At 42.0% G+C, this 461373-nt stretch carries 416 protein-coding genes and 15 pseudogenes (1 of these 431 only partly in view); 198 read left to right on the forward strand and 233 right to left on the reverse strand.

The features are described 5' to 3' along the window. Window positions 1-89 precede the first annotated feature (89 nt). Window positions 90-764: a choice-of-anchor E domain-containing protein gene (locus tag AC0L6H_RS01200; RefSeq protein ID WP_473392059.1), complete on the reverse strand. Its 675-nt coding sequence runs from the start codon at window positions 762-764 to the stop codon at window positions 90-92. A gap of 642 nt (window positions 765-1406) precedes the next feature. Here AC0L6H_RS01200 and AC0L6H_RS01205 point away from each other — a divergent pair. The 4 genes from AC0L6H_RS01205 (at window position 1407) to AC0L6H_RS01220 (ending at window position 10019) form a co-directional block, all read left to right on the forward strand. Beyond that, the gene (locus AC0L6H_RS01205) at window positions 1407-6635 is read left to right on the forward strand and encodes an alpha-2-macroglobulin family protein (protein ID WP_473392061.1); all 5229 of its coding nucleotides are present in this window, start codon (window positions 1407-1409) and stop codon (window positions 6633-6635) included. A 59-nt stretch (window positions 6636-6694) separates the two neighbouring features. Then, complete coding sequence (locus AC0L6H_RS01210; RefSeq protein WP_473392062.1) at window positions 6695-7192, forward strand: alpha-2-macroglobulin family protein; 498 nt, start codon at window positions 6695-6697, stop codon at window positions 7190-7192. Window positions 7193-7304: 112 nt separating this feature from the next. After that, window positions 7305-9680: a penicillin-binding protein 1C gene (pbpC, locus tag AC0L6H_RS01215; RefSeq protein ID WP_473392064.1), complete on the forward strand. Its 2376-nt coding sequence runs from the start codon at window positions 7305-7307 to the stop codon at window positions 9678-9680. A gap of 129 nt (window positions 9681-9809) precedes the next feature. After that, entirely contained in the window at window positions 9810-10019 is a 210-nt protein-coding gene (locus tag AC0L6H_RS01220; protein WP_473392065.1) for a hypothetical protein, read from the forward strand. 32 nt (window positions 10020-10051) lie between these two features. Here AC0L6H_RS01220 and AC0L6H_RS01225 read toward each other — a convergent pair whose 3' ends face one another. Next, on the reverse strand, window positions 10052-11368 hold the full coding sequence (locus AC0L6H_RS01225) for a sugar MFS transporter (RefSeq protein ID WP_473392067.1): 1317 nt from the start codon (window positions 11366-11368) through the stop codon (window positions 10052-10054). A 193-nt stretch (window positions 11369-11561) separates the two neighbouring features. Between AC0L6H_RS01225 and AC0L6H_RS01230 the strand changes: the two genes are divergently transcribed. From AC0L6H_RS01230 to AC0L6H_RS01240, 3 genes are all read left to right on the forward strand, one after another. After that, a complete protein-coding gene (locus tag AC0L6H_RS01230; protein ID WP_473392070.1) occupies window positions 11562-12032 on the forward strand; it encodes a TspO/MBR family protein in 471 nt (156 codons plus the stop codon). 126 nt (window positions 12033-12158) lie between these two features. Then, on the forward strand, window positions 12159-12656 hold the full coding sequence (locus AC0L6H_RS01235; RefSeq protein ID WP_473392072.1) for a YcxB family protein: 498 nt from the start codon (window positions 12159-12161) through the stop codon (window positions 12654-12656). A gap of 91 nt (window positions 12657-12747) precedes the next feature. Further along, on the forward strand, window positions 12748-13134 hold the full coding sequence (locus AC0L6H_RS01240) for a rhodanese-like domain-containing protein (RefSeq protein ID WP_473392073.1): 387 nt from the start codon (window positions 12748-12750) through the stop codon (window positions 13132-13134). 26 nt (window positions 13135-13160) lie between these two features. Here the strand turns inward: AC0L6H_RS01240 and AC0L6H_RS01245 are convergent, their stop codons facing one another. Further along, the gene (locus AC0L6H_RS01245; protein WP_473392074.1) at window positions 13161-13382 is read right to left on the reverse strand and encodes a hypervirulence associated TUDOR domain-containing protein; all 222 of its coding nucleotides are present in this window, start codon (window positions 13380-13382) and stop codon (window positions 13161-13163) included. Window positions 13383-13832: 450 nt separating this feature from the next. Here AC0L6H_RS01245 and AC0L6H_RS01250 point away from each other — a divergent pair, with 450 nt between their 5' ends. Then, entirely contained in the window at window positions 13833-14297 is a 465-nt protein-coding gene (locus AC0L6H_RS01250) for a pyridoxamine 5'-phosphate oxidase family protein (RefSeq protein ID WP_473392076.1), read from the forward strand. Window positions 14298-14329: 32 nt separating this feature from the next. Here AC0L6H_RS01250 and AC0L6H_RS01255 read toward each other — a convergent pair whose 3' ends face one another. Next, on the reverse strand, window positions 14330-16708 hold the full coding sequence (locus AC0L6H_RS01255; RefSeq protein ID WP_473392077.1) for a fatty acid cis/trans isomerase: 2379 nt from the start codon (window positions 16706-16708) through the stop codon (window positions 14330-14332). Between the two features lie 293 nt (window positions 16709-17001). Here AC0L6H_RS01255 and AC0L6H_RS01260 point away from each other — a divergent pair, with 293 nt between their 5' ends. After that, a complete protein-coding gene (locus tag AC0L6H_RS01260) occupies window positions 17002-18627 on the forward strand; it encodes a diacylglycerol kinase family protein (protein WP_473392079.1) in 1626 nt (541 codons plus the stop codon). Window positions 18628-18716: 89 nt separating this feature from the next. After that, window positions 18717-20048, forward strand: coding sequence for a DUF2254 domain-containing protein (locus AC0L6H_RS01265; protein WP_473392080.1), 1332 nt, complete (start codon window positions 18717-18719; stop codon window positions 20046-20048). A 25-nt stretch (window positions 20049-20073) separates the two neighbouring features. On the opposite strand, the gene AC0L6H_RS01270 is transcribed toward AC0L6H_RS01265, so the two are convergent. From AC0L6H_RS01270 to AC0L6H_RS01340, 15 genes are all read right to left on the reverse strand, one after another. After that, complete coding sequence (locus AC0L6H_RS01270; RefSeq protein WP_473392081.1) at window positions 20074-22677, reverse strand: S8 family peptidase; 2604 nt, start codon at window positions 22675-22677, stop codon at window positions 20074-20076. 527 nt (window positions 22678-23204) lie between these two features. Further along, window positions 23205-23732, reverse strand: coding sequence for a hypothetical protein (locus AC0L6H_RS01275; protein ID WP_473392083.1), 528 nt, complete (start codon window positions 23730-23732; stop codon window positions 23205-23207). A gap of 30 nt (window positions 23733-23762) precedes the next feature. Continuing rightward, window positions 23763-24191 (reverse strand): hemerythrin domain-containing protein, encoded by a 429-nt coding sequence (locus AC0L6H_RS01280; RefSeq protein WP_473392084.1) that lies wholly within the window; start codon window positions 24189-24191, stop codon window positions 23763-23765. Between the two features lie 292 nt (window positions 24192-24483). Further along, on the reverse strand, window positions 24484-26436 hold the full coding sequence (locus AC0L6H_RS01285; protein ID WP_473392085.1) for a response regulator: 1953 nt from the start codon (window positions 26434-26436) through the stop codon (window positions 24484-24486). A gap of 28 nt (window positions 26437-26464) precedes the next feature. Next, the gene (locus AC0L6H_RS01290) at window positions 26465-26923 is read right to left on the reverse strand and encodes a response regulator (RefSeq protein WP_473392086.1); all 459 of its coding nucleotides are present in this window, start codon (window positions 26921-26923) and stop codon (window positions 26465-26467) included. Window positions 26924-26949: 26 nt separating this feature from the next. After that, entirely contained in the window at window positions 26950-28344 is a 1395-nt protein-coding gene (locus AC0L6H_RS01295; protein WP_473392088.1) for a sensor histidine kinase, read from the reverse strand. Between the two features lie 92 nt (window positions 28345-28436). Then, window positions 28437-28658, reverse strand: a complete 222-nt coding sequence (locus AC0L6H_RS01300; protein ID WP_473392090.1) for a histidine kinase dimerization/phospho-acceptor domain-containing protein — start codon at window positions 28656-28658, stop codon at window positions 28437-28439. Next, entirely contained in the window at window positions 28655-30001 is a 1347-nt protein-coding gene (locus AC0L6H_RS01305; protein ID WP_473392091.1) for a sigma-54-dependent transcriptional regulator, read from the reverse strand. Before AC0L6H_RS01305 ends, AC0L6H_RS01300 begins: the two co-directional genes overlap by 4 nt. 670 nt (window positions 30002-30671) lie before the next feature. Then, entirely contained in the window at window positions 30672-31688 is a 1017-nt protein-coding gene (locus AC0L6H_RS01310; RefSeq protein ID WP_473392092.1) for a mechanosensitive ion channel family protein, read from the reverse strand. A 52-nt stretch (window positions 31689-31740) separates the two neighbouring features. Continuing rightward, the gene (locus AC0L6H_RS01315) at window positions 31741-32706 is read right to left on the reverse strand and encodes an endonuclease/exonuclease/phosphatase family protein (protein WP_473392094.1); all 966 of its coding nucleotides are present in this window, start codon (window positions 32704-32706) and stop codon (window positions 31741-31743) included. Between the two features lie 193 nt (window positions 32707-32899). Then, window positions 32900-33253: a hypothetical protein gene (locus tag AC0L6H_RS01320; protein ID WP_473392095.1), complete on the reverse strand. Its 354-nt coding sequence runs from the start codon at window positions 33251-33253 to the stop codon at window positions 32900-32902. Between the two features lie 37 nt (window positions 33254-33290). After that, window positions 33291-34223 (reverse strand): mechanosensitive ion channel family protein, encoded by a 933-nt coding sequence (locus AC0L6H_RS01325; protein WP_473392097.1) that lies wholly within the window; start codon window positions 34221-34223, stop codon window positions 33291-33293. 129 nt (window positions 34224-34352) lie between these two features. Further along, window positions 34353-34502: an entericidin A/B family lipoprotein gene (locus AC0L6H_RS01330; protein WP_473392098.1), complete on the reverse strand. Its 150-nt coding sequence runs from the start codon at window positions 34500-34502 to the stop codon at window positions 34353-34355. A gap of 54 nt (window positions 34503-34556) precedes the next feature. After that, the gene (locus AC0L6H_RS01335) at window positions 34557-34742 is read right to left on the reverse strand and encodes a hypothetical protein (protein WP_473394445.1); all 186 of its coding nucleotides are present in this window, start codon (window positions 34740-34742) and stop codon (window positions 34557-34559) included. Window positions 34743-34820: 78 nt separating this feature from the next. After that, window positions 34821-34997, reverse strand: a complete 177-nt coding sequence (locus AC0L6H_RS01340) for a DUF1328 domain-containing protein (RefSeq protein ID WP_473392099.1) — start codon at window positions 34995-34997, stop codon at window positions 34821-34823. Window positions 34998-35394: 397 nt separating this feature from the next. Here AC0L6H_RS01340 and acnA point away from each other — a divergent pair, with 397 nt between their 5' ends. Then, on the forward strand, window positions 35395-38106 hold the full coding sequence (acnA, locus tag AC0L6H_RS01345; protein WP_473392101.1) for an aconitate hydratase AcnA: 2712 nt from the start codon (window positions 35395-35397) through the stop codon (window positions 38104-38106). Between the two features lie 50 nt (window positions 38107-38156). Here the strand turns inward: acnA and AC0L6H_RS01350 are convergent, their stop codons facing one another. The 8 genes from AC0L6H_RS01350 to AC0L6H_RS01385 all read right to left on the reverse strand — a co-directional run bounded on the left by AC0L6H_RS01350 (window position 38157) and on the right by AC0L6H_RS01385 (window position 45894). Further along, complete coding sequence (locus tag AC0L6H_RS01350; protein ID WP_473392102.1) at window positions 38157-38543, reverse strand: Na+/H+ antiporter subunit G; 387 nt, start codon at window positions 38541-38543, stop codon at window positions 38157-38159. Between the two features lie 9 nt (window positions 38544-38552). After that, the gene (locus AC0L6H_RS01355; RefSeq protein ID WP_473392104.1) at window positions 38553-38822 is read right to left on the reverse strand and encodes a K+/H+ antiporter subunit F; all 270 of its coding nucleotides are present in this window, start codon (window positions 38820-38822) and stop codon (window positions 38553-38555) included. Then, window positions 38816-39328: a Na+/H+ antiporter subunit E gene (locus tag AC0L6H_RS01360; protein ID WP_473392105.1), complete on the reverse strand. Its 513-nt coding sequence runs from the start codon at window positions 39326-39328 to the stop codon at window positions 38816-38818. Before AC0L6H_RS01360 ends, AC0L6H_RS01355 begins: the two co-directional genes overlap by 7 nt. After that, the gene (locus tag AC0L6H_RS01365) at window positions 39325-40851 is read right to left on the reverse strand and encodes a monovalent cation/H+ antiporter subunit D (RefSeq protein ID WP_473392106.1); all 1527 of its coding nucleotides are present in this window, start codon (window positions 40849-40851) and stop codon (window positions 39325-39327) included. The genes AC0L6H_RS01360 and AC0L6H_RS01365 overlap by 4 nt, the downstream gene beginning before the upstream one ends. After that, a complete protein-coding gene (locus AC0L6H_RS01370; RefSeq protein ID WP_473392107.1) occupies window positions 40848-41216 on the reverse strand; it encodes a Na+/H+ antiporter subunit C in 369 nt (122 codons plus the stop codon). The genes AC0L6H_RS01365 and AC0L6H_RS01370 overlap by 4 nt, the downstream gene beginning before the upstream one ends. Continuing rightward, window positions 41216-44005 (reverse strand): monovalent cation/H+ antiporter subunit A, encoded by a 2790-nt coding sequence (locus AC0L6H_RS01375; RefSeq protein WP_473392108.1) that lies wholly within the window; start codon window positions 44003-44005, stop codon window positions 41216-41218. The genes AC0L6H_RS01370 and AC0L6H_RS01375 overlap by 1 nt, the downstream gene beginning before the upstream one ends. A 170-nt stretch (window positions 44006-44175) precedes the next feature. Further along, on the reverse strand, window positions 44176-45399 hold the full coding sequence (locus AC0L6H_RS01380; protein WP_473392110.1) for a saccharopine dehydrogenase family protein: 1224 nt from the start codon (window positions 45397-45399) through the stop codon (window positions 44176-44178). Between the two features lie 33 nt (window positions 45400-45432). Beyond that, entirely contained in the window at window positions 45433-45894 is a 462-nt protein-coding gene (locus tag AC0L6H_RS01385; protein WP_473392111.1) for an SRPBCC family protein, read from the reverse strand. Window positions 45895-46186: 292 nt separating this feature from the next. On the opposite strand from AC0L6H_RS01385, the gene AC0L6H_RS01390 reads away from it, so the two are divergent. From AC0L6H_RS01390 to AC0L6H_RS01420, 7 genes are all read left to right on the forward strand, one after another. Beyond that, window positions 46187-47359, forward strand: a complete 1173-nt coding sequence (locus tag AC0L6H_RS01390; protein WP_473392112.1) for a hydroxymethylglutaryl-CoA reductase — start codon at window positions 46187-46189, stop codon at window positions 47357-47359. A 117-nt stretch (window positions 47360-47476) separates the two neighbouring features. After that, the gene (locus AC0L6H_RS01395; protein WP_473392114.1) at window positions 47477-48190 is read left to right on the forward strand and encodes a DUF8198 family protein; all 714 of its coding nucleotides are present in this window, start codon (window positions 47477-47479) and stop codon (window positions 48188-48190) included. Between the two features lie 9 nt (window positions 48191-48199). Next, window positions 48200-48679 (forward strand): methyltransferase family protein, encoded by a 480-nt coding sequence (locus AC0L6H_RS01400; protein WP_473392115.1) that lies wholly within the window; start codon window positions 48200-48202, stop codon window positions 48677-48679. A gap of 43 nt (window positions 48680-48722) precedes the next feature. Beyond that, complete coding sequence (locus tag AC0L6H_RS01405; protein WP_473392116.1) at window positions 48723-50081, forward strand: hypothetical protein; 1359 nt, start codon at window positions 48723-48725, stop codon at window positions 50079-50081. Between the two features lie 174 nt (window positions 50082-50255). Next, window positions 50256-51035 (forward strand): hypothetical protein, encoded by a 780-nt coding sequence (locus tag AC0L6H_RS01410; RefSeq protein WP_473392118.1) that lies wholly within the window; start codon window positions 50256-50258, stop codon window positions 51033-51035. A 173-nt stretch (window positions 51036-51208) separates the two neighbouring features. Beyond that, complete coding sequence (locus tag AC0L6H_RS01415) at window positions 51209-51913, forward strand: GGDEF domain-containing protein (RefSeq protein WP_473392119.1); 705 nt, start codon at window positions 51209-51211, stop codon at window positions 51911-51913. 212 nt (window positions 51914-52125) lie between these two features. Next, a complete protein-coding gene (locus tag AC0L6H_RS01420; RefSeq protein WP_473392120.1) occupies window positions 52126-52830 on the forward strand; it encodes a hypothetical protein in 705 nt (234 codons plus the stop codon). Between the two features lie 58 nt (window positions 52831-52888). On the opposite strand, the gene AC0L6H_RS01425 is transcribed toward AC0L6H_RS01420, so the two are convergent. Further along, window positions 52889-53605, reverse strand: a complete 717-nt coding sequence (locus AC0L6H_RS01425) for a transposase (RefSeq protein WP_473392122.1) — start codon at window positions 53603-53605, stop codon at window positions 52889-52891. Window positions 53606-53979: 374 nt separating this feature from the next. Between AC0L6H_RS01425 and AC0L6H_RS01430 the strand changes: the two genes are divergently transcribed. Further along, window positions 53980-54408 (forward strand): OsmC family protein, encoded by a 429-nt coding sequence (locus tag AC0L6H_RS01430; protein ID WP_473392123.1) that lies wholly within the window; start codon window positions 53980-53982, stop codon window positions 54406-54408. Window positions 54409-54463: 55 nt separating this feature from the next. Here AC0L6H_RS01430 and AC0L6H_RS01435 read toward each other — a convergent pair. Beyond that, window positions 54464-55218, reverse strand: a pseudogene (locus AC0L6H_RS01435) (alternative oxidase). Window positions 55219-55538: 320 nt separating this feature from the next. Here AC0L6H_RS01435 and AC0L6H_RS01440 point away from each other — a divergent pair. Then, entirely contained in the window at window positions 55539-56180 is a 642-nt protein-coding gene (locus tag AC0L6H_RS01440) for a YiaD family glycine zipper/OmpA-like lipoprotein (protein ID WP_473392124.1), read from the forward strand. 196 nt (window positions 56181-56376) lie between these two features. On the opposite strand, the gene AC0L6H_RS01445 is transcribed toward AC0L6H_RS01440, so the two are convergent. Beyond that, the gene (locus AC0L6H_RS01445; RefSeq protein WP_473392126.1) at window positions 56377-57729 is read right to left on the reverse strand and encodes a hypothetical protein; all 1353 of its coding nucleotides are present in this window, start codon (window positions 57727-57729) and stop codon (window positions 56377-56379) included. A 96-nt stretch (window positions 57730-57825) separates the two neighbouring features. Further along, a complete protein-coding gene (locus tag AC0L6H_RS01450) occupies window positions 57826-58443 on the reverse strand; it encodes a TetR/AcrR family transcriptional regulator (RefSeq protein WP_473392127.1) in 618 nt (205 codons plus the stop codon). A gap of 232 nt (window positions 58444-58675) precedes the next feature. Here AC0L6H_RS01450 and AC0L6H_RS01455 point away from each other — a divergent pair, with 232 nt between their 5' ends. The 3 genes from AC0L6H_RS01455 (at window position 58676) to AC0L6H_RS01465 (ending at window position 60704) form a co-directional block, all read left to right on the forward strand. Further along, complete coding sequence (locus tag AC0L6H_RS01455) at window positions 58676-59023, forward strand: phasin family protein (RefSeq protein WP_473392129.1); 348 nt, start codon at window positions 58676-58678, stop codon at window positions 59021-59023. A gap of 72 nt (window positions 59024-59095) precedes the next feature. Next, entirely contained in the window at window positions 59096-59656 is a 561-nt protein-coding gene (locus AC0L6H_RS01460) for a hypothetical protein (RefSeq protein WP_473392130.1), read from the forward strand. 259 nt (window positions 59657-59915) lie between these two features. Beyond that, window positions 59916-60704, forward strand: a complete 789-nt coding sequence (locus tag AC0L6H_RS01465) for an SDR family NAD(P)-dependent oxidoreductase (RefSeq protein ID WP_473392132.1) — start codon at window positions 59916-59918, stop codon at window positions 60702-60704. A gap of 16 nt (window positions 60705-60720) precedes the next feature. Here the strand turns inward: AC0L6H_RS01465 and AC0L6H_RS01470 are convergent, their stop codons facing one another. The 6 genes from AC0L6H_RS01470 to AC0L6H_RS01495 all read right to left on the reverse strand — a co-directional run bounded on the left by AC0L6H_RS01470 (window position 60721) and on the right by AC0L6H_RS01495 (window position 67875). Then, window positions 60721-61629 (reverse strand): alpha/beta fold hydrolase, encoded by a 909-nt coding sequence (locus AC0L6H_RS01470; RefSeq protein WP_473392133.1) that lies wholly within the window; start codon window positions 61627-61629, stop codon window positions 60721-60723. A 40-nt stretch (window positions 61630-61669) separates the two neighbouring features. Continuing rightward, on the reverse strand, window positions 61670-62443 hold the full coding sequence (locus tag AC0L6H_RS01475) for an esterase/lipase family protein (protein WP_473392135.1): 774 nt from the start codon (window positions 62441-62443) through the stop codon (window positions 61670-61672). A 20-nt stretch (window positions 62444-62463) separates the two neighbouring features. Next, a complete protein-coding gene (locus AC0L6H_RS01480; protein ID WP_473392136.1) occupies window positions 62464-63912 on the reverse strand; it encodes a WS/DGAT/MGAT family O-acyltransferase in 1449 nt (482 codons plus the stop codon). Between the two features lie 91 nt (window positions 63913-64003). Continuing rightward, window positions 64004-65656 carry a long-chain-fatty-acid--CoA ligase FadD gene (fadD, locus tag AC0L6H_RS01485; protein WP_473392137.1) on the reverse strand — a complete coding sequence of 551 codons (1653 nt, stop codon included), beginning with the start codon at window positions 65654-65656 and terminating at the stop codon, window positions 64004-64006. A 222-nt stretch (window positions 65657-65878) separates the two neighbouring features. Then, window positions 65879-66349: a phasin-related domain-containing protein gene (locus tag AC0L6H_RS01490; protein WP_473392139.1), complete on the reverse strand. Its 471-nt coding sequence runs from the start codon at window positions 66347-66349 to the stop codon at window positions 65879-65881. 116 nt (window positions 66350-66465) lie between these two features. Further along, window positions 66466-67875 (reverse strand): WS/DGAT/MGAT family O-acyltransferase, encoded by a 1410-nt coding sequence (locus AC0L6H_RS01495; RefSeq protein ID WP_473392140.1) that lies wholly within the window; start codon window positions 67873-67875, stop codon window positions 66466-66468. A gap of 219 nt (window positions 67876-68094) precedes the next feature. Here AC0L6H_RS01495 and AC0L6H_RS01500 point away from each other — a divergent pair, with 219 nt between their 5' ends. Continuing rightward, window positions 68095-68469: a hypothetical protein gene (locus AC0L6H_RS01500; protein ID WP_473392141.1), complete on the forward strand. Its 375-nt coding sequence runs from the start codon at window positions 68095-68097 to the stop codon at window positions 68467-68469. Between the two features lie 82 nt (window positions 68470-68551). Here AC0L6H_RS01500 and AC0L6H_RS01505 read toward each other — a convergent pair whose 3' ends face one another. Further along, on the reverse strand, window positions 68552-69373 hold the full coding sequence (locus AC0L6H_RS01505) for a DUF418 domain-containing protein (protein WP_473392143.1): 822 nt from the start codon (window positions 69371-69373) through the stop codon (window positions 68552-68554). Then, window positions 69346-69774: a hypothetical protein gene (locus AC0L6H_RS01510; RefSeq protein WP_473392144.1), complete on the reverse strand. Its 429-nt coding sequence runs from the start codon at window positions 69772-69774 to the stop codon at window positions 69346-69348. The genes AC0L6H_RS01505 and AC0L6H_RS01510 overlap by 28 nt, the downstream gene beginning before the upstream one ends. 315 nt (window positions 69775-70089) lie before the next feature. Between AC0L6H_RS01510 and AC0L6H_RS01515 the strand changes: the two genes are divergently transcribed. The 4 genes from AC0L6H_RS01515 (at window position 70090) to AC0L6H_RS01530 (ending at window position 73238) form a co-directional block, all read left to right on the forward strand. Beyond that, window positions 70090-70272: a hypothetical protein gene (locus AC0L6H_RS01515; RefSeq protein WP_473392145.1), complete on the forward strand. Its 183-nt coding sequence runs from the start codon at window positions 70090-70092 to the stop codon at window positions 70270-70272. A 48-nt stretch (window positions 70273-70320) separates the two neighbouring features. Beyond that, entirely contained in the window at window positions 70321-71475 is a 1155-nt protein-coding gene (locus tag AC0L6H_RS01520) for a TonB-dependent receptor plug domain-containing protein (protein ID WP_473392146.1), read from the forward strand. A gap of 157 nt (window positions 71476-71632) precedes the next feature. After that, window positions 71633-71977, forward strand: a complete 345-nt coding sequence (locus tag AC0L6H_RS01525) for a helix-turn-helix domain-containing protein (protein ID WP_473392148.1) — start codon at window positions 71633-71635, stop codon at window positions 71975-71977. Then, window positions 71964-73238 (forward strand): type II toxin-antitoxin system HipA family toxin, encoded by a 1275-nt coding sequence (locus tag AC0L6H_RS01530; protein WP_473392150.1) that lies wholly within the window; start codon window positions 71964-71966, stop codon window positions 73236-73238. The genes AC0L6H_RS01525 and AC0L6H_RS01530 overlap by 14 nt, the downstream gene beginning before the upstream one ends. Before the next feature lie 231 nt (window positions 73239-73469). On the opposite strand, the gene AC0L6H_RS01535 is transcribed toward AC0L6H_RS01530, so the two are convergent. From AC0L6H_RS01535 to AC0L6H_RS01560, 6 genes are all read right to left on the reverse strand, one after another. Then, window positions 73470-74207 carry an SMI1/KNR4 family protein gene (locus tag AC0L6H_RS01535; protein WP_473392151.1) on the reverse strand — a complete coding sequence of 246 codons (738 nt, stop codon included), beginning with the start codon at window positions 74205-74207 and terminating at the stop codon, window positions 73470-73472. Window positions 74208-74411: 204 nt separating this feature from the next. Next, window positions 74412-75107, reverse strand: coding sequence for an ATP-binding cassette domain-containing protein (locus AC0L6H_RS01540; protein ID WP_473392152.1), 696 nt, complete (start codon window positions 75105-75107; stop codon window positions 74412-74414). 1 nt (window position 75108) lies between these two features. Then, the gene (devC, locus tag AC0L6H_RS01545) at window positions 75109-76299 is read right to left on the reverse strand and encodes an ABC transporter permease DevC (RefSeq protein WP_473392154.1); all 1191 of its coding nucleotides are present in this window, start codon (window positions 76297-76299) and stop codon (window positions 75109-75111) included. Beyond that, complete coding sequence (locus AC0L6H_RS01550) at window positions 76296-77531, reverse strand: hypothetical protein (protein ID WP_473392155.1); 1236 nt, start codon at window positions 77529-77531, stop codon at window positions 76296-76298. Before AC0L6H_RS01550 ends, devC begins: the two co-directional genes overlap by 4 nt. Before the next feature lie 46 nt (window positions 77532-77577). Next, a complete protein-coding gene (locus AC0L6H_RS01555; RefSeq protein WP_473392157.1) occupies window positions 77578-78474 on the reverse strand; it encodes a prenyltransferase in 897 nt (298 codons plus the stop codon). Between the two features lie 81 nt (window positions 78475-78555). Then, entirely contained in the window at window positions 78556-80181 is a 1626-nt protein-coding gene (locus AC0L6H_RS01560) for a GMC family oxidoreductase (RefSeq protein ID WP_473392158.1), read from the reverse strand. A gap of 206 nt (window positions 80182-80387) precedes the next feature. Here AC0L6H_RS01560 and AC0L6H_RS01565 point away from each other — a divergent pair, with 206 nt between their 5' ends. Together AC0L6H_RS01565 and AC0L6H_RS01570 are read left to right on the forward strand one after the other, a co-directional pair. Further along, complete coding sequence (locus AC0L6H_RS01565; RefSeq protein ID WP_473392160.1) at window positions 80388-81101, forward strand: hypothetical protein; 714 nt, start codon at window positions 80388-80390, stop codon at window positions 81099-81101. A 224-nt stretch (window positions 81102-81325) separates the two neighbouring features. Continuing rightward, entirely contained in the window at window positions 81326-81826 is a 501-nt protein-coding gene (locus AC0L6H_RS01570) for a prepilin-type N-terminal cleavage/methylation domain-containing protein (protein ID WP_473392161.1), read from the forward strand. Window positions 81827-81842: 16 nt separating this feature from the next. Here the strand turns inward: AC0L6H_RS01570 and AC0L6H_RS01575 are convergent, their stop codons facing one another. The 3 genes from AC0L6H_RS01575 to AC0L6H_RS01585 all read right to left on the reverse strand — a co-directional run bounded on the left by AC0L6H_RS01575 (window position 81843) and on the right by AC0L6H_RS01585 (window position 85147). After that, a complete protein-coding gene (locus AC0L6H_RS01575) occupies window positions 81843-82577 on the reverse strand; it encodes a hypothetical protein (RefSeq protein ID WP_473392162.1) in 735 nt (244 codons plus the stop codon). A 259-nt stretch (window positions 82578-82836) separates the two neighbouring features. Further along, window positions 82837-83613, reverse strand: coding sequence for a hypothetical protein (locus AC0L6H_RS01580; protein WP_473392164.1), 777 nt, complete (start codon window positions 83611-83613; stop codon window positions 82837-82839). Between the two features lie 61 nt (window positions 83614-83674). After that, complete coding sequence (locus AC0L6H_RS01585) at window positions 83675-85147, reverse strand: DUF3336 domain-containing protein (protein WP_473392165.1); 1473 nt, start codon at window positions 85145-85147, stop codon at window positions 83675-83677. Between the two features lie 175 nt (window positions 85148-85322). Between AC0L6H_RS01585 and AC0L6H_RS01590 the strand changes: the two genes are divergently transcribed. Both AC0L6H_RS01590 and AC0L6H_RS01595 read left to right on the forward strand, forming a co-directional pair. Beyond that, window positions 85323-86537: a DUF445 domain-containing protein gene (locus tag AC0L6H_RS01590; RefSeq protein ID WP_473392167.1), complete on the forward strand. Its 1215-nt coding sequence runs from the start codon at window positions 85323-85325 to the stop codon at window positions 86535-86537. A gap of 22 nt (window positions 86538-86559) precedes the next feature. Continuing rightward, on the forward strand, window positions 86560-87957 hold the full coding sequence (locus AC0L6H_RS01595) for a wax ester/triacylglycerol synthase domain-containing protein (RefSeq protein ID WP_473392168.1): 1398 nt from the start codon (window positions 86560-86562) through the stop codon (window positions 87955-87957). A 274-nt stretch (window positions 87958-88231) separates the two neighbouring features. Here AC0L6H_RS01595 and AC0L6H_RS01600 read toward each other — a convergent pair whose 3' ends face one another. The 6 genes from AC0L6H_RS01600 to AC0L6H_RS01625 all read right to left on the reverse strand — a co-directional run bounded on the left by AC0L6H_RS01600 (window position 88232) and on the right by AC0L6H_RS01625 (window position 94952). Further along, the gene (locus AC0L6H_RS01600; protein WP_473392170.1) at window positions 88232-88630 is read right to left on the reverse strand and encodes a hypothetical protein; all 399 of its coding nucleotides are present in this window, start codon (window positions 88628-88630) and stop codon (window positions 88232-88234) included. Window positions 88631-88711: 81 nt separating this feature from the next. Beyond that, on the reverse strand, window positions 88712-89398 hold the full coding sequence (locus tag AC0L6H_RS01605; RefSeq protein WP_473392171.1) for a VIT1/CCC1 transporter family protein: 687 nt from the start codon (window positions 89396-89398) through the stop codon (window positions 88712-88714). Window positions 89399-89443: 45 nt separating this feature from the next. Beyond that, window positions 89444-89755, reverse strand: coding sequence for a DUF3240 family protein (locus AC0L6H_RS01610; RefSeq protein ID WP_473392173.1), 312 nt, complete (start codon window positions 89753-89755; stop codon window positions 89444-89446). Beyond that, window positions 89736-92813 (reverse strand): efflux RND transporter permease subunit, encoded by a 3078-nt coding sequence (locus AC0L6H_RS01615; protein ID WP_473392174.1) that lies wholly within the window; start codon window positions 92811-92813, stop codon window positions 89736-89738. Before AC0L6H_RS01615 ends, AC0L6H_RS01610 begins: the two co-directional genes overlap by 20 nt. Before the next feature lies 1 nt (window position 92814). Then, the gene (locus AC0L6H_RS01620; RefSeq protein ID WP_473392175.1) at window positions 92815-93837 is read right to left on the reverse strand and encodes a hypothetical protein; all 1023 of its coding nucleotides are present in this window, start codon (window positions 93835-93837) and stop codon (window positions 92815-92817) included. Next, entirely contained in the window at window positions 93834-94952 is a 1119-nt protein-coding gene (locus AC0L6H_RS01625; RefSeq protein ID WP_473392177.1) for a TolC family protein, read from the reverse strand. Before AC0L6H_RS01625 ends, AC0L6H_RS01620 begins: the two co-directional genes overlap by 4 nt. Before the next feature lie 229 nt (window positions 94953-95181). Here AC0L6H_RS01625 and AC0L6H_RS01630 point away from each other — a divergent pair, with 229 nt between their 5' ends. Both AC0L6H_RS01630 and AC0L6H_RS01635 read left to right on the forward strand, forming a co-directional pair. Further along, window positions 95182-95673, forward strand: a complete 492-nt coding sequence (locus AC0L6H_RS01630) for a helix-turn-helix transcriptional regulator (RefSeq protein ID WP_473392178.1) — start codon at window positions 95182-95184, stop codon at window positions 95671-95673. A gap of 349 nt (window positions 95674-96022) precedes the next feature. Beyond that, complete coding sequence (locus tag AC0L6H_RS01635; RefSeq protein WP_473392179.1) at window positions 96023-96364, forward strand: carboxymuconolactone decarboxylase family protein; 342 nt, start codon at window positions 96023-96025, stop codon at window positions 96362-96364. 121 nt (window positions 96365-96485) lie between these two features. Here AC0L6H_RS01635 and AC0L6H_RS01640 read toward each other — a convergent pair whose 3' ends face one another. From AC0L6H_RS01640 to AC0L6H_RS01695, 12 genes are all read right to left on the reverse strand, one after another. Beyond that, complete coding sequence (locus AC0L6H_RS01640) at window positions 96486-98156, reverse strand: bifunctional protein tyrosine phosphatase family protein/NAD(P)/FAD-dependent oxidoreductase (RefSeq protein WP_473392181.1); 1671 nt, start codon at window positions 98154-98156, stop codon at window positions 96486-96488. An 8-nt stretch (window positions 98157-98164) separates the two neighbouring features. Continuing rightward, a complete protein-coding gene (locus tag AC0L6H_RS01645; protein WP_473392182.1) occupies window positions 98165-99025 on the reverse strand; it encodes an MBL fold metallo-hydrolase in 861 nt (286 codons plus the stop codon). Window positions 99026-99037: 12 nt separating this feature from the next. Continuing rightward, on the reverse strand, window positions 99038-99823 hold the full coding sequence (locus AC0L6H_RS01650) for a sulfite exporter TauE/SafE family protein (RefSeq protein WP_473392184.1): 786 nt from the start codon (window positions 99821-99823) through the stop codon (window positions 99038-99040). A 121-nt stretch (window positions 99824-99944) separates the two neighbouring features. Beyond that, window positions 99945-101615 carry an amino acid ABC transporter ATP-binding/permease protein gene (locus tag AC0L6H_RS01655; protein WP_473392185.1) on the reverse strand — a complete coding sequence of 557 codons (1671 nt, stop codon included), beginning with the start codon at window positions 101613-101615 and terminating at the stop codon, window positions 99945-99947. Further along, window positions 101599-102891, reverse strand: a complete 1293-nt coding sequence (locus tag AC0L6H_RS01660; RefSeq protein ID WP_473392186.1) for an ABC transporter ATP-binding protein/permease — start codon at window positions 102889-102891, stop codon at window positions 101599-101601. The genes AC0L6H_RS01655 and AC0L6H_RS01660 overlap by 17 nt, the downstream gene beginning before the upstream one ends. Next, complete coding sequence (locus tag AC0L6H_RS01665; RefSeq protein ID WP_473392188.1) at window positions 102828-103334, reverse strand: 6TM ABC transporter family protein; 507 nt, start codon at window positions 103332-103334, stop codon at window positions 102828-102830. The genes AC0L6H_RS01660 and AC0L6H_RS01665 overlap by 64 nt, the downstream gene beginning before the upstream one ends. Before the next feature lie 4 nt (window positions 103335-103338). Continuing rightward, window positions 103339-104340, reverse strand: a complete 1002-nt coding sequence (cydB, locus tag AC0L6H_RS01670) for a cytochrome d ubiquinol oxidase subunit II (protein ID WP_473392189.1) — start codon at window positions 104338-104340, stop codon at window positions 103339-103341. Between the two features lies 1 nt (window position 104341). Continuing rightward, the gene (locus AC0L6H_RS01675) at window positions 104342-105739 is read right to left on the reverse strand and encodes a cytochrome ubiquinol oxidase subunit I (protein WP_473392190.1); all 1398 of its coding nucleotides are present in this window, start codon (window positions 105737-105739) and stop codon (window positions 104342-104344) included. A 117-nt stretch (window positions 105740-105856) separates the two neighbouring features. Then, window positions 105857-105985, reverse strand: a complete 129-nt coding sequence (locus AC0L6H_RS01680; protein WP_473392192.1) for a DUF3149 domain-containing protein — start codon at window positions 105983-105985, stop codon at window positions 105857-105859. Window positions 105986-106059: 74 nt separating this feature from the next. Next, a complete protein-coding gene (gene ccoG, locus AC0L6H_RS01685; protein ID WP_473392193.1) occupies window positions 106060-107502 on the reverse strand; it encodes a cytochrome c oxidase accessory protein CcoG in 1443 nt (480 codons plus the stop codon). Beyond that, a complete protein-coding gene (locus AC0L6H_RS01690) occupies window positions 107502-108344 on the reverse strand; it encodes an MBL fold metallo-hydrolase (protein ID WP_473392195.1) in 843 nt (280 codons plus the stop codon). The genes ccoG and AC0L6H_RS01690 overlap by 1 nt, the downstream gene beginning before the upstream one ends. A gap of 39 nt (window positions 108345-108383) precedes the next feature. Further along, entirely contained in the window at window positions 108384-109019 is a 636-nt protein-coding gene (locus tag AC0L6H_RS01695; protein WP_473392196.1) for a Tll0287-like domain-containing protein, read from the reverse strand. 176 nt (window positions 109020-109195) lie between these two features. Between AC0L6H_RS01695 and AC0L6H_RS01700 the strand changes: the two genes are divergently transcribed. Continuing rightward, window positions 109196-110515 carry a sigma-54 interaction domain-containing protein gene (locus AC0L6H_RS01700; RefSeq protein ID WP_473392198.1) on the forward strand — a complete coding sequence of 440 codons (1320 nt, stop codon included), beginning with the start codon at window positions 109196-109198 and terminating at the stop codon, window positions 110513-110515. A gap of 64 nt (window positions 110516-110579) precedes the next feature. On the opposite strand, the gene AC0L6H_RS01705 is transcribed toward AC0L6H_RS01700, so the two are convergent. Then, entirely contained in the window at window positions 110580-110831 is a 252-nt protein-coding gene (locus AC0L6H_RS01705) for a hypothetical protein (RefSeq protein ID WP_473392199.1), read from the reverse strand. An 85-nt stretch (window positions 110832-110916) separates the two neighbouring features. Here AC0L6H_RS01705 and AC0L6H_RS01710 point away from each other — a divergent pair, with 85 nt between their 5' ends. Together AC0L6H_RS01710 and AC0L6H_RS01715 are read left to right on the forward strand one after the other, a co-directional pair. Continuing rightward, a complete protein-coding gene (locus AC0L6H_RS01710; protein WP_473392200.1) occupies window positions 110917-111345 on the forward strand; it encodes an Rrf2 family transcriptional regulator in 429 nt (142 codons plus the stop codon). 167 nt (window positions 111346-111512) lie between these two features. Next, window positions 111513-112025, forward strand: coding sequence for a hemerythrin domain-containing protein (locus tag AC0L6H_RS01715; protein ID WP_473392201.1), 513 nt, complete (start codon window positions 111513-111515; stop codon window positions 112023-112025). 87 nt (window positions 112026-112112) lie between these two features. Here the strand turns inward: AC0L6H_RS01715 and AC0L6H_RS01720 are convergent, their stop codons facing one another. Together AC0L6H_RS01720 and AC0L6H_RS01725 are read right to left on the reverse strand one after the other, a co-directional pair. Further along, entirely contained in the window at window positions 112113-115124 is a 3012-nt protein-coding gene (locus AC0L6H_RS01720; RefSeq protein WP_473392203.1) for a TonB-dependent receptor, read from the reverse strand. A gap of 87 nt (window positions 115125-115211) precedes the next feature. Continuing rightward, window positions 115212-120209: a glycoside hydrolase family 16 protein gene (locus tag AC0L6H_RS01725; RefSeq protein ID WP_473392205.1), complete on the reverse strand. Its 4998-nt coding sequence runs from the start codon at window positions 120207-120209 to the stop codon at window positions 115212-115214. A gap of 516 nt (window positions 120210-120725) precedes the next feature. On the opposite strand from AC0L6H_RS01725, the gene AC0L6H_RS01730 reads away from it, so the two are divergent. The 6 genes from AC0L6H_RS01730 (at window position 120726) to AC0L6H_RS01755 (ending at window position 128782) form a co-directional block, all read left to right on the forward strand. Then, window positions 120726-123251: a S8 family peptidase gene (locus tag AC0L6H_RS01730; protein ID WP_473392206.1), complete on the forward strand. Its 2526-nt coding sequence runs from the start codon at window positions 120726-120728 to the stop codon at window positions 123249-123251. A 168-nt stretch (window positions 123252-123419) separates the two neighbouring features. After that, window positions 123420-124121, forward strand: a complete 702-nt coding sequence (locus tag AC0L6H_RS01735) for a hypothetical protein (RefSeq protein WP_473392207.1) — start codon at window positions 123420-123422, stop codon at window positions 124119-124121. A gap of 40 nt (window positions 124122-124161) precedes the next feature. Further along, window positions 124162-124662, forward strand: a complete 501-nt coding sequence (locus AC0L6H_RS01740) for an RNA polymerase sigma factor (RefSeq protein ID WP_473392209.1) — start codon at window positions 124162-124164, stop codon at window positions 124660-124662. Between the two features lie 2 nt (window positions 124663-124664). Further along, window positions 124665-125222, forward strand: coding sequence for a hypothetical protein (locus tag AC0L6H_RS01745; RefSeq protein WP_473392210.1), 558 nt, complete (start codon window positions 124665-124667; stop codon window positions 125220-125222). A 275-nt stretch (window positions 125223-125497) separates the two neighbouring features. Further along, window positions 125498-126394, forward strand: coding sequence for an MlaA family lipoprotein (locus AC0L6H_RS01750; protein WP_473392212.1), 897 nt, complete (start codon window positions 125498-125500; stop codon window positions 126392-126394). 6 nt (window positions 126395-126400) lie between these two features. Next, window positions 126401-128782, forward strand: a complete 2382-nt coding sequence (locus tag AC0L6H_RS01755) for an efflux RND transporter permease subunit (protein ID WP_473392213.1) — start codon at window positions 126401-126403, stop codon at window positions 128780-128782. A gap of 12 nt (window positions 128783-128794) precedes the next feature. On the opposite strand, the gene AC0L6H_RS01760 is transcribed toward AC0L6H_RS01755, so the two are convergent. From AC0L6H_RS01760 to AC0L6H_RS01770, 3 genes are all read right to left on the reverse strand, one after another. Next, entirely contained in the window at window positions 128795-129844 is a 1050-nt protein-coding gene (locus AC0L6H_RS01760) for an ACP S-malonyltransferase (RefSeq protein ID WP_473392214.1), read from the reverse strand. Next, window positions 129844-132123 (reverse strand): dehydrogenase E1 component subunit alpha/beta, encoded by a 2280-nt coding sequence (locus AC0L6H_RS01765; RefSeq protein WP_473392216.1) that lies wholly within the window; start codon window positions 132121-132123, stop codon window positions 129844-129846. The genes AC0L6H_RS01760 and AC0L6H_RS01765 overlap by 1 nt, the downstream gene beginning before the upstream one ends. Before the next feature lie 106 nt (window positions 132124-132229). Beyond that, entirely contained in the window at window positions 132230-133420 is a 1191-nt protein-coding gene (locus tag AC0L6H_RS01770; protein ID WP_473392217.1) for an acyl-CoA dehydrogenase, read from the reverse strand. Window positions 133421-133597: 177 nt separating this feature from the next. Between AC0L6H_RS01770 and AC0L6H_RS01775 the strand changes: the two genes are divergently transcribed. Then, window positions 133598-134428, forward strand: a complete 831-nt coding sequence (locus tag AC0L6H_RS01775) for a LysR family transcriptional regulator (protein WP_473392219.1) — start codon at window positions 133598-133600, stop codon at window positions 134426-134428. 8 nt (window positions 134429-134436) lie between these two features. Here the strand turns inward: AC0L6H_RS01775 and AC0L6H_RS01780 are convergent, their stop codons facing one another. From AC0L6H_RS01780 to manD, 4 genes are read right to left on the reverse strand one after another with little or no spacing between them, the layout of a single operon-like run. Continuing rightward, window positions 134437-135279, reverse strand: coding sequence for a hypothetical protein (locus AC0L6H_RS01780; RefSeq protein WP_473392220.1), 843 nt, complete (start codon window positions 135277-135279; stop codon window positions 134437-134439). A gap of 47 nt (window positions 135280-135326) precedes the next feature. Next, window positions 135327-137072 (reverse strand): sodium:solute symporter family transporter, encoded by a 1746-nt coding sequence (locus AC0L6H_RS01785; RefSeq protein ID WP_473392222.1) that lies wholly within the window; start codon window positions 137070-137072, stop codon window positions 135327-135329. Window positions 137073-137084: 12 nt separating this feature from the next. Beyond that, the gene (locus tag AC0L6H_RS01790) at window positions 137085-138224 is read right to left on the reverse strand and encodes a Gfo/Idh/MocA family protein (protein WP_473392223.1); all 1140 of its coding nucleotides are present in this window, start codon (window positions 138222-138224) and stop codon (window positions 137085-137087) included. Window positions 138225-138274: 50 nt separating this feature from the next. After that, window positions 138275-139492, reverse strand: coding sequence for a D-mannonate dehydratase ManD (gene manD / locus AC0L6H_RS01795; RefSeq protein WP_473392224.1), 1218 nt, complete (start codon window positions 139490-139492; stop codon window positions 138275-138277). A gap of 357 nt (window positions 139493-139849) precedes the next feature. Between manD and AC0L6H_RS01800 the strand changes: the two genes are divergently transcribed. The 6 genes from AC0L6H_RS01800 to AC0L6H_RS01825 all read left to right on the forward strand — a co-directional run bounded on the left by AC0L6H_RS01800 (window position 139850) and on the right by AC0L6H_RS01825 (window position 149068). Beyond that, window positions 139850-140863 carry a LacI family DNA-binding transcriptional regulator gene (locus tag AC0L6H_RS01800; RefSeq protein ID WP_473392226.1) on the forward strand — a complete coding sequence of 338 codons (1014 nt, stop codon included), beginning with the start codon at window positions 139850-139852 and terminating at the stop codon, window positions 140861-140863. Between the two features lie 125 nt (window positions 140864-140988). Then, a complete protein-coding gene (locus AC0L6H_RS01805) occupies window positions 140989-142794 on the forward strand; it encodes a sodium:solute symporter family transporter (RefSeq protein WP_473392227.1) in 1806 nt (601 codons plus the stop codon). A 61-nt stretch (window positions 142795-142855) separates the two neighbouring features. Beyond that, on the forward strand, window positions 142856-144604 hold the full coding sequence (locus tag AC0L6H_RS01810; RefSeq protein ID WP_473392228.1) for a DUF4962 domain-containing protein: 1749 nt from the start codon (window positions 142856-142858) through the stop codon (window positions 144602-144604). Continuing rightward, window positions 144561-144917, forward strand: coding sequence for a hypothetical protein (locus tag AC0L6H_RS01815; RefSeq protein ID WP_473392230.1), 357 nt, complete (start codon window positions 144561-144563; stop codon window positions 144915-144917). Before AC0L6H_RS01810 ends, AC0L6H_RS01815 begins: the two co-directional genes overlap by 44 nt. A 27-nt stretch (window positions 144918-144944) precedes the next feature. Next, entirely contained in the window at window positions 144945-146288 is a 1344-nt protein-coding gene (locus AC0L6H_RS01820; RefSeq protein WP_473392231.1) for an MATE family efflux transporter, read from the forward strand. Between the two features lie 143 nt (window positions 146289-146431). Beyond that, window positions 146432-149068, forward strand: a complete 2637-nt coding sequence (locus AC0L6H_RS01825) for a bifunctional diguanylate cyclase/phosphodiesterase (RefSeq protein WP_473392232.1) — start codon at window positions 146432-146434, stop codon at window positions 149066-149068. 13 nt (window positions 149069-149081) lie between these two features. Here the strand turns inward: AC0L6H_RS01825 and AC0L6H_RS01830 are convergent, their stop codons facing one another. From AC0L6H_RS01830 to AC0L6H_RS01845, 4 genes are all read right to left on the reverse strand, one after another. Next, window positions 149082-149819: a substrate-binding periplasmic protein gene (locus AC0L6H_RS01830; RefSeq protein WP_473392234.1), complete on the reverse strand. Its 738-nt coding sequence runs from the start codon at window positions 149817-149819 to the stop codon at window positions 149082-149084. 344 nt (window positions 149820-150163) lie between these two features. Beyond that, window positions 150164-151807: a chaperonin GroEL gene (gene groL, locus AC0L6H_RS01835; protein WP_473392235.1), complete on the reverse strand. Its 1644-nt coding sequence runs from the start codon at window positions 151805-151807 to the stop codon at window positions 150164-150166. A gap of 83 nt (window positions 151808-151890) precedes the next feature. Further along, complete coding sequence (locus AC0L6H_RS01840; RefSeq protein WP_473392237.1) at window positions 151891-152181, reverse strand: co-chaperone GroES; 291 nt, start codon at window positions 152179-152181, stop codon at window positions 151891-151893. A gap of 204 nt (window positions 152182-152385) precedes the next feature. Beyond that, window positions 152386-152874 carry an FxsA family protein gene (locus AC0L6H_RS01845; protein ID WP_473392238.1) on the reverse strand — a complete coding sequence of 163 codons (489 nt, stop codon included), beginning with the start codon at window positions 152872-152874 and terminating at the stop codon, window positions 152386-152388. A 401-nt stretch (window positions 152875-153275) separates the two neighbouring features. On the opposite strand from AC0L6H_RS01845, the gene AC0L6H_RS01850 reads away from it, so the two are divergent. The 4 genes from AC0L6H_RS01850 to AC0L6H_RS01865 all read left to right on the forward strand — a co-directional run bounded on the left by AC0L6H_RS01850 (window position 153276) and on the right by AC0L6H_RS01865 (window position 158760). Then, a complete protein-coding gene (locus AC0L6H_RS01850) occupies window positions 153276-155411 on the forward strand; it encodes a protein-disulfide reductase DsbD (protein ID WP_473394446.1) in 2136 nt (711 codons plus the stop codon). Window positions 155412-155590: 179 nt separating this feature from the next. Further along, window positions 155591-156703, forward strand: a complete 1113-nt coding sequence (locus tag AC0L6H_RS01855) for a methyl-accepting chemotaxis protein (protein ID WP_473392239.1) — start codon at window positions 155591-155593, stop codon at window positions 156701-156703. A gap of 100 nt (window positions 156704-156803) precedes the next feature. Next, window positions 156804-157085, forward strand: a complete 282-nt coding sequence (locus tag AC0L6H_RS01860; RefSeq protein WP_473392241.1) for an STAS domain-containing protein — start codon at window positions 156804-156806, stop codon at window positions 157083-157085. A gap of 10 nt (window positions 157086-157095) precedes the next feature. Then, window positions 157096-158760 carry a SpoIIE family protein phosphatase gene (locus AC0L6H_RS01865; protein WP_473392242.1) on the forward strand — a complete coding sequence of 555 codons (1665 nt, stop codon included), beginning with the start codon at window positions 157096-157098 and terminating at the stop codon, window positions 158758-158760. A gap of 78 nt (window positions 158761-158838) precedes the next feature. Here the strand turns inward: AC0L6H_RS01865 and AC0L6H_RS01870 are convergent, their stop codons facing one another. Next, the gene (locus AC0L6H_RS01870) at window positions 158839-160488 is read right to left on the reverse strand and encodes a diguanylate cyclase (protein ID WP_473392243.1); all 1650 of its coding nucleotides are present in this window, start codon (window positions 160486-160488) and stop codon (window positions 158839-158841) included. 465 nt (window positions 160489-160953) lie between these two features. Here AC0L6H_RS01870 and AC0L6H_RS01875 point away from each other — a divergent pair, with 465 nt between their 5' ends. From AC0L6H_RS01875 to purD, 11 genes are all read left to right on the forward strand, one after another. Then, window positions 160954-161805, forward strand: a complete 852-nt coding sequence (locus tag AC0L6H_RS01875; protein WP_473392245.1) for a hypothetical protein — start codon at window positions 160954-160956, stop codon at window positions 161803-161805. A 196-nt stretch (window positions 161806-162001) separates the two neighbouring features. Then, complete coding sequence (gene aroQ, locus AC0L6H_RS01880) at window positions 162002-162439, forward strand: type II 3-dehydroquinate dehydratase (RefSeq protein WP_473392246.1); 438 nt, start codon at window positions 162002-162004, stop codon at window positions 162437-162439. Window positions 162440-162465: 26 nt separating this feature from the next. Then, complete coding sequence (gene accB / locus AC0L6H_RS01885; RefSeq protein WP_473392247.1) at window positions 162466-162909, forward strand: acetyl-CoA carboxylase biotin carboxyl carrier protein; 444 nt, start codon at window positions 162466-162468, stop codon at window positions 162907-162909. Between the two features lie 11 nt (window positions 162910-162920). Further along, window positions 162921-164267: an acetyl-CoA carboxylase biotin carboxylase subunit gene (gene accC / locus AC0L6H_RS01890; RefSeq protein WP_473392249.1), complete on the forward strand. Its 1347-nt coding sequence runs from the start codon at window positions 162921-162923 to the stop codon at window positions 164265-164267. Between the two features lie 283 nt (window positions 164268-164550). Beyond that, window positions 164551-164739, forward strand: coding sequence for a DUF6435 family protein (locus AC0L6H_RS01895; protein WP_473392250.1), 189 nt, complete (start codon window positions 164551-164553; stop codon window positions 164737-164739). Between the two features lie 13 nt (window positions 164740-164752). Further along, a complete protein-coding gene (locus AC0L6H_RS01900; RefSeq protein ID WP_473392251.1) occupies window positions 164753-166264 on the forward strand; it encodes a S10 family peptidase in 1512 nt (503 codons plus the stop codon). 13 nt (window positions 166265-166277) lie between these two features. Next, window positions 166278-167162: a 50S ribosomal protein L11 methyltransferase gene (gene prmA, locus AC0L6H_RS01905; protein WP_473392253.1), complete on the forward strand. Its 885-nt coding sequence runs from the start codon at window positions 166278-166280 to the stop codon at window positions 167160-167162. 132 nt (window positions 167163-167294) lie between these two features. Next, a complete protein-coding gene (gene dusB, locus AC0L6H_RS01910; protein ID WP_473392254.1) occupies window positions 167295-168305 on the forward strand; it encodes a tRNA dihydrouridine synthase DusB in 1011 nt (336 codons plus the stop codon). Window positions 168306-168327: 22 nt separating this feature from the next. Continuing rightward, window positions 168328-168621 carry a DNA-binding transcriptional regulator Fis gene (gene fis / locus AC0L6H_RS01915; RefSeq protein WP_473392255.1) on the forward strand — a complete coding sequence of 98 codons (294 nt, stop codon included), beginning with the start codon at window positions 168328-168330 and terminating at the stop codon, window positions 168619-168621. 154 nt (window positions 168622-168775) lie between these two features. Beyond that, entirely contained in the window at window positions 168776-170377 is a 1602-nt protein-coding gene (purH, locus tag AC0L6H_RS01920) for a bifunctional phosphoribosylaminoimidazolecarboxamide formyltransferase/IMP cyclohydrolase (protein ID WP_473392256.1), read from the forward strand. 83 nt (window positions 170378-170460) lie between these two features. After that, window positions 170461-171744 carry a phosphoribosylamine--glycine ligase gene (gene purD / locus AC0L6H_RS01925; protein ID WP_473392257.1) on the forward strand — a complete coding sequence of 428 codons (1284 nt, stop codon included), beginning with the start codon at window positions 170461-170463 and terminating at the stop codon, window positions 171742-171744. Here the strand turns inward: purD and AC0L6H_RS01930 are convergent. After that, window positions 171683-172612, reverse strand: a complete 930-nt coding sequence (locus AC0L6H_RS01930; RefSeq protein WP_473392258.1) for a transposase — start codon at window positions 172610-172612, stop codon at window positions 171683-171685. The genes purD and AC0L6H_RS01930 overlap by 62 nt on opposite strands. Window positions 172613-172865: 253 nt before the next feature. Here AC0L6H_RS01930 and AC0L6H_RS01935 point away from each other — a divergent pair. The 3 genes and pseudogenes from AC0L6H_RS01935 (at window position 172866) to envZ (ending at window position 175907) form a co-directional block, all read left to right on the forward strand. Next, a pseudogene (locus AC0L6H_RS01935) lies at window positions 172866-173772 on the forward strand (phosphoribulokinase). Between the two features lie 94 nt (window positions 173773-173866). Beyond that, window positions 173867-174592 carry an osmolarity response regulator transcription factor OmpR gene (ompR, locus tag AC0L6H_RS01940; RefSeq protein WP_473392259.1) on the forward strand — a complete coding sequence of 242 codons (726 nt, stop codon included), beginning with the start codon at window positions 173867-173869 and terminating at the stop codon, window positions 174590-174592. Further along, the gene (gene envZ, locus AC0L6H_RS01945) at window positions 174573-175907 is read left to right on the forward strand and encodes a two-component system sensor histidine kinase EnvZ (protein ID WP_473392260.1); all 1335 of its coding nucleotides are present in this window, start codon (window positions 174573-174575) and stop codon (window positions 175905-175907) included. The genes ompR and envZ overlap by 20 nt, the downstream gene beginning before the upstream one ends. A 7-nt stretch (window positions 175908-175914) precedes the next feature. On the opposite strand, the gene hslO is transcribed toward envZ, so the two are convergent. Together hslO and AC0L6H_RS01955 are read right to left on the reverse strand one after the other, a co-directional pair. Further along, window positions 175915-176796, reverse strand: coding sequence for an Hsp33 family molecular chaperone HslO (gene hslO, locus AC0L6H_RS01950; RefSeq protein ID WP_473392261.1), 882 nt, complete (start codon window positions 176794-176796; stop codon window positions 175915-175917). 224 nt (window positions 176797-177020) lie between these two features. Further along, the gene (locus AC0L6H_RS01955; RefSeq protein WP_473392263.1) at window positions 177021-177425 is read right to left on the reverse strand and encodes an RNA-binding S4 domain-containing protein; all 405 of its coding nucleotides are present in this window, start codon (window positions 177423-177425) and stop codon (window positions 177021-177023) included. Between the two features lie 276 nt (window positions 177426-177701). On the opposite strand from AC0L6H_RS01955, the gene gspC reads away from it, so the two are divergent. From gspC to AC0L6H_RS02015, 12 genes and pseudogenes are all read left to right on the forward strand, one after another. Further along, window positions 177702-178655: a type II secretion system protein GspC gene (gene gspC, locus AC0L6H_RS01960; protein ID WP_473392264.1), complete on the forward strand. Its 954-nt coding sequence runs from the start codon at window positions 177702-177704 to the stop codon at window positions 178653-178655. Between the two features lie 78 nt (window positions 178656-178733). After that, window positions 178734-180735 (forward strand): annotated as a pseudogene (gspD, locus tag AC0L6H_RS01965) (type II secretion system secretin GspD). A gap of 80 nt (window positions 180736-180815) precedes the next feature. After that, entirely contained in the window at window positions 180816-182312 is a 1497-nt protein-coding gene (gspE, locus tag AC0L6H_RS01970; RefSeq protein WP_473394447.1) for a type II secretion system ATPase GspE, read from the forward strand. Next, window positions 182312-183532 carry a type II secretion system inner membrane protein GspF gene (gene gspF, locus AC0L6H_RS01975; protein ID WP_473392265.1) on the forward strand — a complete coding sequence of 407 codons (1221 nt, stop codon included), beginning with the start codon at window positions 182312-182314 and terminating at the stop codon, window positions 183530-183532. The genes gspE and gspF overlap by 1 nt, the downstream gene beginning before the upstream one ends. 12 nt (window positions 183533-183544) lie before the next feature. After that, a complete protein-coding gene (gene gspG, locus AC0L6H_RS01980; RefSeq protein WP_473392267.1) occupies window positions 183545-183988 on the forward strand; it encodes a type II secretion system major pseudopilin GspG in 444 nt (147 codons plus the stop codon). 87 nt (window positions 183989-184075) lie between these two features. Continuing rightward, a complete protein-coding gene (gene gspH, locus AC0L6H_RS01985) occupies window positions 184076-184702 on the forward strand; it encodes a type II secretion system minor pseudopilin GspH (RefSeq protein ID WP_473392268.1) in 627 nt (208 codons plus the stop codon). Further along, the gene (gspI, locus tag AC0L6H_RS01990) at window positions 184699-185097 is read left to right on the forward strand and encodes a type II secretion system minor pseudopilin GspI (protein WP_473392269.1); all 399 of its coding nucleotides are present in this window, start codon (window positions 184699-184701) and stop codon (window positions 185095-185097) included. The genes gspH and gspI overlap by 4 nt, the downstream gene beginning before the upstream one ends. Further along, on the forward strand, window positions 185094-185750 hold the full coding sequence (gene gspJ, locus AC0L6H_RS01995) for a type II secretion system minor pseudopilin GspJ (RefSeq protein WP_473392270.1): 657 nt from the start codon (window positions 185094-185096) through the stop codon (window positions 185748-185750). The genes gspI and gspJ overlap by 4 nt, the downstream gene beginning before the upstream one ends. Continuing rightward, entirely contained in the window at window positions 185747-186799 is a 1053-nt protein-coding gene (gene gspK / locus AC0L6H_RS02000) for a type II secretion system minor pseudopilin GspK (RefSeq protein WP_473392271.1), read from the forward strand. Before gspJ ends, gspK begins: the two co-directional genes overlap by 4 nt. Then, on the forward strand, window positions 186800-187981 hold the full coding sequence (gene gspL, locus AC0L6H_RS02005) for a type II secretion system protein GspL (protein ID WP_473392272.1): 1182 nt from the start codon (window positions 186800-186802) through the stop codon (window positions 187979-187981). Window positions 187982-187983: 2 nt separating this feature from the next. Beyond that, window positions 187984-188460, forward strand: coding sequence for a type II secretion system protein GspM (gspM, locus tag AC0L6H_RS02010; protein ID WP_473392273.1), 477 nt, complete (start codon window positions 187984-187986; stop codon window positions 188458-188460). Next, window positions 188423-189235 (forward strand): type II secretion system protein N, encoded by an 813-nt coding sequence (locus AC0L6H_RS02015; protein WP_473392274.1) that lies wholly within the window; start codon window positions 188423-188425, stop codon window positions 189233-189235. Before gspM ends, AC0L6H_RS02015 begins: the two co-directional genes overlap by 38 nt. Window positions 189236-189243: 8 nt before the next feature. Here AC0L6H_RS02015 and yjjX read toward each other — a convergent pair whose 3' ends face one another. Together yjjX and yrfG are read right to left on the reverse strand one after the other, a co-directional pair. Further along, window positions 189244-189795 (reverse strand): inosine/xanthosine triphosphatase, encoded by a 552-nt coding sequence (yjjX, locus tag AC0L6H_RS02020; RefSeq protein WP_473392275.1) that lies wholly within the window; start codon window positions 189793-189795, stop codon window positions 189244-189246. 47 nt (window positions 189796-189842) lie between these two features. Next, the gene (yrfG, locus tag AC0L6H_RS02025; protein ID WP_473392276.1) at window positions 189843-190535 is read right to left on the reverse strand and encodes a GMP/IMP nucleotidase; all 693 of its coding nucleotides are present in this window, start codon (window positions 190533-190535) and stop codon (window positions 189843-189845) included. Between the two features lie 57 nt (window positions 190536-190592). Between yrfG and nudE the strand changes: the two genes are divergently transcribed. From nudE to AC0L6H_RS02040, 3 genes are read left to right on the forward strand one after another with little or no spacing between them, the layout of a single operon-like run. Beyond that, window positions 190593-191162 (forward strand): ADP compounds hydrolase NudE, encoded by a 570-nt coding sequence (gene nudE, locus AC0L6H_RS02030; protein WP_473392277.1) that lies wholly within the window; start codon window positions 190593-190595, stop codon window positions 191160-191162. Beyond that, window positions 191152-191973 carry a 3'(2'),5'-bisphosphate nucleotidase CysQ gene (gene cysQ, locus AC0L6H_RS02035; protein ID WP_473392279.1) on the forward strand — a complete coding sequence of 274 codons (822 nt, stop codon included), beginning with the start codon at window positions 191152-191154 and terminating at the stop codon, window positions 191971-191973. Before nudE ends, cysQ begins: the two co-directional genes overlap by 11 nt. A gap of 22 nt (window positions 191974-191995) precedes the next feature. Further along, window positions 191996-192586, forward strand: a complete 591-nt coding sequence (locus tag AC0L6H_RS02040; protein ID WP_473392280.1) for a YceI family protein — start codon at window positions 191996-191998, stop codon at window positions 192584-192586. Between the two features lie 85 nt (window positions 192587-192671). On the opposite strand, the gene AC0L6H_RS02045 is transcribed toward AC0L6H_RS02040, so the two are convergent. Genes AC0L6H_RS02045 through AC0L6H_RS02060 form a run of 4 tightly spaced genes read right to left on the reverse strand, consistent with a single transcriptional unit; the run spans window position 192672 to window position 196366 of the window. Continuing rightward, window positions 192672-192878 (reverse strand): YheU family protein, encoded by a 207-nt coding sequence (locus tag AC0L6H_RS02045; RefSeq protein WP_473392281.1) that lies wholly within the window; start codon window positions 192876-192878, stop codon window positions 192672-192674. Beyond that, window positions 192875-193882, reverse strand: a complete 1008-nt coding sequence (locus AC0L6H_RS02050) for a hydrolase (RefSeq protein ID WP_473392282.1) — start codon at window positions 193880-193882, stop codon at window positions 192875-192877. The genes AC0L6H_RS02045 and AC0L6H_RS02050 overlap by 4 nt, the downstream gene beginning before the upstream one ends. After that, window positions 193872-194441, reverse strand: a complete 570-nt coding sequence (locus AC0L6H_RS02055) for a TIGR02444 family protein (protein WP_473392283.1) — start codon at window positions 194439-194441, stop codon at window positions 193872-193874. Before AC0L6H_RS02055 ends, AC0L6H_RS02050 begins: the two co-directional genes overlap by 11 nt. Further along, window positions 194441-196366 (reverse strand): ATP-binding cassette domain-containing protein, encoded by a 1926-nt coding sequence (locus AC0L6H_RS02060; protein WP_473392285.1) that lies wholly within the window; start codon window positions 196364-196366, stop codon window positions 194441-194443. Before AC0L6H_RS02060 ends, AC0L6H_RS02055 begins: the two co-directional genes overlap by 1 nt. Before the next feature lie 111 nt (window positions 196367-196477). Here AC0L6H_RS02060 and AC0L6H_RS02065 point away from each other — a divergent pair, with 111 nt between their 5' ends. Continuing rightward, window positions 196478-196684, forward strand: a complete 207-nt coding sequence (locus AC0L6H_RS02065; protein WP_473392286.1) for a YheV family putative zinc ribbon protein — start codon at window positions 196478-196480, stop codon at window positions 196682-196684. Here AC0L6H_RS02065 and AC0L6H_RS02070 read toward each other — a convergent pair. Both AC0L6H_RS02070 and AC0L6H_RS02075 read right to left on the reverse strand, forming a co-directional pair. Further along, complete coding sequence (locus tag AC0L6H_RS02070) at window positions 196681-196914, reverse strand: SlyX family protein (protein ID WP_473392287.1); 234 nt, start codon at window positions 196912-196914, stop codon at window positions 196681-196683. The genes AC0L6H_RS02065 and AC0L6H_RS02070 overlap by 4 nt on opposite strands. 49 nt (window positions 196915-196963) lie before the next feature. After that, on the reverse strand, window positions 196964-197947 hold the full coding sequence (locus AC0L6H_RS02075; protein WP_473392289.1) for a WD40 repeat domain-containing protein: 984 nt from the start codon (window positions 197945-197947) through the stop codon (window positions 196964-196966). A 102-nt stretch (window positions 197948-198049) separates the two neighbouring features. Here AC0L6H_RS02075 and fkpA point away from each other — a divergent pair, with 102 nt between their 5' ends. The 3 genes and pseudogenes from fkpA to AC0L6H_RS02090 all read left to right on the forward strand — a co-directional run bounded on the left by fkpA (window position 198050) and on the right by AC0L6H_RS02090 (window position 201897). Then, window positions 198050-198793: an FKBP-type peptidyl-prolyl cis-trans isomerase gene (gene fkpA / locus AC0L6H_RS02080; RefSeq protein WP_473392291.1), complete on the forward strand. Its 744-nt coding sequence runs from the start codon at window positions 198050-198052 to the stop codon at window positions 198791-198793. Window positions 198794-198955: 162 nt separating this feature from the next. Then, window positions 198956-199431, forward strand: a pseudogene (greB, locus tag AC0L6H_RS02085) (transcription elongation factor GreB). 132 nt (window positions 199432-199563) lie between these two features. After that, window positions 199564-201897, forward strand: coding sequence for a Tex family protein (locus AC0L6H_RS02090; RefSeq protein WP_473392293.1), 2334 nt, complete (start codon window positions 199564-199566; stop codon window positions 201895-201897). Between the two features lie 128 nt (window positions 201898-202025). Here the strand turns inward: AC0L6H_RS02090 and AC0L6H_RS02095 are convergent. From AC0L6H_RS02095 to AC0L6H_RS02105, 3 genes and pseudogenes are all read right to left on the reverse strand, one after another. Beyond that, window positions 202026-202614 (reverse strand): annotated as a pseudogene (locus tag AC0L6H_RS02095) (putative metalloprotease CJM1_0395 family protein); the annotation flags it as partial. A gap of 16 nt (window positions 202615-202630) precedes the next feature. After that, window positions 202631-202885: a hypothetical protein gene (locus AC0L6H_RS02100; RefSeq protein WP_473392294.1), complete on the reverse strand. Its 255-nt coding sequence runs from the start codon at window positions 202883-202885 to the stop codon at window positions 202631-202633. A 156-nt stretch (window positions 202886-203041) separates the two neighbouring features. Next, window positions 203042-203836: an alpha/beta fold hydrolase gene (locus AC0L6H_RS02105; protein WP_473392296.1), complete on the reverse strand. Its 795-nt coding sequence runs from the start codon at window positions 203834-203836 to the stop codon at window positions 203042-203044. A 318-nt stretch (window positions 203837-204154) separates the two neighbouring features. Here AC0L6H_RS02105 and AC0L6H_RS02110 point away from each other — a divergent pair, with 318 nt between their 5' ends. After that, complete coding sequence (locus AC0L6H_RS02110) at window positions 204155-204670, forward strand: ComF family protein (RefSeq protein WP_473392299.1); 516 nt, start codon at window positions 204155-204157, stop codon at window positions 204668-204670. A gap of 10 nt (window positions 204671-204680) precedes the next feature. Here AC0L6H_RS02110 and AC0L6H_RS02115 read toward each other — a convergent pair whose 3' ends face one another. After that, window positions 204681-207245, reverse strand: a complete 2565-nt coding sequence (locus AC0L6H_RS02115) for a M14 metallopeptidase family protein (protein WP_473392302.1) — start codon at window positions 207243-207245, stop codon at window positions 204681-204683. Window positions 207246-207421: 176 nt separating this feature from the next. Here AC0L6H_RS02115 and nfuA point away from each other — a divergent pair, with 176 nt between their 5' ends. Beyond that, window positions 207422-208000, forward strand: coding sequence for a Fe-S biogenesis protein NfuA (gene nfuA, locus AC0L6H_RS02120; protein WP_473392304.1), 579 nt, complete (start codon window positions 207422-207424; stop codon window positions 207998-208000). 47 nt (window positions 208001-208047) lie between these two features. Here nfuA and AC0L6H_RS02125 read toward each other — a convergent pair whose 3' ends face one another. Then, entirely contained in the window at window positions 208048-209373 is a 1326-nt protein-coding gene (locus tag AC0L6H_RS02125; RefSeq protein WP_473392306.1) for an MATE family efflux transporter, read from the reverse strand. Between the two features lie 151 nt (window positions 209374-209524). Here AC0L6H_RS02125 and AC0L6H_RS02130 point away from each other — a divergent pair, with 151 nt between their 5' ends. Next, complete coding sequence (locus AC0L6H_RS02130; RefSeq protein ID WP_473392307.1) at window positions 209525-210616, forward strand: polysaccharide deacetylase family protein; 1092 nt, start codon at window positions 209525-209527, stop codon at window positions 210614-210616. 5 nt (window positions 210617-210621) lie between these two features. Here the strand turns inward: AC0L6H_RS02130 and AC0L6H_RS02135 are convergent, their stop codons facing one another. From AC0L6H_RS02135 to AC0L6H_RS02160, 6 genes are read right to left on the reverse strand one after another with little or no spacing between them, the layout of a single operon-like run. After that, the gene (locus tag AC0L6H_RS02135) at window positions 210622-211230 is read right to left on the reverse strand and encodes a GNAT family N-acetyltransferase (RefSeq protein WP_473392308.1); all 609 of its coding nucleotides are present in this window, start codon (window positions 211228-211230) and stop codon (window positions 210622-210624) included. Between the two features lie 19 nt (window positions 211231-211249). Continuing rightward, a complete protein-coding gene (locus tag AC0L6H_RS02140) occupies window positions 211250-211933 on the reverse strand; it encodes an SCO family protein (RefSeq protein ID WP_473392309.1) in 684 nt (227 codons plus the stop codon). Window positions 211934-211958: 25 nt separating this feature from the next. Next, window positions 211959-212876: a heme o synthase gene (gene cyoE, locus AC0L6H_RS02145; protein WP_473392311.1), complete on the reverse strand. Its 918-nt coding sequence runs from the start codon at window positions 212874-212876 to the stop codon at window positions 211959-211961. Window positions 212877-212927: 51 nt separating this feature from the next. Next, window positions 212928-213911 carry a COX15/CtaA family protein gene (locus AC0L6H_RS02150; protein WP_473392312.1) on the reverse strand — a complete coding sequence of 328 codons (984 nt, stop codon included), beginning with the start codon at window positions 213909-213911 and terminating at the stop codon, window positions 212928-212930. A gap of 20 nt (window positions 213912-213931) precedes the next feature. Next, a complete protein-coding gene (locus AC0L6H_RS02155; protein ID WP_473392313.1) occupies window positions 213932-214495 on the reverse strand; it encodes a hypothetical protein in 564 nt (187 codons plus the stop codon). A 43-nt stretch (window positions 214496-214538) separates the two neighbouring features. Continuing rightward, window positions 214539-215273 carry an SURF1 family protein gene (locus AC0L6H_RS02160; RefSeq protein WP_473392315.1) on the reverse strand — a complete coding sequence of 245 codons (735 nt, stop codon included), beginning with the start codon at window positions 215271-215273 and terminating at the stop codon, window positions 214539-214541. A gap of 82 nt (window positions 215274-215355) precedes the next feature. Here AC0L6H_RS02160 and AC0L6H_RS02165 point away from each other — a divergent pair, with 82 nt between their 5' ends. Then, complete coding sequence (locus AC0L6H_RS02165; RefSeq protein WP_473392316.1) at window positions 215356-215562, forward strand: DUF2909 domain-containing protein; 207 nt, start codon at window positions 215356-215358, stop codon at window positions 215560-215562. A gap of 1 nt (window position 215563) precedes the next feature. Here AC0L6H_RS02165 and AC0L6H_RS02170 read toward each other — a convergent pair whose 3' ends face one another. The 5 genes from AC0L6H_RS02170 to lexA form a co-directional block, all read right to left on the reverse strand. After that, complete coding sequence (locus AC0L6H_RS02170; RefSeq protein ID WP_473392317.1) at window positions 215564-216442, reverse strand: cytochrome c oxidase subunit 3; 879 nt, start codon at window positions 216440-216442, stop codon at window positions 215564-215566. A 15-nt stretch (window positions 216443-216457) separates the two neighbouring features. Continuing rightward, the gene (locus AC0L6H_RS02175; protein ID WP_473392319.1) at window positions 216458-217078 is read right to left on the reverse strand and encodes a cytochrome c oxidase assembly protein; all 621 of its coding nucleotides are present in this window, start codon (window positions 217076-217078) and stop codon (window positions 216458-216460) included. A 12-nt stretch (window positions 217079-217090) separates the two neighbouring features. Next, window positions 217091-218704 (reverse strand): cytochrome c oxidase subunit I, encoded by a 1614-nt coding sequence (ctaD, locus tag AC0L6H_RS02180; RefSeq protein WP_473392320.1) that lies wholly within the window; start codon window positions 218702-218704, stop codon window positions 217091-217093. Window positions 218705-218707: 3 nt separating this feature from the next. Further along, the gene (gene coxB / locus AC0L6H_RS02185) at window positions 218708-219862 is read right to left on the reverse strand and encodes a cytochrome c oxidase subunit II (protein WP_473392321.1); all 1155 of its coding nucleotides are present in this window, start codon (window positions 219860-219862) and stop codon (window positions 218708-218710) included. A 297-nt stretch (window positions 219863-220159) separates the two neighbouring features. Beyond that, entirely contained in the window at window positions 220160-220780 is a 621-nt protein-coding gene (lexA, locus tag AC0L6H_RS02190; protein WP_473392322.1) for a transcriptional repressor LexA, read from the reverse strand. A 270-nt stretch (window positions 220781-221050) separates the two neighbouring features. On the opposite strand from lexA, the gene plsB reads away from it, so the two are divergent. Beyond that, a complete protein-coding gene (plsB, locus tag AC0L6H_RS02195; protein WP_473392323.1) occupies window positions 221051-223483 on the forward strand; it encodes a glycerol-3-phosphate 1-O-acyltransferase PlsB in 2433 nt (810 codons plus the stop codon). Window positions 223484-223501: 18 nt separating this feature from the next. On the opposite strand, the gene ilvA is transcribed toward plsB, so the two are convergent. Then, window positions 223502-225100 (reverse strand): threonine ammonia-lyase, biosynthetic, encoded by a 1599-nt coding sequence (gene ilvA / locus AC0L6H_RS02200; RefSeq protein ID WP_473392324.1) that lies wholly within the window; start codon window positions 225098-225100, stop codon window positions 223502-223504. Next, window positions 225101-226948, reverse strand: a complete 1848-nt coding sequence (gene ilvD / locus AC0L6H_RS02205) for a dihydroxy-acid dehydratase (protein WP_473392326.1) — start codon at window positions 226946-226948, stop codon at window positions 225101-225103. Window positions 226949-227293: 345 nt separating this feature from the next. Here ilvD and AC0L6H_RS02210 point away from each other — a divergent pair, with 345 nt between their 5' ends. Both AC0L6H_RS02210 and AC0L6H_RS02215 read left to right on the forward strand, forming a co-directional pair. Beyond that, window positions 227294-228247 (forward strand): YifB family Mg chelatase-like AAA ATPase, encoded by a 954-nt coding sequence (locus AC0L6H_RS02210; RefSeq protein ID WP_473392327.1) that lies wholly within the window; start codon window positions 227294-227296, stop codon window positions 228245-228247. 293 nt (window positions 228248-228540) lie between these two features. Continuing rightward, complete coding sequence (locus AC0L6H_RS02215) at window positions 228541-229236, forward strand: FRG domain-containing protein (protein WP_473392328.1); 696 nt, start codon at window positions 228541-228543, stop codon at window positions 229234-229236. Between the two features lie 447 nt (window positions 229237-229683). Here the strand turns inward: AC0L6H_RS02215 and AC0L6H_RS02220 are convergent, their stop codons facing one another. Next, on the reverse strand, window positions 229684-229977 hold the full coding sequence (locus AC0L6H_RS02220) for a hypothetical protein (protein ID WP_473392330.1): 294 nt from the start codon (window positions 229975-229977) through the stop codon (window positions 229684-229686). Between the two features lie 343 nt (window positions 229978-230320). Between AC0L6H_RS02220 and AC0L6H_RS02225 the strand changes: the two genes are divergently transcribed. Both AC0L6H_RS02225 and AC0L6H_RS02230 read left to right on the forward strand, forming a co-directional pair. Continuing rightward, window positions 230321-231355: a GGDEF domain-containing protein gene (locus tag AC0L6H_RS02225; protein WP_473392331.1), complete on the forward strand. Its 1035-nt coding sequence runs from the start codon at window positions 230321-230323 to the stop codon at window positions 231353-231355. Between the two features lie 118 nt (window positions 231356-231473). Then, window positions 231474-232295 (forward strand): HDOD domain-containing protein, encoded by an 822-nt coding sequence (locus AC0L6H_RS02230; protein WP_473392332.1) that lies wholly within the window; start codon window positions 231474-231476, stop codon window positions 232293-232295. 396 nt (window positions 232296-232691) lie between these two features. On the opposite strand, the pseudogene AC0L6H_RS02235 reads toward AC0L6H_RS02230, so the two are convergent. The 5 genes and pseudogenes from AC0L6H_RS02235 to AC0L6H_RS02255 form a co-directional block, all read right to left on the reverse strand. Further along, window positions 232692-233063 (reverse strand): annotated as a pseudogene (locus AC0L6H_RS02235) (DUF4158 domain-containing protein); the annotation flags it as partial. Window positions 233064-233194: 131 nt separating this feature from the next. After that, a pseudogene (locus AC0L6H_RS02240) lies at window positions 233195-233809 on the reverse strand (IS5 family transposase); the annotation flags it as partial. Window positions 233810-234048: 239 nt separating this feature from the next. Continuing rightward, window positions 234049-234564, reverse strand: a complete 516-nt coding sequence (locus tag AC0L6H_RS02245; protein WP_004911234.1) for a YkgB family protein — start codon at window positions 234562-234564, stop codon at window positions 234049-234051. A 137-nt stretch (window positions 234565-234701) separates the two neighbouring features. Continuing rightward, a complete protein-coding gene (locus AC0L6H_RS02250; RefSeq protein ID WP_000088799.1) occupies window positions 234702-235256 on the reverse strand; it encodes a carboxymuconolactone decarboxylase family protein in 555 nt (184 codons plus the stop codon). A gap of 58 nt (window positions 235257-235314) precedes the next feature. Beyond that, window positions 235315-235476, reverse strand: coding sequence for a peptide-methionine (S)-S-oxide reductase (locus AC0L6H_RS02255; RefSeq protein WP_223290059.1), 162 nt, complete (start codon window positions 235474-235476; stop codon window positions 235315-235317). An 868-nt stretch (window positions 235477-236344) separates the two neighbouring features. Between AC0L6H_RS02255 and AC0L6H_RS02260 the strand changes: the two genes are divergently transcribed. After that, window positions 236345-237631 carry a GAF domain-containing protein gene (locus AC0L6H_RS02260; protein ID WP_000257537.1) on the forward strand — a complete coding sequence of 429 codons (1287 nt, stop codon included), beginning with the start codon at window positions 236345-236347 and terminating at the stop codon, window positions 237629-237631. A 69-nt stretch (window positions 237632-237700) separates the two neighbouring features. Here AC0L6H_RS02260 and AC0L6H_RS02265 read toward each other — a convergent pair whose 3' ends face one another. Further along, window positions 237701-237877, reverse strand: coding sequence for a hypothetical protein (locus tag AC0L6H_RS02265; protein WP_153310265.1), 177 nt, complete (start codon window positions 237875-237877; stop codon window positions 237701-237703). Between the two features lie 371 nt (window positions 237878-238248). On the opposite strand from AC0L6H_RS02265, the gene AC0L6H_RS02270 reads away from it, so the two are divergent. Then, entirely contained in the window at window positions 238249-239226 is a 978-nt protein-coding gene (locus AC0L6H_RS02270; protein ID WP_002119794.1) for a sensor domain-containing diguanylate cyclase, read from the forward strand. A 219-nt stretch (window positions 239227-239445) separates the two neighbouring features. On the opposite strand, the gene AC0L6H_RS02275 is transcribed toward AC0L6H_RS02270, so the two are convergent. From AC0L6H_RS02275 to msrA, 5 genes are all read right to left on the reverse strand, one after another. After that, window positions 239446-240108, reverse strand: a complete 663-nt coding sequence (locus AC0L6H_RS02275; RefSeq protein ID WP_001281573.1) for a peptide-methionine (S)-S-oxide reductase MsrA — start codon at window positions 240106-240108, stop codon at window positions 239446-239448. Between the two features lie 205 nt (window positions 240109-240313). Then, window positions 240314-240559, reverse strand: coding sequence for a glutaredoxin family protein (locus tag AC0L6H_RS02280; protein ID WP_011711656.1), 246 nt, complete (start codon window positions 240557-240559; stop codon window positions 240314-240316). Between the two features lie 54 nt (window positions 240560-240613). After that, complete coding sequence (msrB, locus tag AC0L6H_RS02285; RefSeq protein ID WP_005403705.1) at window positions 240614-241054, reverse strand: peptide-methionine (R)-S-oxide reductase MsrB; 441 nt, start codon at window positions 241052-241054, stop codon at window positions 240614-240616. Between the two features lie 31 nt (window positions 241055-241085). Continuing rightward, on the reverse strand, window positions 241086-241346 hold the full coding sequence (locus tag AC0L6H_RS02290; protein WP_005403706.1) for a glutaredoxin: 261 nt from the start codon (window positions 241344-241346) through the stop codon (window positions 241086-241088). A 3-nt stretch (window positions 241347-241349) separates the two neighbouring features. Next, window positions 241350-241838, reverse strand: a complete 489-nt coding sequence (gene msrA / locus AC0L6H_RS02295; RefSeq protein ID WP_069785042.1) for a peptide-methionine (S)-S-oxide reductase MsrA — start codon at window positions 241836-241838, stop codon at window positions 241350-241352. 122 nt (window positions 241839-241960) lie between these two features. On the opposite strand from msrA, the gene AC0L6H_RS02300 reads away from it, so the two are divergent. From AC0L6H_RS02300 to AC0L6H_RS02320, 5 genes and pseudogenes are all read left to right on the forward strand, one after another. Further along, entirely contained in the window at window positions 241961-242896 is a 936-nt protein-coding gene (locus AC0L6H_RS02300; RefSeq protein WP_002123001.1) for an AraC family transcriptional regulator, read from the forward strand. 2 nt (window positions 242897-242898) lie between these two features. Beyond that, window positions 242899-243639: a hypothetical protein gene (locus AC0L6H_RS02305; protein ID WP_235374311.1), complete on the forward strand. Its 741-nt coding sequence runs from the start codon at window positions 242899-242901 to the stop codon at window positions 243637-243639. A gap of 499 nt (window positions 243640-244138) precedes the next feature. Then, a pseudogene (locus AC0L6H_RS02310) lies at window positions 244139-245251 on the forward strand (ISAs1 family transposase). A gap of 166 nt (window positions 245252-245417) precedes the next feature. Then, window positions 245418-245798 (forward strand): succinate dehydrogenase, cytochrome b556 subunit, encoded by a 381-nt coding sequence (sdhC, locus tag AC0L6H_RS02315; protein ID WP_069945753.1) that lies wholly within the window; start codon window positions 245418-245420, stop codon window positions 245796-245798. A gap of 393 nt (window positions 245799-246191) precedes the next feature. Then, window positions 246192-246437 (forward strand): Rho-binding antiterminator, encoded by a 246-nt coding sequence (locus AC0L6H_RS02320; protein WP_069945752.1) that lies wholly within the window; start codon window positions 246192-246194, stop codon window positions 246435-246437. Between the two features lie 472 nt (window positions 246438-246909). Here the strand turns inward: AC0L6H_RS02320 and AC0L6H_RS02325 are convergent. After that, window positions 246910-247281, reverse strand: a pseudogene (locus AC0L6H_RS02325) (DUF4158 domain-containing protein); the annotation flags it as partial. An 88-nt stretch (window positions 247282-247369) separates the two neighbouring features. On the opposite strand from AC0L6H_RS02325, the gene AC0L6H_RS02330 reads away from it, so the two are divergent. Both AC0L6H_RS02330 and AC0L6H_RS02335 read left to right on the forward strand, forming a co-directional pair. Continuing rightward, on the forward strand, window positions 247370-247708 hold the full coding sequence (locus AC0L6H_RS02330; RefSeq protein WP_473392336.1) for an SUMF1/EgtB/PvdO family nonheme iron enzyme: 339 nt from the start codon (window positions 247370-247372) through the stop codon (window positions 247706-247708). A 37-nt stretch (window positions 247709-247745) separates the two neighbouring features. Then, window positions 247746-248693, forward strand: a complete 948-nt coding sequence (locus AC0L6H_RS02335) for an L-histidine N(alpha)-methyltransferase (RefSeq protein ID WP_069949008.1) — start codon at window positions 247746-247748, stop codon at window positions 248691-248693. 122 nt (window positions 248694-248815) lie between these two features. Here the strand turns inward: AC0L6H_RS02335 and AC0L6H_RS02340 are convergent, their stop codons facing one another. After that, entirely contained in the window at window positions 248816-249430 is a 615-nt protein-coding gene (locus AC0L6H_RS02340) for a cytochrome P460 family protein (protein WP_069949007.1), read from the reverse strand. A 114-nt stretch (window positions 249431-249544) separates the two neighbouring features. Here AC0L6H_RS02340 and AC0L6H_RS02345 point away from each other — a divergent pair, with 114 nt between their 5' ends. The 8 genes and pseudogenes from AC0L6H_RS02345 to AC0L6H_RS02380 all read left to right on the forward strand — a co-directional run. Then, window positions 249545-249757, forward strand: a complete 213-nt coding sequence (locus tag AC0L6H_RS02345; protein ID WP_473392338.1) for a TetR/AcrR family transcriptional regulator — start codon at window positions 249545-249547, stop codon at window positions 249755-249757. A gap of 5 nt (window positions 249758-249762) precedes the next feature. Next, window positions 249763-250068 (forward strand): hypothetical protein, encoded by a 306-nt coding sequence (locus AC0L6H_RS02350; RefSeq protein ID WP_473392339.1) that lies wholly within the window; start codon window positions 249763-249765, stop codon window positions 250066-250068. A 94-nt stretch (window positions 250069-250162) separates the two neighbouring features. Then, window positions 250163-253141, forward strand: coding sequence for a Tn3-like element ISShfr9 family transposase (locus AC0L6H_RS02355; RefSeq protein ID WP_473392340.1), 2979 nt, complete (start codon window positions 250163-250165; stop codon window positions 253139-253141). A gap of 130 nt (window positions 253142-253271) precedes the next feature. Then, on the forward strand, window positions 253272-253787 hold the full coding sequence (locus AC0L6H_RS02360; protein WP_473392342.1) for a hypothetical protein: 516 nt from the start codon (window positions 253272-253274) through the stop codon (window positions 253785-253787). A gap of 1 nt (window position 253788) precedes the next feature. Further along, on the forward strand, window positions 253789-254169 hold the full coding sequence (locus tag AC0L6H_RS02365; RefSeq protein ID WP_004748782.1) for a DUF4262 domain-containing protein: 381 nt from the start codon (window positions 253789-253791) through the stop codon (window positions 254167-254169). A 9-nt stretch (window positions 254170-254178) separates the two neighbouring features. Further along, the gene (locus AC0L6H_RS02370; RefSeq protein ID WP_069945758.1) at window positions 254179-254376 is read left to right on the forward strand and encodes a hypothetical protein; all 198 of its coding nucleotides are present in this window, start codon (window positions 254179-254181) and stop codon (window positions 254374-254376) included. 128 nt (window positions 254377-254504) lie between these two features. Further along, window positions 254505-254876 (forward strand): annotated as a pseudogene (locus tag AC0L6H_RS02375) (DUF4158 domain-containing protein); the annotation flags it as partial. 504 nt (window positions 254877-255380) lie between these two features. Further along, window positions 255381-255517 (forward strand): annotated as a pseudogene (locus AC0L6H_RS02380) (NAD(P)/FAD-dependent oxidoreductase); the annotation flags it as partial. Window positions 255518-255875: 358 nt separating this feature from the next. Here AC0L6H_RS02380 and AC0L6H_RS02385 read toward each other — a convergent pair. Then, window positions 255876-256259 carry a VOC family protein gene (locus AC0L6H_RS02385; protein WP_473392343.1) on the reverse strand — a complete coding sequence of 128 codons (384 nt, stop codon included), beginning with the start codon at window positions 256257-256259 and terminating at the stop codon, window positions 255876-255878. Between the two features lie 134 nt (window positions 256260-256393). Between AC0L6H_RS02385 and AC0L6H_RS02390 the strand changes: the two genes are divergently transcribed. Together AC0L6H_RS02390 and AC0L6H_RS02395 are read left to right on the forward strand one after the other, a co-directional pair. Beyond that, complete coding sequence (locus AC0L6H_RS02390) at window positions 256394-256840, forward strand: winged helix-turn-helix transcriptional regulator (protein ID WP_473392344.1); 447 nt, start codon at window positions 256394-256396, stop codon at window positions 256838-256840. Window positions 256841-256893: 53 nt separating this feature from the next. Then, window positions 256894-257202: a hypothetical protein gene (locus AC0L6H_RS02395; RefSeq protein ID WP_473392346.1), complete on the forward strand. Its 309-nt coding sequence runs from the start codon at window positions 256894-256896 to the stop codon at window positions 257200-257202. A gap of 271 nt (window positions 257203-257473) precedes the next feature. Here AC0L6H_RS02395 and AC0L6H_RS02400 read toward each other — a convergent pair whose 3' ends face one another. Together AC0L6H_RS02400 and AC0L6H_RS02405 are read right to left on the reverse strand one after the other, a co-directional pair. After that, window positions 257474-259042: an anti-phage dCTP deaminase gene (locus tag AC0L6H_RS02400; protein WP_473392347.1), complete on the reverse strand. Its 1569-nt coding sequence runs from the start codon at window positions 259040-259042 to the stop codon at window positions 257474-257476. Between the two features lie 409 nt (window positions 259043-259451). After that, the gene (locus AC0L6H_RS02405) at window positions 259452-260213 is read right to left on the reverse strand and encodes a DUF5131 family protein (protein WP_473392348.1); all 762 of its coding nucleotides are present in this window, start codon (window positions 260211-260213) and stop codon (window positions 259452-259454) included. Window positions 260214-260322: 109 nt separating this feature from the next. On the opposite strand from AC0L6H_RS02405, the gene AC0L6H_RS02410 reads away from it, so the two are divergent. After that, window positions 260323-260649, forward strand: coding sequence for a hypothetical protein (locus AC0L6H_RS02410; protein ID WP_473392350.1), 327 nt, complete (start codon window positions 260323-260325; stop codon window positions 260647-260649). Here the strand turns inward: AC0L6H_RS02410 and AC0L6H_RS02415 are convergent. The 4 genes from AC0L6H_RS02415 to AC0L6H_RS02430 all read right to left on the reverse strand — a co-directional run bounded on the left by AC0L6H_RS02415 (window position 260632) and on the right by AC0L6H_RS02430 (window position 264081). Then, window positions 260632-261723 carry a three-Cys-motif partner protein TcmP gene (locus AC0L6H_RS02415; protein WP_473392351.1) on the reverse strand — a complete coding sequence of 364 codons (1092 nt, stop codon included), beginning with the start codon at window positions 261721-261723 and terminating at the stop codon, window positions 260632-260634. The genes AC0L6H_RS02410 and AC0L6H_RS02415 overlap by 18 nt on opposite strands. A 39-nt stretch (window positions 261724-261762) precedes the next feature. Next, a complete protein-coding gene (gene tcmP, locus AC0L6H_RS02420; protein ID WP_473392352.1) occupies window positions 261763-263010 on the reverse strand; it encodes a three-Cys-motif partner protein TcmP in 1248 nt (415 codons plus the stop codon). Between the two features lie 199 nt (window positions 263011-263209). Further along, window positions 263210-263779 (reverse strand): ImmA/IrrE family metallo-endopeptidase, encoded by a 570-nt coding sequence (locus AC0L6H_RS02425; RefSeq protein ID WP_473392354.1) that lies wholly within the window; start codon window positions 263777-263779, stop codon window positions 263210-263212. Continuing rightward, complete coding sequence (locus AC0L6H_RS02430) at window positions 263776-264081, reverse strand: helix-turn-helix domain-containing protein (RefSeq protein WP_473392355.1); 306 nt, start codon at window positions 264079-264081, stop codon at window positions 263776-263778. Before AC0L6H_RS02430 ends, AC0L6H_RS02425 begins: the two co-directional genes overlap by 4 nt. A 360-nt stretch (window positions 264082-264441) precedes the next feature. Here AC0L6H_RS02430 and AC0L6H_RS02435 point away from each other — a divergent pair, with 360 nt between their 5' ends. Together AC0L6H_RS02435 and AC0L6H_RS02440 are read left to right on the forward strand one after the other, a co-directional pair. Further along, window positions 264442-264615, forward strand: coding sequence for a hypothetical protein (locus tag AC0L6H_RS02435; protein WP_473392356.1), 174 nt, complete (start codon window positions 264442-264444; stop codon window positions 264613-264615). A gap of 52 nt (window positions 264616-264667) precedes the next feature. Then, window positions 264668-266368 carry a hypothetical protein gene (locus tag AC0L6H_RS02440; RefSeq protein ID WP_473392358.1) on the forward strand — a complete coding sequence of 567 codons (1701 nt, stop codon included), beginning with the start codon at window positions 264668-264670 and terminating at the stop codon, window positions 266366-266368. Window positions 266369-266548: 180 nt separating this feature from the next. Here AC0L6H_RS02440 and AC0L6H_RS02445 read toward each other — a convergent pair whose 3' ends face one another. From AC0L6H_RS02445 to AC0L6H_RS02470, 6 genes are all read right to left on the reverse strand, one after another. Continuing rightward, entirely contained in the window at window positions 266549-266953 is a 405-nt protein-coding gene (locus AC0L6H_RS02445) for a hypothetical protein (RefSeq protein ID WP_473392359.1), read from the reverse strand. A 46-nt stretch (window positions 266954-266999) separates the two neighbouring features. Further along, the gene (locus AC0L6H_RS02450) at window positions 267000-268025 is read right to left on the reverse strand and encodes a TniQ family protein (protein WP_473392360.1); all 1026 of its coding nucleotides are present in this window, start codon (window positions 268023-268025) and stop codon (window positions 267000-267002) included. Window positions 268026-268028: 3 nt separating this feature from the next. Continuing rightward, window positions 268029-268940 carry a TniB family NTP-binding protein gene (locus AC0L6H_RS02455; RefSeq protein ID WP_473392361.1) on the reverse strand — a complete coding sequence of 304 codons (912 nt, stop codon included), beginning with the start codon at window positions 268938-268940 and terminating at the stop codon, window positions 268029-268031. Window positions 268941-269030: 90 nt separating this feature from the next. Continuing rightward, window positions 269031-270254: a Mu transposase C-terminal domain-containing protein gene (locus tag AC0L6H_RS02460; RefSeq protein ID WP_473392362.1), complete on the reverse strand. Its 1224-nt coding sequence runs from the start codon at window positions 270252-270254 to the stop codon at window positions 269031-269033. Window positions 270255-270328: 74 nt separating this feature from the next. Further along, window positions 270329-270826, reverse strand: a complete 498-nt coding sequence (locus AC0L6H_RS02465; protein ID WP_473392363.1) for a helix-turn-helix domain-containing protein — start codon at window positions 270824-270826, stop codon at window positions 270329-270331. Window positions 270827-270828: 2 nt separating this feature from the next. Then, window positions 270829-271485 carry a TnsA endonuclease N-terminal domain-containing protein gene (locus AC0L6H_RS02470; protein ID WP_473392365.1) on the reverse strand — a complete coding sequence of 219 codons (657 nt, stop codon included), beginning with the start codon at window positions 271483-271485 and terminating at the stop codon, window positions 270829-270831. A 122-nt stretch (window positions 271486-271607) separates the two neighbouring features. On the opposite strand from AC0L6H_RS02470, the gene AC0L6H_RS02475 reads away from it, so the two are divergent. Continuing rightward, window positions 271608-272330 carry an ATP-binding protein gene (locus AC0L6H_RS02475; RefSeq protein WP_473394448.1) on the forward strand — a complete coding sequence of 241 codons (723 nt, stop codon included), beginning with the start codon at window positions 271608-271610 and terminating at the stop codon, window positions 272328-272330. A 4-nt stretch (window positions 272331-272334) separates the two neighbouring features. Here AC0L6H_RS02475 and ilvY read toward each other — a convergent pair whose 3' ends face one another. Further along, window positions 272335-273210, reverse strand: coding sequence for an HTH-type transcriptional activator IlvY (ilvY, locus tag AC0L6H_RS02480; protein ID WP_473392367.1), 876 nt, complete (start codon window positions 273208-273210; stop codon window positions 272335-272337). A 160-nt stretch (window positions 273211-273370) separates the two neighbouring features. Here ilvY and ilvC point away from each other — a divergent pair, with 160 nt between their 5' ends. The 4 genes from ilvC (at window position 273371) to AC0L6H_RS02500 (ending at window position 278364) form a co-directional block, all read left to right on the forward strand. Continuing rightward, the gene (gene ilvC / locus AC0L6H_RS02485; RefSeq protein ID WP_473392369.1) at window positions 273371-274846 is read left to right on the forward strand and encodes a ketol-acid reductoisomerase; all 1476 of its coding nucleotides are present in this window, start codon (window positions 273371-273373) and stop codon (window positions 274844-274846) included. 320 nt (window positions 274847-275166) lie between these two features. Then, complete coding sequence (locus tag AC0L6H_RS02490) at window positions 275167-276063, forward strand: hydroxypyruvate isomerase family protein (RefSeq protein ID WP_473392370.1); 897 nt, start codon at window positions 275167-275169, stop codon at window positions 276061-276063. A 44-nt stretch (window positions 276064-276107) separates the two neighbouring features. After that, a complete protein-coding gene (locus AC0L6H_RS02495) occupies window positions 276108-277793 on the forward strand; it encodes a GMC family oxidoreductase (protein ID WP_473392371.1) in 1686 nt (561 codons plus the stop codon). A gap of 1 nt (window position 277794) precedes the next feature. Continuing rightward, entirely contained in the window at window positions 277795-278364 is a 570-nt protein-coding gene (locus AC0L6H_RS02500; protein ID WP_473392372.1) for a gluconate 2-dehydrogenase subunit 3 family protein, read from the forward strand. Between the two features lie 38 nt (window positions 278365-278402). Here AC0L6H_RS02500 and AC0L6H_RS02505 read toward each other — a convergent pair whose 3' ends face one another. The 6 genes from AC0L6H_RS02505 to AC0L6H_RS02530 all read right to left on the reverse strand — a co-directional run bounded on the left by AC0L6H_RS02505 (window position 278403) and on the right by AC0L6H_RS02530 (window position 282637). After that, on the reverse strand, window positions 278403-279581 hold the full coding sequence (locus tag AC0L6H_RS02505) for a glutathionylspermidine synthase family protein (RefSeq protein WP_473392373.1): 1179 nt from the start codon (window positions 279579-279581) through the stop codon (window positions 278403-278405). Further along, the gene (locus AC0L6H_RS02510; RefSeq protein ID WP_473392374.1) at window positions 279582-280208 is read right to left on the reverse strand and encodes a DUF1190 domain-containing protein; all 627 of its coding nucleotides are present in this window, start codon (window positions 280206-280208) and stop codon (window positions 279582-279584) included. A 13-nt stretch (window positions 280209-280221) separates the two neighbouring features. Continuing rightward, a complete protein-coding gene (locus tag AC0L6H_RS02515; RefSeq protein WP_473392375.1) occupies window positions 280222-280635 on the reverse strand; it encodes a DUF350 domain-containing protein in 414 nt (137 codons plus the stop codon). An 87-nt stretch (window positions 280636-280722) separates the two neighbouring features. Further along, window positions 280723-281367 carry a YjfK family protein gene (locus tag AC0L6H_RS02520; protein ID WP_473392376.1) on the reverse strand — a complete coding sequence of 215 codons (645 nt, stop codon included), beginning with the start codon at window positions 281365-281367 and terminating at the stop codon, window positions 280723-280725. Between the two features lie 186 nt (window positions 281368-281553). Then, window positions 281554-282234 (reverse strand): PspA/IM30 family protein, encoded by a 681-nt coding sequence (locus AC0L6H_RS02525; protein ID WP_473392378.1) that lies wholly within the window; start codon window positions 282232-282234, stop codon window positions 281554-281556. Between the two features lie 13 nt (window positions 282235-282247). Next, entirely contained in the window at window positions 282248-282637 is a 390-nt protein-coding gene (locus tag AC0L6H_RS02530; protein WP_473392379.1) for a DUF2170 family protein, read from the reverse strand. Window positions 282638-282837: 200 nt separating this feature from the next. On the opposite strand from AC0L6H_RS02530, the gene AC0L6H_RS02535 reads away from it, so the two are divergent. Next, window positions 282838-283131: a DUF6471 domain-containing protein gene (locus AC0L6H_RS02535; protein ID WP_473392380.1), complete on the forward strand. Its 294-nt coding sequence runs from the start codon at window positions 282838-282840 to the stop codon at window positions 283129-283131. Here AC0L6H_RS02535 and AC0L6H_RS02540 read toward each other — a convergent pair. The 4 genes from AC0L6H_RS02540 to proB form a co-directional block, all read right to left on the reverse strand. Next, complete coding sequence (locus AC0L6H_RS02540; RefSeq protein WP_473392381.1) at window positions 283128-284363, reverse strand: multidrug effflux MFS transporter; 1236 nt, start codon at window positions 284361-284363, stop codon at window positions 283128-283130. The two genes, AC0L6H_RS02535 and AC0L6H_RS02540, sit on opposite strands and share 4 nt — an antisense overlap. A gap of 113 nt (window positions 284364-284476) precedes the next feature. Continuing rightward, window positions 284477-286186: a hypothetical protein gene (locus AC0L6H_RS02545; RefSeq protein WP_473392383.1), complete on the reverse strand. Its 1710-nt coding sequence runs from the start codon at window positions 286184-286186 to the stop codon at window positions 284477-284479. Window positions 286187-286261: 75 nt separating this feature from the next. Next, window positions 286262-286846, reverse strand: coding sequence for a carbonate dehydratase (can, locus tag AC0L6H_RS02550; RefSeq protein WP_473392385.1), 585 nt, complete (start codon window positions 286844-286846; stop codon window positions 286262-286264). 58 nt (window positions 286847-286904) lie between these two features. Then, window positions 286905-288050, reverse strand: a complete 1146-nt coding sequence (proB, locus tag AC0L6H_RS02555; RefSeq protein WP_473392387.1) for a glutamate 5-kinase — start codon at window positions 288048-288050, stop codon at window positions 286905-286907. A gap of 203 nt (window positions 288051-288253) precedes the next feature. Between proB and AC0L6H_RS02560 the strand changes: the two genes are divergently transcribed. Beyond that, window positions 288254-289579 (forward strand): ABC1 kinase family protein, encoded by a 1326-nt coding sequence (locus tag AC0L6H_RS02560; protein WP_473392388.1) that lies wholly within the window; start codon window positions 288254-288256, stop codon window positions 289577-289579. Window positions 289580-289627: 48 nt separating this feature from the next. Further along, window positions 289628-290017 carry a DUF4174 domain-containing protein gene (locus AC0L6H_RS02565; protein ID WP_473392389.1) on the forward strand — a complete coding sequence of 130 codons (390 nt, stop codon included), beginning with the start codon at window positions 289628-289630 and terminating at the stop codon, window positions 290015-290017. A gap of 7 nt (window positions 290018-290024) precedes the next feature. Here the strand turns inward: AC0L6H_RS02565 and AC0L6H_RS02570 are convergent, their stop codons facing one another. Next, window positions 290025-290333 (reverse strand): DUF6482 family protein, encoded by a 309-nt coding sequence (locus AC0L6H_RS02570; RefSeq protein ID WP_473394450.1) that lies wholly within the window; start codon window positions 290331-290333, stop codon window positions 290025-290027. Window positions 290334-290565: 232 nt separating this feature from the next. Between AC0L6H_RS02570 and AC0L6H_RS02575 the strand changes: the two genes are divergently transcribed. Together AC0L6H_RS02575 and AC0L6H_RS02580 are read left to right on the forward strand one after the other, a co-directional pair. Continuing rightward, window positions 290566-291447, forward strand: coding sequence for a DUF3014 domain-containing protein (locus tag AC0L6H_RS02575; protein WP_473392390.1), 882 nt, complete (start codon window positions 290566-290568; stop codon window positions 291445-291447). 38 nt (window positions 291448-291485) lie between these two features. Further along, entirely contained in the window at window positions 291486-292040 is a 555-nt protein-coding gene (locus AC0L6H_RS02580) for a DUF1285 domain-containing protein (protein WP_473392392.1), read from the forward strand. A 12-nt stretch (window positions 292041-292052) separates the two neighbouring features. On the opposite strand, the gene AC0L6H_RS02585 is transcribed toward AC0L6H_RS02580, so the two are convergent. Next, on the reverse strand, window positions 292053-293603 hold the full coding sequence (locus AC0L6H_RS02585; protein ID WP_473392393.1) for a methyl-accepting chemotaxis protein: 1551 nt from the start codon (window positions 293601-293603) through the stop codon (window positions 292053-292055). Window positions 293604-293742: 139 nt separating this feature from the next. Between AC0L6H_RS02585 and AC0L6H_RS02590 the strand changes: the two genes are divergently transcribed. The 4 genes from AC0L6H_RS02590 (at window position 293743) to AC0L6H_RS02605 (ending at window position 298762) form a co-directional block, all read left to right on the forward strand. Further along, window positions 293743-295068, forward strand: a complete 1326-nt coding sequence (locus AC0L6H_RS02590; RefSeq protein ID WP_473392394.1) for a metal-dependent hydrolase family protein — start codon at window positions 293743-293745, stop codon at window positions 295066-295068. Between the two features lie 68 nt (window positions 295069-295136). Beyond that, window positions 295137-295715, forward strand: coding sequence for a YqaA family protein (locus AC0L6H_RS02595; RefSeq protein WP_473392396.1), 579 nt, complete (start codon window positions 295137-295139; stop codon window positions 295713-295715). Between the two features lie 64 nt (window positions 295716-295779). After that, window positions 295780-296541 (forward strand): class I SAM-dependent methyltransferase, encoded by a 762-nt coding sequence (locus tag AC0L6H_RS02600; protein ID WP_473392397.1) that lies wholly within the window; start codon window positions 295780-295782, stop codon window positions 296539-296541. Window positions 296542-296791: 250 nt separating this feature from the next. Beyond that, the gene (locus tag AC0L6H_RS02605) at window positions 296792-298762 is read left to right on the forward strand and encodes a putative bifunctional diguanylate cyclase/phosphodiesterase (RefSeq protein WP_473392398.1); all 1971 of its coding nucleotides are present in this window, start codon (window positions 296792-296794) and stop codon (window positions 298760-298762) included. 104 nt (window positions 298763-298866) lie between these two features. Here AC0L6H_RS02605 and AC0L6H_RS02610 read toward each other — a convergent pair whose 3' ends face one another. The 5 genes from AC0L6H_RS02610 to AC0L6H_RS02630 form a co-directional block, all read right to left on the reverse strand. Continuing rightward, window positions 298867-299571 carry a LamG domain-containing protein gene (locus AC0L6H_RS02610; protein WP_473392400.1) on the reverse strand — a complete coding sequence of 235 codons (705 nt, stop codon included), beginning with the start codon at window positions 299569-299571 and terminating at the stop codon, window positions 298867-298869. After that, on the reverse strand, window positions 299555-300586 hold the full coding sequence (locus tag AC0L6H_RS02615) for a pectate lyase (RefSeq protein ID WP_473394451.1): 1032 nt from the start codon (window positions 300584-300586) through the stop codon (window positions 299555-299557). The genes AC0L6H_RS02610 and AC0L6H_RS02615 overlap by 17 nt, the downstream gene beginning before the upstream one ends. A gap of 8 nt (window positions 300587-300594) precedes the next feature. Next, window positions 300595-301167, reverse strand: a complete 573-nt coding sequence (locus AC0L6H_RS02620) for a hypothetical protein (RefSeq protein ID WP_473392401.1) — start codon at window positions 301165-301167, stop codon at window positions 300595-300597. Between the two features lie 188 nt (window positions 301168-301355). Next, window positions 301356-301520, reverse strand: coding sequence for a manganese efflux pump (locus AC0L6H_RS02625; protein ID WP_473394452.1), 165 nt, complete (start codon window positions 301518-301520; stop codon window positions 301356-301358). Further along, window positions 301496-301573, reverse strand: a complete 78-nt coding sequence (locus tag AC0L6H_RS02630) for a hypothetical protein (protein WP_473394454.1) — start codon at window positions 301571-301573, stop codon at window positions 301496-301498. Before AC0L6H_RS02630 ends, AC0L6H_RS02625 begins: the two co-directional genes overlap by 25 nt. A gap of 219 nt (window positions 301574-301792) precedes the next feature. On the opposite strand from AC0L6H_RS02630, the gene AC0L6H_RS02635 reads away from it, so the two are divergent. Beyond that, entirely contained in the window at window positions 301793-302251 is a 459-nt protein-coding gene (locus AC0L6H_RS02635; protein WP_473392403.1) for a YciI family protein, read from the forward strand. Window positions 302252-302268: 17 nt separating this feature from the next. Here the strand turns inward: AC0L6H_RS02635 and tusA are convergent, their stop codons facing one another. The 3 genes from tusA to rph are packed head-to-tail and all read right to left on the reverse strand — an operon-like array spanning window position 302269 to window position 303967. Further along, window positions 302269-302553: a sulfurtransferase TusA gene (tusA, locus tag AC0L6H_RS02640; protein ID WP_473392404.1), complete on the reverse strand. Its 285-nt coding sequence runs from the start codon at window positions 302551-302553 to the stop codon at window positions 302269-302271. Window positions 302554-302590: 37 nt separating this feature from the next. After that, complete coding sequence (pyrE, locus tag AC0L6H_RS02645) at window positions 302591-303232, reverse strand: orotate phosphoribosyltransferase (protein WP_473392406.1); 642 nt, start codon at window positions 303230-303232, stop codon at window positions 302591-302593. A gap of 21 nt (window positions 303233-303253) precedes the next feature. Continuing rightward, a complete protein-coding gene (rph, locus tag AC0L6H_RS02650) occupies window positions 303254-303967 on the reverse strand; it encodes a ribonuclease PH (protein WP_473392407.1) in 714 nt (237 codons plus the stop codon). A gap of 184 nt (window positions 303968-304151) precedes the next feature. Between rph and AC0L6H_RS02655 the strand changes: the two are divergent. Further along, window positions 304152-305016, forward strand: a pseudogene (locus AC0L6H_RS02655) (YicC/YloC family endoribonuclease). Window positions 305017-305216: 200 nt separating this feature from the next. On the opposite strand, the pseudogene AC0L6H_RS02660 reads toward AC0L6H_RS02655, so the two are convergent. The 3 genes and pseudogenes from AC0L6H_RS02660 to AC0L6H_RS02670 all read right to left on the reverse strand — a co-directional run. Beyond that, window positions 305217-305417: pseudogene (locus tag AC0L6H_RS02660) on the reverse strand (type II toxin-antitoxin system HipA family toxin); the annotation flags it as partial. Continuing rightward, the gene (locus AC0L6H_RS02665) at window positions 305414-305719 is read right to left on the reverse strand and encodes a transcriptional regulator (protein WP_473392408.1); all 306 of its coding nucleotides are present in this window, start codon (window positions 305717-305719) and stop codon (window positions 305414-305416) included. The pseudogene AC0L6H_RS02660 and the gene AC0L6H_RS02665, both read right to left, overlap by 4 nt. Window positions 305720-306042: 323 nt before the next feature. Further along, window positions 306043-306252, reverse strand: a complete 210-nt coding sequence (locus tag AC0L6H_RS02670; protein WP_473392410.1) for a hypothetical protein — start codon at window positions 306250-306252, stop codon at window positions 306043-306045. Window positions 306253-306467: 215 nt separating this feature from the next. Here AC0L6H_RS02670 and AC0L6H_RS02675 point away from each other — a divergent pair, with 215 nt between their 5' ends. The 4 genes from AC0L6H_RS02675 (at window position 306468) to AC0L6H_RS02690 (ending at window position 311602) form a co-directional block, all read left to right on the forward strand. After that, window positions 306468-308693: a PAS domain-containing sensor histidine kinase gene (locus tag AC0L6H_RS02675; protein ID WP_473392411.1), complete on the forward strand. Its 2226-nt coding sequence runs from the start codon at window positions 306468-306470 to the stop codon at window positions 308691-308693. Then, window positions 308650-309165, forward strand: a complete 516-nt coding sequence (locus AC0L6H_RS02680; RefSeq protein ID WP_473392412.1) for a sensor histidine kinase — start codon at window positions 308650-308652, stop codon at window positions 309163-309165. The genes AC0L6H_RS02675 and AC0L6H_RS02680 overlap by 44 nt, the downstream gene beginning before the upstream one ends. Continuing rightward, window positions 309165-309599 carry a response regulator gene (locus AC0L6H_RS02685; RefSeq protein WP_473392413.1) on the forward strand — a complete coding sequence of 145 codons (435 nt, stop codon included), beginning with the start codon at window positions 309165-309167 and terminating at the stop codon, window positions 309597-309599. The genes AC0L6H_RS02680 and AC0L6H_RS02685 overlap by 1 nt, the downstream gene beginning before the upstream one ends. Window positions 309600-309901: 302 nt before the next feature. Continuing rightward, window positions 309902-311602 carry a two-component system response regulator gene (locus AC0L6H_RS02690; RefSeq protein WP_473392414.1) on the forward strand — a complete coding sequence of 567 codons (1701 nt, stop codon included), beginning with the start codon at window positions 309902-309904 and terminating at the stop codon, window positions 311600-311602. Window positions 311603-311642: 40 nt separating this feature from the next. On the opposite strand, the gene AC0L6H_RS02695 is transcribed toward AC0L6H_RS02690, so the two are convergent. Next, complete coding sequence (locus AC0L6H_RS02695; protein WP_473392416.1) at window positions 311643-312197, reverse strand: isochorismatase family protein; 555 nt, start codon at window positions 312195-312197, stop codon at window positions 311643-311645. Window positions 312198-312726: 529 nt separating this feature from the next. Here AC0L6H_RS02695 and AC0L6H_RS02700 point away from each other — a divergent pair. Further along, a complete protein-coding gene (locus AC0L6H_RS02700) occupies window positions 312727-313329 on the forward strand; it encodes a LysE/ArgO family amino acid transporter (RefSeq protein WP_473392417.1) in 603 nt (200 codons plus the stop codon). A gap of 6 nt (window positions 313330-313335) precedes the next feature. On the opposite strand, the gene AC0L6H_RS02705 is transcribed toward AC0L6H_RS02700, so the two are convergent. The 8 genes and pseudogenes from AC0L6H_RS02705 to AC0L6H_RS02740 form a co-directional block, all read right to left on the reverse strand. Continuing rightward, window positions 313336-314628, reverse strand: a complete 1293-nt coding sequence (locus tag AC0L6H_RS02705) for a mechanosensitive ion channel family protein (protein ID WP_473392419.1) — start codon at window positions 314626-314628, stop codon at window positions 313336-313338. Between the two features lie 76 nt (window positions 314629-314704). Next, window positions 314705-316290 (reverse strand): annotated as a pseudogene (locus AC0L6H_RS02710) (GNAT family N-acetyltransferase). Window positions 316291-316506: 216 nt separating this feature from the next. Then, complete coding sequence (locus AC0L6H_RS02715; protein ID WP_473392420.1) at window positions 316507-317769, reverse strand: HD-GYP domain-containing protein; 1263 nt, start codon at window positions 317767-317769, stop codon at window positions 316507-316509. Between the two features lie 135 nt (window positions 317770-317904). Next, on the reverse strand, window positions 317905-318531 hold the full coding sequence (locus tag AC0L6H_RS02720) for a glutathione S-transferase family protein (RefSeq protein ID WP_473392421.1): 627 nt from the start codon (window positions 318529-318531) through the stop codon (window positions 317905-317907). A 171-nt stretch (window positions 318532-318702) separates the two neighbouring features. Then, window positions 318703-318993, reverse strand: a complete 291-nt coding sequence (locus tag AC0L6H_RS02725; protein ID WP_473392423.1) for a high-potential iron-sulfur protein — start codon at window positions 318991-318993, stop codon at window positions 318703-318705. A gap of 408 nt (window positions 318994-319401) precedes the next feature. Next, window positions 319402-319530, reverse strand: a complete 129-nt coding sequence (locus tag AC0L6H_RS02730; RefSeq protein ID WP_473392425.1) for a hypothetical protein — start codon at window positions 319528-319530, stop codon at window positions 319402-319404. After that, window positions 319514-320179, reverse strand: a complete 666-nt coding sequence (locus tag AC0L6H_RS02735; RefSeq protein WP_473392426.1) for a flavin reductase family protein — start codon at window positions 320177-320179, stop codon at window positions 319514-319516. The genes AC0L6H_RS02730 and AC0L6H_RS02735 overlap by 17 nt, the downstream gene beginning before the upstream one ends. Further along, the gene (locus AC0L6H_RS02740; protein ID WP_473392427.1) at window positions 320179-320370 is read right to left on the reverse strand and encodes a zinc ribbon domain-containing protein; all 192 of its coding nucleotides are present in this window, start codon (window positions 320368-320370) and stop codon (window positions 320179-320181) included. Before AC0L6H_RS02740 ends, AC0L6H_RS02735 begins: the two co-directional genes overlap by 1 nt. 448 nt (window positions 320371-320818) lie before the next feature. Here AC0L6H_RS02740 and AC0L6H_RS02745 point away from each other — a divergent pair, with 448 nt between their 5' ends. After that, window positions 320819-322987: an exonuclease domain-containing protein gene (locus AC0L6H_RS02745; RefSeq protein WP_473392428.1), complete on the forward strand. Its 2169-nt coding sequence runs from the start codon at window positions 320819-320821 to the stop codon at window positions 322985-322987. On the opposite strand, the gene AC0L6H_RS02750 is transcribed toward AC0L6H_RS02745, so the two are convergent. From AC0L6H_RS02750 to AC0L6H_RS02770, 5 genes are all read right to left on the reverse strand, one after another. Next, window positions 322964-323179, reverse strand: coding sequence for a hypothetical protein (locus tag AC0L6H_RS02750; RefSeq protein ID WP_473392430.1), 216 nt, complete (start codon window positions 323177-323179; stop codon window positions 322964-322966). The genes AC0L6H_RS02745 and AC0L6H_RS02750 overlap by 24 nt on opposite strands. 78 nt (window positions 323180-323257) lie before the next feature. Then, entirely contained in the window at window positions 323258-323719 is a 462-nt protein-coding gene (locus tag AC0L6H_RS02755; protein ID WP_473392431.1) for a hypothetical protein, read from the reverse strand. A 254-nt stretch (window positions 323720-323973) separates the two neighbouring features. Next, window positions 323974-324600, reverse strand: a complete 627-nt coding sequence (locus AC0L6H_RS02760) for a hypothetical protein (RefSeq protein WP_473392432.1) — start codon at window positions 324598-324600, stop codon at window positions 323974-323976. A 252-nt stretch (window positions 324601-324852) separates the two neighbouring features. Next, on the reverse strand, window positions 324853-325326 hold the full coding sequence (locus AC0L6H_RS02765) for a MarR family winged helix-turn-helix transcriptional regulator (RefSeq protein WP_473392434.1): 474 nt from the start codon (window positions 325324-325326) through the stop codon (window positions 324853-324855). Between the two features lie 65 nt (window positions 325327-325391). Beyond that, window positions 325392-327353, reverse strand: coding sequence for a BCCT family transporter (locus tag AC0L6H_RS02770; RefSeq protein WP_473392435.1), 1962 nt, complete (start codon window positions 327351-327353; stop codon window positions 325392-325394). Between the two features lie 269 nt (window positions 327354-327622). Here AC0L6H_RS02770 and AC0L6H_RS02775 point away from each other — a divergent pair, with 269 nt between their 5' ends. From AC0L6H_RS02775 to AC0L6H_RS02785, 3 genes are all read left to right on the forward strand, one after another. Next, window positions 327623-330280 (forward strand): TonB-dependent receptor, encoded by a 2658-nt coding sequence (locus AC0L6H_RS02775; RefSeq protein ID WP_473392436.1) that lies wholly within the window; start codon window positions 327623-327625, stop codon window positions 330278-330280. A gap of 142 nt (window positions 330281-330422) precedes the next feature. Then, the gene (locus AC0L6H_RS02780) at window positions 330423-332435 is read left to right on the forward strand and encodes a tetratricopeptide repeat-containing sulfotransferase family protein (protein WP_473392438.1); all 2013 of its coding nucleotides are present in this window, start codon (window positions 330423-330425) and stop codon (window positions 332433-332435) included. 64 nt (window positions 332436-332499) lie between these two features. Beyond that, window positions 332500-332760 (forward strand): TIGR03643 family protein, encoded by a 261-nt coding sequence (locus AC0L6H_RS02785; protein ID WP_473392439.1) that lies wholly within the window; start codon window positions 332500-332502, stop codon window positions 332758-332760. Here the strand turns inward: AC0L6H_RS02785 and AC0L6H_RS02790 are convergent. Beyond that, window positions 332757-333413: a hypothetical protein gene (locus tag AC0L6H_RS02790; protein WP_473392440.1), complete on the reverse strand. Its 657-nt coding sequence runs from the start codon at window positions 333411-333413 to the stop codon at window positions 332757-332759. The genes AC0L6H_RS02785 and AC0L6H_RS02790 overlap by 4 nt on opposite strands. A 318-nt stretch (window positions 333414-333731) precedes the next feature. Here AC0L6H_RS02790 and AC0L6H_RS02795 point away from each other — a divergent pair, with 318 nt between their 5' ends. Then, window positions 333732-334619 carry a hypothetical protein gene (locus AC0L6H_RS02795; RefSeq protein WP_473392442.1) on the forward strand — a complete coding sequence of 296 codons (888 nt, stop codon included), beginning with the start codon at window positions 333732-333734 and terminating at the stop codon, window positions 334617-334619. 8 nt (window positions 334620-334627) lie between these two features. Here AC0L6H_RS02795 and AC0L6H_RS02800 read toward each other — a convergent pair whose 3' ends face one another. Next, the gene (locus AC0L6H_RS02800) at window positions 334628-335224 is read right to left on the reverse strand and encodes an ECF-type sigma factor (protein ID WP_473392443.1); all 597 of its coding nucleotides are present in this window, start codon (window positions 335222-335224) and stop codon (window positions 334628-334630) included. A 171-nt stretch (window positions 335225-335395) separates the two neighbouring features. Between AC0L6H_RS02800 and AC0L6H_RS02805 the strand changes: the two genes are divergently transcribed. From AC0L6H_RS02805 to AC0L6H_RS02815, 3 genes are all read left to right on the forward strand, one after another. Then, window positions 335396-336388: a serine/threonine protein kinase gene (locus AC0L6H_RS02805; RefSeq protein WP_473392445.1), complete on the forward strand. Its 993-nt coding sequence runs from the start codon at window positions 335396-335398 to the stop codon at window positions 336386-336388. Further along, on the forward strand, window positions 336352-337860 hold the full coding sequence (locus AC0L6H_RS02810) for a hypothetical protein (protein WP_473392446.1): 1509 nt from the start codon (window positions 336352-336354) through the stop codon (window positions 337858-337860). The genes AC0L6H_RS02805 and AC0L6H_RS02810 overlap by 37 nt, the downstream gene beginning before the upstream one ends. A 104-nt stretch (window positions 337861-337964) precedes the next feature. Then, window positions 337965-339530: a sugar porter family MFS transporter gene (locus tag AC0L6H_RS02815; protein ID WP_473392448.1), complete on the forward strand. Its 1566-nt coding sequence runs from the start codon at window positions 337965-337967 to the stop codon at window positions 339528-339530. A gap of 453 nt (window positions 339531-339983) precedes the next feature. Here AC0L6H_RS02815 and AC0L6H_RS02820 read toward each other — a convergent pair whose 3' ends face one another. The 6 genes from AC0L6H_RS02820 to AC0L6H_RS02845 all read right to left on the reverse strand — a co-directional run bounded on the left by AC0L6H_RS02820 (window position 339984) and on the right by AC0L6H_RS02845 (window position 345983). Beyond that, window positions 339984-341510 carry an MFS transporter gene (locus AC0L6H_RS02820; RefSeq protein ID WP_473392449.1) on the reverse strand — a complete coding sequence of 509 codons (1527 nt, stop codon included), beginning with the start codon at window positions 341508-341510 and terminating at the stop codon, window positions 339984-339986. Between the two features lie 32 nt (window positions 341511-341542). Further along, window positions 341543-342871, reverse strand: coding sequence for a GH1 family beta-glucosidase (locus AC0L6H_RS02825; protein ID WP_473392450.1), 1329 nt, complete (start codon window positions 342869-342871; stop codon window positions 341543-341545). 242 nt (window positions 342872-343113) lie between these two features. Next, window positions 343114-344487, reverse strand: coding sequence for an NAD(P)/FAD-dependent oxidoreductase (locus AC0L6H_RS02830; RefSeq protein ID WP_473392452.1), 1374 nt, complete (start codon window positions 344485-344487; stop codon window positions 343114-343116). Further along, complete coding sequence (locus AC0L6H_RS02835) at window positions 344487-345110, reverse strand: GNAT family N-acetyltransferase (RefSeq protein WP_473392453.1); 624 nt, start codon at window positions 345108-345110, stop codon at window positions 344487-344489. The genes AC0L6H_RS02830 and AC0L6H_RS02835 overlap by 1 nt, the downstream gene beginning before the upstream one ends. Next, the gene (locus AC0L6H_RS02840) at window positions 345100-345462 is read right to left on the reverse strand and encodes a YacL family protein (RefSeq protein ID WP_473392454.1); all 363 of its coding nucleotides are present in this window, start codon (window positions 345460-345462) and stop codon (window positions 345100-345102) included. Before AC0L6H_RS02840 ends, AC0L6H_RS02835 begins: the two co-directional genes overlap by 11 nt. An 11-nt stretch (window positions 345463-345473) precedes the next feature. Beyond that, window positions 345474-345983 (reverse strand): YgjP-like metallopeptidase domain-containing protein, encoded by a 510-nt coding sequence (locus AC0L6H_RS02845; protein WP_473392456.1) that lies wholly within the window; start codon window positions 345981-345983, stop codon window positions 345474-345476. 268 nt (window positions 345984-346251) lie between these two features. Here AC0L6H_RS02845 and AC0L6H_RS02850 point away from each other — a divergent pair, with 268 nt between their 5' ends. From AC0L6H_RS02850 to AC0L6H_RS02860, 3 genes are all read left to right on the forward strand, one after another. Then, window positions 346252-347400 carry a hypothetical protein gene (locus AC0L6H_RS02850; protein ID WP_473392457.1) on the forward strand — a complete coding sequence of 383 codons (1149 nt, stop codon included), beginning with the start codon at window positions 346252-346254 and terminating at the stop codon, window positions 347398-347400. A gap of 482 nt (window positions 347401-347882) precedes the next feature. Next, window positions 347883-348776 (forward strand): DNA ligase, encoded by an 894-nt coding sequence (locus tag AC0L6H_RS02855; RefSeq protein WP_473392458.1) that lies wholly within the window; start codon window positions 347883-347885, stop codon window positions 348774-348776. A gap of 70 nt (window positions 348777-348846) precedes the next feature. Beyond that, window positions 348847-350601 carry a CotH kinase family protein gene (locus tag AC0L6H_RS02860; RefSeq protein WP_473392459.1) on the forward strand — a complete coding sequence of 585 codons (1755 nt, stop codon included), beginning with the start codon at window positions 348847-348849 and terminating at the stop codon, window positions 350599-350601. A gap of 96 nt (window positions 350602-350697) precedes the next feature. On the opposite strand, the gene AC0L6H_RS02865 is transcribed toward AC0L6H_RS02860, so the two are convergent. Both AC0L6H_RS02865 and AC0L6H_RS02870 read right to left on the reverse strand, forming a co-directional pair. Beyond that, window positions 350698-350997, reverse strand: a complete 300-nt coding sequence (locus tag AC0L6H_RS02865; RefSeq protein WP_473392461.1) for a CcdB family protein — start codon at window positions 350995-350997, stop codon at window positions 350698-350700. After that, entirely contained in the window at window positions 350997-351236 is a 240-nt protein-coding gene (locus AC0L6H_RS02870; protein ID WP_473392462.1) for a type II toxin-antitoxin system CcdA family antitoxin, read from the reverse strand. The genes AC0L6H_RS02865 and AC0L6H_RS02870 overlap by 1 nt, the downstream gene beginning before the upstream one ends. Before the next feature lie 230 nt (window positions 351237-351466). Between AC0L6H_RS02870 and AC0L6H_RS02875 the strand changes: the two genes are divergently transcribed. From AC0L6H_RS02875 to AC0L6H_RS02885, 3 genes are all read left to right on the forward strand, one after another. Then, the gene (locus AC0L6H_RS02875) at window positions 351467-352252 is read left to right on the forward strand and encodes a hypothetical protein (protein WP_473392463.1); all 786 of its coding nucleotides are present in this window, start codon (window positions 351467-351469) and stop codon (window positions 352250-352252) included. Window positions 352253-352284: 32 nt separating this feature from the next. Further along, window positions 352285-353127: a mechanosensitive ion channel family protein gene (locus AC0L6H_RS02880; protein ID WP_473392465.1), complete on the forward strand. Its 843-nt coding sequence runs from the start codon at window positions 352285-352287 to the stop codon at window positions 353125-353127. Window positions 353128-353273: 146 nt separating this feature from the next. Continuing rightward, on the forward strand, window positions 353274-354260 hold the full coding sequence (locus AC0L6H_RS02885) for a glutathionylspermidine synthase family protein (RefSeq protein ID WP_473392466.1): 987 nt from the start codon (window positions 353274-353276) through the stop codon (window positions 354258-354260). Window positions 354261-354442: 182 nt separating this feature from the next. Here AC0L6H_RS02885 and AC0L6H_RS02890 read toward each other — a convergent pair whose 3' ends face one another. The 3 genes from AC0L6H_RS02890 to AC0L6H_RS02900 all read right to left on the reverse strand — a co-directional run bounded on the left by AC0L6H_RS02890 (window position 354443) and on the right by AC0L6H_RS02900 (window position 357945). Further along, on the reverse strand, window positions 354443-355753 hold the full coding sequence (locus tag AC0L6H_RS02890) for an APC family permease (RefSeq protein WP_473392467.1): 1311 nt from the start codon (window positions 355751-355753) through the stop codon (window positions 354443-354445). Window positions 355754-355981: 228 nt separating this feature from the next. Next, the gene (locus AC0L6H_RS02895; protein WP_473392469.1) at window positions 355982-356389 is read right to left on the reverse strand and encodes an ankyrin repeat domain-containing protein; all 408 of its coding nucleotides are present in this window, start codon (window positions 356387-356389) and stop codon (window positions 355982-355984) included. Window positions 356390-356541: 152 nt separating this feature from the next. Then, window positions 356542-357945: a hypothetical protein gene (locus AC0L6H_RS02900; RefSeq protein ID WP_473392470.1), complete on the reverse strand. Its 1404-nt coding sequence runs from the start codon at window positions 357943-357945 to the stop codon at window positions 356542-356544. Window positions 357946-358498: 553 nt separating this feature from the next. Between AC0L6H_RS02900 and AC0L6H_RS02905 the strand changes: the two genes are divergently transcribed. Continuing rightward, the gene (locus tag AC0L6H_RS02905; protein WP_473392471.1) at window positions 358499-362248 is read left to right on the forward strand and encodes an AAA family ATPase; all 3750 of its coding nucleotides are present in this window, start codon (window positions 358499-358501) and stop codon (window positions 362246-362248) included. 138 nt (window positions 362249-362386) lie between these two features. On the opposite strand, the gene AC0L6H_RS02910 is transcribed toward AC0L6H_RS02905, so the two are convergent. Further along, the gene (locus AC0L6H_RS02910) at window positions 362387-364495 is read right to left on the reverse strand and encodes a tetratricopeptide repeat protein (protein WP_473392473.1); all 2109 of its coding nucleotides are present in this window, start codon (window positions 364493-364495) and stop codon (window positions 362387-362389) included. Window positions 364496-364764: 269 nt separating this feature from the next. Between AC0L6H_RS02910 and AC0L6H_RS02915 the strand changes: the two genes are divergently transcribed. From AC0L6H_RS02915 to AC0L6H_RS02940, 6 genes are all read left to right on the forward strand, one after another. Beyond that, window positions 364765-365364 (forward strand): hypothetical protein, encoded by a 600-nt coding sequence (locus AC0L6H_RS02915; protein ID WP_473392474.1) that lies wholly within the window; start codon window positions 364765-364767, stop codon window positions 365362-365364. 42 nt (window positions 365365-365406) lie between these two features. After that, the gene (locus AC0L6H_RS02920) at window positions 365407-366105 is read left to right on the forward strand and encodes a hypothetical protein (RefSeq protein WP_473392475.1); all 699 of its coding nucleotides are present in this window, start codon (window positions 365407-365409) and stop codon (window positions 366103-366105) included. Between the two features lie 11 nt (window positions 366106-366116). Then, window positions 366117-366557, forward strand: a complete 441-nt coding sequence (locus AC0L6H_RS02925) for a hypothetical protein (RefSeq protein WP_473392477.1) — start codon at window positions 366117-366119, stop codon at window positions 366555-366557. Continuing rightward, window positions 366558-367685 carry a hypothetical protein gene (locus AC0L6H_RS02930; protein WP_473392478.1) on the forward strand — a complete coding sequence of 376 codons (1128 nt, stop codon included), beginning with the start codon at window positions 366558-366560 and terminating at the stop codon, window positions 367683-367685. A gap of 308 nt (window positions 367686-367993) precedes the next feature. Continuing rightward, window positions 367994-369070 (forward strand): efflux RND transporter periplasmic adaptor subunit, encoded by a 1077-nt coding sequence (locus AC0L6H_RS02935; RefSeq protein ID WP_473392479.1) that lies wholly within the window; start codon window positions 367994-367996, stop codon window positions 369068-369070. Further along, window positions 369067-372198: an efflux RND transporter permease subunit gene (locus tag AC0L6H_RS02940; protein ID WP_473392481.1), complete on the forward strand. Its 3132-nt coding sequence runs from the start codon at window positions 369067-369069 to the stop codon at window positions 372196-372198. Before AC0L6H_RS02935 ends, AC0L6H_RS02940 begins: the two co-directional genes overlap by 4 nt. A gap of 15 nt (window positions 372199-372213) precedes the next feature. On the opposite strand, the gene AC0L6H_RS02945 is transcribed toward AC0L6H_RS02940, so the two are convergent. Next, window positions 372214-372609, reverse strand: a complete 396-nt coding sequence (locus tag AC0L6H_RS02945) for a hypothetical protein (protein WP_473392482.1) — start codon at window positions 372607-372609, stop codon at window positions 372214-372216. A 310-nt stretch (window positions 372610-372919) separates the two neighbouring features. Between AC0L6H_RS02945 and AC0L6H_RS02950 the strand changes: the two genes are divergently transcribed. From AC0L6H_RS02950 to AC0L6H_RS02980, 7 genes are all read left to right on the forward strand, one after another. Continuing rightward, a complete protein-coding gene (locus tag AC0L6H_RS02950; protein ID WP_473392483.1) occupies window positions 372920-374584 on the forward strand; it encodes an ABC transporter ATP-binding protein in 1665 nt (554 codons plus the stop codon). Window positions 374585-374753: 169 nt separating this feature from the next. Then, complete coding sequence (locus AC0L6H_RS02955) at window positions 374754-375029, forward strand: HPr-rel-A system PqqD family peptide chaperone (protein ID WP_473392485.1); 276 nt, start codon at window positions 374754-374756, stop codon at window positions 375027-375029. 147 nt (window positions 375030-375176) lie between these two features. Beyond that, window positions 375177-375638 (forward strand): lasso peptide biosynthesis B2 protein, encoded by a 462-nt coding sequence (locus AC0L6H_RS02960; protein ID WP_473392486.1) that lies wholly within the window; start codon window positions 375177-375179, stop codon window positions 375636-375638. Between the two features lie 101 nt (window positions 375639-375739). Then, complete coding sequence (locus tag AC0L6H_RS02965; RefSeq protein ID WP_473392487.1) at window positions 375740-375982, forward strand: type II toxin-antitoxin system ParD family antitoxin; 243 nt, start codon at window positions 375740-375742, stop codon at window positions 375980-375982. 5 nt (window positions 375983-375987) lie between these two features. Then, a complete protein-coding gene (locus tag AC0L6H_RS02970; RefSeq protein ID WP_473392489.1) occupies window positions 375988-376284 on the forward strand; it encodes a type II toxin-antitoxin system RelE/ParE family toxin in 297 nt (98 codons plus the stop codon). Between the two features lie 80 nt (window positions 376285-376364). Continuing rightward, a complete protein-coding gene (locus tag AC0L6H_RS02975) occupies window positions 376365-376586 on the forward strand; it encodes a TA system antitoxin ParD family protein (protein WP_473392490.1) in 222 nt (73 codons plus the stop codon). After that, window positions 376579-376869: a type II toxin-antitoxin system RelE/ParE family toxin gene (locus AC0L6H_RS02980; RefSeq protein ID WP_473392492.1), complete on the forward strand. Its 291-nt coding sequence runs from the start codon at window positions 376579-376581 to the stop codon at window positions 376867-376869. Before AC0L6H_RS02975 ends, AC0L6H_RS02980 begins: the two co-directional genes overlap by 8 nt. Window positions 376870-377380: 511 nt before the next feature. Here the strand turns inward: AC0L6H_RS02980 and AC0L6H_RS02985 are convergent. After that, window positions 377381-379366, reverse strand: coding sequence for an asparagine synthase-related protein (locus AC0L6H_RS02985; protein ID WP_473392494.1), 1986 nt, complete (start codon window positions 379364-379366; stop codon window positions 377381-377383). A gap of 342 nt (window positions 379367-379708) precedes the next feature. On the opposite strand from AC0L6H_RS02985, the gene AC0L6H_RS02990 reads away from it, so the two are divergent. The 9 genes from AC0L6H_RS02990 (at window position 379709) to AC0L6H_RS03030 (ending at window position 390329) form a co-directional block, all read left to right on the forward strand. Next, a complete protein-coding gene (locus tag AC0L6H_RS02990; protein WP_473392495.1) occupies window positions 379709-380380 on the forward strand; it encodes a hypothetical protein in 672 nt (223 codons plus the stop codon). 15 nt (window positions 380381-380395) lie between these two features. Then, window positions 380396-380554, forward strand: coding sequence for a lasso RiPP family leader peptide-containing protein (locus AC0L6H_RS02995; RefSeq protein WP_473392496.1), 159 nt, complete (start codon window positions 380396-380398; stop codon window positions 380552-380554). A gap of 22 nt (window positions 380555-380576) precedes the next feature. Continuing rightward, the gene (locus tag AC0L6H_RS03000) at window positions 380577-381575 is read left to right on the forward strand and encodes a hypothetical protein (RefSeq protein ID WP_473392498.1); all 999 of its coding nucleotides are present in this window, start codon (window positions 380577-380579) and stop codon (window positions 381573-381575) included. 372 nt (window positions 381576-381947) lie between these two features. Next, the gene (locus AC0L6H_RS03005; RefSeq protein WP_473392499.1) at window positions 381948-383354 is read left to right on the forward strand and encodes an undecaprenyl-phosphate glucose phosphotransferase; all 1407 of its coding nucleotides are present in this window, start codon (window positions 381948-381950) and stop codon (window positions 383352-383354) included. 276 nt (window positions 383355-383630) lie between these two features. Continuing rightward, window positions 383631-384821 carry an outer membrane beta-barrel protein gene (locus tag AC0L6H_RS03010; protein ID WP_473392500.1) on the forward strand — a complete coding sequence of 397 codons (1191 nt, stop codon included), beginning with the start codon at window positions 383631-383633 and terminating at the stop codon, window positions 384819-384821. 36 nt (window positions 384822-384857) lie between these two features. Continuing rightward, complete coding sequence (locus AC0L6H_RS03015; protein ID WP_473392502.1) at window positions 384858-385397, forward strand: polysaccharide biosynthesis/export family protein; 540 nt, start codon at window positions 384858-384860, stop codon at window positions 385395-385397. Between the two features lie 12 nt (window positions 385398-385409). Next, window positions 385410-387665: a GumC family protein gene (locus tag AC0L6H_RS03020; RefSeq protein WP_473392503.1), complete on the forward strand. Its 2256-nt coding sequence runs from the start codon at window positions 385410-385412 to the stop codon at window positions 387663-387665. An 803-nt stretch (window positions 387666-388468) separates the two neighbouring features. Further along, window positions 388469-388915, forward strand: a complete 447-nt coding sequence (locus AC0L6H_RS03025; protein ID WP_473392505.1) for a hypothetical protein — start codon at window positions 388469-388471, stop codon at window positions 388913-388915. Further along, window positions 388908-390329, forward strand: a complete 1422-nt coding sequence (locus tag AC0L6H_RS03030; RefSeq protein WP_473392506.1) for an O-antigen ligase family protein — start codon at window positions 388908-388910, stop codon at window positions 390327-390329. The genes AC0L6H_RS03025 and AC0L6H_RS03030 overlap by 8 nt, the downstream gene beginning before the upstream one ends. A 123-nt stretch (window positions 390330-390452) precedes the next feature. On the opposite strand, the gene AC0L6H_RS03035 is transcribed toward AC0L6H_RS03030, so the two are convergent. The 13 genes from AC0L6H_RS03035 to AC0L6H_RS03095 form a co-directional block, all read right to left on the reverse strand. Continuing rightward, window positions 390453-391190: a WecB/TagA/CpsF family glycosyltransferase gene (locus tag AC0L6H_RS03035; protein WP_473392508.1), complete on the reverse strand. Its 738-nt coding sequence runs from the start codon at window positions 391188-391190 to the stop codon at window positions 390453-390455. 35 nt (window positions 391191-391225) lie between these two features. Next, window positions 391226-392239: a glycosyltransferase family 4 protein gene (locus AC0L6H_RS03040; protein ID WP_473392509.1), complete on the reverse strand. Its 1014-nt coding sequence runs from the start codon at window positions 392237-392239 to the stop codon at window positions 391226-391228. A 2-nt stretch (window positions 392240-392241) separates the two neighbouring features. Then, a complete protein-coding gene (locus tag AC0L6H_RS03045; protein ID WP_473392510.1) occupies window positions 392242-392397 on the reverse strand; it encodes a hypothetical protein in 156 nt (51 codons plus the stop codon). A gap of 2 nt (window positions 392398-392399) precedes the next feature. Beyond that, window positions 392400-393629, reverse strand: a complete 1230-nt coding sequence (locus tag AC0L6H_RS03050; RefSeq protein WP_473392511.1) for a glycosyltransferase family 4 protein — start codon at window positions 393627-393629, stop codon at window positions 392400-392402. Between the two features lie 13 nt (window positions 393630-393642). Further along, entirely contained in the window at window positions 393643-394779 is a 1137-nt protein-coding gene (locus tag AC0L6H_RS03055; protein WP_473392512.1) for an aminoglycoside phosphotransferase family protein, read from the reverse strand. Continuing rightward, a complete protein-coding gene (locus AC0L6H_RS03060; protein WP_473392513.1) occupies window positions 394776-395651 on the reverse strand; it encodes a nucleoside/nucleotide kinase family protein in 876 nt (291 codons plus the stop codon). Before AC0L6H_RS03060 ends, AC0L6H_RS03055 begins: the two co-directional genes overlap by 4 nt. Beyond that, window positions 395648-396109: a hypothetical protein gene (locus AC0L6H_RS03065; protein WP_473392514.1), complete on the reverse strand. Its 462-nt coding sequence runs from the start codon at window positions 396107-396109 to the stop codon at window positions 395648-395650. The genes AC0L6H_RS03060 and AC0L6H_RS03065 overlap by 4 nt, the downstream gene beginning before the upstream one ends. Window positions 396110-396304: 195 nt before the next feature. Next, complete coding sequence (locus AC0L6H_RS03070) at window positions 396305-397093, reverse strand: glycosyltransferase family 2 protein (protein WP_473392515.1); 789 nt, start codon at window positions 397091-397093, stop codon at window positions 396305-396307. Next, entirely contained in the window at window positions 397080-397850 is a 771-nt protein-coding gene (locus tag AC0L6H_RS03075; protein WP_473392516.1) for a hypothetical protein, read from the reverse strand. The genes AC0L6H_RS03070 and AC0L6H_RS03075 overlap by 14 nt, the downstream gene beginning before the upstream one ends. Further along, window positions 397823-398329, reverse strand: a complete 507-nt coding sequence (locus AC0L6H_RS03080) for a hypothetical protein (protein WP_473392517.1) — start codon at window positions 398327-398329, stop codon at window positions 397823-397825. Before AC0L6H_RS03080 ends, AC0L6H_RS03075 begins: the two co-directional genes overlap by 28 nt. A gap of 16 nt (window positions 398330-398345) precedes the next feature. Continuing rightward, a complete protein-coding gene (locus AC0L6H_RS03085) occupies window positions 398346-399314 on the reverse strand; it encodes a sulfotransferase family protein (protein WP_473392518.1) in 969 nt (322 codons plus the stop codon). A gap of 41 nt (window positions 399315-399355) precedes the next feature. Continuing rightward, window positions 399356-400600, reverse strand: a complete 1245-nt coding sequence (locus tag AC0L6H_RS03090; RefSeq protein ID WP_473392519.1) for an oligosaccharide flippase family protein — start codon at window positions 400598-400600, stop codon at window positions 399356-399358. 444 nt (window positions 400601-401044) lie between these two features. Then, window positions 401045-402157: a nucleotidyltransferase family protein gene (locus AC0L6H_RS03095; protein ID WP_473392520.1), complete on the reverse strand. Its 1113-nt coding sequence runs from the start codon at window positions 402155-402157 to the stop codon at window positions 401045-401047. A gap of 1002 nt (window positions 402158-403159) precedes the next feature. Here AC0L6H_RS03095 and gmd point away from each other — a divergent pair. From gmd to AC0L6H_RS03110, 3 genes are read left to right on the forward strand one after another with little or no spacing between them, the layout of a single operon-like run. Then, the gene (gene gmd, locus AC0L6H_RS03100; protein ID WP_473392521.1) at window positions 403160-404284 is read left to right on the forward strand and encodes a GDP-mannose 4,6-dehydratase; all 1125 of its coding nucleotides are present in this window, start codon (window positions 403160-403162) and stop codon (window positions 404282-404284) included. Window positions 404285-404310: 26 nt separating this feature from the next. Further along, a complete protein-coding gene (gene fcl, locus AC0L6H_RS03105) occupies window positions 404311-405270 on the forward strand; it encodes a GDP-L-fucose synthase (RefSeq protein ID WP_473392523.1) in 960 nt (319 codons plus the stop codon). 3 nt (window positions 405271-405273) lie between these two features. Then, window positions 405274-405723, forward strand: a complete 450-nt coding sequence (locus tag AC0L6H_RS03110) for a GDP-mannose mannosyl hydrolase (protein WP_473392525.1) — start codon at window positions 405274-405276, stop codon at window positions 405721-405723. Between the two features lie 189 nt (window positions 405724-405912). On the opposite strand, the gene AC0L6H_RS03115 is transcribed toward AC0L6H_RS03110, so the two are convergent. Together AC0L6H_RS03115 and AC0L6H_RS03120 are read right to left on the reverse strand one after the other, a co-directional pair. Next, on the reverse strand, window positions 405913-407934 hold the full coding sequence (locus AC0L6H_RS03115) for a bifunctional fucokinase/fucose-1-phosphate guanylyltransferase (protein WP_473394455.1): 2022 nt from the start codon (window positions 407932-407934) through the stop codon (window positions 405913-405915). Continuing rightward, entirely contained in the window at window positions 407886-408470 is a 585-nt protein-coding gene (locus tag AC0L6H_RS03120) for a fucose pyrophosphorylase domain-containing protein (protein ID WP_473392526.1), read from the reverse strand. The genes AC0L6H_RS03115 and AC0L6H_RS03120 overlap by 49 nt, the downstream gene beginning before the upstream one ends. A 402-nt stretch (window positions 408471-408872) precedes the next feature. On the opposite strand from AC0L6H_RS03120, the gene AC0L6H_RS03125 reads away from it, so the two are divergent. The 3 genes from AC0L6H_RS03125 to AC0L6H_RS03135 all read left to right on the forward strand — a co-directional run bounded on the left by AC0L6H_RS03125 (window position 408873) and on the right by AC0L6H_RS03135 (window position 411301). Beyond that, entirely contained in the window at window positions 408873-409079 is a 207-nt protein-coding gene (locus AC0L6H_RS03125) for a hypothetical protein (RefSeq protein ID WP_473392527.1), read from the forward strand. 25 nt (window positions 409080-409104) lie between these two features. After that, window positions 409105-410490, forward strand: coding sequence for a hypothetical protein (locus AC0L6H_RS03130; protein WP_473392528.1), 1386 nt, complete (start codon window positions 409105-409107; stop codon window positions 410488-410490). A 142-nt stretch (window positions 410491-410632) separates the two neighbouring features. Beyond that, window positions 410633-411301 (forward strand): glutathione S-transferase family protein, encoded by a 669-nt coding sequence (locus tag AC0L6H_RS03135; protein ID WP_473392530.1) that lies wholly within the window; start codon window positions 410633-410635, stop codon window positions 411299-411301. A gap of 319 nt (window positions 411302-411620) precedes the next feature. On the opposite strand, the gene AC0L6H_RS03140 is transcribed toward AC0L6H_RS03135, so the two are convergent. The 4 genes from AC0L6H_RS03140 to AC0L6H_RS03155 all read right to left on the reverse strand — a co-directional run bounded on the left by AC0L6H_RS03140 (window position 411621) and on the right by AC0L6H_RS03155 (window position 416398). Continuing rightward, window positions 411621-413441, reverse strand: a complete 1821-nt coding sequence (locus AC0L6H_RS03140) for a DUF885 domain-containing protein (protein WP_473392531.1) — start codon at window positions 413439-413441, stop codon at window positions 411621-411623. A 48-nt stretch (window positions 413442-413489) separates the two neighbouring features. Beyond that, on the reverse strand, window positions 413490-414203 hold the full coding sequence (locus AC0L6H_RS03145; RefSeq protein ID WP_473392532.1) for a DUF4919 domain-containing protein: 714 nt from the start codon (window positions 414201-414203) through the stop codon (window positions 413490-413492). 143 nt (window positions 414204-414346) lie between these two features. Then, the gene (locus AC0L6H_RS03150; RefSeq protein WP_473392534.1) at window positions 414347-416164 is read right to left on the reverse strand and encodes a M2 family metallopeptidase; all 1818 of its coding nucleotides are present in this window, start codon (window positions 416162-416164) and stop codon (window positions 414347-414349) included. Between the two features lie 72 nt (window positions 416165-416236). Then, window positions 416237-416398 carry a hypothetical protein gene (locus AC0L6H_RS03155; protein WP_473392535.1) on the reverse strand — a complete coding sequence of 54 codons (162 nt, stop codon included), beginning with the start codon at window positions 416396-416398 and terminating at the stop codon, window positions 416237-416239. A 300-nt stretch (window positions 416399-416698) separates the two neighbouring features. On the opposite strand from AC0L6H_RS03155, the gene AC0L6H_RS03160 reads away from it, so the two are divergent. Next, a complete protein-coding gene (locus tag AC0L6H_RS03160; RefSeq protein ID WP_473392536.1) occupies window positions 416699-416941 on the forward strand; it encodes a type II toxin-antitoxin system ParD family antitoxin in 243 nt (80 codons plus the stop codon). Further along, the gene (locus AC0L6H_RS03165; RefSeq protein ID WP_473392537.1) at window positions 416938-417237 is read left to right on the forward strand and encodes a type II toxin-antitoxin system RelE/ParE family toxin; all 300 of its coding nucleotides are present in this window, start codon (window positions 416938-416940) and stop codon (window positions 417235-417237) included. Before AC0L6H_RS03160 ends, AC0L6H_RS03165 begins: the two co-directional genes overlap by 4 nt. A gap of 29 nt (window positions 417238-417266) precedes the next feature. On the opposite strand, the gene AC0L6H_RS03170 is transcribed toward AC0L6H_RS03165, so the two are convergent. Then, window positions 417267-417911: a CIA30 family protein gene (locus AC0L6H_RS03170; RefSeq protein WP_473392539.1), complete on the reverse strand. Its 645-nt coding sequence runs from the start codon at window positions 417909-417911 to the stop codon at window positions 417267-417269. Between the two features lie 158 nt (window positions 417912-418069). Between AC0L6H_RS03170 and AC0L6H_RS03175 the strand changes: the two genes are divergently transcribed. Together AC0L6H_RS03175 and AC0L6H_RS03180 are read left to right on the forward strand one after the other, a co-directional pair. Continuing rightward, window positions 418070-418516 (forward strand): hypothetical protein, encoded by a 447-nt coding sequence (locus AC0L6H_RS03175; RefSeq protein ID WP_473392540.1) that lies wholly within the window; start codon window positions 418070-418072, stop codon window positions 418514-418516. Window positions 418517-418584: 68 nt separating this feature from the next. Beyond that, the gene (locus AC0L6H_RS03180; RefSeq protein WP_473392541.1) at window positions 418585-420702 is read left to right on the forward strand and encodes a TonB-dependent receptor domain-containing protein; all 2118 of its coding nucleotides are present in this window, start codon (window positions 418585-418587) and stop codon (window positions 420700-420702) included. Window positions 420703-420993: 291 nt separating this feature from the next. Here the strand turns inward: AC0L6H_RS03180 and AC0L6H_RS03185 are convergent, their stop codons facing one another. Both AC0L6H_RS03185 and lldD read right to left on the reverse strand, forming a co-directional pair. Next, window positions 420994-422139, reverse strand: a complete 1146-nt coding sequence (locus tag AC0L6H_RS03185; RefSeq protein WP_473392543.1) for a winged helix-turn-helix domain-containing protein — start codon at window positions 422137-422139, stop codon at window positions 420994-420996. A gap of 155 nt (window positions 422140-422294) precedes the next feature. After that, window positions 422295-423434 (reverse strand): FMN-dependent L-lactate dehydrogenase LldD, encoded by a 1140-nt coding sequence (lldD, locus tag AC0L6H_RS03190; protein ID WP_473392544.1) that lies wholly within the window; start codon window positions 423432-423434, stop codon window positions 422295-422297. A gap of 115 nt (window positions 423435-423549) precedes the next feature. Here lldD and AC0L6H_RS03195 point away from each other — a divergent pair, with 115 nt between their 5' ends. After that, window positions 423550-424488: a LysR family transcriptional regulator gene (locus tag AC0L6H_RS03195; protein ID WP_473392545.1), complete on the forward strand. Its 939-nt coding sequence runs from the start codon at window positions 423550-423552 to the stop codon at window positions 424486-424488. A 114-nt stretch (window positions 424489-424602) separates the two neighbouring features. Continuing rightward, window positions 424603-425727 (forward strand): sterol desaturase family protein, encoded by a 1125-nt coding sequence (locus tag AC0L6H_RS03200; protein WP_473392547.1) that lies wholly within the window; start codon window positions 424603-424605, stop codon window positions 425725-425727. 59 nt (window positions 425728-425786) lie between these two features. On the opposite strand, the gene AC0L6H_RS03205 is transcribed toward AC0L6H_RS03200, so the two are convergent. Beyond that, complete coding sequence (locus AC0L6H_RS03205; RefSeq protein ID WP_473392548.1) at window positions 425787-426335, reverse strand: PH domain-containing protein; 549 nt, start codon at window positions 426333-426335, stop codon at window positions 425787-425789. 745 nt (window positions 426336-427080) lie between these two features. On the opposite strand from AC0L6H_RS03205, the gene AC0L6H_RS03210 reads away from it, so the two are divergent. Together AC0L6H_RS03210 and AC0L6H_RS03215 are read left to right on the forward strand one after the other, a co-directional pair. Beyond that, a complete protein-coding gene (locus AC0L6H_RS03210) occupies window positions 427081-430284 on the forward strand; it encodes a S8 family serine peptidase (RefSeq protein ID WP_473392549.1) in 3204 nt (1067 codons plus the stop codon). 60 nt (window positions 430285-430344) lie between these two features. Then, on the forward strand, window positions 430345-430911 hold the full coding sequence (locus AC0L6H_RS03215) for a hypothetical protein (RefSeq protein ID WP_473392550.1): 567 nt from the start codon (window positions 430345-430347) through the stop codon (window positions 430909-430911). A gap of 80 nt (window positions 430912-430991) precedes the next feature. On the opposite strand, the gene AC0L6H_RS03220 is transcribed toward AC0L6H_RS03215, so the two are convergent. From AC0L6H_RS03220 to AC0L6H_RS03295, 16 genes and pseudogenes are all read right to left on the reverse strand, one after another. Continuing rightward, window positions 430992-431987, reverse strand: coding sequence for an AgmX/PglI C-terminal domain-containing protein (locus AC0L6H_RS03220; RefSeq protein WP_473392551.1), 996 nt, complete (start codon window positions 431985-431987; stop codon window positions 430992-430994). Then, window positions 431987-432520, reverse strand: a complete 534-nt coding sequence (locus tag AC0L6H_RS03225) for an ExbD/TolR family protein (RefSeq protein ID WP_473392552.1) — start codon at window positions 432518-432520, stop codon at window positions 431987-431989. Before AC0L6H_RS03225 ends, AC0L6H_RS03220 begins: the two co-directional genes overlap by 1 nt. Then, the gene (locus AC0L6H_RS03230) at window positions 432517-433089 is read right to left on the reverse strand and encodes a biopolymer transporter ExbD (protein ID WP_473392553.1); all 573 of its coding nucleotides are present in this window, start codon (window positions 433087-433089) and stop codon (window positions 432517-432519) included. Before AC0L6H_RS03230 ends, AC0L6H_RS03225 begins: the two co-directional genes overlap by 4 nt. 11 nt (window positions 433090-433100) lie before the next feature. Next, the gene (locus AC0L6H_RS03235) at window positions 433101-433757 is read right to left on the reverse strand and encodes a MotA/TolQ/ExbB proton channel family protein (RefSeq protein WP_473392555.1); all 657 of its coding nucleotides are present in this window, start codon (window positions 433755-433757) and stop codon (window positions 433101-433103) included. A gap of 133 nt (window positions 433758-433890) precedes the next feature. Next, a complete protein-coding gene (locus AC0L6H_RS03240; RefSeq protein ID WP_473392556.1) occupies window positions 433891-434304 on the reverse strand; it encodes a hypothetical protein in 414 nt (137 codons plus the stop codon). 1 nt (window position 434305) lies between these two features. After that, the gene (locus tag AC0L6H_RS03245; protein ID WP_473392557.1) at window positions 434306-435175 is read right to left on the reverse strand and encodes a hypothetical protein; all 870 of its coding nucleotides are present in this window, start codon (window positions 435173-435175) and stop codon (window positions 434306-434308) included. Window positions 435176-435224: 49 nt separating this feature from the next. Continuing rightward, complete coding sequence (locus tag AC0L6H_RS03250; RefSeq protein WP_473392559.1) at window positions 435225-438602, reverse strand: tetratricopeptide repeat protein; 3378 nt, start codon at window positions 438600-438602, stop codon at window positions 435225-435227. Between the two features lie 3 nt (window positions 438603-438605). Next, window positions 438606-440552, reverse strand: coding sequence for a hypothetical protein (locus AC0L6H_RS03255; protein WP_473392560.1), 1947 nt, complete (start codon window positions 440550-440552; stop codon window positions 438606-438608). Window positions 440553-440648: 96 nt separating this feature from the next. Continuing rightward, window positions 440649-441302, reverse strand: coding sequence for a hypothetical protein (locus tag AC0L6H_RS03260; protein WP_473392562.1), 654 nt, complete (start codon window positions 441300-441302; stop codon window positions 440649-440651). 3 nt (window positions 441303-441305) lie between these two features. Further along, a pseudogene (locus AC0L6H_RS03265) lies at window positions 441306-442464 on the reverse strand (DUF3570 domain-containing protein). Next, complete coding sequence (locus AC0L6H_RS03270) at window positions 442430-442708, reverse strand: DUF4266 domain-containing protein (protein WP_473392563.1); 279 nt, start codon at window positions 442706-442708, stop codon at window positions 442430-442432. The pseudogene AC0L6H_RS03265 and the gene AC0L6H_RS03270 overlap by 35 nt, the downstream one beginning before the upstream one ends. Before the next feature lie 4 nt (window positions 442709-442712). Further along, entirely contained in the window at window positions 442713-443168 is a 456-nt protein-coding gene (locus AC0L6H_RS03275; protein ID WP_473394456.1) for a TlpA disulfide reductase family protein, read from the reverse strand. A gap of 84 nt (window positions 443169-443252) precedes the next feature. Continuing rightward, entirely contained in the window at window positions 443253-443930 is a 678-nt protein-coding gene (locus AC0L6H_RS03280; RefSeq protein ID WP_473392565.1) for an outer membrane beta-barrel domain-containing protein, read from the reverse strand. Between the two features lie 12 nt (window positions 443931-443942). Then, the gene (locus AC0L6H_RS03285) at window positions 443943-444104 is read right to left on the reverse strand and encodes a hypothetical protein (protein ID WP_473392566.1); all 162 of its coding nucleotides are present in this window, start codon (window positions 444102-444104) and stop codon (window positions 443943-443945) included. 41 nt (window positions 444105-444145) lie between these two features. Then, window positions 444146-444745: an SH3 domain-containing protein gene (locus tag AC0L6H_RS03290; RefSeq protein WP_473392567.1), complete on the reverse strand. Its 600-nt coding sequence runs from the start codon at window positions 444743-444745 to the stop codon at window positions 444146-444148. A 2-nt stretch (window positions 444746-444747) separates the two neighbouring features. Continuing rightward, window positions 444748-447603 (reverse strand): HzsA-related protein, encoded by a 2856-nt coding sequence (locus AC0L6H_RS03295; RefSeq protein WP_473392569.1) that lies wholly within the window; start codon window positions 447601-447603, stop codon window positions 444748-444750. Window positions 447604-448032: 429 nt separating this feature from the next. Here AC0L6H_RS03295 and AC0L6H_RS03300 point away from each other — a divergent pair, with 429 nt between their 5' ends. The 4 genes from AC0L6H_RS03300 (at window position 448033) to AC0L6H_RS03315 (ending at window position 455466) form a co-directional block, all read left to right on the forward strand. Then, window positions 448033-449286 (forward strand): hypothetical protein, encoded by a 1254-nt coding sequence (locus tag AC0L6H_RS03300; protein ID WP_473392570.1) that lies wholly within the window; start codon window positions 448033-448035, stop codon window positions 449284-449286. A gap of 2 nt (window positions 449287-449288) precedes the next feature. Beyond that, the gene (locus AC0L6H_RS03305; RefSeq protein WP_473392571.1) at window positions 449289-451751 is read left to right on the forward strand and encodes a LamG domain-containing protein; all 2463 of its coding nucleotides are present in this window, start codon (window positions 449289-449291) and stop codon (window positions 451749-451751) included. 17 nt (window positions 451752-451768) lie between these two features. After that, entirely contained in the window at window positions 451769-453412 is a 1644-nt protein-coding gene (locus tag AC0L6H_RS03310; protein WP_473392573.1) for a hypothetical protein, read from the forward strand. A 185-nt stretch (window positions 453413-453597) separates the two neighbouring features. Continuing rightward, window positions 453598-455466 (forward strand): hypothetical protein, encoded by a 1869-nt coding sequence (locus tag AC0L6H_RS03315; RefSeq protein WP_473392574.1) that lies wholly within the window; start codon window positions 453598-453600, stop codon window positions 455464-455466. 122 nt (window positions 455467-455588) lie between these two features. Here AC0L6H_RS03315 and AC0L6H_RS03320 read toward each other — a convergent pair whose 3' ends face one another. The 3 genes from AC0L6H_RS03320 to AC0L6H_RS03330 form a co-directional block, all read right to left on the reverse strand. Next, a complete protein-coding gene (locus AC0L6H_RS03320) occupies window positions 455589-455879 on the reverse strand; it encodes a HigA family addiction module antitoxin (RefSeq protein ID WP_473392576.1) in 291 nt (96 codons plus the stop codon). 314 nt (window positions 455880-456193) lie between these two features. Then, window positions 456194-457453: an alpha/beta hydrolase gene (locus AC0L6H_RS03325; protein WP_473392577.1), complete on the reverse strand. Its 1260-nt coding sequence runs from the start codon at window positions 457451-457453 to the stop codon at window positions 456194-456196. Continuing rightward, complete coding sequence (locus AC0L6H_RS03330; RefSeq protein ID WP_473392578.1) at window positions 457450-457890, reverse strand: hypothetical protein; 441 nt, start codon at window positions 457888-457890, stop codon at window positions 457450-457452. Before AC0L6H_RS03330 ends, AC0L6H_RS03325 begins: the two co-directional genes overlap by 4 nt. 420 nt (window positions 457891-458310) lie before the next feature. Between AC0L6H_RS03330 and AC0L6H_RS03335 the strand changes: the two genes are divergently transcribed. The 4 genes from AC0L6H_RS03335 to AC0L6H_RS03350 form a co-directional block, all read left to right on the forward strand. Further along, window positions 458311-459051: a hypothetical protein gene (locus tag AC0L6H_RS03335; RefSeq protein WP_473392580.1), complete on the forward strand. Its 741-nt coding sequence runs from the start codon at window positions 458311-458313 to the stop codon at window positions 459049-459051. A gap of 251 nt (window positions 459052-459302) precedes the next feature. Continuing rightward, a complete protein-coding gene (locus tag AC0L6H_RS03340; protein WP_473392581.1) occupies window positions 459303-460115 on the forward strand; it encodes a WecB/TagA/CpsF family glycosyltransferase in 813 nt (270 codons plus the stop codon). A gap of 2 nt (window positions 460116-460117) precedes the next feature. Beyond that, on the forward strand, window positions 460118-460780 hold the full coding sequence (locus AC0L6H_RS03345) for a sugar transferase (RefSeq protein ID WP_473392582.1): 663 nt from the start codon (window positions 460118-460120) through the stop codon (window positions 460778-460780). Window positions 460781-460992: 212 nt separating this feature from the next. Next, window positions 460993-461373, forward strand: the 5' end (the start) of a protein-coding gene (locus AC0L6H_RS03350) for a polysaccharide biosynthesis/export family protein (protein WP_473392583.1). Its footprint extends 924 nt past the window's final position; only the first 381 of its 1305 coding nucleotides appear in the window; its start codon is at window positions 460993-460995; the stop codon falls past the right edge of the window.

Genomic DNA, 461373 nt, shown 5'->3' on the forward strand with positions numbered 1-461373 from the left:
CGTACAAAAAGTGTATAAAAAGCTGACACAAAAAAAGGTTGCCGTACTAGACGGCAACCTTTATATAAGTATTTTGCGTTAGCAAATAATTACTTACGGCTTCTTCTTACGCCAGCGAAAGCTAAAAGACCTAGGCCTAATAGAGCTACGTGAGCAGGAGCAGATACTGGAACAGTTACGTCAGAGTATGTGTATACAACTGAAACTAAACCACCAGCAGAAGTGTTAAATGCGCTTGTAAGGTTACCAGCACCAGTTGATGAACTTGTAGCAGTTGCATCAAATGAGAAAGTAGACATGCCAACACCGCTGAAGAATGCTAGTGTACCAGCGTCCATAAAGGTCGCTTCTTCGTATTGGTTAGCAGTCAAATCTAACCAGCTCATACCAGAAGTTCCACCGAAATCTAAAACACCATCATAAGCAGTAGCATTGAAAGTGTTAGATACACTTGGGATAGTAACAACTAGCGTGTTCATCATTGCGTCAGCAAGAGTAAGAACAGCTTCAAGCTTAGTAACGATAGTCGCAGCTTCTGCGTCTCTACTTTCAACTTCAGCTGAACCGAAGATGCTTCCGTCGATAGAAAAAGTTACTGACTCAAGAACGCGAGTGCCGCCCATTGTATCGAACTTTTGCAAATCAACAGTAGTAGTAAAGTTAGTAGTAGCAACGGCTACAGTATCGCTAAACGTTAGAGTAGCAGCATTTGTGAAACCCGCCGCACATAAAAGTGTAGCTCCACATAAAATTTTCTTCAACATAGTATATTCCTTATTTTTTTTCATGGTAATGAACTCAAGTCAGCTAGGTTAGCAAACAATCATCGATTCATTACGGCTTAGGAAAGCAATTATCGAGCCAAAAATATTTCGCTAGGTTTTTCAGCAAGATAGCATAGGACATTAAGAGATGTTTATAGATGTGTAAAAAATCCTGACACTCAGCCTATAAATGGAGCTCTGAAAAGCTGCCTAAAGGGCAATTATTTTTTGCACGCGAATGCCCATTTTGCAAGGTGTTTAGCATTGTTGTGTGTTGTACAGTATGATGCTAATAAACACGACTTTATTGAAGGTGTAAAAGTGTAAATATCCTAATTTAGATGAACTTTTATCCCTTTATTTTGCCCTAAATCCAGAAAGTAAGTGTCGCGTAAACAAACCAAAGACGCCTCAAATTAAGGACCAAACATGCCATTATTTCTGCAAATTCTACTACTCCCCTTGGTCTTTATTAGTAGCGTCTTTACATTCATTTTTGGCAATTTTTCGTGGTCAAGGCCAGCGTGGCTCTCATATCTTATTAGGCTTGCAAAGCATAGCCCGCTAAAATTGATAAGTTTGCTGCTACTATGCGCAATTGCAAGTGTCTCAGGGTACAAGATATACGAGTATTACCAGAGCTTGCCAACGCCAATCTTAGTTGATGCAGTAATTACACCTCCCAATGTATTTTACGAGAGCGAAAATGGCGAAAAAACCGGACGCGGACCACTGCTTGTAGAATTTGTGTATAACTCATCAACAATGAACGCGAAAGAAGCTCCACAAGCGATAGCTGAAACTCGCTTAGCGCCTTCTCATACTACAATGCGAGCAGATTTCCCCTCTGTAGCACCTATAGAATTGGTAGGTGAGCAAGTACTCAATGGGATCACGATGCATCCAGCCAAGGCCGGCATTTGGACTTGGCAAGACGATCGTACACTTTCATTTACACCCGAGACACCATGGCCCGCAGGACAAGAGTACGAAGTAAACTTTGCGCCATCTGTATTTGAAACCAAAGAAAGCTTTAGTGATGATGCGTATCGTTTTTCTACGCAAGCACTAAAAGGACAAATTGAATACAGCGAATTTAGCCTGAGCCTTGACGATAACCTGAAGCAGGTTTTCTTCGAAATGAGCTTTAACTATCCTATAGACATAAATAGCGTTGAAAGAGCGCTCACAATGGCCTATCAGTTAGACGATAACGAGCTAGGTGAATCCCAAAAATATAGCCTAAGTGTTAGCGACGATTCGACGTTTATTAGCGCAATAGCGGCGATCGATAATTTACCCGACCAGCCTCGTATCATTGAAGTTGAAGTAGATGCTGGTGTAAAAAGCCTGTATGGCGGTGAAACAACTAATGAGAAATACGCGAGCAAAATAGTCGTACCCGATGTTTATAGTTACTTGAAGCTAGAGCAATCAGGTATTGAAGTATTACGTTCACCTGAAAATGAGCCTGAACAATTTATATTGCTTAGTTTTAGCGACCTCATCTCACGCAGTGAAATACTAGATAAATTTAGCCTCTATTTATTACCCAATAAGCAGCTTGAAAAAGACGCTCAGCACTCGCGTGTCAAACATTGGCAAAGTCCAAGAGAGATAAACAGCAATGTGCTAGAGGAAGCACAAAAAGTCGATTTTGTACTTATGCCAAATGCCGAAGCAAACAGTCATCATTATCAAATGAAAATTGACGTAGAACCTGGTCGACAACTTTATTTCAAAGTAGCACCAGGCTTACGTTCAGCCAATGGCTTTATACAACGTACTTTTGTTGACAACATTGTCACTGTTCCACCCTATCCACAAGAAGTCATCATTGCTGGTGAAGGCTCGGTATTGACTCATTCCACCGAACACCGACTGGCTTTTTCAACCCGCGGTATAAGTGATGTAAAAGTCAGTATTGGTAAAGTTAAAGATGGCCAGTTATACCATTTAGTTTCACAAACCCAAGGTGATATTAGCAAGCCTGACTTCTACAATTGGCGCTTTAATGAAAACAATTTGGCTGAGTTTAGCAGTCAATTTATAAAAATGAATAATAATAGGGGCGACTTAAAAACAGCGAGCTACGCCTCTGTGGATTTAAACAAGCTAATAAATAAAGAGGAAGCTGGCTTAGGCCTCTTTTTCGTTGAGATAAAAGCATGGGACACGCGCTATGACCGCGAGATTTACAATGTGGGTGACAAGTTACTCGTGCTAATTACTGACTTGGGCTTAATAGTCAAACGCAGTCAAAATAACAGCCAAGATATATTTGTACAATCTATTGCCACCGGGCAGCCAGTGCAAAACGCCCTTGTAGAACTTGTGGCCAAAAACGGGACGACCTTATTTAGTAAAAGGAGCGATGGCAGAGGCCATGTTACCTTCCCTTCCGCGCAAGGATATAAGCGTGAAAACGAGCCGGTTGTATACATCGTCAAGCAACAAAATGACGTCTCGTTCATTCCTTACAACCGTTATACCCGGCAAATAAACTATTCTCGCTTTGACGTGGGCGGAGAGTACGCTTATAACAGTAAAAATGAAGGCGTAAACGCTTATATGTTTACTGATAGAGGTATTTACCGACCTGGCGAAACAGTCAATATGGGCATGATCGTAAAAGGTAAAAACCTACAAAACCTAAATAGCATTCCCCTTGAACTAGTTGTGCGCGATCCGCAATACAATGAAGTGTATAGCGAAAAAATCACCTTATCCAAATTTGGCTTTATGGAAGCTAAACTTAACACGCAAAAAAGCTTTAAAACCGGAGCCTATAATGCCAGTTTACATCTTATAAGTGATAACAGTAGACGTACTCGCGACCGCCTAGTTGGTTCACTCAGCTTTAGCGTAGAAGAGTTTCAAGCTGACACTATGTCAATGACAAGTAAGGTCGTAAACCTGCCGCGCAAAGGATGGTTTACCGGATCCACCTTAATTAACGAACTCAAAATACAAAACTTGTTTGGCGTACCTGCGCAAGGCCGCAAAGTCACCAGCGAACTGACGTTAAGCCCCATGCAATTTCGTTTTGAAGATTATAATGACGTACAGTTTTATTCGCATCAAGAGCAAAATGACAGTAATGATGGTTTAAAGCGCATTGAACAAAGCCTGCCAGAATTAGTCAGTGACGCAGACGGTCAAGCAACCCTTGAGATAGACTTAAGCAATTATAGCAAAGGAAGTTATCGCTTAAACATACAAAGCGAAGGCTATGAAGCCTCTGGCGGACGCTCTGTAGGCGTTAACACTAGTATTTTGTATTCGCCCTCGCCCTATTTGCTTGGTTATAAGAGTGATGGAAAACTCAATTTCATCAATATGAATAGCCCTCGCAATCTCGACATTATTGCCATAAATAATACCTTAGAGGCGATTTCACTTGAGCGCTTGCGACTTCGGTTAAGCCAAGTGCAAAGTATTTCTACGCTCGTACAACAATATAACGGGCGCTATCAATATGAGAGCATCGAGAAACGCGAAGTTATAAAAGAAGGTGCTTTCTCGTTAGCGGCAGATTTTAACACTGTTAGCTTAGAGACAAGCAAAGCCGGTAATTTCGTACTTGAGATCCTAAACGAAAACAATGAGGTCGTGCTCAGCACTAACTACACCGTAGTTGGCGCTAGCAACGACAGCGGCCAGTTAGAAAAAAGTGCCGAATTAAAAGTTGTGTTAGATAAAGCGGATTATCAAGCAGGTGACACCATTGAACTGAGTATTCAAGCACCTTACGCTGGCAGTGGTCTAATTAGTATTGAAAGCGATAAGTTACATGCATTTACATGGTTCAAAAGCACAACTAAAAGTAGTCTTCAGCGCATTAGCATTCCGAAAAATTTAGAGGGCAACGCCTATGTAAACGTTGCCTTCGTGCGCGATGTGGCCTCTAAAGAGATATTTACGAGTCCGTTGAGCTACGCGGTAGTTCCCTTTTCTATTGACCGTTCAAAACGTAATTTAGCGCTTGAGTTGGAGGTTGAGAAAGTCGTCCAGCCCGGTAAACCCATGACCATCGACCTCAATGTGTCTGAAGATGCAAAAGTAGCAGTGTTTGCGGTAGACGTAGGTATTTTACAGGTAGCTAAATACCGCACGCCAGATCCACTGGCGCACTTCTTTAAAAAACGAGCTTTGAACGTACAAACCATGCAAATACTCGATTTAATCCTGCCCGACTTTGCGCTTACGCAAATGCTGTCTGGCGCGGGTGGCGACATGTTTGCCGATCGCGCACAAGCCGAAATGATGATGTCGCAAATGTCAAAAAGCAGAGCCCGTTCACAAAACCCCTTTGAAAGAAAAGTTAAAGATCCTGCGGTGTTTTGGTCGGGGGTGGTCGATGCAACAAAAGGTAATAATACTTACACATTTAATGTCCCTGATGACTTCGCCGGTGCCCTGCGCGTTATGGCTATTGCAGTAGGCGAGCAAAGTATGGGGCGAAGCGAAGAAAACACGCTTGTTCGTGGTCCATTTGTGATAAGCCCAAATGTACTCAATCAAGCCGCACCTTCAGACGAGTTTGACATCAGTGTTAGTGTCGCCAATTTAGTTGAAAACTCGCCCCAAAATGCCCTTGTCAATGTCAGCTTAAGTTCATCGCCTCATTTGAGCATCATTGGTGAAAATAGCGGCCAACTAAGATTAAACGAAAACCAAGAAGATGTATTACGTTTTAGGGTGAAAGCGAATCAGCTACTTGGCGCAGCCAAGATTACTATCAAGGTAAATATGACCGATGCAGAAGGTAAAACTTGGCAATCAGCCATTAGTGAAAGCTTAAGCATACGCCCTGCGATGCCGTTTGAAGTCAATATTACGACCGGTGTAAACAATGATGGCACGCTCAGCCTACAAACGCCGCTAAGGCTGTTTCAAGCGCAATCTCAGCAAATGATCAAGGCTTCAACAAGTCCATTAGTTATTACCGAGGGCCTAAGTGCTTATTTAGCAGAATATCCCCACGGCTGCACCGAACAAATTGTGAGTCAGGTCTTCCCCTTAGTTGGTTTATCGAGTATTCCTCAATATGCACCTAGCAACGAGAAAGTAGCCGAACATTTTACTGAGGTCATCGATAAATTAAGGCAGCGACAATCTTATGATGGCGGTTTTTCATATTGGTCGGGCATAGACAATGATCTTGATACCACGATTTATGTCATGCATTTTTTAATGGAAGCCCAAGCACTTAACTTTGCGGTGCCTCAAGACATGCTAGATAGCGGTTTGCGCTATTTACAAGAAAGCGCCCAAGCTTATGTTAGTGAATCGAGACAAAATAGCACTTATTCTTTGCTTGAGCTTCGCCGCCGCGCAAAAATGATTTATTTGTTGACGTCAAGTGGCGTGCTAACGAGTAATTTGCTTATCGATTTGGTCGGCGTATTAGATAAACAACATGAAAATAAGTGGCACAAAGATATACTCAGCGCGTATGTAAGTGCTAGCTATAGCCTAATGCAACAAAGCGCCAAAGCCAATGCACTCATTAAGCACTATGACCTAAGTGAAAAAGCACAACAAGTAGACCAAGCTTTCGCCGGCTTAGCACCGCGCACAAGCTTAGATGCACAGTATTTATTGCTTCTTGCGAAGCATTTCCCAGAGCAACTTAAGGAACTTTCAAAACAGGCCTTCTTGAACATTACCCAAAGTATTTATAAAGGCCAATATAACACGGTATCAGCAGCCTACAGCATGCTGGCCTTAGGCGCATATCACCAAGCAGTCAATAGTGCGATTAATAAAAATGCGGGCGATAACCAAGCGCATGAATTACTTGAAGCCTTAGATAAACAGATTAGTTTTAGCGCTAGCATCGGCCAATCAAAATCCCCCTTGATGTAAGCTATAGACCCTTTGCCAGCGCACTTTATCCAACGGATACTGAGCAAATACATGTAACTATGCCAACCGATGTCTTGGCAAAAGCTGGTGGTCTGTATTATGTAAACATGCAAGCAGGTTATCAAACGAAAATACCAAGTGAAGCAAGTATTAATGGTATCGAGATTCAACGCGCCTTTATAAATGAAAATGGCGAAGTCACCAATAGCGCTTCGCAAGGTGATGAACTTACCGTTAGATTAAGAGTGCGGGCCACACAGCAACAAAATATCGCGAACGTCGCCATCGTCGATTTATTGCCCGGAGGTTTTGAGGTCATCCGCGAATCGCTTAATAGGCGCAGCGGACGCTGGCAGTCTGACTATGTCGATATTCGTGAAGACCGCATCGTTTTTTATGGCAATGTTGATAAACAAATGCGAGAAATAAGCTACAAGGTGAAGGTCACCGCGGCTGGCACATTCACGATCCCGGCAAGTTTTGCTGAAGCGATGTATGATCGTAGCGTAAGCGGCATGTCAAAAGCGGGAAGTATCAAGGTGACAGAAGCTGACTAGTCATAGCGAAGCTAAGGTCTTGTTAAAGCGCGCATACTCGCAACTAACACGGCGTTTTAAGATTGTCGTTTTCGCATGCCTGGTGCTGAGTATAGGCGCTATTGTCTACCTCTTGCTGCCAAAACCTGAGCTATTTAGCTATCAAAGCTATTCGCAGGTGGTATATGATCGCGAAGGCCAGTTGCTCAGGCTTTCCTTGGCCCAAGATGACCGTTACCGCCTGTATACGCCAATCAGTAACATAGCGGACAATATTCAAGAAGCGACGATTCTTTACGAAGACCAAGATTTTTATGAACATTCTGGCGTCGACTACAGCGCACTATTAAGAGCATTTTGGCAAACCTATGTGCTAAAAGAACGTCGCATCGGCGCATCAACTATTGTTATGCAGCTTGCTCGCTTACGTTGGAATATTCCGTCAAATACGCCTAGCGGTAAGCTCATCCAAATTTTTCGTGCGCTTCAACTATCACGTCACTATAACAAGCAGCAACTGTTAGAAGCTTATTTAAATTTAGCCCCTTACGGTGGAAACATTGAAGGCATAGGGGCAGCAAGCCTTGTTTATTTCAATAAACCAGCATCAACACTTAGCTTAAGTGAAGCGATGACACTAGCGGTAGTCCCGCAAAACCCGAGCAAACGTAACCCATCCAAAGCAAAGGGCCTCTTGGAAATACAAGATGCAAAGAAGCGCCTAGGTGAACGCTGGCTAGAAAAATATCCAAAGGACAAGGATGAACTAGCACTTAACGCACTCCCCTTAGCCGTGCGTAAAAGCACAGACCTGCCTTACCATGCCCCTCATTTTGTAGATTATCTACTTGCGCAACAGGCACTAAAAAAACAACAAGTCATAAAAGGAAGCATTGAGCTAAAAATTCAATCGCGTTTAGAACAGATCTTACAAAGCTACATTTTACAAAATAAGAGCAAAGGATTTAAAAACGCGAGTGCATTACTCCTCAATTACAAAAGCATGCAGATTGAAGCCATGATCGGATCGGCTGACTTTTATAACAACAGTATTCATGGGCAGGTTAACGGCACGCTTGCTAAGCGCTCGCCAGGCTCAACACTAAAACCCTTTGTGTACGCGCTTGCCCTTGATGCTGGCTTAATTCACCCTATGAGCATGCTCAAAGACTTGCCTCATAAATATGCAGGTTTCTCACCAGAGAATTTTGGCAGAGGCTTTGTGGGGCCAATTTCGGCCCAAGATGCGCTTATCAAAAGCCGTAATGTACCCGCGGTTGAACTTCAACACCAGTTGATTCAACAGCAGGTAAATAATAAACAGACGCTGACTTTCTATGATTTCCTTGTCAATGCCGGAGTATCTGAATTAAAGGACGCAGATTTTTATGGCTTAGCGCTCGCCTTAGGCGGCGTTGAAGTCAGTATGTTAGAAATAGCGAGCCTATATGCCACAATAGCTAATTTAGGTGAAAAAAGAGAGATAGTAAGTAGTTACTCACAAAATAATAAGGTCGATGTGACTTTACGCAAACAAGCGCATTCAATGCTGAGTCCTGAAGCGGCTTTTTTAGTTTTTGATATGCTAAGTAAAAATCCACGACCAAACGCAATCAGTTCAATCGCGACAGCTAGCAAACAAAAAATAAAGCAAAAGGTCGCGTGGAAAACTGGTACTTCTTGGGCATTTCGAGATGCTTGGGCTGTCGCGATAAGCGGGGACTATGTGCTAGCAGTTTGGATTGGAAACTTTGAGGGCGAAGGCAACAATGCGTTTATAGGCAGAACGGCGGCAGGCCCTCTGCTATTCAATTTGCTTGATGTTATTACACAATACAAGCCAAGTTCCAATCCTGAAAATGCGCTTGAAGACGCGTTCCAATTGACCCCTTTTCCCGCAACATCCTTACAAGCATTAAATCTGAAACGGGTAGCAATTTGCAAAAACACCGGTGATTTATACGAAGCTGAGTGCCCAGAAAAAAGCACATCTCTTTTTATTCCGGGCGTTTCTCCCATCAAAAGTACGAATATTTACCGCAGCGTATGGGTAGACAACGACACGGGTTTTAGACAGTGTGACACCCTGCATCAAAACGCAACGAAGAAAGTATATGCATTTTGGCCCTCAGACTTTCAAAACTTGTTTTCCAAAGCCGGCATTCATTTCGAAAAGCCGCCGAAATTTGCGCCCGAATGTAAATTAGACAAGGTGCCTATTATCGGTCAAGCACCCCTTATTAGCTCGCCCCAAGCGCAGTTAAACTATGTCGTGCAAGATAGCCTTAGTAAGGTTGTTGCTATTCCCCTAATAGCAAACGCTGACGCCGAATCGAGCTATTTATATTGGTTTGCAAATGGCGAATATATTGCAAGTAGCGATCTTACTGCAACAGGTGATGGTGCGCCCGTTATCTGGTATGCGCCCCCGGGAACACATGAGGTGCACGTAAGTGACGATTTAGGTAGAAGCGCGTCACTTCGCGTAAATGTACAAGCCGTGAGATAAGAATAAGCGTCGTGTACCACAATAAGTAAATAGTAAGTCTCAACATCTTTTCATGCACTTTTCACTCAAGAATATGCAAAAAAATGCGATAAATACTTATCGATTCTTTATTTACGTTGCGACAAAATCATGTTCATCATTTCTGGAAAGTTAACCTTAGCTCAATATTTTATCATTATGCTTTTTTCTACCATTGCTTTGGTATCGGTCACCGTCGCGTCATACCTATTGCCTTATGATAAAACGACAGTTGCTTTATTGATGATGATTTTATCTATTCTATCTATTGGATCTAGCGCTAAAATTATTGACCTAACGGCGAATACAAAAGAATTTTAAGGCACGAGTGCTTCAACAAGCGTTCTCAAACTCTACCAAGCTCTTAGCTTGTGTCCTTTGAGCGCATAAAACAAAATAAAACTATAACAGGGTATCATCATCCAATAGGCGCCCTGGCTAGAAAAGCTCTGCGCAAAATACCCATAACACACCGGGAGTATTGCCCCGCCAGAAATGCCCATGATCAACAACGCCGAGCCGCGCGCTGTTAATCTGTTAAGCCCTTCAAGCGCCAAAGGCCAAACCGCCGGCCACACCATCGCGTTGGCAAAACCGAGAGTCGCAACTAAAGCAACACTATTAGGTAGTTCAGGTAGTCCCGTCCATGCCCACAATAACTGTGAAATAATGGTAGATTGACTGTCAGCAAAAACAATACAAAGACTGATTAAAATTCCAAAGATAGCGGAGCTTGCCAATGCTTGGGCCTGTGAAAGAAAGCGAGGAATAAGGACTAATCCGCACAAATAGCCAAACACCATAAACGCCATGGTATATGACGTGAGTGAAGTCGCATTTGCTACGCCTAGCTGAGAACCAAATAGGCCAATAGTATCCCCCGCAATAACTTCAACCCCCACGTAAAAAAATAGGGTTACCACCCCAAGTATTAGCTGCGGAAAAGCCCATACCGATTTATCGTTATCTACATCGCCTTCACGCGCAGGCAAAGCAAGCTCAGGCAAAGAAGAAAACCTAAGTAACATGCCCAATATCACTAGCAATAGCGCCATATAGGTATAAGGCGTCACCAGCGCGTTAGCTAAGATATAAATTTTCTCTTGCTTTGCAAATTCGGGCAAAGTTTCCATATATTGCACATTGACGTTGGAGAAATCGCTCAGCACCATAGTCGTGAAGATAATAGGAGACAAAAAACCCGCAAATTTATTCAATATACCCATTATTGAAATCCGTACCGCAGCAGTTTCACTTGGCCCTATCTTAACGATGTAGGGATTTGACGCGGTTTGCAAAATAGTTAAGCCCGTGCCTACTGTAAATTGTGCAACGAGAAAGACCCAGAATGCTTGTGAAAGCGCAGCAGGAATAAATAACAAACAGCCAAAAGCAATGGCGCCCAGTCCCAGAGCCATGCCGTTTTTATAACCTGTTTTGTCGAGGACCCAAGACATGGGTAATGCCATAACAACATAGGCAATATAAAAAGCGAAAGCAATGAATAAAGCCTGTGCTTCGGTCAATTCGCAAACGATTTGTAAATAAGGGATTAGTGCGCCATTTAACCAAGTAATAAAACCAAACAAGAAAAACAGCAGGCCAATAATTGTCATTGGCACAAAACTGCTAGTTTTCGTTTGCTTATCTGTTATTTGGCTGTCTAACATGCAATACCTCTTAACGATTAAATCCACACTTCACTACATAGTTAGATCACTTTTAGCCAGCGTCGTAATCCAAACTTTTATCGCCTCACTAAAAGTATGTAAACACAAAGGTGACCTGAGCACAATTGCCACGCCTGCATTTTTAGCTTAGGCTGTGTGCCAAAGCGACCACACTTAGTAGCATTAAAAAATTATGCATATTAGTACACTCAAATACATTCTTACCTTTGTCGTCATCAACTTCGCGGCCTTAGCAATAGGCAGCATGGCAACAACCGAGGCAGTCAACGGTCCGTGGTACCAAGGCTTAAACAAAGCTCCTTGGACCCCACCTGGCTGGGTTTTTGGGGCAGCCTGGACCATGATTATGGCTCTTTACGCGGTATTTATGGGCTTTGCTTATAAGGCTGTAAGCCAACGAAAAAAGCTCATCATCTTATTTGCTATTCAATGGATATTAAACGTTGCTTGGAATCCAATTTTCTTCGTTTTTCACCAAACGTTATTTGCTTTTGTGGTCATAAGCGCACTTTTCGCGCTTGTAAGCTACTTTCTATTTGCTTATAGCGCCATTCTAAAAAGCAAAGCCTTACTCGTATTGCCTTATTTTGTTTGGTTGTTAATTGCGGCGTCATTAAATCTTTACGTTGTCATCTACAATTAGCGCTAATGGCTAGCGCATTTTCAGCAGCAAAAACGAGAGTCAGAAAGCGAGCTCTTGCGCTGACGCGACTGTCATATTTTGCCGAATATAGGTACACTAGGTTTTTACTGTTAGATGTGTCTTACCATGGTTAAACCCTTTCACTATTCAACCCGTTATAAACTAGACAAGAGCCACTTCAGCGAAACCTTCGATGAATCAATATCCACTAATGCTAGTATCTCGGAATATAAAAAAGCGATAGTATTATTACTGCTAGGCTTTGCTATTTTATACTTTAGCGATCTCAACCCTTACGGTGCTTGGTTTATCGTGATATTGGGCTGTGTTGACGCTTGTAGCGTCTATTTTAAAAAACCATGGTGGCTAGCTCGGCAAATGATTAGCGAGGCTGCGAATGTTGAACTTACCCTTACTATCGATGACAAGGGCGTAAATAGTAAATCATTCTCGGTAGACACGACACTGCTTTGGGATGACCTTTCCGCAATAGAACAAACAAAACAGGGTTGGTTGCTTTACCACAAGGGTGGCAGGAACTATTTGTCACGTCGCTGCTTGTCAGAGGGTGCGAACGACTTTATCGCATCACAAGCCAAACAACTTTGTGTAAAGAATGATTAGGCAATTGACCTAAATCACTAAACTCGTGCGTAATAGTAATTATCATTAATACAAAAATTACTTCAAGCATTGAAAAATAAAAGGTAACGAAATGAAAATATTTATAAGCATATTGACTGCTATTACGCTTTTTTGCACAGCGCCATTTTTGGCCTCACAAGCCTGGGCAAAAGATGAAGTGAAATATCAACAATTTGAAAGTGATGTGCAGTTAATTGATGTTCGTAGCGACGCAGAATGGCAAGCGGGTCATCACCCCGATGCCATACATCTCCCCCACACCAACATTTTAGATGGCGAAGGATTTCAAGATTTAGATAAAACCAAGCCCGTTGCCCTGTATTGTCGTTCGGGCGGTCGCGCTGGGCGAGCGAAAGATTTTTTAGAATCCCAAGGGTTTACAAATGTAACGAACCTAGGCGGCATTTCTGATTTGATCATTGAAGAAAAGAGTGCAGACGCTGACACCAAAAATTAGTGTTTAACAAAGGTCCGCACTAGTGCTTAATTTACCTTAGAAACTTCGCTATGGGACTTAAGCACTACATCGCCGTCTTCTTGCGTAATCTCATAAGCAGGAGACTGCGATGTGGCTTCTCTTGTCACCTCAGTCCCTTTTATCGTCTTAGTAACATCTTCTGTGTAGCGCCCTGTAACTTTGCCCTGAGCTTTCCCTTTTCCCCACTTCCACTCTACTTTGGTGTTTATTGCAAATCCATTCATCATTCACTCGTTATTTATTGATTGTTGATAATACTTAACATAGCAAACTTGAAGCCAGAATAAAAAGCAGTGCCTAAATAAAATTAAGTAACTGTTTTAAATTAAGAAAATTGATGACTCATTTGCCGTTGGTAAAGAGCTTAAAACCCCATGTTCGCGAATAATCGGAGTATTTTACAAAAGCAGCGCTCAAGCGTGTAAAACTTGCAAAAGGTCAGAAGCAATTTCCTATACCTTTGTCTTACTAAGGCTAGCAACTGGGTACTTAAGCCCCACAGTCTTGCACTAGCAAACCCCGCTATATAAGGACTTAGTATATGCACTTAGCTTTGATAGCTGCCAGGCTATGTTGTGAAAAATACTTTGGCACCACTTATGCATTTCCTTATCTAAACAGTAGAAGCATGCAAACTTCTGCGTTAAAAAATCCCAAAGGTTAAAAGGAGAATAAACATGAGTAAACAAATCACTCAACAAATGTGGGAAACGATGGCAGATAGCCCTTATCTTATGATGTCGCTTAAATCGTCATCACAACACAGCGAACCAATGCGAGCGCAATTGGACGAAGATGCCAACGGACGTTTTTGGTTTTACACAACAAAAGAAAACAGAATCGCTGCTGGCGGAGAGGCTATGGCGCAATTTGTAGGACCAGATCATAAGCTGTTTGCCTGTATTTCTGGACACCTCGTTGAAGAAACTGACCCTGCAGTTATCGATAAATATTGGTCACCAGCAGTAGCTGCTTGGTACAAAGATGGCAAGGAAGATGAGTCTCTTAAAATGATGCGCTTTGAGCTGATTGATGCAGAAATTTGGTCAGTGGATCCTAGCATCGCTGGCATGCTTAAATTATCTACAGGTGCAACGCTACAACCCGATGAAATGGGTGAGCATGATAAAGTCAGTTTTTAACTGACTTTATCAATTATTGCTTAACAATCGGCCTATCGATTCTCTAATCGATTAAAATCTAGGTAGGCAGCCTCATTAGGATAATACTCGCTAAAGTAAGTGTGCAAATTATCTGCGAAGTCCCAAAAACGTGGATGACTTCGCCGGATACCAAAGCGATCTAAGAGCCTAGTGTAATCTTCAGCCGTTTTCATAGACGCTAATTGAGTCGCAAAGCTGTCTACTTCACCCTCTTCTATACGCAAAAATGCGTTGGGGTGAGAGGTCATAAAGCCACTTGATATGGTCACGGTATCCTCTTCAAATAAGCGCCGTTCTTGCTCGCCAAATAAATGTGAAATATTGCTGTGGGCGCTGTGTCGTAGCATAGTGTATATGTGACGCTCGTTTGAAGATTCTCGGTAAACTTCGATTAGTGTCGATTCGGGCAACAAGAAAAGGCCACGGCCCACCAACTTATTAATCCTCTCAAAGCTTGACAGTAGCGAGGGCGCTTGAAATCCAGAATCCTTTAAGTGTTTGCGACTTTGTACATCTGCAACCTTGTCTTGGATAAGAGCGTAAAGCTCTGTGAGAGGCTCACTTGTCTTGTATTCAATATCGCTGCTTATTTGACTTTCATTGGCTTGGTAAACAAAATCTTCGACCTTACTTACCGAGCCCCGATACCACTTCTTTCGGGTTGCTTTTTGTGCTTTTTGAGGCAAAAAAGATAAGAAGTTGAATTCGCCTTCCATTCGCAAAAAATCCATATACATGCGACTGTTTAACTGATGCCCTACATTCCCGTAAACATCGTAACCGGCCACCAATAAATAGTGAATCCTCTCAAACAACGGGTATGTTAATATCCATGCGGTCTGTGGACGGTTGCCAACAAGGCCTTTAACGACGCTTGCTGCATCACTGTGGCGAAAAACCGTTAATGCCAAATTATCATTCGTGCCTTCACCGTCCCACAAGAGGTCTAAAGTAATCTCAACGCTATCATCGATGCTTGTATCTATAAATTCAGACTTTGCCTGTAAATACTTACGTTCTTGCTTAGCATATTTAATCCACGCTGTTGGCAATGCATTACTCTGCTCCTCAGCGGGCAATGATATATTTTGTAAAGCGTCTTGCAAAAATTGGTTATTGCTTTCGGCTGAGGCTACACGTGGGTCTGCAAAAAGCACCCAAAAATGGTCATTAATTACGTTAAGCGCCATTTGCCCGCGACAAACCGGGCCTTTGATAAATTGCATTATGGTATTTTGCGATTCGTCCAACATATAGCGATATCGCGAATCTACCGGTAACTGTGCAAAAGTGATAAAGGGGTTTGATGCTTCTTCAGGCAGGTAGGAAGGTAAAAATTCAACCGTATATTCAGGCTCTATAAACCACGTTTTCCATTTTTGCATTCTGTCAGCCGTTAACAGAAATGGCATATGTGATTTATGTACCAAGGTTTCTGTCACCGGGATAATGCGATAATAAACGCGCTTGACCTTCGGATCATCAAAAGGACGCCGAGTATAAATACCATCTACCGCCTTCCCTGGAGGACTAATTGAGCGCACCATCTTAAAAAACTGCGGCTTTGTTTGAGAAGTACTATTAGCATCGCCAAAGTCATCAAAATGTAAATTCACTAAAAACAAATGCTCAAAAACATAGCGACTCATTAGCTGGCTTTTTAAATCATCTTGGTTAAGAAATGCTTCCCAATGATCAATTTTTTTCAAGATGTCGTCACTCAAGACAAGTTCATCACCGCCCTTTGCCCCCTTAGCAATCCACAAGCTAAGGGTCTCGTGTTCTTCTTTTGTTAATTTTGGTAAGCCATACGGCATTCCCCAAAGCGGATAATCTTCTTTATAGCTTGTTAGCTCGTCTAGCTTAGGACATTGATATTCTCGATTTATCTCTAACGCAATCTCTTGTGGTAATAAGGCCTGCTTTGGTAAAGGCGAGGATTGTTTTAAAGCTAAAAGTTCAGCCATGACACTACTGGCGAGGTTTTCGTGTGCACCTGCAGGTGCGTCAGTCACTATCGGAAAAAAATCTTTGTCTCGCCACGTTTCAAGACTGTGCGCGTCCTCAAACAAGCGAGTTAAATTTGACTCAATCAAACGTTCTCCATCATACACTCTTGCCTTGTTTGCTCCTCTAGCAATCCCTTCGATGCTACCTAGTTTAAGCTGACATGGTGCGTCATAGCATGCATGGCATACCACACAGCGTTGGTCGAGGATGGGTTTAACCTGCTTTCGAAAGTCTATAGGTAAAGAATCTAATTGAGGTGGTAATGTTTGTTGAGCCGCGATGGGTTTTGTCGCAAGTGCGGTGTCAGAATCAACAAAATAGACAGCTGTTATTCCAATAATGACGAGCAGTAACAAGACCGCCTTTGATACTTTGTTCATGAAAATCCATGTTTGTGCTGGTAAGCCATGCTACCTTGATTATAGGGTTATGAAGTTCGGCATTTGCGAGAACTTGGCGTATATTATCAAGAAATTATACGGTAACGTAATCAAACTTCCTAATTAAGCAACAAGCGTATTTGTAAACCTTTCACACATTTTACTTTTTGTTTATTCTAAAATATTGTTACGCTGTTGTTTTCGATGAAGTTTAGTTAACAAGCACTTGGTTCGGCTCTTGCAAAACAAGCGATGAGTTCTAAAAATCCTAAAATAAAGAAAGGAATAATAACGTGTTTATCATCAAGTATTATCTTGGGGGCGCAATTGCGTCACTCGCGCTAGCAATACTCTTACCTCATTGGTATTTCTCATTTGTGTTTGTATGGCTAGCTATATCCCTGCTAATTGTCAGTATTGCCTATATTTTTGATGTTCCAGGTGTGTTCAGAAAACAAATGGATGGCTCAATACCATTTTATGTAATGTGGCTTTTGTTGCCCTTCTTTTTAGGTGTACAGCTATACAATAGCTGGGCTAGACGAAATGACTCTGTGCCAGCAATACAAGAAATTGCACCCAATTTATTTCTTGGTTGTCGCTTGTTTCCATCAGACATCGACCATTTAGAAAACAGTGGCGTCTGCGCTATTTTAGATGCCACGTCAGAATTTAGCGGACTAAATTGGAGTGCCCATGACAGCAATTTAGCTTACTTAAATGTCCCTATTCTTGACCATTCAAGCCCACATCGAGAAGATCTCAACGAAGCGGTCAATTGGATGTCGCATCATATAGATAATGGCAGGGGCGTAGTCGTGCATTGCGCGCTCGGCAGGGGGCGTTCGGTTTTAATTGTCGCAGCTTATCTACTTGCTTCTGGCAAGTTTGACTCGGTAGACGAGGCCCTTTCCTTCATTAATAAGATAAGAGGTACGGCGCAATTAAACAGTGGACAATACAAAAAACTCTGTAAGCTTCACAAACAAAATGCATGGCAAAAAAAGTCTGCCGTTTTAATGATAGCAAACCCCGTATCGGGAGGCGGCAAGTGGAAGCAGTTTAAAGACGAAATTGAACAAAGGCTTTCTAGGCAATATAAACTTGACTGTGAATTAACGACTAAATCGAAAACGGCAAAAGATATTGCCCTGGCAAACAGGCATAAAAACTACTTCATGATCATTGCGTGTGGCGGAGATGGCACCGTTAATGAAGTCGCCAGCGCTTTAATCGATACTCAAACCGTTATGGCTATTATCCCCCTAGGGACTACAAATGCTCTTGCTCATGTACTGATGGGAAACAAGAGTAAACTCAGTCCTGTCGAAGTCGCCTGCGATGACATACTAAGCGGTGACAGTAGAGCGATTGACACCGCAATTTGTAACGATGATATTTTCTTGCTCTTAGCGGGCATAGGCTTTGAGCAGCAAATGATTGCATCGGCCGACAGACAAAACAAAGATGAAGCGGGCGAGTTCGCTTATTTAGAGGGATTGAGTACTGCTTTTGGCCAAAATGAAGCAAGAGAATACGAAATCACCATCGATGACAACGAGCCTCAGAAAATAAATGCGAGCAGTATTGTTGTGGCAAATGCAGCCCCCTTTTCTACCATATTGGCGCAAGGATCAGGAGCGCCAAATCCAACCGATGGAAAACTCGATTTGACGATTTTAGATACCCAAGAAAGTTTAGCCCTCCCCCTACTATCGTTAGTCTCTCGAGGTATTAATGGGCGCGTCGACCAAAGCGCTGAAACCGATGGTCTACAAAGTAGGCACTTGGAAAAAATAAAAATAGAGAGTGATGGTCCAATAGACTACGCAATTGACGGTGAGGTTCGACAAGCAAAAACAATCAATATCAGTATTAATAGCAAATCGCTACAGGTTGCGCATAAACAACAAGTATGAAGTAATTGAGACAATACTGCGCCGCGCTTTATAACAAACGTCAGTCGCTAAGGTAGGACCTTTGTGACCTTTTTATTTGGAAACAAACAATGAAGATGAAAATCGAACCTTTACTCGAAGCTATTCGAGCCAATTTTTGGTTTGTACCCACGGTGATGATTATTCTTACCTTGTTTATGGCCATTTTTACGATTTGGATAGATGCCTCACGTTTCGCTAGCGTCGATACCCTATTTCCGATTCTATATAGTAGTGATGTAGAAGCCATTCGTTCACTCTTAGGCACCATTGCTGCTGCGATGATCACAGTGACAAGTATTGCATTTTCTATCACCATCGTTGCGCTAACACTCGCCTCATCGCAATTTGGTCCACGACTCATGCGAAACTTCATGAAAGACCGAACAACACAAATTGTACTAGGAGTTTTCATCTCCACTTTTCTGTACTGTATTTTTATCTTCTGCGCCATCAGCTTAGAAGCACCTTACAAATTTACACCGGGCATAAGCGTACTATGGGCGATTTCAATGACCTGTGTTTGCATCGGCTTTTTAATTCACTTTATTCACCACGTTTCAATATCGATTCAAGCAGATTCAGTCATTGAAGATGTTTATTGTGAACTTAAACAAAGTATCGAAAAACTTTTTCCAAATAACATTCCTAGCGCTAATGAAATGCTTCCTTCTGAGGGCAATGTGGGAAAGGGTGAATATTCGAGTTGTGAACAATTGCGCTGTGAACATTCGGGCTATGTACAATTAATCGATTTACCCGCTTTGATAGCAAAACTAGTTACTTTAGATATGCAAGTAAAGCTTCATTTTTCACCTGGTGATTATGTTGTTAAAGGAGATGTATTTGGTGACCTTTATGCGAGCAAAGCTATTGATGAAGAGCATAAAAATGGGCTGAAAAAACACTTTATGCTTGGCTCTCAGCGGACTCCTGTGCAAGATCCAGAATTTGCTGTTGGGCAGCTCGTAGAAGTTGCCGTAAGGGCGCTTTCACCCGGTATAAACGACCCTTTCACTGCGATCACCTGTGTAGATAAATTAAGCTCTGCAATGAGTAATTTGTGCGCAAAACAGTTCCCTAATGTTATCTGGCAAGACGAGCAACAAGTGGTCAGAGTGGAATGTAAGTCTATTACTTTTGCGGCTATTGCTAACGCCGCTTTTGATCAAATTAGGCAACATGCGTTCAATGATACCGCGGTCACCATAAGGCTGCTAGAAGCGTTAAAATCAATAGCGTTAAGAGCCAACAAAGACGAACACTATGACTTTGTGTTTCAGCAAACCGATATGATTGAGGAGAGGCAAAGCTCACGTAAGGTTTCGAGCTTGGATGCCTTGGCAATAAAACAAAGAATTCAAGCTGTAAGAAGTTATTTAGAACAAAGTAGCGCAGCTTAAGACGCTACTTTGTTCAGCACCCTATTTATTCGTGCTCGATCCATTCCCGTGACAATGAGTCACTTCTGAACGAACGATTGCGCCATAGTTGAGAATCAGTATCAAAGCCTCGGTTGCGCCATAACTGAGAGTCAGTATCAAAGGTTCTGTTACGCCACAACTGGGAGTCGATATCAAACGAGCGGTTGCGCCATAACTGCGAATCAGCGTTAAAGTTGCGATTTCTCCAAAGCTGTGAATTACTATCAAAACTCGTGTGATTCCACAGTTGTGATTCGCCATTAAATGAGGATTTCAGCCATGATTGTGATGCATCAAGCGATGACATTCTCCAGCGTTGTGACTCATCGGAATCTCCCGACCATTCTAGCCCTTCAATCCCTGGAATATAAAAATCAGTTTCGTTTTCATGCAGTCTCACAGGTCCAATATAATGTTCTTCACCCGATAAATCTTTGGCTATCGACATATCTGCGTTAGCGCAACCTGTGGCAGTGCTTTCTATGGCTGCCATGGCATCGACCAAGCCTGCACCTTGCTGAAAAATACTAAATGCTAATTGTCCATTTTCGGTGGTTGCCGCTTTCGCGGTTTCGATAAGGCGACACTTAATATCGTCAGGTGTAAGGCTTGGGTTAGCTTGCAACATAAGTGCAATTATACCTGTTGTAACCGCTGTTGATTGTGATGAACCTGACATTTCAAAATAATTATGTTCTTCAAGGCCAACATCTGTCTCAGTAATAACTTCTGATACCTCGCCGCTTATAGGATCGGTCACAGTTACGATGACTTCATGGACATCTTCAAAAACAGGATGAGATTTACGAACGAGGGTAAATTTATCCATTATTCCTTGGATATGACCACCTGGCGCGACTAACTCAGGTTTAACAAAGCCTTCGTAAGTTGGGCCTGCACTTGAGAAAGAAGCAACAAAATCATCGTTCATGTTGTTAGGTGTGTAATTATCTGAAATTGCGCCCACGGTAATTACGTAAGGGGTATTCCCAGGTACGCCTATTGTCATTGCATCTGGGCCACGGTTGCCCGCGGCAGCAACTACCGTAATACCCGCTTCCCACGCCTTCATTAGGGCTTGATTTAATGGATCATCCCAATAATATGAACTGGGTATAGCACTAAATGATAGATTCAGCACTTTAATGTTATGAACATCCTTATTCTCGACTACGTATTCTAAGGCGTTGAGTATGCTTTGGTAGCTTGATTGGCCTTGGTCATCAAAGGCTTTTACGACGACTAAATTAACATCAGGCGCTATACCATTGTAACCACCAAGGAAGTTACCGTCTTCATCAACACGCTCACTTGAGTTAGTAATAATACTGGCTAAATGCGTGCCATGTCCGTTTTCATCATTTTTCTTAACTTTCTTATCTTTCTTATCAGCTAGTGTTGAATCAAGAACATCTATTTGGGTAATATTGCGGCTTCCATTAGTCGCTGTTGATTTTATTTCAGCTAAATCCCTAAGGCCTGTATCGATAATAGCGACGGTTACTCCGTAACCGGTAATGCCTATTTCGTGAGCTAAATTTGCTTTCACGAGTTTAGGATAGCCAGTATCTCTTTCTTTACCCAATGCATAGCTAGTTGCAGGGATAACGACGTTATGAACGATATCATCAGGGTAAACGAGTGCCATTTGATAAGATTCGTTATTAAGCGCTGACAAATTCTCAAAGCCAATACGAATATTGATATTTTCTCCGCTTACGAGACCAATGGATTTAGTAAACTTTAGCTCCGTGTCACTTTTCGTTCTGAATGAAATATCACGGTCATTTATATTCAGTGAGCTTACGCTAAGATTGGCTTCGGGATAGCGTAATTTAATGCCTTTTAGCGTTCGCTGGTTAATATCTGATACATCAATAACCCAGGTTATTTCATTGCTGTCCTGTCGAAAGTCGATTTTTGCAGGAGCAACAGCCATTTCTGGGACGACTTCTTTAGCTGAGCTACCATCATCTGGAAGCGTCGTTGAACTAAGGCTGGTCTGCGAAAATTCAATCTGATAGTCACTTTGATTAGTCGTCTTTAATTTTGCAAAACTAACTTCAACTTTAAGCGCTTCGCCAGGGCTAAGCTCTACTTTTTCAGAATCCTGCAAAGTTATCGTGCCGTTGAGCGCTATCGTTTTAGCTGAAATTTTTGAACCGTTTACTGTAATAGACTTTATTTTTCTATTTTCACTTGGCATGTTTAAGTTTATTGAATCTATTAAGACTGTGTCACTACCAGAGTTAGATCCTTCCCAGATAGCGGTTCTTGCTTTCACGTTAAAGGTAATAAGCTGATCAGAATGCGAGGGTGTCACGCTTGAGACGTTGATACTTTGATCTTCAAAAAAACGAATCATAGGGTTCATTTTTTTGATTTCTGCTCTTTGCGAGTCCGATAGTTTGACCGATACCGCTTCAATCAATGAATACTCTTGCACGACGATGCCGCCAACGCTATTAACATCGTCTACAATAGTCGCCTTCTTTGCCCCTTGGAGAATATAATCAGAATAAACCTCGTTTGTGGGTTTGCTGTGAAATTTACTCACCAAGCCTATCCCCACTGCGATAACTACGCCCATCACTAAAATCTTTTTCATTGTTAACTTTACCTTAAATGCTAAAATACAGGTAATAAAACAAAATAAGTTAATCAAAACCAATTGTGCTTTACATAATGTTCTGATGTGATTAAGCAGTTATCATGCCAGTCTATTTTTCTGTCTAAACAGCTCTATTTGTGCTTTTTTCATGCAAAAAGCCTTTATATTTAAATAACGAACAAATATCTGAACTGGAATTAAATTTAGCCTTAAATATCGAATTAAAATAGTAACGTTTATGTTCATTATAATAATTTGGGAATTTGCTAAAGCGGCTTGCCCTTCTCAGGAATAATAGCCCAACATCGCTTGCAAATAATTTATTACTGCGAAGGTGGGGTCTTTATTGATACTGCGTGGTTTATCCCATACATAAAGGATGCTTTTGGGAGATCTCAGCCTGCGCTGAGATGACGGCGGGGGTGCTTTTGGGAGATCTCAGCCTGCGCTGAGATGACGGCGAGGATGCTTTTGGGAGATCTCAGCCTGCGCTGAGATCTCAGCCGGTGCTGATGACGAAGAGGCTAGTTTGTCTCAAGCTTTGTGCAGTCGGTTTGTTTGAGCTCTTCTACAATGTCATCTTTCGTGATCGAGGTATTTTCAGTCGACACCATTAGTGACCAGCAACCCTCTTTTTTCGCTTTTACAGCCTTCATATTAACGGGATCGTGCTGAGGTTTCAGCGCTTTCACACCACCGCCAATGGTGACTATATACAAAGCGGGTCCCGAAAAAGCGATATATGTAAACAGTGGGTTGTTGCGCGTTAAAGCAGGTCCATATTCAACTAGTAAAGCAGCAAGGACAATCCCCACTGCCAATCCTAACAAAGCATAAATAAAATGTGAGCGAAGCATCGACTTACCCACTTGCTTAGAATTCCCTTCTAGTTTACTGCCAATAGCATCGTCGTTTGGCGTTATCAGCTTTATATTGCTTGACCCTAAGCCCAGCTTCGTTTTAAGTATGGTTTTCGCCCTGTCCACCTTCTCAGAAGAAGAATAAGTGGCAATTACTCGTGAATCAAATGGTACATCTGTTACAGCGTTCATTGTAATGGTCTCCTAAAAAAATAAAATGATTTAGTTTTTCATGTCTGCCATGTAGTCTTTCGCTAGGTCACTTTTTTCGTTCTCATTTAATGCCTTTCCAGCTTGTTGAAAAAATTCCTGCTCTTCTTCCACTAAGTGGTGGTCAATTTTATGAGCAAGTTTCTTAAAGGTTATCATCCACTGCGGACTACTCATCTCTAAGTTATCAAGCTCGGCAAGAAACTCATCAATCTCATGATGCTCTGCGACTCCGTGGCGCGACAATTCTACCGTGGCGTCTGACTGCATTAATGGCGCATAGAAATAGCGTTCTTCTGCAACAGCGTGATTTTCAAGTTCCGTCTTCAGTTGCTGATAATAGCTCGACCTCACCTCAGATTCGCCTTGTGTATCTAGCAACAATTTAATAAGTGCTCTTTGTTTATCATGGTCCTTTCTCAACGCTTCAAAGATCTGCATGCTAACTCCTAATTTATTGTAAAAATGCGCTCGATATTGCATATTCATCTCTCTTGGGTCGAGCGGCGCTCGCGTCCTCGGGTGCAATATAATGTTAGTTTTCCAATAAGATGTTTCAAGTTATATGCCAACAATAAAATATGGCTAGTGTATTGAAAAGTATAGATATATTATTAAGCGCAGCATATGCTTAGCTCAGATTTACCTACATTTTTACAAGTTTTCTGAAAAATTTACAGGCAAGGTTTACGCATAGAAGTGACAGGGTATTAGCTTAGAAAAATGCATTTTCTTAAGTAAGTATGCGGGCAAGGGTTTGTTTATCGATAGGCTTAATTAGGTGCTGTTCGATAGGGTATTGTTTAAGTAGGCTTGGATTAGGCTGGCTACCGCTAAGAATGAACACTCGACCACTAATGGGCTTTGCAAACAATGCGTTTAGCAAAGACTCACTAGGGAAATCGGGTAAACCTAAATCCACTAAGTGCACCTGAATCTGTTGATTTTGCGCATTTTGAAGCGCTTGTTCACCGTTGGCAGAATGCAGCACCTTATAGCCTAAACTAACTATCATTAATGACATGATATCAGCACTGTCTGCATCATCTTCAACCAAGTGTAACAATGGCTTATTTTCTACAGGATCGGCGAGTGACTGATTTGACTTGTCACGCTTTTCATCTTTAGCTAGATGTTTCTGCAAAATATCCCACAATACGGTTTTATCCAATGGTTTAGCCACCAGCCCAGAAAAGCCCACACAACGAATTTCGGCTTGTAAACCTTTACCCACGGCTGCAGTCATTGCATAAACAGAGAGTTGTGGATTGAGTTTGCCGATTCGCTCCATAGCCTCTTTTCCTGTCAACACAGGCATATGTAAGTCCATGAAAACCAGATCAAAAGGAGCATTATTAGTATCGGCTCGCTGAATTAAAGAAACCGCTTCTGCACCATGTTTTGCGTACTCTATTGCAACACCAGTTTGTTTAACAAAATGCCCCGCGAGTTGTCTTATCTCAAACAAGTCGTCAACAATCAAAACCTTTCCCGTGAGCAATGGCGCTGATACTGATGACACCTGTGCGCCTTCAAGCGCGAAATCAAATAAAATATGTGTTTGAGGCTCAAAACGACATGGCAATTGCAATGTGAAAACCGAACCTTTCCTAAGCTTCGAGTCTACCTTTAATACACCGCCCATCTGCTTCACAATTTCAGCACTTATTGATAATCCGAGTCCGGCGCCACCGGCTTTACGATTAGCGACGTCTTCAACCTGCTTAAAGGGAGTAAAGATAGTCTGGATTTGCGCATCAGTCATGCCAATACCAGTATCTTCTATTTCAAATGACAATAGTGGCTGTTTGCCCTCATTCAGCAGACTCACAGATATAGTTATACTTCCCCTATCGGTAAATTTGATTGCGTTGCCAATTAGATTAAATAAAACTTGTTTGAAGCGCAGTTCATCAATATAAACAAATTGTGGAATTTTTGAGACGCTTTTAAAGCCAAGGGATAAGCCTTTATCGAGTGCAGAAACACAGAGTAAGGCGTTGATTTCATTTAGCACTTGTTGCAGGTCAGTTTTTTGCGGATTTAATTCGAATTTACCGGCTGAGATTTTGGATAAATCAAGCACATCATTTAGCAGGTTGAGTAAATGCTTTCCGTTATTTGAAATAACATTAAGCTCTTTTTGTAAAGGAAGCGCCTCTTCTTTTTCAAGCAATAATGACGTATAGCCTAAAATAGACGTTAGTGGTGTTCTTAATTCATGACTTAAATGTGCAATAAACCTATCTTTTGCAATATTCTCGGATTCATTAATTTTACCAATATACTTAGCAAACTCGAGTTCTTTTCTTGAGATAGCATATAAAATTGATTTCTCGAAAATCTCTTCATCAATTGACGCTTTTGGAATGAAATCTTGCGCACCAAGTTTGATTGCAACTTTGGCAACCTCTTTATCGTCCTGCCCTGTTAACATAATAATAGGCGTAGCAAGCTGGGCATCTGCGACCGCTTCAAGTACATCAATTCCTTTATAACCCGCTAATCGATAGTCCAAAATACAAATATCGAAGGTACGATGTCGCAATAGACTAACCGCTTCGTCTTTTTCTGAACAACTAACAAAATTACAATTAATGCAACCTAAGCTAGCTAAACGATCCTTAATGATAAAGATATCATCTTCGTCATCGTCTACGATTAAGATTGAACTTAAGCTATTCACACTAGTCCTTTTTTATCATTATGCCTTTTTACTTATTGTCAAAATTTGGAATGGCGGCACATTCAAACCAATAGCTGTTGAATGTCTTCATCATATCAACCAAGGTATTAAACTCTGTTGGCTTAACCATATAGGAAGACGCCCCCAAATTGTATCCTTGTTGGATGTCTTCATCACTGGCACTGGTAGATAGGATGACAACTGGTATAGCCGATAAAATAGGATCTTCTTTTAATTGTTTTAAGGTTTCTCGACCATCCAAAATAGGCATATTCAAATCAAGCAATATCACGCTGGGCAATGCTCTTGTTTCAGCGCCTTCAAACTTGCCTGTTTGCCTTAAAAAGTCCAGTAACTCTTGACCGTCAGCCACGGTAAAACAATTATAATCAGCGCCCGAGGCTTCCATCGCATCTTGTGCTAATAGACGGTCATCTTCATCATCATCAGCAAGCACGATGGTATATGGTGGTGTTATATTTCGCATTTTTTGCAGTCCTTTAAGTGCAAGTGCTAAATAGATTGCTTTACGGAGACTAAACGATTATTGGCAGCTATGATGACATCAAAAACAGCGCCTTCATCGATTTTACCGCTAGCCCTTATTATTCCGTTGTGGCGTTCTACAATTCTTCGGCAAATAGCCAGACCAATCCCAGTACCTTTGAAGCTCTGCCTACTATGCAGCCTTTGAAAGGGCGCAAAAATCTTTTCTGCATGTTCTTGGTCAAATCCAATGCCATTATCCCTAATACTAAAACAATACCAATCACTTAATCCATCTATTTCTATGTCTTTAGGTTGTTCAGTTTTAGTAACCGTAATTTCAACCAATGGCTGCGTGTTCTTTGTTGAGAACTTTACGGCGTTAGCGATTAAGTTAAAGAAAAGCTGCTGCATTTGCGTGGGATCAGCAAATACCTTAGGTGCATCTGCAAGAACTATCTTAGCTTTCGACTCTTCAATCAAAACATTAAGATCATCCACACAGTTAGCAAAAACCTCATTTAAATCCACCTCACTAAAGGGTTTACCCCGAGTTGCCACTCTTGAAAATTCAAGTAAATCGCTAATAAGCGTGCTCATTCTCCCTGCGGCGCCGCGCATCCTTGCCAGATAATCTAATTGCTTTTCTGATAGGTTATCGCCATGTGATGAAAGTCTATCGCCAAATGCCATAATTTTGCGTAAAGGCTCTTGTAAGTCATGAGAGGCTACAAACGCAAAATCCTCTAGTTCTCGATTGCTTCGCGACAACTCCTCAGAAAAAATCGAAAGCTCTTTGGTGCGTTCGTCTACCGCTTTTTGCAAATCTTCATTTCGCGCTTCAATTTCAAGCTGGCGCATTTGATTATTTTTCATGTTCATTCTGGCTAGCATAAAAATGCCTAAAACAAGCAGTAAGCTAGTAATAAAAGAAATGATATTGTTGCGCACCGATTCAGATCTTAACTTTTGAAGCAGCTCAATATGATTATTTCTCATACTGTTTTCGTTAATCTTTATCTGCTCAAACAATTCCAGAATTTGGCTATATAGGAGTCTTCCATGGTCAGTTTCAACAAGTCGTAAAGCTTCACCTACTCGGTTATTCTTTACTTCCAATATCGTGGCTTCTAACTCGCCAATCTTAAAGTTTATTGCTTCAATCAACTCTGCAATTAGTCCTTGTTGTCCGGCGTGTAGCGTCACAATATCTTGTGAGGCTTGTAACAATGTTTTTAGCTTTTGTTTTGCTCCTTGGTAATGCTCCAAATAGGCCACATCTTTTGTTAACAAATAACCTCGCTGACCTGATTCTGCGGTGAGCAAGCTCACATGAGCTTCTTGCAAAGTAATCAAATTGCGATCATATTCACGAATTTTATTTTGTAATTCGTTTAGATCCTCCACCGTTTTTGAACTCATGTAGGTATTTGCACCAATTAACACAAGAAAAAGTATGGCTATTACGACCCAGTTAAGGATAGCGGTGGAATCTCGGCTTTTGACCTGTGGACTCATTTGGACTTTGAGGATGATTGGTTAGCGTTTAGATCTTCGAAAAGCGCTTGTAGCATTTCACTACATAGTTTGGCGTTTTGGATTATTTTTTCCGCCGCTGTGCCAAGTTTTTCTTCATTGTTTGAGGCCTCATTGATCATTTTAACCAACTCGGCTTGCATGCTAATGTTATTCAAAGGTTTGCGAATGTCATGAATACGTTCATTTAAGTCAATCATATTGGTTCACCATAAGCATGAAGGCGGTTGTAGAGAGTCTTTGTTGAAATCCCGAGCATTTCTGCAGCGCTCGTTTTGTTTCCGTCAACCTCTTCTAAGGTGGCGTAAATAAGGGCTTTCTCAACTTGCTCGATGGTACTGCCAGCGCTCATGACATTGCTTGATTTTTGTTTTTGAGAAAACGGTGATTCAAAGCTATCTGGCAACTCTAAAGATTTTGTTCCAGGCTTGCTCATGATAAATGCGCGATGCAAAGTGTGGCGCAGCTCTCTAACATTTCCAGGCCAGTCGTGTTGCTTTAACTGTTCGAGTTGCTGAGCATTGATGCGGTATTGTTCGCCGTGTTCTTTGTTTAGGTCGGCAAGAAACTTTTCGACTAAAAGCTCAATATCTTCTTTTCTGGCACGCAAAGGAGGTATGTCAATTGGAAACACGGCTAAACGGAAATAAATGTCTTCGCGCAGTATATTTTCATTTGCGATTTGTTCCATGGTTCTATTTGTTGCACTTATTACTCTACAATTGATAGGAATTTCTTGCGTGCCACCCACTCTGTTGACCCGTTTGGTTTCAAGTACTCGTAACAAATTTGGCTGCATGTCTATCGGCATTTCGGTTACTTCGTCTAAAAACAAAGTGCCTTTTTCAGCGCGCTCAAACACGCCTTTCTTTTGCCCAACGGCACCCGTAAAAGCACCTTTTTCGTGGCCAAACAATTCGCTACCAATCAGCTCTTTTGACAGACCACCACAGTTGGTCGCAATAAGATCGCCCGCGCTGTTACTTGCATTATGAATTGCTTCAGCGACCAGTTCTTTACCTACACCACTTTCTCCCATAAGCATTACATTAGCTTTGCTCGCCGCGACGCGTTCAATCATGGTGTAAAGGTTTTGCATAGGGGCTGACTCGCCAATCAAGCAATCAAAATGCAAATCTGGCTCAACAGTAGGTGTTTGTTTGGCTTTTGCGTTACTGGTATTTACTTTGGCTTTTTTCGGATTTAACACCGCCTCGAAATCTTCACGCTCAATAGGCTTCATGAGGTAATTGACAGACGGGCCAGCAATATGACTAATAGCCGACTTTATTTTTGGATTACCCGTTATAAAAGTAACCTTAGGCATTCTACCTTTGTTTTGTAAATGCTCATAAATATGCAAACCACTGCCGTCAGGAAGCATGAAATCAATCAGTAAATGATCGAAATCATTGGTTTCTAACCACTGTTTGGCATCTTCAACACTTTCTGCGACTGACACCATGTGGCCTAAAAACTCAATAATATGGCTAGCAACTTCAGTAAAGTCTGGGTCGTCGTCAATTAACAAAATAGATTTCAATTAGGTATCCCTACAAATTGTGTTTTGTGCTTTTTATGCACGGTGTTGTTACAAATGGTGTCTTTATTTACTGTGTAATATTTACAAAATTCTTTGTTCGGCTCTAAAGCCAAAAATGTTATTTTCAATTAATTCAATTACTTAATCAACATCCAATCTTGGCCTTGATCATGCAACCCTAAATCCCAAGGGTATGTTCTAAATGCCTAATCTACATGACATTTAAGGAGAAATAAAATGAAAATAGGTTTAGCAATCTTACTTTTTTTGCGGTACTTATATTTTGCTTAAAAGTGCTAGGCTTGACCGACACATCTCCACTGTTACTTTTCGCTAGCAGTTTTGGCTTGGCCAGCATCATTGGTGTGGTCGCGTTTATTGCGTTCGCTAAAGATGAGAAAGATCGTCACCGCGAATAATGACTACTCGGATTCTGTGACGATTTACAACACAGTGAGCCTAAGTCTAAGCGTTGGTACGAGACCAAAACATTGCGAGCAACTCTAGCTTCAAATAATGTGACTTTACTTTTCATCTACCGTACCGCGCTGGCTTTTACTGTCACCAGCCCACACTCTGCTTAATAGCTGCATTGCCGCGGCTATTTAATTAATTGCATAAGTTCGTCATGGTTTATCTAAAGTAAATTAGTGTAGCAGAGCCGAGATTGTTAAGGTTTCGTGTTTTTAACATCTAACGAATTATCCTTTTCTGCGGTATCAAGCGTTGTTGCGTCAGTTTTGGGAGTCGTGTTGGGAATAGTGACGTCTTTTTTCTTTTCAACTTTATTACTTAGCTCACTACCACTGGCCTCGCCTTTACTAGATGAGACGGTGATGTGGCCGTCAAGGTGAACGTCACGCTGCGGGAACGCTATCACGACATTGTTTTGCGCAAATAACGCATCAATGGCGAAACGAATGTTACTGCGGATTACCCGTAAATCACGCTCAACAGTCGCACTTACCCAGCAATAAACCTCAAATGCCAGTGCGTTGTCACCAAAGTCTTCAAAAATAACTACGGGCTCAGGTTTACTTAGCACGTCTGATTGTGAGGTAGCCGCTTTGTGAATAAGCTCTTTAACCAAATGCGTATCAGAGCCATAGGCAACTCCTACTTTTACTGTTGTTCGAATGAGGGTATCTACTAAGGTCCAGTTAACCACTGTATTCTCTAATAACTTGCTATTTGGAATAAGCATATGTACGCCATCGGTGCGGCGTATTCGGGTAGAGCGGGTATTAATCGTTTCAACAGTGCCTCGTGCTACGCCGTCGACTTCTAAAAAATCGCCGATTCGAATAGGGCGCTCCCACATAAGTATCCAACCACTGATGAAGTTATTAATAATATTTTGCGCACCAAAACCAACACCAATAGCGACCGCTCCTGAAACAAAGGCAAAGGCGGTAAGAGGGACATTAATAAAATCAAGGGTTGTAATCGTTATGCCAATAATCGCCAGCACATACAGCAAGCGCTTAACAAGATGAACAATATCGGGCGCCAAACCTGTCTTTTGCAGCCTCGAGACAAGAAACTTCACTAACCATCTGACCCCAACGATGGCAATAATGATGTAAGCAGGGACAAGCAACAAATCACCCAATGAAATATCTACGCCTTTAATCGTAAACAAAATCATATTTAGATAATCTATTATTAAATCAAAAGTCTCTTTCATTTAGTAAATTCTCATTCAGGTAAACGGACATATAATGGCTAACAATCAGTACTTATTTCTTTAGCAAAGCTAAATGGCTAAAAAGAGGAAAATGATCAGAATCAATGCTCGACAATCTTTTCAACTCGACTAATCTAAAATGATCAGAATGAAAAATATGATCTAAAGGCCATCTCGCTAATACATGCTGGGCGTGAAAAGTATTGAAGAACCCTCTGCCGATTCGAGGGTCAAGAAGACCACTTTTTTCGCGAAAAGAACGGGTGGTTGGTGACCATGCAACATCATTCAAATCGCCACTCACAATTGTTGCTTGCTCTTTGGGTTTCACCATATTGGCAACAAGCATAAGCTCTTTATCTCTTGGCTTTGCGGTTTCGCTCTCGGTTGGACTTGGTGGTTCAGGGTGAATGAAATGACACTTTATTGCCGTATTGTCGTTAAGTTGCAGCTCGCAATGAATAGAAGGAATCCCCTCTTTTATTAAATTAAGTACTTCAATATTCTTGAGTTCATATTTACTATACAAGTGCATGCCATAGAGGTTGTCTAAGGCTCTGGCAACTCTAAAAGGATAATCTTCGTGAAGCGGCTTAAGTGCGTTTTCCCACCACTGATTCGTTTCGAGTGTGACTAAAACGTCTGCTTGGTATTTTTCTACTAGCGCGAGTAGCTTTTTTGATGACCGATTAGTCATCAACACATTTGTTGTGATTATTTTGAGTTGAGGTGTATCTTCGCTAGGGCTTACTTTTTCAACTTCTGCTTTTACTAAAGGAGTAAATGGGATAACCCAATGCAACTGGTAAAACAACAAGATGATTGATATGGCAACAATGGGATAAGCCCAAATTGGAGGCAAGAAAAAGAAGCTGAGTAAGATATTAGCAAAAATAAGGATACTTATTTGTACGCGAGGAAATTCCCAAACTCTGCAAACCCAATGGTTTGACTGTAGCAAGGGAAGGAAGGTCACCATTAGCAAAAGGCAAGTGGCAATCAAAAGTGTGATAAGCATAAGTAGTTATATTCCGTTGTAAAAAAGCACGCCAATCAAACATCAAGGATATGATTTTAGTTACCAATATACACCCAACCTTTGCCAAACCAAAGAAGCGTCGCTAAAACAAAATTGAGGCGCCCATTGGCGCCTCAAAAGGGTCGATCGATTTTTCTCTACTAATCTAGGGTGTTAACGTTCTCTCCCTACACTACTGAGGATCGGCTACTTTTTCCACAAGGGTAAGTTCAGTGCCATCGTTACCGACCGCTTTTTCGAAGGTTTCTTTCACTATCATAGCATCCTTTGATGTAAGACCTTCAACGACTAATTGGGTTTCGCCGTCTTTACTTGTGACTTCTATCTCTTCTTCTACCCCAGCGATTGTCATGGTCAAGGTAGTACTTGGTTCAATCACTTTCGCCATAGCATCTAAATCTTTACCTTCCAGTAACACAGAATCTGGTGTGGTTTCGTCAACAACCATGTCGGTGCTAGCCATCGCAAAGCTGCTGATCATAGCGCTCGTTATAACGACTAATGTTTTGTTTTTGATAAATTTCATTTTAATCTCCTCATGAATCAATTGAAAAATGTTTTGCTTACGCAGCCGACTCATTTTTGGCTCCAGTGCTTTGCGTTTTCTGTTTTGACAACATCGCACTTAGCTTTTCTCCGCCCTTCGCATCAAAATCGAGTGTACGAATAGGGAACGGAATTAAGATGTCGTTTTGTGCTAACGCCTGGTGAATTTGATGCACTGCTTTATGTCTTGCTTGCATAAAGCCCACTTGCCCTGGGTAGTTAATCCAAAACCACACCAGTAAATTTACACTGCTGTCGCCAAAACCTTCCGCAAAGATTTCTACTTCAGTGCCTTCACATACAAAGTCTTCTTTAGATAAACAATCTTTAATAACATCAGACGCATTCATCACATCATCGGCATAAGATATCCCTACGGGTATCTCAATACGGCGTTGACCGGTAGTGGTATAGTTGGTAATGATGTTGCGAAACAAAATTTTGTTGGGAATGATTTCGATTTGCCCAAAAAATGTTTCAACCAAAGTGTTTCGAAGATTTATCGATTTTACCGTACCAAAAACGTCATCAGCTTCTATTACATCACCTATTTCAAAAGGCTTTCGAATGCCCATTGCGATACCAGCAATGAGATTTTCCGTCATATCTTGAAATGCGAAACCAATCGCCAAGCCTATGATCCCTGCGCCCGCTAACAACGACGTTACCGTTCCGGTCAGGCCAAGAAAGTCTAAAGCGATAAAAACACCAGCGATAAAAACTAAAGCCTTAAAAATTGCTGTCAATAAATCTGCAATTTGCGTTGATTCAAATACTCTATGGAGTAATTTCGACATTAAATGAGCCGCGATGCGGGCAATGATGGCAAAGACGAATATCATCACCAAAGCAACTACAAGATTAGGTAGATGCTTTATTGTTATCTCGAGCCAATTCTCCACTTTTCCGTGGATCAGCTTCCAAAAGTTATTTAATGCTTCAAATTCCATGATGTTTCCGTTTTTTCTGGTAGTTGTTGAACGGTGGTTTTGTATTTGTATGTGTTAAAGCGAATCGTCATCTAAGATGCGGCGCTTTTATAGCATGCGGCGCTTTGGCATTCGTAATGAGATAGATCATTATTCGTTTGCGTCTTCAGCGGTTTCCTGAATCTTTTCGCCTGCAGCTTCAATATCTTTACCCGCGCCTTCAATGGTTGCACAGCCTACTGATAGTAAAAGTAGGGTGCTGAGCAATATTGCAAAGCTTGTTCTGTGTCTGTAGATCATGTTCTTACTCCTTGAATATTTGAGGGAAAGCCCGCCAAAGCGGGCTATATCTAATTAACAATCTTTGTCTTTTGCATCAACGTTCTCTTTCACGTCTTCACAAGCATCTTCGACTGCGTTACCCGCATCTTCAACTACTTGGTCAAACTCTTCACCAGCGTCTTCTGCTGGGCCGTCTGAACATGCTGCTAAAGTAAATACAAACATGCTGCTTAGTAAAAGTGTGCTAAATTTTTTCATGGTAATCTTCATAATAATTTCCTTTTATAAATATCTTAAAATAGTTAGTTTATTTGTCTTTATATACCCTTCACATGTCTATGCTGAAGGTTTTTTGCCTCGTAGTGCATTTGCAACTAGTGAAATCACTAACAGCGCAATAAAGATGAAAAACAAAATCTGTGCTATTCCAGTTGCTGCGCCGGCGATGCCACCGAAACCAAAAACTGCTGCAATAATAGCGATAATAAAAAATGTAATTGCCCAACCTAACATAGGATTCTCCTTAGTATTTATATCGTTTTGTTAAAGTCACTTTCACTTATGCCATTTCAATGCCAAAATTTAAATCATTGATTTTATTGGCTTTATTTTTTATCTATTCAAAATTTACGTAAGTTTGAGAATTTTTTACAGTGTAAAGAGAATAATTTACCTAAATTGTACTAAGCTAATTTAGGTGCTAGGTGTTTACGCCCTTTTGAGAGTGCGTTACGTAATGATTATATAAACGGCAAAATAATTGCATTGAATTTGCTTAAAGACTCTTATAAGTATTGGAGAAAAAGCGGTTCTTCAAGGTTCTTAGCAGGCAATATCTATCTCACTTGAGATGCAAAAGCTAATAAAAGAGGGTTTATATATTTAGCAGGTTAACAACAAGGAAAATACAATGACTACGGCAAATAACTATATTTCAGAACTCACAATTAATGGTTCAAATTACCAATATTGCAAGCTATCTAACCTACAAAGCGATATATCGCATTTGCCACTTACAGCCAAAATTCTTCTCGAAAATCTTCTAAGGCACAGCAACGAAAGCTTCGTGCAAGAAAGCGATATAAAGGCCTTGGTAGAATGGGATACCAAAAGTCCTTCTACGACAGAAATAGCCTTTGTGCCATCCAGAGTCATTCTTCAAGATTTTACCGGCGTGCCAGCTGTTGTCGATTTAGCAGCAATGCGCAACGCCATGCAGGACTTAGGCGGTGACCCTAATAAAATCAATCCACTCAAGCCTGTAGATTTAGTAATCGACCACTCAATTATGGTTGACGAGTACGGTCAAGAAGACTCTTTTGAACACAATACAAAACTTGAGGTTGAGCGGAATAAAGAACGTTACCAATTTTTGAAATGGGGACAAAATGCCTTTGATAACTTTAAAGTTGTACCGCCTGGCAAAGGGATTGTGCACCAAGTTAATTTAGAGTTTTTGGCGCGTGTTACTTTTGTTGATGATGAGCAGAAAACGCCCGTTCTCTACCCTGACACATTGGTAGGGACTGATTCACACACCACGATGATTAATGGCTTAGGGGTATTAGGATGGGGCGTAGGTGGTATTGAGGCAGAAGCGGCTATGCTAGGACAGCCTGTGACTATGCTTATACCTGAGGTTGTCGGTATGGAGTTAAAAGGTAAATTACCAGCCGGAACCACCGCTACGGATTTAGTGCTAGCTGTTACCCAACAACTCCGTCAATTTGGAGTCGTTGGTAAATTTGTAGAGTTTTTTGGCGAAGGACTTAAATATTTAACAGTAGCTGACCGTGCGACTCTTGCGAATATGTCACCTGAGTATGGAGCAACCTGCGGTCTTTTCCCTATCGACCAGCAAACACTAGACTACCTTAGATTAACCGGCCGTAGTGAAAAACAAATCGATATTATTGAGAAATATGCTAAAGCACAAGACATGTGGGGAAGCGAAGCCCAGGCAAATGCGAAATACCATGCAACCTTGAGTCTGGACCTAAGTAGTATTGTTCCCTGTATTGCAGGCCCCAAAAGACCTCAAGATAAAATACCATTAGACCAAGCGGCAAGCGCCTTTAAAACATGGGTACAAGAACAACGAGATTTAGCTATCAAGCCGGAGGAAAAATCCAAAGAGCGCTTTGATGAAGAAGGAGGCGTTAACAATATTGGAGAGAAGTCCAACGTTTCTTGTGCATATAAAGGTCAAGACTTTGAGCTTAACGAGGGCGCTGTTGTCATTGCCGCAATTACCAGTTGCACGAATACATCAAACCCTTCTGTACTCGTTGCGGCTGCGATAGTCGCACAAAAAGCCAATCGCCTAGGTCTACAGGTAAAACCATGGGTCAAAACTAGCTTCGCTCCGGGATCTCAAGTCGTAACCGAATATCTTAACGAAGCAGGCTTATCAAAAGAGCTCAATCAACTAGGATTCAATTTGGTAGGTTACGGATGCACAACATGTATAGGTAATTCAGGCCCCTTGCCCGAGGCAATTTCAAACGCAATCAAGCAAGGAGACTTAACCGTGAGTTCGGTCCTCTCTGGTAATCGAAATTTTGAAGGCAGGATCCACTCTGATGTGAAAGCGAATTATTTAGCATCACCGCCTTTAGTAATTGCCTATGCTTTGGCAGGAAATATGAATATTGATATCACCACCGAAGCATTGGGTAAAGATAAAGATGGAAAGCCAGTATATCTGAAAGATCTATGGCCTAGCCAAAAAGAAGTGCAAGATATTGTGACTCGTGTGGTAACTAAAAAAATGTTTTCGGATAAATATAGTTCCATTTATGAAGGCGGAGATATTTGGGATAACTTACCTACGGTTGACACTTCCATCTACGAATGGCCCCAAAGCACTTATGTAAAAAAACCCAGTTTCTTTGACGGCATGCAAGTTGACGCACCTGCAATTAAAAGTATTGAAAACGCTCGTTGTCTGCTAAAACTTGCAGATAGCGTAACGACGGATCATATTTCGCCAGCCGGCTCGATAGGCAAAAGTACGCCAGCGGCAGAGTATTTACAAAACAATGGTGTTAAACCAAAAGACTTTAACTCCTATGGTTCACGCCGAGGAAATCACGAAGTGATGATGCGTGGAACCTTTGCCAACGTGCGCCTCAGAAACGAACTCGCACCTGGTACGGAAGGCGGTATTACCCAAAAACAACCGGGCGGGGAACAAATGAGTGTGTTTGAAGCGGCGCAACAATACACCGCAGATGGCATCCCAAGTATCGTTATTGCCGGTAAAGAATACGGTACAGGAAGCTCGCGCGATTGGGCTGCAAAAGGACCATTGTTACTTGGCGTAAAAGCGGTTATCGCACAAACTTATGAGCGTATCCACCGTTCAAACTTGATTGGCATGGGTATATTACCCCTGCAGTTTAAGTCGGGTGAAGGCGCTGATACTTATGATTTGACCGGGATTGAAGCATTCTCTATTGAAGCCATTGAAGCCGGGCAAACAGAAGCAGAAGTTAAGGTCACAAGACACGATGGCAACACCACGCGGTTTATGACCGACATTCGCATCGATACGCCCAACGAGTTTGAGTATTTCCGTCATGGCGGTATTTTGCAATATGTGATTCGCTCATTGCTGTAGGCAAAACTTAATACCCGCTCATTCGTGGGTGAAGGGAAAAGTGGCTTTTGCTACTTTTCCTCTTCTTCAGCTTTAGGTGCTTGGGGTGGCTGTTGCATACGCGCTGACTCCACTAAGTGCGCATTGCGGGTATTTTTCATCAATTTCACACGATTGTGCATCGCCGCTTTAGCAAGAATGTGCGCGGTAACCGGTGCGGTAATGACTAAGAACAAGGTAATCAGTAGCTCGTTAACACTCAAATGGCCGCGTGAATCATACATATAAATCATAGAGGCGATTAAGATGCTACCGAGGCCGAGCGTTGTCGCTTTCGTTGGTGCATGTAAACGCACGTACAAATCCTTCAAGCGAAGCAATCCAATGGAACCTACTAGCACAAACAAACCGCCTAGAATAAGCAGTATAGATATTATTAGTTCACTGGTAAAACTCATAACGCTTCCTTATTCAATTATATCGCCGCGCAGTAAATACTTACCAAAGGCAACGCTGCTTACAAAGCCCAACATCGCGATAAGCAAAGCCGCTTCAAAATACAAAGGCGTTTTGTTGTAAATGCCAAACAGCAAAATAAGTGCAATACTGTTAATGTACATCGTGTCGAGCGCCAAGATCCGGTCGACTACGTGAGGGCCAATAATTAGACGCCAAAGGTTTAGTACCAGCGCAAGGCTGAGCATACCCGCAACCAGCAACACAGCTATTTCTAACATCCGAATATCTCCTTAACACGCGACTCGTAACGCTGTTTGATTAAATCGATCACTTCTTGTTCATTCTCAGGCATATTGAGCACGTGAACATATAACCATTTTTTGTCTTTTGATACCTCTGCGCTTACCGTACCCGGCGTCATGGTGACGGTGCTAGCAAGTACCGTAATTGGCAACATGTCGGGTAAATCGATAGGAACGGCCACAAAGCCCGGTTTAATTTTGCGCATCGGGCCAACAACTAAAAACGCCACTTCGACGTTCGCCACTAAGATATCTTTGAGTACAACTAATGTATAAGTAATTGCTTTAAAAGGCCTTTTTATTTTTGGCTGGGGAACACGTAAGGGCTCACATAATATTGGAATACAAATAGCCAACACACTGCCCAATAGTATATGACCTAAACTCAAGGTCGTATTTAACATCAACCACACAATGAACAGCAACAAGCTATGCATTGGCATAGGTAATAAACGAGACATTGCACCTGAAAATATACTCATTGTGAAGCTCCATCTAAATTCATAATGTTGATGAGAGAGTCAATATCGTGCAGTTGAGCCGCAGCACTATTTGTGTAGTCGATGATACCTGCACCAAATAATGCAATAAGTGGTGAAGCCAATAACAATAACAAAGTCCCACTTAGTTGCCACTTCGAAACGCTAAGGGAATTGTCGTTATCGTTGCTTTGAGAAGTACGCCAAAACAAAGTTGTACCAGCCCGAGATAGGGCGATTATCGTCATTAAACTCGATATCAAAATCACAAACCATACCCACGTGCGTTGCTCAGAGTCGATGGCAGATTGCAAGATAACAAGTTTCCCTAAAAAGCCAGAGAACGGAGGCAGGCCAGCCACCGCCATAGCGACAATGACAAAGAGTATGCCGAATAAGGATTGCTGCTGAAGTTTTCTCGCAATAACGAAGTAATCAAGGGCCCTACCTCGTTGCTGCCCAATCATATCAGCAAGCAAGAACAAGGCAGCAGTAACCAAAGTACTATGAATAAGATATAAAAAGCCTGCAGCAGACGCCTCGGGCGTACCTAGAGCAAAGGCAATAAGTAAGGTACCCACTGACACAATCACCAAATTGCCGGCCAAAGAACGTAAGTTAGGACTCGCTAACGCGCCAATTGTACCAATAACAACAGTAAGAATGGCTAGTGGCCAAATCCATGGCTGAGCCATATTCGCTAATTCACCGGCTTGCTCACCAAATACAACGGTATAGACACGAAATATACAATATACCCCTACTTTGGTCATTATCGCAAAAAGGGCAGCAACAGGGGCACTGGCCGCAGCATAAGTTTGGGGCAGCCAAAAATGAAGAGGCAACATAGCCGCTTTCAAACCAAACACGATGAGCATTAACGAAGCACCAGCCTGTGCAATTTGCGCTTGGCTATCTGACAACTCAGGAATACGCAATGCCATATCGGCAATATTAAGCGTACCGGTTACCCCATAGAGCGTACCCAAGGCAAACAAAAACAAACTCGAACCAATTAAATTCAGAATAACGTAATGTACGTTCGCCGCGGTTTTCTGCTTTCCACCACCATGAATAAGCAAGGTGTAAGAAGCAATCAATAATACTTCAAAAAATACAAAGAGGTTGAACAAATCATTGGTTAGAAAAGCACCAATGATGCCCAATAACTGAAACTGCACAAGTGGGTGGAAGTACTTACCGTCGCGGTCGCTTCCGCCAATCGAATATATGGTTACGCCCAAACCCAAAAAGCTAGTGAGCGCCACAAGCATGGCGGCAAGTTGATCGACGTATAAAATTATGCCGAATGGAGGTTGCCAGTCACCCACCGCATACATCATGGCACCGTTTTGTAGCACTTGTTGCATAAGCACTATAGCGCAAACCATCTGCATAAGTGATAACACTAAAGCAGCAACTCGCCTATGTTGATATTTCTTCACCCCAGCAAAGGGTGGCAACAACAGAAACAAGCCACCTAACAATGGGATTAAGATTGGAAGAATAGGCAAATGTTGCATCATGCTTTATCCCCGCCCGGTTTGTTTATGAACTTGTCACTATCGGGAGGATCTCTTCCGTCTACAAAATCATTGCCAAGATCAGCACGCGCCCTAATAGCTAAAATCACCACAAAAGCAATCATTGCAAAACCAATAACAATAGCAGTCAAGGTAAGTGCTTGGGGCAAGGGGTCTGCGTATTTATCAGCCATTCCCAATATTGCTGCGCCATCAAGGTTCAAACGGCCACTAGAAAATAGAAACAAGTTGACCGCGTATGACAACATCGTTAAGCCAACTACCACTGAAAACGTGCGCCCCCGCAAGCACAAAAACACGCCGCAAAAGGTTAAAACGCCAACACAAATTACGTATACAGTTTCCATTAATCCTCCGCAGTTGGGCGATGAACTGAGGTAAGCTTACCTAAATTCGCCAAAATGAGTAATGTGGCACCTACCACCGTTAAATAAACACCTAAATCAAATACCAAGGCGCTCGCTAATTCGATTTCACCAATAAATGGAATATCAAAATAATCAAACCAGGTTGTCATAAAGGGTCGGTCGAAGAACCAACTACCAATGCCGGTCAGCGTTGCAATAAGCACACCCAATGCAATCAAGGTTTGATAATCCACTTTGATACGAGGTTTAACCCACTCTACGCCGTGTGCTATATACTGCTGGATAATGGCAACAGAAGTGATCAAGCCAGCAATAAATCCGCCACCGGGCATATTGTGTCCGCGCAAAAATATATAAAACGAAACCAATAAAGCAAGTGGCAACAGGCTTTGCGATATCATCGTTAAGATAGGCGGATGTATATCCAAAGACCATTTTAGCCCTCTGTAATTTGCCGTTGGCATAGACAAACGCACTCGTGCCAACAATTTAAATATACCCAGTGCGGCAATGCCTAAGACAAGAATTTCACCTAAGGTATCCATGCCCCTGAAATCTACTAAAATGACGTTTACGGCGTTAGTACCGCCACCGCCAGTTTTACTATTCTCCAAGAAAAACGAAGAAATACTGTCTAAAGGTTGCGTAATAAAGGCATAGTTAATCGTCGCAACCAAGCCGCCTATTGCCGCAGCAATACCAACATCTCGCACCACACGAGAGGGAGAGGATTCAGAGGGGGTTTTTTGCGGTAGAAAATAAAGCGCAAGCATCAGTAAAATAACCGTCACCACCTCTACTGCGAGTTGTGTTAAGGCTAAATCAGGTGCCGAAAATCGAGCAAAAGCAATTGACACAATTAAGCCCACTACCGATAAGGTAATAAGCGCGATCATTCGTTTGCGATGATAAATAACGGTAGCGATGGCACTTAAACACAATAAGATAGCTGCTGTTATTTCAACTCCGCCAATGGCTTGGTCAGGGAAATTAATGTCTGCGGTATCAAGATTAAGCAGCGGCACTGCAGTGATGAAAATCGTAAACAGCAACATCACGGCTATATAGCGTTGTAGGGAGCCATTGCTAAAATATTCATGGATTTTGGTCGCATAATTCACGAGTTTCTGAATATTGTCCTCAAAAATATACTTCGCGTCTGACTCTTTAAATTGGGCTTGAAAACGAAATAAATGATTACGATAGGCATAAATTAACAAGCCGCCGCCTATGGCGATTACGCTCATCAGCAAGGGGAGATTAAAACCATGCCATATCGATAGGCTATAATAGGGTAGTTCAGTCATCAATACAGAAGACGCTGCTGACGACAAAAGATCGCCAATGATGAGGTTTGGAAAAATACCTACCAACAAGCACAAGGCAACGAGTATCTCGATAGGCACTTTCATGTAACGAGGCGGCTCGTGCGGCGTTTTAGGTAAGTCTATGGGATCGCCATTGAAAAATACATCATGAATGAAGCGCATGGAATAAGCCACCGCAAATATCCCTGCTAACGTAGCCAATACCGGAATCACCCACGACAAGAAACCAAGTGCTGATGCATGTAGCGTTTCGGCCAAAAACATTTCTTTAGACAAAAAGCCGTTGAAAAGTGGAACGCCCGCCATCGATGCTGCGGCCACCATCGCTAATGTTGCCGTGTAAGGCATAAAGCGCCACAATCCATTCAGTTTACGCATATCGCGCGTACCTGATTCATGGTCGATAATGCCTGCCGCCATAAATAATGAGGCTTTAAATACAGCATGGTTCATTATATGAAACAGAGCAGCAACGGCCGCAAGCTTGGTATCAAGCCCCAGCAGTAAGGTGATTAGCCCAAGATGGCTTATAGTCGAGTAGGCCAAAAGACCCTTTAGGTCATGTTTAAATAGGGCAATATAGGCGCCTAATAATAAGGTCATTAAGCCCGTCATACTGACAATTAAAAACCACATTTCTGTTCCCGCAAGGACTGGGTAGAAACGCGCAAGTAGAAATATTCCGGCTTTTACCATTGTTGCCGAGTGTAAGTAAGCACTAACTGGCGTAGGCGCTGCCATAGCATGGGGTAACCAAAAGTGAAAAGGAAACTGCGCAGATTTTGTAAATGCACCTAAGAGTATTAGGATAAGTGCGACTGGGTATAGTGCGTGCTCTCTAATTAAATCACCGCTTGCTAATATTACACTCAGTTCGTAACTGCCCACCATATCTGCGACTATCAACAAACCCGCTAATAAAGCTAAACCACCGGCGCCTGTTACCGTGAGGGCCATTCGAGCGCCTTTACGAGATTCTGACTTAGACGACCAAAAGCTAATTAATAAAAAGGAACTAATACTCGTTACTTCCCAAGCCATCCAAAGCTGCAGCACATTATTTGAAAGCACGATGGATAACATCGCCGTCATAAACAAAATTAGGTAAGCAAAAAAGCGACCCACAGCTTCTTTTTCAGATAAGTAATACCTTGCATACAATATAATGAGCAAGCCTATACCCAAAATTAACAACGAGAACATTAAAGCAAGCCCGTCAAGGCGCATAGACAGGCTTAAGCCAATTGAGGGGATCCATTGTAAATACTCAGTAACAACATTTCCTGAGAGTACGGCCGGTAGTAAAGTGATGATATAAGCTAAGGCAATCGCAGGTGCGATCATAGTGCAAATGGTATTAACAGTGCGTCCAAACCGCTCGGTCAGTACTGGCACTAAAACGCCCATCAGCAGTATTGCTGTAATCCAAAATAAGCTCATCGTTTGATTGTGCTCCAAATTTTAATGTTGCGCTTATCAAGCACTTTGACAAAAGCCCGTACTTTAATATGAATTAATAAAAAAGCTATAGATATCATTACACTTTTTTAATAATTTGGGATCTTTGCAAAAAAGCACGAATAATGCGAAGTAGCAGACCTCTATTTCCCTTACTCACTCGAAAAGCTTAAGCCGGCATGCTGCTCAAGGCGTTCAATAATATGATTACCAAATATACTAGCGGGCGTCCAAAAGCCACCCGCTTTATCCTCTTGCGTAATATCTTGAACTAAACAAACAGCAGATTGAGCCAGCATTTTTGCTGTCGAGCCATAACCGGGGTCTCTATCGCCAGTAACCTTGCAACGAATCTCTTGTGAATCTGAGGTTTTACCAACAAAACGCAAGTCATAAAAGCCTTCGAGTTGCGCCTTTGGACTTGGCCCTTCGCCGGGCTTAGGTAGAAAGGTCTTTTCCATTAACCAACGACTTGGTGGTATAGCGGCCGCGATCATAAAGCCACCTAAACCAGCAGAGAATGCAGCAGCACCCACACCACCAAGAATACTTTTACCGGTCATCATCGCTTCATCATATAAAAAATCGTCACCATACAGGTTTCCTAGCAAAGAATTTGAGCGATGTACGATTCTTATATTGATTGCAGCCATCACAAAGGGGGCCACCCATGCTTGCATGTCTTTGTCGTAGGCGATTGTTTTTAAATCGTTTTGCTTACGCGTAAAGGGATGCCCTTCAGGACAAAGCGCATAAGGATTAGCCAAAAGCCTGCGTAATTCTTTGTCTTTGGTAGCCTCTTTAATGAGATTCATCATACTAGCAACAGTACCACCTGAAGCAGCGCCTTTCATCGCCTTTACGCGCATTTTCACGCTTGTACAGTATTGCCCATAACGCTGTTTGGCCTCTTGTTGTAAAAAGTAAACGCCCAAATCTGAGGGAATAGAATCAAAACCACAGCTGTGCACAATGCGCGCGCCCGACGCCTTTGCGGCATCTTGATACTGGTCAACCATTTTCTTGATCCACTGGGGTTCCCCCGTTAGATCGCAGTAATCAGTCCCAAGTGTTGCGCAGGCCTTTACCACCGGCTCACCGTAAAGAGCATAAGGACCTACGGTAGAGATAATAACTTTGGTTGAACCGACCAATGCGTTGATGCTAGCCGTATCGTCAGCATCAGCATTAATAAGAGCTAAGCCAGCAGCAAGTTCACCTAAAGAAGTTTTTAGCGCGGCCAGTTTACCTTCTGAACGACCCGCAATTGCCCATTTAAGTTCACCACCAAGAGGATACTTCTCAAGCATGTAGGCAGTTAAAATCTGCCCTACAAAGCTTGTCGCACCAAACAGAACAATATCGTAATCCCGCATTTATTTATCCTTATTATTATTTTTCTATAAAACCTATACGAGCACGCGTTTAAGATTTCTCAAGTAAGTATCTACCATACCCGAGAACTCCATTTTAACCACGGGACTTATGGCCATTTTAAGTAAACCAGGTAAGGGCAGTGTAAGCTCTGCTTTGGTAGAAAACGAAACATCAACACCATTTTCGTTTTCTGATAGTGTCCACTTACCCGAAACAACACCATTGCCCTCACCCTTAATGGGTGTCCATTGAATGCTTTTAGCATCGCTATCGCAGATATATAGACAAGCGTAACTAGTCTGCACAGAACTAGTACCTAAATTTACTTTTTCCATTTCCCAGCGGTAGGTGTCAGGGGCAATCTCACTAAGTGTCTGCACTTTAGGGAAGTGCGCAGCCGACGCTGGGACGTTCGACAATAATGCGTACACTGTGTCGATATCGGCACTCACTGTAAATTTACGGGCCAAATCGATGGTTACTTTTACCGTCATAATGTCTCCTGAATAATATTAACAAGCACAATGCTGGGGAAAATAATACACGTTTACATAAGCATAGTAGTATAGAGCCCTTAACATTACTACAATTGTTGAAGAACAGAGCTTGCTAGTTGGCAAAGGCCATAATTACCCACTTCAAGCATAAATGTTAATTACTTGTTACTTTTTTGTCGTTTTAATTGTTTTCCATTCCCTTACTTGTGTATATTAATACCGTAGTGATTATAGAATAGACAAGTCGCAACAGCCTAAAGCGATATAAATACAAAAAAGGAAGCACAAAATGAGCGATGATATGCGCATTCCACGCGATGCACAAAACGACCATACCGATGAAATGGCCAAAAAACGCCGTGATTTCATTAAAGAAAAAACCGGCGCCGACTTAGTACATACAGGGCAATACAGCATAGACACAAGCGTGCTTCCTGGCAATGTAGAAAACTTTATTGGCATCGTACAAATGCCAGTTGGTGTCGCGGGCCCTGTGCATATCGACGGAGAACATGCAAATGGCCTATTTTATGTCCCCATGGCAACCACCGAAGGTACCTTAGTCGCAAGTTATAGCCGAGGTATGCGAGTGATCAACGAATGTGGCGGCGTAAAAACGACTGTGGTTGAAGGCTGGATGCAACGTGCCCCTGCATTTATTTTTCACGACGCGCGCAAAGCTAGGGACTTCGGCATTTGGATTGATGAGAATTTCGAAAAAATAAAAGCTGCTGCAGAATCAACCACTAGAATAGGCAAGCTAGAGTTTATACAGCAGTGGTCGGTATCTAAAACAAAATACTTACGCTTTAATTACACAACGGGCGACGCTGCCGGCCAAAACATGGTGGGCAAAGCGACACTGGTTGCATGTGAATGGATTAAAGCCAACTCCCCTTTCCCTTGTATTTATATGTTGTCGGGCAATATGGATACCGACAAGAAACACTCTCATTTAAATATGCTGCATTCTCGTGGCAAGCGCGTAATTGCTGAAATCGTTCTAAAAAAAGATGTGCTAGCAAAGGTCATGAAAGTAGATACTAAAATGCTCGCCGGGGCTACCACCTTAGCCAATACGGGTGCGCTGATGGCAGGCGCTGCATACAATGGTCCACATTCTGCTAATGGCATAGCCTCGGTATATATTGCAACTGGGCAAGACGAAGCAAACGTTGTTGAGTCACACGCTGGTATGCTCTCGCATCAATTACTCGATAATGGCGATTTGTATATGTCTGTGACCTTACCTTCATTAATTGTGGCAACATTTGGTGGTGGCACTGGTTTACCGACGCAAAATGAATGTTTGCAAATGTTAGGTTGTGTAGGCAAAGACAAAGCCAATAAGTTTGCAGAAATTGTGGCGGCAACTGTACTGGCAGGTGACATCTCGTTGGGGTGTGCAGTTATTGCGGGGCATTGGGTCAGTAGCCATGACCAAATGGGCCGAAACCGCTAGAAATAAACAAAAAGCAATAAGCCCGGTGTTTACCGGGCTTTTTTGACTGCGTACAATGTAATAAACCTAACCCATAAACTATCGCTATAGCGGTAAAAAGCATGGTAACTATTGTCTATGTCCAAGATTTTAGAAAAAATAATAGAAAACCTGCAAGCAACCCAAGAAATGCATCAGCTTGTTAGTGCCGAAAACTTAAGCGAAAAAATTAGGCACCTACAGTCTTGGCAAACGCAAAGACTCCTTATTACCCACGACGACTTATGGCAATCGAAGCGCTTTAAACCCGCAATGCAATTTTTTATAGATGAAATTTACGGGCCGAAAGACTTTCGCCAACGTGACGATGAATTAGCACGTGTAGTACCCAAAATGGCGAAAATATTACCTGAAAAAGCTTTGTTGTCTTTGCAAGCCGCTTTGCATCTTAATCGCTTGTCTTTAGAGCTTGATATCGCCCTAATCCATGCGCTAGGAAACGACGAACTAAATAGAACAAGTTATTTTACCTGCTATCGTCAGTCGGCGAACGAAGCAAAACGTAGCGAACAAATTCAATTATTAGAAGAACTTGGCTTAGATTTGGCCCAAGTGGTTAAAATTTCAGGTATTTCAACGATCCTCTTATTATCAAGAAAACCGGCGAAAGTTGCGGGCGTTCAAAGTTTGCATGAATTTTTAGAACGAGGTTTTAAATCGTTCAAGAAGTTAGGCAAGGTACATGATTTTATCGACCCTATCATCAGCAAAGAAAGACAAATCATGCAGCAATTGTTTAGGGCTCACGACATTGCTGAGAATCCGCTACCTCAGGTAGACCTAGCAATATAAGGAAATGATATGGAATTGCGTTCACTAGAATTAAAAGTGCCGCCTGTGGTTGTTTTTCTAGTGGCCCTTATCGCTGTTTTTGGGGTTTCTAGAATGACAGACTCAGGCATGGCTATCGACGACAGATTTTATGCTAAGCTCGCAGCTTTTGTGCTTGCCGTGATTGGTGCAGCGATTGGTATAATCGCGGTAATCACATTTAAACGTGCCAGAACGACCGTAAACCCTGTTAATATAGAAAACGCATCTAGTTTAGTTAGCCATGGCATTTTTCAATATTCCCGAAACCCGATGTATGTAGGTCTCGTGTTAGTTTTATTAGCGAGTGGGCTTTATTTTCGCGCTAATATATTTCTCACCTTGTTAATAGTGTTAGGCTTTATTACCTACATGAATAAGTTCCAAATTAAACCCGAAGAACGCATGTTAACACGCTTATTTGGCGATACTTATCTAGCCTATATGCAAAAAACAAGGCCATGGATCTGAATAGGATTCAGCGCATTTGTATACCACGATAAAAGGAAATAGTGTGAAAGAGTTACTCCTTATACTTATATTAACCACAGGTGTGTTTGCCTGTACGGATAAATCGACAACGCATTCTGTACAAGAAAATATGAACAAAAGCCAAGAACTCACGCATGAAAAAGCCCAACGCCCACTTGATGCTATTGCCACCGATTATGTAAAGTTGGTTTTAAGCGTTGGCCAATTTGATAGTGATGTGGTCGATGCCTATTACGGACCGAAAGAGTTTATCCCCAAAGCGCTCGACGCGGATACTGTTTTTCCAGCTCAAGAATTCAGTGCTATTGCGACGAAACTTCGCGAAGAGCTTGCACATTTTAGCGCAGATACAGTGGTAGCAGATCAATCAGCAAGACTCACTATGCTAAAAAAGCAGATTATCGCTATTAGTACTAAAATCAATATGTTAGGAGGAAAATCCTATGGTTTTGATGAAGAAGCAAAGCTACTTTATGACGCCCAGGCCCCTAACTTTAATTTGTTTCACTTTGACGATTTACTCGAGCAACTCGATACCTTACTCCCAGGCGAGGGAGACCTGCAAACTCGTTACACTAATTTCACAAGCCAATTTATTATCCCAAAAGAAAAAATAGATAGCGTATTTCGTGCGGCAATAGCAGAAGCGAGAAAACGCACCGCGGAAAAAATAACCTTGCCCGAAAACGAAAATTTTTTGCTTGAATATGTGACTGACAAAGCATGGTCTGGCTATAATTATTATCAAGGTAATGCGCAAAGCCTGATACAAATTAATATCGACCTACCAATCTATATTAGCCGTGCGGTGGATTTAGCAGCACACGAAGGCTATCCAGGCCATCATGTTTTTAACGCCCTTCTTGAACAAAACCTGGTAAGGGATAAAAAGTGGATTGAGTTTTCAGTTTATCAATTGTTTTCACCGCAATCGTTGATTGCTGAAGGCAGCGCAAATTATGGCATTGATGTCGCCTTCCCTGGTGAGTCAAGATTGCGTTTTGAAAAAGAAGTGTTGTTCCCTCTTGCCGGTTTAGATGTCTCTAAAGCGGACTTATATTACCAAGTAGCCGAGGTTTACAGCAATTTATCTTATGCCGGGAATGAAGCAGCCAGACTGTATTTAAATAAGGAAATCACCCGCGAAGAATCAGCGGCAATAATGCAAAAATACCTGTTATATACACAAGAAAAAGCGCAGCAACGTACACGCTTTGTCGACAAATATCGCAGCTATGTCATTAACTATAACTTGGGCAGAGATTTAGTCGCTGACTATGTTGAAAGAAATGGCGGCACTGCCAACAATATTGATAAACGTTGGACAATATTTGAAGAATTACTAAGCAATCCTAAAACAGCAGGTATGATAATTGAGTAGTGCATTTAGCGCTGCTTAGCTGAATTAGGACCTTTAAGCTTTAATTCCAATGTCTGGCCCAAGCACTTCAATGCATATTATTGTGGATCCTCATACGTAAATTGGTGCCTAAAACACAGACTCACTATGTAGAATGTGTATAATTAGGCAATACAACAATTGATAAAGCCACGCATGAAGAAACTGCAACTGCTTATAATAATTATAATTTACTTTCTTGTGTTCTTTTATCAAATTAATCAACCAGCGAGTGATTTAGGTTTACCTATTACGCTCGTGTCTCAAGCCTCCACTGAATCATTTGATAATGTTAAAAACAATCATTGGCAACCGCTTGATAATAACAAGTCGATTCGCCGAAATACCTGGGTCAAAATAAATATAAACCCCTCTCCTAGTTCTCTGCAAGATAGTAAAATGATGCTTTCTTTTTATCGGCGTTCAGTGTGGGATGCGGTAGTTTATTTGCCTCCTGAATATGAGCCTCAAAAAGTAAGTATCTTCACACAACCAGATACTCCTGCACTCAATAAATATATTACTCTGCCTTTAAGTGAAGAAGCCCTCGCGGGGGACGATGTTTATATTCAAAATAAGGTTGGCAGTATTTCAGCGTTTTTAAAAGTATCTTCTCAAATAGCGCTAATTAATTATGAAAGCAATATATCGACAATATTAGACATGGGGCGAGGCATCATTTTCGTTGGTTTCTTGCTAGGAGCAATGCTGTTTCTCACCTTAAAAGATACCTTATATGCTTGGTTTTCTATTTTTGTTGCATCAGCCTTTTTATTTATTGAAGTACGCATAGGCAGTATTTTCGACACTGTATTGGGGGGAGTTTTAGGCTTTTACGGCGCTAATATCTCGGGTATTTCCATTCTCGTTTTATTGATTTCGGCACTTATTTTTTTCCTGCATTGTCTCAGAGTAAAATTCACGCATCGAAATTAGAGAAAAGTAGAAAACTAATTGTTGTTATCCTTTCTTTATATTTACTCGCTAGAATACTCGGGGTCGAACTTAACCGTGAGTACTTGCTATACAGTAACCTTCTATATTTGCTCGCAATCATTCAACTATTATGCACTTGTTGCGTCGCTGCCTATAATAAAAGTTATTATGCGGTGCATGCACTCGCTGGCTTGTCGTTCTTAATACCAGTATCGGTTTATCAATCCCTAGTGGCACTGGGATTGATGCCTGAAAACAATTTCGAATATATGCATTGGGCGCTAAGTTTTGTCTTGGTTGCACTCTTCTTTTTGGCGACCTTGACGCGCAAAGCCTTGTCGTTTAAACAACAAAGAGATATCGCACTTAATAATGCCTTAGTTGATCGCCTCACAGGCATAAAAAATAGACGCGCAATGAACGAAGATTTAGAAGTACTAGAAGTGTTAATAAGAAATGGTGAAACGAACTACTATTTTGTTATGTTAGACATTAATCACTTTAAGAACATTAATGACACCTATGGACATCTCAACGGTGATTTATGTCTTAAAACAATGGTTGACTCAGTCCAGGAAGTCTTGCGCCCCGACGATGAATTCTACAGATATGGCGGCGAAGAATTTTTATTGGTATTGAAGTGTTATGACAATGTGGCCGCGTTAGCAATCGTCGAGCGCATGAAGCACAACATTAGCGCAATCAAAATTGACATTGATGGAAAAGAAATCCAATTCACAGCAAGTATTGGCGTGGTACATGTAGCCAGTTATCCAAGCGCGCGAGAAGCAATCAATCAAGCTGATAAGGCATTATACCAGTCTAAAAATTTAGGTAGAAACAAGATTAGTTTCGCCGATTACATGCTCTCGCAATGAATTGTCAGGTGTTTTTACATTTCTCCCCAACTCGCCTTGCTATTTAATTAGCTATAATTGTAAGTGCCTATAATGTATAACAATTAAATGTTTGGCATAGAAAGTGCTGAGCTAAGGATTAGAATTGTTAGAAATGTCGAGAATAGCAAGTTCCGACAGAACAGTATTTAAACCCTTCAGGGTTACCGTATTCAAATATATAAGGCCATCCAATGACAAAATACATAAAATATATATGCTTATGTTTAGTTTTTTCTTCTACATTCGCTCAAGCAAATTTAATCACCTTTACGAGCAGTAGTGAGCTTGATTTTGAAGGTGACTTTGCTTACGCACTAAACTTCCATGGCGGTGGTACTCAAGTTGTTGGTGATGCCACTTTTCAAAATGTAGGTGCCAATGGTGTAAATGCGCCAAGTGGAGCAAATATATCAGGCTTAAATAGAACCTACACTTGGGGAGGCGGTAGTAACCTTGGTAACGACGCCAACAATAATGCCTTAGAAAATGTCCTAAGAACCTTAATCTGGGCAGACCAAGACGCGGTTGGACAAATTGATTTAGCTGTTATTACTGGCACTAGTTATCGTTTACAGTTGTTGTTTTCAGAAGGATTTTCGAGCAACCGCAATTATGATGTGAATGTCGAAAATGGCTTAATTGATGCCGAGCTATTAGGTTCAGATTTTGGTGGTGACTTAATTATATCTGCAACCCAAGGTTATGTATTAAGCGCAGACTTTGTGGCAACCGATTCTGTTCTAGATATAAATTTACTTCGTCGCTTCCCTCTTATGGGCGACAGTAACTACCATATATCTGGCTTGACCTTGGAAAAAGTACCTGCCCCTGGTTTGATTGGACTTTTTGCACTCGCTATACTTGGACTTGTGAAATCAAGGGGTCAGGTTCTTTGATCCCAACCTTTAAACTCAGCTGAACGGCGGTCACCACCATGTTCAAGAAATCAAGGGGTCAGGTTCTTTGATCCCAACCTTTAAACTCAGCTGAACGGCGGTCACCACCATGTTCAAGGTGTCCGACGTATCGTTTGAGTTGTTGCGATATTTGTTGAACAAATTTATCGTTGCCTAGCACTCTTGATTTATTGACGGACGTTCTTATGCTATCTACAACGTCATCCGAGAGTTGCTCGCCTAGCATGAGATTATAAGCCTGTTTTCGAGCGGCTGAATCTTTACCTAGGGACAAATATAATGAGTGCGGTGTGAGCAACTCGATTTCTTTATTTCCACCATTTGCATGGTAACTGCTCCATGGGTAGTCTTTGGGATGTGCTACTATGTTAGCTCTAACCGGATTAAGTTCGATATATTGATATACATTCAGCAGATATTCTTCGCTGTTCACCAAACTGGATTTAAACCTTCCTTCCCAAAGTGTACCGCTGCGCTGATACGTAGTATTTATATAGCGAACATAGTATCGTCCCAAGCTCTGCATAACCTGACTTATTCCATCGCGATCAGATGCTTGCAACAACAAGTGAACATGGTTAGTCATTAGTACAAAACAGTGAATATCAACCTCAAACTTTTCAGCGACTTCCTTGAGTTTACTAAGATACACAGCATAATCAGCCGTTTGAAAAAAACAAGCTTGACGATTATTTCCTCGTTGAATAACGTGAACGGGTACGTTTGGAACCACTATCCTTGGACGACGTGCCAATTTCCCTCCCTGTAATTCGTGTTCATATCAAGCCAAAATCATACTCGAGGCAATAGATGCTGGGATACTGAACCATTGACCAGAATTAGTTTTTACTCAAAGAGCAACAATCTACGTAGAACCTTTAATATTGACCAATATGCACTTGATTCAAGAGTTTCTACGAACCTGACCCTTTGATCTGACCCTTTGATCTACCCTTTGATCTCGGCTCTATTCTTGCAACCTACCTGGCAACAGATGCAAAAAATACTTACCAAGGTCAAAATCGGTGAAATAGTTACAAAGCAAAAGCAATTTTTACACGCTATGCTTGAGTAACAATAAGATATTTATTCCTCGATTTGCGACCGTTTATAAAAAAGGAGAACACAATGACTATTAAGAATTCTGCACACTCAACCTGGTCGGGCGATATCAAAACTGGTAAAGGGGCTATCAGCACAAAAAGCGGCGCCCTGCAGGAACAGCCTTTTGGCTTTAATACCCGTTTTGAAGGCAAAGCAGGTACTAACCCTGAAGAACTTATAGGGGCTGCTCACAGTGCATGTTTCAGTATGGCGCTTTCACTTGGTTTAACCCAAGCAGATTTGGTAGCGGACCACATTAAAACAGATGCTGTGGTAAGTCTTGACGAAGTTGAAGATGGCTTCGAAGTAAGTCATATCGCATTAAGCGTAGAAGCGAAAATTCCTGATATTTCAAAAGAACAGTTTGAAGAAATATGTGAAGAAACAAAAAAGAACTGTCCTATCTCTAAGTTAATGAACGCAGAAATATCAATGACCACATCTCTAAACTAAAACTATTTTAGTTGATTATAAGTAACCGCAAGACCAGGCATCTACGCCTGGTCTTTTATTTTGGGAAATCTCTTTTCGAATATTTATTTAAGGTTTCTAGCGACTCTTGTGTCATATCTTTGTAAGTATAGAGTTGAGCTTCACGTCCTGCGATTTTATCTGCGATCATATGGTTTACCTCGCGATGCGTCATTTCATCTGCTCTTATAACGCGAATGGCATCACTCAACTTCGCGTCCTTTGCTAAGTCCCAGTAATCGATAGCAATTTGCGGCGCATCTACGTTATCGACCGTGCCATCTGCAACTAGTTTTGCGTATTGTGAGTAGCTAACAACTGCTTCTTCTTCAAGGTATCCAACCACGCGATGAGCGGTTTTAGCTGAGATTAAATACAATAAGAAATAGCAAACATAAAAGAAAAACTGTGCTGTAATCACTACAAACCGCTCTAGTTTTGTAGGTTTAGCGATTTCGATAAAGGTCATCAAATGCATGCGTTCATTTTCGGCTTCGTCCAAAAGTGTATGTATCCAACCGTTGTCATCTTGCATGCGACGAAGACTACGCAAATGAAGCATTGCCCCCCGACCATACCCGGAACTGCAGCGACAGTTTCAAGTACCACAGCGCGGTGGCCATAGCGTTTAGCAAAAAACGCATCTGCAAAGACGCGTAGAAACTTCACAAAACTAAACGCGACTCGTTCGCCAAACGTTTGTGGTTCATGGTGAGCATAGACATCTTCAGCGTGTTTTGTATCTTGCTCATCTTGTGTGGATGCATTGTCATCATGTTGTTCCAACTTCATATTTTTCCTTTTTCTGAACAGTAAACATAAGCGCTTTTGTAAACTATGTATGCACAGAAAATGCCAGCTCGAAGGCTTGTCACTCTTGCCAAAGAAAAACAAACCGAGGTAAAACTGATATTGCCAGCACTACCTATTACGAGCGAGTTTTTTACACCTCCATATGAAATTTTTACTTTGATACCGCTTTAAAAATCCTTCAAGAAAAAATTAAACCTTTAAGCCATTGATACTATTGCGCTTTATTAACAAAGCTCCTATTGTAAAACTGGAACATGATTTGCTACCTATTGTGCACATATACTAATAATGGAGTTTATATGAGCTTAACTAAAAGCAAAAAGTTAATTGTGATTGCGGTTTCTTCAATTGTCATTACGGCCTGTGCTAATAGCAGCAATACCCAAAAAGGTGCTGGATTAGGTGCAATAATTGGTGCTGTAGCGGGTAAAGCAACAGGAGACAATGATAAAAGCCGATATGTTTGGGGCGCGGCGCTTGGCGCTATTGCTGGCAGTGCGATTGGTTCTTACATGGATAAACAAGAAGAGGCGCTTGCAGAAGAACTTGCAGGCACCGGTGTTGAGCTTGTCCGAGAAGGCGACCAGCTCAAACTCGTAATGCCCGGTGAACTTACCTTTGGTACAGACAGCGCAGCGGTAGACGCAGACTTTTATCCTGTATTAAATGGTGTCGCAAGTATCCTAGAAGAATATGAGAAAACGCGATTGAGCATAGAAGGCCACACAGATTCAACTGGCTCAAGTGAATACAATCAAAAGCTATCAATTGAACGAGCAAATAGTGTAGCGGCGTATTTAGAGCAAAGAAATATAAGCCAAGAGCGTCTTAGAACGCTAGGTATGGGTGAGTCCGCTCCTATTGTTAGTAATGATAATGCTAATTCAAGACAGAAAAACCGTCGAGTTGAGCTTAAAATCATTCCAGTAAGCGACAGCTAGGACATAGCTGCTCGTTGCTTTGAGCTAGCATACATTAATATTTATTTTAAATTGCTGCGTGACTGACATGGCCGAGTGAAAGAGTAAGCCATGTCCGTTTCCAGTAAAGACCAATCAAAGCTGTGGCCATAGCGGAACAATATAGGTTGAGCGAGCCACTTCATCAAAAAATTATAGGCGTTGTATGAGCAAGGTTTTATGTCTTAAACAAATCCTGAAAAAAATACACCACTGCGGCGCGTTTCCATTCACCTTCAAAAGGTACAATTTCGCCATTGCTATTACCGTCTATCCAAACCGTTCCGTTTTTTTCGACTACGCCAACCTGCGTTCCATTGCGCCACACTTTGCCGTTGTCTTCTAAGGTGCCTACATGATTGCCCCTAAACCAGACTTTGCCGTCGGCCTCAATTGAGCCAAGATCATTTCCACCAACCCAAATTTTACCGTTGTTCGTAATGTCACCAACATCACGCGAATTTAAATAAACATTGCCCTTTTTACTTAAGTAGGCAAGCACCCTTCCTCGATACCAAAGCTCTTGCGCAATACCTTTTAACACTACTTTAGAGCTTTGCTTTAGCTTTTTAGGCAGTGATGCAAGCTCTGCTGCTGTCTGCTTTGACTCTTCTCGCAAATTGTCTAGCTTACCTTGAGCAAGGGCTAGTTGTGAGATTTGTTGTAAACGATTTGGTTTAGCTAAGCTGGGAAATACCTCCTCAATAGCCTGGGCATTGGCTAGAGCAATCAAGCCATTTTGCAATGTTTGCGTATTGCGTTGCCCATTCTCTCCATTGGCAAAGTTATAAGCCCGCATCTTGTCATTTCCATTTATGCCTTCGATCTGTTCAGAAAGTTGGCTTGCGGTATTAGAGATGCTGTTAAATTCATTGAGGCGTGCTTGCACGTCTTGTTTTATTTGTGTTTGAAAGTCACCGCTTATCCACCGAATAACGCGACTTGCATCATTTGAATTCATTTCAGGCTGCTGTAATTCCTGTAGGTCTTTTTGCAACTCAGTACTTTGCAGCGCTAACATTTTTTGCGCCCATTCACCAACTTCAGAAGGGGTTGGGTACTGTCCCAAACGAGGCCGGTTTTGTTTTTGATACTTTGCCAAAATAGCATCCGGATCCAAGGAAGCTTGAGATTTTGTACTTTTCGCTGTTGCCGTTTGTAACTGGTCTGCATCCTGAGCTTGGTTATTTGAATTTGACGCAGTAGCACTTTGCCACTGCTGCGCTGTATTCGCCATTCGTTGTTGTAAGGCCGTCCACAACTGCACGCTTTTGATATAGTCAGGATGGCTTTGAGATGTACTTTGCTTGATTAAGTCTGCGGCTTTAGTTAGTTCTTTACTCAAGCGATTATATTGGCCTACGTCACCCACTTTAAGATTATTTAATTTCGCCTCTATACTTGTAAGCGAGCGCTTTGCCATATTCAGTTTGGCGTCCATTTGTTGAGAAAATGCAACATTTGAAAATGTGCATAGTAATAAGAACGAGATGGATGTGAGAATTGAATTAATAAAAATATAACGACGCATAGCACGTGCCTCCTTGTCTACTATTTAACCACATTCAGAATGCCACCTAAATTGGATAAAGACAAGTTGAGTACAAATACATCTTTAGGTTTCGAATCACGCTAAGGTCTTCTTTAGAATCGCTTCTTTTATGCTGGCTGCTTCGCTTGGATTTTGATAATAAGGCTGTAGGCTGAAATAAATGGTCATTAAGGTCCGATACACGATATCTGGATTATTAAGTGATTCCCCTTGCATCTGGTAATAATTCAAACTCTGAAATAAGGTCAAACTAATAATGTCGACCAGCAAGTCAAGGTCTTCAGCTTTGCCGTTGAGTGTCCCGCTTCGCTGTTGCTCTTTAAGTGACTTGCTCAAATACTGTCTTTGAAACCTTGCCAAGCGCTGTAATTTGCTATTAATTGCGGGATAGTGTGCTGAAATTTCAGCTATGTTTTGAAAAAGAAAGCGAAACAAATGCATGGTTTCAAGACAGTGAAAAAGGTAGCGATAGAAAGCCATGTTGTCGCTTGTTGATTGCGCGATTTCGTTTATTTTGGCTGCATAACGGTCAACTAAGGCGTTGATGATGTCATCTTTGCCTTTGTAATGGTAATAGAGGTTACCGGGGCTAATATCTAGCTCATTGGCGATGTCTACACTCGTTATATTGCGTTCACCCTGGCTATTAAACAAGTCGAGGCTGATTAATAAAATCTTGTCTGCGGTCTTCAAGCGAAAAGGCTCCAATTTATCTAATATCTGGCTTAACGAAGAAAGTTCGTCATTGCCCGGCTCGGCTCTGTGTATTCAGATATTTCTTAGCACGCAATCCTGCGTGACTACTTATAAATCTAAAATAAATGACTTTTATCGCGTTTTAGTATGCGCTTTCTAATTCAATTGTCTATATTCGCATCATCAAAGAGATATTCACAAATTTATTTACCCTAATTGGAGCAAACAAATGGCTAATGTAGATAGAGTAAGCAACACGATAGACACGGCTGAAGAAGTCGCTCGCAAAATTTGGTTAGCTGGACTTGGTGCCTATGGCAAAAGCTTTGAAGAAATTCAAACCCAGTACGAAAAGCTAAATACCGAGACAACGCGCTTGTTTGAAGAATTAGTGACTAAAGGCGCCAAACTCGAAGCAGGCACCAAACAAAAAATTAAAGAGAAAACGGCCGTTGAGCAACGCGTAGAAGAAGTACGCAAAAAGCTAGGCCTTGATAGCGAAGATACAGACACGAAAATCGATGAACTATCGCAAAAAGTTGACGCATTAACAATTGCTGTGAGCAAGCTGGTTTAATCATTTTATTCTTGACGCCTCTATGATAGGCAGCACCAAGAAACATAATTTAATATTACAGGAGAGACAAAAATGTCTACTAAAGATACCTTAGAGAATTTAGCAAAAAACACATGGTTAGCAGGTCTAGGCTCGTTCGATAGCAGTAAAGAAGCGCTATCGAAATCTATTGATGCTGCCCAAGAAAAATCAAACAGTCTTTACAATGACTTGATTAGCCGCGGCGAAGAAATTCAAAGTAAGATCAACCATAAAAGAGACGAATTGCAAGCTAAAGGCAAAAGCCTGTTTGGTTTGGGTTCAGAAAAGTCGCAAGAAGAAAAACTTGCAGAATTAAACGCGAAAGTTGATGCACTGACCACCGCAGTTGTGACTTTAATCGAAAAGCGTAAAGCTGAAGAAGCGAAGGCTGCCAAGCCAAAAGCAGCAGCTAAAGCTAAACCAAAAGCGACAACAAGAACGGCAAGCAAAGCTGCACCAAAAGCAGCAGCTAAAACTGCACCAGCAGCGACAACAGCAACAAAGGCTAAAGCTGCGCCGAAAGTTGAAGCGAAAACCACTACTGAAGAAGCTAAGACGACGACGCCAGTAGAGACTAAAGCTGCAGCTGATACGACAGCTAAAGCTGAGTAAGACGTTTAGCTAGGACTTTGCTGACGCGCAAGCTCACGTCATTCTTGCGTAAGTGTTCGTCAATCTTGCGTAGGTGCTCGTCATTCTTGCGTAAGTGCTCATCTTTCTTGCGTAGGTGCTCGTCATTCTTGCGTAGGCAAGAATCTTTGAAATATACCGCTGTGTTTATTCAGTACAGGGGATGTTTTGGGAGGTCCTTGCCTGCGCAAGGATGACGTGATCAAACTAGTGTATTTTTACTATAGTAGGGAATGTAGACATGACAGCTTCAAAATATAAAACTGCAATGATTACAGGGGCTTCAGAAGGTATTGGTCGAAGTTTTGCCGAAACCTTTGCTAAAAATGGCCATGATGTCGTCCTTGTTGCAAGAAATTCCCTCAAGCTTCAAGCCTTAGCGCAAGAGTTAGAAGCAAAGTATGCGATTAAAGCCCATGTAATTGTTGCAGACCTCATTCCTGTGGATTCAGCGAAAGCGCTTTTTAACGAGTTACAATCAAAAGCGATTCAAGTTGATATACTCGTGAATAACGCTGGCATGATGCAGGTTGAAAAGCTGCATCAATGCAATATAAACAACTTAAATCGTTTAATACAGTTGAATATTCAAAGCCTTGTCAATATGACCCACTACTTCATGCAAGCAATGATAGCGCGAGGTAGGGGAAAAATAATCAACGTTGGTTCTATTGCTAGCTTCATGCCCACGCCCAATTTTGCCGCCTATGGTGCGAGTAAAGCCTTTGTGCTCTCGTTTAGCGAGGGTATTGCTGAAGAATTACGTGGCACAGGTGTAAGCGTTACTTGTGTGTGCCCAGGCATGACCGAGACAAAAATGCTAAATCATGCTGAAGGCTTTGAAAAATATATCCCCGGTTTTTTAAAAGCTGATCCTGACGAACTTTGCAATCAAGCATACAAGGCAAGTATGAAAGGCGATGTCGTGTTTCTAGATAAATTGGCAAACAAAATGTTGGTGCAATGGGCAACACACTACCCTAGATGGTTTGTAAGAGGTATCAACGGCCTATTCGCGCGTTTTAAATAGACCGCTTTAAAGCCCCTCAACTTTGTTTTGTTAGTGCGCTTATGTCATCTACAATCTGTGGCCACAGTTGCGTTGGTAATGTATGGCCCATTCCTTTAAGGATTTTCAATGTCGCATTAGGTATCGCTTCTGCCGTAGCAATTCCGCATTGTACCGGCACTAATGGGTCAGCGTCACCATGAATAACTAAACTTGGTATATTCAATTGCTTTAAAGCTTCGGTGCGATCTTCAGAATCCAGAATAGCGCTAAGTTGGCGCACAACACCGTCAGGATTAAAGCCACGCTCTCGCGACTCCCGCACAACTTGCTCAACACGCTCTTTATCGAAAGCGTAATGATCCCCCTGCAATACCGACCAAACATCTATACTTTGCTGTACAAATTTTTCAAGCTCGCTCGACATTGGTTTTAGTAACTTTGCACTTGTAGTAGCGCTAGGTTTAGGTAAAGAACGGTCCCCGGTTGTCGACATAATCGATGTCAAACTTAGGACTCTCTCAGGCGCTTTTATTGCCATACACTGCGCAATCATTCCTCCCATGGACGCACCAACAATATGCGCTTTGCTTATGTGTAGCTCATCCATTAAGGCTAAGGTGTCGTTAGCCATATCATCAAGTAAATAAGGTGCGTTCACTTTTTTATGAAAGAAGGTATTGCCGATAAAATCCCACATACTTGGCACGGGTGAGTTTGTCAGCCAAGTCGTTTTACCAACATCCCGGTTATCGAAGCGAATTACCCAAAAACCTTTCCCCGCCAATAACTGACAAAATTCGTCATGCCAATGAATCATTTGGGTGGCCAATCCCATAATTAAAATGAGTGGAGGATTATTGATATCGCCAAAACTATCAAAAGTAATTTTTAGGCCGTTGGCCTGAATCTGTTTTTCTTCGTGGTGTTCTCTACCGCTTATCACTATTATTATGCTCTCAATTGTTGCTTTTTGGTCACTTTGTTTACGCCGCGCTATTTTTTAAATAGGGCTGCCACTCACCTTCATTTTGAGCCAAACGGTTTGCCACTATCCATATAACTTCATGATTGTGCCCAAGTCCTAAATGGCTCCCTTTTACTTCGATATTTTCAGCTTGGTGACCTAAGTCAATTTGTCTATTTGTGCACGCTTTCCAATGAGCAACCCCATCGCTCTTAGAGTATATAGCCGATGACGGAACCGGAGGCGGTGTTAACATATCGACTAAGACCTGCGGGTTTGTCGTTACTATATCGCCGTTAATGAAATTAAACAATTTAGCAACCATTGGGGCTGAACCACCTGGCCCATTAAAGGGGCTGCCAAGGGTAATTACTTGTCTAACATGATCAGGTAACAATCTGGCAATCTCTCTTGCCAAAATTCCGCCTAAACTCCATCCAACCAGACTCACTTTTTTCTCATGCTTGAGCGACAAGGCCACAACACGATCTAGCAGTTCATCACTCAATACGCTATTGCCGCCCACAATTTGTGTGCCCATGTTACGACCAAGTCCCCAACCATAAGTTTTATAGCCTTTAAACTTTAAAAATGAACGGATAGGTTTGGTGCTAACATCGCTCGCTAAAAAGCCTGGCAATACCATCACAGGATGCTTATCGCCTTTTGGCGCACGAGACAAAAAAGGCAGCAGCATGCCGGTCAAACCTAGTTCTAAAACACCCCGGCCTTCAGCCATCATATGCAATAACGCAGGCTTGGGTAAGTCTAAAATTGAGGTATGTTTACTCATTATATTTCCTTAACGGCAAGCTAATCTTGCTCTATAAAGTTTTTGAGGATGTCGCTTTCGTTCATTTTTTTCTTCGCAGCATCTTCTAATTCGTTAGCGCTTTGGCGTATATAACGCGTAAAGTCATCTAAGTCAGGCATAAGGTTCATGGCACTTGTTGGGCTTATTGAAATAGTCCCATTGTAGCTACAAATTGGCATGATAAGCCCCATACCATCAAAGATGGGGGCAGTGCCCATGTTTACAATCAATTTATGACCCGCCAAATAGAGTGGAATTTGCGGGCCTGGTACATTGGTAATGACCACATTAAAGAAAGGATTGTGCCTTTTTGCGATCGCCGCGCTCGAATAAAAGCGTGCAGCGACGCCGGCCAAGCCAAAGGGAATTAACTCAGCGTAACCCATCAGACTTTTAGCATCTATAGCGTCTTGATAGAGTTTACCTACTACTGTGTTTAGGTGAATTTTTTGTAGTCTTTTTATTGGGTCGCCTTCATCTGTGGCCAACTGCACATACATCGCTGAGACTTGATTACCCATTGCGTTTTTTTCATCATTTGTACGCGTAGATACTGGCACCATAGCGACTAACGGCTTATCAGGTAACTCGTTTTTTTCCAGCAAATATCGTCTCAATGCGCCTGCACAAATAGCCAATATAACGTCATTCAAGGTTGCCCCTTCAACCACCTTCCTGAGCGCTTTAACCCGTGTTATGTCTAAAATTGCAGAATTCCACACTCTTGCTGTTTCAACAGTGTCGTTAAAACGTGTTTTAGGAGCGCGCAGTGGTAAAGTAGGTAAGGTCATGCCAGGGCTGCGGGTTAAAAAGCCAGCTTTTAAAGTCGACTTGCCGGTGTCCCAAAGTAAGCCGGGTAACTTGCCTGGGCGCGTTATAAAGTTGTACGCGCTTTTAGCCATTAATCCTGCAGAACCTGGAATGTCGTCAATCTGTTTCGGTTTTGCTGCAGGCACCTTGCGCGGAATGGGCGAAACGTCATACAACATGCTCATTAAATCTGCGCCCGATTTACCGTCAAACCCAGCGTGATGCACTTTGCTGATCAATGCTACAGAGCCTTTTGGCACTTGCGCAATGGCGTCTAAGCCTTCAACAAAGACAAATTCCCACAGGGGACGTTCACGATCTAATTGCTTAGAAAATATGCGACTAGCCAAGTAGCGTAACTCTTTCCAACCACCAGGTCGAGGCAAGGCGGTGCGATGTAAATGCTGGTTTAGATCAAAATCTGGATCTTCCACCCAATAAGGTCTATCGAGGCTCATGGGCACGGTAACTAATTTTTGTGTTAGTTTATCTACCGTGTGCAGACGCTCTTGCATAAATTGGCGAAAGGTATCAAAGGCCAAAGAGCCTTCAATAATTGCTACGCCTCCAATATGCATAGGTACTTTTGACGTCTCGAGATACAAAAAGGAGGCATCTAATCCTGATAACTCTTCCATCTTTCTTCCTTTGCTGTGGGTAGATTAACAAGTGCTATATAACTTGCTATTTAAGGAGACTAAAACAAATCCGGCAAATTAGATACCACACCTATTCTCTTAATTCCCTGCGCAATATTTTACCAACATTGCTCTTAGGTAACTCTTCTATAAACTCTACTTTTTTGGGTACTTTGTAAGCCGTTAAATGAATACGACAATGTTCAATGACTTCTTTCTCAGATAAATTTTCATGTCTTCGTACCACGACTAATTTTACAATTTCACCAGATACTTCGTGAGGCACACCAATCGCAGCGGCTTCTAACACATGCTCATGCATAGCCGCGACTTCTTCTATTTCATTGGGGAAAACGTTAAAGCCCGAGACTAGTATCATGTCTTTTTTACGGTCAACGATATAGAAATAGCCATCTTCGTCGCAAGTTGCAATATCACCGGTGGCAAGCCAGCCATCCACAAGCATCTCATCGGTGGCATCTTGACGATTAAGGTATCCTTTCATGACTTGTGGTCCTTTTACGAGCATTTCACCCGCTTCTCCCAGTGCGACCTCATTGCCTTGCTCATCTACAAGTTTAATGTCGGTAGAAGGTACAGGCATACCAATTGACCCTTTATAACGTTCTAGCTGCGGAGGATTTACGGTAACCGTTGGGCAACATTCTGTTAAGCCATATCCTTCTAATAACACCAAACCTGTCGTTTCTTGCCAGCGCTCGGCCACCGGCTTTTGCACAGCAGCGCCGCCGCCCAGCGCAAATTTCAATCGGCTAAAATCTAAATCCGCAAAACCAGGCGTGTTGAGTAAGCCGTTAAATAAGGTATTTACCCCCGTTATTACAGTAAAGGGGTATTTGGATAGTTCGGCGACAAAGCCGGGCATATCGCGAGGGTTAGTAATGAGTAAATTGGGACAGCCATACTTTACGAAGGTCAAGCAATTCCCCTGCAATGCAAAAATGTGGTACAGCGGTAAAGCTGTGACAACAAGTTCTTTGCCAGGCTCAATCACACTTTCCAAGATATTGGAGGTTTGTTCAAGGTTTGCGACAATATTTCTATGCGTTAACATTGCCCCTTTCGACGGCCCCGTCGTGCCGCCTGTATATTGTAAAAACGCTAAGTCTTCGCCACTAATATCGGGGCGCTCGTAGTTTAAGTCTTTGCCTTGTTTAAGCGCATCTAAAAAGCGCTCGGCATTAGGCAAATTAAAAGCTGGGACCATTTTTTTGATGTATTTAACGGCGAAATTAGCCAGCACTTTCTTAAACGGAGACAACATATCGCCTAAAGAAGTGAGCAAAACCATTTCAACATTGGTTTTGTCTATAACCTCGCTTAAGGTGCAAGCAAAATTTTCAACAATAATAATTGCTTTGGCGTTAGCATCGCTTAGTTGGTGCTGTAACTCTCGTGGTGTGTATAAAGGATTAACATTCACAACCGTCAGTCCTGCACGCAGAATACCGAAAAGTGCAACAGGATATTGAATGAGGTTGGGCATCATTATCGCCACCGCATCCCCTTTCTTCAAACCAGAATGTTGTAAGTAGGCGGCAAAGTCTCTTGATAAGCTGTTTAGTTCAGCAAAAGTAATGCTTTTACCCATGTTGATGTAACTAACATTATCTGCATATTTTTCAATAGCTTGTTCGAAAATATCAACGATAGAAGAGTACCGGTCAGGGTTGATTTCGGCAGGTACGCGCGCGTCGTAATTCTTTAACCAGATTTTTTCCACAATGCCTCCAGGCCGCCAGCTATAGTATTAGCTTGGATGTAGCGAATTAAGCAGACGTTTTATAATTATTTTTAAGCTATTTTCAGTCTACCTAAAAAGAGGACATATTTATACCAACATTTCATTAACATTCAAAAGAATGATAGTCACTCTGCGGCACAACTACGAATGCAAAAAAAAAGAGAGTATTTCTACTCTCTTTCTTTGCATCAGCTTTAACAATTATGCTTTAGGCGTTTTAGTCGCTGCTGTCGCTTTTTTAGCTCTTGGTGCTTTGCTCGCTTTAGGCTCGGCGCTTAATTTAGCTACGGCTAAAGTCAAGGCGTCGATTTTGGCACTTAGCTCTTCAATTTTTTCGTCGTTATCGTTAGACGAAAAACCAAATTTGCTACGCATTGTTTCTAAACGAGATTCAAAATCAGTTTTAGAAGCTACGTCATTTTTCACTTCTTCAACTTTCCCTTTGCCTTCGGCTTCAAGCTTTTGGCCTTTTGCGACTAGTTCGTCAAAGAACTTGTTTGAATCATTTGAAAAGCTTTCAATACGGCCAGTTAGTTCTTCATAGCCTTTACCGTAAGCGCCTAAACCAGCAAGCCATACTTTGCGAGCCATGTCTTCAGCGTTAGAAGCAGTTTCTTTGATCATGTTTTCTGCATTAGTTGCGGTTTCTTTCATTTTATCGATGTTAGTCATGTTATTCACCTTGTGATAGTTTAAAATTTAAAGCCTCTCTTCAATAGTAGATATGTTAAAGAGATAAATTAGAAACCGCATACTAATTAAGCAATTTATTAAAAATAATCAGCAAACTAGCCATCGCTCTTTTGGGCTTGCATTAAATCCCGCAAGTAAATCCCGCCTTTAATGCCGTCAATAGCTTCTTCTATATAGTCGGCGATTAGCTGGACGTCAGGAATAGTATCTCGACACGCCATCAATCCAAAACCAATGGTGTCACAATAGCTCACTACGGTAATATTGAGTGACTGCCCATCAATCAACACCGATAGGGGGTAAGTTGCTTTGAGTTTTGCCTGCCCAAAATAAAGGGGCTGCCTAGGCCCAGGTACGTTTGAAATAGTAATATTTGCAGCCGCTGGAGTAATGCTTGATAGATTCAGTTGATTCATTACCGCCACTAAGCCTTGCGCTAAAACCGCGAAGTTAGTCGCGGCATCTGCAGACACATTCACCAACTCACTTTTTGCATCTTTGGTAGAATTGCCAATTTTTTGTAGGCGCGTCATGGTGTCTGATTCATTTGTTGCCAAATCAGCAATCACGTAGGTAATTTGATTACCCGAACGATTAACCTGACGCACAGAAACCGGAACCGACGCGATGAGTGATTTCTTTGGCAATACGCCTTTTTCCTTCATATATCGGCGCAACGCACTTGAGCATAGCGCAAGCACAATATCGTTCACCGTTGCGTTGGCTTGTTTACCTAGTTCTTTAAGTTGCTCAAGCGAGATAGCTTTGACCGCAAAGCGGCGCGAACCGGTAATTGGAACGTTAAACATAGATTTAGGTGCGCTAAATGGCACTGGCGAGGTGTTTTTGTCGATGCCAATGGCTTTTAAGCCCTGACCCAAAAACATTTTCGAGAGGTCTTGAACCATTTTTGAGCTCGACCCCACTTTTTCAACAAGCTTTGTGGTTTTTTCTGTCAAACTCATCGTCGCCTGCATCGCATTTTTTCTGCGCTTCGCTATACCAACCCACGGCGCTATCACCTCATCTTGCGCAGCTAAACTTAAGCAGTTCTCCATCAATTCTATGCCGCCCATCCCGTCGATTGCGGCATGATGCATCTTCATATACAAGGCAAATTGATTGTTCTCTAAACCTTCAATTAAATGAAACTCCCACAAGGGCCTTTCTCTGTCTAAAAGTCGGCTATGCAAGCGTGATGCGAGTTCTAAAAGGTCACCAACACTGCCCGGTTTTGGCAACGCAGAATGGCGCACATGGTAATGGATATCGAAGTTTTCGTCAGTTTCCCAACTAGGCAATGCAGCACTATGCACCGAACTTAACTTTTGGTTAAAAGGCGGCCCAGGCGCTTGGCGTTCTAATTTAGCCAATAGGTCCCGCGTATAATTACCTTTGTAGTTTTTGGGGATTTCGAAAATAGTCAGACTCGCTACGTTCACCGGCGTACTTTGCTTCTCAAGAGATAAAAACGCGAGATCCAGCGCACTTAATTTGTTTGACATAATTATTTACTCAATACCGTTACATGTTGATTTCTTAGTGTACACACAGCATGGTGATGAATTCAATTTAAATGATGAATAAGGTGCAAGCGTTCTACGCTTGAATAAATTCAGACATGTCTTGTGTTGCGTGCGATTCTTTTCTGCTGAATGTGAAAATGCTAATGTATCGTAGAAACTTTGCCCGCGACATATAAACATTAGCAGGGATCTGCAAAAATGCGAATCAATCAATATTCAATGATAGCGAAAAGTCTTGTTCGACATGTGAAAACAATTTTTTTGTTAGCGGCTCTGATTGTGCTAGGAGGTTGCATCGGGGTCTCGAATCATAAGGATGCGTTAGCGCTAAATTCGCCATTCGGTATTAGCGGCAGGATTATCAGTATAAATTGTGACGCGCTAGAGTGGGGTGATATTGAAGATTTGGTCAGGCCTTATCAAAGTGAAGAGTTGCAGCTAGCATTAATGCATCAAAGACAATCAAGTGCATATCGTTTAGCCGCCGCGGCTGAACAGGCCATGGCTGATGGTGATGACATGCCAAAGGCAGTTAAATTGCTATTGCAAGCTATTGTAGATGCGGGGTGTTAACGAATTAAGGGAAAGTTGGCCAAGCGATACTTAATTAAACCCATCATGGAAAGTAAGAAAACAAGCATGATGAGTACTTAGATTATTTTTTTAATCTAAACCATCGTCCATAAGTAAGGACACGCCATGTCCATTCCACCGGTCCAAACTGAAAATATTTGAACCACACGTTGGAAAATATGACTTGGAAAGTGAAGATTAAACAGGCAGCTAGAGCAAAGGACAAGGGTCCATAAGTGATTGAAAGATTAAATCCAATACCGTAGAAAATAGTGATACCAATAAGAGTTTGCATAAGATAATTTGTTAATGCCATCCTACCAGGTGACGCAAACACTTTTAGCCAACTAGCATGCTTATGCCACAGTTGTGCAAAAATGGCTAAATAAGCAAACCCCAATGGAAATACCGCCAATAGATAGGCAATGACTGACCATAATCCTTCTATGGAATGAGCTTGAAAAGAATTTAAGCCCGATAAATAAGTATAGACAACGCTTGAAGGTAGACCTATCGCCAAACCATATAAGATCGTTTTCCTAATTAAATCTTTATTTTCAAGCAACCTACCTGACAATAATTGTCTACCGGCCCACATTCCAATTAGCATAACAGCTAACACTTTTGGTATGCGCCAAGTATCAACCAGATAACCGATTCTACCAACGCCCAGTGCTGGATTTAACTCAAAATACCTCAACATATTAGGGGTTGTTACCGATTCATAAAATCCATTTAGAAAAGAACCCATATTTTGCTCACCATTGACTAGATAACCCGCTAGCTGATACATACCAAGGCTAGGCTCAACATTTGCAATCCAAAACAATAAATACCCTGCAACAGGAAGCAATAGCAAAATAACAGCAATAATTATTAATTTGTTGTCTGCAATATTGCGCATGAAAAAAAGCACAAAACCAAGAACCGCGTACAGTAAAAGTATATCGCCAGCCCAAAAAAAGTGAGATGTATAAAGCCAATGCAAAGAAGAAGGGCTAATCTACGCAGGTAAATATAGCTTGAATTAGTATTCGTTTTAGATTGCAAACGAGATAGTTGCAGCGAAAAACCGAGACCAAACAAAAATGAAAAAATGGTGTAAAAACGACCATCGACTATAAATAATATAAACGCGTCGTAAAGACCTGCGCCTAAGAAATCATGTTTAGCATCAGGGCTTACAAAAATCCACCCGGCAAAAAAAGGAATATTTGCAAAACAAATACCAAATAGGGCGAAGCCGCGAAGTGCATCAAGAATATCATAGCGAGAAGTTACTGTTGGCGTATTTTGGTTTTCCATAAATGCCATACCTTATTTTATGCAGGGCTTCGACACGTTATTAGTCCCTCTTGCAATTACATTAACATATTAACGCTAAAAAAGGATGAGCCAAACAGATTCCTGAAGGTCAATACGCCACGACTGATCCTTATAAAAATGAAATATATGCGCTCTGTCTATTCGCGCTCTTGAAACTAGCCCAAGCTAAGCGTTTTTAGCCTTAGAGAGCCCTTAAGCACATTACAAGGTTTTAATCAGCTTTTCCTAAGGACTTTATAACGCCTTAGAATGTTTAATAGAAACGCATTAAAACAACTAATTTTGGAGAATACGATGCGTAACAAATGGATAAAATATTTAGTGGCAATCTCTGCCTTAATTATGTCACAAGTAGGTTCTGCTGCTCCCATAAGAACTTTTGAATTTACTATTGACGGTTTTGTAAATGGGGGCTCAATCACTGGCCAGTTTTCAGGAGAAGACAAGGACGGTGATGGCTATTTAAGTGATAAATAGCCAAGAACATCGACGCGCAACGCAAAAAGTGAAACACAAGAAATAAAAATGACATTAGAAAAAGATAATCGATTGTGTAATCTTAACTCCCTTACCCTTGCTTTTACGTTGGCGGGAATGTCTTTTGGTGGTGTGGCGAAAGAAACTTTTGAAGAGCTGTCCAATATTGAAGTGATTGAAGTATCAATCAATAAGGGGTCAACGCCAATTCAATATGTCAGCAGTTCAATATCAGTGCTTAGTGAAAAGGAGTTATTCACTCTAGGTGTTGATAGTTTGCAAGATGCGATTGGTCACTTGGCTGGTGTTTCTCTTACTCAGGATCCTGTTGGTCTTTATGTCAATGATATGTCCATTACCGGTACCTATGCCGAAATACTACAACCTGATATTAGTATGTTTGATGTTAAGCGCATTGAGGTCGCTCGCGGTCCTCAGGGGATTATGTACGGTTCAGGTAATATTGGTGGCGCAGTTAGGATCATAACTAACTTGCCAGAGTTTAATGATTTTGATGGCGCAGCACGCATTGACTTAGGCAGTACTGATGGAAGAGAGCTTCGTCAACGCTACGACGCCATGGCTAACATTCCGTTAATCGAGGATACATTGGCATTGCGGATCGTTGGCTCGCGTCGGAATGAAGAAGGCTGGGTCGAGAACGTCACCCTAGGAACATCCAATGATCTAGAAGAAACACAGATGCGAGCGGCGATACGCTGGCAACCGGCACAGTCATTGAATATATTGCTGAGCCTGATAGATATCGACAATGAACCGCAAAGTGCCCAAATTGATGGTGTGAGCCCCAAACAAAGTCTGTTGTCTGGGGCTCTTGATGGTGACAAACTGCCCGGAACGTCACAATTAATGATCAATGCTGGTCTGGCGCGAGCATGGGAGTTAAATAATAATTACGAGTTAACCTGGCGGATTGACGCAAGATATGTTGATGACAGCAATAACCGATTTTCCAACGCCAGTGGTTTAGGTATAGCAAACCCCGATTTTGCAGTAAACGAGGCCTACTCCTATTTACAAACGAGTCTAACCCTAGACCTAGAGAGTTGGCAGTTAAGGGCCTACGCCGAAAATTTAACTAACAATGATAACAAGATTCTCAATATTGGTGCCGCCCAACCTAATCCATACATTAGCTTAAGACCACGAACGATTGGAATAAGGGCTAACTATCGTTTCTAATCGTATCTTGGGCATTATTGATGCCAATTTAAGCTTGACTGACGCATTATAGCCATTTAATGTGTGAGTCACATATAAGTCATTATGGTTCCTATTGAGTTATATATAATCCAATTATTAACTAACTAAGTGTGCAACCGAAAATGCGGAGATCATAATGCCAAAGTCAGTACCACGGTCTTATTCACGTTATACCGAAGAAGCTATAATCCTGCTATCAGGGCTTATTCGTGCTGCCCGATTAGAACGCAAGTTAAGCGCTCAGGAAGTAGCTGAGCGTGCAGGCATATCCAGAAGTATGCTCCAACGAATTGAAAAAGCCGACCTTAAATGCGAGATCGGCGCTGTATTTGAAGTCGCAACGATTGTGGGTGTAAATCTATTCAATGCAACTCCTTCTTCTTTTGCCTTAGCACGGCACATAAAACAAACTGACGAAAAGCTTGCATTGCTGCCGAAAAATGCACGCAAAAAGAATAAGGTGGTAGATGATGACTTCTAATGCCGAATATACTGAAGCTTACGTGTGGATTTGGCTTCCGGGCGAGACAAATCCAATAATTGCTGGAAAACTTGAAGCAGATAATAACTCTCTTATGTTTAATTATGGTAAGAGCTATTTAGAACGCAGAAATAATACGCCCTCCATTCCAATTTATGAACCTGAATTGCCGATGACGTCTGGCATTTTGCCTAACATAGGTGGGCTAAGTATGCCGGGCTGTATACGAGATAGTGCGCCGGACGCTTGGGGACGCCGCGTCATTATCAATAAGAAATTAGGACAAAAAGGCGCAGGTACCGATACGAATACCCTAGACGAACTCACTTATCTTCTAGAGTCTGGATCTGACCGTATTGGCGCTCTTGATTTTCAGCTTTCCCCTACTGAGTATGTTCCAAGATCTGCCAATAATGTCACTATGGAAGAACTACTGCAATCTGCCGAACGCGTTGAAAAAGGCATCCCGCTTACTCCAGAGCTCGATCAAGCCTTATATCACGGCAGTTCAATTGGAGGCGCTCGACCAAAAGCCCTTATTGAAGAAAATGGTATAAAGTACATCGCTAAATTCTCTGCAAGCACTGACCTTTATAGTGTTGTCAAGGCAGAATTCATTGCTATGCGCCTAGCAGCGTTAGTTGGGATAGATGTTGCACCTGTAAAAATGGTAAAGGCGGCCAACAAGGACGTTATTCTTATTGAGCGTTTTGATAGAGTAAAAGAAGCTAGCGCAGATGGTACTATAGACTGGTCGCGCAAATCGATGGTGTCTGCACTCACATTATTTGGTCTTGATGATATGATGGCACGTTATGCAAGTTACGAAACACTGGCAGAAATCATACGTCATCGTTTTACGAACCCTAGAGATACTCTGAGAGAGCTATTCTCGCGTCTTCTCTTCAATATCTTATGCGGCAACACAGATGACCATGCTAGAAACCATGCAGCTTTTTGGGACGGTAAGAATTTAAGCCTCACACCTGCTTATGACATTTGTCCACAAGGGCGTTCAGGGAATGAAACTGGGCAAGCCATGCGCATTATTGGTGACAATAATTTAAGTCAGTTTAAAACGTGTTTAAGTGCTGCTCAAAAATTTCTTATCAGAGAGTATGATGCCAGGGAATTATTCGAGCATCACAAATCAGTGATTGAAAATAATTGGCAAAGTGTTTGTGACGAAGCAGAGCTAAGCGAAGTAGACCGAAAATTATTTTGGGGACGGCAGTTTTTAAATCCATTTTCGGTCCAATAAACATTTAAAGAATTATCACATACACTTTATGATTTAAAATCATCGATTTTTTTAGTCAGCTAAGTCGCACTTACTGCAGTAAGGCTCTTGGTAGTGGATTAGGTCGCATATTAAAAGTCAATTACCTTGGCCAGTTCGTTCAACAATCATAGCGGCACATAGGGATAGGAATTCAGGTTTTCGCTATTTGTAGTGCAAAATAGCATAATATGGTCATAGTATCGTAAATCGTTACTTGGGGAACTTGGCTAGCGAATCGTCTAGCCATCTTAAATACCAATCTGTAAAGCTTAGCCTTGTATTTTTTTCATTGAAGCTCAAAGGATAAATACCTTCTTCTGAAACGCGACCATCAATCCATATAGTGCCAGATTCGTTGCCTGTAATAACTAAATTTGCAAAAAAACCACAACCTTCGTGGCAAATCCTTAACATCCCATCACACCACTTAGCATCATCATAATCTTCGTTTTCTTTTTCGTTCCATGCAGCGTCAAATCTAAAAGGTTGCGACAAGTTAATAACACTTGATTGACTTTCATTTTGTGGCAAGTCCAAAACGCCTTTTCGTAAACTTAAGAGACCATAACAAGGACCAGCGCTGGCATTCCCAAACGCCAACAAAAAAGCGCGATAATCTGCTGGCAATGCAACTTTAAACTCTTCTTCAAATTCCTCTAAGTCACTCTCAGAAATAGACGAACCGAATTGATAGCGGTGATGAGAAGCGCCAAAAACACCGTAGTCTTGATCAACCGACGCTAATAACCTTAGTTTTATGCTAATTTGTTCTATATTCCAATCTATTTCTGATTGTCTCTTAGGCTCTTCGTTATTGGCTAATTCATCATCAATTTGTATCTTTTCCGCCAAACGCTCTGTTTTCCAAAACAAACGTTTACCGATTTTACGAAGATGTTTAGCCCACTCGGGAGACACGGTTAATTGGTTTTTCTTTTTATGTGCCATCGTTACTTTACCCTGCTTTGATTCTATTTCACCTAAACTCACGAAAAACAGTGACTGTTAATTAGGTTTACTATTTAGTTAAGTCTTTTATTCTTCGATTAGTAGGACAAGACTAAAAAACCATTATTATCATTTTCACTCTGTTTTCAAATATCAAAGCTATTAGGCCTGCTTTGTGCAGGCCTTTATGCAAGCGAGAAAGGGTCAGACAATCTCATCCTTCACAATACGCCCATCTTCCATGGTGATTATTCTGTCTGCTAAATCTAGAATGCGGTTGTCGTGGGTAACCATTAAGGTGGTAGTTTGTCTTACTTTGGCGAGTTTCTTTAGCATTCCTACGACTTGGCGGCCTGACTCTTTATCTAGCGCAGCGCTTGGTTCGTCAGCAAAGATAACCTTAGGATTTGCAACAAGGGCTCTTGCAATTGCAACGCGTTGTTTTTGTCCTCCCGATAAGTTTTTGGGTAAGTAATCAATACGCTCTTGTAAGCCGAGGATAGTAAGCATGTGTTTAGCAGCTATGATTTGTTGAGGTAGATTGGCTTTCCCATGTACTTGCAGGCCCATCAGCACATTTTCAAGTGCAGTTAGACTTTCATGTAAGTTATGTGCCTGAAAGATAAAACCAAGCTGACGGCGAATGTCAGTTTGCTGTGTTTCACTGGTTTGAAACAGTTCATGACCTAGCAATTTCACACTGCCAGTTTGAATAGAACGAAGACAAGCCATTAAGGTTAACAAGGTGGTTTTGCCTGAGCCTGAAGGGCCCATCAATATGGTTAAGCTACCTGTTCGAATCGATAGGTTAATATCGAACAAAGCTTGTTTTTTCGCCTCACCTTCTCCAAAATAATGATTGAGTTGCTCAACCTGAATCGCATTTTGCGGCCGCGGCATACTAAAATAACTCCGCTGGATCTGCATTTTTTAGGCGTCGCGTCGCAATAAAACCAGATAATATGCACGCCAAAATAGTCCCCACTAACACCAGCACTAAGCGGCTAAAATCCATTGCCACAGGGAGTCCCGTTGCATGCGACATTGCCGTATAAATAATAAAGGCAAGAACGCTACCGGGAATAAAACCTATACACCCTAATAAAACCGCTTGTTCGATAATCACGCCTAAAAAGAAGCGGTTTTCATATCCCATTGATTTAAACGTCGCGTATTCTTTGATGTGATCGGCAACGTCGGTAGACAATACTTGATAAACGATCACCACCCCTACCAACACACCAATAAACACACCAAAGCCAAAAATAATTCCCACTGGTCTTTTGGTCATCTGATAGCTTACATCGTTACTGATTCGGTCTTTTAAGCTATGTACCTGAACATCATTGCTTGGCAGCATGTTACTCAATTTTGCAGCAAGCACCTGGACATCTTCATCAGTATGATTCGCTTGCATCTTAAGCAATATATGTGAAGGTGTACCTGCCTTTTGTTTTGGAAATAAACGTAAGAAGGTTTGGTCTGACACAATGATATTGCCATCCGCACCAAAGCCGCTTCCTATCGAAATTGTGTCGGCGAGCGTTAGTGCAATATTGTTTAGTTCAATCTTATGCTTCGAGTCGACTAATTGCGCGAGGGTTGAGGTATCTAGTCCGCGCGTTTTTGCATCAAGTAACATAGTATTTTGTAAGCTTATTTGCGCCAAATAAGGGTGCAGGCTTTTCGCTACAAAGGCCTTGGCTTCTGGTTTTATCCCGTAAACCATCATGCTAGCTGCATTACCGTTAGGGATATTCCAATTAAGTAGGCCAATATAAACGGGACTTGCAGCTGCCACCTCAGGGTTTGACATGCTTTGGTACATATACCTGCGCGCAAGCGGGGAGCCATCTGAGAGCGTATTGGCATCAATCGAGGAGATAATAAGGTCTGCGACAAGGGGCGAATAGCTCATTTGAATACTGGTGTTGAAGGCCCCTATGATACCAAGCTGCACAAATACCAAAATATTCGCAAAAGCAACGCCAAACACAGCGGCTAGCATCCTGGTTTTATTAAAACTAAGTTGCAACCAGCCAATGGGGATGCGCCCAAGCAGCTTAGTCAATGCTAGCTTAAACCAGGTCATGACTTGCTTTGTTCGCTATGAATAGTGGCAATCACCTCTAGTCCGTTAAATGATGCTGCTATAAGCGATGAGTTTGGTTCTAACTCTACCGTGACAATGACTACTCTGGCGTCGGTATTTGCGGCGGGCGCTTGTGCGACCAATTGTTGTTTTTTTACTTCTAGACCAATCCTACTTACATGGCCCTTGAGCACTTGATCGCCAATTGCCTGTGAACGCAGTGTTACCGCTGCACCATTATGCACATGCGTAATATCAGACTGATACACTTCTAACTTTGCTTGCATGCGACTAGTATCACCAAAGCTGGCAATACCTGACTCTCCGGGTCGTTCGCCAACTCGTGCATGAATAGACAATATTACCCCGTCTGAGGGCGCTCTTAGCGTCGCGTTATTCACATCTTCTTGTTTGGCTGCCATTCTGCTTTTTGCGGCAGCTAAGTCGGATTGCGCCAATCTTACTTCAGTATGTTGGCTTATATCCTCATATTGAAAATTATTTAAATTCGCTTTGGCGCTTTGCAATGCTTGTAAACTAGCTTGTTCTAGCGTGAGCAGTTTGTCTAACTCAGACTGAGTAATAACGCCCTGTTTAATTAATTCATTGCCTCTTTGTGCATCGCTACTTGATTGATGATAATTGATTTGATTACGCTCTACTTCTGCCAGCGCTTTTAGGCGATTGTTTTTAAGGTTTAGTTTAGTTTGCTCAAGCTTAGCTTGTGCTACTTCTACATCCGTTTTCGCGGTATCGAGCTGTGCTTGCAATGTGCCTAGGTTATCCATCGTGGCGATAATGTCGCCTTCTTGCAATGTTTGTCCTTCTTGCACAAATAATTTAGCCACACGGGCATTCACAGCCCCATATGGCGGCGCTAGAATAGACAGATCCTCAAAGGGTAACAATGTGCCAAGAGCTGTTGTTACTTGCGCTGTATTTTCTATACGTTGCTCATTTGCTTTGGGGCTTGCTGTGGCTATTGGATGCTCAGTGCCTCCTCCTGGCGCCAACCCCGTTATTTTCATAAAAAATTGCAAGCCTGGGGGCTGAAAATACAAACCAACAAAACCCCCTGTGGCGAATATAAAAACGCAAGGCACTATCCACAGCAGTTTACGCGAAATTCTTGAACGCTTTTTCTGACGTTTTAAAGGCTTAGTCCCATTATCGATAAGTGGCAGTGATGAATCATCGGATGAAGCACTATCGTATGGCTTTTGCGCCGTCATGAGGGTTCCTTTGTATGAAAATAGTTATAGTAAAAGTCTTAGGAACTTAACCAAGCAGCAAGGTAATCCCAAGTATCACCGGCGTAGTAAGAGTAATGGCTACATTTATGCCCATAAAGGGAATCAACTTGTCGATTTGTGATGCGTAATTTATAGCACCTTTCATAACCACAAACCCAGCACCCGCCGGAATTATTGCCAGCAAACATAACTTAGGAATATCACAGTAAGCCACCATAGCTATAATCACAGCACAACTTGCTAAGGTAAATAAACCATAAACCCAAGCACTTTTCTTTGTTCCATAGGCGATAGGAAAATGCCTGCGGCCAATCGCTTTGTCAGCTTCAAGATCTGGAAACTGATTTAACAGTAAGAGGTTGTTTGCCTGAAAAAAGACCACCAGCGATAGTCCTATAGCGATTGCAGAAAAATCACCAAGCAGTGCGGTTTCAGTGCCTAATATCATCAAAGGCCCAAACGCTAGGCCTGGCGCAATTAAACAAAGTAAGGGGATTCGGTTTAGCCATTCAGTATATAGAACAATGGTTAGCGCCCCTAATACGCCAATGGGTAAAAGCGCCCAACCAATGTGTTGCATAAAATAAAGCCCAATTATGAGGGTAATCCCAAGAGTTACTATCGCCGTAAGCAACACATAAAAAGCACTTGCAGGCTGTGCAACCAAACTGCCACTGCCGCCACTAAAGGGGGTTTTAATCGTAGCGAAGTCAAGCCCGCTTTTGTAATCTTGATATTCGTTTAAGGCATTTACGCTAACATGAGCACAAAGTGCACCTACAACAACCAGCGCCGCAAATAAGATATTAATGTCAGCGCCGCTGCTTTTAATAATGGCAATAGCTAAAAAGACCGATGCCAAAGGCAAAAGTAAAAAAGGCGGGCGAGTAGATTTAATGACCGTAGCGACATGACTGCTCATGGCTGTATATTTACCGAGAACGAAAAGATGCTGTTAATGTTATACAGCAGGGGCAGCTTTGGCAATGTTGATTTTTGTTGTTTACTTGTCTTGTGAGTAGTGCTGTTTAATTAGGTCCGCTGCGCGTTCGGCGATCATAATGGTGGGGGCATTGGTATTGCCACTAATTAAACTGGGCATGACAGAGGCGTCAATCACTCTAAGTCCCTCTACACCTTTTACTTTAAGATGAGGATCGACCACCGTATCTGCGTCTTCAGGGTCGCCCATTTTGCAGGTTCCTACTGGATGGTAAATGGTCTCGGCACGCTTTCTAATAAAGGCGAGTATTTCTTCATCGCTTTGTACTTCGGGCCCAGGGCCAATCTCGCGTGAGCGATATTGTGCAAACTCCTTTGCGGCTAAAATTTCACGGGCTTTTTTAACCCCTTCAATCATAACTTTGACATCGTCTTCATGGGATAGATAGTTAGGATCGATTCGCACTGGAACAGTAGGGTCTGACGACTGCAAGCTAATCTCGCCCCTGCTTTTGGGATATAAACAGCAAACATGTAAGCCAAATCCATATCCAAAGGCAGTTTTACGCCCATGATCCAGCAATATCGCTGGTAAAAAGTGGTATTGAATATCTGCCAAACCGTCTGCGTGTTTGGTTTGCACAAAACCACCGGCTTCTGCAATGTTTGTCGATAACACGCCTTTGCGCTTGAATACATAGTCAAATGCGGATTTTATATATTTGGGTAAGGCCGTTAAGGCAACCGCATAGCCTTCCCTGGCCTCGCACCTATGTTGAACTATTGCGTCAAGATGGTCTTGCAAATTTTGGCCCACACCCGGCAAATCAACAATGCATTCAATGCCATGTTTTGCTAGCGCTTGTTTGGGCCCAATGCCTGATAACATGAGTACTTGTGGGCTGTTGACTGCGCCGCTCGACACAATTACCTCTTTAACAGCACTCAATGTAAGTGACTGACCATCGACTAATACTTTTACCCCTTTGGCAACTTTGTTTTCTATGACGACTTTTTCAACCAACGCTTGCGTAATAACCGTTAAATTATCCCTTGCCATGGCTTCAGTTAAATAGGCCTTGGCACTTGAACATCGTTGGCCATTTTTTTGTGTCACCTGATAAAAACCGAGCCCCTCACGTTGCGGCCCATTAAAGTCAGTCACGATGTTTTCGCCCACTTCTTCGCTAGCCTTAACAAAAGATTCAGACAACACGTCTTTTTGACGTAGGTCGCTTACGCCAAGTGGCCCTGTAGTCGCATGCTCGCCCCTTAAACCACTTTGCTGATGTTCTGACTTAAGAAAATATGGCAATACCGAGTCCCAACCCCAGCCTTTTGCACCCTGAGATTCCCAGCTATCGTAATCTTCTTTTACGCCTCTGATATAAATCATCGCATTTATCGAACTAGAACCACCGAGTGTTTTACCGCGTGGCCAATGCAATTCTCGTTTATCTAAATTTGTTTGCGGGGCCGTCGCATACTGCCAGCCTATGCCTTTCACTCTTGCCAACAGCGACAAGCCAAAGGGAATATGAATAAGAGGATTTTTATCTTTTGTGCCCGCTTCAATTAAACAAACAGAATGCTGCGGATTTTCAGACAAGCGAGCAGCTAGTGCACAGCCTGCAGAACCTGCACCAACAATGATGAAATCAAACTGGGTTTGGGATAATGTATGCATGAATTACGTTTACTACCTAATCAAAAATAATATGACATCATTTCAAACTCATCTGACGTCCTACCAGTCATATTAGCAAAAAAAGGGGGTCAGTGTTACTTTTCTGTTAAATAAAAAGCCTAAACGTTTATGCAAGTGTCCTACAACCTTGACAACAATGCGCTTATCTCCACAATAGCGATAACTCTTAACAACTAACATAGCTTATGAAGCCACATTGGCGTTTAAAATTCCGCTTATTAACTGCTAAGTTACTCATCAAGTTGGGTAAGCTCCCTCATGCCCAATACTCTAGTGCTGAATTAACGGAGCTCGCAAATCAGCATCTTCCAGAAACGTTTAGAATTGACGTCCCGGTAAGTAAAGGCGAGTTGACCTTACTTTCAGCGCAAATAAGCATGCCGAAAAAGAAAAATCTTATCAATGTCGTGTTATTTAGCAGCGTTTTAATTGGCCCTCCAGGAAAACCGATTTACCGAGCACACATAAATATACGTATCGAGGTTTATCCGGTATACGACTCCTCAATCAAAACCGTTAAAGTTGAAAAAATGCGGGTAGGCGACGTAAGGCTGGTAAACGACGAGTACGCCATTATTGAAGACAGCCGTGACTTACTTAGTATTTTATTTCCAAAAACATTGCAAAACTTAGTGTCTGGCACCATGAAGTCAGCTTTTGGCTTAATCACAGCAGGTGGTTCTGACCTTGCCGCCGATTATTTAAAATTATATTTGTCGGGCAGTAAAAAACGCATCCTCGATTATCACCGTCCACAAATTGAAGCACTCGTTCATGAGTTTAGTTTGCGTGACGACCTTAAGTATCAACTGAGTGAAGAAGATTTTGAAGAACATCTATTTTGTTTATACGGCAAGGCAGTTGTGGTCGAGGACGGCTCGTTGAAGTTCAGGTTCTAAAAACAAAAAAATACGATTGCTAGTTTCACGAAGGTTAGTGTATTAATTTCCACGTAGTGCAAAGCATACTCTCATATTGAGGCTAGGCTAATTTCCTCTTTAGGTATTAATGTTAATGTATTGGTATCTGCAATATTATCGATTGAATGCTAAAAGCAATTTATGCTTAAGACATTACTATTAGAAAATGTTGTAGTTCAGCATCAAATACAAAGAGATTTACCATGCAACGCGAATTTCAAGAAGGCTTCACGCTGATTGAGCTAATTATTGTTATCGTTATTTTAGGCATTCTTTCTGTTGTCGCTGCGCCTAAATTTATTGATATGCGCACTGACGGACTTTCAGCACAACTTAACGCTTTGCAAGGCTCGTTGAAAGCAGCAAACACCTTAATTTATTCTAAATCCATATTCGCGGGTCAAGAAAAGCAAACGTCTGGTTCGGTAAGCGTGAATGGGCAGACAATTAACACTACACTTGGCAACATCACACCTTTAAGCGCAAATGTTATGAAAGCATTAGATGGCTCATATGAGGTGATGGCTAACGCAAATGACGCTATCACTGCTGATTGGGGAATGTATGATGTGCCGGGCGGAACCACAATTTATATTGTCCCGAAAGGCTATGCGGCATTTGATAGTTGCAATGTGCTGTTTAATGTCGATCCATCTTTCAGTTCAGAACCGACTTTCTTTAGTGTTACCACGACGGGTTGTTAGTTGGCGCTAAAACCAATTAAGCTAATGCATCTTTCCAGCGCTGCTGAGAAACATGCTGCTTTATGAGTTCTAAACATTCATTAACAATCAACAGTACTTCTTGGTCGAGCATGTGGTCTTCACTGCTAAACCTGCCAAGGCCATGCTCAACAAAATCGTCGATTTTGTCGGGAGTGATATCTTTTAGCATATTCACAATCGACTGGGTGACTATATCTGTTATTGACTGTTCTAAGGTACTTTCGATTGTGCGGCCCACTACCGGTACTAATTTTAGCGTCGATATTTGAGAGTTGCCTCGTACCGCTTTTCCAACACTTTTTTGCACATGTTTGAGCACCGATTCAGCATGTTCATTGTGCTCAATGGATTCGCCAACATGCACCATAATCGACGACAGCCATTGCGTTAAAATAGGCAAGCGTGTTGCGATCACGTTTTTGCTAATGTCATCAATTAAAGGAGAACCCGCGGCAATATCTTTTTGTGCATCTGTGAGTACTTTTACGACTATCCTGTCACTAAGCTCTTCTACAAATACATCGTAATAGAAAATAATAAAACGATAGACAGCAGTATTTCTTAAATCAATAATTTCGTATTTTTGTAAGCGGTACAAAATTGAGAAAATACGCAAGAATCTAAATATTCTAGCGCCGCCCAAGGGAATACAGCCAACTAAATCATACCAGTGAATAAAAGGGAAAAATACCATCGCATATAGGTTTTTCGCACTAGTGCCGCGACCCATCTCAAACAAAATTCAAATAAGAAAATACTAATAAAAGCAAGATCATATAATATAAAGTTATCATGAATAGGGGCGTATGCCGGTACGATATCAGCGGATATTGCCGAAAGGATCGTTTTGAACGCTTGTGTCCCATAAAGGCCGTCAAACAACAGCCAGACTAGGTTTATGGTAAGTAAGCCCAGCATCACCAAATCAAGGATTATCCATGGCCCCTCTTGACTCGATTTAAGTTTAGAGTAGCTAAAGTTAAACATGCTTATCCAAATTTCTGTTCATGTTGCTGCAAGGTTTTCTCTACTTTTTGCAAGGCATTCATTATCATAGCCGCAATCGATGGTGACTGATTTTTTGCGCGCAAGGTATGCGAGTGTGCTGCGCACAACACTTCAGCATCTTGCCATTGTTCTGCAAGATTTGCAGCCCAAAGCCTGAAATCATCAGCGCTCCCTTTTCTTTTCTCTAAAGTTTTAGACAAAGTCATATGAAACGCAAGTTCTGGGCTTTTTAAGACACTGAGCAAACCAGGAAGCTTTAAATACATGAACGTATCATCAACATGAATGGTTTTTGATGCTTTATGATAAGCCAACACTGACGAAAAATGCAGGTGTTCATTGTCTGAAATAAATTCAACCCCTTTCGGCACAGAAAATTCAAAATCTTCGGCATACATAGCAGCAAACTCAGGCGAGTTCGTAAGTTCAATACACCAAGGTAATTCAGGGAACTTATCTTTATGACGGGTCGTGCCGTATAATTTTGCATGGGGGTAAAGTGCATGCGTACTTTCTACATGTACGGTATGAAAAGGATGTAAATTAATGATAGCTTCAATATCCTTGCCCCCGTTCGTCAGCGCATTTACTTGCTGTTTTATATCCTCATTAAAAGTGTAGGCATCAAGCAGCACAAATTTACCATTTTTACGTCTCACCAAAGAAGCTTGAGTACCTATGTTTAATAAACCAAGCACTCTAAATTCGCCACGAATATTGTAAAAATCATCCGAGATTTTAATCATCTTATCAGTCATTTAGCCTGCCCTTTTTGCGTGCTTTATAATATTGTGACAAATTGCCACATTGCTGTCTAACTTAGCTATTTACCACTTTCAAACCGTTGTGTTTAGCCAATATTCTTGCTTCTCGCTCTTTTAGCTGTTTCAAATATTTACGCAGCGTTGTGCTGATAATCGTGTTGCGTTTAATCATATCAAGCTGCGGCCACGTTGCTCGTTCACCATGCAAAAATAGCTCATGTAAACTTTCTCTACTCGGGTTTGAGCCTATATGTAAAAGGTTAGCCAAGGTAGGATCTGGGAGAATATTAATGTCACCAACATATTGCTGATCAATGATAGATCGGACTTTATGAATGCCCAGTTTTGTGGCTCTGTTACTGATCGCGCTTTCGAGCACATCAAATGCATAAATGCTGTTTATTTTTGCCAGTTTCGCTGCATATCGCAAGCTTAGGCCAACGAAACCCGACGTGTCTCGCTTGTCGCGCGTTCTAAATAAGGTCGAAATAGGATTGGTTTGACTCACAATACTATGATTTACGCCATACAGACGCGCTAAACGTTTAAAGGGTAAATCCGCCATAATAGAGCCGTCAGCAAAGCGCCTGTTGGGGATATAAGGCACAATTTCTCCAGCTTGATTTTTGGCCTTTAATTGCACTGCTGAAAACACAATTGGAATGGCACAAGATGCCCTAACCGCTTGGGAAATAATCGCGTTGGGTGAAGTTTTCGCATTAAGAAGTCTTGAAAACTGGTGCAAATCAGCAGGCGATACGGTAATTGTTACATGCCTACCGGTCTTTCTATAGGCTTCTTCAAAAGTGGTTAAGTCAAAAAGTTCAATCAAGGCATTTTCGAGATTTGTACTGTCGAATAAACCATTTTTACGAAAACCGTTCCACATACGCCATTCTTTGAACTTATCATATATGGCGTCAGGATTAAGAATATCTTTCAACTCATCGTTATTTCGTGTACCAACCAAGCCGGCAATGATTGAGCCCGCACTAGCACCAGAGATAACCTCGGGTAGCAGATCATGTTCAACCAATGATTTAATTACGCCACCATGAAAAAAGCCTAAGCCGGCGCCACCACTAAGCATCAAGCAACTGCGACCAAAGGCGTGGGCGGTTTCATCAAAAAAGGAAAGCTTTTCGTAATAGTCAATTTCAGTTTCGTCGGCATGATAAATAAAGTCTAAGGACTCACATACCTGACTAATAAATTCTTCGATAAGGTGTTTAGTGCCTAATTTTGCATGGCCGTTTAAAGATGAGGCAGCAATATTGCCTAAATTACCATGCAGGCCTTCGTGCAAAATATACATTAATCCCGCAGCGTCATTGCATGAGCGAGCATGCTTTATGCGTTGAACACGTTTACGGATTTCGCGGTAGTCATAGTCTTTACAGGCTTCTTTTGCCTTCCACTGCGCCGCTCCCGATAATTCATCGTGCTCTTGGGCTGCGTCCTTGTAGTGGGCGTAACTTTCAGCGGTCTTCATGACTTTGTCTAATTCGATAAGTCTTTTATTTGCCACGTTATAAACCTCTTTCTACTGTATTTACCAAATTTAAACGTAAAAAATTAGAATACACCACCTAAATTAACATTTATGTCTTTTTTATATTGACCATCGTAAATCCGATGGTAGCCTGCTAGTTAGTATTTTGGCCTACAAAAAAATATATATAAAACGGCGCTACCCTTTATTTATGGATTTCGATTTTAGTATTGCAACACTCAGCTTATTGTCCATTCCGCTCATTAGTGGAATTGTGGGTTATTGTACAAATTTTCTCGCCCTTAAAATGATGTTTTATCCGATTGAGTTTATTGGCATTAAGCCCATTTTTGGATGGCAGGGCCTAATACCTGCTAAACGTCGAGAAATGGCCGAAATTGAAGTCGAATTAGTGTTAGGAAGGTTACTTAGCGTACAAGAACTCGCCTCAAGAATAGATTCGGCAGAACTCACTTTTGCCATTGAGCGGCGCTTAAAACAAGTGCTTAAACGCATCGTTAACGAAGTGATGCAAGAATGTTCTCCGCAGCTATGGGCCTCACTGCCGGTGCGAGGTAAAAATTTAGTTTACGCACGTATCGAAGCCGACATTCCAAATGTGGTTAACAATATGGTTAATGACTTTAAACACAATGTTGCAGAAATTGTCGATATAAAAGAATTAGTCGTAAACAAACTTGTTGAGTCTCCTGCCCTTATCAACGAAATCTTTCTTAAATCGGGAGCGAAAGAGTATCCCTTTATAGAGCGCTCAGGTTTTTGGTTTGGTTTATTCTTTGGTTTACCCACCATGTTGGTTTGGATGGCGCTACCACAATGGTGGGTGCTGCCCTTAGGTGGTTTAATTGTGGGTTACTTAACCAATTGGATTGCCATCAAAATCATTTTTGAACCCAAGCAGCCCATCAAATTTTTAGGCTTTACTATTCAAGGCATGTTTTTAAAACGCCAGCACGATGTGTCGCGCATTTATGCTGATATTATCGAATCAAAGTTAATGACATCTGCAAATCTCGTTGAGTTTGCGGTGCATGGTTCAGGCTCAGAGCAATTACTCGAACTAATGGAATTGCACGTAAATGATGCCATAGAGCGTTATGTAGCCGTTGCCCAACCTTACTTTGCGTTGGGCGTTGGATCTGATTCTTATTACAAAATGAAAGCACTGGCGAGCAAACGTATATTTGAGGATTCTGAAAAATATTTAGCCTACGCCTTTACTTATTCAGACCAAGCGATGCGCATAGGCGATGATTTATGTGAACGCATGCGTGCGCTGAGCCCAGAAGAATTTGAAGGTGTTCTGCGACCCGCCTACGAAGCCGACGAATGGAAATTAATAGTGACTGGCGCCCTACTTGGCATGGGAGCAGGATTTCTGCAACTCTACTTGGTCTTTATGTAACCTAAATAAAAAGGATGGGCTTGTGAGCAAAAAGATTTCATTTCTAGATAAGATGTTCTGGATAACTGAATCACAAGCTAACCCTAAACATGTAGCAGCCTTTCAGCTTCTAGAGATCCCAACAAACGCCGGCGCTAATTATGTTGACCAGTTGTTTGAAGAGCTACACAGTTTTAATAAAGCAATTAGCCCCTTTAATTGCAAGGTCGTTAGCTTTTTAGGCTTCCCAATTAAACTAAAGCCCGTTGAACAAATAAGCATGGATTACCATGTGCAATTGCATACCCTTGACGACCTAAACAACCGCGCTGATTTACACAAGTTCATTGCCAAATTACATGAAAGCAAGCTCGAGCGCGACAAACCGCTGTGGCAGTATCACTTAATTAAAGACCAAGCCAATCATCGCTTTGCGATTTACGTAAAAGTGCATCATATGTGCGGCGACGGCGCAACGCTCATCCGTTTGTTTCAAAAAGGCTATTCAGAGCACCCAAATTTTAACGCGTTTGTACCTGTTTGGGCCGCAGAGCAAAGCGCAAAAGAACTTAGACAAAGCAATATTTTTAAACATATATCCTTAAGCTTATGGGGCCTGATTGTCACCTTAAAAGACCTTGTGTGGATTTTATGTAGGTTGCTACTTAAGCTGTTAAGAATCAATCAAGATTATATGCCCGTGCCCTTTTCAGGCATAAAAAGCATCCTAACAGGACAGGTAAAACAAGGCCGTGTAGTCACCACCTTAGATATAGACTTTGCGCGGGTGTCTTCTCTAGCTAAATGCTTACGAGCTTCTGCAAACGAAATTATGCTTTGTGCATTTGATATTGGTGTCCATCGTTTTTTAGAAGACTACGATCAAAGAATAGACAAAGCCCTGCTCACCAATATGCCAATCAATCTGCGCAAACCTGGCGAAACCACGGCTGGCAACAAAATAGCCATTGTACCGGTTAAGCTTGCCTGCGGTGAAAAAGACCCCTATGTGCGATTGCGCCAAATTATTGAAAACCATCGAGTCGTAAAAAGAGCGGCCAAAGCTAATCACCCTGCAGCATTCAGTTATTACACGCTTCTCATTCAAGCTTTTTCTACACTGTTTGAAGTATTGCATATTTCAAACTACGTCAAACCAATTGGCAATATTTTGGTGTCTAATATGCCCGGACCACCTAACACCATGTATTTCAAAGATGCCAAATTAATCTCAAACTACCCAATTTCAACCATGACACCCGGCGGCGGTGTGAACATTACCATGGTGACTTATAGTGGCGTCGCACAAATAGGCGTGGTGTGCTGTGCGAGTAAAATAGATAGTCTAGAACCCTTAGCGATTTATTTTCAAAAGGCATTCGACATGCTAGAAAATTGTGTTGAAGACACATCACTTGATATCGATGATATACATTTGTAGAGTCAGATAAGCAAAGTACTTCAGGTTCAATGGGAATTCTCTCCTAAAACGAAACATCATACACGTCATCCTTGCGCAGGCAAGGACCTCCAACCTCCTAAGAAATCTTTCAATCACATTGGGTTTTATATCATTGAATGTATTGGCTTTTTAAGTTTCCCAAGCTGTTTAGGGGGTCCTTGCCTGCGCGAGGATGACGTGAGGGTTGTTTCTAAAACGTGTTGGTTATATCGGTTTTGACCGGTATTGGATGGAACTTACCAGTCAAACAATGCTAACTATCTAGAACCAAACGAGCGACGACTTTGCTCTCTTTGGGTACACCTTCAAAGGTAGCTGAAAAAAGTGCGGTGCCGAAGTTATGCCGATGCCTCCCCGCAGCGCTATTTATGCTTCTGTAACTTACTGATTTCTCTTGAATCACCTTTTCGTTACTATTTAAAACAGTTAGCAGAATATGTCCAGATGGCAAATCATAGGTATCGGGTGCATTTAATCGACCATATACTCGCCACACGTCACCTCGCTTAGATACCGCTAAACTGGTGATTTTTAGTTTCTGGTCTGGAAGATTAATGATTTGCGTTATATTAGACTGAGAAGCACAGCCTACAGCGAACATAATAAACACTATCAAAAATAATTGATGTAGTTGCTTAGCTTTGCGAATCATAGGTTTTACCTTCCCAATTTAGCCTGTACTTAAAACAAAATATGAACGTAGAATAATACTCGGCACACTTCTATTTAGCCCTTACGAAATATTAAACCAATATCCCACCACTATTGAGGCGGTCATGGCAACGGCCCCCCAAAAAAGAATGCGAAGCCCTGCTTTTAACATCGACGTTCTGCCCAACCATGCCGAAACACAACCAAGAATAACCAACGCGATTAACGAAACCAAAACCACTGAAATGATTATATAGTTTGCACTAACAGCTAAAACAGCGAATAAGGGCAAAGACGCCCCAGCTGAGAAAGAAATCGCAGAAGACCAAGCGGCTTGGAATGGATTACTTTGCGAGCTTTCTGTTATGCCCAATTCATCTCGTGCATGACTGCCTAAGGCATCAGCTTCCATTAACTTATTTGCGACAAGCAAAGCAAGTTTTGCTTCTAAGCCTCTGTCCATATAAATGGCAGCTAACTCTTTAACTTCTAAATCCCAGTTCGCGGCAAGATGCGACTTTTCAAGCGCAAGTTCGGCTTTCTCAATATCTGATTGCGAACTCACCGACACATATTCACCCGCCGCCATAGACAATGCTCCCGCCACAAGCGCAGCAAGTCCGACAATAAATAAGTGCTCAGAGGCAACATTTGAGGCTGCCACCCCTACTAGCAAACTCGCGGTAGACACGATGCCATCATTGGCACCCATTACAACAGCGCGAATCCATGCTATGCGGTCTGTTCTATGCTCGTGGTTATAAGTCATCAAGTGTTCCTGCAACAAGGCGTTAAGTAGAAGACCGGTCTATATTTATAAGCTACCTGCTTCTAATAGTGGCAAAATCCAATAGCGGATATTCTGCTCAACACTCATTGTGCCAATTAATTCTTTCAGTGCAACGCTATTATCTGAATTATGTAAAAGCTCAAACCGATAAAAGTCTCTATACCCTTCTACTTGCTCTGATACATTATAGTGACTATGCGCTTTGCTAAAGCCCTGAATTTTAAAAAGGCTAAAGCCAGTTAAGTGCTCAGTCATCATCAGCGCGTCGACTAAATTATCTTTTAGGGCTTTAGGCACAATGGCAATTAATAGAACATCATTTGAGCTTTGTTGCATTGCGCTTCTCCAGCCATATATAAAATACGGGAATCAAAAATAAGGTCGTGAAGGTTGATGTAAATAAGCCCCCAATAACCACGATTGCCAATGGCTTTTGGATTTCTGCCCCAGGTCCTGTTGCAAAAGCCAGAGGAACGAGGCCAAACATCGCGGTTGTCGCCGTCATCAATACCGGGCGTAAACGGCGTTTCGCACCAACAATGATGCGCTCAACAATATTGCGATCTGCAAACGCAGTCTGTTCAAAGTAACTCACCATCACCACGCCATTTAACACAGCAACGCCAAGCAAGGCGATAAAACCGACCGAAGCGGGGACAGACAAAAATTCGCCACTAAAGTACAAGGCTATTATGCCACCCATTGTAGCGAAAGGTATATTGACTAAGATCAACCCTGCTTTACTTAAGGTACCAAAAGTTGTGAATAAGATAATCGCGATAAGCGCCAAAGCAATGGGTATTACCACCATAAGATTTTTAGTTGCACGTTGTTGGTTTTCAAATTCTCCGCCATAACTTAAGGTGTAGCCAACCGGTAAATCAAGAGATTGTGTTAGGGCGACTTTAAGCTCATCAACATATCCCACAATATCTCGGCCTTGCACATTACTGGTGACTACCGCAAAGCGATTACTATTCTCGCGCTCAATTAAGATAGGACCTTGTTTGAATGAGACATTAGCGATGCTATCAAGGGGCATTATAGTGGCGTTGGGCATCAATATATTCATTGCTTTTAAATCGGCAATGTTCGCGACTCTGTTATTTTGAGAATTTGTTTGGCCAAATACGATGGGCGTTTTCTTCTTGCCTTCAATCAATGTAGAAAGCTGCGTAGATTCAATTTGCGATTTTACTATAAGCGACAGCTCAGCAATCGACATATCAAACATGCTGCTAATTTCGGGTTTTAGGCTAATATTAAGAAAATCCCCGCCTTCAATAACTGAAGCGTTAACATCAACACTGCCTGTTAAGGCCTTGGTTTTCTCACTAATTTGTTCTGCCAGTGAAGATAAGGTTGCGATATCACTACCGAAAACTTTAATCGACACATCGCCTGTACTCCCTGTGAGCATTTCAGAAACACGCATTTGTATAGGTTGAGTAAAACCAATATTTATGCCTGGGAAGCCCTCGAGTACAGCGCGAATATCGTCAATAAGTGCTTGTTTTGTAGCAAAACGCCATGTATTTACCGGAGCGAGTTCCATGAATATATCGGTCTCATTTAAACTCATTGGATCTAGGCCAATTTCATCGGAGCCAACTCTTGAGACAATCTGTTTTATTTCAGGAATGCGAGCCAATAGTGCGTTTTCAATTTGAATGTCTAGCTCGCTTGAAGCTTGCAAGGAAATATTGGGAGACTTTTCAAGCTGAACAATAATGTCGCCTTCATCTAATACCGGCATAAAGGTTTTACCTAGCATGCTATATAAGAATATGCTCACCAATAATAAAACAAGTGTGAATCCAATTGTGGGAGCAGGTTTGGCTATTGTGTATTCGAGCGCTGCGGCATATTTATCTTGTAAATATCTGACAAAACGGGGTTCTTTGATGGTATCAGCTTTGAGTAAAATAGAGGCTAGCGCTGGGATTAGTGTTAGCGACAATATCAAGGCAGAAAGCATGGCAAACACAATCGTTATGGCTACGGGTTTGAACAGCTTTCCTTCCAGTCCGCTTAAGGTCAACAAAGGTGAAAACACAATAATGACAATTATCGTGCCCGATACAACCGGCACAGCAACCTCTTTGCATGCTCTAAAAATCAAATGCAGCTTAGGCAGTGCCATATTTTGCTTAAGGCTATTAACCGTGTTTTCTACCACAACCACCGAAGCATCCACCAGCATGCCTATAGCGATGACCAGTCCCCCTAAACTCATTAAATTCGCTGACATACCAAAGTAATTCATCAACAAAAAGGTACAAACCGCCGCCATCGGCAATACCAAAGATACAACAATAGCCGCGCGGACATTACCAAGGAACAGCGACAGTAGAATAATCACCAAAACTACCGCAATAATTAAGGCTTCTTCAATCGTGCCAATTGCCGTATCAATGAGATTTTTGCGATTGTAGAAAACATTAATCTCGGTGCCTTGAGGTAAGGTTGATTCGAGAGTCGCCAATTTTTGCGTCACGTTTTCTATCACTTCGGCAGTATTGGCATCTTTTAAGGCAATGACGATGGCCTCAGTTGTTTCTACACCGTTACGCGTCACCGAGCCATATCGCGTCAAATGTCCCACGTCTACTTGAGCGACATCTTGCAAACGAACGACCGTATCATTGCGTGTTGCAATAACAATCTTTTGTAATTCACTCAGGTCGTTAATACGCCCTTCTGTGCGCACAACAAGCGTATCGTTTCCAATATTTAAACGACCAATGCTTCCGTTTTGATTGATGTCTACAATCACCTTGCTCAAATCATCAAAGGTCATGCCTATGCTTGACAATTTGATGGGATCTGGATTTATCTGATAGGTTTTTGCAAATCCACCTAATATATTGACATCAGCAACGCCATTGATGCTTCTCAGCAGAGGCCTGATTTCCCACTCCAATAATTGCCTACGTTCAATCAAGCTCATGCTCGGGTTTTCAATCGAAAACATAAACATTTCGCTAAGCGCGGTACTCATAGGTGCAATGCCACCATCAAGACCTTCAGGAAGTGATGGTAAAACACTGGCAAGGCGCTCTGCGACTTGCTGACGCGCCCAATAAATATCTGTCCCTTCTTTAAAATCAATGGTGATGTCGGTAATTGCATATTTGGTGGTTGAACGCAAAATGGCTTGATTTGGTATCCCCAACAACTCAGTTTCTATGGGGAGGGTGACTTGTGCTTCAATCTCTTGGGCCGTCATACCCGGTGCTTTAAGTATTACTTTAACTTGCGTAGGAGAAATTTCTGGAAACGCATCTATGGGCAGTGAAAACCAAGCAGAAACGCCGGCCAACAATATAAATACAGAAACAATCAGGACAAATATGCGCTGGGTAAGTGAAAAGCGAATAACCTTGCTTAGCATGTTATATCCCTAGTCCTAGTAGCATACCTTGTACCGCGCTCACCGATGTCAGTAATGCGGCTTTTCCGCCTAATTCTTCACTTGCAGTAAACACATAGTCGTTGTCTTGTGAAGCAATCAAATTAACTTTTACCGCTTCAAAGGCTTGTCCATCTTTGAGAAAAATATAGTTGTCGCCCTCCCAATTAAATACGCTGGATTGCGGTAATTTATATGCGTCTGCTTTGTATTGTGGAATAGCGCTTAGCACTTGACCCAGCGAAAATTGGCATTGCTCATCTAAAACATCGCTCCACGCACTTTGATGAAATCCTGAATTCCCATTCTCAACAAAATCAATATTAGCGCGGCAACTTCCCACCTGAATAAACAAGGGCTTTTGTTTCACCTTAATCGAGAAATTTGCTTTTAAGCGCAAGGCATCAGCGGGAAGAAATGAAGCAATAAGACCGTCGACACTAAGCGCTTGAGAATTCTCATAATAAAGAGTTCCTTTTATTGGGGAGGCCAAGGTCAATGCATCATTTTGCTCGTCAAAGTGAAGCACTAAGTTAAAGAAATGCGTAAGTTCATCAAACTCCATCTTAGTATCGTGGTATTGATTGCTAATATCTAACCATGCTTGCTCACTAATGGACTTTCTTGCATAAAGTTTTTTATTGTTATTGAAGTAGGATTGAGCCTGTTCAAATAATACTTTCTTCATTTGATAAGCCATATAGAAATGATGCACTTCTGGGCCTTTTATGATGGCAAAAGCTTCGTTTTTATCAAGCTTGCTGCCAAGACCTTTTAGGTAGTCAATCTGTTGGATATTGATCGGTGATTTGAACGTATATCCGCGCCCGGGGAGCGCGGTTAACGTTGTCCTTAAAGGCTGTCCAGAAAACGAACTAACCGCTTCTATGGTTTGCGTTTGCAACAACAAATTCCCTAGGGCAGCCTCTTCAATTTTCATTTCCTGTGAAAAAGAAGAAAGGCTAACAAATGCACTAATAAGCGCGATTAATGATGTAATTTTCATAAGCTAATTCCTGCTGCTTGTCTAATGCGTGCTTTTTGTCGTTGGATCAACAGTGCGTTTAATTCAAATTCCTGCTGTGAATCGAGAGTATTGAGCAAAGTGCGGATATAAAATTCTTGATTTGAAGCGTTTGCGTCACGCAAACTTTGCATTGCCTCAGACAATGAATGCAATGTGCTAAGACCATCATCTAATAGTGCCTGTTTTTGATTAAGGTAGTCATACTCTTGATATAAATCAGCTTGTAACTCTGTTAATCTATGCACAATGCCGCGTTTAGCGATACTGTAATCATAATTGGTTTTAGCATAAGCACTTTGCTGCGCCGCAGACAATTGGCTACCAATATTGATAGGTATCACCAAACCAATGCCTAATTGGTTTTCTGAAAAATCGCCGGTGTCGACTCGCTTGCCCGTAAATTGAACCTGCCAAGGTTCTGCTTTCTTACTTGTCCCTAACAAATGTTGCGTCGCACTTTCAAACTCTGCCTCAAGTGATAACAATTCAGGATGTTGCCCAATGGCGATTTCATTGGCGCCTATAAAAGCTTCTTCAATATTGCTGGGTAATTCGTATAAGCCAGTGAGCCTCTGGTACTTATTTTTAAGCTTTACTATATTTTGCTGATGCTGAAGGCGATTTACGCTCAATTCGTTAAGTTCTGCTTGTACAATTAATGCCAAGTATTTTGGTATTGCTGATGCATTCAGCATGTCTGTATATTGAGAAGCTAAGCTTGTAAGGAGCTCTTCTTTTCGTTCTAGTTTTTGAGTCTGGGCTTTTTCCAGTGCTATATCCCAAACGATCTGACGAATAAGGCCAGACAAATATAAGGAGTATTGTTTATTGGCTGCATTTTTTAGGCTTTGAGAATTACTTAGAAGTTTATTCTCAACCTCTTTGAGAAAAGCGCTTTTTATTGGCAAGTTCAAAGACACTTCACTCTCGTCACTACCTTGGTCTTCTTGGCTACGCAAGTGGGAAATCGAGACTGAAGGAGAGCCATCTATCCAGCCGCCAAGGTTTTGATTTTTTACATCATAAACTGGGCGTGTATCTAGGCCGCTAGTCTGTTTTTCTAAAGCAGCACTTAGGCTATCTTGTAAGGTCAAACCCTGACTTGCTTTCGCACAAGGTAAAATTAAAAAAAGGAACAGAAGTTTAACTATATGCTTTACTTGTTTGGACGGAATTATCACGCAACTCTCAGACTGAATAATATGTCAGTAAGTGTGCAATAAAATTGCCCAAAACACAGTGAACATATGTATCATAGAGCATCGAACATATGTATAAAAAGGGCCTAAGAACGCCTGTAATTCACTGTAAGGTTTTAAAAAAATGAGAAATGCACTAATTACCACAATATTGATTATCATCATGATACTAAATGGTCTTGATGTGTTCGTTGATATTGGTTTGGGTGTGCCTTTTTGGCATATCGTGCAAGAATCTTCATTGGTCTTTTTATCTGGCCTTGGCGCCGTAGTATTAATTGTGCATATGCGCAAAAAGAATAAAACCTTGCAGGAACTTGCAAATAACTTAGCCAACGCCAACAAACAGGTAAATATGCTCAATAGTAAAATCGAGCAAGAACGCAAGCGCTATAGTCTAATCATAAAAGAGCAGTTCGATTCATGGGGTCTTAGCAACAGCGAACAACAGGTAGCGCTACTGCTACTAAAAGGGCTTAGTTTAAAAGAAATAGCGACAGTCAGAAAAACCAAAGAGATGACCGTAAGGCAGCAAGCTTCAAGCATATACGCTAAGAGTAATTTAGTTGGTCGGCACGAATTTTCTGCTTGGTTTTTGGAAGACTTTTTGAGCTAAGACAGCTTACCGACTTCCGACAATTGTGGCTTGTTTATGCCAAAAATGACAATCGCTTGAAAGAGTAAAGCTCCTTCGCTTGGACGAAAATCATTATTTTCATCATATTCAGACACTTAGCAACAATTCTTCATTGGCCTAAGTTTTGCTATCTATGCATTAGCAATCACTAAATAATACATGATGAGGAATAAACCATGCACACTGAAACACAAACTTTTGACACATTCGATTGGCGTTATTTAATACTAAATTTAATAGTACTACTTGGCTTAGCTTTACTGCCTTATTTAGCTTATATTGGTAAACTTATGTTTATGTAAGTAAAACCAACATTAGCGAGAAACAAATGAGTAAATCTTACCCAGAAATTACAAAACGTATATCTGACAACATGAAAACCCTAAGAGCAGATATTAGTGATACGATGCAGGGCTTTTCAAAAATGGCACAAGCGGCAACTGCTGATGGTGTATTGAATAAAAAAACCAAAGAGCTAATTGCACTCGCAATAGCGGTATCCACTCGTTGCGATGGCTGTATTGGCTTTCATGTTAAGGCATTAGTCGAACTTAATGCGACGAAAGAAGAAATTGAAGAAACTCTGGGTATGGCAGTTTACATGGGTGGTGGTCCATCAGTAATGTATGCTGCTGATGCCATGCTTGCCTACGAGCAATTTAGCCAGTAGTGCTAAATTTAGCTTTCTATCTTATGGATTAGTAAGCAATGTGATGCGCCTGCCTCTTGAAATATAGTGCTAAAGCTATAGTGAGCACCAACACACTATAGCTTTAAAAGCCTATACTAAGCTACTTCACATAACCTTTAGGTTTAGCAAACCATTCTTTTCCTTTTAGCATTGCCTTCCAATAAATTGGTGGTAAGAGCTTCTCTTTAAGAAACCATGCTAGCTTGGAAGGTTTTGTGCTATCGACCAGCCAAGTAGGGAATGTAGGTAATAATTTACCACCATAGCCAAACTCAGCTAATACTATCTTCCCTTTCTCGACCGTTAATGGGCACGAGCCATAACCGTCGTAGATTGCCCGTTGCGTGCCCACGCCTAAATCATGTAATACATTAATCGCTACAACGGGGGCTTGCATACGAGCTGCAGCTGCTGTCTTGGCATTTGGTGCATTCATCACGTCGCCAAGACTGTAAATATTCTTATATTTTTTGTGTTGAAGTGTAGACTGATCAACATCTACCCAGCCATTTTCGTCCACCAACGGGCTTGCCTGAACAAAGTTAGGCGGCGATTGGGGTGGAACAACATGCAAGATGTCAAAGTCGACCTCGCTTTGCACAGCTTCTCCATCTTCATTTAAGCTTTTGAAATAGGCCTTTTTGTTAGGTCCATCTACTTTAACTAAAGTGTGAGAGAAATTTAAATTCGCTTGATATTTTTCAATGTAGCTCATCAAGGCGGGAACATATTCCTTTACGCCAAATAAGACGCCGCCAGCATTGTAGAACTGTACATCAATATCTTTAAGGCTTCCTTCCCTGTACCAATGATCACAAGATAAATACATCGCTTTTTGCGGTGCACCTGCGCATTTTATGGGCATGGGTGGCTGGGTGAATACCGCCTTACCGCTTTTGAAATTTTTCACCAAGTCCCAAGTATATGGGGCTAGGTCAAAACGATAATTGGAGGTCACACCGTTTTTCCCTAAAGTCTCGGTTAAACCTTCTATTTTGTTCCAATCGAGCTTCAGTCCCGGGCAAACGATTAGGTGAGAGTATTCAATAATATGACAGCCATCTAATAGCACTTTATTGCTTTGGGGTTCAAACGCGGCGACTGCATTTTTTAACCATGTCACGTTTTTGGGGATCAATGACGACAGGGTTTTTACGGTTTGTTCTGGAGTAAATACACCTGCGCCCACAAGCGTCCAACCTGGCTGATAATAGTGTATATCGGCGGGGTCAATAATCGCTATCGAAAGCTCTGGTTTTCTTTCCAATAAACTTGCGCTTACCGCAATGCCAGCGGCACCGGCACCAACAACCACAATATCAAAGCGCTTGTCTGACTGGTCAATTGGCGTAACACCACCATTGACTATACGCCTAACAACGCCTGACATATCATATCCAGCATCTTTTGCCGTTGATAATATCTCAGATACTGATAGTTCGCCGGCTTTTGCTAAGGACCAAAGTGTCGTTGAGCGCGTACCCGTTCTGCAATATGCGAATACTGGACCTTTAGCTTCGTTAAGTATGCCTTTGAATTTAGCGACATCGGCATCAGTAATTTTACCACTTACCACAGGTTGATATATGGCTTGAAGATTAAGTGCCTCAGCAGCTTGCTCAATTTCATCAAAATTGACTTGGTCGGCCCCTTCACCATCAGGTCGATGACATACTACGATTGTATAGCCAAGTTCCTTGACTACACTTAAATCATCGACCGAGATTTGGGGGGAAACCGCGATGCGATCAGTTAACGTTTTAAGATCCATGTATCACCTCACAATGCGTTGATTGGAATTTTTATATATTGCAATCCATTGTCGGATTTAACACCAAAGTCACCGAGTCTTAGATTGGTTTGTAAAGATGGGAAAAGTAACTTTGGCACCGCTAAAGTTGCATCGCGTGCTTCTCGTTTGGCTACGTATTCTTCGTATTTTGTGCTTGGTTGAATTTGTACATTGCGCTGTTTTTCTTCCCCAACAGTAATACTAGCAAGTGGCTCACTACCTTCTTCAGGATAGTCATGACAAAGATAAATGGTGGTATCATCATCTAAGCTATAAAAGCGCTGTATGGTTTTAAATAAATCAGAAGCTGAGCCACCAGGGAAGTCACATCGAGCCGTTCCAATGTGCGGCGCAAATATGGTATCGCCAACAAAAATAGCTTTTGATTCTTTGCAGTAGTAGCTGGCACAAGCCGGTGTATGTCCGGGCGTTAACCAAGTAGTTAAGGTTATATTACCAATCTTGATTTCATCGCCTTCATCAAGTAATAGGTCAAACTGTTCACCCGTGATGGGCGTAGCATCGCTATCATTAAACATGGGCACCCATATTTTAAGAACATCTTTGATGCCAACACCCATGGCAGTTTTGCCACCAATGTGCGTTTGCAAATATTTCGAAGCGGTTATATGGTCAGCATGAATATGAGTTTCTAAAATCCACTCGTTGCTTAAGTTATGTTCTTTAATATAAGCGATGACTTGATTAGCGCTGTCAGTTTTCACCATTCCAGAGAAGTGGTCATAGTCCAAAACAGAATCTATAACTGCACATTTGTTAGTTGATTCATCAATTACGATGTGAGTAAAGGTTGCTGTTGCGTCATCAAAAAATGTTTTTACTTTCATAAGTGTCCTCATTTAAATTAATTCTTTCACTAAGATAAAAATGGCTATTATTAGGGTAAAAATGCCAAAGCCTTTTTGTAGTTTTTTGCCTTCAATTTTGTTGGCAATTCGCGTCGCTATCCACATCCCTAAAATAGTAAATGCGATGATTTTTCCTATTAGTACCCAATCGAGTGAAATGCCAGCTTGTAAGTCGCCCGTAAACCCAATTAATGACTTAAGCGAAATAATAAGAAGAGAAGCCCCCACTGCTTTTTTCATCTCCATACCCATAAGGAGTACCAAAGCAGGGATGATGAGAAAACCACCACCGGCACCTAAAATCCCAGTAGCAACACCAACTAAGCCGCCTTCTAACACAATCAATAAAGGATTGTGCTTCGCGCCGCCGCTTTTTATTTTGGAATTATCTTTGGTAAGCATCATGTAGGCAGATAAGATCATCAACAATGCAAAACTCACCATGATGACAAGGTTTTTTTCAAGCACAAATGGTGATGTCATAATAACATCGGGGATGGCCGGCATCAGAAAAGCGCGGGTTAAGTAAACCGCAATAATTGAAGGTATTGCAAAGGTAATGGCGGCTTTTATTTCAATAAGACCTTGGCGGTAATAGCTTACAGCACCATAAGTGGCGGTTAAGCCAACAATAAGCAAAGAATAGCCCGTTGCAGTTGATGCCTCTTGACCAAAAAGATAGACAAGAATAGGCACAGTAAGGATAGAGCCACCCCCTCCAATAGCACCTAAAACAATGCCCATAATAATTGCTGCGAAATAACCGATGAATTCCAAGTTTCAACCTCCTATATTACTTCGGGTTATAATATATATTTTTTAGTTATATGTCAAGTAGCCACAAATCGTCTTCTAATTTCAAGACGTTGAACACTTATACGCTCTATGTTGTTGTCATTTAGTTGTCCAAATTAACGTGATTTGTTGCGCTTTCAAGCATGAGGGAATTTGGGAATTCATGACTGAGTAGCACGACTTTTTTGTCAGATAACCATTCACCAATATTTCGCCAAATTCTCTCTGCCATATTTTGATCTAAACCATTAAAGGGTTCATCGAGAATCACAAGTCTTGGGTCTCGCAAAAGTAAACGCGCTAATGTGATTCTCCGCGCTTGCCCTCCAGATACTTGACTACCCGTTTCACCTAACCAGCTGTACAAGCCTTTTTCGAGACTTTGCGCCCAATCTTCTAATTCAACCAGAGCGAGTACTTTCCATAGCGCATCATCGCTAAAATCTTCTTTACCGAGCCGCAGGTTGTAAGCCAAACTGCCGGCCAAAATAGAATTAGATTGGGTAAGATAACCAAGCTGTTCCCACGAAAAATTAAAGGGAAGCTTTTGGGAGTTTTCGCCACAGCGAAGTGAAATCGACACTTCACTTTGTTGAAGTTTAGGGCGATAGGCAATACCAGCAATAATGTTGGCGACTGTAGACTTACCCGAGCCTGATTTACCCGATATCACAAGGGTTTGGTTTTCAGATACGCTGAACTTTAACGCTGCATTTTGACTGCCGATAATTTGTGGATGCTTATCTATTACAACGTCAATTACGTCGTTGTTGTTTATGGGAATGCAAGCTTGTTTTGTATGCGTCTTGGGCATGCCTTTCGTTGACAAACGATTGGCTGAATAAGAGCTTGCACCCCACGCTTTGTATTGACTAGGTAGGACTTGCAACAACTCAGTAATGGCAACAAACATAAGTACCGCCATAACCGCTATCGGACCATCAATTTGCTCAGAGTTTACACTCATCATTGCAATATAAACGAGAGCGCTCAAACCTGCGGCGAGCAACAAATCGAGTATCAATTGAATATTAGCAATGCGTCGATTCATCGCTCGTTGTACCTCATCTAGGGCTGCTAACGAAGACATTGCATGACGTTCATGCCGATGCACTAACATGTGCGCCTTCAGTTCAAAGCGCCCTTGGAGGTGCTCAATAATGTGTGCTCTCATCGCATTGAGTATGCTCGAATTCTGCTTTCCTAAGGCTTTGGTTTTCTTTATGGTAAGCACGATAGTAAAAACAGCACATGAAAGCATGAATCCACCAATAACTAGGGCATATGCGGGCCAAATGAAATAGATAAAAGCGCTTGCACAAATAATAATGAGTAAAAGTACAATAGGCGTGATAGTGAATCTAAGCAATAAGCTATCAAGGGCATCTAAATCTGCCGTTAATCGGCTTAACCATTCACTGTCGCTGGTTTTACGCAGTTCATCCACAGATAGTTGAGACAATTGCTTGAAAAGTGTTAGGCGGAATACCGCAACTAGTCTCAAAATAGTGTCATGGTTATAGAGACGTTCAGCATAGCGACTGACAGTTCGACTCAATGCAAAGAAACGGATTGAAGCCCCAGGCATATACATATCAAAGATGATAACAATACCTGCGCTTATTGCTATCCCAGCCAAAGCAGTGGCGCTAATAAACCAGCCCGACAACATGAGCAAACTCACACCCGAAAGCGAAGCAATAAAAGCAAGTAGAATACCTAGGCCAATCCGCTTTGCTTGCGCGGCGTAAAGCTTCCTAAACCAAAACAGCATGAGTTTGCTCTCCAGTTTTGTTTAGCTGCAGACAACTGTCGGCTATATCGATTAAGGCAGGATCGTGCGTTGCCACAATGACAATTGCTGTTTGTTTGAGCTTGTTAAGTGCCTTAATGATGTGTGTTTTGCTATGCATATCGAGCTTTGCACTTGGCTCGTCTAATAAAATAATGGCTGTGGGATTTAATAAAATTCGGCTTAGCGCAATGCGTTGCATTTGACCACCCGAAAACCCCTGGCCGTGTTCACCAATTAAGGTATCTGTAATACTTACTCGGTTTTCAAATTCATCGCTTAAGCCTAGGTCTTGCAAGCAAGATTCAATCTCATCAAGGCTAGCGTGGGGCGCGAATTCAGTAATATTGTTCGCAAGTGAGGTGTTTTTAATCCATGGCTTTTGCGGTAAATAAGCCATAGGTGTGGATGAGTAATTGCCCGGATACATGCTTATATCGCCACTTAGCGGCGTTAAGTAATTCGCAATGGTGTTTAATATTGTAGATTTACCAGAACCCGATGGCCCCGTTATAGCGAGTAATTGGTTACCGCGCAGGTCTAAGCAAAGGTTCTTGGCTAAAATGGCCTTTTCGCTATACCCTATACTGACATTATTAAGTGTAAGGCGAGTTTGCTTAGTTGATAAAACGGCAAGGGCTTGATTGTCTTCAATATTAGGCAATTGCACCTGCGCATCTTCTTTGTTGGTGTCGCGAAACAACTGCGTTAAATTGTTGGCAGCACCTAAAGCCGAGGCCTTGTCATGGTAATATTGCGACAAAATGCGCAAGGGGTGAAAGAATTCAGGCGCAAGCACCAAAATAAGTAAGCCGCTAAAAAGACTGATATCAGCAGCGGGCCCCCACGTAATTGCCCCATATAACGAAAATCCGATATAAATAGCTAAGCTAGCAATAGCAACACTAGTAAAAAATTCTAAAACCGTTGATGACAAAAAAGCGATACGAAGTGTTCGCATGATAACTTCTCTGTATTGCGTGCTGCGCGATTCAACTTCTTCGAAGACGCTGTGCTGTGCCCCTAGCAGCTTGATAGTCGTTAAATTTGCGACTCGATTTAAGAAGTGACCTGCTAATCGCTGACGACTTGTTGAATATTTTTGATTTAAGTGCTCTGCGCCCATACCAACGAGGATCATAAACAAAGGGATAAGAGGGGCTGAAATAAGTAATAACAGCGCACATAACCAATTTATCCAAGCGACAACGCAAAGAATAATGAGGGGGAAACCACAGCCAAAACTTGTTGCGGCCAATACTTTGAAAAGTAACCATCCATTGCTTCAACATCTTCTACCCATTGAGTAGCCGCCGAAGCCGGAGATTGTTGGTGTTCACTTAAAGGACTTTGCTGACGCCACAAGCCAAGCATGGACTTTCGAATATCGCTACGGATGTTTGCACTCGCAGTGTCGCCAAACATCGTTTGCAGGCGCACTAAAAACACTTTTACAAGCGCTGAACAAACAAACATTGTGATTAATACATTTTGCTCTGATAGCTGTTCGTCTTTTATGACAACCGACTCTGTAAGCAAAGCAAAGGCTACCCACATGATGCATAAAAAAACGGTTCCAAGCACACCCGCAAGCGCCGACACCTTTAGCAGCGACAAATGCGGGCGACTGAAACCGTCGAGTAATAAGCGGCCGGTTAGTGGTGTAACTTCACCAACTGGCTGCGCTTTATTATTTCTCATAGACTTAGTGATAGCCCACGTCTTTTACTTTGCCTCTAAATACCCAGTAGGTCCAGCTTGTATATGCCAATACGATAGGAATAACAAACAAGAACCCCAAGAGTAAAAACAATTGTGAGTTATAGGCAGAAGCAGCATCGTAAATAGTAAACTTAGGCGGAACGATGTATGGCCATTTACTTGCCAACAGTCCTAAGTAACTAAACAAAAAGATGCCCATTGTCGCAATAAATGGCGTACCTTCTTTACGTTTGCGCACAGAGTTGAACACAACAAATGCACAATACAAAGCCAAAATAGGGAGTGCCCAAAGAAGACTCACACCACCAAACCATCTCTCGTTAACCGACGGATCAATAAACGGTGTGTATATAGATACAATGGCAAATACAGCCATAAGCCCAAGTAACAGCTTTGGCGTAATTTTATAGGCAAACTCTTGTACTTCGCCTTCGGTTTTCATGATTAGCCAGGTGCTTCCCAAAAGTGCATATCCGGCAACAAGACCTAATCCGGTAATCACAGTAAACGGCGTTAGCCAATCCAAAGCACCACCAGAATAGGCAAAACCTTCGGTTTCAAAACCTTGAATGTAAGCGCCTACTACCGCTCCTTGCGCGAAAGCTGCAACAATAGAGCCCACCGAGAAGGACCAGCTCCAGAGGTATTTTGAGGTTTTTGCTTTAAAGCGAAATTCAAAGGCAACCCCCCTAAAAATAAGCCCGGCAAGTAACAAAAATACACCGATATAAAGCGCTGGCAAGAAAACCGCATAAACGAGTGGAAAGGCAGCTAGTAAACCCGCACCGCCTAATACAAGCCAAGTTTCGTTACCATCCCATACAGGTGCAACAGAGTTCATCATTGTGTCACGGGCTTTCTCGTTAGGAGCAAAGGGAAACAATATCCCCTGCCCTAAATCAAAGCCATCCATTAGTACGTACATCATCAATCCAAAGCCGATAATGCCTGCCCAAATAATAGTTAAGTCAAATGTTTGTTCCATGTTATAGATCCTCATCAATAGCAACGTGGGCAGCTGAGAACGGACGCATTGGTCTTTCAACTTCATCCATTTCGTGTGGTGCACTGGCTTTTTCTAGTCCACCGCGAAATACTTTTAACAAGTAATAAATACCTGCGCTAAAAACTAAGCTGTAGACGACGATGTATCCAATTAAGGTAAACAGTGCCATACCACCTGTTAATGATGGTGTAAGGCCTTGTGCGTGTGTCATTTGGCCATAAATCAGCCAAGGTGCACGTCCAGATTCAGTCACTACCCATCCTGCCAGTACTGCGATAAAGGGTGAAATACTCATAATTCGTAAACCATTTAAGAAGTATTTAGATTCATAAATCCTATTTTTGGGGCGCAGTACTAATCCCCATAGCGCAAACGCAATCATTAATAATCCTAAAGCAACCATGACTCTAAAAGACCAAAAAACGACAAATACAGGAGGTTGCTCTTCAACAGGAACTTCGTTTAATCCTGGCACTTCTCCATCCCAATCATGAGTTAACACGTAACTTGCTAATTTGGGTATTTTCACTTCAAGGTGGTTGGTTTGGTTATCTTGATCAGGAATGGCAAACAAAAGCAGAGGAACGCCTTTCCCAGTTTCCCAATTTCCTTCCATTGCTGCTACTTTCATAGGCTGATGCTCTAAAGTATTAAGACCATGAAAATCACCTACTACCGCTTGCAATGGGGCAAGGACTAACAAAAACCATAGGGCAACAGACAGGGCTTTTTTATTCGCTTCTAGTTCACGTTTTTGGATGATGAACCAAGCGCTCACGCCAGCAACAACCAGCGCGGCTGTTAAAAACGACGCCAAAGCCATATGAGCAAAACGATAGCCAAATGATGGTGTAAACAATGAATCGGTCCACGACACCACGTAATACATACCATTGACCAGTTCTAAACCGTCAGGGGTCTGCATAAGTGAATTTGCCGCTAAAATCCAAAATGAGGAAATGAAGGTCCCAGTAGCGACCATTATGGCTGCAAATAAGTGGACGCCTTGCGGCACTTTGTCGCGACCAAATAGTAAAACCCCTAGAAAAGCAGCTTCAAGGAAAAAGGCCGTGACCACTTCGTAACTCAATACCGGCCCTAAAAAATTAGCGGTAGCGTAGGAAAAGTTACTCCAGTTGGTACCAAATTGAAAGGACATCACGATGCCCGAAACCACCCCAATACCAAAAACAACAGCAAAGACTTGTATCCAGAATTTAGATAGCCTCTGCCAAAGTGGATTACCCGTTTTAAAAGCGAGTGTCTCAAAGCCAGCTATCGTGCTAGCAAGACCAATTGTAAAGACGGGGAAAATTGCATGAAAACAAACAACAAACGCAAACTGTATTCGCGACAGTATTAGCGGATCGAGTTCCATAGTGACTCCTAAGTTGACTCTATAAAAGTAGTGGTAAAAATACGCCCCCTAGAAACGCTGTAAATACATAGCTAGGCATATGTATAGGGCTAAGTGAAACTAACGAAAAACTGAGTTTTACTCTTCGTCTTCAGCCTCACTGTTGTGGACAAACATATAAGTGTAGTAAGCAGCCATAATTAGCATGACTAAAATGCCAAGCAAAGAGCCCCACACAACTGGATCGCTAAATATCATTGATAACATATTGATTTACCTCATTAGTTTCTAAAATTATTCATTTTGCGCTTAACTTATTTAGCGCGCTTTCATCTAGGGTGCTAACCCCAACTACCTGTATATATAAATGTGCTAGGCTCAATACTCTCTACGATTTCACCATTTACACTTGTGGTTACTTTGAAGTAGATTTTTTGCGTGCCTTCTTCTAAATTGCTGGGGTCTACCGCGACGCTAATTGGCAAGGTGAAAACTCCTCCGCCTTGTACGGTAACTTGTTGCTCTCCCATGTATTTGGCGTCATTTAGTCCTAGCACAGCGATATCGTAAGTTTGCTCACGCTGACTTTTATTAAGGACTTTTAAGGTATACACATTTTCGATTAAGCCTTCGTTGGTTTCACGGTCCAGAGAATTGCGATCGCGGATGATATCCACCTCAAGGGGCACTCTGGAAACAACATCGTAAACAAGTAAACTACTCATCACCGCTAACACAAATGCATATCCGATAAGTTTAGGTCTAAATATCTTGGTTGTACCGCCAGCCAATTGGTGCTCTGAAGTAAAGCTGACCAAGCCTTTTTTATAGCCCATTTTATCCATAATGCCGTTACAAGCATCTACGCAAGCCCCGCAGTTAATGCACTCATATTGCAAGCCGTTTCTAATATCAATACCGGTGGGGCATACTTGCACGCAAAGGTTACAATCAACACATTCCCCTAAACCTTTTGCTTGAACATCTTCTAAGGACATTTTGCGTGAACGCGGACCGCGACTCTCTCCACGCGTGGCATCATAGGCAACTGTAAAGGTGTCCTTATCAAACATAGCAGATTGGAATCGTGCATAGGGGCACATGTGCGTACACATGATTTCGCGCATATAACCGGCATTGCCATAGGTGCAGGCGGTAAAAAATATCACCCAAAAACCCGTCCAAAAACCAACATCAAAAGTAAAAAAATTAATAAAAAGTTCGTCAATTGGCATAAAGTAGCCAACAAAGCTCAAGGCAGTTAATAGCGAGACCACAATCCATGCAAAATGCTTGCTTGTTTTACGCATAAATTTATCTAAGTCCATTTTGCGTTGGTCGAGTTTCATCCGTTTATTTCGAGCGCCTTCGATTTTTTCTTCAAACCAAATAAACATATGAGTCCACGCCGTTTGTGGACAAGTAAAGCCACACCATACTCTGCCAGCAAACGTGGTGACGAAAAACAAAGCAAAAGCAGAGACAATCAAGGTATAAGCAACTACTGTCAAATCTTGAGGCCAAAGCGTTAAGCCAAAAATGTTGAAGCGTTGTTCTGCCAAATCAAACAGTAGTGCTTGCCTACCGTCATATTGAATCCAGGGTGCTAAGGCAAAAAGTCCCATCATGATCAGGCTAAGGCTTTGACGTATTTTTTCAAACATACCTTGCACCGAACGCACATAAATACGGCTTCTAGCAGAATAGTCAGGCTTTGTAATTTGCACTGATGAATTTTCAACTTTGATTGGTGTCACATCTTTTATTTGGATATGTTCTGTCATTAGTGTGTTTCCTTCAATAAACCGCTAAACGGCACTTGTCCCGCCTGTATATTGAATTTAATAGATGGTCCGAGCAGCGCTGGTTCAGGTAAGTCTGCATCACGAGACTCTCTAAAAGTGCAAAATTGTTCTTGAGAAACACCGTTTCTCATATGAATATTATTCAGCTTTTCTTCAATTACCGTTGTTTCCCATGCGTATTGCGTTCTTGATTGACTCTGATAGTCATGACCAACAAAAACGCGCGTTTTGTCTGGTAAAGATAATATCTTCTGAATAGATTGGTACAAAACAGCCGCATTGCCTTTTGGGAAATCCGTCCGGGCGGTCCCAAAATCAGGCATAAAAATGGTGTCACCAACGAATATGGCGTCTTCAATAAGATAACTTACACAACTAGGAGTATGGCCGGGCGTATGTAAAACATGTATTTTTAAATGGCCTAAATCAATAAGTTCATTGTCACAAAACAAGTAGTCAAATTGACGACCGTCACAAGGCATATCGTCAGACAAGTTCAACAAGCTTTTAAAGGTCATTTGAACTTCGGTAATATGCTCACCAATGCCTATTTGACCACCTCTTTTTTGCTTAAGATAATGAGAAGCCGTAATGTGATCAGCATGTGCGTGGGTTTCAAGGATCCACTGCAGGTGAAAATTATTTTGGTCCAAATAATCAATGATTGAATCTGCACTTTTTGACGAGAAAACGTCCAATTCAGGATCATAATCTAAGACCGGATCGATGACAGCTGCATAAGCAGTGGCTCGGTCTGTAATAACGTAACTCACTGTTTTGGTCATTTTGTCAAAAAATGCTTGAATGATGAGTTTTTCCATTAGCGCCTCCTTAAACACCACTATAAATAAAGAAACTACTCATTGAGCCCCATCCTTGTAGACGCTAAATGCACCACGCAAATCTCCTGCACTAAAGCCCGTCGCTCTATCCTTAGGATATACTTCGTTAATTTTTTCGAGGGTCTTTTGATCTACCGAACTGCCATGACAGGCCATACAAAGTTGGCCTGTCGGAATTGCTTTCATTAAACGAAATCCTTCGGCATCATGCTTTGAGGCGACTAAAGTTTTGATGTCTTCACCGGCATTTGCACGCGCCTCAAACTGCTCAAGAACGCCCTGCTCCCACTGGTCTGGCTCATTATTAGTGTTGCGTACTTTTAAGCTCGTGCGACCAATTTTCCAACCATCGGTAGAAAGCGCGGCAGCAATTTTAGGCGCTTCGGATTGACAAACTTCAATACCATTTGTAAGTCCACCCTGCTCCACTGCTGACATTAATGCTTTTTTGAGTGTAGCGGCAAACAGCTTTATTTTACCGGCAGCTTGCTCTTTAAGAATCACGGTTTGGGCTAGAGTATTGTCTACGTTGACTTTTACAAGCTTAGCATTTTGATTGTCTTTTTGAGTATTAGCGTGAGAAACGGTGGCATTAGCAAACAGCGCCACACATATTACTGCCAATAGTGCCTTTGATGAATTTGTTTTAAACATAAGCTTACTCTTTTTACAGGTTACAATTGCGAACGATTACCAGATGTATATCAAGAATCAGGCCAATTCAAAAATAATCGTAACTGTCTGTTTATATTAAATTTAATTTAAAATAGCTAAAAGGATAGTGTAAGTTTTGATTTATCCCGCCATAAATGACAAGATGCGTGTCATAAATGACAAGCTTAATGATGAGTAATATGGACAACGCACTCGCTCAAACAATGATTGAAGCACTGGAAAAACCAGCAATTTTTATCGACACCAACTACACTATTTTAGCAATGAATACCTTGTATCAAGAGTGCTATAAGGGTGAAGTAAAATTAGGGAAGAGCCGTTGTTTTGAAATTTCTCATGGACACCAATCTCCTTGTGATAAACATGGTGAAGAATGTCCCATTCAGGCCTGTTTAAGCTCAGGGCGTACAAGCAGAGTGGTGCACGTTCATAACACAGGTAAGGGAAAAAACTATTGTGATATTGTGATGAAGCCCATCGTAAACGCAGATGGGATCACGACGGGTTTTTTAGAGATACTTGACCGTGTTGATTTTGCGTCTGCAGATCCTGATACCAACAAGATGATTGGGTCTTCCTTACCATTCACCAAAATGCTCAGTAAAATCAATAGCGCTGCGAAGGCAGATATTGCGGTTTTATTGCAAGGTGAAACAGGAACAGGAAAAGAATTGGTCGCCAAAGCGTTACACGACTCTAGTAAACGTGCACAAAAACCCTATGTTGTTATTGAATGTACGGGCATAAATGAAAACTTATTCGAATCTGAACTGTTTGGGCATGAGAAAGGTGCTTTCACTGGAGCATCGAGTGCTAAAACAGGTTTAATAGAAGTCGCTCGTGGCGGCACGGTCTTTTTCGATGAAATAGCTGACGTCCCATTGAGTATGCAGGTCAAACTGCTTAGATTAATAGAAACTCAATGTTATCGCACCGTTGGTGGCTTGAAACAAAAGAAAGCCGATTTTAGATTAATCTGCGCGACTCACAAAAACCTTTTAGAACTGGTTGACAAAGGCTTGTTCAGAATTGACTTATACTATCGCATCGCGGGTTTTCCCATTAGTTTACCATCGCTGTCAGAAAGAAAAGAAGATATTGCTGCTTTGGCCTCACATTTTCTTAAGAATAGTGAGATGAACCATAAAAAATTTGCAGAAAAGACTTTGGCTCGTTTACAGACTTATCAATTCCCGGGAAACATAAGAGAGCTTAAAAATATAGTAGAGCAGGCTGCCCTACTGGCAAACGAAGACATAATTGAAGTTGATGATTTACCAGAACAAATTGAACATGGAAAACATCAAAAATCTCAAGACAAGGCTGTAATGACCTTAGAAGAACTAGAAGCCAATTACCTAAGCAAGCTATGTAAAGAGCAGTCAATGTCAATCGATGAACTTGCCGCAAAACTCGATGTAAGTACCAGAACGCTTTATCGCAAGTTGCAAAAATTCTCAATTCGATATGAATAAAAGAAGTCAGTGCTAGCGCAAAAGCTTCAGTGCGCCTGAGGCCTTACCTTCTTTAATCATTCGATTAACGTATGGCATAGCCCAATTGTTTTTGGGCAACTAAACGCACAACGTAAGACAACTTAAAGAGGCCCGCAAAAACCAACTGCGTAATATGGAATAAAACAAGCGTGTATAAACCAAAATATTCGTCAAAGCCATAAGCTAGAACAACCGCCGTTAAAAACAACAGAAGTGTGACTACCATTGCAATATTTGCAGAAGTTAATAAACGTTGGTTTTTGATTTTAACGTGCTCTACAAGCTGATTACTCATAACATGCCTTTTATATGTATGTTTACTTAGGTGCATATTAGATGTATGTTTTATTGATGTCAATCTTTCTTAAGACCTTTTATTAATGCAATTAACCCGTTATACCGATTATGGTTTGCGCGTACTAATGTACTTAGCGCTTCTACCTGAACATCAACAAGCAAGTATTGACCAAATCAGTGCTATTTATGGCATATCCCGTAACAACCTAAATAAGATAGTGCATCAGTTAGGAAAAGAAGGGCTTATTTGTACAAAAAGAGGAAAAGGCGGAGGCATTAGCCTTGCTGTATCCCCCACGCAAATCAATATTGCTGACGTTGTAATTACCTTAGAGAATAATTTATCTGTTGTTGATTGCAATAAACCCGCCTGTGTGATTTTGCCGGCTTGTCGTTTAAAAGGGGCGCTACTTGGAGCAACCAACGCATTCATTGAGCATTTGAAACAATATACCCTTGCCGACCTAGTTGAAGAGAAACGCAAAGATCTAAGCTACTTGCTTGAAATCTAAAAATATAGCTAGAAACGCTCAGCCTCCGGCTTTATGATTCTTAGATGTACTTACAAATAAGTACCCACAAATAGCATGGGCATTTAAGGCAAGGCTCGTTTACTTTCAAAAATGGCTACTTTATACTCACCTTAAGATACATAATATATGCATGTTAAGGAAAAGCTATGTTAGCCACGCAAAACGAAACAATACAAAGTAGTAAAACCCCTGATACTCAACAACCAGCAGAAATGACTACACCAGAGCTTATCGACTTTATTCTAAAGCGCTATCACGAAGTGCATAGAGAGCAGTTTGAAGAGCTTATTGAACTTGCTACTCGCGTAGAACTCGTTCATATCGAAGATGAGCGAAGCCCATTTGGTCTTGCTAAACATCTAATGGCAATGCAAAGCGAGCTTGAGCAGCACATGTTTAAAGAAGAAAATATTCTCTTCCCCATGTTGCAACGAGGACAAGCGTCATTTGCAGCAGGCCCTATTCATGTTATGCGTGAAGACCACGATGATCACCGTTTGCAAATCGAAAAAATTTTAACCCTTACCCAGTGTTTAACGCTTCCTGAAGATGCTTGTAATACATGGAAGAGCTTATACCAAGGTTTGGGCGTGTTAATTGTTGATTTGAATGAGCATATTCGAATAGAAAACGACATTCTTTTTATGCGAGATGCCTAAGCTGTTGTAGCACAGAGGAAATAAAAAAAGGCCATTTTAGTAAATACTAAAATGGCCTTTTTAATGTCTAGCTAGTTGCTAATTAAACTATAGGTTTGGCGTATAACGCACACCAACCGAATAACGAGGTCCATACTGACCGGCGAATAAGAATTGCTCCTCAAAACGGCCGTAGTGCTGCTCGGTTTCATTGGTAAGGTTTATACCTTCAAAGAATACCGTAACCTGGTCATTAATATCATAGTTAACGCTCATATCAATTTGCGCATACTCTTTCGCAAACTGAGGCGGCGTATCAAAGCTTGTACCTTGCGCTTGTCCTTGACCAATTAAGTATTCGTCACGCCATGCGTAAGTTACCCTAACTGATAGGTCATCATCTTCATAGAAAACTTGGAAGTTAGCGGAATCAGACAAACCTGCTAACGCTTTTTGAGCAGACAAGATGTAAGGGTCATACTCAACATCACCGTCAACAAAGGTTGCGTTGGCAGAGACACCAAAACCAGTTTCACCAAACATGTGTTGTACAGCTACTTCAATACCGTTGGTTTCACGTTCTTCTACGTTTTGCTTAGTACTTAATTCCCAAGTGATTAACTGGTCAGTACTAGGGTCTGGCTCAATTGCGCCATTTGCGTTAGCAAAACCAAGCGCCGTCATTTCAGCAAAAATAGCATTGGTATTGGCAACGTCACCACGACCTTCAATGTTGCTTACTGCCGTGTTCCAGCGCTGGCCTTGATAGACATCATACAAACCTTCTATCTGCACCTCAGTCGTACTAGATTCAATCCAGTCGTCTACTCGCTTCCAGAACAAGCCAACAGAAGCATAGCTGCCTTCGTCGTAATAATACTCTACTGAAAGGTCTAGGTTAGATGATGAATATGGGTTTAGCCCAGTATTACCAAATGAACCGTTACGAGAGCCTACACGCGGGCTACCAGAAAGTGATCTACCGCCTAACAAGTCACCAAGAGGTGCTCTGGCGATGGTCTTACCTAAAGAAAGACGCGTAGTGATATCGTCGGTAACATCAAAACGAATATCTAAGCTTGGCAACCAAAGGTCATACTCACCTTCGTTCTCAACTTCTTGAATACCCGAGAAAGTCGTTATCCATTCTGACGGGCTAACCCAGTCAACGCGCAAAGGAATGTTACTTTCTGAAGGACTAACTACCTGCGTCTCTTCATAGCGAATACCCGCTTGAATTTGCAAATAACGATCGGCAATGTCAAATTCCCATAGTGTGTTCAAATACAAACTTAAGGTTTCTTCTGTTACTGAAGAAGTGGTGTCTGTGGCAAATGATCTATCCACTACATAAACGTTATCACCGGCAACATCAGCGGTAATGTTTGCTACTTGACGCGCTATCGCCTCATCATAATTGAAGTCCCAGTAATACTGACCTTCTAGATTAGAGCCACCACCGTCAAGCTCATCAAGAAAGCCGCTCACGTTATTGAGAGTGAACATACCGTCAGGGAAAATCTGCGTATAGCTAGGCGAGAAGCCAGGGCCGCCGCGTAAGCCCGAAGTTGCACTTCGACCGGTTAGTGTTTGGTCGTTGTAGCCAATACCTGCTTGTACTTTTACTAGTGACGGCGCGAAATCAAAGTCAGGTAAAAACTCAGCATCCAACTGTACTTGCGTAATCTCAGATTCGCCAGGCGAATACAAAAACTGGCTAAAGTTAGAGTCAATTTCACTGGCTTGCAATTGGCTAGTGCCGTTGTTCCAAAGCACGTTAAATTGCGGTACTTCGCCATCTCGATATGAATATTCACGAGTTTGCAGTTGGTCTGAACCCAATATTACTTGGCCCGCACTTCTTAAACCATCATCGCCACCATTGTCGATAGTTGCTTTAGAATCGTGAATATCAAAGTTAAGCGTAAGTGAATCATTCACAATATACTCTGCATTGAAACCAAGCGAGCGCATGTCAAAATTGGTGGTAGAACGAGATTGGGTAAATGACCCATCGCCACCACTGAAGTTTGCGAAAATTGCAGTCCCATTTTCGTCCAACTCATACGAATTCACATCAGCGCCGTAGTTGTTGTTCCAAATACCCCATCCAACTGTGTTTACACCAGCAGTCACTTCACTCATGGTGTAGTCAGCAGTAAGCACTAAGTCATCAGTTGCTTGGAATTGAATAGTACCTTGGCCATTAAAACGTTCACGCTGAAAGTTCTCAATGCCGTAGTTGATATCACGCGGGAAAAAGTGCGCCGCTGTGGGTGACAAGTTTCCTTCAGAATCAACTAGTGAGAAGTTCTCAACTAAATTACCATCAGCATCACGTGCTCTTGCATCAATACCTTGAAATTCGTTTAAATCAGGCAACGCTACGTTGGCACGCCAGCCTTGGGTATTGGCTAATTGCTTTTGGAAATCTCTGCGCTGATACGAAGTGCTCAATGAAAGCCCTAATCGGTCATCCATGAAGGTATTGCTTACTAAAAAGGCAATTTCAGGGGTGACGTCTTCGCCTTCCACATTTGAACTATCGTAATTCGCTTTCGTTGTAAGCGACATTTTTGGACCAGGCTGCGCTAAAGGTTTTGAGGTAACTATGTTAACCGTTGCACCTAAGCCACCCGTGGGTACGTCTGCTCTCGCAGTTTTAAATACTTCAAGCGCGCTTACGCCTTCAGACGCTAAGTTCTCAAAGTTAAAAGAACGTGAAAAACCCGTTGATGGTAACTGTCTACCATTTAAGGTTACTAAGTTAAATTCAGGGCCAAAACCACGTACAGTAATTTGACTACCTTCACCGTTTGCACGGCTTACCGATACACCGGTAATTCTTTGTAATGACTCAGCTAAGTTAGTATCTGGGAATTTACCCATCTCCTCAGCCACAATCGCATCCATTACACCTTGATTATCACGTTTGATATCGCTTGAACGCATCAGCGAGCCGCGAATACCGGTTACTGCAATCACTTCAACTTCTGGAGCAACTGCATCATTTTCAGTTTCAGTATTTTCTTGCGCATAAGCTGTGCCCAAGGAAGCGATGCCTAACATCAAAGACACTGATACCGCTAGTTTTGATTTTTGAAAATTAAATTTTTCCATTATATTTCTCTTGTCTTTTTCGCCAGTTAAGGGGCTGTGTGCATCTGTTAGATGCACACCTTTGGTTGTATCACCTTGACGCGCTATTTAGTTTGCCGCCGACGCTTGTGTAGGTGCAGCTGCATCTACACGCAAATTGTCAAGTTGATAGACCGCGCCACCGCCAGTACCCCACGCTGGGAAAACTGTGATTGCATCTATAGCACTCAAATCTAGGCCTTGGTTGGCTAAATCAGCTAAATCAAATGAGTATGAAATCCATTGACCAACTGCAGGAGCTGTTGTTTCGTTGCTTGCCGTTACGTTAAGCACAACTTGCTCACCTGTCGCCCCGTTATTGATGCCGCCGTTAGATTCAATTTGCACTAACCAATCCATTGCTGAATCAGGTCGTGACACAATGAATAAATCAAAGGCGAGAATACCGTTAGTAACTTTCGCACTTACATCTAATAACGCATCGCCGCCACCCACTGCTGAGCGCGTGGTTACACCTTGTACAGACTCACCATTGGCAGGTTGCGTATACTGCGCAACAATTCCGCGATCATCAACGTTAATAAGTCCAGGTGTTGAACCGCCGCAGCAATCCCACACAACCCAATCTGCGCGTACACTGTCGATAAACAATGGAGAGCTATCTGCGCTGTCAACTGGGGCTGGAATATCAGCTGCACTTGCGTTGGATGTCACCGTAATATCGGTCATGGTCACGCCAATATCGTTAGTCGTTAAATACAACAAGAACGAATTGAAAGTTTGCGCAGCGTTTTGAGGCGCAAAATTTACCGTGTGAGCAGTCGCTGTAGAACCTGACACCATCACAGTTTCACTGTCAACTTGTAAACCAACATTAGGGAAGGGGTTGTCTTCTAATCTGAAGAAAACGCCTGCATCTGCTGAACCATCTGGCACTGATGCGTTGAAGCTAACTTTACCGCCAAACTCGAAAGTGTATGGGTAAACATCTGCATTGTCGTTAGCAAAACCAGCCCATGCTTCTGCGCCTGTAGGGAAGGTATAAACGTCACCGTCACGCGTAGCGCCGCTTCCATCAAAGGCAAGCATGTCTACAGTAGCTGTATCACCACCAGCTGAACCACCATCGCCATTGTCACCGCCTGTATCGCCACCAGTATCACCGGCATTTACATTCACCACGATGTTTTTAACAATCACCGGTGAATCCTGATCAACCACATACATCAAGAATGATGAGAACGTGTTCTCGGCTGCTTGAGGCTCAATTGTTATGGTATAGGTCGTTTCTGTGGTACCTGTCACAGTGACCGATGCCGTATCAAATGCTGGATCAACATCAGGATGCGGTAAACGTTCAAATCTGAAACGAACGTTTGTATCGCTGCCACCATCTGGTAATGCACCAGTAAATGTGACTGTGCCACCATTCGGGAAGCTCATTGGGTAAATATCAGTAGTTTCATTGGCAAAACCTGCCCAAGCTTCAGCAGTAGAAGGGAAAGTATAGGTATCACCATCGCGAACGGCATTGCCAAAGGCCGATAAATCAGTACCTGTAAGTGCCGTAGCACCGGTATCTGAACCGCCATCTGAACCACCATCGCCATTGTCACCGCCGGTATCACCACCATCTGTATTAGCTGTTACCACAATGTCGGTAATCGTCACGCCAATATCTTGCGTTACCAAGTACATCAAGAATGAATTGAATTCTTGAGTAGCGGCTTGTGCTGGGAAGCTAACAGTATAACTAGTCATTGTTGAACCAGACACAATGGCAGTATCGCTATCAACCTGCAAACCTACGTTAGGGAATGGGTTATCTTCAAGTCTAAAGAATACACTTACATCTGAGGCACCTTCTGCGACCGCAGCATTGAAAGTAACCGTTCCACCAAACTCAAAGGTATATGGGTAAACATCGGCATTGTCGTTAGCAAAACCAGCCCACGCTTCTGCGCCTGTAGGGTAAGTATATACATCACCGTCACGAGTGGCGCCGCTTCCATCAAAGGCAAGCATATCTACACCAACTGTTGCGCCGCCGTCACCGCCAGTATCACCACCGGCTGTATTAGCTGTTACCACAATGTCGGTAATCGTCACGCCAATATCTTGCGTTACCAAGTACATCAAGAATGAATTGAATTCTTGGTTTGCCGCTTGCGGCGTAATTGTTGCGGTATAACTTGTCATGGTAGAACCAGAAACCATCACAGTATCACTGTCAACTTGTACACCTACATTCGGGAAAGGGTTGTCTTCTAGTCTGAAGAATACGCCTACATCAGCGGCACCTTCAGGCACTGCAGCATTAAAGGTTATGGTCGCGCCAAACTCAAAGGTATATGGGTATACAGCCGCGTTGTCGTTAGCAAAACCAGCCCACGCTTCTGCGCCCGTAGGGTAAGTATATACATCACCGTCACGAGTGGCACCACTATCAGCAAAGGCAAGCATGTCTACGCCAGCGCTTGCATCGCCACCAGTGTCTCCACCTGTGTCACCGCCAGTATCACCGCCAGTGTCGCCGCCGGTATCACCACCTGTATCGCCGCCGGTGTCACCACCAGTGTCGCCGCCTGTGTCGCCACCGGCACTACCGTTAACGTTCACAACGATATCTTTCACAATAACGGGTGAATCACGCTCAACCAAATACATAATAAATGACTCAAATGTATTAGCAGCGGGTTGTGGGTCGATGGTAATTGTATAGGTCGCTTCATCACTACCCGATACAGTAACCGATGCGGTATCAAAAGCAGGGTCAACATCAGGATGAGGTAAACGCTCAAATCTAAAGCGTACATTAGTATTACCGCCACCGTCAGGAATTGCGCCAGTAAAGGTAATTGAACCACCGTTGGGGAAGCTTATAGGATATATATCAGTAGTTTCGTTAGCAAAACCAGCCCAAACTTCTGCAGAAGCAGGGAAAGTATAGGTATCACCATCGCGCACTGCATTCCCAAAGGAAGCTAAATCTGTTCCTTCAAGTGACGCTGAACCATCGCTCACGCCATTGCCAAACTGTGTAACGACAATGTCTGCTACGTTAACTGTTGAGTCGCGATCGTTTAGGTAGAACAAGAAAGATTCAAAAGTATTGCTCGGATCTTGTGGGTCTATCACGATTTCGTATGTGCTAGGGCTTGTTCCAGAGATTGTAACCGAGGGCGTATCAAACGCAGGGTCAACATCAGGGAATGGTAAGCGCTCAAATCTAAATCGCACGCTGGTATCAGAACCACCTTCAGGAATACTACCGGTAAAGGTTATTTTACCACCAAAAGGGAAGCTCATTGGATAGATGTCGGTGGTTTCATTTGCAAAACCAGCCCAGTCTTCTGACGCTGTTGGCCAAGTGTACGAATCGCCGTCTCTTACCGCATCACCGAAAGCGGCTAGGTCGGTACCTTCAAGCACAGTATCAGGAATACCAGCTTGTGCGTCATCTTCAATTCTAACATTGTCTAGTCTAAATTGTGCACCTTCACCGCTACCCCATGATGGGAAAACCATGATAATGTCAATGGCGACTAAATCTAATCCGGCATCGTGAAGGGTTTGCAAAGGAATTGTATAAGTCATCCACTCATCAACTACAGGAGCAGGACCAAAATCTGTTAACAGAAAATCAACGGCAGTCGCCGCTTCTACTGATTCAATTTTAACATACCACTGAGCACTTGCATCAAGTGGAGCTGATACCATTTTCATGTCAAGAATGACATTACCGGTTTCTAGCATAGGGAAAGCGTCATGAGGAGTGGCTTGTGCAGTTTCTTCAGGACTTGGGCTAAAAAACGCCGGACGAGTTGCGAAACCGTAAACAGCGCCTGGGCCACCATTGGTGTATTCAACGCTAAATTCATAAACTTCGCCGCGCTCTGTATCTTCATCAGCAACAAGTACTGGGTCTGTGCCATCAAAGTCATCAAACGCACGCCAGTTCAAGTCTAGTACATCATCAAAAATAGTTAGGTTTTTAACAATACCTGAGGATGGTGGAACAGGGATGGGCGCACGCCCTTCAACCTTCGCGCCGCCGTCAGCCTGCGGTAGATTATACCCTGCTCTAACGGTTGCACAGCCTTGACCAGATACTGGGTCTTGAGCACATTCGTATACGCGAATGTAGTCAACCTCTAAAGTTTGTCCATCAGCAAATGCACTTGCGTCAATACCGCCTTGGTTTACATTCTCAGGCCAAGAACCACCTACAGCAAGGTTCAAAATCATATAGAACTGTTCATTGAAAGGTGCTGGACTATACTCTGCGCCCTTTTCGCCGGTAAGCGGGTCAAACTGTTCTAAAAACCAACCTCTATTCGACAAACCATTGGCGTCACCGTTGCTGTTAAATGTCTCTTTTGAGGCTTGTTGCGTTGCGTATAAGTAACCATTGAAATACCAACGAATCTCACCTTCTTCCCACTCAACTGCGTAAGTGTTGAAGTCATCAGCTGGGTTTACATCAGGAGTATGCGAGGTACCCGACGATGAATTTAGGGGGAAATCTTTTCCGTAGTGTAAAGTACCGTATACACGAGATTCTTCTACACCCGCATCATCAAGCACTTTAAGGTTAACCGTTTCAACAATATCGATTTCACCAGATTTTGGCCAACCACCATATTTTTCGTCAGTCGACATCATCCAAAATGCTGGCCAAGAGCCTTGTCCAGATGGCATCTTAGCACGCATCTCAAAGCGGCCATATTTAAAATCCGCTTTGTATCGTGAGTTCATTCTTGCTGACGTGTACGGTTGTGATGCGTCAGCATCTTCAGCCGGTTTAGCGACTATTTTTAGTGAACCGTTGTCAACATAGGAGTTACTTGGGTCAGCGGTGTAACATTGTCTTTCTTGGTTACCTCCACCGTCACAATTAACTTCGTGGGTCCACTTTGACGAATCGATAGACGACCCTTCAAATTCATCGGCCCATACTAGTTGCCAATCGTCAACTGGTACACTGGTGTCTACTGCATTGAGGTCGGTAGAAGTTTCAACGCTACTTCCTCCGCCACAACCAGCCAAGACGGCTGCAGCGATTAGCGCAGCGAGCCTCGACGAATACAAAATTGATTTTTTCATTACTCATCCCTATGAAGCAAGTTAGGTATTCAACGGATACAATTTTGTACAGCAAAACAGTATCCAATTAGCTTATTATTTCAGTAATATATATTAAACATCTTATTAACAATCGAAAACACAAACGAGACTAAACGAACTTTTTTACAGGTAGAGTGGACTAGCTATGCTAAAACGCTTGTTCGCTCACCCTATAGTGCAAAAACATTTACTTGTACTGACTATCAAGCAAAAAACAAAATGCCTCATACTCATTAAAATATGAATTAAAACTTAAGTCATATTTTATTTTTTTAGTCATAAATTTATTCATATTTTTATTTGTTCATATTTTCACTTCAATTTTTAATTAACCATCCTAAAAAAACGTTTAATTTTTACACATAATAATAAAAAACAGTAACTTATCAAAATGGCGTATTTTTTGCTTTAGTCGTAGCAAAGCAACTTAACCCAAAAAAGAAACAAATTTACCAATGAGCATGTTTCTTTTTGAAGTAGTAGGTGACGTAGAAAATGAGAAAAAATTTAATCTTAGGTGGAATGATTGCAACACTTGCCCTTGCTGTGTCAACTGAGCGATTTCTGTTAGAAAAGTCTTTCGAGCAGCCCCAGTTAGCACAAAGTGAGTCACTTACAGAATATATACTACAAGGCGCTGACCAACAAAGCATCATTGCAGATGTAAATAAAGTTGGCGGCGAGGTGGTATTTGCTCACTCTGTTATTCAAGCAGTGTCGGTAAAATTAACCAATAATCAAATTAAATTGTTAAAAGACATCAACCCTAAGCTTCAGGCGTTCAAAGATCAAAAGGTAGAGATCAGTCGGCGCAAGAGTCGCAGCAAAAGCTATTCGCGGTCTTATGAAGAAGAAAGCCCTGTTGTTGAAGAAGCCAGCAATGTAGTTGCAGCACCAAGCGAAGAAGTCGAAGAAAGTACGAGCTTATTCGCTTTACTGTTTGGCCAGAACGATAGTGGCGACAGTGAAGAATCTGCTCCTGGCGCTACACAAACCTTGGCGCCTTATGCGTTAGAAGAAGAAGTAGTCGTATCATCTAAAAGCACAGACTCATTTTTTAACATGCTACTCAATGTGACAGACAAAGTACCCGTAAAAACTGTAACAGAAACAACTTCGCTAACCACTTTCCTTGCCACATCTGAAGGCGCTAACGTTATTGACCGTGTTGAAAATGGACTGACACATTTAGGTATAGATATTGACCTTACTTCTATATTCGGCATGTTTAAATCATATGTGGATAGCAGTCAAATAAGCTGGATTATGACAAATAGTTCCGGTATTGATAAAGAGATCAGTAACTTATCAGTATCGTTCCCTGAATCTAATGGTGCGATTAAATCTATTATTATTAACGATGTAGTCAGGGATTTCGAATTATTAAGTGTTGATCATCTTAATCTAGTATTACCCATCGAGCTGCTACCAGGAGCAAATGCAGATATTAGAATCGAGTTCGATACACTAAGCTCGGTTTCAATGGACCGTTATTCACTGCGAGTAGGGTATTCTGATGGTTCACAAGAAAGTGTTATGGTGGCAAACAACAGCAATGAACAGGGTGTTGATCGCGACACCTACTTCGCTAAAATTGTGAATGCTGACCAAGCACATGCATCAGGCATTACAGGTTATGGTGTAACAGTGGCTATCTTAGATACCGGTATTAATAGCTTCGACGCAATAAATACAACATCTAATGGCTCGGACCGTTTTATCACGCATGTTGACGTGTTAAATGAATCTGAGTATGGCACAAACACTAACGATGAAAATGGCCACGGTACGCATTTGTCTAGTATTATTGCTAACTCAAGTCAGAGTTATAACCAAGATGGCTATTTAAATGGCGGCTATAATGGCATTGCGCCCGACGTCAACTTAGTAGTCATTCGTGCCTTTGACGAGCAAGGCCATTCAACTTACTTAAATATTCTTAAATCCATTGAATACATTCTTGAGAACAAAGACGTACTTGATATTAAAGTCTTGAATCTATCGTTTAGCACCTTACCTAGTTCACTTTACTGGGACGATCCGCTAAACCAAGCATTGATGAAATTATGGGATGCCGGCATCACGGTAATCGCTTCAGCAGGTAACAGAGGCTCTGACGCCATGACCATTGGCGTGCCTGGCAACACCCCTTACTTTATTACCGTAGGTGCTACTTCAGATAATTACACGCCATATGATATGAACGATGATTTTGTGACTTCATTTTCTAGCGCAGGCCCAACCTATGAAGGATTTGTGAAACCAGAGATAGTTGCACCAGGTGCTCGTATTCAGGGTTTAATGAGCGATACTACCTACATTCGTGAGCAATATGCTTTGTATAGCGAAGAAAATATTGGTGAACACGATTACTTCGAATTGTCGGGTACCTCACAAGCAACGGCGGTTACGTCGGGCATAGTAGCGCTTATGCTACAAGCAGACCCAAGCTTAAGCCCAGACGATATTAAATGTCGCTTAATTAGCAGCGCTAGAGCGGCAACCAATGATGTTGGCGAACTCGCCTATAGTATTTTCCAACAAGGTGCTGGTTTAGTTGATGCAATGGCAGCGATTGAAAGCACTGAGAGCGGATGTGCAAATATTGGTTTGTCTATTGCAACAGAACTAAGCGATACCGATCACTTTATTGGCCCTGTGCAACTCACAGAAGAAAATGGAGATTACTTCATCCCGGGTCTTGAAACCTTAAGTTGGTCAGGAGAGTACGTATATGCCCATACTTGGAGCAATTCGGATGTAGACAGTGATTCTCAACTATGGCGAAATCGCGGTTTTAACAGTAATTCTCAGCTATGGGAGCATACAGAATTTGAAAGCAATTCACAGTTATGGAGAAACCGTTCTTTTGAAGCTGACTCCCAACTATGGCGCAACCGCAATGTGAGTAGTGATTCACAATTGTGGAGAAATAGGTCTTTTGAATCCGATTCACAATTATGGCGCAACCGAAGTGTTTCGAGTAACTCTGTAGAAACAAAATGGGTTGACCACGAATAAAACCGACAATCATAGTGTTAACGGCCTACTTATATTCCATAAGTAGGCCGTTTTTTTATGTATTGAACAGCCGCAAAATAAGCAAACCTAAATTAAACCAAAATAAAATGTCAGGATTTATGTTGTCCCATCGTCTATATCAATACATTCACAAAAAAGGCAAACACCATGACAACATTAATCCGGCAGTTATCTGATGACAACTCAGAAGCTCAATTAATTTCTTGGCTCAAGACAGGCAAGCGTCTATTTCTCAGCGCACCTTTTAAACTCACGCTTTTGCTTATCAGTTTTATTGTTATTGAAGGCGTATTACAAGTACTACCATCCTCTTTCAATATTATTCTCTCAAAAGTCATCATGGTATTACTGGGAGCCAGTTTTTGGCTTGTGCTTAATTCTTTAAACAAAGAAGGTAAATTAGAACTAAAAACGATTTTTCGGACAAAAAACTGGGGGCGTATTTTGTTTTGTTTACCGCTTTTGCTCTTACCTTTTGTCAGCCAGCTGTTAATGGCATGGGTTATACTTGGTCAAGACGGCATAGCACTTTTAATGTTTGCTACATTAACTGAGGTGTCTGCAGACAATTTAGGTATTATTTTTGCTGCGGGGGCGCCCTTGAGTGTACTTACAATGTTTATCGCTCCTTTGATTCTTTTGCGCAAGATGAATGTTAAATCCGCGATTCTCACTAACGCGAAAATGTTAAAAAACGGCTATAAAGGAATATTTAGCTTAGTGATTCTTAACGCACTAATGTTATTTTTAGCGCCCGTAACGTTTGCATTAAGTGTTATCCTATTCGCACCTTTCTTAATGTGTGTGCAATACAGCGCATTTCAGCAATTATCTTCTGATAACAAGTAAAGTTTGTTTAACACCAGCGTATGAATCAAGTTACTAAATAGTGAATTTTTTTAAATCTAAAAAAAGCAAGATCAGCATAGAGCATGTATTGCAAACATACATGCCGCTACTAGCGAGGATTGCTGCTTCGTATGAAGCAGACAAAAGGTATCAAGAAGATTTAGTGCAAGACATATGTCTGGCCTTACTTAATGGCCTTGATAAATTTGAAGATAAAGCCAGTTTAAAAACCTATATTGCGCGTATCGCCCATAATCGTAGCGTTGATCACGTGCTCAAGCAACAGAGAAACAATCATCCCTTAGTAGATGTCGAGGAAGCCATTGATGTAATACCAGCGAAAACGGCTTCTACAGAGCAGTCAATAGACTTATTAAGTGCAATTCAACGCCTAAGTGTTGGCCACAAACAGGTCATAACGATGGAATTAGAGGGTTTCACCCAAAGCGAAATCGCACAAGTACTTGGCATAAATGAAGCAACAATAGCGAAACGCAGTAGTCGAGCAAAGCAGTTATTAAAAACATATTGTAGAGAATAAATATGGATGAACAATTAGCAAAGTGGCAGCAATCATTTTATGCATCAACTCCTTCAATTGATGCAAATGAACTTCTACGTGAGGTAGAAAGATCACAAAGACGAGAAAAGCGAAAGCGCTTAGTTGAAGTTTTCGCCAGCATACTCGTAAGTTTATGGTGTGTTTATTGCGGATTATTTTTAAGCGAAAGCTTCACCATGAGCGTGTTATTCTGTGCGCTTTCAGTTGTACCAATCGGTTTTTCAGTATGGGCATATGAGCAAAGTCGAACTGCTCAACGCATTGAGACACTTGACGTATCGCAACTTCTGAAATACAAACGAGCATCACTTAAAACGCAAGTTTCTTATTGGACTGTATCTCTTTTCCTATTCGCAATATTATTTATTGGTTTAGTGAGCTTCATATTATTCGACGTTTTTACAGAGCACCAAACTGTATTATTTACCCTTATTGCTGTGCAATGCCCTGTGCTCGTAATGACATTTTGTCGCTACTATATTTTACGCAAAAGATTAGCTAAAAAACTGGCAAAATTAGATAGTTTACTCTGGCCTTAAGAGTTTCCGCTTTCTTCCTTGCGCTAAGTAAAAATTACCTAGACTTATAAGGCTTACATACTTTTTATGACTGCTTATAATCTTACAAAAGTTAAGTACATGAATAATGGTCGTTTTTATTCTTCTATTATATTATTAAAATTGGTCTCAAAAATGCAAATGCAGTAAGGTAATGACGTAATGAGGCAATAATTAGGCAACACAGTAGTGATGCATAACAAGAATGAAGACTATATTAGGATCTTATTATTCCTAAGGTATAAAAAGGAAAAAACATGCTGGTTCAAATAAAAACAATAATGTTGCTAATAAGTATATCGCTCTTGTGCAGCTGCGCATCAAATCCAAATGTCACCGAGACTACAAACACACAATCTACATCATCAGAAGTTCAAGATTTATCCGAATATCAAAGCACAGAAATAGAAACCAGCAACGGCACTTTGCAGATTGAGCCAACGGTTGTAGCTACTACCGACCGTGCCGTTGCGGCAGACGACAGTCCACTGTATTACGACCCCTTAGAAGCGATAAATAGACCCATTTTCCAGTTTAACCATTATGCCTATAAATATGCACTTATTCCCGCAGCCAAAGGGTATAACGCAGTGGTGCCAGAACCCGTTCAAAAATCAGTCTCGAATGTGTTTAGCAATATTGTAGAGCCTTTAAATCTTATTAATAACACCTTAAGTGGCGAATTTAGCGAAGCAGGCGCCAACCTAGGACGTTTTTTGATCAACAGCACTGTGGGTTTGTTAGGCGTTTTTGACCCAGCCACCGCGTGGTTTGAGATTGAAGAAAAACCTCAAGCCTTCTCGCAAACTTTATCAAAATATGGTGTTGGCAGTGGCGCCTATTTAGTGCTTCCCTTTTTAGGTCAGTCTGACGTCAGGGGCGCTAGCTCTATTGTTACCGAGAGCTTAGTGCACCCAACCAAATACGTCCTCAACGCACCCAAAGATACTGCAGCCAGAGTGATAGACGGATTTCATGATTTTTCTTCTCAAGCCGAGATTTACGAAGTTTTACATGAAAATGCACAAGACCCTTACAGTTACTTCCGCAATCAATATATTCAAAGTCGGAATCGCGACGACATCGCTAAACAAGAGCAAAGTGAAGTAAATGTTGCGCCTAAGTCAGCATCTTCTGAACAAGAAAACGAGTAATTATTCATGAATATAATGATTAAAACGATACTCAAGTTCAATATTCACATTCTCGTGATATTTGCTCTGGCCATAGTTGGACTAGGCCTTAGCGCTACCAATTTTAGAATTGATGCTTCGGCTGACACTTTGCTCACCAAAAACAACAAAATTTACATTCAAACGCAGGTGGCAAACCAAAAATTTAATCCCTCAGAATTTATCTTAATCGCTTATCAACCTGACTCAAAAGATGTATTTACACAAGAAACATTTAATGCCATCGAAACCCTCAGCGCGCGATTCAAAGAAATAGAGCGCGTTGAAACAGTAAACTCGATGTTATCTGTGCCCCTTATCGAAAGCCGCGCTCAACTGACAGGCTCGGTTGATGTAAATAAACTAAATTACGAGAATCTGCGCTATAGCCCCGAAAAAATGCGCACTATGCTAAGCCAGCACCCAATCTTTACTGACCTGCTGATAAATAAAGAAAACACCGCCACAGCAATTCAGCTTGTGTTTAAATCCAACCCTGAATTAGAGAAGCTAAATACGCAAATTGTTGATATACAGAAGAAGAGCTTAAACGGCGAACTGTCAGATGCTGACCAAGAGCAATTGGAAAGCTTGCGCGAACAAACACTGCAAATTGAAGAAGAAATAGGCAAACAGCGACTCGACGAAGTAAAACAGATTGAAAGCATCATTAATGATGTGACCCAAGATGCACAATTGTACATTGGTGGAAGCTATGTTGTTGGCATTCGCTTGGTAGAAATAGTCAGGCAAGATCTTATTTATTTTGGTTTAGGCATCATTTTGCTAATCAGTGCCCTTTTGCTGGCTTTATTCCGCAGCGTAAAATGGGTGATATTTCCCATGTTTGCCTGCGCGACGAGTGTTGTTGCGACCCTTGGTATCCTTGCATGGGCAAAAATACCCGCGACGGTTATTTCAGCCAATTTTGTTGCCCTGCAAATCATTCTGACCCTAGCAATAATGCTACATTTAATTACCTGTTATCGCGAAATTAGCCGAAAATCATCAGACTTATCCCAAGCACAGCGAATTGAGCAAACTTTAAAAGAAAAGCTGGCCCCTTGCTTTTATGCAGCAATCACCACGTCTGTTGGTTTCGGTTCACTGATTTTTAGTGGAATACAGCCTGTCATCGACTTTGGCATAATGATGTTGATATCAAATGCCGTAACTTTGTGCGTGGCACTTATTGTTTTTCCGGCAGCACTGAGTTTGCTTAATCCCCATGAGGAAAGTAATGAACATGCTTTCATTACCAAATTACTTAACAAAACAAAAAACGTCGTAAGCAAATACAGCAAACTTGCCTTCATTGTGCCCATCGTTTGTTTGTGTCTGGTTAGTGTAGGAATAACAAAACTGAATGTTGAAAATAGCTTTATAGACTACTTTCATGAAGATACAAAAATTCATCAAGAACTCAGCTTTATTGACCAAGAATTTGGCGGTTCAACCCCACTAGATATTATTATTGATATTGATGACAGCAACGATCGTGTCTTTTTAGAAGCTAAGCAAATTAACACGCTGCATTTGGGTCATGCGGCTATAGATGCTTTTGAGGCAACCGGGAACGTAACCTCAATCATTAACTTTACCACCTTGGCAAAACAGTTAAACGACAACAAGCCTCTGACAGAATACGAACTTGATGCTATTTATAAACTTGTTGATGAAAAAGTAATCGATAGCCTGCTTGGGCCCTATCTTGATCTTGAATCAAACACCATGCGCATCTCTACCCGAATACAAGATACTTTGCCTGATTTGAATCGAGCAAAGCTATTACAAGATATCAAAAATGATTTGAAAATAGCCGGCTTTGACGAGCAGCAGTATAAGCTCACCAGCCTATTTGTTTTGTATCAGGATATTCTTTCGCGCTTATTTGACTCTCAAATTGCAACGCTGGGCATCGTTTACGTGGCGATTGCCATAATCTTGTTACTGGTCTTTCGTTCCATCAAAATTGCCTTAATTGCCCTTGTCCCAAATATAATTTCAACCACTGCTATTTTAGGCTTAATTGGATGGTCAGGCATTCCTTTGGACTTGATGACCATAACGATTGCCGCGATTGCAATGGGCATTGCGATTGACGATACAATACATTTTACTGACGCATTTTTAAGTGCACCTAGCGGCGAAGAGATGGACAGTTCATATGCTCATACAGGTCTTGCCATTACCTTTACCTCAACGCTTATTGCCGTTGGCTTTAGTATGTTTATGTTTTCTGATTTTATGCCAAGTGTCTATTTTGGCTTACTCACCGCCTGCGCAATGATATTTGCCTTTATTACCGATTTGACCGTGCTGCCGGCGCTCCTTAAAACCTTTACGCTAAAACGCAAAAGCGAGGAATGAGATAAAGGGCCCTTAAATGACCAATTTACGTTGGTCGTTAAGCCCCATAGCGAGGATAAAAGGGTCTGTTTTCTGCAATGAAATAAAGTCTTTTTTGCTTTGCAGGCCCAACCATTCATGTTGAATCAGACTTTGAGCAACTGCGCCTCCTAGGGTTGCTCCAGGCCCTAAAACGATTAGCTTGTCGGGCGCAAATTCTTTAACAGCAACCTCGATAGCTTTAGTAAAGTCATAGGTTTCAACGACTTGGGTGCCCAGCGTATACTCATATAAGGCTTGAGGATCGCAACTGTAGGGTTGCCATATTTGGCCAAGGCCATCAATTAAAGGTAACGAAGGCGCCTTAAATAAAGACGGCGCTAATATCGACTTTGCTTGAGCGGAAGTGTCGTTCAACAATGGTGTATGAAACGCAGCATGATTAAACAAGTTCATCGGGTAGCGGTCTTGTACTTTAGGTAGTACGTGTTCTAAGGCTTTTAGGCCTTTTTTGTTGCCACCAAAAACAACATAGCCACCCAACTTTATCGACACATAGACTTCACAATCTGCTTGCTTGTTTACCTCAAACAATGCTTGTTCAATCATTGCAACGGCTTGTTCATCAAGCACCCAGTTTTCATCCGTAATCGGGTAAATCATTTGCCCGCCAATGACGCCTTTGCTCATCATTGAGCCCATAGTGTTAATAAGCTCAATAGCTGCGTCTCGGGTCAAAGCACCGGCCGCGGCTAATGCTATATACCATCCCATCGAATTACCGGTAACCGCAACAATTTCATACTCGTCTTGATTAATTGATTCAAAATCCGAAATTGCGCAAGCGTAAATCAGTGCAGATGCATTTTCACCGGCGGTATGATTGCGCATATTGTACTGCTCTGCGCTATCTAGTTTTTGAATACTGACTTGCTGCTTTTGCTTTCGGTAGGCATCAATATGATTAACAATCTCGACTTTGTCAGGGTGCAAGCGCTGCAAATAGCCTAAATCTTCTTTATTGTAGGTGCCGCGACCAGGACAAATAACAAGCGCTCTGGTTTTTTCTTTTACAGCTGTCATTAGGCTTTCCCTTTCTTATCTTGTGCACTTTCGCTTTGAATATTATTTTCGAGCCCGACCAAATTTAAGACTTCTTGCACAATTTGCCTAGCTGAAGGTAAAACGTGATAAGCTGCGCTGCCCAGTGGAATGAAACTATCATGCGCAGTAATTCGGCTAATTTTGATAGGTGCTTTACCAACAGCAGACTCGGCCAACAAGGTATACAAAGCCTCACTGATAGAGCCGGTCTGTCTACATTCATCCACAATAAGGACATTGTCACAAAGCTGAGCTTGTTCAATAATGCCCTTCTCATCTAAGGGTGCAAGCCAACGCAGGTCTACTACACGGCACTCAACGCCTTGCTCATTAAGTATTTTTTCAGCCTGCCTAGATAAGTAATAGCCATTTCCATAGGACAAAATACACACGCTTTTACCTTCCCCATAAACGCTGATGCTTTGTTTGTTCTCTAAAGACTGCGCTTGTGTTGATGGGGCTTGATATTGCGACAACCACAAACCGTCTCCTTCATCATGCAGGTCTTTGGTCATGTAAAGTGCGATAGGCTCTAAAAAGACTACTAAGCGGCGCTGCTCACGAGCTAGTTGTACACTGGTGCGGATCATGTCGACTGCATCAGCGCCGTTTGAAGGACAAGCTAATATGAGCCCGGGGATATCTCTGAAAACGGCAAAAGAGTTGTCGTTATGGAAATGCCCACCAAAGCCTTTTTGATAGGCTAGGCCTGCAATCCTAACCACCATTGGATTACTAAATTGTCCATTTGAAAAGAAAGGTAGGGTTGCCGCCTCCCCTCTTATTTGGTCTTCTGCGTTGTGCACATAAGCCAAAAATTGAATTTCAGGGACGGGCAAAAATCCGTTATGGGCCATGCCTATGGCTAAGCCTAAAATAGATTGCTCGTCTAACAAGGTGTTAATCACGCGGTTTTTTGAAAAACGTTCCGAGAGTTTACTTGTTACATTGTACACCCCGCCTTTTGTTGCGATGTCTTCACCGCACATTACCATGTTTTCGTTTTCAGCCATTAAGTCCATCAGTGCCCAATTAAGCAACTTGGCTAAATGCTGTTTTTTGTTCAAATTATGCTTTTCATGCGCAAAAAGGGGCATGCGCTGGCTTTGTGTCTTTGGTTTATAGCTGTGGTTAAGCGCATCAACGGGGAGTGTAGGCGGAATAATACTGCGCTTAACATCTGTAGCCGTTTCTAATTTTAATTTGCTAGCGGCGCGCTTAGCAACATGTGCAATTCTATTTTCTATGCTTTCGTATATGGCAATGATTTCGTCGGCGCTAAGAATATTATTATCAAGCAATATTCTTGCGCTATGCAATAAGGGGTCTTGAAACTCAGTGGCTTCGATATCAGACATTTTACGATATACAAATTCGGCATCTGATCCTGCATGCCCTAATATCCTTACCGTTCGCATATGTAAAAATACAGGTTTGCCTTGCACTCGTGCAATGTGTTCAGCCTGCTTAGCTTTTTGGTAGGTATCGAGTAAATTTAGGCCGTCACAATACAGGTAATTAAGGCCCGCTCTGTTTTTATAATTGGCCGCAACCCAGCCCGCTGGTGTCGCGGTCGAAATACCAATGCCGTTGTCTTCACACACAAACACGATGGGCATACGAATTGACTGGTAAGCTGCCCAAGCGGTGCTGTTAAGTGCACCTTGCGTAGTTGAATGATTTGAAGATGCATCACCAAAGTTACATACGATAAGCCCGTCTTGGGGTATTTTGCCCTCAAGTGCAAGTCGCTTTGCCAAAGGAATGCTGTAAGCCGCTCCCATTGCTTTGGGCAAATGTGACGCAATCGTGCTGGTTTGGGGTGGAATAGACAAAGCTTTGCTACCAAGTACTTTATGTCGCCCGCCAGAACTAGGATCATCCTTTGAGGCCGCAAACGATAACAACATGTCGTATAGTGGTGTTTGGCCACTAACTTGCTTACTGCGCTGTATAAAAAAAGCGCCGCTTCTGTAATGTAAAAACGCCATGTCGCTTGGTCTAAATGCCTTTGCGTAGGCAGCGTTACCCTCGTGACCCGAACTACCAATAGTATAAAAACTTTGGCCATTTTTTTGCATAATGCGAGATTGTAAATCAAGGTGGCGGCTCATCACCTGCGACTCAAATAAATCCACCACTTCACTGTGGCTTAAACCAACATCACTGGGGGACAAAGTCGTTGTTGAGCTTGGCAGATTGCCCCTGCGAACAAGATTGATAAAATTGTCTCTTACCAATTGATTACGATTAGACATGCGAACTCCGCAAATATTTTGGGCACTAGGGTGAGTGACTGCATACTCACGCTAGTTCAATGTTGGCCGTGCTTAGCGCGTTGTGCTTATACTTAGCCCATGGTGCTTAAAAGAAGGCTTGAATACCGGTTTGGGCTCTGCCTAATATTAGCGCATGGACATCGTGGGTCCCTTCGTAGGTATTTACCGCTTCTAAGTTCATGACATGACGAATTACATGGTATTCATCACTTATGCCATTGCCACCGTGCATGTCACGAGCAAGACGGGCAATATCCAGTGCTTTGCCACATGAATTACGTTTGATTAAAGAAATGGCTTCTGGCGGCAGGGCATCTGCATCCATCAAGCGGCCCGCCTGCAAACACGCAAATAAACCAACGGTGATTTCAGTTTGCATATCCGCGAGCTTTTTCTGAATCAGCTGCGTAGAGGCCAATGGCTTGCCAAACTGGCTTCTATCAAGGGTGTATTGACGCGCTGCATGCCAGCAAAATTCTGCTGCGCCTAATGAGCCCCAGGCAATGCCGTAGCGCGCTTTGTTTAAGCAACCAAATGGACCCGACAAACCTTTGGCATTGGGCAACATGTTTTCGCTTGGCACAAACACATTGTCCATAACAATTTCGCCAGTTATCGATGCACGTAGCGAAAATTTACCCTCGATTTTAGGGGCACTTAAGCCCTCCATGCCTTTTTCTAAAATGAATCCGCGAATAACGCCATCTAGTTTTGCCCACACTATAAAAATATCGGCAATGGGTGAATTGGTAATCCACATTTTAGCGCCAGTTAAGCTATACCCGCCATCAACCGGCACGGCTCGGGTTATCATACTGGCCGGATCAGAGCCAGAATCAGGTTCCGTTAAGCCAAAACAGCCTATGTATTCACCCGTTGCTAGTTTTGGTAAATATTTCATGCGCTGCTCTTCACTGCCATAGGCATGAATAGGATGCATCACTAATGAAGATTGCACGCTCATCGCGCTGCGATATCCGCTGTCAACGCGTTCAACTTCTCTGGCTACCAAACCGTACACTACGTAATTAACGCCGGCGCAGCCGTATTTTTCAGGAATAGTGGCGCCTAACAGCCCTAATTCACCTAACTCGGTCATAATTTCAGGGTGAAAAGTTTCGTTTCGGTTTGCCATAAGCACTCTGGGCATGAGCTTTTCTTGGCAATACTGACGCGCACTATCTCTAATCATGCGTTCCTCTTCAGACAACACAGAGTCCAAAGATAGGGGATCTTCCCAGTTAAAAACGGGCTTATTTTTTGCTTCTGTAGACATGACATCACACCTTTGTAATTAACTAAATTCTGTTCTGCTAAGAACACAAACGAGTACGCTATTGCTATTATGTGGATAATAATGAAAAGCATGCCAAAGTTAAAATATATATTTTCTTTATCAGTCATAGGCGTAAACTATACGTAACTTTTCAGCCTTAATGATAATACAAGCCCTATGGATTTACGCAGTCTCAAATACTTTGTTGCAGTTTATCAACACCGTAGTTTTAGTGCTGCGGCAAAGGCATGTTTTGTTGCTCAGCCTTCTATATCCTTAGCTATCGCGCAGCTAGAAGATACCTTACACACAACGCTTTTTAACCGCCATGCACGCGGCGTTAGCCCTACGATTACGGGTGAGCGCTTGTTTCCCTTGGCGCAACAGTTACTCGGGCAAGCCGACGCCATCACAAAATTATTTACCGAGACCAGCCTAAAACAAGCATTTTTACTGGGCGTCACTAAAGGTCTAGGGGTTGAACGCATGAGCGCGTTATTAAAAGATTTTACCGCTTCTCAGGAATTAATGGAATTAACCTTGGTTTCTCATACTCAAAATTGCGACGCGCGCATCATCATGAAAGAAGAAATAGAGGACAACGAACAATTTATTACCATTTGGCAAGAACACTATTTACTCGCCATTCCGTATAATCATGTATTGTCTTTAAAAGAAAGTATCACCTTGGCAGAGTTAGATGCACTGCCCTTTATTCAGCGTACTCCCTGTGTAGCGTGGACGCATCTAAATGACACACTCACCTTAGCCGGCTTTAGCGTAGATATACGAGCCAAAATTCAAACGATTGACTATGCGTTGGGGCTAGTCCAAGCAGGTCTAGGCTGTGCCCTTGTGCCGGCCCACACTGAAGTGCTCAGTAAACCTGAGGTGGTTTACAGGCCCATAGAGGGCCTACGCCTAATGCGCGAAATTGTTTTTGCCTTTAAAAGGTCAAGCAGCGTCATTGAACAGTTGCAACAAGTCGTCATAAAACATAGGCGCTAGGGCTTTTGCTATTCTAAAATACTACTAATCGTACTTTCTAATGTTTCGTATTGTGTTGATTCCACAAAGCCAATAGAAAAGCGACTTGGGCTGTCTAAAAATTTATTTTTGTCACTGCGTCCAAAGCCCAATACCGTCATATAAGGTCGACTTACGTAATTGTCAGGGTGCTCATCATCTTGATGATGCAGTAAATAAAGCATGCGCGGGCTTTTTTGGTCGCCAAAGGCAAACCACTCTGGGGCAGGTAAATCGCCAATGAAGGCCTCGTTAATTGGGTGAGCTTTGCGATCAACTGATGCATACCAAAAGTCCTCTCCATCCATATCACCGCCTGGGACACCTTCATACTGCACCCAATAATGATAGCCTTGGCTTACCTGTGACATGGTGAAGTCACAGCGGTCTGGGTAAAAATCCCATGTGCCTTGCCACTTACCATTACCCGAAGTAAAAATAATTTGCACATGTTCGCTGCTTTCAATACTTATTGTAGAGCTTGATTTGTCGGTCCCTGCGTTCATAGCATGAAAGTAATTACCGTCTTGTTTGTGGATGGCATTTGGAAAACCTCTATACTCCCCTTTCCAGCCCGAGCCCTTTTTATCGTTGAAACCAAGCCAGTCAACGCCTTCTGAATCAAGTATGCTCGATAAACCGCCACCGTCTTTTTCGAGATAAAAAGTCGCATTAGAAATAGTCACAATATAAGCTGGAAGATTGCCAGCGCTGACATCAATGCCATGAGTTAAGCTTACTTTTCCTTTGCCAGAGCCCGAGCCAAACGCACAGGCAATGCATAAAGCCGCCAAACAAGTTAGTAAAACAAGCCTAGTTATTTTTAGAAACATCTCTTTCCCTCTTTTGCAATACATAGCTCGAAACACATAGCTAGTACTTAGCTAATCTTTGCGCTTCTTTTAAGTAAAAAGCCTATAGTCAATATGGTTAATGCACAACACACAAATACCAGCCTACCCCACATTGGATTCGGAATAAGCGTCATAAACAGTACGCCAAATCCCATAAAAATAACCATACTACCTAGTTTACGACGTTGCTGGCTGTCATAGCCATCTTGCTCAAAGTCTGCGATTACCGGCCTTTCTAAGTCAGCAAAGAAACGTTGTGTTTCTGCTTTATTGTCATCATTAGCCTCTTTATAAAACAAACTTGTTAAACAGAAAAAGCCAGCCGTAATAATGATGTGTGCGCCAATGGTAATCATCAGTGTAAGGTCAATAGACTCACGCCGCGTAAACTCTTGCTCAAAGCCCAGCCAATTCGCAAGTACGTCTGGGGTCAACACGTTGGCTGTGCAATAAGATACAACAAGGCCTATTGCCACAGTAATCCACGATGCCCACTTTGGTGTTTTTCTGATGAAAAGCCCTAAAATTAGTGGGATTAGCAAAGGTACCTGTATCATCACCGACATGTTCATCATCAATTCAAATAAGCTTAGTTCCTTCAATGATTTAAAGAACAAGGCAACGATGATAACAAATATACCGCTAATTAAGCTGACCAAGCGGCTCACTTTAAGTAAATGCTTATCGTCCACCCCTTTATTTTTTTTAAGCAGCAGTGGTTGATAGATGCTTCTTACAAAGATACCCGCATTTTTGTTAAGCGCAGAATCCATAGACGACATAGTTGCTGCAAACAAACCTGCTAACAACAAACCAACGGTGCCCACCGGCATGGCATTGCGGGTAAAGACCAAATACACCGCATCGGCAGCTTTGTTACCAAGCTCAGGATAAGCAGCCGCGGCGTCAGGATATAAAATGGCGGCAGCCCAAGGCGGCACAAACCAAATAATGCTGCCAAAGCCCATCAACACCATCGCCAATAAAGCGGCTTTACGAGCGTTGGCAGAATCTTTGGCATTTAAGAAACGAAATGAATCGTGCATATTCATGATGGTGATCATTTGTTTGGCTAAAAAGAACACAAAGGTGCCAACCAAAATCAGGCCGTAGTTCATATTCGGCCCCATCACAAAATCACTAGGGAAGTTATTGACTAAATTAACTGGGCCGCCGACCATGACCAGTGCAACAATAGCGCAGGCAATTGAGATTACTGCCACAATGAGGGTTTGCACAAAATCAGAAGCAACCACGCCCCACGCACCCGACAATACAGACACAAAGACAACGGTAAGCCCCGTAAACACGATGGTTAGCGTAATATCGGCTTCAAACACCGCGCTGGCAAAAACGCCTAAGGCATTAAGCCAAACCCCTGCATTGATGAAGCTGAAAACGATAAGCGCCCACGAGAAGAAAGTTTCATTTTGCGGGCCGAAACGCCGTTTAATACCTTCGGTTGGTGTATCAACGCGCATTTGACGAAAACGTGCAGAAAAATATAACCAGCCACAAAAGTAAGCAAAGGTATTGGCAAAAAACACCAGAGTAATGGCAAACCCATCGGTAAAGGCCTTTCCTGCTGCGCCGGTAAAGGTCCAAGCGGAAAACTGCGCCATAAAGGCGGTTGAGCCTACCATCCACCATAACATTCGACCACCGCCACGGAAGTAGTCGCTGGTTGAGTTTTTCGCCATATTTTTGAAGGCAAATCCAATACCGATAATCAGTAAAAAATAGCCTGCAATAACTAAGTATTCATAAAACATGATACGACCTTTTTACTGCAGATGACTAAGATCAACCCAGTTGTCATTTTCGCGTAAAATATCAATTATTTGTTGATACTGGGCCCCTTCTTTAAAGCTCTGATAGGGGGCAACGTCTTCACCTTTAATATCACTAAGCAGCGCTTTTATTAGCACGCGCCAGTTTCTTTCTGTATCGCCTTCTGCTTCAGGCACGGCCTGGGCGATATCCTCAGGCAAAGCTTGTTCAACCCATTCGTTATTTTGGTCATACAAATATAGCGGGCCACTTGCATAATGACCTATGATATAAATAGCGCCTTCACTGCCATAAATAACAATATGATCTTCGTTAAAACGTGGCTGTAAACCACCGTGTTTGAACATCACCGACACCGGCTTTGTGGCGATTGGGCTCATTATTTGCGCAAGTACCGTATACGACCATTCAACGTTTGACTCGCCCCATTTAAGAGAAGGCTCATCAATGTTTTCGGGAATAAAGTCACGGCGGGTTTTAAAGTTGTGCACGCCTTCAACGATGGGGGCACGGCCTAAATCATCGCGAAGGTCACCCATAACCGACAAGATTTTTTCACCAATAATAGACGTTACAATAGATAGCTTGTGAGTGAAGTTATTGTTTAAACGCCCACCGCCGTCTTCTTTTCTGTGTGACCAGCCAAACGGAATGTTACGTTCTAAATTAAAGTGCGAAATGTACTCAACTTCTAGGGGCTCGCCAATGACTCCTGCCTCAACCAGTCTTTTTGCGTGTATTACCTCTGGCATATATCTGAAGCTAGCAGCAAATGCGGTTTTCACTTTCTTTTTAAGTGCAAGTTCATACAGTGCTTGCGCGCTTTTTCCATTATCGGTCAGCGGTTTATCACTAAAAACATGGCAACCAAACTCTATTGCTTGGCGAATTGCCTCTTCATGAGCGCCGCCGGGCGTAGCAATAGAAACAACATCGGGTTTGCAATCAATCAGCGCCTGTTGCCAATCAGTACCAGCGTAGGGGATGTCTAAATCTTTAGCTACCTGTTGCACAACACTTTTCGTTCTGCCTACCATGCCAACTACCTCAGCGCCCATGTCGCGAAATGCTGCCGTATGGCCCTGACCTGCAAAACCGGTGCCTTGCACCAATACACGCATCTTGTCACTCATTCTATTTTCCTGATTTTTCAAAATCGAATTTATTCATTCTATGCTTTGTTCTACCAATGCCAAAGCGTACCATCTTCCAATCGACTGACTGGCAAATAGGACCGCTTGTAGGGATATTCCTTTGCCGCTTCTTCGTCAAACTCTATACCTAGACCTGGCGCCTCACTTACGTATGCCATGCCATTTTTTACTTCAGCACTATGTTTAAAGATACGACGTGAATGCTCATTGCCAAAGCCCACAAATTCTTGAATACCAAAGTTAGGCGCCCAAATATTTAAATGCATGTGAGCGGCAAAACAAACCGGGGATAAATCAGGCGCACCATGGGGAGCAGTTTTCACATTATGTATACTGGCGAAATCGGCAATGCGCCTTAACGCGCTAATGCCCCCTGCGTGAGTGGCAGCAACCCTGATATAATCTATGAGTTGATTTTGGATGAGCTCTTTACAATCCCATATAGTGTTATATGTTTCACCAATCGCCAGAGGCGTGGTGGTATGTTGGCGAATCACTTTGTAACTGTCTTGGTTCTCAGCAATAGAGGCGTCTTCTAAAAACAATAAATCATAGGGCTCTAATAACTTACCTAAGCGTGCAGACTCAATGGGCGTTAAACGGCTGTGAACATCATGCAATAGCTGTATATCGTTACCAAAGCGCGCTCGCGCTTGTTCAAATAACGATACCACCATGTTGAAATACTTTTGCGTCGACCAATCTTCTTCTGGTGGTAAGGGGCGATTACCTTGAAGCTCAAAATAATCGGCTTTATCGCCAAGCACGCCGTAGGTTACCTTAAGGCCGGGCACCGCGCACTGAAGGCGGATTGCTTTAAAGCCTTCGATGATAAGGGCTTCTGTTTTGTTTAGTGTATCTTCAATACTGTCGCCACTTGCATGGGCGTATAGGTTGACTGCGCGCCGGCTTTTACCGCCAAGTAATTGATACACCGGCATGCCCGCGGCTTTCCCTTTTATGTCCCACAATGCCATATCAATAGCGGCGATTGCTGCCATATTTACAGCTCCTTTACGCCAGTAAACACCTCGGTAAAGATATTGCCAAATGTCCTCAATGTTATGAGCGTCACGTCCAATAAGACAGGGCGCAACATGCTCTTCAAGATAAGTAACAACCGCCATTTCACGACCATTGAGGGTGGCATCACCTAAACCATAAATACCCGCATCTGTAGTCACTTTCACAGTGACAAAATTCCTGCCAGGGCTACAAACGAACACGCTAATATCGGTAATTTTCAACTGTTATTCTCACTCTAGATCTAAAACTCTTCGGTTTCGCCTCTCGCTAGCGTCGGCATTGTAATTTGACCATCGTCATTCTTACAATTTGCCCCACGTCATTCTTGCGAAGGCAAGAACCTCCAAAATCACACGCAAAACTGTAAACTTTTATGCGATTTACTATGCTTTTTAGGGGATCTCCGCCTTCGCGGAGATGACGTTCCTTTTTCGCGATGGTGACGTTATATCGTCACGACGATGACGTTTCACCTAAACTAGCTGCAAATTACTAAACCGGTTTAGTTGACCAAATTAACATAATCTTGCAATATGTCAACATCACGGGATTTTCACTATTAACAGACATAATCAAGAATGACGAAAGTAAAATTAGTGGATGTTGCTCGCCTCGCATCTGTCTCTAAAAGTACGGCATCTCAGTTCATCAATGGCCGTTTTGACTATATGTCAAAAGACACACAAGGCCGCATTAGAGCCGCCATTAAAACCCTAGACTATGTGCCAAATCCCATAGCTAGAAACTTAAAAGCCAATAAAACCAAAACCATAGGGGTGATTGTCAGAGACATTACAGGTTTTGACACGAGCCACACTATCCGTGGCGTGGATGATTTTTGTAAAACCTGTGACTATAACGCACTCATATACAATACTGATTTTGACCCCGAGACCGAAGCTAAATCACTTGAAGCGTTATACCAATTAAGAGTGGACGGCATTATTATCGCGTCCTCTGGCGAAAATAATAAGTTAATCGGCGAGTATATTGATAAAGGCATGCCCGTTGTTCATTTTCAGTTAGAGCATGATGGCAGTGAAAAAAACCTCATCCTATCAGATTATCGCCAAGCTGCATTTGACGCGACCGAGTATCTAATCCGCCTTGGTCATAAGCGCATATGCTTTGTAACACAAGCTTTTAAAGACGTAAAATCCAGAAACGAACGCTACCTTGGTTATGTTAAAGCCCTTGAAAAACATAATATTGAGTTAGATAAATCTCTTATCCAATATTGGCACAGAGAGACTGGATTCAAGCAATCCCCCAAGAGCTTGCTTGCTTCAGACAATCCACCAAGCGCTTTTTTCACCCAACATCTAGCGATTACCACGCAACTGCTCAGCTATTTAAACAAAGAAAATATATCTATTCCCGATGATGTTTCACTCATCGGCTTTGACGACATTCCAATGGCAGAGTTTTTTAAAGTCCCCATAACGGTGGTTAAGCAAGAACCCTACATCATGGGCAAAGAAGCAGCAAAGTTGTTGCTTGAAAACATCACGGATAAAAACAAACATGCCCAAAAAACAATGATCGCTTGTTCAATCACCAAGCGGCAATCGTGTAAACAGCTCTTTGACTAGGGCCTGTTGATCTTTTCTGTAACATGCGCAAATAGCTGAAAATTGACAATGATTGCGAATATGCTACCGTTATTTACTAAACCGATTTAGTTGCTAAATCATCGCCCTACAGCTGAGGTAGAAAAGTGGATATTTCTAATATCGAATACTTTGTAATAATTGCTTATTTACTACTGATTATTATCGTTGGCTTTGTTTTCAAAAAGTTTTCTAGCAATACTGATGACTACTTTAAAGGCGGCTGTAAAGGGACCTGGTGGCTGGTAGGAAGTAGCGCTTTTATGAGCGCCTTTAGTGCCTGGACTTTTACCGGAGCTGCAGGAATTGCCTATGAGTCGGGCTTCTCGGCGATGTTTATCTTTTTAGGCAATGCGCTGGGCTTCTTTGTGAACTTTCTCTTTATGGGGCCTTGGCTACGACAGATGAGAGTAACCACTTTCCCTGAAGCCATTGCTGCTCGTTTTGGTAACCTAACGCGCGATTTCTATGCCTACTACGAAGTGCCCATACGTATTCTTTACTCTGCGATGGCCTTATACGGCTTAGGTATTTTTTGTTCCGCTGTTTTTGGCTACGATATAAACCATGTAATTGTGGTTTGCGGCATCGTCGTGCTTTTATATTCAGCGACAGGTGGGCGCTGGGCGGTTATGGCCACTGATTTTCTACAAGGGCTGATCTTAGTCCCATTGACCTTATTGGTAGCTTGGCTCTGTTTAGATGCCTTAGGTGGTTTTGAAAATTTATTTACGCAAATCAAAGAGCAAGGTTTGAGCGAAGAATATAGCATGGTCAATTCAAGCACCCTCTTTGGCGGCGCGTATACTTGGGGCTGGGCCAGTGCAATGATGGCAAAACAGTTTATCGTCTTTAACTCGATGAACGCCGCACCTCGTTATTTTTCAGTCAAAGATGGCCCTGAAGCACGCAAAGCTGCGCTTTTGTGTTGTGTGCTAATGTTATTAGGCAGTTTCATTTGGTTTTTACCGCCAATCACCGCGCGGCTTTTATATCCTGAATTAGTCATGGCTTTTGACATTGCCAAACCCGCAGAAGCAAGTTACGCGGTGGTAAGCATTAGTCTGCTGCCAACTGGATTAGTCGGTTTGATTGTCGTGGCCATCGTGGCGGCAACAATGAGTTCGATGGATACTGGGCTTAATACCAACGTAGCGATTCTAATTAAAGATATCTATCCCAAGGTTGCACGTAAATTGCGTTGGCGAACAAAAGTTGAAAAAGAATTGCTGAATTACGGGCGCATGTTAACGTGGATTATGGGCTTTTTAGTTGTGCTTTTAGCCCTATATTTTGCGCAGCAAGATGGCTCAGGGATCTTTGAAATAATGCTGCAAGTAGGCACTTTGCTATTGATGCCCATCACCATCCCTTTGTTATTTGGTATGTTTATTCGTAAAACACCTTGGTGGGCAGCGCTGGCATCGATTGCCTGCGGCCTTATCGTTTCGTGCGTGGCCTATTTGGAAATAGAGCTAATTTACTTTGGGTTTTCACAAGCCTATAGCGATACTTTTGAGTGGCATTTCCAACAACAATTTTTTGCGGTCTTTGCTGCCAGCACCTTCGGCTTTTTGATATCAATATTATTTGCCCCTAAACGAGACTCAGCCCATCGTAAAATGGTCGACACCTTCTTTTTTAATATGAAAACCCCCATCGATTTTGAAAAGGAAATTGGTGAAGGAAATGACTTGAGCCAGTTAAGTGCTATCGGGCGTTTTGGTCTAGCGGTTGCTGTTTTTATTGCGCTTATGCTCATCATTCCAAACCCCGTAGGTGGAAGAGCGGTTATTTTAGTATTGGCGCTAACGATTGGAGTGATTAGCCTGCTTATGTTAAAAGCAGCAAAGCCAAAAGTCCTGAACCAAGGAAGCTCCAACGCGGCACCCACAACCAACAAAAGATTATAACTCAGACTCGGGATACCCATATCTAAGGTATCAAGCGTTTCTAAAAGTACCGGAACTCAGCATGCATTATTTACTCATAAACGACCAACTTGATGTGCTCACAGCGCAAGTTAACACAACGCATAAAGCGCACCTAACACGACTACTTGAGCAGTGCGCTCTTTACGAAACTGAAGTACTCTCAAAGCAGCCGCCTGCTACCAGTATTACTTACATGGGTATGGCGGCGGCAAACTTAAGCCTAGCCTATTTACTCACCGAACAAGATCATTACTTACAAGAGGCCAAACGCTGGATTTTCACAGCCGTAGAGTATGACGTTTGGGGCTATGGGTTTTTAGTTGATGTCGATTTGAGTGCGTCGTGGATGTTATTTGGTTTAGGTCTTTCATACGACTGGCTAAAAGAGCATCTAACAGAACAAGAACGTCAAAAGTTTCTTGATAAATTGATTCTCCAAGGCAATAAAATATTTGATTACGGACAAGAAAACCTTGGCCATTGTTGGTCAACTAACTATTGGCAAAACCATAACTGGATTAACTATTCTGGCTTATTGACCACCGCCTGTGCAATTCGACCAGATTATAGCGCGGCGCAAATATGGATTAGTGAAATTAAAGACAACTTTGAAAAGGTGTTTTCTTATTTGCCAGACGATGGCTCGAATTACGAAGGCACCGGATATTGGCGCTACGCTATGAATTTCTTTTTAGTTGCCGCCGATTTAATTCGTGGCGAAGGAGGGGCAAATCATTTCGAAGCAGCCTTTATGAAAAACACCTTCGAATACAGGCTCTATCAGTGTGCCCCTAACTGGGAAGAAAACATTGGCTTTGCTGACGTACACGACAAACGAAGCTCTCACTCAATTAGTGCCTACTATAAGATTGCCTCAGAATACAACAACGGCCATGCACAATGGTTAGGCGAATTAGTTCGTAAAGAGTTCTTATTCAAAGAAGCTTATCAAAGTAAGATTTTCCCAGGTATCTTGCCCGAAGCGTTTTTAGAACTCATTTGGTATAACCCTAATATACAAGCAAAGTCGCCAGAAAATTTACCACTCACTAAGCATTTTGAAGATCTCGGCCTTGTTGTAATGCGTTCTAGCTGGGATAGTGAAGCAACCCACCTTTCGTTCAAATCAAGCCCGCCAGGAGGCCATAAGCAATGGGAGCTTAGCTGGGACTTGGACCAAAAAAACGATTGGAAAACCCGCAGCCTTACGCATTATCACGTAGATTTTAATCAGTTTATATTAATTCATAACCATGCCTCATTGGTCATAGATGAAGGCTATAATCGTACTTCTAAAGCTGAAATTCATAACTTGATTACCGTTGATGGAACCGGCTGCGTGGGCGAAAAAATTTGGCAAGAAGGTGACCTAAGCGACCCGGTCTTATTCGATTTAAACTGCAAAGGCATTCACAATGTATGGCGAGATGTACCTAAAAGCGCCACCGCCGAAATTGAAGCTTACTCAAGTGAAAATGGCTACACTTATGCAGTAGGCGAGTCGAGCAAAATGTACTATCCCGAAATGGAGCTTAAGCGCAATGCAAGGCACATCGTTAATAGCGAATGCGGTTACTTCATATTATTAGACGAACTAGAAAGCAATTTAGAACACACCTATACTTGGCGCATACACAGCGAAAAATATGCTAAACAAGTTGCTGACGACCAGTTTCAAATTCTCAACGGCCAAGGTGCGCTAAATATCTTCACTGTATTTCCACAAGCGAGCAAAAGCAAAATTGATGAGAACACTTGTGGAAGAAATCATGACGCCGCAGCGTCCTGACGATATTAGGCGTATTAGTCTTAAAACCCTATTGGTCGAGAATTCTGTCAAAAGTAAAAACACTTATTTCCTAAACGTTCTGCAGCCTAAAAACGCACAAAGCACCACAAACAATAACGATTTATCTATCAAAGCTATTAAAAATGAAGACTGTATTGGCGTTGAAATTAGCTCAAGTAGTCACATTGAAACCTTCCTGTTCTCGCCTACCAATGAGATTGCTTATGGCGACATTCAATCATCATCAAAATGGGTATCGATACTAAAGGACAAGGCGGGGAGAGTCGTGAAAACCACAAGTTATTGCCCATGAGTGAGCGGTAAATATAGCGCCGTGCTTATGTCTACTCATATCCGTCAAAATTTTGCACTCGCTTGGCCGCTGGCACTTAATGCCCTGCTCGTCCAATCGATGCTAATGATAGATACCCTTTTGGTTGCCCCATTAGGTGAGTTGCCTGTTGCGGCCATGGGGATTGCTACCACCATCGTGGCTTTTGTATTAGGCATTGAGATTGCCATTGGTAACGGCATTCAGCTATTGGTAGGCAGAGCATATGGGTCTAAAAGCCAAGCTAATCTGGCTATCGCCTATTGGTCAGGAATGCTAATAAGCGTCTCATGCGCTTTGATTTTTCTCTTTATTTTGTCATTTTGGGGGAGCAACATTGTTGCCGCTATTACTGACAATACAGAGCTTGCCAGATTAACTGAAAACTATATCGACATTAGTAAATATATTGTGTTGTTAACTGCCTATACGCAAGTGTGTACTGCTTTTTATAACGGCCGAGGCAATTCTAAAGTGCCCCTAAAAGGCTTTTTGATTGAACTACCGGTCAACGCATTATTGAGCTATTTTTTAATTAATGGATTTGAGGATCATCAAGGCCTTGGCGTTGAGGGTGCTGCATGGGGGAGTTTGCTGGCGGTGTTTTTACGTAGTGTATTCCTCTATCTCGCGCTTAAAACAGACAAGGAAGTAGACTTAAACTATCCACCAGACAAAGCTTTTTGGACCGAAATTGGGCCTCAATACAAAGAAGTACTCCCCATTGCTGCGAATTTTTTTGTGCTATCGGTTGGCGCTACGGTATACCAGTTGTTATACGCACAACTTGCGTTATTCTCTTTTGTTGCCATCACTTTACTTTTTCCTTGGCTCAGAGCTGGGACACAATTTCCAAATGCCTGGGCGCAAGCTTCGGCCATTAGTATAAGTCAGATCTTGGGCCAAAAAGAAACAGACACGCTCAAGCTATTTATTGCACAGTGCACGCGAGTAGGCATGGGTGTGTCGTGTGTTATTGCCGGACTTTTCCTTATACTCAGTCAGTATATAGAATTGGTTTATCCTGAGATTGAAGTAGCTACCTATGCCGCCTTAATGACCATAGCCCCGCTTTATATCGTGCTTCCTATTATTCGCGCTTATAACACCATCGCAGGCAATACATTACGTGCCCTGGGTAAAAGCAATCTTGTGCTAAAGATTCATGTGGTCACTCAATGGCTAATCTCTTTGCCTATTTGCGCACTATTGATACTGCATTTTGAAGTATCTATATTTTGGGCTTTTGCCATGATACCTATAGAAGAGCTGCTCAAGACATTGCCTTTTTGGCGTTACAAACAGATTCATATTAAGGCCCTTATTTCAAGCAACGACAAAAATGGTCGATAAAAGAATACTGATAAAATTCGAAAGTAGCGCTATGCTATTAAACAAGTCAAAAATGCAACACAAGCGAATAGATACAAAAGCCAATCACTCGGTGATGGTAATTACTGAGTCCTAACATAGCTATCTATTAGGAGCCTGGTAATATGACAAGTGAGCATAACAACGGACTGCTTTCTTCTAAGCAAGACGAAACAGCAACTACTATCGAGATGTACTTTCAAGCCATTCTCGATATTTCGGGCGACCCCATTTTTATAAAAAACAACGAGTGTCAATTACTGCTAGTAAATGATGCCTTTTGTACCCTTTTTGACTTGCCCCGAGAGCAAATAATCGGCCATACGCTGGCTGAAAAAGTATCTGAGGAAGAACGGAATCATTTCTTATCGATAGATAGAAAAGTATTAGATGAAGGAAAAGAGATAACTTGCCAAGAAAGCTTGACCACCTCTCCGTCAAAGATTAGAACGCTTTTAACCAAAAAACGTCGATTTATCGACGCGAAAGGAGAGCGCTTCCTTGTAGGCATCATTAAAGACATCACCGAGCGTACCCAAAATCGACTGCGCGAGAAAACACGCTCCCAAGTGTTGGAGCTGATCACACAAGGTGATGAGCTGTCGGATATTTTAAAAGCAATTGTGAATATAGTTGAACAAGAAAATGCCGACATGTTGTGCAGTGTCTTGTTATTAGATAATTCTGGTAAATACCTAATAAATACTATCGCCCCAAATTTACCTGATTGTTACAACGATGCCATAGAAGGGTTAGCAATAGGCTATGGAATAGGTTCATGCGGTACAGCAGCCTTTCTAAATGAACGCGTGATTGTTAATGATATTCAAACTCACCCTTTTTGGGAGGAATTTAGGGAACTTGCTGCCAAAGCCAAACTAAGAGCATGTTGGTCAGAGCCTATACGAGGTAGCAACGGAGATGTACTTGGTACATTTGGTATTTATCATCGCAATGTCACTTCGCCAAGCAAAGCCGATCTTAGAATTATTGAACAAACGGCCAGTTTGGCAAGTATCGCGATAGAGAAAAAACAAGCAGAAGAACACCTCAAGCGGGCTGCCAGCGTCTTTACCCACGCGCATGAAGGAATAATGATTACCGATGCCAGCGCCGCAATTATTGAGGTTAACGATACATTTAGTAAGATTACCGGGTACTCATTTGACGAAGTGTTTGGTAAAAATCCAAGCTTGCTTCAATCCGATCGACATTCACCGCAGTTTTACGCAAAAATGTGGGATTCGATAAAAACGAATGGGCATTGGCGAGGTGAGATTTGGAACAAACGTAAAAATGGTGAGATTTACCCAGAAACGCTAACGATCAGTGCGGTCAAAAACTCCGCAGGAGAAGTACAACATTATGTTTCATTGTCTACTGATATCACCATACTTAAAGCTAATCAAGGCCAATTAGAGCGCATTGCTCATTACGATTTACTGACTAACCTACCCAATCGAGTGCTACTTGCAGATCGTCTTAATCAGGCGATGATGCATTGTAAGCGATCCAATAAATCCTTAGCCGTAGCGTTCATGGATTTAGATGGTTTTAAAGCGGTGAATGATAACTATGGCCATAACATAGGTGATGAATTGCTAGTTGAAGTGTCCAGTTCGATGAATAAGGCGCTAAGAGAAGGAGATACTCTAGCTAGGATTGGCGGCGATGAGTTTATCGCGATCATGGTCGATTTGGAACGGTTTGAAGATTGCGAGATAGTGTTGGCAAGGTTACTTAAAGCAGCATCGACTCCTATCCCCGTGGCCAATACTTTTATGCAAGTATCGGCTAGCATTGGGCTTACACTTTATCCTCACGATGGTGTTGATGCCGAGCAATTGATTCGCCATGCTGACCAAGCAATGTATATCGCAAAGCAATCAGGCAAAAAAAGTTATCACTTGTTCGATACCGCGCAAGATGATGCAATCAACACACAACGCAAGAGTATTGATAGCATACAAAGGGCAATCCAGAACGATGAGTTTGTGCTGCATTATCAACCTAAAGTAAATATGCGAACCGGCGAATTAATAGGGGCTGAAGCACTTATCCGGTGGCAACATCCTGAAAATGGGTTAACGCCTCCCGCGACCTTTTTGCCTATGATAGAGGGGCATGCCTTAAGTGTAAATTTAGGTGAGTGGGTCATTGAAACTACTTTGAAACAAATAATTGCATGGCACAAAATGGGTATCGAACTGCCTATAAGCGTAAATATAAGTGCTTATCAATTACAACAAAATAATTTTACTGATCGCCTAACATCTTTACTTGCCGCCTATCCTGAAGTAAACCCTCACTTTTTAGAATTAGAAATATTAGAAACCAGCGCCTTGAATGATACTAATCAAGTCTCGAGTGCCATGAGCGAATGCCAAAAGCTTGGTGTTAGTTTTGCACTTGATGATTTCGGTACCGGCTATTCTTCCCTTACCTACTTAAAGCGCTTGCCAGCATACATGATAAAAATCGATCAGAGCTTTGTCCGCGACATGCTCGACGACAAAGATGATTTGGCAATTGTAAAAGGCGTTGTAGGTTTGGCAGCAGCCTTCCAACGTACGGTTATTGCAGAGGGAGTTGAAAGCATTGAACACGGTAGTGCACTATTGGCCTTAGGCTGCGAACTAGCGCAAGGTTATGGTATTGCCAGCCCCATGCACGCCAATGACATTCCTAAGTGGATAAGCCTCTGGAATAACAATGAATCTTGGCGCCGATTAAGAGCGGCCGCTCCTCCTGCAATGCGTTAACAAAGCAGTTTACTTATAGTGGCGGACAAATAGCGTTTAAATCTTTGCTTTTAACAGGAGCGCGTTTAATTTTTTGCATGACTTTATCGACTTTCCTGACAAGCTCGATATTCACGGTCTCTTTGGAGTACATCAGGTAGGCCGCATTGTTTTCATTTTCTAACAAGCTATATGCAATAAAAAATCGCGCTTTATCACAATACTTAATGAGTTCATATTTTGCTAATGCCAGAGAAGTAATGAAACCCGCGATGCGATCTCTCAGTGCTAAATTCACCGCTTGATCGATTGAATTCACTTGTAATAAGCGATTTGTAAAAGCAGCGTTTGAGAGTAACAAATCATACTCATCAGAATAGGAAGACCCGCGTGTTACGCCAATTTTTTGAGGAATAAAGATTAATTCTTCCAGTGAAGTTAGTTGACGAAACTCTTCTTCGTATTTTTCATGCACGAGCAAAACGTTATCACCTCTTGTAAATACCTCGTTAGAGAAGTGAGCGTATGCTTGACGTTCCTCGATATTCGCCGCTGCCATTGCAACATCTAGCTTACCGGTTTTAATCAGCCTAATTACACGTTTCCAAGGATAACTAAAGAATTGATACTCAATGTTTGCAGCATCTAGCAAGCTGGAAAGATAATCTATGTCATACCCAACCGCTTTACCGTCTGCATTTGTGTATTGATTAGGTGGGTGCTCATAGTAACCAATTTTCAATGTTTTAGATTGTGCTTGCTTAGGTTCCACAGAAGCAAAAACATCACTAGATATGATGCAAACTAAATAGAAACAGACGAACACACTAGTGAAGTATTTAATAATTATTCTCTTTGGATAATGCCTAGCGTACCTTAAGTTCGTAAACATTGTTATTTCAAAGCCGAGCAACATGTTAGCTCAACAACTATTTGGGGGCAAATAGTTAATTAATACTATCGGCAAGTGGCACAAATTGCTGAAGCAAACCGTGAGCAATTTGCTGAGCGTAAAAAAAGCCCGCAGACCAAAAAATCTGCGGGCTTTGATGTGTTCACAATGCAAGCTTATTTAAAAGAATGCAATGTTACGCACGGCTATGCAATCTAATGCAATTACATCATGCCGCCCATTCCACCCATGCCGCCCATGTCAGGCATGCCGCCAGCTGGCGCATCGTCTTGTGGTACATCAGCAATCATCGCTTCAGTGGTAATCATCAAGCTTGCGATTGAGGCTGCAAACTGCAAGGCAGAACGCGTGACTTTAGTTGGGTCAAGAATACCCATCTCAATCATGTCGCCATATGTGTCGTTGCCAGCATTGTAGCCGTAGTTGCCAGAACCGTTTTTCACTTCATTGGTAACAACCGATGCTTCAGCACCCGCGTTTGAAGCGATTTGACGAAGTGGCGCTTCCATTGCACGTAACAACAAGTTGATACCGTGTGTTTGGTCTTCGTTGTCACCTTTAAGTTCAAGTAGCGCACTTGCTGCTCTTACTAAGGCAACACCACCGCCAGGGACAACACCTTCTTCAACGGCTGCACGAGTTGCATGCAATGCATCTTCAACGCGTGCTTTTTTCTCTTTCATTTCTACTTCAGTCGCCGCGCCTACTTTGATAACAGCAACACCGCCTGCAAGTTTTGCTAAACGCTCTTGTAGTTTTTCTTTATCGTAGTCAGAAGACGACTCTTCTATTTGAGCACGAATCTGGTTACAACGGCCTTGAATGCCTTCTTGTTCACCAGCACCATCAACAACAGTGGTGTTGTCTTTGGTAATGACGACGCGTTTCGCTGTACCTAAATCTTCAAGTTGTACTTTCTCAAGATCTAAACCGATTTCTTCAGAAATAACCGTTCCGCCCGTTAGTGTAGCGATATCTTGTAACATCGCTTTACGACGGTCACCAAAACCTGGCGCTTTAACTGCTGCAACTTTTACGATGCCGCGCATGTTGTTAACAACAAGTGTAGCAAGCGCTTCACCTTCAACATCTTCAGCAATGATTAATAGTGGCTTAGATGACTTAGCAACGGCTTCAAGCGTTGGTAGTAATTCACGGATGTTAGAGATTTTCTTATCTACTAACAAAATGTAAGGTGTATCTAGCTCAACCGCACCATTTTCTTGGCTATTGATGAAGTATGGAGACAAGTAACCACGGTCAAACTGCATACCTTCAACAACTTCTAATTCGTTTTGAAGAGCTTGGCCTTCTTCTACTGTTATAACACCTTCTTTTCCGACTTTTTCCATTGCTTCAGCAATGATTTCACCCACGATGTTGTCAGAGTTAGCAGAGATGGTACCCACTTGGGCGATTGATTTGCTGTCGGCGCAATCGGTAGATAAAGATTTAAGTCCTTCAACCGCAGCGATAACGGCTTTGTCGATACCGCGCTTAAGATCCATTGGGTTCATGCCCGCAGCGACGGCTTTTAAGCCTTCAGTTACGATAGCTTGCGCTAAAACAGTTGCAGTAGTCGTTCCGTCACCGGCTTCATCGTTAGCTTTAGACGCGACTTCTTTCACCATTTGGGCGCCCATGTTTTCAAACTTGTCTTCTAGTTCGATTTCTTTTGCTACCGAAACACCGTCTTTAGTGATGGTAGGAGAGCCAAATGATTTGTCTAATACTACGTTGCGGCCTTTAGGACCAAGGGTAACTTTTACTGCATTAGCTAGTACGTTTACGCCTCTAAGCATTTTAGTGCGAGCGTCGTCACCAAATTTTACTTCTTTAGCTGCCATGATAAATATTCCTCTAAACTATGTTGTAAACCAAAAAGGGCTTAATAAATTAATTGTGATGAACTTAGCGAAAGCGCTTGTTATTATTCAACAATCGCTAAAATGTCGTTTTCACTTAAAATAAGCACTTCTTCACCGTCTAATTTTTCAGTTTTTACGCCGTAGCCTTCACTGAAAATCACGCTGTCACCCACTTTAACGTCTAAAGCTTGGATGTCGCCGTTGTCTAAAATACGGCCTTTGCCTACAGCGATAACTTTACCGCGAGTCGATTTTTCTGCTGCCGAACCAGTAAGTACAATACCTCCGGCTGACTTGCTTTCTATTTCTTCGCGTTTAATGATTACGCGGTCATGTAAGGGACGAATTGCCATTTCCAAATCTCCTGAAAATTAAACTAAACTAAGTTGTTTTAAGAACACTTGAACATCACGCAAAGGCTTATTTCAAGTGGTTTTCACTCAGCGCTTGCCAAGTGAAGAAACTGACCAAATAGTATGCTTGTTAAATGTGCTTGACTATTGTGTATGCAGAGGTGGGGTTAAGCGTGTCAATCTCAAGGGTAAAATCAAAAAATTTTAATTTAAACGGTCTTTTTTATCGTTTTCTGATTTATCGGTGTACTCGCCATCAATAATATCGCCTTCATCCATATCATGTCGACGCCAAGGTTCATTCACATTGCCTTGACTAAAGTGCACACCACCGACTTGTTTGGATACAACCTTGCTCATTAAAAAAGTGGCAATGGGCGCTCGACTAAAGGGTAAGGTAAACAAAAACCCAAATACATCCGTAATAAAACCAGGTGTAATAAGCAGTACGCCAGCAACAAGTAGTAATAAAGCTTCGGCCATCTCGGTGCTTGGGGCGTTGCCGCTGCTTAATTTTGTTTGTATTTGCTGCAGCAAAGAAAATCCTTGTTGGCGAACAAAATACGCGCCAAAAGCAGCCGTAATAAGCACGATAAAAAAGGTGTTCAAACCGCCAATGCTCGCCGATACGTTAATCAGCAACATAATTTCAGCGATAGGTAAGGCAACGAATAAAATAAAAAGTAGTAGCATGGCTTCCTTCGGTTCTTTTGAGAGTTTAGTGCTCTAGCGCTTTTCGCTGAACTATATAAAAATAAGCTGTATTACGTATAAAGTGGGGACAATCTTAGAAAATTCAATCCACTTAAGGTTACCTTAAGTATGCTATATTACCTTTCGTAATTCCGCTCGGGTGTAATGCGATTTAAGCTAAGGGTGCATGCCCTAATGAGTAGAGTAAGACCATAAATGAAATTTTTAGTTCAAAGTGCAGGTCTTGTAGCACAAGAAGCACATATCGTTAGTTTTAAGAGGTAGAAGGCGTGCAAAGTTCCGCTCAACGTTGTTCACAATCATGTATACAAAGTCGCTTTTACGACAGCGTATCGTCAATCAGCACATTTATATTGTTTTTGTTCGCGCTTACGCTTGCTATGGCGAGTGGATCTACCCTAGTAAAAGCACAAATATCACCTGATTCGATATTTAGCGATGCACCCAAATTTTTAAAGGTCGACGAAGCCTTTAAGTTAGATTTTGAACAGCGCAATGACAAGCTTATCGTAAAGTGGACCATCGCTGACGGTTACTATTTGTATAAAAAGCAATTTAAAACCGCGGGCAAAAACGCAGTGGTGGGCGAGCCACGCTATCCTGCCCACGAACAAATTGAAGACGAATTTTTTGGCCTCTCTGATGTGTTCTTTGAAGATATGGAGATGGTTTTCCCTATCATTAGCGCGCAGCAAGACGGATCAATTAAGCTTCGATACCAGGGCTGTGCAACTGCAGGTCTATGCTATCCGCCAACCACCAAAGTCATTTTCTTAGAAGCATTTGACAGTGGCTTACTTAGCCCCGAAGCAGCCTTTAAGGCGTCGCTTGTTGAAGCAAGTGAGACGGAATTACATTTCAATATCGATATTGCTGAAGGTTATTTTATTCGTAAAGATAGCCTAAAAATTGATTCTTTCGTGCACGAGTTTGGAGAGGCTATTTTCGCCCCCAGCACAACGGCAACAAGTGTTCATAGTGAAGAAGACGTTTATTATACCCAAGCCAGTGTGCGCTTTCCTATTATCGCGACAGATAACGAATCTGACGCGCCACCCATTGTCGAGTTTTTCTACGCGGGCTGCGCAAATGCAGAAATCTGCTACCAAAGCGCAAGTATTAGTACTGATGTTAATAAAATAGAAAATAGTGATGAAACTGGTAGTCGTTTAGTTGACAACTCCCCTGTGGTGTCTGAGCAGTTTACCCTTGCTGAAAAGCTACTTTCTGATCAAAGTATATTCATTAGTCTGGGTTTATTAGCCTTGTTAGGATTGGGCTTAGCGTTCACGCCGTGCGTTTATCCAATGTATCCTATTTTGTCTAGCATCGTGATAGGAAAAGGTAAGAAGGAAATAAAAACGTCTCAGGCTTTTGCACTCAGTTTTGTTTATGTGCAGGGTATGGCGATTACCTATTCAATCATAGGGCTAATAGTGGCCTCTGCTGGCGTGCAATTTCAAGCAGCCTTGCAGCATCCGGTCCTGTTGAGTGTCTTCATCGTTCTATTTATCGCCTTAGCACTGGCGATGTTCGGCCTGTATGAAATCCAGTTACCATCAAAATGGCAAAATAAACTTAACAGCTTGAGTGATGGGCAAAAACAGGGCAATTACGTTGGCGTATTCATTATGGGTGTTGTTTCTGGTTTAGTCGCCTCTCCTTGCACCACCGCGCCTTTAACAGCGGTATTAATTGTGGTTGCACAAAGTGACAGCTTAGTGTTTGGGTTTTTCTCGCTCTACGCGCTGAGTATCGGTATGGGTATTCCGCTTATTCTGTTTGGTATTACAGGCGGTAAACTATTGCCTAAAGCAGGCGCATGGATGAATGTAATAAAAGTGACATTCGGTTTCATGATGCTCACCGTTGCTATTTTATTTATAGAGCGCTTCATTGTGGCCGCTTGGACCGACTTACTATGGGCCGCACTTGGTTTAAGCCTGTTTGCATATTGGTATACAGTAAATCAAAACACTGCAACTACATTTGCAAAAGGTCTACGTACGCTAATTAGTTTGGCCGGTTTAGTTGTCGCAATTATCTTTACAATTCAGTCTTTGCAAAAAGTTGAATGGATCCCAAACATATTGAGTAGCCAGTCGTCTTCAACCACACAATCAAGCGTAAATGCCGAGTATAGCCATCCTGAATTTATGGTTGTACGCGACCTTGCTGACTTCACACAAAAACTTTCCGATGCGAATGCGCAAGGAAAAACGGTAATGTTAGATTTATACGCTGATTGGTGCGTGGCGTGTAAAGAGTTCGAAAAATATACCTTTCCAGCTCCTCAAGTCGTTGATGCTTTATCTGATACAGTTTGGATGCAAATTGACTTAACTGATAATACGCCTAGCAATTATGAATTCCAGGAAGAATTTGGCATTGTTGGGCTCCCTACTATCATGTTTTTTAATCAAAAAGGTAGTGAACTAGAACGAGCTCGCGTAACCGGTTTTATGCAAGCCGATGCCTTTGCAGAGCATGCGACAAATACATTGCCAAAACGTTAAACTTTTTAGTAATTCATACGATAACCTTTTCAGGTACCCTTATTAATTAATATACCTGTTGTTTGATTTGCTTCTGCGACATGGCTCTGTTGTGTCAAAAGCACGACCTCGCGCCAAGTCTTCATCTCGGTAAATCAAAGAATCAAGGTATATTTCAAGCCACCTTTGAGATTTATCATATGACTTCAGTGTCCCCTAAATTATTCATCACAAGTGTATTGATTGCTGTAGTTGCAATTGTATTAATGTACTTCGAACTATCAATAATAAGCTTAGCTGTTGCAATAATTGGCTTGTTTTTTTGTGTTTTCGGTGCAAGTAAACAAACTAAAATCGCCGATGAAAGTGAGCTCGCTAGCCAAAACAACTCAAGTTTAGTAGAGCTAGATCCAGCGCAATTAGAAAGCCTACGAAACGAAATCCTACCCGCGTTTCACGAATGCGAAACCAATATTGCAGATGTTAAAGCTACACAAGACGATGCTGTAACGACCTTGGGTAAGAGTTTCGAAACAATGCAAGAATTGGTACAAGTTCAAAGTGAAACGATTCAAAAGCTGATTCGGGCAGATGACAGTAGCGATACCTTATACAGTGAAAAAATGCGGGTATTTACCGATAGTACCGCAGAAACACTCGATAAATTCATTGCTTCAACGGTTGAAATGTCAACATCATCAATGTCTTTGCTTGATCAGGTAACGCAAATTTACGAATCGGTTCCAGAAGTACTTAAAGCGGTGAAAGATATTGACAGTATCGCAGATCAAACCAATCTGCTTGCGCTTAACGCCGCCATTGAAGCCGCTAGAGCCGGCGAACATGGGCGTGGTTTTGCGGTTGTAGCAGACGAAGTTCGCTCACTATCGAATAGGTCTTCGCAGTTTAGCGATGCAATTCAGGCGCAATTAAAGGCGATGTCGTCTCAAATCGAAGGATTGACGAGCGAAGTCGGGAGTTTAGCTAGTTACGACGTAAGCTATGTGATTGACGCGAAAAAAGAAATTAATCTTGCCCTCAATAATATTATTGAAAAAGCTGAATCTGATTCAGTAGTCACATCTGGCTTAGAGCAAGTCGCTTCACAATTAGAAGTCGCGCTATCTCAGGCGATAAAAGGCCTTCAGTTTGGCGACATCAATGCTCACAATCTCGATGCTAGCTTGAACTCAATAAGCTTTATTAGAGAGCAAGTGGCAGGCCTATCCTTACAGAATTTAGATAACACAATGTCGCAACTAAGCGAGCATGTGGCGCAGCTTCAACAACGCAAGCATCACAGAAAAATATAAGCCCGTATCGGCCACCAATATGACAGTGGGTGACATCGATTTCTTCTAATGCGATTTATTTTTACTAATTTTTACAACGAGTTATTTAAGGGAGCCCTTGATGAGTGAAAAGTCACTACAAATACCAGAGCGATTCGACTTTGGATACCACAAAGAATTTACAGACCAATACCAAACGATTTTAGAGGCCGGCGCGGTAAGCGAAATCGCCTTGGATTTTAGTAGGGTTAGTTATTTAGATAGCTCAGCCCTTGGCATGATGGTTTTGTTTCAGAAAAAAGCAAAAGGTAAAAACATTAATGTAAGAATTCGTGGTGCAAAAGACAGCGCGAAAGAAATTTTGCAGATAGCCAACTTTGATCGTTTATTTGACATCAGTTAAAGGATAACTAATGCGCATACTGATTATTGAAGACGACAATTTATTTGCTGAAATTCTGCAAACCTTTGTGGAAGACAACAAATGCTCAACCATAGTGGCAGGCACTTTGGCAGAAGCAAAAGCCCAATTGTCAACGTCGGTATTTCAGTTTGTTTTGCTAGACAACCATCTACCTGACGGCGATGGGATAAATTTTATTAAAATGGTAAAGGAAATATCTCCGGTACCTGTGCCTGTCATGATGATTACCGGTGATGGCAATCAGTCGCTAATGTCAGAAGCCTTCAATAACGGTGCGGACGACTTCTTAGTAAAACCCTTATCGTTAGACTTACTGTGGCAAAAATTACAACGTGTTCACGGACTCTATGTAAAAGAAGCAAAACTTGCTGAACAAGCCAAGAGTCTGGAGCGCTTATTAGACAAGCAGGAGCGCGAAGAGCAACTTGCGCGCTATGTATATGAACATGTTTCGGCTACGCTGCGAACCGAGACTGAATGTGTTGACACTTACTTGCAGTCGTCTAGCGCGTTTAATGGCGACGTCTTTATTTGTGACACAGCTCCTAACGGGAATCGCTTTGTCATATTGGCTGATGCGACTGGCCATGGTTTGTCCGCAGCAATAAGTATATTGCCGCTGGTAACGACAATACGGGCGATGATCAAGAAAGGCCTAAGCCTGGCTCATATTATTCACGAAGCAAATAAAAAACTTTGTATCGAATTACCCGACGATAAGTTCGTCACCCTCATCGGTGTGGAAGTTAATTTTCACAAGCAAAACATGACGATATTTAACGGCGGTATGCCCGACATTGTCTCGATTCGTCATGACAGGACCTTGGAGCGCTTTCCGAGTACTTCACTTGCGCTAGGCATAATGGAGCCTGAGGATTTTGACCCCGGTATTGTGACAATAGAAACCCGCCCTATCCGAAACCTTTTCTTCTTTAGTGATGGCTTGATTGAACAGCAAAACTTGTTTGGTGAAGAGTTTGGGATGGAACGCACGATGGAAATCCTCAATCACTGGGACTACAAAGAAAGTTTGTTAAGCCGAATGGTCAATCATTTTACCGTTTTTAACGAATTGAACGAACTTCAAGATGACCTTTCTATATGCGATTTGCAAATTGATGCTTTGATGAATAAACACTTACATGAGAACAAGTCCGCTCAAAATAAAAAAACTGGTCAACTTGTTGCCTCGGTGAGGCTTGAAGGCAATTTAATTGCCGCCACCGATATCATCGGCATATTTGACGGCTTGATGAAATGTGTAGACGTTGTTGGTGACTTGCGTCAAAAAGCCTTTACTGTATTTGCGGAGCTCATTAGCAATGCGCTTGATCACGGGATCTTAGATTTAGACTCAGCGCTGAAAAATGATTTTGCTGGATTTGCAGAATATATGGAATTAAAAGAAAAACGTCTTGAGAACATGAAAGAAGCAGACTGCCTTGAGATGTCTATTACTTTTATTCCTAAAACCCAAGAAATGATGTTTTCAATCAAAGACTCCGGCAGTGGATATGAATTTGAAAACTCTACAGATATGAAAGACGGTGCCCTTTCGGGACGCGGAATGTCACTTATTAAAAAATTATGCAAACAGGTAGATGTGCATGCTCCGGGCAATAACACATCCGTCACTCTAAAGCGGGAATTTTAGTCCATGAGTAAAAACATCAGCCGATTGTTTGATGATTTTCTTGTGATTGCTTAGCAACAGGGCGCTGGCTTTTTCATCTTAGGATTTCGCTTCCAAAGGGTACTTAACGACCTTATTTCGACCATCATGCTTTGCCTTATATAGCGCTTTATCAGCAGCCCCAATGGCCGGCATCACGCTATCAAAGGCATTTAAGTCAACTAAACCGGCACTGAAAGTCACTTTAAATTCATTTTTGTTGCTCAAAAAGCGCATATTACTAAATACGTCTTTCATGAGCTGCATTTTATTAACAGCATCATCAATATCGCAATCGTCGAAAACAATTACAAACTCTTCACCTCCATAGCGTCCAACAATATCCGTTTCTCTCACCGAATTAGACAAGAGTTGGCCCAATGCGCATAACACTTTGTCTCCCGCGATGTGTCCGTGGGTATCGTTAACACGTTTAAAATGATCAACATCAATGACAGCAAGAGTTGCTTTTGATTTCCGGCGCTGACATGCGCGAATAGTTTGGTTTGCGCGCTCCACAATTTGGCTATGATTAAGCACACCTGTTAATGCATCTTTTGCAACAAAAGCGCTTACTTTAGAAGCCCTCGCCAAACGCGTTAATATTTGGTGTGTTATGGTTTTTATTGCAATCGATTTATTAATAACGTCGTCTGCACCCGCATCTAGAGCTGCTAAACGATTTTCTGTTAGCTCATCTCCGGTGATGAAAATAATCGGTGCGAAATCAAATTTGTGTTCTTGTCGAATCATTTGCGCGACCTCTAAACCACCTACATCTGGCATCATCATGTCCAGCAGGAACATATCTGGCGCAAGGTCATCGAGAGATTCAAAAAGGGCATTGGCACTTGGGAAAAAAGTAACGTCGCAACCGACTTGTTCAAGCATGGTCTTATAAAAAGTCCCCATCGTTTCTTGGTCATCAACAATAATGATCTGATACTTTCTATTTTGCTGGAGACTTAAGGCCCGGCCGATTTTTTCAACCAGCACATAGGTGTTGATTGGTTTGACAACGTAGTCAGATACTTTTGCACGAACAGCCAACAATCTCGAATCAAATGTAAAGGTCGAAGAGCAACTAATGACTTTAATACCTTCACTCACTAATTCTGTGGCAAAAGCAAACACTTCTTTTTCACTCGTGTTGGGCATTACGATATCTAGCAGAACCAAGTCTGCGTTGACTTCCTCCTTCACCTTTTTGAAGTCTGCAATGCTCGTGAAACAACTGACATTAAGGGCAAAATCTTCCAAGGTTTTGGCTAAACTTTGTGCAACCGATAGTTGTTCGTCGATAATGACAATATTTGGCTTGCTATTACGATTAATGCGCGAAGTATAAGCACTTACTTTTTGGTGTAAATCGTCTTGCTCGGCTGCTACATCAGATTCCTTCAAGAATGGGTCAAGCTCTTCATTATTTCCACGGATTAGCTGATTCATCAACCAATCCACTTTTTTTATCAACTCTTTGGAGTCTTTTTTATTTTGTAGGCCAGCCTCTGCACTCTTAGACATGCTGGTCATTACTTGTTGAAGCGCGCACAATGCAAATGTTGCGATTTCTTGAGATAGTTGATTACAAGCGTTATAGAAATGAGCGAGGGAATCTTTCTCCTTTTCCTTTCTAAACTTGGCCCAGTCTCTGATTAAACCGCCAAGGTCTTGTTTATACTTTGCTTCATATCCCTTTGGTATACTCATTAGCGCTCTCTTTTGTGTTTCTTCAAAGTCATTGTGCTGTAATACGGTTCATCGCTTTCGCTTTATTAATCTAGGGGCCAAATGCTATCGTCGATTTTACGTAAACTTGTATTTTTCATTTAGCTCTGAAAGGTTATCGGATAAATAAAAAAAAATTCAGTTTTTATAAAGCCAAAGTTAATGCTTGATGACTATTGCTGGGACCTCGCTTCAAAACAACACGCTCAACGCTTTGTATAAAGTTTAATTCGATTGTAACGATATACATACGTACTGGTGTCCTTAGCAATATAATATTTAAGAAACTGGACAGTCTAGGCTGCCATCTGTGGATAAGTCGAAATGTCTGGACAGTCTAATTTTTTTCGATTCTCATCAGACAGTTACGCCCACTCCACGGCCAAGTACCATGCGTTTAGATATAAAACTAGTGTACAAAAACATTGACTACGACAAGAGCAGAACATGAGCGAGCAAGATTTACGTCAACACATAGATCAACTTGAGCGACGACTCGAAAGAGAACGAGCTGGAAGGAAGAAAGTAGAGGAAATATTACGCTCTAAAACCATGGATTTGTTTGAAGCTAACCAGTACCTGACAAGCATGACGAAACGACTACAATTGGCACTTTGGGCCGGCAACGAAGTCGTTTGGGAATATGTCATAGACGAAGACTGTTTTTATTTGTATAAAAATATGAATGGCGGTTCTGCCAATATCGCAAAAGTAGGTTCGTTTGACGATGCCTTGGCGGCCTATCACAAAGATGATCAACAAATGGCTAGTGACAATTGGTTTGCTCACTTAAACGGCAATAAAACTGCCATAAATTTTACAGCTAGGCTATTTACTGAAAAGAAAGATGCGTTTCGCTGGAATTTAATAAAAGCAAAGCGTATTTTTGATGAGCGTACAGGCCATGCGACAAAAATAATCGGCATTTTTAAGGACATCCATGAAGAATATATCAGGGAGCTGTCTTACAAGGTGATTAATAAGGCGTTTCTTCGCTCTCGCACACCTGGCTTCGTAATTGATTTCTCAACAAAGCATATCGAGGTCAGCGATTCATTCTATCAATTTGTTGGAAAAGAACGAGAAGACGTCGATCAAAAAGAATTACAAGCATTGTTGCCGACCGAAGAGATAAATACTCAACAGTGCCAGCATAATTATCGATTCATCGCTAATTTAACGATACTCCCCGATAAAATTCTACCGTGTCAATTTCAATTGCACCCTATGTTAGAAGATAAAATGGCCAATAGTAATTTCAGATTTGCAGTTGGCACCTTTCGATCTGTCCCCTCATAGTCATCGTTTTATCCCTAAATTCACCTAACTTCGCTGATTAGACCAGTATTTTGCTGAAAACTTGCTGGTAAGTATGCTATTTTATGCAAAATAAGAATTTAACGGCGGAAAAACTGAGACAAATTTATACGTTTTAGCGCAAAAGTATATTTGTCGACAAGTTTCGCCTAAATAACGACGATAAGCCTAATTTTATATGCAAATTTTGTTATTGAATGGTCCAAACCTAAATATGCTTGGTAAGCGTGAACCCGAAGTTTACGGCGCCACTAGCTTAGCGGACATTGAAAACAGCCTTAGAGCTTTAGCAATATCAAATGGCGTAGAGCTGCAAGCGTTTCAGTCAAATGCTGAGCATGCATTAATTGACAGAATCCACGCCAGCGCAAATATCGTTGATGGCATTATCATTAATCCAGCCGCGTTTACGCACACCAGTATAGCGCTTCGAGATGCGTTACTGAGCGTGAATATACCTTTTATTGAAGTGCATTTGTCAAACGTGCATAGGCGTGAAACATTTAGACATCATTCTTATTTTTCAGATATTGCCATTGGCACCCTAGTTGGCTTAGGAGCGGATGGCTACGAATATGCGTTAAACGCACTCATCAAACATTTACAACAAAAATAGTATAAGACTTAGAATAAGGCACAAAGATGGATATAAGAAAAATTAAAAAGCTCATTGAGCTTGTAGAAGAATCAGGCATAGCAGAATTAGAGATCACTGAAGGCGAGGAGTCAGTAAGGATTCATCGAGGTAGCAGTGTTGCACCTGTTGCTTATGCACCGCAAATGGCTGCGCCACAACCAGCACCTGTAGCCGCGCCCGCACCTGCAGCTGTTGAAGCAGCTCCGGTTATTAGCGGTCACATAGTGAAGTCTCCTATGGTGGGCACATTCTACCGCTCATCATCTCCTGAAGCGAAAGCCTTCGTTGAAGCAGGTCAAAAAGTCAGAGTGGGTGATACGCTTTGTATCATCGAAGCGATGAAGATGATGAACCAAATCGAATCTGACAAAGACGGCGTCGTAAAAGAAATTTTAGTTGGAAATCAAGAATCGGTCGAATTCGATCAACCACTTTTCGTTATTGAATAAAGGGCGCCACTATGTTGGATAAAGTCTTAATAGCAAACCGCGGAGAAATAGCTCTGCGTATCTTGCGCGCCTGTAAAGAGTTAGGCATTAAAACTGTCGCGGCGCATTCCACTGCAGATAGAAATTTAAAGCACGTTTTGTTAGCCGATGAGTCAATTTGTATCGGCAATGCGCCTGCAAACGAGAGCTATCTCAATATTCCACGACTTATTGCGGCTGCCGAAGTCACTAACGCAATTGCTATTCATCCTGGATACGGATTTCTCTCAGAAAATGCAGAATTTGCCGAAGCCGTAGAAAAAAGTGGCTTTGTTTTTATCGGGCCACGCGCTGAAACAATCAACTTGATGGGCGATAAAGTATCGGCTATTGCATCAATGCGAAAAGCGGGTGTTCCTTGCGTGCCTGGATCTGACGGTCCATTAGGCGACGATATAGAAAAAAATAAAGCCATCGCAAAACGTATTGGCTATCCTATGATTGTGAAGGCTGCCGGTGGTGGTGGTGGTCGCGGTATGCGTGTCGTGCGAAGCGAATCCGAGCTAGATGAAGCAATTCGTACAACGAAAGCTGAAGCTGGCGCGGCGTTCAACAATGACGTCGTCTATATGGAGAAGTTTTTAGAGAATCCTCGCCACATAGAAATTCAAGTACTTGCTGATGGACAAGGAAATGCAATTCATTTGGGTGAACGCGATTGCTCCATGCAACGCCGACATCAGAAAGTGGTTGAAGAAGCGCCTGCTCCAGGAATTTCAGATTCGATGCGCGCAAAGATTGGCGAGCGTTGTCGTCGAGCATGCATAGAGATAAACTATCGCGGTGCCGGAACCTTCGAGTTTCTATATGAGAACGGTGAGTTCTATTTCATTGAAATGAATACGCGTATTCAAGTTGAACACCCCGTGACCGAAATGGTGACTGGTATCGACTTGATAAAAGAGCAACTGCGAATTGCCGCAGGGCAACCTTTATCTATAGAGCAATCTCAAATAAACGTGAGAGGCCACGCGATAGAGTGCCGAATAAACGCAGAAGACCCAAACACTTTTCTCCCTAGTCCAGGTAAAATTACCATGTTTCATGCACCTGGTGGCTTAGGAGTTCGTTGGGAATCTCATATTTATACGGGTTATTCGGTGCCACCGTTTTACGACTCAATGATAGGCAAGTTGATCACCTTTGGTGAAAGCCGAGATGAAGCAATTGCCAGAATGCGCCATTCATTAAATGAACTAGTAATTGAAGGTATCAAAACTAACGTTCCGCTTCAGAAAAGAATACTGCATGACGAAAACTTTTTTAATGGTGGCACTAATATCCACTATCTAGAACGAAAGCTCGAAAAAGAAGAATAGTAAAACTATAGGAAACAGTATTTGACCCAGTCCCTTTGACGAAATTCATTGGGACTTTTTTTATCTAAAAATAATTCCAGACTGTCCAACTTGTATTCTAGACTGTCCAATACTTATAAATATCACCGCTGCTAATCTAAAGATCATTGATTTACATACAATTTTCACTATTCGATACATATATGCAAAAATAAATGTTATCTTCAAAACTTAACAATCGTAAATAAACTAAAATGGTTTAAATTCGTATTAAAAAACTTAATTAAAGTCATGAGGTATAATTATGTTTGGAATGTTTAAAAGTAATCCGGCTAAAAAACTTCAGCGTCAATATGATAAAGCGCTTGAAAAATGTATGCAGGCCCAACGCAAAGGTGATATGAGGTTATTCGCGGAGCTTACCAGTGAAGCTGAAGCTCTATGGAAGCAAATTGATGCGATGAATAAAGAACAAGAAAAAAATAAGAAGTAAGGACACTTACAATATGATGGTTATGCGAATCTTCATTATTTTATTAGTAGTTTTATACAGTCAACAGCGCTTAGTGCATGCTTCAGAATCACCAGCGAGTCATGATTTTAGTTTAGTAGAGACCAAACATGATATACGATTACAAACAGGCAAAATAAAATATACAGCGATAGCAGGCAATACTGAACTCAAAGATGATAGTGGTAAGCCGCAAGCTTCTATTTTTAGTACCGCCTACTTTAGAGACGATATTAAAGACCCACAGAAACGTCCCATTATATTTATTTTCAATGGTGGTCCTGGTTCATCAAGTGTGTGGTTACATCTTGGCGTGTTCGGGCCGAAAGTCGTACAACTGCCAAGTGACGCACAAGCAGTCCCCTCTGCTCCTTACACGATTAAAGAAAACCCTTTAAGCCTGCTGGATATAGCAGATATGGTGTTTATAGATCCTGTAGGTACGGGATATTCTAAAGCAATTGGAGACTTTGCAGGCAAGGACTTTTGGGGCGTTCGTCAAGATGCCAAAATAATGTCCCAGTTTGTTCGAGAGTTTATTACAAACTATAAAAGGTGGAATTCTCCTAAATATTTAGCAGGTGAAAGTTACGGTACGACCCGCGCTGCAGTAATGGTAAAAGAGTTACAAGAAGGATGGGGAAGTGTTGACCTAAATGGTGTATTTCTTATATCTAGTATCGTAGACTTTCAAACGGGCGACTTCAATCCGGGGAACGACCTTCCATTTATCACTTTTTTACCCACCTATGCAGCAACTGCTTGGTATCATAACGCTATACCCAATAGAAGCGATTATAAAGATTTACCCTCTTTTATAGAGCAAGTGCGAAATTTTGCGTTAACAGAATATGCATCGGCACTTATTCTAGGACAAAACATCGAAGACGATGCATTCTCCAACATTGTAGATAAACTTCATCAGTTCACCGGTCTTAGCAAAAAATATCTAATTCAAACCAATTTACGGATTGATGAAATGCTATTTATGAAAGAACTGCTGCGGGATAGAGGATTGAGCGTTGGTCGTCTTGACAGTCGTTATTTAGGCGTTGATGCTAGCAATGTAGAAGCACGATTCGATACAGATCCCTCAGGCTATGCCATAGACGGCGCTTATACCGCCTCGATACAAAGTTATTTAGCGCAAGACCTTAATCTTGTCAGAACTGAACGCTACAATGTGTTGTCAGGAGAAGTATTTTCAAACTGGGATTGGCTCTATTTGGGCAGTGCGCGCACTCAAGGCTTTTTGAATACAGGGCAATACTTAGCAAGAGCGCAGCGCGAGAATCCATCTTTTAGAATTTTCATCGCGAACGGCTACTATGATTTAGCCACTCCTTTCTTTGCAACGGAATATTCGTTTAACCGCAATGGTTTTGATAAAAATAGAATAACGATGGAATACTATGAAGCTGGCCACATGATGTATATCCATCACCCCTCGTTTGAGAAATTAACACAAGATATGCGCACCTTCTTGTCCATTCACAATCAACAATAAACGGTAGTTAACCATGGCTTGGCAACAACTAAAAGTAAATGTAAGTGCCCAAAATGCAGAGCGGGTGGGCGACCTGCTAACGGAACTAGAAGCCCAAGCCGTCACATTTATTGATGCCAAAGATACACCTATGTACGAACCCAAGCCTGGTGAAATAATGCTGTGGCCTGATACGCAAGTGATTGGTTTATATAGTGCTGAAGATGATGTAAGCAGCCTTATTCAAACCGTTGTCGATACATTCAGTTTTATAAATCCAAATGAAATCTTTATTGACCAATTAGAAGATAAGAATTGGGAGCGCGAATGGATGGAGAATTTTCACCCCATGAAGTTCGGAAATAGGCTCTGGATATGCCCCAGTTGGCGTGAAGTACCTGATATCAATGCGGTCAATATTAAACTCGATCCGGGATTGGCGTTTGGTACTGGCACGCACCCAACCACAAGCTTATGTTTGCAATGGTTAGATAGCGTAGATGTGACAAATAAAACCGTTGTGGATTTTGGTTGTGGCTCTGGTATTTTGGCAATTGCCGCGCTGAAACTGGGAGCGCGTAAGGTCATCGGTATAGACATTGATCCACAAGCTTTGCAAGCAAGTGAAGATAATGCACAGCGTAACGACGTTGCCGAAAGGCTGGCTCTTTACCTCCCTCAAAATCAGCCCAACTTGCAGGCAGAAATTGTTGTCGCCAACATTCTATCAGGACCTTTAAAAGAGTTGTCTCAAGTCATATCAGACTACTGCGCCGAAAACGGTATGCTAGTAATGTCGGGAATTCTTTACGAGCAATACGAATCAGTAATACAAGTGTATGAAAATCAATTTATTTTTGATCCAGTTGTTGTTGAAGGCGAATGGGTTCGTTTAAGCGCTGTGAAAAAAAAGTCGTAAGTCAAGCCAAAAAAGTACTATTTGTTTAAATAATAACCTTCCAAAATACGTCAAAAATAAGTAATATACGCCCCCGATTTACGATGACGATTTTTTTGTTTCATTAATCGACAAACACATTGAGGTAGATTAATGCAAATAGGACCTTACAAGTTAAAAAATAATTTGATACTGGCTCCTATGGCAGGTGTAACTGACAGACCATTTCGACGCTTGTGCACAGAAATGGGTGCTGGCTTGGTGGTATCTGAAATGTTGTCATCTAATCCAAAAGTGTGGAATACAGCGAAATCTCTCAACCGAATGAATCATGAAGGTGAGTCCGGCATTCGTTCAGTTCAAATCGCTGGTAGTGAAGCTGATTTAATGGCAGAAGCTGCACAATTCAATGTTGAAAAGGGTGCCCAAATTATTGATATCAATATGGGTTGTCCGGCAAAAAAAGTAAATAAAAAGCTGGCTGGGTCAGCGTTGCTACAACAACCCCAGTTAGTGGCTAGTATTTTGGATGCAGTAGTCAGAGCGGTAGATGTGCCCGTCACCCTAAAAATTAGGACGGGATGGGATACCGACAATCGCAATGGCGTAGAAATAGCTAAAATTGCTGAAGAAAAAGGGATAAAGTCTATCGCTGTGCATGGTAGAACGCGTACCTGTATGTTCAAAGGCGAAGCAGAATATGGAACAATTAAGGCGATAAAAGCAAGTGTTAATATCCCAGTGATAGCGAATGGGGATATTACCAGCGCTGTACAAGCTGAGAAAGTATTACGTTATACCGGTGCTGACGGCATAATGATTGGTAGAGCCGCGCAGGGAAATCCTTGGATTTTCAGGCAAATTGAGCACTACTTACTGAACGGAACTCAGTTAGCAAAACCATCGCCGCAAGAAATGGCGTTGATATCCATCAAACATGTAAAAGATATTTATGATTTATATGGTATGCATATGGGCATTCGTATCGCGCGTAAACATGTTGGATGGTATTTACAATCGTACGATCCCGAAAGGGAATTTCGTCGAAAATTTAACACAATAGACGAAGGTGCCCTTCAAATAGAGGCACTGGAAAATTTTTTTCATGGTTGTCAAAGCAAGAAAAATATAACACTTGCAATGCAGCTTAGTTTCATGAAATAACTAAAGAGAGCAGTCATAACCTATGTTCGATCAAAATTTAACATCCCCCTTTACTACTACTGTTACAACACCGTCGCAAACTAACGCGCAAAAACCATTGCGGTCGTCTGTTAAACAAGCTGTAAACAAATATCTAAAAGAGCTAAATAATCAAGACATAGATAATTTGTATGAATTAGTGCTCGCTGAAATTGAAGCGCCTCTTCTAGAAGAAGTGATGACCTATACACGAGGCAACCAAACTCGAGCAGCAAACCTTATGGGCATCAATCGAGGCACGCTTCGTAAGAAGTTAAAGCAATATGGTTTAGGCTAAAAGTTTATTATAAAAAAGAGCGTACCATTACGCTCTTTTTTATAAGCATTATTTAATTAGACTGTCCAGTTCATGGCTTCGGCCAGCAAAACGAAAGCCAACCTTCTGGACTGTCCATTTTTTCAATTAAACTACATTTATGTTTGGATACAGCATGCACAACACTTCTATCGCACGAGCACTTATAAGCGTTTCGGATAAAACGGGAATTGTAGAGTTAGCTAAATTACTCGAAACCCAAGGTGTCGAAATTCTATCGACCGGTGGTACGGCTTCTTTGTTGCGTCAAGAAGGCATTCTAGTAAAGGACGTCAGTGAACATACTGGGCATCCGGAAATAATGGATGGTCGCGTTAAAACGCTTCATCCAAAAATTCATGGTGGGATCCTAGGCAGAAGAGATGTCGATGAAAACGTGATGCAAAAGCATGAAATCTTGCCCATAGATCTTGTCATCGTAAATCTTTACCCTTTCGCCCAAACAGTAGCCAAACCAGACTGTAGTTTTGAGGATGCAATAGAAAACATCGATATTGGCGGTCCTGCAATGGTCCGTGCTTCAGCAAAGAACTTTAAAGATGTAACTATTGTCGTTGATCCTAACGATTATACAAAAATTTCAAACGAACTTAAGTCTGATGACGCTTCAATTTCCTACAAGACCAGATATTCGCTAGCTATAAAGGCTTTTGAGCATACGGCAAGATATGATGGAATGGTTGCAAATTATTTTGGTGGTTTAGTTGAAAACGATTCACATGAATGCGAAGAAGGTTGTGAACAAACACACAGTAATTTCCCTAGAACACTGAATCTACAGTTTCTAAAAAAACAAGATTTAAGATACGGCGAAAATAGCCATCAAGAAGCAGCATTTTATGTAGAACATGACATTCAAGAATCCTCTGTAGCCACTGCGACTCAATTGCAAGGTAAAGAGCTGTCGTTTAACAATATCGCTGATACAGATGCTGCTTTAGAGTGTGTGAAAGAATTTGAGCAACCTGCATGTGTCATTGTGAAACATGCCAATCCATGCGGAGTTGCAGTATCTGACAATATTCTCTCAGCGTATTTGAATGCCTTTAAAACCGATCCCACCTCTGCCTTCGGTGGAATAATAGCATTTAATAGGGAGCTTGATGAAGAGACGGCTCGAGCTATTGTCGAAAAGCAATTTGTCGAGGTGATTATCGCACCAGTTGTGAGTGAAGGAGCACGCGACGCCATCTCTCAAAAGGTAAATGTTCGTTTGCTTGAGTGCGGTGACTGGCATGGACAACTAACTGAAGAATATGAGTTTAAAAGAGTCAATGGTGGATTACTTGTCCAAGACCGCGATTTTGGTATGGTTGATGTCGATGACTTAAAAGTAGTTACGGATATAGCGCCGTCACAAGAACAGTTAGCAGACTTATTATTCACATGGAAAGTTGCTAAATATGTGAAATCAAATGCCATTGTTTATAGTAAAGGTGGTATGACGATTGGCGTTGGTGCCGGTCAAATGAGTCGTGTATATTCTGCAAAAATTGCGGGCATAAAAGCACAAGACGAAGGCTTACAAGTTGAAGGCTGCGTGATGGCATCCGATGCATTCTTTCCTTTCAGGGACGGCATAGATGCAGCCGCTGCTGCAGGCATAAAAGCTGTTATACAACCAGGCGGCTCTATGCGGGACAACGAAGTAATTGCTGCGGCTAATGAACATGGAATTGCTATGGTGTTTACTGGAATGCGCCATTTTAAACACTAAGGCTAGTTGAGTGGACAGTCCAGTTATCAAATCATTTGGTCCACGACTGCAAGTAAAAATTATTAATAGAGGCAATAATAAATATGAAAATTTTAATTATAGGTAGTGGCGGTAGAGAACATGCCATGGCATACAAAGTGGCACAATCCCCCCTTGTAGATAAAATATTTGTTGCCCCGGGCAATCCAGGCATAGCCGAAGAAAATATGGTCGAAAACGTAAATCTAGCGGTTGATGATCTGGACAGTCTAGTTGCATTTGCGTTAGAAGAAAAAATAGACTTGACCATAATTGGACCAGAACAGCCGCTTGTATTAGGTATAACCGATCTATTTGAACAAAACGGACTAAAAGTTTTTGGTCCGAGCAAAGGCGCCTCCCAGTTAGAAGGATCTAAATCATTCAGTAAAGACTTTTTGCAGAAATACAAAATCCCTACCGCAAAATATAAAACCTTTGATGACGTTGACGAAGCCACGAGATATATCAATACAAAACGTATGCCTATCGTCATAAAAGCTGATGGTTTGGCTGCCGGTAAAGGCGTGGTTATTGCAAAAACCAGAGAAGAAGCGCATAACGCTGTGTTTTTTATGCTCAATGGCGAGTCATTTGGAGACGCAGGAAGAAAGGTTGTAATTGAAGACTTCCTAAAGGGTGAGGAGGCCAGTTTCATTGTTATGGTAGACGGAAAAAATGTTTTACCGTTTGCTACAAGTCAAGATCACAAACGTGCCTACGACAATGATGAAGGGCCAAATACAGGCGGAATGGGAGCCTATTCACCTGCGCCAGTTGTTACACCTGAAATCCATGACAGAGTCATGAGGCGCATTATATACCCGACGGTAAAAGGCATGATTAAAGAAGGCCTACCTTATAAAGGTTTCTTGTATGCGGGATTGATGATAAGTGAAAAAGGCACGCCCAAAGTAATCGAATATAATTGCAGATTCGGCGACCCAGAAACACAACCTATCATGATGCGTCTAGAATCTGATTTAGTAGAGCTATGCCTACAAGCTTGTGATGGCAAATTAGATGAGACCGAAATTAAATTTAAACCACAAGCTGCTTTAGGAGTAGTACTAGCATCTGGCGGTTACCCTGGTAAATATGAAAAAGCAATTCCAGTAGTTGGTTTAGATTATGTAGCAAAAGCAACTGATACTAAGGTATTCCATGCAGGCACAACGTTCATGCGTGGCACAATCTCTACAGATGGCGGAAGAATTCTTTGTGTTACTAGCTTAGGAGATACTGTAAAAGATGCGCAAACTCAAGCATATACTCAACTTCGGAAAATTAGCTGTAAAGGTGCTTTTTTCCGCACAGACATTGGTAATCGAGCAATCGACAGAGAATAGACTCTGAGTAAGCTTGAACACCTCTTGCTTGCATTCCAGAATAAGAACGAGCTTTTTTGCTAAAAGCAGCAACTAGCTCGTTTTCCCCCGCACAGAGCGTATAAATCTGCTCAAACCCTTTCGTATTTTTAACCCAGTTACGAATGTCGGTACTATACTCATCTATAGGCTGAAAAGCACTTTCTTCATCTTGGCTTCCCAAGATGAATGATAGATGCTGAACATACTCTTCTAAGGAGATAGATTGGTAGCTATTAAACTCGTTAAATTGCTTTCTTATAGGACCGACTTTTGTCAATTTATGCTCCAGCGCCATATCCAAACGTAATTTAATACTTGTAAAGTTAGAGTCTTGTAGCGTTTTTGCCTTGTTCGCTCTTATGGGGTTCAGGTCAACATAAGACATACATGCCAACACTGCCCCCATGTCTAACAGGGCTTGGCTCTTAAACCTCGCTTCCCAAAAGTGCCCACTAACCTCATCTTCTTTATTCGCTCTTCTAGCAACGTAATAGTTGAATCTACTCATGTAAACACTGATATCGGTTAGCTTTCTTCTATATTCGTCTATTTGCTCAAGCACCATACTTACTTCTACTTCATTGAGCCGTGATCTCCAACCTGGGTCTAAGTAAAGCTGACAAGACAAAGGCAGCCTGCCTATTCTCGACCATCGTTTTAAAACTTCTATGTTGGTCCATTGTTTTGCTAATTCGAGGTTAGCGAACAAAACAAGGTGTGTATGATTATCCATTATCGCAAACGCCATCAAGTCTATTGCAAAAACATCTGACAACAACAATAAGCGACGTTGTATCCAATCATTACGGTAATTCACCTGCCCTTCTGCTAATTCGACTGAATTCAACAGGAAGCCTTGGCGCACGCATCTAGACATGCAGTGATAAAAGCAGGTTTGTGAGTAGTCAATTAAGTGTTTTCTGGCGATAGTCATGGTTAAAAGACTAGCTGGCTGATGATAGTTTGGAAACTGTTCAAAAGTATCGTTTATGCAAATAACATAAAACTGGACAGTCTAGTATGTTACTTTAGACGCTAAATGGCTTGACGCATTCCTCGAGTTTGCCTATAACTAGCATACACAAAATAAGAAGTTCACTATGTCAGTCAAACATCCAATAATAGCAATAACAGGTTCTTCTGGTGCAGGGACGACCACAACAACTAACGCCATCAGGCACATTTTTCGCAATCTAAGCATCAATGCCGCTTCAGTAGGAGGCGACAGTTTTCATAGATTTACACGACCCGAGAATGGAAGTGGAAATCAGAAAAGCCCAAGAGCAAGGTAAACATATTAGTTACTTTGGTCCGAGAGCTAATGATTTTGAGCTCCTAGAGCAGCTATTTAAATCATACTCGGTGCAAGGTCAGGGGCAGTATCGCCAATATTTACATACTTTCGACGAAGCTGTACCTTTTAATCAAATGCCCGGAACTTTTACGCCTTGGCAAGATTTACCCGATAAAACCGATTTACTTTTTTATGAAGGCTTACATGGCGGGGTCAAAACACAAGATTGCGACGTTGCATCTTATGTTGACTTACTTGTTGGCATGGTGCCAATTGTAAACTTGGAGTGGATTCAAAAAATTGTCCGCGACACAACTGACCGAGGACATTCTCGAGACGCTGTAATGAGTAGTATTGTGCGCAGCCTAGACGACTACTTTCATTTCATTACACCACAGTTTTCAAGAACCCATATTAATTTTCAACGAGTTCCTACGGTTGACACTTCTAACCCCTTTAGCGCGCGTGAAATCCCGTCCCAAGACGAAAGTTTTGTAGTCGTCAGGTTTCGACAGGATATGAAAAAGGTAGACTTTCCCTACTTGCTGCAAATGGTAGAAGGTTCTTTTATGTCTCGCGTAAATACCTTAGTCGTTCCCGGTGGAAAAATGGGCCTAGCGATGGAGCTTATTTTAACGCCACTTATTGGTGAACTAATGGATAAAAAACGACGTGCTGACTATCAAGTAGATTGGGTCGCTGATACAAATTAATTCGTGCCTGACACAATCTGAAACATAAGGACTATTGGATATAGGGCTTTAATTCGTTATATTGCCTAACGAGCTTAGTTAAGGAGTGTTTTAGATGGGTCAGGAAACAACAAAAATTCTCGTAGTCGATGATGATATGCGACTTAGATCATTGCTGGAGCGATATTTAGTAGAACAAGGATATCAGGTTAGAAGCGCCGCGAATGGTGAGCAAATGGACCGCTTACTTGAGAGAGAAAACTTTCATCTGATGGTATTAGATCTTATGCTACCAGACGAAGATGGACTGTCCATTTGTCGCAGACTGCGCCAACAAGAGAACCAAATACCCATAATTATGCTTACCGCTAAGGGCGATGAAGTGGATAGAATAATCGGTTTAGAAATGGGTGCTGATGACTATCTTCCAAAACCCTTTAACCCAAGAGAACTATTGGCAAGAGCCAAAGCCGTTCTGAGAAGAAAGACAAGTGAAGCGCCTGGCGCCCCATCACAATCAGAGCAAACTATCGAGTTTGGACCATTTAAACTAAATCTAGCTACACGTGAAATGAGTGACAACGGTAAAGCAATGACCCTCACCAGCGGTGAGTTTGCAGTACTGAAATCACTTGTAAAACATCCTAGAGAGCCGCTGTCCAGAGACAAACTGATGAACTTAGCCAGAGGCCGAGACTACAGCGCTTTGGAAAGAAGTATCGACGTTCAAGTTTCAAGGCTACGACGCATGTTAGAACAAGATCCAGCCAACCCTAGGTATATCCAGACAGTCTGGGGACTAGGTTACGTATTTGTGCCCGATGGCCAATCAAGACCTTAAACGCAAGCTCAATCGCCTACTCCCAAGCAGTACATTCGGTCAAACTGCTCTGCTGATTGGTGGATTATTGTTTATCAATCAACTAGTTTCATATTTATCAGTCACCCATTATTTTATAAGTCCGAGCTACCACCAAATAAATAAGTTAATTTCCAATCAAATAAACACCTTCTTTTTGCACGATATCGACTCACTAACACCGCAGCAAATAAAACAGCTAAAAAACAGTACTGGCATTCGTTTTCATGATGAGATTTCAGCCATGCATGCAGGCCTAGGCAACGCCTCTCATTACGACTTTATGTCCAAACAAATCACCCAGCAACTTGGCGACAATACTGAAATCCGAGTAAAAACCGGAGAAAATTATGTTGTTTGGATTAACCCCCCGCAACGTAGCGATTTATGGATATCGATACCGCTTCGAGGACCAAATGAAGATACGCTATCTCCTTTAACCATGTACTTCTTTGTCATTGGTGCCTTAAGCGTTACAGGTGGTTGGCTATTCGTTAGGCGATTAAACCGCCCATTACAGGCACTTCAAAAAGGTGCCCGTCAGGTCGGTAAAGGACATTTCCCCGATCCTTTACCACTAGTGGGTAGCAGCGAAATAGTCGCGGTAACTGAAGCATTTAACAAAATGTCACAGGGGATCAAGCAACTTGAAAATGATCGCCTTATTATGACAGCAGGAATATCGCACGACTTGCGCACGCCGTTGACGCGTATAAGGTTAGCGAGTGAAATGCTGCCACAGGATCAAGATTGGATAAAAGATGGGATTGAACACGACATTGACGATTTAAATGCAATTATTAATCAATTCATTGACTATGCAAGACAAGACCAGCAGGAAAGCTTCGAGTATGTGAATTTAAACGAATTAATTCAAGAGTTAGTGGATGCTAGAAAAATGGTTGAAGAACATACGATAGACTTAAATCTGGGTAAACTCACATCGACCAAATTACGCAAAGTAGGTATCAAAAGAGTTATCGAAAACATCATTGAGAATGCCTTCCGATATGGTAGTAATGAAATCTCGATAGCAACGACAATGGTTGATAAAAGCCGTAGTATTCAATGTTCTATTAGAGATTACGGTAAGGGTATCAAGGATTCTCAGTTAGACAAAATGTTTACGCCTTTTGCGCAAGGAGACCAAGCGCGTGGCTCTACTGGCTCAGGTTTAGGGCTCGCCATCGTTAAAAGAATTGTTGAAAGCCATGGAGGCGCTCTTCAGTTTTCAAACCACCCCGAAGGCGGACTCAACGCTAGCTTCATTTTACCCGTACATAACAAGCAGCACTAGTGACTTCTTAAGCGCTGCCTGAATCCAAATTTTGTCCATGGATGTTTTCTATATCAATGTTATCAAAGGAATATACTTGGTGACAAAATTGACAGTCCATTTCAATTTTTCCATCCTGCGCAATTATATCAAGAAGCTCTGCCTTGCTAACACTCCGCAAAGCTGTAGCGCATCTCTGCTTTGAACAATCACAAGAAAATTCAACTGCCTGAGGTTCGTAAATCCGAATGACTTCGTCGTGATATAAACGATTAATCATTTCTTTGTGAGAGAGCGCCAATAATTCAGTACTAGTAACAGTTTCAGCGATAAGTGATACGTGTTCAAAATCTGGATTTTCATGAACATTGCTCGACTCACTTGTCGTTGGTACGATTTGTACGAGTAGACCGGCAGCTTTTTGATTCTTACCAACTTGACTGGCAAGAATGACTTTAGTGAGAAGCTGCTCTGATTGTAAAAAATACGCCTCAATGCAAGCGGCCAAACTGGGCTTGTCTAAAGCGACAACCCCTTGATATCGTTGGCCATCTTTTGGCGTTAGTGTTATCGCAAGAACACCTTTTTTGAAACAATCGGAAAATACTTGAGGATGCTCCGTCAGGGTTTCATCCCACTTTGCCACACCGCGTAATTTTTGATCGTGAGTGCCATTGACAATAATGTATCGAATAGCGCCTTCACTTTGAATTTGTAAAGCGATTTCACCTTCAAACTTCAAGGTCGCGGTTAACAAACTCGCTGTGACCATCAATTCGCCAATCAAGGATTGCACAAATTCAGGGTAATCAGCAGATGCCAAAATCTTTTGAAAGCTCTTTTCTAAAGAAACTATCTCGCCTCTTATGAATCTCTCTTCGAACAAAAATCTATCTAATATGTCTGCCATGTGCTGCCTAATTTTTGATGTTTACATTTAACGATTTCGCGGCGTTGTTTCTTATCAGGCCTAGAATCGGATTGTGGACCGTGAAGTACACTTGAAGCCCTTGCTCAAGTGTTTTCCTAGCGTTGTTCAATACCTGCAATTGTGTCTATGTTTAAGTCCTGCAGTTTCTCAACTCCTAAACATACAACTTAAACGTCTTTACTTCTCACAAAGTGCAAAAGATATCACTCTCGTCCTTTTAAGCGCAAAATATCTCGTCTCTCTTTTTTACCGGGTTTAGCCACTGGGTGCGGGCTTAATAACGAACTCAGTCTTCTTGCTTCAGCGTTCTGTTCTCGCTTGAGCTCACTTTCAGAAGTTTCTCGATACATTTTTTGCGCTAACGGCGCAGAAACTCGTTTATCAGAAATTTCTAGTACCTCAATCTCCATCATGTCAAAACCCAGGGGAAAACGAATAATCGCCCCACAATCAACCGTTTTGCTTGGCTTACATTGTTGACCGTTGTACTTTATTTTACCACCTTGAACTGCGGTTCTTGCCAACGAACGAGTTTTATAGCATCGGGTCGCCCAAAGCCACTTGTCGATACGTACCGGCGCTTGTATTACATTTTTCTGTTTTTTCATGGTTGGTAGTGTAACTGAAAAAACACCTCATTGGACAGTCTAGATCGTAATTGAGCAGTCTAGTTTGAATGATTTTCTGGACAGTCTAGTTCGTAACTGGACAGTCTAGTTTGAAAGATCTTCGTGAAGCTGCGAAAAACAAATCGCACTATTTCATTCGTTTGCTGTCGTAGTTGCGAGTTTTTTAGATTGTTTCGCCCTTAGCTATTGTAGCTTTCAACTGTACTAGCTATTATTGCACACCTGCGAATTTAATATGGCTGTAGTAGACACACAATGAGTTCTCTTACAATTTCAAACGCCACAGCATTTTATCAGCGTCACGAGACAAAGCTGATTTTTATTGTAGTGCTTATACTCAGTATTTACCTGCTTGCTTTTGCAGCCAAAATTACCTGGTCGTTAGTTCCTCAGCCTGAAAGCCAAACAAGCCAACAAACAATTCAGCTCCAACAGAGTGAAATTCAAAATAGTGGTGATAAAGTCACCAACTTAAATAAACTAATTAATCAAAATTTATTTGGAAATGCCCAAGCTAAGCCTGTTGTAGTCCAGGTAGAAGAAGTAAGTGATGTGCCAGAAACAAAACTAAATTTACTTTTGTCTGGGGTAGTCTCAAGCGATAATCCTAACCTTGGTGCAGCAATTATCGAGTATAGAAACAATCAAGGTACTTACGGTATTGGTGATAAGATAGACGGCACTAACGTGACGCTCGACGAAATATACGTCGATAGAGTAATAATTAAAAATAGACTTACACGAGAAACGCTCATGTTAGATGGCATCGATTTTGAAGAAGCAAATAAAAAACGTGCGAACGAAAGTCAAACAAACGCCCTCCCCTTAAGTCAAACAACCTTAAACAGACCAAGCAATAAACTCGTCGAAAATCAAAATAAAGCCGCTCAGGCACAAGCTGTTCGTGAGGCACGACAACAATTAGCTAAAGAACCCGCCAGTTTTACCGACATGATATCACTGGCTCCACACAGAGTGGATGGCGTCTTTTTAGGATTTAAAGTAACGCCAGGGGCGAAGCCCGCCCTGTTTAACTCGGTCGGTTTGCAAAACGGGGATGTAGTTGTTCAACTGAACGGCTTAGACTTGACCGATTTACAGCAGTCACAAGAAGCCCTCACCCAATTACAAGAGGCCGATACATTGCAGTTAGAAGTGCTGCGAGGCGGCGAATATGTTTCTCTCGATTTAGATATACCGGAGTCTTAGGGTAATGAATAAGGTAGTAGTTTTATGATGCTTGCAAAGCAAGGAAAAAAAGCAAAAAGCTTAGCACTGAGCCTATTAATGGCCAGCGCACTATTAGGCAACAGCTTTTTCGTCGAAAGTGCTGAATACCAGCCAAATTTTAAGAATACGGAAATTACCGAGTTCATTAATATAGTCGGTAAAAACCTTAAACGTACGATTATCGTAGATCCGAATGTTAGAGGAAAAATCAGCGTTCGTAGTTATGATTTATTAACAGAAGAACAGTACTACCAGTTCTTCCTAAACGTACTACAAGTTTATGATTTTGCTGTGGTAGAAATGCCAAGTGGTATATTAAAAGTTGTCCGTTCAAAAAATGCCAAGTCGTCAAACATTCCAGTTGTAGAGTCTACAGAACTAAACGGCGATGAAATGATTACTCGCGTTATCCCTGTATATAACGTGCCAGTAAGAGAGTTAGCGCCAATATTACGCCAGCTCAATGACCAAACCGGCGGTGGTAACGTAGTCTCCCACGACCCATCAAATGTTATGATGATCACCGGTCGTGCTGCGGTGGTAAACAGGTTAGTTGAAATAATCGAAAAAGTGGACCGCGCTGGTGATGAGGAAGTAGAAGTGATAAAACTTCGCTTTGCATCTGCCTCTGAGATGGTGCGCATTATTGAAAGTATTAATAATTCTCAAAGTAAACAAACGCCAGGTGGAAAATCAACCCCTCGAGTTGTTGCCGATGATCGAACCAATAGCGTTATTGTAAGTGGTGATATTAAAGCGCGTCAGCGTTTAATCAATCTTATCCAAAGAATGGACCAAGAGCTTGAATCAAGCGGTAATACGCGTGTTATTTTCCTAAATTACGCCAAAGCCGATGACTTAGTGAAAGTGCTTCAAGGTGTCAGCGACAGTATCCAATCTGAAACCCAAGGCGCGCAAACTCAGACCCGCAGAAGTTCAGGAAGTAATCGTGAAGTCAGTATAGACTCGCATGAAGACAGCAACTCATTAGTTATCACCGCCGAACCTGACATGATGCGCTCCTTAGAAGAAGTTATCCGCCAGTTAGATGTCCGAAGAGCCCAAGTACAAGTAGAAGCTATCATTGTCGAAGTATTTGAAGGTGATGGTGTGACCTTAGGTGTTCAGCTTATTTCTGAAGAAGGTGGCGGTACTCAATTCACCAATGGCGTAATAGGTGTCGGTTCATTGGGTGTGGCGTTGCGTGAAGCAGAAGATAGAGACGGTGAGTGGAACCACAGTAGCACCGAATGGTGGTGAAGTACCAACTTCGACCACTGTCGTTGGCGACCTAACCCCACTGGCAACACTTTTAGGCGGCGCAAACGGCTTAATCGCAGGTGTGATTCAAAATGGTTGGGGAGCTGTTGTACAAGCGGTTAGTACAGATACAAACTCAAATATTTTGGCAACCCCACATTTGACCACCATGGATAACGAAGAGGCTTTCTTTATCGTTGGTCAAGAAGTTCCGATAATTACAGGTACTTCAACCGGTTCAAATAACTCAAATCCTTTCCAAACGGTAGAACGCCAAGAGGTGGGAATAAAACTCAAAGTCACGCCGCAAATTAACGAAGGCGATGCGGTTCAATTGACCATTGAACAAGAAGTATCAAGTGTAAGCGGTGCAACTTCGGTAGACATATCCATTAATAAACGCGAAATCAAAACGACCGTAATCGTTGATGATGGCGGCACGATAGTGCTTGGCGGTTTAATTGATGAAGACGTACAAGAAAGTGTGTCTAAGGTACCGATTCTTGGTGATATCCCCTTTATTGGCCACTTATTCAAAACCTCAAGCACAAGCACGCGTAAACGTAATCTGATGGTCTTTATCAAGCCTACCATTGTGCGAGATGGTGTCACAATGAACGAAATCAGCCATAAGAAATACAATTATATTCGCGCCCAACAACTGCACAGACAGTCTCAAGGTGTGCCATTAATGCCGTTTAAAGAAGGTCCTAGTTTACCTTCGTGGGATGATGCATTGACTTTACCTCCTTCATTTGAGGAATATTTAACCGAGAAAGAGAAGCAGGATGGCAATTAATGGCAAGTGAGTTAGAGAATACGCAGCTAGCAGACTCCACCGACCTTGACGATGTGGCGGAGTCTGTATCAGACGAAGTAATGGCTGAAATGGCTGCGGATGAAGAGATCCCTGAGAATTCATCTAAGCTCCCATTTAGTTTTGCTAAACGTTTTCATCTGTTACTTGATGTTGATATCGAACCTCACGAACTTTATTACACTGAAGAGACTCCCCTAACGGCCTTTGCAGAAGTTAGGCGCTATAGTGGCAAGTCATTTGTCTTAAAGAAAACCAAACAAGAAGACTTTGAAACCCTGCTTACTGACTCTTTCCAACGAGATTCTTCTGAAGCCAAGCAACTCATGGAAGATCTTGGCAACGAGAGTGATTTGTTCGCATTGGCAGAAGACCTGCCCGATACCGAAGATCTTTTAGACAACGAAGATGACGCGCCGATCATCAAGCTTATTAATGCGATGCTTGGAGAAGCCATTAAAGAAGGCGCCTCTGACATACACATCGAGACATTCGAAAACCAGCTAGTTGTGCGCTTTAGAGTTGATGGCGTTTTGCGCGAAATATTGCGACCAAACAGAAAAATGTCGTCGATGTTGGTTTCTCGTATAAAAGTTATGTCGAAAATGGATATTGCAGAGAAACGCGTTCCACAAGATGGTCGAATAAGCCTTAGAATTGGTGGTAGAGGGGTTGATGTTAGGGTTTCTACAATGCCGTCTAGTCACGGTGAGCGTGTCGTTTTACGTTTACTAGATAAAAATAATGCGAGACTAAATCTCGAAGATTTGGGTATGACGAAAAATAATCGTACTCACTTTTCAGAATTAATCCGTAAGCCCCATGGCATTATGTTGGTGACCGGTCCTACAGGTTCAGGAAAAAGTACCACCTTGTATGCCGGCCTTAGTGAGATTAATTCCAAAGACCGAAATATTTTAACGGTTGAAGACCCAATAGAATTTGATTTGCAAGGTATTGGCCAGACACAGGTCAACGCCAAGGTAGATATGACCTTTGCTCGGGGCCTTCGCGCTATTCTGCGTCAAGACCCTGATGTTGTCATGGTTGGGGAAATTCGTGATTTAGAAACCGCACAAATAGCCATACAAGCAAGTTTAACTGGCCATTTGGTGCTTTCGACCCTGCACACAAATACCGCGGCAGGTGCGATTACGCGTTTAGAAGATATGGGGATAGAGCCCTTCTTGCTTTCTTCTTCGTTATTGTCAGTATTATCGCAGCGACTGGTGCGAACCTTGTGTGCGGATTGCAAAGCGCCTCATACACCTGGAGCGCGGGAAATGGAAATACTAGGAATTTCTCAAGAGGCCACCATATATAATCCAGTAGGCTGCATTAGTTGTAACCATACAGGATATAGAGGCCGCACGGGCATTCACGAACAGCTCATTGTTGATGAGAAAGTACGTGAAATGATGCACGATGGACGGGGTGAACAAGCGATTGAGAAATATATAAGAACGACAACGCCGTCGATTAGACAAGATGGCTGTGACAAAGTACTCGCTGGCATAACCTCATTAGAAGAGGTCCTTAGAGTGACCAGAGAAGAGTAATGCCAGCATACGCATATAAAGCCCTTGATTCTGCGGGGAAAAACAAAAGCGGAGTGGTAGAAGCCGACAATCCTCGTCAGGTTCGCCAACAATTGCGTGAACAAACACTGATTCCCTTAGAAGTAAATCAGGTGGAAGAACAAAAGGCGACTGAAAAAAGTGTAAAGTCATTTTTCAGCCCAAGTATATCGGCCACCGATCTTTCTCTACTCACTAGGCAGCTTTCAACACTTATCGAAGCCTCTTTAACGATTGAAGAAGCGCTACTCGCTGTTGCAGAACAATCCGAAAAACCTCGCACCAAGAGCATGATGATGGCAGTTCGCAGTAAAGTTGTTGAAGGCCATAGTTTAGCCAAAGCATTGGGTGAGTTTCCAAAAGCTTTTGACGGCTTATTCAGAGCCATGGTAGCGGCAGGAGAAAAATCAGGTCACCTTGATGCAGTTTTGGTTAGGTTAGCCGATTACGCTGAGAAAAAACATCAAACCCAAAGCCAAATTACCCAAGCGCTGGTATACCCAATCTTGATGACCCTAGTTGCCTTGGGCGTAGTAATTATGCTGCTAACCACGGTTGTACCTGAAATTGTAGGGCAATTCGACAACATGGAGCAAGATCTCCCCACCGTGACTAAGATACTAATAGGCATGAGTGAGGCCGTTCAAAACTACGGTATTTATGCCGCAATCGTGATCATAGTCACTATATTTGTTGTCGCAAAAATGCTGCAAAATCCCTTATTACAAGTACGCTGGCACAAACGATTATTAACATTGCCTTTTATTGGTCGCTTAACGAGGGGAACTAATACCGCTAGATTTGCTCGAACATTAAGTATATTAACCAGTAGCAGCGTACCCTTACTCGAATCAATGACGATTGGCGGCCGTGTGCTTAAGAACAAACACTTACAAGACCTTGTTGAGGTTGCGGCAGAACGCGTTAAAGAGGGGAGCAGTTTGAGAGCCGCACTTGCTCAAACAAAAGTATTCCCACCCATGATGATGCATATGATAGCGTCAGGAGAGCGGTCTGGAGAATTAACTCAGATGTTAGCGCGAGCGGCCGAAAACCAAGAGAGAGAGTTTGAAAGTACCATCGACATGTCGCTAAAAGTATTTGAACCTGTATTAATCATTAGCATGGCTGGCATAGTACTATTTATCGTAATGGCGATAATTTTGCCCATTTTAGAGTTAAACAATTTAGCTGGAGTTTAGTGAGATATATTTATGAAGACTAATTCAAGAAACATTCAAAAAGGCTTTACCCTAATTGAAGTAATGGTTGTTATTTTTATCATTGCGACAATGGCTGCAATTGTTGCCCCGGCTATTTTCGGACAGCAAGATGCTGCTAAACTGAAGAAAGCGGCGATTGACATACAGCAATTAGAAAGCTCAATCCAGCTCTACAGACTGCAAACCAATAGTATGCCCACGACCGAACAAGGCCTTGATGCACTAGTTAACATGCCCACCATCGATCCTATTCCTAAGGGCTATCCTGAAGGCGGCATTATCACAAGGTTACCAGAAGATCCTTGGGGCAACAGTTACGTACTTCTTTATCCTGGCGAAGTAGGTCAATACGACATCTATAGCTTTGGCCCTGATCAAATCGAAGGTACTGAGGATGATATTGCGACTTGGAACTTAAATGAATACCTCAAGTAAGTAACTCAAATTAAGATCTGGACTGTCCAGATCTTAATTAACATAAAGCTGCGCTTAGACAAAACTCATAATAATCAAGGTTTTACTTTGTCCTACTCGAAGACGACTAAAAGCTACGACCCAAAACAAGTAGGCTTTACTCTACTTGAAGTTATTATTGTGCTCGCACTAATTGGTCTTATTCTTGCGAGTGTTAGGTTTGCTTTTTTTGCCGGAAATGTCCAAAAAGATATTGAAAAAGAAGTGAAGCGCTTACAAGTCGTTTTCAATATGGCAAGTGACTATGCTGTCATCAATCAACTAGAAATGGGTTTGAGACTTGACGATAAAGAACAATCCTATGAATTTGTTAAATTAGATGATGAAGAACAATGGGTACCCGTAGAAGACCAAAAACAATTCGAAAAAGCCTACTTTTCTGAAGGCGTTTATTTAGAACTTATTCTGGATGGTTTGGCCTGGGAAAACGATGACTCATTGTTTGACAGGCGAATTTTTGACGAGCAATTAAGCGTCAGTGATGAAGGCGTTGATATAGGCAATGAAGAAGACAAAGCTCCTCCTCCCCCACAAGTATTTATACTATCGAGCGGCGAAATTACTCCATTTGAATTACGTATAAGATACGAACCTCAAGAAATTGGCGATGAGGGTTTTGAGTTCCAGCTACAAGGCCAGGATACCGTTCCCTTATCTTTAGTAGAGCCAGAATGAAACCTTTCGTAAACTTTAAAAAAAATCACCTAGGCTTCACTCTAATTGAAGTCATGGTTGCGGTTGCTATTTTTGCGCTTGCTGGCGGTGCGGTTATGAAAACCGTTTACGAACATTTACGTTCAGTTACGGTGTTAGAAAGAGTCACATTTGCAACATGGGTCGCAAATAATGAATTAACGCGCAGTACCTTAGAATCGACAATCAAATGGCCATTGGATAAAGAAACAAAAGGCGAAGAAGAAATGGTTGGGCAAGTTTGGTATTGGGAACGTGAAGTCGTTAAAACCAGCGACGATTCACTTTATCAAATCACGGTTACCGTTGCGTTAGATGAAGAAATGAAAACGCAAATTACATCTGTTAGTAGCTTTATAGCGAAGCAAACCCAATGAACAAAAACAGCAGAAATAAAAATCTAGACTGTCCAGGATTTTATTTTTCCGTTAAAAATCAACGTGCTTTCACGCTCATAGAAATAGTGATTGCCATTGGTATATTCTCGCTACTTGCCTTAGCCGCAAATGCGATGTTGACCAACGTCAACACATCAAGCGAAGTCTCAGCAAAGAGAGAAGCCCAATTTGAACAACTTCAGCGGGCCATGATCATAATCGAACGCGACTTCCTTCAAATCCAAGCTAGGATTCCTCGAACCCAAGGTATTGAAAATAATTTAGTAATCACTGGCGGCGAGTTTGAGTTTGAAAGCGAAGCTTACGGCATTGGCTTTGTTAGAGGTGGCTGGCGAAATCCGCAAATGCGTTTAAAACGCAGTAGTCTGCAAAATGTCGCTTATCGCTTACAAGAAAATCGTCTAGAACGCTTGCACACCAATTATGTAGACGCTGTCATCGGCACTGAACCCAAAGTGAGAGTCTTACTAGAGGGCGTAAGTGATTTCCAGGTAGAAGTACTCCGAGAACTTAGCACCGAGTTAGACTGGTCAGATACCATCCCTGACGTAGACCTGCCAATTGCAATCGCTATCACCATCACAACCGATACATTTGGTGTTATTCGCAGAGAATTCCAGGTGAAAGTATGACGCTTCAACAATACAACAAAAAGCAAAACGGCCTTGCCTTAGTTGTGGTTTTACTCATCGTTAGTTTAATCACGGTCATTGCGGTAGAGATGAGCAGTAGACTTCAACTTAATGTCGCCCGCACCTTAAATATTAAGGCCAATAATCAAGCATATTGGTATGCATTAGGCGCTGAGCAGTTTGCGCAAAACTCCTTAATGACACTAAAAGCACTCACCGGAGACAATATTAATTTAAGTCAACCATGGGCTGAAACCTTTGAGTACCCCGTGCCTGGCGGGTCAATCAAAGCGCAATTAGAAGATATGCAGACTTGCTTCAACCTAAACGCAATCAATTCTGCCTATATTCGACCCGATGACAATGAGGACGAGGAAGAAAGTAAGGAAAACGAGGGGAATCCAGGTCTACCAATCGACCCAACCCTAATAACGCAGCCTCAAGAAGCATTTCACCGCTTAGTTGAATTTTTCGTAAACGATAGCTTAGTTAGCGATACCATCCGCGATTCGTTAATCGACTGGATAGACGAAGACAGCACGCCTAAAAATTACGGCGCCGAAGATGCTGACTACGAATCCCTAGCAAATCCATATTTGGCAGCAAACAATCCGCTAGGGCACCCCTCAGAACTTCGACTTATAAACGGAATAGAACAAGCTATCGAAGTAGGCGGATTAGAAGAGTTATCATCAGTGGTATGTGTTCTCCCTGAAAGCAACATCAAAATCAATGTAAATACGATTAGCGGCGAGAACGCGGTTGTGTTGTCTTCGCTTTTAGGGGACACTTTAGACACCGGTACGAGTATTATCGATAGTCGTCCAACAGAGGGATTCAACAGTATTGAAGACTTTTTTGCACTAGCTGAAGTTCAAGCTTTAGAATTAGATCCAGAAAAGAAACAATGGTTTGATATAACCACCAAGTATTTTAAACTAAACACGATAGCCAAGTTCCAAGGTTCACAGTTTAAATTATCAACTATTTTTAGACTAGATGATGGCGGGATCACCATTATTAGTCGAGAGTTTGGAGGCGCATTTTAGATGCAGCGTTTAATAATTCGATTGGGCTCACAACATAGCGACCCAATCCATTGGTTAGTTTACAGCGCGCAAGAAGACGAGATTATTGCGTCGGGTAAATTAAATGATGCAAGCGCGATGGCATCATTGAGCGAGCGTGCGACAAGTGCTGAGGTAATTGCCCTCGCCCCATCAAGTGAAGTGCTTTATAAACGCGTTGAACTTCCACCAAACGCCTCAAGAAAAACGATAGCCGCTATTCCGTATATGATTGAAGATGAGCTTTGCGGCGATGTCGATCAGCTATTTTTTGCACTAGGTGAGAAACAGGGAAATACCCAACAAGTCGCTATTATCAACAAAGAAAAACTACAACAATGGCAGCAAGCTTTTGTTGACGCTGGTTTGTTTTGCGCCCGTTTAGTACCCGATGCCTATTGTTTACCAGAAAGCGACGGCATTAGTATCTTGGAGTTGGACGAGAATTTGTTAGTTAGATTTGCCGACGGACAATTTATGCAGGGTGAAAGCCCTTGGCTATTACCATTAGTCAATGAAAAAGCCACAAGTGATAAACTCGCTATTACATGTTACAGCGAAATCCATACCCTTGCAGAATCTGAACATGTCACTTTTAACTTTGACAGCCTGCCCATGCAATTATTATTAAAGGGCGCTTTGGCATCAACATTAAACTTGTTCCAAGGTGAATATACTGTCAAACATAAAACGAATGTTGCGTGGGACAAATGGAAGCTTGCCGCCGCATTAGCTGTGATTGCCCTTTGCTCAAATTTGGTTTACAAAACCACTGAACTAAACAATTTAAAGCGTGACCGAGCGGAGCTGCGTCAAGAAATCCAAGCAAGCGTGAAGCAAGGCTTTCCAAACTTAGGTAAAGTAACAAACGTTAGACGTGTTTTAGCACGAGAAATAAACGCTCTTGAAAAAGGGGGCGGAAATTTGAGTATGTTGGCGATGTTAACCAGATTAAGTGATGCTTTTGAAACCTCAGGCGTTCGACCTCAAACCTTAAAGTACGATATAAAACGCTCAGAAATACGCATACAATCAGTTGCCCAAAATTTTGAAGCCTTAGAAAGTTTCAGACGTAATGCCCAAAACTTAGGTTTTGAAGTTGAACAAGGCGCTTTGAACAATAGAGGCGATGAAGTAATCGGTGTCATTACGGTGAGAGGCTAATCATGGACAAGTTAAAAGTATGGTTTAAAGACCTTTCAGAGCGAGAACAAAAACTAGTGCTGCTTGCGAGCGTCGTGGCGATTGTCGGTATATTTTACTTTGCCATTTGGTCACCCATGTCAAGTGCACTCGAAAAACAACGCAGCGTTGTTGCCAACGATAGAGCAGAACTAGCGTGGGTGAAAGAGCAAGCCAACAGAGCTGCGATATTGCGTCAGTCATCGAATAAAACCACATTCTCAGGGTCATTGACGCAAGTGGTAAACCAAACAACGCGTAGCGCCAATATCCCCATCGCCAGAATGCAGCCCCAGGGCGATGAACTTGTCGTTACTTTAGACGAAGTCGTATTCAATGATTTTTTGCGCTGGCTAGATATACTTGAAAGTAGAGGTGTAGTGATCATTCAGTCAGATGTATCTGAAATCAATGAGAAAGGTTTTGTTCAAGTTCAACGATTACGATTGGGGAAAGAGTAGAGTGAAAAAGTGGCAGTGGATAATACTTGGTATCGTTGTTTATTTTCTATTTCTATTAGTTTATATGCCTGCGCAATATGTCACCAGCTACATTCAAGAAAGTAGTCAGGGGAAACTCAGCTTCACTGGTGTTGATGGTACATTGTTTTCTGGTAGCGCGATGGATGTACGCTATGAAGGTTTGTTAGTAGAGCAATTTACTTGGGATTTATCTCCGCTATCTTTACTTTTATTGAAGGCTGAAGTTGATATTAAAGGCGGCGAAATTAGAAACAGCGACAAAATATATCTTGATGGGAATGTGCAAGTTTCATTCTTGAACACCAAAGCGTTTGACATCAACAACGCGCGTGTTTTCGTTCCGGTTAAGCCGCTGTTTGCACAGGTTGACTTGCCCGTAGTGGTTACGGCCTTAGGAAGAGTTAGAGTTGATATAGATAGCTTTTCTTTTGACCAAGGCTGTGAACAACTCGACGGTAAAGGAAGTTGGTTGCAGGCCGCATTTAATATTGAAGGTCGCCCCTTAGATTTAGGCAACTTCAATGCCTCATTAGCGTGTGAGTCACCAAACTTTGCATTGCAAGTATCGCCCGACAACGGGATTTCCTTAGACGCTAAGATTCTATTTAACCAAGCCGGAAGATATGCGGCTGAGGGCAGCTATGCTATTCCTAACAACTACCCCAATGAAGTAAAAATGGGCACATCATTTTTTGGTCCCTCTTTGGGACAAGGTCGTTACAAGTTAAACATTAAGTCACGCGAACCGTTATAGTTGCAATATTAAACCTTATACAAGTCTTTGTGAACGAAGCGACTTAGTGCAAGAATAGTCGCTGATGTATAAATACTCTTTCGCGTTTCAAGCCCATTGGTCAATTGGCCAATGGCGCCGCCTTTTTGCTTAATGTTGACCGTGTTAAATAACGCATCCATGGCACTCCCCAATTCAGTTCCTTCAAGCAACATCGCGTAGACCGGCAGTGGCAACGGTAACATCCCAGACTGTCCAAAAACCAATTCAGCACCATTTGAGATACAAATTACTGCAAAGGTTTTAGGGCCATCTTCAAAAACATCAACGCCGCCTTCAAAGGCAATATAATAGTCTGCCTCATGCAACTGCAGCGCTTGCTTAACACGATTTTCAGCGCCTAGACGGGTTTCCTCATAATCCATCGGTTGATCACTAACGCCAGAATCAACATCTGCAGCAACGATGTCTACCGCGACTTTAAAAACAAGTGAGAAAGCCTCCTTTGCTGCGTCTATCTTCACCGGGTTTGCTGATGCAACGACTACCCTTAGCGCCTTATCCTCTTTTGTGTTTGTCATACTTCCCTCTTTGTATTCAGCGAAGACTGATGTACTTTTGCTCGCGCTCACTCGCCTAATAAGCGAAATGGTTCATTGTGAATAGATGCAAGTAATTCGCTATAATTGTTTGTGCTTGGGTGATTATCAAAATCAATGTCAGGAAGTTTGCTATCGGGATTTCTGACCCCAAGCGTGTAGGCAATGCCAAACTTTTTCGCAGCATCGAGAATGCGTTCGCCATCATCAACAAACAAGGTGGTCTTGGGGTTAAAACCAAGATGTGCCTGTAATTGTTGCCACAATGACTGAGATTCTTTCGAAACCCCAAACTGATGCGTAGATATCAACGTGTCTATATGGGCATCCAATTGGGTTTTTTCTACCTTTAAAGATAAGCTATCAGGATGGGCATTGGTCACTAAAATGACTTTTCGCTTACTTGCTCGAAGCGCGTCTAAAAAGGGAATGCAATCGTCACGCATTACAATTAGGTGCGCAAGCTCTTGCTTTGCGTCGACAATATCTAATTGCAGTCGCTCAGCCCAATAATCTAGGCAATACCATTCTAAAGTGCCGTGGACTTCAGCATAAGCTGCTTCCATTTCCTTTATACAATCACCTAATGGGCGGCCGCTCACTTGAGCAAGTTTTCGCGGCAAGTGATGCACCCAAAATTGGTTATCGAAATGCAAATCAAGCAAGGTGCCATCCATGTCGAGTAAAACAGTTTCAATCTTATGCCACGGTAAGAGTGCCAAGTGTTTATCCTTGTGCTAAGGTCTAGGTTATGACGTATTGTATCCTGTGAAGTTAGCATGAGTAAAACAAAGCCAGAAAATAAATTGCCACAAATAAATGCGCGAACGCTCGTTGCAGAAAGTCGATTTTTTAAAATCGAACAAGTAGATTTGACCTTCAGTAACGGTGTAAAAAGAGAGTTTGAACGTATGTCCGGCAGCGGGCGCGGTGCGGTGATGGTAGTCCCCCTCACGGATGATGACCATATGCTATTAATACGAGAATACTCAGCGGGTACTCATTGTTATCAGCTCGGCTTTCCTAAAGGTCTCATTGACCCTGGTGAAACCCCTGTAGAAGCCGGAAACAGAGAGCTACAAGAAGAAGTTGGTTTTAAAGCAGAACACTTTTCACCACTAAAAACCCTCGCCATGGCGCCGACCTTTTTTGATGCAAAAATGCATGTGCTTATTGCTCAGAACCTATCCGAATCTCGCCTAGAGGGCGACGAGCCAGAACCTCTTGAAGTCATTAGATGGCCTATAAATGACATTGATGAATTATTAGCGAAAGAAGATTTTTGCGAAGCAAGAAGTGTTGCTGCATTATTATTGTTAGACCGTTGGAGAAAGTCCCATGATGACTAAACCTATTAGCGAATTGTTAGAAATCGCAAAAGAAGCTGCTATCAAAGCCGGAATTGAAGTGCTAAATATCTATGATAAAGGCGATTTTGAAGAGTTTGAAAAAGAAGATGAGAGTCCGGTTACGAGTGCCGACTACCGGGCTAATGAGATTATTATGGATATATTGCAAACGGCCACGCCAAATATCCCTATCATGTCAGAAGAAACGCCCTTGGCAAGCCTTAAAGAGCGCTCAAACTGGACTCGCTATTGGCTTATTGACCCCATAGATGGAACCCAAGAGTTCATCGCAAGGTCGGGCGATTTTGCGGTAAATATAGCGCTGATTGAAAATCATCAGCCTGTGATTGGCGTCATATACTGGCCATGTGGTGAATCACTTTATTTTGCCAGCAAAGACAATGGCGCCTACAAACGTTGTTCGCGTGAGACCAAAGCCATTGCCGTGCGCTCTTTTTCAGTGCCCAGTGAAGACGTGATTATGATTGCGATTAGCCGTAGACAGTCTAGAGAACGTATTTTCGAGCGCTTAAGTGATAAAAGAAGCTATCAGACTTTACCCACCGGCAGTTGCTCGTTAAAAGCTTGTTTTATTGCAGAAGGCGCGGCTGACGTATTCATGCGTTTAGGCGTTACCGGTGAATGGGATACAGGTGCATCTGAATGCATCATTAACGAAGCAGGTGGTGCTATTATGGCAGCAAACTTCGACCCCATTACCTATAACCGAAGAGAAAGTGTTATCAACCCAGATTTTGTAGTACTTGGTGATCAACGAGTGGCTTGGAAGAGTATAATTCAGTATAAATAAATTTTTAATCAGGGTAATTATCATGCTTAAATTTTCTAACTACATTACTAGCTCAATATTCCTTGCTGGTATGCTGTTGTCTCCAATATTGAAAGCTGACTTGGGAATCGATAAGACAGAAAGCTCAGTGCACTTTATGTCAGTAAAAAATGAGCACATAGCAGAAGTACATTCTTTCAAAGATTTCTCAGGTAGCGTTAGTGATGACGGAGTACTCAATATTGACGTTAATTTAATGTCTGTTGAGACATCGATACCAATTCGCAATGAAAGAATGCAAAAAATGCTGTTTGATGTCGCTAACTTTGCGAGCGCTAGTTTTGTGGCGAAGGTTGACAAAGAACTATTGGACGCCCCGGTCGGCACAAGTAAGACGGTAGATATTAAAGGGCAGTTGACGATTCAAAATAAAACCGTACCAACATCATTTAGTGTGCTAATAAGCACGCTAGAAAACGGTCAAATTAAAGCAACAACAATAAAACCCACTATTTTGAACGCAAGTGAATTCGGTCTTGAATCTGGCATTGCAGCATTACAGGAAATAGCCATGCTGAAGAGTATTTCAAAAGCGGTTCCCCTATCGTTTAGTGTTACCTTCACTCCCATGTAAATCAAAGTTATCCACAAAGAGCGTGCTAGACTGTCCGTGCTGCACTTTGTGGATAAGCCTACAGCTTAAAAATAAGAAAGCTAGGTTAGTCCAAAGAAATAATGTTAACCGACTCATGTTCTTCAGAGTATTCAAGCGCTGCAACACCCTGTTCTAATTGACTTTTGACTAAAGCGACTTTCTCAGCCAGCGACATCTCTACTTCACCGTAGTCAGTCCCCTCTCGCAGCACGATGCTCTCGATCAAACTATACAATGTGTCTGGTTCAAGTTCTTTATACGGCACTATCATAATATTTCACTCAAAAAATCATTTATGCGTTCTGGTAGCCATAGCTTATCGACTCCAGAAACACTTCTTAAAAACCCAACATGTCCACCGTGTTTACTGACTTCGTATGCAACATTATCGTTTATCATTGCTTCTTTGGGGATAACGCTCTTGTTCATAAACGGATCATCTTCGGCGTGTAATATAAGCGTTGGCTTTTTTATCATTGGCAAATCAGATAAAGCGCTACATTTACGGTAGTAGTCTTGGGCGTCATCAAAGCCATGTAACCTTGATGTAATATGGTCATCAAACTGCCTAAACGTTTTCATTGCCGCAATTTCGGTCGCCGACACGCCTAAACTAGACGACATATCAACAAGCGTCATTTTATTCAGTAAATTCGCTTTCATGCTTTTCATCAAATGCCATTGATAAACTCTAGAAAACCCCTGTTGAACAGCAAAAGATGAAGCTGCTAAGTCTAAAGGTGCCGAGACACAAACACTCGCATCAATTGGCAAGTAGTGAAGTTGAGCCATCAACTTCATTAACATATTTCCGCCCAATGAAAACCCAACAGCAAACAAGGGTAGTTTGCTAAACCTTGCTTTTACGATGGGTATGATAAATTCAGGATCAAAAGTAGCTCCTGAATGGTACGCGATAGGTGTTAAATTAGCTTCACCACTACAGCCCCTAAAGTGCATCACTACGCATGCATATTCTTGTTCTAACAATAATGCCACTAAATGTTTTATATAATGAGATTGAAAAGAACCTTCAAGACCATGAAATAAAATTACTGTGGCTTTCGTTTTAGTCGATTTATTCGGTGTTGCCCACGATAAATCAATAAAGTCTTTATCAGGCGTAGTGATGCGTTCATTAATAAATTGAATATCAGGCGCTGATAGAACAAACTTAGGTAATATAGTTTGTAAATGGGCATTTTTAAGCCACTTTTCTGGTTCAAAAGATGAAGTAGAAATACGTCCAAATTGAGTAGGAAAATTAGCAGTCATTGCTTTGCCCACCAAACATCGAACGATACTCAATCATTCTATCTATTAACGTGTCCAAAACTGGTTCTAAGCACTCTTCTTGTAAGTTACCACTCACTTCGGCTATATGGTATATTTTATCAAAGAATAACTTCTTTTCTGAGACTTTATTTAAGACTCGTTGGACAGCAAATTCCAGATCTAAAGTCACACTTATAATTCTTGCTTGCTGCTCACGTTCAAGTTCGAGTTCTTGTGCCAACAAATTTTGGTATTCAGCGCATTTACTATTAGCCACATTACTGACAATATTTTGCGCTTTTAAGCTTCTTCTTATAGCCCGTAAGTTAGAAGTTAGACTGTCCAGTTTTTGATTTTTTGTGTTGATAACTTTTAATTGCTGCGCCGACAACCCCAAACCTTTCACGCGTAAGTATATGATAAATAATACAATATTAACATTCAGCCCAAATTTATCTTGTAAGCACAACAGATTCTCTTGAACATTAGCCTGCTCATAAAACTGCAATGAAAATTGCCAAAACTCTTGGGCCGAAATATCAACCTGTTTTTGCAACATTAACTAGCGTCCTTCGTGCTATCAAAATTCGCTTGCGCGTTTTCTAAGTGCTCTTGCGCCTCTAGCCAAAGCATTTCGAACTCCTCAATTTGGTTCTTTGCATCCACTTGTGTGGCTATCAAGGTGTTCAAACGTGTTTTGTTTTTCGCTTCATACAAGCTTGTATCAAGCATCTGTGTTTCAATCTCTTGCAGAACCCCTTGATATTTGGCTATTTGCTTTTCACTCTTCGTAATCGTTTCTCTAAAGGCTTTAGTCGCTTGACGAAATTCTGCCTCTAGGCGTTTTTGCGCTTTGCGGTCAATGACCACCCCGTCTTTTTTAACATCTGAATCAGTTGCACGAGTTTTGTCTGCTTTATTGGCAAAAAGTAATTTTTGATAATCGCCTAAATCACCAGAAAAAGGACTAACCGCACCGCCATCAACCAAATAAAAGTCGTCGCACACACTTTCGAGTAAATAGCGGTCATGCGACACAATCACCATCGCTCCTTCAAAAGACTGCAATGCATAGGCAAGTGCTTCTCGCATATTCATATCAAGGTGGTTAGTTGGTTCATCTAATAACAATATATTAGGTTTTGTATACACTATCAAAGACAATACCAAGCGCGCTTTTTCACCACCCGACATCGGCGCCACTTTTTTCAAAGCTTCATCGCCATGAAAGCCAAAGCCGCCTAAATAGTCTCTAATTTGCTGGTCAGTCAGTTGACGATCTAGCGCTAATAAATGATCAAATGCTGAATTCTCCAAATTCAAAGCTTGCACCTGATGTTGAGCAAAATATCCAATTTTTAAGCCGGCAGAAGTTGTATACCTACCCTGCAAAGGCTTGAGCTCACCTGCGAGTAGTTTTATAAAAGTGGATTTACCTGCGCCATTGCGGCCCAATAAGCCAATACGGCTACCCGGCACTAAATTTAGCTGAATGTTTGATAAAATTATCGTCTCATCATAGCCAAGTTGAATTTCTTCCATATTGATTAGAGGATTGGGAAGTTTATCGGGCTCTTTAAAATCAAAAGAAAATTCATTCGCCTGCTGAATAGGTAGCAGCGCTTCCATCTTCTCAAGTTGCTTAACGCGGCTTTGTGCTTGTTTCGCTTTACTCGCCTTAGCTTTAAAACGAAGGATAAAAGAAGTCAGATGTTGCTTTTTTTGCTGCTGTTTTTCATATTGCTTCTGGGCCAATGCTAGGCGCTCTGCTCGCTGCTTTTGATAACTTGAATAGTTACCCGTGTATGCAATCAACTGCTTATCTTCAAAACTAACAATGACACCCGCGCAGGCATCAATAAAGGCCTGATCATGAGAAATTAATAGCAAGGTTCCTGGATACTGCTGTAAATAATCTTGTAACCAGATGACGGCATCAAGATCTAGATGGTTAGTTGGCTCATCTAATAATAAAAGATCGGAAGGGCAAAGCAGCGCCCTGGCTAGGTTTAAGCGCATTTGCCAACCACCTGAGAAATTGGCCACAACCGAAGTCAAATCGGCTTCGCCAAATCCAAGGCCAGCTAAAATTGTAGCTGCTCTTGCTTGAACATCATAACTACCAGCATGGCCTAATTTTTCATGAAGCTGCGCAATTAATTCGCCATTGTTATCTGCTTCTGCTTGTTTTAGCTGTCGCTCAATATTGCGTAGATTACTATCTCCATCAATGACATAGTCTAATATGTTTCGAGAAGTATCATCGATGTATTGAGCAATTGCCACGACTTGCCAATGCTTGGCAACAGAATATTCACCCGCATCAGGGCTTATTTGCCCAAGAAGTAAAGAAAATAAACTTGATTTGCCACAGCCGTTGGGCCCTATAATTGCGACTTTCTGTCCCGCAAAAATTTCTAGGTCAGACGACTCTATCAGCGTTTTTACGCCTCGTTGTAGGCCTAGTTTCTGTAGTTTAATCATAACATCGACTTAAATAAATGAGGCGCGCAGGATAGCAAAATTCCACATATTGATCATTACTTAACGTAATTAGGTATAATAAGTTTTAGCCCTTTTAGAAGTAAGAACTGAATGACTACCAAAATCAAAAAACGTTTTATTGCCGGTGCTAAATGCCCCTCTTGCTCAAGCCTCGACACACTAATGCTGTATTTTGAAAATAACGTTGAGAAATTAGCCTGTGTAAATTGCGATTATAAAGAAACCCAAACAACTAAAGAAGTCACGGCTGCCAGCAAAACAGCCACCGGTGTAATTGGTGTGTTTAAGCCCGACTAATAGTGAGGAGGCAATTCTACTTGATCATTAATCTGAGATTCTGAGGCTGGCATGGATTTCAGCTTTTCGGTGATTTTTTCCAAAAGTTGCTCTATGTTTTTGATTCTATTTTGCTGCTGAATAACAGTTTGGTTCAACATTTCAATGGTGTCTTCTTGATACGCAAGCTTTACCTCCAACGATTCAATCTCACCTTGTAGCATGCTCATGTTACTGACATCTTCACTCATTCTAAAATTAACCTCGTCTGTTCTCATTATTAGGCGAGTAGACGCATATCTACTCAAGCGCCCATCGTTCGTAATTGCCGCTACTAGAAATCGATACGGGTATGTCATTAATGAAATCAACAGCATACACAACCGCCGATTGAGGCGCAGGCCCATTGCTAGGTGCAACCCGCCAGTCGTGTACAAGTTTACCACTGGCAACATCCCAAAGTGCTAGTCTTTTTGCAGGAGATCCTGTCAGCAAGTACTTACCATCATCAGAAAATCGGGCCGTCGTAAACACCATTTGTCTCTCAATAAAATGTAAACGCGATACTTCTTGCCCAGTTTGCGCATTCCAAAGTTGCGCTTTATCTTGCCCGTCTGCGGTAAATAAAAATTCGGCATTTTGGTCTAGTGATACTTGTGTGACGCGATGCGGATGATCAAATACATGTATAATCTGCCCAGTACGGGTATCCCACAAATAAGCTTTATAATCATTGCTACCGGTGAGCGCATACAAACCATTTGCGGAGAGATCGACCGCGTTTATTTTTTCCTCGTGACCGATAAATTCTAAGCGTCTTTCACTCTCAAGTTCAAAAAACATAACTGAACCATCGGCCCTGCCTACAAGCACCGCTCTAGCACCATTAGCAATGGCAATATCTCTAATCGTTGATTGGTCAATTCGCCAAAAACCGATGGGTTCGCCGGTCGCAATTGACCATACCGCGAATGCGTCACTATCTGAAGTAACAACATATTCCCCATCTTTTGAAAATTTCACATTGTCGACTAAGTTGAGCCCTTCGCCTTGATGTCGCCACGAATATAAGCTTTGGCTCGTCTTTAGGTCGTATACTTTTATTTCACCACTTACTTCAGAAATGACTGCAAGCTCACTGCCAGAATGAATATCTGCAGCATAAACACCGCTAGGTGACAAATTGCTTTTCTCGATAGGCGTGGTGTCAGGGATGCTACAGGCACCTAAGAACAGGCAGATACCCACGATGTATAAAAATAATTGCGGTCTATTTACGAACAAGGGTTTCACTTTGCGGTCAAGAGCATTAACATAGGCGCCAGTATAAACCATGAATAAATAAAAACACTAAAAAGCATGCTTTTGTGTTTTAGGAGAGAGTAAATGAAAAAGGCCTCAATAGCCCTAATAATTGGTAGCGCACTAGTATTATCTGCTTGTGGTAGCGAAAAGAAAGCCGAAGAAGAAACTGCGGCAGTTGCAAGTTATACAAGCGAAGCGCAACAACATTCATATGCCCTTGGTGCTCGTATGGGTAAATTTGCTAATGACCAAATAGAAGCGCAAGACAAACTAGGCTTAGAAAGCGACAGAGACGCACTAGCAGCCGGCTTTAGTGAAGCGTTTAGCGGAAAGGCTCAATACACTGAAGAAGAAATACAAACATTCGTACAAGCCTTCACAAATAAATATAAAGACGCTGAAGAAGCTGCTAATAATGCCGCTTCTGCTGAAAACATTGCCGCTGCTAAAGCCTTTTTAGCAGAAAACGCAAAACGTGAAGAAGTCGTCACTACTGAGTCTGGCTTACAATATGAAGTACTTAGTGCCGGTGATGGCGCAAGCCCAAGCGCTGAAGATACCGTTCGCGTTCATTACCATGGTACGTTAATTGACGGCACTGTGTTTGATTCATCAGTTGAAAGAGGCACTCCTGCCGAGTTTCCACTTAATCGTGTTATTAGCGGTTGGACTGAAGGCGTACAATTAATGAAAGTTGGCAGCAAATATCGCTTTTATATTCCAAGTGAACTAGCTTACGGCCCGCGCGCAACAGGAAAAATATCAGCAAACTCAGCACTCATTTTTGATGTTGAGTTACTGGCAATTGCCCCGTTTAGCGAGTAATTGAGAAGGCTCAATATTAATGCTTTTCTTATTAAGCGCAGTATGAAATATACTGCGCTTTTTTATTGCCAGCCTTTTGATAACAGTAATTTGAGCATATTATAAGCTAGGTTTAGATAATGACTTTACAAGCAACGCTACTCTATAAAAGATAAACCCAATATGAGAACACCACTTTTAACCCCAAAAGGCTTTCAGCAGCTAAATGAAGAGCTCGATTTTTTATGGCGCACGGACCGTCCTGCAGTCACTAAAAAAGTTACTTGGGCCGCAAGTTTAGGCGATAGAAGTGAAAACGCTGATTATCAATATAACAAAAAGCGGCTCAGAGAGATTGATAGGCGCGTTCGATATTTGCGTAAAACCCTCGAAAACTCAAAAGTTGTTCAATACTCCGAGCAGCAGGAAGGGCGTGTATTTTTTGGTGCGTGGGTGACGATAGAAAACGAAGACGCGCAACAGTTAACCTTTCAAATTGTAGGCTATGACGAAATTTTTGGGAAAAAAGATGCCATCTCTATAGACTCGCCCATGGCGCGGGCTCTGCTAAAAAAGAAGAAGGTGATTTTGCAATTGTCAAAACACCTGTCAGCACCAAAGAATGGGAAATACTGAAAATATGGTACACAAAATCATAAATTGCATGCTATGTGGGCCATCTCTCGTTATAATTGCAAAAAAGCGAATCAAATTAACCTCGCATCATCTATCCATACTTAAAATTGTGTCATCGGCACACTAACCTAATATATCTTATTGGACTTTATTGAATGATTATTGAAAAAATTGCGGCAGAACTGGGTGCTACAGCACGTCAAATTGAAGCGGCAGTAAATTTATTAGATGAAGGTGCAACCGTACCTTTTATCGCTCGATACAGAAAAGAAATAACTCAAGGCCTAGATGACATACAGCTTCGAAAGTTAGAACAACGCTTAGGCTACCTGCGTGAGCTAGAAAGCAGAAGAAGCGTAATTTTAAAATCGATATCTGAACAAGGTAAATTAAGCGACGAACTTGCGGCCACAATCAAAGCTGTCGAAAATAAAACCGAATTGGAAGATTTATATTTACCCTTTAAACCACGCAGAAGAACCAAAGGGCAAATCGCTATTGAAGCGGGACTTGAACCACTAGCAAACGCCTTACTTGACAACCCTAGCCTCGACCCAGAAGCCGAAGCAGGTGCTTATATCAGTTCAAGTAATGGGGTGGAAGATTCAAAAGCGGCCTTAGATGGCGCTAAATTTATTCTTATGGAACGCTTTGCAGAAAATGCGTCAGTGCTTGCACAAGTTCGCCAATATCTAAAACAACACGCCCATTTTACCAGCACCGTCATCAAAGGCATGGAAAAAGAAGGCGTAAAATATACCGACTACTTTAACTACTCAGAGAAACTAAGCGCGGTTCCTTCACACCGAGCGTTGGCGATTTTTCGTGGTCGCAACGAAGGCATGCTACAAGTTAGCTTAGACAGTGAACCGGCTAATGACGCCAACAAAGGTGAGGCCTGCGAACGCATAATATCGCAAATGCTGAACATAAACTGCCACACAAAAAGCGCACGCGACATATGGTTAAATTCGGTTATTCAATGGACATGGCGCGTCAAAATAAGTCAGTACATGGAGACTGAATTATTCGCTCAGCTAAGAGAAAAATCCGAAACTGAAGCGATTGATGTATTTGCCAAAAATTTACAAGATTTATTAATGGCAGCGCCCGCTGGACCTAAGGTCACAATGGGCCTTGATCCTGGTTTGCGAACAGGCGTTAAAACAGCCGTGCTTGATGCCACCGGCAAAGTGCTAGCAACAACGACCATTTTCCCTCATCAGCCTCAAAATCAATGGGATAAGTCGATGAGAACCCTTGCTAATGTATGTAAGCAACATAAAGTGGAGCTGATTAGTATTGGTAATGGTACCGGTTCTAGAGAAACTGACAAACTCGTCGCTGAGATGATGAAAGCTAATCCTGAATTGATACTGCAAAAACTAGTCGTTAGCGAAGCTGGCGCTTCTGTTTATTCTGCCTCAGAACTGGCCTCAAATGAGCTTCCAGAGTTAGACGTTTCATTACGAGGGGCTGTATCGATTGCAAGGCGCCTACAAGACCCATTAGCAGAACTGGTAAAAATAGAACCTAAAGCGATTGGTGTGGGTCAATATCAGCATGACGTTAATCAAAGTAACCTTGCGCAGTCACTAGACAATGTGATTGAAGACTGTGTTAACGCTGTTGGTGTTGATTTAAATACCGCATCACCCGCGTTACTTGCGCATGTGTCTGGTTTGAATAAGACCTTAGCCAATAATATCGTTCACTTTAGAGATAGCAACGGGGCGTTTACTGAGCGCAAAGCACTTAAGAAGGTTGAACGCTTAGGCCCGAAGGCATACGAACAAGCCGCTGGCTTCTTGCGCGTGATGAACGGCAGCAACCCCTTGGACAAATCTGCAGTCCACCCTGAAGCATATGATGTAGTCACGACAATGATTGCTAAAACCGGTAGTGCAGTGAACGATGTATTGGGTAATAAAGACATCCTTAGGCAACTAGATGCTAAAGACTTTGTAACCGACAGTTTTGGTTTGCCCACGGTCAACGACATCTTAAAAGAATTAGAAAAACCAGGGCGCGACCCAAGACCTGAATTCAAAACAGCGAAGTTTAACGAAGCTGTCTCAACAATGAATGATCTTGAAGTTGGTATGGTGCTTGAAGGTGTTGTAAGCAATGTCGCTAATTTTGGGGCCTTTGTAGATATTGGCGTGCACCAAGATGGTTTAGTACACATTTCAGCTATTACCAATACCTTTATAAAAGATCCCCGAGAAGTGGTTAAAACGGGCGACATTGTTAAGGTAAAAGTAACCGATGTTGATGTAGATCGAAAACGTATCGCCCTGACAATGAGATTGTCAGATGATGTCCACGCAGGCGCTCAAGAGCGCAAGGATAACAAACGTTCTGGAGCAAAAAAGACAGGCACTGAGCCAAAACGTAGAGTTGACAATAAAAGCCATGGCGCTGCAAAATCAAACAATGCGGTAATGGGTAATGCTTTTGCTGAGGCCTTCGCTAAAGCGAAGAAATAATAGAAAAAAGAGTCAAGCGCTCACTGAAATTTGGGAGCTTGGCGCATCTGCACTTGCTTGGTGGTAGGCTCTGGTTTTCACGTTTGCGTTTGCTTCTTTAGGCGCTTCACTGCTTATATTTTCTTTACTTACTTCTGCGCGAGCTTGGTTTTCTTTTTGTGTCGCCTCAGCGGCTACCTTTAAATCTTGTGTGCTCGGTTCTGCTGGGGCAAGTGCAGCGGCCCTAACAACCTGCATTTTTTCCACTGTGTCTTGTGGCTCTTGTTCTTCAGACACATCAATAGAAACTTCGCCAGACACAGCATAACGCTTGCCATCGGGCCCGGTTTCAAATTCGTATGAGGGAGACCCTGCGTACTGGCCGCCCACTGCAGCATGAGCCTGTTCATGAATACGTACCTCGCGGTCGCGGTCTTTTAACGTTTGGACTTCGCTTTTTTCATCGTCACTTAGCTCATTATTTGCGTCATCTTGTGCCGCGTTTTTACCTTGAGCAGAAATGCTGACCTTGTCTTTAGATTTATCTTGAGAGTGCGCAGGCGCATTATCATGCTTTGTGTCACTTTGATTATCTTGGTTGGTGTGTTTTGATTGAGAAAGTCCCTGAGGCGCTTCGATTGCGGCTCGATTATTATTTTCTGCACGTGCTTCCACCGTCCCTTGCCCTTCGGAAGCCGAGCTAAAGTTTTGATAATCCAAAGGCGTTAAGATATTCATCAATTGACGTCCTCAACTAAGCATATGTATCAATAATAGACCCTATAATCGAGTCTCGTTTGCCAGCGCTATCGACCACTTCAGCAGAGGCTGTTGCCTGCAAAGTGCTAGCAGCCAACTCTACCGCAGCCATAGTGTGCGTGTTGGCTTGATTATTCGCCTTGCCTTGCGCTAACCTTCCAGCCGCTTCGCTCATGCCTTCACTGGCATGCTGATATCCTTTCAGCCCGACTTGTAAGGCACTACTTGAACCAGAGTTCACACTATTCATATAGGTACTCCATGCGAACATACCCTATTAAAATTTAGTTCTAGAGTAGGTTATCGACCGCAGAGTGTATAACTTTAGCTTTTATTCCAGACTGTCCAGTTTACGCAAATAATTAAAAACCAGACTGTCCAGAATTAAAAACTAGACTGTCCAGGATTAGAAACCAGACTGTCTAGGAAGTGACTTTATAAATCCTGAAAGAGCTTGCCAGGTCTCTTCTGGATGGCTTAAAAATGGCGCATGAGAAGCCTTAGCCAGTATACGAATTTCACTTGCCGGATAAAGCGTTTCAATTTGTGGGATTACGCGTTTTGGCACTAAACCGTCCAAAGCACCATATATGCGAAGACAAGGGAGCGTTTCAACTTTGGACTCATCTTGATACGGACGTAAGTCGGTGTCCTTCAATATATGTAGACTTTTTGCAAGATTCTCGCGTGAACTCATAGGAAATTCACAAATCGCTTCTAGCATAGTCTTAATCATCACTTTTGGTTTTTCTAAACCCATGCACTGAATACCCAAAAACCGTTTTAATAAGGCGAGGTGGTCGCTTTGAAGCTGCTGACCAAACATTTCGAGTACTTCTGGCTTTATCCCTACCCAGTTGTCAGATTGTAAAAATTTTGGTGTGCTGGCAATTTGAACATGTGCAATGAGGTTTTCATTGCCTAGATCTGCAATTTTCTGAGCAATAAGGCCCCCCATAGACCAACCAACAAGGATTGTATTGGACGGTAAATTGCCCGCCAATGATTGGACTATATTATCTATATCACCGCTTTCTACCGCGCTATCGATATTGTTTCCACACCCTGGTAAGTCAAGCGCATGTAAAGTCACCTCTTTTGTCATATTCGCACGACAATACTCAAAAAATGGTTTCCAAATACCTTGGTTCATGCCCCAACCATGCAAAAATAAAACCTGTAGGCCATTGTTGCTTTTCAAAACTGTTCTTCCATTCAGGTGTTCGTCAATAAATCGGATGATACGCTATCACTGTCGATTGAAGAAGAAGCAAGTTGCCAACTCCTTCTCAAACATAAGCTTAAAACACATAAATGATGACAAGGACAGAAAATGTATGAGCTGATAAAACACATAATCGAGAAATTAGGAGATTTCGTTGGTCATAAACGCTGTTTTCTTTGTCATCAAAGTAGTTTATTGCTGATATGCCAATGCTGTCTCGCAGACACAAAGCTTCCTTTATTCCCAGTACCAGGACAAAACCTTTTAGCTTACCCAAAGGTATATGATAACTTGATGAGTCCAGCCTACGAGTCATTCATCGCACTTGGTCGCTATGAAGGGGTTTTGAAAGGATTAATAAACCAGCTTAAATTTTCTAGCAAGCCACTGGCAGCGAAGGTCTTGGCTGAGCTTTTTGATTACTATTTAGGATCTCGCATGCGCGCGCTACAAAATGTACCAGATGCACTTATTCCCATTCCACTGAGTAACACTAGGCATATAAGCAGGCAATATAATCAGGCAAGGTTACTATCGCAGGAGCTCGCTTCACGGTTTGGCATTCAAAGCGTAGATGGACTTAAGCGCACTAGGCATACAAAGCAGCAATCTCGTTTAAGTAAAAAAGATCGGCAAACTAACATTAGTCGTGCGTTTGCCATCAACAATATGTCTGATTTTAGCTCAGTCGCGATTGTGGATGACGTGGTTACCACTGGCGCTACCGTTAACGAAGCCTGTTTGACAATACAACAGGCATATCCGGAAACTAGCGTAAACGTTTGGAGTATTGCCGCTACTTTACGCTAGTTTAGTGTACTTATAATAAGCCAGACAAATATAGAGCATTAGCCGTTAGTTTGTTTGTGCCATCCCAATACCCTCTGAAATGAACGTTGTCAACAAAACCAATAACCGCCCCTTGTTGTTTTTTGACTGCAACAATCGCCACAGTATTGCGAATAAGTGCCTGCATTTCATCAGCTGAATAACCTGCCATTAAAGGTTCTTCAGTATATTTAGCGATATCAACAAAAGGATTATCACTTAAATTTAATACAAAATTACTCGTTTTAAACAAAGGCAAGGTTTCTCGTTCAAAACCAAAAAACAAGGGATGGCTTAGGTCGATTTTGCTTTCATAGACAGCTCCGGCAACCAACTTTTTAGCAGCCAAAGCATCTTGATCATCAAACTTTAAATCTTTCGTTGGGAACGCAAGGTCTAACGCTTCTTTAGAAACGGGTTCATTATCAATCCATTTGTTCTTCGCAAACCATTGTAATGCCGATTTTTGGCCAATTAACACGCCTCCTTCATTGACCCATGTATCAATCTTTTCAACAACTGAATCGCCAAGTACATTGTAGGCACCCGACGCAAATATAATATGCGTATATCTATCAAGATTTCTACTCTTTAAGTCACTCATATCCCATAGTGTTGCTGGTACACCTATGCGTGTGTCAAGATAATGCCAAATTTCGCCCACTTCATAGCTCGATGTCCCTTTACCGCCTATCATTAAGACTTCTGGTTTCTCAACGCTAATAAATTTGCGCGAGCCCAAATCAATACCGCTTGTCGTTAAGCCTGAGGTAATGGTATGGACATTAATATTATATAAATCTGCATAGCGTGTTAGCAATGAAAGTAGATTATCTGGTTGCTTAAGAGCCGCAGGAATAATAATGGCCCCTTTTTTGAAATCCACTTCTGCGTCAGGCGTTTTAGCCTTGAAATCAGCACCCGCCGCACGAACTTGTACACCCTCTTCCAACAAACTTTGTAACATTGCTGGCGCTTGGTGATCAAACCACTCAAACACATAAGCGTATTGATCTTCAAGCAACTTGGGTTTAATTGGACTCAACGCTTTATAGTCACTAAGGGACAACTTTCGGCTATTAGATGATTTAGTGGCGCTATAAGGCAAGTTAAATGCTAAGCCAATATTCCAATTAGAAACATCATAAAAGGTATTGTCAACGAAACGTTGGCGCTCACTAAATAAGGATTGTATTAGGCGATACTGATTTTGCGCAAGTGGTATAAAAATAGCCTTGTTTGCTTTATAGATCTTATCGTCTACTTCAATATCTTTTGTCACTAGACTTAGCTCAATCTTGTGCGATGTTAATATGTCAACCATGCGTTCAAATCGTGATACATCTTCTCCTTGGGCAACGATATAACCGGTGAAGTCGTCATCCTTTATGAGTTTTTGAGTGTCTCTATAAAACTGTTTTTGATAGGCAAGAATAGCAGCTTTATTGGCCATCGCCCCTTCAAAAGTGGACAATGAAGTGGTCACCTGGTTTTGAATGGTACGAGGAAAACTGAGTACACCATTAATCGATTCTTGCAAGTGACCGCGACTACTCGCTTGTTCAAACAAAATACCAATGCTGCCATGAGCATCGGGGTAAGTGGACCCTTTACCATAGTAAAAGTCATCAAAACTTTCTTGAGTAAAGTATAGCTGTTTGTCAGCATCTAAAGCTTTTGCATGAAACTCGGCAATTGCTCCTGTCAAGGTTGCATTCTGCGACGGCGTGAGCGGGTTTTTGCGTGACGCAACACCAGGCTGAAAGAAATAAGTACTGTTGGTGCCCATTTCGTGAAAATCAGTCAGTACATGAGGACGCCAATCGTGAAACTGTTTAATCCGTGCTTGAGACTCTGGGTGTGTCAAAAGTAACCAGTCTCGGTTTAAATCAAACCAGTAATGATTTGTGCGCCCGGCAGGCCAATCTTCCATATGCTCTTTGTGCATAGGATCAGATACAAGATTTTTACCTTTGTGCATATTTGCCCAATGAGCGAATCGCGCTAAGCCATCTGGATTTAGTGAAGGGTCCAACAGCACTATGTTTTCAGAGAGTAATTTATTCACTTCTGGGCTATTTGATGCCGCTAAATGATAAGCGACAAGCATAGATGCATTGCTACCCGATGGTTCGTTACCATGCACGCTATACCCCATGTACATAATCAATGGAGCATTAGGCCCCGATGCTTTACCCTGCGCGATATTTTCAATATGCGTTGCCTTTATATTTGAAATATTTTTCTGATTATCAGGCGACGTGATCGTTAGTAAAACAAGCTTGCGCTGTTCATGAGTCTGGCCTGTATAGTTGAGTGAAATTCGATCAGACTTTTCAGCCAACACTTCCATGTAGCGCAATAATTGGTCATGTCGAACATGCCATGTTCCAACGGGGTAGCCCAATACTTCTGATGGTAATGGAATATCCGTATTATAATTTTGGTTTTTCGGTAAGTAATCGACATCTTTTAGTTGTTCAGACGCTAAAACCTGAAACGTTGAAACAAACAGTATGGCTGCATAGACTGCTCGCTTGCAGAAGTTTTTTAACATATCGTCATTTTATCCTTTCTTTGTTTTATGTTGTAATTGTCGCTTAAAAGCAAACAAAAGTATAATTTTCGACTTCAAAAGTTTTTTCCGAAAAATTCATAAAAATGATTAATACTTGAGTGTTTTACTCAGGTAATATTTGTTATACTGGCACAAATACTTCCACAGAGGTGAATATGATAAATATTTCTGAATCAGCCCAAGCACATTTTGGCAAACTATTAGCACAGCAAGAAGCGGGTACAAATATACGTGTGTTCGTTATTAATCCCGGAACATCCAAAGCAGAATGTGGTGTATCATATTGCCCACCCGATGCGGTTGAGCCACAAGATAAACGCCTCAATTTTGATGGCTTCGACGCAGTTGTTGACGAAGAAAGTGTTCCCTTTTTAGAAGAAGCCGAAATTGATTTCGTGACTGACCAGATGGGTTCTCAACTAACGTTGAAGGCACCTAATGCTAAAGCGCGAAAAATATCAGATGATGCCCCTCTCATTGAACGTATTAATTACATGATCGAAAGTGAGATAAATCCTCAACTCGCTAGCCACGGTGGTCAGGTATCATTAGTTGAAGTTACCGAAGATGGCGCCGCAATATTACAATTTGGTGGTGGTTGCAACGGTTGTTCGATGGTTGATGTTACGCTTAAAGATGGCATAGAAAAACAAATGCTTGAGCAGTTCAAAGGTGAGATAACCAGCGTAAGAGATGAAACTGAGCATGAAGCCGGTGAGCATTCTTATTATTAACGAGTAATCTCAACAAGCAGAAAAGCGAGTGCACACTCGCTTTTCTTTTACAGAATATAATCACTTTTTTTCTGATACAAATACACATAGTAAGACCCTAGCAGTAGCCCCCTGAAGCTCAGAAAAACAAGCATTGCAATCCACAAGGATATATTTCCGCTTTGTTGCAAAAACCACCAAGTGGGCAAAAATCCAAACACAGTGCTGATGAACATGCTATCACGCATTGGTTTCCCTAAGCTTAAGCCAACAAATACACCATCAAATAAATAGCACCAATGCGATACCAGTGGAATAAGCACAACGATGTATGCGTAGTCTGCCATTAGCCCAATCAACTCACGGTGATGGGTAAGGAAACTAATAATTAGACTGTCCAGAAAATAAAAAAGTAACGAATAAACGATTGCAAAAAGCGATGACCATAGTAAACCAACCTTTACATGCAGATTGATTTTTAGTTTATCTTTAAGGCTTTTCGCTTCTCCAATTAGAGCCTCAACAGCATTAGCAATGCCATCTAAGCCTAAGGCTATGAGAGCAAAAAATTGCATGATAATGGCATTTATCGCTGCTGCTTGGGCGCCATACTGTGCACCTTTTAAGGTAATAAAAGCTAGAGTAAATTGTAGGATGAGATTACGCACAAACATGTGGCTATTAACTGACAACACGAGCTGAAGTTGCCGGTAAGTTGACCACTCGGCCAACACAGATGGTTTTAATCTGGACTGTCCAGAAACTGAAAAAAGGGTAAAACCTTTTTGCTTTCTTAGGTAGCTTTGCACCATCACCAAACCCGCAAACATCATCAAGTACTCAGCAACGACAGTCGCTGCGGCAACTCCTGTTACACCTAAGTCAAAACCGTAAACAAACAATAAGCTTAGTAATATGTTTGCAAGATTTATGATTATCTGTAATACCAAAACGTACTTCGTTTTTTGTTGCCCAATTAACCAACCAATTAAGACCATATTGATAAGTGCGCCAGGAGCGCCCCAAACACGGGTGTAAAAGTAAGCCTGCACATTGTTTGCTACGTCGGCACTTGCTTGCGCAAAATAAAGGCCACCAGAGACCACCGCGCTTTGTAGAACAATGATGACAAAAGCCAAAAACAATCCTAACATCGCTCCTTGGAAAAGCACTTTTACCGCTTGTAGTGGGTCGCTATTAATGGATTGCGCACTAAGTCCGGTTATCGACATTTTTATGAATCCACAGACCCAATAAAGCTGCGTAATGATCAAGCTACCAATTGCTGCGCCGGCCAAAATCGAAACGTCGTCCATGCGCCCCAAAATAGCCGTATCAACTAGTCCTAATATCGGCGTGGTAATGTTCGCCAATATAAGTGGAAAAGCTAACAATAGTAGTTGCTTGTGAGGTTTTGCAGAAAGAATGATAAACTTATCCTTTGTAAAATTCGTAAGCTATCTAGACAACTAATAGCATCTTGGCAGTATACATTACTTAGTAATTAATAATCACTGCGACGCTAAAACGATAAGGTTCCCTACAATGAAATGCTTCTACGTCAAAACAATCGCTGTCATGCAAACACTGTTGTTGTGCTTTGCCTCGTTTCTAGTAAGCGCGAAGGAGTACACATTAAATAACACAATTAACGAGCATAATCTCGTTATTCTCCAGTATCACCATGTATCTTCGAGTACACCAAATAGTACGAGTGTTACTCCAGAGACATTTGAAAAGCACATGCAGTTTTTGTCGAAGAATTATAAGGTAATAGATTTAGCTGAGGCCTTAAAGAAAATTCAAAGCAATCAAGTACTTCCCGATAAAAGTGTTGCCATAACCTTTGACGACGGATATACCAACATACTAACGAATGGTCATCCAATATTAAAGAAGTATAACTTTCCTTATACCGTGTTCATTAACCCCGCCATTATTGGCGAGTCCCAAGTACAGTTAACTTGGGAGCAGATCAAAGTTATGCAACCACTGGCAAGCTTTGCAAACCATACCTTAGACCATGCTCATTTATTGACCAAAAACGAAAATGAAGGACAAGCTAAATGGCTCAAAAGAGTAATGAGCGATGTAAATCAAGCCGAAAAGATAATAAGCGAAAAACTAGGTTACAGTAGAAAATGGCTCGCCTATCCTTTTGGGGAATTCAACCATGCACTTAAAGAGGAACTACTAGAACAGGGCTATATTGGTTTTGGCCAGCAATCTGGTTCGGTTGCCAATTACAGTGACTTTGGCGCCCTCCCAAGATTCCCTGCCGCAGGTATTTATGCAAACTTGGACAGTCTAGAAAATAAGTTAAATAGCTTTGCTATGCCGGTGACATCAATCAAACCAAACAACAACGAATTTTCATTACTGGACAGTCTAGATTTTATTGAAATGCAGGTTGAAGGGGACGATGTTCGTTTAACATCAATAACATGCTACTTTCAAGGGGACACATTGCCGATAGAACAAAACGGAAATACTGTCACCGTGACGCTCAATCATCAATTCAAGGCCGGCAGAGCCAGAGTAAATTGCACTGCACCTAGCAAGGCCCACAACGGTCGTTTCTATTGGTATTCATTTCCAATGTTTACTGCAACCAAAGAAGGTTATTTTTTAGACTGAGTAGCCTATAAGCTGTAGCACATCCGGAAAAATATTTGATGCGTACTTTCATACTCTGTTGAATTGTCGAGCGCGAATCCAGCGCCCGTGTAAAATCTCAGTGCTGCTACATTCTTGCTATCGACATCTAACACTATTTGCGTTTTGTGTTTTAGTTTTGCCTGGGAAATAGCGTAAGTAAGTAGTTTCTTTCCTATCCCCCTGCTGCGGTACTTTTCAATAACAGCAAGGTGACCAATACAAAGTTGATCGTCCTTCGGTGCCACAAAGGTGTTAGCTAGCTTATCGTTTGTTTTGAGTACATGAAGAATTTGCTCTGGGCTTAAGAAGTCTTTTAGGCTTTTGAGGGTATGTTCATGAAAAGACCGTGCGAGTTTATTATCCCACAACGTAATACAAGCAATTATTGACTTGCCGTCGGCAAGTACCAGCCGATGCCTTTTAGCACTGTATTGCCCGTCAGGTCGCGTCGATGCCTTGGCAATATAATCAAGCGCTTGTGCTTTGCCACCAAACAAATAGGGCAAGAGCACAGGCGCACTAGAGAAAACTAGAGAAGCGAAGGTAGCTGATGAGAACTTTTCAACAGTATCGCCATCTTTCAGTTCTATCACAACACTAGACTTGCATAAATTACTTGCTACTACCTAGCAATATGGGCATATCAGCAACTATTTGCTCAGTATCACTTATAGATAGTTCACCAACAACATGTTTAGGTTTGAACCGCCCAACAACATTGCCTTGAGGGTTGATAACAACGATTGAAGCACTGTGGTCAACCAAATAGTTTGGGTTATCGGTACTTTCACTCATTGAATACATCATACCCATGCTTCTTACAAGCGGAAACAATTGATCATGCGGGCCGGTAGCCGCCACAAAGTCAGGATTAAAATAATTTACATATTCATTTAAGCGTTCGATGGTGTCACGTTTTGGATCTACCGACAAAAACCAAATTTGTAAGGGCGTTGATACTGCCATGGCTTGTAGCTGGGGATACACTTTATTCATTTCTGCCAGCGTCACCGGGCAAATATCCGGGCAGAAGGTATAGCCAACAAAAGCGAGGGTCCACTTGCCATTTAAATCTGCGTTGGTGAAGGCTTCCCCCGTATTTTGGGTAATAGAAAAATCAGCGAGCTTGCGTGGCATAGGATACCAACTTAAGTGAGCCGTTTTGTCGCTGAGCGCTTGGGCTGATTCATTCTGCGCGCTTTTGTCATTAAATCCCGGGGGCGCTATCACCAGCGCAGCATAAATACCCGCACAAAAAACAACTAGTAACAACAAGCCTATCCATTTATTTTGCATTCATGTTTCCAGTTTTTACCTAGTCTTAGTAAGGAATATAGTGATCAACCAGTAAAACAACAAATAAGACCATCAGATGCAATATCGAAAACTTAAATGTCGCCATCGCTGTATCAGCTTGTGGTCTATATTTGAGTTTCAAGGCCATATACAAGAAATAAACGTTTAACATCGTCGACCCTAACAGGTAAACCATCCCGCTCATTCCTGTTAAATAGGGCAATGCACAAATCAAACATAGTAAGATAGTATATAGCACAATGCAGGTTTTGGTAAAATCGATACCATGGGTATTTGGCAACATTGGGATTTTAGCTTTGGCGTAGTCCTTTTCTCTGTGAATGGCTAGCGCCCAGAAATGTGGTGGTGTCCAAGTGAAAACAATAAGCACTAACAAGAGTCCATAAGCGTGAATTTCACCAGTAACAGCAGTCCAACCTAGTAGTGGAGGTGCAGCGCCTGCAAGCCCGCCAATCACGATATTTTGGGGGGTGGCACGTTTCAAGTACATAGTATAAATAACGGCATAACCAACTAGACTCAATAAAGTAAGCCAAGCGGTCAACATGTTGACATACACGGCAAGCGCAATAAAGCCAACGACTGCAAGTACAAGCGCGAAGATTAGTGCATTTTGAATTGACACCTTGCCTTTGGCAACTGGGCGGTTAAAAGTACGCGCCATCACGGAATCTATTTTATGATCAACAACATGATTGATAACGGCAGCTGCAGAAGAAAGTAGACCTATACCGAGCATACCCGCTACCAGAATGACGGGATCAACCCACGTGTTGGTTGCTAAACACATACCAACCAAAGCAGTTAACAATAGTAACATTACTACTCGTGGCTTTGTAAGCTCATAATAGTCTCGCCAAGTGGCTCTTCCTTGCTTAGAAGCTACTTTTTTAGTTGAAATCACAGCGGCAGATTTACTCATGCTCGGCTCCTTGCAAATTTTGTTAGGTGTCTACTTACGCGCGTTGGCATATCAATACTTCCTGTACATAGTGTAGGTGAGCAGTATCATCACCAACACTAAACATGCAGCAACAGCATTGTGCATAGTTGCGACGATCAATGGTAGTGCGTAAACCACATTACTTATACCCAAGGCTATTTGTATGCCCAGCACCACCAACATCAAAGAAGCCATTCGTTTTATCATGCCAGAGTCCGCCTTGGCATACAGGGCAACGGCCAACCAACAAAGATATAAAAACACAATGATGGCACCAAAGCGATGGGTGATATGCATGGTCATGCGCTCTTCATAAGGATGCACACCAAACTCATAGTTGTCTGCGTCGGGAACGCTAAACGCACCAGGGACGTTTAGTTTAGCGCTCCAATTCCCTTCGCAGATAGGTAATTCTGTACAAGCAAGTGACGCATAATTTGCCGACGTCCAACCGCCTAGCGCAATTTGTCCGACTAACAATACAATGCCAATTATACCAAACTTAGCGAAACGCCTCACTTTAGGATCGCCGCCAGGAATACGAAAATTCATCATCCGCAAATAGAGTAAAAACAAACATGATAAGACAGTGAATCCGCCTAGTAAGTGACCCATAACCACAACGGGCAATAAATTTAGGGTAACTGTCCACATCCCTAAGGCGCCTTGAAAACAAACCAGAATCAATAGAAAGAACGGCAGTTTAATAGGCCCTGATTTAGCCCTTAATCTTCGAACAAGAGACAATATAAAGATAAGTAGAATGACAAAACCTAAAGCGCTAGCAAAATATCGATGGATCATTTCGTTCCATGCTTTTTCTGCTTCGACAGGACGCTCAGGAAAAGCTTGATTTGCGGCGTCTACCAAGGACTCGCTTTGTGGAACAACAAGTTGCCCATAGCAACCAGGCCAATCTGGACAGCCTAAGCCGGCATCAGTAAGACGTGTATAAGCGCCTAAAATAATAACCACTAAGGCCAAAAAAATGCTAAAAAGCACTAACTTCTTCATTAAAAACTCTTTCCTACTACTTATCCGATCCTTGACAGCTTTAACAGCTTTTTAAGATCAGCAAGAATATCTCGACTGTCCATAATGGCTTGTTGTTTGTCTGCGGTAACTGGATACCGTAGCACAACGTTGTGTAAAGTATCGGAGATGAAAATAGCATTTATATCGGTGCTTTTAAACACTTCATTTACATTTATTGTGCTTTTTTGTAACACACTCGCACCACTAAAGCTTTGGGCTTTGCTCACAGCAGCCTGACTTGAGTTGCTACTGTAAATAAAAAGGGCGTTGACACGGTCTGCCTCTTTTCCCGTCGCCATCACTATTTGATTGACCGCGTACAATGCGTTGTCACAGGCCAAATCGCAAGTTTCTGGAATAATGTAAAGTAAATGCCACTTGGCCTCACTATCTTCAATCAAAGACGCAGCCTCTATTACCGGTTGCAGTAGTTCGCCGCGGTTAGTTGATGCCTTATTAAACCAGTCAAACTGTAGCGCAATATAGGCAAGTATTACTGGTAACACAAAAACGGCGATCATTATTAGCAAACTGCGTTTATTCTTCGTATTTTCTACACTCATTCTTTTCTCATCTAGATCTTATTGTTTTGGCTGTGGTTTATTTTTACTGTTCGTTATTACCGGTTGGGGAAGGTGCTTGCATCCACTTTAATAAAGACAACAGATAAACCGTTAAAGCGGCTATTGCGAGGCCAAACCATTGTATGGCATAGCCTAAATGTTTTTCGGGGCTCATCGACACCGCTTGCCATTGTCGCACAAAACCCGAATCATCAGGAAGTAATCTAAGTGTTGCAGGCAGTACTTTTTCGCCTAAATGCATGCTAATTTCATTCAAATCTAATTGTTGAAGTAATACTGGGAACTGACCGTAGGCCGTATTCGTTTCTCGAATCAAACTATTGTTTGTTGGCAAGTAAACAATACCGGTAACAGAGCTAAATGAAACAGGCTGTATATCGGGCAAGTCAGCGCGCACGCCTGTGGAGGCCACCCAGCCAAGATTTACCATTACCAATCCTTCACTGGTGTCAAAAGGCACGAGAACATGAAAACCAGCTACGCCGTCGACGATTTTATTATCGATATAAAAGTACTTGTTTATTATTTTACCCGTCCCCGATACAACATAGTCTTGGTAATTATCAATCTTTTTGAATGCCTTTGCTAAATCGATATTTTCACTGAGTTTGGCCTTTTCAATATTACTTAGGCGCTGTTCTTTTTCTGCTTTACGGTCTAATTGCCAAAAACCTAAGCCAATCATGATGACAATTGCCACAAAAGCGACTAATGTAGCTACAAAGGGTATTCGTTTTTTGGGGCGCTTACTTGACATTCAAAAACTCAATTTAGGTATTAGTGTGAACCAATAGCCTACAAACCGTCGTTGCAGAGCAGAAAAAAGATTAGGAATTGAAATGGCCATAAAGATTATTGTGTTAGCGTTGCTTGTATTTATGGTGTTCAACCTGTTCAAAGCGATGAAGGTAATGCTAAAAAATGACTCATCAGAACCAATGAGTAAGTTTATAGGACGTAGGGTATTGGCGTCAGTGATAATAGTTGCGTTGTTACTAATTGCAATTGCCACGGGCTTGATAACACCAAACCCGCGACCCTACTAAGTTATAGAATATAAACGAAGAAAAACAACATTACCCATACCACATCTACGAAATGCCAGTACCAAGCGCCCGCTTGAAAAGCAAAATGCTCTTTGGGTGTAAAGTGGCCCCAGAAAACTCTAAACAACATTACCGCCAATATAATCGTACCTAAAGTTACATGTAAACCATGAAACCCAGTCAGCAAAAAGAAGGTGTTGCCGTAAACGCCAGAATCTAGTGTTAAACCAATGTCATAAGCGTGTATATACTCGTATGCTTGCAGCCCTAAAAAAATTACGCCTAGTAATATTGTTAACCCTAACCATATTTTTACCAACAGTCGTTTGTTCTGCTCTAGGCCAACATGTGCAAAATGCAGCGTAACAGAAGATATGAGTAGAATAACCGTATTCGCTAGCGGTAAACCATACCAACTCATGGCGGTAGAAGAATCTCCACCAGGTGTGGTGAGCAGCGGCCATACGGCTTCAAAGCTTGGCCATAAAACCTCATTGGTCATGGCATTGTTTGATGCACCGCCAAGCCAAGGAACCGATATCGTACGCGCATAAAACAATGCACCAAAAAATGCCGCAAAGAACATGACTTCCGAAAATATAAACCATGACATACCTTGTCTATAAGAACGCCCTAGCTGCGCGCTGTATAGGCCAGACATAGATTCATCAATTTGATTTTTAAACCAGCCGACTATCATAATCAATAATAGAGCCAAGCCTGCAATAAGCGTATAGGCACCAAACCCGTCTTTATCTTTCGTCGACTCGATAACAAAATTTCCTGCACCTACTGCGATTAAAAACAACGCTACCGCGCCTACTATTGGCCAAACACTTTGTGCTGGCACATAGTATTTTTGATATTGTTCTTGAGCCATATTGTTCTCCGTTCCCTAATTCATTACCACATCAACTGTCTCTTCTTTAGCAGTTTCTGTGATGTCATAAAGTGTATATTGTAATGTAAAGAATGTAATATCTTCCGGAAGCTGTGGGTCAATGTAGAACACCATTGGCATTAAAGCTTCTTCGCCCGCTTTGAGCGGTTGGTGCTGGAAACAAAAACATTCTGTTTTATTAAGATATAGCGCAGCCATTCCCGGCGAAACCGACGGTACAGCTTGTGCTATTATGTCGCGATTAGTTGGATTTCTAACATAAAAAGCAACCTCACCCATTTGTCCTGGATGCACATCAATTTTTCTTGTTTGCGCGGTGAATTCCCACGGCATACCCGAATTGGTGCGCGTAATAAAATCGACGGTAATTGTGCGCGTTTCGTCTACCTCAACTGCGGAATAAACAGCCGCTTCATCGCTTGTTTTGCCATTAAGCCCGGTTACTTTACAAAATACATCGTAAAGCGGCACCAAGGCAAAAGCAAAACAGAACATACCTAGCACCATCAGCAATATTTTGCCGACGGTCTTGCTATGATCTTGCGCAACACGAGCCGATGGCTGAGGTGTCCCACCTGCATCGGCTGTGTTTATGTCATCGTTCACCTGTTTCATTGAATAAATCTATTATTTCACGACAGGTGGTGTTTCAAATGTGTGATACGGGGCTGGTGAAGGAATTTCCCACTCTAAGCCTTCAGCACCATCCCACACTTGGCTAGACACGGGCTCACCTTGATGACGGCAAGCTTTTATTAATAGAGCCAAGAAAATGAGTTGTGAAAGACCAAATGCAAAACCACCCACTGAAATCCACTTATTGAAGTCAGCAAACTGTAGGGCATAATCAGGAATACGGCGTGGCATACCAGCTAAACCTACAAAATGCATAGGGAAGAACAAGACATTTACCGACACTAATGAGCACCAAAAATGCCATTTCGCGAGGGTGATATCAAACATTTTGCCAGTCCATTTTGGAAGCCAATAATAAACCGCTGCCATAATTGAGAATACGGCACCGGTAACAAGTACGTAATGGAAATGCGCAACAACAAAATAGGTGTCATGGTACTGGAAGTCAGCTGGCACTATCGCTAGCATCAAGCCGGATAAACCACCTATTGTGAATAGCACGATAAAGGCAATGGCAAACATCATTGGTATTTCAAAGCTTAAGGAGCCACGCCACATCGTCGCTACCCAGTTAAATACTTTAACGCCTGTTGGCACAGATATCAGCATAGTCGCAATCATGAAAAACATCTCATACGCGACAGGCATGCCTGTAGTAAACATGTGATGCGCCCAAACAACGAAGCTTAATAAGGCAATCGACGCCGTTGCATAAACCATTGAAGCGTAACCAAATAACTTCTTGCGCGAAAAGGTTGGCACAATCTGAGAGATAATCCCAAAGGCTGGGAGAATCATAATGTATACTTCAGGGTGACCAAAGAACCAGAATATATGCTGGAACAATACTGGGTCGCCACCACCGGCCGCATCAAAGAAGCTGGTACCGAAGAACTTATCAGTTAATACCATGGTTACGGCTGCCGCGAGTACTGGCATAACAGCAATTAACAAGAAGGCTGTTATTAACCACGTCCATACGAACAATGGCATCTTCATGTAAGTCATACCAGGTGCACGCATGTTAAATATTGTCACAATAACGTTAATCGCGCCCATTATCGAACTTATGCCCATTATGTGGACAGAGAAAACAAATAAGGCTGTACTATCGCCACTATAGGTAGTTGATAAAGGTGCATAGAAAGTCCAACCAAACGCCGGACCGCCGCCTTCCATGAATAGCGAGGATAGTAAAATCAAGAAAGCGAAAGGTAATATCCAAAAGCTCCAGTTATTCATACGTGGCAAAGCCATATCTGGCGCGCCAATCATCATCGGAATTAGCCAATTCGCCAAGCCAGTAAATGCTGGCATTACTGCACCAAAGACCATTATCAAGCCATGGACGGTGGTCATTTGGTTGAAGAAATTAGGTTCAACTATTTGCAGTCCCGGCTGGAAAAGCTCTGCACGAATGACCATTGCCATAGCACCGCCCACCAAAAACATGATGAAAGCGAACCATAAGTATAAGGTACCAATGTCTTTATGATTTGTTGTTAGTAACCAGCGCATTATCCCCGCAGGGGCGCCGTGGTGATGATCATCATGGCCATCGTGGTCATGACTCGTTGAATGAGTAGTGTCAGTAGTGGTAGACATTTTTTACTCCTTACCATTCATTATTGCGTTAACGTCTTTTGCCTGTACTAGGTCACCAGTGTTGTTACCCCAAGCATTACGCTCATAAGTAACCACAGCGGCAATTTCTGACATTGTTAATTGTTTAGCGAATGAAGCCATCGATGTACCGGGGCTACCTTCTACGATAATTCTGATGTGCCCTGGGATATCCTCAAGAGCCAATGCTGAACCTTTAAGTGCTGGGAATACACCGGGCAAGCCTTCACCGTTAGGCATATGGCACGCAGCACATACTGAATCATAAATACCTTTACCTTGTGACATTGCTTCTTCCATGGTCATATTCATGGCAAGTAAACGCTGTTCTTCTTCCCGAGCGCGCTGAGCCATCGCTTCTTGCTCAGCCACCCAAGCATCATATTCAGCCGGGTCTTTAGCAACAACGACAATAGGCATAAACCCATGGTCTTTACCACAAAGCTCAGCGCACTGGCCGCGATACACACCAGGGGTATTTACTTTCGTCCAAGCTTCGTTAATAAAGCCTGGGTTAGCATCTTTTTTGACCGCAAAATCAGGTACCCACCAAGAATGGATAACATCATCTGAGGTAATTAGAAATCGTACTTTTTTACCTGTTGGAATAACGAGTGGACGGTCAACTTCTAGCAGATAGTTTTCTGTCTTGGTGAGTTCGTTGCGAATTTGTCCCTGCTCAGTAGCTAACACCGAGAAATACTCAATGTCATTATCCATATAGCGATAGTTCCACTTCCACTGCGACCCAGTTACTAAAATTGAAACGTCGGCTTTACTCGCGTCTTCCATGTCAATCAGCGTATAGGCGGCAGGAACTGCCATAAAAATCAAAATGATGAAAGGCACTACCGTCCATACGACTTCAACGGTTAAATTCTCATGAAAGTTGGCTGCTTTTGCACCTTTTGACTTGCGATGTACCACCATTGAGTAAAACATGACGGTAAATACGACCACTGCGATGACAACACAAATCCCAAACATGAGCATGTGCAAATCGTAAACTTGGTTACTGATATCTGAGACGCCTGGGCGCATGTTCAAATCTGACCGGCCAGTATCGACCACATCCGCTGCAAAGCTTGAGCAAGCAACTAAGAAAAGAGACAGAGAAGAAATGATATTTCTGAACTTCACACTAACACTCCCGTTACGCCTAACAAGTCGAATTTGGTTCTAAAAAAACGAGAAAACACGATTTGCAGACATAGTTTTAAATTAAAGTAATACATTTGTTCTTTTTTTGTTAATAGCGGCACAATAATCTTTCAATTCGCTTCAGTAGTCTAGTGTTTTATCGTTTTTTTTTGCTGAATATCATCGCGTTTTTCGATTTAACAGTAAAACACGCATACAAAAAAGGACAGTCCAAAAGGAACTGCCCTTACTATGAATATCTGTATTCTAATTGCTTTTTAAAAGCAGTAAATTTTATTAGAGGTCGCTACGGTCGCGAATTACGCCTACTGCGAGGCCTTCTATCGTAAAAAACTGAGATGCTAAATCAACACGAATTGGGGAGAAACTTTCATTCTCAGCATGCAATAGTATTTCACTGCCTTTTCGTTCAAAGCGCTTAACGGTAACATCTTCATCAACTCGGGCTACCACAACCTGACCATTATTCACTTGGTCTGTTTTATGTACAGCTAGCAAATCACCATCCATAATGCCGATGTCTTTCATACTTTCCCCTTTTACGCGAAGCAAAAAGTCTGCGCGCGGGTGAAACATGGCGGGATCACATTTGAAGCGGTTTTCGATATGCTCTTGCGCCAAAATAGGCTCACCAGCAGCCACTTGACCAATTAGAGGCAAGCCGTCTTCGACTTGATCTTCAAGATCAACATTCAACTTAATACCACGAGAGGTGCCTGGTAAAATTTCGATTACGCCTTTCTTAGCAAGAGCTTTAAGGTGTTCTTCAGCAGCGTTAGCTGACTTAAACCCGAGTTCTCGTGCAATCTCGGCGCGAGTAGGTGGCATGCCGGTTTCAATCATTGTGCTTTTCACCAGATCGAGCACTTGTAGTTGTCGTGGAGTTAGTGGACGCATAAACAGCCTGTTTTTCTATACAGTTAAACGAAGTATATCCTTTAAACATCAAGAAGCAACAACTATTTGTAAATAGTCGTTGTGATGTACGAGGGCAAAATGCCATAAATTACTACACGATTTTTGATTCTCGTCTGTATTAGCTTCGTGTTAACATTGTTTTCGCTGCGGTGCTTGTGCATTTTTTGATAACGGCGAATCCTCTGGCATACATCTTCAAAAAGTGTAATGTATACCGTATTAACTAACCCATATAAAGTCGGAGTGACTATGAATTGGATGGCCTCGTTTCTACGTTTTGTACTCGCCAAACCTATCGGATGGCTAGTAAAGGTAAAGAGTGTCCCTGCTGATTTAGAAAAAGAATTGGGTATAGATAAAAGCAGACCCATCGTTTATTTACTGCAAACGAAATCGTTAACCGATTCAATTGCACTTGAAAAGTCAAGCCAAGAGCTAGGACTTCCCAGCCCTTTAAAAAAATTGTCTTTGCTTAACCTCGAACACAAACGAAGCTACTATTTAGATAGGCCGCAAAGCATTTTTTCTCGCAAAATTAAACCTACTACAATTGAAGATAACTTTACCCAGATGTTTCAATATCAGCGTGAGCACGAAGATTTAGATGTTCAGGTAATTCCTGTGTTTATATCGTGGGGACGCTCTGCTGGTAAAAGTAAGTCTGGCTGGGCGCAACTTATCGCCGTAAAGGCTTCACCGAACTGGTTACGTAAGTTTTTCATCGTTTTATTCTTTGGTAGAGACAATTTTGTTAGTTATTCTAAACCTGTCTCTACCCGCCAAATGGCCCTGCTTCAAGGGAGTGATAAGCAAATTGCGCACAAGCTTATTCGCGTCGCACGCACCCATTTTCAGCGCAAACGTCAGGTCTTATCAGGGCCAACCTTGCTCGAACGTCAAGAATTATATAATTCTGTGCTAGGCGCACCAAGCGTCAAACTAGCGATTGAAGAAGAAATCCAAAATAAGCAACTGAGCCCCCAAAAAGCAAAAAAACAAGCTAAAAAATACGTAGATGAAATTGCCGCCGACTATCGAGAAGGTCTTATCCGTTTAGGTGAAAGAGTGCTCTCGAGAATTTGGAACAGAATATATGATGGTATAGAAGTAAAGCACGCTGAGCGAGTACGTGAATTAGCTGCCAACGGCCATGAAATAATCTATGTGCCCTGCCATAAAAGTCACATGGACTATCTTTTATTAACCTATGTGATTTATAACGAAGGCTTGGTAACGCCGCACATTGCCGCCGGTATTAACCTGAATTTTTGGCCTGCAGGCCCCATATTTAGGCGTTGTGGTGCGTTCTTCTTACGTCGAAGCTTTGCTGGCAATAAATTATACAGCAGTATTTTCAGGGAATACTTAGAGTTACTTTTTAATAAAGGATACTCAGTTAAATACTTCCCCGAGGGAGGTCGCAGTAGAACGGGCAGATTGCTTCCTCCTAAGACGGGCATGCTTGCAATGACCATTCAAGCAGTCACAAAAGGTGTCAAACGACCGGTGTCTATCGTGCCTGTTTATTTGGGTTATGAACACGTTATGGAAGTTAAAAGCTACCAGAAAGAGTTAAAAGGAAAAGGGAAACAAAAAGAGTCTAATACTCAAGTTTTTTCCGCTATCAGGAAGCTTAAAAATTACGGCCACGGGTATGTTAATTTTGGTGAACCCATCGCTTTACATAATTTTCTCGACAAGCAAGTCCCTGATTGGCGCAATGATATAAATGATGAAGATAAAAAACCGAAATGGTTAACGCCGACAGTCAATGTGTTGGCAAATTCAGTAATGGCAAATATTAACAAAAATGCAGCCTTAAGTGGGACTGCGCTACTCGCGTTTTGTCTATTGTCGTCAAAAACTCACATTATGAGTAAAGACGATTTAGTCAAAGCAATCGACGACTTCCTGTCCTTGTTTAAAGAAAGCCCCTACAGTAAAGATGCGACTTTTCCGGACGAAGATGCGAGTCAAATTGTTGAGCGGACCCTAGCACTCAATAGATTTCAGCAAAGCGAAGATCGATTTGGATTAATGGTATCGCCGAAAAAAGACAGTGCTGTTTTGCTCACCTTTTATCGCAACAACATATTACATATGTTTGCCTTACCAAGCTTGATTATGGCTGCCGTATTCGCCCACAAGAATATCAGCAAGAGCACACTACTCGAACTAACGGCGCAGCTTTATCCAATGCTAAAGCGTGAATTTTTTATGTATTTTAGCAGCGATGAAGTCAGCGCTTACGTTGAACAACTGATAAGTTATTTAAAATCTGTAGGCATGCTTGTACAAAAGGGTAAATACTTAACCGTTGTTGAACCTAGCTCGGCTGAATTCCATAGTGCATGGTTGTTAAGTAGAGCTATGCAAGAAACGTGGCAACGCTATGCAGTAGTACTACGTGTATTAGAATCAGAAAAAACCATCGGGCGGGCCCAGCTCGAACGCCAATCCACGGGTATTGCCGAACGTCTGTCATCACTTTTCGGCATGCATTCTCCTGAGTTTTATGACAAAAACGTGTTGGCCACCTTCGTTAATGCACTCAAAGAAAATCATTTAGTGCAAAGCCGTGAAGATGGCAGTCTGGCGTTTTCTGAATCTAGTTTGGCGCTTAAAGAAGCAATTATGCCCCTTGTATGGCCAGAAATAGTGCAGCATTTAGAGCGGTTATAATACGCGTACTAAATGCTGCTAAGCTTGATTAGATAAAAAGAAGGTATAGGCAGGGTCGTCTCTATGCTCTTGCACCTGAAAATTAAGCTTATCTAAGTATTCTTGGAAACTAGCCCGCTGCTGCGGTGCAATTTCAAAGCCCGCCAAGACTAAGCCTTCAGCTGCGCCATGGTTACGATAATGAAACAAAGTTATATTCCATGACTCGCCTAGTGTATTTAAAAAATGCATTAATGCGCCGGGGTATTCCGGAAAAGAAAAGCTGAAAATACTTTCATGCAGTTTCTGATGTGGTCGACCGCCCACCATGTGCCGTACGTGAAGTTTGGCCAGTTCATTTTGTGATAGATCACAATAGGCATAGCCCTCATTCTCTAATCGACCAAGCAATTCTTGATACTCTTGAGCGCCATTTCTCAGCTTAACACCCACAAATATTTGTGCACTGCCTGAGTAATCGTCATCAGCTGTTTGCGTTGATGCGTTAAAGCGATAATTAAATTCAGAAATGACAATCCCGCCTAATAGACTGCAAAAAGCTTTAAACGCCCCTTTTTTCTCTGGGATATTTACCGCAAAGACGGCTTCTTTTTGCTCGCCTAACTCGCAGCGTTCAGACACATAACGCAGGGTGTGAAAATTAACATTCGCGCCACACAAAATACCCGTTAAGCGTTTGTTTTGAATATCGTGTTCACGGCAATATTTACGAATAGCCGCCACCGACAAAGCGCCGGCAGGTTCAGCTATAACGCGAGTGTCATCAAAAATATCTTTTATCGCCGTACAAATTTCATCGTTGCTAACCGTAATAACATCATCTAAATACTGTTGGCATAACCTAAATGACTCTGTTCCAATGGTTTTTACGGCCACGCCGTCAGCAAAAATGCCCACCTGCGACAAGGTAACCGGCTCTCCTGCTGCAAGTGCGGCTTGTAAACAGGCGGATTGCTCTGATTCCACCCCAATAATTTTAATATTGGGTTTAATTTGCTTTAAATAGACCGCCATGCCGGCAGCCAAACCACCGCCACCCACCGCAACAAAAAGGTAGTCAAAATCACTCAATTGCTCAAGCATCTCTTTTGCGATAGTACCTTGTCCGGCAATGACATCGGGATGATCAAAAGGCGGTATCATGGTGAAGCCGTATTGCTCAGCTAAGAGCTTGGCATGGCCACTTGCTTGGTCAAAGCTCGTCCCATGCTGAACCACTGTTACATGCTGCCCACCAAAAGCTCTTACCGCATTAACTTTGATTTCAGGCGTTGTTTCAGGCATGACAATAGTGGCAGTAATATTCATTGCTTTTGCGGCAAACGCGACACCCTGTGCATGATTGCCAGCTGAAGCGGCAATTACCCCGGCCGCTTTTTGTGCGTCATTTAACTGTGACATACAATTATATGCGCCGCGCAGCTTAAAAGACTTAACCGGCTGCTGGTCCTCGCGTTTCAAATAGACTTCGTTGCCCACAATTGTCGATAGTGTGGGCAATCTATTTAAATCAGTTACCACCGCTGCATTGTAAACTGGCGCTTTCAAAATCTTGATAAGATACTCAAAATTTGAAGGCGGTAGCACAGGCATATTTGTAGGCAATGTCTTTCTCATTTAGTATTTGATTTTACTAGGGTCACGAACAGCGCCTTTGTCAGCGCTTGTCGCCATCATTGCAAAGATTTTTAATGAAGTAGACACTTGACGGTCACGTGTAAGCGGTTGCCAAGGCTTTTCACTCGCGGCCATCGCTTCGCGGCGAGCGTTGATTTCCTCATCAGACAAGACAACATTAATGCTTCTATTTGGAATATCAATCGCTACTGTGTCACCATTATTTACCAGTGCTAAGCCACCGCCACTGGCTGCTTCTGGTGAACAATGTCCAATCGATAAACCCGATGTTCCACCAGAAAAACGCCCATCGGTGATTAACGCGCATTTCTTCCCTAAACCTTTTGATTTCAAGTAAGAAGTTGGATAAAGCATTTCTTGCATGCCCGGACCACCTTTTGGTCCTTCGTAACGAATAATAACGACTTCACCTGCAAGCACTTCGCCACTTAAAATGCCGGCCACAGCATCATCTTGACTTTCATAAACACGAGCAGGTCCGGTAAATTTATGGTTTTCTTCATCAACGCCGGCGGTTTTTACAATACAACCGTCCTCGGCTAAGTTGCCAAACAACACCGCTAAACCACCTTCTTCACTATAGGCATTTTCTCTATTACGAATACAACCCGCATCACGGTCGTCATCTACTGTGGGGTATCGACAATCTTGACTAAATGCTTTTGTGGTGCGAATACCAGCAGGGCCCGCACGATAAAACTCAATCGCAGACTTATTCTCAGGATTCGTTACATCCCAATCACTAATAACCTCTCCAAGTGTTTTACCTAAAACATGATGCGCATCACTATGCAGCAAGCCCGCTTTATTAATTTCATTCAAAATTCCCATAACACCACCCGCTCTATGCACATCTTCCATGTGATATTGTGGCGTCGATGGTGCAACTTTACACAAATGAGGCACTTTACGAGACAGCCTATCGATGTCTTGCATAGTAAAATCAACTTCACCTTCCATCGCAGCGGCAAGCAAATGCAAAATCGTATTGGTTGAACCGCCCATCGCAATATCTAGGCTCATGGCATTTTCAAAGGCATTAAAATTAGCAATGTTACGCGGAAGCGCGCTTTGATCATTGTCACCATAATAGCGCTTACACAAGTCAACAATCACCTCACCCGCTTCAACAAAGAGTCTTTCACGGTCGGCGTGTGTCGCTAAGGTTGACCCGTTGCCCGGCAAGGACAAGCCGAGCGCCTCGGTTAAACAGTTCATTGAATTGGCGGTAAACATGCCTGAACAAGAGCCACAGGTTGGGCATGCCGAGCGTTCTATCGATTCTGAATCTTCGTCGCTAACGGTATCATCAGCTCCGGCAACCATCGCATCGACTAAGTCTAACTTAATGATTTGATCTGAAAGCTTGGTTTTACCCGCTTCCATTGGCCCGCCTGATACAAATATAACAGGGACATTTAGGCGCATTGCGGCCATTAACATTCCTGGAGTAATTTTGTCGCAATTTGATATACATACAATAGCGTCGGCACAATGGGCGTTTACCATATACTCCACGGCATCGGCAATGATCTCGCGTGACGGAAGGCTATATAGCATACCGCTGTGGCCCATTGCGATGCCATCGTCTACCGCAATGGTATTGAATTCTTTAGCCACCGCGCCCGCGTTTTCGATACTACGGGCAACAAGTTGTCCTAAATCTTTTAAATGAACATGTCCTGGAACGAATTGCGTAAATGAATTGGCTATCGCAATAATCGGTTTGCCAAAGTCATTGTCTTTCATACCCGTGGCGCGCCAGAGTGCACGAGCACCCGCCATATTGCGACCGTGTGTTGTAGTAGCTGAACGTAACTTAGGCATTGCTTTCTCCTGCTTTTCGAATAAGTACAAATAATTGTATTTGGCTTTTTTGCAGTCTACCTGAAGACAAACAAAAAAACCCTCTAATGGAGGGTTTTGATACGCATAACACGCAAAAAACACCACCAACACACGTTTTGTAAAAGATAGATTGAATACACTATTCGTTTTAGTCAACGTGCATCAAATGATGCTCGGAATATACTTAGGTTGTCGTCACGCCTGTAGTGTGCCTACAAAAAGTTATTAACGCAAGTAATAAGGGAAGTCAGGAGAAACTAGACTATTAGCCAGTTGTCCCTATCTAGCACTTTAACGATAATCATTTGTGTTGATTAACCACTCATGGATGAAACAATAAACAGCATGTCACTTTCTGTTGTATACACCCGCGCAAACATGGGCATTGATGCCCCCCTTGTGACAATTGAGGTACATTTGTCAAATGGACTACCTGCTTTCCAGTTAGTTGGACTACCCGAAACCACCGTGAAAGAAAGTCGAGATAGGGTGCGCAGTGCTATGATAAATGCCGGATTTGAGTTTCCCAGTAAACGGATCACCGTGAATATGGCGCCTGCAGATTTACCGAAAGGCGGTGGCAGATTTGATTTAGCCATTGCCGTGGGTATCATTTGTGCTAGCGAGGAAATGGGCGCAGGTTGTTTAGAAGCTTATGAGTTTGTGGGTGAATTAGCCCTATCAGGCGAACTAAGGAGCGTTCAAGGCGCGCTTCCCATGGCCTTTGCGGCTGCAAAATCTAAACGAAAACTCATCCTACCGCAAATGAATGCCCAAGAAGCCGCTCTCGTCAGTCAAGCACAAGTCTTGTGTGCGAATAATCTATGGGAGGTATACTTGCATTTGATTGACAAACAATTGCTACCTCGCGCGCAAATACTAACCGAAACAAAGGAGATAGATTACAACATAGAAAAGTACGGCGACCTTGCCGATATTATTGAACAACAACACGCCAAACGCGCGCTGCAAATTTGCGCAGCAGGCGGCCATAATTTGTTACTGTTTGGTCCTGCCGGCACCGGCAAAAGTATGTTAGCCAATCGCTTACTGTCGATATTACCCGAGCTTCCTGAACAAGATGCACTAACCGTAGCGTCGATAAGGTCCATTGTGGGCGATCAAGTTTCTGCCCAAAATTGGCGACAGCGGCCATTTAGACAACCACATCACTCTAGTTCTGCTGCAGCTTTGGTAGGCGGTTGTCATAAATATTTAATTACGCGAATTCTATATTTAATAACGCGAATAAATACATTTAATTGTACGAATACCTAAACTACTAACAACTGAGACTCAATTAGTCGATCTATAATTAAACATTTTAGTATCATTACTTTTATCTATAATAGGCAATGCTATTGCTACTGATAACAGTTGATAAGTCAAATACCCAGATATATTGAATGTTTAGTTATCTTATCGCATGCTACTATTCGTCAAATATGCGATATATTTTGAATAAGTGCGACAATCTTTTGATTTTGGTATCAATTTTGGTGTATAAATCCAATATAAAGGTACAATTAGTAAATAATCAATAAATATACGTCACCTCTTGAATCTTTACTATGTCATCAATTAAAATAATAAAAATCTCTTCAGTAAATGAATTCCTTTCAATTAGTACTGCACCAATCGAAAACGCAATTGTATACAGGGGTGTACCAAACGCAAATTTCGACCTCATTCCTTCAATTGGCAGATGGAATGGTATTGAGACCAATAGAATCAACTATGAGCGCCAAATTTTTAATGATTTTAAAAGCAGAGCGATTGGGTATTTAAACATTCAGCCCAGAAATGATTGGGAGTGGTTATTCTTAGCTCAGCATCATGGTCTGCCAACCAGATTGTTAGATTGGACCTCGAGCCCACTAGTTGCTCTGTATTTTGCATTAAAAGAAAACAAAAATGCTGACTTTGCAGTGTTTGCGATTAACTTTTCGTACAGTGTTATCGACAATAATATACCTCAGTTTTTAGGACAAGACCCTCTTCAAATTGAGAAACACTCTTTGGTTGTTCCTTCCTATATCAATGAGAGAGTTGAAAGGCAACGTTCAGTATTCACGATTCAACCGGATCCTTGGGTTCCTCTTAGAGATAGAAATGAAATGAGGAAATATATATTTCCTCAATCTTGTCGCATAAGCATGCTTAGGCAACTCCATTACTTAGGAATGACAAATTGCGCAATCACGCCTGGGCTGGACAGTCTTGCAAAAGACATTGCTTTTGCTAAAGACGTCAAGCTCAATTATTAATTGAGTTTTTAAAAATAGTGTGTGACGACTAGTATTCAAACATCCAAATCATTATACGACACACATAAAATATGTATATTGAAACAATGACAACTGACTATTTCAGAATGTGAAATAGTCAGTTGTCAACGCGAGTGAATTGCAACTGGACTGACTTTATAGTCACCCCCAGTAAATATACTCCAATACTTCTAAATAATAACTATTTAAGGATAAAATCACCAAAGTTAAGTTAACGAGCAAATATCATGGATACAAACCATAATGTACAACTTTAGGTAGAACCTATTAGAACGACTCTTTGGCGGGTAATTAATCTGGTTTTGTATGGTTGTTTCGACTTGTATTTCAGGTTTAATCTCTGCAAGCACTTCAGTATAACTCTTTAGAATGTCGTTGAATATATCAGGGTGTTTAGCTGCAATAATTTCAACGATAAATGCATATTTAATGTCTGGCGCAGCCGCGCCTGATATGTTTACCCCTCCGTCGCGCAATATCGACAACTGCTATGGTATACATAGACGTATCTTGCGGATGTATCGGTGTTGCAATGCAACATGTTGCCATAATTGTTTTATCATCTATGCCATTTATTGGAACAGGTACTGGTACGTTTAAATATTTCCCAGGTTTAAGCTTGTCTTGATAAATGATCCTTGCACTGCCAGGGTGAGATTCCACTAATACATTGATACCGTCTAGAACACGTACCAACGCCTCTATTATTAGGTTGTCCATATTAATCAATAAGTTATGTAAAAGTGTTGTGGAATATATTTAAATATTCTCAATACAATACTAACGTTGATACTCCATAGGGTCGTCCCTAAATATTTGTCTTTTCTGCCATGCTAAGCGTTCGTTTTTATCGAGTAAACACGTTAGTTTATACGTTCGCGAACAATGACAGTTAGCCAGCGATTGTCGCCAAAAGTTTTGCCAGATGAGTAGTTTATTTTTTTCATATCCTACTAAAATCATTGAATAAATTTTCAGCATCATTTATCCTTACATATACTTTTATTAGGCGGCTAATTCTGCATGACTCATGTGATAGACCTTAATGTATTATTTAATCAATATGAAGAATTCTACATTGCAAGCCACTACGACTGATACTACAGCAGAATATTTTAGGCTGAGTTTAGCCAAACTCGGAAAACTAAAGCTTCCCATCACACCTACTAATTATGCAATAGTCTACTATTATATATCTGGTGAGGATACAGAGCTTAATTCTCAGTTAGATGAGTTATTTGACGATCTTGACAAATGGACGGAAGAAAAAGCAAATGAGATTTTTCGTCACTTTATTAATTTGGATGATAGCGAAAAAGATAATCAATTGCAGCAGAGCTTGTTAAGCGCTGTGGCACAGATCCTTGGTTTGGTCGTGGATATTTTCGGCAGCTCTGCCCTTGCAAGCGAATCGTTAGAGAAGACTACTGAAAAACTAGCACATTGCAATGATCCAAATGAAATACTAGAGATTGCGTCAAAAATTGTTGCCGAAACCAGAGCTTTTGTAAATAAAACGGAGCAATTCCACATAACATTGCGCGAGAGTAGTGAAGAAATTACAGCACTAAAAGGGCAACTGAATAAAGCGCGAAAAGAAGCAAAAATCGATGCCTTAACGGGCTTGAATAATCGCCGTTGTTTTGATGAAAAAATGTCAATGCTAACAAATAAAAAAAGTACTGAAAAAAATAATCCTTGCTTATTGTTGTTAGATATAGACCATTTTAAAAATATTAATGACACCTATGGTCATTTGATTGGCGACAAAGTCCTTTCTAGTGTTGGTCAAAGTTTGCTAAAGCAACTGCGTAGCAAAGATTATCTATCGCGAACAGGCGGTGAAGAGTTCGCTATTATCTTATTTGATACAGCCATTGACGATGCATTTCTGGTAGCAGAAAATATACGTAAATCAATATCGCGAATGCGTTGGCGACTGCCTAAATCGGGTAAAGAAATTAATCAGATCACCATTTCTATCGGGATTACGCCCATTATGTGTGACGAAACAGCCAATAAAATTTATGAACGATGCGATAAAGCTTTGTATAAAGCAAAATCATTAGGAAGAAATTGTTCGATAATTACAGATTAGTCGGATTGGTTTAAAGTTTGGTCGTAAATAGACGCACAATTACTCCTTTAATAAGACCTCGTTAACTTAAGGTTACACTTTATAGGCGTGAAAATATGTTGAATTTGAAGCGAAAAAAATGACGGAAATGACGAAAATGGCGGCGGGTTTTCAAGTGCCCGTGAAGCCCCAAATATTAAATGAAATGCAATTACTTTTGAAAGAAAAAGAGCCCTCCATACAAAAAATTGCGGTTCTCATAACAAATGATCTCGGTCTGTCTGCAGCTATTCTGAAAGTTATTAATTCACCTATTTACGGAATGAGCAAGAATATTTCCAGTATCAAGCAAGCTGTCTTGATATTAGGGTTATCAGCAGTAGAAGGCTTGGTATCCGCATTGCTACTAAAAAGGTCGTTTTTGAGTAAATCCAGTATATCATTGGAACGATTTTGGGATGATTCACTAGACGTCGCTAACGCAATGATTTTCCTTGGTAAACGAGTAAATAATAATCTATCGATAGACACGCTATATACCATCGGTTTATTTCAAAACTGTGGGATCCCTTTATTAGCGCTGAAATTTAGTGATTATAGAAATATATTGGTAGAATCAGACCGTTTGGGTGTCAATTCAATAAACCTAGAAGAAGAAAATTACCAGACGAATCATGCTGTTTTGGGTTACTTCGTGGCTTCCTCTTGGCATTTGCCAAAAGAAATTTGTGAATTAATCTTACGGCACCATGATCATAATTTTGTAGGGGTAATTACGGGTGAACGAATGCAAATCGCATTTTCGATATTAAAAATTGCGGAGAATCTGGTTGAAAGAATGAAACGCCAAAATGACTCAGCTGATTGGGAATTCGTCAGAGATAATGTGCTCAATGTTTTGGGCCTAACTCTTAGTGATTACATAGACCTAGAAGATGAATACATCGAACTATTTCAATAGTCGCGAAAAGGTATATTGCTTGGTCACTACGTACTATTTTAATATTACATGGTATTGATTGAAAGGATAGTTATGCTTGAAAAACGCAAGCACTGGACGTTACACCCGACTTGAGTCAGCAGGGATATCAATTTAATGGGGTTCTAGGGATTTTCCCCTCTAAAGTAACATAAATCGCTACAAACCTCGCCGTTAATGGCTTGTGGAGCTGGGTTACCTTTCATTTTAGACTTCATTTTCAACAATAGGCCTAGTTATTTCCTGTAAATCAGGTAGTTTGCGGTTACTAGCGAACTGATAAGTGCCGCTCAGATTAATATTCTGCCATGCAACGGGTGATACTTGTCGAGTTATTGCTGCTTTTTCCTCGTCACCAACTTCTTCAAAGTGCAATAAGTGCAGACTTTCTTCCCATTTCTGATAGTTTAGTAACCTCAGTATTCTTTGATAAATACGGTCACGCTGCATCTTATTTATGCTGAAAGGCCTGATCCCTTTGCCTCCTTGAACTTGCGTTGAAATAAACTGCATATCGTCAAAGATGAGGTTAAAGCTAGGTGAAAGAATGACAGGCTTAGACTTAAAATACCCTAATAACGCAATGAAATAGCATCGGTGGCTTCTTAGGCGAATGCTTTTCGACTCTGTTAACTCGATCTCGTTTGGCGTAAAATACAATCGTTGTTGTTCAAGTGATAATAGCGGCGGAGAATATAGATCAAGCTGCTCAGCTTTGGTAAGAATTGAGAGTTCGTTTTTTATAGCCATAGGAATTACGTTAAGTTTAAGGGGTTGTTAACCTCATAATTTGCCATACTTTGGAGAAGTAACCCACCTTTGTAAGCCTTTAAATATAATGAGTATGGCGGTTTATGTTACTTTAGAGGGGAAAATCCCTAGAACCCCTTTATCCTTAAAAAAGCGTTCTCAACTAAGTGCCGATACTTATAAAGGCACCAATCCATGTGACCATTCCCTGTTTTACTGTTCTCTTTTCTTGGAATATTGGCAATGCTGCCATTTGCCTTAATAAATGCTCTGAAGTTATCACTGTCATAGCCCTTATCGGCCGTAACACTACATGACTTTGGGGCCGCGGATACTAAGCTCTGAGCATGGACAATGTCATTTATCTGACCACCCGATATTTCAAAATAAACGGGAAGCCCACCGCTATCTACAGCGAGATGAATTTTTGTAGAACTCCCACCCCGACTTTTTCCTATCGCTTCATCTGAACTGCTTGCGGCTCCGCTACTGTCTTGATGCGCTTTGACAATACTTCCATCAATAAACAACCATTCTGGATCATTATCGGACGATATGCTTTGAAACCATTTTTGTAACACACCTTTCTTTGACCAAAGGTTAAAGCGCTTAAATACAGAGTTCCAACGACCGAATCTTTCAGGCAAATCTCGCCACTGAATGCCTGTGCGCATACGATAAAGTATGCCTTCCAGTGTATTTCGGTGTTCATATTTATTGTAAACACGCCCTGTCTCTTTAAGTATTTGCTTTAGGGCTTCCTAGGCGTTATCTGTTAGCATTGTCCTTGGCATAGCAACGTCCGTTCTCGGTGGTATTTTTGATTTTTGGCGAAACCATTATACCTTGTTGCTATGCCGTTCATTTTTCACTCAAAGATCAACAGCCTCTAGTAAGGCACGTACTTGAAGCACTTAAAAGATAAAAATAAAGGCTCTCTAATGTGTTTAGGAGCCATCTAACTTATAGTTGTTTCGGGTGAGGCTTATTTGTTTTTGTGCTCCAGTGCTGTAAGTGATGTACCTACGATAAATATAGACACGACAAACAAGCCTAAATCTTTTAGCAAAAACTGGCCAGGAACCACAGAGATCGCAGGAAACCCAAGAGATGCCTCAAAAACACCGGGTGTAGTCAGCATGAACGACAATGTCGTAAAAAAGAGTCCGGTTGAAAGTACACCGCCCAAGATTGCGAGCTTAGGGGAGAAAACTCGTGCAGCGATTAACAGGCCAACTGAAATTTCAAGCACACCCAGAAAATTTGAGAATCCTTGAATGCTGAGGAAGCTATACATCCACGAAAGCAGAGGGCTATTACTAACAAAACCATGTATACCGTTTGCTTCGTAGCTAGTGAATTTCATGCCACCAAACCACAAATATATTATCGTCATGGCAACGTAGATGCCACCTATACCAAACTTAGTGATTTTTGCACCGAGATTATTACTAAGGGTATTGGTAGTCTGGACACCATTTTCAATTTCGGGAATAGTCATCTTATATCTCCAATTATTTTTAGCCATGTGGACTCACTCTATGTAGCCCACTAAAATGATATGACTCTTGAGAAAAACTATATGTTTACTCGAGTCGAACCTAACTTAGGTAATTGCTGTAGTTGAGCACCAATGGATTAGACATCAATGCCTAGTGGTTGAACGGCCGGGAAGTCGACCTCGGTCTGTGTCACTTCGTTAACGTAGTTAGTGAAAGTGTTCAGGGCAACAGCCAACAGAATATCCACTACATGTGCATCACTGTAGCCAGCGTTCAGCACCGCTTGGACCTGGTCATTGCTGACTTGCCCGCGCTGGCGGACTACGGCGGCAGCAAAACGCACGGCTGCGTCGGCCTTAGGGTCATTTGATGCACCGCTGCGGTTGGCAGTGAGTTCAGCATCATCAAGCTTGGCCACCTTACGGCCTAGGAAGGAATGGGCAGCAAGGCAATAATCGCAGCCGTTGATCTCAGCGACGGCTAGGGCAATACGCTCAAGAGTCGCTGTACCCAAGCCGCCCTGTGCTGATGCTGCGCTCAATTGCAGGTAGCCAGTCAGCGCAGCAGGGCTGTTGGCAACGACGCGGAACATGTTAGGAACGCGGCCCAGTTGTTTTTCCACAGCCTTGAGTGAGGTATGGGTAGCAGTAGGCGCGGCGTCGATTGTGGTAGGGGTGTTCAAACGTGACATAAATTTCTCCTAGTGATTTGAAAGACAGCACGCTGTATTGGCGTGGAATAAATTGTATTTAAGAAGGTTCTGCTTGATAATCCGTTGCTATCAGACAGCTCATCTTCACGTCTTGCGCAGTCGCCATTTCAGTGCCACTACACACCTTCGTTGACGTCACGCCGTCCTGATTTCTAAGGAGGTCTTCGAGACTCCAAAAACACCCTCCGGCAACGATCACATTATTTATTTTTCATAAAGCCTCCTTGGTTTTTATCTATTTACTAATGGAACTGAATTTACAGCATGTAAAATAGATATAACATGCTCAATAGTTCGTATAATGTGACTTATTAGACAGTTTACGTAGGGGCTATGTATGGATGCAGACTTTGGATATCAGATTAAAAGAGTTGTGAAATTAAGGGTTCACGAAAAACTGCAAATATAGGGCAAATCAGATTGTCTATACCCATAATTTAGAGCGCCCGAGCATCAGGAACTCACTGAAAGCAGACGTTTCTGAAAATAAACAAGGCACAACGCTTGAAAATTTCGAGACATCAACGTTTTGCCAAAAGGCTAAAAATGCGTGCACTACTCATTTCGCATTTAAAGAGAGCATCGGTTATTAGGCAATAACGATGTGGCCAAAATTTGTCGACCACTACACTATCTCGTAAACGAGTTTGATAGACGTCAACTAGTACGTATTTTTAGTGTAAGGTCATATTAATGCACGATGCTAAACTCTGCTGTGAGCTAGGTAGGATGTATAAATACCATAAATATTTCAATGCTTTACTTTTTAAAGCTCAAGTGAGTTACTCAGTTCCGACTGTTGGTGGCAGATTTGGAATCTCGCGATTTGTCTTAAATGTCAGCCAAGCAAGTCTCTCGCTAATAAAGTGTTGACTATCCCTGACAAAGTAACAATTTCTTGCCATAATCAGACTTAAGCACTTTACTTAGAGTGTATGTGCGCCGCTTAATGCATCAATGCTGCTAATTCCCTGATTGACATCAATCACTTTGTTTCCTGTTTGATACTCTGAGATAAACAAGATCGAATGATGCAAAAGGGGACTATTTAAATACTGAGGGAACAAATGGCAGTAGATTTGAGCATAGAAACCGCTCTGCTCCTAGAGCGCTGGCAAGGCATTGTAAACTCGATGGCTCAAGTCGCGGAAGTGCCTTGTGTGCTGATTAATCGATTAGATAAAAACGAAATTTGTCAGGCTGTTGGCAGTGTGTCAGTACCAACTTTTTATTGCGGTGAACCTGTTCCATTGGCACTTAACACTTATTGTTCCCAAGTCATTTCCAGTAACCAGCCATTACTAGTTGAAAATGCAATCGGTACCCGATATGAAAACAATAACCCAACATTTGCAGCAGGCTTTAGTTATTACTATGGCCTGCCATTGCTTTGGCCTAGCGGAAAAACTTTCGGTACTTTGTGTATGTTGGACTTTTCAAGCCCAGATCGGGCATCACAACACTGTTCCTTACTCACACTTTTTAAGCAGGCCATTGAATACGATTTACAGATGCTTCAACAACAGCAAGATCTGCTAAAGCGTGAGCAACAAGCAGACAAAAAATTTATACAACTATTCAATGAGATGTCAAATAGGATAAGACCGGTAACTAATAATAAGTTGCTTCAATCTGAGTTGTTTGTACTTTTGACAAGCCAATACCAATACTGGCATCAGGAACTGGATAAGCAGCTTAATCAAACCGTCCTGACTGATGAAAACTCCATTCATATAGCGGCACTGGTTCGAATTTGGTCAAATTTGTTGGCGATTGCCCATGAAACAGAATGGTTGAGAGCTACGGCAGTTCTAGAACCTTATAGTTGTGATGCTGTTGCGTCACTGGTCAATGCAACTCCATTATTAGAACAAGCAGTGTATAAAACAGCGCTGACCCTTGGTGCTGATCTCGTTTTGAGGAGTCATTTGCCTAATCCACTGTTACTAAGTGGGAAACCAGAGTTATGGTCTCTGATAGGACTAGCTATCACGAGCTTTTTAGTTGTTGGCGCCAGCGGTACAAGTATAACTATTTTTGTCAGTAACCGATTAAAAGGTAAGTACAGAGTTTTGGAATGGTCCCTTCTTGTAAAAGGCCAGACGATGCCGCTGCGTTTTACCCGCGATAATCAAGCGCTTTATGGTTTTGCAACAGTATGTGCCGAGTTAGCGGGTGCTGTTCTTGAATCTGGTGAGTGGCAATTAACTGAGAGTCTTCAGCAACAGAGTCGTTATCTCAACTCAAATCGTGATCACGTTGACGACATTGAAAGCAGGAATGCTTCAAGAACTGCTAATGGCATAACCAGGCTTATCTGCTTATCGATACCGGTGATGGGAGACGATTTATAAACACTCAGCGATGATCAGCGAAGTTGTGTTTTAGTTTTCTTGTTGGCACTACATCCGGTATGGCGGCCTTTAATCTGAGAGTGACACTTGGGATAACTGAAAAACTGGCTGTGATTCTGCTGAACGGAGCTTGGTGCTAAGCATGTTGGCGTCATTCAAAGCAAGGTCAACACTGCTATTAACGTTTACGATTATCTGACGGACGTGCTGCTGCGCGTCAACCAACATCCAGTAAGCAAGGTACATGAACTAATGCCGAAGTTACGGAAAGCTCAGTTCGAAAGCGCATTACAGCGTTCAGCTCTATTTAGCAATCCCGATGCTTCGGTAAAATAAGCCACGGAAAATGCTCCGGAGGCCGCATGCACACTAAATAGATGACGTTAGACGAAGAGTTGGATTTAAACGAGCAAATTATAGAGCCTGCGACCGGAAAAGCCAAAAGTTTATAAATACAGCTAAAACTCAAATCAAGCAGGCGAATATTGTACAAAACAATACCATTGCTACAGAGATAACTTCAAGTCTGACAGATCTATGCTAGAGTTAAATCAACGATTTAATTCATTTTTCTATGCAGGATCTTTGAAAAATGCAGTAGAAAAACGGAGAAGTACATGACCTTTAGTTTAGCTCAAACAGCTAGTGCAGAAACCACACTAAAAGCACCTGCTGAAGCAGATCAGAACCTGCGGGATATCACTGAACTGGCGTGTTATATCTGTGATGCACCAGTGGCTATGGTGACGCGAACCGATGACACAAAGCTGAATCTAATTGCAAAAGTTGGTATTTCGCGTACCTCTGTATTAATTAAAGAGTCCTTTTGCGTGTATGCAATGGAAACACCTGATGCGGTAATGGTGGTCCCTGACGCTACTTTAGATCACAGATTCAGTACCAATGCTATGGTGATTTCAGGACCTGGCTACCGATTTTATGCTGGCTCGCCGCTGATTGATCCCGAAGGTGCAGTGATTGGTACTATTTGTGTCTATGATCATGTTCCTAAGCAGCTGAACCAGCGGCAGATAAGCTCTTTGCAGGCTCTGTCCAGACAAGTGATCGCCATACTGGAGCTGAAAAAAGTCGGCGAACAATTACATAATACCAGCATGACGGATGCGCTGACAGGGGTGAACAACAGAAGAGCTTTTGACCTCAAGTTTGAAGCTGAATTTGCTCGCTGGCAAAGAACAGGACAATCTTTTGTACTGGCATTGATTGATATTGATCACTTTAAGAGTTTTAACGACAGCTATGGTCATGCCGCAGGAGATGAGGCACTGAGTCAAGTCGCGGCTCTGTTTCAGCGCCATAGCAGGAACTATGACTTTTTCGCCCGTTATGGTGGTGAAGAGTTTGTGCTGATCCTGCCAGGCACAGACACAGCGTCCGCAAATAAAACACTGGAAAAGTTAAGGCTGGTAGTGGCTAACCATGAGTGGTTATTACGACAATTAACGGTCAGCATAGGTTTGGCCAGCGCTGATTTATTTGACGACAAAAAGCAGTTGCTCGAAGTCGCCGATCAGATGTTATACAAAGCTAAAACCCAAGGCCGCAATCAAACCAGTGTGTTCGCCACACTGTAAGAGATCTGTTCATGCTGCGCTGATCTCAAGACCTCATAAAAACTGAGGTCTTGCTTCGGTCGATAAGCTGGTCTGATATTGGCATTATTTATTCCTTTCAAATACATGGGTAATGCGACTTACACAGATTTTTTATGCTCTCTTGGACTCCATGTGAAGGAGATCGTCACATTCTTTACATATAGAAAATAGAGTTCTTTAGCCAGCTGCAATTTCAGATTAACCGATTCGGTAAGCTTTCTGCATTTCCGGAGACAACTTTTTTAGCCAGCTTGAGAGACTGAAGCCTTTTCTATCGGTACTATTTAATTTAGTAAAATACAGATGTTCATCCCAGCGAGGACCGAAATCTACTTCTGCAAGACTTACAAGCTGTTTGTTTCTGCGAAGACGATGCTTTTGATGGTAATCTTCGGCGGGCCAAAAATAACCATTTTGTTCTCCGGCCTCAATCACCTCGGGAGATTTCTCCTTTCCAATCGCTTGAATCAGTTCTTCAGCTACTTGTTTTTGCTCCAGATCAAAAACAAAAAGTATCTGGCGATACTGGCCCTGCTTTCTACCATGAACAGACCATGATTCAAAACTTCCAAGAAGTTCCCTGTAGCTGATTTGGTCTTTATCGTAGATCACTCTGACGACTTCGGCGTGTCCGTTGATGTTGCGGTAACTCGGATCCAGAGTTGATGCTCCAGCGTAGCCAACACGTGTTTGCACTACTCCCTGCGTCCCTCCAAAATTAGAATCCGGTCCCCAAAAGCAACCCATGCCGAAAACCGTTTGACTAAGCTTCCCGATTTTCAATGCTTCTTCGATTGCTTCAGGGGTTGCAAATTCATAGCTTTCAACACCGTCTTCTTTATTCATTTTTAGATCCGACATATTTTTCACCTAACTTTCAAAAATTGAAGCCACTCCCATTCCTCACGCCGTGCAAACGACGATAAGACCACGTTTTCCAACACCAGCTTGATGAAGTATCTTTGCTAAAACTCCGCAGCATGTTTCTTGGTAACACAACTGCGGAAAATTGCTGTAATCATTGATCTTACTGCTTATTAAGTTATTAATAATTCTAAAAAACTCATTATTTCATTGAAGCTTCCAACCACCTGTCAAGGTCCTTGAACTTGGGGTTTCTCAGCTTCTTTGTCCCAACCACTATTGTCGGGAAATTCAGCTTTCCGTTCGAATAGAGGGAGCACAGTTCATCAGCAGCCGCGTCGTCTTCATGAACATCCAAAAAAACAAACTGGCTCCCTTTTTCTTGCAAGTACGAATGGTAAATCTTGGTTTTATGGCAGTCTTTATGACCGAACAGCTTAATCAACACGAACGGCTCCTTTTTTCAAAAGGTTCACTTTCATAAACCCCCTCGATTTAAAAATTATTCTACAAACTTCAATGACTCCGAGTTAATACAGAATCGGACCCCTGATGGCTCAGGACCGTCTGGAAAAGCGTGCCCCAGATGGGCTTCGCACACATTGCATAGCACTTCGATTCTGCGCCCGAAGGTCGTATCCAGTTCATATTGAATTACGTTGTCTGCGACTGGCTCAGAAAAACTCGGCCATCCCGTTCCCGAATCGAACTTTAGGTTCGAGTCAAAGAGTTCGGTGTCGCAGCCCACACAGGCGTACCTTCCAGCTTCATAAAATGAACAGAGTTCTCCGGTGTGCGCGCGTTCGGTGCCTTTCATCCGCATGACCCGAAATTGCGCTGGCGTCAGAATTTCTTTCCACTCTTCCTCGCTCTTTTCTACTTTTTTGGGAGGCGCGGGAGTGCCGTTATCCAGGTAGTTGTAAATGCTTTTCCAATTGAACATATATTTGCTCCTTTATTTTAGGGTTCACTCTTTAGCTATCAATCCACGAGAAGAAGTCTGTAGCACTACCAATGAATTCTCCATCCACAAAAACTTGCGGTACAGTTTGGAGATTTGTTCTTTCCTTCAACTCCAGGTAAGTCTTCGGATCGTCGTCTACGCGAATTTGTTTGAAATCGACCTTTTCAGCAGTTAGGTAATTCTTCACGCGTGCGCAAAATGGACAATGGTCTTTCGTATAAATAACAACATTCTTAAGTGCTTTCATTTTTTCCTCGTTCATTTGGTTCATGATTTAGTCTCTTTCAAAATGGCAAGAGTATCCGCTGGGATTCCTCTGCAAATAGTTTTGGTGATATGCCTCAGCGTCGTAGAATTCTTTTTCCAGGGTGACGGTCGTGACCACTTCATTCTCGAAGCGACCGATCTCATTGACCTCATCAATCACGTTTTCGATAATCGCTTTCTGTGCATCGTCACGATAGAACGCTGCCGAGCGATACGAAGTGCCAACATCATTTCCTTGGCGATTCTTCGTAGTCGGATCATGGATTTTGAAAAAGTAATGTAGAATCTCTTCGAGAGATATTTCGTCTTGGTCGTATTCCACGCGAACCGCTTCGGCGTGCCCCGTTTTCCCTGTTATAATATCGGCGTAGGTAGGATCATCAAAATCTCCGCCAGAGTAGCCCACCTTCGTTGACGTCACACCGTCCAGACTCCTAAGGAGGTCTTCGAGACCCCAAAAACACCCTCCGGCAACGATCACATAATCTAGTTTCATAAAGCCTCCTTAGTTTTCATCCACTTACTGATTAGACTGACTTTACAGCATGTAAAATAGATATAATATGTTCAATAGTTCGTATAACATGACCTATTGGACAGTTTACGTAGGAGCTATATATGGATGTTCTCAGTGAAATTTTAGATAAGGTAGAGCTTACTAGCAGCTACTGGTATAGAACCTCATTTGCGGGAGACTGGGGCATCAGCCTCCCGCAGGAAGAGAATCTAGCGAGATTTCACATCGTGACTCATGGCGAGTTTTGGTATGAGGTGCCAAAACTTAAACTTAAAGCATTGGCGGAGCAGGGCGATATTTTGATCTTTTTCAAAGGGATGGAGCACACCATGGCCAGTGCACCAAAAATCAAGGCCGAGCCTGCGGTCGAATTTAGAGCTAAAGCCAACCTCACCGAAGCTCAAGTTTTGGAATACGGTGATCAGAGCAAGCTCAAAGCCAACGTCGTTTGCGGACATTTTTGTTTTAATGGCGGACCCGATCATCCATTCTTAAATTCGCTGCCAAATGTCGTGCATATCAAGAGTGCTGATAACTCCCACTCGCCTTGGCTTGCCATGCTTTTAAGTATTATAGAGCAGGAAGCAAAATCAGGACTTCCTGGAAGCAACACGTTAGTCAGAAAGCTGACCGAAATTATCTTCGTGCAAGCGTTAAGAATCCACATGTACAAATCCAATAAAAATGCTGGATTCTTCAAACTGATCGAAAATCCGCAACTCAGCAAAACCTTGGAAGCTATTCATCATAGTCTCGATAAAAAATGGGGTCTTGACGATCTCGCCGGGATTGCGGGGATGTCGCGTACGAACTACAGCGTCAAATTTAAGGAGCTGTCAGGCATGACACCTCTTGATTATTTAACCTATTGTCGGCTTGAAAAAGCAAAGCAGCTGCTTAAAGAATCCGGTAAGTCTGTTCCCGAAGTGAGTGAAGCCATTGGGTATCCGGCACATGAACACTTTCAAAAGTTGTTTAAGAAAAAAATTGGCAAAACTCCTAGCGCGTACAGAAAAGAAAATTCTGAAAAGGTGTAAAAATGAATATCTATAACTCTCCTGTTACCAAAATAGCTTTCTGGGTCATAGTCATTGGTGGTGCGGCTTGCCTGCTTATCCCTTTGTTTGCACCTCTTCTTCCGCTGCAATATTTGAAAGGGTATGGCGAAATAGGTGATGCTTTGGGAGGTATTTCAAGCCCATTCGTACAAATTTTGGGTTCAGTGGTCCTCTTTCTAGCGCTGAAAGCCCAGATTGACGCTAATGGCTTTCTCCAGCAGCAAATCGAAAAGGAGTACACTAAGGAGCAATTGAGGCATGAGTTGAATCAGCTTCACGAACTTTATATGTTCGTGGAAAGAAACATTAAAAATTTTAGCTATGATCAGGAAAAGACCGTTGATGGCAAGTCGCAAAATATCCTTCTGCATTCTAGGCGAGCGATTAAATGTTTCATTGAGGACCTAGAGGGGTTGAACGTTGATATTCACAAAGATGACGACATTTTAATGTTTGACGGGGTTAAAGAAATCATGAGTATTTTGAACAGCGTTGACCTATATTTCGACAAAATTAAAGACAGCGAAATTGCACCTTATCACAAGAATTTTTATAAAACACTAATGCAGCACGAACTTCTCTTCAGCGTTTTTCCTTACCAAGATCTCGACAATCAAGCGCACCTAAAGCAAGAAACTTGCCCAGAGTGCGGTGAATATCATGCAAACTATCCACCTCTGATTTATGACCGGCTACAGGAAATTAAGAAAAGTTTCTTCTGATGAATTGCTAGAATACTGCATATTCATTCAGTATCGGAGCCTGCAAAAAAACATTTAAAGAAACAGTAGGACGTGCATGTGCCTAGCTGCCAGCTAAAGTAGCTTCAATTTGTGCATAACCGGCATAGCCATCCACTTGCAGAGAGCCGTTGAAACACCATCAGCTAACTGTTTTACTAATTGTATGCACGTTAATTAGCATTAACGGACATGACTTAAGAAATATTTATGACCCGAAACAACTTTTTTATCTTGTCATTGCAAAATTTGTCGACAAACACCTAGTCTAACAAAGACCATGTGTGTTAGACCTTCTATCTTTCGCTTTGAAGGTAATGATAACCAAAAATTAAGCAAGGCCGACAATAGTCCACCAATTATTGCTCAATCACTGGTGCACGGCGAGATCGCGAACGAATTTTAAGCGACTATGATCATTTAGCCCGATTTGACGATCTGATTTAGCTGTGATCTTAAACTCCCTTTTGGGAGTCCAACTATGACAATCGATGTATTTGCCCAGTACTTCGCTGATGTAAAAGACCCACGCCAAACGGCTAAATTAAGCTACCCCCTTTACGACGTATTGTTCTTATCTATTTGCGCCATCATCACGGGTTGTGAAGGCTGGGAGGATATTGAAGATTTTGGTAAAGCAAGGCTAAGCTGGCTTCAGGGCTTAGGTTTATTCAAAGAAGGGTTACCCGTGCACGATACGATAGCTCGCATTATTTCAAGGATAGAGCCCAGCGCATTGCAGTCCAGCTTTATACGTTGGATGCAAGAGGTGGTAAAACTGAGCGAGGGTGAAGTGGTCGCGGTGGATGGTAAACGCTTGCGCAGCTCCTATGCTCGCCATGATCGTCAATCTGCAATTCACATGGTCAGCGCTTTTGCTACCGCAAATGGCGTGGTTATGGGGCAGATTAAGACAGACGCGAAGTCAAATGAAATCACCGCCATTCCTGATTTGCTCAATTTGTTAGATATTAAAGGCTGCCTTATCACCATTGATGCGATGGGTTGCCAACACAAAATAACCAAGACAATCGTCGATAAAGGGGCGGATTACCTGATTGCGGTCAAGGGCAACCAGAAGCGGTTGTATGAAAGCATCAAGGCGGCATTCGCCTCTGTGGATACAGCCACTGGGCTCCATATTGAGAAAGGGCATGGCCGTGTTGAAGCGCGGGAATATCATGTGCAAGACGCAGGAGATTTCGCCGAGGCATACCCTGATTAGGCAAATTTAACCTGTATTGGTATGGCGATAAACTACCAGAATGATGGTAAAAAGGCGTCACTGGAATACCGCTATTACATCAGCTCTACAAAGCTAACGACAGAGCAATTTGGTAAAGCGGCACGCGGACATTGGGGTATCGAAAATAACCTACATTGGGTCTTGGATACTGCGATGAGAGAGGATAACTGTCAGATATACCGTGGCGACGGAGCAGAGAATATTGCCCGTTTACGGCACATCGGGGTTAACATGATAAAGATCGATACCAGCAGAAAAGCCAGTGTTAGGCGTAAACAACGTATGGCCGCAATGGATACTGACTACCTTGAGGCTATATTTTTAGCGGGGTGCAACTCAATTGAGTGATAATTAAACATTTATGCTCTTGCCGTGATCGCTGTTGTCATATGAAAAACAAGTATGTATCTGTTCAAATCAGCTATCTGCAAGGAATAACGATTGCAATCCTCGAGGATATATTTTAGTTTTTAAAAACTCCTACATGTGCGCATCCATTCCCAAGGCAATCTAAATGAATAAAAAACAAAGACCTGTATTTCTTAACCTGCTAAAAATAAAAGCTCCTATCACGGCATATGAATCATTTACACACAGAGTAACTGGGGTGTTCTTAATACTATTCCTTCCCCTTGTCATGTACATGTTTGTTATCAGTTTACAGTCAGAAGACAGTTTTCAACTAGCAACCAACTACTTTGAAAACTGGTTTGTAAGGGTCATATTTTGGGGTGGTTTAACAGCGCTAAGCTTTCATGCTATTTCAGGCGTAAATCATATGCTACGCGATCTTGGATTTGGCAAAGAATTAGACTCGGCTTCTAAAATGTCCGCGGTTGTAATATTACTTACAGCAATTAGTAGTGTTATTTTGGCAATATACTTGTTTAGCTAATCAAAAAAGGCAATTTATAGTAATTTTTTGGATCGGAATGGCATTCAGGTTGTAACTGTTGAATTGAAGATTAGATTGATCCAATTTGGGATAACATTTGCGTTGTAGAGTCACCCCTTTTAATCATTGAAAGTTGGCCTCCTAGCAAGCTCTAGAAGATTTTGAAGCGGCTCTTAATTAACTGCAAATGGGGGATCACTTTTAGGTCTTAATTAACTAACAAGCCCATAAACTAGCTGCGCTGGGGAAGTTACTTGCAGCCTTTTATCTCTAGCGCTTCCATTAAAGCCTGCAAGTAATAGTCCGTTATGGGGGAGTTTTGTGTTTTTGAGGTTATTGCAATAACTGTCAATCAGCCTCACGGTAAGTAATCCATTTTCAGAGGTGAGTCTTATGATTAGTTGTAGTGAATATGATTATATTGAAATAGTTTGTTTGTTCCGTTATCCGGTTAAATTAACGATGAAAGTGGGCGAATCTATAAAAGGTGTTGCTATTGATGTATTGCGTAATCACAGTCGTAACGAGTGCATCAAGCTGAATACTAACGAAACGGACATACTGATTGAATTGGATGGAATATATAAACTAGAAGTATTAATTAATAATCCACATTTTACTGAGGTTATTTTTAAATAATAATGTTTTAGTGAGCAAGTGTTATCAGTAGTGATTGAAGTGGCAAAAAAATTGCGGATTGCAGTAAATAAGTCCTCTCAATATTTAGAACAAAACACATACAAAGTATTTAAGTCGTAGCAAAAACAGTTGGTGATGTCTCGTACCTCAACACGGTCGTTATTTTGCTCATACTTTCGTCAAGGCTCACTCAACATCATAAAATACCATCTTGGGGTTCTAGGGATTTTCCCCTCTAAAGTAACATAAATCGCTACAAACCTCGCCGTTAATGGCTTGTGGAGCTGGGTTACCTTTCATTTTAGACTTCATTTTCAACAATAGGCCTAGTTATTTCCTGTAAATCAGGTAGTTTGCGGTTACTAGCGAACTGATAAGTGCCGCTCAGATTAATATTCTGCCATGCAACGGGTGATACTTGTCGAGTTATTGCTGCTTTTTCCTCGTCACCAACTTCTTCAAAGTGCAATAAGTGCAGACTTTCTTCCCATTTCTGATAGTTTAGTAACCTCAGTATTCTTTGATAAATACGGTCACGCTGCATCTTATTTATGCTGAAAGGCCTGATCCCTTTGCCTCCTTGAACTTGCGTTGAAATAAACTGCATATCGTCAAAGATGAGGTTAAAGCTAGGTGAAAGAATGACAGGCTTAGACTTAAAATACCCTAATAACGCAATGAAATAGCATCGGTGGCTTCTTAGGCGAATGCTTTTCGACTCTGTTAACTCGATCTCGTTTGGCGTAAAATACAATCGTTGTTGTTCAAGTGATAATAGCGGCGGAGAATATAGATCAAGCTGCTCAGCTTTGGTAAGAATTGAGAGTTCGTTTTTTATAGCCATAGGAATTACGTTAAGTTTAAGGGGTTGTTAACCTCATAATTTGCCATACTTTGGAGAAGTAACCCACCTTTGTAAGCCTTTAAATATAATGAGTATGGCGGTTTATGTTACTTTAGAGGGGAAAATCCCTAGAACCCCTAACTGGAAGAAAATGCGTTTGGCCACTGAGTTTGAATGGGAAGTCGCCTCAAGCCAGTTTACGTGGGGCCAGCGCTGGGAATGGACCTCATCGGCGTATTTAGCCTATCCGGGCTTTAAAGTGAGTGATGGTGCCGTGGGGGAGTACAACGGTAAATTTATGGTGAATCAAATGGTGTTACGTGGTGCGTCTGTTGCCAGCGCAGAACAGCATTCGAGATCCACGTACCGAAACTTTTTTCAGCCACATTTTCAGTGGCAATATTCTGGTATCCGCTTAGTTAAATAAGCAGGTCAGCTTAAATGATAACCAAGAGACAAATAAGATGATTGAAGAGTTCGCGAATAACGTCGATGCTGGCTTGAGTCAAAGTGAAAAAACGCTTCCGTCTAAATATTTTTATGATAAAAAAGGCGACGCGCTTTTTGTGCAGATCATGAAGATGCCCGAGTATTATTTAACCCGCTGCGAAATGGAAATATTTAGCACGCAAACCTTGGCTCTCATCGAGTCATTCCAAGCGGATAAAAACGTTTATTTTGAGTTAATTGAACTCGGTGCCGGGGACGGTAGTAAAACGCGTAAACTGCTTGCAGCCCTAAGTGATGAAGGGTATCAATTTGATTACATGCCAGTTGATATTTCTCAAAATGCATTAGATCAACTCGAAAAATCATTACAGCAAGCCTTGCCCCACGTATCTGTTATACCAAAACATGGTGATTATTTTGATATGTTGGGCTCGGTAAAAGACAGTCATCATCCCAAAATTGTACTGTTTCTAGGTTCAAATATTGGCAATATGTCAGACGCCATCGCCAGTGATTTTCTTTATCAACTGGGCGCCAATTTAAGCAAAAATGACAAACTGTTACTGGGCACAGATTTGATTAAACCGGCTGATATTGTCTTGCCAGCTTATAACGATGAAAGCGGTATCACGCGTTCGTTTAATATCAACCTTTTGCATCGTATGAATGCTGAGCTGGGGGCCAATTTTGACCCGGGTGGATTTGCACATGCGCCTGAGTACGATGAAAACGAAGGCATAGCTAAAAGCTATTTATTGAGTGGATGCGATCAATCCGTCGACATTAATGCCATCGGAAAAACCTATCATTTTCACGCCGGTGAAAAAATCCACACCGAAATTTCGCGTAAATATAATGATGAGATTGTCTGTGGGTTGTTACAGCAAACTGACTTTTCAATCGCGGCCAAGTTTACCGATAAGAATCATTACTTCGCAGATTATTTGTTGAACAGAAATTGATACATATCGTCTATTTCTGTTCAACAAATCTGGCAAACGTATTTGCATAGGGTACTTGTTATCCCTATAAAAAAGCTTCGTTGCCTGCCATAAATTACTATTTTAAGGCGTTTAGCGAAACGTTATTCATGGGGCGATTCGCTAGCTTCTTTATTGTCGGCTGATTTATTTTGGCCGCCAGACATAGGCTCTATTTCAAGCACAGGATATCCACGAACATAGGAGTAATCTGTGTCTTTTGCCGGTACATGGCAGCCTAAACAATCGGTTTTATAGTCGGTGGTTTGCAGTTTGGGTTTATCACCTGCGGCATAAAATGCCCAGCCCCAACCATCCCCCCACAACTTACTTTCTGGGAATCGACCTTTGCTATCTTTAATCCAAACAAACCAACCTTTGGTTTTGGTCGCATAGGAAATGCGTCCAGTGGTTAAGTTCTCTGTGTCTGTCTCAAGCACTTCTTTTACGAGTATTGCTGCATCAGGGTACGCATTATTTTGTTGATAGTATTCAACTGTGCCTGGGCTGGCATAAACAGTATGCATTTCATGGGAGCCATTTTTATCCGCTGCAAGACCGGAAAAAGCACCAAGAAACTCCCAACTCCTGAAGTTTTCTGGTAACTGTGGTATCCCATCATCGTCAACTACATCGTCCAGTGTAACGGCACTGGAAGCAGCTGTACATAGGGCAAAAATAGTTGCGATTAAGGTGGTGCGTAAAGTGAATATAGCCATGCTATGAGCCTTTATTTTATTTTTGAACGTTCATACCAATATAAACTCACTTCTCTACTTTATAAAGTTATTTTGGTATATTTATATAAAAACTAATTAAGAGTCGTAAAATCAATGGCCAGACCTAGAAAGTTTGATGAACAAACCGTGCTCAGCGGCGCAATGCTGGTTTTCTGGCAAAAAGGCTACGCGGCTACGTCCACTGAAGATTTAGAGCAAGCTACGCTAATTCGTCGTGGTAGCTTGTACAATGCCTATACCGATAAGCGAACACTTTTTTTAAAGCGCTTGAACACTATGGCCACAAAGAAATTACCGAGGTGGTGAGCATTATGACAAGCGCTAAAAGTCTCGTTACCGGATACCAACAGGTTTTAGACAAAGCTATCGCCCACGCAAGTACCGATGATAGCACCTCAAGGGGATGTCTCCTTTGTGATGCCGCCAGTGAGCTGGGCGGGAAAGATAAGCTTGTCGCTGAAAAAGTGAATGAGTTGTTTACGCCTATGGCAGACGTTTTTTTAAAGCATTTTTCATCCGCAAAAAAACAGCATAGCGACGACGAACTAACCGCAAAAGCAGATGCCATTATGGGGTTCTGGGGATTTCCCCCTCTAAAAAGACATAATCCTCTGTAGACCACACTAATAAATGGCTGTGGAGGTAGGTTACTACTTATAAGTGTGGCAAATTAGGTAGATATCGTACATTTTAATACGGAACAGCCCTGATATGGCCATCAAAAACGAAATTTCTATTCTCACGAGAGCAGAACAGGCAGATCTTTATTCCCCACCCATTTTTTCAATCGAAGAACAACGTCTGTATTTTTCTCTGAACGATGGGGAATTGGCAGTTTTTCGGTCAATTCGTCTCAGAGCTCATAGATGTTACTTTGTCGCGATTTTGGGATACTTTAAATCAAAGCCCGTCATCCTAGATATCGCTTACTCGCAGGTTTCTAAGGATTTAATGTTCATCAGTAAAGAGCTGCTTGGCGGCAAGGGGCTCAGACCATTCACTCCCTCACAAAAACAAAAAGATCGACTCTACGCAAAAGTATTAGACCTTGCTGGTTATCACAAATGGGACGAAAGTCAGCACTTCAATTCTCTTTTCGACCACCTTGTTCAGGTGGGCAATGCCTGGCTGGAGCCGCGTTACCTCTTTGATACTGCTATTGAATTCCTAGCCAGTCACAGCATTGCTATCCCCAGGTATACCGTACTCCAGAGACTGATAAGCAGAACAATGCAGCAGGTCAGAAAAGACCTGGCGCACCAACTTAATCAACTCACCAGTCCTGAACTTCACGTCTTTCTGGACAGCATAACAGCCATTGATGACGGACTAAGCCTGAACCAGCTCAGAGGCGGTGCAAAAAGTCTGACCGTACCTGAGCTTAAAAAAGAGCTTGCCCTTTATCATCAGTTAGCGCCATGGCGCACGCAAATCAATGGCGTTATCGATGGGCTTAATCTGTCTCTTAAAAATCGACAACACTTCGGTGAGCTCATCAACTATTACGGCAGTAAACTCAAACGATTCAAACGCGCACAGCAGCATCTATGGTTGCTATGTCACCTGACAGAGCGGATACAACTGGCACTGGAACGGTTAACTGATGGGTTCATTTACCATATCCGCAAGCAACAAGAAGCTGCCAACACCTTTGCACAACAAGCAGTGTTCCTGTCCTGGCAGTCAGCCGCGGACAATGTCACAAAAGCGGCAGAGTTACTGCATCTGTTTGTGGATGAGAACATTGATGATAATCAACCCTTCTCAGTAGTCAGACAACAGGCATTGAAGGTCATGAATGACAGGGATATCCAGACCCTCTGCCTTTACCTGAAAAAACAGAAACGGACCGTGGAAGAGTACCAGTGGCAACATTACGATGAACAATGCAATCTCCTGAAGCAACTGTTAAGGCAGGTGTTCTTGTGCCTTGATTGTGAGGCCGGTAAAGGCTCAGAAGCCGTCGTCGCCCAACTTCAACAGATTCAGACGGAAATCGCATCCGGTGGACCACTGAAGACGATGGATACGTCGCTCATCCCGAAAAAGCACCTCCCATGGTTGGTTAAACAGGATAACGTTAACCCGCAACGTTACGAATGGCTGCTCTACCGCCAGTTGACTTCGCGACTGAACGGACGCATTTATTTGCCAAATGTTACCAAATACCGCGCACTGGAAGACGACCTGATCCCCCAGACATCGCAGGATACCTTGCTGGCCTCATCAACACTGGACAGACTAAAACAGCCCGCAGAGTTATTGTTACAGGAGCAACAACACCGGCTGGAAAGTGCGCTCAAAGACGTTGCTCTCCATATTGATGAGGGAGACAATCGAAATGTGATCATGAAAAATCGTACCGGTACCCGCTGGCGTCTGCCGACCAAAAGCGCTACATCTCTGGTCAACAATCCCTTTTTTAAGCGAATGCAACCGGTCGATATCGCGGATGTACTGCGGTATGTAGAGCGCGAAACCGGGTTCATGAAATGTCTGACTCATGTACTTCCGATACAAAAACAAGGGTTCACTCATCAGGATGATTTACTGGCCATTCTGATTGCCAACGCCACTCACCGTGGTGTGTATGGCATGGCGCAGATCTCCGATCGAAGCTATGAACACCTGAGTACGGTGCAGGCCAACTATATCCGGCCTGAAACGCTGCATGATGCCAGCGATGTGATCAATAATGCGGTTGCAGCGCTACCCATCTTCCGCCACTACCATATTCAGGAGGACCAGTTGCATGCCAGTGCGGATGGTCAGAAATTCGAAACCCATCTGGAAACCTTTAAAACCCGGTACTCCTCTAAGTATTTCGGCACCAATAAAGGGATCACGGCCATGACACTGGTGGCCAACCACAGCGCCCTCAATGCTCGGATCATCGGTTCCAACGAGCACGAATCACACTATATTTATGACCTGTTACAATCCAACAGCAGTGAAATCAAACCTGACGTACTCTCGACAGATACACACGGTGTCAATCATGTTAACTTCGCCTTACTGGATCTATGCGGTTACAGTTTTGCACCGCGATACGCGCAGTTCAGTAGTGTCATCAATGATCTGTTTGACGTAACTGAAAATGAACACGGCGGCACCAACCTTGCCCTGAAAAAGCCCATCAGGACGAATGTCATCGAAACGGGATGGCAGGATATTAGGCGCATTGTTCTGTCACTTCAGACAAAGCGAACGACACAGGCAATGCTGGTAAGAAAGTTGTCTGGTTATCCTTCGGGGCACCCGACATTACAGGCGCTGACGGAGTATAATCGACTGGTCAAAGCGCAATATTTACTGGATTACATAGACAATGCCAGTTTGCGGCAGTACGTTCAGCGTGCCCTTAACCGGGGAGAAGCGTGGCACTTCCTGAGACGGGCTATTGCGTCGGTGAATGGCGATCAGTTCCGAGGCAAAAACGAGAGTGAAATCGCTATCTGGAATGAATGTGCAAGATTGCTTGCCAACGCGATCATCTACTTCAACTCCGCGATACTGAGTCATCTGCTGGGACACTTTGAAGCGAGAGGAGATGAAGAGAAAGCGGGTATCACTCGTGCTGTTTCGCCCGTTGCGTGGCAAAATATCAACTTAAGCGGAACGTATAACTTCACTAATACTGGGAAATTGCCCAATATTGGCGAAATAACAAGGCCGATAGTGGATGATTAGGCTCCAAGCTGAAAGTAAACCACCTCCGCAGCCATTTATTGGTGTGGTCTACAGAGGATTATGTCTTTTTAGAGGGGAAAATCCCTAGAACCCCATTCAGGCACACAAGGCCAAAAAGAAGCTCAAGAAAATGTTGAGCAGCAAGTCCTGGAATATGGAGGGCTTTCACGCGAACTCAGATATAGCGGTAAATGCGTATGTATATGACCCCTTCGATAGCGAGCAAATCGCATTGGCGGGTTTTACTGAACAAGATCTGGTTAGGCTCAAACAGATAAAGGAGCCAATTGAGGCGGTTTGTGGTGCCGTTGATCTACAGTTCAAGCGGTATGTGAACGCCTCTGGTGTAGCAATCCGGAAGCGGGTTGAAGAGCTGGGCGTGCTGATTGGTATTTATATGGTTAACACGACCAGCTATCAAACACTGTGCGCCAATGAAAAAGATGGCCACCGGCATTTCATTATCCTGCTCTACCGGAACCGTTATACGAATGAATGCACTCTCCGCCCTTTTGGCTTAGTTAGCCAGGAGCCAATCTTAGAAGCTGAGCTTATTAAGCAATATGCGCAGTCTGTGATCGCGAGGGATGAGGTAGCCAACCCGAGCTATTTTAATTCAAGCCCTGTCGTCCCATTTCGGAGGTAACATGGAATTGAAGATTTTTGAGAATGGCATTCAAAGCCATAACCAAGTGATACACCGCGCACTGTTGAAGAACGGCCTGTATGTTATGCATGAGAAAGGCTACAGCTACACGGTCGGAATGAAAAATATTGGTTCGCCAGATCTGATTCTGTTCGGGCAATCTTCGGAAATAGCTGATGAGATGTTCCAGGTGATTTTTCAAGCTGTTCAAATGGGGCTGTTGATTCTTGATCAGGTGAAAAGCATTGATCATATCTTTGAGCCTCAACCGCAGCTCAAACACTTTTCGGATATGGAAAAGCGTAGGCATTTCTTCGCTGCACGTACTTACTATGGCTCGTGGGATTTCAACGTGCTTAATGTTTCAATGGATTTCCACTAGGAGAGGTGCATGGCTATTGGTAAACAAAGAATGACCTCTTCCTATTCAGTTATCCTGGATACCTACACGTTCATTCTCATCAAAGATAATGATGACCCAGATGTTGCGTCTGTGACTAACGCCGCAGATTATACGGTTGAATCGTTGGCTCAGCTCTATGATCTATCCAATCGACGGATTGTATATCAGGACACTATGGGGTTCTAGGGATTTTCCCCTCTAAAGTAACATAAACCGCCATACTCATTATATTTAAAGGCTTACAAAGGTGGGTTACTTCTCCAAAGTATGGCAAATTATGAGGTTAACAACCCCTTAAACTTAACGTAATTCCTATGGCTATAAAAAACGAACTCTCAATTCTTACCAAAGCTGAGCAGCTTGATCTATATTCTCCGCCGCTATTATCACTTGAACAACAACGATTGTATTTTACGCCAAACGAGATCGAGTTAACAGAGTCGAAAAGCATTCGCCTAAGAAGCCACCGATGCTATTTCATTGCGTTATTAGGGTATTTTAAGTCTAAGCCTGTCATTCTTTCACCTAGCTTTAACCTCATCTTTGACGATATGCAGTTTATTTCAACGCAAGTTCAAGGAGGCAAAGGGATCAGGCCTTTCAGCATAAATAAGATGCAGCGTGACCGTATTTATCAAAGAATACTGAGGTTACTAAACTATCAGAAATGGGAAGAAAGTCTGCACTTATTGCACTTTGAAGAAGTTGGTGACGAGGAAAAAGCAGCAATAACTCGACAAGTATCACCCGTTGCATGGCAGAATATTAATCTGAGCGGCACTTATCAGTTCGCTAGTAACCGCAAACTACCTGATTTACAGGAAATAACTAGGCCTATTGTTGAAAATGAAGTCTAAAATGAAAGGTAACCCAGCTCCACAAGCCATTAACGGCGAGGTTTGTAGCGATTTATGTTACTTTAGAGGGGAAAATCCCTAGAACCCCTTTAATGGCTCCCAACACATTGTCGGTAGGTAGTTATTGTGTGGCGTTCTGTTGACACCAACATATCTGTAAGTGAGATAGCTGAAAGTCGGCTACTTCATCGTAAGTGTTTGACAGACATAGAGTGGCGAAGGTATTCGTTGAGAGAGAAAATGGGTAGCCATTGTGAGCCAAAACATCAACCATGATTTACAAAGCAGCATTTAATAACAGGTAACTCCATGAAGCTATCATATAAGTAACAATCATCAAAGACGATGCAAGTCAAAAACATCGAAGGTTTATACTTTATTGGAGAAGCCGTTGATGTTACTGGTTGATTACGGACTACAATTTTCAATGTGTGTGGAGTTCTACTTGGGTCGCGGGGCAGCATTGTTAGATGATAATTTTTGAAACGATACGATATGCCCAAGATGAGCCCGCTAATGTACGTTGACAATAAAGTGTCATACTTTGCAGAGATAGACGTATTACACACTGAACTCAGATGAATAATTCCGATTAGGAACCTTTTCGGCTAATGCGAAGAAAAGCGCCAAACCAGCCGTTCGGAGCGAAGATTTTAGTGAATGTTGAGACACTAATTTGTGAGAAGAACTAGCTGTTCAACAAATAACATTTAACCGACGGCAGTATACGTATTTCGGACTTTCAGGCTCTTTATTCTTCAAATATAGAAAACATCCCAAATACCATGTGAACACTAACAACAAATCGTGACCACTTGGATCAATATTTTAATGAGACGCAACACCTGATAAATCTTGAGCTAACATTAAGGCGTTCCCATCAGGATCGTAGAAAGTTGCCGTTTTTACCATTCCTTCGATAACATCAGTAGGTCCATCAAATCGAACTCCTACATCTTCCAATTTAGCCCGTGCACTATCAATATCAGCAGTTCCAAAAACAGGTACGCAATTTCCCGGAGCTGGTTTGGTGTGTTCACCCAACCCAAGTGTTACGTTTTCAATGTTTGTTTGCAATTCTGACCAACCAGCTTCATCAGCATGATAAATGACCTCAAAACCAAGCATTTCTTGATACCAACTTGCACTCGAATGCCGGTCTGTTACAGAAAGCGCAATTGTGAGGGTTTGATCTAGATTGATAAATGACATATATTTTCCTTTGATTTAATATATAGTTACTATAGTTTATGGACATAAAATTAATTGTCAACATTTCATCGAGGGCTTGGGCCTTGCCCATACTTGCCAATCTCCATTTAGGTGTTGCTGCACGGCAGGCACCATTGCTAGCCGCTACTGGTGCGGGCAGAACTGCGTTTAGACAAAGCTTGGAGCATCTGATTAAGTTGGGTCTTTTGGAGCGCAATCCAGGTTACGGACATCCATTGCGTTCTGAGTTTCGACTGACACCCGTTGGTCAGGTCGCCTCAAAAGTTGCTGGTAATGTTCTTGATACTTTGGATGAGCCTGAGCAATGCCTTTTGCGCCGGAGTTGGACGCTGCCCGTATTAACGACATTGCGCAGTCCAAAACAATTTATTGGGATCAAGCGAAATCTTTTTTCAATCACCGACCGAGCTTTGTCGCACTCATTGCAGCAGATGGAGGAAAGAGACTGGGTTGTTCGTCGCGTCGATGAGAGAATGCGCCCACCAAGACCCACATACATTGCAGTCAATCAGGGTGCAGTGATAAGCGAATTAGTAACCCCAATAGCATTAATTCAATAGCCTACGCAAAACTTGAACAAACTAAGGTAACATTAGAAACAGCTGCTAATTTAGTGTTTTACAAAGCCAACATACAGGGGTTTGCGGGTTCAGAAAAGACATTGGCCATGGAGGTGTTAGGTAAGTCCGTAGAATTAGAATATGGATACCCTGAGGCGAGAGCCGAAAACGGCGGCACTGACATCCTTGATTTGTTAGATATTGATGAAGAGTTTGAAATCAATAACTCCAATAACACCTTCGTTCGTATAGGTTATAATGTCGAAAATAGTGGATGTTATGTACAATATGACGAACCTAATTCTCCTCTTGCGCCGTCAATAACTGAATACAGCGTAGACATTGTAATTGATGGTTGTTGATAGAAACATCCTTCCAAAGCACGTTAAAGTTAAGCAATGGGATGGTTTGAGCCATCTAACAAGTGGAATAAATTCAAATCAAAATATTTATCTTTAATTAACTCTTGAACCGGTTTTTAAGCAGAGAAAACGGACGTGCTATTGTAAAAGGGAATGTTAATGTCATGTAAAAAAATAAATGAGAAATTATGTACAAGCTCTAGTTGAGTTGAAAACTTGTACAAACTTATTTTTTTTACTGTTTAACAAGTTTTCATCGTAAATCTAAGGATCAACAAGTTGTTGTTTTATGAGTATAACCTGCCGCGATTTTGGTTTCGTAGTCCTTGAAACCGTCTAAAAATTGAATATCGACATGGTTTTTGTATTTACTCGTAATATTAACGGCTTCACCAGTTTGTTTATCTTTCCTTGCGGCCCTAGCAAAGAAAAATTTACTATATCTTCGAGGTGAAACACCCTCAAACGATTCAAATATTACTTTACTAGAATCGGTTCCTTCTGAAATCGCATCATCATGCAAATCTATAGCTAGACTCTTTGCATATGGCTCTATATAAATTACTTTTGTAATACCTGCCGCAACTATGTGTCTTGCGCAATTGTGACAAGGGTATGTAGTTGTGTATATGACGGCGCCACTGGTATTGGATGAGCCTTTTCGGGCAATTGATGTAATAGCATCCATCTCTGCGTGAATTGCTCGAGAGAACTCAATAAGAGAGGCGATACCAGTCGATTGGTAGATACGCGTTGCCAATTTATTTGAGTCTGGTACATTTGCTTTACTAAGGTAACGTTCAATTTCATCTTTTATTTTTGACTTGTAATGATCATTGTAACATTTTCCACCTTTATGGATACATCGGTTGTCATTTTCTGCATCATCCGACGAATAAAGTCCACCAAATGGCTTAGGTACGTCATTCTTTCCCGTTGAAATAATATTGCCTTCCCCGTCCATGATTGCCGCCCCGACCTGACGAGATAAACAGGCAGATTGCAGTGAAGCAGAAAAAGCAGAAAACATTCCCTTCTCATGTACAGAAGGAGATATACCATTAACACCATGAATGAGACTAAAAAAACGTTTTATGGTCACTTTCAAGGCAGCTAAGTGACTTTGATTATTTCTGATAAAAATATCACTATCTAATATTGTTTTTTCAGTTTGTTGTCCGTTTTTATCCTCTGACTTTAAATCTCGGTGGATTAAAATATCAATATTAGTTTCTTTAATACCTTCCTTCTTAAGATTCATTTTTCGCTCATTTTCAGGTCTAGTAATACCCATAAGATAAAAATTATTCTGATAAACAAGGCGAAGCAATTCAACTTCAGATGGATTTTTAAGTTGATCAAGTAGATAGGCTGTTTTAGTCTGCTCAACAGCTATTTTAGCTGCACTTTCTGTAACACCCTTTTGTGTTTCGGCAGCTTCTTGTACACGCCTATCTTCGTTAATTTTGGTGATTGCGGCTTCAGCCATTATTTCAGGTGCATACTTTTCTCTTAGACGATCGCCTAAATTTTGCAGTTTGACGTAACGGTTAAATTTATCATCATCTACATCTAAATCACTGCTGTTTGTAAGATCAGAAAATTGGCTGGAAAATGAACTGATAACATCACTAAGGCGTAAATCAACGATCCTATAGCCTAAAGTTTCTAATTCACCAATAGTCACTTTTTTGGTGGTTTTGATGTCAGCGCCAATGGCGCCGCAAAAACCAATGACTAATTCATTTGATTGACGACCAGAAATCGTAGAGATTGTGTTGTTGGAAGTAGATTTTAACGTTTTTTTAGTTGGTAGCGCTTTAACAACGTTTGACACCATGTCTAACAGTTCCTGTTTCTATAAGAGACAGAATTATATAGATATTTTTTACTGATCACCAGTGGAACTTTTTTGCGCTTTCTTTGATATCTCGACGAACTTGCTCAATAATTTCTGAGTCTTTATTCCCTTTAGATTTAAACGAAATAACATTAATTGAACTTGAACACGTATAATCTGAGTTACGCGAGTTTGATAAATTGACTTTTCTTTCGTTCTCAATAATCGTTAACATTTTTGATCCAATCCATAAATTGCTTGCGCATGATATCTTTTTTTATATTAACTGCAAGCTTTCCCATCATATAATGCTGAAACAATTGTTACGTAATTGTTAATTTATCATTTAAGAATAAAAAATGAAATTACTTTTTCACAGAAAACAACAATTAATCGTCCTAAAAAGCAGTTATAAAATGCTCTCAGTCGTTACAATATCTATGCGTGGCATACCATCATATAATTTACCATCTAAATATCTACCATTAGCTTTTTTTGAGCGTTTTTTACCATCGGCACCCCAGCCGCCCCACTGCTTGAAGAAAAAGGCAACATCTTGCTCTTCACATTGAATTTGCACATTTTCTGCCCACGCCTTTTTCATCTCCCTAGCATTCTTACCTGATTCTCCGCCCACAATAACCCAATGAATATCAGAAAAATCCACCTCACCGAGATCTTCTAATAATGGCTCTACTGACAAAAAGCGGATCGTTGCATCTATTTTACGTAGATCATCGATACGTCGAAGCCCTTGCTTTTGATTTTCCACCGTCACACCAATCCATGCGTTAACAGGTGGTTTTCTAGTGCTAAAATACTTCGCCATTCTTAGTGAGCGTTTTGTTAAGATTTGGTATACATGTTGAGGCGTTTGCTCAATCGTATTAAAGACTTTATCGATAAAACTAAATGGTACTTCTTCATGAAATAAATCACTCATTGAGTTTACGAAGTATTTTGTTGGCTTTTTACGGTGTAGCGGCTGATCAAGGCGGTCAGGCATTAATGAAACGTCAAACCCATTTTCATATCCTCGTGCGCCCATCGCCTTGAGTCTTATTGCCATGGATTCTGCATAGCAGTGCTTACAACCAGATGATACTTTTGAGCAACCTGTTACCGGGTTCCAAGTTTGTTCAGTCCATTCAATTTTGCTAATGCCGCCCATAGTCGCTCCTAATCATACAACGCGTACTTACAATAAATCATTGCATTACTTGACGTAATAATCAAACTAAAATATTCTATATTCTGTATTATATAAGGAATATGGAACTTTGCAAGCACAAGAAAAACTTTCACGCGCAGTATCTGATTACAAAAAGAGTAGTGAGAGCAATTATGATCAACTCGCAGAACTCTGGTCTGTAAGTAAGACTACAGTGCATCGTGCAGCCAAAGGTGACTGGAAAATAAGTACTGGGCACGTGGAAAAGATAGCACGAAAATTAAAGGTTGATATTCATCAGAAAGCGGATGTCACGGAATGTAAGATTTTGATGAGTACACTTGAAGAAGTATGGGATGGCACGCCTGCACATGCTCTAGCACTATCGACAGCAATTAAAGGGTTGCATCAGATGTCTTTACGACACAAACTTTAATTTTACGCCTTTAGGGTAGGTTAGACTCGTCTTTCTTGAGCTTGGATCTACTTTGATCCATCCATTTTTCTCATACGGTTTTAAATATGCAGTTTTGATACGATCCGTAGGGAAGTCAGTGGCGTCACTGCCAATATAAGCCATAACTTTTTCAATGTTTACAAACTGTGAGCCGAAAAAATCGCAGAGAGTATGATGTAACTTACTATAGTCTACCACACGCAAATCAAGTTCCGCATTTTGCATCCCGCCTCGGAACTTAAAAGAGCCATTGGGTACCACTTTCCAGATAGCACTTTTCATCTTGTCGCTACCTTTGAAATGCTGCGTAGCAAAGAAAATGGTGTAGATATGCCGGTTACCGTTATACAACTCGAAGTGCAGCACTTGCTTTGCCCCTACTGACTTTAATTGACGTTTGTATAACTCGCTCAGAAATACCCTACGCTCTACTTTATCGGTAATACTTTTTGCTTCACGCCATTGCTTGCAACCAAACAACGCATCTAGGTGTGGTTCAAATTCATCGCTGCCTTTAAATCGATTGATGTGCTCATACATCAGCGATACGTACACTTCTGATTTAGGATGCTGAAGTAATTGCTTAATTGCTGACATCGGCGTATCTGATACGCCGAACGGGTCAACCATCGCAAAACATGGCCCTACTTCTCGGCTTCGACCTTTAATGTCGTTGATAATACTGGGGAGTCGATTAGCAAAGTCATCACAAGCATCGTTAATGTATATATTTTGAGGGAGTGTTGAGTACTTCTTATAAAGTATTTTACGTAAATGTGCATGACGTCTTTTATTTTTTTCTAAAAAATAGTACCGCGTGTAGCATGACATATTTTTTTGATAGAAATGTTGAAGATGAGTATCTAATAATATCTGAGGCGAGCCGGGCTCACCGTTTTCATATTCACCTGGTCCAGCAAATCCATCTATCACAGCAAGCTTAGTATTGAAGCTGCTCATAACTGGCAACCACGCGTGGAGATAAGCTTTCAAAACTAGGTGTTTTCCTATTGTATGGGGTTCAAGTGTCCAAAGCGTGTCTTTTGTTGCCATGCGGGCTCCGTTTTTTATCAAAGATTAAGGTCACCAGTGCTATTTGTTGTTATCGGTCGGACCAAAAAAGAACAAACTTCGCTGTTTTTTGAGCTGTAAAATATCCGTGCTTTTTATCGTGTTTCCCTTGCGCCGGCTACCTTTTTGAGAATCTGTCAACACCTCAATATCTGGGTTTTCAATCATCATGTCATGAATATCATCACTGTGAGCCGCTGTTTCATTATATGCAAGGCGATAAAAGTCATCCATTAGCAACACATCACCTGATTTTGATATTACATTAGGGATATCCTCATACAATTCTTGTCTCGCGGCGTCGCGCGAGGAATCATTAAACAAGTAAAGCTGACCCTCCTCTTTAGGATCGTATGACAACATGCGAAGCCCTGCACGGCCAAAATGCGCTTGAGTGGAGATATCTTGATGTAACACATTATTAAACACTTGTCTGGCCCGATAAGAACTTGCAAAGTGCATCAACCAATATCGCCAACCATCTGGATTGTTGATAGAAAAAGGGCTGACAAAATCCGCAGTTTGACCTAAATAATCAAACACAACACGCTCAGCTTTACCGAGCCAAGTTGCCTTGTTGTACTTTGCGTGCTCAAATTCTTTTGATAAAAGATTGATACGTTTTTGCAGTGCTGGCTCTAGCGCACCTCTTCCGTTCTGTTTGTGTGATAGAAATGCTAGCAAGCTTTCAATGACGAATGTCAGCATGATTTCTGCGGATTTCCAAGAGCTCATGATATCACGCAATATTGCGGATTCGACGTGCACGTACCCGCACTGATCTAAATTGAAAAATACATTGCTGCATTTTGTGTTGCGCAGATCAGTCCTATTGGTCCAATAAAACTCATTAAATGGCAAGGCGGAATAAGATACGCTAACGGTCAAATGCTCCAAATCGCCAATTTGAAGTAATGTGGGTGCGACCCTATCTTGAAGTAATGACAGTGCGTCTGACTCGATATCATTCATGCATAACATGCATTCTACCACTAAAGGCGGCAAATTCTCTTGAGCCCGTTTGATGTTCTGACCGACAACGACTTCTTGCAATACTTCTAAAAAAATAAGAGGGGAGCCAGAATGTTCACCGTTATACTGCCCAGAGCCAGCAAAACCGTCGACAATCAATAACCTAAATCGTCTTGTTGGGTATTGGCAACGCGTCACAAGATATGACGTAAAGTACTCACGTAAAATGTGATGCTTTTTTTGCGTGTGCGGCTCAATTTCCACTCCCTCTTGCCACTTATACCGTTTCCCTACCATGAATATCCTTAATCAAAAATTACACTGCACAATCGTTGAAGCAACTACAACCTCATTTACATCAAAGGATCGGGCTAAGCACGTGTGAAATGTATGCTAAAACGAACTTAAACCAAATAGAGTTATACACGGTTAGAGACAACAAAATAATACCAAACCTTTTCTTACACCTAACACGTGTACACCACATTGCTTCTGATCACAGAAACGTAATGCCCAAATTAGTGAGTCGGTGGATCATGGCTTGTTCACTAACCAAAAATCGTTTCGACAGCCTTTTAACATCTGCATCATCGGTAATATCAATGTGAAGTTTCATTACAACCTCTTCAAGCAATACCTCTGGCATCAGAAGTGCACTGGCAAATCGATTGGCCTCAATTTCTATCTGATGAGTACCTTGCTCGCTGATACGATCGCGATTAAACACTCGCCTGACGCCTTCTCGGCGTTTATCTACAATAGCCTTTGCGAACGAACTATCTTCAAACAAAAGCTCCTCATTCGCACCGCGATGCAGAACGTAGTGACCTAACTCATGTGCGGCGGTAAACCGCTGTCGATGCAAATGATGAACGCTATTGACAATAATACTGCCTTCGTCACCTAGTATTTTGATGCAACCGGACATTTCTGGCTCCATTTTCGCCCTCGTTAATTGCAATCCCATGGCGTCAATCAACCCAAATACATCAACGGCTGCCGAAAAATACCGATGAGACTCTAATAACTTTTCTGTCTTTTGATTCATTCGTAAATTATTGATCATAGAATATTGCTTCCCTTTTTGAAGGTAATGCTATTTTTGAGTGTCTCATAGACGTTGTGAGCATTCTTAGTCGACTTCATGTCTTCAAGAGGCAGCAACACCTCTTCAAGATGAAGGTTTAAAGCCAAACAAATTTTATAAATCTGAAACACAGAGGGTTTATGATACCCATTTTCAATGTTGGCGATAGACGAACGGCTTATGTCTAAACGCTTTCCAAGTTCGACTTGGCTAAAGCGTCTTACCTTACGTAGTTCCTGTATACGCTTACCTAACGCATTGTCAAAATCGCTCTCTTTCATCTTCTTTTCATATCATCACCATTTGTGAAAGTTTACACCTAAAATGGAAGAAGTACAAAATCACATTAAAATGTCAGATATACTGACAATCAAAAACAAAAGGCAAAATTAAAAAGCTATTAATAACAGTGAGATAAAAGAATGTGTTTAGAATGTCTAAAAAAGTGTTTGATCCCCCGCTACATCCGATCAAAACTATCACTTCTCAATACATGATAATGTGTTGAGAAAAACCAGCCAGCAATACTGCTGACTGGTCAATCCGTAGACGCGGTGTCTACTGAGCACATTGATAATAGCCTTATTGATTGGAAATTGTCAATGAGAGGCCGCATCTACACTCTACATCAGAGGTGTAAAATGGCTGTAAATGCCCCCTATGGCGACAATCAACGAAAAGGCGCGGTAAGAAAGCGCTCACAAGTCCTTAATCCTAACACAGGTTTATTTGTCAAACGTGACGCAGACACAGGAAGGTTCATGGATGTAAAAACATCCGGTGGAAAATTCAAAGGTGTTCGAACCGAAAAGTAGACGATATCGGCGGGTAAAGTAGTACCCGCTTTTTCGTTAAGGGCTTTTTACAATGAAATCACATCAATATGTGTTGCGTAACTTTGTGCCTGAAGATGGCCAATGGATGGTAAAGGGCGTTGGACGAATACTCAAGGCACCTAATAACCAATCATTTAAGTCAGTTGAAATAATACTGGGCAAACTGATAGGCGACGAACGGTCGAAAAGTATATTTAGTAGTTGCGGTGAACAAGAAGTAAGTAGTCATCAAAACCTATCGAATCTTCCATTACTCGTGCCAGGCTCTGTATGGGAAAGTCAAAACCAACTATCTAAGATGATTGCACTTCCCAATAAAGCCAATAAACGTTTTAGATTCACTGTTAATGACCAGGCTTCATTTGTGACATTGGGGCAAGTGTTAAATGATAAAGGCATACGTGCATTTGGCTTCGGTGCAATGTCTGCTACATCCATCTATTTATCAATCTCAAGGCCAAGTCAACCACATTACTTACTCATTCCATGTGCCGAAATTTTACGAGTTGATTACGGCAGTTCCCCTAAGTTAATACAAGCTGCGATAGGTGGTTGGTTGGAGTTTGCGCCAGAGCGATTTATAAATTGTGCCAAGTCTACAGAAGTGTCAAATACCGGTTATTCGCACCCGCCATTTATCCATTTTGTAAGAGGCGTTAGTTGGGAAAAAGATACGCTGGCCACCCTCGCCAGTATGTACTTTGACGCGTATTGCCGATCTGTTCAGGCGCGTGCATATTCTTCTGTCATTCAATCGACAAATACAAATAATGGAACCGCGAATTTCTGTATAAAACCATTGTCAAATAAACCTATAACTATGGAAGCTATTGTTGAAGAACAATCGCTGTACATGCATGAAGTCGTTAATGCAAAGCGATTTATTGTCCGCAAAATTATCTATTGGGATGCACCTCTTCCTATCAGTGCGTTTAACTATCGATTTGATGGTGATAATGGTAAAGCGGATATCGTTGGCTCCCAAAAACCATTTCGTTTTCCTAAACGGCAAAAGCGCAAAGTAGAACTAGACATTGACTCTACTGAGATCAAAGGCGAAGAGCAAGCTGACGCAAACAAGCAACCACTACATATACAGGTAAAAGGACCCGAAAAACCAGATATTGGTCGAATACATTGTGAAAAGTTAGCGAAACTTGAACAAACCCACACTGGAGATAATAAACCGCCAAAAGAGCATGAGGACAAGGGCGGCTCAACAGGCGAAGCAGCCTATCATGATGACTTAGCACCAGAAGTATTCTTTGAAACGAATGAGCTTGATGAAATACACCAGCACACGCCAGAAAATTTGCAGGTATTTAGTGAGGCCGTAACTTTGTTAAAGACCACTCTTGTTAGCCAAAACAAATTTTGTAAGGTCAGTATTCATTCAATACAGCTTGACGGTGGCTGGCCTGCAAAAATAGCAAATACTGATACTGTATTCTGGATCAACCCGTTCCCCTCAAAAGTAGGTGGAATAGGCAGTAGTAATTTTGCTTACACCAGCAAAGTACCAGAAGAAATAGCGCGAACCTATATGATGATTGAACTTAGGGTTGATGATGCAATATTTGTGTTAATCGAAGCAGAAAGATTAGAAGCTGACAAAATCCCTACTTATATTGTTTGCAAAAAGCTTTTTCACCACTTATTCCCCATGAGTTTAGACAACTCATTGGTTGCATGGCGATATCTAAAACATCGCTTTTCCCTAAACACTCTTTAAGACACATATATCGTCAGCGAGTAAACCATATTCAAAGTGATACCGCATTATCACTTTGCAGCCGTCTAGGTGACTACATATTAGACGCGTACTGTTTTGGTGAGGGGCGTCTAACGGTGCCGCCGAATGCCAGTATTGAAGAAATAAATAATGCAGCTAAGTAATGCTATTCATCTAAGTTTAGCTTGTTTTAAATTTCGAAAAACCAGTAACGTGTTCAAATCTCAGATAACAAACAATCTCACCAATTATTTCATCGGACTGTTTCCGTTCTGGTCCACTTAATTCAAGAAGATTGCCGGCTTTTAATATGATAACGGGCGAATTATTTGTTAACAATTTTTTACTAGTATTCACAATGCAATAGCACAGTTCACGGCGCTCAACACTTTCGGTTAAATGCTTAGTATGGATAGCAGCAATCTTGTCTCGTACATGTACTTTTTGCTCAATTACCTGACGCTCTGCAGTTGATATGCATATTAAGTCATCTTGAACCACTATTTTACCATTAAGTATTTCTAACTGACTAATTCTGCCAGGCGCATCGCGCAGGTTACTCAATTCCTCGTTTATCAAAGTCATGTTTCTTGTTTCCCCACAATTCATATACCAATTACTACTATACCTGCTACGCCTTTATTTTTCTTTTGTTTGTCGAAGGATTGGGTCTGTACAAATATTCAAAGATGACGCTATCAATCCAAAATGGCAGGCATGTTCGACTCTTGCGCAAACTAGATGACAGAACATTTAAATTAATCATGGTCTTAACAAATCGATATGGCCAATCATCTAGTAGGGCGAAAACCCCTTCGGCGAGTTTTGAGCGAACCAAAGGACATATAACGTATTCAAGGTGCTTAAAATCAGGCTGGGAATCTCTAACAATAGTGAGATCTATCTCCAGAAGCAATTCAAGCCGACGGCAAATTGCTGTATCTTTTGACCAGTGAAGTAATAGCTTCATCAACTGGAAATACCCCTGAAGGAACAACACGCAATCTATTTTTTGTTTGGCAACGCTAATATAACCAGTGGATACCATTGAACTCAATTTGTGTTGGATACTGGATATACTCGCATTCGCATGTTCAACAATCGCCACAGACAAAGGATGAGAACAATTAGCGCACGTGTCTAACGTGGGCTCATCAGTGAAATCAAGCCGATGAGGCATCAACGGAGTATTGCAAAGACTGCAGGCATTCTTCAAATAACAGTGATGAATTTGACACAAAAAATGAAGTGATAAACGCCAGTGGCGCCGATAATAGGGCACTTTATCTTGTGCCAAACAAAGCGGGCAATATTGCAACCCACCTATCTTGCGTAACCGATGATAAATACCAAGCGGCAAAATACCGATGTTGGTGGCTTTTTTGCTAACGCCGCCATCAAAACACCGACTGTAATACTGCAAGGTGTGAGCCGTAAAATCAATATCATTAAATTCTTGAGAAATACACGCCATGCGTTTCAATAATAATGTCGATGCGCTTCGGTCAATATCGCGTGTCCATACTTCTGCCTTTCCCAACAATAAAGATGACAAAGTATGTGGTTTACACATGTTCCCTAACGATAGCCGCACCAACCAACTTGACAATAATTCATCGCCAAAAGGACATGAATGAAACGGACGAGAATGCGTCAACGTTTATATTTTAACATTTTGATTTTTACGGCGTGTTGTCCGTCGATTTTTGGGCTCCACCCAATTAAACTCGGCGATTAACTCAAGTGAAATTCTTTCGTCACCGTTTATAATAGCTTTAATGGCTAGGCGGTTTAAAAAGTCAGCGACTTCGCCCAACAGTCCCTCTGTCAGTCGATGAATCTTTTTGGCAAGCTCTGGTTGGCTGAGCTTAGATGCTTGCTTTAACGGAAGTGAAGCCTCAAACGAATTTAGAAGCTTGATAAAACGCTTATCATATTTCCACTTTTCTAAAAAAATCGGTGGAAAACGACTAGCAATTTGTGGGTCGAGCTGCATCGCCTGCAACGCATCTGTCGTCCCAATTGCAATTAAGCTAATTTTCAATGTGTTGCTCAACAATTTTAGCTCATTTAAAAAATTGCGCTGTTTCTCATACCGTGAGGGCAATATATTGTGGATCTCATCAATGATCAGCGTTTTTAATCCTATTCGCTTAAATAGACTCGATACTTGTGAACGTTTTGCAGGCAGCTTGGCGGAACTGCGATAAACTGCAAATAGTTCATCTAGTATTATTGAGTACAAACCGTTTTCATCCGCAGATGGCGGACATTCTATAAAGAGGACGGGCACACTGACATAATCACTATCTTGCGGTGTTGTGCGAGGAAATTCTTTCAAAATACGCTCTGCAATAGAGGACTTTCCTGCATTAGCATCCCCAACTAATAACATGTTTGGCATTCTTAGCTTTTTCGGGCTAGTGATGACTCTGCGCATTTCAGCTAAGATTTCATCGGCTTGATCGTACTTGATCCAACGGTCTTTTTGTAACCAAAGGATCCTCTGCTCTTCGGATAGCGCAATTTTCTCAGCTACACGAGGATTAAGGTGAGAATACAATTCATCCATGATCAGTCCTCAAAATCAATATCAAATCGGCTGCTCTCTACATCATCGAGATCATCGCCCAATTCCAATGACGCAATATCATAAGCGTCATCAGTAACTTTTTTCTACATATGGATGTGGGATTGGCGTCTGCTTATGTGCCTTTTTACTAGCTTTCGCGCGTTTGTGACGTTTGGTTTCTTTTACCGCATTTTCTTTGATTTCATCAAGTTCATCGTAGGCACTGAAAATATCATCTTCATTAACATGGCGCAGCCCTTGTTCATTGAGATACTTTTTAGTTGCTTTAAGTTCCCATAGCGTAAGCGATGGATTCTCTAAGTTTTTATAAGGTATGTCGAAATATCGCTGCAATTCTGGATCCCAAAAATACAATACACTAATATCTCTCGGATCTCTTTTAAATACGAACTGCCGCGCTTTACCAGTCTTAGGATCAGTTGCATTTATCCAAGGAATGAGTACGTCAGACATGTACTCGATAAAATCCAAAACTACGCCATATTTCTGTATAGTGCGCTCAATTATTGGCATCATATCTAAAAATAATTTTCTCTCATCAGCAGGCACCGATGGTAGCCCTCTTGCAAGCATTGTATCCGTACCAAGTATACCTTCTTCATATTTTACTAATGGTGGACAGTTTATACCGCTGTGTCGCTCTTTATGATAAACACCAATAATATTAGTCAATAAATAGCGTTCACATTCATCAAACGTCATAACTGCGGAGGCTTCACTGTTATAATTCCCTTTTTTGGCAACGTTAGAAAAAGTGGTGCCTGGCAGTTCATGCAACTTTCCATTAAAATTTCCAAGAAGGCGCTCAATGTGTCCCCCAAAGTGGCTTCTTCCTACTGGCCGCCAATGCAAGTCAGTCGTATATTCTTTGCACGCTCTTTGTAGCATTTTGCCTCTGAACTCTTTTGCATTATCTGCATGAACAACATCCATAATACCGTAACACGGCCAGCTCCCTTTTAGCCCTCGTTGCTGTAACCAATTATCTTTGGGTAACATGGCATTGTACAAACACAATCCGACGGACAGTGCACTAGGTGGATCAAGCGAAATGTAAACTCCCAATACCACACGACTATTCACATCAATGGCTACTGTCATCCAAGGCTTGCCAATAACAATTGTTCGGTCTTCACTGCAAACAATCATCAAATCGACAGGTGTATGGTCAATTTGCACAATGCTCAATGGCCATTTGGCATGCGTATAGTGATTTAAAATTGGATCATGCTTATGTCTCGCGGCTTGTTCACCCTCTCGTGCTTTAGTCTTTGTTCTTTCAGAGATAGCCAAAATTCTATTTCGGATAGTATTTTTATGAGGAACAGGCAACTTCGATCTAGAAATTTTGCGCCTCGCTCGCTCGGCTACACTGCTGATACACTTTTTTGTTTGGACAAGTAATGCTCATTGATTGTGTCATCAATAATTTTTTCTACTGCTTCATCCAGTATTGTCTTCCCCGGCTTTCTACCTCTATTTTTAGGAAGTAAAGCAGATACTTTACCGCTTTGCTTGAATGCATCAATCCAGCGATAGGCTGTGGCGAGGTCTATACCAGCTTTATTGCAAATCACAGCTAATTTTTTTGCGTTATTTCCACCTAGTTCTATATAAGGTTTAATTGTCTCATATCGAAAAAGGGCAACGTCCCATTTGTCATTGTCTATGACACTCAATTCGACTTCTCTGGCCACTGAATTGGATAATTTAGCAGGCTTTAGATTTTTAATGTTCACAATCTTAAATACTTTATCGGTCAAGCACTTTATATGAACTTCACTAGGACTCACTGTGGTGATAATCCGCCAACTTTTGCCCTCATACTCAGTGATTGAACCAGGTTCAAGCGTTATAATATCCATGATTACGTTGCTGCCCAAATTGTCGTATTCATTGTCAGTTCCTTCGTTAAATCAGTATCGATAACGCGCTGAAAAATAAGGCGCCACAAATAAGGTATATATTTAGCTCTTTCCCATTTGTCATGAGTGATTGTACGTAATAACTCGTTGACCGTGCAGTCTTCCATTGACATAGCTGTACCAAGAATCTTGTCTTCTAATTCGGGGGCGCTTTTTAATGTGGCATAGCGTTTTAAAAACATGGCATTAAATAATTGAGGAGTTTGAATTTCTTGTTCAGTAATTATTTTAAATCGCCACCCTCGTTTAAGGGCAAATAAACGGGCAGCCTTAAACTTTGGTTTCAGTTTTTTCCAATCCTTGAAAATATCCTCACGCCATTTTACTTCAACAAGCCATGTCTCTTGAGGGCCTACACTGATATCAGTGCGATGCACAACTAGCACATCAGGCGTGTACGTCGACTTTCTACCGTTTGCTAATGTGTAATCAATGGTGACAGGTTGCTCTTGATAGCGAGCGACTAAAATGTCCATATCAATTAATGTTAAATAGTCCTTTTCGAGACCAGACTCGAAAGCTCGACTAGCGCCATCTCTAATGCTAATCACATTGCCAGTTAGGTTTCGGTAACTTTTAGGTATTTCTCTGGCTCGCATACTATTTTCCTCTCAGATTTGAATTTCTACCCATATTTCTTTACACCCAAATCCTTATACATTCGCAAAATTAAATATTTTTTAATGATTTATAAGCACTATAGCAGAATGTATTCGCATTAATAAATGTTTTTGACAGCGGTGGAAGCTACCCCATGCCAGGGGAAATCACCTTGGCTCACAAAGGCGTGCTCTTTTTAGACGAACTGCCTGAATTTGGACGCCACGTGCTAGATGTGCTGCGTGAACCACTCGAGACAGGTGAAATTAACTTGTCACGCGCAAAGCATAAAACCACCTATCCAGCAGACTTTCAACTCATCGCAGCAATGAATCCAAGCCCAACAGGTGATGTTGATGATAAACGCGCGAATGACGATCAAATACTGCGCTACTTAAGTAAGATTTCGGGTCCATTGCTTGATCGCATTGATTTGCAAGTGCATGTTCCCCGCGTTGATATTAGTAAAGCCTTAAATGGGAAGCTGACAAAGCACAGTCGTGGTCAAAGCCCAAATCAAAATAAAGCACCAACAAGTGCTGAGGTCAAAGTACAAGTCACAACAGCGCAAAGCATACAATTTACGCGTCAAGGTACGCTTAATGCGGGTTTAACAAATAAGACATTAGGGGAATTCGCAGCCCTTTCAGATCCCAATCAGCAATTCATTACTCAGGCTATCGACGCGCTCGGTCTATCTATGCGGGCATTTCATCGCACACTTAAAGTAGCCAGAACCATCGCTGACTTAGAAGCAAGCGAAGATATTCAAAAGCTTCATATTGCTGAAGCCTTGTCATACCGCAACTTTGACAAGTTATTAAAACAATTAGCACCAAACTAACTATTTATTGCGAGAAAAGTTGGCTGACAGACTTTATTAGGGCTTCGTTCGCACGCTCTTTTAGATAGCATAGGCCCAGTCGATACGGTTCAATATTAGCGACTGGAATACTACGTACTTTGCTTTTGGCGGTGGAGTTTTCAAGGACTAAGCGGGGAACAAACCCAATACCTAAGCCAAGCGATACCATGCTCACAATGGCCTCGTTTCCTGAAACCTTCGCATATATGCGCGGCCTAATGTTTTGTTCAGCAAACCAATGGTGAACAATGCGACGCGAAGGACCTCGCGCTGGCATAATCACGTTCGACAACTGCCAACTTATATCGTCAATACTATTAACGTCCATAGACGCCGGCACGATTAAGGTTAGAGGTACGGTGTCTATTGCCTGAAAATGAATATTTGCTGGGAAATCAGGTGTATGAATAGCGATGGCCAAATCAGCAATATTTTCGTGTTGCAAATCACTAATGCGCCGCAACGCAAGCTCATGGTCGCCCGTATCAAGTTTTATATCGACCGAAGGATAGCGCGAACGCACACTATCGAGAATTTTTGGTAAATAGGTCTGCGCGGCGGTTACTGAACAATATAGAGATAATTCGCCGCTTAGCTCATCCTTTTGTTGGGCTATTTCACTTTTTAATTGATGATATTTAAGCAAGGTTTCATCAGCAAAACTCAACATTTTTCTGCCAGCTTGCGTTAGTTGCACATTGCGGTTATCACGCAAAAACAATGATGCGCCGCATTCCTCTTCTAAGCGCATAATATTGCGCGTTAAGGTAGGTGGTGAAACAAACATGGCTAACGCTGTTTTCGAAAAATTCAAACTAGAAGCTAGATGCTGAAAGTGTTTAAGCGTTTTCATATCCATAAGACTGACCCCATGCAAAGCATTATTTCATTTATTGAAACACTATATTTTAAATAATTCAATTTATAAAACAAAAACTCCTAGGTATAGTGACTGTCAATGTCGTCACAGACTACTTTTTTAGTTTATGCATCCTTAGATGCTCGGAATATAAATACTCATGGCAAATTATTTTAACAGCTTAGCTTTCAGAAAACAGCGTGACCAACTTGGTCAGTGTCGCTTTATGCAGCGCGAAGAATTCGCAGATGGTTGTGATGTTCTTAAAGGGAAATCAATTGTTATTGTGGGCTGCGGTGCACAAGGCTTAAACCAAGGCTTGAATATGCGCGACTCTGGTCTCAATGTCAGCTATGCATTGCGCCAGTCTGCCATCGACGAAAAAAGAGATTCTTACAAAAGAGCCACTGAAAACGGGTTTACTGTTGGTACTTACCAAGACCTTATTCCCGAAGCTGATATCGTTTATAACCTAACACCTGACAAGCAGCATGCTAGCGTAGTTGAAGCGGTTATGCCGTTAATGAAACAAGGCGCAGTTTTGTCATATTCACACGGTTTCAATATCGTTGAAGAAGGTCAACAAATTCGTAGCGACATTACTGTGGTAATGTGTGCACCAAAATGCCCAGGCACTGAAGTACGCGAAGAATACAAGCGTGGTTTTGGTGTACCAACCTTAATCGCTGTTCACCCAGAAAACGATCCTAAAGGCACAGGCCTTGACGTTGCCAAAGCCTTAGCAAGCGCAACAGGCGGCGATAGAGCCGGCGTTTTACAAAGCAGCTTTGTAGCTGAAGTAAAATCTGACCTAATGGGCGAACAAACTATTTTGTGTGGTATGCAACAAGCCGCTGCCATTTTAGGTTACGACAAAATGGTCGCTGATGGTGTAGATCCAGCATACGCAGGCGCATTAATCCAATATGGTCTTGAAGCAATTACCGAAGCCTTAAAAATTGGCGGCGTAACCAACATGATGGACCGCTTATCAAATCCGGCTAAAGTAGCCGCTTACGAACTTTCAGAGCAGCTTACCGATATAATGCGTCCGTTGTTCGAGAAACATCAAGACGATATTATTTCAGGCGAATTCTCAACCACCATGATGCAAGATTGGGCCAACGGCGATGCCAACCTGCTTAAATGGCGCGAAGAAACTGGACAGTCTGGATTTGAAAATGCTCCTGTTTATAGCGGTAAAATTACCGACCAAGAGTTTTTCGATAAAGGTATATTGCTTGTAGCGATGATCAAAACCGGTGTAGAAGTTGCCTTCGACGTAATGGTTGAAGCTGGCATACTACCAGAATCTGCATACTACGAGTCACTGCATGAAACTCCGCTAATATCAAACACCATTTCACGTAAACGCTTATATGAAATGAACGTGGTTATCTCTGATACCGCAGAATACGGAAATTACTTATTCGCGAATGCAGCAATTCCACTATTGAAAGAAAAATTAATGCCGCAAATTACCCTTGAACACATCGGTGGCGGTTTAAGTAATACTGGCAATGGCGTAGACAACACAAAACTCGTTGCGATTAACAAAGCCATCCGTAACCACGGCGTAGAGTCGATAGGTGAAGTATTACGTGGCTACATGACTGATATGAAAGCAATCGTTTAATATCAGGCTATATAGCTCACTACAGTTCTGTCGTTAGGTGCTTTAACTAAGCTCCTTTTGCCCGGTCAATTTGGCCGGGCTTTTTTATATAAGCCCCAAAAACTCTCTACTTATACAAAAACTTCCTCTTAAAACAGTGTGCCATTACTCCTAAAGCTATCAAAGCAAAATACCAACTAAGGGAAAGTAAGCCAAAAACGTTGACATCAGCAAATGCAACGGGTTACATTTTGTCAACATGTCGAGTCATAACGAGTACCCGTCCTTACCTTGTTTGACAGCCACGTTCCTTAGCCAAAACCTAGCCAAAAGGAGGCGCTATGAATCATTTACGTCGCAAGTTAATAGGAGGATTAGCACTTGGAACGGCAGGCTTAGTGGCAAATGCGGCCAATGCAGGAACAGTAGATTACGCCAAATACATCGCCGTCCCAAAATCAACACTAAAAGGCAATATTAAGCATTCTGTAAGTCGCTGGACCTACGGTCATTTATCTATTGAAGCGCTATGTAAATTAGTCAGCGATATCGGTTTTAGTGCCATCGATTTAGTGGGCCCCAAAGATTGGCCAACACTTAAAAAATACGGCATAGACTCATCTATGTGTAATGGCGCAGAACTCAATTTAGTAGACGGCTTTATTCACCCTGAATTTCATGATGAATTGACCCAGCGCTATCTAAACCATATCGACCTTGTCGCTGCAGCAGGTTATAAGAACTTAATTTGTTTTAGTGGTAATGCACGCGGTATGAGTAAAGAAGAAGGCTTAGAAAATGCGTCTGTCGGCCTAAAACGCATCTTGTCCCACGCCGAAAAGAAGGGCGTTATTGTGCAAATGGAATTGTTCAACAGTAAAGTCAATCACCCCGATTACATGGCCGATAGTTCAGCATGGGGAATTGCACTTTGCGAAGCGCTAGGTTCAGACAATTTTAAGCTACTCTACGATATATATCACATGCAAATTAATGAAGGTGACATTATCCGCACAATTAGCGAAAAACACCGCTACTTTGGTCATTACCATACTGCTGGCGTGCCTGGTCGACATGAGATAGATGATAGCCAAGAGCTTAACTATGCTGCGATTGCGCGAGCAATTGTTAGTACTGGCTTCAAAGGTTATTTGGCTCAGGAGTTTATTCCTACGCCTGATAACAATGCAGGAAAGGCAAACTCACTTCACCAAGCCGTTAAAATATGTGACGTATAGGCCTGCATACCCAAATGCCTATCACCCCAAAAAAAGAGGAAGCTATGGCAAGTAATGAATATGACGCAATCGTTGTTGGCTCAGGCATAAGCGGCGGCTGGGCTGCAAAAGAGCTGACCGAAAAAGGCCTCAAAGTATTAATGCTCGAGCGTGGGAAAAATATTGAGCATGTAAAAGATTATAAAAACATGAGCAAAGAAACCTGGGACTATCCTCACCGAGGCCAAGCCACCCAGCAAATGCAGATTGATTACCCCGTGCTTAAACGCGACTATCCCCTTAATGAAGCTACCTTTGGCATGTGGGCAAATGAAAAAGAGTCGCCCTACGTAGAAAAGAAACGCTTTGACTGGTTTCGTGGCTATCACCTTGGCGGTCGCTCATTAACGTGGGGAAGACAAAGCTATCGCTTTAATGCTGAAGACTTTATGGCGAATAAGAAAGAAGGGATCGCCATAGATTGGCCTATACGATATGAAGATCTTGCCCCTTGGTATGACTATGTAGAACGTTTTGCAGGTATCTGCGGCAGCCGCGAGGGGCTTGATGTATTGCCTGATGGTGAGTTTCAGCCACCTATGCCATTAAACTGCGTTGAACAAGCCGCTGCTGACCAATTTAAAAGTGTTTACAAAGGCAAGCGCCATCTCATTCCCAGTCGCTCAGCTAACTTAAGTAAGGCCATGCCAGAGCATGGACGAGCAGCTTGTCAGTATCGCAGAAAATGTTGGTTGGGTTGCCCATTTGGCGCGTATTTTTCAACCCAATCTGCCACCTTACCCGCCGCGATGAAAACCGGTAATTTAACCGTTCGGCCGCATTCAATCGTGACCGAAATTTTATATGACAAAGACAAAAAACGCGCCACTGGCGTTGCGGTAATCGACGCCATAAGTAATCAAACTTACGAATTTAAAAGTAAGATTTTATTTGTAAATGCCTCTGCTTTTAACTCAACATGGTTATTAATGAATTCGGCAACCGATATATGGCAAGACGGTTTAGGCAGCAGTAGTAACCAACTTGGCCATAACGTGATGGATCATCATTTTAGAGTGAGCGCATCGGGCCGGGCAGAAGGGTTTGATGACATGTATACTTACGGTCGTAAACCGAGTAGTTTTTATATTCCGCGCTACCGAAACTGGGCAGGAGATAAGCGGGATTACTTGCGTGGTTTTGGCTTTCAAGGAGGGGCAAATCGCCAAAACTGGAAGCGCGATGTCGCTGAGTTTGGGCTAGGTGAAGGTTTAAAAAATGCCATGAGTGAGCCCGGTGATTGGCAATTAGGAATGACCGCCTTTGGTGAAATGCTTCCCTATCATAGTAATCGCATTTACCTCAACAAACAGGTGACCGACAAGTGGGGCTTACCGGTGCTAGAGATGGATGTTGAGCTAAAAGATAATGAACACAAGATGCGCAAAGACATGCTACAAGATGCTGTTGAAATGCTTGAATCTATAGGCTTAAAAGACGTATCGGGCAGTGACCGAGGCTATTATCCGGGCATGGGTATTCATGAAATGGGCACCGCTAGAATGGGACGAGACCCTAAAAGCTCAGTACTAAACAAGCATAACCAAGTATGGGATGCACTCAATGTGTTTGTTACCGATGGCGCATGCATGACGTCAGCCTCCTGCGTGAATCCTTCCCTGACCTATATGGCCTTAACTGCGCGCGCTGCAGACTATGCGGTAAGTGAATTAAAAAAGAGGAACCTATAGCATGGACAGACGCGATATACTCAAAATGATTGTAGCGGCTACCGGCACAGCATTTGTCGGGAGTAATGCACTTGCCTATGAACTTACTACTGGCACAGCCGTGTCTAAAACCGGTTTTAGCACTAAAGACCTAGCCCTAATGAACGAAATTGGTGAAGTGATAATTCCACAAACCGACACGCCGGGGGCAAAGCAAGCAGATGTGGCAAGTATTATGGCGGTAATTGTTACCGATTGTTTTACGCAAGCTCAACAGGCATTATTTAGAGCAGGTTTAGCTGATATTAAAAAACGCGCACTAACGCTCTATCAAAAAAGCTTTGCACAGCTAAGCGCAGCTGAAAAAATGAGCCTACTGACAAGCCTTGATAAAGAAGCCAACACATATAACGCCCAACGAGACCACGATAAAACTCAAACGCATCCTTTTTCGTTGATTAAACAACAAGTCTTGTTTGGCTTTTTCACTTCAAAAATAGGCTCAACCAAAGTCCTCAGATATGTTGCTATACCCGGCCGATATGATGGCTATTTTCCTTATAAGAAAGGCGATAAAGCGTGGGCAACCTAAGACGATATCAGCCTATTTAAACATAGCCTGACATCGTCTTAAAAGATGACATGCGGCAAGTACCGGCTCATATCTTGGGTGATGGTATTGCTGTCTTCCCGAATAGAAATACCGGCGGCTTGGTCGTCAACTAACCAACTACCTATTAGGGTGTGGTTGCCGTCAAACTCCGGCACACTATGTTTTTGTTGGAAGATAAAGCCTTCTTCACCATAAGGACCGTCAGAGTCTGCGTTTTCATCTAAAGGCTGGCCTTTTGAATCGGTAAAACTAATATTCGCCCCTTCGCGTGAAAATATCGGCTTTTTCACTAGTAGCATATCCTCAGGTACCAAATGCAGTTCGTCTTCAAAAAATGCAGGTAATAAATTGGGATGATCTGGAAACATCTTCCATAACAAGGGCATCAGCGCCTTATTTGACAAAATAGCTTTCCATGGGGGTTCTAACCAGCGAATATTTTGCTGGCCAAGCAATTCACCATAGGCATCGTCAAACATAAATTCCCATGGATAGAGTTTAAACATCCACGTAATTACATTGTCATCTAAATCGGTGAATTGGTGCGCTTTGTCTATGCCAATATCTTCTATGTAAACAAACTTGCAGTCTATTCCAGCAGCAATGGCGCAATCTTCTAAATACTGCACCGTACCACGGTCTTCTTCTGTATTTTTACAACAAGCAAAATGCAAAGTTCTGCCAGGATTAAGGGCGTGTAACTCTTTGAAACGGTTAACTAACTTCTCTTGAAGGGAATTGAATTGGTCAGCATGTTTAGGGATAAGTTTGTCGTCGACTTTGTTTTCAAGCCACATCCATTGCCAAAAACCCGTTTCGTAAATCGATGTAGGCGTATCAGCATTATTTTCGTAGAGCTTTGCCGGACCTTTGCCATCATAAGCAAAATCTAAACGAGAATATAAGCTAGGATCGCCATCTTCCCAGCTTTTTCGGATGAAGGCCCACTGCGCCTGAGGAATAGCAAAGCGTTCTAGCAGCGTGTCACTGGCCAATACCTTTTGTACAGCTGACAAACACATTTGATGGATGTCTTGTGTAGGTTCTTCTATTCCATGCTCTATTTGCGCAAGTGAAAACTGATAGTAGGCTGTCTCGTCCCAGTACTTCTCACCGTACATGGTGTGAAACTTAAACCCAAACTCTACGGCCATCGCCTCCCAGTTTTTACGCTCATTGCAAGGAACTCTAAGCACTTAGCCGCCCCAGCTTCTAGATTTGCCACCTTTGCTCGCTTTTGAGCTTCCCCAATTACTATTAGCCGATGCTTTTGCACCAAAGCCACCACGCGAAATAGTGCGTGTTACCGCCGGCTTAGGTTTCATTGCCTCTTTCGGTACTCTGTAACTGCGCTGGCCAGGCGAACCAATCACATAACCATCACTGGTCATTATCTTGTTACGATACTGGCCACTGCCACGATACATATAAGAGGGATATGAGCTTTTGTAACGGTGTTTGCGCTCAAATGAATCACCCACTTCGTCGATGATTTCTGACACTATATAGCCCGCCATAAAGGGGACAAAAAAGCCGCCGCGATTTTCGCATTGACCAAATTCTGTTTCACAGTCTCGCTGATATTGATAGCGCGGTGCGGTAGCTTCAGCATCTTGCACTGCTTGTTCGTAGGCTGCGGTGCACTCTACTTCGGTCAATTTTGTATTGTTAGTACAGTCTTCAACCGAAGTAACAAAAGCAACTTGCTCAACATTACTTCCACCCGAGCAACCCGCCATAACGGCTAAGGAAACCGGCGCCAGCACGAAGCTGCGGGTGCGTTTCCTTAGCAAAGATAAATCAATAATTGAAGAACGTTTCATGCTCATGCTCCCCTTAGTAGGTCATGCAAGCGGCATTGATTAGGCCAACAGCCACATTGGTTGCACCTAGCACTATGCCGGCGCTCACTTCGTTGTTTTCGATACGCGTGGTAATTTTAGGCATAAACACAAAGCGTACAATTGAAAAGGCGACCACTTGAGCGACTAAAGCAATCACGCCCCAAATCGCGAAATCAACCAGCCCGCCTGAGTTGCTCACCGCGCCTGAAAGCGCAGCGGAAAAACCAATGATCGCACCACCAAAACCTATCGCAGCGGCTGTATTTTTTTCTTCTTTGATTAACTTCCACTCTTTGTGAGGTGTTGCCATTGCATACACGGTTTTGAAAATAATCAAAAACAAAACTGCAATACCAAAGTACATAGCAAAGTGTGTTATGCCGGTGAATAGACTGTAATTTTCCATAGCGTTTTCCATTTAAAGGTTATTATTAATATTCGTTACTGTATAAAATTTGTATATATTAGTTACTTAGCTTTAAAACCTAAAAGGCTAACCGTTCACCCTAATTTGTGTAGGCGTTAGTTTAACACCCGTGCTAATCACCAAACACCTTTCTAACTGGTTGTTGTCGTTTAGGCTTTCTTCAGCAGATAAATACAGTTGCTCAAAAGACCCGTCGCTTAATTCGCGCTCAAATAACATCACAAACTGATCGGTTTCACTGATATCATTGCTCGGATCGTAAGTCTTTTCTTGCATTGCCACGGGCGGATGATAGTCGTCAACACTCGTCCACACACGCGTGTACTCGTGGCCTTCTAAATGATAACTGGGCGTACCAATTTTATGCTGAAGTATGTCCTCCCACTGCGAAGCGTTTACATGCAGGGTGTCATAGTAGTGAAACAAGGTGACATCAACAATACTTTCTTCGTTTTCAGCACCTTCGCATACTACCTGTAGCCATGCTTCATCGTCAGTATAAAAACGTAATAACGTAGTGGTGTCTAAGTGAACACGGCCGGCGGCTTGAATAAGCTGAGTATCAGCAATACCACCAATGACCAGTTCATCTAAAATAAGCTGAAAGGAAAGTTTGTCAATATCAAAACTAGAGCCAATACACAGGCCCATAACGTCAGGCTTGGGGATCTTAGGTTCGGGTACAGGCTTCTTTTTAAAAAGGTTAAACATGTCAGGCTCCACTTTTGATAACTACAAGTCGTAAACTACTAGTCGCAAACTGCTCGTCATAATCGGCCAGTTGTAAACGGCTTGCAAGCATAGCATTGAAAGGCTAAATGTATAAATGCGCCGGCAATATTGCTTGGGCGCATTTAAAGTGCTTACTTATCTGCTGTTAAAGTCATAGCGTTAAGACTACTTTTTACCCGCAAGTATTTTGGCCAGCATGTCTTCACTTGTTCCAGTGCCACCGCCACTTGCTTGGCGTAATTTGCTGTCAAGATCAGAGCCTGATTCAATTTCTGCCAGTTCAGAGGCAGCCTCAAGTGACGCTTCTTTTTCAGCTTGCTTGAGTTTGATTCGCTCCAAACTATCAAGGGCTGTTTTCACTTTACTATTTCCACCACTAAAGTGGGTAGATGCAGCTACTTGGGCTTTTTGAACAGCTTCAGTCGCTTTCACTTGGTCAACTTGTTGCTCTAACATACGTAAGTTGTTTTTCGCCGTTGACAGGTTTGATTTCAGTGTATTTTCATTTTTTAAATAGCTGTCCAAAATGCTTTGCTCGCTGGCTTTTAAATTTTCAATCTCGCCCACACGTGCGGCACATTCAAGCGCTAGCTCACGGTTCGTCTCAGCATGCTGAGCAGCACTTTGGCTATATTTTTCTATGTCAGCATTAAAAGACTCGACTTTGTTTTGCGACATTTTACGCTTGGCCGCAATAGAGTGCAGGCTTTGTCCGCACGACTGAATCTCTTGCTTTGCTTCACGAATTTGCTGATCTAAAATAGTCAGCGCCTGTGTATCAGCAGCATCTTCAAGGGTTTTGTTTGTATGACCTTTTAACGCTGTCCATAATCTACCTAAACTCATAATGTGACTCCTACTATTTTAAATGCTCTGAATATAATTCTAGAAACTCTGGGACGTTACCAAATAAAGCTTCTACTTCTTCAACGATCACTTCGTCTTTACTGTCTACCGACAACGCACCAAAGGCGACGTAATATTCCTCATCGCCAATGCTCGACACAGCTAAAGTCGACAGTGGCACCAAGCGATGAGTACGCAATATGTCATGATCAAGTGCTGCTGTGTCTTTTACTGCACTAATTGGGAACAATATCGTCTCAACCACAATTTGTTGTTCACCTACCACTAAGAAAGCGTCTACGCCTTCATCATTCGAGATACTAATGCAGTCTCCTTCCATTTCAGCCGTGAAATTAATTTGCTCGTTCATGAGCGAAAGAATGTGTTCGCGCTTCGTTGTCATATTGCTCTCCATTAAAAAGCGATTTACTTTTTTTGTTTGACGGTGACTATCATAATGAGTTTAGATTAAATTGCAACATATTTGTTGCAAATATTTATTATTAATTGCAAATGTTCGTTATTCATAACTTTTGCATTGAATAAATTGCGTTAATAGTTATACTAACACACGTGATTTATCCACTTTGAGGATTACTGGCCATGCAAAAAGAGCTGCCAACAGATAATACCCCACAGCTTAATATAAGTGTGAATAACAAGAAGTCAATTCTCCCCTATGCAAAAGCATGTACTTTGCATATTAAAAAGCTGATGGTCGAACATGAAATGACCTACGATGATATTGTAGCCAAACTTGAGCAACACGGGGTGGTATTGAGTTCAAGTAACCTGCGCAATAAAGTTTCGGGCAATGCCTTGTCTGCGGGATTATTCTTTTTGATGGTTGAGATTATAAGCGGTGAGCTTAGTGCATCGGTCAATGTTAAAGACTAGCTTTCCAATGGCGTATATTTTATGCCAAGCCTCACAGCAAAGAAGGTCAAAATACCGAATACTAAAAAGCCAATTGCAATGGGAGTAATAGTATCAGCCAAAAATAGGTTAATAAAAATGGCAATCGGAACCGCTAAAATACTCGTAAATGAACCGATAAAGGCAGCTCCAACGCCCGCCATATGACCCACCGGCACCATCGCCAAGGAATTTAAATTACCAAACAATACGCCTAAAAAGAAAAAGCCGAAAAACATCGTTGCGGTAAACAGCCATAGCGGCGGTACGCCTGAAAAAACGAAACTGATTGTAGTGAGCGCTACGCCATATACAACCGTCATGTTAAGTGCAAAGCCAACCAACTTCAGCATACCCAAACGCACTACCATCAGGCCGTTAAATAATGAGGCTGCACCAATGGCAAATGCGAGTGTTGCAAAAAGAAGTGGAAAGTACTCCCCAGTGTCGTAAATTTCTTGAAAAATAGTTTGCGAGCCGCTTAAGTAAGCCAAGAAGGCACCAAAAATTAACCCCATACCCACCGCTGGCCCCATTACCGCAGGTTGCTGGACCAACCAAACAATTGAGCGCACAAACTGGCGAAAATTAAATTTTGCGCGACTAGCTCTTGGCAAGGTTTCTTTTTGCCGGCTAAAAAACCACACCGCAGAAATACCGGCAACAATAGCAAATACAGTGAAAATATGGCGCCATCCAAACTGTATCATTACAGCCTGCCCCATCAGCGGCGCAACCATCGGCACTAAAATAAAAATAACTGTCGTAAATGACATGACTCTTGCCATTGCATCACCCACGTACAAGTCACGCACCAGAGCCATTGACGCCACTCGCGGCCCAGACACTCCAAAAGCTTGAATAAGCCTGCCCACCAGCAAGGATTCAATGGTGGTCGAGAAATAGCAGACAATCGTCCCCATCAAAAAGATGATTAAGCCGACTAAAATAGTCAAGCGACGGCCACGCGCATCTGAAAAAGGCCCAAAGAATATTTGGCCTGCTGCCATCCCAACGAAAAATATTGAGACGATAAGATAAGTCTGCTGCGGGCTACTGCTGTTGAGTTGCTCACCAATTAGGTCAAGGGCAGGCAGCATAGCATCAATACTTAGCGCCACTAAGGACGTTAAAAATGCCATTAATAATATAAATTCTACTAATGGTAATCTAGCCTCGGTAGGCGGATTAACACTAACTTTTGCCGTTTCCATATTGGAGCACTACCCAAAAATATATGCGATGAAGATACAGGCGCGGAATTTAGCACATTTTAGCTAGTTGCACTAATATAACGCCATGGGCAGGTGCACTTAAATAGCCGGTCTTAGTTTAGTCGAACTTGATAAGCATTCATTTTGTGAAGTTGTAGCCACGCCGCATTCTCGTTCAATGCTTCAACGCCAATGACTTTAATTATTTTCTGATATTTTGAGATAGGATGCAGCTGACCACTCGCCTTTTGTTTATCAAGCAGCGCCATGCGATTAATGGCTTGTTGGAAAAAATAACCTGTTCGTAAATAACGTAAACTCAGCTCTTCATATCCCATTTGCTCTGAATAGGTTCTAAACAAAGCCGAAGCAACAAATAAACAAGCAATAAAGAGAAACAACGCGTCATCATTTACCATGGGTAAAAGCTTGAGCTCAATTTTGATCGTACAAAAGGCCATAGAAGTCAGTGCGAGCAAAAATAAAAGCAGTGAGTATTTTTTAAATTGCTTGGATTTAGCTAACAGCTCAGACGCGCGGCCTTTTTTATCTTTTTGTCCATAAAAATACCTTAGTTGATCAGCAACCCAATGTGTTTTTACAAAATCAAGATCATTATTCGTTGGTTTATTAACCGTAAAGGTAAGTTTATTTAGGTTATCAACAATCCAGTCCATTTCATTTAGTTTTGTGGTCCGATAATGGTTTGCGCAGTGTTCAGTGATACCCGCGATATGCCAAAATATCTGCACTCTTAAGTTCTCGGCAAATACTCGCCACTCCACAAACTGCAGTTCTTTTGAATTTATACCCGCAAAAAATAAACGGTAAATTCCAATAACAACGCCTACCAGCATTATGTGGGCAACAAACCAACCAAGCGTTGCATAAAGCCCCGCGTAAACTTGCTGAGCAGCAATGGCGAAAAACGACAAGAAAGTGACCACTTTTAAGGACAAGGACCTTTGCTTTTGCCGAGATTGGGCAAGGCAGTCAGCCAAACTGTAGGTATCAATCAATTTACTTAAATCGGCATAGTCTTTTTTGGCGTCTGCTTTACCCAACAGGTAAGCCACACTGGTGTCTTTATCTTGTTGCGATATGCCTTTTGCCGCTTTATTAAAACCTTCTATTTTATTTAAAATATCTTGTAGAATGACGTCGTCTTGATTGCCTTCTATTGGCAGTGTTTTCCAAGTCCCAATTTCTTCCTGAGAGGCAATATTGCTGGGCAAGCTATGATGCATTTCGCGGCTCGTGACAAGCCATTTGCAATAAGTCTGGTTGGGCTTCGCAAAAAGTAGGCTGTTTTCATCCATGACGCCCTCTACGCACATGCTAACGACATCAGCGGTCCCACCGGGTAGCGCATTACTTGTGCCTGTTTCTGAATCGAGTTCTATGTCACCATCCCACAGCGCGTAAACGATATCACTACAACTTACTAGCGTGCGTCCTAATTCAGAGTAGGCTTGCGGCCTTGGCGTGTTATCTTCAACATTACATACTTTGACCTCTACACATTGTCGCAATAAGTCTCGAAATTCCGACAAAGCAACAGCATCTTCAAAATCCTTTTCATATGAGGCTTGTTCAAAAGGCAATACTGCGATGACATTTAATTGATTCTGTAAGGCTGCTCGCGCAACCAATTGATCGGCGCCTTGGGCAAGTCCAGTTAAAATATTGATAGTGGTATTTGGATAGCAACTTTTGAGCGCCTTGAACTCTTTCTCGATCGCCGCTTCTAAGGCAGGTTTATCGCTCTGTGGTATATCCCGATGCCCGGTTACCCCTATATTCAGTGGCAATGCAGATGTCATATCAATGATTATCCTTTTCGATTCAAAGCCTCGTGCAATATGTTTACTAATAGTGCATGAAATAAAGCATCGGTTTTAGTCTCGTTCCAAGACCTTGATGCGTCCATTTGACAAGCTGTAAATAAAGCTGTGAAGTTTTACATCTTGGCCGCGTTTCATTGCATCTTGAAATACGCTCGTTTCACGTACATGTTGCGCCTGCTGTAGCACGTTTAATTCGCACAAACGACTGAGGCGCTCGTGATAAGACATCTCTTCTAGCTCGGCCTTGTGAGATTTGGCAATATCTTTAATATGCAGCAGCCAGTTGTCAATCAGGCCCAAACTGTCGTTATCAAGTGCCGCTTGAACGCCACCACAACCGTAGTGTCCGCACACAATAATGTGTTTTACTTTAAGCACATCTAGGGCATATTGCAGCACCGACATACAATTAAAGTCAGTATGGATGACCATATTCGCCACATTTCTGTGCACAAAAATATCACCAGGCAAGAGGCCAACAATCTGATTCGCTGGCACTCTAGAATCACTACAACCAATCCACAAATATACCGGTGATTGCTGTTTTGCTAGGGTGGCAAAGAATTCAGGATCTTCTTGTTGTGTGGTCTCTGCCCATACTTGGTTGTTATCGAGCAAACGCTGAATCTCTGGCATACATAATCCTATTTTATATTTGTTGTAATGGACCTAAGCACTAGCAAGCATAAAGCTATTAGCCGCTAACTAATACCAAATTATCACGATGCACTACCGCTTCGCTAGCTGAATAACCCAGAATAGTTTCTATTTGATGACTTTTGCAGCCCAATATACGCTTCAACTCGGTACTCGAGTAGTTCACAAGGCCTTTTCCACAAGTGCGTGTGCCTTGCACTATTTCAATGCTTTCACCGGCACTAAATATACCTTCAACGCCCACAACACCCGCAGCTAATAACGAAGCACCAGTTCTAGAAAGGGCGTTTTCAGCTCCTTTATCAATAAATAAACTTCCTTTTACTTTACTGGTGTGAGTTAACCAGTCTTGCCGCGCACGTTTGGGTTTATTGCTTGGAGCAAACCATGTGCCTGAACACAAATTCATCGCTAGCGCTTCGAAACTGCTTGTTTTTGTGCCATTGACCAAGAGTGTTTGAATACCTGATAGCGTACATTTTTGTGCCGCTTGTAGCTTAGTTATCATACCACCCGTCCCTACCGCACTGCCGGCTCCACCGGCAAGGGCCATGATGTCATCGTCAATCGAATTGACTTCTGTTATTAAACTAGCCGTGGGAGTCGTTCGTGGATTGGCCGTAAATAAGCCATCTACATCGGTACAAATAATTAGGCAATCGGCTTGTACCGCAATCGCGGTGTGGGCAGCAAGATTGTCGTTATCACCTACTTTAATTTCTTCGACCGCAACGGTGTCATTTTCATTCACGATGGGAATAACTTGATTGGCCAAGAGTTGTTCTAAAGTATTTTTGATGTTTACGAAGCGTCTGCGATCAGCAATATCATCGACCGTCAGCAATATTTGTGCACAATCATAGCCGCCATTTGCAAACATGGCAGCCCAATTAGCCATCATGCGAGTTTGGCCTATTGCGGCCATGGCCTGCTTTTCTGCAATAGTGGGTCGATGGCCTGTTTTAATGCTGCCGCGCGCAGCGGCAATGCTGCCCGAAGAGACCAAGATTATATCTTTTCCTTGTGCTTTACAGCCAAGAATAAATTCACTAATGGCGGCCAAATATTGAGTAGAGCAACCATTGCCATCGGGTGACACAAGCGCACTACCCACCTTAATGACTGCGCGTTGCCAAGATATATCTTTTGAAGAAACAGGTTGACTCATAAGAACTGAATACATAATCGTGGATGCCTTGAATGATACACTTTTGTAGTTCATAGACCAAAACTAATATGCGAAAACTGAATAAAAGTCAGCGCACGACTATTTTATGAAAAACACTAGTCCAAAAACACTGAATTTTCATATCACTAGGTAGGCATCGCACTTTAGCACTGCCTAGCGTAAGCTAATGGGCGCTCATATCATGCAAGAAATTAAACATGTCAAATAAGTATACTGAAAAGACGGTCCCAAGTTCGAGATTATCGCGCTTCACTAAGTTAGGCGGTTTAGCGGGTGCATTGACCGGAAATATTATCAAAAATTCGGTGAACGCCGCATTTAGTGCCCAAAAGCCATCTACCCAAAACACATTGCTAAACATTAATAACGCGCAAACCTTAACCAAGCATTTAGCACAAATGCGCGGGGCGGCAATGAAAATTGGCCAAATGTTGTCAATGGATGCGGGCGAGTTACTGCCGCCAGAATGGGAACCCATTTTAGCCGTTTTGCGCGAGCAAGCGAACAGCATGCCAAAACACCAATTGCTAGAGATGCTTAATCGACATTGGGGGCCAGACTGGGCAGATAAATTCGACTATTTTTCTTTCGAACCCATTGCCGCGGCGTCTATTGGCCAAGTCCACCGCGCAAAATTAAAAACAGGCGAAGATTTGGCTGTTAAAGTGCAGTACCCAGGGGTTTCTGCTTCTATTGATAGTGATATTGACAATGTCGCCGGACTATTAAAGCTCACTCGCTTAATTCCCAAAGGAATCGACATAGAGAGCCTGCTCATTCAAGCAAAGGCTCAGCTCAAACAAGAAGCAGACTACAGCAAAGAACTGGCGTATTTAGAAAAGTATAAAGCCTTACTAAAAGACGATGAACGCTACGTTGTGCCCTCAGCTTACAAAGCCCTCAGTAATGAATACATTTTATGTATGGAATTTATTGAAGGCGAGGCGATATCTAATTTGATTGATGCTCCTAACATTACAAAAAATGTGATTATGGAGAATCTAATCGAACTGGTTTTTAATGAATTATTTCGCTTCCAATTTACCCAAAGTGATCCTAATTTCGCCAACTTTTTGTATCAAGAAGATACACAAAGATTAGTGCTACTCGATTTTGGTGCTTGCAGAACAATAAGTGCCAAAGCCTCTTCAGGCTATACGCAGATGGCGCGCGCTATGCAAAACCAAGATCAAGAAGCGATGATGCTTTCACTGTTTGATTTAGGATTGCTCAATCGCGATACCTCCAGTAGCGTGCAAAATATCGTCGCCAAGGCTTGTATGATGGCAAGTGAAAGCTTGCAGGTAGAGCGTTACAATTTCAAACAAACACAAATTATTAAGCGTTTACAAAAAGAAACCATGGTGCTCATGAAAGAGAGAAACGCAATAGCTTCACCAGATTTTGATATAGCGTTGGTTAACCGTAAAATCACAGGAACCGTTATGCTTGCCAACAAAATGAATGCTGACATTCGCTTAAGCGCCTTGTTGGCACCTTTTATTTCACAGCAACAAGGCTAAACGATGCGCTACTTTTGCTTACTAAGCTTTCTTATTGGCGGGTTAACCATGGCAAATATTACGCAGTCACAAACTAGCGAGCGGTTGGCTGACTATCGGTGGCAGCATAGAGTGGTAATTACGCGCGTCGAGTCACCAGAGGCTTTATTGCAACTGAACAAAACGCTCAGCCCTTATTGGCAAGATCTGGAAGAAAGAAAAATCGCAGTATTTGTGATTTTAGAGAGCGATGAGGGCGAAATACAACGTGTTATGAATGGCCGCAGTGAAAACGCTAACTTATCGAAACAAGAAATCAACAAACGAATACGCGAACGCCATACGCTCCTAATTGGCTTAGACGGTGGCAGTAAATCAGTCTACGACAGCTTAGATTTACGTCAAATAATGGCTGACATAGACGCCATGCCCATGCGCCGCGCCGAACAAGGCAGGTAACTAACGTTTAATAGGGTTGCTGCATAGAGAACGGCATTTCCATAGATTTTTCGGCTTTGTTAGGGTTACCAATCATTTCATCAAAGGGGGAATCATGCACCATAACGGCGGTGTTTACATCACACAACTCAAAAGCATCACGTATTTGCTGAGAGTTATGAAAACGCATTGGACGGTCCGCTTCATCATAAACAAAACCTGATTCATTTTGCGTATGTAACTTTACTAAATAGACGTTCATCTCAAACGATTGCACCTCTAATTTTGTAATATTAATAGGCTTTTTAACGATATTCGACATTTGGAATTTTATCATACTCATCACTTTTTCATTTACTGCTACAAATATACTTACGGACCCTGCTAAATATATACGCTCAGCGTCCTAGTCAGTTCAACTTAGTACAAGATAACTCACAATTTTTGCGAATTAATTGAAAAATCAAAGGTCCGACTCTATGTATATTTATAGAAAGGCCTATAATCATCAGTGTTGATGCGCTATATCGTAGTGCAATCGAAACACCATTAGAAACAAGGAGAAAAATATGTCGAGTGAACCGAGTCAGTTACAGCAAATGAAACCTTACTTTATTACAGCAGGTGTGTTGTTGATAATTTTACTCGCAGTCATATTTTGGCCAACACAAGACAAACAAAGCACGCCAACACCCGTTGTGATCCCCCCTGTAGTTGCACCCGCTCCAACAGTAGATCCCAATGCGGGTATTGACGACATGGTGCGCCCTGATATGTTTGAAGCACCCGCGAGACCTAGCGAAGTCGAAATTTCACCAAATATGGAAGTCGAAGAGTTTGAGGCACAAGAAGTGGTAGTAGATGTGCCTATTGATATTAGCGACGCAAGTATCAAAGCGTCTCTTATGACCGTTGCCTCTTCACCTACCTTTGCCAAGTTATTGGTAAATGATCGCCTGATAGAAAAATTTGTAATTAACGTCAACAACCTTGCAAACGATCAGTTAACACCTAAAGATGCTTTGGTTGTCGCACCTAAACAAGAATTTAAGACCTACGTTCAAGCGGATCGTACGTGGATTGAAAACGCTAGCTTTCAGCGCTACAACTCCTACGTTGATGCATTAGAGTCGGTCGATACGGAAGAACTGCTTGAGGTTTTTGATGGCTATCAAGACACAATAAAAGAAAAATTTGCAGAAATTAGCCGGCCAGGTCAAAGCTTCGACGACGCACTCATTGATGCCATTGATACTTTACTAGACACGCCGCAAGTCCCGGTTCCCATAGAAGTGTATACCGACAGTGTGATGTTTAAGTTTAAAGATGAACGCCTTGAAAACCTTTCTGGGCCACAAAAGCAATTGCTCAGAACGGGGCCAGAGAACATGCGTCGAATCAAAGACATACTGCGCAATCTAAAACAAAGTTTAGAAGAAAGGAATCAATAATATAAAGCGCCCTAAACACCATTAGATAGCGAGTAATCATGGATATAGCACAGCTTCAAAAGCAGATATCCCAAAGTGACGGTGAAGAGCCTAACGCCTTGCCGCCTGTAGAAAAGTGGGATCCTCCCTTCTGTGGGCAAATGAACCTCGTCATTAAACGTAGCGGGCAATGGTGGCACGAAGGCACACCATTTACCCGCGCAAAGCTTATTAAATTACTTTCAAGTGTATTGAAAAAAGAAGGGGATGATTATTTTCTGGTCACGCCGGTTGAAAAAATAGGCATTAGCGTTGAAGACGTGCCTTTTATTGTCATAGATGCAAGTCTTGAAGAAAACACAGGACTAATAAGTGTTTCAACGCAAACCGGAGATACGGTAAAAATCGGCAAAGACCACCCCGTAAGCTTACGAGAATTTGAGGGTAACTTAGTGCCCTATTGTCATATTCGGCGCAACTTATGGGCAAGAGTACATCAAAACGTATTATACAGGTGGGTGGAGCAAGCCGAAGAAGACATTAAGCCACCGTACATTCAGCTGAGTCTTAATAGCGGTGACTATCGCTTTGTTATAGGACGCTGTAAACACTAGTCCAGGTATGTCCTAGTGAGCCTTAAAGGTAGAGTGCAAACCAGATAAAAGTTTAATATTTTCACCCAACTGATGCGCGCTTTGTTCCATCTTATTGGCTAAATCTGCGTTGCTATTGGCGACTTCAAAAATCGTTGTCACATTATGATTTACTTGTGTGCAGTTATCAGTTTGTTGTTCGCTTGCTTGCAATATATCATTCAACAATCCAGATATTTCGGCAATCTGTTGATACACATCTTCAATTGAATCAGCCGAGGCGTTTGCTTGTTCAGCACTGCTATTGGCAGAATCTCGCGAAGCATGCATTTTACTTACCCATTCTTGCAAGGTTGTACGCATCGCTTGTGTACTTGCAATCGTTTTACCTGCTGACTCTTGAGTGCGTGTTGATAGTGCACGTACTTCGTCAGCCACGACCGAAAAGCCGCGCCCTGTTTCACCCGCTCTTGCAGCTTCAATAGCGGCGTTTAACGCAAGCAAATTAGTTTGGTCGGCAATGGATTCGATTTCTCCAATCGTTTGCGCCACAGTGTCAGAGGCAGTCATAAGTTCATCGGCAATCGAAGCCGCTTGTTCAACCATAGCCGATAGACCACTTACACCATCACGCCCACTTATAATAAGTTCTTTGGCCTGTGCACACTTTTGATTAGTAGTTTGCATCGTATCGCTGGTTTGCTGCGTATTGTTAGCGACGCTGCGGCTTCCTTCGAGCATCTTGTCAAGCGAACTTAATATTTGCTGAATTTCTTGTTGCTGCTGCACAATCCCTTGGGTGGTTTTATGCGCTATCGCCAAGGTATCATCTACAACCGTAGTTAAATTCCTAGCAGCATCAGACGTGCGTCCTAAAATCGTGCGTTGCATTGCCACCTGCATCCCTAAATGAAAATGCACAATTCCTTTGGTGCCATGTCCGGCAAGCACAAAACGACTCACGCTATCATATTCATTTTTTAAAGTAGTGGCCAATTTAGGTACTTCCACTAACTCGGTTTTAAACACAATCAGGCCCAACAAACTCGCAAATACAATGGCTAAACCGGCAAACCAATCACTTGCGAAGGCGGTAAATAGGGCGATGATTGCAGTAACAAAGGCGTAAACAAAGACCTTTTGTGCGTAGCTAAATTCTCGCGTGCGGGCTGTTTTACCGGTATTTACTGCAGCGTAAAATTCTTCTGCTCTTTTAATTTGTTCTGCCTGGGGTTTGACTCTGACAGATTGATAACCGAGGAGTTCGCTACCGTTATATATTGGCGTAACAAAAGCATCGACCCAATAATAACAACCATTTTTACATCTATTTTTGACGATACCTTGCCATGGTCGGCCCGCTTTTAGGTGATCCCACATGTCAACAAAGGCTGCTTTTGGCATATCAGGATGGCGCACAATATTATGATTTTTACCAAGCAGCTCATGACTTTCAAAACCCGCTACTTTGCAAAAAGTGTGATTGGCGTAGGTAATAATGCCCCGCTTGTCAGTTGTGGATACAAGCTCTTCGCTTTCATCGAAGCATACTTCTTTGTCTAGCACTTGTTGATTGCGACGCATATTTTACCTTTTTGACTTTTCTATGAGCTGAGTGTGAACAAAATTTAGGCTGTATTATTTGCTAGTTATGTGGTCTAAATCTTTGATTTAGACTGCGTATTATCTTATTGTGTAAAACAAAAAAACACAGGATATAAAAATGCGAAATAAAACAGCTTTTTCAAAAAATTCTTTTTCTATTTTTGCACTAGCCATTACTAGTTTCCTACTTAGCGCAGTACCGGCTCAGAGTGCGACGCATATATACGTTAGCAAACTGATTTCAAGCAAAGACACAAAAGTACGCACTAATAAAACAGTTATCGTCGAAAATAACAAAATCATTAGTATTGAAGACGGTAAGTTACAAGGCGATGCTAGCGATACCTTCATAGATTTAACCGACCACACGCTAATGCCTGGCTTTATGGACATGCATACCCATTTATCATTTCAAAATGAGGGGCCCGCAGGCTATATGAAGCGCTTCACCAATAACGAAGCTGACTACACAATAGACGCGGTAAGCTATGCCGAAAAAACCTTAATGGCAGGTTTTACAACCGTACGTAACTTAGGTGATGTGTTTAATGAAACCGTTGCCCTTCGAAATGCGATAAACAAAGGTAAAGTGCCAGGCCCTCGCATTTATACTGCGGCAAAATCAATTGCCACAACCGGCGGCCATGCAGATCCAAGCAACTCATTATCGAAGCATTTAATGGGCTCACCGCAACCAGTTGATGGTGTTATTAATGGCGTAGCCCAGGCCCGCGAAGCGGTTCGTCAGCGCTACAAAGATGGTGCAGATTTAATTAAAATCACAGCAACTGGGGGCGTCTTGTCGGTAGCCAAAAACGGCCAAAACCCGCAGTTCATGGATGATGAATTAGAAGCCATTGTACAAACGGCTAAAGATTATGAAATGACCGTCGCGGTGCATGCCCATGGCAAAGAAGGCATGAAGCGCGCAATCTTAGCGGGCGTTGATTCTATTGAACACGGCACTTACATGGATGACGAAATTTTTAAACTCATGCGCAAGCATAAAGTGTATTACGTACCAACTATTTTAGCCGGTAACTTTGTTGCTGAAAAAGCTAAAATTGACGGTTACTTTCCAGAGATTGTGCGCCCTAAAGCAGCTGCAATTGGCCCGCTTATTCAAGGCACCTTTGCCAAAGCCCATGAAAATGGAGTGATGATTGCCTTTGGCACTGACTCCGGCGTATCCGCGCACGGCGACAACGGCAAAGAATTTGCTCTCATGGTTGAAGCCGGAATGTCTGAAATGGATGCCATACGTTCAGCGACTTACAATGCGGCTAAAATGCTAAAAATTGATGATGACTTGGGTACCATCGAAGTGGGAAAATTAGCTGATTTCGTTGCTGTGAAGGGTGATCCTCTCGAAGATATTACGCTCTTGCAAAATATTTCTTTTGTCATGAAAGATGGGCAGGTTTACAAACATACTCAACACTAACAGCATAAGCCACAACAGGTTTTGCGCATTTTACAGGCTTAAGTGACTGTGTTTATTAAGGCTCGTTAATGTCTGTAAAAGAAAAAGTAAAGAAACTGATTCACTCAAAAAATATGCTAGGCGGTATTGGCCTAGCCTCTTTTTTAGAATCAACGATTGTGCCTATTCCGCTTGAGGCATTGCTTGTGCCTTTAATGCAAAAACGCAGAGAAAAACTTTGGCTTATTGCGACCATTACCACATTAGGATGCATGCTAGGTGCCCTTGCAGGATATGCAATTGGTTATTTTTTATTTGACCTGATGCGTGATCTAATAATGCAATACATCACCACCGAAGCGCAGTTTTCGTCATTTAAAAATACGATGGAAAAGCAAGGTTTTTGGTTTATATTTAGTACAGGTATTACCCCCGTGCCCTTGCAGTTGGCGATGCTGGCGGCGGGCGTTTCGCAATATTCCCTGATGCTGTATATGCTAGCGGTAAGCAGCAGCCGTGTGATACGGTATTTTGGATTGGCGATACTGGTTTACTATTTTGGTAACAAAACCGAAAGATTAATTGCAAAGTATAAATGGCAGACGGTTTTACTAGGTATTACTGCGGTATTGCTATTTTTGGGTATTCGATTTTGGTTAGATAACTAAAACTCGCCTAAACTATGCAGCCCCAACAAGATAATAATTAACACATAATTGAATGGAAATTTGTATGAAAACTCAAATAAGAAAGGTACTCAACCTATCACTCCTTTGCGCATTAAGCTTTTCTGCTTTTAGCACTTTGGCCAATGTAGAAGACAAACTAAAGGCGGCAATGGCATCTGACCTTCGCAGCAGCGCCGAAATTGAACGAGATGACAACCGCAAACCCATTGCCACTTTACAGTTTTTTGGTATTGAAGAAGACATGTCGGTAGTAGAGTTTGTGCCAGGCGGTGGTTGGTACACTAAATTACTCGTGCCATTGCTAAACGAAAAAGGCAATTATTACGGCGCAATTGGTGCCGCTCGGATTGAAAAAAATCTGGCTGACGCACCCGGCTTTGAACGCATGAATGTTATTGCTAAAGATGCAAAAATCTTTCGCGCTGATGGCGATAAATTTTTGACCCTTGAAGCTAGCTCGCTAGGGGTAAACGACGTAGATATGGTGTTAACTTTTAGAAACTATCACAACTTCAATGACGAAGGCCGCGCCATGATGAATAAGCTAGCTTTTGATGCATTGAAATCGGGTGGAATATACGGCGTTGTTGACCACACCGCCAGACATATGGAGCCAGCGACAAATAGCAACCGTCGCCGCGTTGACCCTGTTAAAGCCATTAAAGAAATACAAGACGCAGGCTTTATTCTTGTTGATTATAGTGACTTACATTATCGCGAAGATGATGAGCTACGCTACGAAGTAGGCAGTAAGTCGGTTACTGGAAACAGCGACAGATGGACGCTTAAATTTAAAAAGCCCTAAGTAAAAACAATTAGGCTAAGGCCCCTTTGCAAAGACCTAACGGTTTACTTGCAAAGGGGTCTTTTTTTCTACAAAGGTTAAAACAAGTGCTAAAGCCTAAACTAATATGCGGTTTCGCAGATAAACCGATATGCAATCAGGATGAAAATTTTTGATAAGCGGTTTACTTCATGCAAAGTCTTTATTGTTCAAAATTTATGCTATAAAGGGTGCCAGTCTCAATTTTTCCTAACAGGATAACAGTATTTGTATGCAAATTTCGTTAGACCGATTACATACAGCAGTTTGGATTTTTGATATCGATAGACTCTGCATGATATGGGCTAACCAAGCTGCATTAAACCTTTGGGACAGTCCATCTTTAGAAGAGCTATTATCAAGAGACTTTAAATCTGACGTATCTGAAGCCGTTACCGAAAGCTTACATCAATTTCAACTGGCTTTTAGAAACAATGAAGTATTGCAAGAAAGTTGGCAATTTTCTCCCAAAGGACAAGTTGCACAAGCATTGTGTCAATTTTCTGGATTTCTGCTGCCCAATAATAGTATGGGAATGTTAGTAGAAGCGACACCAACGGGTGAATTGCAGTCAAACGTGGAACTAAGCACAACCATCGTTATTTCCATCTTTTGTCACAATGGAGATTTTATAAGCGGCAACCCTCCCTTTCTTAATGAATTTGGCAATCAAGTTAAGCACATTGAAGAATTATTTTGCAATCCAAAAACGCTTGCTCAGCTTTATCAAGCTATTGGTAATGAACAGCGCTTTGAGCAAGACGTACTAATGCGAACAAAACAAGGAGAAACGTGGTACCGACTCTTCGCGATTAAAGCAAAAAACAAACACGGTAAAGCAAGTATTTTACTCCACCACTACAATATTCATGAAAGAAAGAGCTTAGAACAAAATCTGCGTAAACAGGCGTGGACCGACCCTCTTACCGCTCTATTAAATAGAAGGGGCTTGGGCCAAATACTAGATGAAAAAATATCCACGTTTACACCTTTCAACCTGCTCTATATTGATTTAGACGGTTTTAAAATGGTCAACGATTCTTTAGGGCACGGTAACGGTGACCTAATCTTAAAAGAAGTTGCTGATCGTCTTCGTCAGCATGTTTATCCCTCGGGACAAATATGTCGATTTGGTGGTGATGAATTTGTATTTATTATTGATGACAGTGAAATCAACGAAAATAAAGAAGGTACATTAGATCAATTGATCCATCATCTGTCTGAGCAATACACCAATATCAAAGGTAAATCATTGGCCTTGTCTGCTAGTATTGGTGTTTCTTGTTTTCCTAACGATGGCGATGAAATAGAGCATTTAATTTCTTGTGCAGATGCCGCGATGTATCAGGCCAAAAAACGGGGCAAAAAGCGTTGGATTAGCTATACAAGCGGAATGGAAATGGCACTCAAACGAACAAGTACCATTGCGCATAAATTATCTTCAGCCATTGCTAACAACGAACTTGAGTTGCATTATCAGCCCATTTACGATGTTTCAAAAGGCACTATCCACTCTTTTGAAGCCTTATTGCGATGGAATAATGCCGAGCTCGGGCAAGTGTCTCCGCAAGAAACCATTCGCATCGCAGAAGAAACTGGATTAATTCAAGAAATAGAAAACTGGGTATTAAACCAAGCACTAAAAGACCTCACAACACTCAGAAATGTTTCTGAAAAAAGCGCAACTATGGCGGTCAATATATCTGGGCGTCATATGGTCGAATTAACGCTAAGCGATACGATCAAAACACTGCTAGACGTTCATGCTTTAACCGCTTCTGATTTGACCATAGAGTTGACAGAAAGTGTGTTGCTAACGGACATAGACAAAGAGCAAAGCCCTATCCGACAGATTACCTCGAGCGGCATAAAACTAAGCATTGACGATTTTGGTACTGGGTTTTCGTCACTCGCTTATTTGCATTCAATTCCGGCCTCGATAGTCAAGATAGATAAAACCTTTTTAGTGCAAGCAGACGACAACACAAATACCTTGGAATGCATCCATACACTTGTAAATTCACTCAATATGGAAAGTTTAATTGAAGGAATTGAAAGCGCTCAACATTCACAGTTGTTAGCATCTCTTGGATACAAGCTTCAGCAAGGATATTTCTTAGGCAGGCCGCAAGCCTTAAGTTATTATTTATCTAACGAATTTGATTATTGTCCGACAAAAATAGAGTTTGATAATTTAAATTAAAGCCTGATATTTTTTAATACTACTAACAAAGCTGCCTGATGAATTATGAGCATGGCCCAAAAGAGCATCACTGTCTCTGATAAATAGTCAATCACCTATTCATCTCAATTACTGACGTGATTGTGGGAGTGAAGTTCATCTATAAGTAACATCTCTTCTTTAGATAAAGCTCGACCGGTTGCGCGTAATTGTTTTACCTGCCCATGGAAATAGTGCAGCTTATTCATCCGAGCACCGACAGACGTTAACGCGTCAGTTGGCAATGGCGCGAACCTAAGATTAGCTTCTAACTCCTTACGTCCGTTAACATAAGAAGTAAATTTACCATTTTCATACGTTATGGCGATGTTAGCCCAACGGTTGACAGGATGGGTGAGCGTAGGGTCAATTAAGGCATGAGACGAGTCACCATCTCTTAGAAAAGCATCAAAATACCAGCCGTGTTCATTAAAGCGCATTTCAAGCGTCAAACGATGCTTATCGTTATTTGGATCTTCAATATGAACAATTCGAGGCTCATGTCCTTTTGGCGTGGGTGGAAAAGGTTTAACCAATAACTCGAGTGTAAAATTTTGCATCCCTGCAAGAATATTACCTTCTACTTGTATGCGATCTTCCACACCGTCAAATTGTACCGCTAACGTTTCAGAAAGTTGTACGATCTTCGGTGTCCCTTCGGTGATTATTTTTTTATCCGCAATCGCCGCGAGATTATCAAATTGCCAATTTTTACGCTCTTCTGGTGACAAGTTACAAGAAACTACTAATATAGTAATGAGCAAGTAAAACGGTTTATTGATTCTGTTCATGTTTTTGCTCTAGATAGTTAAGGAGTACCGACATGTTCTCCAAATAGGTTCGTAAACTTATGCCCTCGATGAGCTCTTCGCTTTTATAGGGTGAAGTATCGTACTTATCGCCCACTAAAGTTGTTCGATAGTCGCCTTTTGCCACACTATCACTTGGCGCTGAGCCTATATAAGGATTGGTTGTATTTTTAAGTATACTGGCCCAATAACCTTGGTCATTTAATGCCTGCACAATTAGTTGAATATTGGCAGAATCTGCGGGCTTCGTTAATCGTGAAATATGATAGTTATGTGCAAGAGAAGGTAAATTTTCGTAAATAAGAGCGGGCTGCTTTTTATCAGAATCGACAGGCTTATCTAACACTGCTTGATATTGCTGACGCAACTTATCGACGTTGACTCTGCCAATTGATGGATAGTGAGACACTTGATATCCATAATTGTAATCAGTGAAGTACTCACCATTAACAACATTAGAACCCCTCCGGTGAAGATACAGTGTTTTACCGGTACCAATTTCAACCATGCGAGGGTGTGTTCTGCCATCACGAAACAGTTCAGGATGCAGCTCTAGAGAATCAAGCCAATCCAAGGTGACTTGGATACCCTCTAAATATTTGCGATTGCCAGTGTAGCGATAAAAATCTAACAGTAGCTGAATGTTTGTAACAGTAGTACCTACCGATACCGATGGAGGCTCATAACTTCTGGCTGAAGCGGGTTGCAGGTCTAAAGTATATTGCAAAGCCCATCCGGGTTGCGGCGGTGCTAGCTTCAGTTTCAGAAAAGCATCCATTCCCTTATGAACGGCGGCGGTAATTTGCTCAAATAAAACATCGCTTGTTAGTGACTGCAAGCAATATAAAAGAAACTTCATATTGTTATTGGCAACGTCGTCATTGAAGGTTATGTTGGCGGCATAGTCCTCTTGCCCTTTAACCGAAAACGCTTCGGCAGGGGGATAGCGCTGAGGCCAAGCGCCAATATCGTATTGACTATCCAGTACAAAGCGAATCGCCTTGTTTAATGGCTTTTTATATTCAGGTTGTTTTTTTCAAGGTACAGTCGTAATAAAAAAACGGAGGCATCAAAAGTACCTGCATCATCAAAGGTGGCATTTCCGTAATAGTGATGAAATTCCTCAAGACGCCAACCATTGCTGCCTATAGTCTCGTACCACTGCTTTAATGATGCTTCTCCAGCTAAATCGAACATATAATTCCAACCTCCACTAGGATGCTGGCCCTTTATTAACGCAGAAGCCACTTGCTGAGCAGCCTGGTAGTAAAACTCATCTTCAGTGACATGATAAGCATCAAGGTATAAATGCCCTATTGTGGCTGTCCCAGGAGGTTGAACCCACACCATAGTGGGTGTTGCTTCCATTTCACCCCAACGCCTTGAAAGGTCTGGTAAATATGACCAAACATAACCACCTTGATAACTGACGGTTTGCGTCATAAACATAGTGGCTTTTTTTATCGTCTCGAGTATAGCCGTTTCGCTCGTTTCAGATGGTTTAGCGCCAGCAAGGCTTGCAAAAAATATAGCAACACATAAAGACAAAAATCGGGTAGGTAATAGTATTTTTTTCATGCAGAACTCTATCTGGGTTTTAACAAGTGATATAACGCTACCGATAAACGCCTTCAAGTGCGCAATTTCGGAGCTTGGCATAATGCAAAATGTTAAGTTTCAGCGATTATGGTTTAGAAAACATAAACGATATACTTACTTTATGCAACCGGTGGCATACGCATATAATTTAGGGATCTACACTACTGTTAAAAGATAAGAATTATCAGACCTATCAATATCAGTACGATGCCGCCAAGCAGTTCTGCTTTGCTCTCGAAATAATCTCCCGTTTTAGCGCCTACTATGACACCCATCCAACTTAAGAAAAATGTAGTGATACCGATGATTAGGCAAGCAACAAAGGGGCAAATGTATCGACCCACTCTAAAACAGTTTGTCCAGCCAAGTATCCGATTAAAGGCATAAAGCCCTGCGATATGCCAAAGTATAATCCAGCGCTAATTCCCAATGTTGATAGCCTGCCGCTGTACTTCGTTGCTAAACCGATAGAAACAGCTCATTGGATAACACAACTATAAATTATGAACGATTTGAACAGGTTATTTAAGGAGAAAAAAGCTTATTGCATGACAAGCGCATAAAACTTATCCTAAAAATGCTAACAACCTTTTGGGGAGCTTTCATGCATCAACTTATATTGCGTATTTTTTCAGTACTGTTAATCAGCCTTACTTTTTCTTCATATAGTCAAAGTGAGCACTACGATGGGGAATTAGCCACTGCCCTTGGCGCAGATGATTACGGCATGAAGATGTATGTCATGGTGATATTAAAAACTGGCGCGAATGAGATCAGCGACAAAGCTGAGCGCGATAGAGTGTTTGCTGGGCATTTTTCAAATATGGGCAAACTAGCAGCAGAAGATAAGCTGGTGGTCGCAGGTCCCTTCAGTGATTCGGCGCCTAAGCGAGGCTTATTTATCCTTAATGTCGATAGTATCGAAGCGGCAGAAGCAATTGTAAAGACTGACCCAGCAGTTGCAGCAGGCGTGTTTGATTACGACCTCAGTTTGCTGTATAGCTCAGCAGCACTAATGATGGTTAACGAAAACCATAAAAAACTACAGAAAAAAGCGATGTAGCCACAAGGATGACACGACTACCGCGCGATACCTTTGCGGATTAGATAGGTAAATGGCGCTGACTCTGTTGAACTTCCAAGCAGCGTGTGCTCCATAAATCGGCAAAAACTTGGGACATCGCGGGTGGTTGCAGGGTCGTCGGCGACTATCGCGAGGGTTTCGCCTTCCTGCATTTTTCTGACTTCTAGGCGAATCATCATGACAGGCTCAGGGCAACGAAGCCCCAAGGCGTCAAGTTGGTGATCGGCGCTTTGTAATAAGCTGTTTAATTCTGTTGAATTTGGGTTAATTTGTTTGCTCACAAACTAGCTCACTATTTCTTATTCATGCTCAAGGCGCTTAAATACCATAGGTTTCGCGGTACTTAGTAATCGATTGTAGCGCGTCAGCATAGCTATTTTCACTTTTCAAATACTCCACAAGGTCGCCCAAAGTAACAATAGACAAAACGCGAGTGCTAAAATCACGTTCAACTTCTTGCACAGCCGAAAGCTCGCCTTGGCCTTTCTCTTGGCGATCCAAGGCAATGAGTACACCTGCCAACGATGCCTTATTCGCCTCAATAATATGCATAGATTCACGAATAGCAGTACCTGCGGTAATAACATCATCAACAAGCATGATGCGACCTTTTAACTCGCTGCCTACCAAATTACCGCCTTCGCCGTGGGCTTTCGCCTCTTTGCGATTAAAGCAGTAAGGAATATCTTCACCATAGTTATTTGCCATAGCGATAGCGGTTGCCGTGGCAACAGGTATGCCTTTGTAAGCAGGGCCAAATAAAACGTCAAACTCAACCCCTTCGGCATTTAATGCAGCGGCATAAAAGTTACCCAACTTGGCAAGATCAGCACCAGTATTAAACAAGCCCGCATTGAAAAAGTAAGGACTTACTCGCCCAGACTTTAGCGTAAACTCGCCAAAGCGAAGCACATTTCGTTTAATTGCAAAAGTGATAAATTCGCGTTTATAGTCTTGCATGAGCCCTACCTCTTATTTAGATTAGTTTAACGCAGTGCGTTGTAACTCAAATAATTCTTTAATAGCAGTGTGTGCTAAATCTAACATTTCTTGCATTTCGTCAAAGCTGAAGGGCTCACCTTCTGCGGTGCCTTGCACTTCAATTAGTTTACCCGTTTCGGTCATTACTACGTTCATGTCGGTTTCTGCAGCCGCATCTTCTAGATATTCAAGATCGGCAATAGGGTTGCCTTTGTATACTCCAACAGAAATAGCCGCAATCATATGCTTAAGCGGGTTGTTTTTTAAAATACCTTTTTTACGCATCCAACTGAGTGCATCAACCATAGCCACACAAGCTCCGGTGATAGAGGCCGTGCGTGTACCGCCGTCGGCTTGGATAACATCGCAGTCAACAGTAATGGTGTTTTCACCCAAAAGTTTTAAATCAACCGCGGCGCGTAAGGAGCGTGCGATTAGGCGCTGGATTTCAAGCGTACGACCGCCTTGCTTGCCGCGAGCGGCTTCGCGGTCAGAGCGGGTATGAGTAGCGCGAGGTAACATACTGTATTCAGCCGTTATCCAGCCCTTACCTTGCCCCTTCATAAAACGCGGTACGCCTTCTTGGACGCTAGCGTTACATAGCACTTTTGTATTGCCAAACTCGATTAATACCGACCCCTCAGCATGACAAGTGAAGTTACGAGTAATGGTAACAGGGCGAATTTGACCAGCGGTGCGGCTACTTGGGCGCATGAAAGAAAGCTCCTAGGATATAAAAAAAATGAAAGGCTGAACATTACAGCTCACCTTTAAGAAGCGCGATTATAGCCTATATAAATAAGAGATTACATGCTTTAAGGGCGCGCAAAACACTTTCACTTGTTGTAAACTTCGGCCCAAGCCCCAAAAGTAAAAAAGAAAACCCAAGGACTCACCCATGATTTTTAGTATGACCGGATTTGCACGCAAAGAACTTAAAGCGCCTTGGGGCACTGCAGTGTGGGAAATCCGTTCGGTTAATCAGCGTTATTTAGAAACGCTGTATCGCATTCCTGAAAACTTTAGAGCATTAGAGCCTGCGCTGCGTGATCGCCTACGTAAAAAACTGCAACGAGGCAAAGTAGAATGCGCCCTGCGCCTTAACATGAGCGAAGCCAACAACGCAGATTTCACGGTGAACGAAAGCCTTGCAAAACAGCTGATTGAAGCAGCCCACTGGGTACAATTGCAAGGCGCAACAGGCAACATAAATCCAAGTGATATTTTACGCTGGCCAGGTGTAATGAATACAGTCAGAAGCCGACATGGACAACATGCAAAAAGAATTGCTGGGGCTATTTGACGAAACTTTAAAAGAATTTATCGCATCGCGTGCAAGTGAAGGCGAGAACATGAAAGTCCTCATTGAACAGCGCCTAAATGCCATTGAAGTTGAAGCGCAAACCGTAGAAAGCCACATGCCTGAGATTCTAGAATGGCAAAAAGACCGCATTCGCAATAAATTTAACGAAGCAAAGATAGAATTAGACGACACCCGCGTAGAACAAGAAATGATACTCATCGCGCAAAAATCAGACATTGCCGAAGAAATCGACCGCCTGCGTTCACACGTGACCGAAACCAACAAAATTATGAAACAAGGCGGCGCCATAGGCCGCAGACTCGACTTCATGATGCAAGAGTTTAACCGCGAAGCAAATACCCTTGGCTCAAAATCAATCAATGCGCAGGTGACGAAAAGTGCGGTTGAGCTTAAGGTGTTAATTGAGCAGATGCGTGAGCAGATCCAGAATATAGAGTAGCTTTTACCCTCCCAATTATGTCTTAAAAGCCCTGCTATTTCATTGCAAATAAAGGGCTTTTTTATTTTCTCAGTCCAAAAATGAAAATATAGTTTCACTCCCCATTAAACGTTAAACGCTGATTGTTTCATTGCTTGCTCGGCTCGGCTGATCCCTAGCTGCTTAGCAACGGTTTGCCATTGCTTAACCGCAATTAATACTTCATCGTTGTATAGTTCACCGGAGTGAAGCGTCAGGATTGGATCAATTTGCAAGCGATAGGCTGAAGTTAAAAATGCTTTATCGTAGGCAAAACTAAACACGCCACCTCGGCTTGAATCGCTGTAAGAAAGCAACCCTATTAGGAAAGGCGCTTCAATTGGCTGCCAGTCGGCATAGACTTCGACGATTTCACGGCTCACCTTGAATCTTCCAGTAATTTTATGTTTTGCAGCTTGATACCCACTTCATCATGAGCGGCCATTTCTGCAAAATTACTCTCCATGCCAAGAACGGCCATAACTTTTAAGTAAGTGCCTATGGCAACGCCTGGATCACCTGCGAAAACTTTGTTCACGGTTTTATGATCAAAGCCAGTACGTTCACACAGCAGCTTTTTTGTAAAACCACGTCGCTTCATCGCCAACAACAAGTCCTCACCAAAATGCGTCAGGATTTTGCGTTGCTTTGGAAATAGTACATTGTGTAAATCACGCTTAGCCATATCACCAACCCGAGGGACTATATTCCCATTTTACTGAATATTATCGGATTAATATCCCACTTTTAGGTTTAGTTTGCGCGTTGGCCAAGGCGATGATGTAAATCCCTGAATGCCAAAGGCCATCAAATCACACTTTTATGCGCATAAAAATGTAAAATTCCACACCACATTTTGAGACTGAAATGGTAACAGACATATATTCACCTCAACTTAAAACAACAGTGAAAAGTAAACAATGCAATAAACTATCAACAACAGACCGTTCCAAGTGAGAACGGTTAATCAGTACTTCAAAACTAAAACACCGACTCAAGGAAGCGCTATTAGTCCTTAGTAGGCACTCTCTCTACGCGTGCAATAATCTGCTCATTGTTGTTCATTTTCGCCAAATCAATTAAATAGCCCTTTTCCAATTCCTGCATAGGATGCTTACCTAACAAGTCATCGAGTTTACGTTCTTCGGCATTAACGATTGCAGTTTTAATAGCAGCGAAATTGAAAATTGAACGCTCTTGGTCGTTGTTATCGCTCATAAGGTCCCTTCATTTGTTTGTGATGAGAAGTTTCAGTGTTGCAAAAGTGTTTGATTATTTCAAGCGAACAGCGCTTCGGCATTTCAACTTTGGGATTAACTTGCTGTTTTAATGCACTTAATGCATCGTAGTCTATAATGAAAACGTTAATTTTTTGGCAAAAACGTTGCTAACCTCGCCTACTATTTATCGCGAGTTTCTTAAGGAGCCATACCATGCAAGCTTTTTGGAGTGAATTTTTCAGAGGGGACTACATGCCTCACGGACATTGTTATCTGTGGCAACCAGGCATTCTGTGGACCAATGTTATTTCAGATTTAGTCATCGCAAGCGCCTACTTCTCAATACCATTTGTTTTGTTATTCATCGTTATTCGCCGCAAAGACCAAAAGTTTAAAGGCATGTTTGTTTTATTTGCTTTGTTTATATTCTCGTGTGGTCTAACGCATCTATTCGCCATTTATACTATTTGGCACGGTAATTATGGTTTACACGGTATATTAAAAGCAATTACCGCCGTAGTTTCGGCGATCACGGCTTTCGTCTTGTACTATAATTTAGACAAATTAATTGCCATTCCTACGCCTGCAGAACTCAAATTAGCCCAAGAAAATGCTGCTGAGGAGCGCGTAAAACGGCTTCGTCTAGAGATAGAATCACGCGCCAATTCAATTTTCCAGTTTTCTATTGAATTATTTCCAACGGGTGTATTGGTGGTAAATCCCGAGCAGAAGATTCATATCACCAACAAAATTTTAGAAGAAACCTTTGGTTACGAGAAAGGTGAACTGGTTAACCAAGACATTGACGTATTAATTGCGCCAGAGCAAATTCCAAACCATCAAGTGTTAGTTAGCGAGTATATAAAAAATCCTGGTGATCAAAGGCAGATGGCGGCAGGAAGAGTGGTCTGGGGAATCACTAAGTCGGGACAATCAATACCTGTTGAAATTAGCTTAACCGTGCACGAAATAGAAAACGAAAAATATACATTTGCATCTGTCGTTAGTGTGAATGAGGTCGGCAATCAAAAGAAACAATTCTTAGAATCCTCTCGCCGTTTGCAACGCGCTGTTGACGCTACCGATGTAGGTGTGTGGGAATGGAATATACTGAGCAATCAAGTGTGGTTTAGTCCTAAATTCATCACCCTGTTAAACGCCAAAAACCATGGCGAGCAAATACAGCTAGACGAATGGCAATCGCACATTCACCCTGATGATCGCGCTGCGGTGCAATCCACACTCAAAAAGCATTTGGCCGGTGATGGTCCATTCGATGTCGTGTATCGCGGAGAAAACGTACATAACGAATATAAATGGTTGAGAATGATAGGTAACACTGTTTTTGATTCAACGGGTAAGCCTTTATTAATGTCTGGCACCTTAACCAGTATTGATCAGCTCAAAACCTTGCAAATTGAGATTGAAAAGAAAAATCAGTTTTTAGATGCTGTGTTAGCGCAGTCTAATTCAGCCATATTTATCGTTGATATAAAAACCAAACAGCTTAAGTTTGCAAACAAACAAGTCACCACACTGTGGGGATATTCAAAAGAAGAGTTTGATGCACTATTAAAAGACGACGCCAAGGAAGATATTTGTCATCCTGAAGATTTTGAGGCGCTCAAGCAGTACTTTGCTAGCATCACAAATGCGGGCATAGATGATAAACAAACAATTGAGCTACGAATTAAACACAAACACGGCTTTTGGGTATGGTCATTAGTAAAAACGTCAATATACACAGACGATCCACAGGCGCACAAGCTCGAAGTAATGGGAACGGCCATTGATCTAAGTGAGATTAAACAACGCGAAGAGAGTAACAAACGCTTAGCAAAAGAGTTTGAAGACACTTTTGAACAAGCTGCCGTGGGCATAGCCCACGTTGGGCTAGATGGAAAGTGGCTAAAAGCAAATCAAAGATTATGCGAAATACTCGGATACTCTAGCGAAGAGCTTCTACAAAAAACCTTTCAAGAGCTAACCTATCCTGAGGACTTAAAGCGTGATGAAACACTTCTGCAAAAGGTAGTAGATGGACACATAAATAACTACACAATGGAAAAACGCTATCTACAAAAAAGTGGCTCTATAATATGGGCTCGGCTAACGGTATCCCTAGTGGTTCATGATGATGATACACGCGACTACTTTGTGTCGGTGGTTGAAGATATTTCACAACAAAAACAACTCGAGTACAATTTGCTTAAATCAAACGACGAGCTCGAACAATTTGCTTATGTCGCCTCACACGACTTAAAAGAACCACTGCGCACCATGCGAACATACACTTCATACTTGATTAAGGATTTAGAAGCCAACAAAACCAAGCGCGTCGAGCAAGATAAAGAATTTATAGACAACGCCTCAAAACGCATGACGGCATTGATTGATGACTTGCTGCAATTTTCAAGAGTGGGGAGTACCAGAAGTTGAACTTACCCAAGTTAGTCTGTATGACTTAGTCGAGGGCGTGGTAAAAGACCTGCACACGAAAATAGAGGAAACACAGGCGACTATAAACATAAGCTCATCATTGCCAAACCTTGTAAGTGATGCGTCTAAGTTACGCCTAGCCTTGCAAAATGTTATCCAAAATGCGCTTAAGTTTAGTCAATCCGACTGCGCGCCTATTGTGTCAATTTCTGCAGAGCAAGCAGGCGATAATCGATGGCTGATTCATATACAAGATAATGGCATTGGGATTGATGAGGCATATCAAACACAAATATTTGGATTATTTAAGAAGTTGCACAACAACACTGAATATCAGGGAACAGGACTTGGCTTGGCTATCGTCAAAAAAATCATGCAGTCTCTTGATGGTGATGTCACTTTGCGTTCGTCATTGGGCAAAGGCTCAACGTTTACCTTGCATATTCAGTCTACTACCTTGGAGAAAAAATAATGCGAAAACAAGCACATATCATGTTAGTTGAAGACAATATCTCAGACCAAGTGATGGTAGAACGCGCACTAGAAGATGGCAAAATAGCGTGTGAGTTGAGTGTTTTAAATCATGGCCAAGAAGCCCTCGAAAAACTAAACGAACTGGCCGAACACGGACACCTACCAGACCTAATATTAATGGATATCAATATGCCATTGATGGATGGCAAACAAACGCTGCAAGCGATACGCGCAACGCCGTCGCTAAAGCATTTACCCGTTATTATGCTAACCACTTCAAATCGAGATAAAGATATTTTAGAAAGTTATCAATTAGGGGTGAATGCCTATTTGACTAAACCCGTTTTAGAGTCCACATTTATCCAAACCATTCGCCAAATTGAAAATTTTTGGTTTGAACTGGTTATTTTGCCCAAAAATATTGATCGATAGCCATTGATAAACCGACTAATATTAGCACAAGATAAATAGTGCTATCTTAAGCAAAATGCAAATGTTAAGGTTGTCAGAGTAAATTTACGAAAATTAATAGATTGCTTAAATATTCTTAGCGCAGGGTATCGTGTAGTTAATTTCTCAAAGGCAGCCCCAACTTAGTGCTGTTTCTGCTACATTTTTAGATACTGACCTCTTGCGCTACATCAGAGACGAGTCCTTTAAAAAGGCAGTGCTCACAAAAGCTAAACGCCCAATTCAACATACAACAGTATTGTTAGGGCAGGAGGTTTTAAAAAATGGTTTCAAATATCTCATCTTTACTTATTGTTGAAGATAACCCTGCAGATATGACCCTTTATCTTAGATTATTAGAAGATGTTGATCATGGATTTGATCACATCGAATGTGTCTCTACACTTAAAGGAGCAATGGACTGCCTTGAAGACAATGATGGTGATACCTGCTGTTTATTAGATTTTAATTTGCCCGATGGCAGTGCTTTAAACCTGCTAGAGTCCCTTTATTCGAACAAGCCACTGGCAAACTGTCCGGTCATTGTTATTACCGGTCAAGAAGATACCAAAAATGCAGTAAGGCTCTTAAAACTGGGCGTTCAAGACTATATTGTTAAAGATGAATTGACTAGCAATACGCTCATCAGGACAATAAAAACCGCTATTCAAAATTGGAAACTAAGCAAACAATTAGAACAAATGGCGCTCTATGATTCACTCACCGGTCTTACTAATCGAGGCTTGTTCATGGAAAAGCTAGAACAGTGCTTTAATGAGTCCTCACGATATGGGCACCGTTTTGCTTTGGTATTATTAGACTTAGATAAGTTTAAGTCGATAAACGATACCTATGGTCATGAAGCCGGTGACTTTGTGCTTGAAACAATTGGCCTAAAATTACAAAAGTTCTCACGTAAATCTGATATATGCGGTCGTTTAGGCGGTGATGAATTTGCCATGATTTTACCCGAGACCGATGATAAGTCCTCTCATTTTGTAGTACAAAAACTCTTAAAAGTGCTCAATTTTGACATTGTTTGGCACAACTCCGTTATTCCAATAGCCTCTTCAATTGGTGCAAGTTCTTTCCCTAGCGCAGCCGATAGCTATAAAAAACTGATGCGAGAAGCTGATATCGCCCTTTATCAGGCAAAAAATAGAGGCCGAGCACAATATATTTTTTATAGTGAAGACGAATCCAAATGTGAAGACGAACGCGGGAAGCTGAGAGATGCGCTACCTAATGCCATCAAACACAGTAAACTCCAAGTCGCCTTTCAGACGATTGTCGATTGCGAACAAAATGTGTTCGCGGTAGAAGCACTCTTGCGCTGGAATCATCTTGGTAACTGGATCAACCCCGTCGAAACCGTAAACCTTGTGATTGAATCAGGCTACGATCTCGAATTTCACGAATGGTTATTTGACCAAACATTCTCTAAATTAAAGTCTTTTCAAATTGAGCATCCTAATCTTAAAGTATGCATAAACTTGCCCGCCAATGTGTGTCATAACCCTAGGTTTGCTCAACTGATTACGCGCCTTGCTACAAAACATGATATTGCACCTAGTGACGTTATTTTAGAAGTCACTGAAACGCATTTAATGGTTTATCCTGACAAGGCCAAAACCTGTTTAGAAGACTTAGCAAACGTTGGCTTTAGTGTTGCGATAGACGATTTTGGGACGGGCTATAGCTCGATGGAGTACATTGCAGACTTACCTTGTTCAATGCTCAAAATTGATAAAAAGTTCTTTATAGAAATGCATAAAAACGAACGTTATTTTAAGATTATAGAAGCGATATGTACTCTGGCACATGGTCTAGGCATGAAGGTCATTGCTGAGGGTATAGAAACTGAAGCACTTAAACAAACCGCAAACGAATTAGGGTGCGACTATTTGCAAGGTTTTCATATTGCTTACCCAAGCTTTGCAGATGGCGACTGGCATACTTTTTTAACAGCGTGTAAAACAAAATAAAAGGCGTTGCCCGAACCAAGCATTGGTCACGCAATAAGTGTTACTTAAGCATTTCTGAAATGGCTTTAAAATGCTTACACTCTTTGCCTTTTGTCCACTCAAACAATAGCATTTCGGTGCTGACGTACTCAGCACCGGCTTTTGTGAGGCGAGCCTGAGCTAATAAAGCATCTTGCTCGGTTCTAGAGGTGACGGCATCGGCAACAACAATCACGCGATAGTCTTGTTCAAGAGCATCAATAACGCTTTGCAATACGCATACATGGGCTTCACAACCAATCACAATTAGGTTGTTATGGCCCTGCTGGCTAAGCTCTTTCAGCGCTTCACTAAGCGGCTCTGCGCCAAAACATGAGAAACTGGTTTTCTCATACACTGCCACATTAATGAAAGGCTTTATGGCGTCTACACTGTTACCTAGACCTTTAGGGTATTGCTCGGCAACCGTGATTGGAACACCAAATAAAGTCGCAGCCTTAAGCACATGCACACTATTGTGAAGCATGGCATCGACTTCAAATAAATGCGGCGCTAAACGCTGTTGAATATCCACCACAAGTACCTGAGATTGCTCAGCATCAATACGTAGGCTCATATTATCTCCTTACCTTCCATTTGGTGTTACTTTTAGATATAGGTATAGCGATAATCCTGCGTAATTGCAAATATACTCATTCCCTGTAGCCAAGCTTCTCTATTCTTTGCTTTGCCCTCCCGCCCGTCATCCTTGCCCAACCCCTCCGCTCGTCAGCCTTGCCCTCCCGCCCGTCATCCTTGCGAAGGCAAGGACCCCCCAAAATCACACGCAAAACTGTTAACTTTTATCGGGTTTACTATGCTTTTTAGGAGATCTTCGCCTACGCGAAGATGACGATTGCTATGCTTTTTAGGAGATCTTCGCCTGCGCGAAGATGACGATTGCTATGCTTTGAAGATGACGATTGCTATGCTTTTGAAGATGACGATTGGCGTGGAACGCTTAAAAGGCTAGCAACATGTCTACGCAGCAATGGCAATAGTAAAAAGTAGGAAGTAACAACAGTGAAAATAATGCGCCGTGGTGGTAATTGCGATAGACTCTAGCCCAACATGTAAAAGCTGGTTTGGCTAACAAGGATTATGCAATGAGTGCGTCAGTTATGTTAACCGGCTTTACGCTGGGTGTTTCTTTGATTCTCGCGATTGGTGCGCAAAATGCCTTTATTTTAAAGCAAGGTTTAAAACAGCAACACGTGTTTGTGGTGTGTTTAATTTGTGCGCTTAGTGATGCGATTCTTATATCCGCAGGCGTGGCTGGCTTTGGTGCTATCGTTAAGCAGTTCCCGCTGATTGAACAAGTCGCGCGATACGCCGGAGCGGCGTTTTTGTTGGTGTATGCCTTACTTAGTTTCAAATCCGCATTTACCAGCGAACACAACATGCAAGCACAAGGCAAAGAGGTCGGCAGTGCGCTCACCGCCGCGCTTACTTGCTTAGCCTTTACATGGCTAAATCCACATGTTTATTTAGATACTGTGGTACTCCTTGGGTCAATTTCAACCCAATATGAAGGGCAACAGCTATCCTTTGCAACAGGCGCTGTGCTGGGGTCGTTTGTGTTTTTCTTTGCCCTTGGCTATGGTGCCAAACTACTTATTCCTGTTTTTAAAAACCCCAACGCTTGGAAGGTATTAGAGTTTATTATTGGCGCAGTGATGTTGGCCTTAGCCATAAGCCTAATCGCCTAATAATAATCAATCCTTGGGGTCTTCATCGCATGCCCTAGGGCGACTTTGTAAAAATCGTAGGTCGCTTCCTGTTGGGCCTTCGTGCACCTGCAGCTTAAACTCATGCAGTACCGCTAACACATGGTCAAAAATATCAGATTGAATATTTTCGTATTCATTCCAATTCGTGGTGTTGGTAAAGGCATAAATCTCTATTGGTAAACCCAAATTGGTTGATTGCAGTTGGCGCACTAACAAGGTCATGTCTTTATGAATGCTAGGGTGGTTTTTAAGGTAAGAAACTAAATACTGCCTGAAAGTACCTACGTTGGTCAGCCTGCGACCATTTAGCAAAATCGACATATCGGTTTTTGACGTCGTGTTAGTTTCTTTAATTTGCGCTAGTTTCTCTTCTAAATAAGGCGCCAGTAAGTCTGCTTTGTGCAGGCGTGTTAGGCTTGCCTCATCTAAAAACCCAATGCTGCTCATTTGTAAGTAAACACTACGCTTTATACGTCGTCCACCGGCTTCGGTCATACCTCGCCAGTTTTTGAATGAATCAGAAATAAGCGCATAAGTGGGAATAGTGGTAATCGTTTTATCCCAATTACGCACTTTTACGGTGGTTAAGGCAATATCAATAACATCACCATCGGCACCGTATTTCGGCATTTCAAGCCAGTCACCCACCGACAACATGTCATTTGCAGAAAGCTGTATACCCGCAACTAAACCCAAAATAGGATCTTTAAAAACCAACAACAACACTGCTGAAATCGCGCCTAAGCCGCTTAACAATAATAGTGGTGACTTATCCATTAACAACGACACCAGCAAAATGCCGGTAAGCACACTGGCAATCAGTTTAATGGTTTGTAATAAGCCTTTAAGGGGAAATTGTGAACGCCGGTTGCGCATGTCGGTAATGGTTTGAAAGATATCCAGCAAGGTAAAAATCGTCAACAAAGCAAATAAAATGATGCTTTGCTCAGCCATTACATCAACTATACGGAAGGTAAAGGTGCCCTCCTCAAACCAAACGCCCGCTTGTAAGCGCACCACTGCGGCCTGAATAATATAAGAAATTCGGCGCAGTAACTTATGTGATAGGGTCGAAAGTTGGGTGCGGGTCTGATGCTTATTTTCATAGCTGGCAACCATTCGATTGCTCACCAAGCGCAAAAGGATGTGCAAAAGCACCGCCACAAAAATTATCCAGCCGATAATCATGGCATTAAAGTAAAAGCTCGCCTCGCCCGGAACATACAATTCTAACCACGCCATAGCGTTTTCTTTAAATTGTGCTCTAAAGTCTTCCATTTTACATCCTTTACGCTTGTTTATATGGCTAGTGCGCGCGGTGCGTACAAGCGCTAGTTACTAGCCAGTATCAGCACTATTCTTTTGGCGGCTTACCTAACCATTCTACCTTATACAAATCACGTCTTCTGTCTAAGTAGTTGCGCACCGAGCCTTCATTTTGTAATTTCACTAATTTGGTATAGTCCAAATCAACGATTAAGGTCATTTCGGTATTAGGAGTGGTTTCAGACACAATAGCGTCATGCGGGAAAGCAAAATCTGAAGGCGAAAACACCGCCGTTTGTCCATATTGAATATCAACGTTGTCAACCTTAGGCAAGTTGCCTACGCTGCCCGCAATGGCTACGTAACACTCGTTCTCAATCGCCCGCGCTTGCGCACAGCGCCTTACGCGTAAGTAACCATTTTTGGTGTCGGTCCAAAAGGGAACAAACAAAACCTGCATGTCTTGCTCAGACAACAGTCTAGCCAATTCTGGAAACTCAACGTCATAACAAATGAGTACGCCAATTTTACCAAAGTCAGTATCAAATACCTGAAGATCGTTACCCCCTTCATTATCCAAGCAGATTTTTCGTGTGGCGTTAAATGCAATTTGTACTGGGATTCGATTGAACCATCACGGTGGCACAAGTAGCTCACATTATACAATTCGTCATCTTCAACTACCGGTAAGGAGCCTGCAATAACGTTAATATTATACTGCACCGCCAAGCGCGAAATGGCGGTAATAATTTCGTCTGAATACCCCGCTAAATGCCATATCGCGTCTATAGAACTATCGCCTGGGCTTAGGCCCATTAAGGGCGCATTAAAAAACTCAGGGAATAAGGCCACGTCACACTTATAGTCTGACAGCGCATCAACAAAATATTCAACTTGTTGCAATAACTCTTCAACATTATTGAAATAACGCATTTGCCACTGCACACACCCAATACGTGCTTCATCTTTTCTTGAGTTAATCAACGACGGTTTTTCTGCATCAAAATACATGTTGTGCCATTGCAATAGGGTCGCGTAACCCCGCGAAGCTTTGTCTTCAGGCAAGTAGGCTTTCATAATTTGCTTTACTTCAAAGCCATTAGAAATTTGAAAGGTTAAGGTGGGGTCAAAAATATCTTTTGATTTCACCTGTTCAATATACTCATAAGGGGTAAATTGATCCGCATATTTTGAATAGTTAGGAATGCGGCCACCGGCCATTATTGACTGCAAGTTAAGGTTGCGACAAAGCTCTTTGCGCGCCTCATACAAGCGCCTTCCTAAGCGTAAGCCACGGTATTCTTTCGATACAAACACATCAACGCCATACAACACATCACCTTTAGGATCGTGAGTTGTTAAATAGGCATCACCAATAATTTGGTCGTAGGTATGTTTGTCACCAAATTTGTCGTAGTCAACAATCACTGAAAACGCCGCAGCCACGACTTTTCCTTTGTCTTCAATACAGATCTGACCATCAGGAAACATTTTTAATTGAGCTTTATATTCATTTGGTTTCCACGCACCGCCCACGTTTTTATAGACCGAATCCATTAGCTCTTTAATGTCGTCATAGTCATCAAGCCTTAAATGGCGAAGCTCAAGCAAATGCTCGGTGTCTTCTGTATTGAAATTGCTATGCGTAGTGTCAGTTGGCTTGTTGTTTGGCATATTTTTCCTGTTGAATAAATAAAGATATCGCGCTTACGTTCTATGCGCACTGTGTACCTTAAATCGTACTACAATGAAATAAAAATATTGGATTTGCACAATAAATTTATGCAAGTTTGTTTGTGCTCGTATAGTAATGCTTACGGTATCGCGCACACGTTCGTATGTATACTATTTTTCGCGCGGCTAAGATTATGTTGGAAAGGACGTATAAGCCTAGATTATTTTTTCTAAATCAAAACCAAACTGACTGGCCAATACCGGTTTGATGACTTTAAGCTCCTTCAATTGGGACTTGTGACTGTTTTTACATTGCTGCAAATCAATAAGGTATGGTGATACAAAATGATTCCCTTGCGAATTATAAAAAACTTTCACTTCTGGGGAATTTGGGGCGTTCATATGCGTTTTTGTAACCAAACCAATTAATTTATTCGATAAAGCAACCAAACTGCCTACCGGATAAATACCCATGCAACGAATAAACCTTAGGGCTAATTTTTGATCATAGCCATTTTCAGGACTACTCAATATACGCATCGCCGCGGCTGGCGACAAAGGCATTTGATGAGGCCGCATAGTGGTTAACGCATCATAGCAGTCTACAATCGCCAATAATCGACTGAATTTATGTATTTTGGTATCTGTATAACCACTCGGGTAGCCGGTACCGTCAAGTCGTTCATGGTGTTGCTCAATCGCCAACAAGTATTCACTTTCTAACTTTAAGGGGGCGATAATGTCTAAAGTATGTTGCACATGAGATTCAAGTTCGCTGCGCTCACTTGGGCTTAAGGCTGCTGTATTCTGGCAAATAGAATCTGGTAACTTGAGCATGCCAACATCTAACAAATACCCTACTAGTGCGAGTTTCTCGCATTCCTCTTTTGAATACGATAAATGCTGCGCAAAATAATACATAAGCGTGGCTACATGAATCGCGTGATTAGCAATATACTCGCTCGAATGCATTACCATCGACATGCAAAGCAGCGCATCTGGATTATCAAGTAATGCGTTTTGCAGATCAGCAATCAGCGCTTTGCTTTGGGTAAAATCGACGCTCTTACCATTATTTATCGCGGACTTAAATTTGCCATAAATAACCTTACTTTGTTTAAGTAGCTCAGCTGCGTTTATAAAGGCCAAATTGCTATCTAATAGATGCGAGTCATTATTAAGTTCAAGCTCGTTTGCATCAAGGGAAAGACTCGAAACCTTAGCTTTACGTTGAGCACGTTTATCTTTGCTGAGCGTGGCGCTCTGGTTTAAGTATTCCACCACAACCGACTTCACGCCATTGGCGGCTAATTGGTCAATAATACGTAAGTGGCGCACCTCGCCCTTATTTTTAACACCAAGCTTACCAACTTGATCGGCAACCGCATGCACAAACATGCCTATCTGTAAATCGTATACAGACACAGTATGAAGAGGCTGTGAAAGCGCTGCGTTTCGAACAATAGTATTGGCTGTCATAAGTTTACATTGATTAAAGTCTAGGTATTTATCGGCCAGTATCGCTAAACACTAAAGTACATAGCCTGCTTTAAAAAACTGCAAAAATAACGGATAGAATTCGGACGATTGGGCGCCTTTTTTAAAACCGACGCATTAGGCCATTTTTTGATAACCTGGCTGCTGTTCGATTCTTGCTAACCAAGCATTGATCGCCGTATACGGGCTTAAATCAATTCCACCTTCGTGAGCAACATGTGTATAGGCATATAAGCTAATATCGGCTACCGTTATTGTGTCACCTACTAAATAATCACTTTTTTCTAACTGTAGCTCCATTACATTAAGGGCTTTGTGCGACCCCGCTTGTTTGGCGATATACTCTTGCTTGCGTGCTTCTGGTAAGCCTAAGTATTTATTGATAAAACGTGCAACGGCCACGTAGGGTTCGTGACTATATTGTTCGAAGAACTGCCATTGTTGTATTTTGGCAAGAGTGTAGGCATCGTCGCTTAATAGAGCGCTATTTGCCGCTAAAAAGTTGATAATCGCATTTGATTCGCTAATCGTGTTGCCATTGCCTAGCAATAACAATGGAATTTTGCCATTTGGATTGAGCTTTAGAAAATCTTCGCTTTGGCACTCATTGGCCAAAATATCGACTTCTATCCATTTATAATCTATCTGTAATAACGCACATATCAACTGCAACTTGTAACAATTGCCTGATTTTTTATCACCGTAAATCGTAAATTCTGAATGTTGATCTTTGTCGCTTGCCAATTGTTCACCTAGCCCGTTATGTTTAATCTTAGTTCAAACAAAAACGCCCTTCCAAAAGAAAGGGCGAATACAAATGCCGGTTTAGAAAGTGCGCTGCTTATGTCCTCTTAAATTGGAGTGTTAAACAGAACTTTGATACAAACCAAACAAATTGTTAAGTTTCAAATAGGCTTAGCCTTTTTTCAACCATGCTGAACACCAGCCTTCAGACGCTACCACTTTGCCTGGGAACAGTGCACATGGACGCCATTCTTTGCCGTCTTCACCTTGAACATACATGCAGTTAGCGCAATTTGAGCCTTCAACAGGAGATTTATGCACATACTTTAGCGCCGCTGCAGTTGGATCTTCGGGCGATACTTTCTCTTGTGCATTTGCACGCAACGCAACACCACCAAGGGTTAAGCCAATAAGGCTTGAGCCGGTTAATTTTAGAAAATCGCGACGATTTACTGATTTCATACTTTGTTTCCTTTTACAAAACGCTAATGATAATAATTCTCTTTTACCTAAGCCCCAAAACAACTAAGGCCCGCGAACAGTCGCAGGCCTTGTGGGTGTATGCTTTATACTGTGGTGGAAAAGCTTTGGATTGTAAAGCCGTTTAATTAGTTTTATTGATCCATGTTAAGAAATCTGAACACCCTTCCGCCATCTCAGCCCTCCCCCTCGTCATCTCAGCCCTCCCACTCGTCATCTCAGCGCAGGCTGAGATCCCCCAAAACATCCTCTATCTATAGGATCAAAGCAGAAGTACCAAGCAGATTCCTGCCTCCGCAGGAGCGACGATTTGCCTAGCATTTACCTGCCTCCGCAGGAACGACGGTCTGCTGAGCGTTTCCCCGCGCCCTGAACAGCCCAAAACGCCAATTAAAAGCCACCATCACCTTGGTCATCGTCAGAATCATCTGGTATTTTCAGCAACAACCAAACAATGAGGCCAACACCTGCTAACGAAATACCACATATAATCAATAGCTGGTCAAGATTTGGGATCATTTTTATCACGCCATATAGAGCTTAGAGCTTGGTTGGGTTTTGCATAACTGTAGCGGTCTATGCGCTTAGTTGTGTGGTAGCTATCTAAACACGAAACGGCGACAGATTGCGCTTTTTCTATATCTACGTAACCGTCTTCAAATAAAATATCTTGGCCAAGCTCAACCTCAACTATCTTACCAATAACAAGTTCGGTTTGATTTGCCGGAATCAAGGAAATTTGTTCAAGCCGAAGTGCGATGCGTATTTTCGACTCGGCAACAAAAGGCGCTTTCACCGTTGAGGCCATTTGCGGCAACAAGCCTACCGCTTCAAATTCGCTTTGCTCAGCCGGATACCTTGCGCTGCACTGATGAGCCTTGTCAGCAAAACTCGAATGCACATGATTAAGAGTAAATACGCCGGTATCTTTTATATTCTGCAAAGTATCGCGAATCACAGTGTGCGGTCGCATGAGCATTCCCATCAAAGGCGGATTTGCGCCCACGTGAAAAACAGAACTGACCAAAGCTAAATTATTTACCCCATCACTACTTTGTGTTCCTACCAAATTCGCACTTTTAAACCCCGAAAGAGAGTTAATAAAATTTACCCGCGTGCGTTCGGGTAATTGCAATATTGCCTCCTCACTAAATAGCTTTGTTGTCATTATTCATCATCTCGTTTGGCTATAATCTCGAGCCCAAAACCGTTGTCGAGAATATAAATTTCGATGGGTGCACAGCATATCTGGCAATCCACAATTTGTTGCTGGCCAATATCGTTCACTTCGTCTATTTCGATGTCGTTTATTGTCATGCAATAAGGGCATTCAAAACGCTCTGCACGAGATAAGCTCATAATCTTTTTCCTCCAATATACGTCCGCCCGTCACATTTGCGATTCATTCGTCACATTTGCGATTCATTCGTCACATTTGCAATTCACTCGTCACATTTGCAATTCACTCGTCACATTTGCGATTCACTCGTCACAATTGCGCAGGCAATTGTCTCCCAACACATCCGTTAGTTTTCATGCCCCACAGCTTAGCTTGATGAAACTCCTGTCTGCACAAGAAATACGATTCGATTAAACAAACAGTATTATGCGAAGGCAAGAATGACAAGGCCTTCAATTGATGATGACATACGTAAAAAACACGAATCTGGATTTTTCGCCAGCACTTTGTTAATCAAAACTGACACTACATTTTGAATGTGCAGCCAAACAAACATCAAAAATTATTAACAGGCCTACTTTATTACTGTATATTAACACAGTAATAAATCTAACTAGTTTTAACTTTATGGCCTTTCGCGACTTACCCACATTTTACTACCATACACATTTTTCAGAATTTCTCGATTTTGTTAAAGGGCCTAGCGCGCATCTGTTAAGTCCAAAGGATACCCAATTCTTATCTCGCTACGAGCAGTTGAGCCACCTGCATCAGTGTTTGGTCGTGCGCTTAATCAATCGCAAATACGCTGTGGTTAAACGCAGTAGCTTAACATTCGCTGAAATCCCGCTTGTTGAAGACATGTTAGATGATCTTGCTAAAGCCAGCTTTGTTCGTAATGTTCAAGCTAAGGATGTACCCGCATTTTTAATACAACTCACCAAACCCGAATTAGCTTCTTTGTTTGAAGAAATAGCCAGCAATGAAACGCCCAAACTACTAAAAAGCGCAAACAAAGCATCCTTTATTGAAAGCTGCCAAGCCCTTTGCCCACAAAAAATCGTTAACAGCAGTGTTGCCGAAAACTATGTTGTTCGCACTTGCGACCCGCACATAGACTATTTTCTTTTCTTGTACTTTGGCCATAGCCAAGGCAAGTTAAACCAATTCTCGATGCGTGATTTGGGCATTATGCGTACCCGCGAAGAACAAGCTCAAATGCAGTCTCGTTTTGACGACTACCAAAGCGCATATAGCTGTTTTGCTCTTAGCCAAGCTTATACTCATGTTAAAAAGCATCATTTTGAAAGCGCAAACAGTATAGATGCCTTTATTGAAGATTTGCCTAAGCCCTACGGCCCGCAAGCACTCGGTATTTATGAAAAGTTGTTATACCTAGTAGCTAAGCAAATGCTCGCCTTTGAACCAGAAAAAGCGCTACACATTGCGCATGATTTGCAAGAACCCCTCGCGCAAGAATTTTGGTGTCGTCAAGCCTACAAACTGGGTTTTAAAGAAGAGGTGCAGGTGCGTTTAAACAGCATAATAGACGACCCAACTACCGATAAACTTTTGCAGTTTGCCGAAGACTTTTTGGCCCGAAAATATCATCAAAAACGTACCAGCATACTTACCGATATGCTACGTGAAAATAATCGTCATTTGCTACTTGATGAGACCTACAAAGGCAGTGTTGAACAAGGCGTAATCGCCTATTATCAAGCGCGGGGCATAGAGGCTTGGCGGACTGAAAACAACTTGTGGAAGAACCTATTCGGTTTATGTTTTTGGCACGAATTATTTGAACTCGAAGGGCTTGGTTTAGCCACACCTTTTGATTACTTGCCTGCCTGCCTTAAACACCATAATTTTGCTGAGGTGGCCGGCCAGCAAATTAATGCTCGCTTAGATGGGCTTCATTCTGCTAAAGACTTGTACCTACTAGTAACCAAAAACCTTACTCAGCATTATGGAAAAAGCCAAGGCATTATTCATTGGCATAAAAATATCCTCGATAAACTAAAAATACTTATTCAGCACACTCCTGTGCAAAGCCTAAAGAATCAATTGCTGGTCATGTGCTCACATTGGCAGCTTTATAACGACGGCTATCCCGACATTATGGTGCTTGAGAATAGTAAGTTGCGCTTTGAGGAAATAAAGGGCCAAGGCGATACCCTGCGCCGCAACCAACTAATGCAATTACAGAGCTTACGCAACTTTGGTATTGATGTTGGGATCACCACCGTGGATTACACTATTGACCCTATGCAAGCGTATGCGGTAGTTGATATTGAAACCACCGGCGGGCGCGCCGGTACCCATAAAATCACTGAAATTGGTATTGTGAAAATGGTCAACGGTGAAGTGATTGATCAATGGCAAAGTCTATTAAATCCACAGCGTAAAATACCGCCAATGATTACTTCACTCACCGGCATCACTAACGACATGGTAGCCGATGCTCCGCTGTTTGCAGACATAGCCGATGAGCTTGAAAGCTTCACCGAAAACTGCATTTTTGTGGCCCATAATGTTAATTTTGATTATGGTTTTATAAGAGAAGAATACGCGCGATTACAGCGCCCTTACAAGCGCCCTAAACTGTGTACCGTTCAACAAATGCGAAAGCATTTTAAAGGCTTACCAAGTTATTCTTTGGCGAACTTAACATCCCATTTTAATATCGGTATGGACCGGCACCATCGCGCCTTGTCTGATGCAATAGCCGCCAGTGAGTTATTAAAGTTAGTGAATGAAGCCCGAGCAAATTCATCCGTCATTGCCGCCACCTGACGCGTAAGCAGCGCCACCTTCCGCGTCATTGTCGCCATTTGCCCCGTCATTATCGCCATTTGCCCCGTCATTATCGCGGAGGCGATAATCTCCTAATACATCATCCTTTGCAAAACACTGCACCGTTATTTTATAGCGAAGTTGTTTGAGGCGATAATCTCCTAATACATCATCCTTTGCAAAACACTGCACCGTTATTTTATAGCGAGGTTGTTTGAGGGGATTACTGCCTTCGAGTAATGACGGGGGCCGCAGTAATGACGGGGGGTGTTATTGCGATTGTGACGTTAGGTTAGATGTGAGATCAGGGAACAGCTCTTGAAATTCAGAGTAGATTTCGAGGGATTCTGTGTGTCCTAGCTCACTGGCAAGTTTAAGGTGAAATAGGGCTTTTTCTTTGTTGTAGAATACTTTTCCTTGGTAGGCGTACAAATTAAAAAGCATGTAGTTGGCTTTGCCTTGGGCTTCTTTAAACTCATTTAGTTCTAGCTGGCTTAGGGCTTCAGCAATATAACCCTCGTCATTATTGTAAATAGAACGCGTTGCCGCTTGACGTAAATATTCGAGTAAGAGCTTGGGGTCTCGCTTAATAACGCCGTCTTCTACCGTCGAGTTTATATAACAGGCATTATCGCCTATTGCGTCTTCGCTAGTGTTGCACTCTTGCGCCAAGGCAGAGTTGCTTGCATACAGCATGAAGATCAGCAGAATTAAACTTCGTAGTTTAGTCATTGTGTGAATATTACCTACGCAAATGGGTAAATAAGACAGTGAAATTGATTTAACAGACTAAGTATAAAAACAAATTAATCGTTTAGTTTCAAGTAAGAAGCTGTTTAGATTACAAAATTTCTTATTTATCTAAGCCCATTACGGTATTCAAATTGCTTGTAAGAGTGGCGAATGAAAGGCCTACGAAAGGAAAAATTAAATTCAAAGCAAAAAAAGAACCCAACGGGTTCTTTTTTCAAAGCTTATATAAACGCTTATTTAAATCTACGGGCCGCTACAAACAACGCACCAATAGCAAACAAGCTAATAATTGATGGGCCGTTTACTACTTGTACTGAAGAAATGTTAACGCTATGTGGAACACCGCCTGTACTTGTAAATACAGTAGACGCATTACCTGCAGCATCAAAACTCAACACAGTTAAGGCAGACAAACCAGTGATGTCAGAGAAGTCAAAATCAACGCTCCAGTTACCACCAAAAATGTTACCGAAAATGAATCCGTCAGTTTTGTTTTTTGCCCAGTTAAAGCTAAGGCCAGACTCAGACCCGTCATCAGTGAATACTACGTTGCCTGTTGTTGCTGTAGTATTAACCGTCGCTGAACCTGCATGTCCACCGTGATCACTGAATATAGTGTAAATACCATACTCACCTGATGCTAGTTGTCCTAAAAATATAACCACCTCATTTGCAACTTCTAGGCCTGTGTTAGCACTATAAGCATTGCCATTTCCGTAGTTATAAAAAGTTTCAAAGTTGGCGTCTGAAATTTGTTTGGCATCAACAAAAGTACCTGCTACAGACAAACCGGCGTGAGCGCTAGATAGCGACCCAATCACAAGCGTACTTGCGATTAACAGTTTTTGTAATAGTTTCATAAATCTCCATGGTATCGTTTTAATTATGTCTTTCTTACCAAGGACTAAAGCAAGAATAATGCCATACTCTACAGGGCTGTTTTAACTGACAATTTTCAAATTTTAATTTTGGCCATGTAAAAAAGCCTGACAGTCATTTGAGTATACATACGCATACAAAACAAATGGTAAAATCACGGGAGTTGAAAACAAAAAAGTAACGAGAATGAAGAGCGCCAACCCACGGATAGACTAGCGTTGAGCGAGTAAAAGCTAGCGGTCAATAATGCTGCCGACTTCTAATACCGGAGAAGCATCAACGTCTTCTGCATCCATCATTGACGCTATACGTTGTAAAGTTGATACCATTTGGCTTTGTTCCCATTGCTCAAGGCTATTAAAACGATTGGTGAAGTGTTCTTGAAAGGGTAAAGGAGCTGTTTCGAGGGCTTTTTCGCCCATTTCTGTCAAGAACACACCCACTTTACGTTTATCTTGCGTACTGCGAATACGTTGCACTAAATGGCGATCTTCCATGCGATCTAAAATACTAGTAACGGTAGCCGAACTTAAATTAATATCTTCGGCTATTTCACGCACCATTACGCCACTTTGCTTACCTACCTTTTGTAAGATTAGTAATTGCGGGCCGGTAAGCCCTACTTCTTTATTCAACTGACGTGAACGCATGTCGATGGCGCGGATTATTCTGCGCAGTGCAACTAATAACTCTTCATCTTTTTCCATTTATGCTTACTCGGTATTTATGTATTCATACAAGCCATAGTGTGCCCTGCAAAACATGATTGTGTCTAGCGCATTAAATGCAAGAAATACAAGTGCTTGTGATATTGGTCAACCACATCGTTGATCAAGGCCATTTTCGACCAGCCCATCACACAATAGTCTTGACCACCTTCGCCTAAGTGAACTTCAGCCCGGTAGTAAACGCAATCATTGTCGTCATTGTTTTCGTTATCGGGCGAAAACTCAGGTTGCAAGTGACGCTTTGGTCGAATCGCATAACTAAAACTTTTGTCATCGCCTTGTTCAACCGATATCACTATCCCCTTGGGCGTGCGCTCAACTATCGCCTGTATGTCGAGCTTATTAAGTTCATCTTTTACTGCAGTAAAAGCGGGCAGTCCAATCTCTTCAATAAACTGATTCACTCGTTGATTACTAGGAAAATCCACCACGCTTTTTAAGCGCTCTCGCCATGTTTCTTCACTGCCACTTCCTTGCATCATCGAGGGCGCTAACAATAAGCTGTCTTTTTTGTATGCCTCAATTCGCAATGCCTTTATCAAACCCACCATGGCAATAAGCAAGACCACCGCAAAGGGTAGTGCGCTCGCGATGGTCATTGTTTGTAAGGCGCTTATACCATCTGATAGCAACAAAACAGCTGCAATAACACCGACCCCAGCCGTCCAATAAATACGCTGCCAAAGCGGTGTATTGTTGTTACCGTGGCTACACAGCATGTCAATGACCATCGCGCCTGAGTCACACGAGGTGACAAAAAAGACCACAATCATCATTACCGCAATAACACTAAGTAAACTTGACCACGGGAACTGTTCTAAAAATAGGAATAAGGCAACAGGAGTATTATCGTTTGCCAACGTACCAAGCAATTCGTTCCCCTGATTTAATACCATGTCGATAGCGCTATTGCCAAATATAGTCATCCAAACTAGCGTAAACACGGTGGGCACAAACATCACCCCTAAAATGAACTCACGCAACGTGCGCCCACGGGAAATGCGCGCAATAAACAAGCCGACAAAGGGTGCCCATGCTAACCACCAACCCCAATAAAATATCGTCCACCCGCCAATCCAATCGGTTTTTTGATACGCAAACAGATTAAAGGTATTACGGACGATGTCAGACAAATACGCTCCGGTGTTTTGCATTAACGCCTTTAGCAAGAAAACGGTGGGGCCAAGCATTAATATGAGCACTAACAAACCAACCGCTAATATCATGTTGAATTCTGATAGGCGTCTGATCCCTTTATCTAGGCCGCTACACACAGACACAATAGCAATACTTGTAATCCCCACAATCAACCAAACCTGCACTACAGTGGTGGTTGACACATCAAATAAATAATTTAGGCCTGCGCTAATCTGAAGCACACCTAATCCAAGGGAAGTGGCCACACCAAATAAGGTCCCTGTGACCGCAAAAATATCAACTATATTGCCGCGCCAACCATATATTTTGTCGCCAATTAATGGGTATAAAGCTGAGCGTAAAGTTAGCGGTAAATTATGCCTAAAACTAAAATAAGCGAGGATTAGGGCTACGATCGTGTAAATAGCCCAAGCATGTAAACCCCAGTGAAAGAAAGTCGTTTTCATCGCCTCTTGCGCTGCTTCTATCGTGCCGGTTTCCATTGTTGGCGGTGCTAAATAGTGCATGAGGGGCTCGGCTACGCCGTAGAACATAAGGCCGATGCCCATGCCCGCAGCAAACAGCATCGACAGCCAACTCACATAAGAATAATCAGGAGTGGAGTGGTCTGGACCCAGTTTTATATCGCTAAAACGCGAAAAGCTTAAATAAAGCGTGAAAACTAAAATAAGCGCGACCACAAACACGTAAAACCAACTACCGTTTTCTACGATTGTTTCTTGCAAGGCTTCAAAAAAGTCTGCAGAGGTTTTAGTAAAGATAAGCGTAAATAGCAATAAACCAATAACGAGTGCCGATGCCGGATAAAAAACCGCACTATTTAACTTACCAGGAGTGTCTTTATTCACGTCTTATTCCTCAATTTTACGTCTTAATCCTCATAGTTTTGCAACTATAAACATATTACATTAGATAGAATTAAACACGTTTAGTCTATAAAGGTGAAAAATTAAATTAAATTTAATGTTATTTTTAGCCATCCCACTCTGGCAAAGCCTTAAAAACATGCAATAACTTGTGTTACCATATGGTAATAAGGATTTATGTGTAATATTTAGTGTACTACTTATTATGCATAAATGTTTGCGCACTTCATTATAAAAATTAGGGGAAAGCATTGAAAATTAACAAGCTAAGCTATGCAATAATAACTGCGCTGGGTATGTCATCTGTCGCCATCGCACAAACGACTGAAACAAATAAAGCCAATCGCGAAATTGAAACGATTGAAGTAACAGCAACTAAGCGTACCGAATCCATTCAGGACGTTCCGGTTACCGTAAGTGCCCTTAGCGGCGATGCCCTCGAAAACTTAGGCGTAGACAATTTCCAAGATTACGTCGAATTCTTACCCAATGTTGTGTTTCAAGGCACAGGCCCAGGCCAAAACGAAATATATATCCGTGGCGCGGCAACATCGCAAACCAGTATTTCGGTGTCAACGGTACAGGCACTGCAACCATCAGTAGCATTTTATTTAGACGAACAACCTGTGTCGATGCAAGGTCGTAACCTCGATATTTACGCAGCCGATGTAGCTCGCGTGGAAGTACTTCCTGGTCCACAAGGTACCTTATTTGGCGCAAGCTCGCAGTCAGGCACGGTAAGAATGATTACTAAAAAGCCCGATTTTGCTGGTTTTGCGGGCGGTGTCGATATTGGTACAAGTTTTACCAAAGGCGGTGAAATGAGTAACTCGGTAGAAGCCTTTTTAAACTTTGTCCCCTTTGATCATACCGCAGTACGCATCACTGCATACAATGACAAGCAAGGCGGGTGGATTGACAACATCCTAAATGAGCCAGGCCAAGGTGGTTACGAAGGCAGTGCTGTTGTTATTGATAGAATTTCAGGCGGCGTATTAAGCGATCCACAAAACACGCCGGTTGTTCCTCCTAAAAACGACCACCTAGTAGAAGACGATTTTAACGACGCCACCTACGCTGGTATGCGTCTTGGTATCGCTCACGAAATTAATGATGACTGGGATTTACTTGTTCAGCACACCCAACAGCAGCTTGATACCGAAGGCGTGTTTGCATATGACCCTAACCTAGGCGGCACAACCTCAACCAACCGTTTCCAAGCTGATGAAAACAATGATACCTTTGGTTTGACCACATGGACATTGTCGGGCCGATTAGAACAGCTTGAGATTGTGTATACCGGTGGTTTGTTAAACCGCGATATCAACTCAACGATTGACTACACAGGCTATACCAACGGCGGGCTTTTTTCCGCTTATTACGTGTGTAACCATTATGAAGCAGCCACACCCGCTGACGAAAAATGCTTAGATCCAACAAAATTCTACAAAGAAGAAACCGACACCTCACGCATTACTCACGAGTTTAGAGTAAATACCGATGCCACTAACGACTGGCGTATCACTGCAGGTATTTTCTATGATGCACAAGAGCTAAGCTCAATCGGTAAATTTAAAATTGCCAACCCAGAACTAGGCTTCTTTACTGATCTTGCACGAACCACGGTAGGACAAGAAGGCATTAATAGTGACGGCGGCCCTTTCGAATCTGAAGTTAGCTTCGTTAACGACATTACCCACGAAATCAACCAAATTGCTCTGTTTGGTCAAGCCGAATACGACATAAGCGATACGGTCACCGTTAGCTTGGGCGCGCGCTGGTATGAAATTGAAGACATATATACCGGTTCAACCACCACGGTTGATGTTACCCGTCGCTTACGCGCCTTTGGTACACTTGACCCAGCTGAACTAACAGCCGTTGGCGAAGATCCAGCAGCAATAGATGCCGCTATTGCAAGTGGTCAACTAGATGTCTCTTTACTTGACGACAATGGCGTACTTACTGTTGATGACATTATTTATAAAGCCTCGGTAGATTGGAAAGTAAACAACGATGTATTGTTATTTGCTACCTACAGTGAAGGCTTTAGACCGCCAGTGACTAACCGTGTTGGTGGTGGATTAGCGACCAACCAAGTAGGCGCTTTTGATGGCTTTCGTATCCCGGTTTATTCAACCACCGATACTTTGAAAAACTACGAAGTGGGTATGAAAGGTGATTTCTTTGACGGCAACGTGCGCGTTAACGCTACAGCCTACTACTCAGACATCACTGATTTACAAACCTCACGTTTTGACCCAACCAACGTTAGCTTTTTGGTATTTACCGATAACGTAGGTGATGCTGAAATTTCAGGTATTGACGGTGACATGACGTGGTTAGCCACCGACAACCTCATACTCGACGCATCCTTTAGTGTGTTAAGCACAGAGCTTACTCGCATTAATTCTGAATTAGACGGTATTGCACCACCGGTAGGTAGCGAACTTCCTTATTCAGCAAACTTCTCGGGTAACATTCGTGCACGCTATTTCATGGAATTAGAAAACGGCTTAACCAGTTATATTAATGCCTCGGTTGCATACACTGGCGACCGTTTAGCAAGCATGACAATGGACGCCTACGTGCTTGAAGAAACGACTGAACTTGTTTATGGCACAGGCACTGGTTTAAGCATTGAAGACGAAGCCGCTGTTTACGAAGGTGTTAACTACACCGACAACAATGGTGCTACCTTCAGAGGTGGTCGTTATATTCAAGACAGTTACGTTTTAGCTAACGTAGCCTACGGCATAACCAATGAAGAATGGAAAGCTGAGCTGTACATCGACAACTTGTTTGATGAACGCGCTGTACTTCACGTTGATAACCAGCAATTTACGCCGAAAGTCGTGACTAACCGTCCACGTACTGTCGGTGTTCGTTTCTCTTACGACTTTTTCTAAGTCTAAGCGAACGAAAGTAAGTTGCTTTTGCCTGAGGCAAAACGCTACATAGCAGCAAATAAATAGCATCAAAGCCCCTTCAATAGGGGCTTTTTATGTTAAATTACAAAGCAATAAAATAATAAAGGCGCGTTATTACCCCATGCAAGTAAATAGCCCTTCACCCGCTCAGGCGCTTAGCAATATTCAACAATCCATTGTTCAAGGTAAGCTATTAGTGGCTGAACAAAGCGCCCTTAGCCTACTCAAGCAAGACATCGACCAAGCATCCCAAGTCATGTGCTGGTATTTACTAGCGGTTAGTTACAGACTGCAACAAGCGCATCACAAAGCCATAAGCGCCTTACATTCGTTGCTTGCCATTCAAGCGCAGCATTCACGGGCATTTCAAGAACTAGGCTACAACTATCGAGCTCTTGATGACGGTAAACAAGCTAGCATTCATTTTTACAAAGCCACCAAAATTAACCCCGCGCTACTATCAAGCTGGCAAGCACTACTGCCCATATATCAACAGGCAAATCAAACAGAAGCGGTAAAACTGTGTGAGACGCAAATTAAACAATTAAGCAAGCTGCCAAAGCCTATTTTGGCCGCGACCGACCTTCTCTACGACGGTAAAATTAGTGACGCCGATATTATGTGCAGGCGTTACTTGCAAGAAAACAAACACTCAATAGACGGACTCATGCTCTTAGCCGACATAGCGCTGGCCTTAAAAGCGGTGTCTGAAGCGGAGTTTATTTTAGAAACCTGCGTAGAACTTGCGCCAACTAAGCATGAAGCGAAATATCAGTTATTTAAAATTTATAGCAAGCTGGGCAAATTTGCCAAAGCCTTAAGCTTGGCAGACAAGCTCATCGAGCAAGACCCGCACAATATTTTCTATCAGGTCGCTAAAGCGACTGCCTTAGTGGGTGTTGGCAAGCTCATAGAAGCTATTGGAATTTACAAAGAGATCGTAGCCAAGCAACAAGCTGAAGCAAACGTGTATTTGCTGTTGGGCCACGCCTACAAAACGAAAGGTGATATAAACGCAACGGTGGCCGCCTATCAGCAGGCATATAAGCTTGAGCCCTACTGCGGTGATGCCTATTGGAGTTTAGCTAACACCAAAACCTATGTGTTTTCACAAGACGAAATAAACACGATGCACAAAGGCACACAAAACCAAGAGCTAAGCGACAAAGACAAAATACATTTGCATTTTGCGTTAGGTAAAGCCTATGAGGATATGCCGGCTAGCGAGACACTCTCGAGCAGTGAAAAGTATAAAAACGCATTTACCCATTATGATCTAGGCAATAAGCTACAACGGGCTAGCCTAAGTTATTCAAGCGATAATCACGCGCAATTTATACAATCGCAAATCAATGCTTTTACGCCAGAATTAGTTGCCCAATTAGGGCAAAAAGGACATCCCGATCCCGCGCCTATTTTCATAGTGGGCATGCCGCGTGCAGGCTCCACCTTGCTAGAGCAAATTCTTGCATCGCATTCTCAAGTAGATGGCACCATGGAGCTACATGAAATATTAGGCTTGGCAGCAACACTTAGTAAGCAGCAAGGAAACAAAGCCACTTATCCAAACAACCTAGGGCAAATACCACAGGACTTTTTTGCCAAATTTGGTGAAAAATTCATTCAAGATACCCAAGTCTATCGCCAAGGCGCAGCCTATTTTATTGATAAAATGCCCAATAACTACATGCATGTTGGCTTAATCAAACTTATTTTGCCTAATGCCAAAATTATTGATGCAAGGCGTGAGCCTATGGCATGTTGCTTCAGTGGCTTTAAACAACTTTTTGGCGAAGGCCAAGAGTTTAGCTATTCCCTCGGTGACATCGGTAAGTACTATCAAAATTACGTGAAGCTGATGGATCATTGGCAAACGATTTTCCCTAATGAGATATTGCTGGTACAGCACGAAGACGTGGTCAATGACACAGAAAATCAAATAAAGCGCATGCTAGATTTTTGCGGGCTCGAGTTTGAACAAGCTTGCGTCGATTTTCATAACAATAAGCGCGCAGTGAAAACGCCTAGTGCGCAACAAGTACGCCAGCCCATTTACAAAAGCGGCCTTGCCCACTGGAAACATTTTGCGCCTTACCTAACAGAATTAGAAAACGCGCTAAAAGCAAAGCCCTAATAATCTATATTTGTTCAGGTATCGTATAAGTTGTGTTTTAGTAGATAGGAATGAATGTAAAAACATGTCTAATACAAGCACGTTTTCGGACGAAGATAGATCGCGCATTATTGAAATGGCGTGGGAGGACCGTACTCCCTTTGAAGCAATAGAACGGCTGTATGGCTTATCAGAGCCTGAGGTCATAAAACTAATGCGCGCAAATATAAAGCGCAAAACTTTTAATAATTGGCGGTCGCGGGTAAGTGGGCGCAAAACTAAACACCTAAAACTGCGCAGTAAAGATGTAAGCCGAGGCTACTGCCCAACCCAATATAAACGTTAATGGCTTTTATAGTTATGGATAAGTCGGTGTGTAGTTTTATTCACCCATGCTTTAACACGTACCGATGTGACCGCAAATAAACCCATAATAAATAGCATCGCCAAGCTAGGGGTGTTCACGTTATTTATGCTCCAAAAGCTCGACACAGAAGGTGCACTAAAAGCGCCTTCATCAGAAAAGTTCTTGGGGTAATAAGACAATGAAGGGAAGTTTGAAATAAAACAGGAAAAGAACTCACATTCTTCAGGCTTGTTCACGTCAAGACCTTGTGTTGTGGTAGCGGATTTTACTTCGCGCAACCAACCTCGCTGAACACAGTTAGTTTTATCAGAGTCATTGCCTAGTTCGTTTGTGCATAAGGTGGGAAAGGAAGCACCAAGTAACTTTGGAATGGATGATTGCACGCTTTGCAGAGCGTCAGGTTTTGCGATGGCAAAGGCGTCAGAAATTTCACCCGAGGAGGCCCAATACTCGTTAGGGCACGCACCACTGGCGCAGATCAAGCGACCGTTTTCGTCATAACGTTCGGAGCTTTCATCTACACTTTCATCAGTTTCTTTGAATGACCAATCTTTAGATTCTACAACGGTAGCGTTTGTAAGCGATGCAAACAACAAAATAGACAAAGCGATGATGCTTAAAATCAATTTCATTTTATGATATTCCCTTTTTATCTAGACAGTCCGTCTTAACTTTCTCGCAGTAAATAGTTTAGTACTTTTTCAGACACTTTTACAGAATTCTTTTATAAAAGAGTAAGTAATAAGCATAGTCAATACCACAAAAAACGCAAATATTTACCTTGTAAATAAAGCAATTAAAAAAATATATAAATAATTGACCCCTTTCAAGCTGTTTTTACGCCTTAACTAATAGAGTCCTCTGTATTTTTAAAAAAAGAACACATGAAGCTCGCTTAATGCTCAAGAAAAAGAGCGCATTATCATCATTTGTTGAAAGGGAATAATAAAATGAAATATAGAAAATTGGCCGCTTTGGGCTTTACCGCATTGACCACACTTATGACCGTTCAATCGGTGCAAGCCGCCATAATGGTCACCGACCCTAATTACTTTGTGCGACCGGCCTTGCGTATTGGCGTAGGTGAATTAATCGACGGCATAACCATTAATGGCGACACAAATAGCATGCAAGACCAAGGCGTTGTTGGCTATTCAAGCTCCGAGGTCGATTTGGCCGCAGGAACCGTTAAAATGTATGCAGCCGAAAACAGCTTTCTTGAAGGCTTACAAACCTTTGGTAGTTTTGGCGAACGTATTACCGTAACCGGCGGCGCTGGTACAAACTGGGACCTAAGCTTCGCTGTTGAAGGCATTCTCGATATATTTGGTGGCGCGCCCATAGTAAACGACGCGCCTCCTGCAAACTTGCTTTATAACGTAGGTATAGCGGTCTATAAAGCGGGACAAGTGCAGTGGAATAATTTCGTCAACAACCCCAATTTCGACCCACTATTATTTGAATTTAACGAAGTTATCGACATCGTTGAAGGCATGGAAGATTTTGAACGCATGGAAGTCTACGCCGACGTATTTGGCAGTATAGAACTGGAATCTGACTACGAAGTATTTGATATCTTCGCGTTTACAAACATGATTGTCTCACCTAACTTAGGCAGTGGTATTGTTGAATACGAAGCAGACTTTTTAAATACAGCGCAGTTTGGCCAAACCTTTGCAGCTGGCGTAGAAGGGTTTTCAAGTTCAGGAGCGTTTATGGGCTTAGGCAACCCGCCTCCTCCGCCTGCTAACAACGTAAGTAGCCCTAGTGCAATTGCGTTGTTTAGTATGGCATTTGGCGTGATTTTACTGCGTATATCAGCAAGAAAAGCACGCTAACGTTGAGCTTAGGTAATGAGCTGTTTGGCTTCAATGGTATTTAGTAGCCATACTCTTGAAGAGCGCCAGTTACGTTTAACGGTAGACACAGACACGCCCATTACCTCAGCAATTTCTTGCAGTGACAAGCCGCCATAATAACGCATCTCGACTATTTGCACGCGTTTCGGATCAATTGCCTGTAGTTCTTGTAAGGCTTCTTCAAGCAAGGCTAAGTCAATACATTCCTCATCAACGGGTTCGCATAAGGTGATTAATGTGACGTTTTCATGTTGGCGGCGCAACGCTCTTTTTTTACGGCAATGATCAATAAGTACCTGACGCATTACTTTGGCTGATAAAGCCAAAAAGTGCGCTTTATCTTGCCAATCTATTTTATGTAAATTGATTATGCGTAAGGCTGCCTCATTGACTAAATCGCCAGTGCTTAGACTTATCGTGCCTTCATGGCGCAATATTGATGATGATATTTTACTGAGCTGGGCATACAGTTTACCTAACAGTACTTGCGAAGCAGCTGCTGAGCTCGACTTGTCGCCTGCGCGCCAATCGTGGAGCAAAGCCTTCACTTCTTCTTCATTGGAGGGCGTTGTTACATCAAACATCTAATCACCACTAGCAATTGCATGAAAAATAGACAATGATAAAAGTATGCCATGCTTTATCGTAAACACAATAAGCAAAGGCAAAAGAAATAAGGCTACGAAGCGAACGTCCCCAAGCTTGCAATGCCAAAAGCGCGTGCATCAACGCCTAATGAGTGAGAAGTAATCGCCATGACTGATAAAAATAATATTGAATTTGAGGCTCTTGCTTTATTTGAAGCATCAATGAATATTGAACAAAGCAAACGTAAAGCATGGATTGAGCACGAAGCCCGCGATCAGCCAGCGCTTTTAGCCAAAGCCCTGCACTTGCTTGCCATCGAGCGGCGCGGTGACAAGCAAATGTTAACGGGCAACGCCTTCACCGATGCCCAAGCCAGCCACAATCATCCTAGTCGAATAGGCGCATACAAAATTACCGCCTTTATTGGTCAAGGCGGGATGGGTGCTGTGTATAAAGGCGAGCGCGACCAAGGTGACTTTGACCAATGCGTTGCCATAAAAATTATCCGCGAAGGTGCGTTTTCTAACAAACTTATTGCGCGCTTTGTGCAAGAGCAACAAACCCTTGCTAAGTTGATTCATCCCAATATTGCACGCTTGTACGACGGTGGCAAAACACAAGATGGTAAACCTTATTTAATCATGGAATACGTTGACGGTGCGCCACTTTTGCATTGGATTAGCACTAACAACCTGAATCAAGAGCAAATACTACAACTGTTTAATAAAGTCTGCAGCGCGGTGCGCTACGCCCACCAAAACCTTATTATTCACCGCGACATAACACCTTCAAACATTATGGTCACAAACGACGGCGAGGTTAAACTCATCGACTTTGGCATTGCCAAAGCCCTAGTAGAGCAAGACGAATCAGACCCAACATTCACGAACAACGAAAATCCAGCACAAAGCCTAGCAAGCCTAAGCTTCACCCCGGCTTCGCCGCCCCCGAAAGAAAACAAGCACCACCCAACCAAAACAAGGAGCCACAAGCACAAGCACAATACACCCAAACATCAACCCTACTCGACATCTACTCCCTCGGAAAACTACTCGCCGCAATACTGCGCGAAACACAAAGCAGCCCCGAGCTCAATTCGATTATCGCCAAAGCCTCTGCATTCATGCCACAAGACCGTTACGCAACAGTCAATGAACTAATGGAAGATATTAAAAACTACCGCCAAAAAATGCCTATCGCTGCGCATTCTATAAAACCAAGTTACCGCCTCAAAAAATTCACGCAGCGCCACACCAAAGGCGTGTTTATTTCAGCCTTCACCGCACTCGCGCTGGTGATTTCTTTACTAGTGTCATTAAGCCAATACTATCGCGCTGAAAACGCCCTTGAGCAAGCAAACAATCGCTTTGACCAAATCAGAGAGCTGTCGACCTACCAAATATTTGAGTTGTTTGACCAACTTAGCCGCGTAGCCGGCACCACTAGCGCCAGAGCGCATTTAGCAGACAAAGCGCAATCCTACTTAGCGATATTGTCTGGCCAAGACCAAGCCTCGGTCGATGTAAAACTCGAAACCATTCAAGGCTACTTGCGTCTAGCCTATATTTACGGTGTTCCAGCGCAACCAAATTTGGGCATGCAAAAAGCCGCCAAAGAAAACCTGCAAACAGCAGAAAACTTGCTTGATGCGCTTGAAGCAAAGCTGCCATCTAGCGTTGATATGATAAGCACAAGAGTAGGAATTTTGGCTGCTCGCGCCCTAGCGTATACGCACAACGACGGCAACATAAACAAAGCCAAAACGCTTATTGATGAAGCCACACTACTAATGCAGTCGGTGAGAGAACAAGAGCGCAACCTACTTTGGCATAAAACCCGTAGAAGTTTACGCAATGCTTCACTAGAATGGGCTGACCAAGCAAGTGATTCAGCGCAAATTAACGCCTATGCCACCGCCTTTAGAAACGACACCACCGAGTGGCCTCAAGAACTACAAAATAGTTATTTAAAAGCCCAAGACGAAAACTACTATTATTACTGGCTAGCCATGGCACATTATGTTGAAGAAGAACACGCCGACGCAGTGGCTGACTTTCTGATAGCACACGAGAAGCTCGCGGGCCTAGAAGCCGAGCAAAAGAACGACCCTATGTTGCTCTATATATTGGCTTGGACAAACTTTATGGGCTATGGCTCTGCCACCCGTCTTGACGATGAACAAGTAATTAGTGATTTTCTAGACCGCGCCACGCAATACACCGAGAGGCTAAAAGCGGTTGAAGAACAAGACGCCGCTATTTACCGCTTATCTCTACAAATGCGCGAAGCAAAGTCGCAACTGCTAGCCGCACAAGGTGATTTTGAGCAAGCGCTAATTGTGCAACAAGGCGTGGTAGATGAACTCGCCGAATCGGTAAGAACCAAAGAGCTACCCGCCAATATATACAGCTTGGCCTTTTCGCATATTATTTTAGCCTACATGCACAAAGACATGGACAATCGCCCAGACACCTGTAAAAGCTTAAGGATCGCAGAAACACTACTGCGCCCACTTGCGGCAAAAAATTCACTCCCCGAATATATGCTAAACGCTGCCAACAGGTTGCCAGAACGCGTTGTTGATTGCGAAACAGGAAAGGCAATTAAAAGCATGAATGCGCTTTTTGATTGAGCCAAATTAATCATTAGAGCTTTTTGCTAAGCATTACGCTACTATTTGTGTTGAGCGCTTAACAATGTGCGTTTAAAAAAATAAAAATAAAAGGTGGTAGCGTAATGAGATTTAACCCCGTGGTGATGTACACCATTATTGTGTCTTTGGGCGGCTTCATATTTGGTTTTGATGCGTCGGTTATATCGGGCACAATTGGCCAAATTAGCGTCGAATTCGGCCTAGACTCGGTTCAACAAGGTGCGGTGGTAGCGGCCCCAACCTTAGGTGGGATCCTCGCCACCATCAGCGCTGGCTATATTTCTGACACCGTTGGGCGCAAATACACCCTAATGGGCATTGCGTTTTTATATCTTGTGAGCGCCTTACTTTCTGCCATAGCGCCTTCCTACGACACCCTCATCGCCGCTCGTTTTATTGGTGGTCTAGCTTTTTGTTCATTAATGATTGCTCCTATTTACATAGCTGAAATTTGTCCACCCGAAAGCCGCGGTAAAATGGTGTCTATTAACCAACTCAACATTGTGGTGGGTATATCGGCCGCGTATTTTTCTAACTACACAATTTTACAAATGAGCCAAAGCAGTACCGATTTAGTTCAACAACTGGGTATTGCCGACAACACTTGGCGCTGGATGCTGGGTATGGAAATTGTACCTGCCTTTATATGGTTTACCGCTTTGTTTTTTGTACCTAAAAGCCCACGCTGGTTATTGGTACAACAAAAACAAAATGAAGCCGAACATTCTTTAAAGCGCTTGTATCCAAAAGCGTCGGCCGAATTTCTACTTAGCACCATGGCTGAAATCAAGGCCACCACCGGCGACAAAGTCTTGCCTGTACTCACCCGTTTAAAAGAAGTTGTGGGTCCCAAAATGCGCTTGGCCTTGCTGATTGGTTTAGTGGTTGGTATTTCGCAACAAGCAACTGGCGTAAACGCAATTTACTTTTATGCGCCCAGTATTTTTGAGCAAAGTGGCGTAGGCACCAATGCCGCGTTTGCCCAAGCTATTTGGGTAGGTATCGTCAATATCGTGTTTACTTTGGTGGCCATGGCGGTGATTGACAAACTCGGCCGCAAGCCCCTACTTCTTATTGGCCTTTGCGGTGTGGCCATTAGTATGACTATTTGTACGATTGGTTATAGCATGGCTACTTATCAGCTCACCAGCGCCGATTTGGTCGTGCTCTCAGAACTACTGAAACATGACTTATTAAGCCCCCTTGTAGACCAAGTTTTTACCAGCGATGTAGAGTATAAGCGCGCGGTTATCGCCCTCATTGGTGAGCAAGCCTTTCAAGCTAATCAAGGCGCTCTTATTCAAAGTGCTGCGACCTTAAATGCTACGCTGATTATGATTGGGATCTTGGGCTTTGTGGCCTCCTTCGCCTGTTCGCTAGGGCCGGTCATGTGGGTATTATTTTCTGAAATCTTTCCCAACCATCTGCGCGGTTTAGCTATTTCGGTGGTAGGCATTGTAAACAGTATTGTCAGCTTTTTAGTGCAACTTGCCTTCCCGTGGGAATTGGCCAACCTAGGTGCCGCAACCACCTTTGCCATTTACGGCGTATTTGCCGTCATCGGCTTGGCCTTCGTCATAAAAGTAGTGCCTGAAACCAAAGGCAAAAGCCTAGAAGAGCTCGAACTAACCCTAGCGGGCAAAGAATAACAACAAGCAATCGGCCCTCTAGCAGGGCCCCTTCCCCCGTCATCTCAGCGCCTCTTCCCCCGTCATCTCAGCGCCTCTTCCCCCGTCATCTCAGCGCCTCTTCCCCCGTCATCTCAGCGCCTCTTCCCTCGTCATCTCAGCGCAGGCTGAGATCTCCTAAAACATCCTCTATGTATAGGATGAAAGAGGTAATAACAAGCAGATTCCTGCCTTCGCATAATACTGGTCGCTTAAGCACGAGTCCTAACAAGCGTTGTTCTTGCGAAGGCAAGAATCTCTAGGATCACACGCAAAAACGCAGGCTTTTATCGGATTTACTAAGCTTTTGAGAAGATACTCGCCTTCGCGAGCATGACGATTGGCAGTATTGTGCCTTCCCAAGAAAGACGATTTAGCTAAAGCCTGCGCAGTAATATAACGCTGAGGGTAGTAATGGCGAAGGTGTGAGACGTGTTAGCTTGCCCTTCTTACCATTAATTCAGCGCCGATTGTTTTGATCATCGCTGGTGACAGCGGATACAAGGTCATCAAAGCAGCGCCTAAAAAAGCGAAGGCGGCTGGTATCCAGCTCATCAGTAATTGCATGCCAGGTAGAGACTGCGCGATAGTTGAATCATCCATACCATTGTAGCCATAGCCAGCTAACACAACCAAAACCAAAGCCCCAGCAAAACCACCACCGGTTTTTTGCACAAAGGTGCCCGCTGAATAGATAAGCCCTGTAGCACGGCGTTTATTTTTCCACTCAGAATAGTCAGCAGAATCTCCAAGCATACTAAAGAAAAGTGTAGGCATCATGGCCGCGAAAAATTCAGCACCGCACCCAAACACAAAGACCATCACAATATTGTTACTAGGCACCCAATAAAATGCACCCGTTAACAAACCACTGGCAATCAATGCCACAATAAATAGATTACGCTTGCCTAGATATTCAGCCAATTTACCCGTGGCCAGCGCCCCTAAAATAGACACAATCAACAAACCAATAAAATATTGCCCAGCCATCAGCTCATCGCCTACATGATATTTAAAATAATAAGCAATCACCCCGTACTTTATGCCATTAAACATCATGGTTAAAAAGCCTATCCCCAACAAAATCAACCAAGGTTTATTTGTCAGTAAATCCACCATATCTTGCTGAGAGCCTGTTAGGCTGCGTTTATCTTTGGCCAAAAACTTTCTGATGAAGTAGGTCATAAACGACATAACCACAACAAAAAACAAGCCGCTGTAAATGCCTCGATAGTAAAAGAACAAAGTCGTCGCTAGCAATGGCAAAATAATAAAGGGAAGGTTTTTACTTAAATCAAGTAGCTCAGACTTTAAACTAGCTTCATTAGATGCGTGCGGGATTACGCGCTCTTTGGTGCTTAAAAATGTAATAATCATTAATACAATCAATAAGCTAGCAAACAAATACATGGTAAGTTGATAGCCTTTAGCGTCGTCTCCTTCACCAAAGTAGGCGACTAATTCTGGCAAAAAGCCCATTACCAACAAGCCGCCGGCAAAAGCACCAGCAAAGCGAAAACCCGACAATTTGGTACGCTCAACATCATCGCTAGTCATCACACCCATAAGTGCTGAATAAGGAACATTACTGACCGTGTAAGCAAGGGTTAAACCAATATATGTGACATAGGCATAAATGAGTTTATTAGTAGTACTAATATCAGGAGTAGTAAAACAAAGCACCATAAACAGCCCTAAAAACGGCGCTGAGTACAAAATATACGGCCTAAACTTACCAAAGCGAGATTGCGTGCGATCCGCAATCATACCCATAATAATATCTGTTACACCGTCTGAAAGCCTCACAATTAAAAACAATAGAGCCGCAGCCGCAGCAGAAATACCAAAAGTGTCAGTATAAAACACGGCTAAATACGCAAGCGCTCCGCGCCAGACTAAATTCGCGCCGGCATCACCCATGGCGTAACCGACTTTTTCATACAAGGGAAGTTTATTATTCATCTGTCGCGGTTCTCTTATTATTGTTCTATTGCCTAGCGGTTTGTAATCAATTTGCGATAGGCTTTTCCACTGGCTTTAATCGTGCGTACTTGGGTGGTGTAATCAACATGCACTATGCCAAAACGTTTCAAGTAGCCTTCGGCCCATTCAAAGTTATCCATTAAACTCCATGCAAAATAACCCTTCACATTCACGCCTTGTTCTACGGCTTCATGCACTGCGTTTAAATGTCCTTGGTAGTAGTCAATTCTATCGCAGTCGTTCACTTCACCGTTTTCAAATACATCGGCCATGGCAGCGCCGTTTTCAGTAATATAAATCGGTGGTAATGTATATTTTTCATTTAAAGAAATAAGTAAATCGCGCAGCGCATCTGGATAAATTTCCCAGCCAATGTCAGTCATAGGAGCTCGATGCGCAAGTTCATCATAAAAATCAGTGCTACTTGCTTGGTAATGCAAGCGGGTATAAAAGTTAACGCCAAGGTAATCTAGTGGAGTCGAAATAATATCCATGTCTGTGGCAAAAATATCGGGCCTATGTTCTGGCTCTAGCTGCTCAATGATATCGGGGTATGCGCCGTCCATAATGGGTTTTATATACCATTGATTTAAATAGTCATCGGCAAAGGCGGTTGCTTTTAAGTCGCCTTCGTTTTGGCTTTGTGGATAGCAAGGGGTAAAATTAAGCACTATTCCGTTTTGAGTATTTGGGCTATTTTTCTTAAGTACTCGCATGGCCAAACCATGGGCAAGTAAAAGGTGATGAGCGGCTTTACGGCCAAACTCTCGGCCTTTTATACCCGGAGCATGAACACCCAGCTCATAGCCTAAATAAGCGCTACAAAATGGTTCGTTTAAAGTGGCATAAGAAAACACGCGATCGCCAAATGCTTTAGTCACAGCATCTGCGTAACGAGCAAAATGATAAGCCGTATCGCGGTTTAACCAACCGCCTTTGTCTTCTAAATACTGGGGCAGATCCCAATGATAAAGGGTGACAAAAGCTTTAATATTACGCCGTTTTAGTTCGTCGAGTATATTCGTATAAAACGCTAGGCCAGTGGGGTTTATTTGGCCATCTTGAGTCATAATTCGAGGCCATGAAATAGACAAGCGATAAGCATCAACGCCTAGTGAGTCGATAATTTCTAGATCTTGCTGCCATAAGTTGTAGTGGTCGCAAGCAACATCCCCATTTGATTGGTCAGCAATTTTACCTTCTTTACTGCAAAAAACATCCCAAATACATGGGAGACGATCAGCTATTCCACCTTCAATCTGAAACGAAGCGGTAGCCACACCATAGACAAATTGCTTCGATAAAAGGGCTGAACGAGCGGGTAAAGATAGTTGTTTCATTGAGCGAAAACCTCTGCTTTCTTATTATTTATTTGTTTTTTCTAATTATGCTCTGCGCCTTTTGAAATATGCTAAGGTCTTGCAAAACCACTTTTGAAAGCGCTTACAAAACGATACACAATAAACCCCAAGCTGACAATATAATTATAAGCGCTTTAGTAAGTTGAGTTATAAGAATAGAAATAAATGCACACTAAACCATTGATTAAGTTAGTAAATCATCGGAAATAGAAATTATCAATTTACTTCGTTTTAGGCTTACGAAAGTTACTTTTTATTGCTTCGAAGGCGTAAAAAGCACGTAGTGCACTTCGCCTAAGCCCAGCGACAGGAAATGGCTTTAGTGGTGTTTGCCAATAGGGCAGTTTTGGTAATTCGTGGGGTGCGCACATTAGTTGCGCTAAACGTTTTCCTGCCTGAATTGAAAATGCCAAACCTGCACCGCAGTAACCCCCGCTATAAAACACATTGTGGTTTTTGTCGTTATATATTCTGGGGTAGTCATCTAACGATACACTTACCCAGCCGCTCCAAAAATGATCTATCTCAAGGCCTTCTAATTGCTGAAATGTTGCCCGTAGACCCGCTAGCAACTGCGTTTTGCTATGCGTTTTATTAGCTTCTTTTCCGGTAATTGGCCCTCGCCCGCCAAACAATAAACGTTTGTCGGGAAGCAGGCGGTAGTAGTATTTTAGCGTGCGTGTATCCATTACCATCAAGCCTTTGTGCATGCCAATGAGCGCTAGTTGTTGGTCTGTTAGTGGCTTGGTGACCAAAATACTCGACATCACCGGGAACATACGATCTTTTATGGCAGAGTGTAACTTCCGTAAACCGTAGGCATTGCTTGCAAGCACTAAACGTTTTGCTTTTATTACGCCATTATTAGTATGTATATGATGCTCAGCATGTTTATATTCTGTGCTGAGCACCGCTGTATTACCCAAAATTTGCGCACCGTGCTGGTGGGCACTTTGTGCAATCCCTTGACAAAGTTTCCACGGATTCACGCTAAACGCATTTGGATAATAAATCCCGCCATAGGCAGTCGCGCCCTGTAAATATTGTGCTTTTATTTGCTTGCTGTTTAGCGCGACAATAGCGTCACCAAAATCACTGCTAAGCAGATTGGCTTGAGCATGCAAGCCTTCTACTAACTCGGGCTTGTGAGCGAGTTTTAAATAACCACCTTGACTGTAATCACAAGCAATTCTTTGGCTACTATTGCCAGTGGTATCTACTAAGGCTTTTACATTATCTACCGATTCTAAATAATCATGATAAATAGCTTGGGCGCTTTGTTTACCCCACTTTTGTTCAAGTTGTTTTACACCCAAACGCCCAGTGCCGGGTAATACAAACCCGCCGTTACGGCCACTGGCACCCCAAGCGGGTTGGTTTGCTTCAATAACTGTACAACTAACGCCGAAGTCTTTACGCAGATGCAAGGCGGTAGACAGGCCAGTGAAGCCGCCACCAATAATGGCAACGTCGGTCTCGATATCAGCAGACTGGGGCAAAAATAATTGCGTTTGCTCAGTATTGGCTGCCGCCCAAAAACTGTCAGGGCGCTTAAAAGTAGTGGGCATACTGGCGTCGCTAATGGGGTCGTACATTAGGCGCTGTCGTCAAAATTCAATAGCATTTCAGCGCCGCTGCAGTAGCAAATGTCAGGGCATACTGGGCAATCGTAGCCATCTTCAATACTATGAATTTGCCACTTATTGGCATGCTCTTTTATCAGTTTACCGCCGCAGGCACTAAAATAACCAAAGGCAGAATTGTTCGGGCTTGCCAACCAAATATGAGCTAAACCAGCTCTCGCACCTTGCTGCTTGGCGCTGTTTATAGACTTAAACAATAAGCTTTTACCAAGGCCTAAGCCCCGGTATTTATCGTCTACGGTATTGCATTTAAAGTAGCAAATATCCTCTGGCGGATAAGGCCATAATTCAGGCGAACACCATTTATCGATACGCCACATCGTTGGTGCCAAGGTCAATCTAAAACCAATTAAGTAAGCACTTCCTATCTGTCTTGGGTCTGTTGTGTCAAGGCTTTCTCGTGCAGTGTCGAGAGCTACCCACGAGGCGTTAATATTATCTCGCCAGCCATTTACATAAATATCTTTAATCAGTGCAGGGCTTAGGTAATTGTCTCCATGCACAGTATTGCCCAGCGCAATGACCGCATCGAAGTGTTCTGGTGTTAGCTGGATGTATGTAATATTAGTTTTCAATATACTCTGCCCATGAGGTAAGCAATTCTTTTAAATCTTGCAAGCCACAGCCCATTGCATCTTGTTGATCCAGTTCGGTACCTTCGGGCAATGCTTGGTCTTCGTCCCAATAGCCCAAATGATTGTGTAGCATGGCTTCGTCTTGGTCTAACACCAAGGTATGGTCATGCCCTTTTAGTTTATGTGATGCCAATTGAGATGACTGCAATTTCTCAATTACATCAAGTAAAGCCGCTGTTGCGCTTTTGTCATCACCTATTTCATTGCTAAGCCAATCGCCAAAAGAGCTTGCCTCGTCTTCGCATTGCGCGATAGGTTTACCGCTTACTTCTCGCATAAATCTGTAGTCCATACGTCACCTCTTTAATCTAAAAAAACGTTACCATTTCTCTCAAACTCGGTGAGATACACCCGTACTTCAAATTCTACCTGATGATAATTTGGCATTATGTGCTGGCACAATTTGTAGAAAGCCTTATTGTGCTCCTTTTCTTTTAAATGCGCCAATTCATGAGCCACAATCATATTTAAAAATGCTTCAGGCGTTTGTTTAAACAAGCTGCTAACGCGCAATTCATTTTTGCTTTTTAGTTTACTCCCTTGCACACGCGATACAAAACTGTGTAAACCCAGTGCTTGGTGCACTATATGCAATTTGCTGTCAAAACACACCTTGCTCAGAGGCTGGGTTTTCTTCATATAGCTGTTTTTCATGGTCATCACGTATTCACGCAAATCATTGTCGTTCGATACGCTATGAATATCCTTATACCGGCTTTTGAGCCATTCACCCACTTTATTTTGCTCAATAAGACCCAGCACCTGCCCTTGCACCTCAGCAGAATAATGGCTCAAATACGGAAGTGCTGCCATGCTAGTTGTACCTGTTTAATAGTAGAGCCATTGTTGTCCTCTTACCTTTGTTATATTTGAACTCCATACTCCCCCGCCTCCGTCGCCTTTGCGTCCCTTCCCCCGTCGCCTTTGCGCCCCTTCCCCCGTCGCCTTTGCGCCCCGCCCCCGTCATCTTTGCGCAGGCAAAGATCTCCAAAAACAACCTCATTCTACCAAGCAATCACGCTGATGTATTAAGAGATTACTGCCTCCGCAGTAATGACGGTATGGGGGCAGTAATGACGGTATGGGGGGCAGTAATGACGGTATGGGCGGCAGTAATGACGGTATGGGCGGCAGTAGTGACGGTATGGGGAGAGTAATGACGGTATGGGGGAGAGTATTGACGGTATGGGAGAGAGTAATGACGGTATGGGGGAGAGTAATGACGGAGGGCGGCAGTCTACACAACATTGAGAAAATACCCAAACGCTTGAATATGTTCAATTTATGCACTATTGTGAATGACTACACATTGCTTGCTCACCAAAGGAAGTATGTTATGCCAAAAGAAACCGCTATACAGCGCCGCCGCCGGATCGCGTCTACCACCGGATTGACTCACTTCAGAAGTGATTTTAATTATATCTGTAAGCGCCACCCTGAAAGAATAGGCATAGTGACCGAAGGTGACTCTTGGTTTGCCTACCCACGCAAATGGGTACTTATTGGCAAAGATATCAACATAGTGCATCAAATTGAAGAAATCATAAAAGGCACTGATACTGCAAACCTACTCAGAATGGCATGCAACGGCGACGAAGCAGTGAACATGATGTCGGGGCGGCAAAAAGAGGTTTTTGAAAGCGTGCTCGAAAAAAACGCGCCTTACATAAAACTCATTCTGTTTTCAGGTGGCGGTAACGACATTGTAGGCAAACGCGACATGCTAGCTTTGCTAAACGATTATCAAGAAGGCTTTAGCGCCCAACAATGCATTAACGCCCATCAATTTGAACTAAAACTTAGCGCTGTGTTAATGGCTTTCGAGCAATTATTAGAACTTCGAAACCGCCACACTCCACAGGCGAAGATCATTACCCATTCATACGATATAGCCAAACCAAGTAAAGACGGTGCAAGCTTCTTTTGGGGCCTAATTAAAACCAAACCGTGGATATATCCCTATTTGTGCCAGCGCAATATTCCCGAATCCCTGCATTTAGAAATTGTCGAAATATTGTTAGGTGCTTTTAGAGATAAATTACTAGCTTTAACTAAGCTGCCCCAGCATCTAGACCGTATTTATATGGTCGACACACAAGGCACTTTACGTCCTGGCAATAAAACCGACTGGGTAAACGAAATCCACCCCAGCGAAACAGGCTTTAAAAAAATCGCCAAGCCCATTTATGCACAAATGAGAAAACTGGAGCCAAGTTTGCCGAAGTGGTGATTGTGCACCTCGGCGCCGTTATTACTGTGCCCACCCCACCGTCATTCCTATGCCAACCACACCGTCATCACAGCGCCAACCCGACCGTCATTCCTATGCCAACCACACCGTCATCACAGCGCCAACCCGACCGTCATTCCTATGCCAACCACACCGTCATCACAGCGCCAACCCATCGTCATTACTGCGGAGGCAGTAATCTCCTAATACGTCAAGATGGTTGCATGGCGAATTAGGATGTTTTGGGAGATCTTTGCCTGCGCAAAGATGACGTGAAAGGGAGCCCAAAGATGACGAAAAGGGGAGCCCAAAGATGACGAAAAGGGGAGCACAAAGATGACGAGAAGGGGAGATGTAATAAGCATAGCAATACATATGCAAATCTATAGCTGTCCTTTGGGATAGTTTTCACTAGGGACAGTTGTTTGCACTCGCTGAATAGCGCTATGCTAAAAATAAGTAATAAACACAAGGAAGGTGTGATGGTGAACAAGCAAGCAACGTTTCTCTATTTAATAAAATGCCTGCTAATTGTATTAATTTGGCTTTATAACAAAGGTGCTTTTAGTGCACAAGCCTCTTTAGCCGAAGTCAACAAAGCGCCCGTTCAGCTAGCCCAGGTATATCAGCAAGAAGATATTAAGCATTACCTCGTGAGTGAAAAATACGATGGTATTCGGGCAATTTGGAAAGACCAACAACTGCGTACGCGCTCAGGTAAACGAATTCATGCGCCTGCATGGTTTACTGAAAAATTGCCTAATGTTTGGCTTGATGGCGAGCTATGGTATAAGCGGGACGAGTTCGAGTTTGTTGCCTCTGCGGTCAGTAAACACACGCCCATAGACTCACAATGGCAACATATCAAGTATATGGTGTTTGACGCGCCCAACAATGCTCAGCCTTTTGGCCAGCGGGTACGCAACTACACCGCGCTAATAAATGAACTCAAGCTTTCGCACATTCAGCCAGTAACTCAATTTAGAGTAAGCAGCACCGCTGCATTAATGGACCTGCTGAATCAATACACCGCTAAAGGTGCCGAGGGGCTAATGCTACAAAAAGAACAAGCCTTGTTTATAGGCGGGCGCAACAGTAATTTACTCAAATTAAAACAATACATGGATGCCGAGGCTACCGTTATCAAACATCTCCCCGGCAAGGGCAAATACAAGGGTAAAATGGGGGCACTACTAGTAGAGTATATTAGTGACGAAGGGCAAACATTTCGTTTTAAAATTGGCAGTGGTTTTAGTGACAAAGAACGCGCAAAGCCTCCGGCAATTGGCACGCGCATTACCTTTGCCTATCACGGTTTTACCAAGCGAGGCATACCAAGATTTGCCAGTTTTATAAGAGTACGCCCACCGTATTAATATGACAATGTGCAGGAACGGGGCTAAAGTCACCACTGCATTCGTTTGCATAAAGCAAAGCTTGCAAACAATGGTAGTATCTAGCGATGTTTTATTATTTGCCTTTGGGGTTTACATGCTTATGCATCGTTTTATATTAGTTTGCGCCTTGTTATTGTTAGTCATGAGCCCGCCCGCAACTAGCCAAGAAAACACCAGTTACCTTAGCGATCCCAATCATATCTTTTGGCACGACAACAACACCTTATCGGAAATTACCCTAAGCTTTGACGACGCCGCTTGGCAGACCTTGCTCACATCTAGCCAGTCAAATCGCGAAGAAGTAAGCGCTAGTATGACTTATCTAAACTACGGCACCGAATATAGCTTAAGTAACATAGGTGTAAAGCTTAGCGGCAATACCAGCTTTGTGCTCCCCATTAATAGTGCTGGCAATTTAGCGCAGGCAAACTTCACCCTCGATTTCGACGAATTTGTAGACGACCAATCCTTAAAAGGGATCGCCGCGCTCAAACTCAAGCGCTATCATAACGACCCAACATTTGTGCGCGAAAACCTCAGCAACCGCATCATGCAAGCTTTTGACATTTTCACCGCCCACAGCTCTACCCCAGTAAAAGTGTATTTGCAGCTAGCAGGCCAAAGCAAAAAGTATCTTGGTATTTATCGTTTAAATGAAAGCGTAAATCGCCACGAATACCTCGACAAACGCTTTGCCGGCAACGACGGTGGCTTTTTATGGCAAGGTAACTACAAGGCTTATGGTCCCGCGTTATTTTCACGCATAACACAAGACTGGGACGGCGTAGCCGATGCCGACGACGCCAGTTTTGAATACAAAAGCAAGGGCAGTAAATTCCCCGAAGCAAAAGAACAATTAGTGCGCTTAGCTAGCAACTTAAGCACCCTAGAAGGCGATGCATTTAAAGATTACGCCGAGCGGCATATCAACATGCCTCTATTCTTAAAATTTTTAGCTGCCGAAGCGGTGCTTGGCCATTGGGATGGTTTTTGGGGCAACGCTAACAATTACCTTTTTTATGTAGACGAAAACGAAGTGATTCATTTCATCCCTTACGATACCGACAATACTTTAGGTACGTCTGCCATTGTGAGTGATTCGGGCGAACAAATCCCAGCGCAGTTTGGCGCAAGTGACAACACCCCGCAGCTTGTGGACAAAATACTCAGTATAAATAACTACTTGGGAGAGTTTTTACGCAACACCCAAACCCTTGTTGAACAAGCTGGGCTTATGACCGAAAGCGAATCCATTGCCTACATCAACCAAGTGCATAGCAATATTCAAAACAGCCTACAAAACGACACCAATGAAAACGACGAAATTGCCGACAGACCTGCATATTGGGGGAATCAGCCAAACTATCGCTTGTTTACCACTACTAGTGGAAAAAATTGGTATGCCACTCGCAAAGCCGCTGTTATCGATTCTTTAGGCCTTCCCATTGCTGCGGCAGGTTCAGACATGAGCGGTGAAGTAGGCAGCACCATTACACTCAATGCCGGCGGATCGCGCGACGACGACGGCAGTATTGTTAGCTACGAGTGGTCAAACGGCTTAAGCGGCATACGCCCCGAAATTACCTTAGACACCGTAGGCACAACTACCTTAACCCTTACTGTTACCGACAACTTCGGGTTTAGTGCAAGCTCAAGCATTAACATCACCACAACTGCGGCCGCCGCAAACCCAGCGCCCGCCCCAACACCTGCTCCTGAACCACAAAGTTCAGGTGGCGGCAGCCTCGCGTGCTTTAGTTTGTTAATACTAATGACGTTTACACTACGCACAAAAAAACGCTGAATAATGCACCATTATACTTAATACCGGTGGCTCGCGCGACGACGGCAGCATTGTTAGCTACGAGTGGTCAAACGGCTTAAGCGAAATACGCAACTGCTAAAAACCTGTAAATAGCATGTCTAGCGCGGTCATAATTTCAGAGTGAAACTCCGTAAGGTTGGTTACACGTTTATTTAGTTCGCTTTCAGGTATTGCAGCAATAAATTGCGTTAACATTACGTAAGATTCATTTTCGATCACAAATATAGGGTTAAGATAGTCAGCTGCTTTTGGTGAATCTTCGACTCGTTGCAATGGCACTACGGCTCTTGTGTTCAACCCACTGAGTATGTCTGACTGTACGTCCAGTAAATACCCAAAACTATCGTTGTTACTATAGACCGAAAATCTAGCCATCAAAATACTCTATATTTGGAAAGTGGTAAGCCATTTTCTTCTACGAACAAATTTGAGCTTGAGAGCGCAGAGTTATTTTCCTGCAGCCAGCGTTTCTTTTTCTCACTCGCGATGGCTAGTGCAATCCCATGTTCCGCAGACGCTGATATGTTCACGCCCAACTCTTTCGCTTCAGACAATAAATGCAATTGAATTGAAAGGTTAGTGCGTTTTTTTGCCTTGTCTTTTTGTGGCAACATGAGACCTCCTAATAATAGTCACACCATTATACACACTAATATTGTGTATAAAAAGGTGTGTCTGCATCATAGAAAATTACTGACTGACATATCAAATTCACGACAAATTGTGGTTTTTGGTAAATTGAAAACGCTATTATTTATGTTGGCCAATAGAATTAACAATAGACTGCGGCCCAACTTAAAACTACATTAGTCCTAATTGCGAACAACACAGGAAATGTGAGCATATGAGTAAATGGTGGGGAGAAATTGAATTTGCACTGAATGAGTGTAAAACTTGGCGCATTGGTGAACGTACTATTGCTGTGCAACGCAATGAACGAGAGTGGCGTGTTTGGAATATTGAAACAAAAGAAGAAAACGCAAACCCCTTGCAGCTAGAAACGCCAAGTAACAATGACTTTCTTGCAACGCCCGCTACTCAGCGTTTTTTAGTCGAGCAAACCCATTCTCACCTCACGGTTATGCCTAGATTGGCAGACCGCGCGATGGTAATTCGCCCAGGTTCAATTATCACTATTTTGTCTGGTGAAAAGACTCAACTTTTTGTCAGCACTCAATTGTGGATTGCGTTTTCAATCAACAACAGTTCAGACGCAATGTTTGACATTCCCTTGTGGAAACCATCAGATTCTTGGTTTGGTGAAAGCAACATGGTTGGCGAAATATGCTATGCAAAGTATTCTGAAGCGAACGTTAATTTGGCAAGTTTAAAAAAACGTTCTCATCGCGTGTTCACTCGCATTGATATTATTAACGAACACAAACAAGCCTTGAATATTCAACGCATCAAAATCCCGATGACTTTTCTAGATTTGTATGTTGATAACGGCGGCCAGTTTTGGACAGACAATATTTGTTTAACGCATCATGAAGATGCGAAAAAACCGTCGTTTGAAGTAAACAAACTAAACGAAAATAAAAAACAAAATGAATATGCTAGGTTAAGTAAAGCCAGACAAGGTGAAGATTCAAACGTTTTCATTCGGTCTATTAAGAGTTTAATTGCGTAATCGCATTTTATAATTAAAAGTGAGAGTTAGCATTGGAAGAGAATACATCTACTATTGGCTTCTTAAGTCAAACCCATCTGTTTTCCATCGGTAAAGCATTACTAATACTTGTTATTGGCTACGTTCTGGCGCGATTAGCCAGAAATGGCGTAGGCCGTTTAGCCATTTTTGAGTTTACGCCGCACGGCTTATTGCTGGTCAAAAGGATCGTCTTTTATGGGGTACTAATTCTTACTGCAGTGTCAGTTATGAAAGAACTTGGCTTTGATTTAAGCGTAGTATTGGGGGCCGCCGGTATTCTAACTGTCGCATTAGGTTTTGCCTCGCAAACATCAGCATCCAATTTAATTAGCGGTTTATTTTTAATGATGGAAAGGCCGTTTTCGGTGGGTGATAACATTAAAGTGGGTGATACTGTAGGTGAAGTCATTTCTATTGATTTGTTGTCGGTAAAAGTAAGAACTTTCGACAACCTCTTTGTAAGACTTCCCAACGAATCGATGATAAAGACCGAAGTCACAACCCTTACAAAATTTCCAATTCGCAGAGCAGATATTAAAGTTGGCGTGGCATATAAAGAAGATATCGAAAAAGTAAAAACGATATTGCAAGAACTAGCCGACGCCAATCACATGTGCTTAGAAGAACCCGCACCTTTATTTATTATTTTAGGCTTCGGCAATTCATCAATTGATATTCAATTTTCTGTTTGGGCAAAACGAGAAAATTTCTTAGCGCTAAAAAATACAATCCATCAAGAAATTAAAGAGGCCTTCGACAAACAAGGCGTAGAGATCCCGTTTCCTCACGTTAGTCTATACTCAGGAGAAGCAACCAATCCGATCCCAATTTCCATTATTAGTAATCAGAAGTAAAGATAAGTAGTTGGAATTGCAAGAGTGGGTATAAATAATTATTACCTAAAGCCCATCTTAAGTTTGCAATGTGGCTAAATTAGCCTATAACAGGCTTATCCCCCTAGTTTCCGTACACCGGCTACATTTATTGGTTAATAGAGCATATGAAAGATTCAACTATAAAAACTTCGTTGCCATTTGGGATGCCAATAGGTGTTGCTTTGGGAAATGTGACTTCCTACTCTTCTGATTACGAAACAGTAAATCAAGCAGAATATCCAAATCGTGCGGCCTTTCGAAGCTATTACGATGGCATTTACATGGGATATAAATGGCAATGCGTAGAATATGCAAGGCGTTGGTTGTATATCAATAAAGGCCTCATATTTAACGATGTGACGATGGCCTATGAAATATTTAATTTACGTTCAATTAGAGATGTGGCAAATAATCAAGAATTACCATTACGTTCGTTTAAAAACGGTTCACAACGCCATCCATTGGTAGGTGATTATGAATGCGTTCGAGTTGTGGGCTTGAGTTCGCTAAATTGGAATGCAAACAAAAACGTAATCGATGAACAGGGCAATACTATTCGTTGGGTTTGGAAAACATGGGCATGGGAAACGGCAATTGATCAGTTACGCCGCGATGAACAAAACGACAAGCAATTAAGCGAAGAAAATAAAGTGCAATTGTCGGATGTATTGCTTAACGATCATATTATGATTTATGAACCCATGTGGACTTTGATCCCCAGCAACAAAGCAATCTTACCAATTCTGTGGACTTTATTTCCAAATCATCCATTATTACTCAATACAAGTTTTACCTTAAATGATGAACTACTCGAAACAGGTTATGTTGTAAAACCCATTGTTGGAAGATGTGGCGAAAACATTCAGTTAATTAACGAACACAACGAACTGCTAGCCGACAAAGGCGGTAACTTTGCTGAGCAAGCTCAAGTATATCAGCAACTTTTCGCACTCCCGAAAATAGGTAAGTATTATGTTCAAGTGAGTACCTTTACCGCATCGGGGCACTACGCAGGGAGCGGAGTTCGGGTAAGTGAATCGATGATCATTGGCAAAGAAAGCGATTGCATGGCGTTACGGACAATTGATGACGATAGTTTTATAAAATCATGAAAATCATGGGAGCAGAGAGCTTGAAAATTTCGATAAAATCATTCAAACACAAAGGTCTTGAGGTTTTTTTCAAAAGTGGGAACCCCAAAGGTGTCAGGCAAGACCAACCAGGTAATAAAATTATATCTGGTTATTTATGCTGTTAGGCCGAATTAAGTAACTCGACAGTACCATCTAATACTTTAGGCCTTGAGCAGAATCTTTTTTTCCTGGGATTTGGACCAGTAATACAAGGGGAGTCCTGCAGCGATTAAAATCGTACCTTGCAACGCAATCATCACGCCTGAGCCAATCAGCGCAAAAATAGAAAATACCAAAGCGATGAGAGCAATTACAAAAGATGACCACTGTGTTTTGTTGTGCTCAGAATAGTCCTTTTTCTGCAATACCAACTCAGCCAATGCTGAAGTAACGTAAGGTAACAATGTTGCAAGTGTTGATAGCAATATCAGAGTTTTAAAAGCGTTCATCAATCCCTCTGAAAAATTCATAACCACTAATGCTGACGCTAATAATCCTGAAAACACAATTGCTACTGCGGGTACTCCGGATTTGTTCAAGCGAGCAAAATATATTGGGAATATTTTATCTTGTGACATAGCTTGTGGCATAACACCAACAATAAAAACGTTCGCGTTTACGTTACTAATTATTGAAACCAAACCAACAATAGCGATCAGTCCCGCGCCCCAGGGGCCAAAAATAATAGATGCCGCATCAGCGATAGGTGAAGTTGAGTTCGCTAAAGCATCCAACGGCACGAGCAACATGACGCCATATGAAATCAGCAAATAAACAGCCATTACAGTCAGCGTGCCTACAATGAGAGCTTTAGGAATATTTTTTTGAGGCAGAACCATATCATCTGAAGGAAGAGTAACCGCTTCAACGCCGACATACGCCCACATAATGATCATTATCATTTGTGAAATATTATCGAATGTCGCTACGTCTTTAACAGCGGTTATTGAAGCATCTGAAAATTCGCCGATGAATAAGCCGCCAGCAGCAATAATAAAAAGTGGCATGATTTTCAGTAAAGAGGTAACTAATTGAAAGGTGCTAGACGCTTTTATACCTGCCACATTGAATCCGGTAACCAGCCAAATTAATGATAACGAAACAATACCACTATATAATGGATTTGAAGTTATGTCCGGAAAGAAAAATCCGAGATAACCCGTAATAGCCAAAGATCCAGCAGCAACTGCTGTAATAACAGCAATCCAATAACCCCAGCCTATTAAAAAACCTGTGAGGTCGCCAAATGCCTCTCGGGTATAGGCATAGGGTCCACCTAACAAAGGGTTTCGCTTGGCCAACAAACCGAACATCAAAGCAATAAAAATGGTTCCAACACCGGCGAATACCCAACCCAGTAAACTCATTTTACCAAATGGAGCCAAAACAGCTGGTAACATGAATATTCCGTTGCCAATCATTATACCGACAACTAGCCCCCAGCAGCGCCAAAATCCCATGACTTTTTTCAATGTCCATCCTCCGTAACGTGCCTTTATTATTAAACTAACCGTAATCTTAGGTAGATTTTGTTGTTTATTTTTTAACCACCCTAGCACGTATAAGCTACAATAGATAACCAGCGCAAACTTAAGTGATTGATTTCAGCAAACTGACCACCGTCATGGTAGACGAAAAACAACAGACTGCTAAAGTTCAAATAATGGGGTCAGAGAGCTTGAAAATTTCGATAAAATCATTCAAAAATATAAGCCCTGTAAAGAAACACGCGGTAAAGGCGTATTGTCATTAACAGACAATTGCGGGTATTGCGCAACCAATTGTTCATAAACTTGTAGGTACTTGAGTTTAATGAGCGCCATTCGACTTAAGTGAAATTGATCAATTACCGGCTGATAATGCATCAATATATCGGCAATTTCGTGCACAGTATTCGGCTGAAAACGATTACCATCAACATTCAATAAAAGATGTAGTGGGTCTTGTCCCAACTCATCGAAATTAAATGGCACCCTTTGCTCTAAAAGAAATTCAAGAGATTTAATGTTTCTATGATGGACAGCGTAAAACACTAGGGTTTTGTTGTTTTTGTCGGGCTCGAAAAAGTTAGCACCTGACTCCAGCAGAGTTCTCAAGCGAATCTGCATGCAACATCTTTTTTCGATAGGCATAAAACGGAATGTTATCAATGTATAGGTGGCTGTTTACCAGTTCGTCGTAAAACGCAAAGTCATACATGAGGATTTGTAAGAAAATCCAATTTTTGTTTGCATCTGTTAATTCCAAACCTGAAAAATCGTCAATCACGTCTAGAATCTGCCCTTTCATTAATGGGCGAAACAATCGATTCTACATTGTTTACATATTTTTGTTTAAATTGAAAAAGGCCTTGCTGATGTCGATAATAATCGACTAAAAATGGATCAATATTTGCCAGCATCTGCATTATTTGTTGGGGCGAATCAGGGAATTCGTCCATAATCTTTTGCACCACAGTTTCAGGATTCTCTGGTGTCCACATTTTATTGATTTTGTCGAGTGTCGCTTCGCATTCCTGAACATGCGCCTCTAGCTCGATAATGTTAAACCTCTCAGATAAATAATCAGCTTGTTGTCTCTTTAATAAAGTAATAAGTGGACTTTGTGTATCGACCCTAAGCACTTCTCGGGATTCAATTTGAGTTAAATCTAAGTTGTTTTCCTGCAAAAGCGAGGTAATTTTTTGTGCATCAAAATCATAAAAGCGACGTGGAAAATGACCTTCAATTTGCATGTCGGTTTTAACAGAAAAACGAGCCTTAGCGCCGACACTTTGTAGCATAGAAACAATTTTTACTGCAGATGACCGCGACGGTTTATTTAGACTGCCATTCAAAGTACTAAGCGCCCATTCCATACTAGAACCTAGATATTGATCAGTTGTGGGTTCTACTCCTTGTTTTAGAAGGGTTTCGACGATTACTGGTCGAGAGGCAACAATCGCATAATCTAATAACGATACTATCTCTCCATTTTGCTTACGATTTTGATGACCCACAAGTGCCTTGGGATCATCAAGTGCGCTTATCATCATCAGGATATCGGAGTCAGCCATGTCAGGTTGGCTAATGAAGAAGGCAACGTCGTCTACGTTGGGCTTATTTTCATCTAATAGTTGGCTTTTCTTTGTTGGCGTTAATTGTTTAAAGTTTTCGAGTTCTGGCGACGGCACTTTTATTTCAAAATACCCAGGGAAACTAGATGGCGAAAACTCAGGATATTCTTGCTTTATTTTTTCATTAGTTTGCCGATTGCTTTGTACAAATGACGAATTAGCGATTAATTGTTCGTACCTAAAACTGACCGCAAAATTTGAATTTGTGAAATACTCTATTGCTAAAGTTATTTCATCCAAAGAGAAACCTTGCTGCAAAAACGTATGCCACTTTTCCTGTTCGTTGCGTGCCCAATCATATGCGCTGTTTCTCTTGTCACCTACCATCTTTTTACAATATTGGTAGTCGTTTGTATTTGCGGTTGAGGGCAAGCTACTTTTTTTTGTTTGTGTAACAAAATCTGATGAAGAGACCGTCTTTTGTATCTGTTTATCCACTTGACTTGCTTGGGGATTAGCTGAATCTGAAAACAACTGAATTAATAAGACGACAATACAAACGAGCGCAGCGAATATAAGAATGAAGTTTAGTTTGCTATTAAATTTCACCACGAAAATCCATTTTAAATTATTCCGAACTAATTCGAGTATAGGACAAATTAACACTATAGACTAGCGTCTGCTCGTGAAGCAATCGGTCTTCAGGATGAATCAATGATAATAATGTTTCTTTCCACGCCATTCGCCTGCAGTGCAAGCAACATTAATCCGAGTGAGTGATATCGCTAATTCTGTTTACGCGAATTGGCAATTGCAGAGTGTATCTGGACCATCGACAGTTGTATTGGTGTTGATTGGTATTGTCGGCGTATTGATTGGTCGCCAAAAATTCAAGTCACTCCCTCCATTATTTACACCATTCGTTACACATTATTATGATGCTAAAGGGATGCATCACCGTTAGCTTTTTGAGGATAGCAGCGCCTGATAGTTGAAGTCTAATAAATCAATTTCTAACCGAATATTTCAGTATCATTACTCTAATTTATTGTTAGTAATGCTTAAACGTTTTGAACTGTGTAGAGTATAGTCCGTATTGACGCAGTGTAGAATTACACGCATATTTTCGAATTAACTTTTTCTCAATCGAACGGAATTTAGTGTGACCAACCTGCTTAAAGCTTTAAATAGAAGTGTTTATCAATCAAAGCTCAGTCCTTTATTAATTGAAGTTCAGCAAAAGCATATTTCTCAGCTACAAAATGATCATATTAGCTTTAATTTAGTCGACGTCTGCAAGAAGCATTTTGATGCTGAAGTGACGGAAAATAAGACAAATATAATTATCATTGATGCAATACAAAATGACAATTTACAGGTATTTCATTCGCTTTTTATGCTTCTAAAAAATGACTTTAGAAACAAAAAAAGTATCGATGCCGCAATCAAGTTCATTATACATGTTGGTACTTTAGGGATTAGCGAAGTCGCTGGAAATACCATTACCGATGAAATTACAGAAAGAGCCAGCGAATTAGTAGGACATTTACAGAATAAATTCAATGATTGGATAGCGGAATGGATAGTGGAAAAGCCCGCTGACACAGTCGTTAATAAAGCCGAAGATGTGAGCAATTTTTATTCCGAGAAACATGCTAATAAGCGTGAATCAGATAGCGACCTGTATTTGACCAAAGATGCTGAAATAGCAATATTAAAGTTGGCAGATAAGCTTAGTGAAAAGCACAATTCACATGAAGCTATACAATTTACTCTTAAAATAATCACATCCTTGGGGCTGGGCGCCCCAAAGCTAATTGTGATCAATAATCCAAATAATTTGGATGTCGCATCGCTATCACTTTTCTCTTTGTTGTTTAATTATATGCAAGAGCAAAGACGCGATGCTGGGCATATTTCAGTGTTATTCAATTATAATGAAGACTGTTTAACTTCCACTCAAAATAACACCGCACATAAAGAGGATATTCAAACTAGGATTTTACGTTTACGCCTTTTTGCAAACAGGCACAATATGTTAGAGAAAATAGGAATGAATATTCCTAAGCCTGCAGTTAATGCGTCTACATTTGTGGGTAGAGAAAGTGAATTGACGCAATTGATGAGCCAACATCAAGCATTTAAAGATAGATGTAAACAGAACACTAAACGACAACGCTTTAGTCATTGGACGCTTATAAAGGGTGAGCCTGGAGTAGGGAAGACGGCTTTAGTAAGAAAGCATTTTGAACAACTAAATCGAGTCGCAGGGGAGTTAGAAAATAGTCAAATCCGTCTAAAAATTTATAATCATATAGGCCAAAATTCGAAATATACTGGGCTAGCTACTTTATTTGATTCAATTCAACGAGAAACGCTGAGGTTGACCGAAAACTATAAAAAGAACCATAACGTCCTGCTTCGTTTATATAAAGATAAAGTTATTTCATCTAAAAATAGTGCTGTCGATATTGAAGAAGCTTGGAAAGCGAAAAAGATTTCTGCGAAAAAGGTAAACCACGCTTTAAGATTTATTGCGTCTTGTACGGGGGTTGGCACGCTTTATCGTTCTGGAGAATCAGCCCTAGATGCTTTTTCAACAAACCGTAATTACGTTCAAACAACCGCGGCCCTAGAAACTGATACAGCCATAAACAAAAAAATGGAGCAGTTTGACAACCTACTTACGGCTATTAAGCAACTTCGAAATATAGCCAATGAAATTCATAAAGAGTCCTCTGATAATCCATTAATAGTTTTAATAGATGACGTTCAGTGGATTGACGAACTCACAAGCGAATTCATATTTACGCGATTGATACATGAAGAATCTATAAAAGTGCTACTAACCGCTAGACAAGCAGATAGTGAATCTAGCTATAAACTTGCAAAAAACAAAGAGAATCTTTATACAGTTAAACTATTTGAACAAGTGGGTTTGTGCAATAAACAAGAATTAAAAAATGATTCAAACAAGTCTATTAAAAAATTCGAAGACCACAATAACGTAACATTTGCGAAAACTATATATCTTCGAGGTATGGATAGAGAAACATTATGTGAGCTTATACTCCAAACTTATTATAAGCCAAAAAGTTCTCATATATTTATATTAGCCGATTCAATTTTAGAGTTATTAACGACTGAAAAAGTATCTAGTTCAACACAGGTTAATACTCTTTTTTCTATAGAATTACTTAATCTTATCAGTGATCCTCAATTTTACAAAAATCGTCAAAATCTTAGTAAGATTATCACGTTAAACGACGGCGCATATTACATAACAGAACAACCCAGTACTGACTTTAAGTTGACGATAATACATTTGTTCAAAGAATTAGAAGCGACTTACTCTGAAGCTTATCTAAATAACAATTTTTCAGAAGAGTTCAAACAGAACTTTAACTTATCATCATTTGCCGTAATGGAAGAAAGGCTTTTCGTTATAGCACAGTATCTTGGAGAACGGGCTAATGCGGCTAGCATGGGTCTGCAATTATCAGCAATAACAGGTGAGCCATTTAATAGTGATTTAATCAGAAATTTCTTATCCAAATTGGCAAATCTAAACGTAGTTAAGTACCCCGAACTGGGTCCAATAAGAGAATATTTGATAAGTTCAAATGAAACAGGTTTTGACTCAGAAACGTTAGAAATCTTAGAAGAGGTTTTTGAGATATTAAAGCGTCTTAACACTTTTAACGAATATACTTTTAAGCATGGACTCTTTCGCAGTTATTTAACTCAAAAATTCGTAGATAAATTGTATGAATTCGATTTTTTCAAAGAGAAGGTCAATGTTAGTTATTCAACCGAGATGCTAAATCAAAAAGAGTCGGAACAAAAAATTAAACATATTTATGAGCAATACAACCAGCCTATCGAGTCGCTAGCGGTTTTGTTTTTAAAAGAGTGTAATTTGTATTTTAATCAAGGAGTGGCGAGGTCAAATGTATCTATATTCCAACAAAAGGTAGTGAAATCATTTATAGATTTTGTAAAAGAACATCACTCCGGCAGTTGGGATGAAACGTTTTTTGACCATATGTGCATTGAAGCTAATAAGTATGGAAAATACGGCACAGGTAATAGTAGTGAGATTGCAGATGTAGGTAAAATAGTGACCAAGGCTGAATACCTTCTAAAATATATGTATCAAAATCATCCAGAAAGATGGGCCGGTAGATATGCTTCTGTTCTTTATAATATTGGCGTTTCTAAGCGCCACACAAACTCTGAAACTGCTATAGAATATCTAGATAGCGCCTACAAAATCACCAAGCAAAACTATCTAATGAAACCACTAAAATGGCAAGATGGCTTTCGACTTATAATTGAAAGATTGGCTTTATTATGTCGGCATCCAGATGTCTTCATGGATGATGAAGAAAAAATCCAAATCTACAAAATTAGAGCAGATGAACTGCAACACGAATTAGATGGTATTTTACTAAGCACGCATTGGAAACCATCATTTTATCAAGATCTCAACGACCGCGATGAATTTCAAAATCAAATTTGTTTGACTGGTTTTATGACGACAACATTTAATATAGAAGACATTGAATACATGAAATTAATAATTGAAATGTCGACAAAGATTCAAAACTTCAATCAAGTTTCGTCAAATAATATGGTAGACGTAAGTCGTTATCTAGCTTCTCTAATTAAGCTTGTAGAATTATGTATATATAGAAATATGTTGGTAGAAATCGAAGAGCATATTCAAACTTTTTTATCTATCCATCGAACAATTGATAAGAGCAAGAAGTTGCCAGAACGTTTGATGTCAAAGTATTATTCTACGGTAAAAGACTTGATTACAACCTTGGAAGTCAATCAACTACATTTTTTAGCATCTATCTTAAATAGTGAGCTTGAAGATCAAATAAAGTTGTACGCGAGAGTATAAGAAGAATGAAAGCTACTTACGATCCTCTGTGACAGCTGTCTTTAGGGCTAGGTTGGTTGCAAAACCTGTGACGGCCACCAACAAGACGATGCAGTTATCTTAGTTTCCCTACTTGAGGCTAGTTTTGTAGTTGCTCAACTATGGTGTTGAAGAAATCTGCGAAATATTTGTCGTTGAGGTGAGTAGGTAATCTGACCTTTGGTGCTGCAATCTGTATAGTGAAGTGCGAGGAAAATATGCGTTTTTCAACTCAGGCGCGCGCTTATAAACAGGACAGATCTGAATTATTTCGGCACTTATTGTCGATTTCATTTCAATTAATCCAAGCTCACCTGCCAGCCATGCTAAGTGACTTCTTGCCTTTAGCCCTAGTTGTGAGCGCTGTTTTATTAAATCTTGGGTTATCTGCAAATAGCTTTTTTGATCAAATTTTTCTCGCGACAGCTTTTTAAGCTTAAACTGGTAGTACGCTTTGTGCAATGCGTCGTTTAAATTATTGATTTCTAACAATTCATCGCGTTCTATAATCGCTAGCGCTTCGGCGTATAGACGCAAGGCCTCTGGTGTATTACCTTTTAATTCATAAGACTGAGCTAAACCGCTCCACACTTGATGTATAGCATTATCGGGTTGTTGATCAAAAGCAATTTGTTTGTGTTTACTTGCATTGAGATAGTCGCCTTGCATCAAATAAACTGTGCCTAAGTTTTCATGCCCTAAGTAATTGTTATCTGATGAATCAATAATTTTTTGATAGGTTTGTGCTGCTCTATTCAATTCGTCATGACACAATTGCATAGTGCCCAAGTTAGCCATAATGACAGGATGTGCAACGACTTGCGATGCTTGACTTAAGTAGTTCTTTGCCGAAATGACATCGCCAATAGAAAAATAATAGTTCGCTAGCGTGTTAGCCGCCCTCCAATGTCGTGATTCAATTTCAAGGGCTTTAGTTGCAAATTCAAGAAGCTTATTGATATCACCTTGTGCTGAATCTGAATTAGCTAAAACAAGATAATATTCTGCTAAGGTTGCTAATACATCAGAATTTGTTTCATTATACTGAGTTAGCGCTTCCACTACCGTTTTCGCCTGGTCGAACTCGCCAGTTTTAATCAATAACTCTAGCTTAGCAAGCTTGGTGTAAACATAGTCTGGGACTTTTTCTGCCGCTATCTGACAATTTTCAGCGGCGGCTTCAAGCGACTGGAGTTCATTTTCAATCCAACTTATTCGAACGTCAATCAAGCACAACTGCGCATAAACATGAGCAAAAGAAGGGGCATCGTCTATTGCTTCAAGAAAGTATTCTTTAGCTGCTAACAAGTCCTCGAGTGAGTGACTTAGAAATAATGCATTCAGCCCTTTAACATATTGCTCTATTTGTGGCATCTCATTAGTGAATATACCTTCAATTGCTTGCCCAGAGATAAAATTTTCAATCTGTGCTTTTGCTTGCTCAACATATATCTCTTGATTCAGGAATAGCTCCTCATTTGTGGCTATCTTTTGCAAAAGGCTTGCTTGGTGATTAGCAGAATCAACTCTCACAGTGAGTAATTTATAGATATCCTGGCCTTTAGTATCTATGCGTACAAGCGCATGCGCGTTGCTCTTCTCTAGAATATGTTTAGGTTCAGCGCCAACTAGCAAGGGGTTCTGTGACAGCACAACACTGATTTCGTTATTACTGCTAAACCGGGTGCGTAACTGACGGGCAAATGCTTGCGAATTTTCATCTGCTTGAACAATGATTAACACTTTGCCGATGGCAGATGTAATACTGGTATCAACATGCGTTTTATTATTATGCACACTCAATAAAAAGACCATCGATAGCAAAACCACGAACATGATGACAACATTGAATTTGTTGGCTTTTTTCCCTTGTATTGCTGACGCTTCAGGATTTTCTGTGGCATGTATGGATGCATCTGGAATGTCCGGTGTGCTCTCACTTTGTATTTGTTCTTGAAGAATCTTTTCGACCGCAGTGTCATTTTTAGCTAAATAAAGTGAGTGAGGCTCTACCCTTAAGCCTTTCGCTACTCGATTTATATTGTTGATCGACACGGCTTGCTCGCGGAATACCTTATTGACGAGGTCTTTAGGGGGTGTTTTGATATTTTCATCAGAGGCAATCTGATTCGCTAATTCGCGTTGCGTCTTAAAGCCCCTTGCAAGCATTGCTGCTTCAAGTTTTTCTCGCGATGCTTTTATCCCTCTTTTGCGTTTTCGATTATCCATAATGGTCCGTTGTTTAATAAAACATCGCTAAAAACTGCGCATAAAATGACCTGTAAGCAGTGTAGCAAAGCTCTTCAAAAAATAAACATCTTTTTCTTTTGTCGTCACTTAACGGTACTTAAGAATTTTACACGAGAGATAGGTAATTCAAGTGCTTGTAGGTGCTTTGATAGTCGCGTAATACTGTAGGTATCATCAAATTTCATTATTACTTAGATGAGTCATACGGACTAATTAGCTAACGCATGCTTGTCGTCATGAGGGAAAACATGAATTTACGAAATATTGTCATCTGTTTATGTGTTACGTGCACTATTATGATAGCTGGGTGTGACTCTACCGAAGTCACAAATCAACTAAAAGACCTTGGACTTCCGGTTCCAAATCAAACACAAGAAACTGGGATAGGCACTAAAATTCTTGCTGGTGGCACCGGATGCGCCGTTGGCGGAAGCGCTGGCTGGTTTGGCACGCAGTATTTAGGAAGGAAACTAAGAGATAAAGGCTATGCGTACGCTGATGAAGAAATAAAGCAAGCATCTATGCTTGTTGCAGGCTTGGGCTGTGTGGTTGGAGGCAAAACCGCACTTGCAATTATCGAAAAAATGGACCAAGAGGCTAAACGAGCGCAAGAGGAGGCATGGAAAATGGCTCAACAACAGTCTCAATCGCAAGTCACGCAAACCCCTCAAGCATGGAAATCGGGCTCTTATGAAGGAGAAGTCGAAATTGTTGAACCAATCAGAACGGCAGAGGGCCGTGAGTGCGCGACTCGTCGCAACTTTATAAAATCAGACGAAGGTGAGGCCGAGCAATACATCCCCGTGTGTAAAAATAGCAACGGTTCTTATGAAGAAGTGCCTGTGTAAGTTGAGCATAACAAAATGAGTTGCAAAGGCGTAAGTATCTTCTTGACCATTTTAGTGAGCTTAATTGTAGTGGCAGGTGATGCTGCCGCAAAAACAGTTCAATGTACCAAATCTGAGCTTCAAAAGCCCATGACTGCTTCTTTGCATCCTGTTGATGGAAATACTATTTTATTACTTGCAGGGGGTATCAAAGCAGATTCAGGTAAATTGATGCGCCCGTGGATTGCGCGCAAAAACACCTACTCTGAAGTTTGGCTATGTTCTGGCGGAGGCGCCGTTAGTTCTGGCATCGAAATCGGGGAAGCGCTGAACAGAGCTAAAGCGACTGTTCGTACCCCAAATGGATTCTTATGCGCTAGTGCTTGCACAATCGCCTCTATGGGAGGATACGTTAGGATCATTGAGCCACAAGCCGACTTTGTCACGCATGCTAGTTCTTCTGCTAGCGGATTTGGTATCGAAAATATCACCGAAAATGGTATTGCATACACTCAATTTATTCTATATCGATATTGTAAGGACGATTTATACCGACAAGAATGTGCCCAAATGAGAAGCTTTGTGCAAAAAAAGATGCTAACGCAAAGTATCGCTGCAAAACATATGAGCAATTTATTAGTCCAAAAGGAAATTGCATGTATTTTGATCTGCAGAGTACCCGTTACCAGGACAATTTATTCACTGCAAATGCTTCGTTCACATATTTGCTCTCAAGTGATCCGAAGCGTTTTCTTGACGTGATTGCGTTTCGAATGCGCTCAAGAGTCAAATCAGAAGTAGAACTTGTCCATTATTTTCATAAAATGCTACTTGACGGTGAAGCCCATCGTTTGAATAAGCGGTCTTATGGCATCTTAAATACAGAATTTGTGCCCACCTCAATTTATCGATTAAATGCAGATGATCCCTATCATCGAGACTTTGAACAAGACTTTGTCGCATTGAAATCTGCTAGCGCAAACATGGCAGATTGGTATGCGGTTTGGCAAGCCATTTTAACGGACACCGAGTTATCACTAAAGGCACAACTTACTGACTTTATTCGTGCTCGCAAGCTACATTTAGGAATAGGCAATGGCGCTATTATCAAACTATACGATTCGATGCGAACCTGCCAAATCCAGAGTTCATGTAAATTAGAACCACATTCTGCTTTTTCGCTGGGCTATCAAAATATTGTGGAGTCTGACTAAATGAATCCAAAAAATACCTGTAAGCACACGGTGTTCTTTATCGCCTTGTTATTATTAAGTTCGTGCCGCTCAACTTCACATTTATCCCCTGGAAACCCTCTACCGGGTATTGCGCTCGAAGCGTCGCACAAGACCATTTTATTTAGTTGGGCAGGTGACGTTCCAATAGCACAGCAATTACGACCTAATACTACAATTGAGGTGCTTGGAGAGTACGACACTACCTACGGTAAAGTAACCAACGAAGTACTCGGTCGAACACGTATTAGAGCAGGTATAAATGGCATCAAAATGCCCTTGGCGGATGCGACTAAATTTGAACCGACCGGCCCTGTCTGTTTGCGTCTAGCGGTAAATCGATATCCAATACCAATCAGAATTGCAACATTTGAGCAATCGAGTAATGGCTTTTATTACTCAGCATGGGCAGAAGCTGCAACGTTAAACAGCCAAAAACAAGCCTTACAAAACCGTCTGCAGAGATTGAATATAAATATTGCTAATTTCCGCAAAGCCGACCCCAATTTTGCTCAGTGGCAAAGGCAAAATGACATCGTTGAGGTTAAGCAATGTGAAAACATTAGGATTAAAGAAAAGACAACACAGCCAATAACCGCGCTGCAAGGTAGGCCAAAAGAAATAGCGTCCGCTCAGCAGTGCGTAGCGCTCTACAAAGATTTCAATTGGGCTAGTAGAGACGCTAATGGCAACAAGATACAAAAATACCTACCAAGTATCAGCGATATAGTTGAAGCCAGTAAACCTAACTCTCAACAACTTGCTGACGCAAAACAAATGGAAAGTGACTTTATAAATCACGCTAGCGGCAAAGTTTATTTTCCTGGATCTAACGTACCCATAGATGGGGCGTTGATTAGCTCGCTAAGTTTCTCTCAAAGCGCCTTGAGCGAAACTAATGCCGGACTCTTAGTAGAGGCATATCAAGCATGTAAGCTTGAGGCAAATGTTCGATTTGATGAGTCATACACTGATTGGATGATCGTCAGTAACCCTGTAAATGTTGAGGCAAGAATAGAACCACTGCGACGTATTTGCAGAGCGCGCTTCAGTCGCGATAAAGAACGTCAAAAGCGCTTTGAAGAGTTTGTTCAAAAAAATCCGAATTAGAGAACGAAATATTCTTGTTAAATCAGCAGCAAAATCGAAAGTTACCGATTAAAACACAGTTAATACCCCACGCGTGCCCCGCGGAAAATAGCTAAAATTAATTTTTAAATAGGCGCCTTATTGATTGATACAAAGCAATATTCAAGAAACGTTACCGCGCTCAAGTAAATTCTTCAACCGTCGTTGAATGGTCTTTTTGTACCTATCACAAATCGCTCATTTTATGATCTCTTGTTTATCCTCATCGGTACAAATATCTATAAGTAAACATGTGCTTAAAATAAGCCACATCGCTATTAGGAAAAACAATGACAACCAATGCAGCCACCCTTGTTGCCATTTTCGTATTCACACTTGGGATATCTACTCACGCTAGCGCGCAAAGCGAGGCGGTAGAAGTCTCGGTGACTTACCCGTCGGTCACCAAAAACTATCAAACCCTGTTATTAAGCGGTAGCGTTGAATCAGCGCAAGACGCTATGCTCTCACCCCTTGAGTCGGGCGTGGTTGCAGAGCTACTGGTTGAAGTAGGCGATGAAGTTAAAAAAGGCCAAGCCCTATTAAGCCTAGACAACAAGCTAGGTGCATTGGCTGTGCGTCAAGCGCAGGCCGAAGTAAAAGCAGCACAAGTTTCACTAACAGAAGCAAAGCGCTTATACAAAGAAGTGCAAGAACTATCGACTAAACAACTGGCAGCAAAAACCTTAGTTGAAGAACGCCTAACCAACGTAGCCAAAGCAGAAGCCGAAATAGCCCAACTTGAAGCTAGCCTAGACTTACAACAAGAAGTCGTAAACCGCCACATCCTTTACGCACCATTTTCAGGGGTTATTTATCGGCGCATGGTAGATGTGGGCGAATGGATCACGCCCCAGAGCGGCGTATTAGCCTTGGTTTCACAGCAAAATAAACGCTTAAGCGTAGAAGTCCCCCAAGAATACTACGCTGTATTTAGCCAATTAACAGACCCCATTAAAGTCATACCCGACAGCCACAACAGCGCTTTTGTCATGGGCAATATAGAACGTATAGTTGGCGTATCTAACAGCCAAACCCGATCGTTCACCGCGCACATTAGCCTGCCAACTGACGCAAAGCTATTAATTGGCATGTCTGCCCAAGCTGAAATCGCCCTGCCCAACACTGAGCAAACCGCATTTTGGCTGCCCTCTTCAGCGCTTAAACAACATCCCGACGGTGGCTGGAGCATTTTCGCCGCAGTAAACAACCGCGCCAAACGCGTAATTGTTGACGTACTAAAAGAACGCGGCGATTTGGTACGAGTGACCAATGCAAGCGCAAACCAAGCCTACGTCACCACAGGCGTTGCGCTACTTAGCGACGACACACAGCTAAGCATTAGTAAAACGACGCCCGCATCATGATTGAATCAGCCATAAAGCGCGGCATACTGGTTGCCGTAGTAGTCAGTATTAGTTGTATTTTAGGGATTGTGGCGGCTATTAGCATTCCGGTGCAAATGATCCCCGACCTTGAAGTACGCACCATTTCAGTCCGCACAGGCTGGGCTGGCGCAACGCCTCAAGATATTGAAAAAGAAATACTCATAGAGCAAGAACGTTATCTGCGCACCGTAACCGGCCTTCAGCGCATGATTTCAACCGCTGAAATGGGCCAAGGCAGTATAGAGCTAGAGTTCCCCTTTGGTGTAGAAGTAAACGAGTCCTTAATTCGCGTAAGTAACGCCCTTAGCCAAGTGCCCAGCTACCCTGAAAATGTTGACCAACCTAGGTTGTTTTCAGATTCCTTTTCTAGCAACGCCTTCATGTATTTTCAGCTCATCCCTATTGATGGCAACCCCATGAACCTCGACATCGACATGCTGTTTAATTATGCCGATGAAGTTATTCGACCGCGCATGGAAAGTGTGCCCGGCGTGTCGCAAATTCAAATACGTGGCGGTACCGAACGACAAATTCAAATAAACGTAGACGCCGCTAAATTAGCCCAACGCGGCATAAGCTTAACCGAAGTACGCGACGCCATTCGCAATCGTAATTCAGACTCCTCCGCAGGGGATATTGAAGACGGCAACAGCCGCTATTTATTGCGCGTAATAGGCCGATTTGACACTCTAGACGAACTTAAAAACGCCATCATAAAGCGCAATGGCAACAGCAACGTATATTTAAAAGACGTTGCCAGCGTTAAGCTTGATCACTACGAGAAACGCGAACTCTCCTACGCCAATGGTGAACGCAACTTAGGCTTGTCGGTACGCCGTGAAACCGGTTCAAACGTAATCGCGATTAAAGAACAAATATTGCCCATAGTAGACGAGCTAAACAAAGAGCTCCTTGCCGCAAACGGTTTAAAAATGGAGCTATTTAGTGATGATGTGCTCTATGTATCAAACTCTCTAAAAAACGTATGGATAAACTTACTCCTAGGCGCACTGCTGGCCACCTTAGTGATGTTCTATTTTTTACGTTCGGCCCGCAGCACCCTAATAGGCGTAATAGGGATTCCGCTTTGTACCATTGCCGCCTTTATTGCTTTGCTGGCCTTTGGCCGCACCATAAACGTAATTTCGATGGCGGGCGTGGCCTTTGCCATAGGCATGACCGTAGACAACACCATTGTGGTGCTCGAATCCATAGTACAGTTTAGACGCAAAGGCCTAGCCAAACTCGAGGCCGCAATAGAAGGCGTAAAAGATGTATGGCCAGCCGTACTGGCCTCTACCAGCACTACTATTTTAGTATTTGCCCCCATCTTATTTATTGAACAAGAAGCCGGGCAACTCTATTCAGACGTAGCCATTGCGATTTCAGGCGCGATATTAGCATCAATGTTAGTCGCAATATTTGTAGTGCCCGTTGCCATGGGCAGGCTAAACGATAAAGCCAAAGACGAAAAAGGCATGCTTAAGCGCGTAGCAAACTACTGCAAAGCCTTGGTAGATAAAGTCACCGCTAGCGTTGGTCGCGCTACTATCGTGGCCGCTTCATTCTTCATCCTTATTTTGGGCGCAGCATACATGCTAATGCCAGCGGCAGAATACCTGCCTGAAGGAGAAGAGCCCAAAGCCTTTTCGATTATGGTGGCACCGCCTGATTACAACCTAAGTAAAATGGAAGAAATTGGCGATGAACTGCGCGCTTATTTTACGCCCTTTGTAAACGCCAACCCTGACGATTTTGCCAATGGCGACGCCGAAATGCCCTCGTTATTGTTTTACAACATGCGCGTAAATATAGGCGGTATGTGGATGGTGAGTATGCCAACCAACCCAGAAGAAGTAGGCGAAATGATGGACATCATTACCGCCAAGTTTGAAAGCTTTGAGGGCATGCGCGCATTTTCGTCACGCGGCTCTATTATATCGAGTAACGACGGCGGCACCCGCGCGGTAGCCATAGAACTTGCCGGCAGCAATATTGAGCAACTCTACCAAGGGGCAAGCGCGATATTTGACACCGCCGATAGCTACTTTAACAACCCTCAGCTTAATTCAGATCCAGGCTCATTAAGCTTAGAACAACCCTTTATTGAAATACGCCCCAACTGGCAGCGCCTAGCCGAGTTTAATATGAACGCCAACGATTTGGGCTATTCCATATCCGCGGTAAGCGACGGCGCCTTTGTCGACGAATTCATTTTAAACGATGACAAAGTCGATATGTTTATGTTCAGCGGCTCGGGCAATAAGCAAACTATTGAGCAACTGGCATCTACCCCTATTTTAACGCCAACCGGGGCTATTTTACCGCTACGCTCTTTTGCCACACTGCTTGAAACCAAAAGCAGTGATACCGTAAGGCGAATAGACGGCGAACGCACGGTGTCGGTATACATTATTCCGCCGCGCGACGTTGCCCTTGAAACCGCCGTAAAAACCGTACGCGAGCAACTACTACCCAACTTACGCCAGCAAGGCTTAATTGCCCAAGGTTTGAATGTAAGCATATCGGGCGCGGCTGACCAACTTGAAGCCACGCAGGCGTCTTTATCTCAAAACTTCGTTATTGCCGTTGCGCTTTGTTATTTACTGCTAGTTGCGATATTTAGCCATTGGGGCTACCCCTTGTTTGTGCTTACCATGATCCCCCTAGGCATGGCGGGCGGCCTGCTTGGGCTAATTGCACTAAACGGAATAAATAGCGTCCTAGGTGGTGCTTACCAGCCCTTTGATATGATCACTATGTTGGGCTTTTTAATTCTACTGGGCACAGTAGTAAACAACCCCATTCTAATAGTGGACCAAACCCGCCGCAATTTAGAAAAAGCGAAAAACAAAAAAGACGAGCTTGAAAGCGCAGTGAGAGACGCCGTAAAAAGCGCCGTTGAAACACGCCTAAAACCAATTATGATGTCAACCAGCACCACTATTTTTGGGCTAGCACCCTTGGTGCTTATTCCCGGCGAAGGCACAGAGCTTTATCGTGGCGTAGGGGTTATTGTGTTAAGCGGTATATTTGTGTCTACTATATTGAGTTTGACCTTTTTGCCGGCTTTGTTGGTGGCGGTGTTGAATAGGCGAAAAGCTTAAAATTGCTATGGGGATTTAGCTTAGGTAATTGCTGTCTTTATAATGGCGCTTTTGGTAAGCCATTAAACCCCTAAACTCTTTTTTCAAATCGACCGAAGTTCCCCATTGCTTTGCTAGCCTGTCTTTTGAGGTACTTTGGGTCGAATAGGATGCGACTTTTTGCTCTAGGGCAGAAAGCAAATTAGTTCGAAGGTAAGCCTTTTTTGCTGCATCTAAGCAGTTATAGCGAGTTAATTTGTCTAAAACATACCCTGCTAATGCAAGGTCTTTACCGTCAAATGAATCTACACTAGGTACAAAATCTTGATACCAAAGAGCAAGCGCAACTGACTTCAAACTCGCGCTTGCAGTTAGTTGATTCGGTTTTTTGATTAGAGTTTCAAACTCTAATTGCACACTTTGAGAAGTCATTTTGCCTGTATGATTTTTAAACACTCTGGAGTGTGAGTATATCGCATCTAGAGGTTGTGGCAAAACACAACTAGAGGTGGTGGCAAAATGCAATTAGATAGGGTGGCAAAGTGAAACTAGAGATGGTGGCAAAATGAAACTAGAGATGGTGGCAAAATACAATTAGAGCTGAGCTCAAGACGCATTCAGGCACTGCAAACTCAAAAAAGAAATAGAATAAGCACCACAATAAGCCCACCATATATTAAAGAAATAAAGCGCATATTCAGATACACTAACTACCCTAACAGTTAGCCAGTATAATCATTCAATGCACTTATCTTTTTTCACGTCGTACTTACGCCCGCATAAACGCAAGCTTGCTATTGTGCTTAGCTTAATGGTGCTCGAAAGCGCGGTGAGTTTGGCTATTCCGTTTTTTATAGGGCAGTTTTCAAGCTCGGTATTGCAAGAGCCCAGCGCCCATAGCTTTTTTGATATTCATTACGGCTACATTATTGGCTTTTGGTTAGCGCTTATTGTAATGCAAACCATTACCCGCTATCAGGTAAGCTTTAGAGTGAATATGGTAGGCGCGAGCATACTGGCTAATCTGAGCTGTCGCCTATACGACCACGTGCAAATGCTACCGGTAGATTATTTTAGCAAGCGCAAAAAAGGCGAAATACTCTCGCTCATAAGTAACGACGCCAACGTAATCGCCCACTTTTTATCAGGCATTATTACCAGCCTTGTGCCCAGCGTATTAATTGCCTGCGGGGCAATTGTGCTTATGGCCAGCATCAATTTACAACTGGCGCTTATAATTACCTTTAGCGTACCGGGCTTCTTTTTATTGCTTAAAATACTAGGGCGTAAAATAAAGCCAATTTCAGAACAAGTAACACGCCAACAAGCAGGCATAGTGTCGATAGCGGCTGAAAACTTCAGCACCATCAAACTGGTCAAATCCTTTAGCCGCGAAGAAATTGAAAGCGAGAAGTTTAAAGAAAACACCCAGCACATGCTTAGCCTTCGCCAGTCGCAGTTTAAGATCCAAGCGCTAATATCGCCGCTGATTCAAATGCTGATTTCTATTGGTATTGTAATTGTGGTGCTGGTAAGTGCGCTGCATTATAGGGCTGGCGAAATTTCCATTTCAGAGCTAATTACCTTGCTCATGTATGGCCTATTGTTTGCCAAGCCCATTAGCAGCTTGGCCGGAATTTACGGACAATGGCAACAAGCCCTTGGCGCATCAACCCGCATAGTGGATGTATTTGATGTTGCCCCCGAAGCTAACGACACCGGCCTTGAAGAACTCAACTGCACAAAAGGCGAAGTAGAACTTAGCCAAGTAAGCTTTTGCTACGAAAACAACAAACCCCTGCTAAACAAGGTAAACGTGCGCTTTAGCCCCGGCAAAGTAAATATGATTTACGGCGAAAACGGCGCAGGCAAAACCACCTTGCTGCACTTACTAATGCGCTTTATAAGCCCCCAACAAGGCCACATTTTTGTAGACGGCCAAGACATAATAGATTGCCGCCTGCGCTCACTGCGCAAACACATAGGCCTAGTATCGCAAGACGTAGCCCTAAGCCACGGCAGCGTGCTCGACAACGTAACTTACGGCCAGCCCCAAGCCTCGCTTGATGCCGTGATAGAAGCCGCCAAAAAAGCTGGCGCACACGACTTTATAGAAAAACTACCCAAAGGCTATTACACCCAAGTAGGCGACAACGGCGTGCTACTCTCGGGCGGGCAACGCCAGCGCATATCACTAGCGCGCACCCTACTAATGGATTGCAAAATTATAATATTTGATGAGCCAACGTCCTTTGCCGACAGCCACGGAAAACATGAATTTGCGCAACTGCTTAGCACTACCTTGCAGGAACACACCGTAATTGTCGTTACTCACGACAGCGAGCTTAAAGACATAGCCAGCAATGTGCTGTTGCTAAGTAAAGGCGAACTAAAGTTACAGCCATAAACAGCGATATTATTTACGTAACAAGCATGCTCAAACAAAACAGACATAGCAAGACTTGCATATACGCGCCAGTCAATGATATTTTTTGCAAAAATGCTTATAATCGCTAGGTATTGTTAACTGCAAGCCATACATTTTAACCCAAACGCATAAAAAGAAGCCCAAAAACATGATAAGCCCAAACACCAGCATAATCATAAGCAGCAACGCCCTAGTACAAAAAGTAGGGGACGAAATGGTCATACTCGACGCCGAAAGCGGCCAATACTACGCCCTAAACGAAATGGCCACCGAAATGCTAGAACACCTAAAAGCCGGCCTAAGCATGCAAGCTACCGCCACCCAAATATGCGACGAATACGATGTCACCCCCACCGAAGCCCTAGAAGACATCACCACCATGGTCACCAACCTCCTGGAAAAAAACCTTGCAACCGCATCATAAAACACCCGTCATCCCCGCGAAGGCGGGGACCCCCAACACCGTCACCCGCGCGCATTCACCCGCAGAAGCGCAAACACCCGTCATCCTTGCGCAGGCAAGGACCCCCAAAAACAACCACCCCACCTAACCCCCAGGCAAAACCAAAAAATGTACAACCTAACCAAATACAACTACCCCCTCCTCCTAGAATCCCTCTGCACCCTAAAAAAGTGGCACAAAACAATAAACACCCAACCCTACACCCAATGGAAAAAACACCTCGACAGCACCCCCAACAAAACCCCAAAACCCCTAAGCCAACAAGAGCTAACAAAACTCACCGCCCACATAAACGCAATAGTGCGCAACTACCCCACAGAGTTTAACTGCCTGCGCCGCAGCGTAGCACTCAAATCAATGATCGAAAAACGCCAAGGCCAATGCAAACTCCACATAGGCGTAAAATTCGAAAGCACAAAAGAAAGCTCCACAGCAAAACCAACAGTAGCCGCCCACGCATGGATAAGCGTAAACAACACCATCATTAACGACACGCCACAAAAAATAGCCGAATACAAAGAAATCACCCACGACAACATGCTCTTCTCAACCGCAAAAATAACCGACTAAATAAAGTATTACGGATTCTACTTTTTAACGATTAAACCTCATAGATTGACAATCATTGATAAAAGCGTATTCTATCTGTACATCAGGCAACGGTTATTAATATGCACGTATCATTGACTCCAGAACTCGAACAACTTGTTAAAAAGCAAGTAGAGAGTGGTTTATATAATTCATCTAGTGAAGTTGTAAGAGAGGCTCTTCGCCTTTTTAATGAGCAACAACAGTACAAAAAGAAAATGGAAAATTTGAGGGCAAAGTTGGAATTAGCAGAAGCAAGTCCCATTTTAGATTCATTCTCAATGGATGACTTGATTTCAGAGCTCGATCGCGAAAGAAATCCGTAATCCTTGTGAAATACAAATTACGACGAAGCGCCAAAGAGGATATCAAAGAAATTGGCCGCTATACTTTGTCCAAATTCGGTGTATCTCAACGAGACAAGTATCTTTGCGGCTTAGCATCACATTTTGAAAAAATTGCCAAGAAACCTAAAATGTTCAAGCAAAGAAATGATATAAAAGCAGGACTATACTGCTCTTCATTCGAACAACATTTAATATTTTATAAAACCGAAAGAAATTATGTAGATATACTTGCGGTTTTGCACAAACGCATGCTTCCAGAAAATCATTTATCAGAGCTATGAGTAACCTTGATGTTGTAGCGCATTGCAACTATTGATGCAATGCGCTACACTTTGTTTTTTTGTAATAAATGGAGATAAAAATGGCAACTTCAAGCGTTAGGTTAGATCAAGACCTCGTAGAGAAAGCCGCAATAATAGGTAAAGCGCTAAACAGGACAACACCTAAACAAATAGAACATTGGGCAAAAATTGGTGAGATAATGGAAGATAATCCTGACTTACCATATGAATTCGTTAAGCAAGCCGTTATTTCTCAAGCCCAAAAAGAAGCAGGAAAACTGGAGCCATATAATTTTGGCTAAAATAACGACAGTTTTACAAACAGAGAACTTTAAGAAGGTAGTTAAAAAACTTCATAAAAACCAAAAAGCTGATTTAGATAAAGCAATTAGAGCGTTAATTGAGGCGCCCTTGTTGGGAGAACAAAAGAAAGGTGATCTTTCTTTCATGCGTGTTTATAAATTTAAGATGGTTAAGCAACTTACTCTGCTAGGTTATAGCTACCAAGATGAAGAAATTATCTTAGAGTTAATTGCACTTGGCTCACATGAAAATTTCTACCGGGATATTAAAAGGATTTATTAGAGAAACAAGGATCGATCTCAGAAGTAAAAATGACTGCATAGCCCTCGAGGAACGGCCATATTATGGCTTAAAATAAATTCAAAAAACCATCAACTTTCCAAACATCATACGTCACTCCCACGAAAGTGGGAACCTCCTCAAAAGCATAGTAAGCGAAAATCAACCTATTGTTTTAATTGCAGTTTCACTTCATTTTTTATAGAGGATGTTTTGAACTTACTAGTGGGTTTATGGGGTTCCCACTTTCGTGGGAATGACCAAGGTTGTGTTGAAAACTAGGGTGGTGCAATGACCGGTTTTAGCACTTCCTTGTCATTTCAGGAGATTCCAAATCAAGTTTGGAATGACGGGTTATGGCACGAATCGCTCATAAATAATTCCTAATCATATAGGTGTTAATCTAGTCTAATTGTCATTGATACAATTCACTTTAAGCCAACTTTATTTACACTTCCCACCAAGCCAAACCTTTGCCCAAACTATTCAATCACTTAAAAAGAATGTAAAGCACCTACTCAGCAGCAGGCAATCTCAAAATATGTGTTTGATACCACGATTGCACTAAAATCGCATAAAGCAGATCAACGTTTAACGAAGGGGTGTCACTTTCAACAAGCGCGTCAAATGTAGCGAGTAATTTTGTATTGTTCAATACGCCCAAATCTTGCAAACCCTCATGGGAAATAAGTTTGCGCAAAGCCACCTGGTTTTGCTGTACGAGTTTTGCAAAATGCTGGTCAAACACGATTTTATGAGTGTCCCAACATACTTGCTCAGGTAAGTACTCACTCATCGCCTGGCGCAGTAATAACTTAGGATACTTTCCACTAATATGCTTATTCTGCTCAATTGCGAAACTAAACTCAGCAATGTCTTTACTGAAAAAAGGATGTTGCACCTGCAAACCATATTGGTCAAAAACCGCTTGATAAGAACGCATGCTGTTAAAGGTAGAGGTGTAGTGCAAACCTTCATAACGCGCATACTTTGCCCGCTCCGCTTTTTTACCTTCAAAGGGATTAGCGCGTTTTTTCGCATCAGCAATAAGTTGCTTTGCTTGAGCACTAAGCCAACTCGGCATACTCAACTCATTTGGCTTAGCACCCTTACCTTTTTTTAATTTACCCATGGTGCCCGCATGCAATAAAGGCAAAATATCATATTGCAGTAAAGGACGTAAAAACACTGACCGTAATGACTGCACAATGGGTAGCTCGAGTTCCTTCGCGCCTTTTACCACCTCAGCAATCACCTTAAGGTCACCTTTCTTTAACCTATCGTAATAAGCCAAGCTATGGCCCCAAAACATCTCGTCACCACCGTTGCCGGTTAAAAGCAATTGAGCCCCCGCAGCCTGCAGCAACTTCGCTTCTTCATGATATTTAGGCGAAAGCACCATGCCTGGGCTTTGTGGGTGCGTAGGGTAAAGCTGCGCAAAACTGTAGTCGGTATATTTATCTAACTCAATAAAATGAGTTTGGGCAAAGTTATAACGCTTTTGCATTGCGTTAATGTTGTCACTTTCATCACAGCTATTGGTGCTGGCATAGGTATGCGAAATACTATGCAGCTGGGTAGCCGCGTTAGGCATGTTGGTATAGGCCATTGCACTTACCGACGTAGAATCCATACCGCCGCTTAGTTGCGTAAACACCGGCGTGCTTTGCGCAAGCTCGCTTGCATTGTTTAACTGAGCTGCTCCATTTTTTAACTCGCTCTTCCCTACACTCTGCAAATTAAGCTTAACGCTTTGTGCAAGCAAATCTGCAAGGGTATTAGTTAAAAGCGGCTGCGAATCGATATCAGAATACTTAGAGGCCTTAGCAGAAATATCCCAAAAGAACTCAGTTTGCGCATTACCGTTTAAGTCTAAACTCACACTTGCGGCTTGTGGCACCTGATGAATATTGCTGTACATAGACATGTTAGGGTCTGGCCTTCCTGCAAGCCACATCGCAATAGCCGCAATATTCGGTTTTGGCTCAATTAAAGTAAGAATTAATTTAAGATCGCTCGCAAAAACAAAGGTTTGCGCATAGTTTGGCAACAAGGCATAAAACAGTGTTTGGGGGTTAAAGGCGCTAGTTGCCAATGTAAGTGATCGCTCACTTTTTGCCAAGTAAGCCAGAGTAAAATCGCCTTCTAGCTTGCTTAAGGTGTCACCCTTATTTAGTTGTAAGCCTTCAACTATTTTTGTATAAAAATCAACCACCTGAACACTGTCGCACCCAATTAGTGCACGATTGTGCTGAAAGAATGCATTTTCCGACAAGCGGCTTTGTAGCGCAAAAGCCTGTGATTCTGGGGGTTTTTGCGTATTTTTGGCATCACCAACATCCATTAATGTTAAAAAATCGTTGCTAAACAATTGATTAGCAACAAAAGCATCGTTTTCAGATGTTTTGCCTTTAGCGTTAACCTCACAAATACGCGCTAAAACCGATGGCAAAGCCGCATTTGCTTGGGTACCAAAAATTCCAAATAAACCTGTCATCATTTTACAGCAATCAATCGTTGAATAAAGGGGGTAATTGCATCATAATGCTTTGAAAACGTGGGTTTTGCAACACACGTGATAAAAACAAAGCTATATGCAAAAAGTAATTAGGGACGAACTAAAATCCACAAACTTTGCAATAAAAGTGTCAGCTTTTTTTACAGATCACATAATTTGTAACGCTTTATGACAACAGCCCAGTGATCACGCAGCTTAGATCGCTGTTTTGCAATGGTTTTTTATTTTGGGATCGATTCTTGCTTTAAATCCAGTGTTAATTAAATTTAACGCTCCAAATGCAGTAACAACATGTTTAGTGCAGAATTGAAAAAGGAAAATATTATGTTAAAAAGAGTAGTAGCAGCAGGTAGCTTGCTCGCAATGTCACTTTGCGCAAACGCCGACATGGTTGTTAGCGGTTCTTCAATTACTGGTGCTGACATGGCTGGTATGGAAGTAACGGTTATGTTTGCAGATGGTTCTTCTGACAGCGGCGTATGGTCAGTGATCAGCAACACAGCATTGTCGACAGGTGACCCAATCCTAGACCTTAACGGTTTTTCAGGTGGTGTTCAAACTGCTGATTGGTCATTAACTCAGGCTGGTGTTTCACTAGGCGGATTTGATGATTTTGGTACACCATATGGAATGTGGACACTTAGTAATACTTCAAGTAATGGTATTGTTGGTTTCACTATAAACGGTTTAACAGCTAACGCGTCTATCGCTTTCGATATTGATGACACAGCTGTTGGCTTCCCAGGTTCTGATAGTGGTCAGGCTTTCATTAGTGACGTACTTTCAGTAGGCAACTATACCAATCAAGTTAGCCCGTCGTTTACTGATTTATTCTGGCAATTAGATGTAGCTTTCGACTCTGCCCTAGGTATGGGTCAAGACGCTAGATTCTTTGCAGATACAGACGCTATGTCGGTTTCAGCGCCTGCAACACTAGGTTTAGTGTTTGGTGGTTTGATGCTATTAGCTCGTAGAAAAGCATTCGCTGCAAAATAATAGGTGTATATAGAAATGGAAAACATGAACAACAAAATCGAAAATGCAAAAAAGGTTTACACAAAACCAGTAGTGACTAACCCAGGGAACCTAGCTGAGTTAACACAAGGTTTCTCAGGAAGCATTCCTGACGAGCAAGGTGGACACACCAAGCGTAACCCTTTCCAAGGTTAATATATAACTTTGAAAGCGCACCATGCTAAATAAATTATACCTAACGCCGCTTCATGGCGTTAGGTGTGGTGATTTCTCTAGCGACACCAACACATCAGCTTTACCCTTTGCAGTTAATGTACAAGAAGGTGAAGTAAATATACCCCAAAACCTTGAACCCATATGGTCGCTTGTAGATCATGGCGAACGCTATTCTACTGAACTACACTTATATTTCCATGCCGATAACACCCACATACTCGACGTAAAATGCGAGGGCAGCGGTAAGTTTTTAATAAGCGAAAATAGCATTACAATAGACTGGGATGAAGGCGGCACCGACTCTTCGCATTACTTTCAAACCAGCGCACTGGCCTTATGGCTTGAGTTAAACAGTATACCTTGCATACATGCTAATGCCCTTGAATACAAAGGTAAGTGCATAGCGCTAATTGGCCCAAGCGGTATGGGTAAATCTACCTTAAGTGCCTATTTACAAAAACAAGGGTTTAATTGGATAACCGACGACATGCTTGCCTTACACGGTTTACATGCAGGTCAAAAATGCAAAGTTTACCCCAGTTGGCCCCAAGCGCGCATGTGGCCAGACTCAGCCAGCAACACCCTTGCACAAAATACCAACGACATGCAAAAAGTGCATAAGCGTTTTAATAAGCTACAAGTAACATTGCCTGAAAATAGAAATCACGGAGGCGTAGAACTTAGCGGTATTTATATGCTAAACCGCCAAGGCGCTGATTTAGTTGCATTAAACAAAAATAATAGCTTAAAGTTTACCGACTCAAGTAGTAGTGAAAACAAGACGTATACAACTAAAATTAATACCTCAATGGCCCTCCTTTCACTATTACAAAACAGCATGTTAGGAAACGCTTACTCAAGCTTAAAGCTAGAACAAAAGCGCCTGCAGCAACTCACCCAACTACTGTCTTTTACCCAAATAAAACAGATAAATTACGCCAGTAATTACGACAGCCTAGCTGATGTTTTTGAATTAATTAGCAAAGACTTGTTCGCCTAATTCGAATACAAAACTTGGTAAAAACAGAAAAACATCCCGCTTCAATAACTTATACTCTCCAATAGGTATTTAAGAACAATTGCGTATAAATATTTACCTATAAAAACCAATAAGTTAACCTTAATTTTAATACTAACGCTAGAAAAAGTGTCAAGATCCTTTACACTTAAGTATATGGATTTTTAGAAAAGTCATATCTAGTAATTATGCTACTGTTTTCACGCATAATTTTTTACTGGCTCACTTCTTGCTAAGGCTTAGGTAGCTGTGAACAGTAGTAGTAAATACCAGAATTCAAATTCAGCATTGTTGGTTATTTACAGAGTTTAACGTTCGCCCCTAGGCGACGCTGAAAAATGGACGTACAACTAAATGGATCGTATTAAATCCGGTGTCATTAAAGACAATAGCAACACATTTGGGTCTGTATATCGCCTTATAGACATTTGTGTTATTCATCTGTGCATATATTTAGCTACGGTTGTGTATCAGCAGCCTTACACACGTGAATACTTTATGCTCGCGCTGCTCGGCGCACTTGGTTTCGCCCTAATAGCTGAGTCGTTCTCTTTATATAGAAGCTGGCGTGTTGGCGGCTTTGCTGAAATGACGTTTTACACATTTGTTAGCTGGTCACTCTCCGGTGCTTTGGTTGTAATTGGCCTGTTTTTCACCAAAATGTCTGAAGACTATTCCCGCGTAGTACTAGCTATTTGGTTTGTAACTGGCTTTACTGGATTAATAGTTTGGCGGGCAATATTTAAAAAATTCTTACATGCCATGCGTATACGAGGCCACAATACGCGAAGTATTGCTTTGTTTGGTCTTTCTGAGAAAGGAATACGCTTAGCAAAAGAAGCGCAAAGCAGACCAGAAATAGGTTTCAAACTTGATGCGGTTTACGACGACAGATCAATAGAACGCCTAGAACCAGATTACCATGACCTATATGCAGGCAATATTCAAGCCGGGATCGAAGCAGCAAAAGCGAACAAATTTGACGTAATTTATATAGCACTACCGATCAAAGCTCAGCACCGCGTACAAGGGATGCTAGAAGCATTTGGTGACACAACTGCAACTGTACATGTAGTGCCTGATTTATTTATGTATTGCCTGATGCATGGCCAAATGGCACATTTAGGTGATGTACAAACCATAAGCGTGTATGACAACCCCATGTCGGGTGGTGTAGCCGTTATAAAGCGAATAGAAGACGTAGTACTAGCTATTATTGCCTTATTGATTCTTTGTATTCCTCTGTTAGTTATCGCAATTGCGATAAAACTTACATCTAAAGGTCCAGTATTATTCAAGCAAGATAGATACGGTTTAAATGGCCGCAAAATAAAAGTCTGGAAGTTTAGAAGCATGAAGGTGATGGAAAACAGTGATGTGATTACGCAAGCAAGTAAAGATGACCCACGTATCACCACCTTGGGTTCGTTTTTACGTCAAAGTTCGTTAGACGAGCTTCCTCAATTTATAAATGTTCTGAAGGGTGATATGTCGATTGTTGGTCCACGACCACATGCAGTAGCTCATAACGAAGAATACCGCAAGCTTGTAAGTTTTTATATGCTTAGGCATAAAGTAAAGCCTGGTATTACAGGCTGGGCACAAGTTAATGGATGGCGCGGTGAAACCGATACAACGGAAAAAATGCAGAAACGCATCGAATTCGATTTGGAATACATTAGGAATTGGTCATTGTGGTTAGATTTTAAGATTCTTATCTTTACAGTTTTACGTAGCTTTACCGATAAAAACGCTTACTAACTTAAGTAAATCAACAGCTGTTTTTTGTGCCTTGCAACAAAAACCTTGGTTAATATACGACACAAACTGAAAATAATCAGGTTAGAATAATATCAACTTATGAAGTGTAGCCGTTTATGAAGTCTTTGGCTTTGGTAAGATAGGATGACAACGAGATATATGAAATAATAAATTGTGTATGTTTGCATCACATAAAATTGTAAAATTACGGACAGCCCGTTGTTGAAATTTTCAACGCATAGTTAGTCAAAACGAATTAAGGTAGTTGGAATAGTCGTGTTAGAAATCAAAGTAATAAATGCTCTGCCCAATATAAAATTGTTAATAGGCCTAATTATCAGTTCTTGCATATTTGCCGGTGCTGGTGTTTCTGCTCAAGAACAAACTGGCTTATTAATGAATGGCGAGATGAAAGTTCAAAACGATAGTAATGTGCTGAGAACTGACAGTTCAGAGTCAGACTCTTTATTAAGTGTATTGCCTAATTTAAAATATGTTACTAATGTAGGAAAACACGCATTAACTTTTAATTATAAAGGTGAATATAGCGCATACAAAAACAACACTAGCCTAAACTATGATAATCACAATATTTTATTTTTTGCTAACTTTGATCATTCATTGAAATTAACCTCGGAATTTGCGCTATCATTCAAAAATGAAATTGAAGAGCCCGGCACTAACAACTCACTTACAGGGTCGATTGATGAATTTAATGAAACAGATAAAAAACTCGCAACAGGCAAGATTTTTTATGGTTCTAAACAAAGCATTGGCCAATGGGTTTTAGCAGCAGAGCACTTGGAAAACCGATACACGAATAACGCACAAAGTTACCGTGATCTTAATAGAGATAAACTAACGGCCACCTTCTTTTATCGTATAGCCCCGAAAACACGTTTACTTTTGCAAACAAGTATTGCTAGTTATGATTACGTCACACAAAGTGTGTTTCCTGAGCAATCGAGCAAAGAAGCATTCTATTTAGCTGGTATTGAATGGGAAGCTACCACAAAAACAAGTGGCGAAGTTAAATTAGGGTATCAAAATAAAGACTTTGAGGAAAACTTATATAACGATGTTAAGGGTTTGTCTTATATGCTTGATATGACTTGGAAGCCGAACACCTATACAAAAATAGACCTTTCTGCGAGTCGAGTTACACGCGAGTCATCGCAGTTACAAACTAGTGCATTTATCACTAATTCTTATTCGATAAAAGCAGAGCATAAAGTCACTAGCAGGACAAAAATTAAAGCCGGATACACATACGATTACGACGATATTGTGAGTAGCAATGACCGAACCGATAACCGCCACAATGTGGTGCTAAGTGTCGAGCATAGCGTTTTAAACTGGCTCGATGTTAGTCTTAATTACAAACACTTAGAACGAACGTCTGATTTCTCACTATATGAGTTCAAAGCTAAAATTATTGACCTCACTTTTACTACTAAATTTAAGTAACACCAGATAATGCCAAAGCAGAAAGTAAGGATTTTCATGAAACTACTAACCGTTTTTATCACTATATGCATAGCTACTCTTATTGCTTTGCCCAGTAATGTAATTGCAAATGAATTGAATAACTACCGAATCTCAGCCGACGATGAAATATCCATTACTGTATTTAACGAAGTCGATTTAAGCGTAAAAGAAGTTCGTGTAAGTGGCGATGGTGCAATTTCAATGCCTTTGCTTGGCCAGGTAAAAATTGATGGTCTTACGATTGCTCAAGTAGAACAAAAAATATCCGCTATGTTATTGGAAGGTTATTTAAAAAAACCAAATGTCACAGTGACAATAACTGAATATCGCCCCTTCTACATAAATGGTGAAGTTAAGAAGCCTGGTAGCTACCCTTTCAGGAAAGACTTAACAGTTGAGAAGGCCGTGGTGCTTGCAGGAGGTTTTACAGAACGAGCGTCGCGCAACAAGATTTCGCTAGTAAGCGAAGATAACAAAAGCGTTGTGAAAGCAGTGTCTTTAAATGACAAAATTAAACCTGGTGATGTAATCACTATCAGCGAAAGCTTTTTTTAAGGTATAAACAATATGAACAAAGTAATTGCTGACAAATATCCAGGCGTTGAGTTTTCTTCGGGCAATACTCGAAATGAGACTGACACAGAAATTATTGACTTAGGTCAATATTGGCGCACCATAAAAAGAGCAAAGTGGAGTATAATCGCAGTAACTATTTTCTGCCTCATTATAGGGGGGTTCATTGCATATTCAGCAACACCAATATACCGGGCATCAGCCAAAATATTGGCCGATCCACAACAACCCAATGCGAATCGAGAGGAGCAATACATAGCGTCTGCTTTGGTGTTTTTATATTATGAAACACAGTATGAAATAATTAATTCGCGTAATATTGCGGAGACAGTAGTCGATAAACTGGACTTGGTCGCAACCTATAAACAAGAACAAAAACTAAAAGAATCTGAAGAAGTATCGGCGATTGCTAATGTATTCAATGGCATAAAAACTGAAATTTTAGCGCTGGTTAATAAAACAGAAAATACTAAAGAATTACCTATTAGTGACAATGCTATAAAAATAATGCTTGCGTCTAATATTCAAGCCGGACTTGAGGTTTCAGGAGGTAAGCAGAGTCAAATTATTAACATTAGTTATTCGTCCCCAAACCCTAAGATGGCGGCTGATGTTATTAATGCAGTGTCTGACGCCTATATTCAATTTGGTTTAGAGACTCGTCTAGGTGAGGTTAAAAGTACCGAGGCATGGCTAAGTGAACAATTTGCGACGCTCAAGCAACAATTACAAGATGCCGAAACCAAATTAAGTAACTATCGTTCTCTAGAGGGTTTAGTTGATACCGACCAGCAACAGCGCATTGCAAATACCCAATTGCAATCACTTAATAGCGAATTAATAAGTGCAAAAACAAAATTAAGCTCTGCACAAGAACAATATCTTGCGCTAAGAGATATCACACCCGGTTCAAGAGAGCTTTATTCGTTAGGCCCTGTATTACAAAATAGTTCGGCCAGAGATATGGTTAGAGAAGAGGCTACGTTATCACGTAGGGTAAATGAGCTTTTTGAACGCTATGGCGAAAAGCACCCTAAAATGATTGCAGCGCGCTCTGAACTAGACAGTGCGCAAAAAAATCTAGCAGCTGAAGTAGGTAAAATTGTAGACAATATAGAAAAAGACTATCGTTTAGCACAAATGCAAGTAACCAACATTAATAATCTGATAGAAAATACTAAAAAAGATATACAGTCAATGCAAACTGAGAACTTTTCATTAGTGAGTTTAGAACGTGACGTAGAAAATAGTAGACGGATATACGAAAACTTTCAAAATAGTTTAATGGAAACAAGTGGAAGGGGGCAATTTACTGCGTCTAATGTGCATATAATAGATCGTGCTACTGTTCCAAAGGCGCCTTTTAAACCAAATATTAACTTGATTTTAGCACTTTCTGGTATTTTTGGTGTGTTTTTGGGAACAGCACTAGCCTTTGTAAAAGAAGCATTGAATAACACTTTTAAAACCCCAGACACTATTGAAGAGAAACTAACTATATCCGCTTTAGGTATTACACCGGCGGTGAGTATGAAAAAAGGTGCCGTTAAACCTGAGAAGCAATACTTGGCTGACACACGTTCACCATTCGCTGAAAGTATTAATACGATTCGTACAGGCCTGCTTTTTTCAAATATTGACAACCCACCCAAAAGTATTTTGGTAACTTCTTCTACAGGCAGCGAGGGCAAATCCACTATGGCTATGAACTTGGCAGGTGCTTATAGCAATATAGGGAAAACACTACTGCTGGAGGTTGATCTGCGTAAACCCAGTATGGCGAGAAATTTAGAGATAACGAGTAAGGGCGGCTTATCCGATATTTTAAGTGGTAACATTGAACTAGAATCTGCAGATTTCTATACTGATAATAATGAGCAACTTACGGTCATTACCTGCGGCACTTTGGTCCACAATCCTATGGAACTATTGTCATCTATAAAGTTTGAACAGTTACTGGTAAGCCTTAAAGAGCGATTTGAATATATTATATTAGACGGCCCACCGACGCTGCCCGTGAGCGACTCGTGCATTTTAGCTAACAAAGTAGACGGCGTGGTGTTTGCGGTGAAAGCTGAAGTAACACGTATCAAGGTAGCTAAAGAAGCGGTTTCTCGCTTACAAAAACTAAATGCTAATATTGTTGGCGCAGTGTTAACAGTAGCAGAACCAAATAAAATGAGTTACTACGGGGACCATCACTACTCGGGAGAGTACTACGGAGCCGAGCCTGCGCCTAAATTAACCTAAGTATAATTTTATTTCGTATGTTCAAATTTTTTGTAGATGTGCGAGGGTTTTAATGACTTAATCATGGCTAGCTTAACGGTATAGAACCAGCAAACTTTAAATGAATGGGATACAGGCCTGTTTAGTAACGAAGTCTAGTACGGAACGTAGGCTTCTTCGAATAAATAAGCAAAGGAAATGCCGAATATGCCAATTCAAAATAATAAGGAGTTATTCTTTGAAGGCTAGTCCAATATACTACTATACTGATGAGCTTTTTAATCTCGGGCTTTTTAATCCCATAGAATATTATAGACCGTGGTTTTTATTCATAAATTGGAAAATTAATCTTAGAATACGGTGATTCACATAGACCGAAGAATGTTAATCATGTTTGGTTCTTTTTTATTACTAATATAAACCTTTAGCTTAAATTCACAGATTCTTGTATTTTATAATGCACATCTAAAACATATTCAATAGACGAGGTAAATACTGCAAATTGTCAAATCTAATCAATTATTTATTGATGTAAGCAAGCGGTGATGAAATTGATATTTAGAAAGTGTTTCAAAAAAAGCTTATTCTAGCACGACTTGTTCCGATATGTTTTTGTACGTTACTTACTTTTTGGGCAATGTGTTGGGCGTGGGCGTCTATGTTGACGTTACGCCCGCAAGTAGTTATTTCTCAACTACACCAGACATTAAGCGCAAATGATAGTCAACTAGTTTATCAAATGATGAGATCGACTCAAAATCTCGCTATCAATAAATTCATTAGACCCTAGTACACATTTACTTTTGGCGACTTATTACGAATATATGTATAAAAATGTACCGCCACTTCTAGATTCTGAATATGAAAAATTAGCTTTAGAAAGCTACCTGAACACCTTAAATCGACAGCCTAGTTGGGACTTCGCTTGGGCCAAAATGGCTACATTTATTAGTAGTCAAGAGATAAATAACAATAAAGCGCTTGAATGCGCACTGATCAATGCAATGCTATTGGGACCTTACGAGAAAAAAACGCAAAACCTATTGATACCATTATTATTTAAACATTGGGCTTTGATTGGTAAAAGTAAAGAAGGAACAATTAATGCCAAAAAGGTCATCGCGCATGCGCTGACAGACCCTGACCATGCTTTATTAACATTTGAATCAGCTAAAAAATATAATAGGCTCTTAGCTTTAGAACCGTTACTTAGTCGACAAAATCATAAAATTAGATTTAAACGATACTTGCGAGAATCAGGGGATGAATAAAATTCAACAAGATAGTGGGCAAGGCACGAAGTCAACAACTGATAGAATATTCACTATCCTCCTTTTCATGCTATCTATATTACCTTTGCTACACGGTGGCGAAATATTATGGCAATTTTTAATTTTTAGCGCTATTATTTTTGCGTTATTTTCGTCCTACTTTTTTGTCGAATCGAGAAATAATTTAACGAAAATTAACGATATTAAAAAGCCACTTTATATTCTTGTGGGTTGGCTATCTTTTCAAATTATCCAGATAGTACCTTTGCCACTACTACCTATTTCTACAAATAACCTATTGGATTTAGTATACGAGCTTGAGGTAAATGATAATGGACTCATTAGTATTGCTCCTTACGTAACGTTAATCGAAATAACCAAACACTTTAGCTATATAGCTACATTCTTACTCACTTTTTTACTACTTTCTAATAAGAATAGAATTATCTTACTTGCAAAAGTACTTTTTTTTACATCCGCTGTTATATCAATATACTCGTTATTAAATTATTTTACAAATGGCCAACTTGAAATCAATAAACCAATTCCACCCTGGACACCCTCTTGGGAACGAACTGTTAGAGGGACATTTAGTTATCAAAACCATTATGCATCTTTTTTAACGATCACTATACCCCTGGGTTTAGGCTTACTTTACGCTAGTTTAAGAACCAAAAAGCGTGCGGTAAGACTAAGGGATATTTTCGATTTAACATTATCCATGAGCGGTCTATATCTAATATGTACAGCTTTTATGTTTTGGGCGCTATTAGCCACTGCTTCTAGAGGGGCGGTTACGATATTTTTGATTAGTATAATAATTACAATATTCAGTGTTGTATTTAGTCAAACTAGTTCAACCAAACATAAATTCAAAAAGGTTTCGTTACTTTTATTTATTATTTTTTTATTAAGCTTAATATTAGTATTTAGTGGAATCGCTAGTAATTTAACCCACAGACTAGCAAGTCAGGGATATGAGCCGAGTGGTAGGGACTTAATGCGCGTTACAGCCTACAAAATTATAAAAGAAAGACCTATAGTAGGAACAGGCGCTGGCACCTATCCAATTCTGCAGCATAAATTTAAACCGCCCGATCTCCTGTTAACAGAAATGTCAAAACGGGCCCATAATGAATATTTAGAATTATTAGCGAATCAAGGTACACTTGGGTTTAGTTTATTAGGTCTTGCAATATTACTTTTATACTTCAAATTATTTATTGGTCTAAAAAGCAATATAAAAAAACCTAGTAATTTATATGGCTTACAAATTGCCTCTTTCTGCGGTACCACCACGATTTTATTGCATTCATCCGTAGACTTTAATTTTCATCTACCGGTAAATACAATCTATTTTTATATGTTACTAGCGATAGGAGTTAAACTGCTGAGTCTAAATAAGAAATCGTAAAAAGATAATAGCGATAAAACTACTTAGTATTCGTCCATAAAGACCAATATCGAGTGCTTTATCAACGAAAAAGATCTAAATTAGGCAATTGAAGTGACTTGAGAAACAATAACAGAAAATATTTTAATCTTTGCGCTCAAATCTATATGAGAACCATTGCTTGCCAAAATGCCATATAAATCGAGGATTAGTATAGAGATATCGCCGCCACAAACGTTTAGGTTCAGAACATAAGCGAAAAAGCCACTCCAAGCCGAGCCCTTGAACCCAGCGCGGGGCATGTTTCTTTTCGCCAGCTATGAAGTCAAACGCTGCCCCTACTCCTAACATTACACAGTTGAGATGATCTTTGTGTGCGGCCATCCAAACCTCTTGCTTTGGGCAACCTATGCCGACAAAAAGTATGTTGACATTAGCGTCATTAATATCATTTATAACCTTTGCATCTTCGTAATTGGTTAGTGTTCTAAATGGAGGGGAAAAAGCATACGTAATATTTATATCACCGTACCTTGCGGCTAATCGGCCCTTAACACGTTCAATTAGTTCACTAGAGCTACCACCGTAAAAACCTACGTTTAACGATTTAGCGCCAGCTAGCTTACATAATCCATTCATTATATCTTGTCCACGTACTTGTGTAGCTTCAGCATTACCGAGTAGTCTTTGGGCCCAAGACAATGGTTTACCATCGGGTATGACGAGGTCAGAGCTATTTACAATGTTTTCGAAATCGTCCGAATCGAACACTTCCATGCACATGTGTACATTGGCAACACAGATATAAGCTCCTCTGTTTTTATGTGCTAAGCACTCCACATACGCCTCTGCTTTGTTGATATTAGTTACATCAACAATCATTGAAACTATTTTTGAGGCATTTCTACTATTATTAATCAACTTAACTCAGCTTCCGCAATTGCTTCTTGGTATATACTCATTAGCATTCTATAATTCATTTCAGAGGTATACCTAGCCAAATATTCTTTCCTAGCATTTATTCCCATTTCAATAATTTTTTGTGGGTTATCAATCATCCACTTGACCTTGTTTGCAAGGTCAGTCGAATCTCCAGCCTCAAAATGTAGACCTGTTACTCTATTTTCCACTAGAGTTTTTAAACTTCCAAGCTTTGACACAATAACAGGTGTTCCGCATGAAAAAGCTTCAATTATAACCATTCCAAAAGTTTCATAGCATGTTGATGGCATTACAACAAAATCGGCCTTTGCAATTAATTCTAAGACTTGAACCTTATCTTTTAGCCCCAAATAATCAATGGAAGTACCAGAATTTCGCTCAACCATACTTTTCAAAGGTCCATCACCTACAACTTTTAACGTTAAGTCACAATGTTGCCAAGCGTTGAACAGAACGTCTAGTCCTTTCTCTTTACTCAAACGACCAACATAAATAGCATAACTAGCTTTTACCTCTGTTACTTCTTTTTTAGTAACATAGTCCTCAACAAAATTAGGTTTTACATTTATCTTGTTGGCTGGCCATCCAGCCTCTATATATTTTTTCTTAGAAAATTCAGTTAAAGCAATAAATCTGTCGACTTTCGTTCGCCACGTTCCTATTTTTTTATGTAGCTCAATCATACCAACGAGAAAAAAGCTACCAATAAAAGAACCACGATAAACACGTTTAGCTACACCCCACCATGCAGTACCTTTTATGCAAGTTTCATTAATTTCCCCATCATTCATCAACAACGCAGTGGGACAAACAGCACGGTAATTATGTAAGGTATGAACGACAGGAACTTTCGCACTTTTACAAGCATAAAAAATACTTGGTGTAAGAAGCGGGAAATAGTTATGCACGTGCACCACATCGGGTTTTTTTTCTGTTAACACTGCAAGCATCTTTTTATACTGCCAATATGAAAAAGGCGTATTAATCAATGCTAACACTTTCGAAAAAAAGAGTCGATTTGTTGATTCTCAATGCAATGTGTTAATACTTCATTGCCATGTTCAATCAGCAAATCAGTTTCAATTTGAACCACAACATCTTCACCACCGGCTATTTGGTAATAGTTATGTATTAATAATATTTTCATTTCTATTTGTATTCGCCATAAACACTTTGTACGGCTGACTCCCAACTCATTGCGCTCGCTTTGGCTAGTGCACCTTTGGAAAGTGAACTTCTCAGAACTTCGTTATTGGCAAACTTTAAAATATTAGAGCTCAAGCTGGTAATGACTTTTTCTTCTGTTAGGCCTTTTACCGCAGTTTTCAAGCCGCAACTCTTATCAACCATAACACTGGGGCCACCTAAGTTTAAACATAAAACGGGTAGACCATATGCCATACTTTCCAAAATAACATTTCCACTAGAATCGTGGAGGCTCGGAAATAATAAAGCATCATGTCCAGTATATATTTCTTCAAGTCTCTCTTGATCAACCCAAGCTATCCAGTTAATTGCATTCGGAAAGGCTGTAGTTAAACTTCTCCATTCATGCTCTTCTGGGCCTTCGCCAACCATTGTTAGACGAAGATTCTTATTTTGATTGTATGCCAATTCGAAAGCTTTTAGACCAATATGCATACCCTTCAAATAAGTGAACCGACCAACGTACAGCATCTTTATGAGCCCGCCATCAACATCTGCTTTAGGTTTTTTTCTAATATTTTTGGGTGTATTTATTCCTATCTCAATACTAACTTTCGTCTTATTATGAAAGATCTTCGGTATGACATATTTTGATTCTGGTGTTTTAGCAAAAATTTTTGTAGCACTACCAAAAGTGTAAAGCATTGTCGGGTCAATTTTGACAAATAAATTTAGAATATCTCTAACTAAATCGAGCACTTTACCCTTGAATGGATAATTTTTTCTCAGTTCAATAGGACAGCTTTCACCGCCACCTAAGGGGCCGATAAAAAATGGTATTTTTAATCTCCCCATAAAACTAGGTTGACGAACAACACCAAATGTAATGTGATGGACTATCTCAAAATTAAGGGCTTGATGCGCCCGCTTTGCTTTTAAATACGCTCCAATTTGCCACAAAAGATTGTAAGTCCTCACACCCCGACCTCCTTTTTTCCACCATGAAAGCCACTTGGGAACGTCGTAATATATAAAATCTATATTCTCAGGCTTTTTATGGTTTTCCCAATACTCAGTTATTGTTGTTTCGTTATTTTGCCGAGTGAGAATGTATACGTTATAGCCTAATTTTTCTATCTCTATACCCCAATTCCAACCAACACCCGGCTCAGAACCTCTATTTGGCTCACAAGCGTATGCTGATAACAAGACATTTTTGTTATTGCTATTCATTCTGCTTATTACTCTATCTATTAAATTCCGGTAAAACGCATTCTATTAAAAATGACTTATATTCAGCGCTGGTATCACTATCAAAAGCTTTGTAGATAATATAAAGATTTATCAATTGTATAGTATCGTCACGCCTTATATGGTTTAGCTTTAAATAACATGCGATCGGCGATTTTTCATTATTAATTGCATCCATTAACTGGTTGACAAGCTGATAGTCTTTGAACAAATGCGCTTGAATAAAGGTAAAGTGGCAAATGTCAAAAAAAGGTAAACCATTTACTTGCGCATCTTCCCAGTCAAACACCTTAACATTATCACATGCAACATTCTTTATATTCCATGGGGTAAAATCACCATGACTGAAAACTAAACCAATACTTCTGTTACTGGTAATCGAGTTGATAGTAAGACTAATTTGGGTTTGTTGCCATGTGGTAAAATTATGTTTTAAGTCATCGAAAAGTTGCAATAATTCCTTTCCTAGTTTTATAAACGTAGACTTTCCACCAGATTTTGGCAGCGACAACAGAAATTTTAAATGCGCGTCACTCAAGCCCCTTGTACTAAGCTTACCATGCAATACTGTTTGCTGAGTAAGACCAATTTCATCATTTTTCGATATTAATTTAGGAACATTTTGTACGCCAAGTTTGGCTAGCTTCGTTAATACATCCGCCTCATGTATTATGCTTTTCTTTGACTTTTGACCAATAGCTAATTTAGCAACAGCTAAAACTTTTTGACTTTCAACTCCTACCAACGTAATTACAGCTTTTTGCTTTGGCCCTGGCGTTCCAATATAAATAACTGGAACAACTATTATTTTTGCTTCTTGTTTTGAATCGTTTTTATCTAACAATCTTACAGACGAACTTTTAACGTAGATTTTTGTAATACCAAGAATGTTACCTAACATATTAAAGCGGTACAGGAGTTTTAATATTAACCATTTGAATTTTGAAGCAAGTCCATAGGGAGACCAATCGGACAATACCTCTCGGCCATATTTTGCATCTGCTGGTATTATCCACCGCGGAGCATCATTCCCCGGAATAACTAAAAATTCGTTATGCTTGAAAGATAGGCAGTACTTACCGAGATCGGACATAAAGTACAATCTTTGCAAGATATCTTCAGTCAGTTTCATTTGATATGCAGTCGTTTCAATTGTCTATTTGTCATGAATTTTAGAATCTGTTTAGTTCCGTCTGTTACTGTTTCATCTATTCCAACTGACGTATCTAAAACAATGCTATTGCTATTGTTGCTAGCAAACTCTAAATAACACAGTCTTTGCCTTTGAGTCTCTTCAAATGGCACTTCTTTTTTACGTGCTTGAATAACGTCAGCAGGGGCGTCTAGAACAATAAATAAATCTGGTTTTGGAATGAACCAACTTGTAATTTTGGCTAAAAACATCGGTGCACCATAACGATAACGCTTGGGGTCAATAATCAAATCATGATAATACCGGTCAAAAATAATTAGATGAGATCTTATTTTTAAAGGTAATATTTCACAGATATAACCAATAAAATAGTCACTTACAAAATATACTAATTTGGCGATAGAACTAAAAGCGTTCCGTGGTTTTTTTTCATGTGGGTTAGTAACAACTACTGTATCCCCTTTTCTGCCCAAAATAGTAGGTCGTAGGTGATAACGTTTTACGTTCCTAAAAGCAGGTTTTAATCTTTCTTCAAGGCGCCCTCCTATAGCTGTTTTTCCTGCGCCGTCAGGGCCTAAAAACACAAGAATAACTCCCGTAGGTTTTATAACTCTAGATACTTTACGCCTCAATTCCTGCCAGTGGTTTTTGAAATTCATTTTAGTATTTATAGCTAATTGATTTTTAAAATAACTCAGATTAGATTGCAAAAAACTTAGTTCCTCATTATTCATTGCTTGTGTGATTTTATCGACGTCGTTTGGTTGCCAATGCTCTAACAATTTCGCTTTGCATCCGATTGATGCTTTTTTATATTGCTCTACTAAATGCTCAAACTGTTGGGAATTCAATCCGCCTTTATCAATTTTTTTATAAAATAATAAAGAAACTCAACTTCAGGGGCAGAAACATAAAACGCTTTTTCGTCGTTGCTATTTGTTCTAGCAAGTCTTCGATTTTGCAATATTTCGTCGGCCGTTATTAGTGCCTTTCCTTCACGGTAGTAATCGCTACAAATGTCTGGTTTGATATAATCTACAGTACCATCAGCATTCGAAAATGATAATACAAAATAAAAAGCTGTACATTCGTGCTGCAACATTTGCACTATCTCACAATTATATTCAGTAGAGAACTGTTTCAATGTATGGCAAATGTTTATTATATCTAGCCGACTCACTACTATATCAACATCTCCAGGCACGATATCGGGTAAGGTTCTACTATCACCCACCACTGAATAAGGAATTTCATTCAAATTAAAAAAATTAAAAAGCAAATTAAGACATTCAGTTTTTGATTTATACATTTTACTCACTGATCCATATTGATTGTGCGACTGCTCACTATTAACTAGCCCTTTCAATTGCTACTGTTAAATAAGGGTTATCAATAAAAAAATTACGACAGTAGACTAAATCTAGTTACTGCCCGATATGTCAATTAATTGCAACGACTCATAAAATACGATGATCTTGTCGCAATTAGATTTCTAGAATTTTGTTTACAAATCCTTAAAATACTTGGTCATTTTAAGATAAGCCTTATAAAAAACGCCTGCAAACAACCTAATGGTTAGTAAGGTGAGTTTTTGTGTTGAATTATAGCCAACGCTTCGTGATACCAAAAAACCTTGATGTAATCGCTGATACAGAGATTGTTGCGCACTTATTCCGTCTAAACGATAATTTACTAGTGTTTTTTCCACGTAAAAAAAAGTATTTTTGTCTCGTAAAAAAGCCTCTAGAACAAATTGATAATCAGCAAGTGCTTTCAACTGAAGAGAGTATTGATGTATTTCATATTCTTCTTTTGCAATAAACATCGAAGGGTGATTATATGTCATTCCATAATACTTAAATTTAAAATTGGACGAATTGAATTTTCTTATTTGTTTAACTCCGTTCATACCTATATCAAAACGATCTGCATGAAATATAGTTTTGTTTGGATTTTGCCTAAATGCTTCAACCATTACTTCAACAGCATTTAGTTCATACCAATCGTCACTGTTTATCATACCAATAAGCTTGCCAGTTGCTGCTTTTATTCCCTTATTCATGGCGTCATATAACCCGTTATCAGGTTCACTAACTAAATAACTAATGTGATTTTTATAATTAGCTATGATTTCAAGCGTAGCATCTTTTGAACCACCATCAATTATAATGTATTCGATGTTCTTATACGTTTGACCAATAACACTTTTTATCGTTTGTTCTAAATATTTTTCACCGTTATATACGACCGTGATTATGCTTACCAGTGGAAGTGCTGAATTATTTATTCCCAAAATTGTGGCTCTCTTGTTGACCTGTAAATAGCTCTTCGTTTCTGATTTCTCTATTTGAGCTGGAGATTACCGTCCCAACGGCCATCCACAAGAGGATGTACTCTGAAGAAAAAACGGAGTAATAACTAACTGCCCATAAAATAAGATAAGCTAATATGTAGTAACCACACATTCTTGTTATTACATTCCTTGACTTTACTATACCCAAAAACGACGCTGGTAAAAGAATAAGAAGGTGAAGCACAACCATTATCCAACCACCTTTCAAAATCATTTGTAAATAACCAATCTCATTTACTTGTCGATGATACCAATCAACACTTTCTAACCCTCTCAATTGCAAGTATTCAAAGTAAGGACTGAAATATGTACCAAGGGCGCCCCGCCCTATAACTAAATCCATATTTGAAAAATCGAGAAATAACTCTTCATACAAAAAGGTCCGAGTATCAAGCGTTAGCTCATCATCTTGAAAAATTGAGTGTGCTACATACTCAAAACCATAGATTAAATAAAATACTGAGAATAGCAATACCATCGATAATAAAGTTTTCAAAACAATTTGGTTTGTTCCAGGCTTTCTAAAATATTCAAAAGTATAAAAGGTTAGAAACAAGAATAGAAAAATCAAATTAGCTCTTTGCGCTGCACCAGAAGTCACTAATAAATAGGAAAAAATTGCTACAAAGAGAATTATCCGGTTCTTCTTTTTTTGAAATGAGTAAGTCATTAATAAAAAGGGAAAAAAACTAACCATTCTATATAACCTAATGCAATATTTTGATTCGAATCTTGTAAATAATAATAATAAAAGTAGGCCAAAACTCCCATTACAGACCCAGCTAGGAGTAATTTTGGTATAAAATTAAAAAGGATTTCCCAATTTTTCATTTTAAACCCAAAAACAATTGCAAAAGGTGTTAACCATGCCCACCCCATTAAATAATGACCAAAGAGAGAGACTAAAGCTTTCAGGTCAAAAGAAATACCGCGTACGAATACTATAATGGCCCAGACAAGCAAGCACCCGATCATAAATCGAAAATATTTCGAAATATCACCCTTGATTTTAAAGTAAGTTATTACTAACAAAATTCCCGCACAATTCATCATAACCACCATAACTAAACGCACTATGTTGCTTGGAGAATAGGCAATGAAAAGCGAGCTGTTGATCAGAGAAAATAAAATAACTACTTTCAATGAGTTTAATAAATTAAGACCGCCTTTAGTCATAAGTTGCAAATACCATTCATGACAAATAAAGTCCTTTGGTCCATTTTTTCTTACTCCCACCTAAAAAAATATTCATTTTACTGTACCTGACAATATTTGCGTACAACACATCTGTTCGATCTTGTATTCCAAGGTCCGTTTTAGTTTTTATTGAGGCTATGTCGTATAGGAGTTTCTCCTTAGAATAACCTTGGACTTCAAGGTCGCATGTTTTTAACGATTTTACGTAACTAGTTATTAGTTTTTTTCTATAGTCTGTAGAAAATGTTTCCTTCCATATATTTAAGGAGCTTGAGTCAATTTTATGATATTTTTTTACTCCTGTTGGATCACCAAAGGTACCTTTAGTATCTTGAGACGCAAAGTCATTCAAGAGATTAGTTTTATAATCTAAGTTCAGATACTTGAACAAAAATTTTAGACATTTTTCTGGATTATCAACTAAATCCTCATAGCGCAATGCGAATGACTTGTCTTTGAGTTGCGAGTAGCCTTGACTCAATAAATTGAATCCCTTGTGTAAATCCAAATCATAGTTAAAGGTGTTTTTGAACCTATTCTTGCCCCATGTGCGAACGATTGAACTATAAATATGTAGTGGATTACGAAATAAAAAAATGAATTTTGCATCCGGGAATACTTTTTCAATTTCAGAGATAATTAAATAGTAGCGCGGCGTTTTATCCAAAAAGTAGTCCTCACCATCTTTACAACAAGAAGCATATACATTTGATAAAAAACTATTTAGCAGTTTATTGTAACCTTCATTACCAGCGGGCAGATTATTAATAAATTCATTTATAGCCAGAGCGGATACCTTACTTGAATAGTCAGATATTTGCCCTTCTTTTTTAGTAGAATATAATATCGGGAGCAATATCCAAGGTTCAGCTAGGCTAGTAATTTTTGAGTGACTCATTAATATTCTCTGCAAAAGAGTCGAGCCAGAGCGAGGCAGTGAAAATATGAAAACAGGTGATTTCAAATCAATCTCCGAGTAATAAGTTGTTACTTAGGTTCACAACATTAAAATGTTTTAAAAATGTTAGCTTTATATATGAAATAAACTTTTAGCAAGAAACCGCAAAGCATATATAAAGGTAAAGATAAAACTATAAATTCAAGTTTTTCAGTAAAATAAGTTACCAAAGAAATATAAAGAAAATAGAAAATAGAAGCTATTATCAAACTATTGTTGGCTTGATTCACATAACCAAAAGCGGCTAACAATGGGTAACCCAACAGCGCGCCTATAACACCGAAAAATGACCCCCCAAAGATTATTATGAACAGAGTTGACAACATTTCATTCCTCACTCCAAACACAATTTCCAATATAAACTCGTTGAAAATAAATATAATGAGTAACATTAAAATAGTACCAATAGAAGTTATTGTTAAAACCTTTTTAAAAAAAATAAGGTTTTTAGTTCGACTCATATATGGGAATATAACTTGAGATATAATTCCCCCCAAACTCATGAATGCATAAAAGAGTTTTTCAACCATCGAATAATAACCAACCTCAACATTACCAAAATTGATCCCGATTACGGTGGTAGCATAGTGGCGACTGCCGTTATTTGCCAAACGTGATAAGAAAAAATGGTAGCTGCTGATTAATTGAGCCAAAATAAACCTTGAATGAACCTTTGTTAGCTTAATGTTGAATAATTTAAAAACAATATAATAGGAATAAAGACCAGCGCAAATGGCGCCCATGGAATTGAGGAGAGGGACATATATATAATCAGACTCCTTGTTCACCATTATAAATATCGGAATTGTAAACGCTATTTTACTAACTAAGTTTATGTAGGTGATAAATTTCATTTTTTCCATCCCCTGGAACAGCCAAGATGGAAAAATAGCATTGCCGATAACAAGACCAAAAGTTATGCAATATAATTCGTAGTTTCTTCCTATGAAGTCAAATAATATAGAGGCTAAAAACAACATTAAAAACGAAACAATAACCAAGACAATTTTTACTAGCATCACCGCGGTAAAAACTTCAGAAACTTTACTAATATTACTTTTATTCATTGATATTTCGCGGGTAGCAGACAATTCAAACCCAAAACTAACCAATATGTTGAAGCACATAATGATAGCTAAAACAAAAGATAACAATCCAAACGTCTCGACGCCTAAGACCCTAACTAAATAAGGCAATGTGATTAAGGGCAAAATCATGTTTAATCCTTGTAAGACAGACAAAGACAAGAAGTTCGATATTAAGTTTTTTGTGTCACTCGGGACCATGCTCATTATGCAACCTATTTGATACTACAGAATCAACCAATTAACGAATTACTTAAGACACATAGGGTAGATCTTTGGTTTATCGACAAATTTAACCCTGCTTTGTTTAAAGTCAACAAGTGTTTGTTACAGAACGAACGTAGTATTTTATATGGTATCTGTAATGTAAGTCTTTCTTGATTAATTAAAATTTGAAACCAAATACATAAATCGTTTTACGCTAAGTAAATCTAGCGACCTTACTGCTTTAAGTTAGACCATGAGAATAATTAGATCGAAAGGTTTCAACTAGTCTCACTGCACTCCTAAGCAACTTCTCAAAATAGAAAATCATGAACTTCTTTAATTCCATAAGGCCTTGGTTCAGAAGTTCAGTTGATATTGAGGGCTTCATGACATCAATATCAATATTGGTAATGATTCATTATATATTTTAAATGTTTATATTATTTATCGGGTTCTGTAGCTAAGTTTTGTTTTGAGAAATAACCACTGTAACGCTAATGGCCGCGCAATACTGCACGAAAAAACAAACTGCCCGACTAACTGATTTAATCTATACCCAATTGACTTTTTATACCCCACGGGTTGTGCAAAGTGTGATTTTAATAACAACGATATGGTATTAAATATCAATGGAGAAGGCCGTATTTCATTTAATACGTTGCTATCAATTTCACTACCTAAAATATCTTTGCAATTTTTTAACAATACAAATAGTGGAATGCTCGCTCCCCATTCTCGTGCAGTTAAAATAGTTTTTTCAATATCTATCTTCTCATGTTTAATTAATTTGTAACTATCAACCAAATTATACTTCGCAAAATTCATATCCTTGTATGCATGTAGAGCTTGATGAATCAATGCGTGGTCTGGTGATAAAACTCTGACTAGTTCATTGTCAAAGCTGGGGTGCATTAAGCTATCTTTCCACAACTGCTCTTCGCTAATATTAAATAACAGCGGATGAACAAGCGAAGAATGTAAATCTAGTGCCGCGCCTACCTTGCTTTTAGGTTGAAACGAGAGCTCATAAAGGTTTCCAAACACATTGTGGTGTAATTTATCCGTATATACCATTACATTGCTTATAACAGTTACAGCTTGGTTCCAATTTTTCTTTTCGATTAGTAAATCTATATCATTTGAAGTTCTCGGCGCAGAACTACTATATACCAGCTCTGCGAAAGCCGCTCCTTTCAAAAGAATCACTGGGATTTTTTTCTCTGATAGGGTTTTGATTATTGTGAGTAATTGCGCTTTCGCTGCTATTTCTGTCACCATAGCTTGTTGAGTTGAACGCGTCAGTAAATTTTTACTGTCCTTTGATAATTCATTGAGCACATTTAACAATATCGCTTTTTCATTTAAAAGTGGCAGAATTCGCTTATGTACGTTTGCATATGAGGGCAACTGATTTAGGTTTTCTATTGCATTAGCGCGTTCTTCATCGCGACAAGTTATGCTTACAGTTCCACTAGCCAATTTTAACAATTCAAAATAAGATTTTTTATGTTCTTTTGTAAAATCAAAAGATAATGTTTTTTCGAGTTTTATCGACATAATATATAGTTTATGGAGTTAAAACTGAACGCACATATATTGCAATTTTTTATTATCCATAGTCCCATTTGTCAGTGACAGCAGTCCAGTTGTCCCCAACTTTACCTGAACATCTTAATAGTGTCACCGGATTTATAATAAACGACCGTAATTAACAAACATACTTGATTTATATAAGAGTGGTAGTTTTTATTTTTATGTTTGAACGCTACTGCATATCCGAACAACAATCGAACACAAAATAATGTTTTACGTTTTCATACTGTTTTGAAAGATTATTTTTTGATTTGCAAATTCCCTTGGTTCAAAATTAATGTTCAATGTAAAAGAATTTGACAGAGGTTAAAAAAGTTTTGAACTATGCAGTTCTAAACGCTTGTTATTATTGAGTATCTCAATGAAATCGAACCGAGAATATTCAGGCTAAAAATTCAAATGTAAGTCTTAAAAATAATTGGACAACACCTTTAGAACTTTGAACAAAAAAATAAGGCGAAAACAATTATTCACTTCTCCAATAATTGAACTTTGTGGTATTGCACAAAAGAAAAGACAATATTTTAATATTGTTTTTGCTCTTTTGTATGCCTGTATCTTTATTAATAAAGATACAGGCATACAAGCTCGGAAATTTAATAGACTGAACTAATAGAAGTGTGGGTGTTGTTTGAAACAACATTATGATGATAAGGAAGCGTAGCGGAAAACTAAATCGCAAATGAGTTCATAAAACGCTTTGCCATAAAAAAATATTATAAGCAAAAAACACGCCTCTAACGAGAGTAGACTAGCTTTTACTATAGTCAAAACAAAAGCAACCTCTAAATATACACGACCATCTATTTCTACTGCCTTATAATTATCGTAGAATACTTGTCGAAGTAGCCAACAAACAAATGCTCTTGCAACAAATTTGTTGTATGAAAAACAAAACCTTCGAGCACTAAAATCACACTAGTTTTAGCTAAATATAAAACAAGCAACAAACCAAAAGGAACAAAAATGACACAACAAAAAGTAGCACTCATCACCGGCGTAACAGGCCAAGACGGCTCATACCTCGCTGAGTTTTTGTTGGAAAAGGGATATCTAGTACATGGAATTAAACGCAGGTCGTCTTTGTTTAATACGCAGCGTGTAGACCATATATATGAAGATGTTCATATCGACAACGCAAACTTTATTTTGCACTACGGTGACTTAACCGATTCGTCAAACCTAACTCGCATTATAAGCGAAGTGCAGCCTGACGAAATTTACAACCTTGGCGCACAGTCGCACGTTGCCGTGTCGTTCGAAGCACCAGAATACACCGCAGATGTTGACGCCACCGGCGCTTTGCGTTTGCTTGAAGCGATTCGCTTCTTAGGTTTAGAGAAAAAGACGAAGTTTTATCAAGCTTCTACCTCTGAGCTTTATGGTTTGGTGCAAGAAATCCCGCAGTCTGAAACTACGCCTTTCCACCCGCGTTCACCTTATGCTGTTGCGAAAATGTATGCTTATTGGATTACCGTAAACTACCGCGAGTCATACGGCATGTATGCGTGTAACGGTATTTTGTTTAACCACGAATCACCGCGCCGCGGTGAAACCTTTGTAACGCGCAAAATTACGCGTGCTTTGGCTAATATCTCTCAAGGATTAGAGCCGTGCCTATACTTAGGTAATATGGACGCGCTACGCGACTGGGGCCACGCTAAAGACTACGTGCGCATGCAGTGGATGATGCTTCAGCAAGAAACGCCTGACGATTTCGTAATAGCTACCGGTAAGCAAATTTCGGTACGCGAGTTTGTGCGTATGTCGGCTGCCGAGTTAGGTATTACTCTAGAATTTAAAGGCGAAGGCGTAAACGAAACCGCTGTTGTTAGCGCAATTACTGGCGACAACGCTGAAGGCGTAAAAGTGGGTGACGTAATTGTTAAGGTAGACGAACGTTACTTCCGCCCTGCCGAAGTAGAAACACTACTTGGCGACCCTACCAAAGCAAAAGAAAAGCTAGGTTGGGTACCCGAAATTACCGTAGAAGAAATGTGTAAAGAAATGGTGTTGTCTGACTTGCAGGTAGCAAAACAGCATGCCTTGCTTAAGTCGCATGGTTACAAAGTGTCAGTGTCTACTGAATAGCATTTACGGCAATAGAGAGAAATCATATGACACGTATATTTGTTGCCGGCCACAATGGTATGGTTGGCTCGGCTATTTCAAAGCAGCTTAGTAAGAACGAAGCAAACACCGTAATTACGCGCAGCCGCAGCGAGCTTAACTTAACTAGCCAAGCGGATGTAATGCGCTTTTTTGAAGAAGAGAAGATAGACCAGGTGTATTTAGCCGCCGCTAAAGTGGGCGGTATAGTGGCAAATAACACCTATCCTGCGGATTTTATTTACGAAAACCTAATGATTCAAAACAATATCATTCATGCAGCCCATGTGAGCGGCGTGAATGATTTGTTGTTTTTGGGTTCATCGTGTATTTATCCTAAACTGGCTACGCAACCTATGACCGAGCATGCGCTATTAACGGGTACTTTAGAGCCCACTAACGAGCCTTATGCCATTGCTAAAATAGCCGGCATAAAAATGTGCGAATCGTACAACAGGCAGTTTAGTCGTAATTATAGGTCGGTCATGCCAACTAACCTTTATGGTGAGAATGATAATTTTCACCCTGAAAATTCACATGTTATCCCCGCCTTAATTCGCAGATTTCATGAAGCTAAGTTAGCTGGCGCGAGTGAAGTAGTGGCCTGGGGCAGTGGTAAACCTATGCGCGAGTTTTTGCATGTAGACGACATGGCAGCCGCCTCAATACACGTAATGCAATTAGACAAAGCCACCTACGAAGCAAACACTGAGCCTATGCTAAGTCATATTAATGTGGGCACAGGTGTTGATTGCACTATTCGTGAATTAGTCGAAACAGTCGCTGAAGTTATTGGCTACACGGGTAGCATTATATTTGATGCCAGCAAACCCGACGGTGCACCGCGTAAATTAATGGACGTAAGCCGTTTAGCAAGCTTAGGTTGGCAATATAAGATTGACCTAAAGGAAGGCCTTGAAGCTACCTACCAGTGGTTTTTAGCCAACCAAGATAACTTTAGAAAATAAACTATGTTTTTAAGCAAAGCGAAGTTTACTGAAGTTATTAAAAACAGTCCTTTGGTATCAATCGATTTAGTGGTTGAAAACGATAAGGGCGAAGCTTTACTGGGCGAAAGGTTAAATCGCCCAGCTAAAGGTTTTTGGTTTGTGCCAGGCGGGCGCATTTTGAAAGATGAGTCGATGGCGAATGCTTTTAAAAGGCTTACTCAAGAAGAGCTGGGCCAAACTTTTAGTATTGAAGAGGCCGAGCTACTTGGCCCTTTCGACCATTTTTATTCTGACAATGTGTTTGACGAGAGCTTTTCAACTCACTATGTTGCGATTGCTTATAAGCTCAAAATAAGCGGCCCGCTTAATCAGCTTCCAGAGAAGCAGCATGGCCAGTATAAATGGTTTGGTGTTTCTGAACTGCTGGCTAGTGAGGCGGTGCATTTGCATACTAAGTGGTATTTTAGTTAGGTTGTGCGCTTAAATCTAAAATGTCATTCCCGCGGCGGCGTTATACTATTCGCTTGAGCACGAGTCCTAACAAACGTCGTTCTTGCGGAGGCAAGAATCTCTAGAATCACATGCATGAACGCTGGCTTTTATTGGATTTACTAGGCTTTTGAGGAGATGCTCGCCTTCGCGAGCATGACGGCCTAGGTGTTAAGACCTAGTCACCTGAAAGCCCGTTCTCGATAAATCGATATCTACAAACCTAGCCAAGCTGTTTGGTGGGTTGTTGATTAGCGTTTGTCTGATTTTTCCGGCTGCTTCTTGGTCTTTGGCAATCATGAATATATAGCCACCTCCGCCTGCACCAGGCAGTTTGTACGACGATGCATAATCTTCAATTTGTGAGATTATGTTTTGCACCTCGGGCGGGTTTGTTCCTGGGTCTAGCTCCTGCTTTTGTGACCAAGTATGGGCTATGCTTTGGCTGAAAGCTTCAAAATTACCACGCTGTAATATATCAAAGGTATCAAAGGCATGCAGTTTAATTTCATGCAGTAAGGCATTGTTTTTGCTCTCATTTAAAAACATCCCTTTTACTATTTCAGACAAGATGTTTTTTGCAACGCGTGTTATGCCTGTGTAGTAAAGCAACATTCTTGATTTGTTTTCGGGCTCAGAAAAAATAAACTCAGGTGCCCATTTAATTTCGGGTATTTGGCTTGCGCCTTTTTGTGTATGCAGCAGTTTTATGCCGGGCAATACACCGCCGTATTGGTCTTGCCAACCGCCACCGGTTGTGAGTAATTGCTCTAACACTAATGTGCGGTGGCTTACTTCGTTTGGATTCCAGTTAAAGCCGCAAAAATCGGAGATTGCACCTAGTACGGTTGCCGCTAATATTGAGCTTGTACCTAAGCCCGAACCTTTGGGGATGGCGGCTAAGGTAGAAATTTCGATACCCGAGCCAAAGTCTTGTAGTTGCTCACTCAAGCTCTTATAGCTTTTTTCACAATAGCTAGGGTGAAAGCCCGCTAAACATAGCGCTGATTTGGGTATTGAGAAGGCTGAACCTATTTCAGTCAATCTTGCCAACTCTTCAAAGGTGGTTACGTCTTCTCGCGCGCCAATATCTATTGAGCGCAGTATAATTTTGTATTCTTTCGATGGCTTAATAAAAACTTGTAAGGGCGGTTGGCCGTTTAATTCAACAGCCATGTTAACCACCGCGCCACCATGTATTAAGCTAAAAGGTGGCGTGTCTGACCAACCGCCGGCTAAATCTATGCGTATTGGGCTTCGTCCCCATACAATCTGATCTTGATAAACACTTAATTGCGGCAGCAAGTTTTTGGCAGGCAGCGTATCGATAATGTTGTTTTGAAGTAATGTGAACGCTTGGCGCTCGTCATCACTAGAATCTTTGTTTTGGTACTGTTTTATTTTTGCCTGGAACATATATTCATGCATTAGCAAGAATGGGTCTGCAGGTGCATTGTAAGGCGACATTTCAATATTGTCTGTTGCCACACGCTTGGCAACATCGTCTAAATCAATCTGGTATATCACGCTTTTATCAAAGTTTTTGTGCAGCAAGGGGTAATTGGCTTTGCGAAAGCTGTCACGTTGCTCGTATAGGCGCTTTAAGTTGGCTCTTTCACTAATATCGATGGCAGATATGCGTTGTTGGTTTAGGTATTCGCTGCGATGACTGGCATCTCCTCCTGATATCAAAAAGCTTATTAGGCTTTGTGTTAGTTGCGCTAAAGGCACGACGGGGAAAATATTGGCAGACTGAATATCAGTATTGGGCGCTATGGCGAGTTCATCTAAAGTTAAACCGCGCTCACTAAGCCATGTTTGAAAACTGTTTTCTAACCAATTTGTTTCGACATAAGCGACTTCACCTCTAAATTTATCGTTAAAACCGTAGGGGCGAATGCAATACAAATCATCGTCGATGGGAACGATATCTAAACAAATACCCGAGGGTAAATTAATAGCCCAATCGTTCTCTGGCACACCTGTGATGATATGGTTGGAATGGATTTCCCAATTTTTACCAATGTATGCGTTTTCAATCCACAAGTTACGCTGCTCTGAATTGAGCTTGATGTTTATTTCGGCGTTTTGAACAAACATTGACGGATGAGGTTTTGAGTCTTTATGCAGTATTGAGCGTTGGTCTACAACTCTGTTTTGTATAGCGAGTGTTTTTGAAGCATATAGAGTAATTCTTGCGGATTACTCTTATCACAAATAAATACGCCATGGTTTTGCGCGAGTTCTGCATTTACCCATAGTCCGTAACAGGCTATGTCAACTTCGGGTAACGCTGAAATTTGACCTTCGGAGCGAATGTAAACATCTCCGCTAGCGATAAGGGTATTTAAACTTTTGGGTGTCTTCTTGAGTATTTTTTTATATAAAGGAACCTGCAGATCAAGCAGGTTTTGATTGATTTTTTGGCCGCGTTCCCACCTAAAAACAGGAATAGGCGTTAATATTTTCCCCGACGGTGCATAGGCAGGTAATCGTCTACTTTGTCCGCCCGCATGGATGATCATTCTCTTATCTTTACCAAGCCACTCTGAGAAACCTTCACTTTCTTCGCTTTGCGCACATTGCTTTAATAGCCATGCGGTACCTCCACCTGAGCCTAGTGGCGTGTTCTCTAGGTCACTGGTGCAAAACCATTCTGATTGGTCTTTGTCTTCTACTTCGTGAAAGTAGCGAACGAGGTTGGGTGGTAGCGAAAGCAAACTTTTCATTTACGCGGTTATTCCTATACAAGTTATGTAAATTCAAATTATTTTGTTCAGAAGATGAGTAGCCATTGTTCACATACTACCAACAATTGTTTAAGTATACATAAAATGAGGAGAGAGTGGTAAAACGTAATTGAAGCTAATTTTTAACTATGCGGTGTTTACTCTTTTACAGTCCGCTTAATTTTATTAATTTGAGCCAATTTTCAAAAATTTTGCACTTAAATTGCTTAACAAATTATTCGAATATGTCGATAGACTTACACAGTAACGATAAAAATGGCTCGCCGATATTTGCTATATTTCACTATGTCAAGTATATTTATTGGTAAGTTGACATCAACTAGGTCGAGCGTATAATCCTCCACCCAGTTAAAGAATCAATAAAACAGTGAGGCGCTATAAATGGATTTGATAATGTATTCGGCACTAACCATTTTCGGTTTGTGTATTCTGTTTTTTTCTGCAAAGCAAATTCTGTTATCACTAACGTCTGAAAACCAAAAAAACATGACTTCCGTTTTAAGCAGGGAGAACGGTGCGTTTATATGTCATGGCGCAGTTGTTGACGGTGACAGTGTCAAATCAGATAAGCGACTCGCAGATAATTAAAGTCGTTAGCATGCAAGGATAGCATTTGAATAAATCACGGATTGATAATTTACTAGAACGGTTCGACTATTGTGGTTGGACGCCCTGCCTAGCTGGTCAACTCAAATTTTCATTCATTGATATTGGTTTACGCTCAGTTCCTCTAATAACTAAAATCCGCCATAACCCCAAAAACTACCTGTTTAGCCAAAATATTACTGATACGCCTTATTCATTGGTTAGCTCTGTGCACAACTGGCGAGACCGCTTACCACTGGATGGTAGGTTTAGAGTAGTTATGTTGGGGCGAGTAAATATCGACGGCCAATATAGAGGGGAAGTTTATCTTTGGCCGTATATGGATACGCTCAACGATTCTGTCTTCAAAAATAGTGTAGAGCCACTGCTACAACAAATAGACCTAAAAAATTCCGCGATAACTAAAATTAAGAGTAAGTCTAGCTTCGATAGGAAAGAGCTACATGAGATTGAGTCTGAAGTATTGCAACTATCTGAGGAGCTAAATACTGTCCTTAGTGATGCTAGACAAAAAGACAAGCGCCTCTTTAATGTTCAATTTATATTAGACGGTTCGGGATTAACCTTCTTAAAATACATGAAACGAGATCCTAAGTTCAATTTGCAGACACAAGATGTAGAAAGTGAATCTACAATAGTGAGACAATCATTTTATTATATTAAGTATGCCTTTCATCGCCACAAACATCATCCGCAATCTGAAGATTCAATTACCACTGTGTTTAAGTTGACTGAACCCTTAAATGACAAACAGAATTTAGCTTCTGCAATGATCAACCAAATACTGTTTGCAATGGTAGATATTAAACGCGTTCATTTAAAGGATTTCGTCAATGATGTTGAACATTTTGTTCTTGGCGTTAATGAATACGGGAAATCGCTTGTAGAGACCTTTCATTTACATGAATTTATAGACGATAAACAGAAGTCATCGCAACTAAACTATTTTTCTAATATTTCAGCTTCATATTCTGTATTACAAGACAAACAACGCAATGAACAGCTGGCAATGACAAATTTGAAACAAAAATTTGTGACGCTGACAACGATGATTACAGCGTTAGCTTCATTGATATTGCTATATTCTGTGAATGTGGCTGAAGTCGAAGGGGTTAAGGAACGGTTTGCTGACTATGTATCTAACGATACACTTAAAAATATAATTCTTGCTTTGCCATTTATTTATATCTTTCCAATTGCTTGGTACTTAAACAAAATCCTGAATAAAATTGTTTATGTTAAACGATTAATAAATAAATTAAGAACGAAAGCTGCGCGGAGAATTATGATTTTTAGTGCAGTATTTCTTTTTGGCTTAGTTATATTTTTGTGGGGTGGAACTCATGTAATTTCCGAGCTCAAAGAGCTTATATCGCTACCCTCACCAGTTTAATATTCTAGAATAGTTTAGCGGCACGAAACATCTCATTGAGATAGCTAATTAGATACCATCAAAACTAAAAATGAAGCTTTACAGCTCCAGTGCCGTATTATTATACCAACTACTCTATAACGAAAAACCACGGAGCCCAACCATGCTAACCCTATACGGATTCGACGTAAGCAACTACTACAACATGATCAAACTCGCCATGGCTTTAAAAGGCATTGAGTACGAGGTGGTCACTACCTATCCTAATCAAACACCTGAATACTTGGCTATTGTGCCCACTGGCAAGGTGCCAGCGCTTAAAACGCCTGACGGTATGCTGATTGAAACAAACGTTATTCTTGAATACTTGGATGAGATTGAGCCGAATATGCCGCTAATTGGTGGTAGCGCTTTTGAGAAGGCGCGTATTAGGGAATTGATGAAAATGGTTGAGCTTTATATTGAGCTACCGGCGCGGCGCTGTCATACCGAGGCGTTTTGGGGTGTGCCTGTGGCTGATATTACGAAAAAAGAGGTTAAGCGGGCCTTGTTAAATGGTATGCAGGCGATTGCGCGTGCGGCTGAGTTTTCGCCGTTTATGGCCGGGGATAAGTTAACAGCGGCTGATATTATGTTTTTGTATTCGGTTGATTTGGCGGGTGGCGTAGCGAAGAAGTTGTTTGAGATTGATTTATTGGCTGAGGCGCCGGGGGCGAAGGAGCTGGTTGAGAAGCTGAATGGGATGGCTGAGGTGAAGATTATTGCTGATGCTAAGAAGGCTGCGGGGCCGGCTTTTAATGCTTATTTGAAGGCGGCTTTTGCTAAGGGGTGATGGGTAGTTTGGGGGTTGTTTGGGGAGATTACTGCCTTCGCAGCAATGACGCGTTGGGGGTGCAGAGATGACCGCGTTGGGGGTGCGGAGATGACCGCGGTGAGGGTCAAAAAAAGCGCGACCGCTTTGACCACACGTCGCGCTTTTGCCATGAACTCGGTTGAATGTATCAGTCAGATGGGTCACTTAACCGGCGTTTAGGATACAAAATAAGTTTGCTGATAAAGATATAATGGTTTATACCTTTGTATTCTATTGCATTTTTCAATGTGCACAAAGGTGATATAAACCACTGATATTACTTAGCTTAAGTGTAAAACTACTCAGCTAACTTCTCTTCAACCCAACGATCAACCAAACGCTCCATAATCGCCAGTGGCACTGCGCCGTTGCGTAAAATCACGTCATGGAATTCGCCTAGTACGAATTTGTCGCCTAAGGCTTGCTTGGCTTTTTCGCGTACTTCTAAGATTTTCATCATGCCTACTTTGTACGATGTGGCTTGGCCGGGCATAACGATGTAGCGCTCAATTTCTGAGATTACATCACTTTGTGCCATGCCGGTGTTTTCAAGCATGTATTGTATGGCGTATTCGCGCGTCCAGCGTTTGTCGTGTATGCCGGTGTCTACCACTAGACGTACGGCTCTAAATAGCTCGGCTTGCAGGCGGCCTATGTTGTCGTAGGGGTCATCCTGGAAACCAAGTTCCCATGCTAGGTATTCGGTGTATAAAGCCCAGCCTTCGGTATAAGCCACAAAGGGAGAAAGCGTTCTAAAAATCGGTACGCCTTCAAGTTCCATCGAAATACTTACCTGAAAGTGATGCCCCGGAATACCTTCGTGATAGGCCAAGGTGCGCATGCCGTATTTTGGCGTGGCTTTTATGTCGTAAAGGTTGGCATAAAATACACCCGGGCGCGAACCGTCAATGGCTGGGCGCTGGTAATAAGCGCCTGGGGCGGTTTTCTCTTTAAATAGTGGAATACGTTTTACTTCCATGCCCGCTTTAGGACGAATTAAAAAGGCATCGCCAAGGCCCGCATCAATCTCGTCAAGAATGCTTTGGTAGTCTGCTAAGATTTGTTCGCGGCCTTCATCGGTGTCAGGGTAGTAAAAGCGTTCTTGCTCAGCAAGTTCGTTAATGGCGGCGGTAAAGCCTTGTGACACATCAAAACCTTCAGCGGCTAAAATAGACAGTATTTCGCTTTGAATGCGCTCAACTTCGGCTAAACCAATGGTGTGTATTTCATCGGCGCTGTAATCGGTGGTGGTCATAAAGCGAAGGGCGAGTTTGTAAACTTCATCGCCGCGGGGCATTTGCCAAATTCCGTCGTCGGTGCCGGCTTTTTCTTTTAGCCCTGTGAAATAGTCAATCAGCATTTGGTAAGTGGGGTATACGGTGCTTTGTATTTCGTTTTCTGCTTTTGCCAGTAGGTCTGCTTTTTGCTCCTCTGGAATTTGCGCGTCTTCCATCTTTTTGGCAAGCGAGGTATAAAGTACGTTTTCGGTGGCGGGCTTGTCGATAAAGCCGGTCATTTCATCTATTACGCGCTGCACAACAAACTTAGGTGGGAATATATCCATTTCTTCTCGAACGCGCATGCCTTCAAGGGTTTGGGTGTAGTAGCGTTTTGATTCTTGCAGGCGTGAAATGTAATGCTCTACGCTTTCAACACCCGTAATAGCATGTTGCGAATCCATAAAGCTTGGGAAACCGCTTTGCGCACCCGACATTTGGTTAAAGGGGTAGCTGTGATACTGAAACTCCTCGTAACCTTTTAAGGTATCAAACAAGTACAGGGCGATTTCTTTTGAAAGCAGTTCGTCTTCGCTTAGGTCTTCGTCTTTATATTGCAGTAAGACTTGGTGGGCTTTGCTTAAGCGTTCGAAGGAAGCTTTTGACGCAGCTTCGCTGGCATCGTTTAAATGTGCGTTATGGCCGGTAATGCCCATGCCATCAAGTACACCAATTGAGGTGAGTGTTTGCGGGCTATTAAGGGCTTCTTTTACCAAGGTGCGGTTTAAGAAGTTATTAAACGAGAAGGGCTTTTCAGCCTTCCATTCGTGGGTTGCCCATGCGCCAACCAGCACAAGAATGGCAAGTACGACTATGCCAAACCATTTAAAGAAAGTTTTCATGTATTAAGTTCCTTGTGTTTATAGTTCTTATTATTTTGTTTGTGGCTTTTATTCGCTGTCTTTATTTTCGAGCGTATCAATAATGCCACGTCTAAATTCGGGCGTAACGTTAAAATACCACGTAAAGGTTCGATTTGTTTCAGGATTTTGTACTCGAATTGCTTGAATTGGCAAATTATTGACATACGTCAAGGACTGCCCTACCGCTACTAACTGATGTAATTGAATGAAGGCGTAAAGGTCGTTTACGCTGGTAATGTAAAACGGCGATTCGGGGCTTTGGCCGCTGCCGGTGCGCCAAATCGCTTCTATAAAATTATCTAAAATCGCATTATGGAATTTGCCCAGCGCTAGGTTTCCAAGCTCGGTTGCACAAATCGATACGCCATAGTGCCCAGTTAGCGAGGTATAATTTAGGCTAAGGAGTTTTTCGTTAGTGATTAAACATTCTCGCCATTGCTGGTTTTCCATATAGCTTTGTGAAAGTAGTTTCGCTGCTTGTTCGTGGTCGCTTTTAGGCTTGTATAAGGACGTAAGTGGATATATGCGAATGAGCTTATCGTAATCACTGGCTTGCGCCGTTTGGGTTCTGATGAGCTTGACTAAGGCGTAGTAGTCGGCATCGCTTTTTTGGTAATCTAAAACCTTGCTGCTGGGCTCGTCTGCGCCGCTGGTGCTATTGGTATTAGTGGTGCTAGTGGCACAACTAAATAAGCACATGAGCACACCTATTGCGACGCCTGCTTTTAACCATTGCTGCATTAACTATTTCTCACTAGATTCTAAAAAATATGCGCTTAGCGTGAAGTTTACCTTACTTGCACGCTAAGCAATAGTTTTACGCTATACACAAAGCTGTCGCGCAGCAGCTATACACTGTGCGCGAGGCTTAAATAAGCCGTGCCCTACCAACCACACTCACGGTTAGCATTTTGTTCATCAAGCCATACTTTAAGGGGCGCAAAGTAGTTTTCAATAGTTGATGCGTCCATGTCGGGCTTGCCGGTAAGTACGGTCATGGCTTCTTGCCATGGCTTGCTACGGCCCATTTCAAGCATCTCGTTTAGTGCGGTGCCGGCCTCAACACTGTCAACAATGCTGCAGCGATGTAGTGGGTCTTCGTTACCCGCAATATCACACAAGGCTTGATGGAACTGGAACTGCAGAATATGCGCTAAGAAATAACGTGTGTACGACACATTCGCCGGTACGTGGTATTTAGCGCCTGGGTCAAAGGCATCTGGGCCGCGTTCTACGGGTGCGCTCACGCCTTGGTATTTTTCACGTAGTTCCCACCAAAGGGCGTTGTATTGTTCGGGGCTAATATCGCCCTGCAGTACTTGCCAGCGCCATTGATCAACCATCAAACCAAAGGGCACAAAAGCGATTTTGTCGAGGGCGACTTTTAGCAACATACCTATGTCGTTTGACTCATCGGGAATACTGTCGATTAAGCCTACTTTTTGCAAATACGCGGGGGTAATCGACAAGGCAATGGTGTCGCCTATGGCTTCGTGGAAACCGCTGTTGGCAGAGCCTCTAAATAACATAGGCTGATCTTTATAAGCACGCTGATAATAGTTGTGGCCTAGCTCGTGATGAATAACGTTAAATTCTTCACCGGTTTTTTGAATACACATTTTTATGCGTAGGTCGTCTTTGTCATCAAGGTTCCAGGCCGAGGCATGGCATTGCACGTCGCGCCCTTCGGGTTTTTGGAACATAGAACGTTCGTAGAAGGTGTCAGGCAATGGCGCAAAGCCTAAGGATGAGAAGAAGTTTTCGGCTTGTTTCACCATTTGGACTTCGTCGTAGCCTTGATCTACTAGTGCTTTGGTGACGTCGGGTACTTGTAGCTCTTGCTTTGGTTTAACAATGTCGTACACGTTGCCCCAGCTTTGTGCCCACATATTGCCCAACAAATGCGCAGGAATAGGTTCATCAAGAGGCACTACGTCGTTGCCATAGTAGTCAGAAAGTTCGGCGCGCACGTGGCAATGCAAGGCTTCGTAGAAGGGTTCTACTTGGCCCCATAAGCGGTCAAGTTCTTGTGAAAAATCGTCTGCTGGCATGTCGTATTTGGCGCGCCAAAGTTCAGAGGTGTCGCTGAAGCCAAGCTCTTTTGCGCCTTCGTTAGCAATATCGACTTGCTCTGCGAAGATGCCGCGCATGGGTTTTGAGATTTCGCGCCAGCCTTGCCAAAATTCTAGTAGTAATTTAGGGTCGCGGCTAGTTGCCATTTGGCTGCTCATTTCAACTAATGAGAAACATTCGTCGTCATTTCTGCAGTATTGGCCAGAGCCATACATGCCGGTCATTTCAGCGCCAATGGCAGCTAAACGCTCAGCTTTGGCTGCATCAGCAGGTGGGGCAATTTCAAGCGCTGATTTGAGCAGCTCTAATTGACGGCGAATGTCGGCATCTACTTTTACGTTGTTAAATTTGGCTGCTTCTACCGCGTATTTGGCCCATAGCACCGACAGCTGCTCGTTAAAATAAGCATCAACCTGCGCGGTGTCGTAGTTAATATGCGTAGCATAAGCCCAAGCAGCGTGCGAACCCGGCTTTGACAGCTTGCTAATGTCGCTTTCCACCTTGGTGATAAAGTCTTTTGCGTCTTGAGCACTAAGGGGAGCTGGTGCTTGTACCTCGGGCTTGGGTGTACATGCTATGCCAGCAACTAAGACCGCGGCAACGAGGAGGGATTGCTTTGTTTTTTTCATTATTGTTATTCCCATGTTTTTGATGGATGTGATTACTACAATAGTTGAGTATACGCTTTTGTGTGGGATTCGTTAATAGGTAGCGATTACGGATTTTACTAACTCCGCAACCCTTGCCGTCATTACTGCACCCACCACTGTCATTACTGCAAAGGCCCCCGTCATTACTGCAAAGGCCCCCGTCATTACTGCAAAGGCCCCCGTCATTACTGCGCAGGCAGTAATCTCCCGCATTACCTAGCAAGCTAACCACGGAGGTCGTTTTTGATTTGCTGTGTAATGTGGGAGGTACTCGCCTTCGCGAGCATGACGAGGAGTGGGGCGAGCATGACGAGGGTTGGGGCGAGTATTACGAGGGTTAGGGCGAGTATGACGAGGGTGGGGGCGAGTATGACGAGGGTTGGGGCGAGCATGACGGGGGTTGGGGCGACTATGACGAGGGTTAGGGTGAGTATGACGAGGGTTGGTGTCTTCACTTGACTTTCACTATATAAATACCATAATCAGGTATATATTGGTATGTTAGGTGATGTTATGGCTAAAAACACAAGTATAACCTTAGGTGACCATTTCGATGCTTTTATATCTGAGCAAGTTCAAACTGGTCGATATGGTTCTGTTAGCGAAGTTGTTCGAACTGCGCTTCGACTATTAGAGACGCAAGAGACCAAATTAAATGCATTGCGTCAAGCATTGGACGAAGGTGAGCAAAGCGGTTTAGCGGAGTACAACTTAGATTCACTTATTTCAGAGTTGGATGGTGAATTGGGTAAGTGAATCGATTCAAATTATCTGTTAAGGCCAAACAGGACTTAAAGAATATCGCTACTTTTACTCAGTCTAAATGGGGTCGCGACCAACGTAATATTTACCTTACTCAATTTGATCAAACATTTAGATTGCTTGCCAACAAAGCAACGCTGGGAAGGCCTTGCAACGAAATTGGTGAAGGATATTTCAAGTATCCTCAAGATAGCCATATCATTTTCTTTAGAAAAGTGACGTTACAGGAAATTTTTATCGTTAGGATTCTGCATCGAAGAATGGACTATGCGTCTAACGTCAATGCATAGCAGTCTTTAGATAATGATAGTGCGCGGGCTTAACGCGCAGTTGCCTCAACGTTTTGCGCGATAGATTTAATGTGTAGTTCAAAATCACCCGGGGTTTTGTCGGCTAGCATGAAGCCCAGTTGGGTGATATCGGAAAAGCTTAGTTTTTTGGCGCTTGGGACTACGCGGCCTCTGAATTGTGGGGTGAAATCATCTTCGGTAAATGTAATGCTTTGCCATTCGCCCTTTTGGCTCGTAAATTCTTTTACATAGGCGACTCCGTCAAGTGTGCGGTTGGTGCGTAAGCGAAACTGATAGTTGCGTCCATCGCCTCGAATGACAATTGTAATAGCCTTGCCTGCTTGCCAATCCACCAGCGATTTTATTCGGCGAACTGAGGCAAATCCGCCGTTATTCTGTAATGACAAACTACCCTTAAATTGCATATGATCTTGGGCAAACATTGCCCTTGCTTGTGAACGCCCGCCCATAACGGTGTCGTTCACAATAATCCAATTGTCGAGTTCATTTGCGTTAGCCACATTTACGCCAGGGCTTGAAAACTGTTCGGTATTGTTCATAGCACCACTTGCTAATGAAAGGCTTGTTAGTATCAAAACCACCAGCAGCGCAGATAGGCTGCTACAAAAGCCGCAACCTGAATTTTCACTGTGTCGCATTTGCGTTTGATACATACTTACCTCGCTACTTGCTGGTATTAGTAATAGCGCAAGCAATTAAAGTCTACCCTCTAGTATGTGTACAACATGCTCACAGATCACAAGGCCATAAAATTTGACCTGCATCATATAGTTCTAAATTGCGATGCTTTGTGCTTGTAAATGCCTTTCTATTGAGCTTAAATACCATCATGCAGCGCAAAACTTTAGCTAATCACATACTTATCAAGTTGTTACTCATAGTGAGCTTGGCCTTTAATCAGGGCTTAACTTCCTTCGTGAGTGCTAGCGCGATGGCGAGTATGCAAACATACGCAAGCACCGATACGCTGGCAATTTGTACTGGTACCAGCATGCGCTGGATTGATGCCAATGTGTATTTTGATAGCGGTGAAATTGTAGAAGTTGTCGCCCCTAACGATACTCCTACTAACTTGCATGAAGTCGATTGTGTGTTCGCACATTTAGGCGACCTGCCCAAAACCGCTCATGCTAGCATAAGCACACCATTATTTGATTCATTGCCACACGCATTGGTAATTTCTCAGCCAGTGCTGTTTACAAGCACCTTATTTAGCTATAAAAAACGCGCCCGCGCACCCCCTTCTATTCTCGTGTAAACCTTAGCATTGTATTTTCAATCGGCTTTTTAACGAAGTCGCTTTTTCTAAATTTTCGAGAATTATTTATGTTGTTATCTAAACGAGTGCGCACTGCGCCCCGCATTTTTATGAGCGCTTTAGCGCTAGCGCTTCCTTTTTCATCTATCAGTTTTGCGCAAGAAAGTAGCGTTGAACGCATCGAAGTGACCGGCCAAATTAACACCGGCTTGGTTGCTTCAGAAATTAACTTGGCCGATACCAGCTCGCCCGATTTGCGTGAGCAGCTCTCCCAAATTCCTGGGGTCAGTGTAAATGGAAACGGCATGCTAAGCGGTGTTGTGCAATACCGCGGGCTATTTGGTGATCGTTTGCATATAAAAATTGACGATATGCAAATCACCGGGGCGGGCCCAAACGCAATGGATAGCCCTTTATCGCACGTTTTAGGCAGCAGCCAAGAACTTGTTTTACACCAAGGCATTGCGCCGGTATCGGTTGGCTACGAAACCCTAGGCGGGGCCATTGAAATTAAAAGCAGCTTGCCACGATTTTCAAGCAATAATGAATGGCAAGCAAGTGGATTGGTGTCGGCCGGTTATTATACTAACAATGACGCAAACAGCTTAAGTGCGCGCCTCGATACGGCTAATCAGCAAAGCTATGTGTCGTTGCAGGGCCAATATCAAAGCGCCAACAACTATGAAAGTGGTGACAGCCTAATTGTACCGTCTACCTTTTACAAGCGAACCGGCGGAAAACTATTGGCAGGCTATCATAATGATAACAGCCGCCTTGATGCGGTAATTGGTGTGGTCAATACCAATGCATCGGGTACGCCTGCACTGGCAATGGATATCAATTTTATAGATGCCCTTTGGTATAAACTTAATTACAACATCGACATAAACGATGTTTGGCAAGCCAATGTAAAAGTATCGGGCAACCAAAATGAACATCTTATGGATAATTTCTCGAATAGAGCGAATGCAATGCCAATCATGTTCAGAGAAAACACGGTCGACAGTGACGCAGCAGGCATGGACGTCGATTTAACGCGAATAAATGCGCAGGGTGATGCACTTGCCTTTGGTATAAACGTTCACCAAAAAAGCCATAACTCGCGCATTACTAACCCAAATAATGCGATGTTTTTTATTCAAAACTTTAACAATATAACCCGCAAGGTTAGCAGCGCTTATGCGCAATATGACTTTTCATTGAGCGAATCTAAAAAAGCGATTGATTGGCAATTGGGCGCACGCGCGACGCGAGTAAGTTATAACGCCGAGCAAGTGGGTTCGAATATGGCGATGATGAATCCAAATATCGCGACCTTGGTGTCTAACTTTAATACGGCAGGCAGGCAGCTTGATTTCAACTTGGGCGACCTGGTATTAAAAGCCTACATGCCACTTAGCAAACACATAAAAGGCACCTTTTCTGTTGGCCAAAAAGAGCGTGCCCCCGTTTATAGTGAGCTATACACTTGGTTCCCGCTAGGCGTGAGTGGCGGCTTGGCTGATGGACGCAACTATATTGGTAGTCTAGATCTTAAAAAAGAGTCAGCCTTGCAAAGCGATATTGGTTTGCAGTATCAGCACAATGGCTTAAGCATTATGGCGAACGTGTTTTATCAATCTATCGACAACTATATTGTGGGCACACCTAGTAGCAACATGCCGGCAAATATGATTGCGAACATGATGGGCGCCCAACAACCGTTACAGTGGAGTAATTTAGATGCAGCCCTTTATGGCGCTGATATTTATCTATCAAAAATGCTTTCAAGCCAGTGGCAATTTACAACTAGTGCGCAATGGGTAAAAGGCAAACTTAAAGACGCTATAAACGGTGAAAAACTCCCTCTTTACCGGGTTGCTCCTTTAAGTGCTAATAGTGCAATTCATTACAGCAACAACGACCTAGATATTTCCTTAATGCTTAAATTAGCCGCCAGCCAAACAGATGTATCAAGCTTGCAAAACGAAACGTCTACCCCGGGTTATGGCGTGTGGGATATGAATGTGAAATATCAATTTTCTGAAGCATTGCGCCTTACTCTTACGATTGAGAACATGCTAGATAAAGCATATGCACAGCATTTAGGAGGCGTTAATCGCATTATGGGTAGCGATTTGGCGGTTGGCCAAAAAGTCCCAGAGATTGGTCGTAATGTGGGCGTGTATGTTGATTATATCTTTTAGCAGCTTAGGTTTAGCGGGCAGGTCTTGCCTGCGGGTGTTAACTCGTGGGTCTAATGCCGTTCGGTTTAGCAAAAAAACATCAAAAACGTCATTCCCGCGGAGGCGGGAACCTCCTTGGAACACAGTAAAATCAGATAGTTAGAGGATGTATTGGCAGATTCCCGCCTGCGCGGGAACGACGGATATCATGTTAACTGAACAGTATTACGCCTGCGCGGGAATGACGGACGTGTTTGGATTTTATGTTAACCAAACAACAATACTCGTGGGTCTTAACTTATAGGGCTTTCGCTAAGTGCGCACTGCGCACTGATTGAACGCCGCAAAGCGATTGAGTTCAGCGTTAAAAGCATGCTTGAAGGCGGTGCTGGCATCAAAGCCGTCTTCAAGATGCATGGAAATAAGCTCAAAGCGCTTATCGGCGCGATGAGCTTTGCAATCAATGCGGGCCACAAAGTCTTTGCCATACAGTACGGGTAAAGAAAAATAACCAAATTGACGCTTCGCCGCGGGTACATAGCATTCAATGGTATAGTCAAAGTTAAACAGTGCGCGTAAACGGTCACGATGTATTAGCGCGTTGTCAAAAGGCGAGAGGATTTTTACTGCCTTACTGGCGCGAGTACTTTGCTCCAAGGCAGTGCTTTGTGCATAAAAGGTGGCTTTCTCGCCCTTTTTTATTACTTTTCCTTGGGGGTCAAGTGCAGTAATAACATCGTTTTGTAAGTGCTCATCAACAATCTCTTGCATGCAGTTGCGAAAATCCTTGCCGGTCTTTAAATGCACCAGTTGTTTAAAAGTGAAGACCCCATGGGAACGCAGCATGTTCATAAACAAATGGCGGGCGTGCTGCGCTGTGCTCGGTTCGCTTAAGTCAATATTACTGGGTAAACAGCGAGCGCTAATGTCATAGATTTTTTCCATGCCTTGGCGTTCGCATATCATTAGGTCGCCTTGCATGTATAGGCGTTCAATGGCGCGTTTAGCGGGTCCCCAATTCCACCATCCGCCTTTTGTTTTGCTGCCAGTTTCAAAGTCACGTGCGCGCAAGGGCCCTTCGGCAACAAAGCGCGCTAGCACTTCTTTCAATAGCCGCTTTTCAACATTGTTATAGTAGCGATTTTCACCGCGACGAACCGCGTTCATTTGTACAAGGGCATAGCGGTAATCTCGCATGGGCAAGTAGGAAGCAGCATGGGACCAATATTCAAATATTTTTTGTTTAGCGACCAATGCGTTTAAATGATGTGGCGTATAGCCCGGCACGCGGGTGTAAAGTACGTGATGATGGGCGCGCTCAATAACCGAAATCGTGTCTACCTGCACGTAGCCTAAATGCTCAATTGCGTTTAGCGTACCGGCTTCCCCTTTGCCAAATGCGGCTCCCGACAGCAAGCCTTGCTTGTTAAGAATAATGCGTTTTAGTTGGGCTTTCATCTTGTTTGTATGGCACTGGTTCCGTATGAATGACGAATACCACTATAGTGCCAAAGCCCCGAGCAAGGCAAGCCTCTTCAAAACACAGGGTTATTGTGCGTTATGTAGCTGGCGACAATAGCTGCGGCCCTGTTCGCTGTGCTAGTCGCAAATAGCTATACGAGGCGCGCAATCGACTGATTACCAATATCAGCAATGGTCTTTGCGCCTGTTAAGGTCATCGCCACGCGCATTTCTTGTGCATAAAGATCTAATAAATGCTCAACGCCTTGTTGGCCTTTAGCCGCTAAGGCATAAATATAAGAGCGGCCTAATAAAGTACAATCAGCGCCTAATGCCAGCATACGCACCACATCTAAACCGCTTCGAATACCCGAATCAACAAACAACTTAATATCGCCTTTAACGGCATCAGCAATAATGGGAAGGGCCTTTGCAGTAGACATTACGCCGTCTAATTGTCTGCCACCATGATTAGATACCACAATGCCATCTGCGCCAAATCTAACCGCGTCTTTTGCATCTTCAACATCTAAAATGCCTTTAATAATGAGTGGGCCTTCCCAAAATTCACGGATCCATTCTAAATCCTGCCATGATATTGATGTGTCGAAGTTATCACCCAACCAGCCAATGTAGTCCCCTAGTTTGGTGGTTTTATTGCGATAGGCCGAAATGTTGCCTAAATCGTGGGGCTTGCCTAAAAGCCCAACATCAAGTGCCCAAGCAGGATGAACCATAGCTTGCAGCACGCGGCGGATTTCAGCGTAGGGCCCGCTCATGCCCGAGTGCATGTCGCGATAGCGCGCCCCTGGCGTTGGCATGTCAACGGTAAACACCAAGGTGGTGACTCCGGCGGCTTTTGCTCGTTCTAGGGCGTTTTTCATAAAGGCGCGATCTTTTAGTACATACAACTGAAACCACATTGGGCGTTCAATGGCAGGCACAACCTCTTCAATAGGACAAACCGACACTGTCGACATCGTAAAAGAAATACCTTTATTGGCAGCCGCTTTAGCAGCCTGAACTTCCCCCCGTCGGGCATACATCCCAGTTAAACCAACCGGCGCAAGAGAAATAGGCATGGCCATTTTTTCACCAAATACTTCGTGCTCTAAACTAAGCTGTGACATATCTTTGAGCACTTTTTGTTTTAAGGCGATATCTTGCAAATCACTTACGTTGTTGCGCAGCGTTGTCTCGCTGTACGAGCCCCCATCAATGTAATGAAATAAAAAAGGGGGAAGTTTTGCTTTCGCGGCTGCACGATAATCGGTGGTTGCTGATATAACCATGACCTATGTCCTTTTGTTGCTATTGTCGTTTGTATAGCTAGCGATGTTAGCGCTTTACATTTCATCAATAAATAGAAATAATCACACTCTTAGTTTCCTCAAATGACACAATCAAATGCATGCAAATGATTTAGTCCTGTTTTCACAAGTGGTTGAGTTGGGTAGTTTTAGAAAGGCCGCCGAACTGAACAACCTAACCAACTCTGTAGTAAGTAAACGCATCACGCAGTTGGAGAAAAGCCTTAATGCCCAGTTGCTGTATCGCTCAACGCGCCGTTTAGCCTTGACCGAAGCGGGAAAAAAACTGGCCGCCAGTGCAAGCATTGTTAGGCAAATAAGCGATGAAGCCGTTAACGAAATTAAAAATGACAATGAAGTGCTAAGTGGCCATATAAAAATGTCGGTCCCGACTATTTCTGGCGACTTATTATTAGCCGAAGCGGTGACCGAGTTTTGCAGTATAAACCCAGATTTACGCGTAGACATGTCGCTCGACAACCGGTTTGTGAACCCCTTAGAAGAGGGCTTTGACTTAGTTATACGTACTGGCTTTCTTGAAGATTCGAGCTTAATTGCACGGCACATTATTGATTCAGATTGGGTAGTTTGTTGCTCGCAGGCCTATCTTAAGAAGCACGGGACGCCAACTGAGCCAGAAGCACTCATCAATCACAATTGTTTAATTTATGCCTATCAGGCAAACGGCGCACAAAATTGGCAATTTAAGCGCAATAAAAATATGTATAACGTGAAGGTTGCGGGGAGCTTTTCTACCAACAATGCCAGTGCATTAAGAAAAGCGGCGCTGGCGGGTCATGGGATAGTTTATGTACCTCAGTGTTTAGTGCATGAAGATTTAATGGCCCAGCAATTAGTACCTCTGTTCGAAAAAGAAACGGCTAAAACAATTGGAGTGTATGCCATTCATCCTTTTGTGAAAAAGACGCCGCGTAAAATTGCTGCGTTAATTGAACACATACGCAATGCGTATTGGACAAAATCAGCCTACTTTATGGATGCGCACAATTCAACGCGGTCGCGCGCGGTGTTATAACCCTCGTAAAGAGCTTGGTCTGTATTCTGTTATAGCTTGGTGGCAACAAGTACTTACCCTGGGCAATGACAGGTGCTACAGTAGTGGTGGTTTTTTTGAATTTGTTATTACCTTATGAGTATTATTTTATACGCCATCCCTGGCTTTTTTCTTCTTATTGCGGCCGAGTTAATTGCCGAAAAAGTGAGGCAAACCAATTACTACCGAGTGAATGATGCCATTACTAGTTTAAGCATTGGCGTGATGAGCCGAGTAGTTGGCGTTTTAAAAAATCTCGTTCCACTTACTTTTTACTTTTTGATTTATGAACACTTTGCGTTTTTTAGCCTGCCAAATACGTGGCCTGTATGGTTGTTAGCTTTTATCGCCTATGACTTTTTATATTATTGGAACCATCGCTGCGGGCACGAAATCAGCTTGTTTTGGGCCGCACATGTGGTGCACCATTCAAGCGAAGACTACAACTTAAGTACCGCGCTTAGGCAGTCATCGGGGAGTATATTTAACTTTGTGTTTTTCTTGCCGTTGGCACTTGTAGGTGTGGAACCTTTACTGTTTATTGCGGTGGGGTCGGTCAACTTAGTGTATCAATTTTGGGTGCATACACAGCATGTGAAGAAAATTTGTATATTCGAGTGGGTGCTGGTCACCCCTTCTAATCATCGCGTGCACCATGCGCAAAACCAAATCTATTTAGATAAAAATTACGGCGGTGTTTTCATCATTTGGGATCGCCTATTTGGCACCTACCAAGACGAACTTGATGAAGAAAAACCAATCTATGGGGTACGCAAAGCGCTTAATAGCTTCAATCCATTTTATGCTAACGTGCAAGTTTACAGCCAGTTGTTTAAAGACAGTTGGCGTACCAAGCACTGGCGCGACAAGCTAAGAGTGTGGTTTGGCAGAACAGGTTGGCGCCCGCATGATATGGAATCAAGTTATCCTCTGCACAAAAGCTCCCTTCATGATTTTAAACCATACGATCACGCTATTAGCAGCGCAAGAAAGATTTACTGCATATTCCAATATGCACTGATGGCCGCAATCGGTGTTGTTTTGATGCTGAATGCCAACAACATGCCCGTCATATGGCAACTAAGCATTGCTGGATTTTTGATAATCTCAAGCGTAAATGTCGCTTGGATAATGGAAAGCCGCCCCGTCGCCACAACTATAGAGTATTGGCGAGCCTTCGCCTTATTGCTTGGCGTTTATTTTTACTTGGTTCCCTTTTAAGTCCTCCGCACCGTCTATACAGCGCTGCTCCCTCCGCTGAGATGACGGGTTGCGGGTTTTTAAGTGTGAGGCTTTATCTTTTTGGCGAGCAGTTCGGCTAGCATTTTTTCTATGTTTTGGACGCTCTGTTTTAGTTCGCCTAGCTCGCTTGTTGGGGTGGAGGGCTTTTCAATCGCGTCTGCTTTGTCGCTTGTTAAGCTGTCTTTTTGTTTTAGGATCGCCTCTCTAAAATCTGTCGCGTCGTTAATCCCAATTAGCGATACCAGCGCGCCTGCTGCTGACTGTCCTGCGGTCTCAAAGCTCAATTGATACAAGCCAAAAAAGCGCATCACCGGGCCTTGGATCAGCGCAACGTCGGTAATCTTTTCAAGAGGAATTGATTTTTCTACAACAAAGAAAATACCTCGTTTGACCACAAGTTTTCGTTCAAGCAAACGTGCCGACATGGCTTTAAGTATTTTGCCCGACAAAATCCAAGCAATTAAAGCAACAAAAGGAGTTAACACCAATCCAACAAGCGTAATTGCGCTTATAAAAACCCAAACGAGGGTCCAATACTGTCGTACTTTGGGGTTAAATGTAGCTTCGCGTAAACATTTTTCTTCCATTGGATTTTCCTTTTGCAATATCGTTTTTTGCTTCGTTTAGTTTGAATGATGGATAGGATTGAAAACTAGTAGAACAGGTTAATAATAGCCTAATATTCCATTATTTGTTTTCGACTAGTTAATATAGACACCCTAAACCAGATTATAAGCCCAATCAATAGCGCCGATTTTTGTAGGGTTCAGCGAGCAATTAGCTGATCCGAAAGCGGCGCTTGTCGGCATTTTTAACAAAGCATGCCCGGCTATTATTGAAGTTAACAAAGGTATCATTAAGTTAGCTAGCCTAAAGCCCTGCTAAAAACTTACGTAAGGCCATGTTCCACAGGTCTTGGAGAGCTCAATTATTAAGCACTGTGTTCACTTTGCATACTGACCATAGTGTCAGGTTTTTTTACATATTTTCACTAAGTGAATAAATCTCTCTTTCTATTTCTTTTAAATACATACACTTATCAACTGGGTATAAAAGTTGCACGCTTTTTGTGTCCACAATTTACGATTGTGTAGTAGCGTGTGTTTTAAAAACACCAAGTATTGTAACGTCAGGTTAAAAAGTTTGTTCTTCTAAACGTCAACACACCAATATTTGCGTATTGCCGACCCTGAACCCACTTTCTTACGTTATTTTGCTAATAATAATAAACCGGCATCTATAATCTGCCATACCAGAAACATCCATAATTTAGACAGAACTCAAAAGTTTTTACGTCTTACTATAATAATATAAATGTAAATGGAGAAGTTGATGAAACTTAACAAATACCTATCGGGTATTGCTGCGTCTGCCATTGCTGTAAGCTGCGCGACAGCAGCCTCAGCAAACATCACGCAAGTACATACTAGTGTCCCCCTTAATAGCAGCGCGGTCAGTAAAAGCCCAGCAGTAACTGGTCTTTACATCGTTGAGATGAAAGGCAAGCCGGCGATTGCTAAAGCGACAGAACTTGGTGAGCTTATTCCAAGCAACCAGTTGGTTGCCATTGGTGGAAATAACTATAATCCTGACACACCTCTTATGCGTCGTTATGTTGCGACCATGAAGCAACGCCAAGCGGCAGTTGCAAAAGACATTGGTGTTGACAAAATATTACATAAATACGCCCATACCTTTAACGGTTTCTCAGCACGCTTATCGCCTTCACAAGCAGACGCGATGCGCAAACACCCTGACGTATCAGCTGTTTATGTTGATGAATTACATCAACTACAAACTGCTAACACGCCTGCCTTCTTAGGTCTAACTGGTCCGGGTGGTCAGCACACACTAGGCATTAAAGGTGAAGACGTTGTTGTAGGTATTATCGATTCAGGTATCAGCCCAGACAACCCCTCTTTTGCCGATAACCCAAGTATTCCAGAAATGTCATACGGCGCAGCGCCAGCAGGTTGGGACGGCGCATGTAACGAAGGTTCTATTGGTGAATTCGTTAATGGCGACGGCATCGTTGTTTATAATGACGATACGGTCGCTGAAGACGTAGTAACCTGTAACGGCAAACTAATTGGTGCGCGTTACTTTGGTAGCACCTTCTCAAGCGTATACGAAATTCAATTCGGTTTGGGTGAATTTGCTTCTCCTCGTGATGCTGATGGTCACGGAAGCCACACTGCTTCTACCTCTGCTGGTAACGCGGGTGTTGCAGCTACTTTACAAGGCACTTCAGCCGGTACGGTTTCTGGTATCGCACCACGTGCACGTGTTGCTGCATACAAAGTATGTTGGAACTCTGGCTACGTAAGCCCAGATGGTGTAAATGAGCGCGGTTGTTTCTTTGGTGATTCAATGGCAGCGATTGACCAAGCGGTAGTTGACGGTGTAGACGTACTTAACTATTCAATTGGTAACTCAAATGCAATTAACAGCCCAGTATATAATGCCGCTCTAAGAGCAGCTGACGCGGGTGTATTCTTCTCAGGCTCTGCTGGTAACAGTGGTCCGACAGCAGCGACTGTAAGTAACATAGCACCTTGGATGGCCACTGTTGCTGCGTCTACTTACGATGGTGTGTCTACGGTAGTTGGTTCTGAATTGGCAGTGAATACTGGCGCACTTGCAGGCACTTCACTATTCTCAGTGCCAGCAGCGATTGGTACGCCAATTCCTGTTGATGGTCTAAGTGGTGATTTAGCCCTAGCTGATCCAATCTTAGCTTGTGACCCACTAACTGTTGATCTTACAGGTAAAATTGCACTTATCGCTCGCGGTTCGTGTAACTTCACCGTGAAGATGGCGAATGCAGAAGCTGCGGGTGCTATCGGTACTGTTGTGTACACACAAAGCGGTGCACCGATTGCAATGGGCGGAGATGATCCTGGCCTAACCACTCCGGGCGTTATGGTAACAAACGATGATGGTCTTTTACTGACTGGCGCCGTTCTTGACGGTGGCACTAACGTAACAATGACCACCAATCCAGCCTCTGGTACAGCAGTTGAAGTGGGTAACGTCATGGCGAGCTTCTCGTCACGCGGTGTTAACACACAAACTAATGATATCTTGAAGCCTGATATTACGGCGCCTGGTGTTCGTATTTTAGCAGCAACAAGCCCAGTACAACTTAATATCCCAGGTAATACACAAGGTGAAAACTTTGCGTATTTACAAGGTACATCAATGTCTAGCCCGCACATTGCAGGTATAGCGGCATTGTTGATGGGTCAACACCCAGACTGGACACCAGCACAAGTTAAATCAGCAATGATGACAAGTGCTCGTCAAGACCTAGTGAAAGAAGATGGTTCAACACCTGCTGACCCATTCGACTTTGGTGCTGGTCATGTAGATCCAATCCCTGCAATGAACCCTGGTTTGGTTTACAGCGCGAACTTAGGTGATTACCTTGGTTTCTTATGTGGTCAAGGTGAAGCTACTTTAGTGTCTACTTTTGATACTACCTGTACTGATGTAGAAGCCGCAGGTTTCGCAACTGACGCAAGTCAACTTAACTATCCTTCAATTTCTGTAGGTAACTTAGTTGGTTCAGAAACTATCTCTCGCACCGTAACTGATGTTAGCGGCATGGGCGGAACTTACACTGTTGCTGTAGATGCACCTACTGGTATTGACGTACAAGTAGCTACATTTGATGCAATGGGTGTTGAGACTGCAAGCGACCTACTTGTTGTTGACGCTAACGGCAAAGCAAGCTACAGCTTAACCTTCTCAACTGTTGATGGATTTATTCCTAATACGTGGGTGTTTGGTTCAATCACATTGACTGGCGCTGACGGTACAGTTGTTCGTAGCCCAATCTCTGTATTAGCAGACGCAATAGTACCTCCTTCAACTATTGAAGTACCTGAGTTCGTGTCTTTACAACTTAATAGAGGTCGTGCATCTACATTTGTACAAACCCTTTATAGCGGTGCAATTAGTGTTGAACATACTGGCTTAGTTGGTATAGCAGGAGGCATGCCTGGTCAAGCGAGCGACTTTGGTCCTATCTTTGACTTCAACACTAAAGCTCAAGCTGGTGAATACTTCGCGTTTCTCGTTCCAGAAGGTACTTCGTTACTTAGAATAGCACTTAGCGATGCGCTAGTAAGCCCAGCGGGTGCTGACATTGACTTACACCTTTGGGAGTGTGTTGGTGGTTCGTGTAACGAAGTTCAATCAAGTGAAAATACGGGTTCTGGCGAAGACATTATTGTTACTAACCCAGAAGCTAGAGATGACGGCGCTTCCGCTACTTTCTATGTCCTAATGGGTCATGCAGCAGATACCGCTGGCGCAACAACTGTAGACTTTACAGCCTTAGCTTGGTTAGTAAACGGTGCAGAAGCAAATACGCGTGTATCTACGTCAAGAAGAGCCGTTGCTAATAGATTCCAAAACATTAGCATACGTACTCGCGGCCTAGATCCAGATAACTTGTACATGGGAACAATTACCTACACTGACGCTGATGGCGTTGAGCAAGGTACCACTGTTATCGAAGTTCAACCTTAAAAAAGCAGTACTGGGGTGTTAACGCACCCCAGAATTTAATATAAAAAAGGAAGTAGAACCATGAAATTAATAAAGAAAAGTTTGAGCTCAGTTGTATTAGCAGCTAGCTTTTTGTTCGCATCATCGTTTGCAGCTAATGCAGTTGTTATAAAACATGATATTTTAGATAGTGTTGACAAAATCGGTGAAATTTCGGTTGAGTTTGACAACAGCTTACTTGATACAGGCATTTTAGATTCGGGTTTTGGTGACCCAATTAATTTGCTTGACTTCAACCTTGAAGCTTTTGGTTTCACTTGGGATATAGAAGCTTTTTACTTTGAGGCTGTAATAGACAGTGACAATATTGCTGCTGGTATCGAATTCTTCACTCTAGATGCCGACGATGTTGGTTTTCCCCCTGCAAGTACGTGGAGCTACCAGTTGCTATATGATGCGTTTGATTTAAACGCTAGCTTTATTGATATATTTGACGCTGCTGGTAATGTAGTTTACTTTGACTTCATCTCTTTAGGTCAAGCTGAAGTGACGGGTTTGCCTGTCACTAATGTTTCTGCGCCAGCTACCCTTGGTGTATTTTCATTAGCACTGGCTGCACTTTACGCTCGTCGTAAGCAAATCAGCTAATAAAAAGTCATTTTATAATTATGTAAAAACCCGGTTCGCCGGGTTTTTTTATGTCTGAAATTAATGCTATTTAAACAGGCTTAAAAGGGTAAGAAATTGTAAGCGTACTCAAGCTCTGTGCGCGTTACATTTGCCGCACCAAAGTTAATTAAGCGAATACGACTAAGTAATTTATCAACAAGTTCTGGCGCATCAAGTTCACTATCTATCAGTTCGACCAAAGACAAGCTGCCGTCGGGCTCTATAATCAGCTTAACATTAAGCTTACCTTCAATGCTTGGGTCAGCTCGCAGTGCACGCCGATACATTGAATATACCGCCCCTTTGTTCGCATCGAGTGTTTGCCTAATTTGGTCAAGATCTCGGCTACCAATCACTTGTTGCTTTTCTTCAATTCGTTTTGTTGCCAGCAAAGCTTCACCTTGCGTTGCGGCGACAAACTCGGTATTGCGCCGCCCCTCAAGTTCACCCGCTGCGCCAACGTTAGTGCTAAGCTCATTGGTTTGAATACCACCACTACCGTTTATTGAAGGTGCCGCAACAATGTCGCGCTGGGTCTTTTCGGCTTTACCTCCGCCTTCATTAAGCTTGGTGTCAGTAAGGTTATTTAACTTAGCTTGCTCGCGCATACTAGCGAGCTGGTCGCTAAACTTCAACATTCCGCTGGATTTAGCGGTTTCTCTGGCTTTGACTACTTTTTCTTGCTCACTTAGCTCAACGACGTCAGGCTTAGGCTTAACGGTCGCTTTTTCAATTGCCGGTTCAGGTGGTTTTGGTTCTGGCTTTATCTCGGGTTCAGGCTCCTCAATCACCTCAGACTCGGGCTCTTGCTCTGGCTCCACTTGTGGCGGCGGTGGTGGTGGCTTTTGCGCTTGTATAATCTTTGCCAGTTGCGGCGGGAGTTTTTCGCGTTCAGCTCGAGGCTGCTCAGGCAAGTCAGTCATAAAAACGTAAGCGGCAAATGCCAAACTTAGTATAAGCACCAATAAGGTAATTTTAAAAAAGGTGCGATTTTCAGACTTGCTGCTAGTCCAAGGGAGCTTAGAATCAAAATAGATATTGGCGCTAGTTGTCATTATGCACCACCCGCGCCTTGTGATGTTAAGGCCGAACCATTATCACGGGTATTTTCAACGGCGAGGGAAATATTGGTATAACCGGCCTGCGCGCAGGATTGCATAAGGCGCTTAAGCACCGTGTATGGAATGCTGCTGTCACCCATTATGGTAATCGCTTGCGACATCTTAGCCTCTTCACTAAGGCTAGCTTTACGACTACTTTGATAGTTAAGCTCGGTAATTAAGCTTTCAAGGGTATCGCTCTGTTGGTTGATTAGCTCATCGGTTTTGGCAATGAGCTTACCTTGCAATAAAATTTGATTTTTCGTGACCATTAACAGCAAGGTCTCTTTTGCTGGGGTGTCGGCAATTGAATTGGGCAGTTGCACTTGATCATTTACCTGCAATACCTGCACATCAGAGGCGTTTAACATTAAGAAAAATACCAAAATCGTGAAGATATCCATTAAGGATACTAAACTCAGCTTTGAACGCCCGCTACTGCGTTTGTGTTGACGCATCATGCGTTTAGCGCGCATTGATTGCTTCATTTCGCAGCTCCTTCTCTAGGAGGTGCATCACCTAAACTTACCTCGGGGAAAAGTTCAGCCTGCACGACCGAGGCAACAAGTACGTCTTCGTATGAGCGCGTTGTATCAATTAGGTTAACAATGGTTTGGTAGTCAGTGTCTTCTTGTAGTAGTAACACAATGTCTTTTTTGTCAGCGCCATTGGCGAGCAGTGTTTGCTTAATGCTGATTAGCGTTTGTTGCAGTTTTTTGTAGTCGTGTATTTTACTGCCTGGGCTTATTTCGCTGTCGACATCCAATGGAGCGTCGATCATAGGAATATTACTGACTAAGTAGCCTTGCGGGAAAAATACATCGAGCCCGCTTTCGCTTGCTTCTACTTCAAGGACTTGTTGCTCTATACTTTCGTTTTCGGGGATCGCTGAAAGACTCGGCAAATTAAGCTCAACCACCGTAATGCGTGAAAATACCATCATCATCAAAAGCACCGGCACAAGCACGATCATCAGGTTCATAAACGAAGTGATATCGAGTTCGGCCTCTTCCTTTTTAGGATGTTTGCGACTTCGTGCTCCCCTTAATGCAGACATGGCAATGACCTCTAGGCGTCGCTGCTACGTGTTCGTGGCGCAAGATCTTCTTTAGCAATTAAGGTATTTAAGGTTTTTACCCCTGCCATTTCCATGCTGTCGATTATCTCGGTGGTTTTGGTCTGCAAAAGTGAGTGAAATATTAATAGAGGAATGGCTGATATTAAGCCAAATGCGGTGGTATTCATGGCCACCGAAATACTTTGTGATAACAAGCTCGCTTTTTCTGACGGATCGGCATTGGCCACTGCGGTAAAGGCCGCTATTAAACCAATTATCGTACCTAATAAACCTAATAATGTTGCAATATTAGCAAGCATGCCTAAATAAGCTGTGCGTTTTTCTAAACGAGGGGTCGTTTCCATCAAACCTTCTTCCATCGCGTATTCAATGTCTTCACGGCGAGGGCTAACAGAAAGGCGACTAATGCCGGCACCAATAACACGGGCAATGGGCGCTTTGCTTTGGTTGGTCACTTGAATAACTTGGTCAAACAATTGTTTGGCTAGCAATGGTTCAATTTGTTTAAACGCACGCTTGTTAGTCGCCGTTGCAGAAATCAAGAAAAGATAGCGCTCGATAGTAATGGCTAGGCCAATCGCCAGCACAATGCCAATGGGCAGCATAAATGAGCCACCTTCTTGAAAAAACCTTATCACAGTATCCATATACTGATTCTCCGCATGTTGTCAGTGTAGGCTAGAGTCGTCACTATAGATGACCCTAAGCATTTATTGTGTATGCCAAATGCACTTGGGGTGGGCAAAACTATACCTTTGCCCACCCTTGATCGTTTTAGCGTTAGTTGTTCTCTTTGTCTGCTGTGTTGTGACTTGCACCTTGCTGCTGTAATTTCCTTTGCTCGTTGTCACCGGCCTTGTTTTGCGCTAATTCTTTGACCAAGGCCAAATGCCGCAAAAAGGCGCTACGTTCAATCTCAGGTAACTTACTCACCTTAAGTTTCCATTCTTTGTTTTCATTTATGCGCTGATGTGCCGGTAGTTGCCATGGCACAATGGTCAACACTTGAGGCTGTTCTTTGTTGCCGCGAATAGTGTCTTCAAGGCGCAATATGTTAGATTCAGGCGCTTCTTGTGCATATGCCGAGGGGCTAGTAAATCCCATAAGCAGGATTAGGCTTGTTAGTAGTGCAAAAACTGACAAGCGATAAGCAAAAGTAAAGCGCTGCGTTTTTAGAAATGCGGTTTTATGCATATTAATCAGCTCCAGTTTGAGACTTAGCAGCAGCGCGTTCAATCGCCTCTACTTGACGGACTACATCAATCAGCCAGCGATTGGCGAGCTTTAAATCCGCTTTTAAGGCTTTGATTTGTGCATCACTTAAGCGCTTTGCGTTGTGCATGGGGCTTGCTTGCACCAATGCTTCGCTTTGTTCAATTTGTTCAGTTTTTTCGCTTTGCACACTTTGGGCCTTTGTAGCGCTTTTCGCGCCTGGTGTTTGCTGGCGCAAGGTATAATCTAACAAGGCCCAGTAGCGCTGATAGTCTGCCAGTGCTTTGGCTTTTTGGTTTAAATACAAGTCATAGAGTACGGCGCGATTACGATAACTTTGCGCCATACTCGCCTGCGCGTGAATTGCTTGAGAATAAAGCGCTTCGGCTTTTGCAAAGTCCCCTTGCTGGCGCATATGAATGGCAAGTCTGTTGGCCGCTTTGCCATTGTATTCATTTAAGCTTAGGGCTTTTTGATAATGCGCAATTGCCATGTTTGGCTTGTCGTTTGCCATGGCAATATCGCCTGCCAGCAGGTAAACGCCGCTGTTTAAATAGGCTTCGTTGTTGAGTATCTTGGTGATGGCCTTTTCACTCTCAACAAACTCCTTTCGCTTAAACTGTGCCAGTATATTAGCGAGCTCTGTTTTTAGCTGTGGAGTTAGTCTTCGCTTACTTGAAAGATACAAGTCAGAGCGACTTAACATCGAATAAAGTAAATCTGATTCGGCTAAAGTCGCTTTATTTTCTGCAAGGGTTTGGCTTTCTTTATCCGCCAGATTTTCATTAGCATCAATACGTTTGGCAGGCTCGGCGGGAGTGTCTTTTGAAGCGCTAGCTATTAAAGAAGGCATGTTCGAGCAGGCACCTAATAGAAGTAATAAACAAAGCAATACTGGATATTTATAGGTCATCAAGAATTATCTCCTCGTTTACTTCCGGCTTGTTGTAACGCGCCGGCATCACGCTTTTTAACACCTTAAAGCTCTCTTTTATCCATTCGTCGTACAAGCCCACGCTTAGCCGAGCGATGTTTTTTTCGTGCAGGCCAATGGCAGTTTCTTCGAAGGGATAGGCTTGTTCTTCTAGTAAGATTTCATACTGCGATAGTTCAAGCGCCGACAAACCTTTAGGTCTGTCAGAGTCCATCAAATCTTGAGCGAGAGTATTGTATAAATTGGCGAGCTTGAAGTTTGCGGCGGTCACAAACTCTTTAGTCGCAAAGCTGATTACGCCTTCATATTCTAAAATCGCTTTGTTAAGCGCACGTTGCTTATTATTGAGGCTTTTATCTAAGGGCTGCGTTAGTTTAATGCGGGTATAAGCATCGTCTGCGTCAACGGCAAAAACCATCCCCGCCATTGAGGCTAAATAGGCAGAGCGTGCACTACCCGCTTGAGGGCTTTGCTGCAGAGCCGCTTTGTGTGCCTGCACTAGTTTATTTAGCCAAAATCGGCGTTTCGCGCCTTCGTTACTTTGTTTATAAAACTCGCTCAATATAAAGCGTGCTTCGTTTGCGTCTGCCATAGGCATTGGGAACTGATGCGCATAGGTGCGGAAATGGTCTAGGGCTTTTGCCCTGTCACCGGCTTTCTCATAATATTCTGCTGCTTGGTATAGCGCTAAACGCCCGGTTTCTGACTTGGGAGAAGCCGCATACTTTTGCAGTAAAATGCTTGCCGCACTGGGCCAATTTTGTGTTTGTTGATAGGCATAGTAGAGCTTATCGTCTATGCCTTTACTTAGCGGGTTATTAGGATAACGAGCTTTAAAATCTTGCAAGCTAGCAATTGCTTGGGGCCACTGTTCAAGCAATGAGAAATACACTGCGCTGTCGTAGTGCGAGGCCATTCTAAATTCACTTAAAGGTGTATCGCTTAGGACTTTTTGCAATATTCCAAGCGCTTGTTCTATTGCGCTTTGCTGGAAGGGGAGCAACATCTCTTTGCGGGTTATATTTTTCGCCGCCAGGCTCTTGGTATCAACATTATTACTGACTAATATGCCTTCGGCCTGTTTATATAGACTAGCGGCTAAGCGATCGCGAAGCTCAGCAATACGCGCATCTTGAGGGGCTGCTTGTTGAGGGACTGCTTGTTGAGGGGCTGCTTGTTCAGGAATTAGCATAGCCAATACAGCACGATATTCGCGCTCGGCTTTCGCATAGTTTTGCATGGCAAAGTTGCTATGCGCCATAACCAACATGGCTGACTGCTTAATGTTTGCCGATATTGGGCTTACTGCGCCTTCGGGTGTAAGGCTGCTTTGCGTCAATATCCATGTAGCCCATTGCTGCGCCGGTAAGTAGTTCTGTTGGGCAAATAAGTCTTGCATAAGGTTGAGCGCAACCATTGGTGCGCGCGGGTCTGCGGCAAAGCTTTCAATAAAGTTTACTTGGCTTTGTTGGCGCTGACTTAAGGCTGTGCGGTATTTCATACTCGAACGCATGTCAGCCTGCGCAACGGCGTGGCTAGGGCTTTGCTTAGCGATTTCTTGGTAAACAAGCAAAGCGGCATAGGCAGCTTCAACCGCTTTTGGGGCATCGCTATTTGTTCCTGCGTACTTTGCAGCTTCAAAATACGCGTAGCCTTCAAAGGCCTCAATCGCGGCTTCATATTCAGATAGGCCAAGCAAGGCTTCTGCAAGATAAAAATGCAAGGGCGCAATTTCAGGGCTAGGGCTAAATGTGCGAATATAATTTTGGTAGTGGCCTTTGGCTTTGGTGTAGGCTTGTTGGCTTAAGCTTTGAAGACTTGCGTCGCTGGCCGTGGCCCAACTGCGGCTTTGCTGCGGGCTTAAATTAGCGGCAACAAAAGCGCTGGCCTGAGAGGCTGTGTCGTTCGCTGCTGCATTAACGCTGCGCTTCTCAAGAAGGCTTTGGGCAGCTTGTGCAATACTATGTTCAGTTTGCGCCAATTCTTTTAAGTACTGGCGTAAATAGGGTGATGCAGCGCGGCCAATCGGCGTTTCAAGATTATTGATTACACCATTACCCACTGAATAGCTGGTTACAAACGCTTCTTTAGCTAACAACACTTTACTGGGGAAGCCGCCTAAAACGTAGGCGTCAATATGGCGTATGAAAAACTCAATAGCGCGTGGATGCAGGGGCTTTTGCTCAGCAAAACGTAAGAGTACATTGGCACTGTCAGCAAAACGGTCGTTATCAAGGTGCTGTTGGGCGAGTTCATCATACAACAGGTGCTCATAATCACGACGGCCAAAATCCTCAAAGAAAGCGAAAATAGCGTCTCCGTTCCCTTGGTAGGAAAAGGTCAGTGCCATCACTCTTAAGGCGTCTTTTACTAACCTAAGATCGCCGCGGCCAATGGCCAATTGGTCAATCGTTTGTTTTTCTAAGTCACTTGCGCTTATTTTATTATTGCTCACTAAACTTGCGTCAAGCATGGTAGCAAAGGCCTCCATTGCTTGGCTGTATTGATCAAGCTTAAAGTGACTCCAACCAAGCATGTAGGCTGATATGGCGTAAAAATTATTGCTGCTTTGTGCGCCGTTTTTACCCAGTTTAACAACGTCGCCATAGTAATTAAGTGCTTGCTCATATTGCTGGCGATTAAAATAATATTCACCCACTCTAAAATAGAGTTCAAAATGATAAGGCGTCGCGTTAAATTGAGAGACCGTAAATGTAGCTAAAAACTGCTTGGCGACTAACATGCTTTGCTCGCTTTGGGCCGACAAGTCAAGGGCTCGGCTTAACTGATACATAGCATCCATTTGCTTGCGATTAAGGGCTTGTTGCTCTTTGCTTAAGGCTTGATCGCCCACAGGAAGGGCAATCGAATAAGTATTTAATATCTCGCGGTAGTCTTCAATCGCTTCGCTCAAGCTTGTATTGGCGGCCTGTAAGTCATCACCTTTAGCTTGGCTTTGTTCGGCCAGTAGCATGTTGATGTCGGCAAGTCTAAACGCGACCTGCTGCTTTTGGGTTGGGTCGTTTATGAGTGGCAGTAGGGCTTCGTACTGCTGTTTTTTTTGCGCTAAACTTAATGTGGGTATCGCGATTTCTTCCATGCGCACCGGCAACAGCGCTAAGCTCTTTAAGCTTGGCCGCGAACTTTTCCCTGCCAATAAAGCATCGCGTTTAGCTTGTTCCTGTTCGCTTAATACGGCGCTTGCATCTGTGCTTTGACGCGCGCTGTCGTCATCAGCAAAAGGGTTTAGCGCAGGTAAACCCGCACAGCCTGCCAACAAAAAGATAAAGAGGCTCAGCACGTTTATTTTACTGAGCTTGCGCATTAGGCTCCTAGCGTTAAGCATGGTTTATTGGCCTCCTTGCACTTGCAAGTCTTGAATGCGCAACATCGCCAAGCGTGTATTCACTACTTGTTGTTCTAATTGCGTCCTGCGGGCTTCAATTAGCTGCAATAGGCCATCTTGTAGATTGGCAGTAGCGCTCGTATAGACCTTTTCGGCGGCATTAATTTGCAAGCGCAAAGCACTGTTTACCTGCCCGAATTGAGTGCGCTGCAGGCTAAATATATCTTGGGTCTGTGCTATTTCTTCAAGTTGTTGGTATTGCAATTGCGCCTTGGTCAACGCGTCTTTCGCCTTTTTTAATAGTTGTTGGTGTGCCCAGCGCGTAGCAATAAAATCGTCCATTAGCTGCCATTTCAGAATCCCTTCAATACGCTTTAAGCGCTCTTGATAGCTCGCTTTTAAAGGGCGCTTGCGCGTTTTGTCGTTAGCAAGTCGTTTATGCCGTGTGCTGGCCTTGTTGAATCTTTCAAGCTGCTTGCGAGTTTCAGCATTGGTCATGGATTTACTTAATGCAAGTTCTTGTTCAAAACTAGTGGCGCTAACAAGCATTGTTTGAATTGTGTCAATGTGGTGCTGAGCTTGGTTTATACGCGCTTTTGCATTGGCCAAGCTCATACCTTGCAGGCGTCCTTTATAAGCGGTTTCGCGTTCATTCAATAAAGTATTTAGTTGTTCAATGCGGTTTTGTTTTAGCGCAATATCTCGTTTTATTTGCTCAGCTTGCTGACGCATGGCTAACAAATATTTTGCGTCAAAGCCTTGTGTAGGTTCAAAAAAGCCCAGTTTTAAGTCTGCTAGAGATGGTGGCCAGCGCTCATTGTAGTGGCTGTAAAAGTCACTTGTTTGTGCAAGTTGGGCAAAATCCTCAAGCGCCAAAAGGGTCGTATCAAGTTGTTCAGCAGTTGATTGCAAAGCGTAAAAGGCTTGGCCTAAGTTGTCTTGACGACTAAAGGCGTAAGCTAGCCCATAACTAGCTTGTAGCGAAAACAGCCCCACGCTATTTTGTTGCAGGTGCTGCCATGCCGCCATTGCATTTTGCCAGCGGTTTTCACTGGCATTGGCCCAGCCATAGCTAAACAAGGCTTGTTCAGCTTCAGGCCCTTGTTCACTCACATTTTGAATCACCGCAATGGCATTGTTTAGGTCACCCTGCTGCAAAAGGCTTTGGCCTAACGCAATATTAATACGGTCAAATAGGGCGTCTTGTTCTTCAAGCTGATTGGCGAAGGCTTGTTCGTTGGCGCTGCGCTGGGCGCGAGCGTTGCTATCAAACCAGGTCCATGGCGTAACTAAAACGCTAATAGTGTCAAATACAGAACTGGCCAAGCGAGCGGTCCCGCTATTTTGCTGCTGATGTGCGATAAGCGCCTTTTTAGCTAGCAGAAAGCTGGCCGTTGCTTGTTCATATTGCGCTTCGTTAAAGAGCATGGTGGCGTGATTGGCAAGTAAGTAAGCGCTATAAATATTGTGTTGTGGTATTTGCTTAGCCAAGCTTTGCCAGTCTTGCTGTAACTGCATGCGCGTATGGGCGCTTAAATAGAGTAGTTCGTGCCATTGAGCTTGGCTTAGTTGTTCACGTAAATCCCCTGCGAGTATTGCCTTGTACGCCTGCTCACTAATATTTGCCTGTTTGTTTTGAAAGCCTGCTTTAGCCATAAAAAACCACGTGTTGGCTTGCACGTAGTCAGACGTTGTTTGGCTTAATAAGCGCGCAAACTTAGCTTGGCTTTGCTGGTACATGCCAAGGTTTAGCTGGGCTGCGCCTTGCATTAGGTCAATGCGATCGGCGTCGTCTTGTGACAGCTCACTAAAACCCTGTTGCGTGTTGGCGACTTCAATAAGCTTAAGCACTTGCTGGTTGTCTTCTTGAAAATAATGGTAAACCACTTCACCGAACGCGGCGTGTTGTTTGCTTGGGTTGGCATGCGCATTTAACGCTGTGCCTATCATTAGCAGCAGCATCAGCAAGCACACACATGTTAAGCGTAAAAGGTGCTCGCTTTGTTATGTGTTAATGAGGCAACCACGGCGTTATGCATAAAAAGTTTACAGTACCTTCGCTTCAAACACGGGTTGTTGCTTAGCCGTCGAATCAATCACGCTAAGTTCAATGGCAACTGGGTCTTCGTCTTTAGTAAATGTGACGCTTACGGCACGTTTGTATTCGCGCTTTTCTGGCCCTATGCCAATAAAGTAAGCACTGAGCTCGTGCTCGCCTTGGTTAACGTTGCCTAGGTATAAGCGCTGCATACCGCCACGGTAAAGGGCGTTGACTTGCCTGTCGGTATATAAATAATGGGTAGCAACGTTGTTGTCTATTCTTATTTCAACGGCATCAAGGGCGAAATATTCGCCTACGTCCATCGACAAATAAACCGCCACTTGGGTCGATGCAGGGAAGAGTAAATCTTCTTCTAAAATAAACAAGTCACGATTTAGATTCACCATCGCTTGTTTCAAGCTCTCAATTTGCTCACTGAGCGAGAGGGCCTCATTATTTTGTGTGCTTTGTAAACTATCAGTACTGGCAGGTTCAGCCACTTGCGTTATTTGGTCTGGGCTTGTTAGGCCAAGACCTTGGCTTAACTCATCACTCAATGTTTGGGCATTAGCGACGTTGGCTAAAATCAAACTAAGCAGGCCAATCATCGTCGCTAGCTTTTTAAATGCCGGGGTAAAACCGAAGGATATCTTAAGCATAGTTTAGTACCAAATTGAGGCGTAAATCTTAAACGCACTGGCTGAAAATCCAAATAAAGGCTCTGTTCCAACGGCCGCTTGCGCGGTAACATCACGAAAATTGTCGTAGTCAAAGTTCATATAGTCATATTCAAGATGGACACTGCTTTTTTTGAAGGTCGCACTTTCTGAGAATTTCCATTCATAGGCCAAACTCACTCCTGCCGTTAGGCCAGTGTAGGTGCTCATTTCTTTATCGCGGGCCATAAAGTTGAACTCATTTGCACGCGAGAATAAATCACTATAAAAATCAGCACTTTGCTGGCTGTAATAGCGCACATAAACATCAAACAAAGAAGGACTTAAAAGGGTGTAAATAACCAATGCGCCCATTGTGCGCCTCTATCCCCCATGAGTCGCTGTACACGCGCGCATCGGCGTATAGGGCTGCGCGGTAAGGCAAGTAGTAATGCGCATTAAGCGAGTATGCGGTTGATGAGCGAGTATTCGGATACAGCTCAGTGGCAAAACTAAAACCACGTTCGCTCGTTGCGTCTTCATAGCGTACGCTGCGATAAGGGTTATTTAAATATCCCTCGTCTGACACATGCTCGGCATTAAAACCTACAATCAGGCTCTTGCTCATGATCTGCGAAACACCAATACCAAACTTTTGGCGGTCGGCTTCTTCAAAAAAACTATCGTCGCCGGTTTTACCGACTTCATCCCAGCCCTTTGAATACGACATAGTCAGTGTGGTTAAATCGCCAAAAAAGTCTTGGCTTAAGCCCACATATACCGAATTGGCGTTAAAGTCGTTTTCGCTACTGTTGGTAAAACTGACACTTAGCAAAGACTTTTCATGCAAAAAATCGCCGCCGATGGTACTTTCTTTACGCTCTTCCTGATAAGGCGAAGCGGTGGCGCGAACATCGATAGACGCCCCCGATACGGTATCAACATAGTAATTAGCGGATACCGACACATGATTACCTATTTGTTTGCGTAGCAGCACTGAAGGGCCGTCAATTGTGACACCATCGCCCGTGTAGGACTTATACATAATGTCAGAACGCTCCGCCGGCAAAACGCCGGCAAAAGCCGGTATGGCGACTACTAGGTATAAGCAGGCAAAGCTGCGTAGTAGTTTAGTTACAACCACAACCACCACCCGCGCCGCCATCAGCTCCGCGTGCACCTTCGCGTGATTCTGATACGTGTTTTGCGTAAGCAAGTGCGATAGGGTTGCGTCCGGCACTCATAATAGGGTCGGCCAAATTGCTGCGTTCAAAAGGTTTCACCCAGGGCTCTATTTTCCAATTTTTAAGTGCAGCACTGCTTTCTTCAAAGGTTGAGCCGCAGCCTCCTAAGATCAGAAAACTGGTGACAAACAAAAGTTTTGAAATAGCTTTAACTGTTGATTTCATGACATTACTCCCGCATTAATATTTTGAGTGCTTTTTCATATTTCTTTTCATCCCCGGCGCGATAACCTAAATGGACTAAGCGCTGATTTCCGTCACGATCAATCATGACGGTGGTCGGCATAGCGCTTACATCATATAGCTTACTTACCTCACCGCTGGTGTCATAAAGTACCGGAAACGACACCTCAATATCATTTAGCAGCACGTCGGCTTTGTTGGCTTCGTCATCTACATTTACCGCGAGAATTTCAAAGCCTAAATCTTGATACTCTTGGTAGAGTGCTTCCATTTTAGGGAGCTCTTCGCGGCACGGACCACACCATGAAGCCCAAAAGTTGACGAGCACAATATTGCCGCGCTGTTCAGACAATCGAACATTGCCGCTTTCTTTACTTTTTAAGGTGAAATCAGGTGCGTTTTCATTTGCAACAGCGCAACCTGCAATTAAGCTAAGCGCCATGACTAAACTGCTAATAATCCTTGTCAGTGAAGTGCTTTTTTGGGTTGCCGATACTTGCTTAGTTAACATGCTGTCACTCCAGAATTAAAAAAAGATACTTGTTGAAAGGGTGAGCGTTAGATTATGTACACTCTTCTCGGGGCCGATGATATCGCTATTAAAGACGTAATCACGTACATCAAATCGTACCGATAGATAATCTGTAACAAGTATCCGGTAGCCTGCACCAGCATTGAGTGTAAAGCGCTCTTCACCGCCAAACTCAGTAGCGCCAGCACCTACAATCACGAAAAAGTCGGTGTTAAAGACTAAATTGTCACTAAAAAAGACTTCGCCATTTAGGTTGTAGGCGGCCGAAATATCGTAATAGGTGTAATCGCGCTGGTCTTTGGTTAAAAAAGGTAAACCGCCCGACAAAACTTCAAAACTCGTTTCGCCTGCTGTGGCTTGGGCATAGCTTGCTTCTACAAACATGTTTTCGTTTACGTGGTAACTTAAGCGCATGCCAGCATTGGGGCTTGACGAGAAGTCTTCGATACTAATAATGCCGCCAAAAATACCGACTTCTAGATTTTCAGAATCTATATCGAATTCGCTTATGTCGCGTCTATCAATGTTTGGGTCGATGCTAGGGCTTTGGCTTGCGTTTGTGTTTTCAGCACTGCTAACTTGGGCTACCGCTGGCGCGCAAACAAATAAGTTTACGGCGCTTATTAATGACACGGTTACTAGCATTGCTAACAATATTTTATTGTTCAACATAATTTACCTTTGTTAAAAAAAGACAGTCACGCCTAGCATCCATTGATCTAGCCGTTCTTGTTCGTCTCGGTCAGTAAGCGCTAACAATCCTCTGTATTCTGCGCGTAGCACTACTTTTCTATCGATATAATATTGAGCACCTATGCCCACTTCATAATGGTTGCTGTTGCGCACTTCGTCGCCACTTTGCACGAGATTAGCGCGGGGCTTAGTTTTTATTTTGCCGGTTCCCAAAGCCAAATATGGGCTAATATGCCACTGCGGGAAAAAGTTTGGCGCATTCTGATTGACCAAATTTTGTTGTCAGCAAAGTCCCCTAAGGCTTGTGAGTACGTAGCTTCAACGGCGAGGTTTTTAGTCCACACCCATGCGCCTGACAGCGACAAAGCCGTCACTTTGTCGATACTGCCGGCTTGTGCGCTAAATTCCCAAGTGCGCTCTAAATAATCTTCAAAGCTACCGGTTTTCACACTTACTTTACTGCCATCTATCAAAGTGGTATTTGCCAGTACTTCAGCTTTTATCCAGCCCTCGATGCCGCGCTTTGTCGCGACTTTGTACCAACCGGTACGCTCTTTTTTAAGGGTGAATACTTCATCTTGGGAGAGCACATGAAAAATAGGGAATTCAGAGCCTGGGCCAGAATGTACATTGATAAACGCGGTCGTTACTTTAAACTCTACTTCACCCGCTTGAACGCCCTTTGTTAGGCTTGCAGTAATTAGCACCGCGAGCAAAATACCAATAAGCCAAACCCGCCAACTAAATAGCGGGAAGGAAGAATAGGCGCAAGACTCAGTGAATTTATTTTGCATGCTTAATCCTGAGGTGCGTCAAAAGGATTGTTATAGTACTGGGCACCAATATCTAACCATTCTGCGATTAAGCGCAATTCAGCCTCACTTAGCATGCCTTCATGGCTATTGCCCGCATCAAAAGGACTGAAAAATCGATTGCTGCTAGTAGCTCCGTTTACTCGCATACTCGCGCTGACATTAACGCTAGTAGTAATTGGCTGGGGGTCGCCATTGGCGTCGAGGATAAGTTCACCGTCGTCATCACGCAAAAACAGTGGGTTGCCTTCGTTATCGAGCACAGGCACAAGGCGGTCAAGCAAGGCGCCTTCAATTAATTCTTGCTCGTTGTCGTTAAATAAAAGCTCACGGTAGCTGGTAGTAAAGCGCGCTTGTTCGCTAGAGGGCGTGCTACGTAAATCGAGTTGGCCTGCAGGCACTCTTGTTACGCCGTTTTCATCACTTGGGCTATGGCAATGGGTGCAGGTGTGATTGTTGAGCTCGGGCGAGCTTTGTCTATTTAAGGTAAACAAAGGTGCTATGTGGTCTGGGAAGTTAATAACGCTGCGACAAAGTGCAGTCCAGTTTTGGGCGCAGCTTTGAGTGATTGGCAAAGGCGTTTGTAAATCTTGGTAACGGTATTCAAAGGCAGTTGCCGCTGGCATGAGCGCTTCATCAACCCACACATCTTCAAATTTAATATTGGCGCTAAGCTTGGGTAAACCCACCACACGAGAGTAGGTTTGTGCCATGGTTTCAGTAACATCGGCAAAAAAGGCAGGGTTAGTGTTCACAAAAGGAAGGCCAGTACTTGGTGCACCGCGGTTAATAGATTCAGGCTGGGCATCAACACGCCCGTGCGCAGCTGTGCTATTGCTAGCATGGCAACCTACGCAGTTTTTTTGCTCTCCTGGGACCATTTGCAGCCAGTTGTTATGGCGCGGCGAAATTCGTTTACCTTGCGCATTCACAATACTAAGAGAAAATGGCACACCTGCAGGAATGGCAACTTCTACCGAACCATCGGGCTGAATAGGGGTGTAGCCCAGTATTTCGCGAAACAATTGATTTGAAGAGCGACCAAAGACTTGGTTATTAAAATCGAGGGTGTCGTCATCGGGAATAGATACGCCTTTTACGATGCGTAAAAATCGTGCTGGGCGCTCATCTACCGCCACGGCCAATGGATTTGCCATATTCACGATACCATTGGGGCTCGTATCAAGACCGTCTACATCGTATACGCTACGAATATGTAATACGCCGTATTTATCATTGATGAGTTCGTTTGCGCTACTATCAACAGTGCTACTTGGGTTACTGGGGAAAGGCCGCGCTTCAAGGGCGACGATTTCGGTGACCACGCTGGTTTCACTTGCTACGTTAAGGGGTAATTGAGTAGCTTGGCCTGATTCACTAGCCGGACTATACATCCAAAGCCCATGCAATTCAGGTGCTGGTGTATATGAAGGGTCAGCAATGTTGCTTTCGTTACAGGGGGCAATTGTCGCTTGGCTAGTTTCATCAGCCCCCTCAGGCAGCGGGGCTAATAAGCGGCATTGCGTCCAGCTAAAGAGTATTCTGTCACTATTGTCCCACAGTGGATAAAGCGCAACGATGTAGCCGCCTGGTGACACGTTGTTAACTAGGTCAATATTATCAAACAAGGCATTTTGTTGCGCGGGGCCTGTTATGCCTTGCATGCTGGCAATAGGCCTTTGATTGTCGATAAAGTTTTGCGTATCAATGGCTAAAAAGTTGGTGCCTAAACGGCTGGCATCAAAGCTATTTACTGCTGCTAATACTTGGCCACTAGGCGTAATGCTGGTCGCAGCATATTGAATATCGCTTATCCCTTCAACGCTATCGTGGCTGTGGCGGCCATACAAAATTTCTAAGTCGCTACCGTCACTATTCATTTGATAGAGATGGATGCCTTTGTTTCCGTTTACCTGATCCCAACGGCTAAACAGTATTTTGCCGTTGGGCAATACTACTGGGTCAAAATCATGACTTTGATTAAAAGATATTTGTTTAATGTCGCTGCCATCGCTATTCATGATATGCAGCACTGATGCTGAGAAGTCGCGGCCCTCTTCTAGGCCGATATATTGGGGTTTCCCTTCATCAAGCAAGCGCGCTTGATTGCCGCGCTGACGGGTCGAACTAAACACTATGCGCCCATCGGGTAAGTAGCTAGGGCCGGTGTCATGACCGGCTTCGGCGAGAAGATCTGAGCTTATAAGGCGGCGCAAAGACTCGGTCGTTGTATCGTATTCCCAAATATTCCATGTAGGGGCTTGTTCGTTGTTAGGCGCTTGTGGGGAGCGCATCGCAAAAATTAGGCGCGTGCCTGTATAGTCGCTTTCTAAATCTTTCACATCGTAGGGCAAAACGCTGCCGTCATTGTCAATAATGTGGGCAAAAAGATGACTCGTTAAATCAACTTCTGTGGCTGAGCTGTTGGCACGCGCCTTAATCACCAAGCTAGCGCCTGGCATAAACATGCTTGGGTCTTCTAAAGAACGAATACCGCTGCTGCCTTCTATGCTCAAATCTCTTTTTACATAAGCGATAGGCACATCAACAAGCACAGGATCTGGGGCTTGGTCGCCACTTGCGTCGAGTGAGCCACCGCAAGCACTCATGAGAATTAAAATGCTGAGTATCAAAGTCAGTTGCTTGACACCTACACCATGACTTTTGGAAATTTGTATATAGCTGCTAATGAATTGAGGTGGGTATAAGAAGTGCGCGTAGTGATACAACACAAAAATGGCGAAGCGCATGTAGCTTTTTGTTTTGCTTACATTATTCATGACGTCCCTCACTAACACTAAGCGCACAATGCCTTTGTGTTGTTGGATTAACTGACTCATTAACTGCTTTTTTATTCATGCGCACCAATGACGATAAAATGACGATTTGGACAATAAGCACTGCTTTCACACTTGTGAACAAAACGCTTTGCAAATACTGCACCATGTCGCGCTAGCTTAGCGATGATGATGACAGGGTGATAGTGTCTCTAAATACCGACGGGCATATTTTCAAGCACGTAATAGCGAACAAAAAACCTATGCACTGAGCATACGCCTAGTGGTCTGAAGGACAATTCTCGTAGTTATCAATAGGGATGAAAATACATACTCAACGTTAGGTGTTTTGTGCTTTTAAGTCCCCAAAAAAGCACATCGAAGGGCTAATAAATAACAAGCACGGTTATGAGCTTTAACACCTTTACGAGATACAACATAACGAAGGCATCTGCTTTTTTAGGTATAAGTAGTGGCAACCGGGAGAAGCATATGCACAGTTTGCGACACACCACCCTTTTTCATACTTTGGCAAAACGCCGTTTTGCTAGCTTCGGCGCACTTTCAATGATTGCGTTATGCTTTGTGCTATCTCAGAGCGCATTTGCCAATAGCACAAGCCAAGCTAAACGCATGCACGACCGCTTAGCAGGCATTCCACCAAGTTCTGAAGTACTCACGCAAATGGCTGATTTGGTCGCCGCAGGGGATGATATTGCTGCGGCTAACATCGCCATACAATCTCCTTCATTTTACAACGTGACCCTTAAAAACTGGGTGACGCCGTGGACTAACGAAGAGTCAGATATATTTGCGCCATTAAACGATTACAGCGCAACCGTCATTGGCATGGTCCGCGATGACGTAGACTTTAGACAGATTTTGTCGGGCGACATTCTTTATGTCGCCAACGCCAATACCGCAGTGCCCGCATATTCCGCATCAAATAATGATCATTATGAACAGCTTGAAGCCATTGGGGCTGATTTATCAAGCACGCTTGAAGCCACTACGCAATCAGCGCTGTTAGGTATTCCAAGCGAGGCTACCGCGGGCATTATGACCACGCGCGCAGCGGCAAAATCCTTTTTTAAAGACGGTACAAATCGGGCAATGTTCCGCTTCACTTTAATTAATCACATGTGCAATGACCTTGAAGCGCTTAAAGACACAAGCCTAGCTCCGGACCGCATACGCCAAGACGTTAGCCGCAGCCCTGGTGGCGATAGCCGAATATTCTCAAACTCTTGTGCGGGCTGTCATTCGGGTATGGACCCCCTTGCACAGGCCTACGCCTACTACAACTATGAATATAACGTAGAAGCAGATCCCAACGGAGAAAACGGAAGACTCACCTACAATAGTGAAGGAAGTAACGACCCTGTTACTGGCTCACGGGTTAGCGAAAAACATCAAATTAACGCAGGCAACTTTCCCTTTGGTTTTATTATTGAAAATGATAAATGGGATAACTATTGGCGAGACGGTAAAAACCAACACCTAGGGTGGTCTGCATCCTTAAGCGGCAGCGGTAACGGTGCAAAATCGATGGGCGAAGAATTAGCTAATAGTGCTGCCTTTGCAAGCTGCCAAGTCACCAAGGTGTTTGAAAACGTATGTTTGCGCAAACCCCAAGATGCCAATGACAGACAAGCAATAACGACCATGACGAGCAGTTTTGTGGGCAACAATTACCGCATTAAAGACGTCTTTGCCGCTAGCGCTGCTTATTGCAAGGGGGAATAGTCATGAGCACACAACAGTACATAAAAATAGTCTCGATTGCCTTTTGTATTAGTTTACTCACTGCCTGTGGTGGCAGCGAAACCCAAGTCACTGAAACACCAACGCCGCCAACAACAGAACTCCCACCCATTAACTATTCAGGGCCGCCACCGGCAACAGAAGACGTACAGAACTTCAAATTAAAGGTATGGGATAAGCTTGCTACTAACGACAAATGCGCGGCCTGCCATACACAAGGCTCGCAAATGCCCGACTTTGCCCGCTTTGACGACATAAACGAAGCTTACCGAGTCACCAACACTCTGGTTGATAAAGCCAATCCGCTGAATTCTTTATTAATAAGCAAAGTGGCTGGGGGTCATAATTGCTGGCTAGCCAGCCCAACAGCGTGTGTCGATATTATGGAAACCTGGCTAAGTGATTGGTTAAATACGAGCAGTTCAGCAAACGAAATTACGCTTATAGCGCCACCCGTAAAAACGGTTGGCGCGAATAAAAACTTCCCGGCCTCATCAAGCTTATTTGCCCAAAGCGTATATCCTTTATTCGAAAATCATTGCAGCGAATGTCATCAATCGTCAGCTGCTGTGCCCATTTCGCCTTATATTGCATCTCAAGATATCAATGAAGCTTACTTAGCGTCAATTTCAAAACTTAACTTAGATAAACCACAAGACAGCCGAGTTGTCGCCAGAGTGCGTGATGAATTCCATAATTGCTGGAGCGACAGTTGCTTGGCAGATAGTGACGCACTACAAAGCGCGATTGTTGAAATGGCCGATAGCATCAGCCCAACTGAGCTTGACGCCAACTTAATTGCGTCAAACGCGGTCACCTTATTTGATGGCACGCTCACAAGTGGCGGCGGGCGCTTTGAATCAAACTTAATCGCCAAATGGGAATTTAAAACCGGTTCAGGCAATCAGGCTTTTGATACCAGTGGCGTTTCGCCAGCGCTCGACTTAAGCCTTTCTGGAGAATATAACTGGGTAGGTGGCTGGGGTATCCGTTTAACAGGCGGTAAAGCGCAGGGCTCTACAGCCAACAGTAAAAAGCTATACAGCAATATCATCAGTACCGGTGAATTTTCGATTGAGGCATGGGTGGCCCCTGCTAACGTGACGCAAGAAGGGCCAGCACGCATCATTTCCTATTCAGGCGGCGACGATACCCGCAACTTTATGCTTGGCCAAAGCCAATATAACTATGATGTTTTAGTCAGGCACGGCAACACCGATGCCAACGGCGAACCCGCCTTAAGTACCGCCAATGCGGATGAAGTACTGCAAGCAGCTTTGCAACATGTCGTGGTAAATTACGACGGTATTGGTGGACGCCGAATATTTGTAAACGGACAAGACACCGGCTACGAAGATTCGCTAAGCCCTGATTTGTTAAATGAGTGGGATGATAGTTTCGCCTTTGTTCTTGGTAGTGAAGTAAGTGGTCGCTACAACTTTGAAGGCACTATTCGCATGGTTGCGATCCACAATAGAATATTAAAGCCTGAGCAAATTTTAAGTAACTATGAATCCGGTTTTGGGCAGAAGTTTTATTTATTATTTGGCGTGAGCGATATTATCAATATCCCGCAAAGCTACGTTGGCTTTGAAGTCAGCCAGTTTGATAGTTATAGCTACTTATTTACCGAACCCTTTGTTGTGAGCCTTGATGAGAGTGCGAATCTTGATGGCATCGATTTGCAAGGCTTGCGCATTGGCGTAAATGGCAAAGAAGAAAAGACCGGGCAAGTGTTTGCGACCTTAAATGCAACCGTTGATGGCATTGCAGCAGAGCAAGACTTAGGCTATCAAGTCTCAAGACAAGGCACCATTATACCCGTACAAAAAGGGCCTGAACTCGATGAGTTTTTCTTAAGCTTTGAAAGTATTGCCGGCCAGCGTTCGACGCGCACAGTAAGCGCGGTACCTAGCGTTGCCTTGCCCGTTGATTTAGCGCCGCAATCGCAAATAGGGGTGCGTGATTTCGCCGAAATTAACGCCAGCATGGCGGCACTAACGGGGATACCTAGTAATCGGTCTGAGGTGCTTAATACCTTTAACACCTTGCGCCAGCAGCTCCCGAGTGTAACGGCTATTGATAGCTTTTTGACCTCAAACCAAATGGCCGTAACCCAACTTGCGATTCGATACTGCGACACCTTGGTAGAAGATAGTGCCATGCGAGGGCAGTTTTTCCCCGATGTAGACTTTAATTACAACGTCAATAATGGCATTGATGCAAACTTTAAAAGTGGCCTTATTGAGCCACTAAACCAGCACATGCTAAATACCAGCGACGCAAGTGGCGCCAATGCCAGCGAAGTTAGCGCTGAATTAAGTAGCTTGATCGATACCTTAAGCGCGTGTAATACCAACAATAGCTGTGCTGATGAAACCACAGCCACGCTTGCAAAAGCCAGTTGCGCTGCCGTTTTAGGTAGTGCCGTAGTGACCGTGCAATAGTGGATTAGGAGCAAATAATGAAAAAAACCGCCTATAGTTTTTCTAAACAATCGGCCACACCTAGCAAGGTAAATATTGCGGCAAAAAGCACGCATAAAAATGGGCACAACATTAACGCGCCATTACTGCATGCAAATCACGCCAAACCCTTGAGCCGACGCGATTTTATAGCCCAAGGTTTTAAAGCCGGAGCAGGAGTGGTTTTAGGTACTTCAGTACTTAATATGCTGGGTGCGAATAAAGCAATGGCAGGTTTGTCGGGCGATCTTGAGGCCTTAAAAGCGGGCTGCGGCATTGCCACACAAGGCGCTGGTAAAATACCTTTCATTGTGTTTGATTTAGCAGGCGGTGCCAATATGGCCGGCTCAAATGTTTTGGTAGGTGGCCCAGGTGGCCAATTAGACTTTTTAAGTGAACAAGGCTACAGCCGCCAAGGTCTTCCCCGTGACATGCTGCCTTCTGCCAACAACCCCGATATGGGAGTATCTGATTTTATTAACCAAGAATTAGGCTTAGCGTTTCATGCTGACAGCGGCTTTTTACGCGGCATTCAAGACAAACTAACGATTGGCAACAGAGCCAACGTAAATGGTGCTGTGATCCCCTCGCGTTCTGAAAACGACACTGGGAATAATCCGCATAATCCAATGTATGGTATTAATAAAGCGGGCGCTGACGGCTCGTTGTTGACGCTAATTGGCTCTTCTAATTCAGATTCAGGCGGCAATAGCATGGCGCCGCAAAGTTTAATCGACCCAGCGAAAAGACCCACCAAAGTTGACCGCCCCTCTGACGTAACGGGATTGGTCGACACCGGCGATTTAATCGGCTTACTCAGCCAAGAGGATTCGGTATCAGTAATGGAATCTATTCAGCGCATTAGTGATATGAAGCTAAGTAAAGTCGACAGTGGCATTAGCAGCGACAGCGAACTTAAACAGCTTGTGCGCTGCGGCTATGTAAAAAGTGCTGATATTGCGGACCGCTTTGGCGACCCTTCGACCCTTAATCCGGCCCTTGATCCAAACATAGTCGGCGATGCAGGGATATTTTCTGAAGAAGAGTTTAATGGAGACCGCGAATTTCAGAAAACCGCGTCAGTGATGAAACTTGTGATTAACGGCTACGCTGGCGCCGGTACCATCACCATGGGCGGCTACGACTATCATACCGGCAATCGCTCAACCGGTGAATTACGTGATCTGCGCGCAGGCAAATGCATGGGTGCGGTACTTGAGTATGCAGCGCGCATGGGCGTACCTGTCATGATGTACGTGTGCAGCGACGGTTCAGTATTTAGTAATGGCATGATTGATGACAGCGAAAATGGCCGCGGCAAAGGCGTATGGACAGGTGACAATTCATCCACCGGCGCATCTTTCTTTTTGGTATACAACCCTAACGGAACACCTCAGTTACTCGGCGCAAACGCCGAAGAGCAAGCCATGCATCAACAAATTGGCTTTATGCGCCGCGACGGCGCGGTCGAAACCGCATCAAGCCCCGCAGCAAACAACGTAAACTTACTGGTCGAAACCATCGTCCTAAATTACTTAGCCCTACATTCTGAACAAGCGCTACTGCCATCATTCATTCCTGGCCATAGTTTAGGCAATGCAAACTTAATGGATTCATTAACTGCTTTTGCGCCGATTGTGTAGGCACTACTACAGCATATTAAGACAACTGACTTAATCTCATGGGGCACCATAAACCCGCTTCTAAAATTGAATTTACTTAGTTAGTACACTGACGGTAAATTCTTGTGTATTTTTAGTCTTTATCTGATAAGTTTGCACCTCCACGTTTTATTCATTTAGTAGCACCCATAAATAAGGACGTTTCAATGGCTTATGATTTCGGCTCCCAAACCCTTGGCATTAAAAACCCCTTTAAAGTTGAAGGGCGACTAAAAGCGATATCGGGCGTTGTCTTGCTAATCGCTGGCATATTGCCATTGATCAATGTTGCCAATCAGCTTGAAAGCGAGCCAGTAACCGCTTACGCAAATGCGATTTTAGGTTTTGTATTATTGGCTGCAGGTTCTCGTCATTTAGGTGTAGGCCTTTTTCAATTGTTTCGATATTTTGTAGGCCGTTCGGTACCAACTTCGCTTGCTTTTAACAACAGTCGTTCAGAAAGAGAAACAGCACAGGCAGAAAAAAAAGCCGTTTTGTATAACGACGAAAGACTTCATTCTATGTTAATGGGACGAAAAAACACCACATTTGTTGAGCCAGACGGCTGGGTTGCTCGGCTTATTCATAGCGTCTTTCCTAATCTTACTTTTTTGCCTTATCCTATTCGCCATGTTGCTCAAGAACTTGGGGTGATGTTTCTAAATTTTGGTACCGCCATCATTTCTTTTCTGATCGTATTTTTTGTGGTTTCTACCGGCTTAGCTGGCGTTATTGCCAAAGAGACCGCCATTCCTATATTGTCTATTCTTTTACTGTTGTATTTGGTTTTGTCGTGGAGGCGATCTGCCAATTCTATTAGCTCTCATTCAAACTCTGAGTCTTCCTCAAAAGGGCTTTCACTTGGTGTACTTATTGGCTTGAGTATCATTGTACCTGTGTTCAGTGGTTTCGCTTTAGATAAAGTTACAGGATGGACCGCTGCTGATATTTCGGCTTTCACGGCTGAGGTAAACTTGTTTTCAGCATGGGGGAATTTAGCTTTGCTGTTCGGTGCTATTTTGTTGGTTGCAGCCGCCACTGCGCCGGCACTAATTGCTCGTAGCAAACATATAACGCCGTCAACTGAAGTATCTGAATTTAGAGAAAACATGCAAGAAAGCGTGCATCCAAATGAAATATTTATCAATATTGAAAACATCGTATTGGCGAATCGCCGCTTCAAAGAAATCCCAAATAGAATATATCGGGAATTTGATCCCAAATTGGTTGAACAAGCCGAAGGTAAGGGCAATTTCAATGGAGAATTGTTGGTAGAAACTCAGCCCGAATTAGCCACCGACGACGCTATCGGCATTAAGAAGCCCTCAAAGATATTAGTCACCATAATGGCGCAATTATTGGTGTTAGCGAGTTATGCTTTTTTTGCTATGTTAGTTTACGATACAGCAAATCTAGTTTCATATCTTTTTAGCAACGCACCCGCGAATAATGCGAATAAATTCTCAGCCTTTTTCGCACTATTTAACCCCTTTTTATTTGCGCTAATTGCGTGGCTAACGTTTCAAGCTGCAGGGCGCCTGCTCAACAATGCTTCCCACTTATTTTGGGGAGAGTTGCAATTCTCTTCACTGTTAATGTATATGAAAACAGAAGGTACCTATACCGAATCTAGGATTTCTACCGGGATGTCTATTCACGATTCTACTCGCTCCGAAAACGTAGTAGTAAGATCAAGTATTACGCCTTGGGTAATTACGTCGAGATTGTTAACCAGTATATTCGCGACCAGTGGCAGTTCTAATTTGGAGTCGCCACGTTTTATTATGGGTATGCTTAAAAATGATGATGAATTGGCGACCATTGTGACCGAAATTAAAACCTTCTTAAGAGGTCGCGAAGCTATTGCATCTATTACTAATGAAGCCGATCTTGAAAATGCCAGCACTATACATCAGATCAATCAGCAAACGCGTTCTGTGCCAAATATTGATGGTGAAGATGCTGCCAAGCTGTCGTTAAAGGATGAGCAGGCAGCAGGTTTTTTACGAAACAATAACAATGATAAAAAAGAGTAAGCCTTGATTAGAAACATGCAGGAAGTTCTTTTTAAACTAGACGAAGGCAGTGAGCATGTTACTGTGTTTGAGTTTAAATAAGCCAATTACGAACTTCGAGCGTAAGCTGTCGTTATAGTAGCTCAAGCGGCATGATAGATTTTCTCAACATCATCAGCTTTGTACTCTTGTTGAGCTTGCCACAAATCATAGTTGGCTTGCTGATTTATCCATGACTGTGCAGTGCCACCAAATGCTTTCGCTAATTTTATAGCAACCTTTGGACTGATACTACGGCGACCGTTAACGATTTCACTTAATGCGGTTCTTGTCATACACAACTTTTCGGCGGTATTTTTAATGCTTAACTCCAGGGGCTCAAGATATAGTTCTTTCAAAGTCTCACCTGGATGGGGTGGATTAAACATTTGCATAATTATTTACCTCTAATGATAATCAATTACCTCTGCATTACCGTTTTTAAGCCTTTATGTTTGAAAGATTTAATCACGACAACTAATCCTTTTCACTCCTCGAGTGTATCGCGTATCGACACGAAGGTCAATGTGTTTGGAATTGTTCACAAACGTTCATTTTTAAATTGTATACACTGAAGTATGACAAAACAGGAAGAACACGCAACTGACTCAACGGCCAGTGTTATCCCTGTTATTGTGTTTGATTTGGTGGGTGGTGCGGTCGAAACCACCCTCAAATACAGCTGTCACAGAAGCTAATCGATAATAAGCTAATAGGTAAATGTCACTACAACACGGCGGTTTAACGCTTCAGAAACGCCGTCACCAGTTCCGATAAAGAGGTTGGCCTCGCCATAGGCTTTTATGTTTATCTTTGATTTATCCACGCCATTCGCGCTCAGGAAACGTACTATTGATTGTGCTCTTCGCTCAGCTAATTTCTGATTTGCGCGTGCACTACCGTAAGTATCAGTATAGCTTTCAACTGTGACCGATTTGAAATCGCCTTGTGCAGATAATAGCTCAAGCAATTGCCTTTCTTGAACTGAGGTTAATCCATGGATATTGGTAGCATATAAGAATGTTGTAGACGCTCTGTTTAAAGGTGGCGCAAGCACAATTGTTGGTGCAACCTTGACCACAGGTGCAGGCGGTTTTGCTGAGCCAGCACCAATTGAGGTAGATGAAGCAAATCCGATTGTAATATCATCATTCGCTTTTGTGCTGCGCACAAGTGAACATTCCTCAAAGAATGGCTCTACACTGGCATCGGTCATATAGTATTCTGGTTTATCGGATTGGTCTGCATAACGTCTTCGCGCTAACGCTCGGTCATTTGCTAAAGTTCCAGCAAGCACGCAGCGGATGTCACCTAAAATAAATGGATTGCTAGAATAATAACTATGCCCTAGGCCAAACAGTTCTGAGGCCACCGGTGTTGCGTCGACCGTCTCGTAACCATCGACAGTGCGTATGTAAGGTTTGTTCTTATCGGTGTCACCCAATCTTGGCTTACCATTGACAATTTTTGAAAGTGTTAATGCTACGTCGGAATCAGAAGTATAAATTGTGACGTTAGGATCAAGTGTTTCTAGTTTCCCTGCGACTTGATCGAATATGTCTCTTTCTACATCTGCGGCAGCTAAAATTATCCTAAATTCAATATCCGCATTGGGGTGATTCTCAAGATAGGTCGCGGCATATGCCTCAAGGCTCCCAATCAAGACCCTATTGCCCATCGAATGCGCAATAATATTAATTTTCTTAACATCTAAGTCATTGGTTAGTATATCAAGAAACTCAGTTAAGTAAGGCACGGCTGCCGCAGCCATAGCGCCGTCACCTTTGTAATTTCCTAATGACAAAGCCCCTGCTGAAGGCCAACTAAATAATACAGGCACACCGGGATTGGTCATCCTGTCATGGTCCAAATCTACAGATAGTTGAGCAGAACGCACAAGCGCCGACTCAAATTTCACATTGAATCCATGAACAAAAAGCAAGATTTGCTGCCCACCTCTTTTTGTCATATCTTGCTCAAGGTTGCGTAGAAAACTCTGTTTCCCGTTTTTGTGATCCGCGTAACAAAAACGTATTTTGAAAGTTCTTTGTTGTCTTTAGGAAAATCACCCTTGAGCAATGGCGTTTCGCCACGGTCTCGTGTTCCACCGTCTGTCACGAGTTTTGGCAACCAAATATCGGCTCTACCAAGAGAAAGCATATTCGCGGCCCCGGCCTCTAAGGAAAGCATATCTTCTTCGCTATTTTGACCAATGTTTTGTGACTCTGAAATAATCAGCCGATTAGTTCCGTAAAACACTCGCACACAATCAACATTTGTAATCGATTTTGAACGAGTGAGTTCTTCGCAATTATTCCCAAAATCAGGGTGATGAAGTTTAGTTGTCGTGCACCCAGCTAAACCTATAAGAGCCACACAGATCGTGACTCGAAGATGGGGTTTCATTGTTTTACACCAATACTTCGGAAATATTCTGAGGATTTCCATGCTTGCAGCCTTATCGCAATAATCTAATTACGAAGAATATATTTAAGATGTTGATATAAATTTCATTAAGGAAAATTTGTATCATAAAGGTTGTTTGCGACCCTGAGTATAAGACAAATATACCTTGTACACTACTCTCTGGCAGAGCAGACTACATTTCGCTTTGCGCTGAGTATGCCAACGACTCGAATCGATATTGATGATTAGCATTTTATAGGCTTTCTAAGAAAGCGAGTAAGGCGTCTTTGTTCCCATAGTGTAGGCACAGTGTAGGTACAACGAATAACACACATTCATTCAGTATGTGGATGTAACTAGTGGCTTGTTTCTTGCTTTTCTCAGATATTATCAAGCTTGATTATATAAAATTGAGACATCATGAAATCAGATTTATTAATATTTAGTATTGCTTTAAATGGCTACCAGTTTCTATACAAAAACTGTATTTCTTCACATAAAAATTATGCAAAAAAACACGGTTATTGTTACCAAGCGGTCAAACGACCCTATATGACTCAGTTAGGTTCAGAATGTTGTTGGTTAAAATTAACGCTAAGTTTACGTGCATTTCAAGCAGGTTATAACAAAGTCCTATTTGTAGATGCTGATGCCTTTATAAACGAGGATGCACCGGCAATTGAACAGGTAATTAGACGCGAAAAACATGTATATTTAGCCAAAAGTTACACAGGAAGGTTTAACTCTGGCGTTATGTTTATGCTCAAGCATGAAGATACGATTGCATGGCTTAAGCGCATAATAGCGAGCCGAATGACATTGGTGCCTCTAAGTGACAGTGTGGGCTGGGGAGAAAATGGCCACATTATTACGCATTCTAAAAACCAAGCCTTTATTGAAACAATGGATAGGCGCTGGAACAACACTTACGACCCTACTTTGGACGATTATATACGCCACTTTTGTTTTGGTCCTTTGCGCCACAGCCAACTTTTGGGCCTTTCGCACAAGTTGATTTCAAGAATGACAAAAGTACTCACAAAAACAAAAGATATGTTGAGTAAATATACTTTACTCTCGCAAAAGATAGATCCGCTCACGTCACTAACAAGTGCCGTCATCAAAACCTACCCATGTTTTAAAGCGCCTTCAAACCGATAATTATTTTTACCTGCCGGTAGCTATTTTCATTTTAAAAAGTTTTTCATTGTGCATATTCAAAATGCGAACTGTACTAAGAAAACAAGGCTAACTCTGTTTTAATTTAAAATTAAACCGATTAATATCAATATGTTACAACACTTTTAAAAAGTGGCACAAGTTACGCAATGCGGTCCTTCGAACGATTAACTTAAAGCAAACTCGGCGTTTGCAATGTTAATCAATTTGAATTGCAACACGCGGAGCAACTTATGCAAAACCTTTATCAAAACGCTTACCCACAAACATTCAGCCAAACGGCTACAACGTTTCAACAAGCTGAACAATTTACTTTGTTTGGTTTGACTATTCATAACCACAGTATGCAGGCAGCAGTTGACTGGGTATTAACACCGGTTAGTAATGGTGAAAGATGCAAGACAGGCTATTTCATCAATGTGAACTCAGTCAATTTGACGACTAAGCACCCCACTTTAAAGCACGCTCTAAATCGCGGCGATCGTTGCTTTGCAGATGGTTCGGGTATACGCATTGCGGCTAAATATAGTGGCGTACGTATCCGCGAAAACGTAAATGGAACCGACATGCTACCGCATTTATGTTTAGCCGCGCAGGCCAGCAACAAATCAATTTATATGCTGGGTGCTAAGCCAGGTGTAGCGGCTAAAGCCGCACAGAAATTATTAAAGGAGTATCCACAGCTAAACATTGCAGGCACGCAGGACGGTTATTTTGATGCTCAAGAGACCGAAGATGTTATCGCCCGAATTAATCAATCTGGTGCGGATGTTTTGTTAGTAGCGATGGGATCACCCATGCAAGAAGCGTGGATAGATGCCCATGCTAAAAGGCTCAAATGCAGCACTGCACTAGCCGTTGGTGGCTTGTTTGATTTTTACTCTGGGAACATCCCTCGAGCACCAATGTGGATGCGAAAGCTTGGCATGGAGTGGGTATGGAGGTTAATGCAAGAGCCCAAAACCAAATTTAATCGCTATGTAATAGGCAACCCTCATTTTTTAGTACAAACGTTTATTTTTAACCGTGCAAAGCGAGGATATTAAATATGGCTTCTACGAATAGTCGCAATATGAGCAATACCATTGAGAGCGCCACGCCAGTTGGAAGACATCAAGGAATACCAATGCTCCTCCAACGCTTTGTGGCTCTAATTGCGCTTATCATTCTTTCACCCCTTTTATTGGCAACCATGTTGATGATTGCACTAGAGAGTAGGGGCAGTTGTTTCTTCAGCCAAGATCGGATTGGCAAATTTGGACGTCATTTTCGCATGTATAAATTTCGTTCGATGTATTTAAAAACAGACCCCTTATATCAAGAGCCAGACCCCGCAACTAGCGATAGAGATGGTGTGTGCAAAAAATATAAAGTAGATCCTCGTATCACAAGAGTTGGGCGATTTATTCGTAAATACTCAATTGATGAGCTGCCACAATTATTCAATATTGTGAGAGGAGATATGGCGTTGATTGGCCCCCGACCTGCCCTTGGAGTTGAAGTTAACGCATATTGTACTAGTGCGGTAACGCGCTTAAATGGTATCCCTGGCTTATCTGGACTTTGGCAAGTTTCTGGACGCGCTAATACCGACTTCGAAACCCAAGTTGAATTGGATAAGCGTTATCTAAATCAACAAAGTATTTGGCTAGATTTTTATATTCTGTTTGCAACAGTACCAAGTGTGCTCGGTGCGAAAGGTGCTTACTAATTTTATGCGTCTTATAAACGGCTGGGTGTGAATAACACCTAGTCTTTTTATTTTCAGCATTTTTGCAATTTGAAAACAGGCGTTTTTATTGCTTTGCAAATTGCAAAAAAGTTCACGGAGAATAAATTAAAGCCATATAAAACAACAACTTAAAAACTGGCACGCAAGATGCTATACCCCATTATCAATATCAAAATACTAAGAGAAACATCATGGCAGTTTTTGCTAGAAAAATTTATACATCAATAGTCACTAGCAAATTTTCTGCGTTATTGCCCGCGATTATTGCTGCTTCAATGTTACTCGGGTGCGCGAACCAGCAGCATGGTTTGCAAGCAATAGAAAATACTCAGGGCGAATTTTATGGGGAAGTAAACAAAAATGGGCATCTATTTACGCAGCAAAGTGTAGCCCAAAATGTATTTTCATCTACACTAAATTGCCAAGACCGCAACGATTTTGCTGCACCGCTACATTATCGTGTCGACAAACCAATATTGTCATCAGCTTCAACACAAGCACCATTTCCTATGGCGAATATTCAAGCGCGAAACACGCTCCCCTTAAGCCCTGGCGACTTAATAGAAGTAATG

This window comes from Glaciecola sp. G7-5 (assembly GCF_055808975.1).

Coding starts and splice junctions, on each gene's coding strand:
- AC0L6H_RS02865 (WP_473392461.1), bottom strand. CDS start 350,997: ATGGCTAGATTTTCGGTCTATAGTAACAACGATAGTTTTGGGTATTTA.
- AC0L6H_RS02930 (WP_473392478.1), top strand. CDS start 366,558: ATGAATCCAAAAAATACCTGTAAGCACACGGTGTTCTTTATCGCCTTG.
- AC0L6H_RS01710 (WP_473392200.1), top strand. CDS start 110,917: ATGCAATTAACCCGTTATACCGATTATGGTTTGCGCGTACTAATGTAC.
- AC0L6H_RS02730 (WP_473392425.1), bottom strand. CDS start 319,530: ATGATCCCAAATCTTGACCAGCTATTGATTATATGTGGTATTTCGTTA.
- AC0L6H_RS02265 (WP_153310265.1), bottom strand. CDS start 237,877: ATGTACCTTGCTTACTGGATGTTGGTTGACGCGCAGCAGCACGTCCGT.
- AC0L6H_RS01620 (WP_473392175.1), bottom strand. CDS start 93,837: ATGAAAATTACATCATTAATCGCGCTTATTAGTGCATTTGTTAGCCTT.
- AC0L6H_RS01720 (WP_473392203.1), bottom strand. CDS start 115,124: ATGGAAAAATTTAATTTTCAAAAATCAAAACTAGCGGTATCAGTGTCT.
- AC0L6H_RS01380 (WP_473392110.1), bottom strand. CDS start 45,399: ATGCGGGATTACGATATTGTTCTGTTTGGTGCGACAAGCTTTGTAGGG.
- AC0L6H_RS03110 (WP_473392525.1), top strand. CDS start 405,274: ATGTTTTTAAGCAAAGCGAAGTTTACTGAAGTTATTAAAAACAGTCCT.
- AC0L6H_RS02955 (WP_473392485.1), top strand. CDS start 374,754: ATGATAAGCCCAAACACCAGCATAATCATAAGCAGCAACGCCCTAGTA.
- AC0L6H_RS02370 (WP_069945758.1), top strand. CDS start 254,179: ATGGCTATTGGTAAACAAAGAATGACCTCTTCCTATTCAGTTATCCTG.
- AC0L6H_RS01400 (WP_473392115.1), top strand. CDS start 48,200: ATGGAATTGCGTTCACTAGAATTAAAAGTGCCGCCTGTGGTTGTTTTT.
- AC0L6H_RS02910 (WP_473392473.1), bottom strand. CDS start 364,495: ATGGATAATCGAAAACGCAAAAGAGGGATAAAAGCATCGCGAGAAAAA.
- AC0L6H_RS01800 (WP_473392226.1), top strand. CDS start 139,850: ATGACGAAAGTAAAATTAGTGGATGTTGCTCGCCTCGCATCTGTCTCT.
- AC0L6H_RS03090 (WP_473392519.1), bottom strand. CDS start 400,600: ATGAGCATGGTCCCGAGTGACACAAAAAACTTAATATCGAACTTCTTG.
- AC0L6H_RS01410 (WP_473392118.1), top strand. CDS start 50,256: ATGAAGAAACTGCAACTGCTTATAATAATTATAATTTACTTTCTTGTG.
- ilvD (WP_473392326.1), bottom strand. CDS start 226,948: ATGCCTAAGTTACGTTCAGCTACTACAACACACGGTCGCAATATGGCG.
- AC0L6H_RS01500 (WP_473392141.1), top strand. CDS start 68,095: ATGCGAATCAATCAATATTCAATGATAGCGAAAAGTCTTGTTCGACAT.
- AC0L6H_RS03240 (WP_473392556.1), bottom strand. CDS start 434,304: ATGCATAAAACCGCATTTCTAAAAACGCAGCGCTTTACTTTTGCTTAT.
- AC0L6H_RS02675 (WP_473392411.1), top strand. CDS start 306,468: ATGCAAGCTTTTTGGAGTGAATTTTTCAGAGGGGACTACATGCCTCAC.
- AC0L6H_RS03035 (WP_473392508.1), bottom strand. CDS start 391,190: ATGATTGTTGATGTAACTAATATCAACAAAGCAGAGGCGTATGTGGAG.
- AC0L6H_RS01570 (WP_473392161.1), top strand. CDS start 81,326: ATGCAACGCGAATTTCAAGAAGGCTTCACGCTGATTGAGCTAATTATT.
- AC0L6H_RS02090 (WP_473392293.1), top strand. CDS start 199,564: ATGATTATTGAAAAAATTGCGGCAGAACTGGGTGCTACAGCACGTCAA.
- AC0L6H_RS02525 (WP_473392378.1), bottom strand. CDS start 282,234: ATGAGTTTAGGTAGATTATGGACAGCGTTAAAAGGTCATACAAACAAA.
- AC0L6H_RS02335 (WP_069949008.1), top strand. CDS start 247,746: ATGATTGAAGAGTTCGCGAATAACGTCGATGCTGGCTTGAGTCAAAGT.
- AC0L6H_RS02515 (WP_473392375.1), bottom strand. CDS start 280,635: ATGGAAAATTACAGTCTATTCACCGGCATAACACACTTTGCTATGTAC.
- AC0L6H_RS02260 (WP_000257537.1), top strand. CDS start 236,345: ATGGCAGTAGATTTGAGCATAGAAACCGCTCTGCTCCTAGAGCGCTGG.
- purH (WP_473392256.1), top strand. CDS start 168,776: ATGCACAACACTTCTATCGCACGAGCACTTATAAGCGTTTCGGATAAA.
- AC0L6H_RS03030 (WP_473392506.1), top strand. CDS start 388,908: ATGAATAAAATTCAACAAGATAGTGGGCAAGGCACGAAGTCAACAACT.
- plsB (WP_473392323.1), top strand. CDS start 221,051: ATGAATTGGATGGCCTCGTTTCTACGTTTTGTACTCGCCAAACCTATC.
- AC0L6H_RS01320 (WP_473392095.1), bottom strand. CDS start 33,253: ATGAAATTTATCAAAAACAAAACATTAGTCGTTATAACGAGCGCTATG.
- AC0L6H_RS01460 (WP_473392130.1), top strand. CDS start 59,096: ATGTCTACTAAAGATACCTTAGAGAATTTAGCAAAAAACACATGGTTA.
- AC0L6H_RS01240 (WP_473392073.1), top strand. CDS start 12,748: ATGAAAATATTTATAAGCATATTGACTGCTATTACGCTTTTTTGCACA.
- AC0L6H_RS02600 (WP_473392397.1), top strand. CDS start 295,780: ATGAAAACTCAAATAAGAAAGGTACTCAACCTATCACTCCTTTGCGCA.
- AC0L6H_RS02635 (WP_473392403.1), top strand. CDS start 301,793: ATGCATCAACTTATATTGCGTATTTTTTCAGTACTGTTAATCAGCCTT.
- AC0L6H_RS02535 (WP_473392380.1), top strand. CDS start 282,838: ATGCAAAAAGAGCTGCCAACAGATAATACCCCACAGCTTAATATAAGT.
- AC0L6H_RS01510 (WP_473392144.1), bottom strand. CDS start 69,774: ATGGAAAACCAAAATACGCCAACAGTAACTTCTCGCTATGATATTCTT.
- AC0L6H_RS03080 (WP_473392517.1), bottom strand. CDS start 398,329: ATGACTAAAGGCGGTCTTAATTTATTAAACTCATTGAAAGTAGTTATT.
- sdhC (WP_069945753.1), top strand. CDS start 245,418: ATGAATAAAAAACAAAGACCTGTATTTCTTAACCTGCTAAAAATAAAA.
- AC0L6H_RS02695 (WP_473392416.1), bottom strand. CDS start 312,197: ATGAGCCTACGTATTGATGCTGAGCAATCTCAGGTACTTGTGGTGGAT.
- AC0L6H_RS02220 (WP_473392330.1), bottom strand. CDS start 229,977: ATGGACAACCTAATAATAGAGGCGTTGGTACGTGTTCTAGACGGTATC.
- AC0L6H_RS02540 (WP_473392381.1), bottom strand. CDS start 284,363: ATGGAAACGGCAAAAGTTAGTGTTAATCCGCCTACCGAGGCTAGATTA.
- AC0L6H_RS01235 (WP_473392072.1), top strand. CDS start 12,159: ATGGTTAAACCCTTTCACTATTCAACCCGTTATAAACTAGACAAGAGC.
- AC0L6H_RS02950 (WP_473392483.1), top strand. CDS start 372,920: ATGCACTTATCTTTTTTCACGTCGTACTTACGCCCGCATAAACGCAAG.
- AC0L6H_RS02800 (WP_473392443.1), bottom strand. CDS start 335,224: ATGTTTGATGTAACAACGCCCTCCAATGAAGAAGAAGTGAAGGCTTTG.
- AC0L6H_RS01870 (WP_473392243.1), bottom strand. CDS start 160,488: ATGAGTATACCAAAGGGATATGAAGCAAAGTATAAACAAGACCTTGGC.
- AC0L6H_RS03200 (WP_473392547.1), top strand. CDS start 424,603: ATGAGTATTATTTTATACGCCATCCCTGGCTTTTTTCTTCTTATTGCG.
- AC0L6H_RS01645 (WP_473392182.1), bottom strand. CDS start 99,025: ATGAAAGTAAAAACATTTTTTGATGACGCAACAGCAACCTTTACTCAC.
- AC0L6H_RS02745 (WP_473392428.1), top strand. CDS start 320,819: ATGGCCTTTCGCGACTTACCCACATTTTACTACCATACACATTTTTCA.
- AC0L6H_RS01695 (WP_473392196.1), bottom strand. CDS start 109,019: ATGTTTAAAACAAATTCATCAAAGGCACTATTGGCAGTAATATGTGTG.
- AC0L6H_RS03210 (WP_473392549.1), top strand. CDS start 427,081: ATGAAACTTAACAAATACCTATCGGGTATTGCTGCGTCTGCCATTGCT.
- AC0L6H_RS02340 (WP_069949007.1), bottom strand. CDS start 249,430: ATGGCTATATTCACTTTACGCACCACCTTAATCGCAACTATTTTTGCC.
- AC0L6H_RS01765 (WP_473392216.1), bottom strand. CDS start 132,123: ATGTCTAATCGTAATCAATTGGTAAGAGACAATTTTATCAATCTTGTT.
- AC0L6H_RS01785 (WP_473392222.1), bottom strand. CDS start 137,072: ATGTTTTATGAATACTTAGTTATTGCAGGCTATTTTTTACTGATTATC.
- AC0L6H_RS03065 (WP_473392514.1), bottom strand. CDS start 396,109: ATGTATAAATCAAAAACTGAATGTCTTAATTTGCTTTTTAATTTTTTT.
- AC0L6H_RS03125 (WP_473392527.1), top strand. CDS start 408,873: ATGGATTTGATAATGTATTCGGCACTAACCATTTTCGGTTTGTGTATT.
- groL (WP_473392235.1), bottom strand. CDS start 151,807: ATGGCAGCTAAAGAAGTAAAATTTGGTGACGACGCTCGCACTAAAATG.
- AC0L6H_RS01475 (WP_473392135.1), bottom strand. CDS start 62,443: ATGAGTAAACATACCTCAATTTTAGACTTACCCAAGCCTGCGTTATTG.
- AC0L6H_RS03145 (WP_473392532.1), bottom strand. CDS start 414,203: ATGCAGCAATGGTTAAAAGCAGGCGTCGCAATAGGTGTGCTCATGTGC.
- AC0L6H_RS01490 (WP_473392139.1), bottom strand. CDS start 66,349: ATGACTAACATCGATAAAATGAAAGAAACCGCAACTAATGCAGAAAAC.
- AC0L6H_RS02560 (WP_473392388.1), top strand. CDS start 288,254: ATGTCAAATAAGTATACTGAAAAGACGGTCCCAAGTTCGAGATTATCG.
- AC0L6H_RS02530 (WP_473392379.1), bottom strand. CDS start 282,637: ATGACAACGAAGCGCGAACACATTCTTTCGCTCATGAACGAGCAAATT.
- AC0L6H_RS02115 (WP_473392302.1), bottom strand. CDS start 207,245: ATGTTAAAAAACTTCTGCAAGCGAGCAGTCTATGCAGCCATACTGTTT.
- AC0L6H_RS02915 (WP_473392474.1), top strand. CDS start 364,765: ATGAATTTACGAAATATTGTCATCTGTTTATGTGTTACGTGCACTATT.
- gmd (WP_473392521.1), top strand. CDS start 403,160: ATGACACAACAAAAAGTAGCACTCATCACCGGCGTAACAGGCCAAGAC.
- prmA (WP_473392253.1), top strand. CDS start 166,278: ATGGCTTGGCAACAACTAAAAGTAAATGTAAGTGCCCAAAATGCAGAG.
- AC0L6H_RS02860 (WP_473392459.1), top strand. CDS start 348,847: ATGGTAGTATCTAGCGATGTTTTATTATTTGCCTTTGGGGTTTACATG.
- AC0L6H_RS03195 (WP_473392545.1), top strand. CDS start 423,550: ATGCATGCAAATGATTTAGTCCTGTTTTCACAAGTGGTTGAGTTGGGT.
- AC0L6H_RS01220 (WP_473392065.1), top strand. CDS start 9,810: ATGTTCATCATTTCTGGAAAGTTAACCTTAGCTCAATATTTTATCATT.
- AC0L6H_RS02130 (WP_473392307.1), top strand. CDS start 209,525: ATGAAATGCTTCTACGTCAAAACAATCGCTGTCATGCAAACACTGTTG.
- AC0L6H_RS02500 (WP_473392372.1), top strand. CDS start 277,795: ATGGACAGACGCGATATACTCAAAATGATTGTAGCGGCTACCGGCACA.
- AC0L6H_RS03055 (WP_473392512.1), bottom strand. CDS start 394,779: ATGAAACTGACTGAAGATATCTTGCAAAGATTGTACTTTATGTCCGAT.
- AC0L6H_RS02100 (WP_473392294.1), bottom strand. CDS start 202,885: ATGAATAGTGTGAACTCTGGTTCAAGTAGTGCCTTACAAGTCGGGCTG.
- AC0L6H_RS01465 (WP_473392132.1), top strand. CDS start 59,916: ATGACAGCTTCAAAATATAAAACTGCAATGATTACAGGGGCTTCAGAA.
- AC0L6H_RS03215 (WP_473392550.1), top strand. CDS start 430,345: ATGAAATTAATAAAGAAAAGTTTGAGCTCAGTTGTATTAGCAGCTAGC.
- AC0L6H_RS01280 (WP_473392084.1), bottom strand. CDS start 24,191: ATGCAGATCTTTGAAGCGTTGAGAAAGGACCATGATAAACAAAGAGCA.
- AC0L6H_RS01390 (WP_473392112.1), top strand. CDS start 46,187: ATGAGCGATGATATGCGCATTCCACGCGATGCACAAAACGACCATACC.
- AC0L6H_RS02510 (WP_473392374.1), bottom strand. CDS start 280,208: ATGAAACGTTCTTCAATTATTGATTTATCTTTGCTAAGGAAACGCACC.
- cyoE (WP_473392311.1), bottom strand. CDS start 212,876: ATGAGTAAATCTGCCGCTGTGATTTCAACTAAAAAAGTAGCTTCTAAG.
- nudE (WP_473392277.1), top strand. CDS start 190,593: ATGAGTAAAACAAAGCCAGAAAATAAATTGCCACAAATAAATGCGCGA.
- AC0L6H_RS01225 (WP_473392067.1), bottom strand. CDS start 11,368: ATGTTAGACAGCCAAATAACAGATAAGCAAACGAAAACTAGCAGTTTT.
- AC0L6H_RS02590 (WP_473392394.1), top strand. CDS start 293,743: ATGCGAAATAAAACAGCTTTTTCAAAAAATTCTTTTTCTATTTTTGCA.
- AC0L6H_RS01530 (WP_473392150.1), top strand. CDS start 71,964: ATGATGACTTCTAATGCCGAATATACTGAAGCTTACGTGTGGATTTGG.
- AC0L6H_RS03005 (WP_473392499.1), top strand. CDS start 381,948: ATGGATCGTATTAAATCCGGTGTCATTAAAGACAATAGCAACACATTT.
- nfuA (WP_473392304.1), top strand. CDS start 207,422: ATGATAAATATTTCTGAATCAGCCCAAGCACATTTTGGCAAACTATTA.
- AC0L6H_RS03340 (WP_473392581.1), top strand. CDS start 459,303: ATGCAAAACCTTTATCAAAACGCTTACCCACAAACATTCAGCCAAACG.
- AC0L6H_RS02760 (WP_473392432.1), bottom strand. CDS start 324,600: ATGAAACTATTACAAAAACTGTTAATCGCAAGTACGCTTGTGATTGGG.
- AC0L6H_RS02700 (WP_473392417.1), top strand. CDS start 312,727: ATGAGTGCGTCAGTTATGTTAACCGGCTTTACGCTGGGTGTTTCTTTG.
- AC0L6H_RS02995 (WP_473392496.1), top strand. CDS start 380,396: ATGGAAAACATGAACAACAAAATCGAAAATGCAAAAAAGGTTTACACA.
- AC0L6H_RS03325 (WP_473392577.1), bottom strand. CDS start 457,453: ATGACAAAAAGAGGTGGGCAGCAAATCTTGCTTTTTGTTCATGGATTC.
- AC0L6H_RS03015 (WP_473392502.1), top strand. CDS start 384,858: ATGAAACTACTAACCGTTTTTATCACTATATGCATAGCTACTCTTATT.
- AC0L6H_RS02435 (WP_473392356.1), top strand. CDS start 264,442: ATGGCTGTAAATGCCCCCTATGGCGACAATCAACGAAAAGGCGCGGTA.
- AC0L6H_RS01635 (WP_473392179.1), top strand. CDS start 96,023: ATGAGTAAATCTTACCCAGAAATTACAAAACGTATATCTGACAACATG.
- AC0L6H_RS02825 (WP_473392450.1), bottom strand. CDS start 342,871: ATGAAACAACTATCTTTACCCGCTCGTTCAGCCCTTTTATCGAAGCAA.
- AC0L6H_RS02245 (WP_004911234.1), bottom strand. CDS start 234,564: ATGACTATTCCCGAAATTGAAAATGGTGTCCAGACTACCAATACCCTT.
- AC0L6H_RS02785 (WP_473392439.1), top strand. CDS start 332,500: ATGTCTAATACAAGCACGTTTTCGGACGAAGATAGATCGCGCATTATT.
- AC0L6H_RS01790 (WP_473392223.1), bottom strand. CDS start 138,224: ATGAGTGACAAGATGCGTGTATTGGTGCAAGGCACCGGTTTTGCAGGT.
- purD (WP_473392257.1), top strand. CDS start 170,461: ATGAAAATTTTAATTATAGGTAGTGGCGGTAGAGAACATGCCATGGCA.
- AC0L6H_RS02810 (WP_473392446.1), top strand. CDS start 336,352: ATGCCACAAGACCGTTACGCAACAGTCAATGAACTAATGGAAGATATT.
- ompR (WP_473392259.1), top strand. CDS start 173,867: ATGGGTCAGGAAACAACAAAAATTCTCGTAGTCGATGATGATATGCGA.
- AC0L6H_RS02470 (WP_473392365.1), bottom strand. CDS start 271,485: ATGCGAGCCAGAGAAATACCTAAAAGTTACCGAAACCTAACTGGCAAT.
- AC0L6H_RS02040 (WP_473392280.1), top strand. CDS start 191,996: ATGCTTAAATTTTCTAACTACATTACTAGCTCAATATTCCTTGCTGGT.
- AC0L6H_RS01550 (WP_473392155.1), bottom strand. CDS start 77,531: ATGACGGCGCAAAAGCCATACGATAGTGCTTCATCCGATGATTCATCA.
- AC0L6H_RS02935 (WP_473392479.1), top strand. CDS start 367,994: ATGACAACCAATGCAGCCACCCTTGTTGCCATTTTCGTATTCACACTT.
- AC0L6H_RS02585 (WP_473392393.1), bottom strand. CDS start 293,603: ATGCGTCGCAATCAACAAGTGCTAGACAAAGAAGTATGCTTCGATGAA.
- AC0L6H_RS01300 (WP_473392090.1), bottom strand. CDS start 28,658: ATGATTGACTTAAATGAACGTATTCATGACATTCGCAAACCTTTGAAT.
- AC0L6H_RS03220 (WP_473392551.1), bottom strand. CDS start 431,987: ATGACAACTAGCGCCAATATCTATTTTGATTCTAAGCTCCCTTGGACT.
- gspF (WP_473392265.1), top strand. CDS start 182,312: ATGCCAGCATACGCATATAAAGCCCTTGATTCTGCGGGGAAAAACAAA.
- AC0L6H_RS02725 (WP_473392423.1), bottom strand. CDS start 318,993: ATGAAATCAGTAAATCGTCGCGATTTTCTAAAATTAACCGGCTCAAGC.
- AC0L6H_RS03155 (WP_473392535.1), bottom strand. CDS start 416,398: ATGCGGGAGATTACTGCCTGCGCAGTAATGACGGGGGCCTTTGCAGTA.
- AC0L6H_RS02945 (WP_473392482.1), bottom strand. CDS start 372,609: ATGACTTCTCAAAGTGTGCAATTAGAGTTTGAAACTCTAATCAAAAAA.
- AC0L6H_RS02820 (WP_473392449.1), bottom strand. CDS start 341,510: ATGAATAATAAACTTCCCTTGTATGAAAAAGTCGGTTACGCCATGGGT.
- AC0L6H_RS01535 (WP_473392151.1), bottom strand. CDS start 74,207: ATGGCACATAAAAAGAAAAACCAATTAACCGTGTCTCCCGAGTGGGCT.
- AC0L6H_RS01840 (WP_473392237.1), bottom strand. CDS start 152,181: ATGGCAATTCGTCCCTTACATGACCGCGTAATCATTAAACGCGAAGAA.
- AC0L6H_RS01245 (WP_473392074.1), bottom strand. CDS start 13,382: ATGATGAATGGATTTGCAATAAACACCAAAGTAGAGTGGAAGTGGGGA.
- AC0L6H_RS02210 (WP_473392327.1), top strand. CDS start 227,294: ATGGATGAAACAATAAACAGCATGTCACTTTCTGTTGTATACACCCGC.
- AC0L6H_RS02780 (WP_473392438.1), top strand. CDS start 330,423: ATGCAAGTAAATAGCCCTTCACCCGCTCAGGCGCTTAGCAATATTCAA.
- AC0L6H_RS02405 (WP_473392348.1), bottom strand. CDS start 260,213: ATGGGCGGCATTAGCAAAATTGAATGGACTGAACAAACTTGGAACCCG.
- AC0L6H_RS01350 (WP_473392102.1), bottom strand. CDS start 38,543: ATGAGTTTTACCAGTGAACTAATAATATCTATACTGCTTATTCTAGGC.
- can (WP_473392385.1), bottom strand. CDS start 286,846: ATGCCAGAGATTCAGCGTTTGCTCGATAACAACCAAGTATGGGCAGAG.
- AC0L6H_RS02885 (WP_473392466.1), top strand. CDS start 353,274: ATGAAAGATTCAACTATAAAAACTTCGTTGCCATTTGGGATGCCAATA.
- lldD (WP_473392544.1), bottom strand. CDS start 423,434: ATGGTTATATCAGCAACCACCGATTATCGTGCAGCCGCGAAAGCAAAA.
- AC0L6H_RS02965 (WP_473392487.1), top strand. CDS start 375,740: ATGCACGTATCATTGACTCCAGAACTCGAACAACTTGTTAAAAAGCAA.
- AC0L6H_RS03075 (WP_473392516.1), bottom strand. CDS start 397,850: ATGGTTAGTTTTTTTCCCTTTTTATTAATGACTTACTCATTTCAAAAA.
- ilvC (WP_473392369.1), top strand. CDS start 273,371: ATGGCAAATTATTTTAACAGCTTAGCTTTCAGAAAACAGCGTGACCAA.
- AC0L6H_RS03140 (WP_473392531.1), bottom strand. CDS start 413,441: ATGAAAACTTTCTTTAAATGGTTTGGCATAGTCGTACTTGCCATTCTT.
- AC0L6H_RS02110 (WP_473392299.1), top strand. CDS start 204,155: ATGAGTCCAGCCTACGAGTCATTCATCGCACTTGGTCGCTATGAAGGG.
- hslO (WP_473392261.1), bottom strand. CDS start 176,796: ATGGCAGACATATTAGATAGATTTTTGTTCGAAGAGAGATTCATAAGA.
- AC0L6H_RS02250 (WP_000088799.1), bottom strand. CDS start 235,256: ATGTCACGTTTGAACACCCCTACCACAATCGACGCCGCGCCTACTGCT.
- AC0L6H_RS02840 (WP_473392454.1), bottom strand. CDS start 345,462: ATGGACTACAGATTTATGCGAGAAGTAAGCGGTAAACCTATCGCGCAA.
- AC0L6H_RS02795 (WP_473392442.1), top strand. CDS start 333,732: ATGAAATATAGAAAATTGGCCGCTTTGGGCTTTACCGCATTGACCACA.
- AC0L6H_RS01445 (WP_473392126.1), bottom strand. CDS start 57,729: ATGCGTCGTTATATTTTTATTAATTCAATTCTCACATCCATCTCGTTC.
- AC0L6H_RS01525 (WP_473392148.1), top strand. CDS start 71,633: ATGCCAAAGTCAGTACCACGGTCTTATTCACGTTATACCGAAGAAGCT.
- AC0L6H_RS03020 (WP_473392503.1), top strand. CDS start 385,410: ATGAACAAAGTAATTGCTGACAAATATCCAGGCGTTGAGTTTTCTTCG.
- AC0L6H_RS03330 (WP_473392578.1), bottom strand. CDS start 457,890: ATGAAACCCCATCTTCGAGTCACGATCTGTGTGGCTCTTATAGGTTTA.
- AC0L6H_RS02755 (WP_473392431.1), bottom strand. CDS start 323,719: ATGACTAAACTACGAAGTTTAATTCTGCTGATCTTCATGCTGTATGCA.
- AC0L6H_RS01340 (WP_473392099.1), bottom strand. CDS start 34,997: ATGTTAGGTTGGGCAATTACATTTTTTATTATCGCTATTATTGCAGCA.
- AC0L6H_RS01680 (WP_473392192.1), bottom strand. CDS start 105,985: ATGTTATCAATGATATTTAGCGATCCAGTTGTGTGGGGCTCTTTGCTT.
- AC0L6H_RS03045 (WP_473392510.1), bottom strand. CDS start 392,397: ATGAAAATATTATTAATACATAACTATTACCAAATAGCCGGTGGTGAA.
- AC0L6H_RS02570 (WP_473394450.1), bottom strand. CDS start 290,333: ATGATAAAATTCCAAATGTCGAATATCGTTAAAAAGCCTATTAATATT.
- rph (WP_473392407.1), bottom strand. CDS start 303,967: ATGCGCCCAAGTAGCCGCACCGCTGGTCAAATTCGCCCTGTTACCATT.
- AC0L6H_RS02875 (WP_473392463.1), top strand. CDS start 351,467: ATGAGTAAATGGTGGGGAGAAATTGAATTTGCACTGAATGAGTGTAAA.
- AC0L6H_RS02150 (WP_473392312.1), bottom strand. CDS start 213,911: ATGAAGAAGTTAGTGCTTTTTAGCATTTTTTTGGCCTTAGTGGTTATT.
- AC0L6H_RS01515 (WP_473392145.1), top strand. CDS start 70,090: ATGCGTAACAAATGGATAAAATATTTAGTGGCAATCTCTGCCTTAATT.
- AC0L6H_RS03295 (WP_473392569.1), bottom strand. CDS start 447,603: ATGAGTCAGTTAATCCAACAACACAAAGGCATTGTGCGCTTAGTGTTA.
- AC0L6H_RS01210 (WP_473392062.1), top strand. CDS start 6,695: ATGCCAACCGATGTCTTGGCAAAAGCTGGTGGTCTGTATTATGTAAAC.
- AC0L6H_RS01850 (WP_473394446.1), top strand. CDS start 153,276: ATGGCGAGTGGATCTACCCTAGTAAAAGCACAAATATCACCTGATTCG.
- AC0L6H_RS01250 (WP_473392076.1), top strand. CDS start 13,833: ATGAGTAAACAAATCACTCAACAAATGTGGGAAACGATGGCAGATAGC.
- AC0L6H_RS02455 (WP_473392361.1), bottom strand. CDS start 268,940: ATGGATGAATTGTATTCTCACCTTAATCCTCGTGTAGCTGAGAAAATT.
- AC0L6H_RS03255 (WP_473392560.1), bottom strand. CDS start 440,552: ATGATAGGCACAGCGTTAAATGCGCATGCCAACCCAAGCAAACAACAC.
- AC0L6H_RS03235 (WP_473392555.1), bottom strand. CDS start 433,757: ATGGATACTGTGATAAGGTTTTTTCAAGAAGGTGGCTCATTTATGCTG.
- AC0L6H_RS02620 (WP_473392401.1), bottom strand. CDS start 301,167: ATGAAAAAAATACTATTACCTACCCGATTTTTGTCTTTATGTGTTGCT.
- AC0L6H_RS02985 (WP_473392494.1), bottom strand. CDS start 379,366: ATGATGACAGGTTTATTTGGAATTTTTGGTACCCAAGCAAATGCGGCT.
- AC0L6H_RS03120 (WP_473392526.1), bottom strand. CDS start 408,470: ATGAAAAGTTTGCTTTCGCTACCACCCAACCTCGTTCGCTACTTTCAC.
- AC0L6H_RS02175 (WP_473392319.1), bottom strand. CDS start 217,078: ATGAAACAGGTGAACGATGACATAAACACAGCCGATGCAGGTGGGACA.
- gspE (WP_473394447.1), top strand. CDS start 180,816: ATGGCTGAAATGGCTGCGGATGAAGAGATCCCTGAGAATTCATCTAAG.
- AC0L6H_RS03205 (WP_473392548.1), bottom strand. CDS start 426,335: ATGGAAGAAAAATGTTTACGCGAAGCTACATTTAACCCCAAAGTACGA.
- AC0L6H_RS01900 (WP_473392251.1), top strand. CDS start 164,753: ATGATGGTTATGCGAATCTTCATTATTTTATTAGTAGTTTTATACAGT.
- AC0L6H_RS03310 (WP_473392573.1), top strand. CDS start 451,769: ATGAAAAAAACCGCCTATAGTTTTTCTAAACAATCGGCCACACCTAGC.
- AC0L6H_RS02790 (WP_473392440.1), bottom strand. CDS start 333,413: ATGAAATTGATTTTAAGCATCATCGCTTTGTCTATTTTGTTGTTTGCA.
- AC0L6H_RS02925 (WP_473392477.1), top strand. CDS start 366,117: ATGCGCTCAAGAGTCAAATCAGAAGTAGAACTTGTCCATTATTTTCAT.
- AC0L6H_RS03230 (WP_473392553.1), bottom strand. CDS start 433,089: ATGTCTGCATTAAGGGGAGCACGAAGTCGCAAACATCCTAAAAAGGAA.
- AC0L6H_RS02160 (WP_473392315.1), bottom strand. CDS start 215,273: ATGTCAAGTAAGCGCCCCAAAAAACGAATACCCTTTGTAGCTACATTA.
- AC0L6H_RS02350 (WP_473392339.1), top strand. CDS start 249,763: ATGACAAGCGCTAAAAGTCTCGTTACCGGATACCAACAGGTTTTAGAC.
- gspC (WP_473392264.1), top strand. CDS start 177,702: ATGAGTTCTCTTACAATTTCAAACGCCACAGCATTTTATCAGCGTCAC.
- AC0L6H_RS02845 (WP_473392456.1), bottom strand. CDS start 345,983: ATGGCAGCACTTCCGTATTTGAGCCATTATTCTGCTGAGGTGCAAGGG.
- AC0L6H_RS01230 (WP_473392070.1), top strand. CDS start 11,562: ATGCATATTAGTACACTCAAATACATTCTTACCTTTGTCGTCATCAAC.
- AC0L6H_RS03300 (WP_473392570.1), top strand. CDS start 448,033: ATGCACAGTTTGCGACACACCACCCTTTTTCATACTTTGGCAAAACGC.
- AC0L6H_RS02575 (WP_473392390.1), top strand. CDS start 290,566: ATGTCGAGTGAACCGAGTCAGTTACAGCAAATGAAACCTTACTTTATT.
- AC0L6H_RS02830 (WP_473392452.1), bottom strand. CDS start 344,487: ATGTACGACCCCATTAGCGACGCCAGTATGCCCACTACTTTTAAGCGC.
- AC0L6H_RS03050 (WP_473392511.1), bottom strand. CDS start 393,629: ATGAATAGCAATAACAAAAATGTCTTGTTATCAGCATACGCTTGTGAG.
- AC0L6H_RS02065 (WP_473392286.1), top strand. CDS start 196,478: ATGACTACCAAAATCAAAAAACGTTTTATTGCCGGTGCTAAATGCCCC.
- AC0L6H_RS01735 (WP_473392207.1), top strand. CDS start 123,420: ATGACAACATTAATCCGGCAGTTATCTGATGACAACTCAGAAGCTCAA.
- AC0L6H_RS01560 (WP_473392158.1), bottom strand. CDS start 80,181: ATGCATACATTATCCCAAACCCAGTTTGATTTCATCATTGTTGGTGCA.
- AC0L6H_RS01555 (WP_473392157.1), bottom strand. CDS start 78,474: ATGAGCAGTCATGTCGCTACGGTCATTAAATCTACTCGCCCGCCTTTT.
- AC0L6H_RS01610 (WP_473392173.1), bottom strand. CDS start 89,755: ATGCAACAAAGCTCAAATGATGTTCTATTAATTGCCATTGTGCCTAAA.
- AC0L6H_RS02345 (WP_473392338.1), top strand. CDS start 249,545: ATGGCCAGACCTAGAAAGTTTGATGAACAAACCGTGCTCAGCGGCGCA.
- AC0L6H_RS01845 (WP_473392238.1), bottom strand. CDS start 152,874: ATGCTACTACTTTTTATTTTATTCGTTGCCTTACCTATCGCTGAAATT.
- AC0L6H_RS02165 (WP_473392316.1), top strand. CDS start 215,356: ATGGCCATAAAGATTATTGTGTTAGCGTTGCTTGTATTTATGGTGTTC.
- fis (WP_473392255.1), top strand. CDS start 168,328: ATGTTCGATCAAAATTTAACATCCCCCTTTACTACTACTGTTACAACA.
- msrA (WP_069785042.1), bottom strand. CDS start 241,838: ATGAAACTAGATTATGTGATCGTTGCCGGAGGGTGTTTTTGGGGTCTC.
- AC0L6H_RS01825 (WP_473392232.1), top strand. CDS start 146,432: ATGACAAGTGAGCATAACAACGGACTGCTTTCTTCTAAGCAAGACGAA.
- AC0L6H_RS01855 (WP_473392239.1), top strand. CDS start 155,591: ATGACTTCAGTGTCCCCTAAATTATTCATCACAAGTGTATTGATTGCT.
- AC0L6H_RS02445 (WP_473392359.1), bottom strand. CDS start 266,953: ATGACTTTGATAAACGAGGAATTGAGTAACCTGCGCGATGCGCCTGGC.
- AC0L6H_RS02215 (WP_473392328.1), top strand. CDS start 228,541: ATGTCATCAATTAAAATAATAAAAATCTCTTCAGTAAATGAATTCCTT.
- ctaD (WP_473392320.1), bottom strand. CDS start 218,704: ATGTCTACCACTACTGACACTACTCATTCAACGAGTCATGACCACGAT.
- AC0L6H_RS03160 (WP_473392536.1), top strand. CDS start 416,699: ATGGCTAAAAACACAAGTATAACCTTAGGTGACCATTTCGATGCTTTT.
- AC0L6H_RS02275 (WP_001281573.1), bottom strand. CDS start 240,108: ATGTCGGATCTAAAAATGAATAAAGAAGACGGTGTTGAAAGCTATGAA.
- pyrE (WP_473392406.1), bottom strand. CDS start 303,232: ATGCAAGACTATAAACGCGAATTTATCACTTTTGCAATTAAACGAAAT.
- AC0L6H_RS01295 (WP_473392088.1), bottom strand. CDS start 28,344: ATGAGTTCAAAAACGGTGGAGGATCTAAACGAATTACAAAATAAAATT.
- AC0L6H_RS01255 (WP_473392077.1), bottom strand. CDS start 16,708: ATGAACAAAGTATCAAAGGCGGTCTTGTTACTGCTCGTCATTATTGGA.
- AC0L6H_RS02855 (WP_473392458.1), top strand. CDS start 347,883: ATGGTGAACAAGCAAGCAACGTTTCTCTATTTAATAAAATGCCTGCTA.
- AC0L6H_RS01455 (WP_473392129.1), top strand. CDS start 58,676: ATGGCTAATGTAGATAGAGTAAGCAACACGATAGACACGGCTGAAGAA.
- AC0L6H_RS02330 (WP_473392336.1), top strand. CDS start 247,370: ATGAGTATGGCGGTTTATGTTACTTTAGAGGGGAAAATCCCTAGAACC.
- AC0L6H_RS01810 (WP_473392228.1), top strand. CDS start 142,856: ATGCATTATTTACTCATAAACGACCAACTTGATGTGCTCACAGCGCAA.
- AC0L6H_RS01495 (WP_473392140.1), bottom strand. CDS start 67,875: ATGTCAAACAAATTAAGTGCGCTGGATCTCGCGTTTTTATCTCTTGAG.
- AC0L6H_RS01630 (WP_473392178.1), top strand. CDS start 95,182: ATGAGAAATGCACTAATTACCACAATATTGATTATCATCATGATACTA.
- AC0L6H_RS03320 (WP_473392576.1), bottom strand. CDS start 455,879: ATGCAAATGTTTAATCCACCCCATCCAGGTGAGACTTTGAAAGAACTA.
- AC0L6H_RS01265 (WP_473392080.1), top strand. CDS start 18,717: ATGAAGATGAAAATCGAACCTTTACTCGAAGCTATTCGAGCCAATTTT.
- gspG (WP_473392267.1), top strand. CDS start 183,545: ATGAAGACTAATTCAAGAAACATTCAAAAAGGCTTTACCCTAATTGAA.
- AC0L6H_RS02630 (WP_473394454.1), bottom strand. CDS start 301,573: ATGCCTTTAATCGGATACTTGGCTGGACAAACTGTTTTAGAGTGGGTC.
- AC0L6H_RS02050 (WP_473392282.1), bottom strand. CDS start 193,882: ATGACTGCTAATTTTCCTACTCAATTTGGACGTATTTCTACTTCATCT.
- AC0L6H_RS02270 (WP_002119794.1), top strand. CDS start 238,249: ATGACCTTTAGTTTAGCTCAAACAGCTAGTGCAGAAACCACACTAAAA.
- AC0L6H_RS02070 (WP_473392287.1), bottom strand. CDS start 196,914: ATGAGTGAAGATGTCAGTAACATGAGCATGCTACAAGGTGAGATTGAA.
- AC0L6H_RS01605 (WP_473392171.1), bottom strand. CDS start 89,398: ATGACTTATAACCACGAGCATAGAACAGACCGCATAGCATGGATTCGC.
- AC0L6H_RS03025 (WP_473392505.1), top strand. CDS start 388,469: ATGTATAAAAATGTACCGCCACTTCTAGATTCTGAATATGAAAAATTA.
- AC0L6H_RS03315 (WP_473392574.1), top strand. CDS start 453,598: ATGGCTTATGATTTCGGCTCCCAAACCCTTGGCATTAAAAACCCCTTT.
- AC0L6H_RS02960 (WP_473392486.1), top strand. CDS start 375,177: ATGTACAACCTAACCAAATACAACTACCCCCTCCTCCTAGAATCCCTC.
- AC0L6H_RS01480 (WP_473392136.1), bottom strand. CDS start 63,912: ATGGAAGAGTTATCAGGATTAGATGCCTCCTTTTTGTATCTCGAGACG.
- AC0L6H_RS01315 (WP_473392094.1), bottom strand. CDS start 32,706: ATGCTTATCACACTTTTGATTGCCACTTGCCTTTTGCTAATGGTGACC.
- AC0L6H_RS01895 (WP_473392250.1), top strand. CDS start 164,551: ATGTTTGGAATGTTTAAAAGTAATCCGGCTAAAAAACTTCAGCGTCAA.
- fkpA (WP_473392291.1), top strand. CDS start 198,050: ATGAAAAAGGCCTCAATAGCCCTAATAATTGGTAGCGCACTAGTATTA.
- cysQ (WP_473392279.1), top strand. CDS start 191,152: ATGATGACTAAACCTATTAGCGAATTGTTAGAAATCGCAAAAGAAGCT.
- AC0L6H_RS01395 (WP_473392114.1), top strand. CDS start 47,477: ATGTCCAAGATTTTAGAAAAAATAATAGAAAACCTGCAAGCAACCCAA.
- AC0L6H_RS01640 (WP_473392181.1), bottom strand. CDS start 98,156: ATGGATCTTAAAACGTTAACTGATCGCATCGCGGTTTCCCCCCAAATC.
- AC0L6H_RS02610 (WP_473392400.1), bottom strand. CDS start 299,571: ATGAACAGAATCAATAAACCGTTTTACTTGCTCATTACTATATTAGTA.
- AC0L6H_RS03245 (WP_473392557.1), bottom strand. CDS start 435,175: ATGCCTTCTTTAATAGCTAGCGCTTCAAAAGACACTCCCGCCGAGCCT.
- AC0L6H_RS01330 (WP_473392098.1), bottom strand. CDS start 34,502: ATGATCTACAGACACAGAACAAGCTTTGCAATATTGCTCAGCACCCTA.
- AC0L6H_RS01770 (WP_473392217.1), bottom strand. CDS start 133,420: ATGTCTACAGAAGCAAAAAATAAGCCCGTTTTTAACTGGGAAGATCCC.
- AC0L6H_RS01600 (WP_473392170.1), bottom strand. CDS start 88,630: ATGATTCGCAAAGCTAAGCAACTACATCAATTATTTTTGATAGTGTTT.
- AC0L6H_RS02975 (WP_473392490.1), top strand. CDS start 376,365: ATGGCAACTTCAAGCGTTAGGTTAGATCAAGACCTCGTAGAGAAAGCC.
- AC0L6H_RS02580 (WP_473392392.1), top strand. CDS start 291,486: ATGGATATAGCACAGCTTCAAAAGCAGATATCCCAAAGTGACGGTGAA.
- AC0L6H_RS01355 (WP_473392104.1), bottom strand. CDS start 38,822: ATGTTAGAAATAGCTGTGTTGCTGGTTGCGGGTATGCTCAGCCTTGCG.
- yjjX (WP_473392275.1), bottom strand. CDS start 189,795: ATGACAAACACAAAAGAGGATAAGGCGCTAAGGGTAGTCGTTGCATCA.
- AC0L6H_RS03150 (WP_473392534.1), bottom strand. CDS start 416,164: ATGAAAAAAACAAAGCAATCCCTCCTCGTTGCCGCGGTCTTAGTTGCT.
- AC0L6H_RS03185 (WP_473392543.1), bottom strand. CDS start 422,139: ATGAAAGCCCAACTAAAACGCATTATTCTTAACAAGCAAGGCTTGCTG.
- AC0L6H_RS02300 (WP_002123001.1), top strand. CDS start 241,961: ATGGATGTTCTCAGTGAAATTTTAGATAAGGTAGAGCTTACTAGCAGC.
- AC0L6H_RS02670 (WP_473392410.1), bottom strand. CDS start 306,252: ATGAGCGATAACAACGACCAAGAGCGTTCAATTTTCAATTTCGCTGCT.
- AC0L6H_RS02895 (WP_473392469.1), bottom strand. CDS start 356,389: ATGCAGATTCGCTTGAGAACTCTGCTGGAGTCAGGTGCTAACTTTTTC.
- AC0L6H_RS01370 (WP_473392107.1), bottom strand. CDS start 41,216: ATGGAAACTGTATACGTAATTTGTGTTGGCGTTTTAACCTTTTGCGGC.
- AC0L6H_RS01385 (WP_473392111.1), bottom strand. CDS start 45,894: ATGACGGTAAAAGTAACCATCGATTTGGCCCGTAAATTTACAGTGAGT.
- AC0L6H_RS01575 (WP_473392162.1), bottom strand. CDS start 82,577: ATGGGTCGCGGCACTAGTGCGAAAAACCTATATGCGATGGTATTTTTC.
- AC0L6H_RS03135 (WP_473392530.1), top strand. CDS start 410,633: ATGCTAACCCTATACGGATTCGACGTAAGCAACTACTACAACATGATC.
- accB (WP_473392247.1), top strand. CDS start 162,466: ATGGATATAAGAAAAATTAAAAAGCTCATTGAGCTTGTAGAAGAATCA.
- AC0L6H_RS01365 (WP_473392106.1), bottom strand. CDS start 40,851: ATGATGCAACATTTGCCTATTCTTCCAATCTTAATCCCATTGTTAGGT.
- AC0L6H_RS02305 (WP_235374311.1), top strand. CDS start 242,899: ATGAATATCTATAACTCTCCTGTTACCAAAATAGCTTTCTGGGTCATA.
- AC0L6H_RS02545 (WP_473392383.1), bottom strand. CDS start 286,186: ATGACATCTGCATTGCCACTGAATATAGGGGTAACCGGGCATCGGGAT.
- AC0L6H_RS01715 (WP_473392201.1), top strand. CDS start 111,513: ATGTTAGCCACGCAAAACGAAACAATACAAAGTAGTAAAACCCCTGAT.
- AC0L6H_RS02685 (WP_473392413.1), top strand. CDS start 309,165: ATGCGAAAACAAGCACATATCATGTTAGTTGAAGACAATATCTCAGAC.
- fcl (WP_473392523.1), top strand. CDS start 404,311: ATGACACGTATATTTGTTGCCGGCCACAATGGTATGGTTGGCTCGGCT.
- AC0L6H_RS01700 (WP_473392198.1), top strand. CDS start 109,196: ATGACAAGCTTAATGATGAGTAATATGGACAACGCACTCGCTCAAACA.
- AC0L6H_RS03305 (WP_473392571.1), top strand. CDS start 449,289: ATGAGCACACAACAGTACATAAAAATAGTCTCGATTGCCTTTTGTATT.
- AC0L6H_RS01565 (WP_473392160.1), top strand. CDS start 80,388: ATGAAGCCACATTGGCGTTTAAAATTCCGCTTATTAACTGCTAAGTTA.
- AC0L6H_RS02595 (WP_473392396.1), top strand. CDS start 295,137: ATGTCTGTAAAAGAAAAAGTAAAGAAACTGATTCACTCAAAAAATATG.
- AC0L6H_RS02320 (WP_069945752.1), top strand. CDS start 246,192: ATGATTAGTTGTAGTGAATATGATTATATTGAAATAGTTTGTTTGTTC.
- AC0L6H_RS02465 (WP_473392363.1), bottom strand. CDS start 270,826: ATGGATATTATAACGCTTGAACCTGGTTCAATCACTGAGTATGAGGGC.
- AC0L6H_RS02230 (WP_473392332.1), top strand. CDS start 231,474: ATGACGGAAATGACGAAAATGGCGGCGGGTTTTCAAGTGCCCGTGAAG.
- AC0L6H_RS02715 (WP_473392420.1), bottom strand. CDS start 317,769: ATGACAGCCAATACTATTGTTCGAAACGCAGCGCTTTCACAGCCTCTT.
- AC0L6H_RS01675 (WP_473392190.1), bottom strand. CDS start 105,739: ATGGAACTCGATCCGCTAATACTGTCGCGAATACAGTTTGCGTTTGTT.
- dusB (WP_473392254.1), top strand. CDS start 167,295: ATGCAAATAGGACCTTACAAGTTAAAAAATAATTTGATACTGGCTCCT.
- AC0L6H_RS03270 (WP_473392563.1), bottom strand. CDS start 442,708: ATGAAATCAACAGTTAAAGCTATTTCAAAACTTTTGTTTGTCACCAGT.
- AC0L6H_RS03280 (WP_473392565.1), bottom strand. CDS start 443,930: ATGTTGAACAATAAAATATTGTTAGCAATGCTAGTAACCGTGTCATTA.
- AC0L6H_RS02290 (WP_005403706.1), bottom strand. CDS start 241,346: ATGAACCAAATGAACGAGGAAAAAATGAAAGCACTTAAGAATGTTGTT.
- AC0L6H_RS02170 (WP_473392317.1), bottom strand. CDS start 216,442: ATGGCTCAAGAACAATATCAAAAATACTATGTGCCAGCACAAAGTGTT.
- AC0L6H_RS01725 (WP_473392205.1), bottom strand. CDS start 120,209: ATGAAAAAATCAATTTTGTATTCGTCGAGGCTCGCTGCGCTAATCGCT.
- acnA (WP_473392101.1), top strand. CDS start 35,395: ATGACTACGGCAAATAACTATATTTCAGAACTCACAATTAATGGTTCA.
- gspM (WP_473392273.1), top strand. CDS start 187,984: ATGGACAAGTTAAAAGTATGGTTTAAAGACCTTTCAGAGCGAGAACAA.
- AC0L6H_RS03170 (WP_473392539.1), bottom strand. CDS start 417,911: ATGTATCAAACGCAAATGCGACACAGTGAAAATTCAGGTTGCGGCTTT.
- AC0L6H_RS01200 (WP_473392059.1), bottom strand. CDS start 764: ATGTTGAAGAAAATTTTATGTGGAGCTACACTTTTATGTGCGGCGGGT.
- AC0L6H_RS02055 (WP_473392283.1), bottom strand. CDS start 194,441: ATGTTGCAAAAACAGGTTGATATTTCGGCCCAAGAGTTTTGGCAATTT.
- AC0L6H_RS01275 (WP_473392083.1), bottom strand. CDS start 23,732: ATGAACGCTGTAACAGATGTACCATTTGATTCACGAGTAATTGCCACT.
- AC0L6H_RS02850 (WP_473392457.1), top strand. CDS start 346,252: ATGGGGGGCAGTAATGACGGTATGGGCGGCAGTAATGACGGTATGGGC.
- cydB (WP_473392189.1), bottom strand. CDS start 104,340: ATGGAACAAACATTTGACTTAACTATTATTTGGGCAGGCATTATCGGC.
- lexA (WP_473392322.1), bottom strand. CDS start 220,780: ATGCGTCCACTAACTCCACGACAACTACAAGTGCTCGATCTGGTGAAA.
- AC0L6H_RS01580 (WP_473392164.1), bottom strand. CDS start 83,613: ATGACTGATAAGATGATTAAAATCTCGGATGATTTTTACAATATTCGT.
- AC0L6H_RS02425 (WP_473392354.1), bottom strand. CDS start 263,779: ATGATCAATAATTTACGAATGAATCAAAAGACAGAAAAGTTATTAGAG.
- AC0L6H_RS02060 (WP_473392285.1), bottom strand. CDS start 196,366: ATGATTAAACTACAGAAACTAGGCCTACAACGAGGCGTAAAAACGCTG.
- AC0L6H_RS01705 (WP_473392199.1), bottom strand. CDS start 110,831: ATGAGTAATCAGCTTGTAGAGCACGTTAAAATCAAAAACCAACGTTTA.
- AC0L6H_RS01730 (WP_473392206.1), top strand. CDS start 120,726: ATGAGAAAAAATTTAATCTTAGGTGGAATGATTGCAACACTTGCCCTT.
- AC0L6H_RS01690 (WP_473392195.1), bottom strand. CDS start 108,344: ATGGAAAAACTCATCATTCAAGCATTTTTTGACAAAATGACCAAAACA.
- gspL (WP_473392272.1), top strand. CDS start 186,800: ATGCAGCGTTTAATAATTCGATTGGGCTCACAACATAGCGACCCAATC.
- AC0L6H_RS02385 (WP_473392343.1), bottom strand. CDS start 256,259: ATGTCATTTATCAATCTAGATCAAACCCTCACAATTGCGCTTTCTGTA.
- ilvY (WP_473392367.1), bottom strand. CDS start 273,210: ATGGATATGAAAACGCTTAAACACTTTCAGCATCTAGCTTCTAGTTTG.
- AC0L6H_RS01760 (WP_473392214.1), bottom strand. CDS start 129,844: ATGACAGCTGTAAAAGAAAAAACCAGAGCGCTTGTTATTTGTCCTGGT.
- AC0L6H_RS02225 (WP_473392331.1), top strand. CDS start 230,321: ATGAAGAATTCTACATTGCAAGCCACTACGACTGATACTACAGCAGAA.
- accC (WP_473392249.1), top strand. CDS start 162,921: ATGTTGGATAAAGTCTTAATAGCAAACCGCGGAGAAATAGCTCTGCGT.
- AC0L6H_RS02520 (WP_473392376.1), bottom strand. CDS start 281,367: ATGTTTAACCTTTTTAAAAAGAAGCCTGTACCCGAACCTAAGATCCCC.
- ilvA (WP_473392324.1), bottom strand. CDS start 225,100: ATGAGAAAGACATTGCCTACAAATATGCCTGTGCTACCGCCTTCAAAT.
- AC0L6H_RS02815 (WP_473392448.1), top strand. CDS start 337,965: ATGAGATTTAACCCCGTGGTGATGTACACCATTATTGTGTCTTTGGGC.
- AC0L6H_RS02990 (WP_473392495.1), top strand. CDS start 379,709: ATGTTAAAAAGAGTAGTAGCAGCAGGTAGCTTGCTCGCAATGTCACTT.
- devC (WP_473392154.1), bottom strand. CDS start 76,299: ATGACCTGGTTTAAGCTAGCATTGACTAAGCTGCTTGGGCGCATCCCC.
- AC0L6H_RS03260 (WP_473392562.1), bottom strand. CDS start 441,302: ATGCTTAAGATATCCTTCGGTTTTACCCCGGCATTTAAAAAGCTAGCG.
- AC0L6H_RS01590 (WP_473392167.1), top strand. CDS start 85,323: ATGGATTTCGATTTTAGTATTGCAACACTCAGCTTATTGTCCATTCCG.
- msrB (WP_005403705.1), bottom strand. CDS start 241,054: ATGTTCAATTGGAAAAGCATTTACAACTACCTGGATAACGGCACTCCC.
- AC0L6H_RS01875 (WP_473392245.1), top strand. CDS start 160,954: ATGAGCGAGCAAGATTTACGTCAACACATAGATCAACTTGAGCGACGA.
- AC0L6H_RS01360 (WP_473392105.1), bottom strand. CDS start 39,328: ATGAGTATATTTTCAGGTGCAATGTCTCGTTTATTACCTATGCCAATG.
- gspK (WP_473392271.1), top strand. CDS start 185,747: ATGACGCTTCAACAATACAACAAAAAGCAAAACGGCCTTGCCTTAGTT.
- AC0L6H_RS01430 (WP_473392123.1), top strand. CDS start 53,980: ATGACTATTAAGAATTCTGCACACTCAACCTGGTCGGGCGATATCAAA.
- ccoG (WP_473392193.1), bottom strand. CDS start 107,502: ATGACAGAACATATCCAAATAAAAGATGTGACACCAATCAAAGTTGAA.
- AC0L6H_RS01860 (WP_473392241.1), top strand. CDS start 156,804: ATGAGTGAAAAGTCACTACAAATACCAGAGCGATTCGACTTTGGATAC.
- AC0L6H_RS01505 (WP_473392143.1), bottom strand. CDS start 69,373: ATGCGCAATATTGCAGACAACAAATTAATAATTATTGCTGTTATTTTG.
- AC0L6H_RS01780 (WP_473392220.1), bottom strand. CDS start 135,279: ATGTTTCTAAAAATAACTAGGCTTGTTTTACTAACTTGTTTGGCGGCT.
- AC0L6H_RS03345 (WP_473392582.1), top strand. CDS start 460,118: ATGGCTTCTACGAATAGTCGCAATATGAGCAATACCATTGAGAGCGCC.
- AC0L6H_RS02440 (WP_473392358.1), top strand. CDS start 264,668: ATGAAATCACATCAATATGTGTTGCGTAACTTTGTGCCTGAAGATGGC.
- AC0L6H_RS01745 (WP_473392210.1), top strand. CDS start 124,665: ATGGATGAACAATTAGCAAAGTGGCAGCAATCATTTTATGCATCAACT.
- AC0L6H_RS01440 (WP_473392124.1), top strand. CDS start 55,539: ATGAGCTTAACTAAAAGCAAAAAGTTAATTGTGATTGCGGTTTCTTCA.
- proB (WP_473392387.1), bottom strand. CDS start 288,050: ATGTATTCAGTTCTTATGAGTCAACCTGTTTCTTCAAAAGATATATCT.
- envZ (WP_473392260.1), top strand. CDS start 174,573: ATGGCCAATCAAGACCTTAAACGCAAGCTCAATCGCCTACTCCCAAGC.
- AC0L6H_RS03250 (WP_473392559.1), bottom strand. CDS start 438,602: ATGCTTAACGCTAGGAGCCTAATGCGCAAGCTCAGTAAAATAAACGTG.
- AC0L6H_RS01420 (WP_473392120.1), top strand. CDS start 52,126: ATGACAAAATACATAAAATATATATGCTTATGTTTAGTTTTTTCTTCT.
- AC0L6H_RS01375 (WP_473392108.1), bottom strand. CDS start 44,005: ATGAGCTTATTTTGGATTACAGCAATACTGCTGATGGGCGTTTTAGTG.
- AC0L6H_RS03225 (WP_473392552.1), bottom strand. CDS start 432,520: ATGAAGCAATCAATGCGCGCTAAACGCATGATGCGTCAACACAAACGC.
- AC0L6H_RS01655 (WP_473392185.1), bottom strand. CDS start 101,615: ATGCTGTTTTGGTTTAGGAAGCTTTACGCCGCGCAAGCAAAGCGGATT.
- AC0L6H_RS01615 (WP_473392174.1), bottom strand. CDS start 92,813: ATGCTAAGCAAGGTTATTCGCTTTTCACTTACCCAGCGCATATTTGTC.
- AC0L6H_RS02140 (WP_473392309.1), bottom strand. CDS start 211,933: ATGCAAAATAAATGGATAGGCTTGTTGTTACTAGTTGTTTTTTGTGCG.
- gspJ (WP_473392270.1), top strand. CDS start 185,094: ATGAACAAAAACAGCAGAAATAAAAATCTAGACTGTCCAGGATTTTAT.
- AC0L6H_RS01335 (WP_473394445.1), bottom strand. CDS start 34,742: ATGAAAAAATTTAGCACACTTTTACTAAGCAGCATGTTTGTATTTACT.
- AC0L6H_RS02495 (WP_473392371.1), top strand. CDS start 276,108: ATGGCAAGTAATGAATATGACGCAATCGTTGTTGGCTCAGGCATAAGC.
- AC0L6H_RS02665 (WP_473392408.1), bottom strand. CDS start 305,719: ATGGCTAAGCGTGATTTACACAATGTACTATTTCCAAAGCAACGCAAA.
- AC0L6H_RS02415 (WP_473392351.1), bottom strand. CDS start 261,723: ATGGCAACAAAAGACACGCTTTGGACACTTGAACCCCATACAATAGGA.
- AC0L6H_RS01325 (WP_473392097.1), bottom strand. CDS start 34,223: ATGGAATTTGAAGCATTAAATAACTTTTGGAAGCTGATCCACGGAAAA.
- AC0L6H_RS01520 (WP_473392146.1), top strand. CDS start 70,321: ATGACATTAGAAAAAGATAATCGATTGTGTAATCTTAACTCCCTTACC.
- AC0L6H_RS02155 (WP_473392313.1), bottom strand. CDS start 214,495: ATGAGTGTAGAAAATACGAAGAATAAACGCAGTTTGCTAATAATGATC.
- AC0L6H_RS01815 (WP_473392230.1), top strand. CDS start 144,561: ATGAGAACACTTGTGGAAGAAATCATGACGCCGCAGCGTCCTGACGAT.
- AC0L6H_RS01775 (WP_473392219.1), top strand. CDS start 133,598: ATGGATTTACGCAGTCTCAAATACTTTGTTGCAGTTTATCAACACCGT.
- AC0L6H_RS02565 (WP_473392389.1), top strand. CDS start 289,628: ATGGCAAATATTACGCAGTCACAAACTAGCGAGCGGTTGGCTGACTAT.
- AC0L6H_RS02430 (WP_473392355.1), bottom strand. CDS start 264,081: ATGAAAGAGAGCGATTTTGACAATGCGTTAGGTAAGCGTATACAGGAA.
- AC0L6H_RS03000 (WP_473392498.1), top strand. CDS start 380,577: ATGCTAAATAAATTATACCTAACGCCGCTTCATGGCGTTAGGTGTGGT.
- AC0L6H_RS02365 (WP_004748782.1), top strand. CDS start 253,789: ATGGAATTGAAGATTTTTGAGAATGGCATTCAAAGCCATAACCAAGTG.
- AC0L6H_RS01665 (WP_473392188.1), bottom strand. CDS start 103,334: ATGAGAAATAATAAAGCGCAGCCAGTTGGTGAAGTTACACCACTAACC.
- AC0L6H_RS03290 (WP_473392567.1), bottom strand. CDS start 444,745: ATGCAAAATAAATTCACTGAGTCTTGCGCCTATTCTTCCTTCCCGCTA.
- AC0L6H_RS02045 (WP_473392281.1), bottom strand. CDS start 192,878: ATGATAGTGCCGTATAAAGAACTTGAACCAGACACATTGTATAGTTTG.
- AC0L6H_RS02355 (WP_473392340.1), top strand. CDS start 250,163: ATGGCCATCAAAAACGAAATTTCTATTCTCACGAGAGCAGAACAGGCA.
- AC0L6H_RS02765 (WP_473392434.1), bottom strand. CDS start 325,326: ATGGAAAAAGATGAAGAGTTATTAGTTGCACTGCGCAGAATAATCCGC.
- AC0L6H_RS01755 (WP_473392213.1), top strand. CDS start 126,401: ATGAATATAATGATTAAAACGATACTCAAGTTCAATATTCACATTCTC.
- AC0L6H_RS03335 (WP_473392580.1), top strand. CDS start 458,311: ATGAAATCAGATTTATTAATATTTAGTATTGCTTTAAATGGCTACCAG.
- AC0L6H_RS01540 (WP_473392152.1), bottom strand. CDS start 75,107: ATGCCGCGGCCGCAAAATGCGATTCAGGTTGAGCAACTCAATCATTAT.
- AC0L6H_RS02870 (WP_473392462.1), bottom strand. CDS start 351,236: ATGTTGCCACAAAAAGACAAGGCAAAAAAACGCACTAACCTTTCAATT.
- AC0L6H_RS03275 (WP_473394456.1), bottom strand. CDS start 443,168: ATGGCGCTTAGCTTAATTGCAGGTTGCGCTGTTGCAAATGAAAACGCA.
- AC0L6H_RS01865 (WP_473392242.1), top strand. CDS start 157,096: ATGCGCATACTGATTATTGAAGACGACAATTTATTTGCTGAAATTCTG.
- AC0L6H_RS02400 (WP_473392347.1), bottom strand. CDS start 259,042: ATGGTGTCAAACGTTGTTAAAGCGCTACCAACTAAAAAAACGTTAAAA.
- AC0L6H_RS02740 (WP_473392427.1), bottom strand. CDS start 320,370: ATGAGCTTATCTCGTGCAGAGCGTTTTGAATGCCCTTATTGCATGACA.
- AC0L6H_RS02690 (WP_473392414.1), top strand. CDS start 309,902: ATGGTTTCAAATATCTCATCTTTACTTATTGTTGAAGATAACCCTGCA.
- aroQ (WP_473392246.1), top strand. CDS start 162,002: ATGCAAATTTTGTTATTGAATGGTCCAAACCTAAATATGCTTGGTAAG.
- AC0L6H_RS02940 (WP_473392481.1), top strand. CDS start 369,067: ATGATTGAATCAGCCATAAAGCGCGGCATACTGGTTGCCGTAGTAGTC.
- AC0L6H_RS02360 (WP_473392342.1), top strand. CDS start 253,272: ATGTTGAGCAGCAAGTCCTGGAATATGGAGGGCTTTCACGCGAACTCA.
- tcmP (WP_473392352.1), bottom strand. CDS start 263,010: ATGGTAGGGAAACGGTATAAGTGGCAAGAGGGAGTGGAAATTGAGCCG.
- AC0L6H_RS02705 (WP_473392419.1), bottom strand. CDS start 314,628: ATGGAAGACTTTAGAGCACAATTTAAAGAAAACGCTATGGCGTGGTTA.
- AC0L6H_RS01955 (WP_473392263.1), bottom strand. CDS start 177,425: ATGAAAAAACAGAAAAATGTAATACAAGCGCCGGTACGTATCGACAAG.
- AC0L6H_RS01310 (WP_473392092.1), bottom strand. CDS start 31,688: ATGAAAGAGACTTTTGATTTAATAATAGATTATCTAAATATGATTTTG.
- AC0L6H_RS03095 (WP_473392520.1), bottom strand. CDS start 402,157: ATGTCGATAAAACTCGAAAAAACATTATCTTTTGATTTTACAAAAGAA.
- AC0L6H_RS02735 (WP_473392426.1), bottom strand. CDS start 320,179: ATGACAACAAAGCTATTTAGTGAGGAGGCAATATTGCAATTACCCGAA.
- AC0L6H_RS02490 (WP_473392370.1), top strand. CDS start 275,167: ATGAATCATTTACGTCGCAAGTTAATAGGAGGATTAGCACTTGGAACG.
- AC0L6H_RS02680 (WP_473392412.1), top strand. CDS start 308,650: ATGACTTGCTGCAATTTTCAAGAGTGGGGAGTACCAGAAGTTGAACTT.
- AC0L6H_RS01820 (WP_473392231.1), top strand. CDS start 144,945: ATGTCTACTCATATCCGTCAAAATTTTGCACTCGCTTGGCCGCTGGCA.
- gspI (WP_473392269.1), top strand. CDS start 184,699: ATGAAACCTTTCGTAAACTTTAAAAAAAATCACCTAGGCTTCACTCTA.
- AC0L6H_RS02605 (WP_473392398.1), top strand. CDS start 296,792: ATGCAAATTTCGTTAGACCGATTACATACAGCAGTTTGGATTTTTGAT.
- AC0L6H_RS01750 (WP_473392212.1), top strand. CDS start 125,498: ATGCTGGTTCAAATAAAAACAATAATGTTGCTAATAAGTATATCGCTC.
- AC0L6H_RS02805 (WP_473392445.1), top strand. CDS start 335,396: ATGACTGATAAAAATAATATTGAATTTGAGGCTCTTGCTTTATTTGAA.
- AC0L6H_RS01290 (WP_473392086.1), bottom strand. CDS start 26,923: ATGCGAAATATAACACCACCATATACCATCGTGCTTGCTGATGATGAT.
- AC0L6H_RS01270 (WP_473392081.1), bottom strand. CDS start 22,677: ATGAAAAAGATTTTAGTGATGGGCGTAGTTATCGCAGTGGGGATAGGC.
- AC0L6H_RS03180 (WP_473392541.1), top strand. CDS start 418,585: ATGTTGTTATCTAAACGAGTGCGCACTGCGCCCCGCATTTTTATGAGC.